Here is a 440,506-nt window from a genome sequence, read left to right as displayed (position 1 = left end):
ACGCGATGGCGTCGATCTCGTCGATGAAGATCACGGCGGGCTCGTTCTCGCGGGCGACCTCGAACAGGTCGCGCACGAGCTTCGCTCCCTCGCCGATGAACTTGTGGACCAGCTCCGAGCCGGCCATCTTGATGAACGTCGCGTCGGTCTGGTTCGCGACGGCCTTCGCGAGCATCGTCTTACCCGTCCCCGGCGGCCCGTGGAGCAGCACGCCGCTGGGCGGCTGGATGCCCACCTCGGTGAACATCTCTGGGCTCTTCAGCGGCATCTCGACGGTCTCGCGCACCTCGTTCATCTGCTCGTCGAGTCCGCCGATGTCCTCGTAGGTGACCTCGGGCGAGTGCTCGACCTGCATGACGCGGGCGCGCACGTCTGTCTCCTTCTCCAGTTTCTTCACGACCGACAGGGAGTTGTTGACGGCCACCCGGTCGTCGGGGTCGAGGTCCTCGCGCATCTCGTCGGTGACCTCGGTCAACGCCTCCTGGTTGTTGCCGTGCTGTTTGATCACGACGCCGTCGTCGGTCAGTTCCTGTACGGTCGCGACGAACAGCGGCGACTGTTTGAGCTTCTTGTTCTCGTGCGTGAGCCGCTCGAGTTTCTGTTGGTACTTGTTGTTCTCCGCGTTCGCATCCAGGAGCTTGTCGCGCATCTCCTCGTTTTGCCCCTCGAGAACCTCGAGGCGCTCCTGGAGAGCCTCGATCTTCTCCTGCTGCGACGCCGCCTCCTCGTAGGGGAGGTCGACGTCGTCAACGGTGTCAGTCATCGCCGGAGCTAGGGCGGTGAGTAGTAAGAGACTTCGGGTCGGGGTGAGGACCACGAGAATCTGATAATCCAAAGTAATAGTTAGGATAGAAACTATTATCAACCGGTATCGCATGGATGTACCCAGCATGAGTGCATCCGACGCCGAGGCCGTCGCCGACGACGCATCGATCGATCGATGGGAACGGGTTCGCGACCTCCCGCCGAGCGCGAAGCTGGTGGCGAAGGTGCTGGAGTACGAGGACACGCTGAGTCAGAGCGAACTCGCCGAGGAGACGCTCCTCCCGCCGCGGACCGTCCGCTACGCGCTGACTCGCCTGGAGGATGCCGACGCCGTCGAGTCCCGGTTCTCGTTCACCGACGCACGCAAGCGACTCTACTCGCTGGACCTGTAACCGCCGAACCTGCGGCTACTTCTCGGATCTATCGCTGCAGACCTCAGAGGAACTCGTGCGGACGTTTCCCTCGCATCCCCCTGCGTTCTCGTCGTCTGGGTCCACGCCGTGAAGCAGCGCGGCGAGCGTCTCGATCCCGTCGACCAGTCGCGGACTCGGCTGGTTCAACAGCGAGTCGTCGATCACGTGGACCGACGAGTCGACGTCCCAACCGCGGTCGGCGAGCGGGTCCTCGCTCGGTATCTGATTCGCGCCGCACCAGTGGAACACCGCGTGGTCCGGGTCGGCGCGCTCGACGGCCGCGGCGTCGACCTCGCGCGAGCGCTCGCCCGCCGGGACGAACGGACAGCGCCCGCCCGCGGCGGCGACGGCGTCGGGGACCCAGTTGCCGGCGGCCATCGGCGGGTCGCCCCACTCCTCGGCGTAGACGACCGGACGCTCGCCACGGACGTCGGGCACTGCCGCCCGAACCTGATCGACGCGGTCGCGCAACTCGTTCACCAGTCGCTCTCCGGCCGCGTCGCAGCCGACCGCAGCCGCGACGCTCGCGACGGCGTCGAACACCGCCGCCAGTCTCGTCGGCTCCGTGTGGACGACCTCGACTCCGCGGTCGCGGACTGCGGCCGCCGTCTCCCGCTGGAGCGCGTCACAGGTCACCGCGACCGTCGGCTCCAGTCGCTCGACGGCCGCGAGGTCCGGGTTCGGCCACCCGCCGACGACGGCTGGCGACGACCCCGGGGGCGGCTCGCACGCGCGCGTGACGCCGACGAGTTCCCCCGTCGACTCGTCGCCGCCCCCGGGGTGATCAGACGCGACTTCCGCCTCGAGCGCGGCGATCGTCGCGGTCGCGCTCGGCGCTAGCGAGACGACGCGCTCGGTCACCATCGCGGAACGTTCACCATCGTTAGCCCGTGAGACGCGATCGCATAAATAGCTCCCGTCGGGCGGTTTTCCGATCACGTGACGGCGTAGCACTGCCGTCGTGACACCGTTTGATTTTTATACTGATCACGCATCCTTTGGGCACAGAGTCACCCGGGGTTTTTTGTATCCCCTTTCGGGCTCACGCCCCCTCAGATGCAATGAGCGAGAACACACACACCCGCCGGCGACCCGCCGGGCGCGACCGACGAACCGCACACGAACACCAAGACGAATCCGAGCAGGAGGAGCAGAAGGGCGACGAGCTCGTCTGTCCCGAGTGTTCCGGTAACGTCATTCAAGACGAGGAGCACGGCGAGACGGTCTGTGAGGAGTGCGGCCTCGTCATCGAGGAGGACTCCGTCGACCGCGGCCCCGAGTGGCGCGCGTTCGACGCCGCCGAGAAAGACCAGAAGTCCCGCGTCGGCGCCCCGACGACGAACACGATGCACGACAAGGGACTGTCGACCAACATCGACTGGCGCGACCAGGACGCCTACGGCCGATCGCTGGGCGCCCGCCAGCGCCAGAAGATGCGCCGCCTGCGCAAGTGGAACGAGCGGTTCCGCACGCGCGACTCCAAGGAGCGCAACCTCAAGCAGGCGCTCGGCGAGATCGACCGCATGGCCTCCGCGCTCGGCCTCCCGGACAACGTCCGCGAGACCGCGTCGGTCATCTACCGCCGCGCGCTCGACGAGGACCTCCTGCCGGGGCGCTCCATCGAGGGCGTCTCGACCGCCTGCGTGTACGCCGCCGCCCGGATGGCCGGCGTCCCGCGCTCGCTCGACGAGATCAGCGACGTCTCGCGCGTCTCGAAGGACGAGGTCGCCCGCACGTACCGCTACGTCGTCCGCGAGCTGAAGCTGGAGGTCAAGCCCGCCGACCCCGAACAGTACGTCCCGCGGTTCGCATCCTCCCTCGAACTGTCCGACGAGTCGGAGATGCGCGCCAAGCAGCTCCTGAAGAACGCCAAGGAGAAAGGCGTCCACTCGGGCAAGTCGCCGGTGGGCCTCGCCGCGGCCGCCGTCTACGCGGCCGCGCTGCTCACCAACGAGAAGACGACGCAGGCGGCCGTCTCTGAGGTCGCTGACATCTCGGAGGTCACCATCCGCAACCGCTACCACGAGCTGCTCGAGGCCGAGGACGGCCTCGTCGCCTGAGCTCGGCCTCGGCGCCCGCGCCCCCCGGACCCGACCGCTTTTCCCCGACACGTCGTTCCCGCGAGCGGTGCGTCCACGGCTCGAGCTATTATAAAGGGTGCTCCTCCTCGGCCTGAGCGCCGCCACCGTCGTCCTGTTCGGGCTCCCCGCCTCGCCGGTGCCCGTGACGGTGATCGCGCTGTTCGCGGTCGGGGGCGCGTTCGCGTTCACCGCCGGCCTCCGCGTCGAGGGGCGGGTCGCCGGTCGCGACGTCGACCACGTCACGCTTGGGGTGGGTCGCGGATCGTGGGCCACGGGGACGCTTTTCCGCCCCCGGCACGCAGATGTCACAATGACGTTCGCTCTCGACTCGTTCTCGCTGTGTGCCAGCACGGCGGACCTCGACGAGGAGCCGGCAGCACGCGAGCACGCCGACTGCGTCGAATTCCGGATGGATCTCGCCGAGGAGCCGCTTGCGACGCTCGACGGCTACGACGGCGAGCTTCCCCTCCTCGTCACGAACCGCCCTCACTGGGAAGGAGGTGAGACGGCGCCGTACGGCCGCCTCGACGCGCTTGCGGCGGCCGTCGAGCACGAGGCGATTGCGGCAGTCGACGTCGAGCTCGCGACCCTGCGCGGTCGACCGGCCGGGACGAACGAGATCGACCCGGCGGGGCTGGTCGAGCACGCCCGCGCGAACGGCGCCGCGGTCGTCGCGTCCGTCCACGACTTCGACGGGACGCCGTCGCCGGCGACGCTCGACGGGCTCCTCCGCGCGGCGGCGGCCGCCGGCGACGCGGGGAAGCTGGCAGTCACCGCGCGGACGAACGGCGAGGCCCTGGACCTGCTGGCGGCGACTCACCGCGCGACGATCCGCGGCGACCGCGTGGCGACGATGGCGATGGGCGAGGCCGGGCGCCACACCCGCGCGGTCGCGCCGGTGTACGGGTCACGACTCGGCTACGCGCCCGTGGACGCCGCCGACGCGACGGCGCCCGGGCAGTACGACCTCGCGACGCTCCGACGGCTCGTCGACGACCTCTCGTGAGAACCCGTCGACCGCCGCCGACGCGGAGCCGTCGCGAGGCGGACACGCGTCTGACGGCCCGTACGAAGCTTGATACGCGTAGGGACGGAGCTACGGGGCATGCAACGACGACCCGTCGTCGCCGCGGCGCTGGCGGTGGTGCCGGCGTTGGGGCACGCGTACCTCCGCCGGTGGACTCGGGGGATCGCGTGGCTGTCGCTGCTCACCGGCTCGGCGCTCGTGTTCGCTGGAGTGGTCGGCGTCGGGGTCGGCGACGCGTTGGCCGCGAGCGCGACGTGGACGGGGCTGGCGAGCGGGAGCGCGCTCGTCGTCCCGCTTGGCGTCGTCATCGCGCTCTCGTCGGCCGACGCGTACGTGCTCGCCCGCCGGGACGCCCGACGGGGCGCGCTCGCGTGCCCGCAGTGCGGCCGCGGCGTCGACCTGTCGCTGGGGTTCTGTTGGTACTGCTCGGTGGAGTTCGAGTACGTCGAGCGGTAGCCGACTCGGCCGCTCCAGACTCTGAGGCGACCGCGCATCGAATTCGATCTGGACCGAACGCCTCCGTGACCGCCGTTACTGCTCGATGATCGATTCCTCGACGGCCTCGCCGAAGTGGCGAGCCACGTCCTCGTAGTAGACGAGGACCTCGTCGCCCTCCGCGAGTTCGGTGACCGCCTTCCGACCGTCGGCGGTTGCGACCTTCACCGTCTCCGCGTTTTGGATGAGCGTCTCGATGCGGTCGACCTCGCCGTCGTCGGTCTCGACTTCAGCCTGCACGCGGAACATCGGGCGCTTCTCGATTTTCACGCGGCCGACGATGGCCTCGCGCGTCTTCCCGTCGGTGTCGAGCACTTGGACCTCGTCGCCAGAGCGCAGTTCGCTCAGGTACTTCGTGCCGCCGTCGGGGGTACGGACGTACGCGTGGACCGCGCCGGCGTTGACGCGGAACGGCCGGGAGGCGACGTACGGCGAATCGGCCGTCTCGGCGTGGACGAAGAACAGGCCCCGGGACATCGACCCGACGAGCATCCCCTCGTCGTGGTCCATCATCGTCCCGGTGTCGACGCAGACGCGGTCGGCCGAGCCGGTGCGCTCGAGGGCGGTGACGGTCGCGGTCGTCAGGTCCAGCGTCTCGCGGTCGGCCTCGTCGCGGATCTCCACCGTCTTGCGTATCTCGTCGGGGTTATCGGTGTCCAGCAGGACGCCCTCGGCGCCCAGTTCGAGCGTCTCGAACGCCGTCCTGGCCTCCTCGGCGGTCGTCGCGCCCGCGACGAGGGTGGTGTCGTCGCCGATGCGCGCGATGAGGTTCTCCAGCGGGATGATCTGCCAGTTCTCGCTGGCGACGACGACGAACTCCGCGTCGCGGGCGGCGGCCTCGGCGAACGCCTCGTAGTCCTCGTCGAAGATGCGGACGAACGCGCCCTGTGCGCGGTTGTCGCTGCGGCGGAGCGTCGAGAGATCTGCCGAGCCCGAGAAGTCCGTGGGGAGGTCGACGGTTCCGTCGCCCTCGCCGTCCTTCCCGACGATGTAGGCGTCGGCGACCGCGGCGTCCCCGCCGGCCGCGCCGCCGCCGGACTCGGCGTCTTCGATCACGTCCACGTCGGCGTCCGAGCGGAAGGCGGCGACGTTCACGTCGCCCAGTTCGCGCACCTTCGCCACGTCGCGCTCGTCGACGAGCACCCAGTCGACGCCGGCCTCGAGGCCTGCGGTGATCCGCTCGCGTCGTACGTCCCAGTCGCCGACGTCGCCGTCGGCTCGGATCCAGACGGATCGCGTTCCGGTCATTACCGGTCGCTATCGTGGACGGCGCTTCAAGTTGGCGGATACGGCGACAGATTCGTTACAGCCTGGCGGATACGGCGACAGATTCGTTACAGCCCGGACCCCGACAGCGCGTCCTCGGCGTCGGCGTCCCCGTGGACGACCGCCGACACCGCCGCGGTCATCGCCTCGGGGTCGTCGTGTTGGAAGATGGTTCGGCCCATCGAGACGCCCGCGGCGCCGGCGTCCATCGCGCCGCGGACGCTCTCCAGCGTCGCGAGGTCGCCGACGGGCGAGCCGCCGGCGATGATGACCGGCAGGCGCGTCGATTCACAGACGTGCTCGAAGCTGGCCGCGTCGCCGGAGTACGCCGTCTTCACGAGGTCGGCGCCGCACTCTTCGGCGAGGCGGACCGCGTGGCCGAGGTACTCGGCGTCGTGCTCGGGGTCGTCGCCCTCGAGGTTGGCGCCGCGGGCGTACGCCATCGCGAGCACCGGCACGCCGTAGTCGCCGGCGGTCTCACACAGCTCCGAGAGGAACGTCATCTGGCCGGGCTCGTAGTCGGAGCCGACGTTGATGTGCATGGAGACCGCGTCGGCGCCCGCGCGGATGGCCCCCTTCACGGTGCCCGTGGGGCGTTTATCGTTGCTCTCGGGACCGACCGACGTGGAGGCGTTCAGGTGGACGACGTAGCCCGCGCCGTTGAGGTTGTCGTGGACGCGCGGGGCGATCCCCTTCTGGGTGAGCACCGCGTCGGCACCGCCGCGGGTCACCGCGTCGATGGTGCCTTCGATGTCTTTCAGTCCCGTCACCGCGCCGAGGGTGATCCCGTGGTCCATCGGGACCATGAGGATTCGGTCGTCTGTCGAGATGCGATCGAGTCGTGCTGTGAGGCCGGCGTGTTCCATTGGTGTGGTATGGCGTGATCTGGCGTAAATGGCTTGCGAACGGCTCAATCGGAAGTACCTTCGGGTGTCGGCGTCCGTCGCCCGTACCCGTCGACGGCCCCCTGCTTCAGTTCGCGCGCCTTCGTTTCGAGCCGTTCGGCGACTGACTCGGTCGATGCCCCCCGCTCGTGGCCGTCGGCCACGATGTCGACGAGCGCGGAGCCGACGATGATCCCGTCGGCGCCCGCCTCGACGATCGTTGCCGCCTGCTCGCCCGAGGAGATGCCGAACCCGACCGCTTTCGGGAGCGCGACCCCCGAGAGACGCGCGAGCGACTCCCCGGTCTGATCCGACACCGACGACGACGCGCCGGTGACGCCGAGGCGCGCCTGGACGTAGAGGTAGCCGGAGGAGACCCCGACGAGTTTCTCCAGTCGCGCCTCGTCGGTCGTCGGCGCGACGATCGATATCAGGTGGAGCCCGAACTCGTCGCACGCCGCCCGGAGGGGGCCGGCCTCCTCGGCCGGGAGGTCGGGGACGACGAACCCGGAGAGGCCGACCTCGGCCGCCTTCTCGACGAACGGCCGCGGGCCGGGTTCGGAGCCGAACTGGTAGATGAGGTTGTAGTACGTCATGCACACGAGCGGCACGTCCACGTCGACCTCCTCGACGAACTCGAAGAAGCGCGTCGGCGTCATTCCCGCCTCCAGCGCGCGCACGACGGCGTTCTGGATCGTCGGTCCCTCGGCGATGGGCTCGGAGAAGGGCAGCCCCAGTTCGATCACGTCGGCGCCGCCCTCGGCGAGCGCCTCGACGTACGCCAGTGAGGATTCGTAGTCCGGGTCGCCGACGGCGAGGTACGGGACGAACGCGGGCCCGTCGGCGAACGCGGCCGCGACTCGGTCGGCCGCCGCGTCGTCGCTCATCGCAGCCCCCCGTCGAACATCGACATGTCCGGCGCGTTCGCCACGTCGCGTTTGGCCGTCTCCTCGATGGCCGTGTCGAGGTCCTTGTCGCCGCGGCCGGAGACGTTGATCACCGTCACGTCGCCCAGACCCTCGTGGTGCTCGTGGAGGTAGCCGAACGCGTGGGCCGTCTCCAGCGCGGGGATGATCCCCTCCTCCTGCGAGAGCCGGTGGAACCCCTCGATGGCCGCGTCGTCGTCGACGTTCACGGGGGTGACGCGGTCCTCGTCGACGAGGGACGCGAGCTCCGGTCCGACGCCGGCGTAGTCCAGCCCGGAGGAGACGGAGTGGCTTTCGACGATCTGGCCGTCGTGGTCCTGCAGGAGCTTCGTTCGCGCGCCGTGGAGGACGCCCTCGCTCCCGGTCGACAGCGACGCGGAGTTGGGCGCGACGCCCTCGTCTTCGTCGACCGCGAGCGAGGAACCGCCGGCTTCGACGGCCAGCAGGTCGACCGACTCGTCGTCGACGAAGTGGTGGAACGATCCCATCGTGTTCGAGCCGCCGCCCGCGCAGGCGACGACCGAGTCCGGAAGCCGTCCGGCGGTCTCTCGCACCTGTCGGCGGGCCTCCTCGGAGATGATCGCCTGGAAATCGCGGACCATCTGCGGGAACGGGTGGGGGCCGACGACCGACCCGATGACGTAGTGGGTGTCCTCGACGTTCGTCGCCCAGTCGCGCATCGTCTCGGAGATCGCCTCCTTCAGCGTGCCGCGGCCCGTCGTCACCGGGGTGACCTCGGAGCCGTTGATCTTCATCCGGAACACGTTGGGGCGCTGGCGGTTGATGTCGCGTTCGCCCATGTACACCTCGCAGGGCATCCCGAGATGGGCCGCCGCCATCGCCGTCGCGGTGCCGTGCTGACCGGCGCCCGTCTCGGCGATGATGCGCTCTTTGCCCATGTACTTCGCGAGCAGCACCTGCCCGAGGGCGTTGTTCAGTTTGTGCGCGCCGCCGTGGAGCAGGTCCTCCCGCTTGAGGTACACCTCGGTGTCGTAGCGCTCGGAGAGGCGGTCCGCGCGCTGGAGCGGGGTGGGACGCCCGCCGAAGTCGCGGATCCGCCGGCGGAACTCGTCCATGAAGCCGTCCTCGTTGTTGAGGACGTACCGCTCGTAGGCGTCGGTCAACTCCTGTATCGCGGGCATCAGCGCTTCGGGGACGTACTGGCCGCCGTAGCGGCCGAACTTCCCGTCCCCGGCCGACACCCACTGCTCGCCCTCTGTGGGATCGCTCCGCTCGCGTTCGCTGCTCATACCTCCTCCTCCGTCTCCGCGGCCGTAAACCGACGGGTGTTGGCAGAAACGTCGCCGCCGGTGCCCGCCTCGTCGGTCCCCTCCGCGTCCATGATCGCCGAGCCGATGAGCAGCCCGTCGGCCCCGGCGTCGCGCATCCGCTGGACGTCCGCGGGCGTCGCGATCCCCGACTCTGCGATCAGCGTCACTCCGTCGGGAACCTCCGGTGCGATCGCCTCGAACGTCGAGAGGTCGACCGCGAGTTTTCCGAGGTCCCGGTTGTTGACGCCGATCAGCTCCGCGCCGGCCGCCAACGCCGCCGCGAGTTCCTCGCGCGTGTGGACCTCCACGAGCGGCTGGAAGCCGCGGTCGCGGGCCGCCGCGACGAGATCCGCGAGGTCGTCCCCGACGAACCGGGCGATGAGGAGCACGAGGTCGGCCTCGACGGCGTCCAACTGGTCCTCGCGCACGAGGAAGTCCTTGCGCAGGACGGGAACGTCGACCGCCGCGCGAACCCGGTCGAGCGTGTCGAGCGAGCCGCCGAAGTGCTCCGGTTCGGTCAGCACCGACAGCGCCGCGGCGCCGCCGGCGACCATCGACTCGGCGAGGTCGACCGGGTCCTCGCGGCGCGCCCCGTCGGTCGTCGGGCTCGTCGGCTTCACCTCCGCGATGACCGGAACCCGCCCGTCGGCCTCCGCGGTCGCGAACGCGGTCGACAGCGACCGCGCGTCGACGGCGACGCGCTCGTCGCCTCCCGGTCGGTCGGCCGCGGCATCGAGGATCGATCGCACCGCCGGCGCGAGTTCCTCGGATCGTGTGTTCATCTATGTACATCGGTGGGCTCTTTCGTTCAAAAGTGTTGCGTCGGCTCGGCGGATCGGCGCGGGGGCTGTGTAGCGCCGCGCGCGATAGCCGGCCCGTCACGCCGAGTCGCGTGCGGCGGTCGCGACGGCACGGGATTGAAGCGGCGCCGTCGCGTTCGGTCGGCTATGACGGACTTTCTCGGCGGCGACGGGGACGACAGCTCGGAGGCGGGCGGCGTGAGCGACACGGGCGTGTTCGGGCGTCGATTCGACGCGATCGATCGGGTGCTGGAGCTGGGGACCGCGAGCGGTCGACTCATTTCCGTCTCGTTCGCCGAGGATCTCTCGGGGGACGTGGACAGCGAGCACCCCCTGCTGGACCGCCTCGACGAATACGTCGCCGGCGCCGAGGACGATTTCGCCGACCTGGAGATCGCGATAACCGTCCCGACGGCCCAGCGGTCGGTGCTGGAGTCGGTTCGGAACATTCCCTACGGCGAGGCGATCGACCTCGAACGCGTGGCGAAGATGACCGCCGATCTCGATCACGAGGACGATGCCGATCTGGAGACAGCCCGCGAGGCGCTGCGGGCGAACCCGGTACCGATCGTGATCCCGGACCACCGGGTGCGGAACGCGGCGGGCGCGACGCCCGAGGCCGTCGCCGCACGGCTCAGGGAGATCGAGGGGATCTGACCGCCGTCGGACCGGGCGGCTCGGCGTGGAGAACGGACGGACCGCGATCGGCGGCGACTATCGACCGTACGCGCGCACGAGGAAGTAGGCGACTGCGATGAGGAACAGCGCCTCGCCGGCGGTTTCGAGCGAGCCGACCCCGACCTCGACGCCGCCGATCTTCGCGCCCGACGCGAGCGCGAACAGTCCGGCGTTCGAGAGCGCGCCGGCCTCTGTCGGCGCGCTGTGGAGCCACATCGTTCGCTGACTCGCGAGGACCCCGACCGCCAACATCGCCGCTCCGACGGCCATGTCCGCGGGGACCAGGCCACGATACCAGGCGCCGACGCCGGCGACGACGGCGGCGCACGCGAGAAACACCGCCACGCCCGCCGACAGGTCGACGCTTCGCTTCGACGCGTACATACCGCACGACGGGAGCGGGACGGAGGTAAGGGTGGCGACCCCGTCTGCCGGTCGTCTGCCGAAGGTCTGACGGCGGCGAGCGCCGAACGTCACGCCCGCGTGACGCGCTCGGTGGAGCACCCGACATCACGACAGACCGGGCACCCGAGGGGCGACTCACCGGCCGACGCCGATCCCTTCGTGGACGACGAACGTGAGCGCGTTCACCAAGTAGTGAGCGATGACGACCGCCAGCAAGCTTTCGGTGAGGAGGAACGCTGCCGCGAGAACGAACCCCAGCGCTCCCGTGGCGACGACGCCCGCTCGCCCCTGCGCTCCGTGCCCCAGCGCGAATGCGACCGAGGAGCCTGCCGCGAGCAGCCACGGCGACGCGGGGACGCCGGTCGCGGCCGCGCCAGCGGCGAACGCACCGACGAGGACGGCGCGAAAGAGGAACTCCTCGAACAGCGCGACCGTCGGCAGGACAGCGAACAGCAGCACCGCCCAGCCGCCGACCGAGTCAGGCGCGAGCGCGCCGCGCAGCGCCTCGTTCACCTCGACGCCGACGCGCTCGGCGAATCGCCCGCCCGCCTCGCAGCGAGCCACAGCGCGACGCCGAGGCCGACGCCGATCCCCGCGTCCGTCGCCGTCGCGACCGGCGCGAGCCCGAGCGCCGCGGCGGGTACGTCCGCCCACAGCGCGGCCGCGACGAGCACCGCGCCGAACAAGCCCTGAGAGAGCGCGACGTTGGCGAGCAGCGCCCCCGCCGACAGCGACGCGTCCGCCTCCGCGGCGGCGACGGGGCTGCGCTCGGGGGACGCGAGCGTCCGGTCCGGACCGTCGCCCGGTCCCAAGTGGGACGGCCCTCTGGTCGCGGGCCCGGGGTCCTCCGGCGCGTCATCCGCGCGCCCGGTGCCGTCGCGAGCCGAGGGCTCAGGGTGCGGTGCGACTCGGGCCTCCGACAGGCGCGCGAGGCCCAAGAGCAGAATCAGGACGACGGTCGCCAGCCCCGCGAACGCCGTCCAGCGCGTCACGTCCGGTCGCTACTGCGGGCTGGGGCTGGTCGGGCCCGCGGTGCCGGCGCCCTCGCCCGTCTTCTCGAGCGCGGAGCCGGTGATGCTCTTGAGGCGGTCGACGAGCGAGTCCTTCTCGGGCTCGCCCTCCAGCGCGATGTCGAGCACCTCCGAGATGTGCGAGACCGGGATGATCTCGATCATCTCCTTGTACTCGTCTTCGATCATCACGTCCTGCTCGTTCGCCTTGGGGATGATGACCCGGCTGCAGCCGGACTTGGCGGCGGCCTCGATCTTGTGGGTGACGCCGCCGACCGGGAGCACGTCGCCACGGACCGACAGCGAGCCGGTCATGGCGAGGTTCTGATCGACGCCCATCTCCTCCAGCGCGGAGATGACGGCCGTCGCGACCGTGATCGACGCCGAGTCGCCGTCGACGCCCTGTTGGCCGGTCTGGATGAACTGGATGTGGATGTCCTTCTCGGTGATGTCCTCGTCGGAGAACTTCTTGATGATCGCCGAGACGTTCTGGACGGACTCCTCGGCCATCTCTTGGAGCTGCCCGGTGGCGATCACCTGGCCGGGCCCCTGCGAGGGTGTGACCTCGGCCATGACGGGGAGCATGATACCCGAGTCCTCGCCCATGACCGCGAGCCCGTTGACGCGACCGACCTGGTAGCCGTCGGCGACCTGCAGTTCGTAGTCCTTGCGCCGCTCGATGTAGTCGTCGGCGAGCTGCTGCTCGATGGAGCGCGAGCGACCCTTCGCCTGGAGCACGTGGTCGCGAGTGACGCGGTCGGCGTCTTCGCCGCGGGCGATGTCGCCCGAGACGCGGACGAGTCCGCCGAGGTTCCGCAGCTCCAGCGTGAGATGGCCCTTCCGACCCGCACGGCGGCGGGCGGTGAGGATGACCTCCTCGATGGCCTCCTCGCTGAAGGCGGGAAGCCGCCCGTCTTTCGCGACCTCCTGGGCAACGAAGCGGGCGTACTTGCGCCGCATCTCGGGGGTGTCCTCGATGGTGTCGTCCATGTACACCTCGTAGCCGTACCCCTTGATCCGCGAGCGCAGCGCGGGATGCATGTTCTCCATCGCGTCGAGGTTCCCCGCCGCGATCATGATGAAGTCCGTCGGGACGGGCTCCGTCTGGACCATCGCGCCCGAGGAGCGCTCGGACTGGCCCGTGATCGAGAACTCGCCCTCCTGGATCGCGGTCATCAGCTTCTGCTGGGACCGGATGTCGAGGGTGTTGATCTCGTCGACGAACAGCACGCCTTTGTTCGACTTGTGGATGGCGCCGGCCTCGACGCGGTCGTGACTCGGCGTCTCCATCCCGCCGGACTGGAACGGGTCGTGGCGGACGTCGCCCAGCAGCGCACCGGCGTGGGCGCCGGTGGCGTCCTCGAACGGCGCCGACTTCTCGTCGGCGTTGTTGACGAGGAGGTTCGGTATCATCGAGTCGCTGCCGCGCGAGCCGTAGCGGAACGCGAGGTAGATAATACCGGCAGCGAGGATGCCGAGGAGGATGTTGCTCACGACGAGCAGCGAGTAGCCCAGCACCACCGCGATGATGATCCACATGAGGAAGCTGCGCATCTGGTTGCGCTTTCTGGCCTCCTCCTTGTGGGCCTCGACGATCTGTTCGCCCTTGCCCGCCGGCACCGTCCGCACTTTGGGGTTGTTGCCGTCGTCGGGGTTGTGGTACACGAGCACGTCCTGCAGTTCCTCTTTCGGGAGGAGCTCGGACATCGCCTTCGCGAGCATCGACTTACCCGTCCCGGGCGAGCCGATCATCATCACGTGGCGGCGCTGCTTTGCCGCCTTCATCACGACGTCGCGGGCGTGCTCTTGCCCGATCACCTGGTCTACGAGCCGGTCGGGGACCTCGATGTCGTTGGTCGAGTCGATCTGGAGGCCGCCGAGGAGGTGGTCCTCGGCGATCTCCTCGTCGATTTCCGCGTCGATCTCGACATCGCTCCCGAGGTCGTCGATGTCGGCGTCCTGGTCGGAGGGATCGTTGGAGGCGCCCACCGAACGGCCGCCGGTGGTCCCGCCGGATCTCCCGCCGTCAATCCCGTTCGACTCGGGGTCGTCGTCGGCAGGAGCGTCCTCCGGGCCCAGGACGTCATCGCCGTCCCGGCTGTCGTTTCGATCGTTGCTCATAGAATCGTTACTACCGAGAAACAGGGTCTGTCGATTCATATACTTTCTCCCCCCGTGAGCCGCGCTCGCCCGAGCGAGAACGGCCAGTAGCGACGCGGTGACCGGCGTTCGTCTGCCCCCGCACCACTCGCCGGGCTTTTAAACTCGCCGCGAGATACGTCCACGCATGCGGGGGTTCTACATCGGGCGGTTCCAGCCGTACCACAACGGCCACCACCACATGGTCGAGGAGATCGCCGACGACGTGGACGAACTCGTCCTCGGCATCGGGTCGGCGGGCGACTCCCACACCCATCGCAACCCGTTCACCGCCGGCGAGCGCGTGATGATGGTGACGAAGTCGCTGGCCGATCTCGACGTGACCACGTACGTGGTTCCGATCGAGGACCTCGAGCGCAACTCGGTGTGGGTGAGCCACGTCCAGTCGATGTCGCCGAAGTTCGACGTGGCGTACTCGAACAACCCCCTCGTCGTCCGCCTGTTCGAGGAAGCGGGCGTCGAAGTCCGCTCCTCGCCGATGTTCCGTCGAGAGGTGCTGGAGGGGAGTGAACTCCGCCAGCGCATGATCCGCGGCGACGGCTGGAGGCCACTCGTGCCGGACGAGGTCGTCGCGACGATCGAGGAGATCGACGGCGTCGACCGCATCCGACAGGTGTCCTCCTCGGACGCCAACGGTGCGGACGCGTCGATCGAAACGGACCGCGACGGATCAACCGCCGACCCGGCGTGACCTTCGAATGCTGACGCTCGCCTCCGACTTCGGTTCGCCGTACCCCGCCGCGATGAAGGGCGTCCTCCGCTCGCGCGGCGTCACGGACCTGGTCGACGTCGCTCACGACCTCCCGCAGGGCGACCCTCGTGCGGCCGCCTTCTGGCTCCGCTTCGTCCTCCCCGAGTTCCCGCCCGGCGTCCACCTCGTCGTCGTCGACCCCGGGGTCGGGACCGACCGTGCGGCCGTCTGCGTCCGCGCGGGCGACCACGCGCTCGTCGGGCCAGACAACGGCTGTCTGCTTCCGCCGGCCCGCGCGCTGGCGGCCGAGCACGTCGGTCCCGACGCCGACCCCGCGGACGCGATCGACGTGTACGCGGTCGACGACCCCGATCCACGGTCCAGCACGTTCCACGGGCGCGACGTGTTCGCGCCCGCAGCCGCCCGGGTCCACGAGGCCGGCGTCGACGCGATCGAGTCGCTCGAGGGGTTCGTCCGCGCCGACGACTACGACGACTACGCGATCCCCGACGCCTGGGTCGAGTCCGACACGGCCTCCGGCGAAGTGCTCGTCGTCGACGACTTCGGCAACGCGGTCACCAACGTCCCCGGCGACTTCCTCGAGGGGCGCGTCGGCGAGACGATCGCCGTCGAGACCGCCGCCGGCGTCCGCGAGGTGCCGGTCGTCGAGACGTTCGCCGACGTGGACAAACACGACCCCCTCGTCACCGTCGGCAGCCACGGCTTCGTCGAGTGCGACGCGAACCAGGGACGCGGCGACGAGGCGTTCGACATCGCGCCCGGTCGGGCCGTGACGCTCTCGTTCGAGGAGGAAGTCTCGGCGACGGTGCCGACGGCCTGAGCCGTGTGGGTCGTCTCGGCCGTCTCGGCGGTGACCGCCGCCGCCTCGACCGTCCCCGCCGCCGCCGCGGTCGCGGCGATGAACCTCGTCGGCCTGCTCGCGTTCGCCGTCGCGGGCTCGCTCAAGGGCGCCGACGCCGACCTCGACCCGTTCGGCGTCGCGACGCTCGGCGTGCTCACCGCGCTCGGGGGCGGCACCATCCGCGACGTGCTGGTCGGCCGCGTCCCCGCCGCGTTGCGCTCGACGGGCGACGTGTTGGTGGTGCTCGCGGGCGTCGGCGTCGGCCTCCTCGTCGCGGCGGCGCTGTCTGGGGGAGCGGGTCGCGTCCGCGACCACTCGGCGTTCCTCGTCGCCGACGCGGTCGGGCTCGCGGCGTTCGCCGCCTCGGGCGCGGCCGTCGGCGCCGATGCCGGCCTCTCGGCGTTCGGCGTCGTCGTCACCGCGACGCTCACCGGCGTCGGCGGCGGCTCGCTGTCGGACCTCTTGCTCACCAGAACGCCCGTCGTGCTCCGTGAGGACTTTTATGCGACGCCCGCGCTGCTGGGCGGCGTCGCCTACGTCCTCGCCGGTACGGCCGGTGTCCGGGGCGCGACAGCGACGCTGGGGGTCGCAGTCGGCGTGTTCGCGCTTCGGCTGGTCGCAGTTCGGAGAGACTGGTCCCTTCCGAGCCTTTAGCGGCCGTCGGTGTCGCTACCGTCCCAAGATATCCCCCGAAAACTCGGCCGTGCGCAGCTCAGTTCGCCGCGATGACGTCGTCGATGCGGAGGATCATCGTCGCTGCCTCGGTTGCGGACTCCAATGCCTCGCGCTTGACGGCCGCCGGGTCGACGACCCGGTCGTCACGGGGATCGGTGATCTGGACGGACGGCCCGTCGATCACGATGCCGGCGACGCCCTCGCGGTCGTGGCGCGCGCGCAGGTCGACCAGCGCGTCGATCGGGTCGAGCCCCGCGTTCTCCGCGAGCGTTCGCGGGATGGCGTCGACGGCGTCGGCGAACGCCTCGACCGCCAGCGACTTCCGTCCGGTGACCGCGTTGGCGCCCGAGCGGAGGCGATCGGCGATCGCGATCTCGACGGCGCCGGCGCCGGGGACGATCTCGCCGTCCGCGTGAGCGGCGACGACCACGCCGAGGGCGTCGTCGATCGCGCGCTCCGTCTCGTCGACCACGTGGTCGGTCGATCCCCGCACGTACAGCGTCACGGTGCGGGAGTCGTCGCTCCCGTCGAGGAAGGTCACATCGTCGCCGCCGTGGCGCTCGACGCGAACGGACGCGGCGGTGCCGAGATCGCCGGACTCGATGCCGTCGAGCGTCCCGAGGCGTCGAGCGCCGGTGGCGCGGGCGAAGGCGCGCGCCTCGCTCGTCTTCACGTTGGAGAACGCGAGGATGCCAGCGTCGGCGAGGTACGCGGCGACGGGATCGGAGATCTCCTTCGAACTGAAGACCACGTCGACGCCGGCCTCTGAGAGCGTCTCGGCGATCCCGCGGCGCTCGGCGTCCTCCGCGGAGATCGCGGCGTCGAGCTGCTCGACGGAGGTGATCGTGTACTCGGTGTCTACCTCGCCCGAGCGCACGTCGAGTTTCATGTCGAGCACGGCCACGGTCGCGTCTTCGACGCTGCGGGGCATGTTGTCGGCGGCGGGTTCCTCCTCGAAGACGACGCCGCGGACGAGTTCGGTCGCGGCCGCGGAGGCGCCCGTTCGGGTGAACACGCGGATGTCGTCGCGGTCGACCCGGCGGCCGTCGTCTGCCACCTGAAGCACCGCGTCGACGACGATCTCGGCGAGCACGCCGGTCGCGACGTCACCGGTTCCCTTGCCGGTCATGGCGGTCTCGGCGACCGTCACCAGCGCGTCGCGGTCGACCTCGCCTTCGACGAGCAGCCCGTCGACGGCGTCGAGCGCGAGCCGGAGCGCTTCGTGGTACCCCTCGACCACGGCCGTCGCATGGACGTCGTCGTCGAGGAGTCCCTCGGCGCGCGCGAGCAGCTCGCCCGCAAGCACCGCGGCCGTCGTCGTGCCGTCCCCGACTTCTGACTCCTGGGTCTCGGCGACCTCGACGAGCATCTGCGCCGCCGGGTGCTCGATGTCCATCTCTCTCAGGATCGTCGCGCCGTCGTTCGTGACGACGACCCCGCCCGAGGAGTCGACGAGCAGCTTGTCCATCCCGCGGGGACCGAGCGTCGTTCGGACCGCGCTCGCGACGGCTCGCCCGGCGGCGACGTTCGACCGACGCGCGTCGGTGCCGCTGGTTCGCTGGGTCGACTCAGTCAGAACGTAGAGGGGTTGCTGCATGTAGCTCATGGAGTGATCAACGAGTAGATAGGTCGCGATTCCATATGAAGATATCGTAGCGAGTACCGAGAAAACTAGTCGACTGCGACGTGAGAGCTCGTCGCAGCGCCGGCGCGATTGCGGGCGCCGAACGCAGCGGGTTCCCGACGCTCGATCGATGGCCCGGAGACTGCAACACTCAAGTCGGGAGCGTCGTAGGGAGGAGATAGATGTTGGAGTTGGAGCACGGGTTCCGCGTGGTCGACGTGCACGCGCGCCTCGACCCCGAGGACGGGGCGGTCGTCGCCTCTCGCGGACGCGACAGCTCTCCAGAACGGCTCCAGCGCGAGATGCACCAGGCGGGTGTGGTCCAGTCGGCAGTCGCGCCGGGACCGCGTCCGGCGGGTGAGGGGTACCTCCGCGCGAACAACGCCGTCGCACGCCTCTCGGTCGACCGGCCGTTCCGCGCGATGGCGCGGCTGAACGGTCCCCGCGACCCCGGCGACTCCGCTGTCTCCCGGCTTCGCAACCTCGCTGCCGCTCCCGCGGACCACCACACCGATCCCGGCGACGTGGAGCAGTACGCCTACGACAGCCGCCTTCACGGCTTCGTGCTCGACCCCGTGAGCGACGGGCTCCCGACCGAGGAGACGCTCGACCAGATCGCCGTCGCCGGCGAGCCGGTCATCGTCCACGCCGGACGCGGCTACCCGCCTGACGCGGTCGCCGAGACGGTGCTGTCGTACGACTTCCCGGTGATCCTCTCGTCGTTCGGCGGCTACCCCCTCGATCGGGGGCTGATGGACGATGCGCTGGAGCTGCTGGACTCCCACGACGACCTCTACCTCGACACCGCGTTCGTCCGGTTCCGAGACGTGCTCGAACGGGGGCTCTTGGAACACCCCGACCGCGTGCTGTTCGGCTCGGGCGCGCCCGACACCCATCCCGACGTCGGCGTGATGGAGGTGCTCACGCTCGACGTGCCCGAGGACCTGCTCGACCGCGCGCTCTCGAAGAACGCCGCGCGCGTCATCGACGCGCTGGCTCCCGGTGCGGACGTGTGACAGGCCGCCGTCCCCCTCAGTCCGTCCGTCGGTCGTACCGCGCGACGGCGCGGTCGGCCCGCGCGGTGACGCCGTTCGGGTTCCGCTTCGGCGAGCGGTCGCGGGCGCGGGCGACGAGCCCGTCGGAGGCGCCAGAAGAGATGCCCGCGATCACGTCGCGCCCGTTTCGCGCCCACGAGGTGGGAGTCGCCTCGCCGCCGACGACGTCGCGCAAGGCGCCCGCGGCGTCGCCGACGGCGTGGCTGAGCGTTCGGCGGAGGACCGTCGGTCGGACCCCGTAGTTCTTCGTGAGCCGGTACGCGAGCGCCCGGTACTTCCAGCCGAGGTCCCGGCGCTCGATCCCGCCGTCGGTCGCTTCCGCGCGACGCCGGGCGGCCACGTCGCCGCGCCACGTCACGTCCACGCCCATTCCCGCGAGGCGGTGGGCGGCGTCGCGCGCGCCGCCGGTTTCGAGGTACTCGTCGAACCCGTCCAGCTCCGCCAGCACGGGGCGCGCGAAGACGACGTTGCGGCCGTTGAAATACGACACCTCCCTGTCTGCGATCTGCCGACGCTCGAGCCCGTCGCTCGTCGCGCCGCCGCGCACCGCCCGCCGCAGCGGCCCTGTGGCGACCGACGCCCCCTCGGCGAACGCGTCGGCCACTCCCTCGCGCCACCCGGGTTCGACCTCGTGGTCGTAGCCGAGGAAGGCGATCGCGTCGCCGTCAGCCACCTCCAGGCCCGCGTTGCGGGCGACGTTCACGTTGCGCGCGGCGATCTCGACGAGGACGTCCACGTCGTCGCGGTCGCGGACCATCCCGGTCGTCCCGTCTGCGGAGGGACCGTTCACCACGATCACCTCCACGTCCGGCGCTTCGGCCGCCAGCGCGTCGAGGCTGGCCGCCAGCCTGTCCCGACCGTTGAGCGTCGGGACGACCACCGAGAGCTCCATAGCTCAGGGTAGGAAGTCGTGGACTTAAAAGGGGGGATTCCAACCGGCCTCCGCAACCGACGCGCGGGCGATGACGATGGCGGCGGCGACGGCGTCGAACGGCTTCGGAGCGAGCGACGACCTGCCTACCGGTTCAGGTAGTAGACCTGCTTGCGCGCGTCCTTGAACGAGTACCGCGAGCCGACGAGTCCCTGCTCCTCCAGCCGATTGAGGGCGTAGCGCACGGTGCGGTCAGGGAGCAGCGACTCCTCAGCTAACTGCCCCTGTGAAAGCGGCGCGTCGCCCTCGAGGACCTTGGCGACGAGCTTCGCGCTCGGCGGCAGGTCGCTGAGGAGATCGCGATATTCAGTGTCGGTGAGCGCGTCTGCAGCGTCCGGGTCCGCGGTACTGGTGCTCATACTCCTTCGGAGTTCAAGGGTGCTGGTAAAGGTTGCCTCAATACAAGACCAACTCGTGCATATCCCTTATACGCATAATATCACTGTGCCCGTTCGGGCAGAATCCGCCAGTTCGGCGGGGCGATTCTCTGACAAGTGCCGAGTTCGGTCGGGGAGCGAGCGGAAGGCGACGCGCTGTCGAACCGACGGGACGCCAGCCCCCCGGTGCGGATCGCCGACGCTAACGACCAAGTACCGCCCGGCCGAGGGGAACACGTGATTCCAGCGTCACACGTCGACATCTTCGAGTCGGAGTCGTTCGCGCACCTCTCGACGGTCATGCCAGACGGAACGCCACAGGTTACGCCGGTGTGGGTCGACCACGAGGACCGCGAGTACGTTCTCGTCAACACCGCCCGCGGCCGGCGCAAGGAACGGAACGTCCGGAACAACCCGAAGGTCGGGCTCTCGGTCACCGACCCCGAGGACCCGTACCGCTACGTGTCGGTGATGGGGGAAGCTGAACTCACCGAGGACGGCGCCGTCGAGCACATCGACAAGCTGGCGAAGCGGTACTTCGACGTCGACGAGTATCCGCACCACGGCGAGGAGTCGGGCCCTCGCGTCATCATCCGGATCCCGACCGAGCGGATCGTCACGAGCGGGTGATCGGTCCGTAGAAACCCACGGTGGCGAGCCGCGGACCGCGCCGCAGTCGGCGGGCTATCAGTATCGTTTTACCGCTCGCCCGAGCATCCGGATGTAGTGTGAAGGGCCAGGAGTGGTACCAGGCCGACGCGGTCGCCGAGGAGTACGACAGCAAGCGATTCTCGAAGGGCGGACGCCTCATCGACCGCCGCGAGAAGCGCGCCGTGCTCGAGGCGCTCGCGCCGGTCGAGGACGAACGCGTGCTCGAGATCGCCTGCGGTACCGGACGGTTCACCGTGATGCTCGCCGAGCGGGGCGCCGACATCGTCGGCCTCGACATCTCCGACGCGATGCTCGCGCAGGGACGCGAGAAGGCTCACCGGGCCGGCATCGCGTCGACCGTCGAGTTCATGCGCGGCGACGCCGCCCGGCTCCCGTTCCCTGACGACCACTTCGACGCCGTGTTCGCGATGCGGTTTTTCCACCTCGCGGACACGCCCGCGAAGTTCCTCGCAGAGATGGCGCGCGTCTCGAAGGACGTGGTCTTTTTCGACACGTTCCGGGGGTCATCGTTCCGCGTGCTGTACAACTGGGCGCTTCCGATGGGGTCGCGGCTGTACGGGCGCGAGGAGGTCGAGCGGCTCGTCGACGGCGCCGGCTTGCGCCTCCGCCAGGCCGACCACGACTTCGTGTTCCCCTACGGGTTCTATCGCGAAGTGCCGAACGCCGTCGCCGACCCCTTCTGGTCGCTTGATCAGGCGATCGGTTCGAACCAGATCGGCGAGAAGCTCTCGTCGGTCTCCTACTGGACCGCCGAGGTCTGACCCGCTTGGTCGTCGTCAGCCGGTCGCGGTTCACTGTCGACCGTCGGAAGTCGGAGTTCGGCTCGAAGCGCCGCTCACGCCGGAGACGTGACGCTGGCCGCAACCCCGGGAGCCGTCCCGGGTATCCGGCTCAGAAGATGTTCGCCTGCCGGTACACCGAGATGCCGTCGTTCATGATCTCGTAGGGCTTCGTCTCGCGCGAGTGGTTCGCGTCGCGGATCTTCTGGATCTCGACGGCGAGGCGCGTCTCGCGGAAGTCCGACGGGCGCACGTACTGGAGGACGAACACGGCGTCGGTGAGGTACTCCACGATGCCGTGGCGCGACGCGTAGGGGTTGTCCTCGCTCGCCTCGCTCGTCAGCATCGTCGTCACGCCCGCCTGTTTCAGCGACCTGGTGAAGTCGAACACCTCCGAGCGGCGCTTGCTCGGATGGTCGTACATCATCTCCAGCAGCGAGACGGAGTCGAGAACGAGTCGGTCGGCGCCGAACTCGGTGACGAGCCGGGAGATGTCGTCGCGGATGGAGTCCAGCGAGTTCGCCATCTCGATGGGGTCCATGGAGATGACCGCGAGGCGGTCCTCCTCGGCGTAGCGACGGTACTCCCACCCCTTCTCTTCGGCTGTCGAGAGGATCCGCTCTCTGGACTCCTCGAGCGTGATGTACACCGCGTCGCCGTCGTTCTTCAGCGCCTCGGTAAGGAACTGGAGCCCGAACGTCGTCTTGCCCGTCCCGGCGCTGCCGACGACCGCCATCAGCGACCGCTCGGGGACGCCGCCGAGGATCATCTCGTCGAGCCCCTCGATCCCGATGTCGATCCGTTTGATGTCCGACTCGAACTCCTCCTCGTCGAAGTCGGGACCGCCGCCGGCGATCCCGCCCCCTCCGAACCCACCGCCACCGAAGTCGCCGAATCCGCCACCGAACTCGTCACCCCCCGCACCTCCCGGGCCACCGCCGTCCTGGCCCCCAGATCCCGGCGCGTTCTGCATCGCCGCGCCGAAATCGTCCCCGAACGGGTCGTCCATCGGGTCGTCGCCACCGGTGCCGGCGGGGTCTGCCGCGTCGTCGCTCACCCCGCCGAACGGGTCGGTCGAACCGTCCGCCGAGTCAGGGTCCGCGGACGAGCCGGCTCCTGTCTCGCCTGTCGACTGGTCTGGTCGGACGTCCTGACCTTCGGCGTCTTCGTCGCGCTCGCCGCTGGCGTCGGTCCCCCCGAACTCTGGGTCACCCGCGGAGTCCGGCTCCGCCGTCTCGACGCGACGCGGTTCGAAGTCGTCGCCGAAGGCCGCGTCGAACGAACCGCCGTCGAGATCGTCGAAGTCGTCGTCGAACTCGCCCTCGGCGGGGTCGACGTCCGCCTCGAACGGGGGGTCGCCCGACGCGGCGTCGTCGCCAGCGCCTGCCGGCTCCTCCTCTCTCGACGTTCGATCGTCATCTGCGTGATCACCGTCGGCTCGCTCGTCGCTGGCTCGCTCGTCGTCGGACTCGGGCTCCTCACCGTCTTCGTCGGCTTCCCGGAGGGCGCGTTCGTACCAGTCGTCGTCGTCGCTCACGGTCGGCTCCTCCCGCGTGCTCGGTCCACCGTCGCCCGCCGTGGCGGGGCACGCGCGGCGTGCGCCGTCCTCGACCGTTCGCTCATCGTCACCTCGGAGACGGGCCGCGGGCATGAATGTTCCCCAGCGTACCCGCGCTCCTGCGCGCTCACGTGACCGACCCCGCGGGTCATCAGCCGCTGTCGAGTGGCTTTTTGACCGGGGGCGGCCACGTCCGGGTATGGAAGTCGGCATCGTCGCCCAGCGGGGGAACACCCGCGCGGCGTACCTGGCGGAGGACCTGCGCGATCGGCTCCGAGCAGGCGACGTGCGCGTCACCGTCGACGAGGCGACAGCCTCTGCCCTCGACCTCGAGGGCATCCCCGTCTCCGCGATGGACCGCGTCGATCTCGTCGTCTCTATCGGTGGCGACGGGACGTTCCTCTTTGCGGCCCGCGGCGCCGGCGGCGTGCCGATACTCGGCGTGAACCTCGGCGAGGTCGGGTTTCTCAACGGCGTCACGCCCGACAACGCGGTCGACGCGGTGCTCGCCGAGGTCGACGCGTTCCGCGGCGACGGGATGCACGTCCGCGAGGCCCCACGGATCGCCGCCGAGTGCGAGGGCTGGCGCTCGGATCCGGCGGCCAACGAGATCGTCGTCCAGGGTGGCCGACGCGGTCGCGGCGGCGGCGTGGGGTACGAGGTCCGCGTCGACGGGTCGCTCTACTCCAGCGGTCACGCAGACGGCGTGCTCGTGTCAACTCCGACCGGGTCGACCGCGTACAACCTCTCGGAGGGCGGACCGCTCGTTCACCCGTCGGTCGACGGCCTGGTCGTCACAGAGATGTGCGCCGAGGACGGGATGCCCCCGCTGTTGGTCGGATCAGACGCGACCGTGAGCGTTACCCTCACCGACACCGACGAGGCCGTCGTCATCACCGACGGCCGCGATCAGCGGACCCTCGAGGTCCCCACCGAGGTGACCGTCGCGACGACGGAGCCGCCGGTCCGGATCGCCGGGCCCTCCTCGGACTTCTTCGAGGCGCTCGGGAAGCTCGAGTAAGTCGCGCGGCGGTGCGGTGTGAGGTCGTCCGAAGCGTGACGGGTCCACTCCGCGGTCGCGTCTACTCGACACGCCGCGGGCCCTCACGCGTCGCGCAGGTCCTCCAGGGCCTGCGCGCGGATCGCCGCGGCGGCGACCTCGTCGGCCCGCTTCACCACGACCGCCTCGGGCGTCGCGGGTTCGACGGTGGTCCGTCCGGTGTGCGAGAGCACGACGTGCGACAGCGCGACCGGCAGCCCCGCCGCCTCACAGACGTGGACGCCGACGTAGGGGTGGCCGAGCAGGTCGTAGTAGTCGGTTGTGACCGCGTCGCCGCCTTCGCCGGGCGCGAACTCGTACAGTTTGCTGATGTCGTGGACGAGCGCGCCCGCGACCACGAGGTCGCGGTCGATCCCGAGATCGGGACGGCGGTCGGTAAGGGCGTCCGTCAGCGCCGTCGCCAGCGCGGTCACGTCGTTGACGTGCTCCACGTTCGTCTCGTCGGGAAGACCGAGGCGAGCCTGTTCGTCCGGGAGCCACGGCACCGCCGCGAGGTCGGTCCAGTCCGTCTCGGCGAGTGCCAGCGCGTACGCGTCGCGGACGCTCGTGCGGAGATCGGGATCGTCGATCCCCGCGAACGCGGGGAACACCTCGGCGAGATCGTCGGGGAGCTGATCGGCAACCGTCGAGGGCGCGTCTTCGTCGGTCACGCGCTGCAGTTCGCGCGCCCACGTGAAAAGGGGGCCGCAGGCCGGTGTGGTTGCGAGCGTGGCTGCGACCGTCGTCAGTCGATAGCCCGTCAGTCCCTCCGTCCCCACGCCGCCGTGCGGCGCGGGCGCTCAGAGACCGCGAGCACGTCCAGGTCCTGGCCGCGGGAGGCGAGCGCCTCGAGCGACGCCTCGACCGACTCGGTCGTCGAGAGGTACGCGACCTCCTCGGAGACGGCCGCGCGCAGCGCGTCGACCTCGTCGGATATCAGCAAGTCAATGTCGCCGCGGCGCAGCGCCTCCGCCACGTCACCGACCGGCTCGACCTCGTAGTACTCCTCCAGCCCCGCGCGGAGGTGCTCGTACTCCTCGGTGCCCCTCCGCGGGAGGCTGTCGCCGACCGTCTCGAACGCGACCACGCCGCCGTCGGGGAGCCGCTGGCCCGCCGCGTCCAGCGCCTTCCCGTAGGCGACGCCGAAGTCGCTCGCCGTACCCATCACCTCGCCCGTGGACTTCATCTCGGGGCCGAGGCGCGGGTCCGAATTCGGCAGGCGATCGAACGGCAGGACGACCTCCTTCACCGAGAAGTGTTCGGGGATCGCCTCGTCGACGGCCATGTCCGCAAGCGACTCGCCGGCCATGACGCGGGCGGCGAGCTTGGCGATGGGGACGCCCGTCGCCTTCGAGACGAACGGGACCGTGCGCGAGGAGCGCGGGTTCGCTTCGAGGACGTACACCTCGCCGTCGCGCACCGCCAGCTGGACGTTCATCAGCCCGACCGTGTCGAGGGCGTCTGCGATCTCCTCGGTCACCTCGCGCACACGGGCCATCGTCTCCTCGTCGAGCGAGCGCGGCGGGATGACGCACGCGGAGTCGCCGGAGTGGACGCCCGCGGCCTCGACGTGTTCCATCACGCCGCCGATGAGCACGTCCTCGCCGTCGGCGACGGCGTCGACGTCGAGCTCGACCGCGTCGGCGAGGAACTCGTCGACGAGGATCGGCTTGTCCGGGGAGACGCGCACGGCCTCCTCGATGTACTCCTTCAGCTCGTCGTCGTCGTCGACGACGCGCATCGCGCGTCCGCCGAGCACGTAGCTCGGGCGGACCAGTACCGGATAGCCCAGTTCCCGGGCCAGCCCCAGCGCCTCCTCCTCGCTGGTCGCGGACCCGCCTTCCGGTTGGGCAATGCCGCGCTCGTCCATGAGGCGGTTGAAGCGGTCGCGGTCTTCCGCCAGGTCCATCGCCTCGACGGCGGTGCCCATGATGTCGCACTCGACGCCGCGGCGCTCCAGTTCGTCGCGCAGCGGCTCGCCGATGTCGACGGAGGTCTGCCCGCCGAACTGGATCATCACGCCGTCTGCGGCGGTCGCCTCGATAACGTCGGCGACCTCCTCGGCGGTGATCGGTTCGAAGAACAGCCCGTCGGAGGTGTCGTAGTCCGTCGACACCGTCTCGGGGTTGTTGTTCACGACGTGCGCGTCGATGCCCTGTTCGCGCAGCGCGCGCACCGCGTGCACCGAGCAGTAGTCGAATTCGACGCCCTGACCGATGCGGATTGGGCCGCCGCCCACGACGACGACGCTCTCGGCGTCGCGGTCGACGCGCAGCTCGCCGCCGGCGGCGTCGCCCTCGAACGGACCGGAGAACCACTCCGGCTTGCGCGAGGAGTAGTAGTACGGCGTCGACGCCTGGAACTCGCCGGCGCAGGTGTCGACCTGCTTGTACGTCCGGCCGGGGACGTTCGCCTCGACCTCACCGACGCCGGCGCGGGCGGCCGAGACCGGGATCCCCTCGTCGGTGGTCTCGACGCCGGCGGCGCCGGCGGCCGCCGCCTCGGTCGCCCCGGCGGTCCGCCACGCGCCGCGCGTCTCGGGTAGCCACGTCAGGCTGCTATCCTCGAACACGTTGCCGGCGAGCGCGCTGATCTCGGCGTTGGTGAAACCGGCAATCGCCGCCGGAGTGAACTCGCCGTCGACGACTTCCTTGCTCGCCTCGACGATCCGGTGGAAGCGCTCGACGTACCACTCGTAGATGCCGGTCGCCTCGACGACCTCCTCGAGGGAGAAGCCGCGCTCGAACGCCTCGAACATCGCGTACGGGCGGTCGGGGCTCGGACGTTCCAGGTACTGTGCGGTCAGTTCGTCGTCCTCCAAGTCGCCGAAGTCCACGGCGGGGTCGTACTCGGAGGAGCGGAGCGCCTTCAGGAGGCTCTCCTCGAAGGTGCGGCCGATGGCCATCGCCTCGCCGGTCGACTTCATCGCCGTCGAGAGCGTGAAGTCGGTCTCGTCGAACTTGTCGATGGGCCAGCGCGGCACCTTCGTCACGACGTAGTCGATGGCGGGCTCGAACGCCGCCGTCGTCTCGCCGGTGATCTCGTTGGTGATCTCGTGGAGGCGCTTGCCGAGCGCGACCTTCGCGGTGACGCGGGCGATGGGGTAGCCCGTCGCCTTCGACGCCAGCGCCGAGGAGCGCGACACGCGGGGGTTCACCTCGACGACGCGGTACTCGCCGCCGGGGGTGCCGTCGTCGCGCCACGCGAACTGGATGTTACAGCCGCCCTGAATGCCCAGGTCGCGGATCACTTCGAGCGCGGCGTCGCGCATCTCCTGGTGGCCGTCGTCGGGGATGACCTGCGAGGGCGTGACGACGGTGGACTCGCCCGTGTGGATGCCCATCGGGTCGAGGTTCTCCATGTTGCAGATGATGACACAGGAGTTGTCCGCGTCGCGCATCACCTCGTACTCCAGTTCGACCCACCCGGAGATGGACTCGGTGATGAGCACCTCGGAGTTGCGCGAGAGGCGAAGCCCCTTGCGCACGCGGTCGAGCAGCTCGTCCATCTCGTCGACGACGCCCGACCCGCTCCCGCCGAGGGTGTAGGTCGTGCGCGCGATGACGGGGAGTCCGCCGACTTCGTCGACCGCGTCCTCGACGCGGTCGCGGAGGTCCTCCTCGGTGAGCTGTGTGACCGACTCGTCCTCGTCCATCGAGATGGTCGTCGAGGCGGGGACCGGCTGGCCCAGCCCCTCCATGCGCTGGCGGAACAGGTCGCGGTCCTCGGTCGCGTAAATCGTGTCCAGCGGCGTCCCCATGATCTCCACGTCGTGCTCGTCGAGCACGCCCTCCTCCGCCAACTCGGCGGTGACGTTGAGGCCGGTCTGACCGCCCAGGCCGGCGATGACGCCGTCGGGGTTCTCCGTGGCGATGACCTCCGAGATCGCCTCGGTCGTGATCGGCTCGATGTACACCTTGTCCGCCATCTCCGGGTCCGTCATGATCGTCGCCGGGTTGGAGTTGACGAGGACGACTCGCGCGCCCTCCTCTTGCAGCGCGCGACACGCCTGCGCGCCGGAGTAGTCGAACTCTGCCGCCTGTCCGATCTGGATGGGCCCGCTGCCGATGAGGAGAATGGTCCGGCTCTCCCCGTCGGTGTCCTGACTCATTACCGTCTCCGAGTGCGTTCATCGTAATAAGGCCGACGGAACACATCGATTTTCGTAGCTGATTTACGAAATTCGTAATGCCACGGTGTACCACACCGCGCTGCACGGACTCACAGGTTGTCGGCGTCGCTGTCGCGCCTCCAATCGGAGCCGGAGAAAACGCCGCTCGCGGGGTTAGACGTACACGTCGTCGGCGTCGAGGTCCCGCTCGGCGCGGTACTGGTCGACGAACTCCTGTACGTCGAACTCGATCATCTGCTCTTCGAACTGCGTCATCGCGGTCGAGTCGTCGGCGTGGCTCACCGCGTGCTCCATCAGCTCGATCACGAGTTCGACGATGATCTCGTGGAGCCGCCGCGAGTCGAACTCCGTGATCCACAGCATCGAGTAGCCCATGTCGGGGTTCTCGCTCGCGTCGGCGGCCGTCACCCGTTCGGGGAACTCCTCCAGCACGATGCCCATCAGGTGCGGGGTGGCGAACTCCGGCATCTCCTCGCTGGTCGTCTCGACGGCCTCCTGAAGCGTCGTGACGAGGAACTCCGGGAGGAAGCGCTCGGGCGGGTTCACGTCGGTGACGACGCCGTGGGTCGCCCCGCACGCGCAGTCGTACTCGCGCATGCCGAGGTCGAACACCGACATCGACCGCGTCTCGCCGCACGGCAGCTCGACAGCGTCGTCCCCGCCTCCGGGGACGCGCGGTTCGCTCATACCAGCCGTTGGCGCCCGCGTGGGTTAAAAAGCGCGTTCGCCGCCGCCGACGGCGCCTTACTCCTCGCTGGCTTCACCGGGTTCGGTGTCGGGCTCCGCGTCCGAGCCGCCATCGCCGTTTTCTTGCTCGTCGTCCCCGTCGCCGTCGTCCGCTTCGTCGTGCCCGCCGTCGTCTCGCTCCTGCTCGCTCTCGTCGTGGCCGTCCGCTGCCGATTCGTCTCGACCGCGGCGTTCGACCTCGACTTCGACCTCGATCTCCAGTCCGTCGGTCTCCAACTCGGCCTCGTACTCGGTGGCGTCGCCGACCTCGACCTCCAGTTCGTCGCTGTCGACCTCTACTTCCACTTCGACGTCCACCTCGATGTCGTCGTCTGCCATGCCCTCAGGTTCGTGTGCCAGGGGCTTCAGCGTTCTCGCCGAGCCGACGGTCGACTCCGACGCTCGCGGCGACCATCCGCAAGCGACTTGCCACGCCGCGGCGCAGTCCCCGCCATGATCGCTATCGTCGGCGGCGGCATCGCGGGCCTGGCCGCCGCGCGTCGCCTGCGCGCGAACGGGCGCGAGGTGACGGTGTACGAGGCCGGCGGCGAGAACGCGCTGGGCGGACTCGCGCGCACCTACGAGACCGCGGGCGACGACATCGAGCAGTTCTACCACCACCTCTCGAAGTCCGAGGAGACGATCGTCGAGTTGGCCGAGGAACTGGGGCTGGGCGACCGGTTGGAGTGGCTCGTCGGGAAGAACGCTTACTACGTCGACGGCGTGGTCCACCCGCTGGACACGCCCTGGCAGATCCTCGCGTACCCGCACATGAGCGTGTACGACAAGTTCCGGCTGGGGATGCTCACCCTCGAGATCGACGTGCGCGGCGGGATCCCCTCGTTCGACACGTACGACGACCTCGGGGATTTCGAGGACGTGCCGATCAGGGACTTTCTGCTGGATCACACCTCCCGCGGCGTGTACGAGAACTTCTTCGAGCCGCTGCTGGACGCCAAGTTCGGCTCCCGGAAGGACGACGTGAGCGCGGCGTGGCTGCTCGGCCGGGTGAAGTTCCGCGGCGAGCGCGACCTCCTCAGGGGGGAGATCCTCGGCTACTTCGACGGCGGCTTCGCGCCCGTCATCGACGCGCTCGTCGACGACGTGGGAATGGAGAACGTCGAGACGAACGCCCGCGTCGTCGACCTCGACACCGGCGCCACAGGCGCCGGGGACGGCGCCGGCGGTGGGGACGACGGCAGCGACGCGAGCGGCGAGCAGGGCAGCGACGGCGCCGCGGTCTCCGCGATCACCGTCGAGCAGGACGGCGAGACGCGCACGGAGGCCGTCGACGGCGTCGTCGTCGCGACGATGCCGAACGTGCTGGAGGATCTGACGGGCTACGCCTGCGACATCGACTTCCAGGGGGCCGTCTGCGCGGTGGTCACGATGGACGAGCCGCTGACGGACACCTACTGGCTCAACATCGCCCACGACGCCCCCTTCGGCGCGCTCATCGAGCACACGAACTTCGTGCCGCCCGAGCGCTACGGCGGCGACCACCTGCTGTACGTCGCCAGCTACGTGCAGACCGAGGACGAGTGGCTCGCGACCGCTTCCGAGGAGGAGATCGAGGACCGCTGGCTCGACCACATCGGAGAGATGTTCCCCGACTTCTCGCGCGACTGGGTCTCGGAGTTCCGCATGGCCCGCGCCCCGCGCGCGGCGCCCGTCTACGAGCGCGGCTACCGCGACATGGTCGTCCCGTACGACCTCGCGGACGAGGTCGCCGACGGGCTGTACTACGCCGGGATGGCCAGCGCGGCGCAGTACCCCGAGCGCAGCCTCAACGGCGGCGTCGTCGCCGGGTACGAGTGCGCCGACCAGATCCTCGGGGAATAGTCACCGGAGGCGTCGCGGGTGCAGCGTCGATCCGGGACCGGTTCGCGCGGCGCAAAAACAAGTCGCGTCGCGGTCGAATCCCTCGATCACGGTGATGGGCTTGTTGTACGTGCGGCGCTCGACGCGAACCGAGAGCGTCTGTTTTGAGCGGTCCAGACCTGCGGTCAGGTCGTCCCGGACCCCATCGAAGAGGTCCTCACGGGCGCCTTCCACGTCTACTCGTACGTGGCGAGGCGTGAAAAACGGGAGCGCGTTCGTGCGCTGCTCGCGTGAGAGAGACGGGGACACCGCGATTTCGCCCGGAGAGGGCCCCGGCGATCCGCGACGGTCGTCGATTACGCGAGGTCGTGGATGCGCTCGACGACCTCGTCGGCGAACTCGGAGGTGGCGAGCTTCGTGGCGCCCTCGCGCTGCCGCTCGAGGTCGTAGGTGACGCGACCCTCGCTGATCTGCTGCTCGACGGCGTCGCGGACGAGGTCCGCGGCGTCGTTCCAGCCGAGGTAGTCGAGCATCTCGCGGCCCGACAGGATCATCGCGGTCGGGTTCACCTTGTCCTGGCCGGCGTACTTGGGCGCGGAGCCGTGGACGGGCTCTGCCAGCGCCTTCCCCTCACCGTAGTTGACGCCCGGCGCGATGCCGAGGCCGCCGATCTGGGCGCCTGCGGCGTCGGACATGTAGTCGCCGTTGAGGTTCATCGTCGCGATGACCTCGTACTCGTCCGTCCGCGTGAGGAGCTGCTGGAGCATGTTGTCGGCGATGCGGTCGTTGACGACGACCGTGCCCTCGGGCTGCTCGCCGTCGTGCTCGTCCCACAGTTCGTCCTCGGTGATCACGTCCTCGCCGTACTCCTCCTCTGCGACCTCGTAGCCCCAGTCGCGGAAGGCGGCCTCGGTGAACTTCATGATGTTCCCCTTGTGGACGAGCGTGACCGAGTCGCGGTCGTTCTTGACCGCGTAGTCGATAGCCTCGCGAATGAGGCGCTTGGAGCCGAACTCGGTGATTGGCTTGACGCCGATCCCGACGGGACCGTCGTGGATGGTCGAGTCGAAGCCCATGTCCTCCTCGACGAACTCGCGGACCTGCTCGACCTCGTCGGTGCCGGCCTCCCACTCGATGCCGGCGTACACGTCCTCGGTGTTCTCCCGGAACGTGATCATGTCCATCTTCTCGGGGTTCTTGACCGGCGAGGGGACGCCGTCGAGGTGGTACGTCGGCCGGACGTTCGCGTACAGGTCGAGCGTCTTGCGCAGCGCGACGTTGAGCGATCGGAAGCCGGATCCGACGGGCGTCGTCAGCGGTCCCTTGATGCCGACGCGGAACTCGCGGAACGCCTCGACGGTCTCGTCGGGCAGGTTCTCGTCGTACTTCTCGCGGGCGGACTCGCCGGCGTATACGCGCATCCAGGCGATGGATCGGCCGGTCGCCTCGGCGGCCGCGTCCAGTACCTTCTGGGCCGCGGGGCCCACGTCGGTGCCGATGCCGTCGCCGTGGATGATCGGGATGATGGGATTCTCGGGAACGTCTAGTTCGCCCGTCTCCTCGTCGGCGAGAGTGATGACCTCGCCCTCCTCGGGGCGTTCGGCGATGTCGTAGCTCATAGGCTACAAGCGGCTTCCGACGGCGAGCGAAAAAGCCTGCCGTTCTCCGTCTCCCGCGGACGATCCGGCGACGCAACCGCCCTCCGGTTATTTGGTCGGCCGTCCCGTAGCCCGGCCGTGGACTGTCTGCTCGTCGGCGCCGGCGCGGTCGCTCGCCAGTACACGACCGACCTCGACGGGTCGTCGCTGTCGCTCGCGGCCGTCTGCGACCTCGATCGCGACCGCGCCGCGTCGCTCGCGCGGACGGTGGCTGATTCGAACGACTGCGGCGGTTCCGGGTCGATCGCCGGCCGTCCAGCCGTCTACGCCGACCTCGACGCGATGCTGGCCGCCGAGGACGCCCCGCTCGTCGTCAACCTCACCAGTCACGCGGCGCACGCTGCGGTGACGCAGACGTGCCTCGAGGCGGGCCGGCACGTCTTCTCGGAGAAACCGCTCGCCCTCGATCCGGCGGAGGCCGGCGACCTCCTCGGACTCGCTCGCGACCGCGGTCTCGCGCTCGGCTGCGCGCCGATCGCCCCCGAGTGCGACGCCCAGCGCCACGCGCGGACGCTCCTGTCGGACGGTCGCATCGGCGACGTGGGGCTCGCGTACGCGACGGCCCACGTCGGCCGCGTGACCCAGTGGCACGAGCGACCCGACTCATTCCTCTCGGTCGGCCCGCTGTTCGACGGTGCGGTGTACCCGCTGTCGGTCCTCGTCGACTGGTTCGGCTCCGTCGCGCGGGTGCGCTCGGCGGACGCCGTCGACGTCTGGCCCGAACGCGAGGAGCGTCGCCCGGAGGCGCCCGCACACGTCGAAGCGACCGTGGAGTTCGCCGACGGCCCGGTCGTCTCCCTCCGCGCGAGCCTGTACGCCGACCACCGCAGCCGGGAGTTCTACTCGCTGGAGTGCCACGGCGACGACGGGACGCTCTACCTCGCGGACGCCGGGGCGATGGCCGCCGACCGCGACGCAGTCCGGGTCCGCGGCGGCGACCGCGAGTCGGTGTCCGCGCCACATCCGCGGCCGCGACGCGAGCGCTCGCACCTCGACGGCCCTGAACGACTCGCCCGAGCGATCGGTCGCGGCGACCGCCCCCGGTCGTCGGCGCGGCGCGCGGCCCACGTCGTTGCCGTCTGCGCCGCGATCGAGGCGGAGGCGACCGACCCGGATGGAACCGGACGCACGGTGGACGGGCCCGACGCTGGCCGGACGCCCGCCGGCGTCGACGCTCGCGGGCTCACGGCCGGCGTCGGCCAGGTGTCAGCTCCGACGGTCCGCCCGCCGGCGTCCGAGCTCACCGACGGCACCGCACTCCGGCTCCCGCCGGTCGGCTTCGGCTGTTCGCGCTACCGGGACGGGACGTACGTCGACCGGACCGACTCGGTCGCGATCGCGCTCGATGCCGGCTATCGGCTGCTCGACTCGGCGGAGCTGTACGGCAACGAGTCGCGCATCGGCGACCTGCTCGCGGCACCGGGGACCCCCGGCCGCGAGGGGCTGTTCCTGCTCGGGAAAGCGTGGAACACGAACCACGGCCACCTCCGGGAGGCGTGCGAGGGATCGCTGGCGGAGCTCGGCGTCGACGCGTTCGACTGCTACGCGCTCCACTGGCCCGACGCGTGGGCGTATCAGGGGCCGCTCCGCCGGCTCGCCGACCGTCCGGTCGACGAGCAGGAGGCGGTGACGTTCCCGACGGACGAGGACGGGGAGCGCGCGACCGCCGACCGCGACCTCGCCGACACGTGGCGCGATCTCGCCGCCCTGCGGGAGGCGGGGCTGACCCGAACGATCGGGATCTGCAACGTCGGCCTCGACCGGCTCCGCAGGCTGGTCGCCGAGACGGGGATCGAACCCGCGCTGGTGCAGGTGGAGCGCCACCCGTACACCCCGAAACAGGACCTCGTCTCGTGGTGTCACGAGCGGGGAATTCGGATGATCGCCCACTCGCCGCTGTCGGCGCCGGGGCTGCTCGACGACCCCGTCGTGACCGCGGTTGCAGCGGAGGCGGACGCGACGCCCGCCGAGGTGATCCTCGCGTGGGACGTCGCTGCCGGCGTCGTCCCGATCCCCGCCAGCACCGACCGCGAGCACGTCGTCTCGAACCTCGCGGCCGCGCGCCTCGAACTGACTGCCGACCAGCGCGCTCGCCTGGACGGACTCGCCGATCCGGAGTTTGAGCGATGAGGGGACCAGCCCGTGACGACGGTCGAGCGGTGGTCCTCGCGCCGGTCACCGTCGCCGTCGCCGCGGCGGCGATCGCCGCGGTCGCGGTCGGCGCGGGCGCGGTGACCGCCGGCGTCGGCCCCGAAGCCGCCGGGGCGTGGCTGCTCCCTGTGGCGGTCGTCGTCGCCTGGGAGAGCGTGTTTCTCGCCCGTCGGACGGGACTGAACCACCCGCCCGGCGACCCCGGCGCAGTCGCCGCCGGCATCGGCGTCGCCAACGCCGTGACGCTCGGCCGAGGGCTCCTGTACGCCGGCGTCGCGGGGTTCGTCCTGACCGGACCGCTCGCGGGGGCGTGGGCGTGGGCGCCGGCGCTGTTGTACGGGATAGGGGCGGCGATGGACGCCGTCGACGGCGCGCTCGCGCGCCGTTTCGGCCGCCCGACGGTTCTTGGGGCGAAACTGGACATGGGGATCGACACGCTCGGGTTCCTCGTCGCGCCGCTGGTCGGGGTGGCGTGGGGGCGCCTGCCGGTCTGGTACCTCACGCTGTCGGCCGCGCGCTACCTGTTCAAACTGGGTCGCTGGCGGCGTCACCGCCGCGGACTCCCCGTGTTCGATCTCCCAGACAGCCGCGTTCGACGACCGCTCGCGGGGGTCCAGATGGCGTTCATCGCCGTCGCGCTCGCGCCCGTGCTCCCGCCGTTCGTGGTCGCGGTGCTCGCGGGCGTGGTCGTCGTCCCCTCGCTTGCGGTGTTCGTCCGCGACTACCTCGCGGTCGCCGGGCACCTGAGCCGCGCGGAGGTTGACGCCGGCGTCGACGCCGACACCGAGACTGGCACTGACGGCGACACCGGCGTGACGGGCGACGGGGCCGACCCGGCCGACGACTGAACGGGGCCGACTCGCCGGCCGCTTCCCGTGGATTGATGCCCGCCGCCGCCGCCGAGTGAGCCATGCGAGTGATCTGTCACGGCGGCGCGGGCGGCGTCCCCGAGGAACCGGAGCCCAGACAGGCGGTCCTCGACGAGGCCGCGGGGGCGGGGGCCGGCGAGTCGACCGCCGTCGACGCCGTCGTCGCCGCCGTCGAGGTGCTCGAGGAGTCGCCCCGGTTCAACGCCGGCTACGGCGGCGCGGTCCAGTCGGACGGGATCGTCCGCACCGACGCGGGGATCATGACCGAGGAGCGCGACGCCGGCGCGGTCGCGTCGATGCCGGGCGTCGCCGACGCCGCCGCGGTCGCGCGCGTCGTCATGGAGGAGACGCCCCACGTGGCTGTCTCGGGCGTCCACGCGGTCGACCTGGCCGACGACTTCGGGATCGATGTCGAGCGCGACCTCCTCACCGACGACGAGCGCGAGGAGTACGAGGCCGCCGACCCGCCCGAACCCGACGCCGGACCGACGGCGCACCTCGGCTGGCTCGACGAGCGGTTCGGCGGCCACGACACGGTCGGCGCGGTCGCCCACGACCCGACGACGGACGCCTTCGCCGCCTGCACCTCGACCGGCGGCCGGCGGTTCGCGCTCGCGGGCCGCGTCGGCGACGTGCCCCAGATCGGCTCGGGCTTCTTCTGTGCGCCCGCCGGGGCGCCAGCGCCACCGGCGCCGGCGAGGACATCGCGAAGGCGACCCTGACGCGACGGGCGGTGCGCCACCTCGAGAACGGGCTCGACGCCCAGGCGGCGGCCGACCGCGCGATCGAGGAGTTCGGGGAACTGACCGGCTCCGCCGCCGGCGTCATCGTGCTCGACGAGTCGGGCGCCGGGTCGGCGTACAACTCCGAGGGAATGCAAACGAGCGTCGCGACCGCGGAGTAGCCGCCGGGATCCGACCGCCCGCGCGGTCCCGGTTCTACGCGACTTCCACCGCGAACAACAGCGCGTTGTGGACGCCGGGGCCGAGCCCGACGGCGGTCACGAGCGCCAGCAGCGCGTGACCGTAGCGGGGTTCCTCGCGCACCGTCGGCGCGAGCGCGAGGACGACGACGCAGGCGACCGCGAGCTTCACGAGGACGAACAGCCAGCCCGCGCCGAGCAGTTCGGCGGTGGGCAGTCCGGCCGCGAACTCGATGATCAGCCGCGAGGCGGGCGTGCGCTCGCCGAAGCCGAGCAGGTCGATCCCGACGGCGGTCGTCACCCCGTCGACGCCGTGGGCAGCGACCGCGAGCAGCCCCGCGCGTCCGGCGACCGCGGCGCCGTCGCGCACGCGGTACAGGATCGCGCCGACGGCGACGCCGAGGGCGGCGCCGGCGACCAGCCCCGCAGCCGGCAGGCCGGGCGAGAGCGTCCCGTTCGCGATCCCGTATCGGGCGACTCCGCCGAGGAAGGGGACCAGCGCGAGCGCGCCGGCGACGCCGAGCGCGAGGGCGTCGTCGCGGGCGACGGAACGCGCGGCGACCCAGACGCCCCCGCGACGACCGCGGTCGTGAGGTACGCGCTCGGCGTGCCGAACAGCGGCGCGGCGGCGTCGGGCAGCGCGCCCAGGGCGTACAGAACGTGACCGGCGGCGCCGACGCACATCCACGGCACCAGCGCGAGCACGTGGCGGCCGCCGAAGTCGGGGTCACGTCGGCGCAGCGTCAGCCCGACAGCCGCGAGTCCGGCGACAAGCGCCGCCAGATACGGCAGCGGCGGTAGCCCGAAGCCGGCCGGGAGCACGAGCGGCGGCCCCGGGAACAGCGCCGGCCGCACGAAGACGAGAGCCTCCATGCCGATGGGCGCGCGCCGGCGAGTGAAAGCGTTGGGGAAATCGTCGCACCGGGGTGTCCGGGATCGAAACCGTTAGCCGACGCGGTCGTCGCGGTGGACCCGTGCACCCGCTCGTCCGTGCCCTTCTCTCGCTCGCCGTGACGCCCGTGACGCTCGCGTTGTCGTTCGGGGTTGCGCCCGACCCGACTGGCGTCGCTCCCCTCGCCCTCGGCGTCGTCGCCTCGGCGGTCGCCGCGGTCGTGACGTACCGCGTGCTCGCGGCAGCCGAATCGTGAGCGGCGACACCCGGAAGACACTCGGTAGCTTTTCCGGGGCAGCACACGAGTCGCCGGTATGACCGACGACGCGTCCGACGCGTTCGACGCGCACGCCTTCGCCGACCCCGCGTCGCTCTCGCTCGACGAGTTCGCCGCGACCATCGACCACACGATACTCGGACCGGAGACGACGCTTGAGGACGTCGCCCGCGTCCTCGACGAGGCCGACGAGCACGACATGAACGCCTGCATTCCGCCGTGTTACGTCGCCGAGGCCAGCGAGCGCGCGCCGGAGGTGACGCTCGCGACGGTGATCGGCTTCCCGCACGGGCAGCACACCCCGGCGGCCAAACGGGCGGAGGCGGAAGACGCCTGGCGCGAGGGCGCCGACGAACTCGACCTCGTGATCAACGTCGGGCGCTTGCGCGCGGGCGACGACGACGCGGTTCACGAGGAGGTCGCCGAGGTCGTCGCCGCCGTCCCCGTCCCCGTGAAAGTCATCATCGAGACGGCGCTGCTCTCGGACGACGAGAAGCGCCGCGCGTGCGACGCCGCCCGCGACGCCGACGCCGCGATGGTGAAGACGTCGACCGGCTTCGCCGACGGCGGCGCGACCGTCCCGGACGTGGAGCTGATGAGCGAGTACCTCCCGGTGAAAGCCAGCGGCGGCGTCGGCAGCTACGAGGAAGCGATCGCGATGCTGGAGGCGGGCGCCGTCCGAATCGGGGCATCCTCCGGCGCGGCCATCGTCGCCGGCCACCCGGACGCCTGAACGGCGCCGACCGTGGGTGGAACTCACAAATCCGGGCGTGGGGTACTTACTCCAGCACGACCACGCCGGACGAGCCGTCGAGGTCGTCGGAGGCGACGACGAGCGCGCCGTCGGCGACGGCGACGGCTCTGACGGGCAGTTCCCGTCGCCAGCGCTCCACGTCGATCCGGTAGGGGCCGACGCCGACGCCGCCCCCGAGCGCGTACGCCCGGAGCGCGCCGCCGACGCCGACGTACAGCGTGTCTCCCGCGGCGACGGCGGGCGACACCGGGGCGACGCGATCGACGGCGACGCGCCAGCGCTGCCCGCCGTCCTCGGCGCCGAACGCCGAGACCCCTCCGAGCCCGCGCCCGCGAGCAGCCCGCCGGCGTGGACGAGCGCGTCGGTCACCGTCGGCGCGCCGACTGCGTGCCACTCCGTGCGACCGGCCGCCGCGCCCGTGGCGAGCCGGAGGACGCCGCCGCCGAAGGTGGCCGCGTACACGGAAGCGGGCGCCGCGGTCAGCGCGCGGACCGTGCCGGGAAGTTTCCGTCGCCACAGCGGGACGCCGCGGGGCTCGCCCGCCTCGGTCTCGACGACGTGCAGCTCGTACGCCTCGCCGCCGGTCGTCCCGACGTAGATGCGGTCCTCGCGGGCCGCCAGCGAGTAGACGCCGGTGAACGCCCGGAACGTCCAGCGCGACTCCCCGGTTCGCGGCGCCAACGCCGCGACCCGGCCCCCGGTGTCACCGACGATCACCGAGTCGGTCGCGGGGGCGGGAAGCGGCGCGACCGCGAAGTCGGCCGCCGTCTCGACGCGCCAGCGCTCCTCGCCGGTAGCGGCCTCGAACGCGTACACAAGCGGCTCATTCCGGCTGGAGGCGTACGCGACGCCGTCGGCGACGGCGACGCCGTAGGGGCTGATCGGGGCGCGCCAGCGCTCGTCGCCGTCGCGCAGGCGGAGCGCGTACAGGCCGTCCTCGGCGGGGACGAACGCCGTCCCGTCGGCGACGACGGTCCGGCCGACCGCCCGCCCCGTCTCCGCGCGCCAGCGCTCGGTCGGCGGCGTGCGCGGCGCGACCGCGTCCGGGGCGTAGCTCGTCGCGCGCGCCCCGCGCGCCGGGAGGGGCCACTCGGTGGTCGAGTCCCGCCCGGGAGAGAAGGTCGTCGCGTCCGGACCGTTCCCCGAGCAGCCCGCCAGCCCCGCGGCTCCGGCGGCGGCGAGCCCGGACAGCAGCCGGCGACGGGAGGGCATTGGTTCGGCGGATCCTTCGCCGGACAGCGTATATCGGTTTCCCATCCCCAGTGGGGACAGCGCCGCGCGTCCAGATCACTCACCGCAGGCGGCGCCGCTCGTCACCCCGGACCGTACCCCTTAACCTCGCGCGCGGGAAGATTGGGATACGCGAATGGCGACGTACCACATCGAGACCTACGGCTGCACGTCCAATCGGGGTGAGAGCCGCGAGATCGAGCGCCGGCTCCGCGACGGCGGCCACCGCCCCGTGGACGGACCCGCCGAGGCGGACGTGGCCATCCTCAACACCTGCACGGTCGTCGAGAAGACCGAGCGCAACATGCTGCGCCGCGCCGAAGAGCTGAGCGACGAGACCGCCGACCTCATCGTCACCGGCTGCATGGCGCTCGCGCAGGGCGAGCAGTTCGCCGAGGCCGACGTCGACGCGCGGGTGCTCCACTGGGAGGACGTGCCCACCGCCGTGATGAACGGCGAGTGTCCGACGCCGACCGAGGGAACCGCCCCCGTGCTCGACGGACAGGTCGGCATCCTCCCCATCGCCCGCGGCTGCATGAGCAACTGTTCGTACTGCATCACGAAGTTCGCGACCGGGCGCATCGACTCCCCGCCCGTCGCCGAGAACGTCGAGAAGGCCCGCGCGCTCGTCCACGCCGGTGCCAGCGAGATCCGCGTCACCGGGCAGGACACCGGCGTCTACGGCTGGGACGAGGACGAGCGGAAGCTCCCCGAACTGCTCGATCGCATCTGCGACATCGAGGGCGACTTCCGCGTCCGCGTCGGCATGGCCAACCCCGGCGGCATCCACGGCATCCGCGGGGAGTTGGCCGACGTGTTCGCCGAGAACGAAAACCTGTACAACTTCATCCACCTCCCCGTGCAGTCCGGCAGCGACGACGTGCTCGAAGAGATGCGCCGGCAACACCGGGTCGACGAGTTCCTCGAGATCGTCGAGACGTTCGACGACCGACTCGACGAGTGGACGCTCTCGACGGACTTCATCGTCGGCTTCCCCACCGAGACCGACCACGACCACGAGCAGTCGATGGCGCTGTTGCGGGAGGTGCGCCCCGAGAAGGTGAACGTCACCCGGTTCTCGAAGCGCCCCGGCACCGAGGCGGCCGACATGAAGGGGCTCGGCGGGCAGACGAAGAAGGACCGCTCGAAGGAGATGAGCGCGGCCAAGCGCGAGATCGTCGGCGAGGCGTACGAGTCGATGGTCGGCACCGAACGCCGCGTCCTCGTCGTCGAGGAGGGAACCGGCGACTCGGTCAAGTGCCGCGACGGCGCCTACCGTCAGGTGATCGTCCAGCGCGCCGACGACCGCGGCGTCGACCCCGGCGACTTTCTCGACGTGGAGATCACCGGGCAGAACACGATGTACGCGTTCGCCGAACCGGTCTGATCGATCCCGTCACGGTCGCCGGCGGGTGACCGCGGACGCGACCCGAAGACTGATTCCCTCTCGGTCGAACCGCTCCCCGTGATCCGCGCCCTCCGACAGGCGATCCGTGACGCCGCGAGCACGGCGCTCGCCGTAGCCGTCGTCGCGGGGCTCATGTTCGCCGTCGTCGGCGTGTGGCCGCCGATGGTCGCCGTCGAGTCGGGCAGCATGGAGCCGCACATGGAGCGGGGTGACCTAGTCGTCGTCGCTGAGCCGACGCGCTTCGGCGGTGACGGTGCAGTCGGCGGCGTCCGGGCCGCTCACGAGACGCCGACCGGGGATCGGACGTTCGGCGCCCGCGGCGACGTGATCGTGTTCACCTCGCCGACGTTGCAGGGGACCCCGATCATCCACCGCGCGCACTTCCACGTCGAACGCGGGGAGAACTGGTACGACGAGGCGAACCCGGCGTACCTTCCGCCCGGCGTCGACTCGTGTGCCGAGTTGACTGACTGTCCGGCGCCGCGCGCGGGGTTCATCACGAAGGGTGACGCGAACGCGCAGTACGACCAAGTGAACGGCAACGCTCCGATCGTCACCACCGACCGGATCCGCTCTGAGGCACACGTCAAGATCCCGCTGCTCGGTCACATCCGGCTCTTGCTCACCGGTGCCTGACTCTCACGGGTACCTGACCCCACCAGTGCCTGACCCCACCGGTGCCTGACCCGCTCCGATGCCTGATTCCACGGGTACCGCGACAGCCCTCCCACGACCGCACACCCCTGAAGGCCCACTGCTCGTCAAGGCGAACGTGGCGCGGTGGCCGCTGGTTTGATGTGAAGTGGCAACGTATTGATACCCATGCCCCGGCCTCGTCGCGAGGACCGCGCGGACGACCTCGGCTCGACGAGGACCGAGCACACCCTCCGGGACACCCTCCGCGAGATCCCGGTCGACGCGCTCGTTCCGGCGGGGTGGCGCGTCGGCACCGAGGTTGTGCAGTTCCGGGACGGCCTTCCCGCTGACGGCGTCACGCTCAGCCACGGCGACTACCCCCGCGATCTCGTGATCACCGACGCGGGCACCGGCGGCGACGAGGCGCTGGCGATCCACGAACGCGATCGCGTCGCCGGCCGCCGAACCGTCGTCGCCGGCGTTCCGGCGACGGGGAACGATCGGGCAGAACTGGAGGCTGCGATCCGCGCGGCCAGCCGGGCGGCCGCGCGCATCGAGACGGGCGCCACGGGTGATCCAACCGTCGATCGGGCGGACCCGTCGGTGTCGCTGTCGGGGGACGACGATCGGCGGGTGAACTTCTACTGACGGCCGGGGCGAGCGGGGTAGAATTGGGCCCGGGGACGCTCCGTGCCGAGCGCCTACCGATCGGTTGCGTCCGGATCGACGCCGTCCGGCGGATGGACGGTCGCGTCCGGTCCGCCGGCCTCGTCGACGGCGACCCGCGCGTCTGCGGCTTCTTTCCACTCGCCCAGCTCCTTCGGATCGACGTGGACGAACACGTCGTCGACGGCGGGGATCGCCCGGATGGACTCGACCACCTCGGTCTCGATGTCGTGCGCCTCGAACAGGGAGCGCTCGCCCTCGACTTCGATGTGGAGGCTCACGTCGACCTCGGGGCCGACGTAGTGGGCGACGACGTCGTGTGCACCCCGGACCTCGGGGTGTGAGAGCGCCCGGTCGAGGATCTCCTCGCGCAATTCAGCCGACGGGGCCGCGCCGACGAGGTAGGCGACGTTGTCGCGGACGATCTCGTAGCCGGTGTAGAGGATGCCGACGGAGACGGCCACGGCCGCCAGCGCGTCGAGCGCCGGGTAGCCGGCGGCCGCGCCGAGCACGCCGACCAGCGCTGCCAGCGCGGTGAGCGTGTCGTTGCGGTTGTCGAGCGCCGTCGCGACAAGCGCCGGCGAGTCGTGTCGCTGGCCGACGCGCAAACAGTAGCGATACAAGAGCAACTTCACCGCGCCCGTCCCGACGAGGACCGCGACGGCCAGCGGGCCGCCGGTGACCGCTCGCGGCGGCCCGGCCGAAAACAGCGCAGTCGCACCCGAGTAGGCGACGCCGATCCCGGCGACGAACACCCCCGCGGCGACGAACAGCGAGACGAACGGCTCGATACGCTCGTGGCCGTGCGGGTGCTCGAAATCCGGCGGCTGAGTCGTGAGGTACAGCCCGGCGACCACGACCGCGGAGTAGGCCACGTCGGCGATGGAGTTCACCGCCTCCGAGCCGACGGCCAGGCTCCCGGTCACGTGCCAGACGATCGCCTTCGCGACCGCCAACACCAGGTTGACGGCGAGAATGACCACGCCGACCCGGCGGACGGTCGCCCTGCGATCCATACCGGCAGTGGGATCGCGTGCGATGAAAAGCGCTCCGCACACGAGCCGGGTCCACCGGGTGACTCGACACCGACGAGAAGGCGACGGCGACGGGAGACAGAAGCGGCCGCCAGCGACGACTGCGGAGTGCGTAGCCGGTTACGCCGCGGAGGACGACTCGCGGACCTGGTTGATCGCTGGGATCAGCACCCAGAACGTCAGCGCGCCCATGATCGCCGTCCAGAAGAACACGTCGTTGAGGAAGATCCCGACGGCGTCGAAGACGCTGTTCGGCTCGGGAGGCGCCGCGATCAGCTGCTTGGGGCTCTCGAACGAGGGCGTCCGGTACCAGCCCGCGAGCACCATCCACGCGAGGCCCGCGCCGCAAAACAGCCCGAGGCCCTTGATGAACTCGTCTGCCATTATCCTACACTTCGCCGTCGTCGTCTTGAGAGTTTCCGTTTTCCGCGGTCATCCCGGCCGCTCGGAACCGCGAACCGAGGACGTACACGCCGGCACCGAACGCGATCAATCCCAGGCCCGCAAGCGAGAACAGCGCCGTCAGCAACGTCTCCGGGGGAACGATGCCGACGGCACCCAACACCCCGACGACGAACCGCCGCGTCAGCGACACCTGCAGCGTCGCCGCATCGAGCATGACGAACCCGAGCACGACCGTCACCACCGCCGCCAGCGTGGCGTACGCCGTGACTCGCTTGTACAGCGCGAGCGGGACGACCACGTCGCGGGCGCGGCCCTCGCCGCTCGCGACCGGCCCGTCTGGCTCGGACGCGTCGCCGCCGGCGGTCGGCCCCTCAGCGCTCGCCGTCGTCCCCGGCGGGCCGTCGTCAGACGCGGCTGCGGTGTCCCTCTCGCCGGGCGTCTCGCTCATGGCTCGTCGAAGGGGCTCGACGGTACTATGTCCTGCGGCATCGCTCGCGGTGGGCGCGAGCAGAGAGTGATGAGAACAAGCGGGCTCGCGTCGAAGCGGCGTCGAATCGAACTCGGCGAGCCGGACGAGTCGGGACCGTCCGCGACGGTGCCTACTTCGGGGGTCGCAGCCGGTAGTACCGGCGGTTGAGGTCGTACATGTACCCCTCGCGCAGCGTCTTCAGCACCGCGTAGGTGATCGCCCCGACGACGGGCGGAACGAGGAACGTCAGGTCGAACAGCAGGTCGACGTTCATCGGCATGAGGTTCTTCACCGAGAGCATCGACAGCGTGAACGCGAGCGTCACGCCGAACATGCCGACGGCCGCCCAGAACGGCTGCTCGACGGGACGCCGGGCCGACCCCTTGTTGATGAAGGGAACGACCGCGATGGCGCCGACGATGATGCCGTTGGCGAGCACGCCGTACGTGCGGTCGGCCATCAGCTTCTGGCCGCCGAGGATGGCGAGCTCGGGGTTGAGCGGGCCGAGCTTGAGCAGGCCGAACGACCAGTAGAGGTACCAGTCGGGCAGGATGATCGCCGGCGTCGAGTTGGGGTTCGCCGGGTCGCCGATGTGCGGCGGCAGCGTCGCCGAGAGGAAGATGATCATCCCGACGAAGAAGCTGGTGAGCGCGAGGTTGCGCACCGTCTCGTGTGGCCACGTCGGGAACGCGAGCACGTCGCGCTCGACGTAGTCGGACTCGCGCCGGAGCGACTCGTCCTCGCTGCGCGCGCGTTCGAAGTACTCGTACGTCAGTCGAGAGAGCCCCTCAGTGCGCTCCTTGCGCTCGCGCCACGTCGGAGTCTCGTCGTCCGGCGCGACGATACCCGTTCCGCCGTCCGTTTCAACGTCCGTGTTGGTGTTATCGTCGGTCATTGGTTATTAGTGCGGCTCAGCGATGCCCTGCACCCACACGATGCCGATGTGGATCGCGATGAGCGTCGTCACCACGAAGGGGAGCAGGAACACGTGCAGGATGTACATGCGCTGCAGCGTCGCTTGGCTCAGCGAGAAGCCGCCGAACAGCAGCTGGGCGACCCACTCGCCGATGAGCGGGATCGAGAGGCTCATCTCGACGCCGATCTGGCCGGCCCAGAAGGCCAGCTGGTCCCACGGCAGGAGGTATCCGGTGTACCCGAACACCATCGTCAGCGAGATGAGCACGATGCCGAGCAGCCAGTTCAGCTCGCGGGGTTCCTTGTACGCGCCCGTGAAGTAGACGCGCAGCATGTGCAGGAAGACCGCTGCGGTCATCACCTGCGCGGACCACCGGTGGATCGAGCGCAGCATGAAGCCGAACTGGAGGTCGCGCATGATGAACGCGATCTGGCTGTATGCGATCGACGCCTCGCCCGGTCCCGCAGACCCGACCGCGGGGACGTAATAAAAGCCCAGTAAGGCGCCGGATATCGCCGCCACGACGTACGCGAGCGTGCTGAAGAAGCCCAGCGTGTACAGCGCGTACCAGTACCAGAACTTGTTGTCCAGGTCGTACTGCTCCGTGTGAGACTTCGGCATCTGGAGGTTCGACCGGTAGTACAGCGACTCCAGCAGCTCCAGGTAATCGACGATTCGGAGGCGCTTGTCGATCCAGATCAGCGCGGTGAGGAACGTCGCCTCGACCGGCGTGAGGTCCTTGCTCTCGAGCCAGTTCTTGTGATCGTACTCGTCTTTCTTTTCCAGACTCATCGTCTCACCGTTTGTAGTAGGGGTAGACGGCGCGTTTCACCTGCTCCCACGCGTCGCCGCCGATGTCGGTTCCGTCCACGTCTTCCTCGCGGATGTAGAGGTCCTCCCACTTGCGACGCCGCTTCTTGACGATCACGACGTCCGGGAGGAACTCCTTGCGGTACAGCGCCAGGATGAACGCGAGGTCGATGAAGACCACCGCGAGGATGCCGCCGAGGAACATGTTCCCCGTGTCGGAGAGGCCCCACCCGTTGACGAGGCCGTAGGTGAACATGAACACGAACACGACCTCGACGACCGTCAGGAGGACGATCGCGATGGCCGCGGCGGTGCTCTCTCGCGCCGGCTCGTATCGGTGAATGTCGCCGTAAGTGGATCCGGTACTGGACATCGGTTATCTCCCCGTCCCCGTGTGTGCGGACTCCCCGTACTTCACCAGATAGAACGTGAAGATCACGCTCATGATGATGCCGAGGATCGTCGCCGCGCCGACCCAGTGGGCCTGGATGGCGACGCCCAGTTCGTGGAGTTCCTTCGGGCCACCGCCCCCGGTCGACACCGTCGCCACGTCCTCGCCGACGGCGATGCCGCCGATCATTCCGAGCGAGCGGTGCGGGTCACAGTAGTACGTGTATATCCCGCCGGACTCGAACGTCACTTCGAAAGAGAACCCCTCGCCTTCCAGCGGTTCGTGGCCGGAGACGTCGCCGGGGTTGTCGTCGAACAGGACGTTGTGTCCGTCGGAGACCCAGTCGAACACCACGGTCGTTCCCGTGTCGATCCACAGCTCCGTCGGCAGGAACGCGAGGCCCCCGCCGCCGCCGACTTCGAGGGTCACCTCGGACTCGCCGCGGGCGTCGAGGTACTCGCCGCCCTCGGCGCCGTCGGTGTACCCGCCGAAATCGGGCCGTTGGCCGCCGCCGCCCTCCTGGGCCGCGGCGGTGCCGGCCGTCGCGGTCGCGCCCGCCCCGATGGCGGCCGTCGCACCGCCGGCCTGTCGCATAAAGTCCCGCCTCTTCATGGGTAGTTGAGGGTCGGGGTTGGGCGCGCATAAACCCACCGACCTCACGGCCGGCGCGTAGCCCGTACAACGGCCCGCTATCCGTCGGTTTCGTCTCCAGTCGTGCCGCCCGGAGCGTCGACGGACGACCCCGCGCCGTCGGCCGAAGAGACCGACGTATCCAGCGATTCCGGCTCCTCTCCCCGAGCCGTCGCGAGTGCCTCCTCGGCGACCTCCTCGAACGGGACGAATTCGGCTTGCTCGCCGGAGTCGGTGATACCGGCGGCTCGGAGCCGGTCACGGTACTCCTCGGCGCGGAACCGATCCGACAGTCGAGCGTTCGCGACCAGGCCGAACAGCAACACCCCCACGAGGACGAAGAACCCACCCATGACGGGCGCGACGATGGTCTCGACGCCCAAGAACAGCCACGCGACGAACAGCCCCATTCCGCCGAGGATCTGCATCGTCGCGACCGCCTGGATCATCAGGTTCCCGAACTCGCCGGTCCCCCCTTCGACCTCCTCGGGTGTCGGGAGTTCGTACTCCTCGGGTGGGTCGCGGACCTCGTAGGAGTCCATCGAGCACAGGGCCACGGTTGGCTTCACGTCGCGAAGCACCGTTCCTTCCCCCTCGACGCTCCCGTCTTCGTAGACGATCGCCCACCCCTCGTCGGAGTAGGCGACGACCGACGGCGGGTCGTTCCGACGGTCGAGCACCGCGAACACCTCCCGAGACGCGATCTGATTGCGCAGGTCCCGTTCGACCCGGTCGAGCAGGTCCCGACCGGTGATCCACGAGTCCGGATCGAACGCCGCGTCCCACTCGGCCGCGGTCATCTCCGCCATGTCGGCCGGGCCGAAGTTCTCGAAGTCGTACTTCTCCTCGACCTCGGCACGCAGCGCCTCGATGGAATCGTCGGACGCGTCGCCGAAGCCGCCGTCACCGGACGCGTCGTCGACCGACCCGGTAGCGACCGCGCGCGAACCCTCCGGCTCGTCCGAGGCGTCAGTCATCCCCTCCAACTCCGGGCCGTAGGCGCATAAGCGCCGCGACGTTCGACGGCACCTTGCGGCACCGACGAGCCGATGTTGGCCGAGCGTACTCGCCTCGCATGCGGTATGCAGCGGTTTCGTGACAGTTCGTGATCGAGAGCAGTCGAGACTGCCTCGTTGGATAGATCAGCGAACTGAGACGGCTATTTTCGGGATGAAATCCCCGTCGCAGCCGTCCGAGAAAATGTCAGCCTTCGGAACGTCGTTCGGCTACTAACGAACTCGTTCGCCGTCGATAACGGCCTATGGGTGACAACCAGAACCCAAGAGACGGACAGTCGCGACGAGACGTGATGAAAGCGATCGGCGTGGGGGCGGGCCTGACGGCTACCGGCGGGACCGCTGCCGCGCGCGCCGGCGACGCCGGAGCGCACCCGCAAACCGACGACGGGGAGCCGGGCACCTCCCCGGACGAACCGGGAACGGGAACCGTCCACGAGGTTCGGACGATGATCGGCGGGCCGCCGACGAACGCCGAGCGCCCGGCTGACTTCTACTACCAGCCGACTGGGCTCCACGTGGACCCGGGCGACGTGGTCAAGTTCGTCTTCGCCACGCCAGATCACAACGTCGTCGGGTACCACCCGGCGTACGGAATGCGCCGGCGCGTGCCGATCGGGGTCGAAGCGTTCTCCTCGCCGCTGCTCGGTTGGGTCCCGTCCTCGATTCCGGGCGACATGGTCGACCCGCCCGCGGAACCGACGGGCGAGGGAAGTGAGACAGGCGGAGGGGCGGGAGGTGACAACGGCGCCGAAGACGAGGGCGACGGCGAACTCGAGGGGCCGGTTCCGGACACGTGGCTCCACGGCTTCGACACGCCGGGCGTGTACGACCTCCTCTGTTCTCCACACGAGGGGTTCGGAATGGCGATGCGCGTGGTGGTCGGCGACGACCCGGACGCGCCGTTCGAGACGTCGGACCCGTCCGCGCTGCCAGAGCCGAGGACGGGACCGGTCGGTCTGGCGCGCGTGACGCTCACCGACCCCGCGCTGGAGCCGACTTCGATCGTCGAGGCCGGCACGGTCGAATGGCAGTCGCTCGAATCAGTCCAGTCAGGGTCCGGAAGCGGCGCGGGCGGCGACGGCGAGAATGGGGGCGAGGAGAACGGAGACGGAGAAACAGACGCCGAAAACGACGACGAAGCCGGGGAAGACAACGGGAACGACGACTAAGCCGTTCCGCCGCGGCCGTCACGACGGCGCGGCCGTCGTCGGAGGGCTTAGGAGTTCCCCGCTCCGAGGGAGTGACGGATGGTCTCCGAGGCGACGACGGCGACGGTGGCCGCGGTGATGGTGACGGCGAGCCTCCCCTTCTACCTGTACGGGGCGTGGATCATGGTCGGTCGCGACCAAAATCACGTCACCTGGGACCGCCTCATGCGGCACCTGCGCGTCATCCTTCCGGGGCTGGTGCTCAACACGATCCCGGTCGTGTTCTGGATGGCGCCGCGACTTCTCGACCAGTTCGGCGGCGTCGCCGCGCTGCACGCGTTTCTCGGATTACAGGCGTACGCGCTGCTCGCGTTCGGTCTGACCGGCATCGTCCGTATCTTCCAAGTGAAACGCGGCGCCGACCTCTACGAGCTCGAAGACCCCGACACGAACCTCAACGACCTCCACGAGAACATGGCCGCCTGGCGCGGCCGCCTCCGGATCGGGGTGTTCGGCTACGTGCTGTTCTGGGTGTTCGCGTACGTCGTCGGGCTGTACCGGTACTACGGGCTGTACATCGCGTGAGTCGGCACGGCCGCATCCGCAGTCCTCACGACTGGTATGGCTCCTCGTCGCGGTGGGCGTCGGGGTTCTCCTGTTCGGCCGCGTCCTGCTCGCGCGTCTCGCCGTCCGTATCGTCGCGTCCTGGCTCCTGCTCGGGAAGCGCTTCCTCCGGCGGCTCGCCGTCGTCCTTCGACGACGTGGCGTCCTCGGCCGTTTCGAGATCGGTGTCCTCCTCGACAGCAACACCGTGTTCGTCCGTGTCAGTCACGGGCGCCGGTTCGGCGCCCCGACACTCGAACGCGGCGGACGTTCCGAGTGGACTGGAACCGACGGCCGTTCGCCTCGACCGTGGGTGTTACCACGCCTCGCCGCTGGCGAGGTCGGCGTCGGCGTCGCCCCGCTCGGACGGACAGAGGTCCGCGAGCACACAGTCGTCGCAGTCGGGGTTCCTCGCCGTGCACGTCGCCCGCCCGTGGCTGATGAACAGGTGGGTGAACATCCGCCAGTCCTTCTCGGGCACGACGTCGACGAGGTCTGACTCGATGGCTTCGGGGCGCTTCTCCTCGGTGATCCCGAGGCGCCGGGAGATGCGCTGGACGTGCGTGTCGACGACGATCCCCTCGGTCACGTCGTGGGCGTGCTGGAGCACGACGTTCGCGGTCTTCCGTCCGACGCCGGGGAGGTCGGTCAGCTCGCTCATCGTGTCGGGAACCTCGCCGTCGTGTTCCGCCACGAGGATCTCGCCGATCCCCTTCAGGTAGCCGGCCTTGTTGTTGTGGAAGGTGATCCCGTAGATGTCCTCAGCGAGCTGCGCCTCGCTCGCCTGCGCGTAGTCCTCGGCCGCTTGGTACGTCTCGAACAGATCCTCGCACACGTCGTTCACCCGCTCGTCGGTACACTGCGCCGAGAGCACGACCGCGACGAGCAGCTCCAGTTCGGTCGAGAAGTTCAGTGAGATGTCCGTGTCGGGGTACTCCTCGTAGAGCCGATCCACGACCTCTGTGACCTGTGCCTCGCGCGAGTCCAGCGGGGTTCCCATACGCGTCAGTCCGCCGCCGCGGGCTTCAACGGTTCGGACCCGGCCACCCGAGTCACCCCGCGTGCGCGGTCACCGGCCCCCCAGCGCTCGGGTGGTCAAGGGGAACGGTTTAGTCCTCCCCCGCGAAGCGTCGGGTATGAACACCGGCCTCGACCGCTTCGGCCACGAGTCCTTCCGCGCGGCCGTCGGCACCGCTGCCGCCTACGGCGCGATCCTCGCGGTGATGACGCTGCTGCTGTTCGGCGTGCCGTACCTGCTGTTCAGCCTGTGAGCGCCACCGTTTAGTCGCCCCCGGGGCATTCGCGGGTATGGATCGACAGCAGGTGCTCGCGCTGGTTCTCGTCGGCTTGATGGTGTTCTCGTCGTTCGCGTACGCCGTGTCCTTCCTCTGATCTGAGCCGACATGGTCGCTGACCCGGCTCCCTCCGGTCAGTACAGCGGCTCCGGTTCGTCGCCTTCGACAGGCTCGACGCCGAGCGCGTCGGCGATCGCCAGCAACTCCGGCTTGGAGAAGCTCCCCGTCTCGGCATCCTCTGCCGTCTCAGTCAACCCGACGGCTGCCCTGACTCCCGCGCGGGTCGTCTCGTTGGTCGACCGGTGACCCGCGGGTACGTCGAGCGCGTCCGCAAGCGCCGCTAATTCCTCCTTGGTGAACGTCGCGGTCGCCTCGCGCTTGAACCGACCGACGCCGCCTCGGATGCCATTACGGATGTCGTGAACGGTGAGCGTCACGGGTAGGCGGTGGGGGCCGGGCGCTGAAAACGTCGCCGGCGGCCGGCGGGACGAGCGACCGTCCCGCTCGGTGACCCACTCTTGGTCCTCGCTCGTCGCAGAATAGTCCCGGGCGGATTCGAACCGCCGTCGAAGGCTGTCTTCCGCGCCCGGAGGAACCGGGTCGCGTCCAAAGGCCCTCATGATTGGCCACTACACCACGGGACTGCGCACCCGCCACTACCGCCCGGGGATACAATAGGATTGCTTTCTCGTCCGCCGGCCGAAGCCCGTCAGTGCGATCGCGATGCCCGCCGGATATCGAACCCGTCGCACTCGGGACACTGTTGTCTGTTCGCCTCGAATCCCCGCCCACAGCCGGCGCACTCGAAGTCCGGCTCGTCGTCGCCCGTCCCCACCAGCGACTTGATCCGGTCAGTCACACCACTACCCATGTGCGACAGCACTACCGAGGGGTTGCACTTAATCCCCCCAGGCTCTGAGGGGCTGGTCACGCCTGGGCCGGGTCACGTTCTGAGCGAACACGCGCACGGCCGCGACCCGCCGTCAGTCGGCCGGACTCTCCGACTCGACTTCCGCGAGGTACTTGCAGGCGTCCGTCTCGGCGTCGAAGCAGTCAGGACACTCGGAGGAGCGGTCGATGATGGTGTCGAGCCGCTCGGCGACGGTGTCGTCGATGACCGCCTCCAGCGAGCGCGCCTCCGCGCGGAACTCCTCGACCTCGAGCACGTTCGCGAGGAAGCGCTCGATGATGCAGTAGTTCGACAGCGCCTCGCGGGCCCGGACGATTCCTTCGTCCGTGAGCGAGACGCCCTTGTACTTCTCGTGTTCGGCGAGGCCACGCCCCTCGAGTTTCCCGATCATCTCGTTGGCGGAGGCGGGGCTCACGTCGAGCGCGTCGGCGACCGCGCCCGTCGACGCGGAGCCGTCTTCCATCTCCTGAACGAGGTAAATCGCCTTCAGGTACTGATCTGCCGTGTTCATCGTTATCGACGCTCCATGATCGCCGTTACTTCTTCGACGCCCTCGGCTTCCTCCTCGCGGATCGCCCGGAGCGTGTCGAGCACTCGCTCGCGGTCGACGGAGAACGACGAGTCGCTCCCCTCGATCGCCTCGATGAGGTCGTCGTAGAACTTGTAGGCGGTCTCCTCGTTACACAGCTGGTCGTACAGCACGCCGTCGAAGTCCTCCGGTTTCGTCTTCCCGTACTGCGCCTCGACGAGCGCCTCGATCTCCTCGTAGGAGACGGACTCGGCGTCGAGCTCGTCGATGAGGTCTTCGAGCCGGTCGCGGTGGTCCGCCGACTCGTCGGCCGCGTCCCGCAACAGCGCCTCGAGCTCGGCGTCGACATCGCCGTCCATCTCCCGGTGGTGCTGAGTGGATCGCGCCTCCACGACCTCCTCGAGCACCACCCCGATCTGGAGGAGCCGAGCGAGTTGGTGATCGGAGGTGACCCGCTGTCCCACGCTCACGGGCGATCACCCGCCTGCGGGGCGGCAGTGGGCCGATCGCCGACCGATTCCACGTTCATCGATTCAGCGTCGGAGGACGGCGACCGTAAGCCTTCCCCTCCAGACGGTTGCCCAGACACACGCAACACGCTCAAGCCGCCCGGCGTTCAACGGCCGCCGATGGCAGCCTCGAGCGACGCGCCGCCCGCGAGACCCTCCCCGCGCAGCGACCGGCGCGACCGGGCGGCGCTCGCGCTCGTCGTGTACGCCGTGTTGCTCGCGCAGACGCTCGTGTACCCCGGCGTCGACCTGCTCACCGCCGAGTTCGGCGGCGGCGGTGTCGCCGGACCGACGCTGTTTCTCGCGGTCGAGTTCGCCGCCTTCGCGCTGTTCGCCGGCCCCTGGGGGACGCTCTCGGACCGACTCGGCGAGCGTCGGCGCCTCGTGGCGCTGGCGGCCGGGGGCGGCGCGGCCGGCTACCTCGCGCTCGCCGCCGTCGCCGGCGGCGGACGCCCCTTCCTCCTGGCGCTGCTGTTGCGGGCGCTGCAGGGCGCGATGACCGTCGGCGCACTTTCACTGGCGATCTCCGCTCTCGCGGATCGCTCGGGCGGCAACGGCCGAAACATGGGCGTCGCCGGCATCGCGATCGGCCTCGGAACGGCCACCGGCGCGCCGCTCGGCGGCCAACTGTTCGAGGTCGGTGCAACCGTCCCGCTGTACGCCGCCGCCGGCCTGCTCGGCGTCGCCGCCGTCGGCTCGCTGGTCATTCCGGACCACCCGCCGGAGCCTGCATCCACGACGACGGACGCCGGCGGCGACGCGCAGCGTACCGGCGGCCACAGCGGGCTCGCGGCGCTGCTCGCCGGCGTACGCGACCGACGCGAACTGGCGGTGCCGTACGCGTTCGCGTTCGCCGACCGCCTCGTCGCGGGCTTTTTCGCGCTCGTCGGCACGCTGTACTTCCGGCAGGCGTTCGGGCTCGGTCCCGGGGCAACGGGACTGCTGCTCGCGGCGTTCTTCGCACCGTTCGCGCTGCTGCAGTACCCCTTCGGCCTCCTCTCCGACAGGATCGGCCGTGTCGTTCCGATCGCCGCCGGGTCGGCCGTCTTCGGTCTCGTGGTGATCGCGGTCGGCTTCGCACCGTCGGTGCCGGCGGTCGCCGCGACGATGGTCGCCGTGGGCGTGCTCGGCGCGCTGATGGCGCCGGCGACGCTCGCGCTCGTCGTCGATCTTGCGGCCGAGGACGGCCGCGGCGCCGCCGTCGCGGGCTTCAACGCCGCCGGCAGCCTGGGCTTCCTCGCGGGGTCGCTGGTTGGCGGTGCCGTCGCCGCAGAGTTCGGCTTCAGGGCGGCGTTCGTCGTCGCCGGCGGCAGCGAGTTCCTGCTCGCGGTGGCGGCGCTGCCGGCGCTGCTTCGACTCGGCCGGCGAGCCGGACGGACAGCGGTGTTCAGCGGCGGGGACTGACGCCGCTGGATCGCGCGGGCGGCGGTAACGCTGATTGGCTCCGCGGCCGACTGTCGACGTACCTGTATGCCAGACCACGACCGCGACTACGACATCGTTCTCTGGGGTGCGACCGGGTTCACCGGCCGCCTCGTCGCCGACTACCTCGCCGACCGCTACGGCGCGAGCGACCTCGACTGGGCGCTGGCGGGTCGCAGCGAAGATCGACTCGCCGAGGTCCGCGCCGAGGTGGCCGCCGAGCGCGACGGGGACGGGGTCGCGTCGCTCGACCTCCTCGTCGGTGACGCGTTCGACCGCGAGAGCCTCGACGCCATCGCCGAGCGCACGGCGGTCGTCTGCACCACGGTCGGGCCGTACGCGACGTACGGCTCGGAGTTGGTCGCTGCTTGCGTCGAACACGGCACCCACTACTGCGACCTCTCTGGCGAGGTCCACTGGATGCGAACCACGATCGACGAGCATCACGAGCGAGCGCGCGAGACCGGCGCGCGGATCGTCCACGGCTGCGGCTTCGACTCGGTGCCGAGCGACATCGGCACCCTGTTGCTCCAGACGCACGCCGAGGAGGAACTGGGAGCGTACTGCGACGAGGTCCACAGCCTCGTCTCGATCCGCGGCGGCGCCTTCAGCGGCGGCACGATCGCGAGCATGGTCGAGATGTACCGCGAGGCCGCCGAGGACCGCGACGTCCGCCGGATCCTCGCGGATCCCCGCGCACTGGACCCGCCGGAGAGTCGCGGCGCGCCAGCCGAGCGACCCCAGCGCGGAGTCAGCTACGATCGCGACCGCGACACGTGGACCGCGCCGTTCGTCATGGCGCAGATCAACGAGCCAGTCGTCCGCCGCTCGAACGCCCTCCTCGGCTACCCGTGGGGGCACACGTTCCGCTACGGCGAGACGCTCGGGACGGGCGACGGCGTCGGCGGCCTCGCGCGAGCGGGTGCACTCGCTGGTGGCCAGGGTCTGCTCGCGGGCGCGCTGTCGGTCGGCCCGCTGCGCGATGCGCTCGACCGCTACGTCCTCCCCGATCCCGGGGAGGGCCCAGACGACGAGACGATCGAGGAGAGCTCCTTCCAGGTGCGCCTCCGCGGGACGGGTGCCTCAGACGACCACCCCGGCGGCTTCGCCGTCGAGGCGGCGGTCCGCGGCGAGTACGACCCCGGCTACGGATCGACGTGCCGGATGCTCGGGGAGTCGGCGGTCTGTCTCGCCCGCGGCGAGGTCGACGCTCCCAACGACGGCGGCGTGTTGACGCCGGCCTCCGGGATCGGGCTGCCGCTGATCGACCGACTGGAAGGGACCGGCGTGTCGTTCGACGTGGAGACGGTCGAGGGTCGCGACTGAGTCGCCGACGCCGTCGCTGTCGGGCGGTGGATCGGGGAGCGAACCTCGAAAACGTCGACGCGTGCGTTCGGAACCGGGAGCGCCGCGAACGCCTCAGTCGAGGCGCGCGACGATCAGGTCGTCGATGTCCTCGCGCAGTTCGTCGACCTCGACCTCCTCGAGGACCGGCACGAAGAAGCCCTCGACGAGCATGTTGCGAGCGGTGTTCTCCGGGATGGACCGGGATGTCATGTAGAACAGGTCCTCCGCGTCCACCTGCCCGACGGTCGCCGAGTGCGAGGCCTCGGTGTCGTGGTTGTGGATGATGAGCTTCGGCGAGGCGTCGGCCTCGGACTCGTCGCTCAACATCAGCGTGTTCTCGCGCTGGTAGGAACTGGTGTCCCACGCGTCGCGGCCGACGTCCTGCACGCCCTCGTACACCGAGCGCGCCTCGTCGTCGAGGACGCCGCGGGTGACCAGGTCGGCGGTCGTGTGCTCGCCGTTGTGCCAGACGCGGGCGTTGATATCGAGGTGCTGGTGGTCGTGGCCGAAGAATGCGCCGACGATCTTCGTCTCCGAGGAGTCGCCGTTCAGCTCCGTCTCGATGTCCGACCGGGTGAGTCGGGAGCCGATGTTCCCCTCGATCCAGCTGATCGTGGAGTAGGTGTCGGCGTCGCCTCGCTTCAGCGTGAAGTTGTACACGTCCTCGTCGAGGTTCTGCAGCGTCCCGTACTGGACGTACGAGTTCTCGCCCGAGGCGACCTCGACGATGTTGCTGAAGTAGCGGTCGCCGTCGACCGCGGTGTCGCCGTTGGAGATGCGCTCGAGGATCGTCGCCGAGGCGTTGTCCTCGGTGACGACGAGCGTGTGGCTGAACAGCGACGTGCTGTTCATCTCCGCGCGGATCTTCACGTCCTCGGCGTCGACGCCCTCGGGGACGTAAATGACCGTTCCCGTGGTGAACAGCGCCGTCGACAGCGCCGTGAGGTAGTTGGTCTCGGGGTCGGTGACAGAGCCGAAGTGCTCTTCGACCAGGTCGCCGTGCTCGTCGAGGGCGGTCTCGAAGTCGAGGACTTCGGCGCCCTCGGCCGAGACGCGCTCGGTCTCGTCGCGCTGATCGAGCGGATCGACGATCGACTCGTAGTCGAGGCCTTCGAGGTTCGTCCAGCGGCGGCCGGGCGTCTCGATGACGCTCGGCATCTCCAACTCCTCCAGCGCCGACAGCGCGTCCAAGCGCGTCTGTCGGAGCCAGTCCGGTTCGTCGCGCTCCGCGGAGATCTCGGTGACGGTCTCCTCGGAGATGCTTGCGGGTAGCTGTGTGCTCATTGTGTGTGGTGAGTGGGTGGTGACGGAGCGCCGGGGGTTACCCGAGCGAGCCCTCCATCTCCAGTTCGACGAGCCGGTTGAGCTCGACGGCGTACTCGATCGGCAGTTCCTCCGTGATCGGCTCGATGAAGCCCGAGACGATCATCTGCTTTGCGTCGTCGTCGTCGAGGCCGCGCGACTGCAGGTAGAACACGTCCTCGTCGCCGATCTTCCCGACGGTCGCCTCGTGGGCGACGTCGACCTTCGACTCGTTGATCTCCATGTACGGCATGGTGTCGGAGGTCGACTCGTTGTCGAACATCAGCGCGTCGCACTCGACGGCCGTCGAGGAGTTCTCGGCGCCGTCGGCGATGTGGACGAGGCCGCGGTAGTTCGTGCGACCGCCGTCCTTGCTGATCGACTTCGACTCGATGGTCGACTTGGTGTTGGGCGCGTTGTGGTACACCTTCGCGCCGGTGTCGATGTTCTGGCCCTCGCCCGCGAAGGCGATGGTGATGTGGTTGTCGGAGGCGCCGCGACCCTTCAGGATCGAGGAGGGGTACAGCATCGTCGCCTTCGAGCCCATCGAGCCGGAGATCCATTCCATCCGGCCGTTCTTCTCGACGAGCGCGCGCTTGGTGTTGAGGTTGTACGTGTTCTTCGACCAGTTCTGGACGGTCGAGTACTGCACGTGGGCGTCCTCGCCGACGAACACCTCGACGCCCCCGGAGTGGAGGTTGAACGCCGAGTACTTCGGCGCCGAGCAACCCTCGATGTAGTGGACCTCCGAGCCCTCCTCGGCGACGATGAGCGTGTGTTCGAACTGGCCCATCCCCTCGGAGTTCATCCGGAAGTACGCCTGCACGGGCATCTCGACGGTGACGTCCTCGGGGACGTACACGAACGAACCGCCCGACCAGACGGCGCCGTGAAGCGCCGCGAACTTGTTGTCGCTCGGGGGGACGCACGTCGTCATGAAGTGCTCCCGGACGATGTCTTCGTGCTCGCGGACGGCCTCGTCCATGTTGCAGAAGATCACGCCCTTCTCCTCCCAGCGCTCCTGCATGTTCTGGTAGACGACCTCCGACTCGTACTGTGCGCCGACGCCCGAGAGGGCGTTCTTCTCGGCCTCGGGGATGCCCAGCTTATCGAAGGTGTCTTTGATCTCGTCGGGCAGTTCCGTCCAGTCGTCGACGCCCGCGCGGACGTCCACGTCGGGGCGGATGTACGGGACGATCTCGTCGATGTCGACCTCCGAGAGGTCGGGCTGACCCGGCCAGTCGGTCGGCATCGGCATCTCCTGGAACTGCTTGAGCGCGCGCAGGCGGCGCTCGTACATCCACTCCGGCTCGTCTTTGTCCTCGGAGATCGCACGGATCGTCTCCTCGTTTAGCCCTTTCTCGGTCTGGAACGCCGACTTCTCCTCTTTCTTGAAGTCGAAGCGGTCCTCGGTGTCGGTCTCCTTGAGATGGTCCTGTTCTGAACTCATAGGTATTGTTTCGTATTTACGGGTGTGTGCATATCAGGCTGTTCAGTAACCATCTCAGGTTACGCCGTCTCGTAGGCTTCCTCGCGGACCCAGTCGTACCCCTCGTCCTCGAGTTTCTCGGCGAGTTCCGCGCCGCCCGACTTGACGACCTTGCCGTCCAGCATGATGTGGACGTAGTCCGGCTCGACGTAGTCGAGGATACGCTGGTAGTGAGTGATCTGGAGGATGCCGGTGTCCTGCTCGTCGCGGAGGGCGTTGATTCCCTTCGAGACGTCCTGCAGGCGGTCGATGTCCAGCCCGGAGTCGATTTCGTCGAGCACCGCGATGCTCGGCTCGAGAATGGCCGCCTGGAGCACCTCGTTTTGCTTCTTCTCACCGCCGGAGAAGCCGGCGTTGAGGTAGCGCTCGGCGAACTTCTTGTCCATGTCGAGCAGCTCCATCTTCTCTTTCAGGAGCTGCTGGAACTCGGCGACGCCGACGTCGCCGTCGTCGGCCGGCCCCTCCATCGGCGAGGTCTCGTAGCCCTCGTCCTTCTCGGATTCGGCTTCGGCTTCCTCGTCTTCGTCCTCGAACAGCTCCTCGCGCTCGTCGAGCTTGGCGTTGAGTGCCTGCCGGAGGAAGTTCACCATCGTCACGCCCTCGATCTCAGCGGGATACTGGAACGCGAGGAAGATGCCGAGCGCGGCGCGCTCGTTCGGCTCCAGGTCGAGCAGGTTCCACGTGAGGTCCTCCTCGTCGACGTCGGCGTCGATGTCGGCGACGTCTGCCTCCGAGAGCGTGAGCGTCACCGAGCCGTCGGTGACCTCGTACGCCGGGTGGCCCGCGATGACCTTCGCGGTCGTCGATTTGCCCGATCCGTTCGGTCCCATCAGCGCGTGGATCTCGCCGTTTTTCACTTCGAGGTCGACGCCCCGGAGGATCTCTTCGCCCGTCTCTGCGACCTCCGCCTGGAGGTTCTGGAGTTCGAGTGTCGCCATGTTCGTGAGTACGCCTCTACGGAGTGATGGGGTCGTTTCACGCATGAAGGTTTCGCATCAGTACCCATCACGTTCCGTCTCTCAAAAGATCGTTTTCAGAATCGGAAAATCGGCTCGGTCTTGTCGGGTCCAAGCGGTCACATGAAGCTGCCGAGCCCGGTCTGCTCTTGCCCGCTTTTGACCTCGTCCCAAGACATGCCGAGCGCCTCGATGATCCGAGCGATCGGCCCCTTCAGCGTTTTATCGAGCATCTTGTCCCAGTCCACCGCAAACTCCGCGGGCACCTCGTCGGCGTACTCGAAACAGATCACGTCGGGATCGCGCTTGAACTCCCCGTACAGCGGATCCGTCTGTGGATCGAGTCCGTGTTCGTCTTCCATCCGTGCCCAGAAATCGGGGTGGACCTTCTCCAGGTAGAGCCGCTTCGGCTTCGATCCGCGCTGGAAGTTGGTACCCAGCATGAGGTTCGCGTACTTGGCGCCGCGGACCTGGGCGGTGTCGGTATCGTAGCTCTCCAGTCGCTTCCCGATGCCGCCGGGTATCCCCACCTCGTCGAGGTCGGCGTCGCCGTCGAGGAAACTCTGGATCTCCCCGTGCAGGTAGTCGGTGATGTCCTCGGTGTCCTCCCCGTGGACGATCATCTCGATGACGCGCTTCTGTACCCGTTTCGTGACGGGCGCGATGTCAGAGCGCTTGTACTCGAAGCCGGTGATGTCGATGTCGTCGACGTCTTTGCCCTCCTTCCAGACGATGTGGCCGGCGTAGCGCTTCTTCTTGCCCGCCTGGAAGAACCGCCGGTACAGCTTCTCGAACTCGATCTGGAAGCGATGCTCCTCGGCGTCGAGTTCCTCCAGCGCGAAGTCGTCGTACCGTCCGTTGATGTGCTCCTCGATTTCGAAGGACTGCTCGATCGCCTCCTCCGTCGAGATCTCGCTTCCGAGGGCGAGCATAATGCTGTCTGTGTCTCCGTATGTCACGTCGTGATCTATCTCGCGGGCCGCCTCCTCGGTGAACTCGATGACCCGCCGACCCATCGCCGTGATCGCGGCGGCGTTGTCCTTGTCGTACAGGCGGAACCGATCCCAGCCCGAGACCCCGTATAGAGAGTTCATGATCACCTTCACACTCGCCTGCTGTCGGTCGTACTGCTCGTAGGCGTCCGAGCCCGGGTCGTGTTCGTTTCGCTCGCCCTTCAGCCGTTCTCGCTCGGTGAGCAGCTCGTCGACCATCTCGCGCATCATCCCGTCGGGCTCCTTGCGGAACCGGGTGCCGTTGGGCGCGCGGTACGTCTCCCCGTCGAAGGCGTCGGGGTCCTCGACGATCGTCTCGGGGCTGGCGTTGATCGTCACCATGCACATCGGGTACAGCGACTTCAGGTCCAGCACCGACACCATCTCCTCGACGCCAGAGATCGGCTCGAAGACGGCGCCGCCCTCGAAGTCCTCGCCCTCCTGCTGGCCCTTCGTCGGGAGGACGAACTGACCGAAGGCGTTGTGGAGGACGTACATGTCGACCGCGTCGCCGGGCGTCGGGGCGTCCTCCAGTTGGCAGCCGACGAACTTGCGCGCGTCGTCCCAGAACGCCACGATCTTCTGCTTGCGGTCGATCTCGACGCACAGCTCCACGTCGCGAACGTTGTACTCCAGCAGTCGCTCGGGGTCGTCCTCCCAGAGATCGCCGATATCGCCGGTGTAGCGCTCTTTCCCCACGTCGAGTTCGAGTTCGCCGACGGCGTCGAGCCGGTACGATTCCAGCTCGGTGAACTGCGTGCGCTGGTAGGCGTACAACAGGTCGAAGACGACCCGGCCTTTCACGTCCGGCCCGCCCCAGCCGGAGCGCCACGTCTCGTTCACTCGTGAGAGCCGGTCTGGCGAGAGGTCGTGCTCGCTCCGGCCGTCGAGTTCCTCACAGCGGTCCATGAAGTACGGCGCGTCGAAATCTTCGAAGTTCCAGCCCGTGAGAACGTCCGGGTCGGTTTCGTCGATGTACCCGATGAACGCGTCGAGCATCGCATCCTCGTCGCCGAACGTCCGCACCTCGATGTCGCCGTCCGCGTCGCCGATCTGCTCGTAGCCGCCGAGGTCGGCCGGCGCGGGTGCGTCGCCGGCGGGGGCGTCGTACAGCCACGCGATGTACTCGTCGCGGTAGGAATCGTGCGAGGTGAGACAGACGATCGGCTCCTCCCCGTCCTCCGGGAAGCCGTTGCGGTCGTCGACCTCGATGTCGAACGTATTTACGCGGATGTCGGCGTCGACGTCTGCCGGTTCGAGGTGCTCGGGTGTCACCTGTAGGCGACCCCGGTCCTCCCCGTCGCGGGCGTCGAGGCGGCGCTCCTCGACCCGCACTCCCGAGGTGACGTCGTGATCGATGAGGAAGCGGTTCGGGAACAGGATGTCCGCCTCGTAGGTGTGCGCGAAGTCGTCGCGTATCTGGCCGACGTCCCGCGGCGTGCGCGCGACGACCTTCGTCACCGGCTCGCCGCGAATCGACTCGAAGCGCTCGCCGTCGGGTCCCTCCTTGCGAGTGTCGAGGATCACGTCGTACTCGTCTGCGAGTTCGCGCTCCGCGATGTCGGCCGTCGGGACGTAAAAGTACGGCTCGATCCCGAGCACGCGGACGTGCTCCGGCTCGTTGTCGGCTGTTCGGCCGAACACGTGGACAACCGGATACTCCTCGGCGCCGGCCCCCTCGACGGTGTAGTCGACGGCGGTGACCATGAACTCGACCGTGCCGGTCGAATCGGGCACGACGACGTCTTCGCGGTCGACGACCGCGCTCACGCGCCCCTGTCCGCCCCCCGCGACGTACGCCGCCTCCTCGGCGGGGCGGTCGCCGTCTGTGTCCCCGTCTTCGGCGTCCTCGCGGCCGGCGAACTGATCGAGGCCCGCCTGCGAATCGCTCATTGCCGGGCCTTTGCCGGTCGCCGATAAAAACCTCCCCTTCGGGTATCGGTCGCCAGCCGCGAACGATCCGCGCGGGCGGGCCCGCTCGGACTGGCGTCGCCCGACCGAGCGCCCGACTGACGGCCGCCGATTGCCCGGCGTCCACGGACCGTTCGGCGCGGTAGCCCCAACGTACCCGGTCGCTGTCGCGGTTCGGACTCGCTCGTGAAATCGACCACAGTGACGGAGATGGCGAGGACCACCGCCACGGAAAGGCATATACCGTGCCATTACTTACCAAGGTTCGGAGATGACCCACGTATCCGACACCCCGTTGGAACGCTCGGGCACGAGCCCGGACGAGGCCGTCGAGACGGTCGAGGCGTACGAGGACGACGGGCGAACGGTGCTCTACGACGCGGAAAATCCGCTCGCGTGGATGGAGGCGAACACCGCCGTTACGCTCGCCGATCTCGCGTAATCCACCGGCTACGACTGCGCGGTCTGACAACCCTTTTGCCGGTCGTTCGCCAACTGACGCTCGTGCTCGGAGAGGACGACGACGACGGAGAGCTGTTCGCACTCGAGCGGCAGTCGAGCGCCGCCGAGGAGCGCGGCCCTCGCGTCGAGATCCCGTCCGTCGGCGACCCCTCGGACTCCCTCCCCGATCCCTCGACGGTCGACCCCGCGATCCAGCGGCCGTTCCTGGCGGCCGTCGTGTACGCCAACGTCGCGCTGCTGGGAATTTCGCTCGGGCTGATGCTCGTCGGGTTCCGCGGCGACTGGCGCTTCGGCGGCACGGCCCTCGTGGTCGGCGTGCTCGCCGGCATCCGCGTCTACCAGACGGTCCGCGCGTTCAAGCAGCGGAAGCGCGACGAAGACGACGACGGAGGCGACGACGCCGACACCGCCGAACGCGGGAGCGGTGACGGCGAGGACGCGAACGCTGACGAGTGACCGCCGGCGCGGGCGACCGTTGCTGGCGACATGACTGCCCGCCGGCACCGACACGCCTTTTCGAACGCGCGCCCGAGCATCGACCATGCAGTCGGTTCGAGGGTCCGATGGGACGCGGTACCTGCTCGTCAAGCGGTCCTCGGAGGCGAGCCTCGTTCGCGACCCGTCGACCGGCGAGGAGCAGTACCTTCCGAACGACAACCTCGACCCGGTCGGGGAGTCGCCGCTGTCGGCCGCCGCGGCCGGCGTGTCGCCCGAGGTCCGTCGAGCGGTGCTGGCGTGTCGCGACGAGCGATCACTCGGTCTGCTCGTGGAGTTTGCGGACCGCGGCGGGCTCTCGGTCCGCACGCTGTTGGACGCCTACGACCTGTGTGAGTCGGACCTGCACGGCCTCGTCGCGGAGTTCCGCGCCGCGGGGCTGCTCGCGGAGGCGACCGTCGCCGGCGAGCGCGGCTACGAGCCGACCGACGAGGCGCTGGCGGTCGTCGAGCGACTGCGCGGGTAGTCCCGCGGGTAGCCCACCGCAGCCCGTCGGTTTCAGCGGTCAGTCGTCCGCGTGTTCAGCGTCGCCGACGGGACGCTCGACCGCCGACAGTGAGGGGTCGGCCACTCGCTCGACGGTCGAGCGGTTCGACGTGGGGTTCTTTTCGACGCGCACGAGCTCGTCGGCCGCCCCCACGAGTTCGTCGTCGTGGCTGACGATCAGGATCTGTCGGACGCCGAAGCCGCGCATCTCCTCGATCAGGTCCGCGAGCCGCGAGACGTGCCCCGAATCGAGGAACACCGTCGGCTCGTCGAGGATGAGCGGCGGCGTCGGCGCCGCACCTTCGATCCCCTCCGCGAGCAGGCGGTAGATGGCACATCGAAGTGAGAGGTTGAACAGCGCCCGCTCGCCGCCTGAAAGCTGCTCGGGATCCAGCGGCTCCCCGTCCTTCTGATAGACGGTGAGCTCGTACTCGCCGTCCAGTTCGATGTGCGAGTAGGCGTCGTTGCCGTACACCAGCTCGAACGTCTCGTTGAGCATCCGTTCGAGGCTCTCGACGTTCGCCCGGCGGAGTTCGGCCCGGAGGTCGCCGTACATCGCCTCCAGCTCTTCGGTCTCTTCGTGGACCGCCTCCAACTCCTCGACGCGCGCGGCCAGCGCGTCGCGGTCCTCGCGAAGCGACTCCAGTTCCTCGATCTCGTTCTCGACGGCGCCGATCCGACTCGTGAGGTCGTCGCGGCGCTCGGCGAGGTCCTCAAGGGCGTCAGTCACCTTCTCGAGGTAGTCCTCGGCGCTGTCGAGGCTGTCGCGGGCGGACTGGACGGCCTCCTCGTCGACGGCCTCCCGAAGCTCGTCGCGCCGCGATCGCTTCGCTGCGAGGAACTCCCGACGTTCGTCGTTACGGTCGGCGATCTCCGCGCGCCGCTCGCCCAAGCGCTCGATCTCCGTCTCCGCCTCGTCGAGGGCGTCGCGACCCGCCTCGACAGCGTCGAGGTCGTCGCGCGCCTCGTCCAAGTCGTCGAGCGCCGCCTCCAGCTCCTCCACGTCGTCGCGCACCTCCCGCGCGCGTTCGGCCTGCGTCTCGGCCGCGTCGCGCTTCTCCTCTGCCTCGCCTTCCAAGTCGTTGGCCTCCTCGCGGAGGGTCGCCGCGCGCTCGCGCTTCTCGGCGATCTCGGACTCCTTCTCGGCGATGCCGTCCTCGAGGAGCTCCCGAGTGTCGTCGATCTGACCGATGCGGTTCTCGGCCTCAACGAGCGCCTCGGCGCGCTCGACATCGGCCGTGCGTTCCTCCACCCGGTCGTTCAACTCGGCGAGCGTATTTTCCAGGCGGGCGACGCGCTCGCGATCCTCGTCCAGCGCGTCGACGTGGGGGGAGTCCGCGACCGACTGGCCACACTCCGGGCACTTCCCCTCCTCCAGCAGACGCTCCGCCTCCTCGACGCTGGACCGGGCAGCCGCCAGATCGTTGCTCGTCTCGCGAACCTCCGCTTGCACGTCGGCGAGTGCCTCTCGAACCGACTCGCGGTGTGCCGTCGCCTCGCCGACCGCGACGGGTTCGTCGTCGAACTCCGCGGTCAGCTCCCCGCGCTCGGCGGTCGACTCCGCCAGCGACGCCTCGCGCTCCTCGAGCGTCTCCGCCGCCGCTTCGGCGTCTGCGTCGAGTTCGGCCGCGCGCTCGCGCTTCTCCTCGGCGCGCGAGGCCGCGTCCGCTGCCCGCTCCTCGAGCGTCTCCGACTGGGTGGACAGCGCGTCCGCACGGGATCGGGCCTCGCGGAGCTCCTCGCGCACCTCGTCCTCGCGGTCGTCCAACGCCTCGCGGCGAGCCGCCAGCGTCTCGGGGTCCGCGTCGTCGACCGCGACCACAGCGAGCCGCTCCCTCAGCGTCTCTTCGGCCTCGTCGACGCGGTCGCGGAGGTCGCCGACTCGGTCGCCGAGACGCTCGCGCTCGGCCTCGTCCTCGCGGATCGTCGTCTCCAGATCGTCCACGTCGGCCTCCAGTTCCGCCAACTCCTCGCGGCGCTCCTCGTGTTCATCGAGCACCGAACGAGCCTGTTGGCGGCTCTGTTCGGCCTTCTCACGCTGCTGTTCGTAGTTCTCGATCTTCGCGTCGACCTCGGAGAGGTCCGACTGGAGCGCGTTCAGCGTCTCGTGGGGGTCCTTGGCCTCCCGCTCTTCGATTCGGCTCTCGTAATCGCGCAAGAGCTCGCGCTTGTTCCCGAGCACCTCGTTCACGCCGAGGCGAGCGTTCCCGGCGCGCTCGCGGTACTCCTCCAACCGCCCGAGTTGGAGGAGGTCGTCGATCATGTCCTGGCGTTCGGTCGGCGTGGCGTTGATCAGCTTGTTCACCTCGCCCTGGCGGACGTACGCGCAGTTGACGAACGCCGCCGCGTCCATGCGCAGGAGGTCGGCGACGAACGCCCGCACGTCCGTCGCGCCGTCGCGATGGATCGCTTCGTCGTCGGAGTCGAGCGTGCACGTCGTGGTCTGAATCTGTTCGCCGTAGCGCTTCAGCTCCCGGCGCACGTGGTAGGATCTGCCGTCGTGAGTGAACCACAGTTCGACCTCGCTCTCCTCGGCGCCGTTGGTCACCATGTCCCCGAGCGTGCCGTCGAGCGCCTTCGAGCCGTACAGCGCGAAGAAACACGCCTCGAGGAGCGACGACTTCCCGCTGCCGTTGAGCCCGTGTATCACCGTCACGCCCTCGGTCAGCCGGAGGTCGGTGTCGACGTACGGCTTGAAATTCCGCAGTCGGATCCGGTCGAACCTCACTGTGAATCACCCAGCGTGAGCTGGCTGTCGGTGGGACCGTCGGCGCCGGAGCCATCTGAGACAGCGTCAGCGGTGTCGGCCGCGGCGTCCGCTCCCACGGGAGCGTCGCCGTCGCCATCGTTGTTGACCCTCTCCTCATCGTCGCCGTCGATCCGGCCTTCGATCCGCCGTTTCACCTCCGCTCGGACGTTCGAGTCGGGCAGTTCGCCGCGAACCACCTCGTCCACGTCGCGGGCGGCGTCGGACAGCCCGAGGTCGCCGATGCGATCGCGAACGGCCTCGTCGGGGTCAGCGAAGCTCACCGACAGCTCGGTCTCGGTTTCGATCTCCCGACGGTCGGTCACCCGGGCGATGAGCGCGCCCCGTTCGGCGGCGAACTCCTCGACGGCAGCCGGGGCGATCGGCTCGCCCTCGCCGGTGATGCGCACGATGACGACCGCGTCCTCCACGTCGCGCTCGCGAACGCGGTCGCGGACGCGGTCGATTCCCTCCTCGGGGGCGAGCTCCACGTCGAGGAAGACGAACGGCCGCGTCTCCAGCCCTCGTCGGCGGATGTCGACCGCGTCGGTCCCATCGCTTGCGTCCGCGCCGAGTCGGACGAGGTTGTACCCGCGGGGGTCACGCTCGCTGGCGGAGGCCCGCTCGGTCGACCCGCAGTACGTCACCCACGCGCCCGATACCTGCGCGGTGTCGGGGGCGTGGTTGTCGCCCAGTAGGACGGCGTCGAAGTCCACAGTCGACGCTCGGAGCACTTCCTCGGTGTCCCAGTCGGCGTACGCGAACGGCTCGAACAGACCGTGGCTCACCAGCGCCGCGACGTCGGCGTCGTGGGGCGCGAACTCGTACTCGAGTTGGGCTCGGCGGCTCTCCGGGACGTGATCGAGCCCGTAGAACGCCGCGTCTCCGATCACGGTCGGCTCGTCGTCCAGCCGCGTTGCCAGCCCCATCGACTCGAACAGGTCGAGCCACTGCCCGCCGCGGGTCGACTCGTGGTTACCGACCACAGCGAGGAACGGGATGTCGGCGTCGTCCAGCGTCCGGAGGGCAGAAAGCACCCCCAACAGATCGGGGAGGTCCGGCCGCCGGTCGTGAAACAGGTCGCCGGCGTGGACGACCGCGTCGACCGAATCGGTGACCGCGTCGGCGACGACCCGCTCGAAGGCGTCGAGGAAGTCCGCTCGCCGCTCGGGCGAGTGGTACTGCCGGTACCCGATGTGGGTATCGCCGGTGTGGATAACCCGCGTCATCAGTTATCGTTCGATTGTCCCGCCGTCGGCATATGCCTATCGTGAGCGGAGTGAACGTGGTCCGCCGCGGTCGCGTCGTCCACATCGGTCATCTGACCTGTGGCGTCCACCGCCGTCTGGGGAGTCGCGGCGCGGTACGCGCCCCTGTACCGATCGACGATGTCGAGGACCGCTCGCGCGCGTGCCGCGACCGCTGCCCGTGCTGACTTCGACGTCGCCGTGACCGGCTCCGATCCCGTCGTCCTCGCAACGTCGCGGAGTCGATCGAGACCGTCGGACTCGACGAACGCGACGGCGCGCTCGACGCTCTCCATGGCCGCCTCCGCGTGGGCGACGAACGCGCGGTCAGCGGCGATAGACCGATCCGCCGGGTCGGATCGTGGTACCGCCCGCGACCGCCCGCTGGCGAACGCGCGCAACGTGGCTCTGATCGCCTCCGAATCGTGGGTCCCGCCCCGTGTCACGGCGGTCTTGGGTCCGGCATCCGACAAGAACCTTCGGCCCGCTCGCGCCTGCCGCGCGGTTCGCGATCACGCCGCGACGAACGGGAAGACACACGTGTGGTCGCACCAACCGCCGGGTATGCGGATCGGCGTCGGCTCCGGTAATCCGGTGAAGCGCGAGGCGACCGAGCGAGCGGTGGCGGACAGCGACGGGCTGGCGGGTGAGCCGGTCATCGAGTCGTGCCCCGTCTCCTCGGGCGTCTCCGAGCAACCGCGCGGGCACGAGGAGACCCGACTCGGCGCGGTCAACCGGGCGGAGGCGGTGCTGGACGAAGGGTACGATCTCGGCGTCGGCATCGAGGGCGGCGTCGCGGAGTACGACGATCGAGGGGCGCTCTTTCTCGTGATGTGGGCGGCCGTCAGCGACGGCGAGCGAGTCGGGCTCGGAACCGGTCCGAGCCTGGCGTTGCCCGACGCTATCGCCGCGCGCGTTCGCGCCGGTGCGGAACTCGGTCCCGTCATGGACGACGTGCTCGGGGAGTCGCACGTGGCGAGAAACCAGGGCGCCGCCGGCGCGCTCACCGGCGGGCGGGTCGACCGGACCGACGCGCTCCGGACTGCCGTCGCGGGCGCGCTCGGCCCGTTCGTCACCGACCTGTACTGACCGGCTGCTCCGGGGCGGGCGTCAGTCGTCGTCAGTCGGGAACTCCTCGGACTCCCGTTCGGCTTCCTCGTCCAGTTGTGCCGTTTCGTCGACGGCATCGGTAAGCGAGACGTTGAAGGCGACCATCGAGACGACGCCGCCAACGACGGTGACGGCGTTCTTGACCGCGTGATCCAGCACTGCGGCGGCGAACGCGACGGCCGCGGGGACGCCCCCGAGGCCGACCACGAGCGCGGTGAACGCCGCCTCGTACAGCCCGATACCGCCCGGCGACAACGGGAGCACCTTCGCGAGGTTGCCGACGGAGACGGCGAAGAAGCCGACGACGACGATCTGCGTGAGCGTCATCCCGTCCGTCGCCGCGGGGAAGGCGGTCAGCACAAGCAACGCCGTCGCCACGTCGAGGGCCCACACGGCCACGGAGACGCCGCCGACGCGGACGAACGAGGCGCGCGTCCCCGCCACCGCCTGGACGCCGGCGGCGAACTCCTCGATCACGCTCGCGACGTAGTCGACGTAGCTGTCTTCGGAGAACCGCGAGACGATCGTGCGCACGTAGTTCGTGTCGCTGCGGGCGGTAGCGACGATGAACAGGAGGCTCGCGACCGCGACGACGCCGACGCCGGCGGCGACCCTGACGGCTGTCGAGACCGCGGCCTCGGAGACGCCGGGGACGTTTCCGGACACCGCGGTCGCGACCGCGCCCGCCCCGTCGGTGACGAGCAGCCCCGCGAGGACGGCGCCGGCCATCGCGGTGATCGTGAGCAGATCGAACACCCGCTCGGCGGCCAGCGAGGCGAACCCGGTCGGATACGGGATACCGCGACGGGCTTTCACCACGTACGCGCGCACTGCGTCGCCGGCGCGTGCCGGGAACACGAGGTTGCCGGTCTGGCTGATGAACACCGCGCCGGTGAGGAATCCAACGCGCTCGCGATAGCCGAGTTCCTCGAGGATGTCGCGGTAGCGAAGCCCGCGGAGCGGCCACGAGACCAGGTACACGAGCGTCGCGGCGACGACCGGAACCGGGTCAGCCTCCCGGAACGCCCCGAGCACCGCCGAGGGGTCGAGGTAGACGGTCATCAACACGAGCGCGGCGATCGTGAGTACCGCTCCGGCGGCGACCGTCCGCGTGCGGGTGATCCGCGGCGACACGGACAGCTGCCACCACAGCCGGACGATCTGACTACCCATGCCGAACACGTCGCGCACGAGGTCGACCTTCGAATCGCCCTTCGGCTCCCAGTCGACGGGAAACTCGGCGACGCGGAGGCCGCGCCGCTGCGCGCGCACCAGCAGCTCCGTGTCCCAGAACCAGTGGTCGTCCTCGACGGCGTCGTGCAACTCGTCGAAGGCCTCCCGCGAGAGCGCCTTGAACCCGCACTGGTGGTCTCGCAGGGTCGAGCGGAGGACAGTCCGGACGAGGAGGTTGAAGCCGCGCGAGGGAACGCCCCGCTTGGCCGGCCGATCGGCCTCGTCGCCGGGCATCCACCGCGATCCGGTGGCCACGTCGTACCCCTCGCGATCGATCTTCCCCACCAGTTCCTCGAGGTGGCGCATGTCCGTCGCGAGGTCCGTGTCGAAGTACACCAGCGTGTCGCCGGCCGCGCGGTCGAACGCGAACTCGAGGGCGCCGCCGCGACCCAGCCGCCGGTCGCTGTGGGAGTGCGTTACGCGGTCGTCCTCACGCGCGAGTCGGTCGGCGATCTCCGGAGTCCTGTCGTCACAGCCGTCCTCCGCGACGATGACCTCGAAGGCGTCCGCCGCGAGGAATCCCTCCAGCGTCTCGACGGTCGTCCGGACGGTCGCCTCGATCGACTCCTCCTCGTTGTAGGCTGGGAGGACGACGCTGACGCGGACGCGATCGGTGTCCGCGGGAGTCTGCGGATCCGCGTTGGCGGGTGCCCGCGGCGACGCGTCGTCCGGACTGGTCATTACCTTCCCGGTGACCGGCGACTGGGTAAGAACCTTCTGTCATTCCCGCGTCGCAGCCGTGTTAGGCGACCGTACCGACGCGGCCATCCGGGGGCGTCGATGATCGGCCCGATCGACTGAAAACCGCACGATAGCGCCGTGTTAACTCCGCGTACCAAACCCCCTTTGAGACGATAGCTCATGTGGCGTAGTATGAGCGCGACGAGCACAGTCGAGTCGGCCGAGACCGGAGACGCTGCCGCGACCACCGGCGCCGCGGGCGGAGACCTCAGCGACAAGCAACACCAGATCCTCGCGTACCTCCGCGAACACGCGGCCGAGCAGACGTACTTCAAATCCCGGCTCATCGCCGAGGAGCTCGGGTTGTCGGCGAAGGAGGTCGGCGCGAACATGTCGGCGGTCGTCGACGCCGCCGCCGACATCGACGTGGAGAAGTGGGGCTACTCCTCGGGAACGACCTGGATGGTCACGCAGTAGCGCGGACGGCCTCGACGAACTGTTCACTCGGAACCGAGTGCCTCTCCGTAGCCCTTTATACTCGCGCGCGTGAGTTCCGGGTAAGACTATGCGACGAGCCAAGATCGTCTGTACGCTCGGCCCCGCCTCCGACGACCGAGCCACGATACGGGCGCTCGCCGACGCCGGGATGTCCGTCGCCCGGCTCAACGCGAGCCACGGCGATACCGACCACCGCGGCGAAGTGATCGACCGCATCCGCGCGGTTGACGACGCGTCCGACGAGCCGCTCGCGGCGATGCTCGACCTGCAGGGACCGGAGATCCGCACCGCCGAACTCGACGAACCGATCGAGGTCACGACCGGCGCCGAGGTGCTGTTCGCCGAGGACGACACCGCGACGGCCGACCGGATCGGCGTGACCCACGCCATCACCGAGGCTGAGCCCGGGGACCGCGTGCTCCTCGATGACGGCCGCATCGAGGTGACGGTGCTGTCGGTGACCGACGAAGGCGTCCGCGCGCGCGCCGACTCCGGCGGCGAACTCGGGTCGCGAAAGGGCGTCAACATCCCGGGCGTCGACCTGGGGCTGCCGACGATCACCGAGCGCGACGAGCGCGAACTCGACCTCGTCACCGACCACGACGTGGACTTCGTCGCCGCCTCCTTCATCGGCGATGCGAGCGACGTGTACGCGGTCGCCGACGCGCTGGAGGAGCGCGGCGCCGGCGACGTGCCGGTCATCGCGAAGATCGAGCGCGCCGACGCCGTCGAGAACCTCACGGGAATCGTCGACGCCGCCTACGGCGTGATGGTCGCTCGCGGCGACCTCGGCGTCGAGTGCCCCCTGGAGGACGTGCCGATGATCCAGAAGCGGATCATCCGCACGTGCATGAACACCGGGACGCCCGTCATCACCGCGACCGAGATGCTCGACTCGATGGTCCACTCCCGGCGGCCGACCCGCGCGGAAGCCTCAGACGTGGCGAACGCGGTGCTCGACGGAACTGACGCGGTGATGCTGTCAGGGGAGACCGCGATCGGCGACCATCCGGTTCGCGTCGTCGAGACGATGCACCGTATCGTCCGCCAGGTCGAGATGAGCGACGAGTACGCCGAGACGCGCGAGGAGCGCGTCCCGCTCGCGGAGACGGAATCGCGGACGGAACCGCTGGCGCGCTCTGCCCGCTTTCTCGCGCGCGACACCGACGCCGCGGCGGTCGTCGCCGCCTCCGAGTCCGGCTACACCGCCCGCAAGACCGCGAAGTTCCGACCGGCGGTGCCCGTCGTCGCGACGACGCCGAGCGACCGAGTACGGCGACAGCTCGCGCTGTCGTGGGGAGTCCAACCGATGTCGGCCGACTACCACGCCAGCGTCGAGGAGGTGATGGACTCGGCCGTGTCGGCGGCGCTGGAGGCGGACGCCGCCGAGTCCGGCGACACCCTCGTGGTTCTCTCCGGGATGATGACCGAGTTGGAGGGAACGAATACGACGAACACCCTGAAGCTCCACGTCGCCGCCGAGACGATCGCGACGGGTCGACACGTCGTCGGCGGCCGCGTCTCCGGGCCGCTCCGCCGGCTCCCCGACGGCGATCTCACGGACGTTCCCGAGGGGACGGTCGTGTACCTCCCGGCCGAGTTCGACGCCGAGTTCGTCGGCGACACCGAAACGCTGGCCGGGATCATCGACGCCCGTCCCGGAATGACCGGCTACCCCGCCCTCGTCGCCCGGGAGGTCGGCATCCCGATGGTGTCGGGTGCGCCGCTGGCGGACGACGTGACAGACGACACCGTGGTCACGGTCGACGCCGAGCGCGGCGTCGTCTACGAGGGCGACGTGATCGGGCACGCGCGGCGGCGCTGACCGATAACGCGACCGCTGCTCGCTCCGGAGTTTCGCTCCGTCCTCGCTCACCGACCGCAGTCCCCGACACCTCTTTACCACCGCGACGGCTACCGGGTTCCATGTCGGACGATCCCCGCACCGATGCCGCCGCCGAACCGGACAGCGACTCGGACGGCACCGAGTGGCGCTTCGGCATCGACGACGTCGGGCCCGAGGCCGAGGCCGCGCGCGAGGCCGCGAGAAACCCCCCGATCGAGCCGGAGTCGATCGACGCCGAGAACGCGCTGTTCGTCGTCGCCGGCGTCCTCGGGACGCTCCTGTTGGTGTTCTCGGTGACGCTTTAACCCCGCCAGCCCCAAGACCAGTCCATGCTGCTTCAGTCGGGCCTCGTCGGCCCCGAGACCCTCCCGTTGTTGCTGGTCGCCGCCGGGCTCGCGCTCTCGATCGCCGAGGCGGTCGCCCCCGGCGCGCAGTTCATCGTCATCGGGGTGGCGCTCCTCGCCGCCGGGCTCGTGGGGCTCGCGCTCGGTCCCCTGGCGGGGCCGTTCGTGCTCGGGCTGCTCGTGCTCGTGTTCGGCGCACTGGCGTTCTACGGGTACCGCGAGTTCGACCTGTACGGCGGCAAGGGACAGGCTCAGACGTCCGACTCGCAGTCGCTGCGAGGGTCGGCCGCCCGCGTCACCGAGACCGTCACGCCCACCGGAGGCGAGGTGAAACTCGACGAGGGCGGGTTCAGCCCGTACTACTCCGCGCGCTCGGTCGACGGCGAGATCCCCGTCGGCGCCGAGGTGCTGGTCGTCGACCCTGGCGGCGGCAACGTTCTCACCGTCGAGTCGCTGGAGGGCGGCATCGACGACATCGACCGGGAGCTGGCGAAGGGACGACGGGACCGGGAGCGCGCGGACGCGGACGCCGGGAGGGCCCTCGACGAGGACGACGACCGTGACACCGAACTGGAGTCGGAGCGAGACTGAGTCGCCGGCGGCGGCGTGACAGCGGGCGAACTCTTATGTCCCGAGGCTCGAAGCGCTAACCATGGTCCTCCCACTGCAGATCCTCGGGCTCGGTCCGGCGATCGTCGGACTGCTGTTCCTGCTTGTGGCGATCGTCGCCGTCTATCAGGCGATCGTCATCGTCGACGCCTACGAGAAGAAGGCGCTCACGGTGTTCGGCGAGTACCGGAAACTGCTCGAACCGGGCATCAACATCGTCCCGCCGTTCGTCTCGCGGACGTACACGTTCGACATGCGGACGCAGACGCTCGACGTCCCTCGACAGGAGGCGATCACCCGCGACAACTCGCCGGTGACCGCCGACGCCGTCGTCTACATCAAGGTGATGGACGCGAAGAAGGCGTTCCTGGAGGTCGAAGACTACAAGGTCGCCGTCTCCAACCTCGCGCAGACGACGCTGCGGGCGGTGCTCGGCGACATGGAACTCGACGACACGCTGAACAAGCGCCAAGAGATCAACGCGCGCATCCGCAAGGAACTCGACGAGCCCACCGACGAGTGGGGGATCCGCGTCGAGTCCGTCGAGGTTCGGGAGGTCAACCCCTCGAAGGACGTCCAGCAGGCGATGGAGCAGCAGACCTCCGCCGAGCGCCGTCGCCGCGCCATGATCCTCGAGGCGCAGGGTGAACGGCGCTCCGCCGTCGAGTCCGCCGAGGGTGAGAAGCAGTCGAACATCATCCGCGCGCAGGGTGAAAAGCAGAGCCAGATCCTCGAGGCGCAGGGTGACGCCATCTCCACCGTCCTCCGCGCGAAGTCCGCCGAGTCGATGGGCGAGCGCGCCATCATCGACAAGGGGATGGAGACGCTGGAGCGCATCGGCCAGGGCGACTCCACCACGTTCGTGCTCCCGCAGGAGCTGACGAGCCTCGTCGGCCGCTACGGTAAGCAGCTGACCGGCTCGGACGTACAAGACTCGGAGGGGCTCGACTCGCTCGACTTCGACGCGGAGACCCGCGAGATGCTCGGCCTCGACGACATCGAGGACATCCTCGGCGAGATCGACGAGGCGGCCCAGATGGACACCGAGGCGCTCGAACAGGAGGCCGCCGCCGTGAAGGAGGGCGACATCGGCGGCACCATCAAGTCCGCCGATGAGGTCGTCGCCGAGGCCGACGACCCCGCAGACGAGGTCGACGGCGAGGCCGAACCCGAAACAGAATAACCGCCGCACGACCGTCCGCTTTTTCGCGTACCAGCTGATTTGAGGGCACTGTCGGTGTTCAGCGCGACCGCCGGTCGAAGGTCGTTCGACCCCGGTCGAGGGTCGGTCCGCCCGTCCGCGGGGCTACTCCGCCCCCGCGCGTGCGACCGCCCGGATCGGGGCGCGAGTCGTCGCCAACGGCCGCGCCGGAATTTCCGTTCCGGTTGTTGGAGGCTCGCTACCGGTCAGTTGTCGGCTTGGCACCGCCTGACACAACGACACTCTTTTGCCCACAACCTGGCTACGTTGCTGCGTGACACGCGAGGTCGACGCGGACAAGCGCGCCACGCTGCGGCGCTTTGCCGCGCTGGGGGCGGCGACGCCGCTGGCGGCGAGCGGGCGCGCGACCGCGGCCGACGGCAGTGACGACGAGTCGGCCGCTCGCGACGCGATCCGCGGCTACCTCGCGACGACGCCCGGCGCGCACTTCTCGAAGCTCCGGGACGACCTCTCGCTGGCGACCGGCGAGACCCAACACCACCTCAGGCGACTGGAATCGGCCGGCGAGGTCGCCTCACAGAAGGACGGCGACTACCGCCGGTACTTCCCGGCCGGACAGTTCTCGGCGTTCGAGCGCCGCGCGCTTGGCTACCTCCGCCGGGAGACGCCGCGCGGGATGGTGCTGACCCTGCTCGCGACCCCGGACGCCTCGGGGGCCGACCTGGCGCGGGCGCTCGACGTCTCTCGGCCGACGATCTCGACGTACGCGGGCGACCTCTCCGACGCTGGCCTGCTGGAGACCGAAGACGGCTACCGGGTCGCCCGCCCCGAAGTCGTCATCACCCTCGTCGTGCGCTACGCGGACTCGTTCGGCGCCGACGCCGTCGCGTTCGCCGACGACGCTGCGAGCTACATCAGCTACGACGGCTGACCCGGCACCGACGACAGCCACCGCTTCGACGGGACGTCCGGAGGAAGTTCACGACTCGTCCAGCGCCGCAAGCAGGTCTTCGGTCGTCGCCAGCGACGCGAACTCCCCGCGCAGGTGCGAAAGCGCCGTTCGGTGGACAAGCTCGGCGTCGAACCGTTCCCCCTCGGGGCCGGTCCGTGCGTGCGTCGCCGTCGCGTCGGTGACGACCGTCGGGGCGAACCCGAGGTTTTCGGCCATGCGTGTCGTCGTCGACACGCAGTGGTCCGTGGTGAGGCCGACGACCACGAGTCGGTCGTGGCCCCCGTCGCGCAGGCGCGCCTCCAGATCGGTGCCGACGAACGCCGAGTTGACGCGTTTGACAAGGTCGGGCTCGCTGTCTCGGGGGACGAACGCCTCCTTGAACGCGAAGCCGGGAGCGTCGCCCCGAAGCGGCGACGCCGGCTCGGTCGAGTCGTGACGGACGTGGAAGACGGGGCCGTCGCGCTCGCGCCAGGCGTCGAGCAGTCGCACGGCGTTCGCCTCCGCCTCGGGGTTGTTGCGGTCGCCGTACCCCGGGTCGTCGAATCCGGCTTGGAAGTCGATCAAGAGTAGCGCCGGCAGGTCGTTGCGGGAGGCGTCGCTCGGTCCGTCGTCCTCGGCCCACGGGGGTTCAGCGCCGGCCATCAGTCGGCTCCGACGCCGCCGGCGTCTCCGGGGTCAGCGTCCAGCGCGGTGACCTCGCGGGTCACGGTAATCGGGCACTCGTCGGGGAACTGGGACTCGTCCTCGGAGAAAAGGTACTGGCGCCACTCGCGGTCGCCCTCCACGCCGTAATCACCCAGATCGGCGTGGGGACAGCGGCCGTCGTAGTCGCCGAGGCGGTCCTGAATCACCTCGCGGGCATGGGCGCCCGCTTCGGTGTCGTGGGTGAGACCGTCGAACACGTCGCGCGGCTGGAACGTGATCTCCAGCCCGACCGGGCAGTATCGGCTCCGACGGTCGTGATAAAAGGGCGCTCGCGAGGTCGGGAACATCGGCGTGCCGCCGAAACAGAACTCCCAGTGGGAGTCGTCGGGGTCGGTCGGCACGTCCGCGGGCCACGGCTCCGGGTCGTTCACGTGGAGGAACTGAAGCACGTGCCACAGCGCCTCGTGCCAGCCGGCCTCCGAGACCGCATCGACGCCGTCCGCCGGCGGGGCGAAGAACGTCACGAGCGGCGCGAGTTCGGCGTGGTCCCGGTACGTGTCGAGGTACTCCAGGAGGGCGTCGCGAAACCCGAACAGCGCCTCCGGGTCGGTGAGCGACGGGACCGCCGTGTACAGGAGGTCCCCGCGCTCCAGCGCGTTGGTCCCGAAGTGACACGGGAACGGAGTCCCGTTTCGCTCCCCGGCGAGCGCGCCGGTGAACGTCTCGACGTGCCGGGTCAGCCACTCGGGCGCGTCGTCGCCCCTTGCCCGTTCGATCATCGTTTCCTGGTCACACAGCGCTTGGACGTGGTCCTCGTTCATGGCTGGGGATGGCCGCGGTAGCGTGGATGGCCGCTCGTGCGGCCTCGGTAGTGGCGCGTCAGGACCGGTCGGGTATGGTTCTTTCGCGAGGCGTGGGACGGCGGGTTCCCTCGGGTACCGTCCTCTGACGACAGGTATTTCCACCGCGCCGCGTTTATATATGCGTCGGCGGCGTTCGGCCGCCACATCACCATCACACCCCATGGAGGGGACATCACATGGACGATTCAGCCAAATACCTCATTCACGCCAGAATCACGGCGGACGGCGTCGTCGAGCGGAGCGACGTCGTCGGCGCTGTGTTCGGACAGACCGAGGGCTTGCTCGGCAACGAGCTGGACCTCCGCGACCTGCAAGAGTCGTCGAAGATCGGACGAATAGACGTACAGATCGACAGCGAGAACGGACAGAGCTTCGGCGAGATCACCATCGCGTCCGGGCTCGACAAGGTCGAGACGTCGATCCTCGCAGCCAGTCTCGAGGCGATTACGCGCGTGGGGCCCTGCGAGGCGCGCGTCGAGGTCTCGGATATCGAGGACATGCGCTCGGCCAAGCGTCGCGAGGTCGTGGAGCGCGCGAAGGAACTGCTCACCTCTTCGTTCGACGAGTCGGTCATGGACTCCACCGAGATCCTCACGGAGGTGCGAGAGGCCAACCGCGTCGAGCGCATCGACGAGTACCGGGGGCTTCCGGCCGGTCCGCGGGTCCACGACTCCGACGCCATCGTCGTGGTCGAGGGGCGTGCGGACGTGCTCACGCTGTTGAAGTGCGGCATCAAGAACGGCATCGCCGTCGAGGGAACGAACGTCCCGGACGCCGTCGCCGACCTCACGGCCGAACGCACGGTCACCGCGTTCCTCGACGGCGACCGCGGCGGCGAGCTCATCCTCAAGGAGCTCGCGCAGGTCGGCGACGTGGACTACGTCGCGTTTGCGCCCGAGGGGCGCTCGGTCGAGGACCTCTCTCGCCACGAGCTGATGGCGGCGCTGCGCGAGAAGGCGCCGTTCGAGTCGCTCGATCTCGACGGCGGCGACCCGGCGTCGGACTCCAGAGTCGCCGTGACCGACGGCAGCGCCGGGACCGCCCGTCCCGACGGCGACAGCGACGCCGACGCGCCCGGCACCGAAGCCGGCGGTGCAAGCGGAGGTCCAGCCCCGGAGGAACCGCCGACCCCGCAGTCGCCGGAGCCGCAGGGAGAACCCGAGCCAACCGACCCGGGGGAACCGACGGCCGCGGACGATCCGGTCGAGGAGTCATCGCCGGCGGCCGACGCAGTCGAACGCGGCGACTCGGAGGCCGGCGACGCAGCCTCGAACGATGTCGCCGACGGAGACGCGGACGAGCGCGATGGCCGAACGGCGTCGGGATCCCTTCGCGACCACGTCGATCGAGTGATCGTCGAGGGATCGAACCGCGCGCGTCTCCTCGACGCCGAGTGCGGGATCGTCGATGAGGTGCCCGCGGCGGACGCCTTCGATGCGATCTCCGACAGCGACGGCTCGGCGGTCGCGCTCGTGGTCGACGGAGAGCTCACCCAGCGCGTGCTCGACGTGGCCGCCCAGCGCGGGGTCGACCAGATCGTCGCCGAGTCGGAAGGCGAGTACGTGAAACGGCCCGCGAGCGTCCGCGTCGTGACCGCAGAGCGGATGCTGTCGACCTAACCGACCCGGCGCTCACCCCTCGACGGGGCGGGTTCTGTACTGCTCTACTGCTCGACCAACAGCGACTCGCCCGTCATCGCCGCCGGCTGTGCAACGTCGAGCAGCGACAGCAGCGTCGGCGCGATATCGATGAGCGAGCCGCTGTCGCGAACGGCCAACCCGCCGTCGTCGCCCGCGGGCGTGACAGCGACGAACGGCACCGGCGCGAACGTGTGGGCCGTGTGCGGGTCCTCGGGCGTTCCCATGTCGTCGGCGTTGCCGTGATCGGCCGTGACAAGCAGGTGGCCGCCCGCGGCGCGGACTGCCTCGGCGAGGCGGCCGAGTTCGCGATCGACTGCCTCCACGGCGGCGACGGCGGCCTCGAAGTCGCCGGTGTGGCCCACCATATCCGGGTTCGCGTAGTTGAGTACGAGCACGTCGGGGTCCTCGACCCCGATCAGGTCGATCGCGGTGTCGGTGAGCTCGACGGCGCTCATCTCCGGCGTCTCGTCGTAGGTGGGTACGTCCGGCGACTCGACGATCCGGCGCAGTTCGCCGTCGAACTCCACCTCGCGACCGCCGTTGAGGAAGTACGTGACGTGGGCGTACTTCTCGGACTCGGCCATCCGGAGTTGCGTGAGCCCCGCTTCCGAGAGTACCTCCCCCAGCGTGTCCTCGGGCTGCGTCGGCGGGAACGCGACCGGGAGATCGAACTCGGCGTCGTACTCCGTCACGGTGACAAGCGCCACGTCGGGCGGACTCGTCGCGATCCCCTCGGCGGCCCAGTCGTCGGGGTCGATGTCGGCGAGCATCCGGGTGAGCTGGCGCGCGCGGTCGGCGCGGAAGTTGAAGAAGACGACGCCGTCGCCGTCTTCGATCCCGGGCTCGCCGTCGATCACGGTCGGCTCGACGAACTCGTCGGTGTCGCCGCGAGCGTAGCTGGCCTCGACGGCCTCGACCGCGGAACCCGCACGGTGAGGCGCCTCGCGGTTCACGATCGCGTCGTACGCCCGCTTCGTGCGCTCCCAGTTCCGGTCGCGGTCCATCGCGTGGTAGCGGCCGCAGACGGTGGCCGTGTCGCCGGTGCCGCGGTCGACGGCGTGCGCGTCGAGTTTCGCGAGGAAGTCGCGCCCGGACTTCGGGGCGGTGTCGCGGCCGTCGGTGAACGCGTGGGTGACCGCCTCGACGCCGCGGTCGGCGGCGGCGTCGATCAGGGCGTGGAGGTGCGCCTGGTCGGAGTGGACGCCACCGTCGCTGACGAGCCCGAGGAAGTGGACCCGGCCGCCGGTGGCGTCGGCGTGGTCGAACGCCCGCTCGATGGCGGTCCCGTCGACGAACTCGTCGGCCCCGATCGCGTCGTTGATCCGGGTGTACTCCTGGTAGACCGTGCGGCCCGCGCCGATGTTCATGTGGCCGACCTCGGAGTTGCCCATCTGGTCGTCGGGCAGGCCCACGTCGCGGCCGTAGGCGGTGAGCGTCCCGAACGCGCCGGCGTTCGTGAGTCGGTCGAAGTTCGGGGTGTCGGCGGCCTTCACCGCGTCGCGTCTGTCGTGGTCGCCGAGGCCCCAGCCGTCGAGGATGACGAGCGCCGCTCTCATTGGTTCGTGATTCGCGGGCGGCGTGTTTACTGCGTCGGTTCCCGTGATCGCCGGGGTCCGACGCTGAGAGGGAGACCGCGACGCAGCAGGCCCCGACAGTCGCCCCCGTTCAGCCCCTCCGCGGACGACCGGGCCGGAGGTCGTGGTCCGTCACACGGTGTGCGACCGACAACCGGTTGGCGCGTACCGGCGGACCGCTGTGTCCGCCGGACGCGCGCGAGGGACGAACGAGGGAGCGGGAGCGACCGGGTGAGTCGGGTGGGGAGGGCGTGGGCGTGCGGTCGCGGCGGGTGGGGCTGGAGGGGCCAGCAGAGCTTTCGAGGCCGTCGTCGGATCGGCTACGACGCTTCCCGTCACTGTTCACTCTCCGATCACCGCTCAGTGGGCCGATCGCCCGCCCGCCGCGCACGGTCTCCCCCGAAGGCAGATATACCCGGAGACAGTATCCGCCGCACGGAAATGATCCTCGTCCTCCCCGTCGACCTCGACGACGACCTCGGCCGCAAGACCGGCGTCCGCACGCCGGTCATCGGCCGGGACGCCGTGGAGGACGCGGCAGTGCAGCTCGCCACCGCCGACCCAGAGGACTCTGACGTGAACGTGCTGTTTCAGGCCATCAACGCCTACGAGGACCTGCGCGCCGACCCGACCGTCGACGAGGAGGTCGCGGTCGCCGCGGTCACGGGCGTCAACGAGGGCGACGTGAAGGCGAACCGGGCCGTCGGCGAGGAGGTCGACACGGTCCTTGCGGCCTTGTCAACCGGCGAGGAGGTCCGTGCGATCGTGATCACCGACGGCGCGCAAGACGAGTCGGTGCTGCCGGTGATCCGCTCGCGGGTCCCGCTGGACGGCGTTCGCAGGGTCGTCGTTCGACAGGCCCAGGACCTCGAATCGATCTACTACACGATGAAGCAGGTGCTGTCGGACCCCGAGACCAGAGGGACGATCCTCATCCCGCTGGGCGTGCTTCTGCTCGTGTACCCCTTCTCGGTGATCGCCGGGATGCTGGAGCTTCCCGGGGCCGTCGTGTTCGGCTCGATATCCACGCTCTTGGGCCTGTACTCGCTGTGGCGGGGACTCGGGCTGGAGGAGGCCGTCGACGGGGTGGCGGCGCGCGTCCGCACCAGCCTGTACGCCGGGCGCGTCACGATCGTCACCTACCTCGTCGCCCTGGCGCTGCTCGTCATCGGCGGGGTTCAGGGCTTGGACGCGCTCGGCGCCGCCGAGGCCGCCGGCGCGACCGACCTCACGATCACCCAGCAGCTGGCGGTGTTTGTCCACGCCTCCGTCCAGTGGGCTGCGGCCGCCGGTATCACGTCCTCGCTGGGCCAGGTGACAGACGAGTACCTCGCCGAGCGGTTCCGCTGGCGGTACCTCAACGCCCCGTTCTACGTCGTCGCGATCGCGATCGTGTTGTACGGGCTGTCGGGCTACTTCCTGCCGGGGGCCCCGTCGGTCGGGACGACGCCGCTGTCGCTCACGCGGCTCGCGCTCGCGCTGACCGCTGGGACGCTCATCGGCGTCCTCTCGACGCTGACGTTCGCGGTGGCGGAGTCCCGGTTTCCGCAGGAGGGCGACGGCGACGGCGACCGCGGGAGTGAGACGCGCGCGGTCTGAGGGGCGAAGTACCCGACGGCCGATCATCCCGGCGGCCGAGTAGTGCCTCAACGTGCGGGCGCGGCCGGATACGCGCCTTTTTTGAGGGCCGATTCGGAAGAAGGGGTTATGTCTGCGGCATCGGACTCGTACGATATCGTCGTCGTCGGCGCGGGGACGGCGGGCGCCTTCGCCGCCTCGACGGCGGCCAGCGAGGGGCTCGACGTCGTCGTCCTCGAGCGAAAACCCGAGGAGGAGGCGGGTCACATCGCCTGCGGCGACGCGATCAAGGGGAAGTCGACGTTCCCGGACGTCATCGACCTCGACTACCTCCGGGAGGAGTCGTTCACCAACCAGAGCATCCGCCGCGCGGTGTTCGAGAATCCCAAGACAGGCGAGGAACTCGACGTGCCGTTCGGGCAGGCGGGTGCGGTCATCGATCGCAAGCGATACGGCGAGATCATCCTCGAGGAGACCGAGCGCGCCGGCGCCGACATCCACTACGACACCGTCGTCCAGGACGTGGTGCAAGACGAGAGCGACACCGTGACCGGCGTGCGCGCCAAGCGGAAGGGCGACCCCGTCACCTACGAGGCGGAGCTCACCGTCGACGCCGCGGGCGCGCTGTCTATCCTCCAGGATAAGGGCGACTTCGGCGACGCCAGCTTCGACACGAACGTCTCGTACTCGCAGTTCTGTTCGGCCTACCGCGAGGTCGTCGAGGTACCGGAGCCCGTCGACTACGAGGACGCCATCGTGTTCAAACCGACCGAAGAGCTGGGGTACCTCTGGTACTTCCCGCGGACGGGCACCGAGATCAACGCCGGGCTCGGCTTCCAGATGACCGAGCCACCGATGAAGCTCGTCGAGGTGCTCAAACGCGACATGAGCCGCCGCCCGGAGTTCGACGGCGCGACCGTGAAGGACAAACTCGGTGCGTCGCTCCCGACCCGCCGACCGTACGATTCGGCGGTCGCGGACGGCTTCGTCGCCGTCGGCGACGCCGCCGGCCACGTCAACCCCACCACCGGCGGCGGCATCCCCGGCGCCGCGAAGTCAGCTCACTGGGCGGTCAAGCGCGCGATCGACGCCGTTACCGAGGGCGACGTGAGCGAAGAGCGCCTGTGGCGCTACAACCACGACGTGATGACCGACTTCGGCAAGCGCTTCGCCGCGATGGACGTGTACAACATCTGGGGGACGGCCCACGACGTGGACGAACTCACCGACATCGTCACCGCGCTCCCGGCTCAGCAGCTGTTGAACGCGATGACGAAAGGAGAGACATCGATGAGCCTGCGCCTGAAGCTGAAGACGCTGTTCGACACGTACGGTCACTGGGACACGCTGCGTGAACTGTACAAGGTCCGCGGCATCGCCGGCGACCTGAAGGACCACTACGACCGATATCCGGAACGACGGGGCGCGTTCGACGCCTGGCAGGACCGCCGCGACTCGCTCATGGACGACTTGTACGCGGTCTCGGGCGCGGATCCGAAGTACTGAAGCGGCGGCGACAGCGGGCGCCGGGGCGCCGCGGCCGCCGCGGTTCCCGTCCCGATCGGCTGGAACCGGATCACACGTCGAGCAACTCCGTACCGTATGGGTTTTAAGCGCCGACGCAGAAGCACGTGACAAGAGGAGATACCGCTATGGAGATGCCACGCCGGATGAACACGTACTGCCCGCACTGCAACGCTCACCACGAACACGAAGTCGAGAAGGTCCGAACCGGCCGCCAGACCGGTATGAAGTGGACCGACCGCCAGCAGGCCCGCGGCACGTCCGTCATCGGGAACGCCGGCAAGTTCTCGAAGGTGCCCGGTGGCGACAAGCCGACCAAGAAGACCCACCTGAAGTACCGCTGCGGCGACTGCGGCAAGGCCCACATGCGCGAGGGATGGCGCGCGGGTCGGCTCACCTTCCAGGAGTAAGCATGGCAGGGAGCTTCTTCCGCGTCACGTGTCCGGACTGCGAGAACGAGCAGGTCGTCTTCGGCAAGGCCGCCAGCGAGGTCAACTGCGCCGTCTGCGGGACGACGCTCGCGCGACCCACCGGCGGCGACGCCGAGTTCGCCGGCGAGGTCGTCGAGACCGTCGAAGCGCGGTAATCTCGGCTTCTTCGCGGGTCGCTTTTCACATCGGCTCGAGCGACTGCGTTAGACTGCGTCTCGAGTTGTGCCACGACGGGAGGATCACACGGTCGACAACGCCTCCGGGTAGCTGCCGATCGGGGACTGGCGTCGTCACCCGACGGCCACGACCTCCCCAGCCGATTCGCTCGCCGTCGGCGCGGCGGCGCCGCGCCGGCCCGCTCGTCCTCCGTCAGAGCAAGCTCTGGCGAGGTCACACTCGCTTCCGCTCGCGTGACCCTCACGCGCGCCCGGCAGCCACAGAGGCCTGCCTCCGCGGGCCACCGCAGCGAGCGAGCGTCTCGATCGCCCAGCGATTGACAAACGGTATTAGGCTCGGTCGGGTACACTCGCGCATGAAATTCACCGGCTGGCCCGAGCAGGGCGAACTCGTCGTCGGCGAGATCGACGAGATCGCGGACTTCGGCGTGTTCGTCGACTTGGACGAGTACGAAGACAAGCGCGGACTGTGTCACGTCTCGGAGGTCGCCTCCGGGTGGATCAAGAACATCCGCGACCACGTGAACGTCGGCGACCGCGTCGTCGCGAAGGTGCTCGACGTGGACGAGTCGAGCCAGCAGATCGATCTGTCGATCAAGGACGTCAACGACCACCAGCGCTCGGACAAGATCCAGGAGTGGAAGAACGAGCGCAAGGCCGACAACTGGATGACCATCGCCTTCGGCGAGGACATCGACGACGACACGTACACCGAAGTCGCCGAGGCGCTGTACGCCGAGTTCGGCTCGATGTACGACGGTTTCGAGGCAGCCGCGATCCACGGCGAGGAGGCGCTGGAGGACGTCGATCTCAGCGACGACCAAGTCGAGGCCATCGTCGAGACCGCACGCGAGAACGTCTCGGTGCCGTACGTGAACGTCACGGGCTACGTCGACCTCTCCTCCCCGGGCCACGACGGCGTCGACGACGTGCGCGAGGCGCTCGACGCCGCTGAGGGCAACGGGGAGGTTCCCGACGAGATCGAACTCGACGTGTCGTACGTCGGCTCCCCGGAGTACCGCATCCGCGTTCGCGCGCCCGACTACAAGACCGCCGAGACCGAACTGGAGGCGTCCGCCGAGCGCGCCCGCGAGGCGATCGAGGCCACGGGCGGCACCGGTCGCTTCCACCGCGAGCGCGAGACCGAGGACGAGTAACCCGCTCCCGACACGTGAAGTCCGACATTCGGGTGTGCGCCGACTGGGAGACGGCCCACGATCGCCCCGTCTACACCCTCGGCGACGCCTGCCCCGAGTGCGGCGCAGCCGCCGTCAACTCCGCGCCCGCGCCGTTCAACCCGGAGGACCCACACGGGAAGTACCGACGGCGCGCCCGCCGTCGAAACCGCGACGGCGGCGCGAACGCCGCGGGCGAGTAGCGGGAGCCGGGTTTCGACCAACGATGCCCCCGACGGACCGAGAGCGTGCCCGCCGAGCAGCGGGAAGCGACGACGCTCGTCGAATCCCGGACTGGACTTTCGCGGTCGCCGTCGCGGTCGCGATCACCGCGACGGAAACACGGCGCACACGCACAGATCCGCCGAAGACGGATCGAACGGGTCGAGCCGACGCGTCTTTACCTCCCCCGCCCGCCAGCAACGACCATGGACGACATCGACATCGAGGTCGTCGCCGACCCCGAGCTCGAAGACCCGGTGTTCATCGAGGGGCTTCCCGGCGTCGGCCACGTCGGCAAGCTCGTCGCCGAGCACCTCGTCGAGGAGTTCGACGGCGAGCTCGTCAGGCGCGTGTACACGACCGACTTCCCCCCGCAGGTGACGGTCGACGACGACGGCGTCGCGGAGCTGACCCACGCGGAGTTCCACCACGTCGACGCCGACGGCCAGGACCTCGTCGTGCTCACCGGCGACCACCAGGCCGCCAGTAACGAGGGGCACTACACCCTGACGACCGCGTTCCTCGACATCGCCGAGGAGTTCGGCTGCGAGCGCGCGTTCGCGCTCGGCGGGGTGCCGACGGGCGAACTCATCGAGGACGACGAGTACGGCGTGCTCGCCGCGCGCACCGACGACATCGACCGCGAGGAACTGGAGGCCGCGGGCGTCGAGTTCCGGGAGAACGAGCCCGCCGGCGGCATCGTCGGCGTCTCCGGGCTGGTGCTCGGGCTGGGCGCCCGGCGCGGCCTCCCGGCGGCGTGTCTGATGGGCGAGACCTCCGGCTATCTCGTCGACCCGAAGAGCGCGCAGGCCGTACTCGAAGTGCTCCAAGGCCTGCTCGACATCGAGGTCGACTTCGCCGACTTGGAGGAGCGCGCCGAGGAGATGGAGGAAGTCGTCGGCAAGATCCAGGAGATGCAAGGCGGCGGCGGCGGGATGCCAAGCGAGGACGAACTGCGCTACATCGGCTGACAGAGGTCCGATCCGACACCGCCGCGGCGACAGCGCGGTGCGGCCCCGGCGGCACCGTGAGTCGCGTACTACCGGCAGCCCGCGCACCTGCCACAACGCCTTTTCGCGCGAGTCGCCTCGGGTCGATCGATGACAGACCACCAGTCGGTCGACCCCGACGACGTTCCGTCCGCCAACGGCATGCCGACGCTCGGCCTCGGTACCTGGGAGAACACGGATCCCGAGGCGTGTCGCAACGCCGTCGCGACCGCCCTCGAGATGGGATATCGCCACATCGACACCGCCCAGATCTACGGCAACGAGGCGGAGGTCGGCGACGGCATCGCCCGGGCCGAGGTGGCCCGTGAGGACGTGTTTCTCGCGACCAAGGTGTGGATCGACAACCTCGCGCCCGCGGACGTGCGACGGACGACCGAGGAGAGCCTCGACCGCCTCGGCGTCGATTCCGTCGATCTCATGTACGTCCACTGGCCGGCGCGCGAGTACGACGCCGAGGAGACGCTCGCGGCGTTCAACGAGCTGTACGACGACGGCCTGATCGATCGGATCGGCATCTCCAACTTCGAACCCGCGCAGGTCGCGGAGGCCGTGGAGGTCAGCGACGCGCCGATCTTCGCGAACCAGATCGAGTTGCACCCGCTGCTCCAGCAGGAGGAGCTTCGAGAGGCCTGTGGCGAACACGACGTGGAGCTCGTGGCCTACTCTCCGCTCGCGCGCGGGCAGGTGTTCGACGTGCCGGAGCTGACGGAGATCGCAGAGAAGCACGACGCAAGCGAGGCACAGGTGAGTCTCGCGTGGCTGCGCGAGAAGGGCGTCACTGCGATCCCGAAGGCCACGAGCGAGGCGCACATCCGCGACAATTGGGAGTCGATCGGTGTGACGTTGGACGACGAAGACGTGGCAGCGATCGACGCGATCGATCGAGAGGACCGTCGCGTCGACCCCGGATTCGCACCCTGGAACTGACACGGTCGGCCCCGCTGTCGTGACGGTCGCCACCGCGGTCTCTCTCGAACCGTTCGGGCGGGTGAAACGAACGACGGACGAGCGAAACCTTCAATCGGCGGCCGCCGGATCGCACGCTCGATGGAGCAACGTTCCACGGGGCTGTTTGGCGCCGTCCGGATCGACATCACCAGGCTCCACGCCACGTGGATGGAGCTGGCGTTCCCCCGCCAGCTCGACCCCGGCAGAGTCGTCGGGAAGTGGACGCCGGAGACGACCCCGCAGGCGATCACGTACTACCTCTGGGCCGCCATCGGCGCGCCCCTCGTCGCCGTCGGCTACCCGCTGTTGTTGTTCGGATTGGCCGCCCGCGTCTACGCCAGCAGGATCGATTCGGCGGCCGCGCGGCTGGGCGTCGTCGGCGTCGTCCTCCTCTCGCTGTTCGCGTGGGGGGCGCTCACCGTCGCCGCCTGGATGCGGGAGTTCTCGATGAACGGATTACTGGCCGTCGGGGCCGCCGGCGTGGTCGCGACCGTCGCGGCTGCGGTCGCCGTCGGCGCCTCGCGCATCGCCGGCCGAGGGACGAGCGTTCTGATCGCGTATCCCGCCGCCGTAACCGCGTTTCTGCTCCCGCCGGTCGTCGCAGCGCTGTACTCGCCCGCGCTGGCGGACGTGGTCTTCCCGAACACCACGTCGCTTGCAGTGTGGATCCTCGACGGACCGCTCGCGGTCGGCGGGCTCGACGAGTTCATTCGAGCGCGGTTCGAACTCCGCGGCACCGCATACGTGCTCATGTGGATCGGCATCTCGGTCCCGGTCGGCTGGCTGTTCGGGGTGCTCGTCGCGCTCGCGGACGTGATCCGCCCGAAGCAGGACACGGGAACGAGCGCGCGGATCTGATCTGCCGACCGCCCGGGAGTGCCCGGCAGCAACGCGTACCCACGAGCGGCACCTACTGGTCCGCGCGACCGGCCGATAGGCCGGCCACAGCCACTCGGCGCGACGGACTACGGCTCTCGGTCAGCCGCCGTCGCCGCGGTTTCCGCCGATGCCGGCGTCGCCGGTCGATCCGGATCCGGTCTCGTCGATAACCTCGTCGAGCGTCTCGTCGGAGACGCTGGCGGCGACGCGGACGCCCACGAGCGCGAGCGCGATGCCGCCGACGATGAACACCGCGAGCCGCTGGGTCGGCGACAGCGCGTACCCGAGCAGGACCAACGGCTCCTTGCCCGCCTCCTGTTCGAGGAAGTAGCCCGCGAAGCCGCGAAACAGCAGCCCGACGGCGAGCACGCCGAACGGGAGGTTCAGATACGGGGTCCGGACGCCTTCGTCTCGAATGAGTTCGTCGAGCAGTCGGCCGAACGACGCCGTCAGCGCCGCAAGCGCCAGCCACGGCACCGCGGCGTACGCGAACTGCAGGCCGGCGACGAACTCCGCGCCCTCGACGGGCGACGCCGAGAGGACGCCGAGGAAGACGCCGACGACCGAGAGCCCGAGCGCGGCGACGTACGTCACGACCGACACCTGCCCGGAGTACAGCGCCTCCCGGGCGTGCTCTGGCGCCGACTCGACTGCCTCGTCCATCCCCATTCCGTAGTACAACAACGTCGCGCCCAGGAGCGTCGTCACGGCCGCGACCGCGATCGCCGGCGAGAAGTACACGAGCAGCGCCGGGAGGATGAGCAGTCCGACGCCGATCGGCACGAGCACCGTCTCGCGGAGCTCCTCGTCGGCCATGAACTGCTTGAGGAGGTAGTACGTCGACTCGAGGTCGCGCGCCTGCCGGACGACGACGCGATCGACGGCGTCGACGGGCAGCCGAGACTCGACCATCGGCACGGCGCGCTCGTCGGCGGCGGAGTCGATGACGACGACCGCGGAGTCGAACTCGTTCGTCGCGAGCACGTCGTCGAGCTGGCGAGCGAGCGCGCGGTCGGCGCGCACCGCGGAGTCGCCGGCGCCGGAGACGACCGCGACGACGACCTCCTCGCCCTCGTCGGAGAGGTCGCGGGCGACCCGGAGGGATTCGAGCAGCGAGTTGACGCCGGCGTCCTCGGGGTCTGCGAGGCCCAGATCCGTCACGAGCGACCGGACCGCCTCCCACCCCACGACCGGAGTGTCGACGCCGGCCTTCCGACCGACGTCGTTCGAACGGTCCACGCACAGGACCAGCGTCGTCACGTGCGTTGGGATGTCCCCCCGGGTGAAAAAGCCCACCATGGCGGGGGGTCACGGCCCACGAGCCGCTGGCTCATCGTCGGAATCGAACGTCCGAAGCCCCGTCGCCGGCCCCATCGCGGGCGACGGCGCCCGCGACGCCGGCACCCAACGCGTACGCCACCGCGGCGGCGCTGCCCCGGAGCCGGCCCATGAGACCTCGGCTGGGCGTGAACTCCTCGACGATCGCCTCGCGTCCGGTTCGTTCTTCGAGGCCGTCGAGCACGGCCTCGCGGTCGCCGAGCTCGTCGACGAGCCCGCGCTCGTGCGCCTCGGCGCCGAGGAACACCCGGGCCTCAGTCTCGCGGATCTCGTCTTGGTCCATGTCCCGGCCCGCCGCGACCTGTTCGATGAACTGGTCGTAGTAGTCGTCGACGATACCTTGGAGGTATGCCCGTTCGTCGGGCGTCACCTCCTTGAGCGGGAGGCCGGCGTCCTTGTACTCGCCGGCGGTGAACTGCTCGTAGCTGATCCCGAGGCGGTCGGCCAGTTCGTTGACGTTCGGTCGCGACCCGATGACGCCGATGGAGCCGACAACGCTCCCCTCACGCGCCCACAGTTCGTCGCAGCCGGCGGCGATCGCGTAGCCGCCGCTGGCGCAGGTGTCGGTCGCGTAGCCGACGGTCGGGCCGTCGAAGCGCTCGGCCGCCAGCCGGATGTCCTCGCTTGGAACGATCTCCCCTCCGGGCGTGTTCAGCTTCACCAGCAGCGCCTCGGCGTTCGGGTCCGCGTCGGCGCGCTCGATCTGGTCGACGATCTCGTCGGCGCTGGGGGAGCCCGGCGACGGCGGGAACCCGCTCGCGTCGCCGTCGCGGGTGATCGGGCCGTCGACGGCGACCTCGGCGACGGTGTAGTCGGCGAACCGCGACGCCAACGTCGCGCCGGCGACCTTGAGCGCGACCGCGACGACCGCGATAGTGAGAACGACGCCGACCAGCTCGGCGAGGTCGCCCGGCACGACGACGAACAGCGCGTATCCGACGACTGCTGCGATTACGGCGGCGGCGGCCAGAACCCCCACGCTGGCGACCGACCGCTTCGTGGACGATGTCATGGCTTCGCTTCGACCGGGACGGGAATAAGATCCGGTGGCTCGCCGCCAGCCGGGGCTCCCGAACGTGCAGAAAACTGCAGGTGCGTCAAACTGCGATTCGGACCGCCGGAACGTCGGACTCCGGACTTAGAGAAGCCCCGTCTTCTGGAGCTTCATCAGGTCCTCGGTGTCGAGGGTTTCGCCTTCCTTGAACTTCTGGTAGATCTCCTCGGCCTCCTCGCGCTCCTCTTCCATCTTGGCCTCGCGCTCCTCCTTCTTCTCTTCCTCCTCCTCCTTGTCCAGTTCGCGCAGGCGCTTCTGGACGCGGACGAAGTCCTCGTGGTGCTGGTCGGCCGACTCCTGTGCCTCCACGAACAGCTCGTGCATGGCGTCCGCTTCGTCGCGGATCTCGTCGGCCTCGCGGTAGGCCTCGATCATCTGGTTGTGGTGCTCTTGGGCCTCGTCGGCCAGCTCGGTCACCTTCTGGTGGTGCGTCGACGCCTCCGAGCGGACCTCTTCGGCCTCCTCGATCAGCGCTTCGAGTTCACCACTCTGATCGACCTTGCCCTTCTTTTCGGCGAGCTTCTCGCGCTTGCTCTCGATTTTCTCGATGAGTTCGCGCTCCTCGTCGGTGCCGAGGACTTCGGTCTGCTGTTTGAACTCGAGGTCTTCGATCTCCTCTTTGAGTTCCTCGATGGACTTGCCCGAGCCGAGCTCGAGGTCCTGCTTCATCTCCTCGACCTCGTCGAACAGCTCGTTCGCCTCGGCGTTCAGTGTGTTGCGCGACTCCTTGTGCTCTTGGACCTGCTCGTTGAGCTCGTCCCGCGACTCGCGGTGCTCTTGGGCCTCGTCGACCTTCTCACGTGTCTTCGCGTTCAGGTCGTCGCGCTTGGACGCGCGCTCGGACGCCATCTGGTTGAGCTCGTTACGTCGGTCACGGAGCTGACCGGCCTTCTTGATCAGCTGGCCCTTCGAATCGTTCTCCAGTTCCTCCTCGGAAAGGGAGACGTTTCGTGATTCATCCAGCTGGTCGAGACCGTACTCTTCGAGAACTTCTTCTTTCGTTACCATGATTCGTTACCTCGACACCATACTGCTTCGGACTGAGCGGACGCTCTGCAACTTCCTGCGCCCGTCTGTAGGTGAAAACACCGTGTCATTCAACGATCGATGCCACCACGCCCGAAGGCGTTCTGGTACTTGTACATATACGGTTTCCGTATATAACTCCTTCGCTGTTTCACACCGAAAACGCGTGATACGGACCCTCACACCGCCGGAAACGTGTGATTCGCTCACACGCCGGGCGTCGTTTGACCGATCCGGAGGCGGTTCGCAGGGCGGCCGTCAGATCCGCCGGTAGTCGCCCAGCCGAGTGCCGTCGAGGAGGTACGCCTCTCCCTCCGTGAACCCTGCGGGGAGAAACGGCGCGAGAAAGCCCTGCCCCTCGACGTTCACCCACGTGCCCCCGGAGCGGTCGTTGAACGCCGGGAACACGACGAGTTCGGGCTCACGCCAGTCGACGCCGGCGGCGTCGAGATCGACCTCGCCGTCAAACGCCGCGGGCGCGAGCGACCCGCGCAGCCACGCTTTCTCCGCGCGCGCGCCACCGACGGCGTCCTCCAACTTGACGGCGACGTGCTCGTGGCCCATGCAGATCACGTCAGCGCCGAGGACCTCCGGCGCGGGCCACGTGTGGCCGTGGAGCACGCCCACGTCGCCGAGGCGGGCGCCCCCGGCGGGGGTCACGTCGACTCGGTCCTCGAACGCTTCCGCGATCCCGGCGTCGTGATTCCCGATCACGAGCGTCACAGGAACCCCGACCGCCGACAGGAGGGCGTCGATCTCGGCCGTCTCAGCGTCGCCGGCGCCGCCGACGCGGTGGGCCAGGTCACCGAGGACAACGAGTCGGTCGGCGCCGGTGCGCGCGAGTAGATCGAGCACGCGCTCGCGCCGCTCCTCGCCCGCGCTGTCGAGTTCGACGCCGCGCTCGTAGCGGAGGCCGGCCTCGATCCCGGCGTGGTAGTCTGCGACGAGCAGCCCGGTCTCATCGCCGAGGTCTGCGACAGCGGCCGGCGCGCCCGGCACCGGTTCGACGAGCGGCGCCGGCGAAGGGCGGTCCGAACCGATGCGCTGGCCCGAACCGCCATTCGGGTCCGCACCGCCACTTCGGCCCGAACCGTCGGCCGCCATCAGATGGGTTTGAGCGTTCCGTCAACCGGCTCGTAGCACTTTCCGCTCATGAGCGCCTCCTGGATGGCGTCCGCCGCGTCGTCGGGACCGGCGCCGTGGCGCTCGACCGTCGCCGCGACGACCGCCTCCCGGTCGGCGCCGTCGCCGTCGTCGAGATCGCTCATCACCTCGACCACAGCGTCCTCGAGGTCGACATCCGCGGCGGACTCGTCGTCCGCGTCCTCACTACCGGCGGTACTGTCGACGTCGGTATCTGCGTCGCCGTCGGCACCAGCGACGCTGTCGGTGTCGCCCTCGGTAGTAGTGGCAGGATCACCGTCGACCGCACCGAGATCGTCTTCTGCCGGCTCTGCCGTCTCCGGCGTCTCTGGCGTCTCTGCCGTCTCCGGCGTCTCTGCCGTCTCTGCCGTCTCCGTCTTCGGTGGCTCGGCGTCGGGCGTCTCGATGTCCGCCTCGCCGGCAGTGGACACCTCGCTCCCGGTGGCGAACTCCACGCCGTGCTCCGCTTCGACCTCCTGTCGTTCCTCGTCGGAGAGCGCGTCCTCGAAGTCTTCTGGGTCCGCGTCGGCGTCGAAGTCGCCGAGGTCGTCGTCGCTGAGGTCGCCGTCGCCGTCGTCGAAATCTCCCAGGCTGTCGGCGGTGGATTCGTCCGGGTCGGGCTCCGCGCTCGTTCCGGGGTCCGCCTCCGCGACCGCGGCGTCCGCGTCGTCGGCAGCGTCGTCGGGAGCGGCCGCGTCGACAGCGGCGTCCCCTTCCTCGCCAGCGGCCGCGTCGGCCGGTGGTTCGGTTGAGTCGGCAGCTGAATCTGCGGGATCGGATTCGGTACTCGCCGCGGGACCCGTCTCTGCCCCGGCGGTCGAGCCCGCTGCAGTGCCCGCCGTCTCTGTCGGTTCGGCGGCCTCATCCGTCCCCACCCCACCCGACTCGTCCGCCGTCGGCGCCGTCGACACCGCGTCGTCGCTCGACGCGGCGGGGGCGTCGGTCGCCGAGTCCTCGGTCTCCGCCGCCGTGGCAGATCCCTCGAAGTCGTAGGACACGTCGGGAAGTGGGCCGAGGTCGGCACCGCCGCGGTCGTCGGGGTCGACCGCGAGCGCACGGACCTCCTCGCGCTCGTCGGCGACGACTTCGAGCGCGTCGACCGCGAGCGTCCGAACCGCCTCCAGGTAGCGCGTGCCCGTGTCGTAGTGGTCGATCGCGAGCGGGATCCCGGCCGCGAGCGCCGTCGGCACGCCCGCGTCCTCGAGACGGGTGCGGAGCCGGGTGCCGCGCTCGTCCATCGCGAGCGCCTCGGCGAACACCGCGACCCGACGAAGCGTCGCCTCCGCCGCGGAGACGACCCAGCGGTCGCGCGTGTCGGCGTCGACCGTCGCGAAGCTCTCCGGGCGCACGGACGTGTACACCAGGTCGGAGTCCTCCGGCTGGAAGGTTCGCGCCTTCCCCGTGAGCGCGACGAACGCCGGCGGCGTCGTCCGGTCGAGGAACGCCGCCTCGTCCGGCTGGTACTGTCCGGCGTAGGTGACGAACGCACCCGTCGGGTCGACGACTCGCCCGCGCAGCGTCTGTTCGTTCACCGATTCGACCTCGGTGAGCACGCCGACCGCGAACAGCCGGTTCACCCGGAGCCCGGTCGGCGTGACCACGTAGTTCGGCGCGCGCTCCTCGTCGCTCTCGGAGTGATCCAGGTCCGCGTCGTCGAACTCGGCCGCGAAGATCCGGTGGGCGACCTCTCGGGTTCCCGGCCCGTCGTCGTCGCCGGATCCGTCGCCGCTGGAACTCACGCGCCCACCTCCGAGAGCAGGTCGGCCGCACGCGCGGCCGGATCGTCCCCGCTGGCCGCGAACTCGCTGGCGTCGAGGTTCGCCCCGTACTCGTCGACAGAGAGGTGACCGCGCACGCGATACTCGCGTCCGACCAGTTTCTCTGCGATCTCGTCGGCAACGACCTCGCGGCTCATCGCGTCGCGGGCGGCGTCCAGCGCCTCCTCCAGGGTGCCGCCGTAGATCTCCTCGGTCAACTCGCTATCGAGGATGGCGGTGACGGTCGCGGTGCCGTCGTCGAGGATCGCCTTCACCCGGAGGTCGTCCTCGGGCTCGACCTGGCCGTGGCTGCGACACTGGCCGTTCTGGACGAGTCGGCCGCACTCGGGACAGCGTTCGATCAGCCCCGACCCGTCGCGGACTTCGAGGACGTTCCCGAGCACCTCGACGTCGTACATCCCCCCGGAGGTGACGGCCTCCTCGATGCTGACGCGCGGGGCCTCGTCGCTCACCTCGACGCTCGCGGGCGACACCTCGGTGAACTCGGTGAGGTTCACCGACGGGACGCCGCGGAACTCCCGGACGTACACGTCCTCCATGCGGAGTTCGGCGCCCTCGACGACCTCCTCGCGCGCCTGCCAGTCGGTGAACGGGAGCCGGGCGGTCTCGTCGCCGATGACGCCCGAGTGGATCGTCGTCTCGCCGTCGCGACCGTCGATGGTGCGCTGTTCGAGTTCGAGCACCTTCGCCTCGACCGTGCGACCGCGGTCGCCGGCCGCGAGGTCGACGAGATCGCGGTCGCCGCCCACGTCGTACGGGACGTCGAGCGGCTCCTGTTCCATCGCGACCGACGAGGACTCCCCGAGGTTGAGTTCGGGGTCGCCCTCCCACTCGCGGACGCTCGCGTTGCCGATCGCGACCGTGTCGCCGGCCTCGAAGCCGAAGTCCTGCCAGGCGGTGTAGCTGAGCCGCCCGGTCTCGTCAGCGAGTTCGCCCTCGCGGATGACCGTGTCGTCACCCTGGTAGCGGATCGACCGTCGTCCGACCGTCAGCACGCGCGCGGTGACAGTGACGTTGCCCGAGTCTGGCGTGATCTCGGCGATGTCGACCGAGGACGGGGCCGCGTCGCCGCCGCCTCCGCCGCCGTACTTCCGTCGGACGGACTGCTTCGCCTCGTCGATCGGGACGCTGTACTCCAGTAGGTTCTCCAGGTCGCGTTTGACCTCCGCTGTGTCTTCGCCGAGGGCGGAGGCGAGCTCCTCGGCGTGTGCGTCGATGTCCATGTGTTCCGTCCAAAGATACCGCCCGACTCCTGTTAAACTCACCGTGCAGGAGGCGGCGTCCGCCGAGACGGACGGGCGACGGCGTTCGCGCCGGGGAGGACGGTCGTGCGTTCTCTGCGCCCACACGAGATGGGTTCCTTGTCCGGCACGACCTGTGGTCGACTATGGAAGTGACTCGACGCGCGGCGATCGCCGCCGCTGGAACCGCCGGTCTCGGCGCGTTCGCGGGCTGTCTCGGTGGTGCGATCGGGGGCGACGGCGACGCCGCGAGGGCCGGGAGAACCCCCATCGACGACCACCCGGTCGCGGCGGAGCTCGGCGCCCAGCCCGCGCTCGGGCAGACAGACGCCGGGGCGACGGTCGTTACCTTCGAGGACCCCTCCTGTCCCACCTGCCGGAATTTCGAGCGGAACGCCGGCGCCCGGCTCAGGTCCGGCCCGGTCGCCGACGGCGACCTCCGACTCGTCTCGCGCGTGTACCCGATCATCTACCCGTGGGGGAAGCCAGGAGTTCAGGCGCTCGAAGCCGCCTACGCCCGCGATGGCGGCGAGGACGCCTACTGGTCCCTGTTCGACTACTACTTCGCCTCGCAGGGACAGTTGGACGCGGACAACGTCCTCGACCGAACCGAATCGTACCTCTCGTCGAACACCGACCTCGACGCTGCGGGCGTCATCGCCGACGCGGAGGCGAAGGCGTACGACGGCGCGGTACAGGCCGACCTCGACGCCGGCGAGACCGCGGGCGTAGACCGAACGCCCACGATATTCATGTTCCGCGACGGCGCGTACGTCACTCGCGCGTCCGGCAACGTGAGCTACGAGACGATCACCTCGGCGCTCCAGCTATGAGCGTCAGGAGCCGACTCACCCGCGTTCGCCGCCGATTGAGGCTCCCACGGCTGCCGTCCTCGCGGCGGGACGTCCGACTCGTTGCGCGCACCATCCGGCTCGTCCTCGGCGTTCCGGCCTACGGAATCCTCGCGGCCGTCGTGAGCCTCGTCGCGCTCTCGGGATTCGTGCTCTCACAGAACGTCGCGCTCGTGCGCGACACGGTGGTCGGCGGGTCGCTCCCGCTCGACGCTCGAGTCACGATCCTCGTCGAACAGTACCCGTTCGTCGGCACGGTCTACGGGTCGCTGGCGGGTGCGATGCTCGTCGCGATCGCGATCCTCGCCGGCGCGAACGTCGCGGTCGTCGGGTATCACCTCCGCGAAAACGGGATCCTCACCGGCGACGCGGCCGGCGGAAACGCCACGAGTACCGAGACGGGGTCTCGTCCCGGGACTGGCCCGGGTGCCACCGGCGGTCTGGGCAGCGCAGTCGGCGTGTTCCTCGGCGCGCTCGGCGCCGGCTGTGCCGCGTGCGGATCGGCGGTGCTCGTCGGCGTACTCTCGCTGGTCGGGGCTTCCGGCGTCGTGCTGTTCCTCCCGTTTGACGGGCTGGAGTTCACGCTGCTCGCGCTGATCCCGTTAGCCCTGTCGCTGTTCTGGCTGGCCGACGGGATGCGCGGCGCCGAGATCCGCGGCTGTCCGGTGGAGACCTGAGCGGGTCGGACAGCCGTCGCGGCCCGCGCCTCAATCCAGTGTCACCCGCACCAGTGCCGCGAGCGCGACCGTCTCCAGCAGGTGCAGCGTCAGCATCGCGCGCCACGCGACCGGCGGCACCGCCGAGGAGAACCACGCCGACAGCGTCGGGTCGAGGAGGTAGTAGTACAGCGCGACCGCGTTCTCCGCGAACAACAGCGCCGCGAACGTGCTCAGCCCGAGCGCGTGCGACGAGCGAAGTCGGATCGCGTTCCGTCCCCACACGACCAGCAGGACGGCGAGCAGGACGAGGTTGAGGGCCGCCGCGATCCGTGCGACGTCAGCCCAGAGAGAGACCACGTCTTATCTCCCGTCCGCGGTCGCATCCCGCCTCCAGACGGGAAGGATCGGAAGCGGGAGACGAGCGACCGGGGTACCCGTCCGGAGGTGGCTGCTAGGAACCGTCAGCGGGGGGTCGAGCGCGGGCGGGCGGTTCGAACGGGGACAGCGGCGGCCGAACCGCGCGTCACGCTCGAACATGCTCACTCCTCGACGATGAACTGGCCGGCGATCTCGACCACCTCGTCCATCGTCCGCGGCTCGTCGACGGCCATCGGGAACGGCGACTCGACGTTCAACTCGTTGAGGAACGAGGCGTGGCGCGCCTCGACGGCGTGGATGCCGACGGCCGCGCCGAACACCTGGTCGTTGGCGACGGTGCCGGCCTGCCCGGCGTACGCCGAGACGCCGGTGTTCTCCAGCGCGCGGGCGACGCCGAGGAATTCCGAGGGTGTCGAGTAGCCGAAGTCGTAGGTCGCCTCCTCGACGGGCGTGCCCCCGAGTTGGTCGACCGTATCGGCGATGGCGCTGACGTGCGCGGCCTCGTGCTCGCCTGCCGTCCGGAGTCGATCGGGCACCGTCATCCGGAGCGTCTCGCCGTAGTCGGACAGCACGCTCGCGTTCATCAGCTCGTCGTCGGAGTACGTCTCCAGCCCCTCGCGGTAGAAGGCGTTCTCCAGGTGCTCCAGCGTCAGCGCGTAGTTCAACACGTCCACGTCGCTCACGTCGTTGTCCGCCTTCCGGTCGGCGGTCGGCTCGTCCTCGCCGTCGAGCGGCGCCGGCGAGGAGACGTCGCTGGTGATGAACTGGCCGGCGATCTCGAAGATCTCGTCCACGCTCGCCGCCTCCTCGACGGCGTTGGGGTACGGCATCTCGCCGTTGATCAGGTTGAGGAACGAGGCGTGGCGCGCCTCCACGCTCTGGATGCCGGCGGCGGCACCAAGCACCGCGTTCTGCTTGATCGCCGCGGCCGCGCCCGTGTAGGCGGCGACGCCGGTGTTCTCCAAGGCGCCAGCGGTTGCAAGGAACTCCGAGGGCGTCGAGTAGCCGAAGTCGTATTCGGCCTCCTCGACGGGCGTGCCGCCGAGGTCCTCGATCGTCGCTGCGATGGCGTCGACGTGCGCGGCCTCGTGTTCGCCGGCGAGCGCGAGGTACTCGGGCACCTGCATCCGCAGCGTCTCGCTGAACTCCGACAGGGAGTCGGCCATCATGATCTCGTCGTTCGAGAACTCGTCGAATCCCTCGCGGTAGAAGGCGTTCTCCAGGTGCTCCAGCGTCAGCGCGTAGTTCAACACGTCCACGTCCGGGTTCGGGGCCGGCTCCTCGGTGGGTTCGGCCGTCTCCGTCTCGGTCTCCGTGGGGGTGTCCATCGGCGTGTCCATCGCCTCGGTGGGCTCCTCCGTTGCCGCGTCGCCGCCGGCGCCGGAACAGCCGGCGATACCCACGGCCCCGGCGGCCGCGAGCGTGCCGGCGAAGCGGCGGCGGGTGAAGCGGTCGGAAGTCGCGTCGTCGGTCGCGTTCGAACTGCGTCGTGAGTCCGTCATTGCTACAGCACACGCCACAACCTATCAGCGTAAGTACGATTTCCGAACTCCCACGGGAGTCCGGCCGAGTTGCGGGCGAACTCTCTCCAAACTTCGTCCGAATTCGCGCCGCGGCTACCGATGGTGCCCCCTTGAGGACGGGCCGCGTCCTGCTGGTGACGGCGCGCGTCCCGCCGGCGCGTATCTCGTCCAACCGGCACCGATCCCGGCGGCGGCCGGGTACGCCACCCGAGCGGCGCGCGATATCGTGTCAGTGTGTCTTTATTATCCGGCGGCGCGTCCGAACGGACGAGATACCCCGACAGCAACGGGGCTCACTCGGAGTCCACCATGGTCGATTCACACGCCAACACCAGTACCGACACGCGTATCCCCCGAACGCGACGCCTCCTCGGCGGCCTCGTCGTCGCCCTCGGGGCCCTCCTGCTCGCGGACACCACCGGCATCGTCGCCGTCGACGGCTTCGCGGTGTTCCTCGCCGGCGCGCTCGCCGTGTACGGCGGGTCCCGGCTGGTCGCCGAACGCGCCCGCCATCTGTTCTGGCCGGGGACGTTCGTCCTCGTCGGTGCCGGCTGGCTGCTCGTCGAATTCGGCGTCCTGACCGCCGCGCAAGCGCGCGGGTTCTGGCCGGTCCTCGTGGTGCTGTTCGGCGCGTCGCTGCTGCGCGGGCGTCGCGCCGGCGGGCTCTTGGGCTCACCCGCGGTCGTGTTCGCGACCGGGGACGGCGAGGGCGTGACCCGCGCGACTGCACTGTTCGAGGACGCCCGGCTCGATCTCCGAGGGATCGACGTTCCCATCCCGGCCGCTGTCGAGGCCGTCGCGGTGTTCGACGACGTCGAGGTCGTCGTCCCCGAGAACCGCGTCGTCGTCCTCGACGCGACGACCGTCTTCGGCGGCGTGCGCGACCTTCGTCGCGCCCGCCCGACCGGCGAACCGGATCTCGTGATCGACGCCACTGCGGTCTTCGGCGACGTGCGGATCGTCGACTGACCGCCACAGCGGCACCCTGTCTCTCGGGGCACTCTGTTGGACTAGTCGTCCCCGCTCTCCAGCCGTCGCTGCCACTCTTGGACCGTCGCCATCAACTCGACTGGCGGCGTCTCGTTCACGTCCGTGCCACGTAGCGCCTCCAGCACCGCCTCGGTTTCCGTGTCCATCACCGTCCCGGCCCCGTCCTCGGCTGCCGATTCGATGAGCGTGTCGTTCGTCGCGTTCGCGGTCCCTTCCGTGGGTCCCCTCGCGGTACCGTCACCCGGTTCGGGTCCCGTCGCGTCGCTCCCGCCGCCACCGGCGGCTGCGGCGAACTCGCCGGCCGACAGGTCGAAGACGGCTTGTTTCGTGTCTCTCTCGCCGCCGCCGGAGCCCCTGGCCTCGATCGCCTTCTCCTCGCGCAGGCGGTCGAGCACCTCGTCCGCGCGGCCGACGACGGGGTCGGGGACGCCCGCGAGCTCCGCGACGTGGACCCCGTAGCTGCGGTCCGTCGCCCCCTCGCGCACGCGCCGAAGGAACGTCACGTCGCCGTCGCGTTCCTCGGCCGCGACGTGGACGTTCGCGACCCGGGGGAGGTGCTCTGCGAGCGCCGTCAACTCGTGATAGTGAGTCGCGAACAGCGTCTTCGCGCGCACCTCGTTGTGGAGGTACTCGGTGGCCGCCCACGCGATGGAGATCCCGTCGTACGTGGCGGTACCGCGGCCCACCTCGTCGAGGATCACCAGCGAGTCCTCCGTCGCGGAGTGGAGGATATTCGACAGCTCCTGCATCTCGACCATGAACGTGGAGCGTCCCTGGGCGAGTTCGTCGAGGGCGCCCACGCGGGTGTACACGCCGTCGACCAGCGGGAGGACCGCCGAGTCGGCGGGGACGAACGAGCCGATCTGTGCGAGCAGCGAGATCAGCGCACACTGGCGCATGTACGTCGACTTCCCGCTCATGTTCGGGCCGGTGACGATGAGAAAGCCCCGTTCGTGGTCCATGCGGAGGTCGTTCGGGACGAAGTCGGTCGTCTGCTCGACCACCGGATGGCGGCCCGCCTCGATGCGGAGTTCGTCGTCTCCGGTGAACTCGGGGCGCGCCCAGTCGTTCGTCGCGGCGTGGTGGCCCAGCGCCGCGAGCACGTCCAGTTCGGCGAACGCGCGCCCCACGTCCTGGAGCAGTTCGGCGGCGGCGGCGACCCGCTTGCGTACGTCCTCGAAGATTCGCCGCTCCAACTCCTCCCGGCGCTCCTCCATGCGGAGGACGGTGCGCTCGCGCTCCTCCAGTTCCTCGGTGACGAACCGCTTGGAGTTCTTCAGCGTCTTGACCTCGCGGTAGTGGTCTGGCACCTGCCCCGCGACGGACTTCCCCACTTGAATGTAGTAGCCGTCGGTCTTGTTGCGGTCGACCGACACGTGGCTCAGGCTGTGCCGGCGCTTCTCGCGCTCGGCGAGCGTGTCGAGCCACTCGGCGGCCTCGTCGTATTCGGCCACCAGCTCATCGAGCTCATCGTCGTAGCCCCGGGCGATCACGCCGCCGTCGCCGCCGATGCTCCCCGGCGGCTCCGCGGCCAGCGCCTCACTCAGGTCGTCGTGGAGGTCGCGGGCGGCCGCCTGGTCGGGGCGCGCGAGCACGTCCGGTATCGGCGAGTCGGCGAGTCCGGTGCCGTCGATGGCCGACGCCAGCGCCGGGAGCCGACCGAGCGCCGAGCGGACGGCGGCGAGATCGCGGGGGCCCGCGGAGCCGCTGGTCGCCCGCGCCGCGAGCCGCTCGAGGTCCGCGGTGCCGTCGAGCGCGTCGAGCAGGCGGTCCCTGGCGAGGGCGGCGCGTGCGAACGCTTCGACGGCGGCGCCGCGGCGCTCCAACTCCGCGCGGTCGCGCTGCGGGCGGGTGAGCCACTCCCGGAGGAGGCGGGTTCCGGCGGCCGTCTCGGTGTGGTCGAGCGTGGAAAGCAGGGTGCCCGTCGACTCCCCCTGCATGGTCTCGACGAGTTCGAGGTTCCGCTGGGTCGTGGCGTCGAGCGCGACACGGCCGCCCGGGTCCAGGCCGCCCAGCCTGGTCATCGACGCGAGCACGCCCGCGCCGGTCTCGTCGACGTAGTGGAGCACCGCGCCCGCCGCGGCGACGGCGGATTCGGCGTTCAGCCCGACCGCCTCCAGCGCCTGCGTGCCGAAGTGGTCGCCGAGGCGGTGGCGGGCGCGCCCGGGGGCGAACGCCTCCGACTCGTGGAGGGTGAGCCGCGCGTCGGTCGACTCGCGGAGCTCCGAGAGACGGTCGTCGTCGTCGCGGACGCCGGGGCCCGGGAGCAGTTCGACCGGGGCGAAGCGGTGGAGCTCCGCGCGCACGTCGTCAAGGTCCGCGACTGCGGCGGCGTGGAACCGACCGGTCGTCACCTCCGCGAACGCGACGCCCCACTCGTCGTCGCCGTCGACGTCGGGGTCGCGCTCGACGGCGGCGAGGTAGCGGGCCTCGGCGCCGTCGGGGTCGACGACGGTGCCGGGCGAGACGACCCGCTCGATCTCGCGTGCGTGACCGTCGTCGGTCTCGTACTGCTCGGCGACGGCGACGCGGTAGCCGCGCTCGACCAGCGCCGTGAGGTACGGCGTCAGCTCCGAGAGGGGAACGCCCGCCATCGGGTACGAGGAGCCGTGGCTCGACTTCTGGGACACCTTGAGGTCCAACTCGTCGGCCACGAGCTCGGCGTCGTCGGCGAAGAACTCGTAGAAGTCGCCGCACTGCATCGCGAGCACGTCCGCGTCCGTCGACTCCTTCAGCGAGAGGAACTCGCCCACGATGCCGCCGGCGTCGGTCGTCATGGTCTGGTAAGTGGTGGTGCCGTGTTCGGGTAAAACGCTACGGGTCCGGCCCGACGGCTGTGCGGATCCACGAACGGCACGGAGCCGCCGCGCCCCGGGGCGACGCCCCTACCCGACGCCCGCGGAGAAGCGGCGACAGTCACTACTGCGTTCCGGCGGGCGCTTCACCGTTTCGCCTCCGGGGGCGGACCGGATTGGGCCTGCGCGTGGGCGAGGGCGCCTACGTCCCCGGGATGCCGAGCGCGGAGAACCCGCCGAGGCCGACCCCCGCGAGCAGCGACAACACGAGCGAGGCGGCGAGCCACCCGACCAGCGCGATCCCGGCCGCGGTGATCCACCCGCCCTTGTAGCGCCACTTGATCACGCCGAGATACGCGAGATACGTGAGCACGGTTCCCAACAGCGGCAGCCAGCCGAACAGCGCGCTCGCAATAAGCCACGCCAGCGCGCCGATGAGCGCGGTCCAGACGGCGTGCTCGTAGCTCCGGGCGTCAGACAGCACCAGCGCCCCGACGTGGATGCCGATGCCGCCGACCAGGGCGCTCACGACGAACACGATGACCGAATCCAGCAGGGCGACCATACAGCGAGTGCGGCGCCCACCGTGGAAAGCGTGGTGGCGACCCAAGTCGGCCGAGCCTCACGAGCGGCGCGGACGCTACGACCGGGAGTCCCCGTCGCCGTCGTCGCCGTCGGTCGCTTCCGGCGACCCTGCGTCGGCCCAGTCGAGCCGCGTCGTACACCAGGGACAGAAGTCGAGATCGGCGTCAAGTTCCTTCCCGCAGTTCGGGCACGCGGGCGCCTCGTCATCCGTCGACGCCCCGCCGGCCGCGGCCCCGGCACCGCGCCCCGGAGCGCCGAGCTGTGACGCGCCGTTCGCGCCGTCCGCGTCGTTCCCACCGTCCGCGCCGTCCGCGCGGGCGCCGGCACCGGCCGCCGCTGGACGCACGGCTGCTCCCGATTCGTCGTGCGTCGCGCGCGCCAACAGGTACGCGTCGACCGCGCTGGCGAGGACGACGATCACCGGCGGTAGCGCCTCGACCGGGTTCGACACCGTCGCGCCCGCGTTGAGCGCCTCGATGACCTCCGGCGGGACGAGCAGCAGGACCGCCGCGAACGTCGCCGCGAACCAGCCGAACCCGCGGAGCCATCGCCGGAGATACGCGTGACCCAATCCGGTGACGGCGAGCGCGAGAAGGACCGCGAGCCACGGCCGCTTGCGACCCGTCGGCCCGCCGAAACGGGGGAGATTCATACCACCAAACGGGGGACCCACCCGTGAAAAACCCGCCGGTGGCCGTGCGACTCGCCGGTGATCGCGACCTCCACCGAGGACCGCCGGGAGCGACGAACACTAACGCGTGGCCGACCTCGGCGACGCCATGAGCACTGACGACGCGGCCCCGGTCGACGACGCGAGCGATCGACGACCGGTAACGGTCTACTCGGATTTCGTCTGTCCGTTCTGCTACCTCGGACGGGCGTCGCTGCGGCAGTACCGCGACGATCGCACAGAGCGCGATCTCCCGGCGGTGGACGTGGAGTGGCAGTTCTTCGATCTGCGCGGACACAAGCGCGCTCCAGACGGCGAGATCCGCGACGACGTCGACGACGGCAAAGACGAGGACTACTACGACCAGGTCCGGGAGAACGTCGTGCGCCTGCGCGATGAGTACGACGCCGACGAGATGCTCGACTTCGACGAGGTCCACGACGCCGACTCGTGGGACGCCCAGCAGGCCGCGCTGTACGTGAAGCAGGCGTACGGCTCCGAGACGTTCCGCGACTTCTACGACGCCGTTCTGGAAGCGCACTGGGAGGAGGGCCGCGAGATCGACGATGTCGACACGCTCGCCGACCTGGCCGAAGCCGTCGGCGTCGACGGGGACGAGGTCCGCGCCGCCGTCGACGACGACGCGCTCGCCGACGAGCTCGAGGCGCAGTTCGAGACGGCGCGCGAGCGCGGCGTCACGGGCGTGCCGACGTTCGTCGCCGACGGGCACGCCGCCCGCGGGGCGGTGCCGCCGGCACACCTTCGGCGATTGTTGGAAGACGACTGAGACGCGAACACAACTTGGATTGCGGCCGATCGGCTCTCGACCGCGATATCCGGCGGCGGACCACAACCATATTTGTGTTCGTGGTCCCAGCATCGACCGTGAGCGACGACGGTACGGACGACGACGGCGGCCTCGGCGTCCTCCGACACAAACGCGACGCGACGCGGTACCGCATCCTCGTCGAGATCGCCGAACGCCAGCCGGCGGTGAGCCAGCGCGAGATCGCCGACGCCATCGGCATCACCGCGCAGGCGGTCTCCGAGCACCTCGGGGAGCTCGCGGACGGCGGCTTCGTCGACCGCGAAGGGCGCGGGCGCTACCGCGTCACGAAGGAGGGGGTCGACTGGCTCATCTCCCGCACCGACGAGCTCAGCGAGTATCTCGACCACGTCACCAGCGACGTGCTCGGCGACGTCGAGGTGGAGGTCGCCCTCGCGGACGGCGCCGTCGACGAGGGCGACCGCGTGACGCTCTCGATGCGCGAGGGCATCCTCCACGCCCACCGGGTCGCCGACAGCGACGCCGAGTCCGGCGGGTCGAACCCGCCAGGCGCCACGGCGATAGCCGTCACCTCCGGCGACTCCGGCGACGACGTCGGCGTCACGGAGTTCGACGGTGTGGTCGACTACGAACTGGGTGCGGTCACGGCCGTGGTCGTCCCCGGGGTCCGCGACGGCGGAAGCAGCGCGGTCGACCCCGGTCGCCTGCGTGAGCTCGCCGCCGACGCGGACCTCGTCGTCGCCGCCGGGACGGAGGCGGTGGCCGGCGTCAGGCGACTCGACCGCGACCCGGACGTTCGCTTCGGCACCGTCGACGCCGTCCGCGAGGCGTCGATGCGCGGCCTCGACGTGCTGTTAGTCGTCGTCGCCGGCGACCTCACCGCGCACGTGGAGGGACTCCGCGAGACCGCCGTCTCCTACGAGGTCGTCGACGCGTCGCTGGGGGAGTGACGCGGTTTTCACCGTTGATTCTCGCGGGCGTACGTTGAAGTAGCGTGTCCGGCAGTTCGTGGTATGCGCACCGAGACTGCCGTTCGCGTCCGACTCGGCCTGGCGACCGCGGCCGTGATCGCGGTCACCGCCGTCGTCGCGCTGGGACTTGCCAGCATCGCGTTGTGAGGCGCTACCTGACTCGACAGCCCGGACGTCACCGCCTCGCCGCGTAGAGTCGATCGTTCTCGCAGTCGTGTCCCTGCCCGTGGTAGCGCTGTCGCTGTGGTGGCGCTATCCCTGCGGTAGTTCCTCGCCCTGAGGAACGCCCTGCGCGGCGACCGTCTCGCCGGTCAGGTAGCTCGCCGCGTCGCTGGCGAGGAAGCGCGCGAGATCGGCGATCTCCTCGCTCGTGCCGATCCGCCGGTCGACGTCGTCGCGGTCGATCTCCTCCGCGGAGACGCCCATCTGTTGCTCGACGCCCGGCGTCGCCACGAACCCGGGGGCGACGCAGTTGACCCGAACGCCGCGCGTCGCCCACTCGAGCGCGAGCGTCTCAGTGAGGTTGATCACGCCCGCCTTCGCGGCGCCGTAGTGGCTCATGTACTGAGCGGCGTTCTGGCCCGCCACGCTCGCCAGGTTGACGACCGCGCCGCCGCCGTCGGCGAGGTGGTCGCCCGCGGCCTGCGTGCAGTGGAACGTGCCGTGGAGGTTGATGTCGACGATCGTCTCCCAGCCGTTCTCGGAGATGTCCTCGAACGGCGCCATGAACGACGCGCCCGCGTTGTTGACGAGCACGTCGATCCCGCCGAACTCTTCGACGGTCGCCTCCACGAGCGCGTCGACGGCGTCGCGGTCGGTTACGTCGCACTCGACGGCGAGACAACGACCGTGGCCGGCGTCGCCGTCAGCGTCGGTCACGTCGCCGTCGGCCGATTCGGCCGCTTCGTTGATCGCTTCCGCGACTGGGTCGACGTTCTCTTGCTCGCGCGAGCAGATCACCACGTCGGCGCCGTCGGCCGCGAACGCCTCGGCGATGGCGCGGCCGATACCGCTGGAGGCGCCGGTGATCACCGCCACGTCGCCGGCGAGCGAGAAGCGGTCGGCGAGCCGATGCGCGGCGTCGCTCACGCCGCCCACCCCCGGTGTGCCGAGGCGGTCGCAGTGACGGTCGGCGCCCGAGCGTCCGCGCGCAGGTCCGCGTGTCGTGTCATCGGTCGATGGTGGGCGGCGTCGTCACATCAATCCCGGGGGCGCTCCGGGCAGTTCACTTACCGGTGTAAAGTCAGTTTGCCGAGGCTACTGCTGCCAGTCGTCACCCCTCGTGCAACCCACGGAAGATCTCGGGGTCAGTGCGGAACTTGAGGACGTTGTGAACGACGTGGTTTCGGAGGTTCGAGACGACCGCCCCGTGTTCCTTGTAGAACTCGTGGATCCACCGCGACTGCGCCTCGGCGGTCGGGAACATCATCACCGACTTCCACTGGTACTCGCCGTCCGAGAGGAAGTACAACAGCGTGTGCGGGTCGTCGCGGATCGACGCCATCGCGTCGCGCCACTCCTCGGCGAAGTGTGACGGGTCGAACTTAAACTCGAACAGCGCGAACGTGTAGTACGCCTCGTTCGGGACGATCGCCTCGCGGAAGACCCCGGCCGCGCGCATCTTGCGGATGCTCTCGCTCACGGTGACGTGAGAGACGTCGACGTCGTACTCTGCCTCCAACACGCCTGCTAACTCCCGCGAGGATATGCCGGGATCCGCAGCGAGCTCCTCCAGGATGACGAGGTCACGCTCGCTGAACGTCCAGTCGGGCGGGTCGTCGCCGGTCGCGGCGATGTCGTCGTCGGCACCACTCGTGGCGATGTCGTCGCCGTCGGCTGCGCGGTCGGTGCCCGCGGGATCGTCGTCGGTGTGGTCGGTCATAGTCTGGATGGCGGGGTCGAGTGCAAAACCGCCCCGGATCGCCGGCAGCCAGTCGGGTGGATGGCTGTCGAGAGCCGGAGCGTAGTCGAGCGGGTCGCTCCGCCGGTCAGAATATCTGGTCGGAGATGATGTTCTTCTGGATCTCGGAGGTCCCCTCGTAGATCTTCGTGATCCGGGCGTCGCGGTAGAAGCGCTCGGCGGGGTGGTCGGTGACGAAGCCGGCGCCGCCGTGGACCTGAATCCCCTCGTCGGCGACGTCGACGGCGCGCTCGGAGGCGAACAGCTTCGCCATCGACGCGAACTTCGCCGCCAGCTGGTCGTTGCCGTCCGCGTCGACGACGGACGCGGCGCGGTAGACGAGCGAGCGAGCCGCCTCCACGTCGGTCGCCATCTCCGCCACCTTGTGCGAGATCGCCTGGTACTCTTTGATCTCCTGTCCGCCCTGCTCGCGTTCGCCCGCGTACTCGACCGCGGCGTCGAGCGCGCCCTGGGCGGCGCCGACCGCCTGGGCGGCGACGGAGGTGCGCCCGCCGGCGAAGAAGGCCATCAGCTGGTAGAAGCCCTGATCGACCGCGCCGATCACGTGGTCCTCGGGGACGCGCACGTCGTTTAGGCGTATCTCCGCCAGGTCGGACGCGCGTATCCCGAGCTTGTTGTCGATCTTCGTCGGCTCGAAGCCGTCGCGGTCGGCCTCGACGAGGAACGCGGTGATTCCGCGGTGACGCTCCTCGGGGGAGGTCTTCGCCATCACGACCGCCACGTCGGCGATGGTGCCGTTGGTGATCCACATCTTGTCGCCGTTGAGCACCCACTCGCCGGCGTCCTCGTCCAACTCCGCGCGGGTCTCGATCCCGGCCACGTCGGAACCGTGGGCCGGCTCGGAGATGCACGAGCAGGTGGCCGCGTCGCCGGCGGCGACCTGCGGGAGCCACTCGTCTTTCATCCACTCGTCGCCGAACTCCTGGATCATCGTCGTGCCGAAGCCCCGGGAGCCGATCGCGCTCCCGATGCCGGGGTCCGCGCGCCACAGCTCCTCCGTCACGACCGCCGAGGTCAACAGGTCCATCCCGGCACCGCCGTACTCCTCGGAGATCGTCGGCGCTACCAGATCGTATCGGGCCGCCTGATCGACGAGGTCGTGCGGGTACTCGCGCTGCTCGTCGTGCTCGCGGGCGACGGGCCGGATCTCGTTTTCGCCGAACTCCCGGACAACGTCGCGGATCGCCTCCTGCTCGCTCGAAAGCTGGAACGACATGTCGGCTCTCGATTTTCCATCGCTAAATAGCCACCGCCGGTTCTCGGACCCGAGGGAGCCGTCGCAAACGCCTTCGGTGAGCGCGGCGAACGACGGCGGGTCACTCCGCGAGGAACGCGCGGACCTCGTCGCGGTACGCCTCGGTCCGGTCGTGGGTCACCCAGTGGTAGGCGTCGTCGAGGGCGACGACCCGGGCGTCGCCCGCGACGGCGTCGGCGAGGCGGTCGGCGTTGTCGATCGGTTGGAGGACGTCGTCTGCGCCCCACAGACACAGCGTCTCGGCGGTGATCGCGCCGTAGTCGATGCAGGTCGTGTGGTTGGTGTTCGTCGCGACGGCCGCCCGGGCCAGCGCCGTCCGGCCGCCCTCGCGGGCCCACGGCGCTTTCATCCCGGCGACGAACGCCTCGTCGGCCTCGCCGTGGGCGCCCTCGGCGAACAGGAAGTCCATGTTCTCCTCGAACTCGTCGTCGTCCCACCCCTCGACGACGCCGGGGACGCCCAGCGAATTGATATACTCGACCGGCCACGAGTCGAAGCAGGCGACGTTCGACAACACCAGCTTGCGGACCTGTGACGACCGCGCGGCCGCATAGCGGAGGGCGACCCCGCCGCCGATGTCGTGGGCGACGAGGTCAACCCGGTTGTACGGCGACTCCGCGATCAGATCGGCGAGCACGCTCGTTTGCGCCCGAACCGATCGGTCGAAGTCGTCGGTGCGCTGGGAGTTGCCGTAACCGGCGAAGTCCGGGGCGATAACGTGTCGGTCCTCGGCGACCGCGGGGGCGATCCCCCGCCACAGGAACGACCACGTCGGGATCCCGTGCAGGAATATCACCGGCGGGCCGCCGTTGTCGCGGCCGGCCTCGTAGTACGTCACGTCGAGTTCCCGGCCGTCGACGGCGGCCGTCGTCGCCGACTGCGCCGCCGTCCACGCCTCGTGGTCCGCGTCGAGTGTCACCATGGCAACCCCATCGCGCGCGGGGGTGAAAAATCGCGGCGGCGGGTCCGGCCGGGTGCAGCGTCGGCAGCCCCCGGTCGTCGGTCCGACTCCCCGGCGCCGCTTACTCGCTCGGGTCGCCGTATCGCGTCACGTTCGCCAGCTCCGACTCGTCCACGTCGGAGAACGCCTCGCGGGCGATGACGCGCCGGTGGACCTCGTCGGCGCCGTCGATGATCCGGAACTGCCGGACCGACTCGTAGAAGTCGCCGATCGGGAGGTCCTTCCCGATCCCGTTGGCGCCGCACAGCTGGAGGGCACTGTCGACGATCTCCTGCACCGTGTTGGCGGCGAACGTCTTGCTCATCGCCACCTGCACGCGGGCCTCCTCGCCGCGGTCGATGCGGTCTGCGGCGTCGCGCACCATCGTCCGCACGGCGTGCAGCTCCGTCTCCGCGTCGGCGACCTCGTGGCGGACGGCCTGCTTGTCCGCGATCGGACCGCCGAACGCCTCGCGCTCGCTGGTGTAGGCTTTCGCCACGTCGAGCGCGCGCTCGGCCATCCCCGCGAAGCGCATGCAGTGGGTGAGCCGCGCGGGACCGAGCCGCTGTTGGGCGTGGGCGAATCCCTCGTTCAGCGTTCCGAGGAGGTTCTCCTCGGGAACGCGCACGCCGTCGTAGGTGATCTCCGCGTGACCGACGCCGGTGACCTCGCCGCCCACGTGGGGGACGTCGCGGACGACGGACACGCCCGGCGTGTCCGCGGGCACGAGGAACAGCGAGCAGCCTTCGTACGGGTGCGCGTCGGGGTCGGTGCGCGCCATCACGATGAGCACGTCCGCCTCGGTGCCGCCGGTGGTCCACCACTTGTGCCCGTCGATCACCCACTCGTCGCCGTCCTTCTCCGCCTCGGTCCGGATCATCTTCGGGTCCGAGCCGCCGCCCTGCATCGGCTCGGTCATCGAGAAGCCCGAGGAGATCTCGCCGGCGACGAGCGGCCGTAGCCACCGCTCCTGCTGCTCGTCGGTCCCCAGCAGTTCCAGGGTGTGCATGTTCCCCTCGTCGGGCGCATCGACGCGACACGCGGCCGCGCCCAACAGCGACCGCCCCGCCTGTTCGAACATGAGGAGCACGTCGCGGAAGGCCATTCCCATCCCGCCGAACTCCTCGCCGATCTGCGGGCAGAACACGTCGTACTCGCGAGCCGCCTCGCGCAGGTCCGCCAGCTGCTCGTCGCGTACGGGACCGTCGCCGAGTACTTCCCGCTCCACGGGGAGCACCTCCTCGTCGACGAACTCGCGCGTTCGTTCCGCGAGCGCGCGGGCCGCTTCGCTGTCGTCATACTCCATACCTCAGGGATCCGCCGCCGGGGCAAAACACTACCCCCGAACCGCCGTGCGAACCGCGGGTTGGGGGCGGTCGATCCGCCGAACGGACCCGCGACCCCCGGCGTTTTTCGTCGCCGGTGTGCAAGCGACTCGCATGTCCGACGACTCCGAGGCGTACTTCCGGCGCCTCGTCGATCCCGACGCGCTGGGCGACCGCCTCGCAGCGGAACTGGGTCCGGTCGAGGAGTTCGACGTGCGCCGTCACCCGGAGGGCCACTCCAACGAGACGCTGTTCGTCACGTACGGCGACCGCGAGCTTGTGATCCGGCGACCGCCCCCCGGTGCGACCGCCGAGACGGCCCACGACGTGCTCCGGGAGTACCGCGTGATGGACGCGCTGCAGGACACTCCCGTCCCCCTCCCCGAAACGGTGCTCGCGTGCGACGACCACGCGGTCATCGGCTCGGACTTCTACGTGATGGGCAAGCGCGCGGGGGACGTGCTCCGGGACGACGAGCCCGAGCGCTTCGCCGCGCCCGAGCACCGCCGCCGCGTCGGCGAGGAGCTGGTCGACACGCTCGCGGCGATCCACGCGGTCGACCCAGCGGCAGTCGGCCTCGGCGACTTCGGCCGTCCCGCGGGGTTCACCGAGCGCCAGGTGAACCGGTGGGCAAAGCAGTTCGAGTGGGCGTTCGAGGTGACCGCCGAGGACCGCGCTGTCCCCGAGATCGCGGCGGTGACCGAGTGGCTCCGGGAGAACTGCCCCGACGCCCACGAGCACGCGCTCGTCCACGGCGACTACAAGCTCGACAACGTCATGTTCGCGCCGGGGACGCCGCCCGAGTTGGTGGCGGTCCTCGACTGGGAACTGTCGGCCCTGGGCGACCCGCTGACCGACCTCGGGTGGATGCTCTCGTTCTGGCGTGACCCCGGTGATCCCGCGCCGGCGACGCCGGACCTCACGTCGACGTTCATGGAGCGCGACGGCTACCCGAGCCGCCGGGACCTGGTCGCGCGCTACGAGGACGCGACCGGGATCGACTACGAACACGACCGCTTCTACCGGACGCTCGCGGTGTACAAACTCGCCGCCCTCGGAGAGATGTTCTACCGGCGGTACCTAGAGGGCAACAGCGACGACCCGCTGTACCCGACGATGGAGACGCGAGTGCCGGCGTTAGCCGCGCGGTGTCTGCGGATCATCGAGGGCGAGGAGCCGCTGTAGTGCGGTCGAACCGAGGGCGACGACGGCGGATCGTCACAGCGGCCGCGTGTGAACCGATGTCGCGCGGTTGCCACGCGAACTAAGTTCTCGGCGGCACTACGGTCGCGTATGACTCTTCGATCGAAACTCTCCTCGGCCGTCACGTACGCCGCCCTCGGCGCGGGCGTCGCCGTCGCCGCGACCCGGGCGCTTCGCGCGAAGGCGGGCGAACTCGAACCGCCCCTGGAGGGGGTCCAGCAGACGTACCGCTGGCGCGGGATGGACGTTTCCTACACGGAAGCCGGCGACGAGGGCGACGAGACGATCGTGCTCCTCCACGGCATCAACGCCGCCGGCTCCGCAGGCGAGTGGCGCGAGGTGTTCGCCGACCTCTCGAAGGAGTATCACGTCGTCGCGCCCGATCTCCCCGGGTTCGGCCGGTCGGACCGCCCGCCGCTGCGCTACTCGGCGGCGCTGTACGAGGACTTCGTCCGCGACTTCCTCGCGGCGTTCGAGGCGCCGCGCGTCGTCGCCTCGTCGCTGACAGGCGCGTACGTCGCCGGCGTCGCCGGCGATCGCGACCTCGCGGACCTCACGCTCGTGTGTCCGACGGCCATCGCCGGCCCCGAGCCCCCGAAGGCCGCCGTTCGGGAACTGATCCGGGCGCCGATCGTCGGCGACGCGGTCTTCGGGCTGCTCGCCTCGAAGCCCTCCATCGCCTACTTCAACGCCGACCACGGCTACTGGGACCCAGAGAAGGCCGGCGACGACTGGCCCGACTACGAGTGGCGCACGACCCACCAGAAGAACGCCCGGTTCGCCCCCGCGTCGTTCGTCTCCGGCTTCCTCAACAGCGACGTGGATCTGGCGAGCGCCCTCGGCGCCCTCGACGTGCCGACCACGATCGTGTGGGGCCGAGAGGCCGACCTCCCGCCGCTGTCCGAGGGACGCGACCTCGCGGAGGCGGCCAACTGTGAGCTCGTCGTGTTCGACGACGCGATGCTGCTTCCCCACGTCGAGTTCGGCGACCAGTTCGTCGACGTCGTCGCCGGCGAACGCCCCGACGAGACGGTGACCGTGGAACAGGAAACCGAGGAGTAGGCCCTCCCGCTCTTCGACTACGCCGACCGGAACACGACGAGCCGGTTCCCGGTCGCGTCGTTGCGCTCCACGTCGGGCCGTACCGCGGTTCCGATCGCGACCTCGTCGGCCGACAGCCCGCGGACGATCCCCGTTACTCGAACCGTTCCGAAGTTCACGACCGCGGTGACGTACGGCGGGTCCTCGCCGAACCCGGAGGGCGCGACGTGGATCTCCGAGAACGTCTCGACCTCGCCGGTCTCCGGCAGCGCCTCCTCCGCGAGGTCGGTGCTCCCGCACTCGGGGCACACGCGTCGCGGCGGGAGGCTCCCGTGGCCGTTCGCACACTCGATGAAGTAGCCGCCCTCGGCGAGCGAGTCGGCCCACTCGTCGTAGCCCGTGTCTGCGGGTGCGGCGGGATCCGACTCGCTCATTCGGCCACCTCCAGCACGTGAACGACGGCGCTGGCGACCGTCCCGCCCGCGTTGTGGGTGAGCCCGACGGTCGCGTCGGGGACCGCGTCGCTGTTGGGGTGGTCCCCCCGGAGCAGCCGGGTCATCTCCGCGATCTGCGAGCCGCCGGTGGCGCCGACCGGGTGTCCTTTCGCCTTCAGGCCGCCCGAGAGGTTCACCGGGAGGTCGCCGTCGCGGGTGGTATCGCCGCGGCGAGCGGCGCCGATCCCCTCGCCGGAGTCGAACAGGTCCAGCGCCTCCAGCGCCATCACCTCCGCGATGGTGAAGCAGTCGTGGACCTCCGCGAGGTCGACCTCGTCGCTGGCGACGCCGGCGTCGCCGTACGCCTCGGCGGCCGCGTCGGTGGCGGCGGGGGTGCGCGCCATGTCCGCGCGGTCCTGGAGGGCGGCGCGGTCGCCGCCCTGTCCCGTGCCGGTGATCGCGACCGGCGCCTCGATGTCGTGTTCTGCGGCGTACTCCTCGGAGACGAGCACGAGCGCGCTCGCGCCGTCGGTGATCGGGCACGCGTCGAACAGGTGCAGCGGGGAGGCGACAGCCGGCGAGTCGAGCGCCTGCTCGACGGTGATCTCCCGTTGATACTGCGCGTACTCGTTGTTCACGGCGTTGGCGTGGTTCTTCGCCGCGACGTGCGCCAGGTCCTCGCGATCGCCGCCGTACTCGTCGAAGTACGCGCGCGCCATCAGCGCGTACGCCCCGGGGAAGGTGACGCCCGCCCGAACTTCGAACAGCTCGTCGGCGGCGACCGCCAGCGACTCGGTCACCTCCGCCGTCGAAAGGTTCGTCATCCGCTCCATCCCGCCGGCGAGCATCACGTCGTTCTCGCCCGAACGGACCGCGCGGACGGCCTCGCGGACGGCAACGCCCGCGGACGCGCACGCCTCCTCGTAGCGGGTGCCCGCACAGCGTAAGCCCGCGGCTTCCGCCATCAGCGGCGCCTGGTGGCCCTGGCGCTCCGCGAGCGCGCCCATGAAGTTCCCGTAGTTGAGGTGCTCCACGTCCTCGCCGGGGACGCCGGCGTCGTCGAGCGCCGCGAGCGCCGCCTCAGCGAACAGGTCCCGGCCGGTTCGCCCGGCGTGCTCGCCGAACGGCGTCAGCCCGACACCCGCGACACGTACTCCTGTCATGTGGTGTCGATGCTCGCTCGCGGGCCAAAGACCTGCCGGAGTTCCGCGTCGTTGCCGCCGCTGTCCGGCATTGTGACTCGGATTCGCGTTGTCGTTTTACCAGAGGATCGTCGCGGGCGACGGGGACAGCGCGCGCGGCAGTGACCTCACAGACGGTAGTGCCGTCGCTCGAGAGTCGAATCCGAAGAACCGCGACCGCGAGCCGTCCGAGTTATCGGACGAGCAGGTCTTCGCCCTGCTCCACGACGATGCGGAACGGCGGGGACATCTTGTTGTACGCGCGGCGGAACGCCTCCTTGACAGCGTCGGCCTGGTCGACGTCGACGTAGGCGGTGAAGACGGTCTCGCCGGCTTTCATGCGGGCGGCGGTGCCGACCGGCTTGCCGAACGCCTGGCGCATCCCGTCGGAGACACGGTCGGCGCCCGCGCCGGTCGCCTGCTTGTTCTCGCGCAGGATCTGATGCGGGAACTTCCGCAGGACCATCTTGTAGTTCCCCTCGCCCAGTTCGCGGATGAGGTGGCGGTTGGCCGACAGGCGCGCCGACTCCAGCGACCCGTGGCGGAGCTGGACGTCCTCTTCGGTGACGAGCGAGATGTGGACCGGGTAGTCTTCGGGGTCCTTCGTCAGGTCGCCCATGTTGTGCTGTGCGATCTTCGAGCCCGGAATACCGGTGACGTAATCCCGTCGCGTGTACGACGGCTTGTCGATCTTCCGGTACATGGAGGCCGGTTTGTCGGACATGGTTACTTGTCCGTGTCGACGGCGGTGGCGTGGTTAAAGCCTACGTTTCGCCCGTCGGCCGCGCGACCGCGCCCCGCTGAGGGAGTCCGGCTCGCTCGGGGCCGCGATCCACGGGTTCCGAGTCCTGAGTCGCGGATCACGAGTCACGAGCCGTCGGCGTCGGCCGCGTCGGCGTCGCCATCGCCGTTCCCCGCCGGCGGCTCCGCGGCGACGTGTTCGAGTCCCTCGTCTGCGAGCAGGGCGCGAGCGCGGTCGGTGATCGAGGGCGCGAGCAGCACCCCGCGGACCTCGGTGCCGTCGGGCTCCTCGCGTTCGATGGCGCTGACGTACCGCGCGAGTTGGCCCGCGGCGTCGGGACCGACGCGGCGCCGCTTCAGTTCGACGACGACCGGTCGCCCCGCGGCGTCGCGACCGAACACGTCGATAGGGCCCGCGTCGGACGCACGCTCGCTCGCCAGCGGCTCGAACCCGTCCTCGACGAGCGCGGGGTCGGCGAGCACCCGCTCCTTGAGGTCGGCCTCGCTGCCGATGACCTCGACCGATCGTCCGCCGGTGACGCCGTAGGCGGTGAGTTGCTCGACGACGGAGAATCGCACGTCGAGCGTCTCCGCCGGCGACGTGCGGACGCTGCGGACGCGCAGGCGCCCGTCGCGCACCGCCGCGCGGTGTTCGCTCCCCGGCGGCTGCCAGTTCACCGGCGTGCGCCCCTCGTCGGTGTGTACCAGCGACGAGCCGTCCGGTTTGAGCACGAGCAGTCGCGCACCGGGCCCCAGCGAGGAGGCGGCACGGCCGTCGTACTCGACCGTACAGGTGCCAAACAGCGTGACCAGATCGCCGCGGTCGAACGCCGCCTCCAGTTCCCACAGCGCCTCGCGGTGCGCCGGCTCGTGGAGCGTCGTCGCCGTCACCGCGACCACCGCCGACGCGAGGGTCGCCGAACCGTGTTCACGTCGGTGGGTTCGGCGCGGGCGAAAATAAGCGACGCGCCGAGCCGTCCGGACGCGTAGAACCGTCCAGACCTGTCGAGGCCGTGGCTGGCGAGCGCCCGCGGGCTCGTCGCGTCCGGCCCGTCCGGACGGCGACGCGGTCGCTCGCTATCGGGTTAAAAAACGGTGAAAACTGCGGTACGGTCTCTCGACCGACTCGTCGGAACCTTACAGGCGCTGCAGGTTCTTCGCGCGGGGGCCCTTCTCGGCCTCCTCGATATCGAACTCGACCTCCTGACCTTCCTCCAGGTCGGGGCCGCCGACGTCCTCCATGTGGAAGAAAACGTCCTCGTCCGCGTCCTCAGTCTCGATGAATCCGTAGCCGCCGGTGTCGTTGAAGAAGTCGACCTTCCCAGTTGCCATACACGACACGAGCGGAGGACGACAGTTAACCCTTCCGAGTCACCGGCGCGCGTGTGAACGACCCACTCACGGCGGCGAGATCAGCCCTATTTCGGCCCAGATACCTCGATCTTTCCGTCTCTTACCGCCTGCGACGGGTCAATCGACGACGACCTCCTCCTCGAGGACGACGCGCTCGGCGGCGTCCATGTCGGCGAACGACTCGGCGTCGGCGGTCACCTCGCGGCCGAGGTCGGAGTCGAACGCCGCTCCCATGCTCTCACCGTCGGAGAAGTACAGCTCCGCGAGCGCGTCGTACGACGCGGACTCGGGATCGGCCGGGAACGAGACGGTGTACCGTTCGAGCCCGGGGAGGTCGGCCGCGAGCGGCGCGTGTTCCTCCACGTAGTACGCTCGGAACTCCTCGAACGACTGGTCCCCGCTCCGGTTGAGCGTAATCGCGAGCTTCGTCATGGTTCGCTTCGGCTTCGCGGACGGGAGTCATAAGATCCGCGGGAGATTGGTTCGACGGCGTTAGCCCGACTCCTCGGAGTCGGCTTCCGCGTACCACCACGCCCACGCGACCAGGACGCCCTGGAGCGGGAGCCGAAGCCACAGACCCGCGTCGTAGAGCCTCTCCGCGCGCTCGGGGAGCGGATTCGCCCCCACGTCGCGGACGGCCATGTTAACGTTCGCGGGAAACACCGCCACCAGCAACGCGATCAGGCCTTTCGCAGACATCTGGCGTGTTCGGGGGATCAACACGCCGATTCCGAGGACGACCTCGGCCAGACCCGAGAGGTACACGAGCGCGCGGGGAGCGGGCAACTCCCGGGGGACGATCCGTTCGAACGGCTTCGGCGCGAGGAAGTGCAGTACACCGGCAACGATGTAGAGCAGCCCCATCAGGAACAACAACGGGCGTTTGAAACGGTCGAGTCCGAGATCAGATTCGTCGGCCATCCGGATCGACACTGGACCACCACCGCATTAGCGTTGTCCCCGAGTCTTCGATGGGATGGCTCGAAACGGACGCTTCGCTCGCGACGGGCAGTTCGAAAAGTGCTGTCCCCCCGAGTCGAGCGGAGAGGGATGTCGGGGCGCGTCCGGCTCCCGGTTGAAATCACGCGACAGTTTCGGGGATCAAGCGGCCCGGAGGCTACGCTGTCCGGTAACTGATAACCGAGGAAATTCGGGATGCCGCCTCCCCGATTTGAACGGGGGACAGCTCGATCTTCAGTCGAGTGCTCTCCCAATCTGAGCTAAGGCGGCTCACCTCAACGAACCCCGGCAGTATGAAAAAGCGTTTCGAATCGCCACGCGGGCCGGCGGTCACAGCGCGTTGCGGCGCTCCTTGAACGTGATCGTCACGTCGTCGGACTCGACGGTCGTGACGATCGTGATCCACCCGTCCTCCTGCTGGATCTGGTACCCCTCAGAGTACGAGAGTTCCACCCGGCTCGTCTCCGTGGTCGATCCATCAGCCTCGAGTGACCCCACGTCGCGCGTTCCTTCCCACACCTTGTCGTCCGAGGCAGTGGAGTTGCCGGCGAAGATCTGCGTGTACACGCTGATTCCCGTCGCCGTCTCGTTTCGGTTGTTGTCGAGGCGAACGGTCACGTCACGGCAGGTCTGACCGCACTCCTCGATCGACGTGACGGCGAACGTGTACGGCGGCAGAGAGTCGACGTCGTCCGAGCCGTCGGACGCTGTACTCTCGCCGTCGCTCCCGCCGTCCGACGATCCGCCCGCATCGCCGTACACCGTCCCGGTCGACTCCGGAGTCTCCGTCACCGCGTCGGACTGACCGCCGCCGATGTCGCCCAGCGGGCCGACGCCGGCGATGAACGCCGCGGCACCGCCGACGGCGACGACGAGAACGACGACACCGACGGCACCGACAGCCCTCATGTTCACCGAGCCACCACCCCGCGAGTGCGTTCGTGCATCGACAGTCCCTATCGACTCGGTTACTAAAAGAGGATGCACCCGTTGGGCCGGCTCAACTCGGATTAAGCTGAGTTTGGGACGGACCCCGCGACGGGGCGATCGAGAAGGCGGGAGATTCGGCCCGGCTACCCGAGGATCACGGGGGCCGAGAGCACCCCGGCTTTGACCAGCAGCGACTGGATTCCGAGCAACAGCGTCCCGCCGATGGCGACCGGGATTACGATCCGGATCCACCACAGCCACACGGTCGAGAAGTCGTCCCCGAACGAGCTCCCGAGGTCCAGTTCCTCGGCCAACTGGTCGTCGGCGACCCAGCCGACGAACACCGCGATGACCAACACCGCGAGCGGCAACAGGAGGTTGAACACGACGTCGTTGTACCAGCCGAGGATTCCGGTGTCAAGGGCGGTCGGCACGCCGGCGATCGCGACGAGCACGCCGAGGCCCACCGCCGTCGGCGTTCGGTCGTAGCCGGTCCGATCCACGACGAAGGACGTGGGTACCTCGAGGAGGCTGATCGAACTGGACAGCGCGGCGAGCAGGAGCACGACGAAGAACCCGAGTCCGATAGCCTGACCGCCCGGGATCTGGCTGAACGCGCTAGCGAGGGCGGTGAACGCTGTGCCGGCCCCGCCGGATTCGGGGACGGCCCCCTCGATGGCGAACAGCACCGGGAAGACGACGAACCCCGCGAGGAGGGCGACCAGCGTGTTCACGACGACGATGGCCGACCCGTCGGCCGGGAGGCTGTCGTCGCGCCCGAGGTACGACGAGTAGGCGATCATCACCCCGAACCCGAGCGAGAGGGTGAAAAACGCCTGCCCGACGGCCGAGGGGACGATCCCGGCGAGGTCGCCCGCGATCACGCTCACGTCCGGGGAGAGGTAGTACGAGTACCCGTCGCTTGCGCCGTCGAGCGTGCTCACCCAGACGGCCAGTCCGCCGATGAGGACGAAGATCGCGGGAACCATCACCTTCGTCGCGCGCTCGATGCCGTCGGTGACTCCGAGGGCGACGATCCCGATCGTCAGGGCCATGAACACTGCGTGGGTGGCGACCGCGATCGGGCCCGCGGAGACGGCGCCGAAGTACGCCCCGGGGTCGCCGAGGTAGGCGCCGGTGACACTGCCGACGATGTAGCTCAACACCCATCCGCCGACGACGCTGTAGAACGCCAGCGTCACGAACGACCCGACGACACCTAGCCCGCCCGCGACCGACCACTCACCGAAGCCCAGCGACCGGAACGCCTCGACGGCGTTCTGCTCGCTTCGTCGTCCGATGACGAACTCGCCGAGCATCGCGGGGAACCCGATCAGAAACACCGCCAGCAGGTAGACGACGAGAAACGCCGCGCCGCCGTTGGAGGCGGTCTGGAAGGGGAACGACCAGATGTTTCCGAGCCCGACCGCGCTGCCGACGGCGGCGAGGATGAAGCCGACTCGTGAGGTCCACGTCTCCCGTTCGCTCATAGTTCGTCCGCACAGATTCCGCAGATACGGATGATTCCTTCGGACCGTTGTAAATCGTGTTGTAAGCGAGATACGATTGGGGGCGTGACGGAACACCGCCCGGCGTCCGACGACCCGGCGGCGACGCCGGACGAAAAGAAGATGAGTTATCTGCCTGCAGTAGCGCAGTGTAGATAGCACCTACCACAATGTCCGACTACGACCTCGTTATCGTCGGCGGAGGTATCAGCGGTGCGTCGCTGTTGTACACGACGGCGAAGTTCACCGATATCGGGTCGATCGCGCTGATCGAGAAGGAGCCGGAGGTCGCCGCGATCAACTCCCATCACACGAACAACTCCCAGACGCTGCACTTCGGGGACATCGAGACGAACTACACCCTGGAGAAGGCCGAGGAGGTCAAGGAGGGCGCCGAGCTGCTGGCCGGCTACCTCGAGAACCAGGACGCCGACCGGGAGATGCACGCCAAGCGCAGCAAGATGGTGCTGGGTGTCGGCGACGAGGAGGTCGAGAAACTGGAGCAGCGGTACCACGAGAACGGGTTCGGGGACCTCTTTCCGAAGCTCCGACCGATCGGCCGCGAGGAGATCGGCGAGATCGAGCCGAAGGTCGTCGAAGGGCGCGACTCGGACACGGACATGCTCGCGCTCCAGACGCCCGACGGCTACGTCGTCGACTACGGCGAGACGACGAAGTCCTTCGTCGAGCAGGCCCGCGAGGAGGCGACCGTCGACATCAAAACCGGGACGGCGGTCGAGTCGGTCGAGCCGACGCCCGAGGGCTACACGTTCGAGACGAGCGCCGGGCGGGTCGAATCCGAGGCGGCCGTCGTCGCCGCCGGTTCGCACAGCCTGCAGATGGCGAAACAGCTGGGATACGGCCAGAACAAGGTCCTGCTCCCCGTCGCCGGCAGCTTCTTCCTCGCCGACGATCTCCTGAACGGGAAGGTGTACACGCTGCAGATGAAGAAGCTCCCCTTCGCGGCCATCCACGGCGACGCGGACGTTCACGACCGGAGCGTGACGCGGTTCGGCCCGACCGCGAAGCTCGTTCCCGCGCTCGAACGCGGGCGCCTCTCGACGGTGCCCGACTTCCTCGACGTGTTCGGGCTCAACGCCGCGTCGTTCCTCAGCTACGCCAACATCCTCGCCGACCGCATCCTCCTGCCGTACGTGCTCCGGAACCTCGTGTACGACATCCCGTCCATCGGGCCCAAGCAGTTCCTCCCGCACGTCCAGAAGGTCGTCCCGAGCGTCGAACTCGACGACATCGAGCGCGCCAAGGGCTACGGCGGCGTTCGCCCGCAGATCGTCGACACCGAGCAGCGCTCGCTCGACATGGGCGAGGCGAAGATCGTCGGCAAGGACATCATCTTCAACATCACACCCTCCCCCGGCGCCTCGACGTGCCTGAAGAACGCGATGCGCGACACCCACACGCTGATGGACTTCTTCGACGGCGAGTACTCCTTCGACGAGGAGGCGTTCCGCGAGGAGACGATCGAGAACTTCCCGTACGCGGACGCCGCCCCGGCCCAGTAACGTCGCTTCCGATACCTCGCCGGCGACGCTCCCGGCTACGCCGACACCGGACCCCCGACTCCGGACACGCCGGACACCTCCGACCGCTCGCCGCTTCGCTCCTCAGTAACTCGGCTGCAGAACTGGGCTCGGGCGGAGTTGAACCGGAGCAAGACGTGCTCACTCGCTTCGCTCGTTGCGCGCGACTTGCAGGGTTCAACTCCTGACACGCCAGACGCCGCCGACGGCTCGTCGCTCCGCTCCTCGCCGTGTCGGCGGCAGAACTGGGCTCGGGCGGAGTTGAACCACCGATCTCTTCCTTGTAAGGGAAGCGTCATAACCACTAGACCACGAGCCCGTACCCGGATACATCGCCCGCGCTCGAATAACGCTTACCTTTTGCCCGATATCCTTTCCCGCCTCCCACCCGACGGTCTCCCTATGGTCGCCCGTCGCCGCGTCGTGCCCGCGCTCGTCGCGCTGCTGGTCGTACTGGCCGGCTGCACCGGAACCGTCGCGAACGTCGCGAACGACGACGAGTACGATCGCACGACCGTCACCGTCGTCGACGAGCGCGGCGCCGAACTCGGGACCGTGGACGCACGCGTCGCCGACACCTACAGCAAACGCTATACCGGGCTCTCCGACACCGAGTCGCTCGGCGAGAACGAGGGGATGCTGTTCGTCCACGACTCTGAGGGCCAGTACGCGTACGTGATGCGCGAGATGGCCTTCCCGATCGACATCGTGTTCATCGCCGCCAACGGCACGGTCACCCGCATCCACCACGCCGAACTCCCGCCGAGGGGAACGAGCGAGTCCGAGCTCCGACGGTACCGCGGAACCGGGAACTACGTGCTCGAAGTGCCGTACGGCTGGACCGACGATCACGACGTGTGCGAGGGCGACACCGTCGAGATCGCCGGCGACTACTGAGTCGCCACGGCGGGCGGTGACGGCAGTGCCCTCGCCGGCATCGAAGTATTTCGATTCGAAGCGAACCGTTTAGGGTTCTGGTGTCGCTGAGAGTATGTAATGAGTCATCCCTCCGACGAGGACGACCCCTTCGAGGATATCCGTGAGAAGACGGATAATCCGATGAAGCGGTTGTTCTCGGAGTACGGGTCCAGAAATCTCCCGTACTTCGGGCTGGGCTTTTTCGGCAGCGTCGCCGCGCGGGTCCTCGATCTGCTCCCGCCGCTCCTCCTCGGGATCGCGATCGACGCCGTGTTCGAGCAGAACATCCCATTCGACCTCCCGTTGGTGCCCGCGAGCGTCATCCCGACGGGCCCCCGGGACCAGCTACTGTTCACCGTCGGGATCATCGCGTTCGCGTTCTTCGGCGGGTCGGTGTTCCACTGGATCCGCAACTTCGGCTGGAACTCCTTCGCCCAGAACATCCAACACGACATCCGGACGGACACCTACGACAAGATGCAGCGCCTGAACATGGACTTCTTCGCCGAGAAGCAGACCGGCGAGATGATGTCCGTGCTCTCGAACGACGTGAACCGGCTGGAGCGGTTCCTCAACGACGGCATGAACTCCGCGTTCCGGCTGTCGGTGATGGTGCTCGGTATCGCGGCCATCATGTTCTGGTTGAACCCCCGGCTGGCGGTCGTCTCGCTCCTTCCGGTCCCCGTCATCGCCGCCGTGACCTGGAAGTTCATCGACGTGATCCAGCCGAAGTACGCCGACGTGCGCAAGACCGTCGGCCACCTCAACTCCCGGCTGGAGAATAACCTCGGGGGCATCAAGGTGATCAAGACGTTCAACACCGAGGGCTTCGAGTCCGACCGCGTCGACGACGTCTCCGGCGAGTACTACGACGCCAACTGGGATGCCATCACGACGCGGATCAAGTTCTTCCCGGCCCTCCGGGTCATCGCAGGCGTCGGCTTCGTCATCACCTTCGCCGTGGGCGGCCTGTGGGTGCTCGGCGAGGCGCCGCTGTGGCTGACCGGCGGCGACGACTTGACCGTCGGCGTGTTCACGACGTTCATCCTCTACACCCAGCGGTTCATCTGGCCGATGGCGCAGTTCGGCTCCATCATCAACATGTACCAGCGCGCCCGCGCGTCCAGCGCGCGCCTGTTCGGCCTCATGGACACGCCCTCCCGGATCGTCGAGGACCCGGCCGCCGAGGACCTCGTCGTCGACGACGGGGAGGTCGTCTACGACGACGTGACGTTCGGCTACGACGAGGAGACCATCGTCGACGACATTTCCTTCGAGGTCGACGGGGGCGACACGCTCGCGCTCGTCGGTCCGACCGGCGCCGGGAAGTCGACGGTCCTGAAGCTCCTCCTCCGCATGTACGACGTGGAGGGGGGAAGCATCGAGATCGACGGACAGGACATCCGCGACGTGACGATCCCGAGCCTGCGCCGGTCGCTCGGCTACGTGAGCCAGGACACGTTCATGTTCTACGGGACGGTCCGCGACAACATCGCCTACGGTACCTTCGAGGCGGACGAGGAGTCGATCGTCGAGGCCGCGAAGGCCGCGGAGGCGCACGAGTTTATCACCAACCTCCCGGAGGGCTACGACACCGAGATCGGCGAGCGCGGCGTGAAGCTCTCGGGCGGACAGCGCCAGCGGCTCTCTATCGCCCGCGCGGTCCTGAAGGACCCCGAGATCCTCGTGCTCGACGAGGCGACCTCGGACGTGGACACGGAGACGGAGATGCTGATCCAGCGCTCCATCGACAAGCTGACAGAGGACCGAACGACGTTCGCGATCGCCCACCGCCTGTCGACGATCAAGGACGCCGACCAGATCCTCGTGCTGGAGGACGGTCGGATCGCCGAGCGCGGCAGCCACGAGGAGCTCCTGAGCGAGGACGGCCTCTACGGGCACCTGTGGGGCGTACAGGCCGGCGAGATCGACGAACTCCCGCAGGAGTTCATCGACCGCGCGGCCGAGCGCGCCTCCCGGACCGAGGCGGAAGCGAGCGACGACTAGGCCGGGGCGTCGAGGGGCCGGGGCGGCTCCTCCGAATCGAATCGGTCACGAACGGTTCGCACGCACCTTCTTCAGCGATACCCCACCAGCGCGCCCGATGCGCTGAGCGCGAGGGGACGTCAGGAGGCGGAGTGCGAGGCCGGCAGAAGGAGGCCTCGATGCGAACGGCGACGGCCGTGAGCGCGCGTGGCCCGACGACGCGTCGACAGGGCGGGAACTCCGACGGGAGCCCCGCCTGCGCTCCGAGCACGGCCACCTGTCGCCACGGGTCACCAGCGACGGCGTCCGCGCTATCCGCGCCTTCTAAGTCGCTCACGGTCGACCGTCCGCGTGATGAGCACCTTCCGCACCCTCGACGATCTGCCCGCCGAGCAGCGCGTCCTGGTCCGTCTCGATCTCAACTCCCCGGTCGAGGACGGCGTCGTCCAGGACAACCGCCGCTTCTCTCGCCACGCCGAGACAGTCGCGGAACTCGCCGAGGCGGGCCACCGCGTCGCGCTCATGGCCCACCAGGGGCGTCCGGGCAGAGACACCTTCCTCTCGCTGGAACAGCACGCCGACATCCTCACCGAGCACGCCGGCGTCGACGTCGACTTCGTCGCCGACACCTTCGGCGACGACGCGCTCGCCGCCGTCCGCGACCTCGACGCGGGCGACGTGCTCCTGCTGGAGAACACTCGGATGACCGACGACGAGTTACCGGAGAAGGAGCCCGAGGAGCACGCCGACAGCGACTTCGTCGAGACGCTCGCGCCGGAGTTCGACGCCTACGTGAATGACGCGTACTCCGCCGCACACCGCAAGCACGCCTCGCTGGTCGGCTTCCCCCTGAGACTCCCGAGCTACGCGGGCCGCGTGATGCAGACGGAGTACGAGGCAAACACCGCCATCGCCGAGCGCGAGTTCGACGGCGACGTGACGATGGTCGTCGGCGGGACGAAGGCGACTGACGTCATCGGTGTCATGGAGGCGCTTGACGAGAAAGTCGACCGGTTCCTCCTCGGCGGCGTCGCCGGCGAGCTGTTCCTCCGCGCCGCGGGCTACCCCGTCGGCGAGGACGTCGAGACGGACCTGTTCGACGGCCAGTGGGGCGCCAACGAGGAGACGATCCGCTCGGTGCTCGACGAGCGGCGCGACCAGGTGACACTCGCCACCGATCTCGCGTTCGAGGGTGCCGACGGGGCACGCGATGAGGTCGCCGTCGGCGATCTCATCGAGAAGACCCAGTCGTTCCTCGACATCGGATCCGGGACCGTCGCGGAGTACGTACCGGTCATCCGCGACTCGGAGGCCGTATTCGTCAAGGGCGCCCTGGGCGTGTTCGAGGACGAGCGCTTCAGCGTCGGCACCGTCGGGGTGCTGGAGGCGATCGCCGACACCGACTGCTTCTCTGTCGTCGGCGGCGGCGACACCTCCCGCGCGATCACGATGTACGGGATGTCAGAGGACGACTTCTCGCACGTCTCGATCGCCGGCGGCGCCTACATCCGCGCGCTGACCGGGGAGCCGCTGCCGGCGATCGAACTGCTGGTCAGCAGCGCCGAGGGAGAGATCGCGGACTGAGCCGGGCGTTTGATGCGCCGGGCGACCGAACGCGGGGTATGCTCGTCGGCGTCGTCTCCGACACCCACGACAACGCACAGTACGTCGAAGCGGCGGTCGACGCGTTCGCAGACGCCGCTGTCGACGTCGCGATCCACTGCGGCGACATCGTCGCGCCGTTCTCGGCGACCCCGTTCGAACCGGGTTCGGGCGACAACCCGGACGCGGACTGGGCGTTCCACGCCGTCCGCGGCAACAACGACGGCGAGTGGGCGCTGGCGGACGCGGTCGACGCGTTCGGCACCTACCACGGCGAGTTCGCGGAACTGACGCTCGGAAGCGCCGAGTTCGCCGTCTATCACGGGACGAGCGAGCCCATCGTCGACGCGCTGCTCGCCAGCGGCAGCTACGACTACGTCTGTCGCGGGCACACCCACGAGCGCGTCCACGAGGAGCGCGACGGCACAGTTCACCTCAATCCGGGCGGGGTCCCGATACCCGGTCGCGAGAAGGGGCCCTCGGCGGCGCTGGTCGACACCGCGTCCGGCGAGGTGTCCTTCGAGAGGCTGGGGTAGCTCGCTCCGTTCGCGCCGCTTGCACCCCGGCTGGTTCGTGGCCTCGTTTCCTCGACGTCGATTTCCTCGTGGGCGGGGCGATACGGGGGCCGCTCCGCCATCCACTCGATGCCTCCCTTCCGGTCGGCCACGCCTCAGTCGTCGCCGTTGCTCTTCGGCACTACGCGCTGGCGCTGGCCGTCGAACAGCGATTCGAGGCCGACGCCGAGCGTTTCGTCGGTCTTCGCCATACTCGTCTCGCGGTCCTCCCAGTCGAGCAGCGCTCGGATCGCGTCGATGTTCTCGGGGATCACGTCCGACTCCTGGTGGATCGACTGGAACAGGTACAGGTCCGAGCCCTCCATGGAGACGGAGTCCTCCCAGATGCAGTTCTCCCAGAGGTCGCCCCGCGGGCGACCCGTGTCCATCGCGAACTCCTTCAGCTTCCCCGTTCCGTCGATCCCCGTCTCCTCGGGGACGATGAACAGCCGCGACTCCGCCGAGAGCAGGTCGCGCACCTCCGCCGCCGTTGGCGCCGAGTCGAGGGTGACGTTCACCGAATGGAGGTGCATGAGCGTCGCCGGCACCTTCACGCCGAGCGTGTCGATGTCTACGTCGGGGAGGATCGTGTTCACGTCCGGGCCGTGGTGTGAGGGGATCGAGACGGGGTCCGGGAGGATGTCGTTGATCGGGCCGCGGGAGGTCTGCCCCGGGTCACCGCCGCGGCGGACGAGCGTGACGCGAGACTTCTCGACGCCGTACGTCTCGATCAGCGGCGTGAGCAGCCGCGAGAGCCCGGTCGTGTTGCACGAGACGACGCGGGCGGTGTCGACGTCGTCCGCCCGCGCGCGGTCATAGTTGGAGCGGGCGTTGAAACTCACGTCGGCGACGTCCGCGTCCTCCCCGCCCTGGAAGATGGCGGGCGTGTCGTAGCGCTCGTACAGCTCGCGGTTGTCTGCACCGATGCCGGAGGGCGTCGTATCGACGATCACGTCGGCGGTCATCACCATGTCCACGACCTCGCCGGCGAGGTCGATCCCGGCCTCGTGAAACAGGTCCGCGCGGTCCGGGATCGCGGCGTACAGCGGGTAGCCCTTCCTGACCGCCGCCTCCGCCTCGTAGTTCGGGCGGGTCTTCGCCACGCCCGTCAACTGCATGTCGGGCTGTGCGGCCACCGCGTCGGCGACGCGCTTGCCGATCGTGCCGTAGCCGTTGACGCCCACCTGGATCATTGTCAGTTGGTCCTTCGTCACCGGGGTTAATCGTTACGGGTTCGTTAATCAGAAAGCAACTACATATCGAGTAAGCGCCAAGAATTCGGCGGAATCGCTCGATCGGGGACCGCAGAGACCGACCGGCACGCGGTCCTCGCGACCGCCGCTCCGACAGGACCAAACCGGATCGGATCCCAGCGTCGGTATGGACGACGACCTCCGCGCGGCGGCCGAAACGGCGATCCACCAGTGCCTGGACCTCGGGAGCGACGAGTCGCTCGCGGTCGTCACCGACGACAAGCGCGAGGCGATCGGCGAGGCCCTCTATGCCGTCGCCAGCGAGGTCACCGACGACGCGAGTATCGTCCGCTACCCGCCCGCGGGCCAACACGGAACGGAGCCGCCGGCGCCCGTCGCAGCCGCGATGCGAGAAGCCGACGCCTTCCTCGCACCGACGACGAAAAGCCTCAGCCACACTCGCGCCCGCGGCAACGCTTGCGGGGCGGGCGCCCGCGGCGCGACGCTGCCGGGGATCACCCGCGAGGTGTTCGTCACCGGGCTCGACGCCGACTACGAGACGATCGCGCGCCACTGCGCGGACGTGCGCGCGCAGGTCGACGACGCCGACGAGATCCGCGTCACGACGGCGGCGGGGACCGACATCACGTTCGAGCCCGGCGACCGCGAGTTCCTGTCCGACACCGGAGACGTGAGCGAGCCCGGCTCCTTCTCGAATCTCCCGGCCGGAGAGGTGTTCGTCAGCCCCAAAACCGCAGACGGCACGTACGTCGTGGACGGGACGATGATGCCGTACGGCCTGCTGGACGGTCGCGAACTCCGCTTCGAAGTCGAGGACGGCTTCGTCACCGACATCTCCGACGACGAGGTGCGCGAGCAGGTCGAGGCGGCCGCCGAGGAGGTCGGTCGCGACGCGTACAACCTCGCGGAGTTGGGCATCGGAACGAACGTCGGCGTCACTGCCCTCGTCGGCTCCGTGCTGCTCGACGAGAAGGCCGCCGGCACCGTTCACATCGCCATCGGCGACGACGCGGGCATCGGCGGCGACACCGACGCGCCCCTGCACCTCGACGGGATCGTGACCGATCCGACCGTGTACGCGGACGGCGAGGAAATCGACCTGCCGGAACCGTAGCGCCGCGGCTCACCGGTACGACCGCGTTCTCCAGCTACCCTGCGGTCTTCATGGACCAGCGTCACCCAGAATCAGGGCCTCCCGATCATCCTCCTCCCGAATCAGCGTCCTCCCGAATCAGCGCCTTCCGGCAGTTTCACCGCTCCACCGCCGCTCCAGTCCCCACACGTACGCCAGCTTCAGCGCCATCGATGCCGCCCCCGCGATGACGGCTCGGACCGGTCGGCGTCGGTAAGCGGCGTACAGCGCATAGGCGGTGACGGGCGCCGAAAAGGCGTTCAGGCGGTCCCAGCCGCCGGGCGACACGTCGCCGCGGAGCCACGCGCGCTCGGCGTCGACGACGCGGGTCATCCACGCCGGGTCGCCCTCGGGGCTGCGGTCGACGCGGGGAAAGGCGACCGGGTTGACGACGGTCCAGCCGAGCGCGACCGCAAGCACTCGGCGATCGCGGGTGTAGGCAGCCGCCAGCAACAACGGGACCGAGAGCAGCCGAGACCAGCCGCTCTTGGGGTTCGCGTGGCGCTCCCAGAAGCTGTCGAGGTCGCCGAATCGGCGTTGGAGACCCATACGCGAACGACGCGCGGCGGGTGCATCAGCGTGTCGCGGCCCCGCGAGTGCGGGCCGGAGTACTGCAGGGTGTGTCGCCGTCGCGAGTGGCCCGTCAGTTGACCCGCCGGACCGCGTCGAACAGCCCCTGGACTGTCGAGACGGTCTGATCCTCGTGCGCCTTCGGGTCGAGGTAGAACTGCGCGCGGGCGCCGACGCGGTGGACGCCGGTGACGAGCGTGTGGAGGAATCGGTACGCCACGCTGAGGTCGACGTACTGGAGGAGCGCGGTCACCGAGTCGAACGCGACGAAGAGGCCTCCCTGCCCGCGAGCCTCCGCCAGCGCGTCCTGCCACTTCATGCACAATCCGGTGAGGTCCTGCGGGTGGGCGCCCTCGACGGCGAACGACCCGCCGTCGGCGGCGACTCGCGGCCCGGGGATCTCCCCGGTTCCCGAGGCGTCAACGATCAGGTGACACGGAGGCGCGCCGACCTCGGCGCGCCAGCGCTCGTGGAGCGCCACCGGGTCCGTGTCGTAGGTGAACTCCACGACCGTCGGGTGCTCGACGTACCCCGCGACCGCCTGCCGCTTCACCGTCGTCCGGCGTTCGGGGCCCGGCGGTGTCAACACCAATTCGGCCTTCGACGACCGCGAGCGCTCGTCGTCCCGGGATCCCACTCCCTGCTGCGTTCCACTCCTGCTCATCTGCGTATCCCGGCGGACGCGACGACTGTATATAATCCATCCGTCGGAGTTCTCAGCCCGTAGAATCGCGGGCGGGCGGAGCCAGACGGTCTCGCGGGACGTCACGAGGCGTCGCGCGACCGCCGCCCGCGATCGCGGGCCCGAACACGGGATTGATACCGCTCGGCCGCGAGCGTCCGAGCGATGACCGGGGAGATCCGCGCGTTGGACGACCGTACCGTCCGCGAGATCGCGGCGGGTGAGGTCGTCGAGCGACCCGCCTCCGTCGTGAAAGAGCTCGTCGAGAACGCGCTCGACGCGGGCGCGTCCAGGGTTGCCGTCGCCGTCGAGAACGGCGGCATCGACGGCATCCGCGTTCGCGACGACGGCGCGGGGATCCCCCCCGATGAGATCCCGATGGCCGTGGCGAAACACGCCACCAGCAAGCTCGACGGCATGGACGACCTCGACGCCGGCGTCGCGACGCTCGGCTTTCGCGGCGAGGCGCTCCACTCCGTCGGCGCGGTCGCGGAGCTGACCGTCCGCTCGCGCACGCCCGACGCCGACACCGGCGCCGAGTTGGTCGTCGACCACGGCGACGAGGGCGAGGTGGAGCCCGCGGGAAGTCCCGTCGGAACGACCGTCGAGGTCCGCGATCTGTTCGGGCGCACCCCCGCTCGCCGGAAGTTCCTCAAGACGCCGGCGACGGAGTTCGACCGGGTCAGCGGCGTCGTCTCCGCGTACGCGCTCGCGAACCCCGACGTGGCGGTGTCGCTGGAGCACGACGGCCGCGAGGTGTTCGCCTCGCCCGGCGACGGGAACCGCCGCTCGGCCGTGCTCGCGGTGTACGGCCGGGAGGTCGCCGAGTCGATGGTCGACGTCGAGTTCGCGTCCGAGTCGGGCGCCGTCACGGTGACCGGGCTCGTCTCGCACCCGGAGACGACCCGCGCGGGCCGGGAGTACCTCACCACCTACGTGAACGACCGCTGGGTGCGCGACGGCGACCTCCGCGGGGCGGTCGTCGACGCCTACGGCGGCCAGTTGGCGACCGACCGCTACCCGTTCGCCGTCCTCTTCGTCGACGTGCCGGCCGCGGCCGTCGACGTGAACGTCCACCCCCGCAAGACCGAGGTCCGCTTCGACGACGACGCCGACGTGATCGGGACCGTCCGGGAGGCGGTGCGGTCCGCGCTGCTTGACCACGGGCTCGTCCGGTCGTCGGCCCCTCGCGGCCGCTCGGCACCCGACGAGGCGGCCGTCGACCCCGAAGTCGTCGGCGGCGCCGGCACGGACCACGAGCGCGCGGCCGCAGAGCGTCGCGCCGCTGAAGGCGGCGATGCCAGCGGCGACGACGGCGACGGCGCGGACGACCGCAGCGACAGTGCTGGGGGGACCGCCGACGCGACGAGCCGCGGCACGGAGGCCACTTCCTCCGTGCTCGACGCCTGGGGGAGTTCGGACGCCGGGACCGCGGAGGACCCGCCAGACGCGCCCGAGGACGGTATCTCGCCCCCGGATCGGGACGAGAACGACGGATCGGCGGCCGACGGCGACGACGGGAGTGGCGCCCCCGAGAGCGATGCCGCCGACGCCCCGTCCGGAGCGGCCGACGACGACGCCTGGAGCGTCGATATCGGGGACGCTGGCGACGCCGCGAGCGACCGCCCGACGGACCACCCGGAGCGCGGCCGAACCGACGCCACCGCCGGCGGCGCGCCGTCGCCGCGGGCGTGGCAAACCGAGGACGGCCAGCGCGATGGTGCCGGCGAGGACGGCGGTACCGATGATACCGGCGGACTCAACGACGACGGCGACAGCGACGAACCAGAGGAGTCGACGCTGACGCCCGACGCCGACCGCGAGCGAACGTGGGGCGCGCCCTCGCAGGCGACCCTCGCGGGCGGGACAACCGACGAGCGGACCGATCGTACCCGCCTCCCGGCGATGCGCGTGCTCGGTCAATACGACGACACGTACGTGGTCTGCGAGACCGACGCCGGCCTCGTGCTGGTCGACCAGCACGCGGCCGACGAGCGCGTCAACTACGAGCGGCTCCAGCGGTCCGTCGGCGACGGGGCCCCCGCACAGACGCTCGCGGCGCCTGTCGAGTTGGAGCTGACGGCGCGGGAGTCGGAGCTGTTCGAGACGTTCCGTGACGCGCTGCGCGAGGTCGGGTTCCGGGCCGAGCGCGTTGACGCACCCGCCGGGAACGACGACAGCACCGACGGTGGGGGTAGCGCCGAGCGGAGCGGGGCCCCGAGCCACGCCGTCGCGGTGACGGCGGTCCCTGCGGTGTTCGACGCGACGCTGGACCCGGATCTCCTGCGCGACGTACTCGCCGCCTTCGCCGACGAGGTGACCACCGGCGACCGGCCCGTCTCGGAGGTCGCGGACGCGCTGTTGGCGGACCTGGCGTGTTACCCGTCGGTGACGGGCAACACCTCGTTGACCGAGGGAAGCGTGACAGAACTCCTGGACGCGCTCGACGACTGCGAGAACCCCTACGCGTGCCCCCACGGCCGCCCGGTGATCGTCGAGTTCGGGCGCGCAGAGATCGAAGATCGGTTCGAGCGCGACTACCCCGGTCACGGCGGTCGGCGCGCGGAGTAGGTCGACCCGCTTCCAGACCCTTCTTGATGGCCCCGGCCGTCGGCTCGGCCATGACCGATCTCGTCACGTTCGGAGAGACGATGCTTCGCCTCTCCCCGCCGCAGGGGACCCGCCTGGAGACGACCGATGCGTTCGACGTTCGCATCGGCGGCGCCGAAAGCAACGTCGCCGTCGCGGGCGCGTCGCTGGATCTGGACTCGGTGTGGCTGTCGAAGCTCCCCGACTCGCCGCTTGGGCGGCGCGTCGTGGGCGAGTTGCGTGCCCGCGGCGTCCGCACCGGCGTCGCGTTCGAGGACGACGCGCGCCTCGGCACCTACTACTTAGAACACGGCGGCGAGCCCCGCGGCACGAACGTCATCTACGATCGCGCCGACTCGGCGGTGACGACCGTGACGCCCGAGGAGCTTCCCCTGGGGGTGCTCGAGGACGCGACCGCGTTCCACACCACCGGGATTACGCCGGCGCTGTCGGACCGGGCGGCCGAGACGACGCGGGCCGTGCTGGAGCGCGCGAGCGCTGCGGGCGCGACGACGAGCTTCGACCTGAACTACCGGAGCAAGCTCTGGAGCCACGAGGAAGCTCGGGCGACGCTGACGGATCTGTTCGCGCACGTCGACGCGCTGTTCGTCGCGAAGCGGGACGCCGAGGCGGTGCTCGACCGCGAGGGCGAGGCCGTCGAGGTCGCACACGGGTTGGCGACCGACTTCGGCTTCGAGACGGTCGTGATCACCCGCGGCGACCGCGGCGCGCTCGCGCTCCACGGCGACGAGGTGTTCGAACAGCCGGTGTACGAGGCGGACACGCTCGACGCGATCGGCACGGGCGACGCGTTCGTCGGCGGGTTCCTCTCGAAGCGGTGTGCCGGCGGCGACGTCGACGCCGCCCTGGAGTGGGGCGCCGCGACGGCGTCGCTCAAACGGACGATCGCCGGGGATCTGGCTGTCGTCACCCCCGAGGAGGTCGAGCGCGTCGTCGCCGAGGGCGACGGCGGGATCTCGCGGTAGGGCCGGGCGTTTCCGTCAGGCGCGTCCGCGACCGGCTCCGGACGACTCCTCGGCGTGGTCCAGCGCGGTCGCGTACGCCTCCCGGACCTCCGAGAACGCCTCGCGGCTCCCGCCCTGGTCCGGGTGGGTCTCTTTCACCTTCTCGCGGTAGGCCCGCTCGACGGACTCCTCGTCGGCGGAGGCCGGCAGCCCGAGCGTGTCGAAGGCGGCGGTGACCGGCGCCGTCGCGGTCTCGGGGCCGAGATGCACCTCGGGGACATCGAACGGGAGCCGGCGCCCGAGGTGGCGCCCGGGCATCTCGTGCTCACAGAGGATCACGTGGGTGTGGCTGTCCTCGTCGTCACGAATCGCGAAGTACGCGTGCACGTCGAAGGTGAGCGCGACGTTCCGCTCGGGGAGGTGAAAGGCGACGCGGGTCCCGTGGAGGGGAGCGTCCTCGACGAACCGCTCGTCGATGCGCCGGAGGTAGTCGCGGATCTCGGCCGTTCGTCGGAGGGATCCCTGATCGGGGCCGCCGGTCCGCGTCGGTGGGTCTGGGAACAGTCGGTTGGCCGCGAGGAAGACGCTCGCGACGCCGACCGAGGCGACCGCACCGGCGGCGACGCCCCACACGAGCCATCCCGGAAGCGCCGCGAGCCACTCACCGAACACACCCGCAGTTGGCGACGGGCGCTATTGAACCTCTCGCCGGTCGGCCGGCGACCCGTCGACGCCGTCGCTGGGCTCGGCGTTCGAGTGGCGTCGAGAAGGGGTGTTCGTCGTCGCCGCTCAGATCATTCCGTTGTCTTTCAGCCCCTCGATCACGTCGTCGACGAGCGTCTCGACGTCCTCGTAGGGGAAGTCCTGACTGGACCCGAGCTTCGCGGCCAGTTCCATCGCGGTGACCGAGAAGTCGCCGGACTCGAACTTCGTGCCGGGGCCCTGCGGCAGCGCGGGCACCAGGTCCATCTGGCTCGACACCGGGAAGTCGGCGCCGGAGAACGCGTCTGTAAACTGCTCGCGGAGGTCCGCCTCGATATCCTCGGACATACGCATACGGCGGGGCGATGGCCGCAAAAGCGTTCCGGAACCACAGAAAACACCGGGAGAGTTTCTACAGCCGGCGGTCCGGGCCGGAACCCCCGCGATTAATCGTGGGCCCGCCGAAGCCGTTCGCATGGCGTTCGACTTCGATTTCGACCTGCTGCGCGAGTTGACCGAGGCCAGCGGCGTCCCCGGCTACGAGGACCGCGTCCGCGACCGCGTCCGGACCGTGTTCGACGAGGCCGTCGACGAGGTGCGCACCGATTCGATGGGTAACGTGATCGGCACGATTGAGGGCTCCGGCGACTACGAGGTCGCCGTCGCAGCACACATGGACGAGATCGGCTTCATGGTGAAGCACGTCACCGACGACGGCTTCCTCAAGGTTGACGCCCTCGGCGGCTGGGACGCTCGCGTACTGCGCGCCCAGCGCGTTCGCGTCCACACGCAACAGGGTGACCTCACGGGCGTCATCGGTTCGGTCCCGCCGCACACGCTCACGAACGAGGAGCGCGAGAAGGAGGACGCCGTCGAGGACGTGGTGATCGACCTCGGGCGCGAGGGCGAGGAGGTCGAAGCGATCGTCTCCGTCGGCGACCTCGTCACGATGGAGCAGTCGACGGTGAAGATGGGAGACACGGTCACCGGGAAGGCGCTCGACGACCGCGTGTGCCTGTTCGCGATGCTGGAGTCCGCGCGCGAACTGACCGACCCCGAGGCGACGGTCCACTTCTGTGCAACGGTCCAAGAGGAGGTCGGCCTCCGCGGCGCACAGGCGCTCGGCGTCGACGTCGACCCGGACCTCGCGGTCGCGCTCGACGTGACGATCGCTTCCGACACCGCCGGGGTCGCCGAGGACAAGCAGGTGACCCGGCTCGGCGAGGGCGCGGCGGTGAAGCTGAAGGACGGCTCGGTGATCACGAACCCGAAAGTGACGCGGCGCCTGCGCGACGTGGCCGAGGCCGAGGGGATCGAACACCAACTGGAGGTGCTTCCGTCGGGCGGCACCGACACCGCCGCCTTCCAGAAGGCCAACGGCGCCAAGCCCGTCGGCGCCATCTCGATCCCGACGCGGTACCTCCACACCGTCACCGAGACCGCTCACGGCGACGACGTCCGCTCGACGATCGACCTGTTGACGGCGTTCCTCGCGAGCGAGGACGGCGACAACGACTACTCGCTGTGAGCCGACGCTGACGCGCCGTCGGATCCGGATCAAATCAGTTCCCTGCTGCGGCGTTCACGTGACTGCGACGCGAGCCGGCACCGGCCCGTGACGGGACCGGCCCCGACTGGAGCGCTGGTCGTCGCGTGCCTCTGACATCCCCCTGTCGCTCCCCGTCACCGATTTCGTCGTCCCTGGGTTGTATCTGTCGGAACTGAGACACTACGTACCGAATAGATCTCAGTTTTCCCTCACGTAGTGACAGCGTGTCTCTCGAACCGACCGGTGTCTGAGGTCCAACGACGGTGTGGGACATGGGTATATCCGGTCCGACAGTCGCTCGCGAGCCGGCGAGATCGATACGCTCGGAAATGGCTCGATAGCCGTCAGCGGTGCCGCGACACGGGCGTCGCTGTCGCTGGGGTCCCAACTGACGACCAAGCATCGAAACAGCGAGCCGTTACTGTTCCGGGGGTTCGTAGTCGCCGCCGTACTTCGTGAAGAAGAACGCGAGGCCGAGCGTCGACACCATCGCGATGAAGGAGGCGATGCCGAGGCTCTTCGCGGAGTCGGGGACCTCCGGCGGGCCAGCGGGTTGCGGCGTCGGCGTCGGGAGCTGTTCGACGACTTCGACGGTCCCGACCATCCCGAGCGACCGGTGCGGGTCACAGTAGTACTCGTATGTTCCGGTCGTCTCGAACGTCACCTCGAATGAGAACCCCTCGTCCTCAAGGGGTTCGTGGCCGGAGACGTCCCCGGGATTCTGGTCGAACAGGACGTTGTGACCGTCGGAGACCCAGTCGAACGTGACGGTCGTCCCGGGCGTCACGTACAGCGGTTCGTCGGTTCCCGGCGTGTACTTCAGCCCGTCGCTCCCGGCGCCGACCTCGACGGTTCCCTCGCCGTCGGCGGTCGCCTGTGCGGCTGCAGTTCCGGCGCCCGTCGCGACCGCGCCCGCGGCGGCGGTCGCGCCCGCCGCCCCCGGATGAAGCCCCGGCGGCTGAGCGTGTCGTCTTCCATGCTCGCGGCTAAGGATGTCCCGAACCTATATCCGTCGATCGAATCCGTGTCGGGGGACGGCTCGGAGGCGGTACGGACGCGGTCGCGGTGCGGTCGCGGTGGAGCGGTAGCGGTGCGGACGGTACCAGCAGTTATACCGCAAGTGAGGGAGCGAAGCGACCGAACGAGCGATCTTGTGATCGTCATCAGAATCGCTCCGCGATTCTGCTTAGCAGTCGGGTTCTTCGAATCCGACCGCATGAACGGGTTTTGGCGGGATTGAGCGCCCGGAGAGCGCGAGGCCCTCGTAAAAGGCGGTTCGTCAGAACCAACCGCGGTCGTCGATCGCCTCCTCGTAACACTCGACCCACTCGGTGAGCACCTCGTCGTGGTCGAAGCCGGCGAACCCGTCGTTCGTCTCCCACTCCGTGAGCGAGCCGCAGGCGACGATCTCGTCGGCCAACTCCTGGGGCGACGTGACCAGCCGCCCGCGGTCGAGCCCCTCCACAAGTTCGTGAGCGGACGAGCCCGCCTGATACTCCACGATGCCGACGCAGCCGCACGCCAGCGCCCACAGCAGTTCGGTCGCGAACGGCTCGTACGTCGCCGTCTGGGCGAACACGTGCGACCCCTTGAGCACGGGGACGAATTCGGTCTCGTCGAGATCGCCCAGAAACCGAACGCGGTCGTCGATCCGAAGGTCGGCGACCATCCGCTCGGCGTCGCCGCGTGCGGGGCCGTCGCCGACGATCGCCGCCCGCCAGTCGCGGTCGCGCAGCTCCGCGAGCGCGAGGAGGAACTCGCCGACGTTGGCGTCGCCGTCGAGGTCGCGCGCCCACACCATGTCGAAGCGATCGTCCGCCTCCGCCGACCGGACCAGGTCGACGTCGATGCTCTCGGGGATCACCCGCGCGGCGACGTCGCTGGCGCCGTGCTCTCGGACGGCCGTCCGAACCGTCTCGGAGGGCGCGATCACGCCGTCGGCCCGCGTCGCCGCCTTCCGGTACTGTCGGTCGGAGCCCCGCTCGGGATCGCGCTCCCACCAGTCGAGAACGACGGGGACTCGGAGCATCGTCGCGGTCGTCTTGGCCGTCGTCGCGTGGCCCGGCGGCACCGACACGGCGTGGACGAGATCCGGATCGACGCGGCGGAGCACGAACGGGAGCTTCGAGCGGAACCGGCCGGAGGAGGGACGCTGGCTCACGGCGTGATACTCGATCCCGTCCTGCTCGAACTGGCGGATCTCGCCGCCCCACCACTGCGAACACAGCCAGTGTACGTCGTGCCCGCCGGCGGCGAGCCCGGCGGCGACGCGGTGCGTCCGGCGGACCGCGGGCGCGTCCCGCGTCTCCACCGTGTCCATCGAGACCACCGCGACGCGCATTGTGCGATCGGATACCAGTTGGGGAATAAAAGGGAGGCGATACTCCCCCGGGGGCGTGCGGTCGCGGCGGCGGTCGCTCCGGCGCGTCGCCGGTGCGTCCGGCCCCGCTCGACGACCCGAACGCTTTCGATGCGCGGCCGGGACTACTACGCCATGAGCGACCCGACGTACGACATCGAGCGGTACCTCAACGTCCGTTCGGCTCACAGCGCGGCGTTCGCCCCCGACGGCACCCTCGCGTTCCTGATGGATACGACCGGGACGCCGCAGGTGTGGAGCCTCGGCGAGCCGGGAACGTGGCCCGAGCAGCACACCTTCTACGAGGAGCGCGTCACGTTCGTGGACTGGTCGCCCGAGCGTCGCGAACTCGCTTTCGGGATGGACGAAGGGGGCGACGAGCGAGTGCAGCTGTTCCGGCTCGACCCCGACGCCGGCGTCGTCACGGAACTGACGGGGATGCCCGAGGCGAAGCACCGCTGGGGCGGCTGGTCTCACGACGGCGAGCGGTTCGCGTTCGCCTCGAACCGCCGCGACGAGTCCGTGTTCGACGTGTACGTCCAAGGTCGCGAGGAGACCGGCGAGGCCGCCCGACGGGTGTACGAGGGAGACGGCTGGCTCTCGGTGGCCGGCTGGTCTCCGGACGACACCCGGCTGCTCGTCCACGAGGCGCACTCGAGCTTCGCGCACGACCTCCACGTGCTGGACGTGGAGTCGGGAGAGCTCACGCATCTCACGCCCCACACGACCGAGGCGCGGTTTCAGAGCCCCGAGTGGGCGCCCGACGGGGAAAACGTGTACGCGTGTACCGACCACGCCTCCGACACCCTCCGGTTGGAACGGATCGCGCTCGGAGACGATGCCGGCGACGGACGCGGCGGGAGCACCGGTGGTGGCGGCCAGAGCGGCGGTCCCGACGGAAGCGGCAACACCGACCGGAGCGACGACGCCGACGGCGGGGAGGCGCTCGGCGACCTGTTCGTCGTCGAGGACGGCGACGGCTGGAACGTCGACGGCGTCGTCGTCGACGAGGAGACGAACCGCGTCGCCTACTCGCGCAACGTCGACGGCTACACCGAACTCACGCTCGGCGAGTTCACCGCCCCCGACCGGATCGATCCGTTCGCCGAGCCGGACCTCCCCGAGTGCGTCGCCGGCGACGTCTCTTTCGGCCCGGACGCCGACCAAGTCGCCGTCACCGTCACCGGGAGCGCGATCAACGCGAACACGTACGTCGTGGACGTGAAATCCGGCGAATCGCGGCGATGGACGTACGCCGCGACGGCGGGGGTCCCGCCGGAGACGTTCGTCGAGCCCGAGTTGGTCCACTACCCCACCTTCGACGGGCGGGACATCCCCGCGTTCTTCTCGACGCCGGACGACGCGCCCGAGGGGGACACCCCCGTGATCGTCGACATCCACGGCGGGCCCGAGAGCCAGCGTCGGCCGTCGTTCAACGCGGTGAAACAGTACTTCCTCAACAACGGCTACGCCGTCTTCGAGCCGAACGTCCGCGGCTCCTCGGGCTACGGGAAGGCCTACGCGCACCTCGACGACGTGGAGCAGCGCATGGACTCGGTGGCAGACATCCAGGCGGCCGTCGAGTGGCTCCACGACCACCCCGCGGTCGACCCCGACAGGGTCGTCGCCATGGGCGGCAGCTACGGCGGCTTCATGGTGCTCGCGGCGATGACCGAGTACCCGGAGCTGTGGGCCGCCGGGATCGACATCGTCGGTATTGCGAGCTTCGTCACGTTCCTCGAGAACACCGGCGACTGGCGCCGCGAACTGCGGGAGGCCGAGTACGGCAGCCTCGACGACGACCGCGAGTTCCTCGAGTCCGTCTCCCCGATCAACCACGCCGACGAGATCGCCGCGCCGCTGTTCGTCCTCCACGGCGCGAACGACCCGCGCGTCCCCGTCGGCGAAGCCGAACAGATCGCCGAGAAGGCGAGCGAGCACGTCCCCACGCGGACGAAGATCTTCGAGGACGAGGGGCACGGCTTCTCGAAGCTGTCGAACCGGATCGAAGCGTATCGCGCGATCGTCGACTTCCTGAACGAACACGTCTGAGCGGCGCGAACTCAGACGGCCTGTCTCGTCTCGACGCGTGTAGCGGGTCGGACCGACGCGTCCACCGACCGGAGCGATCGCGAGTCGAGACGATCGGTTCTCGGCCGGCGACAACCAGCACCGTGTAGACGAATGAGTTATCTCTTTGCGATCCGTCATTAGCACCAAGGCAACTGATGGCCACCTCACACGACGCCCGCGTCCTGGTCGCAGTATCAGATCAGACGCCGAGCGACTACGGCGCGGACGTCGTGGGTGCACTCGAGGCCAGCCTGAACGCGACCGTCCTCAGCAAGCGTGGCTCCGTCGCCACCGAGTACCTCCGCGAACTCGGCCCCACGCTCGACTGCGTCGTCGTCGTGTCCGACCGGACGGTCTGCGTGGAAAATCTGGCGTCGGTCGCGGACGAGGTGCCGCTGTTGGTGTACGGCGACGAAGTGCCGGCTGTCCCGGTCGATGAGGTGATCGCGACCGACGGGGGGACGGACCTGCTCGCGCGCCGCGTCGCGGCGCGCATCGAGCGCGAGCGTGAGCGCAACGCCCTCACGGAGGCGAACGCGAAGCTGTCCGCGCTCAACGCCTACACCCGCGAGTTGACCGGGTGTCAGTCAATTGAGGAAGTGAGCGACACCGTCGTCTCGGCGGTGACGAACGCGCTCGGCCACGGTCGCTGCGTGCTCGCGCTTCGCGAGGGCGACGAGTTCTATCCGTACGGGCACACGCTCTCGGACGAGCCCGAGATACGGCTCAGTGTGGAGGAAGGAGTCGTCGGGCGGACGTACCGAACGGGCGAGACGCAGATCGTCGACGACTACGCGACCGACCCGGACTTCACCCGGGATATCGACGGCCTCCGCTCGGTGGTGAGCGTCCCGGTCGGCGAGGCTGGCGTCCTCCAGGTGTCGTCCAACCGGGAGGCCGCGTTCGACCGGCAAGACGCCGAGTTCGTCGAGATCGTCGCTTCCCACGCCAAAGAGGCGCTTGCGCGCCTCCAGCGGGAGGCAGACCTTCGCGTCGAACGCGACCGACTGCACTACTTTTTCGAGGGGATCAAGTCGCCGGCGGTGTACGTGGAGTCGACCGACGGCAGCGAACCGGTGCTCACCGAGGTCAACACGGCGTACGAAGCGTTGTTCGGCACCGACGCCGTCGGGAGACCGGTGTCGGAGGCGTTCCCGACCGAGAGCGAGCGCGAGCTGTTCGGGCTCGAGGCCCCCGACGAGGTCGTCCACCGCCGGATCACCCGCGAGAGCTCCGAGGGCCCCAAGGACCTCGTCATCGGCATGGTCCCTGTGCCGATCACTGGCGTCGAGCGCTCCGCGTTCGGGCTGTACGCCGCCGACGTGGTGTTCCCGTGATGCCGCGCGTGCGGTCGGACGGGAGGCCCCGGCGTCGTCGACACATCATGGTCGTCCGTTAAAGTCAACACCGGCGGCGTCTAATCGAGACGCATGAGTACACAAGAACGCGAGGCGGGGCGACAGATCCGCTGTCTCATCGCGAAGGTCGGCCTCGACGGCCACGACCGCGGCGCACACGTCATTTCGCGGGCGTTTCGCGACGCCGGCTTCGAGGTCATCTACTCCGGACTCCACCGCGCGCCCGACGAGATCGTCCAGGCGGCCGTCCAGGAGGACGTCGACGTCCTCGGGATCTCCATCCTCTCAGGGGCCCACAACACGCTCGTCCCGAAGATCGTCGACGGCCTGAAGGAGTACGACGCCTTCGAGGACACGCTGATCCTCGTCGGCGGGATCATCCCCGACGACGACCGCGAGGACATGCTCGAGATGGGGGTCGGCGCCGTCTTCGGCCCGGGTACCCCGATGGAGGAGACGATCGAGTTCGTCCGCGAGAACGTCCACGACCGCGAGTGATGACGGTCACAGGGACGGAGTCGGCGCTGGTCGATGACCTGCTGGACGGGAAACACCGGGCGCTCGCGCGCGTTATCACGAAGATCGAGAACCGTTCGCCGGGGTACCGCGACATCGTCTCCGCGCTCCACACCCACACCGGAACCGCGGACGTGATCGGGATCACGGGCAGCCCGGGCGCCGGGAAGTCGACGCTGGTCGACAAACTGGCGAAGACGTACCGCGACCGCGGCGAGACGGTCGGCGTCATCGCGGTCGACCCCTCCTCGCCGTACACCGGCGGGGCGGTGCTGGGCGACCGGATCCGGATGGCCTCCAACGTCGGCGACATGGACGTGTTCTTCCGATCGATGTCCGCCCGCGGGACGCTCGGCGGACTGTCGACGGCCACGTCGGACGCGGTGAAGGCGCTCGACGCCTTCGGCAAGGACAAGGTGATCATCGAGACGGTCGGCGCGGGGCAAAACGAGGTCGACATCGTGAAGACCGCAGACACGGTGTGCGTGCTCGTCCAGCCGGGGTCTGGCGACGACGTGCAGATGCTGAAGGCGGGAATCTTAGAGATCGGCGACGTGTTCGTCGTCAACAAAGCCGACATGGACGGCGCCGAGCGCACCGTCGCGGAGTTGGAGGAGATGATCCACATGCGCGAAAACCCCGCGGCGGGGCTGAACACGGGCCACCACGGCCCCGTCGACGACGAGGAGATGGCGCGGGTCGCCATCGACAGCCCCGACGAGGAGGCGTGGGACCCGCGGGTCGTCGAGACGGTCGCCACCGACGCGACGGGCGTCCAAGAGCTGATCGACACGCTCGGCGACCACGCCGCGTGGCTCCACGAGACGGGGCGGATCGACGACCGGGCGCGCACTCGGTACGCCGAGGAGATCCGGCAGTTGGTTCGCGCCGACACCGCCGGGCTGCTGGAGGAAGTGATCGAGGCCCGCGGCGGGATCGAGGCGATGGCCGACGACGTCCTCGTGAAGGAGACGGACCCGTACACCGTCGCCGACGAGTTGGTCGGACCGGTGCGCGAGTGCGTCGACGAGGAATTAGAGCCGTAGACCGACCGGTTCCGACGACCGATCTCACAGGGATCGGATGGCGCCCCGCGTGAACAGTCGCTGCCGAACCGCGTCGCCTGCTCGCGCGAGCCGGCCGGCCGATCAGAGCCGGATCAGACGTACGTGAACCACTCTTCGTGGTCGTCGGTGCGACGCTCCACGAGGTCGAAGAACGCGGTCTGCAGTTCCTCGGTGACCGGCCCGCGCGAGCCGTTCCCGATCTCGACGTTGTCGACCTGCCGGATCGGCGTGACCTCCGCCGCCGAGCCGGTGAAGAACAGCTCGTCGGCGGTGTTCAGTTCGCCCCGCGAGATGCTCACGTTGTCGTGAACGGTGTAGCCGCGCTCGCGCGCCAGTTCGATCACCGTGTTCCGGGTGATGCCGTCGAGGATGGATTCCGAGAGCCCGGGCGTGAAGATCTCGCCGTCGCGCACGAGGAAGATGTTCTCGCCGGGCCCCTCCGCGACGTTGCCCTCCTTGTTGAGGACGATCGCCTCCTTGTACCCGTTGCGGCGGGCCTCCTCGCCCGCGAGCAGGGAGTTGACGTACAGCCCCGTGGTCTTCGCGTTCGTCGGGATCTGCGAGGAGGAGTGCTTGCGCCAGGAGGACACCATCGCCTTGATCCCGTTCTCCAGTGCGTCTTCGCCGAGATACGTGCCCCACGGCCACGCCGCGATCGCCACGTCGGTCGGACAGTCGCCCGGCGCGACGCCGAGGCTGTGGTAGCCGTAGTAGGCGATGGGGCGGACGTACGCCGAGTCGAGGTCGTTGCGGCGGATGGTCTCCATCGTCGCCTCGGTCAGTTCCTCCCGTGAGTAGGGGATCTCCATGTCGTACGGCTTCGTCGATTCGAAGAATCGGTCGAGGTGCTCCTCCCAGCGGAACACCGCGGTCCCCTCCTCGGTGTCGTAGGCCCGCACGCCCTCGAAGACGCCCGTGCCGTAGTGGAGTCCGTGCGTGAGGACGTGCGTCGTCGCGTCCTCCCAGTCGACGTACTCGCCGTTTTGCCAGATGGTGTCGACGTCCATCTCGGTGAAGCCAGCCATACGCGAGCGCAGGATTTGCCGGACAATAAAGACCACAGAAACGACGGGCCAGACCGACACCGGATCGGCCCGGCGCCCTCGCCCACGTCCCCGGCCACACCGTCCTGCCGTCACCTCCGCCCTCGCGGTCCGACGATCCCCACGTACGACCATGAATAATAAAAACAAGTATTTTAATTACTTCAGTGAATTACGCGGCGATGATGGAGACGCAGCCCCCAGGCACCGACGAGGAACGCGGCGACGCGCGGCGGCCGACGCTCGGCGAGGCGCTCGTGCCGCTGGCGGTCGTCATCGCCTCCTTAGGCATCGGCTCGGGGGTGCTCGGGCTCGCCCCGCACGGGCCGCTGTTGTGGAGTATCGCCTTCGCAGGGTTGTTCACGCGGTACCGACTCGGCTACGACTGGGACGGGGTGTACGACGCCGCCGAGGGCGGTCTCCAAATGGGGATGCAGGCCGTGTTGATCCTGTTCGTCATCTACGGGCTGATCGCGACGTGGACCAGCGCCGGCACGATCCCGGGGCTGATGTACTACGGGCTTGGACTGCTGTCGCCGCAGGTGTTCCTCCCGGTGACGGCCGTGCTCGCGGCCGTCGTCGCCTTCGCCATCGGGTCGTCGTGGACGACCGTCGGCACGCTCGGGGTCGCGTTCATCGGCATCGGTTCGGGGCTCGACGTCTCGGCGCCGATGACCGCCGGCGCGATCGTTTCGGGGGCGTACGCGGGCGACAAGCAGAGCCCGCTGTCGGACACCACCAACCTCGCGGCGGCCGTCACGAACACCGACCTGTACGACCACATCAACGCGATGCGTCTCGGCACCGCCGTCGCGCTCGGTCTCTCGGTCGCCGGCTACGCCGTCCTCGGCGCGTACGCCGTGAGCGGCTCCGGCGGCGATCCCTCGGCGATCACCGGGCCGCTGGCGTCCGCCTACGCGCTCGGTCCGCTGGTGTTCCTCCCGCTGGTCGTCACGTTCGGGCTCGCGGTCCGCGGCTACCCCGCGCTGCCCGCGCTGGTCGCCGGCGTGTTCGCGGGCGCCGGGACGACCGTGCTCGCGCAGGGCCGCTCGTTCACCGCCGCCTGGGACGCCTTCCTGAACGGCACCGCCCCCGAGACCGGCAGCGAACTCGTCAACGGGCTGCTGGCGACGGGCGGCCTCGCGGGGTCGGGCTGGACGATCGCCGTCGTCGTCGCGGCGCTGGCGTTGGGCGGGCTGTTGGAGGGGACGGGCGTGCTCGCGGTCGTCGCCGACCGCCTGGCGGACGTAGTGTGGTCACGAAACTCCCTCGTCGTCGGCACCGGCGGCGCCGCGCTCCTCACGAACGCGTTCACCGCCCAGCAGTACATGAGCATCGTCGTTCCCGGCGTGAGCCTCCGGGGTCTGTACGACGAATACGGGCTCGACTCGCGAGATCTCTCTCGGGCCGTCGAGGCGGCCGGCACCCCCACCGGTCCGTTGTTCCCGTGGCACGCCGGCGCGGTCTTCATGGCGGCCGCGCTCGGCTTCGAGTCGTCGTGGGCGTTCGTCCCGTACTACTTCTTCGGCCCGCTGTCGGCGGTGGCGCTCGTCGGGTTGGCGCTGGCCGGGCGGGCGACGACGCCGACCGAGGCTCCGGGGGGTGCCACGCCCGCGGACGACTGAGGCGAGACCGCCGAGTGAAGCGAGGGAAATCTCGACCGGACGGCGGCGAGATCAGAGTGGCGAGCCGCCCGCGGCCAACGAAACCTGATCAGGGAGTCCGCCGACGCCTACCGCAGCGCTTCGACCAACTCGGCGCCCTCGACGAACGGGAAGCCGTGTCGCTCGGCGTACTCCTGGGCCGCCCGCGTCGACAGCGCCCGGCCGGTCTCGTCGTCGAGCATCTCACAGACGACGACCGCGGGCGGCTGTCCCGTCTCGGCGGCCATCGCGAGCCCCAACTCGGTGTGACCCAGCCGGTCAGAGAGCCCGTCCGGAGCGCCGCGGAGCACGTGGACGTGCCCGGGCGCGCGGAACTCGGCGGCGAACGCCTCGGCGTCGTAGTCGACGCCCGCCTCGACGGCGGAGGCCATCGACGCCAGCTCCGTGATCGTCAGCGCGCGGTCGTCGTCGGTGATCCCGGTGAAGGTGTCCCGGTGGTTCACCGGCAGCGAGAACGACGACCGGTCGTCGTACGCGAGGTCGTGGCTCGCGGCCGCCGGGTGGTCGATCTGGTCTTCGAGGAACGGGAGCGCGGCGGCGTCGGCGACGGGGTCGGAGACGGCGACGCAGATCAGCCCGCCGGCGTCGTTGCGCATCCGCGCCACGTCCGCCGGCTCGACGGCGCCGGCAGGGTACACCAAGTCGGTCTCTCCCTCGCGGTCGTCGAAGTCGTGGACGAGCACCGGTTCGCCGGCGCGAAACGCCGCGAGCGCGCGGTCCAGTCGTCCGGCTTGGCTGCTCACGCTGATCCCCCGAACTCCGTGGTCTCGGTCGGCGACGCCGGCTCGTCGGCCCGCTCGGCGTCGGTGACACGGACGCGGACCTCGTCGCCGTCGTCGAGTCCCAGCTCCTCGCGTAGCTTCGCGGGCGCGATCAGCTCGATCTGGTCCTCGTCGTGGTGGGTCCGCTCGGGGACGATGACGTGCGCCGGCGTGAACGACTCGCCGTCGGCACTGACCTCCGTTGCGTAACACGTCGCCGGGCCGAACGTCCGCTCCTCGTCCTCCCAACCGTCGATGGGAACCCCCTCGACGGAGTCCAGCCCGGCGCGGGCGCGCACGGCCGCCTCCGACAGCGAGACGTTCAGCGTGCCCGGGAACGGCTCGTAGCCGAGGCGCTCGACGAACTGCTCGTGGTACCCCGACAGCTGGATGTAGTGGCGGCCCTCACCCATCCCGGAGGTGACGCTCCCCGACAGCGAGAGTCCGGCCTCGCCCTCGAACAGCCGCCGGTAGTCGGCGTACTCGCCCCGGAGGCGACGCTCGCCCGCGTTGGTCACCGTCACCCACTGGCCGTCGCCGACGACGTCGCGTTCGAGTAGGCCGGCGGCTTCGAGCCGCTGGAGCCGTCGAGAGGCCGTCTGGCTGGACGCGTCGAGACGCTCCCCCAGCGTCGAACAGGAGACCTTCACCGGTTCGCCCAGGCCGCCTCGAAGCGCGACGGTCTTCAGCGCGGCCACCTCGTCGTGGCCGACGGTCGTCGTGGAAGCACTCATTACCCACACGTCGGAGCCCCCGACGCAAAAGCATACCGGATATGAGATGCGTCACGGAACTGGTATAGTACGTCACGCGACCGGGAGTCATCTCGGAGTTGGGAATCGACGTACCAAAAGGCGTCGGTGTCGGCGAGTTAGGTGGCAGTTCACGGTTGGAAGAGACATACCCGGCGTCCCGGTCGCCGGAGCGGTTCGGAAACCCATTTATCGGCGGCGGGGGAAGCCACGCGCATGTTCAGACAGTTCCGGTCGGCCGTGGCGGCGGCGCTGACGGACGCGCTCGCCGACCTCGGCTATCCGACCGACGATCTCGGCATCGAGGACCCCCCCGACGGCGTCGACGCGACGCTCGCCTCCAGCGTCGCCTTCCGGCTGGCGGGCGAGGCGGGCGCCCCGCCACCGCAAGTTGCCGCCGAGGTCGCAGAGGCAGTCGACAGCGCGGGGACGGAGTACCTCGCGCGCGTCGACACCAGCGGGCCGTACGTGAATTTCTTCGTCGACGACGCCTACTACGCAGACACGCTCGCCGCCGCCGGCGACGACGAGTTCGGTCGGCTCCCGCCGAACGGCGAGTCCGTCGTCGTGGAACACACCTCCGCGAACCCGACGGGGCCGGTCCACGTCGGCCGCGCGCGCAACCCGATCATCGGCGACGCCGTCGCGAACGCGATCGACTACGCCGGCTACGACGTCGACCGCCACTACTACGTGAACGACGCCGGCCGGCAGATGGCGATATTCACGTGGGCCTACGAGACGTTCGACGAGGCGGATCTCCCCGAGCCAGCGCGCGATAAGTCGGACTACGACCTCGTCCGCTACTACCGCAAGGGCAACGAGGTGCTGGAGGAGGGCGACGAGGAGACCGTCGAGGCCGCAGAGGCGGAGATATCGTCGATCCTCCAGGGGCTGGAGTCGGGAGACGCGGAGACGTACGAACGCGTCAGCGCGGTCGTGGACGCCGTACTCTCGGGGATGGAGGCGTCGCTCGCGCGCCTGCCCGCCGCGTTCGACGAGTTCGTCAAGGAGACGCGCTTCATCAGTGACGGCTCCTCTGACGAGGTTGCCGAGCGGTTGAAAGCGCTCGACGAGTCCGTACTGGAGGAGGGCGCATGGCAGGTCGACCTCTCCGAGTACGGGTACGAAAAGAAACTCGTGTTCCTCCGCTCGGACGGCACGTCGCTGTACACCACCCGCGATCTGGCGCACCACGAGTGGAAGTTCGACAACTACGACCGCGCGGTCACCGTGCTCGGCGAGGACCACAAACTGCAGGCGGGGCAGCTTCAGGCCGCACTCGACCTCCTCGGCAACGACACCGAGCGCCTGCAGTCGATGTTCTACTCGTACGTGAATCTCCCCGAGGGGAAGATGTCCACGCGCGCGGGCACCGCGGTCGACCTCGACGACCTGCTCGACGAGGCGATCGACCGCGCCCGCGAGGAGGTCGAATCCCGCCTGGACGACCGCATCCGCGACGACGACCTCGCCGGAGAAGACGTCGAGCGCATCGCCCGACAGGTCGGCGTCGGCGCCGTCCGCTACGACATCGTGAGCAAGCAGCCGACGAAGTCGATCACGTTCGAGTGGGACCGCGCGCTCGACTTCGAGGCGCAGTCTGCGCCCTACGTCCAGTACGTCCACGCGCGCTGTTGCGGGATCGTCGACGAGGCCGGCGACGAGGGGCCGGCCCCCGAGGCGACGGTCGACCAGTCCGCGCTGTCGACGCCCGAGGAACGCGACCTGCTGGCGGTGATCGCGCAGTTCCCCGCCGTGGTCGAGGAGGCCGCGGAGGACCTCGAACCGCACCGCGTCGCCACGTACACCCGCGAGTTCGCGGAGACGTTCAACGCGTTTTACCGGGAGTGCCCGGTGTTGACCGCCGACGACGAGGCGACGCGCGACGCGCGGCTCGCGCTCGTCATTGCAGCACGCAACACGGTCGCAAACGCGCTCGACGTGCTCGGGGTCGAAGCGCCCGAGTCGATGTAGGCGCGGGTATCGGTTTCCATCGACTCGTGTTCGTCGCGGTCGACTTGTTGGCCCCCGTCGGCTCTCGGAGGTCGAACCGACCGCGATCGGCGGCGGCGGCGTCGCGTTCGCGCTCGCTCGGCGGTACCGCCGAGCGGGACGTGAGAAGGTGTCGCGGCCCCGCCTGGGGCCTCTCGTCTCGATACTACGCCGGTAGCGCCGGGACCGGCAGGGCCGCCGGCGTGATTAGACTGCCACCGACCGAGAGCACCGCGATCGCGCCCAGTCCGAGCGCGAGGACGATGAAGACGAGGATCCACCAGATCGGCACAGAGTCGCTGCCTGCTTCGCTCATACTCCCGAGAGGTGGCGGCGACAAAAAGAAACTCCCGATCCCCGCGGGCGGCTACGACGACCGGAACAGCCGCCCGAGGAACCCCCCGCTGCCGCGGTCGTCCGAGTCGTCGGCGTCGTCGTCCTGCTGCTGTTTCGCCTCTTCGGTACGCTCCTTGCTCTGCTGGGCGAACGGGATCACGTCCTCGCCGATCTCAGCGGACTCGCCCGATTCCGCGTCCTCGACCGTCGCCGGGCCCGCGTCCGTCGAAGAGGGAGCGTACTCGTCGTCGTCGAGGACCGTGCTCCGGGCCGCGGCCGCGGCGCGGTCCCCCTCCTCGCCGTCGTCCTCGAGGATCACGGCGTCGTCGGCGTCGTCCGGCTGGCTGTCGTCGGCCTCGTCCGGCTGGCTGTCATCGGCCTCGTCGTCTGCCACGGCGTCGTCCGCTTCCTCTTCTTCTGCCACGCCATCGTCCGCCACGGTAGTCTCCTCGTCTATCTCGGTACCCCCCACGTCTGCCTCGACGTCAGGTTCGGCGTCGACCTCTGGGAGATCGAGTGCGGCGTCGGGGCTCGTGTCGGTAGCGGCCGTCTCGTACTCCGGGTCATCGGGTGTCGCCCCCGAGTTGTCCGGCGTCACCGCGGGACGGATCGGCTGTCCGGTGAGCGAAGACGCGAGCGAACGGTAGGCCGCCGCGGCGTCGCTGTCGGGCGCGTACGCCGAGAGGGGGCTCCCCGCCGCCTGCGCCTCGGCGACCAGCGGGTCGTCGGGAATCGCGCCGAGGACGGGCACGTCGACGGCGCCGGTGTCCTCGTCTCCCGCCGCCTCGTTGAGTGCGAGCCCGACGACCTCGCCGCCGAGCTTCTCGGTGAGGTCCTGCGTCTTGCGGGTGTTCGCGAGTCCGTCGCGCGTCGGCGTCGACACCAGGAGAACGCCGTCGGCGACAGACAGCGGGAGCGCCGTCTGGTGAGTCAACCCCGCGCCCGTGTCGACGATCACGTAGTCTGCGCCCGTGATCGCCTCCAGCACGTCGACGATCTCGCCCGGCTCGGCCTTCCGGAAGTGTTCGAGGCTGTCCCCCCCGGGGAGCACCGCGAGGCCGTGTGGCCCCTCACGCGTCGCGTCGACGGGGTCGGCCTCGCCCGCGAGCACGTCGTGGAGAGTCGTCTCTCCCGGCTCGACCCCGAGCGACGGGCCGAGACTGGCCGATCCGAGATCGGCGTCGACGGCGACCGTGTCGTAGCCGGCGGCCGCGAGCGTCGCTGCGAGGTTGGCGGCTGTCGTCGTCTTGCCGACCCCCCCTTTGACGCTCGCGACGGCGTATATCTTCGGCATTTACCGTGGCTACGGCGGTCACACATGATAAAGGTAGGTCCCGCCGCTCGGCCGCAGTCCCCGAGTCGCCGGCGCCGGTCGACCGGGACGGTCGGTGACGGAACGGCTCGCGACGGGGCGGCCGCGACCCGGGAACGACTGCCGTGCGGTGTGCCACCGTGGTATTCAACAGGTACTTAGCCCGCGGCCGGCGAACTAGCCCGTAATGAGCAGCGACGCCCAGGAGGGGCAGGCGAGCGAGGACCGACGGAAGTACGAGTTCCGGAAGGTCCTCGACGAGCTCGACGACTTCGAGGGCTCGGGCACCCAGCTCGTCACGATATACATCCCCGACGACAAGCAGGTCTCCGACGTGGTCGCCCACGTCACACAGGAGCACAGCGAGGCGTCAAACATCAAGTCCAAGCAGACCCGGACCGCCGTGCAGGACGCCCTCACCAGCATCAAGGACCGCCTGCGGTACTACGACGTCTACCCGCCCGACAACGGGATCGTCATCTTCTCGGGCGCGGTCGACTCCGGCGGCGGCCAGACCGACATGGTGACCAAGGTGCTGGAGTCGCCGCCCGAGCCGATCCAGTCGTTCCGCTACCACTGCGACTCCAACTTCCTGACCGGGCCGCTGGAGGACATGATGACCGACAAGGGGCTGTTCGGGCTCATCGTCCTCGACCGACGGGAGGCGAACGTCGGCTGGCTCAAGGGCAAGCGCGTCGAGCCCGTCAAGTCGGCCTCCTCGCTGGTGCCCGGCAAGCAGCGGAAGGGTGGCCAGTCCGCCCAGCGGTTCGCCCGCCTCCGCCTGGAGGCCATCGACAACTTCTACCAGGAGGTCGCGGGGATGGCGAACGACCTGATGGTCGACAAGCGCCACGATATCGAAGGCATCCTCGTGGGCGGTCCCTCGCCGACGAAAGACGAGTTCCTCGACGGCGACTACCTCCACCACGAGTTGCAAGACCACGTCCTCGGGAAGTTCGACGTGGCCTACACCGACGAGTCGGGGCTGTACGATCTGGTCGACGCCGCGGGCGACGTGCTCGCCGACCAGGAGGTGATGAAGGACAAGCGGGAGATGGAGGAGTTCTTCGAGAACCTCCACACCGGCGACAAGGCGACCTACGGCTTCGAGCAGACCCGCCGCAACCTCATCATGGGCTCGGTCGAGCGCCTGCTGCTCTCGGAGGACCTTCACGACGACGTGATCACCTACGAGTGCCCGAACGGTCACGAGGAACGCGAAGTCGTCGAGCGTCGCCACTCCACACCCGAGCACGAGTGCGAGGAGTGCGGCGAGATGGTGGCCGCCAGCGACGCCGGCAAGCGCGAGGACGTCGTCGAACACCTCATCGAGATCGCCGAGCAGCGCGGCACCGAGACGAAGTTCATCTCCACCGACTTCGAGAAGGGTGATCAGCTCATGGACGCCTTCGGCGGCGTCGCCGGCATCCTGCGGTACTCTACGGGCGTCTAACGCTTCTGCCGCACCGTCTCGTTTGTCGACGGCCCTCGCTTCCTCCCCGCCGGCGTCACTCGTCGGCCGTCTGGACCACCACGACGCCGACAACCACGAGTGCGCCTCCCGCGAGCATCGCGGGCGTCACGGACTCGCCGAGGAACGCGGCCCCGAGGGCGACGGCGACCGTCGGCTCCGCCGTCGAGAGAACTCCCGCCCGGCCGGCGCCAACGCGCGCCAGTCCGGCGAAGAACGCGAACATCGCGAACGCAGTCGCGACGACGCCGAGCGCGACCACCGCGCCCCACCCGGCTGCGGTCGTCGGGAGCGTGACCGCGTCGGTGAGTGCGGCCACGATCGCCAGCGACACGGCCGCGGCCGGAGCGACGTAGGCGGTGAGCACGCGTTCGTCGGCAGACTCCAGTGTGACCCGCGAGACAACGATGTACGCCGCGTACAGCCCCGCAGCCGCGACCGTCGCGACCGCGCCGACGGGGTCGAACGCGCTCGCGCCGGTCCAGGAGATGAGTGCGACGCCGCTGAGTGTCAGCCCTGCGGCGACGGCGGTCCTGATTCCCACGCGCTCGTCGAGAAACGTCGCCGCGAGCGCGACGACGAACAGCGGGTACGTGTACAAGAGCACGGCCGCGAGCCCGGCGCTCATGCGCTCGACACCGACAAAGAATCCGTAGCTGACGCCCGCGTAGCCGACCGCGCCGAGCGCGACCGCAGTGAGGGTCTCCCGCGTCGGCAAGCCGAGGGCTGGACCGCCGCCGGTCAGCGCGCGGTAGCCGAGCACCCCGACCCAGACGACGACCGACCCGACCGCAAAGCGCAACGCGAGCGCGGACGGCACGGACAGGCCCGCGCGGAATGCCGCCTCCCCGAGCACGCCGAGCGTGCCGAAGGCGGCCGCCGACGCGAGCACGAGAAGGCTGCCGGTCGTGTCTCTGTCCATCAGTCCCCGTCGGGGTCGGAGGCCGACCGCCGGGATACGTCTTGCCGTTCCGCCCGGCTCACTCGGAAGGGTCCAGCAGCGAGTCCAGTTGTCGAACCCGCCGTTCGAGGTCGAACGCGGGCGCGACTTCGGCGTCGTGGACGGCGTCGACGAGCCGGTCGAACGCGAGGGCGGTGTCCACGCCCTCGCGCTCGGCGCGCTCGCGGATCGCCCGCGCGTCGGCCTTGCGCAACGCGATCGACGGGAGCGTGGCGACCAACAGCGCGAACGCGGCGCCGCCGTCGCCGCTCGGGAACGACTCGTGGACTCGGGAGAACGCCGGGTCGTCCTCGGCCGCCGCCGCCGCAGCCGACTCGACGGTGAGGCAGTTCGGACAGATGCTCGCCGCCGCGTCGCCGGCGGCGTACTCGCGCAGATCCGCCGGGATCGCGAACGCGACGACAGCGGAGTCACAGTGGGGACAGTTCATACGACGCGTGGCGACCGTCGTTTCATAAACACCGGGGAAGGACGGTCGGCGCGACCCGAGCGGTGGCAGTCGCTGCCGAACGGACCACGCGGGAACCGGAGAAAGCGATCTCGAACGCGAACGAGCAGCGCATCGACCGGTCGTGAGGGCCGCGATCCGATCAGTCGTCGCTCTCGGCGACGCCGGCTTCCAGCGCCTCGGCTTCGGCCTTCGCGGCGGCCTCCTCGGCCTTCTCCTCTTCTTCTTTCTTGGCCTTGATCTTCTTGAGGCGGAAGATCTCCTCGCGCTCTTGCTCCTCGAGCTTCTGTTCGATGTACTCTTTGTTCTCGTTGAGTTCGGGCAGGAGCTTGAACTCCAGCGCGTTGACGCGGCGCTTGGTCGTCTCGATCTCCTTGAGCATCTTTTTCATCGCCGTTTCGACCTCTGCGGCGAGGATGATCGACTCCAGGAGCTCCTCGTAGGCGTCGGCGGCCTCGTCGATGCGCGCGGAGGAACCGAGGACCCCGTACCCGCGCTCGTCGAGGTCTTTCCGCACCTTCGATGACTCGATCTGCGGGACGACCACGCCCATGATGTTCTTCGACTGGGTCGTGATCTCCGGGTGTTCCTTCAGCGCCGCGGCCGCGCCGCGGACGGCGACGTCTCCCTCCATCGCGCGCGCCTTGTTGATCTTGTCTTGGGCCGTATCGTAGTCGGTCTCCAGTTTGTCGCGGACGTCCTGCGCCTGGTCGAGGATGTCCATGAACTCCATGATGAGCCCGTCGCGCTTCTGTTCGAGCGTGTCGTGGCCCCGCTCGGAGAGGTCGATGCGGTCCTCGATCTCCATGAGGTTCTTTCGGGTCGGCTTGACGTCCTCCGCCATAGTCTTGGAGGGAAGTTGCGCGGCGAGGGTGTTAATCCTTGTTAGTCGGGGGCGAAGCGGGGCGCGGTTTGGCCGGCCGCGACCGCGACTGCACACGTGCCGTCCTCCCCGCTCGCCACGTTCGTCGACGACGAGGCGCCGCCGACGTCGTCACTCGACGACGAGCGGTCGAAAGAAGCGGTTCGAAGGGGTTCGCGACGCTCAGTCCGCGGAGACTTCCTCTGCCTCGGCGTCCGTCGCGGCCGTGTCCTCGCGGTAGTGCTCCTCGATGAGGTCCTCGTCGACGCGGTTGAGCTCCGTCTTCGGCAGCGTCGACAGCAGGTCCCAACCGAGCTCGATCGTCTCGTCGATCGTCCGATTGGTGTCGAATCCCTGCTGGACGAATCGCTCCTCGAAGGCGTCCGCGAAGTCGAGGTACTTGTTGTCGCGCTCGGAGAGCGCCTCGCGGCCGACGATGTTCACGAGGTCACGGAGGTCCTCACCTTCCGCGTACGCCGCGTACATCTGGTCGGACACGTCGGCGTGGTCGGCGCGGGTGAGGCCCTCGCCGATACCGTCGTCCATCAGCCGCGACAGGCTGGGCAGGACGTTCACCGGCGGCTCGATGCCCTGACTGTGCAGCGGGCGGTCCATCATGATCTGCCCCTCGGTGATGTACCCGGTCAGGTCGGGGATCGGGTGCGTGTCGTCGTCGCCCGGCATCGTGAGGATCGGGATCTGGGTAACCGAGCCCTCGCGGTCCTTGAGACGACCCGCGCGCTCGTACAGCTGCGCCAGGTCGGTGTACATGTATCCGGGGTAGCCACGCCGGCCGGGCACCTCCTCGCGGGCGGCGCCGATCTCCCGGAGCGCCTCACAGTAGTTGGTCATGTCCGTCAGGACGACGAGCACGTGGTACCCCTTGTCGAACGCGAGGTACTCGGCGGTCGTCAGGGCCAGCCGCGGCGTGACCGTCCGCTCGACGGCGGGGTCGTCCGCGAGGTTCATGAAGACGACCGAGCGCTCCAGTGCCCCGGTGCGCTCGAAGTCTTGCATGAACTCGTTGGCCTCCTCCTGCGTGATGCCCATCGCGCCGAAGATCACCGCGAACTCCGACTCGTCGTCGTCGCCCTCGCCCGCTTCCTCCGGAACGGTCGCCTGGCGGGCGATCTGGAGCGCGAGGTCGTTGTGTGGCAGACCCGAGCCCGAGAAGATCGGGAGCTTCTGGCCGCGCACGAGCGTGTTCATCCCGTCGATCGCCGAGACGCCCGTCTGAATGAAGTCCTCGGGGTACTCCCGACTGTACGGGTTGATCGCGGCGCCGACGATGTCGCGTCGTTCGTCCGGCACGATCTCCGGGCCGCCGTCGATCGGGTTGCCGGAGCCGTCCATCACCCGACCGAGGAGGTCCTCGGTGACGGGCATCTTCAGCGTCTCGCCCAGGAACCGGACCGAGGCGTTGCGGTCGATACCGGTCGTTCCCTCGAACACCTGGATCGCGACGATGCCGTCCTCGCTTTCGAGGACCTGGCCGCGCTTCGTCTCGCCGCTCGGCGTCTCGATCTCGACCATCTCGTCGTAGCCGATGGGCTCGTCGACCTCGGCGAACACCAGCGGGCCGCTGACTTCCGTGATTGTCTGATACTCTTTCATTGTTCAGTAGAGCGAACGGATCTGCTCGGTGATCTCCGCTTTCAGTTCCTCGACGAACGCCTCCCAGTCCTCCTGGGTGGCGATCCGGTTGAGCTTCGGCGCCGCGTCGATGGCAGTGATGTCCTCGATGGGGACGCCCGCGTCGAGCGCGTCGAACGCCTCGTCGTTGTACGTCTGGATCGTCGTGAGGATCGCGTACGTCTTCTCGGGCGGACAGTACATGTCCACGTCGATGAAGGCGTTCTGCTGGAGGTAGCCCTCACGCAGGTACCGCGCCACGTCGAGGATGAGCCGCTGGTCCTCCGGCAGGGCGTCCTTCCCGACGAGCTGGACGATCTCCTGGAGTTCGCCCTCCTCGTCGAGCGTGTCGACGGCCCACTGCCGCCGCTCGGCCCAGTCCTCCGCGACGTTCTCCTTGAACCACGGGTCGAGCTGGTCCTGGTACAGCGAGTACGACTCGTTCCAGTTGATCGCCGGGAAGTGCCGGCGCTCGGCGAGGTCGGCGTCCAGCGCCCAGAACGTCTTCACGATGCGGAGCGTGTTCTGCGTGACCGGCTCGGAGAAGTCGCCCCCGGGCGGGCTGACCGCGCCGATCGCTGAGACCGATCCCTCGGTGCCGTTGAGGTTCTCGAAGTAGCCGGCGCGCTCGTAGAACTCTGCCAGGCGGGCGGCGAGGTACGCGGGGTACCCCTCCTCGCCCGGCATCTCCTCCAGCCGGGAGGAGATCTCGCGCATGGCCTCCGCCCACCGCGAGGTGGAGTCGGCCATCAGCGCCACGTCGTACCCCATGTCGCGGTAGTACTCGGCGATGGTGATGCCGGTGTACACGCACGACTCGCGGGCGGCGACGGGCATGTTCGAGGTGTTCGCGATGAGTGAGGTGCGGGCCATCAAGGAGTTCCCGTTCTTCGGGTCCTCCAGTTCGGGGAAGTCCTCGATGACCTCGGTCATCTCGTTGCCGCGCTCGCCGCAGCCGACGTAGACGACGATGTCGGCGTCGGCGAACTTGGCGAGGCTGTGCTGAGTAACCGTCTTCCCGGAGCCGAACGGCCCAGGAATCGCCGCGGTACCGCCCTTGGCGATCGGGAAGAGGCCGTCGAGGATGCGCTGGCCCGACACGAGCGGCTCGCGGGGCGTTCGCTTCTCGATAGTCGGTCGCTTCTCGCGGACCGGCCACTCCTGGTGCATCGTGACCTCCTCGCCGTTCTCGAGCGTGACGATCGGCTCGTCCACGGTGAACTCGCCCTCCTCGACGCTCTCGACGACGCCGCCCTCGTAGCCCGGCGGCACCATGACCTTGTGGTCGATGGTGACCGTCTCGGGCACGACGCCGACGATGTCGCCGGCCTCGACGCTGTCGCCGACCTCGACCTCGGGAGTGAACTCCCACTTCTTCTCCAGGTCGATGCCGGGCGCGTCGACCCCGCGGTCGAGAAACGCGCTGTCCATCTTCTCTTCCAGCACGTCGAGCGGGCGCTGGACGCCGTCGTAGATGGCGTCCAGCATTCCCGGCCCCAGGTCCACGGAGAGGGGTTCGCCCGTGTTCTCGACGGGCTCTCGGGGGGCGACCCCGGAGGTCTCCTCGTACACCTGAATGGTCGTGACGTCGCCTTCGATCTCGATGACTTCGCCCATCAGCCCTTCGTCGCCAACGTAGACGACGTCGTTCATCCGGGCGTCGAGGTCGACGGCTTTCACGACCGGGCCGCTCACGCTCTTGATGCGTCCGGTTCCTTCGGTCGTCTCGGATTCGCTTGCCTGACTCATGTGTTCACTCGTCCTCGTCCATCAGGTCGATCCCGATGGCTCGCTTGATCTGTTCGCGTAGGCCGCTCCCGGCGCCGCCGCCGAGCGTGACCAGTACCGGTTCCACGCTCCCCTCGACGTCCCTGCGGACGGTCCGCGAGAGGTGGTCGAGGTCCTCGTCGCGCATCACCACGATGCCGACGTCCTCGTCCGCGAGCGTCCCCTCGACCGCCTCGTCGAGGCGGTCGTCTTTCTCGGCTTCGGGGACGTTCTCGCACTTGCGGACGCCGGCGAGTCGGAAGCCGGTGGTGAACTCGGGACTGCCGATTACCGCGATCTCCTGACTCATAGGATCACCAGTTCGGATTCGATCTCCTCTGGGCTGAGGCCGGCCTCCTTCCCGCGCGCGATGGCGCGGATGTTGTCGACCTCGCGCTCTTTCGCGAGCACGTACGACACGATGGGGGTCACCGACAGCGGGTGGACCAGCCCGAGCGAGTCGGCGTACTTCAACAGCGCCGCCTCCAGCGCGTGCTCGAACCCGATGAGGCTCTCGGCGTCCTCGAGTTCCGCCAGCGCGTCCGAGAGCTGGTCGCCGTACCGCGACTCGCGGATTCGGGCGGTCAGCTCGTCGGTGTTGGACGCCAGCTGTTGGAGCTCGCCTGCCGAGAACAGGACGCCGCCCTCGATGAAGTACTCCGAGGGGTCGAGGTCTGCGCCCGAGCGCGACAGCCGCAGCGCGTTGATCGCATTACGGAAGTCGACCTCCGCCTCGAGGAACTCGCGGTACTCCGACAGCGCCTCGCCGGAGAGGTCGTCGGTCCGCAGCAGATCGTAGTACGCGCGGTCGACCGCGTTCTCCAGCGGCACCAGCACACCCTCCGACTCGTAGTCGTCGAGGGCGTCCGCGAGCGCGTCGCCGAACACCGTCGACGACAGCGCCTCGACCGCCTCCTCGATGCTGCCCACGTCGAGCAGCCGGTCGAGCAGCCGGTCGTTGAACTCCCCAGCGCGGATGAGGTCGTCGGCGACGGCCTCGCGCTCGGTGTCGGCGTAGATGCCCCGCAGAACGGTCTTCACGTTCCACGCGTCGAACTTGCGGAGGTAGCGGGCGACGTGCCCGTACAGCGTCCCCTCACACCAGTGAAGGATGTCCTCGAAGTCCTCGGCGAGGCTCGCGTTCAGCGCGTACTCGATGAGGTCGACGCCCGAGAACCGCGACCCGAGCGCGTTGATCTCGCTCTCGTACGCCGGCGATTCCTCCATGAACCGGGCAATCTCCGCCGGGCTCATCCTGACCAGCTTCCGGTAGTCGTCCTCCTCGAACAGCGACGCCCGCCGCGATCGGACGCGGGCGTTGACGTACTCGGGGTTCGACGATCCGGCGCGGCTACTCATCGTCGAACAGTCGGTCGCTCAGCTCCTTGAGGTTGTCCTCCCAGACCACCTCGAGAACCGAGTCGAACGTGTTGTTCACACGGACGCGGGACTCCTCGCTCTCGACGACGACGCCGCCGAGGCAATCGCGCTCGCCGGCGAACGACCAGCCATCGTAGTCCGCGAGGACGTCCGTCAGCAGGTCTTCGTCGTCGGCGCTGCCGTAGACGGAGACCGACTCGCCGTCGTCGAACTCGGGGGCGGCAGCGTCGAGCAGCGCGCGGGTCAGCTCTTCGCGTTGCTCGGCTTCGAGGTCGGCGATAGCCGCCTCGGTCTGCTCGCGCACGTCGGTGAGCACGTCGCGGCGCGCCTCGAGTCGCTGCTGTTTCGCCTCCAGCTTCGCCGCCGAGAGCGTCTGCTCGCGCTCCTGTTCGATCTGCCGTTCGACCTGCTGTTCTCGTTCCTGGACGATTCGTTCGGCCTCCTCCTCGGCCTCCGAGACGATCTCCCCGGCGCGCTCCTCGCCCTCTTCGCGGATGTCCTCCGCACGCGCGCGGGCTTCGTCACGGATGTCTTCGACGACAGTCTCCAAACTCATGATGAAAGGGAGGAAGCGGTTTAGACCAGGAAGATGGTGACCAGTGCGAGAATGACGAGTGTCTCCGGGAGGACCGTGAAGATCAGCCCGGACACGAACAGGTCCTCGTCCTCGGCGACGGCGCCGATGGCGGCCGAACCGATACCGCGTTCGGCGTAGCCCGCACCGAATGCGGCGAGGCCAACCGCGAGCGCCGCTGCCGCGTTGGCGGTGAGGGCCGGGGAACTGGATCCATCCTGCAGTACAACGTTGCCGACTTCGGGTGCGATTTCGAGCATGGTATTCGGTAGGCGGATTGCCTAACTCCGGACAAGTCGTTGTTGCACCTGTGGAGTGCATAAAGGTTCCCAAAGCGAGCGACGAGACGCCCGAATACGGGACTGTGACGCGTCGCTGTTCGTGTGAGTCACCCGCATCCGACTGCGGGCGATCGCCGCGAAAAGCCGAGCCGAGCCGGTGTCGAGCTGACGAGCTACCTTACTCGTCGGCGGTGAACCGGCGAACGCGACCGAACGGCTCGTACTCGGTGCCGCCGCCGTCGAAGAACTTCGAGAAGAACTCGTAGTACTCCAGACGGACGGCCTGCAGGCCGGCAGACGTCACGCCCAGCGCGAGCACGAGCACGTGCCCGATCACCAGGATGAGCAGTCCGCCGACGAGCGCCGCCACGCCGCCGTGGGCGAGCCCGGGGAACAGGATCGCCTCTGCGCCGTACTCGGCGGCGTAGTACTCGGGGCCGTGCGTGAGCATGTAGTGGTACTCGCCTTCGGTCTCGTACACGCCGAAGAACAGGAGGTTGACGACGAACGCCATCCCCGCCTTGGCGAGCAGCACCGCGGCGATCCGGGTGTAGCTCAGCACGTTCACGAGCACGTCGAAGATCTCCAGCAGCTCGGCGGGCGCACCCAGCAGCAGCAGGAGCGCACCGACGAGGAACATTGCGAGGCCGACGTAACCGACGACGGTCGGGAAGCCGTTGAACCCGAGCGCGAACGCCGCCTTGGCGTACTCGCCGGTCGCCTCTGGCGCCGCGCCGGTGCCGTCGAAGACGGTGTAGATGAACGAGGGCGCGGTGCCGGCGGCCAGCCGGCTGAACACGAGCAGCCAGAGGCCGTTCATGCCCAGCAGCCACGAGCCCTTCTCGGTGATCGCCGCCTTCGGCCCGTGGAACTCCAGCTCCTCGAGGAAGCCGAAGACGTACCCCACGTTGAGGTGGACGAGCGCGACGAGCGCTGAGACGACCAGCCACGCCTGCGCCCAGTAGATGTCGGCCGGCTGGAGCCCCTTGTGTATCGGGGCGCTACTGAGGCCAACCACGCCCTCCCAGAAGTACGTCGAGATGACGTGGAGCCCGAAGAACTCGCCGTAGAGGACGCCGAACACCGCGGTGAAGATACCGGCCGCGATGGTGACGCCGCCCATGGACTTGAACGCCTGCGAGTCGAAGTTCGAATAGAGGTAGTAGCCGATGAGGCCGTAGAGGATCCCGTACCCCAGGTCGCCGATCATGAACCCGAAGAACGCCGGGAACGTGAGAAACAGGATAACCGACGGGTCGAACTCGCGGTAGTTCGGGCGCCCGACCGCCTGCACGAGCACCTCGAACGGCGAGACGAGCCCGGGGTTGTCCTGCACGACCGGCGGGTCGTCGTTTCGCATGACGACCGAGCCGCCCGAGCCGTCGGCGACCGCGCGTCGCTGTTCGGCTTCGTCGCCGTCAGACGCCTCGACGCCCTCGTCGGGGCCGGCGTCCTCGACGGCCGGCGGCACGTCCTCGCGGACCTGCACGTCGCCGTCGGCGCCGAAGGCGGCGCGTTCGATCTCCTCGACTTCGACGTGGCTGCCGACGGCGTCCTGGACCGTCGACTTGAACGCGGTGTAGCGGTCGGTGGGGATCCACCCCTCGGCGACGAACGCGTTGTTCGTGGTCGCGTACGACAACGGCGCCTGCGCCTTCTGCACCTCGATGGCCAGCTTCTCTTCGGCGGCCAGCAGGAACCCGGCCGCGTCCGCCCGCACCGAGTCCAGCTCGGCCTCGATCGATTCGAGGTCCGACTCGAGCGACCGTCGCTCGGACTCCAGCTCATCGACGTACGACTCCGGCGAGACGCTGTCGCCCTCGACGTCGGGCACGTCGATGACAGCGAACTCGGCGCTCACCAGCGCGTCGGTGAGCGCGTTCTCGTCGGCGTCGCGCTCGGGGTGCGCGAAGACAGCGAGCACGTCGTCGCCGAACACCTGGTACTCGGTGAGCGACGATGCGTCGAGGACGGCGCGCTCGACGGTGTCGCGGTCGCCTTCGCCGACGGCGACCTGCACGGTGTCGTACCCTTGGAGCAAGTCGAGGTCGATGCCCAGCTCCGCGAACGGCTCGATCGCCTCGATGCGCTCCTCGACGGAGCGGAGCTGCGAGCGGAGCTCGTCGCGCTGGTCGTCGAGCGCGTTGACCTCCTCGCGGAGCTCCTCGAGCTCGGCCGTCAGCTCGTCGTCGTCGAGCACGCGGGTCGGACCCGCGTCGTCCGACTCGACGCCGAGCATCGACTTCAGCGAGCGAACGGTGACCAGTTTGTCGGCTGCGTCCTCGGCACCCGACTGCGGGCTACCCTGAACGAACCCCTCCCAGCCGCCGCCGTACTCGGTGACGTGCAGGAGGTTCAGTTCGTGGACCGACTCGACAACCGGGTCCATGTACGCCTTGGCCCCGGTCACCGAGACCTTGCTCATCCGCTCAGGCCTGAGCATGTACCGCCTCCTCGAACCGTTCCACCGCGAATTCGACGACCTCGTCGATCCGGTCGCTCGCCTCGTCGACGAGTTCGTTCCGCTCGCGGCGGCCCGCCGCGATGGTCTCCTCTCGGTTCTCCTCGATCTGTTCGCGCGCGTCGTCGAGGCGCTCTTGCTCGATGCGGTCGGCCTCGGCTTCGGCCTCGGCGACGATCTCGTCGGCCTCCGACCTGGCCTCCGAGATCCGCGCCTCGCGGTCGGCCTCGGCCTCGGCGACGATCTCCTCGGCATCGGCTTCGGCCTCTTTCACGCGTTCGAGAACTTCGGGTCTCGGCATGGATACTCGTCGTCTGTGGGTTTGCCCACGTCGCTATAAGGTGTTTGCGGAATGCGTCGTCGAGCGAAGCGAGGGCGACGGCGGCCACCCTCGAACCGCGAACGGGGGACGAGCGACCCGTGAGCGAAGCGAGCCGGCGAAGGGTCGGCGGCGCGTTTGCGGGCGCGCCGTACAGCAGCGCGTCGTTGAGGGTGTGGACGAAGCAAACGAGTGCGCGGCGACCTGCGGCGCTCGTTCAGCGCGAGCGGACGTCCCGCGCCGCCTTCCGAGCGCCGCGTCGAATCGCGGCCCGCGCGGTGACCAACTCCCCGACCGCCCAGCCGACGAGCACGAGCAGGCCGGCGACGGCGCCCGCGAACGCCCACGATCCCATCCAGACCGGACGGATCCACGGCGTGACGCCCGACCACGTGTTCGCGAACGCCCGCGCGGGACCGCCGAGCACCGTACCAGCGAAGGTGTTCTGGACGGCGGCGGCGAACGTCAGCGTGTCGCCGGTCCCCTCGATGAGCCCCGCAGAACCGTAGATCTGGTAGCTTCCGGTCACGCCCTGGTCGGTCATCGTCGGCCCGTTCGACTCGGCACCGGTTCCGATGCGCTCGGCGTCGTACGGGCCCCAGGTGGCGTAGTACTCCCAGACGATCTCACCGCGAGGCGTGACTTCGATGACGCGGTGGTTGAGCGAGTCGGTGATGAGCGTGTTGCCGTTGGGCAGGCGGTCGGCGTCGCGGGGCCAGTCCAGTTGGCCGGTGCCGACCTCCCAGGTCTCGACCCACTCGCCGTCGCGCCGCTCGTACTCGACGACGCGGTCGTTCTCGGAGTCGGCCACGAGGATCGTCGGGTTGCCCTCCTCGCTCACGAGCCAGTCGGGGTTGTGCTGCTCGTGCATGATGTCGTAGTTGTCGTCCTCGCCGAGGCGGTAGTCGATCTCATCGGTCGAGCGGTTCACGACGATCGCCTGGTCGAAGTTACGCGGCGAGACAAGGTACTGGCCCTCTCCGATGCGGTCCACGTCGTTGACGTGGGTCCAGTCCTCGTTGAAGCCGCCGTCCGTCGAGTTGGGGTAGTGGTCCCGGAACGTCCACTCCCAGTCGATCTGCTCGGTCGAGCGGTTGTACACGAGGATGCGATCGTCCGAGCGCTGTGCCGACTCGTTCCACTCGCGCATGTTGGCGATCAGGAGGTCGCCGTTCGGCAGCATCTCCACGTCGTGGGTGTCGGTGAAGTCGAAGCGCTCGGTCCACACCGGTTCGCGCGTTTCGCGGTCGAGTTCGGCGACCGTGGTTCCATCTGGGTTGGTGCCGACGACGAGCAGGTTGCCGTTCTCGAGCGGGTCGACGTCGTAGAACCAGAATGCGTCTTGGTTCGAACCGTCGTACACCCAGTCGGTCGACCCGTTCGGGTGCACCTGCACGAGCCGTGCGGGCTTCTTCTGGTTGCCCTGGCCCTGGAAGTGGAAGCCCTGGATCGCGACGACGGTTGACCCGTTCGGCTCCTCGTCGATCGTTCCGGCCTCGAGTCCGACGGTTCCCGGCGTGCCGGTGTCGCCCGGCGCGAGCGCCTGTGCCGCCGCGGGGGCGAACAGCCCGACCACGACGAGCGCGGCGAGCGCGCGCGCCGCTGTCCGTCGAGAGACGGGGAGGGATGTAGCCATACCCCGAACCGGGGGGTGTGGGGTGGAAACTCTTGTGCTCCGTCACCGGGTGCCTCGAATCGTCCACCCGGACGGCGAACGCGCGCCCGCGCTCAGAGCGCGCTGCCGAGTACGCCGCTGGTGCGGACGAAGAAGTACGCGACGAACGCGGCCGCGAGCACCCAGTGGCCCGGGCGCACGTCGTCGTACTCGCCGGCGGCGACCTTGACGAGCGGGTACGAGACGATGCCCGCCGCGATGCCGTACGCGATCGAGTAGGTGAACGGCATCACGAGGATCGTCAGCCCCGCGGGCACCGCGTTGGTGTAGTCGGCCCAGTCGATGTCGACGAGGTTGCGCAGCATGAGCACCGCGATGGCGACCAGCGCGATGTGGCTCGCCCAGATCGGGACCGCCGCCGCGAGCGGGACCGCCGCCAGCGACAGCAAGAACAGCACTGCGATGACGAGCGCGGTCATCCCGGAGCGACCGCCCTCCTCGACGCCGGCGGCGGACTCGATGTACGTCGTCACCGTCGAGGTGCCGAGGATGCCGCCCACGGTGGTGCCGACGGCGTCGGCCATCAGCGGCTTGTCGATGTCGGGCAGGTTACCGTCCTCGTCGAGGAAGCCGGCGACCTGCGAAACGCCGACGAGCGTGCCGGCGGTGTCGAAGAAGTCGACGAAGAAGAACGTGAACACGATGAGCGCGAACGCGAGCGCGTCGACGTTCTCGAACCCGCCGATGAACGCGCCCACGAGCGGGGTGATGTCGTAGCCCGCGGCCGAGTACGTCAGATTCGCGATCGCCGGCGCGAGCGAGGCGTCGGCGAGCGTGTATCCTGCGTCCTCGGGAACCGTGAACGCCGAGTAGCCGAGCGTCGACACGATCCACCCGAGCACGCTCGTCCCGAGGATCCCGAAGACGATGCTGCCCGGAACGCCCCGGGCGTACAGCATGAACGTGAGGAACAGCCCGACGACCGACAGCACCGCGACGGGGTCCTGCGCGAACACCGGCGAGAACTGGAGGTACGTCGCGGGGTCGGAGGCGACGACGCGCATCGCCTCCAGCCCGATGATGGCGAGAAACAGCCCGATACCGCCTCCGACCGCGAACTTCACCGGCTCCGGGAACAACTTGATGACGTACTCACGCGCTCCGGCGACGGTGAGCAGCATGAACACGACCCCCTCGACGACGACCGCCGCGAGCGCGGTGTTCCACGGCACGCCGAGTCCGAGCACGACCGTGAACGCGAAGAAGGCGTTCAGCCCGAGCCCGGGCGCCTGTCCGAACGGTCGCTTCGCGTACAGCGCCATCACGAGCGTCGCGACGGCCGCCGAGATGAGCGTCACCACCGCGATCATCTGCTGGACCTCCGGTAGCGACCGACCGATGTCGGGCCCCGGCCCGTTGACGATCGCCACCGCGAGGATGCTCGGATTGACGATGACGATGTAGCTCATCGTCAGGAACGTGGTGATCCCGGCCACCACCTCGGTCCGGAGGTCCGTCCCGAGGTCGTCGAAGTTGAAGTACTCCGCCAACTGCTGTTGCAGCCCCATACCGACACACTTGTGCATACCTATCTTAAGCGTTCGGCTTCGCTTCCAGTATTTATCCACACATGTGGATACTTGTTGCCGAGTTCGCGTCAGTGAATTAGCGAGTGTGAGACGGTCGGACCGGCGGTGACGGCATCCGATCCAGAACTGGGTCGCTCCGATCCACCCCCCGTCAGTGGCTCACTCGAACCGTGTCAGTGCCCCGACCGGCGCGTCCGTGATCTCGGCGGCCCGATCGGTTCCCTCGTCGCCGACGGCGATGAGTGCGAACACGCCCGTGACCGCGGCGTCAGCCTGGAGCGCGATGTCGAGCAACAGTTCCTGGGTCTCGCCCGATCGGATGAGATCGTCGACGACGAGCACGGACTCGCCGGCGTCGATTGCGCCCGCGGGGAGGTAGTAGGTCAACTCGATCCCGGAGGCGAGCCGCTGGCGCGACTCGATGAACTCCTCGACGGCCGTCTCCTTCGACTTCTTCGCATAGGCGACGCGGGCGTCGAAGTGGCTCGCCATCGCCGCGCCGAGCGTGATCCCGTCGGTCGCGGCCGTGAGCACCACGTCCGGCGTCTCGAAGTCGAACGACTCGGCGGCGACGGGCGCGACCAGATCGAGGAAGGGCTGGTCGAACACGACGCCGGAGTTGTCGACGTACCCCTCGTCGTCGAAGCCGATACGCGCCTCCAGTTCGGCCGCGAGCGTCTCGCGACCGATGCCGCCGACGACCTCCTGGGCGCGCTCGGCGCCCGGGAGGACGTGTCCGTTGACGTATCGGTTCAGGTCGCCCGCCGGAAGGCCGGTCACCTCCGCGAGTTCGTCGTACGTTCGCGTCTCCTTCAGCGTCCGCAACACGGCGACCGCCTGCAACTGCAGGGCGGCCTTCTCGGCCCTGTTCATGGATCTATGCTCGTTCGTGCAAGTATGAACACTTCGAATTCGGGTACAAAGAGAAGTACCAGCGTTACGTATGTGTGGGTATCTTCCCTGGCGGTCGACGCCGTTGCTGGTTGCGGCGACAACGGACGGACCCGACCGACGCTCTCGTTACCTGTCTTCGAGGAGCCGCGTGGCCGTCAGCAGCGACTCCAGTTCCACGCCGTGGTCGGCGATCAGTTCCGCGGCGCCCTCCTCGCGGTCGACGACCACGAGCACCCTGTTCACGGTCGCGCCCGCCTCTCGCAGCGCCTCGACGGCGTCGAGGGCGGACTGCCCGGTCGTGGCGATGTCCTCGAGCACCACGACCTCCTCGCCCTCGTCGAGGGTCCCCTCGATCCGGTTCCCGGTGCCGTACTCCTTGGCGGCCTTCCGAACGATGACGTACGGCGACCCGGTCTCGACGGCGGTCGCGGCGACGAGCGGGACAGCGCCGAGGGCGACGCCCGCGAGCGTCGCGTCGCCGACGCGTTCGGCGTACGCCTCGGCGACGAGTCCCAGGCACGTGGGGTCCGTCTCGAAGCGATACTTGTCGACGTAGTAGTCGCTCGTCCCGCCGTGGGCGAGTTCGAATTCGCCGAACAGCACGGCCTCTGCGTCCCGGAGCGCGGCGATCAGCTCCGCGTCGGTGACGGCGTCGGTGGTCGCGTCGGTCATAGTCGTGGAAGGCGCACGACGGCGCGAAAGGTTATCGGTCCGAGGCCGCCGCGGGGACTCGTCCGCGTCCCGGAGGGGACCTCCCCGTTCGGTGTCAGTTCGCGGCCTCACACCGCTCGACGACGCTCGCGGGGATCGGCGCGTCGACCTCGTAAGCGCCGACGGTGTGATCCGCCGCGCGGCCCTCGAACACGACGCGGTACGTCGCGCCCTGAGTCGGACACGCGAGTGCGCTTCGGCCGGTGATCTCCGCCTCCCCAGTGTCCGTCCGGAGGTCGGTCCACGGCACCTTCGTCCCCGCCTCGTCGACGACGACGACGCGCTCCTCCGAAGGAACGGTGCCGTCGGGGTGGGTGACGACGATGGCCGTGTCGTCACCCTCGCCGACGACGGCGAAGGAGAAGCCCTCGGGCCGATCGATCGGCTCGCCGCCGATCCCCGTCGCGACGACGCCGCCGATCCCGGCGACGCTGGCGGCCGCAAGCAGCATGAACGCCAGCGCGATGGTCGGGAACGAGACCCGGATCTGCTCGCGCGGCGACAGCTCGCCCTCCTCCTCGACTCCCTCGGGAGGGTCGCTCGACTCGACTGCGTCCGGTTCGCTCACGTCCGGACCGGCGCGGGGCGGCGTAAAAACCGCACCGCCCCGATTCTCACGCGTGAGTTCGTGGGGGCTCGCGCGGCCGCGACGGGGACGCTCCAGCCCCGTTACCAGGGTTCGTTCTTCACGCCGATCAGGTACGCGATGACGTTCGTCGCGACGTGCAACAGGGGCGTCGCGACGAGCACGACGACGAGGCGTTCGAGCGTGAACGTCGAGAGCACCCACCCGGGGGCGAGCACGAGTGCGAGCGCGAGTGCGCCGACGACGAAGTCGAGTTGGTCGAGCCCGGGGAAAGCGGCGCCCCGCTCGCGGCCCGACCGGCGCTTGATGAACGAGGCGCCGATGTCGCCGAGCATCGCGCCGAGCGCGAGCGCGAGCGCCGCCAGCGGCGGGAACGCCGGCAGGTCGATGCCGGCGGCGGCGCCGACGGGGACGGCGACGGCGTTGAGCGCGAGCGCGAGCGCGACGCCCGCGAGCGTGCCGATCGCGGTACCTCGCCACGTTTTCCCGTCCCCGAGCACGCGGCGGCCGCCCCACGTCCGCCCGCCGTCGATCGGCGCCCCGCCGCCCGCGAGCACGGCGGCGTTGTTCGGGACGTACGCCGGCAGCATCGCCCACAGCGCGCTCGCGACGAGTTCGAGCAGTGCGACCATCGGGTTTGGCTGGTTCGCGTCCGGTGTTAAGTGGGCGGGATCCGCCTCGCCGCGACGGATCCGCGAAACTCAAGACGCGTGACCGGCAAGCGTTGCCACCGACATGATCCCGCCCATCGCCAGCCGGTTCGTCGCGGGGGAGACGCCGGCCGCGGCGTTCGACCACGTCCGCCGCGCCAACGAGGACGACGTGAAGGTGATCCTCAACCTCCTCGGGGAGCACTACCACGACCGCGCGGCCGCCGACGCCGACGCCGACGCGTACGTCTCGCTGGTCCGCGATATCGGGGCCACCGATCTGGACGCTTGCGTCTCGGTGAAGCCGTCCCAACTCGGCATCGACATCGCCGACGAGGTGTTCCGCGAGAACGTCCGCCGGATCGTCGAGGCGGCCGACGAGCACGACGTATTCGTCTGGTGCGACATGGAAGACGCCGACACGACCGACGCGACGCTCGACGCGTTCGAGACGCTGGCCCGCGAGTTCGACGGCGGCGTTGGGCAGTGCGTGCAGGCGAACCTCCGTCGAACCCGTTCGGATCTCGACCGGCTGGCGGACGTGCCCGGGAAGATCCGGCTCGTCAAGGGCGCGTACGACGAGTCCGAGTCGATCGCCTACACCGACAAGACCGACGTGAACGAGGCGTACCGCGAGAACCTGAAGTTCCTGTTCAAAGAGCGCGACGGCGGGATCGCCGTCGGGAGCCACGACCCGACGATGATCGCCCTCGCGTCGGAGCTGTCGGCCGAGTACGGCGCCGACTACGAGGTGCAGATGCTCATGGGCGTTCGCGAGGACGAACAACGTCGCCTCGCGGACGAGGGCGTCGAGACCTGGCAGTACGCGCCGTACGGTGACAAGTGGCTCTCGTACTTCTACCGTCGCGTGCGCGAGCGCAAGGGGAACGCCCTGTTCGCCCTGCGAGCGGTCGTCGGCGTCTGAGCGGCCGCGAAGCGACACGGGAGCGACGTGTCAATAGCCGCGAGGCGGTTCGCGGGGTGGAGGCCGTGTAGAAGGGCTGATATGCCTCCGCCTCCGAATCCGGGGTGAACTCCGAATGTCTACGTGGAAGCGTGATTTCGCGAGCGGGTTGGTCGTGATCACGCCGCTTCTGGTCATCGTCTTCGTCGCAAACTGGCTGTACAATCTCCTGTCGGCGCTCCCGTTCGTCCCCACGATCACACCGGAGAACCCGAACCCGCAGTACGTCGCCGTGTACGAGTTCGCCGAGGTGATCACGGCGCTCGTCGTGTTCATCCTGCTCGTGTTCTCGGCGGGATACCTCATGCGGACGACCGCCGGACGCCTCGCCGAGGGGCTCCTCGACGACACGATCAACCGCGTCCCCGGACTCCGCGTCATCTACAACGCCTCGAAGCTGGCGGTCGAAACCGCGCTCACGGGCACCGAGGACCTCCAGACGCCGGTGAAGCTGGAACCGTGGGACGGGATGCGGATGACGGCGTTCAAGACGGGGAAGACGACGAGCGACGGTCGCGAGGTCGTGTTCATGCCCACGGCGCCGAACATCACCACCGGCTACGTCATGGAGGTCAAGTCCGAGGATCTCCAAGAGACCGACGAGAAAGTCGAGGAGGCGCTCACGCGTATCCTTTCGGCCGGTTTCGGCGAGGGCGGCAACGGGACGGCACCGCCCGCCGAGACCAGTGTGAGCGAGATCGACGACGCCGGCAACGACGACTGAGCCACGGGACGACTCCGACCGATCGAACCGAACCGTGAAGTACGGCGCCGGCGGTCCTCGGAACATGCACGACGGCCCGACAGACGAACCGGACCCGATCGACGCCGATCACGTCGATCTCCTGCAGGCGTTCATCGAAAGCCACGGATTCCTCTCGTGGCTCGATCTCACCGTCGAGGAGCTGGAGCGCGGCCGGATCGTCATGTCCGTTCCCTACGACGAGAAGCTGGTCAACCCCGGCTCGCCGGTCGGATCCATCCACGGTGGTATCGCGGCGACGCTGGTGGACACCGCCTCCGGATTCGCTCTGCGGTCGACGTTCGACGACCCGACGAACGGGTCGCTGGCGACGACCGACCTCAACGTCACCTACCTCCGACCCGCAACCAACGACCTCCGGGTCGAGGCGGAAGTGCTCCGGGCGGGCGGCTCGATGGGGTTCACTGACACGCTGGTCTCCAGCGTCGCCCCCGACGGCGAACAGAAAGACGTTGCCGTCGGCCGTACCTCTTACCGGCTGTTTCCGGACGCTGACCGGGCGTAATCCCCTGTGAGCGAAGGGGTGCCTGAGGGGTCCTCCCGCGCGAGCAACCCTTTTCTGCCGGCCCGTCGAACTGCCGAGTGATCGGATGCATCGAGACGAGCCCGTCGAGTACGAACCGGTGAGCGTGAAGGCCGTGTTGGCCGAGATGAAAGACACCGCGGAGCTGCTCATCGACCTGTCGTTCTCGGCGGTGCTCCACGGCAGCCCGGACCTCGCGGCGGAGGTGCTGACGCTCGAATCGCGGATGGACGTGCTCCAACTTCAGGCGCGCATGAGCGTGATGATGGCCGCGCGCTCGCCGGAGGACGTCGAGGACTTGGCGCCCGTGCTGGGCGTCGTCGGCGCCGCCGAGAAGATCAGCGACGCCGCCGGCGACATCGCGAAGGTCGTGCTCGAGGAGGTGGGACTCCCCGACGCGATGCGCGCCGCGCTGCCGGAGGCGGTTGAGACGCTCGTCCGCGTCCCCGTCACCGACGACTCCTCGTACGTCAGCCAGACGCTGGGGGGCATCAACATGGAGACCGAGACGGGCGTGCGCGTCATCGCCGTCCGCCGCGAGCAGGCGACCGGCAAGGCCCGCTGGATCACCAACCCCGACCGCGACACGGCCCTCGGCGCGGGCGACACGTTGATCCTCCGGGGGTTCGAGGAGGGATTGCGCGAGGTGTACGAAGTCGCCTCGGGCGACCCGTACGAGTCGCCCGACTCCCCGGGGGCCGCCGACGCAGCCCTCGAACGCGCCGTCGACTCCATCGTCCTGATGAAGAACATGAGCGAGCTCGCGGTCGACCTGGCGTACGGCGCCGTACTGTTCGACAGCCGCGGCGTCGCCGAGGAGGTCGCCGAGCTGGAGGCGGAAGTGGACGCCCTCAAATCGCGCTTCGAGGCGTGGACGCTCCAGGCGGCCGCTCGCGTCGATGACCCGGTCAGCCTGCGCGGACTGGTCCACCTGGCGTCGGCGACCGAGGTGATCAGCGACGCCGCCCTCGAGATCAGCGAGGGCGTTCTCCGCGGATTGAAAGCACACCCGGTCGTCGCTGAGGCCGTCGAGGAGTCCGACGAGGTCATCGTCCGCACGGTCGTCACCGACGGATCGGCGCTCGCCGGCACGACGCTCGGCGATCAGGAGGTAAAAACGGCGACGGGCATGCGCGTCATCGCCGTCCGCCGCGGCGACCCGGCCGGGCGTGCCGACGGCGACGAGACCGCGACCGCCGCTGACGAATCGGAGACTGAGAACGGCGAGTGGGAGGTCTCACCGGGCGCCGACACGCGGTTGCGTCCGGGCGACGTGCTCATCGCGAAGGGCACCCGCGCGGGCGCCGAGCGACTCACGGCGATGGCCGGCTCTCCCGAGGAGTTCGAGGTGGACTGACGCCCCGACTCACGGGCGGCGAGGCTCCCCCTCGGGGTCGAGATCGGCGTCCGACCGGTCTGCGGCCGCATCGAGCGCCGCCCCGCACGTCGGACACGCCCCGGGGCGCGGCGACCGCAGCGTCGCACAGGCGGAACACAGCACGAGCCGGCGGGTCGGCCGCGGGTCCTCCCAGTCCGTCTCGTCCGCCGGTTCGGGCTCGGACCGGCCCGTCGAGCCATCGCGAGCGACACCGAACGCGACAGCCGGATCCGCCCTGGTCGCGGCGGCGCCCGCCGTCGCACCCTCCTCGGCGGCCATCCGAATCGTGTGCTCGACGAGCACGTCGTTACGGAGGCGCTCGAGGAGCCGAAGCAGTCCGAGAAACGCGATCGTCGGGACGAGACACAACACCCCCGTGAGGAGGAGGCGGACGACGGGCTCGGTGAGGACCCCGACCATGTGAACTGATCACGCACCGAACCGACTTTTGGGTTCCGGCGAGGATCGGCCGATTCCCGCGGGTGCGCGTCGTTCCTGCGGGCACCCGTCGCGTCACTCCTCGGGCGTCCGCAGCGCGCGGACCGCGGCGACGACGGTCAGCGCCGAGGCGACGAACAGCGTCGTCGCCGACGCGAGTACGAACGCGAGCAGCAGAAAGAACCCGTCGGCCCCGAGCACGGGGTACTCGCGGGTGCCGCCGACCGGCCCGAGGAGTTCGAGGGCCCGAACCACGTACACGGCGACCGCGAGGGCGACGCCGACGACCGCCCCGATCACGACGTTGCGCTTCACAGATAGCGTGTCCATCAGCCCGGCTATCGGGGGTCGATCCGGGCGCCCCTCGGCCGGGGCGGGTCCGTCGCTTGCGTCGCGTGACTCCTCGCTCACGCTCTCCGTTGGCGGCCCCGCTTCAAATTCCCATCGCCCCGTCCCGGTGGACCCGAGAGGGCGGCACGGAACTCGCGTCGGAGCGGTCGACGCCGTCGAGTGGGCCGGGCCTCACGCGCCCGCGTACGCCTCGAACTCCCGGCCGCGCAGGACGAAGAACGCGACGCCGACGAGCCCGACGACCGTCGCGAGCGCGAACGCCGTCTCCGGCGAGCGGCCGTAGATCCAGCCGCCGACGAGGGCGCTCGGGATGGTGACCACGTTGCGGACGAGGTAGTACGTCCCCGTGACGCGTCCGCCGGCGTCGGCCTCGGCCGGGCCGACGATGAGCGCCTTGTGCGCTGGCAGCCCCGCGAACCGGAGCCCGGAGAACGCGAACAGCACCGCGAGCACGGCCGGGTCCGGCGGCGCGAAGATCAGCATCGCGGGGAACACCGCGTAGACGGCGAACCCGATCGCGACGACCGGCTTGAGCCCGACCGAGCGCGCGAGGCGCGCGACGGGGATCATCGTGAGCAGGGCGACGGCCATCTCGACGCCGAGGAGGACCCCGAAGTACGCCTCCGGCGAGAGGTCGCCGACGACGGGGAGCGTCGCGCCGACCGCGAGCACGTCCACGACGACGCGCACGAAGAACACGTACACGATCCCGTTGGCGAAGCGCACCAGCGTGTCGCCGACGAGCAGCGGGCCCAGCGTATCCGGGAGCGACCGGAGGTCTTCGACCACCATACCGACGCCCTCGAAGGATTTTCCGATCGAGTCGTTCGAGGCGTCGTAGAGGGCGTACTGCGCCACGGTGGCGATCGCCGCGACGACCGCCGCGCCCAACAGCACGAGTCGGAACCCCGCTGTGAACGCGTACGCTGAGAGGACGGCCGCGACGAGCAGCGGCCCGAGGAGGAACGCCGTCCGTCGGAAGGTCTCCGTGGCGGCGAACCCCGAGGCGAGCCGATCCGGCGCCACCGACTGCTTGACGACGGCGAAGGTGGCGCCGAGCCCGAACGACTTCCACGCCTGCGAGAGGAACAACCCAAGGAAGATCATGACGACCGCGAGGTTCGTCGGTCCGACGGCCACTCCGCGGTACGGGTCGGCCGCCCACCACACGAGAAATCCGAGCGTGGAGGCGAAGCCGAACAGCGTCAGCGACGTGCGCGAGCCGAGCCGATCCGACAGCGCGCCGCCGGGGTACGGAAACACCGCCGAGATGAGGTTACCGAGCGAGCCGTACACCCCGAGTGCGAGGCTGGAGGCGCCCAAGACCGCGAGGTACTGCGGGAGGTACCGCCCCGTCGCCTGGAAGCCGAGGCTGAACGCGAACATCGCCAGCGACAGGACGAGGACGTCACCGGGTACCGACCGCAGCTGGCGGAACGCGTCGAACGGATCCGGTTCGGCGTCCCCCTTGTCTGCCATCGACAGTGCCTGCGAGCGGTGCCGGCAAAACGGTGCCGACGAGTGCGAGAGCGACTCGTCGGCCGTTCCGGGAGTCGGTCGGCGGGCGTTGCCGCCGTCCCGGACAGCCGATACCGACCGACAGAACCTGAATTACTTTACCCGCCCCCGCGGAAAGAGCGTCCATGGGACTATTCGATCGACTTCGCGGGGACGACGACCCCCGGGTCGCGTTCATCGGTATCGACGGGGTTCCGCACTCGCTGCTTGAGAAACATCCCAGTCGATTCCCGAACTTCGCCGCACTCGCCGATGAGGGGTCGGCCGCCGCGATCGACTCCATCGTGCCGCCGGAGTCGTCGGCGTGCTGGCCCTCGCTCACGACCGGCGTCAATCCCGGGGAGACGGGCGTGTACGGCTTCCAAGACCGCGAGATCGGGAGCTACGACACGTACGTCCCGATGGGGCGTGACGTGCAGGCGACGCGCGTCTGGGATCGGATCGCGGACAACGGCCGCGACGCGACCGTGTTGAACGTCCCGGTGACGTTCCCTCCCCAGCGCAACGTCCAGCGGATGGTCTCCGGGTTCCTCTCTCCGGGCGTCGATAAGGCGGCCTACCCGGACGACCTCCGGGACTACTTGGAGTCGATCGACTACCGGATCGACACGAACGCGAAGCTGGGGCACAACGACGACAAGTCGGAGTTCCTCGACGTCTCTCACGAGACGCTCGACAAGCGATTCGAGGCGTTCACCCACTACATCGAACAGGACGATTGGGACCTGTTCTTCGGGGTGTTCATGACGACCGACCGCGTGAACCACTTCCTGTTCGAGGACTACGCCCGCGACGGCGAGTACTACGAGGAGTTCATGTCCTTCTACGAGAAGGTCGACGACTACGTCGGCGAGATCCGCGACATGCTTCCGGAGGACGTGACGCTCGTCGTCGCCTCCGATCACGGGTTCACCGTCCAGGACTACGAAGTCGAGATCAACCAGTGGCTCCAAGACGAGGGGTGGCTCTCCTTTGCGGGCGACGACCACGAGGAACTCGGCGACATCGACGACGACACGCGCGCATACTCGCTCATCCCCGGCCGACTGTACCTCAATCTCGAGGGTCGCGAACCACGGGGGTCGGTGCCCAAGTCGGAGTACGAGGCCGTCCGCGACAAGCTGAAAGCCGAGATCGAAGCGCTCGAAGGCCCCGACGGGACGCCCGTCGCCAAGCGCGTCGTCGAGAAGGAAGACGCGTTCCGCGGCGACCACGACGACATCGCACCCGACCTGACGATCATCCCGAACCACGGCTTCGACCTGAAAGCGAAGTTCAAGTCCCACGACGACGGCGTCTTCTCGACGGGGCCGCGAAACGGGATGCACAGCTTCGAGAACGCGACGCTGTTCGTCGACGAACCCGACGCGACGATCACGGACGCGGACCTGCTCGACATCGCGCCGACCCTCCTCGAACTCATGGACGTCGAGTACGCCCGCGCCGACTTCGACGGCGCCAGCCTCGTCTGAGCCGCGTCAGGTCAGCGGCTCCACGTCGGCCGATTACCCGAAATTCTCGATCTTCGCGTCGTCCGCGTAGCCCGCGGCGTCCAGCGACGCAGTCGCCTCGTCGACGAAGTCGGCGAACCCGTAGACGAACGCGTGCTCGCCCTCGGCGCCCGTGACCGCCGCCGCGACCGCGTCGTCGATGGCGCCGTCGGTGACGACGACGCTCGCGCCGCGCTCGCGCAGCGCGTCGAGGCGCTCGGTGTGTGCCGGCGCGTCGTCGCGGTAGACGACGGCGGCCTCGTTGCCGGCGGCGAGCGCGGCCTCCGCGATGGCGACGGCGGGACCCACGCCGGGGCCGCCAGCGAGCACGACCGCGCGCGCCTCGCCCTCGTAGTAGTCGTCGCCGAAGGGGCCGCTCATCTCGATCTCGTCGCCCTCGGTCAGGCCCGCGAGGTACGCCGAAAAGTCGCCGCCATCGAGGCCGACAGTGGTTTCGAACGATCCCTCGGTGTCCGGCGAGGAGATGGTGTAGAAGCGCGACACCCCCGCGTCGTCGACGACGGCCGTGAGCTTCACGAACTGCCCCGGCCTCCCGTCGAACTCCGGCGGCGAGTCCAGCGACACCGCGATCGTGTCGGGCCCGACCTCCGCGACTGACTGCACCGCGACTGTGGCGTCCATGGGGATCGGTTCCTCATCCGGGTACCCGAAGCTATCGCTTCTCGTCGCCCGTCGTCGGTCGTCGAATCCAACTCGTACGCGTGTCGTACCGGGATCCGCGATTGAACGGGAGTCGGTGCAATTACTGCCGACAGCGAGGGAGACCCGATCAATTGTCGGTCGAGTGGCCGGTAGACGGCCAAACGAAGTGGCGTTTGTTTCATAGAACGGAGTTTCGACAGACAAGCAGTCAAAAAGCTGCCCTCACCCCATTCAGAAGGCTTTTCCACCGACCGTGGGAAGGACTCACCAGTATGCCAGCGGACTTCAATTGGGCCATCGGCGGGGAGGCCGGCGATGGCATCGACTCCACCGGGAAGATCTTCGCGCAGGCGCTCTCTCGGGCGGGTCGACACGTCTTCACGTCGAAGGACTTCGCCTCCCGGATCCGAGGCGGCTACACCGCGTACAAGGTGCGTACGTCCACGGAGAAGGTCCGGTCGGTCGTGGACCGACTGGACGTCCTCGTCGCGCTCACGCCCCGTACGATCGAGGAGAACCTCGACGAGCTCCACGAGGGCTCGGTCATCATCTACGACGGCGAGCGGACCACGATGGCCGACGTCGAGATCCCCGAGGAGATGATCGGACTCGACGTGCCGCTCAAGAGCCTCGCCGAGGACGCCGGCGGCGCCATCATGCGCAACGTCGTCGCGCTCGGTGCCGCCTGCGAGGCGACGAGCTTCGACATCGAGCACCTCGACTCCTCGCTGAAGAAGCGCTTCGGCGACAAGGGGTCGGCGCTCGTCGAGAACAACAAACAGGCGGCACGCCTCGGCCAGGAGTACGTCCAGGAGCACTACCCTGACGCCGACCTCGACTACGATCTGGAGACGACCGACAACGACTACGTCCTGCTCAACGGCGACGAGGCGATCGGCATGGGCGCCATCGCCGCCGGCTGCAAGTACTACGCCGGCTACCCGATCACGCCCGCGACGGACGTGATGACGTACCTGAAGGGTCGCATCGAGAACTTCGGCGGCCACGTCGTCCAAGCGGAGGACGAACTCGCGGCGATCAACCTCGCGCTCGGGGCCGCGCGCGCCGGCGCCCGCTCGATGACGGCGACCTCCGGACCCGGCATCGACCTGATGACCGAGACGTTCGGCCTAGTCGCAACGAGCGAGACGCCGCTCGTCATCGCCGACGTGATGCGCTCGGGTCCCTCGACGGGGATGCCGACCAAGCAGGAGCAGGGCGACCTCAACATGATGCTGTACGGCGGCCACGGCGAGATCCCGCGGTTCGTCCTCGCGCCCACGACCGTCGACGAGTGCTTCTGGAAGACCGTCGAGGCGTTCAACCTCGCCGAGAAGTACCAGACGCCCGTCTACCTCGCCGCCGACCTCGCGATGGCGGTCACCGAGCAGACGTTCGAGCCCGACGCCTTCGACATGGACGCCGTCGAGATCGACCGCGGCAAGGTCGTCGACGAGGAGACGATCGAGGACCACCAGACCGAGTCGGGCGGCTTCAAGCCCCACGAGATCACCGACGACGGCGTCAGTCCTCGGGCGTTCCCCGGCACGGAGGGCGGCGCGCACATGTCCACCGGCCTGGAGCACGACGAGCAGGGCCGCCGCACCGAGGACACGGAGATGCGCGTCAAGCAGGTCGACAAGCGGAACCGCAAGGTCGAGACCGCCCGCGAGCGCGAGGACTTCTCGCCGCGGGAGTTCGGCGACCCCGATGCGGACAACCTGATCGTGACGTGGGGGTCCAACGAAGGGACCCTCGTCGAGGCGCTGGAGTACCTCGAGGCGGACAGCGTCGACGTGCGCATCCTCTCGGTGCCGTACCTCTTCCCGCGCCCGGACCTCACCGAGGAGTTCGAGGCCGCAGACCAGGTCGTCGTCGTCGAGTGTAACGCGACGGGGCAGTTCGCCGACGTGGTCGAACACGACACCTTACAGCGCGTGAAGCGGATCAACAAGTACGACGGCGTGCAGTTCAAGGCGGACGAACTCGCAGACGACATCAGAGAGACCCTGGCCGCAGACGAGAGCCAGGAGGTGGAAGCATGAGTTCCCAGGTCAGATTCACCGACTTCAAATCGGACAAGCAGCCCACGTGGTGTCCCGGGTGCGGCGACTTCGGGACGATGAACGGCATGATGAAGGCGCTCGCGGAGACGGGCAACGATCCCGACAACACCTTCGTCGTCGCCGGCATCGGCTGTTCCGGTAAGATCGGCACGTACATGCACAGCTACGCCATCCACGGCGTCCACGGCCGCGCGCTCCCGGTCGGCGCCGGCGTGAAGATGGCCAACCCCGACCTCGAAGTGATGGTCGCGGGCGGCGACGGCGACGGCTACTCCATCGGCGCGGGCCACTTCGTCCACGCCGTCCGCCGGAACGTCGACATGAGCTACGTCGTGATGGACAACCGCATCTACGGGCTGACGAAGGGGCAAGCCTCCCCGACCTCGCGCGAGGACTTCGAGACCTCGACGACGCCGGAGGGCCCCCAGCAGCCCCCAGTTAACCCGCTCGCGCTCGCGCTCGCCTCGGGCGCGACGTTCATCGCCCAGTCGTTCTCCAGCGACGCGCTGCGCCACCAGGAGATCGTCCAGAAGGCCATCGAGCACGACGGCTTCGGCTTCGTCAACGTGTTCAGCCCGTGCGTCACGTTCAACGACGTCGACACGTACGACTACTTCCGCGACTCGCTGGTCGACCTGCAGGAGACGGACTACGACCCGACCGACCGCGACGCGGCCAAGGAGAAGGTCCTCGACGCCGACAAGGAGTACATGGGCGTGCTGTACCAGGACGAGGAGTCGGTGCCCTACGAGGATACCCACGGCCTCGACTCCAACATGAGCCAGATCGACCACGAGGGCGCGCCCGAGGGCGCGATGGACCTCGTGAGAGAGTTCTACTAGAACCACCCTCGGTTCGCCTCGGGGGTCGTCGCGCACGCCGCTCGCGCTCCAATAACCGCCCGGCGGATCCCCGGTCACGCTGTCGGATCTTTTTGACCCCGGCTACGACCCAGAATCGCGACGCGATCCCGGGATGGCAAACGTTCGCTCGCTCAGCCGTGCGGCTGGCTCGCTCGCGGGACGACTTACTAGTGCGAACCGAAGCCGCAGGCGGTCGCCCGGCCCTCAGCGCTGTTCGAAGACGTGGACCGGCCAGTCGGCCTCGTAGTCGAGCGCGACCTCCTGCTCTTCGGGCGTCGGCTCGCGCACCGTGAGTTCGACCGGGTCGCCGATAGCGACGTCGGCGTAGTCGGCGTCCACGCGCCCGAGCAGCCGGCCCCCGTCCCCGAGCTCCACGACGGCGACCGTGTAGGGCGCGTCCGCCGCGAACGCGGGCGGCGGCGCGTGGACCTCCGTGCACGAGAAGATCCGACCCTCGCGCGACTGCGGTTCGACGTCGACGGCGCGACTGCCGCAAGCGTAGCAGGCCGGCCGCGGCGGCAACAGGACCTGCCCGCAGTCCGCACAGACCCCGCCCAGGAGTTCGCCGTCCGCGAGGGCGTCGAAGAACCCGGGCAGTGTCCGCGGGTCGGTCGCGTCGAGGCTATCGTCGGTCATCGTGCCTCCGCCGTCGTGAGCACGTGGCCGACGGTGACGGCGTCCGCGACGCCTCCCTCGTTGAGCAGCAAGGCCGTTTCGGCCCCCTCGACCGCGCGGTCGCCCGCGTCCCCTGTGAGCTGTTCGTAGGCTTCGAGCGCCTGCAAGAGCCCGGTCGCGCCGATGGGATGGCCGCGGGCCTTCAGTCCGCCGCTCGGGCTCAACTGCACGTCCGTCCAGCCGTCGGCCCGCTCCGCGGGCGGCAGGTAGCTCTGATAGCCCGTTCCCGCGGGCGCGAAGCCGACGGCCTCCGAGAGCAGCGCCTCGCAGACGGTGAACGCGTCGTGGACCTCCGCGATGTCGACGTCCGCGGCGTCGATGCCCGCCTCCTCGTAGGCCGTCTCGGCGGCGATCCGAGCGCCCGCGATGTCGGTCATGTCGCGCTCGGCGACCGCGATGTTGTTCGCGGATGCCCCGCTGCCCGCGACGCGGACCTGCGGGCGGTCGAGGTCGGCCGCCATCTCGGCGGTCGTCACGAGGACGGCCGCGGCGCCGTCCCCGACCGGCGCACAGTCGTAGAGCTTCAGCGGCGACGCGACGGGGTCGGACTCCAGGACGGTGTCCACGTCGATCTCCGTCGGGAACTGCGCCCGGGGGTTGCAAGCGGCGTTGGCGTGGTTCTTCACCGCGATCTCCGCGAGATCGCGTTCCGTGGCGTCCGTCTCGTGGAGGTAGCGCGCGGCGAGCAGCGCGTACTGGCTTGGCGCGGTGACGCCGGACCGCTGTTCGATTGCGCGGTCGAACGCCGCCGACAGCGCGTCCGTCGCGCCGCTGGTCCCCGCGGAGGTCATCTTCTCGACGCCGCACGCGAGCACGGCCTCGTGTTCCCCGTTGCGGACGTCCTTGACCGCGTGGCGCAACGCGAGCGCACCGGCGGCGGCACACCCCTCGACACGCTCGGCCGGGACGTGACGGAGGCCGGCCCACTCCGCCAACAGCGTCCCCTGCATGATCTGGTGTTCGTAACTCTCCGACTGGTTGCCGACGTACACCGCCTCGACGAGTTCGGCGGGGTCGGGCAGTTCGTCGAACGCCTCCGCGAGGGCGACCGAGAACAGGTCGCGGCCCGGGAGGTCCGTGCGGCCGAGCGGCGAGGCCCCGACCGACGCGATGACTGGCTCTGGCATGCGTACCCATCCGATATCGGTGACCCGTGTTAGCTATTCTCATTTTCACGCCGGCCGAACTATCAGTCAGTGGACTACCGTCGGTCATCACAGACGCTGGTGGACTTCCGAGGAGCGTGAGTCGACTGGGTGACCGATACGCCAGTTTCCGGGGTGTTTCGAGAGGTCACTCCTCGTGCCACTGAATCGGCTCTCGTTCACACATCCGGTAGCCAGTCGGCTGTCGTCGCGAGAGCGCCGTTCTACCGCTCTCGAACGACCACGAACTCCGCCAGGTCCCGCAGATATCCCCGCGCGTCCGATTCGCCGATCCCGGCGGTCTCCAGCGCCTCCAGCGCGGCGTCGGCCTGGTCGCGGGCGCGCTGATCGGCCTCCTCGGGCGTGAGGTCCGTCACCTGCAACAGGGAGGGGCGGTCGACCGCCTCGTCGACGCCGGTCGGCTTGCCGAGATCGTCGGCATCGGCGGTCGCGTCCAGCACGTCGTCGCGGATCTGGAAGGCGACGCCGACGCGCTCGGCGTACTCGCCGAACGCCTCGATCGTGAAGCCGTCGGCGCCGGCGGCCACGGCGCCGAGCTCGGCGGCCGCGCGGAACAGCGCCCCAGTCTTGCGACGCGCGAGCGTCATGTACTCCTCCTCGTTCGACGGTTTCGCGACCAACTCGGTCGCCTCGCCCTCGCCGAGTTCGACCATCGCCTCGGCGACGACCTGCATCGCCTGCTCGTCGGCCGAAAAGAGCGCGAACGCCTCCCCGAGCATGCCGTCGGAGGCGACGATCGCGGGGCCGTAGCCGAACGCCGACCACGCCGAAGGGGTGCCGCGGCGAACGTCCGACCGGTCGATGATGTCGTCGATAACGAGCGAGGCGTTGTGCACGAGTTCGACGCCGACCGCGAAGTCGACGGCGTCTTCGGGGTCGCCGCCGGCCGCCTCGCACGCGAGGAGCGTCACGGTCGGGCGAACGCGCTTGCCGCCCGCGAGCGCGACGTGCTCGATCTCGTCGCCGAGCTCCGACGGCTCGACCGCCCCGGTAACCTCCGCGAGACGCTCGTTCGCCATCGCGACCCGACGCTCCAGATACTCCATTGACGCGTACTCGGGCCCGGGCGAAAAAGAGGGTACCGGATGCGGGAGCCGCAACCGGAGTCGAAAGCCGCCGCGACGGCGACCGGTCAGGAGAACTGCTCGGTCAGCGCCGGCACCACGTCGAACAGGTCACCGACGATCCCGTAGTCGGCGATGTCGAAGATCGGGGCGTTCGGGTCCGTGTTGATCGCGATGATCGTCTCGGCTCCCTTCATGCCGGCGACGTGTTGAACGGCCCCCGAGATGCCGATCGCGAGGTACACGTCCGGCGTCACCTGTTTGCCCGACTGACCGACCTGCCGGTTCTTCGGCAGCCAGCCGTTGTCGACGATGGGTCGGGAGGACGACAGCGTCGCGCCGGTGGCCTCGGCCAGCTCCTCGATGAGTTCGATGTTCTCCTCCTCCTCGATACCGCGGCCGATCGAGACGAGGAACTCCGCGTCGGCGATATCCACGTCGCCGGCGCCGACCTCCTCGAATCCCCGCACGCGGGCGCCGGAGGTCGACTCGTCGAAGTCGAACTCGAACGCCTCGATGGGCACGTCGGCCGTCTCCTCAACGGCGGGCCACTCGCCGCTGCGGACGGTAACGGCGAACGGTTCCTCGCTCACCTCGACGGTCGTCTCGACCTTCGAGCCGTACATCTCGCGCGTCGCTTCGAGCCCGCCGTCGTAGGAGAGGCCGACCGCGTCGGCGACCAGCGGGAGGTCGAGGCTGTTCGCCACCGCGGGCGCGTAGTCGAGGCCGTTGACGGAGTTGGGCATGAGAACGGCCGCGGGCGCGAGCTCCTCGAACAGCGCGGCGGTCGCGCCAGCGTACAGGTCGTGATTGAACTCTTCGCCCGCGTCGACGGTGTGGATCGCGTCGACCCCCTCCAGCGACAGGGTGTCGGCGAACCCGTCCACGTCGCCGGCGATCACCGCGAGGTGCAACTCGCCGCCGAGGTCGTCCGCGAGTTCGCGCCCGGCGCGAACCAGTTCGAGACTCACGTCGCGCACGACGCCGCGCCGGTGGTCTGCGACCGCGAGCACGTCGCTCATTCGGCCACCACCCCCTTCTCGCGGAGCACGTCAGCCAACTCCGCGGCCTGGTCGTCCGCCGAGCCGTCAAAGTACGTCGCGTCCGACTCGGTCTCCGGTTCGTACATTTCGGTACGCGAGAGAGGCGATCGGACCGCGTCGGCGTCAAGCCCCAGGTCGGCGAGTCCGAACTGGGCGATCTCCTTGCTCTGGGCCTGCCGGATGCCCCGGAGGCTGGCGTAGCGCGGCTCGTTCAGCCCCGTCTGGATCGTGAGCACCGCTGGGAGGTCCACGTCGGTCAGCTCCTCGACGCCGCCCTCCAGTTCGCGGTGGACGTGCGCCGTCGACAGGTCGTCTTCGGTCTCCAGGTGATTGACGACAGCCGCCCAGTCGAAGCCGATGTCGTCGGCCAGCGAGACGCCCGTCGCGCCGAATCCGTCGTCGGCCGCCTGGACGCCGGAGAGGACGAGGTCGGGATCTTCGTCCTCGACGACGCTCGCGAAGAGCCGCGTCTTCGCCGCGACGTCGAGGTCCGCGGCGGCGACGTCGTCGTCCCAGACGCGGATCGCGCGGTCGACGCCCTTCGCGAGCGCCATCCGGATCGTCTCCTCGGCGCGCTCGGGACCGATCGTGGCGGAGACGACTTCGACGTCGTCGTACTCCTCCGAGAGCTGGACCGCCGCCTCGACGGCGTAGTCGTCCCACTCGTTGAGGTCGTATTCGAGGAACTGCTCCCCGATATCTGTCCCCTCGATCTCGAAGTCGTCGGCCGCCTCCGCGACCTCCTTGACCGTGACGAGGATCTTCATCGCGCAAGGGTTGCCGCGGTCCGGGGTAAACAGTTTCGGAACCGCCAGCAACGGGCGACGCGTCGGATCGAGTCGACGGCCCCCGGCTACGACGACTCGGCGTCGGCGCCGGTCTCGTCGCCTGCGTCGTCGCCGTCAGCCAGGGAGATGATGTTCTCGCGACCGAGCCGCAGCTTCTCGACGCGCTCGTCGTCGGCCATCGCCGACAGCAGCTGGGACACCTTCGCGTCCGACCAACCGGTTTCGTCGACGATCGTCCCTTGGCGCATCCGGCCGCCGTGCTCGCCAAGCAGCCGCTCGACGCGCTCTTCGTCCGACAGGAGCTCCAGGTCTTCCTCACGCTCGGTGGCGGCGTCCTCGCCGCTACCGCCTCCACTGTCGCTTGGGGTTTCGGTCGGTCCGTCGCCCGCGGCGGCTCCGCCGGCGACAGCCGTGTCCGACCCGTCGCGATCCGTCGCCGGGCCGGACGGCGCAGTCGAGGGTCCCTCCTCGCGATCGCCGTCAACGCCGTCCGAGCCGCCGTCGGTGCCGTCATCCATTCCCCTCGGCGCTTGACCCGACTGGTTGGGTCCCGCTTCCGTTCCGGCGGCGCCGTCTGTGCCCCCGCCTGATCTGGCGCCGGCGACGTTGCCGCGGCGGTACGCCAACACCGCGACAGCGAACAGCAGCACGACGCCGGCGCCGGCGATCAGTTCGAGTAGGTACGACGTGTCGGGCGGCGAGTCTCCGGGCTCGTAGCGGATCGCGATGTCATCCGCCCCGAACTGTTGGGGCCCTTCGGCGACGATCCGACGGTCGCTGATCGAGTAGCTGAACCCCTGCGACACGTCGCTCACCTCGTAGTCAGCGGGCGGTTCGATGACGAGCCGCTGGGAGGCGGACAGCGACCCGAACCACGTGCCGTTGTTCGGGGTTCGGAACGCGTCGCCGAGTTCGAGGACGCCGTCGTCACCCGGTTCGAGGAACCGCGTCCACGTGAACCGCAGTCGGAGGACGCCGGACTGATTCGACAGCGTGGCCGTCCGGTTCACCCGCTCGATCGACATCTCGCGTCCCGTGGCTTCGGACGCGGCGGCCGCGGCGTTTCTGAACGGGTCGACCGCGGGGCCGCCCGACGCGTCGCCGGCCTCGTACGAGCGGGCGTACTCTTCGAAGGCGTCGCGCGTGCTCTCGTCGTCGAGCGCGATCCTCGTTTCGACCGTCCACCGGGCATCGCCGTCCTCGCGGAGGGAGATCGTGAAGTTCGTTCGCGGCGCGCCGACGGTCGAGGCGAGTTGCGGAGACGCGCTGTCTGTCGGGGACGTGATCGCCTGCGCGGCGCCGTCGCTGGCGGGCTGATCCGCGAGCGCTGACGGCTCCACCGGCTGGACGGCCGCCGCGGCCGTCGCGCCCGTGGCGAACGAGACGAGAACGGCGAGCACGGCGAGGAGGGCGACATACCGCATGCTGTGTATGCGACTCTTGGCGTTTTGGCAAAACCCTTTCCATCGGGGGTCGAAATCACGACGCAAGCATCGAGTTCCGTGCGATCCGTCGCCGGGCCGTGTGGTCCACTGCGGCCGGACCGTCGACGGATGGGCCCGTCGATCGTCGGCATCCGCGAGCCGCACTCACCCGTGTGGGCCGGTTTTTTATCCGATGACTCGGTATTCACTTTCCATGCGAGCTATCCCCGTTCTCGTTGCGGTCCTCCTCGCGTCCGCCGCCGTCAGCGGCGCGCTTGCGGTCCCCGATCGGGGCGAGTCGGCCGCCTCAATCGGAGGCGGATCCGCCACGTCTGCAGTGCCGTTTACGCCCGCTGAAACAGAGACTGCCGCCGCGACAGAGGGCCCCGAGGCGACGACCATGGCCACGATCAACGGTACGGCGCCAATTCGGGTGCTCTCACTGGATGCCAACGGCAGCGTCGCCTCCGACATCGACGTGGTGACGGTCGACGCCGGCACCGCGACCGGCTTCGGCGCGAACGCGTCCGCCGCACGCATTGAGACCATCGCCCTCCGCGAGCGAATCACGAGCGCGAACGACAGCGACGAACGACAGATACGGATCCTCGACGGACTGAACGAAGTCGACAAGGACGTCGTCACCCTTCACAGCCGCCACCGCGAGGCGATCGCCGCCTACCACGCCGGCGAAATCTCCGGGAAGGAGTTCCTCGTCGAACTGGCACGGATCCGCGCCACCGCGGCGGTCCTCGAAGAGCGGGTGCTCATGCTCGACAGGCTTGCCGACGACACCGACGACCTCGCGCTGGACGACAGCCGCGTGTTCCCCGTCGTGTACGACCTGCGTACGTTCGACGGGCCGGTCCGCTCGCGGGCCGCCGCGGCGCTCGACGGTGAACCCGGCGCGTCGACCCGGGTGTACGTCGCGACGACCGAGACGGGGATCGTCCTCTCGACCGTCGCAGACGGCCAGTTCGTCCGAGAGGCGTTCCGGAGCGACCTCCGCCAGCGCGACGACACCAGCATCGACGAGGAGACAGCCCAGAACGTGACGGCACGGAGCTATCCCGAGGTGTGGGCCGCCACCGGCGGCTCCGTCGCGGGGCAGGGCTCGGGCGGGACGTTCCTGTTCGACCTCGCGTACCCGAATGGGACGCTGACTGCGTTCGTCGGCGGCGGAACCGAGCGCGTGTTCATGGAGCAACAGCGCGTCGACCTCGCGGCCGTCTCCACCGGCGAGGCCGTGACGAGGACGCTCGATCTCACGCTGACGGTGAACCGGACGTTCCCCGGCGGACCGCTTCGGGTCGCCGTCACCGATCCGCAGACGGGCGAACCGGTCGACGCGGTCGTGAAGATCGGCCGCGAGGGCGGCGAGAGCACGGACGTCGGGACGACGGGTGCGGACGGCGTTCTCTGGACCGTCTCGCCGAGCGACGAGTTCGTCGTCACCGTGGTTGAGGTCGGCTCGACCGAGGTGTCCACCCGCTCCGTCACGCCGACGGAGCCCGTCACGGTCGCTGACGCGTTCGAATCCCCGGGCGGACCCAACGCGACGGACAGCGGCGAGTGAGAGAGGGAGATGACGGACGGCAGGCGGGAGATGACGGGGGCGTGTCGGGGTCGATAACAGCCCGCGACTGATAGCGAACGGCGAAGGCGGACGAGCGTTTATCACACATGACGGGAGCACTGCTCCCCGTGGATGAACGGAGAGACAGCGGCCGAGGGCGCTCGGTCCGCCGAGGTGACGGGACGGGATCGAGCGACTGCGTCGGTCGTCGGCGTCGCGCTGCTCGTGCTCGCCGCTGTCGCGCTGTCGGCGACTATCGGCGCGGCAGCGCTGTCCGCGACTGGAGCGATGGAACCGGGCACCGGAGCAACGGGATCGGGATCCGGGGCGTCACGGTCGGCGCCTGCGAACGCGGTGGTCGACCTCGCGGTCGCGGACGGGACGATCACGTTGCGACACCGCGGCGGCGACACGGTCGACGTTGGGCGATTGCGCGTCGTGATCCGCGTCGACGGGGCTCGTCTGCGCCACCAGCCGCCCCTCCCGTTCTTCGCGGCCCGAGGGTTCGAGAGCGGACCAACGGGGCCGTTCAACCCCGCGAGCGACGACGCGTGGTCCGCGGGGGAGTCGACGACGCTGACGCCCGCCGGGACGAATCGCCCGCGGATTCACCCGGGGTCGCGCGTCGAGGTGACGCTGTTCGCCGGCTCGCAGCGACTGGCCGCTCTGAGTGCGACCGCCACGTGACCGTGAGAGGGACCGACCGTCGGAGTCAGTCCTCACCCACGTCGTCTGATTCCGGCACCGTCGCAACGGTGGTGATCGCCCGCGGTGAGCCGCGGTGGCGCTGCTGGATGAAGTGTCGCATTTCCTCGAACCCGGCGTCGCGGAACATCTCCTCGGCCTCCTCTGCACCGTAGAACAGCATGATCGCGTCCGCGAGCTGCTGGAACAGCCGGATCTTCGGGTAGTCGGGACCGACAACGAGCACAGTGCCCCCGGGCTTGACCACGCGCCGGAACTCCCGCAGGGCGGCGACGGGGTCGGGCCAGTACTCGATCGACCCCGACGACCAGAGCTTGTCGAAGGAGTTGTCCTTGAACGGAAGGCGCTCGGCGTCGCCCATGTGGAAGTTGACCTTGCCGTGCTTGCCGAACTTCTCGAACGCCTGTTCGAACTGCCCGCGCGACTGGTCGAGCGCGTACACCTCGTCGACGTGGTTGAGCAGTCCCTCGGTAGCGAATCCGGTCCCGGCGCCGACGTCGAGCACGCGGTCGTCGCGGTCGGCGTCGAACCACTCAAGCGCCTGGTTGCGCATCCGGTCGTCCCAGATGTAGGGGTTGATCGTGTCGTAGACGCGCGAGAAGTACCGGTAGAACAGCCGCGCGTTGTCCTTGTCCTCGAGGATACCCATTGCGCTCGCGTTGGGTCGCGCCGGTCATAACCCCCACGGAACCACGGGCGGCAGCAGCGCGACCCGCGCACCGATAGCCGGCTACAAGTCGGCCGCCCACCGACGGTGACGCATGAAGCTCTCGGAGGCGACGTGGACGGAAGTCCGCGAGGCCGACGTCGACGCCGCGCTGCTTCCCGTCGGGAGCACCGAACAGCACGGCCCGCACGCACCCCTGGGGACGGACGCGATGACCGCGGAGGCCGTCGCCCAGGCGGCCGCCAAGCGGTGGGCGACCGCGGACACAGAAGCGACCGATGACGGAGAGGGGACTGACGACGCGGTCGGCTCCGCCGTCGCCGGCGACCTCCTCGTCGCACCGCCGGTCCACGTCGGCGTCGCCGAGGAGCACCGCGCGTTCGACGGCACGCTGTGGGTGTCACCCGACACCTTCCGCGCGTACGTCCGCGAGACCGTCGAGAGCCTCGCGCACCACGGTATCGACCGGATCGTCCTCGTTAACGGCCACGGCGGCAACCTCGAGGCGCTCGCGGAGGTCGCCCGTCGCGTCTCACGCGACGACGCCTCCGACGCCTACGCCGTCGCGTTCACCTGGTTCGAGGCCGTGGGCGAGCACGCCGGCCGGATGGGCCACGGCGGTCCGCTGGAAACCGCGATGCTGCGCCACGTTGCACCCGACCTCGTCCGCGAGGAGCGGATCGAATCGGCCAGAGACGGCGGCAGCGCGCGGTGGGGAGAGTGGATTCGCGGCGTGAATCTCGCCCACGACAGCGACGAGTTTACCGACAACGGCGTCGTCGGCGACCCCGCTGAGGGCACCGCCGCGCTCGGGGAGGAACTCCTTGACCGCGCGAGCGAAGCGCTGTGCGATGTCGCCCGCGCGGTCGTCGAGCGGGACCGGTAGGCGGCGCCGTCGGGTTCCCGGCTGGCGCCGATGACAACCCTGACCGAGGAGGGCGCGTTACGCCTCCGCCTCCTCCGCGTCGTCGGCGTCCGCGTCAGCGTCGACGCCCTCGGCGTGGGCCTCCTCCAGATCGCTTTTGATTCGGGGGACGACACTCGTCAGCTCTCCGACCTGCTCGTGTGTCTCCTCCAGGGTCTCGACGAGTTCCTGCAGCTCCTCGATCTCCGCAGCGAGCTCGTCGTCGTCCTCGAACGCGCCGGCGCGCTCGCCCAGCACGTACTGCTTTTTCGCCTGTCGAAGCTCCTCGACGGCGTCGCCGGTGTCCAGCGCCGAGCGGAGCCCGTTGAGCGCGCCGAGCACGTTGTCGGCGTCCGTCTCCCAGATGGCATCCGCACTCGGCAGGGTCGACTTCGCCGCGCGGAGGTGCTCCGCCACGTCCTCGTGCATCTCGTCGGCGGCTTCCCCGAACAGGTCGTCGTCGTCGAAGGTAGACTGGGCCATGTCCGCGCGTTCGCCGGGTGGCTTCTTAAGCGGTCGCCCGAACGTGAAAGTGAAATCGTCGGCCGCGCGGACCCGTGCGGGCGAATCCGGGCCCCCGTCGACGTGGGTCGGGAATCGGACCGCTCGATCAGTCGCCAGCGTCGACGACCTCGACCAGTTTCATCAGCGGGTAGCCGTCCTCCATCTCCATGCGCGTGCGGACGGTGACGCCCTCGTACGTAATTCGCATGGAAACCTCCATGAGATGCCCCGAGAGCTCCGTGTAGCCGTTCTCGTGGTCGATGTCGTCGGCAACCGCGTCGTCGTCGACGGCGACAGTCACGGACTCGCAGTAGGGCTGGTTCTCGATCGACTCGGCGATCGCCGTCTCCAGAGAGCGCGTGCTCCGCGGAGAAACGGGGGTCCCCGCGAACTGGTGGTACAGCGAGCCAAACTTGATGCCGGCTTCGAAACACGCCTGCTGAGCGTCGGTGACCATGGTGTAGTGGTCTGTATGAGCGGCCAAAGGCGTACCGAGTAACCGCCCCAGAGCTGCGGCGGGCGGACGTGCGGCGGGTCGCCGGATCGACCTGTCAGCGGAGGTGAGTCCCCCGGTCGAACCGCACCTTACTTACCCGCGCTCGTCGGATATCGCACCGAATGGACGCATCGGTCTTGCTCACCGGAGCGGGCGGCCGTGTCGGCCGCGCCATCCTCACCGGCATCGGCGGGGCGTACGACTGGCGGCTCATCGACCGCGAGCCGCTCGCCGCCGACGCGCTGCCCGACGGCGTCGCCGACGAGGACGTGATCGTCGCCGACGTGACCGACGAGCGGGCGGTTCGCGAGGCCGTCGACGGCGTCGATGCGGTCGTCCACCTCGCCGGCGACCCCCGTCCGAACGCGCCGTGGGACTCCGTGCTCTCGAACAACATCGACGGCACGCAGACGGTCCTGGAAGCCGCCGTCGACGCCGGTGTCGACCGGTTCGTCTTCGCCTCCTCCAACCACGCGGTCGGCGCCTACGAGACCGACGAGCGCACGCCCGACATGTACCGCAGGGACGACCGATTCCGCCTCGACGGGACCGAACTCCCCCGGCCATCGAACCTCTACGGCGTCTCGAAGGCGGCCGGCGAGACGCTCGGGCGCTACTACCACGACCACCACGATCTGTCGGTCGCGTGCGTCCGCATCGGCAACCTCACGAAGGGCCACCCGCCCAAGGAGTACGAGCGCGGGCAAGCGATGTGGCTCTCTCACCGCGACTGCGCGCACCTGTTCGACCGCTGTCTCGCCGCGGACTACGACTACGAGATCGTGTACGGCATCTCCGACAACGACCGCAAGTACTACTCCATCGAGCGCGCCCGCGAGGCGCTCGGCTACGACCCGCAGGACAACTCCGCGGAGTACACCTTCGGCGGGGAACCGAAGGAGGAAGCCGAGCCCGACTCGGCGTGACCGCCCGCTCGCGTCGCTGACGCGGTGTCGGCCGTCCGCTCCCGCTCAGAACAGTCCCTCCACGTCCTTCTCCTTTCGCCGCTCGGTGTCGACTAACCCCGACAGTCGGTCGTACACCAGCCGTCGTTCTTGCGGCGTGTCCACGCGCAGGAGGTCGAACAGCAACGCGGCGAACCGGGAGCGCCCGACGGTCTCCTCCTCGCGCGCGAACCGCGCCGCGTCCGCGACCGCGTCGGCGTCGAGGTCGTACTCCTCTGCGAGCGCCTCCGCCGCACGCCCCGCGGCATCAAGCGACAGCGACTCGGGGGCGACGCGGTCCCCCCGTGTCGGACCGTCGGCGCGGGGAAGCGCTCGACGCGCTCGGGGTCGGCCGACAGTCGGTCGAGCGCGCGGCGTACGGCCGCCACGTCGACGCCGCGGTAGTCGTCGGGAACGGCGGAGAAGTGCTCGCGGGCGCTCTTCGCGAGCCCGTCGACACCCGACCAGTTGCGGTCGCGGGCGTGGTACTGAGCGGCGGTGAATTGGATCAGCCCGTGGAACAGCGCCTCGTCGCGAGCGTCGGACTCGGGGGCGTCGTCGCCGCCGTCCTTCAGGTCGAGCCAGACGCTCTCCCACGGATCGTGGGCGGCGTGGAATTCCCCAGCACCGTAGAGGGCGAGGCCGGCGCGGAGCGCCGCGGTCCGGGTGGGCTCGTCCGGGGCGTCGCTGGTGGTCATACCCAGCGTCGGACCGGCGCGCGTTTCAGTCTGTCCGTGGCGGTGGCCCGTTCGCTGCGCACCTCCGCGTGTAGACCGGCAGTTGGCGCATGCGCTCGCTTCGCTCGCTCGGTTGTGCCGCGAAAACGTCCGGACGGAGATTTGAACTCACTCACTTCGCTCGCTGGTGCTCGCTCGTTCGCTGCTCAAATCTCCGTGTGCAGAGCGACAACCGCGCCGCGTGTGCGAGCGACAGAAGTCGCTCGCGGTGTGGCGGCGCGGTGAGAACGTCCGGACGGAGATTTGAACTCCGGTCCCTGGCTCCGCAAGCCAAGAGGATAGTCCACTACCCTACCCGGACTCAACTCAACCGAGGCCAGCGTTACGTAAATGGATTCCGATCCGATCGGCCCGTGCGACCGACCGGCGTGACACAAACGCACCCTTTCGTCTACGTTGAACTTTTGCGTTCAGTCGTCGATTCCAGCCCCATGGACAGGCGAACCGTCCTCTCGCTCGCTGCCGGAATCGGATCGGCCGCGCTGGCGGGTTGCACCGGCGGCGCAGGCGGCGGGTCGGGCGGCGACGACGAGGAGACGAGCGAGTCGCGGGACCCGACCCCGACGCCGAACGAAGAAGGCGAGTTCCCGCGAATCACGGACCGGTCGTTCGCCCGCACCGGCGACGCGGACGAGCCCGGCGAGTCCGCGAGCGTCGCGTTCGGCGACGACCTCGTGACCGTCACGGGCGTCATCTCGGGGAAGAACGGCTGTATGCGCGCGTCGCTTGCGGCCGCCGAGTACGACGCCGACGCGGGCGAACTCCGCGTCCGCGTGGAGACCGTCCGGGAGGGCGGCGACACCTGTACCCAACAGATCGTCTCCCGGCGGTACGAGGCGGGCGTCGAGTTCGCCGGCGGCCTCCCCGCGTCCGTCGTCGTCGAGCACGAGTCGATGGGCGAGGTCCGAACCGTGACTGACGTGACGCGGTGAGCGCGTAGCTTCAAATACGATCGCGACACAGCCCGCGTATGACGGGCAACGAGACCGAGGACAGTCGGTCGAGATCCGGACGAACGAGAACCCTTATGCGCGGGAGTTGCCTGGGTCCCGATACGACTATGGGCGCTATCGAGGACGTCTACGACGACCTGGACGCCGACGTCCCCTTCGAGGAGTTCGAGGCAGCCGTCGAGCAGAAGGTGGAAGACATGGGCGGGCTGGCCGACGAGGAGACCGCGGCGATGCTCATCGCCCACGAACTACGCGACGAGGAGGTGAACAGCGTCGCCGACATCGAGCCGGGGATGGACGACGTGAAGTTCCTCGCGAAGGTGATGGCAGTCGGCGAAGTGCGCACGTTCGAGCGCGATGGCGAGGACGAGGACGGCCACGTGCTCAACGTCGAGGTGGCCGACGGGTCCGGCCGAGTCACCATCTCGATGTGGGATCAAGTCGCCGTCGACGCGAAGGAGAACCTCCAGACGGGCGACGTCCTCCGGATCATGGGTCGCCCGAAGGAAGGGTACAGCGGGCTGGAGGTCGCCGTCGACAAGGTCGAGCCCGACCCCGACGCCGAAGTCGACGTGGAGGCCGTCGAGGAGTACCGCGTCGAGGACCTCACGATGGGCGCCTCCGACGTGGACCTGCTCGGCGTGATCTTGGACACCGACACCGTCCGGACGTTCGATCGCGACGACGGCTCCGAGGGGAAGGTGTCGAACATGACCGTCGGCGACGAGACCGGGCGCGTTCGCGTCACCATGTGGGACGACATGGCCGGCCGCGTCGAGGAACTCGCGGCCGGCGAGACCGTCGAGATCGTCGACGGGTACGTCCGCGAGCGCGACGGCGACCTCGAACTCCACGTCGGCTCCCGCGGCGGCATCGAGCCGGTCGACGACGAGGTGGAATACGTCCCCGAGACGACCGACATCGCCGACCTCGAACTCGAGGACGTGGTCGACATCGCCGGCGGCGTCATCGAGACGAGCGAGAAGCGCACCTTCGACCGCGACGACGGCTCTCAGGGCCAGGTTCGCAACGTTCGGATCAAAGACGAAACGGGTGAAATTCGGGTTGCGCTGTGGGGCGACAAGGCCGACCGGGACATCGGCCTCGCCGACCGCGTCGCCTTCACCGACGTGGAGGTCCAAGACGGCTGGCAAGACGACCTCGAAGCCTCCGCAGGTTGGCGGTCCTCCGTCTCCGTGCTCGAGACCGCCGACGGCAGCGCCGCGGGCGGATCGTCGGCGGGGTCGGCCGACCGCGACGACGGCCAAGGCGGGCTCGACTCGTTCGACTCCGGCGGGTCGGCGGCGACCGCCGACGCGACCGCCACTGACGACGGGTCCGACGCGGGCGACGGAACCGGAGGCGGCGTGGTGGAGTTCACTGGGACGGTCGTACAGGCGGGAGATCCGGTCGTCCTCGACGACGGAACGCAGACGCGGTCGGTCGAGACCTCGGCGAAGCTCCGCCTCGGCGAGGAGGTGACCGTCCGCGGTGTCGAGGAGGGCGGCACCATCGACGCCGACGACGTGTTCTGATCGGGAGGGGGCTTCAGTCGCCGACCCGGGCGGGCGGTTCGAGTGTCGACGCGAACCACGCCAACGGAAAGCGTTATACACGCCACACACCGGCGTATGTGTATGACTGTCGAGTTGCCGTTCGCGCCCGTCGACGACGTCATCCGTCGGAACGCGGGCGACCTCCGGGTCAGCGCCGGCGCGGCCGAGGAGCTGGCCGGACGCGTGCAACGGCACGGGGCGTCGCTGGCGACCGACGCGGCCGAGCAGGCGGCCGTGGACGGCCGAAAGACGCTGATGCCGGCCGACTTCGGCGTCGAGCAGGTCGTCGACCGCTCGACGCTCACGCTCCCTATCGCGCCCGTCGACCGGATCGCCCGCCTCGACATCGACGACTCCTACCGCGTTTCGATGGACGCCCGCGTCGCGCTCGCGGACATCCTCGAGGACTACGCCGACAACGTCGCCCGCGCGGCCGCGCTGCTCGCGCGCCACGCCGACCGCCGGACCGTCCAGGCCGACGACATCGAGACGTACTTCGCGCTCTTCGAGGGGTAGCGATGCGGTTCGGCTACAGCGAGGCGTGCCTCGACCACGACACCGGCGATCGACACCCCGAGAACCCGGACCGCCTCCGCGCTATCAAGGAGGGGCTCAAGCGGAAACACGGCGTCGACTACGTCGAGGCCGACCCCGCCTCGCGCGCCGCCATCGACGCGGTTCACGACACCGACTACGTCGACGAGGTGGTGGGCTTTTGCGAGTCGGGCGGCGGCAACTGGGACCCCGACACCGTCGCCTCCGGCGACACCTGGGACGCCGCGCGCGCGGCCGCCGGGCAGGCGCAGTGGGCCGCAGCGGAGGCGCTCGCCGGTACTCCCGGCCGCGACACCCCGTTCGCGCTCGGTCGACCGCCGGGGCACCACGCCGTGTACGACGACGCGATGGGCTTCTGTTTCGTCAACAACGCCGCGGTCGCCGCCCAGTCGGCGCTCGACGACTTGGGGGTCGACCGCGTCGCGATCTTCGACTGGGACGTTCACCACGGCAACGGGACGCAGGACATCTTCTCTGACCGGGGGGACGTGTTCTACGCGTCGATCCACGAGGACGGACTCTACCCCGGCACCGGCGACGAGACCGAGGTCGGCGAGGGCGACGGCGAGGGGGCGACGCTCAACGTTCCACTGCCCGCGGGCGCCGGAGACGCGGACTTTCTGCTCGCCATCGACGACCTGCTGGCCCCGGTAATCGACCGCTTCGACCCCGGTCTCTTGCTCATCTCAGCGGGCTTCGACGCCCACCGCCACGACCCCATCTCGCGGATGCGGGTCTCCTCGGAAGGGTACGCGCTGATGGCAGACCGCGTTCGCACGCTCGCCGAGGACGTCGACGCCGGGCTCGGCTTCGTTCTGGAGGGAGGGTACGGCCTCGACACGCTCTCGGAGGGCGTCGCGATGGTCCACGAGACGTTCGATGGACGCCCGCCGATCGAGCCCGACAAAGATCCCGAATCCAAGAGCGTGCCGGTGATCGAGGAACTGCGCGAGCGGTTCGACCTGGAGTAGCAGGGGGGAATCGGCCGCCGGTCAGACCGCCGGCTCGAAGTACTCGCGGAAGTCGACGCCGAACTCGTCGGTCAGCTCGGCAAGCGCCTCTCCCGCGAGCACGTCGTATCCGCGTTCGAGCGCCGACTCGACGCGGGCGCCGAGGGCCGCAGCGAAGAGTCGATCGGAGTCGAGCACCGCGAGCGCATCGCGCGCCCCGGGGTCGCGCTCGCGCTCGACGACGTAGCGGCCGTCGGCGACGAACGGGCCGTAGGCGTCCGGGTCCGCTGCGTACTTGTCGTAGAAGCCGGCCGCGTGGTCGCGGACGTGGACCGGCGGGCCCTCGTGGCGTTCGATTGCGGGGAGCCTGCGGTCGGCGAGTTCGACGAGGAGCACCGCGCGCCGGTCGCTACCGGCCGCCTCGCGCTCGGCCGCGAACGTTGCAGAGCGCAGCACGTCGAAGCCGAGCCCCGAGAGCTCGCGTTCGACGCCCGCCAGCGAGCGGCGCAGCTGGGGGTACAGCTGGTCGTCGACGATGTCCGGGGCGTCGAAGGCGACCGCGAGCGGGTCGGTCCCGCGGCGAGCGACGTGCCCGCGAACGCTCGCGGAGTCGAGCGCCGTCGGTTCGCCCGGAGAGAACAGGTCCGTCCGCGGGTCCGCGAGCAGGTCGCGCGCGTGGTGCTGGAGCCGCGCGAGGTTGTCGCCCGAGAGCACGGCCGCGACGTTGCGCTCGGGGTCGGTCGGGTCGATGACGACGAGCGGGTCGTCGAACTCCGCCGCCCCGTGACGCTCGGGGTCGAGTCGGACCGGCGGGTGCCAGTCGGCGACGGCTTCGAGCGTCTCGCGAGCGCCGCCGTGTTCGAGCACGAGCAACTCGGTGAGGTACCCCGAGAACCCCCGGGTGCGCAGATTGCTCCCGTAGACCCCGATTCCCTTCAGAAACGCCTTGAGCGCGCGGACGTCGCCCGCGAGGTCGTCGGTGAGTCGCTCGACGAGGTAGTCGTTGTGGAACGGAGTGCGGTCGACGGCCGACCGGATCTCGGTCGCGGCCTCGACGCCGTAGCAGGGAACCAGATCCACGTCGAAGCCGTCGGCGGTCCCGACGACGTACGGGTGTTCGGCGTACTCCTCCTCGCCGTCGGGGAGCACGGCGTGGCCGACACGCAAGCCGAACCGCTCCAGCTCCTCTCGCGACAGGTCGGCCGGAAACCGAACGAAGAGGTCGATGTCGCGGTCGCCAGCGAGCCACGTTCCTCGCGCGGTGGAGCCGACGGTGAGCACGTCGGCCTCGTCCGCGGGTGACGGAAGCTCCGAGACGGCCGCGCGAGCGCGGTCAGCGAGGTCGGCGGCGGCGGCTTCCAGTCGCTCTCGTTCGGCGGCGTCGGGGGTGACCCGCTCGCGAACCGCTTCGAGCACCGCGTCGAGGTCGTCACCGGCGACGTGGTTGTCGCCGGGATCGTCGGCGTCCGGGTCGGTCATACGACGGGATTCCGCCGGACGGGTAACGAGCGTGTCGGTCGCGCGATGGTGAGCACGGCGACCGGTGGACCCGGCGACGAAGTCGGTGTGCGAATCACCCGCTTGCGCGGGGGCGAAACGAAAGCACTTTCAAATTCACCGCGGTACAAGGGAGTGCGAGCCGAAGTAGCTCAGCTGGTAGAGCGCCTCGCTGTTAACGAGGTGGTCCCAGGTTCGAGTCCTGGCTTCGGCGCTTCTCTCGATTTCCGAACGCGAAGTTGCGACTGTCCGCGACAGCCACCACGCCGGTCAGAAAGGAAACTACTTGACTGCGGCCCGACAACCACGGCGACGAGGGCCCATAGCTTAGTCTGGTATAGCACCCGGCTCATACTCCGGTCGGTTCCGGCCGCCGGATGAGTCACCGGGCGGTCGAGGGTTCGAATCCCTCTGGGCCCAGTATTGCGGCACGACGACGAGGAGCGGAGTGACGAGTCCGTGCCGCGTCCGTGGCACGAGAAGGATTCGAAGCAGGGAGTGGAGCAGCGTGGAACGACCGTGGGTCGAACCCCTCTGGGCTCAGTCCCCGGGCGCGCGACCCCGACTCGCGTCACCCGCGCGTCCATTCAGAGATACGTGTCGCGGACGGTCCGCGCGAGCAGCCCGTCCTTCTCGAAGGCGATGTAGACGGCGACAAACGCGCCGTCCGGGGGCCGGAGGACGAACACCGCCCGCGGGCCGTCGTCGTCGAGGTCGTCGTTCACGCGATCGACCAGCGGCTCCAGCGGCGTCGTTCCCGACCGGAACTCTCCGAGCAGGTCGCGGGCGCCGGCCTCGCTGAACACGTACAGCGCGCCGTTGGGCTCGCCGTCGGTGTCGCGCGTCACGCGCGAGACCATCCCGTCGCCCGCGGCGGCCGCGTCGCGCCATGCGTCGCGGGCGGCTTCGAACATCGGCTCGGCGTCGTCGAGGAACCGGTAACGGCTCTCCCGCTCGACGGTCACCGACTCGACGCGCGCGAGCGGGCTGTCGCCGTTGGCGCCTGTGTCGGCCTCGGTCGCCGCGTCGGGCCACCGCAGCGTCGCCGTCACGACGTGCCCCGGCTCCAGCGCCGCGACCGCGTCGGCGACGGCCTCGTCGTCGCCGGCCGCGACCCGGACCGGCTCGAACCCCTCGTCGGGTTCCGGCCCGGGACCGGGATCGGGGGTGTCGAGGTCAACGAACACCAGCGCGCGCTCGGTCCGGTCGAGCACGCGGTAGCGTCGGGGGCCGAGACCCTCGGCGTCGCCCTCCCGGCCGGCGTCGGTCCCGTCGGCGACGCCACCGGCGTCTGCGGGGTCTGTGGCGCTCCCGGCGGCGGTTTCGGTCGTCGTCCCCTCGGCGGCTCCGACCCAGTCGCCGTCGCCGGCCCACGGGTCGACCGCGTCGGGATCGTCGCGCTCGTCCATGGTTCACTCAACCGGCCCGAGGGGCAAGCGCGTGTCGCTTCGCGGCCCCGTAGGGTTTACTCGCGAGGCGTTCGATGAACCCCTGTGCGAATCGAAGACGCCGTCGAGCCGTCCGAACGCGGGATGAAGCTCCTGGAGGTCGGCACGGCGTACTTCCTGCTGGCGCTGTTCGCCATCGGATTCCTCGACCTGCTGTTGGTGTTGGTGGACCTCCTGTTGAGCGGTGAGTTCACCGACCCGAACCAGGTGATCGATATCATCGACACCGTGCTCGTGCTGCTGATCATCGTCGAGATCCACCAGACCGTGGTGGCGTTCTCGCGCAACGAGCCGGTCGTTCGGATCGTCATCAGCGCCGCGCTGATCGCGATCACGCGGAAGGTGATCTCGTTTCGCCCCGGCGAGTACGCCACGATCGACGACGCGTTCGTCGCGGCCGTCGCGTTCTCGCTCCTGCTGGGCGTGCTCGTCGCCGCGTTCTTCGTCGTCCGCCGAGTGGACACCGACGCGGTGACCCCCGACTCGTTCGTGAGCGGCGGCGGTGGGAACGAAGGCGACGGCGGAGCCGGACCCGGGAACAGGACCGACGCCGGCCGAGGGGGAGACGGGTGAGACGCGACCACTCGAGATCGGCAGCGCTACGCGCGGGCGCACCCGACGTGACCCCGTGTTGAACGCCGACTTCCGCGATCGCGGCGCGTACGTCCGGGACGCGGACGCGCTCGTCGTGGCGGACCTCCACGTCGGCCGCGCGGCCGCCTCGGACGTGGCGTATCCGCTTGGGGAGGCGGCAGACCTGTCCGAGCGCCTTCGGTCGCTGCTCGACCGCTTCGAGCCGGTCGAGGTCGTGTTCGCCGGCGACGCGACTCACCGGTTCGACCGCGTCTCGGTCGACGACGAGCGGGCGCTTTCGGAACTGGTCGACGCCTGTCGCGACGCCGGCGCGCGGGCGGTGTTCGTCCGCGGGAACCACGACACCGCGCTGTCGGAGGCGTGGGACGGCCCCGTTCACGACGCGTACGAACTCGATGCGAGCGTTTGCGGCGGGCCGGTCGTCGTCCGCCACGGCCACGAGGCGCCGCCGGCGACGGAGTCGGCGGGGCTGTACGTCGTCGGCCACGACCACCCGACGATCGACATCGAGGGTCGCCGCCGACCCTGCTGGCTGTACGCGGAGGGCGGCTTCCGCGACGCGGACGTGTTGATGCTGCCGGCGTTTACCCGACTCGCCGCCGGCGTCGAGGTGAACGACAGGTCCGCCTGGGAGTTCCAGTCGCCGTTCGTCACCGACGCGGACGCGCTCCGCCCGATCGTCGCGGCCGGCGCCGCCGACGCCTCAGGCGAATCGAGCGACGCCGAGACGGCGTCCGACGACCCGCTCGTGTTTCCGCCGCTGGGCGAGTTCCGCCGGCTGTTGTAATCGCCGTTCCACGGGCCGGCGCGAACGCTGAATTCCCGCCATCCATGTCAGAATTGCAATTTTTCGTGTCCCGTGTTGACACCCCGGATGCAAGCGGCCAGGCTTCACGAGTATACGGACGAGATAGAGAACGCGCTCAGTATCGACGAGGTGGTGCACGGCAGGTGATCGACTTCGTCGGCCCCGTGCGATCGGTGTCGCCGTTCGGTCGCTGCCGGTGCCGAAACGGCTACCCTGTTGCATCCTGACACGCCCGTATGAGCGACGGCGACGCCGGATCCGACGCGGGCGATGGGACAGACGCCGACGCGCCGGCGGATCCGATGGAAGACGTGTACCGCGTGCTGGGTCCCGACGGCGAGGTCGTCGGAGAGGTACCGGACGTCGCGGACGAGGTGCTGGTCGACATCTACCGCGACATGGTGACCGCGCGCCGTTTCGACGAGCGGGCGATCAGCCTGCAGCGACAGGGGCGGATCGGCACCTACGCCGCCATCGAGGGGCAAGAGGCGAGCTCCGTCGCCGCCACCCACGCCCTCCGTGACGACGACCCCGTCTTCTACCAGTACCGCGAGCACGGCGCCGTCGTCGTCCGCGGGTTCCCCCCCGAGTACCTCGCGTACTGGATGGGCCACGAGTCCGGAACCGCGGGGTTGGCCGACATCGACGTGTTCCCGCTCAACATCGGGATCGGCGCGCACCTCCCGCACGCGGTGGGCGCGGCGATGGCGTTCGACTACCGCGGCGACGACCGCGTCGCGTGCGCCCACTTCGGCGACGGCGCGACCTCGGAGGGCGACTTCCACGAGGCGATGAACTTCGCGGGCGTGTTCGACGCGCCGAGCGTTTTCGTCTGTCACAACAACCAGTGGGCGATCTCGATCCCCCGTGAAGCCCAGACCGCGAGCGCAACGCTCGCGGAGAAGGCCGAGGCCTACGGCTTCGAGGGCGTCCGCGTCGACGGGATGGACCCGCTGGCGGTGTACGCAGTCGTCGCGGAGGCGGCCCGGAAGGCACGGGCCGGCGGCGACGGTGTGAGTGACACGGACACGGAGGGCGCCGACGGCGACTCCGACGCCGGCGGCTACGACCACCGCCCCACGCTGATCGAGACCGTCGAGTACCGCTTCGGCGCCCACACGACCGCTGACGACCCCAGCGTGTACCGCGAGGAGGACGAGGGCGAGCCGTGGCGCGCGTGGGACCCGATCCCGCGGATGGAGGGGTTCCTCCGCCGGCAGGGGATCGCGGACGACGACCTGATCGAGTCGGTTCGCGAGGAGGCCGACGCCCGGGTCGCCGAGGTCATCGACGCCGCCGAGCGCTTCGAGGCCGACCCCGCGAGCATGTTCGACGACGTGTACGCCGAGACGACGCCCGAACTGGAGCGCCAGCGCGAGGGGTTGCTCGCGGCGATCGATCGGCACGGCGAGGGCGCGTTCCTGCGCGAGGAGTAGAGGCGCCGGCGGTGCGAGCGGAGAAGCGCCGACTGCGGAGCCGACGGAAAACGTTTCGTGGCCCCCGACAGAAGCGGGGGCAACGCGTCATGGATCTACTCTCTCGTTCGATCCGGACCGGCGACCTCTCGCGTCGGAGCCGGCTCATCATCTACTACCTGTTCGGGCTGGCCGCGCTCGTGTTGACGTACACGGTTATCTACAACACGGGGATGAGCGTACTGGAAGGGCGCGAGCAGTCGATCTTCCGGTCGTTCCAGACGGTCACCGAGACGATGACGACGACCGGCTACGGCGCCGACTCGCCGTGGGAGTCGCCGTGGATGAATCTCTTCATGGTGTTCATGCAGTTGAGCGGCATCGGCGTCGGCTTCTTCACGCTCCGAGTGATCATCATTCCGCTGTTTACGGGCGCCGAAATCGACCTCGACAGGCGGCTGTCGCCGAAGCGTGACCACGTCATCGTCTGCGAATACGACCGGGACTCCGCCGTGTTGCTCGACGAACTCGAACAGCTCGGGATCGACTACGTGCTCATCTCCTCGGACGAGGAGGAGGCGATCGACCTCTCCGACGAGGGCTACTCTGCGATCTACGGCTCGCCCCAGGACACGAGCGCGTTCGAGCGGGCGAGCATCACGAACGCTCGGGCGGTGATCACGGACGCCGGCGAGGCGAACGTGGACACGATCCTCACCGTCCGGTCGATCCGACCCGACGTGGAGATCATCGCGCTGACCGACGACAGTTCCCTGCAGGACGTGCTGGAGACCACAGGAGCCGACAGCGTGCTGTCGCCGCGTGCGGTCCTGGGCCACCGGCTGGCGCAGAAGGCGGCGTCGCTTTTCAGCTCCGAACTGCACGACACCGTCGGTATCGCGGAGGGGCTCGAAGTAACGGAGATATCCGTCCGTCGCGGGAGCGCGCTCGACGGGGTCTCCATCCGCAACTCGCGGATCCGCGAGCGAACCGGCGCGAACGTCGTCGGCGCGTGGATCGACGGCGAACTCCAGCTTCCGCCGGACCCCGACGCCGTCATCGGACCCAACACGGTGCTGTTGGTGTCCGGCAACCACGACGCCCTGGAGGAACTCGGCGAAACCGCCCGACCGGTCCGCTCCCGAGGCCGCGAGGAGGAGGTCGTCGTCGCTGGGCTCGGCGAGGTCGGGCACGCCGCGCTGTCGGTCATCGAGGACGAAAACGACATCCCGGCGACGACCGTCGACGTGACCGACGGCCCCGACGTGGACGTTGTCGGCGACGTGGCCTCCCGGGACGTGCTCCGGGAAGCCGGTGTGGAGTCTGCCGGAGTGCTCCTCGTGTGCGTCCCCGACGACTCGACGGCGCTGTTGACGACCGTGCTCGCGCGGTCGCTGAATCCCGACGTCGAGATCCTCGTGCGCATGAGCGACTCGGACGCGACGACGAAGGCGCTGCGCGCGGGCGCGGACTACGTGCTGTCGGTGCCGCGCATCAGCGCCCGGATGGTCGCTCGCGAGCTCCGAGGCGAGGAGGTGCTCGGTGCGGGCAGCCAGATCCGGATCGACCGGGTGCCCGCCGAACCGTTCGCGGGGAAGACGTTAGCCCAGAGCGGGATCTACGAGCGGACCGGCTGTCGCGTCATCGCCGCCGAACACGGTGGCGAGCTCACCGTGAGCCTCGATCCCGACCGCACTATCGCCGCCGACGACCGACTGGTGATCGTCGGGACCGACGAGGCGGTCCAGCGGTTCCTCTCGGTGTTCGACGTGTCGCCGAGGCCGCTTGAGAAGTAGTCCGGCTCCAGTTCGGTAGTCCGGCTCCAGCGTAGTCTCTCTCGGCGGTCCAGATCCGTCCGACCGGGCGTCGGCGTCTCGCGGTCAGTCCCCGAGGTTCTCGCCGTCCAGTACCGCCTCGGCAGCGACGCGACCGCTCTTCATCGCCCCCTGGATCGACGACCACTCGGTGGAGTCGCCGGCGAGGTAGATCCGTCCCTCGGGATCGGTCGCGTCCGGGAGCGTCTCGTGGACGCCCGGGGGCTGCGCGAACTGCGCGAACTCGATGCGCTCGGTGTGGACGGGCTCCAGTCCGTCCACGCTGCGCTCGGGATACCACGCGGAAAGCGCCGCGCGCGTGTCGGCCGCGAGGTCGTCGGCGTCGCGGAAGCGCGCGTCGTCGCCGAGGAACGTCGCACACAGCAGCTGCTCGCCGTCGGGCGCGTACTCGGGCGCAACGTCGGTGAGCGGGACGACCACGTTCGGCGCGGGACCGTCGCTGTTGAGCAGGATCTTCTTTCCCGTCGAGATCGGCGTCGACGCCGGCAGCCGATAGTACTGGGTCGTCGACGGGACGCCTTCCGTCGGGATGGCCTCGACGTCCGTCAGCCGCCTCGCAGTCTTCGGATCGGTGGCGACGACGACCGCGTCCGCGTCGACGGCGCGCTCGGTCGTCTCGACGGTGACGCCCGCGGCGGCGCCGCTCCGGGCCTCGGCGTCCGATCCGGTGCCGTCGCGGTCGATCCCCTCGACGCCCTCGCCGGTGACGACCGTCGCGCCGGCGGCCTCCGCCGACGCCCGGAGCTGGTCGGGGATCGCGGCCATCCCCTGGCTCGGCACGCCGATCCGACCGTTCGAGAGCGCGCGGAAGGTGTACGCGAAGACGTGCTTCGAGGTCGACAGCGAGCGGTCGAGTGTGATGCCGCCGTAGAAGGGCGCGACGAAGTTCTCGATGTACTTCTCGGAGAAGCCCCAGTCGCGGAGGTACTCGCGGATGCTCGCGTCCGGGCCCGAGAAGAACCACGACTCCTCGCGCTGTGAGAGGTCCTGCCGGAGCGCGAGCGTTCGGAGCTTGTCCGTCGTGGTCACCCGGCGGTTGAGCGCCGACTCGACCAGCGCCCGCGGGTCCCGAAGGGGGTCCGAGAGGACGCTCCGTGTTCCCTCGTCGGTCGAGCAGATGACGGCGCCGGGGCGGAACTCCCGCAGATCGAGCGCGCCCACGTCGAGTTCGCGCTGTACCGCAGGGTAGCCCGTGAACAGCACCTGAAAGCCGCGGTCGAGCGTGAAGCCGTTCTCGTGGCGCGTCCGGACGCGACCGCCGACCTCGGGCCGGCGCTCGTACACGGTGACCGCGGCGCCCGCGTCTGCGAGGTGCCGCGCGGCGACCAGCCCCGCGAGCCCCGCGCCCGCGACGACGACGTTCGGGGAGTCCGACATACCCGCGCTTTGACCGCACGACACAAAGGCCTACCCGGTCGCGTCGCCGGATCGACCCGATCGGTCAGCGGATCGCTCCCGTCGCGTCGGCACCGCTCCCGGCGGCGTTCGAATCCGGTCCGGAACCAGCACATCCATGCGGCGGCGGCCCCAACCGCGGGTGAATGCAGACGACGGACGCGTTCGACGGCCTGTCGTGTACCGACTGCGGGGAGTCGTTCGGCGTCGACGAACACGGCCGCTGTCCCGACTGCGGGGCGCCGCTGTCCCCGACCTACGACCTCGACGCAGTCGACGCCGGCGCCTTCGGCGACCGCGACGATCCCGCCCCGGGACAGTACCGCTTCGGCGACCTCCTGCCGTTCCCGGCCGAGGCCGCAGTCGCCGCCGGCGAGGGCGACACGCCCCTCGTGCGGACGGACCGCCTCGCGGAGGAACTCGGCGTCGCCACCGCGTACGTGAAAGACGAGGGTCGAAACCCCACCGGCACCTACGTCGACCGCGGGATGAGCCTCGCGGTGACGGCCGCCGCCGACCGGGAGCTGAGCCGCTGGCGCTCGCGGCTGCCGGCAACGCCGGGCAGTCGGCCGCCGCCTACGCCGGGCGCACTGACCTGCGATCGTACGCGTTCGTCCCCTCGCGGACCGCGTTCTCCAACAAGGCGATGGTGAACGTCCACGGCGGCGAGATGCGCGTCGTCGGCGGGCGCTACGGCGACGCGGCCGCCGCGGTCGACGAGCAGCTGGCCGCCGAGTACCACTCGCTCCAGGAGTTCACCACCCCGTACCGCCACGACGGGGCGAAGACGATCGCGTACGAGCTGCTCGACGCGACCGCGTCCGCGCTGCCCGACGCGGTCGTCCTCCCCGCGAGCACGGGTGAGCTCGTCGTCGGCGTCGCTCGGGGGCTCGAGGACCTCGTGGACCTCGGGCTCGCCGACGCGGTTCCGGACGTGTACGCCGTGCAACCCGCCGGCTGCGCACCGATCGCGACCGCGTTCGAGTCCAGCGCCGACGCCGTCGAGGCGTGGAACGGCCCCGACACCATCGTCGGCGAACTGGAGATCGAAGCGCCCGCCGGCGGCGACCTCGCACTGGCTGCGCTCCGCGACGTCGACGGCGACACGCTCACCGTCGAGGACGACGACGCGCTCGAAAGCGCCGTCACCGTCGCCCAGACGGAAGTCATCGAGGTCGGGGGCGCCGGCGGCGTCGCGCTCGCCGGCGCGTGGCGGCTCGCCGAATCCGAATCGCTCGGGAGCGACGACGAGGTCGTCGTCGTGAACCCGGACGCGGGCGTGAAGACGCCGGACGTGCTCCGGAGTCACCTGATGGGCAAAGGTATCTGACCGGAGCGGTCGCCGACCCCGATCGTCCGTCGATTCGTCCACTCCGACCACCCCGCCAGACCACCAGTTCGCCGACCGCCGCCGCGTATTCGAGCCACAGCATATATCAGTTAGATCCGTCTAATTCACGACAACCGATGCTGAGCGACGTGATGGAGGACTACCTGAAGGCCATCTACGTGCTCCAGACCGAGAGCGGGCCGCCGGTGTCGACCTCGGCCATCGCCGAGCGGGTCGGGAAGACGCCGCCGACGGTGACGAGCATGCTGGAGACTCTCGAGGATCGCGGGCTCGTCGAGCGCGAGAAGTACAAGGGGACCGAGTTGACCGAGGAGGGGCGGACCGTCGCGCTGGAGGTGCTCCGGCACCACCGGCTGCTCGAGGCGTATCTCGCGGAGCACCTCGATTACTCGTGGAGCGAGGTCCACGACGAGGCCGACGCGCTCGAACACCACATCAGCGAGGAGTTCGAGCGCCGCGTGGCCGCGGCGCTGGGCGACCCCGCCGTCGATCCGCACGGAGACCCCATCCCCGGAGTCGATCTCGAACCGCCGGCCGACGACGACGCTCGCCCGCTCACCGAAGTCGCGGTCGGCGACCGCGTCGTCATCGCACGCGTCAGCGACCGCGACGACGAGGAGCTCGAATACCTCGACCGCGCGGGCATCACCCCGGGGACGACGATCGAAGTGCTGGACGTCGCCCCGTTCGGAATGGTGACCGTCGAGGTAGGGCCGGACAGTGACGAGATCGTCGGCGCGAACGACGACGAGGGAACCGACACCAGCCGCGACGGAACCGGCAGCGGCGCCGCCGCCGACTCCGGTCGCGAGCAGAGTCTCCCCGAGACGATCGCCGCCGCGGTCCGGGTCCGCCCGGTCGAGGAGGTGAACGGCGCCGCCGCGACCGACGCGGGGGTGGGCGGCGCGTGAGTTTCTGGGAGATCGTCGTCGTCGCGGCGGTCGCACAGTTGGCGGTGCTTCCTGGCGAGAAGGTCCAGTTCATCATCGCCGGGCTGTCGACGCGGTACCGCCCCGCGGTCGTCGTCGCCGCCGCAGGAACGGCGTTCGCCGGCTGGACGGCGCTCGAGATCTGGTTCGGCGCCGCGCTCCAGTCGGTGCTGTCGGGGGCGATGCTCGACGCGTTCACCGCCGTGATGTTCCTCGCGTTCGCCGTGATCCTCCTGCGGTCGGCTCCCGCAGCCGACGCGTCGCCGTACGCGGCGGAACCGGACGGCGGAACCATCGTTTCCGGTCTGGACGGCACGGTGAGCCTGTTCGGACACGAGATATCCGGCCGGCTCGGGAGCTTCCTCTCCATCTTCACGATGATGGCCGCCGGCGAGTTCGGCGACAAGACCCAGCTGGTGACGATCAGTCTCGCCGCGCAGTACGGCGTCACGCCGGCGATCTGGGTGGGCGAGATGGCGGTCATCGTTCCGGTGAGCCTGGCGAACGCGTACGTCTTCCACCGCTTCAGCCACCGGTTCGACGCGCGGAAGGCGCACCTCGCCGGCGCGGCGCTGTTCGCCTTCTTCGGGCTCGACACGGTGCTCGCGCTGGTCACCGGCTTCTCCGTCTGGGAGGAGGTCGTCACTGCCGTGTCCTCCGCCATTCTGGCGCTCGCGTAGCGGACGGACGCTCACGACCGACGGCGGACGTGAATCGAGGCGTTATTCACGGCAGCGTGCCTTCTGCTCAGCCGTGACAGTCGCCGCTTCGCTGCTCGCCGGCGTCGTGTTCGGCCTCGCGCTGGCCGCGCCGCCCGGCCCCATGAACGCCGTCATCGCCGAGGAGAGCGTGCTTCGGGGATGGACCGCGGGCGTGCGCGCCGGCCTCGGCGCGGCGACCGCGGACGCGATTTTCTTCCTGCTGTCGCTCGTCGGCGTCGTCGGCTTCCTGAACGACGCGCCGCTGGTGAAGGGGGTCATGGTCGGCGTTGGCGGCGTCCTCATGCTGTATTACGCGTACGGCGCGGCCCGCGAGATCCGTGGCTCGTTCCTCGGCGTCGACACGGATCTGGTCGACGAGGAGTCGGCGGGCTTCCGAAAGGCGCTGGCGCTGGCGCTGGCGAACCCCTACCAAGTGGTGTTCTGGCTCACCGTCGGCGTGGGGCTGCTCGAACCCGGAGAGATCGACGTGTTCGGCGCGGCCGACGTGACGGAGCTCGCGGGGACGCTCGTCGTCCAGACCGGGAGCCCGGCGCTGGTGCTCGGCTTCTTCGGCGGCATCGGCCTGTGGGTGACGGGGTTCCCCGGCGCCCTCGTCGCGGCGAAGCGGCGCGTCGAGGCGCTCGCACCCGTCGTCGCCGCGCTGTCGGCGCTGTTGCTCGGCGGCTTCGGCGTCGCGTTCCTGTTCGACGCGGCGCGGACGCTCGGCCCGCTCATCTGAGTCGCCGCGGCTGTCCCTGCGTCCGGTTGGGCTGACAGGCGACCGTCTCGTGCGCGTCGCCAATTCGCCGACTCGGGGCGCGCTTTCCCGACGCGCGTGGTCGCACACCCGCTGGCGCGCCGGGGCGGTGGTTACTGCATCGGCGACGGTGGTCCCATCTCGGTATAAGAACTTCCGCCCCGCTACTGCCGGGCCGGGTCGGCGGTCAGCCGCCAGCACCCGACGACACGGCAACCCCTTTACACCCCGACGCGGAACGAGCGTCCATGTTCGCGAAGTCGACGTGGATCAAGCTCCCGCGGAACGTCCTCGTCGGACACGGCGTGCTCGACGACGCCGGGACGGCGGTCGCGGAGCTGTCGCTGGCCGGGACACCGCTGCTGGTCACCTCGCCGACCCCGAACGAGCTCGCGGGCGACCGGCTGCGCGCACAGTTCGACGGCGTGGAGACAGTTACGGTCGACTCGGCGAGCTTCGGCGCCGTCGCCGAGATCGTCGAGGCGGCCGAGGCGGCCGGGGCGACGTTCCTCGTCGCGCTCGGGGGCGGCAAGCCGATCGACCTCGCGAAGATGGCTGCCGACGAGCTGGGCGTCGGTTTCGTCTCGGTGCCGACGGCCGCGAGCCACGACGGCATCGTCTCCGGACGGTCGTCGATCCCCGAGGGAGACACGCGCCACTCCGTCGCCGCCGACCCGCCCCTCGCGGTCATCGCCGACACGGAGATCATGGCGAACGCGCCGTGGGAACTCACCACCGCCGGCTGCGCCGACATCATCTCGAACTACACCGCCGTCAAGGACTGGCGGCTCGCACGGCGGCTGAAGAACGTGGAGTACAGCGAGTACGCCGGCGCGCTCTCGGAGATGACCGCCGAGATGCTCGTCGACAACGCCGACTCGATCAAGCAGGGGTTGGAGGAGTCGGCGTGGATCGTCTCGAAGGCGCTCGTCTCCTCGGGCGTCGCCATGTCGATCGCGGGGTCGTCGCGGCCGGCCTCGGGCGCAGAGCACCTCTTTTCGCACCAACTCGACCGGATCGCCGAGTCGCCCGGGCTCCACGGTCACCAGGTCGGCGTCGGCTCCATCCTCACGGAGTTCCTCCACACCGGCGAGAACGGCCAGTGGCGCGCCATCCGCGACGCGCTAACGGCCATCGGCGCCCCGACGACGGCCGCCGAACTCGGCATCGACGACGAGACGGTGATCGAGGCGCTCACGACCGCCCACACCATCCGCGACCGCTACACCATCCTCGGCGACGGCGTCAACGAGGACGCCGCGATCGAGGTCGCGTCGTTCACGGGCGTCATCTGAGGCGGGCGGCTCCGCCGAGCGCCGGTCAGTCGTCGCCGCGGGCGCCGCCGGCGACAGCGCCGGCCGACGGGCCGACCCCGGTTTCAGTCTCCGAGTGATCGTCGAGTCTCTTGAGCCGCTCGCCGAGCGGCGGGTGCATCGACAGGGAGGCGAGCACCCGCCGAAGTCGGCCGCCGGCGGGTGCCGGCCGGCCCAGGTGCCCGCCGGCGGCGAGCCGGGCGAGCGCGTCGCGGAAGTCGTCTCCGGAGCCGCGGGCGGCGACCGCGTCGGCGTCGTACTCGGTCCAGCGTGCGGTGCGCACCGAGAGATACGCCAGCGGAACCGCGAGCGCTGCGCCGGCGACGAGCCCCGCGCGGCCGAACAGCGTCGCGTCGATCGCCCACGCGACGGCGTACGCACAGGGGATGCCGACCCGCAGCGGGACGTGTCCCCTGGCGAGGTGGGCGTGCTCGTGGCGGACGACGGCAGCGACGCCCGCCGGATCGAGTTCGCGCAACAGCCCCGTCGAGACGAACACGCGGCCGTGACCGGCCGTCAGCCCGGCGGCGTACGCGAGCACCCGGCCGTCGCGCCGAAGGACGCCGACGCGGTCGGCCGGGACGCCCTCGCGCTCGACCGCGCGGGCGACCTCCGCGGGGAGCGGGGCCGGGCGCTCGGCCCGCGAGACGAGCGCCGGGGCGAGGCGAACGCCGAGGAATCCGACCGCGATGAGCGCCCACAGCTCCCACCAGTCGCCCGCCCACGAGATGACGGCAGGAAGCGGTGAGGGGAGGGCAAAGAGGAACACATCGGTGGCTTCGCGTCCGCGCGTGTAGGCTTTTCGCCCAGCTCGAAGGGACAGCCGAGAGTCGGCGCGGAAGGGCACGTACAGCCGGAACAGCGTTGGCCGATCCAGGGTGTCGATGGCGACGCGAGAGGCGTCGGGCACACGCCCGGCAGTGGTGGGCAAGGGAACGAGATCCACTCCGTTTGGGCGGGAACCCGAAGACGCAAGTCGGCGCCGCCCCAACCGCGGGTAATGGCAACAGCGGACGCGAGCGGCCCGCTCGGTACCGTGAAACAATATCCGCGCGCGACGGTCGCGGTGGTGTCGGTCGTCGGCTACGCGCTCGTCATCGGCACGTTCGCGGGCGTCGTTCCCGACTCGGTGTTCCCGTCGCTCACGCAGGGCGAGGTGAACCTCCTGAGCCACGCCATCGCCGCGGTCAACACCGTGACGACCGCGCTGCTCGTGCTCGGATGGCGGTGGATCCGCGCGGGTAAGGTGCGCAAGCACGCCGCCGCGATGAGCGCTTCCTTCGGCCTGATCATGGTGTTCCTGGTCTTGTACCTCACCAAGGTCGGCGGTGGTCCCGGTGAGAAACACATCGTCATCCGCGAGACCGCGTTCCTCGGCGCGTACGCCGGCGCCGTCGAGGTCGTCTACCTCGCGATGCTCGCGATCCACATCGTGCTGTCGGTCGTGACCGTGCCGGTCGTGCTGTACGCGATCGTCCTCGGGGCGACCCACACGCCCGAAGAACTGCGGACGGAGACGCCCCACAAGCGGATCGGACGGATCGCGGCCGGCACGTGGATCGTCTCGCTGACGCTCGGCGTCGTCACCTACGTGCTGCTCAACTGGGTGTACGCGTACGAGTTCGTTCGCGTGGCGCGGTAGGCCCCGACGGCGACTGCGCCGCGGCCGGACCGCGGTGGCGGCCGCGTCGATCAAGCCGACCGGACCGACGTCCGATCACCGGTCTGGCCGGCCGGCTCCCGAACCTCTTTGCCCGGACGCGCGAAGCGAACGTGCGTGACTGATCTCAGCGAGCGAACGGAGTGGATCGGCGACGCGTTCACGAGCGACGTCGGCTGGGACCTGCTGGAGGACCTCGTCGACGTGGGCAACCGCATGGCGGGCCAGCCCGGCGAACGGGACGGGCTCGAACTCGTCCGCGACGCGCTCGCGGAGGCGGGCTGCCGGAACGCACGCGTCGACGAGTTCGAGATCCAGGGCTGGGAGCGGGGCGACTCCGGGATCGCGGACGGCCGCCGTCGAGAGCCGTGCATCGCGCTTCCGCGCTCGCCGAGCGGGACGGTGACCGCCGACTTCGTCGACCTCGGCTACGGCGTCCCGTCCGACTTCGAAGAGGGCGACGTGGAGGGGAACGTCGTGATGGTGTCCTCGGACACGCCCGACGACTTCGACCGGTTCGTCCACCGCACGGAAAAGTACTACTCCGCCGTCGAACACGGCGCCAGGGCGTTCGTCTTCCGCAACCACGTGGAGGGCTGTCTCCCACCGACAGGCTCCGTCGGCACCGACGACGACCCCATCGGCGACATCCCCGCCGTCGGCGTGAGCGCGGAAGTCGGAACGCGCCTCGCCCGCCGGGCGGAGGGCGACTCGGTCACCGTCGACGTCGACTGCGAGACGCCCGCGGCGACGAGCGGCAACGCGATGGCCGAGTTAGGGCCTGAAACCGACGAGGAGGTTTTGGTCTCCTCGCACGTCGACGCCCACGACATCGCGGAGGGCGCGATGGACAACGGCGCCGGCACCGCCACGATCGTCGAGGTGGCGAACGCGCTCGCCGGTGTAGCGGACGAACTCGACACCCGCGTCCGGTTCGTCGCCTACGGCGCCGAGGAAGTCGGCCTCGTCGGCTCCGGGGTCGAGGCCGAGCGCGCCGACCGCGACGGGGTCAAAGCGATCGTCAACGTGGACTCCAACGTGTTCGGCCGGACGCTGTCGCTGTCGACGCACGGCTTCGACGACCTCACGGCTGCCGCCGATCGACTGGCCGAGCGCTTCGACCACCCGGTGTCGACGAGCGAGGAGCAGGTCCCCCACAGCGACCACTGGCCGTTCGTGGTCCACGGCGTCCCCGGCTACATGGTCTCTGGCGAGACCGAGGGACGGGGGCGGGGGTGGGGACACACCGAGGCCGACACCCTGGAGAAGTTGGAGGCACGGAACCTCCGCGAACAGGCGATCCTGCTGACCGCCCTCGTCGCAGATCTGGCCGACGGCGATACCGAGGTGGCCCGTCGCGAGCCGAGCGAGATCGCGGCGGCGCTGGAGGACGAGGATAAGGCGACCGGGATGAAAGTGATCGGCGACTGGCCGTACGACGACGACGGGACCGTCGTCCGGTAGCCGGCCGCCGACGACGAACTCCGCGGGATGGTCCGGTCAGCCGAACCGCCCGAGCAACCCGAGCGTCCACCGGAGGACCTCCGAGCAGGCGAACAACGCTCCCTCGGCCCGCGAGAGGACGCGCCCGGTCCACATGGCCGTGACCATCGCGACGGAGACGACAGCGAGCCACGCGAGCGTCTCCAAGGCGGCCGGGCTGACCGTCAGCGGGCGGATTACCGCCGCGACACCCACGATTGCGACGGCGTTGAAGACGTTGCTCCCGACGACGTTGCCGACGGAGACGCCGAGGCTCCCGCGGCGCAGCGCCACCAGCGAGACGGCGAACTCCGGGGTCGAGGTTCCGGCCGCGACGATCGTTCCCCCGATCACCCACTCGGTAACACCCGCACCGCGCGCCAGCCCCGACGCCGCGGCGACCAGCGCGTCGCCGCTGACGAGCACGATGGCGAGGCCGACGACCAGGAGGGCCCCGTCGCGGCCGCGGAACTGAACGCGCTCGGTGATCTCTCTCGTGATCTCGACGCCCCCGGAAGTGTTCGCTCCGGTCATGCCGTCTGACGCGTCCGTGACGGCGGTTCCGGTGTGGAGCAGGTAGCCGGTGTAGGCGACGAACGCGAGCGCGAGCGCCGTTCCTTCCGCCCGCGTGACCGAGAGATCGAGCAGCACGACACCGCCGACCGCGGTGCTCGCGAGCAGTGCGAGCCCGTCGCGACGGACGAGCGACGACGCGACCGGGATCACCCGGACCAGCGAGACGACGCCCAGGATGAACGCGAGGTTGTAGATGTTCGACCCGAGGAGGTTGCCGACGCCGAGATCACCGAGTCCCTTCAGCGCCGCGTCGATCGTGACCGACAGCTCCGGCGTGGACGTTCCCATCGCGACAACGGTCAGACCGACGGTCAGATCCGAGAGGCCGAACCGCCTCGCCAGTCGGACGACGGCGTCCACGAGCAGGCGCGCGCCGACCCACAGCCCGACGACCGCGACCGCGACGACGGCCAGTTGGACGGCAAGTTGGCCGATAGCCGAACGCACGTCAACGACTATCCGAACGAGCGACATCAGTCTGGTGACCGACCGTACGACTGCGACCGTCCGTGGGCTCCGGGACGCAGACCCCGCCGGTTAAGTCGACCCCCGGTCAACCCCCGACACCATGACCGAGTTCCGCGCGGCGCTGGCGGGCGACGACGGCACCCTCCGTGACGCGGTCGAGGCCGCCGGCGGCGTGGTCGTCGACGGCGCCGCCGATCCGGACGCGGTCGTTACCATGGGTGAGCGCGCGCTCGTCGACACCGTCCTCGACGATCCCGCCGCGCCGGTGCTCCCGGTCGACGCCGGTGGCGGGCCACACGCCGTCCAACGAGTCGACGCCGAGACAGCGCTGGAGGCGCTCGCGGCCGGGCGCAGCCGGACAGAGTCGCGAGCGACGCTCTCGGTGACGGTCGACGGCGACCGCCGCGCGCGGGCCGTGCTGGACGCGACCCTGATGACGGCCGAGGCGGCGCGCATCTCGGAGTACGCCGTCAGCGCGGGCGCCGACGGGGAGCCGATCGCTCGCGTCCGTTCCGACGGCGTCGTGGTCGCGACGCCCGCGGGATCCAGCGGGTACGCGCGCGCCGCCGGCGGGTCCGTGCTCACGCCGGGGACCGGCCTTTCGGTGGTCCCGGTCTCGCCGTTCGCGACGACCGCCGATACGTGGGTGGTCGCCGATGAGGCGGTCGTGCGCGTCGAGCGCGACGACTGCGACGTGCGGCTGATCGTCGACGGCGAGGTCGCCGGCGTCGTCCCGCCGAAGGCCGACATCCGCGTCGCGGTCGACGGACACGTCCCGTTCCTTCGGGCCCCGCCGGCGACTGGGTGGTCCCGGTCGCGACGCTGAGTCGGCGTTCCCGATCCGGGCTCCGCCTCGCACGGGATTGGAAAGCTTCTAATGAGTCGTGGACCGATTTCCCCATATGTTACCGTCACCGCTGGAGTTCCTCGTCCCGCTCGGGGCGTTGGAGTCCGTGGCGGATGTGCTGCCGTTCGCCATCCTCGCGGTCGTGCTCGTGAACGTCGTTACGCGGCTGCTCGCACAGCGGAGCTACGTGCAAGCTGCGGCCGATGGAGACGACGACGAAGCGATGAGCCGGTATCTCCCCCACGAGACGGCGAACGTCCTGCTCGTGGTGCTGTCGTTCGCGTTCATGATCGTCGAGCCGCACGGGGGGATGGTGCTGTCCATCCTCGTCATCGGGATGGTCATCTCGGACTTCTTCGAGTACGAGTCCCGCCGCGTCGAGGCGCGGAACAACCTAGAGATCGACCGCCCCAACAGCGCGCTCGTCGCCTCGGTGCTCGTGATCGCCTACGCCGGGTATCAGGCGCTGTTCTTCGTCATCCAACCGCTCTGGAGCGCGATCGTCTGAGATTCCGCCGCCGACGCCGTCTCCGTCCGGCACCGCCGCCGTCCCCACCTCGCTCGGGTGCTGAACCGCCGGGAAGCGAACGGTTTTCATGGTTCTCGCGCACGCGACCACATGCCCAGCTACGACACCGCGCTGTTCGTCGGCGGCACCCGCTTCATCGGCCGGCACGCCGTCGAGGCGTTCCTCGGCGCCGGCTACGACGTCACGACCGTTACGCGCGGCGAGCACGGCGACCCCTTCGCCGACCGCGACGGCGCGGAGAACCTGCGCGGCGACCGAACCGAGCGCGCGGATCTGGTGGACGCCCGCGACGCCGTCGATCCCGACGTCGTCGTCGACTTCATCGGGCTCCACCCGGGCGAGGTTCGCGAGGCGACCGACGTGTTCGCCGACGCGCGCTACGTGTACGTCTCCTCGGGGTCGGCGTACGTCCCCGGCGACGTGCCGATGCGCGAGGGCGAGACGCCCCTCCACCCGTGCGACCCCGAACAGGAGGACGACGACTCCGTCGAAACGTACGGCCCGCGCAAGGCCGAGTGCGACCGCGCGGTGTTCGCGGCCGCCGACGAGGGCGTCGAGGCGATGGCGGTCCGCCCGGTGCTCGTGCAGGGGCCGCACGACTACACAGAGCGCTTCGGCTACTGGGTGAACCGCGTCGCCGAGCATGACGAGGTACTCGTCCCCGGTGACGGCGGATCGCTGCTCCACCGGGTGTCCGTGCGCGACCTCGCTCGCGCGCTCCTGTTGGTCGCCGAGGAGGGAGCGCCCGGCGAGGCGTACAACGCCGCCGACCGATCCGCCTACTCCCTCGATCGCTCGCTGGAGTTGATCGCAGACGCACTCGACACGGAGGTGGAGCCAGTCCACGCGAGCGCGCGCGAACTCGCCGCCCACGACGTGGCCCCGATCGACGTGCCCCTCTACGCCCCCGACCCGATGCTCGTGTCGACCGAGAAGCTCGCGGCCCTCGGATGGGAGTCGACGCCGCCGGCGGAGTACGTCGCCAACACGGTTCAGGCGCACGTCGAGGCGGGCGTCACCGGCCCCGAGGAGTCGCTCGACCGACGGACCGAGGAAGCCGTTATCGCGGCGGTGGCCGACGAGTAGCGCCGCCGGCGACGTGTCGGGCGCTCGCTCGCCCGCGCACCCCGCCGCGAACCGGAGATCCGTCCGGGGACCGCGAGGTTTTCGGCCGCCGCGCGCGACGCCCCGCGTATGGCAGACACCGCGCTCGTCATCGGCGGCACGCGCTTCATCGGGCGACACGTCGTCGACGACCTGCTCGACCACGGCTACGAGGTCACGATATTCAACCGCGGGAACCACGAGAACCCGTTCGACGGACACGACACGGTACAGCACGTCGAGGGCGACCGCCGCGAGGAGCTGGACCTGAAGACGGCGAAGCTCTCGGTCGAGCCCGACGTCGTCATCGACTGCGTCGCCTACTACCCCGAAGACGTTCGCGTCGCCACCGACGTGTTCGCCGACGTCGACGGCTACGTGTACATCTCCTCGGGGTCGGCCTACGGCGTCGAGGAGATTCCTAAGCGCGAGGGCGAGACCGAGCTGTGCGAGTGCACCGACGAGCAGGCGACCGACGACTCCCACGACTCCTACGGCCCGCGCAAGGCGGAGGGCGATCGCGAGATCGCCGCCGCCGCCGAGGAGGGCGTGAACGCCATGTCTGTCCGGCCGTGCATCGTCTACGGCCCGCACGACTACACCGAGCGGCTGGACTACTGGATCGACCGCGTGCTGGATCACGACCGCGTGGTCGTCCCCGGCGACGGGCAGAACCTCTGGCATCGCGCGTACGTCGAGGACGTGGCGAGCGCCCTGCGGATCGTCGCCGAGGCGGGCGAGCCCGGCGAGGCGTACAACGTCGGCGACCGCCGACTGGTCACGATGGAGGAGATGATAAACCTGATCGCCGACGCCGCCGACACAGACTGCGCGGTCGTCCACGCCGGCGAACGGGAACTCGCGGCCGCCGACCTCGCGCCCGAGGACTTCGTGCTCTATCGCGACTACCCGCACGTGCTCGACACGGACAAGCTGGCCGGCCTGGGCTGGGAGTCGACGCCGCTGTCGGAGGCGATGGAGGCCACGGTGGCCGAACACCGCGACAGCGACCGCGACGGGAGCGAACACGATCCCGGGCGGGACGCAGAAGAGCGCGTGCTCGGCGTGCTCGACACGCTCTGAAGCCGGGAGTCGGCGTCGCTGCCGTCGACTGGTCGCGTCAGCTCGCGTCGAACTCGCGGTCGTGGCTCATCTCGGCGACCTCGTCCTCGAGCCACTCGCGGAACCACTTCACGCGCTTGATTCGCTCGTGTGCGATCGACTCGGCGGTGTCGCTCTCGACGCGCGAGGCGTGCTCGCGGCCGCGCTCTAACACGCGCTGAACCATCTCGGCGGCGTCCATGTGCGTCCGCGCCTCGTATCCCATCCGGAGGATCATCAGCGTGGTGCCGTTGGCACCCACCTTGTCGAGCAGGTCGGCCTCGATGAGACACTGCGTCTCAAGCGAGAGGTCCGTCACCGGCCCCTGATACGAGTGGTCCTCGACGGACGAGCACACCTCGGCGACGAACGACTCCGGGTATTCGCCGTGCGTTTCGAGGTACTGCCGCGCGACGCGGGCACCCTCTTCGGCGTGGACGTCCTGGTCGGCCTCCAGCTTCGACACGTCGTGAAACAGCGCGGCGACGCGCACCACGTCGGTGTCCGCGCCCTCCTTGGCGGCGATCTGCTCGGCGATGTCGACCACGTTCAGGATGTGGTTGAAGCGGTACTCGGCGGAGTGCCACGGGTACCACCGCATCCGGCCGCCGTCGTCCTCGCTCTCGACGGACGCCGCGAGGTACTCGCGAACGAAGTGCTCCATGTCCGCGATCTCCTCGGAGGTGACGCGCGAGCCCTTTATTTCGACGCCCACGGTGTCCACCCCCGGTGTAGATCAGTTCGCGAAGAGACGAATGATATTCTCATTACGGAATGATACGGCCTGTTTCGTCCTTAGTCGTTACGACAGGTCGGACCCGGCGCGGCGAACCGAGCCGAACCGACCGACTCGGCGACGCGGGGCCCGAACGGCCGCCTCACGAACCGCTAAGTGCGCCCGTCGCCCACGTTCGGGCGTGACCGAACAGCTGTATCTCGCGGACAGCACCGTCGGCGAGTTCGAGGCGACTGTCGATCGCGCGCTCGACGACCGCGTCGTCCTCGACCGGACGCACTTCTACCCGACTGGCGGCGGCCAGCCCAACGACACGGGGACGCTCCGCGCGCTCGACGCTGCCACCGGCGGCGACGCTGACGGCGCCGAGTTCGCCGTCACCGACGTGGAGAAGACGGACACGGTGTACCATCACCTCGACGGCGCGGCGCCGCCCGAGGGCACGCGCGTCCGCGGCGTCGTCGACTGGGACCGCCGGCACGCCCATATGCGCTACCACACCGCCCAGCACCTCCTCTCGGCGGTCCTGCTGGCAGACTTCGACGCCCGGACGGTCGGCAACCAGCTCTACGCCGACCGCGCGCGCCTCGACGCCGAGCACCCGAAGTTCTCCGAGACCGACCTCGCCGACATCGAGGCGCGCATGAACGCCCTCGTCGACGACGCGCTCCCCGTGCGCCACTACACGATGGACCGGGAGGTCGCCGAGGCAGAACTGGACACCGAGCGCACGCGGATCGACCTGCTCCCGAGTTCGATCACCGAGCTTCGGATCGTGGAGATCGGCGGGGCGCGGAGCGCCCCGGGAAGCGCGAGCGGGGAGGGGGGCGACGCGCGAGCAGCCGGGGCGGACGACCCGTTCGACCGAACCGCCTGTGCCGGTACCCACGTCGACGGGACCGACGCGCTCGGCGAGGTGACCGTCGAGGGTCGAACGACGCAGGGCGGCGAGAAGGAACGCGTGGAGTTCACGCTCGCGGACACGTGAGCGACGACGCACTGATCCGCGAACCCGGCGAGGTCCGGCAGGTGATCCCGCGCGACGCTATCCCGTCGGTCGACGACCCGACGTTCGTCGCGGTCGCGGACGGCGAACTCGATCCCGACGAGGAGGTGATCGCCCTCGAGATCGACGGAGAGGCCCGAGCTTACCCCGTCCGGTACCTGCACTACCACGAGATCGTCAACGACGAGATCGCCGGTCGGCCGGTCGCAGTCACGTGGTGCCCGCTGTGTGGCAGCGCCGTCGTCTACGACCGCGTCGTCGACGGGCGAACCCTCGAGTTCGGCGTCTCGGGAAAGCTCGCGGACGACGACCTCGTCATGTACGACCGCGAGACGGGGTCGGAGTGGAAGCAGTCGGCCGGTGTCGCTATCGGCGGGAAACTCCGCGGGACGCGCCTCGACGTCTTGGCCGCGTCGCTGTACACGCTATCATGCTTTCGCGACCACCACCCCGAGGGCGCGGTCATGGCCCCGCCCGGCGGGGCGAGCGAGGCCGCCAGCGACGACGACAGGCCCGCGAGCATCGACTACGACGCCGGGCCGTACGAGGCGTACTTCGACACGGAGGGGTTCGGACTGGAGGCTCACCGCGGCGACGGGTCCGGTTCCCGCACGTGGGACCTGGACTGGCTCGACCCGAAGGCCGTCGTCTGCGGCCTCTCGTTCGACGACGCGAACGGGGACCGGGAGTCCGTCGGCGTGCCCGAACCGGTCGTCGCCGACGCGGGCGGCCTCGTGACGCTCGCCGTCGGAGCCGTCGACGTCGTCGTGTTCGCCACCGACGACCGCGGCGTCCACGCCTTCCGCGATCCCGGATACGACTGGGAGCCCCGTTCCGGCGGATTCCGCGGCGGCGACGCGCTGTGGAACGGCGCGACCGGCGAGACGGTCGATCAGCCGGCGGCCCACACCGGGGCGGCGTCCGTCGGCGACGCGCTGGAGCGGCTCCCCGCGCGCCGCCTGTTCGCGTTCGCGTGGGTCGACGACCACGGCGCAGACTCGCTGGTTCGCGCCTGACCGTCGCTGACGACCTGCCCGTCCCCGGCCGCTATTTCAGACGTGATATTCAGGAGCGCAGCTATTTATGACAGTTCCGGGTAGCGACTGCCAGCGGCACAGGGAGTGCGGACGAACCAGGACATGCTCAGACCGAGCGATTACGACCCGAAGGAGTTGCGAGCGTTGACGGGAGCGGCGGCGCCGACGCACGCCGACGAGGAACCCGACCGGTGGACGCAGCCGGACGATTTCCTCGGTCGAGCGGACGCGCGCGTGCGGGCGGCGCAGGTGGAAGACGCCTTCCTCCTTCAGGCGGCGGCCGGCGGCGCGAGCAGGCCCTACCTGCCGAGTCTTCCGGACTCGGTGGTCGGGACCCAGCTCGTGCTCGACTGGTTACGCTACCTCGTCGGCGTCGGCGGGCGCGAACGCGCCCGCGAGGCGCTCGCCTTCTATCGGGACGTGGAGTGGCTCGACGAGTCCGTCGAGGACGCCCTCGCGGCGTACCTCGAAGCCTTCGACGACACCGACGGCTCGCGGCTCTCCGTCGGCCACCATCGCACGAGCCTGCTGTTCGTCGCCCGCCTCGCCGCGCTCCGATAACCATGGCAGCAGAATCTGAATCCGCAGACGACGACAGTTTCGAGTCCAGCAATCCGACCCCGATCGGCGTGAAGCTCGGCTCCACGCGGACCGTGCTCCGGTACCCCGAGGACGCCGACAGCGACGCCCTCACGACGGTGCGGACGCTCACGTGTCTCGCGCTGTACGAGGACGCGATCACCGGGAGCGAGAAGGCCCTGTTCGGGGAGCAGGCCGCCACAGAGTACCCCGACCGCGTCGAGTACATGCTCCGCTCCGGACTCCCGGAGGACGACGAACGAGCCGAGCTCGCCGGCCGGTTCTTCCGAGAACTGCTCGCGGCAAACGACGTCCCCGCCGACTCGGCGGTCGTGTACGCCATCCCGACGATGGAGAACGACGCCGGCTTGGAGAACCTCACCGAGGTCATCGAGTCCTCGGACATCGGCGCAGACACCATGCGAGCGTACCCCGAGTCGCTGTGCGGTGCCATCCCTGCGATGGGCGGCGGGGTCGAGGCCGTCGACGACGTGTTCATCTCCGTGAACATGGGATCGACGAACCTCGAGGCCTGCGCCTACCGCCGCGGCGACCAGCTCGTGCCCTTCTCCACCGGTTCGGTGACGGGTAACGACGTGGACCGCCGCATCGTCGCCAACGTCGAAGAGGAGACGCAAGGGCGGGTGCACGTCGACCTGACGACCGCCCGAGAGTACAAAGAGGAGCACGGCAACGTCGGCAACTTCGAGCCGTTCTCGGACGTGATCCAGCAGCCCGGCGGCGGCTCCCACGAGTTCACCATCGAGGACAGCGTCGTCGACGCGCTCGACTGGTATCTCGACGCCGCCGTCGACGAGGTGGCCAACGAGTTCCTCCCGGAGCTCGCCAACGACTACATGAAGGTGTACCAGCTCTCGCTGAACAACGAGATCGCCGTCACGGGCGGCATGGCGTGCATCCCCGGCCTCGCCGAGGAGTTCGAGCGTCGGCTGTGCGAGGAGCTCGACCGCGACGTGACCGTGGTCGTGCCCGACGAGCCCGACCTCGCGGCCGCGGAGGGCGCTCGGCGCATCGCCGAGAAGCTCGCGGGCCAGTAAGGGGCCGATGAGCGGCTTCGACTTCGAGGGCGACGCGGACGACGACCGCGACCGGCCGGCCGACGGTCACGACGGGTCGGCGGTCGAGCCACCGACCGACGGCGGCTCGTTCGGCGCCGACGGCGCCGACACGGTCGTTTCGCCCGCCGAGCCGTCGCCGCTCGACGACCCCGATTCTCTCGGTTCGACCGACCATGTCGTCAGCGGCGGCGACGGCGATGTAGCTTCCGGCGTCGCCGCCGGCGACCGGGCGGTGGGGGCGCCGGCTTCCGATCCCGTCGAGTCGCACCTCTACGCCGGCGAGGAGGTCCGTGCGGACCTCCCTGCCGCCGACGGTCGCCTCGTGGCGACGAGCCACCGGGTGCTCGCGTACGCGCCCCACGCGGACCCGGACGAGCGCGCGACCCTCCGCGGGGTCCACCGCGTCAACGTAACGGCCGTGTCGCCGTCGTCGACCGCGACCGACTGGCTCGTCCGGCCCATCGCCTACGCCGTGGTCGGTGGACTCGCGATGGTGCTCGGCGGCTCGACGGTCTCGCTCGATTCGATGAACGCGGCGACGCCCGAGGGCGCCGGCGCGGCCGGCCTCGGCGGACTCCTCTCGATGGTCGGCGGCGTGCTCTCGGTGCTCTCGCTCGTCGACGACGCACTCCGGGTCGGCGGCGCGCTCGTCCTCCTCCTCGGCGTGGCGTTAATGGGCGTCTATCTCGCGACTCGCGGTCGCGAGGTCGTCGTCGAGACCGAAGGCGACGCGGACACCCTTCGGCTCGACGCCGACGGCATCGACGACGGAGCGATCGAGCGGTTCCGAACGGAGGCCGGCGTCGAGGAGGAACGGTCGACCGGGACGTTGGCTCGGCTGCTCGGTCGATAGAACGCGACGGCGGGACCGCGCGAAGACCGACGGCGAATCGCGCCGCCGCGGATCAGCCGTGCTGCGGGACTTCGACGAGACGGCTACCGGGTCACAGCTCCCCGAGCTTCCGGAGGAGCTGACCGCGGTAGCGCTCGTCGGCGGTGACGCCCTTCACTTCGAGGACGTTGCGCTCCAACTTGTCGAGTGCGACGTGGAACGCGTGCTCGGCGCCGTACCCCTCGCCCGAGCCGGCGACCTGACCGTGCGTGGTCCGCAGCCGGATCTGTGCCTGGATGAGCGGCGTTCCCCGGAGTTTCTCTTTGTGCTCGTGGAAGCGGACGTGCGCGTGGAGCACGCGCATCTCCTGGTACTTGTTCGACACCTGCCCGATGGCTTCGCGGATGTCCTCGCGCGAGAGCGTGTCGAGCAGGCGGACGTTCGTCACCTGCACGTCCATCGCGTCCTCCTCGGTGAACGTGAGCGCGCGCAACACGTCGGTCTTGGTGAGCACGCCGGCGACCAGATCGTCGCGCTCCCCGGGGGTGACGACCAGCCCGCTCACGTCGTTGTCCATCATCAGCTCGACCGCCGCACGCACCGACATCTCGGCGGTGACGGTGAGCACCGGCGACGACATCATGTCGTACACCGGCAGGTCGAGCATGCGGTCGAGGTCGCCGCTGCGGTCGCCGCTGCCCTGCCGCTCGTCGTCGCGAACGACGAAGTCCACGATGTCGTGGGTCGTGAGGATACCCTGCAGGTGGCCGTTCTCGTTGACGACCGGGAGCCGCGAGATACCGTTCTCACGCAGCCGGTTGATCGCCTGGCCGACGTGGGCGTCCTCGGGGACGGTGACCACGTCCTCGGTGTAGATGTCGTCGACGGCCAGCGCGTCCAGGTTGTCGAGGACGGCCGCGAGGATGTCGTCGACGGTGACGATACCGTACAGTCGCTCGCCCTCGTAGACGGGCGCGATCTTCACGTTACCCTCGACCAGCACGCGCGCGACCTCGCGTACGTCCTCGGTGCGGGCGACCTCCGGCGCCGACTTCATCAGCGCCGCGGCTTTGGTGTCGTCGTCGACGCGCGAGTTGATCAGTTCGCGCTCGCCGATGACGCCCGCGTACTCGCCGTTCTCCATCACAATGATGCCCTTCGGATTCTCGCGATCGAAGATGGCGCGGATCTTCCCGAGTCGTTTGCCCGCGTCCACCTCTACGAACTCCGGCACGGCGATATCTGAGATGTCCATAACTCCAATACGGGGGTACGATCCCCCGTGTATTGAAGCTTGGTTCGGATCCCGGATACTGAATGTGTGTGCTGTGCTACCAGCAGACGCAGTAAAACCCCCAAACAGCGGGATGATTCAACCGGATCCAACCGACGAAGACACGCCGGCCCACCGTTCGCCTGGCTGATAAGTCAGAACTGGATCGGAGGCGACAGCGCCACCGTCAACGACGCAGGCTGAGTCGCGAACGTCAGTACCGTACAATACGTGCAGGTCGGTGACGAACTCGGCCGCGGATTCGACGGTAGTCGACGCCGTCCGCGACCAAAGCCGGCGGGCGTGGGTCAGACGATCCCCTCGGCGTCGCCGATGGGCGTGACCGAGTAGTCGACCGTCTTCGTGTCCGTCGTCGCGCGGATCTTCCCGACGAACGTCGAGATCTGTTCGAGGTTGCCCTCGAGGATGAACAGCTCCATGCAGTTGTGGTCGCCGACGTGGCTGTGGAAGTTCGAGGCGACGATCTCCTCGTGTTCGTGTCGAAGCTGCATCATCCGTTCCTCGACGGCCGTCCCCTCGTAGTCGAACACCACGGTGACGATACCCATCAGCTCGCGGTCCTCGAGCGTGCGGTCTTCGAACTCGCCGAGGAGGTCCCTGGCTGCCTCACGGAGGAACTCGCTGCGACCGGTGTAGCCGTGCTCCTCAGTGAACTCGTCGATTCGGTCGACGAGGCTGTCCGGCATCGAGACGCTGACGACACCCATGTATTAATTGAAGGGCGATGAGTTACTAAGCCTTCCGTATCACTGGCTAGACTCGTCGGTGAGTCGGCCGACAGCGTCGCTGACGCGGTCGAGCCGGACCCGTTGGTCGTCGGCCGCGTCGGCGATCTCCTCGACGTTGCGCCGAACCGCCGCGGCCTCGGTGCTGGCCTCCTCGACCAGCGAAGCGACCGCTTCGGTTGTCGACGCCTGAGAGTCGGCGGCTCGCGCCACCTCCTCCACGCCGGAGGCGGCTTCCCGGATCGCCTCGGCGATGCTATCGAGTCGCTCCATCGCCTCGTCGACGCGGTCGACTCCGTCCTGAATCCGCTCTTCGGTCCGTTCGAGGCTCTCGACGGTGTCCTCGGCGCCGGTCTGGATGTTCTCGACGAGTGATTCGATCTCCCCGGCGCGCTGTTGGGACTCCTCAGCGAGGCTTTTCACCTCGTCTGCGACGACCGCGAAGCCGTCGCCCGCCTCGCCCGCGCGGGCCGCCTCGATGTTCGCGTTGAGCGCGAGGAGGTTCGTCTGGTCGGCGATCCCGTCGAGGACCGACACGACCTCGTCGATCTCGCCCACCCGCTCGCGGAGGTCGTCGAGGTCGTCGGTCACCTCGTCGGTCGCCGCCTCGATGTCCTCCATCGTGTCGCGAGCGTCGCCGGCGGCGTCGACGCCCTCCTCGGCGAGCGTCTCGGCGTCTCCGGAGACCTGGGCGACCTGTTCGGCGCTCGCGGCCACCTCCTCGACGTTCGCCGAGAGCGTCCCGACCTCGGCCTCCGCGTCGGCCATCCGATCGGCCTGCAGCTCCGCCAACCCCGCCAGCTCGTCGGCGTTGCTCGCAACGCCGGCGGCCGCGTCGCCGATGTCGTCGAGCGGCGCCTCGACTTCCCGCGTCACCTCGTCGGTTAGTTCCCGTCGTCGTTCGATCTCCGTCTCCATCTGCTGGACGTACGAGTCGATGTACGTGTCCATCGCGACCTGCTGGTCCAACAGCAGCAGTTTCAACAGCGGGAGCAGTCGGTCGGTAAACCGCGCGAGGGCGTCGTCGCCCGGCGACGCCGGCTCCACGCCCGCCTCGGAACGGGCCTCGTCGGCGAGTGCGTCCATCAGTCCCTCGTAGTAGATGCTGTAGCCCGAGAAGTACACCCGCGGGCCCAGGTCCAGCATGTCGTGGAGCTTTCCGATCCGGGCGCGCCGCTGGAAGTAGTCCTCCCCGTAATCGCCGCCGGCGAGGTCGGTCAGGTACTGTCGCTGGGTCCGCTTCAGCGCCTCGATCCCCTTACTCGACCGGCCGAAGATCGCGTTCGTCTCCTCGTGGTCGGTGAAGTGGTCGTAGAACTCGTCGACCAACGCCGGCGCGAGGTCTTCCAGCAGCGGTTCGAGCGACGAGAGCGTCTCCTCGTCGCTCGGAGAGAGTCTGCTGTACCGCTTTCGCTTTCGGATGTCAGCCTCGTCGAGGCCGAGCCGCGCGGCCAGGTCGGCCCCGTCGACGCCGCGGCGATCGGCATCGCTCACCATGAAGCCGGATGAGCCGCCTGGCGGTCCGTCGGTGCCCGGTCCGTCCAGGGGCGACCCGCCGGCGCCCGCGACGCCGCCGTCCGTTTGCGTCCCCGAGTGTCTGCCCTGTTTCGTCCGGTCGTCCGCTCGCCCTGCGTCGTCGCGTCGTTCGGTTGCTCGACTGCGATCGCCGCCCGCTTCGGCGTCGGTCCGTGGTTCCCGCGATCCCATGTACCCGAGCGTCCCCGCCACCGCGTCTTAACCCGAGCGCCCCGATTATCACACCCGGATCCGCCAGGTGAATGCTTATCCCCGGGACGGAGTAGAGTCGTCCATGGCGAGACGGATCCTCATCGTGGACGACTCCGGCTTTCAGCGAACGCTCATCCGGGGGATCCTCGAGGACGACTTCGATGTCGTCGGCGAGGCCGAGAACGGTTCTGAGGCGGTCGACCTGTTCGAGGAGACCCGGCCGGATCTGGTCACGATGGACATCATGATGCCCGAGGTGAACGGGATCGAGGCGACCAGCGACATCAAAGAGCGCGATCCCGGCGCGTGCGTCGTGATGTGTACCAGCGTCGAGCAGCGCGACCAGATGCGGCAGGCGGTGAAGGCGGGCGCCGACGGCTACGTCACGAAGCCGGTCGAAGAGGACACGCTGCGCTCGGAGGTCGAAAGCGCGCTCGCATCCTGACCCGGTCGCCGGCGGTCACAGGTCCGCCGGGTCGAACACCAACTGGAGGCTGTTCTCCCGGAGCCACTCGCGGTGGCTCGCATACGCCGGGTCGCGCTCCTCGACGATCGACCAGAACGCGTCGGAGTGGTTCAGCTCGCGGCGGTGTGCGAGCTCGTGGATCACGACGTACTCGCTGATCGCCGGCGGCGCGAACAGCAGCCGCCAGTTCAGGCTGACCGTCCCCGACGTCGAGCAGCTCCCCCACTTCGTCCGCTGGTTCCGCACCTCGATCCGGCGGTAGTCCACGCCCATGGCCGCCGCGTGGCGGTCGGCGAGAGACTCGAACCGCTCGCTCGCCAGCCGTCGGTACAGCGTCTCCAGCGCCCGCTTCACCGACGTGTCTTCGACGTGGTGGGCCGCCAGTCGGAGGGCGTCGTCGCTGGCAACCGAGTACGACCGCGTCTCGACGACCACCTCGTGCGGTTCGCCGAGGTACGGGAACGTCGCCCCCGCCTCGAACCGACGCTCCGGGAGTCGCTCCCGCCGGGCGGCGGCCTCGCGTTCGCGCTCAAGGACCCACTCGGCGTGCGAGCGGAGCACCGCTGTCGGGGTGACGACCGCGCCGTCCGGGATCACGACCGTCACCCCCCCGAGTCCCACGTCGATGCGAGATCGCTCGGCGCGCGCGCTGTGACGCACCTCGTAGGCGACGGTCTCACCCCCGAGGTCGATCGTCGACGGCGCTGCCATCGTGCGCATTCACCGGATCCGAATACAAAATTCCTCTGACGCGACGGCTCCGGTAGTCGGTCGAGAACAGCAGGAAAACGAGTGGATCGAGGCGGATTCGAACCGCCGGATTGCGTACGGAATCGTCTCATCAGCGAGGCGAGTAGTATCCGGCAGCGAGAACTCATTGGAGGTGCTGGTTCGTTATCTCGGATACATGCACTCCGCACCGACAGTCGACCGTCGCGTATACAGAGGCGTCCGCGAAACGACGGTCCAGAGAATGGGACGGACGAAGGAGCCAGATGAAGTGTTCTGTGAAGCCTGTGGCAAGGCGATCAAGGAGCGAGCAGAGTTGTGTCCACACTGCGGCGTTCGGAACGCAGGAGACGCCGCAGCAGTTGGGAGTAGTCACAACCCCGTGAACTACGAGACGACCGTGGGACCGAGCTGGTATTACGCGATCGCCGTCCCGACGCTGTTCACGATTCCGTCATTCGTACTGTTTAGCCAGCAATCGTCCGCACAGACTACCGGGCTGTCGTTCGTGTTCATTTTCGCGTTCCTCGCGTCGGTGTTCGCTCCGATTATCGGCGCGTACTTCGACCGACAGTACGTTCGCGCGAACTCAACGTGGGACCCATCTCTTGCCTGGCAAGTCGCGCTGTTCTTCCTATACCCCGGTAATGTGGTCATCGCGGCGTTCTACCTGTACCGCCGCCACGAAGTGCTCGGAGAGCCGTGAGAAGAGGAGACGCTGTCGGCAACACTGTATCCTCAGAAGCGACAGGAAAACGAGTGGGTTGGGGCGGATTCGAACCGCCGACCTGCTCCGTGTGAAGGAGCCGTCATAACCGGACTAGACCACCAACCCGCACCTGAGGATATCCCGGTCGAACGCTTAAGGCTTACCGTCCGTGACCGCGACGCCGCTCGTCGCCGAGAGCGACCCGAGGATTAATCCCGTCCGACGACCGACGAGCGGGCGTGACGAAGATCGAAGTCGACCTGCCCGACCGAATTGACAGCGAGATCTCGCGCCTCGCCGAGCAGGGGGAGTTCCTCAATCGAAACGAAGCCATCGAGGACTTCCTCACCCGCGGCCTCAAGGCGTACGACGTGGAAAGCGACGCGAGCTCCGAAGGAGAGGCCGACGGCGACCTCTTCACCGACGCGATCGACGAACAACAGGACCCGGCAGCCCTCGACGACGATATGGGCGACGAGCCGACGTTCTGATCGGAGCGGTTCGTCGATCCTGGCGGTCTTTCCCGGCTCTTTGCTCGAAAAATCGCTGACCGTCGGGCGGCGACGTTACCCCTCGTCGCCCTCGGTTCGGTAGTCGCGGAGGCGGTCGCGTGCCTGCTGGACGGCCTCTTTCGCTTCTCCCTCTGCCCGCTTCGACAGCTCCGTCAAGTCAGCCTCGAGGCGGTCGAGCCGGGAGGGCTCCGGCTCCTTCTCGCGACCGACGATCTCGCGCACCCGCTCTTCGACCGGTTCCAGTTCCTCCTTCACGCCGGCTTTCGCGTGGTCTGCGGCACGGCCGAGATAGTATCGCGCGTCCTCGAAGTGCTTGGGCATACTTGTCCCGTGTGGAAGGACGGATAAACCGTTTGTGGGGGTCGACGCCGTCGCGGGGCCGTTGGGTTGCGGTCAGCCGGTCCTCGCTACGCGTAGTCGGGGGCGTCCTCGGGGACGCCATCGCGGGCGTTGACGACGCGCGCGAAGGTGAACAGCGCGTCCGACAGCCGGTTGAGATACGTCACGGCCTCGGCGTTCACCGGCTCGTCGTCGGCGAGGTCGACCGCGCGACGCTCGGCTCGGCGGACGACCGTCCGCGCGTGGTGGAGCGTCGCGCCGGCCTCGCTCCCGGAGGGCAACACGAAGTGCCGGAGCGGCTCCAGTTCCTCGTCCAACTCGTCGATCCAGTCCTCCAACTGTTCGGTGTGGCGCTCGCGGACGGCGGGGTCGTCCTCGTCCGGGTCGGGGTTGGCGAAGTCCGCCTGCAGGACGTGGAGGTGGTCCTGGACGGACCGCAGCATCTCGTCCACGTCGTCGTACCCTGTCGGGCGGATCGTCCCGATGAGCGCGTTCGCCTCGTCGACGGTCCCGTACGCCTCGATCCGGGGGGAGGTCTTCGACACCCGCGACATGTCGCTGAGATCGGTCTTCCCCTCGTCGCCGCGGCCCGTGTAGATCGTCATCGCCGACTCACGCGAGGGTTCGCTCGACGTACTCCAGGATGTTCGCCGACTCGTTCATCGTCACCCCGCGCTCGTCGTCGACGAGCACGGGGACGCCGCGCTGCCCGCTGGCGCGGGCGACCTCGTCGCGCTTCGAGTGGAGCGCCTCGGTCCAGACGGTCTCGTACTCCACGTCGGCCGCCTGCAGCGCGTCGTGGACCTTCTCGCACCACGGACAGCCGTCCAGCGCATACAACGTGATGGACATACACCTGGGGTGGGTCGCCGGCGGCAAGTAGCTTGCCACGCCGGTGACCCCGTCGCCGGTCGCCCGTCGCGGTGTGGTCGCGGAGCCGGGTCCCGGCGACGGCCCTGAATCGGACACCGCGCCCGAACCCGCTGGTTCCAGAACGGTCAAGTGCTCGTCACCACATCGCCGCGTATGCAGCACGGAGTCGATCTCGAGTCGTACTACGATCTGCGGCTGCTCTCGGAGGTGTCGGTGTCGCCGGATGGCGAACGCGTCGCCTTCACCGCACAGGAGTCCGACCCGGCGGCCGACGAACACCGAACGGGATTGTACGTCGCTCCGGTGGACGGGAGCCGCGACCCGCATCGGCTCACCCGAGCCTCGTCCGCGTCGTCGCCGACGTGGGGGCCCGACGGCGACACGCTCGCGTTTCTCGCCGCGCGCGAGGAAGACCTCGACCGCAAGCGCGGCCGAGTCGACGACGGGGGCGACGAGTCGGCGGCCGACGGGAACGGCGGCGGCGACAGGAACGGCGGCGGCAACGGCGCCGGCGACGATGGCGACGCTGAGCCGAAGCCGCAGGTGTGGGCGTTCGACCTCGCGCTCGGGGGCGACGCCAGACAGCTGACCGCCTTCGAACACGGCGTCGACGGGGTCGATCTAGCGCCCGACGGGGAGCGGCTCGTCGTCGCCGCGCGCGACCCGACAGAGGAGGAGGCGGAGTACGTCGACCAGCGCGAAGACGGCGGCCCCATCGAGGTGACTCGACTCCAGCACAAGCGCGACGGCGCGGGCTGGCTCGACGACGTGACGACGTACCTCTTCGTCGGCGACCTCGACGCGGAGGCGGCCGACGCAGCCGCGTTCAGGCGCCTCGACGACGCCGCCGGCGCCGGATCGGCCGAACCGCTCGCCGGGCTCCAGCCCGCCTGGGGACCGACCGACCGCGTCGCCTTCACCACCTGCGTCGACGAGAACCCCGACGACTCCGGCGCCTACGACGTGTGCACGATCGCGCCAGACGGCGCCGAACGCCGGGTGGTCACCGACGGGAGCCTCCGGTGTGCATCGCCGACGTGGTCGCCCGACGGCGAGCGTCTCGCGTTCGACGGCAGCAACTACGACAACTGGTACGAGCCCAACGAGGCGTACGTCGCGCGCGACGAGGCCGGCGCCGACTTCGAGTCCGTGTCCGCGGAGTTGGACCGCACGCTCGCGCGCGCCGGCGCGCCGCGGTGGCTGGACCAAGACACGATCGTCGCGCCGATCGCGGACGAGGCGTGGACTCGGCTCGCGGTGTGCCCGCTGGACGGGGAGCCGCGGCGGGCGTTCGCCCGCCAGGGTCGCGACCGGACGGTCGCCGCCTTCGATCTCGCCGGCGACGCGGTCGCACTCGGCCTCACGGCCGCCGACCAGCCGCCGGACGTGTACGCCGTTCCCGGCGCCGAACTGCGCGAGAACGACGCCGGCGGCCCCACGAAGCGCCTCTCGGCGCTCAACGACGAGTGGCTCGACGAGCACGGTGCTGCGCTCCCGGACTGCGAGGTCGTCGCCTGCGAGACCGGCGAGGTTCGCGGGAGCGACGCTCCCGCGAGCCAATCGGGCGCGTCCGTTTCCGACGACGGTGAGGAGATCGAGGCGGTCGTCTACTACCCCGCCGACTTCGACCCCGACGGCGACGACACGGCGCCGGCGGTCTGCGCGATCCACGGCGGCCCGATGAGCTACGACGCGCCGGGGTTCCGGTTCGACGTGACGTACTGGACGAGCAAGGGGTACGTCGTCGCGAAGCCGAACTACCGCGGGTCGACCTCCTACGGTCGGGCGTTCTCGGAGGCGCTGAAGGGGAGCCGCGGAGAACTGGAGTCCGAGGACGTGATCGCGGCGATGGAACACCTGGTCGGCGAGGGGGTCGCAGACCCCGACCGGCTCTTCTGCACGGGGTTCAGCTACGGCGGCATCACGACCGCGCACGTCGTCACCCGGACGGACATGTTCGCCGCCGCCGCGCCAGAACACGGCATCTACGACTTCTACAGCAACTTCGGGACCGACGACAACCACAACTGGCACCAGTGGGAGTTCGGGATGCCGTGGGAGAACGAGGCGCTGTATCGCGACATCTCCTCGATCACTCGCGTCGACGAGATCGACACCCCGCTGTTGATCACCGCGGGCGAGCAGGACTGGCGGTGTCCGCCGACGCAGGCCGAACAGTTGTACGTCAGCGTCCGCAAGCGGGGCGTCGACGCGAAGCTCGTCATCTACCCGGACGAGCACCACAACATCGGAACTCCCCAGCGGGCGACGCATCGAATCGAGGAGCTGACCGAGTGGTTCGAGACCCATGATCCGGGCGTGGACGGGGAGGCGAACGAAGTGCGCGACTGAGTCCGCGGCCGTCGGAGCCGGCGCGGATGCGTGGGCGCTACCGGCTGCTGCCCGCCGCTACCGAGCCGCCTCGCCGTCGCCCGACGCGGCCGTCGCTACCGGATGTGAAAGAACGGAAAAGCGCACCCGAGGGGTGCGGTAGTTCGCTGAGGGTGCCTTACAGGCGGGTAACGTTCGTCGCGCGCGGGCCTTTCTCGGCCGTCTCGATGTCGAATTCGAGCTCCTCGCCCTCCTCCAGATCGCCGCCCTCGATGTCGTCCATGTGGACGAAGACGTCGTCGTCGGAGTCGTCAGTCGCGATGAAACCGTAGCCGCCAGTGTCGTTGAAGAAGTCAACCTTCCCTTTCGCCATACCAGTCGGAGTCGACGATCGCTGATAACCCTTCCGTCACGCGTTCTGGCGCGACAACGCCTCTCGCGCGCGACTCGGTGACACGGTCACAGCTCCAGTCCGAGCGCCCGGTTCGCGCCGAGTAGCGCGAGACACGTTCCAAGCAGCGCGACGACGAGTCCGTAGGCGGCGGCCCAGCCCGCGGCGCTCGCGACCGCGCCGGTGACGACCGACCCGGAGGCTGCGAGGAACATGTACACGGTCCGCAGCAGGCCGAAGCCGTAGCCCCGTTCGGCGTCGGTCAGTCGGTCCATGAACCGCGCCTGTATCGGCCCGGGCCAGGAGATCCCCGCACCGAGCACCGCGACGCCGGCGACGATCCCGGCGGTCCCGGGAACGAACACGAGCGTCGCGATGGCGGCGCCTGCGAGGGTGACGCTGATCGCGACGGCGGCGTCGCGCGAGAGCGCGTCCGACACTCGGCCGTTCACTGGTTGGGCGACCGCGCTGATCGCGAACACCGCGCCGAAGGCGGTCGCCGCCGTCGACGGCGCCAGGCCGCGGTGGGCGACGAGAAACGCCGCCAGGAACGACGACACCGCCTGGAAGGTGAACCCGCACAGCACGGCGATGGCGGTCGTGTACGCCAGTGGCGGTCGAGTGATCACGTCGGCGATGCGCCGCGGATCGACCGCCGCCCGAAAGTTTCGATCGGGGTTAGCGGGCGGCAACGACGGCACGAACAGCAGCGTCGCGGCGGCAACGGGGACCGCGACGCCCGCGCCCGCGCCGACGGCCACCTCCCACCCGAACCGCTCGGCGAGCACGCCCCCGGCCAGGGGAACGCCGCGCCGGCGACGGCGCCCGCACCGGTGAGGACGCTCAGGGCGCCGCCGCGCTCGTCGTACAGTCGCGACAGCAGCGACGTGCCCGGCGAGAAAAACAGCCCCGCGCCCGCACCGAGCACGAGCGTCGCTGCACCGAACGCGAGCACGGACGCCGACAGCGCCACGAGGGCGGTGCCGACGCCCGCCCCGACGATCCCCGCGAGGACGACCGGCCGCTCACCGAACCGGTCGGCGAGCACGCCGCTGGGGAACTGCAACAGCGCGTACATCGCCCACATCCCGGTGAGCGCCAGCCCGACAGTCGCCTCGGTCGTCCCGAAGTCGACGAGGACGAAGGGGACGACCGCACCGAGGAGCAACCGCGCGCCGAGTTGGCTGAAGTTCCCCGCGCTCACCGCCGCGAGCGCGAACCGACGGCGACCGCCGCTCATTCGGTCACGTGGCGTTCGGCGGCCGCGCGGACCCGGTCCGGGAGCGGTTCGGGACCGTCTTCGCCCATCGCGACCTGGACGGTCTCCCCCTCGGCGACGAGGCGGTCCTCGAAGTGCAACTCGTAGCCGAAGGTGAGACTGGTCGTCCCCACGTCTTGCACGTCCACGGCCGCCCGAACGGCGCCGGTTCCCTCGATGGGAGCGCGAAAGTCGATCGAAAGCGACGCGAGCGCCGCCCGCGAATCGGCCAGGTCGACGCCGACCTCCTCGCTGAAGAAGGCGGTTCGGACCTCCTCGAAGTAGGTCGCGTACACCGCGTTGTTCACGTGGCCCATCGGGTCGAGGTCGCGGTAGCGGACCGGAACCGTCGTCTCGAATGTCATACTCGGTGGTGGGCGTGCGGGCCTTTCGAGCTATCGTTCCCCGGACGCGGTTGCCACAGCAGCACGGGAGGCGACCCTCGTCGCCAGCGACGCCCCCCACAGCGCGACCACTCCCAGCGCGATCACCGCGGCGTCTGCAACCGAGGGGAGCAGCCCCAGCGAGACGATGAGCGTCGTCGCGCACGCCGGAGCGTGCCGCGTGTCCGTCAGCGCCATTCCGGCGGTCGTCGCCCCGACCGAGACGACGGCGCTGGCGGCGAGGCGCGCCCCCGCCGACTCCCCGCGGCGAGCGCGCCGGTGATGACCGCGCCGTCGGCGAGGCCGTGGTACGCGAGCAGCCCCGCCACGATTCCGACGGCGTGTCCCCCCAGCAGCGACCGCGCGCTCGGGCGGCCGGACCCGGCGGCGATCAGGTACGCTGACGGACCGAGACTCGGGAACACGAACGGGCGGCCGGTCGCCCACGCGAGCGCGCCGGCGACCGCGAGGAGCCCCGCGGCGTGGACCGCGTCGGCGACGGCCTCAGAGCGTGACGACACGGTGGCGACTGGCGACCTCGACGCGAATGAACCCGACGGTCCGTGCCCGGGCCCACCGAGCGCGGACGAGTATCCCCGCGGACAGCGACCGGTGTCTTGAAAGTCCCGGCCCACACATCGGGAGGTATGAGCCTCGAGATGGAGTTCTACTGCCCGAACTGCGGCGAGGACCGCGACTTCTGGCGCGTCGCCGCGATGACGCTGCACCTCGGCGAGAAGACGAAGTGGCGGTGCAACGACTGCGACTACGGTCTCACGCGGATCAACGGCGACCGCGCCTCCCCGATCGAGGCGTAGGGCGTCCCGCGACCGGCCCTCGTTTTCGACCGCTCGGCGATCGCGTCGTCGAAGCGGCTGCGCTGTCTCGCGCGACGCATCCGCGACTCGCGGTGTCGCGGCAGAAGCACGGTGAAAAAAAAAAAAAACGGAGACCGCAGCGGTCGGAGCAGTTCGAGACTGGTCGCCGATCAGTCGTCGTCGTTCGAGGTGATCGGCTCGGAGCGGTCCTCGGCGAAGCCCTCGGACTCCTCGATGCGCTCTTTGGCCTCGGGGTCGAACTGCGTCTCGATGTCCTGATAGCGGTCGACGAACGAGAGCGCGTGGTGGCTCTCGGTCTCGTGGCCGATGTAGCGCTCCTCGAGGTCCCACTGGGCCTCGGCGCCGTTCTCGGCGATGTTCTGCATGTCCTCGTAGACCGCGTGTGCGCCCGAGTGCAGGGCGTACAGCGTGATGAACTGGTACTTGTAGCCCAGGTCGCCCAGCTCCTCGAACGTGAGCGGGTCCTCCTCGGCGCCCCACTCGAACGACGACGAGTAGTTGAACGCCAGATCTAAGTCGGGGTGCGTCTCGTGGATCGTCTCGGCGTACTCGACGGCGTCCTCGCGCGAGGGGTCGGGCATCTCCGGCCAGACGAGGTCGACGCCGGCGTCGGCGTAGATCCGCCCGCGTTCGAGGTGCTCCTCCCAGTCGCCGTTGGCAGAGCCGTAGGCGTCCGTCCGGGCGATGACGACCGTGTCCTCGCTCTGCTTCGCGTCGACGGCCGCCTCGAAGCGCGAGCGGGCCTTCTCGCGGGAGATGATCTGCTTGCCAGCGATGTGGCCGCAGCGCTTGGGCGTCGTCTGGTCTTCGATGTGGACGGCGGCGACGCCGGCCTTCTCGTACTCGCGGACGGCGCGGCGGACGTTGTGGGTGCCGCCGTAGCCGGTGTCGCAGTCGGCGATGACCGGCAGGTTCGTCGCCTCGACCATGCGCTTGGCGTTCTCGACCATCTCGGTCATCGTCACCATCTCCAGGTCCGGGAAGCCGAACTGGCCCAGAACGGTGGAATAGCCGGACATGTACGCGGCGTCGAGGTCGGCCATCTCCGCGAGGCGGGCGTCGAGCGCGTGGTACATGCCGGGGGCGAAGACGTAGTCCTGTTCGTCCAGCATGCGGCGCAGCTTCGCGCCCTGCGGGTTGTCGATGTCCTTCGTGAAGACGTCTTGGTCGAGTTCTGAGGGGTGCATTATTCGGAGTCCTCCATGAGCGCGATCTCGAACGGGTCGCGGCGACGGCGGCGCTCGGCGCGGTCGCGTCCGGCGTCTGCGGTGTCGGTGATGGTTGCGGTGTCGGTCGTCGTGTCGGTGCGGCCCGTTCGCGTCCCCAGATCCGGGACCAGCGGCGCGTCGGTCTCTTCGGTCGGTCGGGTGCCGGCGGTGGAGCGGGTGGCGCGACGGCTCATCGGTCGTCGCCCTCCGTGGAGAACAGGCTCAGTTCGCGGTCGTCGATTTCGTCGAGGTCGGTTTCGGGGTTCGGGTTGAATGTCATGGGGTGGGTCGTTCGGGTGGTGTAGGTGGCGTCGGCGGGTCGCAGTCGGTCGGAGCGGCCTGTGCGTGTTCTGCTGCGGATTTGCGGTCGTGTACACCCATGCTGTGTCGCCTCACCTGGTTCGAGTCGGGAGGATACAATAAATGTAACGAACTATAATGATAATATTCTATAATCGGTTTCGACTCCTGAAGGAGCCTTAATTGTCACTGGTTGTCACAGACGTGAGCGAGACGAGACCGACAGGGCGATACGCCCCACCGAAGAGGTGCCGCGTATGTCGCAGCGGGACCCCGCCTGGCTCACTGGCTCGCTCGTTGCTGCCGGCGGCGCCGTCGGCGCGTCGGCCCGCCACGCCGTCGGCGGGGCGCTCCCGGGCTTGTGGGGGACGCTCGCGGCGAACGTCTCCGGCAGTCTGCTGCTCGGCGTTCTGCTGTACGAGGCGCTTCGCACCGACCGGCTGGGCGACCGGACGCGGACGCTGCTGGCGACGGGCGTGCTCTCGTCGTACACCACCTACAGCACGTTCACCGTCGAGACGATACAGGCGGCGCCGCTCGTCGGCGTGGCGTACCTCCTCGGCAGCTACGGGCTCGGGTTCGCGGCCGCGCTCGCCGGGCGCGACCTCGCCGCCCGCGTCGACCCGCGGCCCGACCGGGAGGTGCGCGCGTGACCCTCACGACCGCCGCGCCGGCGCTCGCGTCCGTGGGGGTGCTCGCGACCGTGCCCGATCCCGCACTCGTCGCCGTCGGCGGCGCCGCCGGCGCCGTCGCGCGTCACCTGATCGGGTCGGCTGTCAACCGGGAGGAGTTCCCGCTGGGGACGCTGACGGTCAACGTCCTCGGGAGCTTCCTGCTCGGGCTGCTCGTCTTCTGGCCCGTCGGCGGCGACGCCCTCCTGCTGGCGGGGACGGGCGCCTGCGGCGCCTTCACCACGTTCTCGTCGTTCTCGGTGGCGACGGTGCGGCTGTGGGACCGCGGCGAGCGCGGACGCGCAGTCGCCTTCGTCGCCGGCAACACCCTCCTCGCCGGGGGCGCAGTCGGGCTCGCGGCCGTTCTCGCCGGCGCGGTGTGAGCGGGTGACTGTCCCGAGAAGCGGCGCCGATTCCGTCGCGACCGAAACGCCCGAGTCCCTCCCCGGCGTCGTTGCGCGTATGTCACGACGCGTACTTGTCGCGCTCGATCGGTCCGATCAGTCCACGAAGGCGCTCGATCACGCGCTGGCGGTCCACGAGGACGCGACGCTCGTCCTCGTCAACGTCGTCGACCCGACGCGGTGGGTGTCCGCCGGCGACGGCGAGGGCATGGACGCGTTCTACTCGAAGGAGCTCGAGGAGTCCGCGAAGGAAGCGAGCGACGAGCTGCTCGAATCGGCGGCCGAGCGCGCCGACGAGGCCGGCGTCGACGCGGAGACGGTTCGACTGGTCGGCGGGCCCGCCCAGTCCATCCTCGACTACCTCGACGACGAGGGCGAGAACGTCGATCAGGTGGTGATGGGAAGTCACGGGCGGAGGGGGCTCAGCCGCGTCCTCATGGGCAGCGTCGCCGAGAAGGTGACGCGGCGGTCGTCGGTTCCGGTGACGGTCGTTCGGTGAGCCGACCCGCCGACACCGATTAGCCCCTCGCCGTCGTGGTGTCCATGTGACCGCCCACCCCGGCTTCCACTCGCTGCACGAGGAGACCGCCGAGACGCTCCCGGTCGAGGGGTCGCTCCCGGACTGGCTCGCGGGCAGCCTGATCCGGAACGGTCCGGGGGCGTTCTCGTTCCCCGACGGCAGCGCCGTCGACCACTGGTTCGACGGGCTGGCGATGCTGTACCGGTTCACCTTCGACCCCGGGAACCGCGGCGGCGGGCGGGACGCCGGCGGCGACGCCGTCGACGGCGACGCGGTCCACTACCGCAACCGCTTCCTCCGCACCGACGCCTACGAGGCCGCCCGCGCCGGGGAGTTCGACGGCGGCTTCGCCACCGGCGAGACCACCCTGCGCTCGCGGCTCGCCACCTTCCTCCGAGAGCCGTACGACAACACCAACATCGTCGCCGAGCGCGTCGGCGACGACTACCTCGCGCTCACGGAGTCGCCGCGGCGGGTCCGATTCGACCCGAACGACCTCGACACGCTCGGGACCGACGACGCCGGCGACGGCGACGACGGCCCCGTCGGACACCTCGCGTGCGCACACGTCAAGCGCGACCCCGCCACGGGCGCGCTCCTCGCCGTCGAGACGCGGTTCGGGCGCACGAGCAGGTATCTCGTCCACGCACTCACGCCCGACGGCGAGCGTCGACACGTCGGCAGCGTCGAGACGGAGCAGCCCGCGTACCTCCACAGTTTCGCGCTGACGCCGCGGTACGTCGTGATCGCGGAGTTCCCGCTGCGGCTCGACCCCGTCCGGCTGTTCAAGCCGGGGCGCCAGCGCCCGTTCATCGAGCAGTTCGAGTGGGAGCCCGAGCGCGGGACCCGGGTGATCGTCGTGGACCGCACGACCGGCGAGGTGGTCGCCGACCCGGTGACCGACGCCGTGTTCGGCTTCCACCACGTGAACGCCTTCGAGCGCGACGGCGGCCGGGAGATCGTCTTCGATCTGGAGACGGTGCCTGACGCGACGACCATCGACTCGCTGTACCTCGACGAGTTGCGGGCGGGGAGCTTCGGGGCGCTCGGCGCGCAGGTCGACCGCTTCGTCGTCGACCTCGGGAGCGCGAGCGGGTCGGGCCGGTACCGCGTCGGCGACGCGACCGTGACCCGAGAGACGCTGTACGACGGCGGCACCGCGCTCCCGACCGTGTCGCCGGCGCGGTGGTGTCGCGAGCACCGCTACGTCTACGCGATGGGCACCGACCGTCCGGTGAACGAGTGGGCGAGGAGGGTCCTGAAGCTGGACGTCGAGACCGGCGAGGCCGTCGAGTTCGACGACGGCGGCTACTTCGGGGAGCCGATCTTCGTGCCGAACCCCGACGGGGAGGCCGAGGACGACGGCGTCGTGCTCGCGGTGACGCTCGAGGAGGGCGTCGGCGTCGACGGCGACGCGACGACCGGCCGCTCGGCGCTCGTGGTGCTGGACGGCGAGACGTTCACGGAGCGGGCGCGGGCGCGACTACCGCACGCGGTGCCGTTCGACTTCCACGGGCGGTACTTCCCCGAGTTGCGGGCTCGACGGCCGACGACGGCATGATCGGACCGGGTCGAACCCTCGTGGTACCACGACCCTCGGAAGGGTTATGACCCGAAGGCCTGTACACTTGTTTGCAATGGCAAACGGAAAAGTTGATTTCTTCAACGACACTGGCGGCTACGGTTTCATTTCGACTGAGGACGAGGACGACGACGTGTTCTTCCACATGGAGGACGTTGGCGGTCCGGATCTGACGGAGGGTGAGGAGATTGAATTCGACATCGAACAGGCCCCCAAGGGCCCGCGCGCGACGAACGTCGTCCGCAACTAAGCCGGTTCGCTCGTCGCCTGACGGCGACGGAGGACGGGTACTTCGATTTTAGCGCGTCCCACTCGCCCCGGAGCTGCGGCGTCGGCCCCGGCGACCTACTCGTCTCCTTCCAGCGCGTGCCACGACAGCCGCGGGTTGCGCGCCGCCGAGGTCTGGTCGACCCGGCGCGAGGCGGTCTTCGTCGGCGCCGCGTCCAACTCCTCGTCGGTGTCGGCGAACGCCTCGTTGAACGCGTGCGCCAGGTCCTCCAGCGAGCGCTTGTTCTCGACCTCGGTCGGCTCGGTCAACATCGCCTCGGGCACCATCTCGGGCCACTTCGTCGTCGGCGGGTGGACGCCGTAGTCGAGCATCCCCTTCGCCACGTCCGCGGCGTCGCGCTCGCCCGCGGTCGCGGCGAACTCGTGGTGGAACGGGCCGTACGGGACGTCCATGTCGAGCAGGCTCGCGAGGTAGTTCGCGTTCAGCGTCGCCTTCGCGGAGGCGTCGAGCAGCCCCTCGTCGCCGAGGCGTCGGATGTAGGCGTACGCGCGTATCAACACGAGCCAGTTGCCCGAGAAGCCGTGGACCTTGCCGATCGAGTGCTCGGGGTCGAACAGTTCGTACTCGGTGTCGCCGTCGGCGTCGTCCGCGTGTCCGTGCCCGCGGTCGTGGCTGTGATCCGCCAGTTCGCCGCCGTCCGCGGCGGTGGCGGTGTCCGCGTCAGTGGCACCGCCCGAACCGGGCACCTCGCGCACCCGCGGCCGCGGGAGGAACTCGCTCAGCTCCTCGACGACGCCGACCGGCCCCGCGCCGGGGCCGCCGCCGCCGTGTGGCGTGGCGAACGTCTTGTGGACGTTGTAGTGCATGATGTCGAAGCCCATGTCGCCGGGGCGGGCCCGACCCAGCAGGGCGTTGAGGTTCGCGCCGTCGTAGTACAGCAGGCCGCCGGCGTCGTGAACCATGTCGGCGATCTCGACGATGTCGCGCTCGAACAGCCCCACCGTGTTGGGGTTGGTGAGCATCAGCGCGGCGGTGTCCTCCGATACGGCGGCCTCCAGCGCCTCCACGTCGACGCGGCCGTCCTCCCCGGAGGGTAGCTCCACCACGTCGTACCCGGCCATCGCCGCGGTGGCGAAGTTGGTGCCGTGCGCGGACGCGGGGATGATCACCTCGCTGCGGTCGTTGCCGTGGTGCTCGTGGTACGCCTTCGCGACGGCGATACCGGTGAACTCGCCGGCGGCGCCCGCGGGCGGCTGGAGCGTCACGGCGTCCATCCCACCGATCGTCGCGAGGTACTCCTGGAGCCCGTGAAGGAGTTCGAGGTTCCCCTGCACGGTCTCGGGGTCGCGGTCGGGGTGGACAGCCGCGTTCGGGTCCGCGGCGACGGCGTCCGCGAACGAGGGGTTGTACTTCATCGTGCACGACCCCAGCGGGTACGGTCCCGCCTCGACGCTCCAGTTCATCTGCGACAGCCGGGTGTAGTGTCGCGCCAGCTCCGGCTCCGACAGCCCGGGCAGCTCCAGCGAATCGCGCGTCAGATCGTCCGGGAGCGCGGAGCCCTCGCCGGGGTCGAGTGCCGTGGCGTTCTTCTCCGACAGCAGCGGCTCGTTTCGCGTCTCGTCGCCGTAGCGGGCCTGATCATAATTCATGCTGTCACCTCCGCGAACGCGGCGACCAGATCGTCGGCCGCGTCGACGTTCAGGTCGGTCACGCACACTTGCAGCGTCTCGTCGTCGAGGACGTGGACGGCGAACCCGCGGTCCTCGAGGCCGGCTGCGACGCCGGGCGCGTCCTCGACGCCGACGGAGAACTCGCGGAAGTGGTGCCGGTCGTCCAGCGGCGCGGTCACGCCGTCGAGCGCGTCGAGGGAGGCCGCAACCGACGCCGCGTCGCGGACACAGTCCTCGGCCAGACCGACGAGGCCCTCGGGGCCGAGGTACGCCGCGTGCATCGCCGCCCGCAGCGCCACCCACGCCTGATTCGTGCAGATGTTCGAGGTGGCGCGCTCCTTCCGGATGTGCTGCTCGCGCGTCTGCAGCGTCAGCGTGAACGCCCGCCGGTCCTCGGCGTCCTCGCTTTTCCCGACGAGGCGGCCGGGCACCTGCCGGAGGAACTCCTCCTTGCAGGCGAACAGCCCGAGGCCCATCCCGTAGCTCGCGGGCAGGCCGAGCGCCCCGGCCTCGCCGACGACCACGTCGGCGCCGACCGACGCCGGCTCCTCCAGCAGCGACAGCGCGACCGGGTCAGACCCGACGCAAAACAGCGCGTCGTGCTCGTCCGCGAGGTCGCCGATCGCCGCCAGTTCGGGCTCGATGGCGCCAGTCACGGTCGGCGACTCCGCGTACACGAACGCGGTGTCCCCGTCGACCGCGTCCGCGAGCGCGTCGAGGTCCGCGGTGTTGTCGGCGTAGGGGTACGTCTCGACGGTCAGATCCGAGCCGTCGACGTAGTTGTCGAGCGTTCCCCGCTTGCCGTCGCGCAGGTCCGCGGGGACGAGCACGGTCGACCCGGTGGTCGAGCGGACGCGGTCCGAGAGCAGCGCCGCCTCCGCGAGCGCCGCCGCCGCGTCGTACATCGAGCAGTTGGCGATCGGGAGCCCCGTCAACTCGACGAGGATCGACTGGTACTCGAACAGCGCCTGGAGGAACCCTTGGGTGATCTCCGGTTGGTACTGCGTGTAGCTCGTGAGGAACTCCGAGCGCGAGGAGAGGTCGTCGACGACTGCGGGCACGTAATGCGAGTAGTGCCCCCGTCCGAGGAACTCGGTGAGGTCGTCGTTGCGCGCGAACGTCTCCCGGAGGTCGCCGACGACCGCCCGCTCGCCGCGTTGTGGGATGCCGAACTCGCCGTCGAAGGCGACCGCCTCGGGGATGTCGAACAGGTCGGCCTCGTCGTCGACGCCGAGCGCGTCGAGCATCGCCGCCGTCTCGTCGGCGGTGTGGGGGGCGAACGGCGAGCCGCCCGTTCCCGCGCTGCGTCCGCTCATCGGGGGACCACCCCGACACGTCCGTGTGGGTTCGACGCCGCCGCGTGTCCACGTCTGTCCATAGATGTGCCTACGGCGCGCCCACCAAGAGTCGTTCGTTCCCGGGCGGCGTGGCCGGCTGTCGTCGCGTACGACGTGAGCAGGGCGTCGTCGGTACGGGTGGCGTGAAGCGTTTGCCGCCGCGGCTCCCAGTTCCCGTATGGCCGACCCCGTCGACCCGCCGAAGACCGACCCGCTCGACGTCGACGACGATCCCGCCGTGTCGCCGCGGCCGTACGCGGACCTCGTCACGGGCGTGATGGAGGCGCGCGACTGTTCGAAGCCCCTCGCCGAGAACTGGGTGGACGAACGCGGGCGCGAGGCGGCCGAGCGGTTCCTGCTGGCCCGGTGGGCGTAGTCGGGCAGTCAGGAGTCGCCGTCCGTCGGGGTCTCGGTGAAGACGGACTCGTCCACGACCAGCCGCGTCCAGTAGGTGGTCCCGTCGTAGGCGACGACGTACTCGCCGCTGGCCTCCCACTCCTCGTACGCCTCCGCTTGCCACTCGTGGACGACGACCCGGTCGCGGGCGCGGAAGCGGTCCACGAGCGACCGGAACGCCGGTGACGGTTCCTCGTCGTGGGCGACGTGGTAATCGGTTCCGGCGCGGGGATGCGGCCCGCCGTCGGGTTCGGCCGTCCCGGAGTCGATGGCCGTGTCGAGGATCTCGCGTTCCTCGGCGGGGAGCTCGTCGAGCGCGAAGCCGAACCGCTCGCGCACGTCGGCGCCGAAGGCGGCCGCCGAGGAGACGCGCTCGGCCGTCAGCTCGTACGTGTACACCGTGTAGGTGTTGTCGCTGTCCACCTCGAAGCGCGCCGGGCCGTCCGGCCACACGATCACGGGATACTCCGGCTCGGGAACCAGTGCCGAGTCGGGAACGGCCTCGGGACGGTACGACAGGCTCGTCCCGATCCCCACGGGGCGGCCGTCGTCGTAGCCGCGACTCGCCAGCACCCCCCGGTCGACCGCGGGGAGGTTCTCGTACCGGATGCGCTCGTCCGGGCCGGGCGTCTCCTCGCCCTCGTCGACCCGGATGGGGTTGATCGTCACGCCGAACGAGCGCATCTCGCGGGAGTCGACTGTCTCGGCCGCGAAGCGGTACACGCCGTCGTCGACGACGACCGCCTCGTCGGTCGGAAGGGGTTCGTCGGTGTCCTCGACGGTCGCCGAGCCCGTCTCGACGACTTCGCGGGCGAGTGCGTCCGGATTCTCGGGGTCGTCGTCGGCACCGTCGCCCGCGCCGAACGCGTGGAGGGCCGCGCGGGCGATGTCGGCGTCGTCGGCCGCGGCCATCCGGAGGGAGGCGGTTGGGGAGGGCGCACAGCCGGTACAGCCGCCGGTGGCGGTCACGGCCAGCGTCGCCGTCGTCGCGAGGAACGATCGGCGGTCGAGAGGCATGGGCGCCGGTACACGACAGCCCGGCAAGAAGTATCCGGAGGCGAAAACGACCGTTTCAGGGACGGGTATCGCGTCGCTACGCGATCTGATCGGCGTACTCGTCGGCCGAGAGGAGGTCGTCGAGATCGCCCTCGTCGAACTCCAGTTCGAGCATCCAGCCGTCGCCGAACGGGTCGTCGTTGACGAGTTCGGGCGCGTCGAACAGCGCCTCGTTGACGCCGACGACCTCGCCCGAGACGGGCGCGTAGAGGTCCGAAACCGCCTTGATCGACTCGACGACGCCGAACTCGCCGCCGGCGTCGACGGCGTCGCCCTCCCCCGGGAGCTCGACGAACACCACGTCGCCCAGTTCGTCCTGTGCGAACTCGGAGATGCCGACGCGGCCGGTCTCCGGGTCGATCCACTCGTGTGACTCGCGGTAGCGCAGGTCGTCGGGAACGTCGAAGCTCATCGTCTATCGGAACTGGCGGGGCGGGGGTACTTGGGTGTATCCGAACCCGCGCGGGATCGCCGGGGGTGAACCGGCGAGCGCGCCGGCGGCTCGGTGCCCGTTCGGGCCGGTCGATGACGGCGATGGCAGCTCGATGATCGCGGCGGCGACTCACCGACAGCGCCGGCAACTCGCCGCGCTGCTCGAACGGAACGAAGGGCTACTCGAACGGGACCGAGACGACCTTCGCGCGCTTCTCGCGCCCGCGGACGACCACGCTGACCTCGGTTCCGGGGTCGGTGAGGTCGACCGGGAGGTAGCCGAGCGCGATCGGCTTGTCGAGGCTCGGGCTCATCGTCCCCGAGGTGACCGCCCCGACGACGTGGCCGTCCTCGTTGGTCACGTCGTAGCCGTGGCGCGGGACGCCGCGGTCGAGCAGTTCGATCCCGACGAACGTCTCCTCGACGCCCGCCTCCGCCTGCGCGGCGAGCGCGTCGCGTCCGACGAACTCGGTGTCCAGATCGACCGCGAAGCCGATGTCGGCCTCGTAGGGCGTCCGCGGCTCGTCCTCGGGGTTGAAGTCCTGTCCCGAGAGGAGGAACCCCTGCTCGATCCGGAGCGTGTCGCGCGCGCCGAGGCCGCACGGCGTCGCCTCGTCGGCGAACAGCGCCCACACCGCCTCGGCGGCGCTCCACGGGCACAGCACCTCGAACCCGTCCTCGCCGGTGTATCCCGTGCGGGCGACCCAACACTCGGCACCGCCGAAGGGGGCGAACGTCGCCGAAAACCGCGAGAGGTCGCGCACGTCGGGACCGCCGTCGTCGACCGCGCTCGCGACGAGGTCGGGCGCGTCGGGGCCCTGGACCGCGAACATCGCCCAGTCCTCCGTGACGTTGCGGACCTCGCAGTCGAGGCCCCACTCGTCGCGATGGTCGACCCACCGCTCGTGCATCTCGGCGTCGTGGCCCGCGTTCGGGATGAACAGGTACGCGGGGACCGCCTCGGGGCCCTCGCGCTCGCCGGCGTCGTCCCCGCCCGCGTCGACGGCGCCGCCGTTCGCGCCGTCGCTCGGTCGCTCCTCGTCGGGAAGCCGATAGACGACAGTGTCATCCAGCATTACGCCGTCCTCCCGGGTGATCGCGGCGTACTGAGCGTCGCCGGGGTCGAGCGTGGTCACGTCGTTGGTCGTGAGCCGGTTCAGGAGGGCCGTCGCGTCGGGGCCGGCGACCTCGATCTCGCCCATGTGCGAGACGTCGAAGACGCCGGCGGCTTCGCGCACCGCCGCGTGCTCGGCGCGGATCGAATCGAACTCCACGGGCATATCCCACCCGCCGAACTCGGTGAACTTCGCGTCGCGCTCGGCGTGGGCCTCGCGCAACGGCGGGTTCCGGAGCGTCATACCTGGCTCGTCGGTCGCCCCCGAGTAATCCTTTGGTATTCCGAACCGACAGGTGGCCGGCGCGATCGCCGGCGTGAATTTCAAGACAGATAGTCAGGACCGACACATTTAGAGCCGCTAGTAAGTAGAGCGAGTGATGCTTGGGACAGCGACGTCTGGACTGTTCTACTACGTCCTCGCGTACGTCGTCGCGGTCGTCGGCTGTGGGCTCGCGCTCCGGCGGGCGGTCGCTATCGACGACGACGAGACCCGACGCGGACTTATCGGGCTGCTGTTCTCCAGCGGCGGGTGGGCGGCCGCACAGCTCGCGTACCTCCTTGCGCCGCCCGCGTATCAGTACGCGTTGTATCTCACAGGGCTGATCATCGGCCTGACCACCGTCGGTGCGTGGCTCTACTTCGCCTCGGCGTACACCGGACGGGCGTTTCACCGGAACACGACGTATCGACGCGCGGCGGTCGGCACCTACGTCGCCATCGTCGCGGTCAAGGTGACCAACCCACTTCACGGCTACTACTTCACATCCGAGTGGGTCTCGACGCCGTTCGCGCACCTCGCGATCCAGCAGGGCGTCGTTCACTGGGTCGTCACCGGGCTGTCGTACTCACTGGTCGCGATCGGGTTTTTCATGTTGTTCGACCAGTTCCTCGAGGCCGACTTCGACACGCGACCGCTCGCCGCGCTCGTCGGGGCGACGGCGCTGCCGGTCGCGTTCGACGTCGCCGAAATCGTGAGCGAATCGCTGTTGGATCTCAGCCTCGAGCCGGTCGGCGTCGCGGTGTTCGCGGTCGGCACGCTGTACGTCTTCGAGGACCGATTCCTCTCAGTGCAGCTATCCGACGGGGTCGACGACGGGCTGGTCTACCTCGACGGGGACGACCGGGTCCGAGACGTGAACGAACACGCCATCGAGGCGTTCCCGACGCTCCGCGGCGCCGACGGGGCCCGCCTCGACCAAGTGTTTCCGGCCCTCGCCGCCGAGTTGGACGCCGACGAGGGACTGCTCGAGCAGCGCGACGATTCCGGCGGCACCTACTACCTCGTCACTACGACCGAGTTCGTCCGGGCCCGAGGGAAGATCGGTCGGTTGGTGATGCTGAGCGACGTGACCGAGGCAGAGCGACGGCGACAGGAGCTGGCCAGACAGAACGAACAGCTCGAGTCCATCGCCGCCGCGATGCGCCACGAGCTGTTCAACACGCTCCAGATCGTCGCCGGCCGCGTCGACATCGCCGGCTCGGAGCTGGAACGCGGCGACGTGCAGTCCGCCCGTGACTCCCTCAGGACCGCCTCACGAACGGCCGAGCGGATGCGACAGCTCGTCGAAGACTTCGCCGATCTCGCGCGCAAGGGCAAGACGATCGAGGCGACCGAGGACATCGACTTCGCCGCCGCCGCCGACGAGGCGTGGCGCTCGCTCGACCCCGACGGGGTCGAGTTCAACCGCGAGAACGGCGGCTCGATCCGTGGCGACCCCGACCGGCTTCGGTCGCTGCTCGTGAGCGCGTTCCGGTTCGCCGTCCACAACGAGGCCAGCCGGGTCCACGTGCGACTCGTCGAAGGTGGGCTGTGGGTGGCCGACGACGGACACGAGCACGCCGACTTGGACCCGGAGGCGTTCTTCGAGTACGGCGGCGCCGTCCCCGACGCGGAGGCGGGGATCGCACTGCCGAACGTGCGAACGCTCGCCCGTGTTCACGGGTGGACGGCCGCCGTCGATGGCGACTACGACGGCGGCGTCAAAATCGGGGTCCGGGGGGCGTGTACCGAACCAGATCAGAGCTCCGGCGCGACAGGACCCGGAGCGGATTCCGAGACGGTCGCCTCGCAGTCCCGGTGACTCAGTACGCGTCGACGTAGGCTGCCACGTCGAGCATGCGGTTCGAGAAGCCGTACTCGTTGTCGTACCACGTCAGGATCTTCGCGATCCCCTCGTCGTGCTCGCCGACGACGTTCGTCGAGCGGAGGTCGACGTACGAGGAGAACGGCAGCCCCAGGATGTCGCGGCTGACGACCTCGTCGTCGGTGTAACCGAGCACGCCAGCGAGCGGGCCCGAGTCGGCGGCGTCGCGGAACGCCTCGTTGATCTCCTCCGGGGAGGGCGACGAGTCGAGGTCGACCACGAGCTCCGTGAGCGACCCGTTCGGGACGGGGACACGCATCGCCATGCCGTCGAGCTTGCCCTTCAGCTGCGGGAGGATGTCGGTGGCCGCCTGGGCGGCGCCCGTGGACGTGGGCACGATGTTCTCGGCGGCCGCACGGCCGCGACGAGTCTTCGCTTTCGGACCGTCGACGAGGTTCTGGCTCCCGGTGTACGCGTGGACGGTCGTCAGCGTTCCCGACTCGATGCCGAACTCCTCGTCGAGCACCATCGCGACCGGCGTCACTGAGTTGGTCGTACAGGAGGCGTTCGAGACGACCACCTCGCCCTCGTACTCTGCCTCGTGGTTGACGCCGTACACGAGCTGCTTAACCGGTTCCTCGCCCTTCGGCGGCGCGGAGATCACCGCCACGTCTGCGCCCGCCTCGACGTGCTTTTCGGCGTCGCTCTTCGTGCGGAACACGCCGGTACATTCCAGGGCGACGTCCACGTCGAACTCGTCCCACGGGAGATCCGCGGGGTCCTGTTCGTCGAGGATCGGCACCGCGGTGTCGCCGATTTGCAGCTCGCGCGCGTCGGCGTCGTAGCTGACGCCGTCGAGGCGGCCCATCACCGTGTCGTAGGCGGCGAGGTACCGCATCTCCTCGCCGTCCATCACGTCGTTGATGCCAGCGAGTTCGATCCGCGGGTCCTCGAGCACCGCGCGGAAGACGTTGCGGCCGATCCGACCGAATCCGTTCAGTCCGACGCGGACCGGCTCGTCGACGTCGTCGCCCGCGGCTAGATACGATTTACTCATATACGAATAACCGATTTGCGGGGACTTATCGCTTGCGGGTGCGTCGGATCCGCGGCCGAGTTCGGTCGTCGCTGTCGCCGACCGCGACGATTCCTCCGCGGGTTTCGGGGTGAGAGCGACGGCAGGACAGCGGACTGACACTGCCGGGGGGAGAAGGCTTATTCGGGGGAGCGAACTACCAGGAGTGAGTATGCGCGACGACCGCGACGATCCGTTCGGCGACATCTTCGATGAGATCGAGCGGATGATGAGCGAGATGACCGGCGCGGCCGGCGAGCCCGGCGTCGGCGACGCCGGCTTCGGCGACGAGACCCACGTGGCGGTGTACGAGGAGGGCGAGACGCTCCGCCTCGTGGCCGACCTCCCCGGCGTCGACAAGGGGGCGATCGACCTCCAGTGCGACGGCAGCACGCTCACGATCGCTGCCGAGACCGCCGGGCGCCGCTTCGACGAGCGCGTCCGACTCCCCGTTCGCGTCGACGAGCACTCCGCGTCGGCGTCGTTCAATAACGGCGTGCTCGAAGTCACCTTCGACGCGCTGGAGCCGTCTGCCGACATCGACGTGGAGTAGCCCAGCCGCCGCGTTCCGCCTCCGCCGCCTGCTGCTTCTGTCTTCACCGAGTTCCGTCACCGGTCCCCGCTTCGCAGCCGATCGGTCGCGGTCTACCGGTTTGCGATCTACCGATTTTGCAGCCTACCGGTTCGCCGTTCGCCGCACGAGCGTCGCCAGGGAAGCGTCGAACCCATCGCGGTACTTCTCGGCGGCGTCGATCGTCGGTCTGGCGTTGGTCTCCGAGACGACGAGCCGACCCTCCGACTCCAGCAGATCCACTCCGAGCAGCGGGATCGCAAGCGTCTCGGCCGCGCGCTCGGCGAGCCGTCGAGCCGCTCCGGGGAGATCGACGCCCTCGGCGACGGCGCCGCGGTGGACGTTGTGCTTCCAGTTCCCCGCCGCGAGCGCCGCCTCGGGGAGCCGGCGCTCGACCGCGCCGGCGTAGTCGCCGTCGAGCACCATGACCCGGTAGTCGGTGGCGTCGGGGAGGTACTCCTGGAGCAGGTACGACTTGTCGCCGGTCGCGCGGTAGTCGTGGACCAGATCGAGGTAGTCGGTCACGCCGAGCAGCGAGTCCGGGTCAGACACCCTCGCGACGCCGACGCCGCGGGTCGCGGAGTTCGGCTTGACGACAAGCGGGTACCCAACTTCGTCGGCCGCGGCCAGCACAGCCTCGTCGTCGGCGGGGTTCGACACGAGACGCGTCGTCGGCACCGGGAGGCCGGCGTCGGCGAGGCGCGCGAGCGCCCCCGCCTTGTTGCGCGAGGCGAGGACCGCATCGCGGCCGTTCACCCACGGGACGCCGAGGCGCGCGTCGACGACTGCCCCCTCCATCAGCCGCGACGGGTACACCCAGCCGGCGTCGAAGCCGGCGAACTCGTCGGCGCCCTCGCTGTCGCTGTTCGCGTCGGCGTCGCGGTCCACGTCGCCGCCGGCGACCCGGAGCACGCGCTCGTCAGGCTGGACGTGCTCGACGGCGATATCGTGGGGAGCGAGTCGCTCGCGGAGGCGCTCGAACGTCTCCGCGCGCGTCGTGACCGCGAGCCGGATGTCGGGGTCGACGGGGGCCGAGGGGACGGGCATGTCCGTGCCTTGGTCGCCGCGGAGTTAGCCGTTCGGCTCCGACGGCCGTCGGCGACCGCCGGGTGATCGATCGGGCCGTCGCCACGGCCGCAGTTATCCCCCGCGATGTCCCGCACGGGCGTCGATCGCCGGGGCCGACCCGCGCCTTCCGTCGGCGACGGACCCCGACACGCAACCACACACGCATCCGGAGAAACGAGGCTTCTTACGGCGCGACGCGGTATCCGGAGTATGAGCGATTCCGACGTTCCCTCGCAGGTGCCCGTGGAGTGCCCGGGCTGCGGCGAGGAGACGCCCCACGAGGTGCTGAAGCCCGGCGGTCACGCCACGGTGCAGTGCACGGTCTGCGGCCACACCCACAAGGTCGAGGTGCCCGAGCCGACGACCGTCGACGTCGACGTGGTCGTCTCGCAGGACGGCGACTCCTACACCGCGACGCTCGACGGGGAGCCCGACCAGCAGGTCGCGACCGGCGACGAGTTCATCGTCGAGACGGAGGAGGCGATCCAGCAGGTGCGCGTCACCTCCATCGAGCTGTCGGGCGACCGTCGCGTCGAGGAGTCCGACCTCGACCACGCCGCGACCGTCTGGACGCGCGTCGTCGACAACGTCGCGGTCAACATCACCGTCCACCCGAAGGACGGCCGCCGCGACGAGACCCGGAGCCTGAAGGTGTACGTCCCCGGCGACTACGAGTTCGTCGTCGGCGAGACGGTCTCGTTCGGCGACGACGAACTCGAAGTCGAGGGCGTCCAAGTCCGCGACGAAGCCGCCGACACCTACCGCCACGAGAAGTTCGACCACGAGGGCGACATGGTGTACGCAAAGGACGTGAAGCGCGTGTACGCCCGCGACACGAAAACCGCCGCCTGGTCCGCCTGGTAAGTCACCTGCCGCGGCAAACTGGGTGGAGCGGGCGCCCGTGTCGGGAGCCGACGGCTGCGCGGAGTCGGCCGTTGCCCACGCGTCGTCGGCCGGAGCGAGCGTGGTGCCGCCAATTTCTGACAGTTCGCAGATAGAAACGAGCTTCAGCGAGCGCTTTTGCCCCGACGCGGCCAGTGTCGAATCATGCGAACCGGTCCCCACCCCGTCGCGGAGGTGTGTCGATGAGCGATCGCGATCCGAAGCGACACTGGCGCGTCGCCGACCCAAGTGCCCGGCTGACCGACCCCGACGCGGCCGAGCGACCCCGGGAGACGACGTTCGCCGAGGCCGCCGCCAACGCCAACTTCGTCGTTCACGAACCGACGGCGCTCCCCGACGACTGCGCGGTCGAGACGGTCACGTACCGACCCGAACAGCCGCCGGGCAGGCCCGAGGGCGTCGAGGCGGCCGACATCGGGCAAACGCCGTGGAGCGACGGCAACCCCGCGAGCGTTCGGGCGGTCGTCCGCGGCGACGGGCGCACCCTGCGGGTCAAACAGTTCCTGTACGACTGGGCGCCGCCGGCCGCCGGCGTCGCGCCCCTGTGGCGCACGCCCGAGCCGACGCCCGTCGATTGCGGCGACGCCGTCGGCTGGCTCGGCACCGACTACGAGGGGAGACGAGGCGCGTGCATCCAGCGCGAGCGCGCCCAAGTCGAGGCGTCGGTCACCGAGGGCGCGTTCGACGACGACGAACTCGCCGCCTTCGTGCGGGGAGTCGAGCCCGCCGATCCGGCCGCGAGCCGCGACGTCCGCGCGGCGCCGTTTCACGCGCTGAACTACTGGGTCCGGTACGGCTGTCGGCCGCCGGGCGTCCCGCACGGCCTGTGGGCGTACTCGGGGCCGCGCCCGTACGACGAGAGCCGTCCGGTCTCGCTCGCGGCGCTCGCGAGGGACCCGCCCGCCCGCCCGCTGGTGCCGGCGACCGACGACGTGTTCATCCTCGACTCCGCGCTCGCCTTTCCCGACGCCGACGCGGTCGAGGTCGTCCTCCGGAACCGAGCGAACGGGAGCGACCACCTCTGGGTCACCGCCGCCGGCGAGGCGAGCCCGCTCGCACCGACCATCCCGCCGGAGCCGGCCGATCAGACGCCCGAGCGACGCGAGCGGATCAACCTGCGCGGCACGGACGTGTACTACGCCGCGCTCGACGAAGACCGCGGCGCGTGGGAGGCGCTGTGGCGCGAGGACGGGACCCGATACGCCGCGTGGGCGGGGCCCTCGGTCGCGCTCGACGGAGCCGCGTTTCGGGGGTCGTCGACGGCCTGCGCGAGCCGTAGGCGACGACGCACCGCCGCGCGCGAGCAGGTCGTACGGCCGCTCGCGCCGCGAGAATCGTCACTCGTGCCGGACCGGCGATTGGTCGCGCGAGGCCGACGCGGCCGCGACCCGGAGGGACGGTCTTTTCCTCCTCCCGGAAATCTCACGAACCGATGCCGAGCGACGACCGAACCGGCCTCGGGACCGAGGCGCTGTTCCTCGTGTGGGCCGCGCGGCGGACGGGCGTGCTGGAGGCGCTGCTGTCGACGGCGGGGACGCCGGCGGCGGTGGCTGCCGCGACTGACGTGTCCGAGCAGGCAGCCGAACGGTTGACCGAGGCGCTGGCGGACCTGAGCTTCTTCGAACTCGTCGACGGCGAGTACGAGCCGACGAATCGCGCGCTCGGCATGCTCGCCAAGCGCGACGTGCGTTCCATCGGGTCGGTCCCGCACGAACTCGACGCGCTCGACGAACTCACCGGGCTGCCGGAGACGCTGGAGACGGACGTCCCGCCCGAGCGCCACGACGCGTGGGAGGCGAACGCGCTGGGCGCCCACTACGCCAGCGACGAGCAGACCGTCCGCGCGTGCGTCACCGCCGCGGTCCGTGCGGCCCCCGACGCCGACGCGGTCGTCGACGTGTGCGGGGGATCGGGCGTGTACGCCGCCGAGTTCGCCGCCCGGGGGTTCGATGCGACGCTGGTCACGTCGCCGGCGACGGCCGAGCTGCTCGGCCGGGTGCACGGCGACAGCGTCCGGGTGTACGAGGGCACCCCCGCGGCCCTCGATCCCCGCTTCGACGTGGCGTTCCTCGGCGACGCCCTCTCCGCGATGGATCCCGCCGAGGCGCGCGCGATCTGCTCGACCGCCGCCGACCTCCTCGGCGGCGACGGCGCCGTCGTCGCGACGGACGTGTTCGCCGACGGCGACGGAGACGTCGGAGCGACGGTCACGGCGGAGGTTCGCGGACTCGCCGCCGGCCACGGCGGTGCCCACGCTCCCGAACCCGTCCGCGACTGGTTGATCGACGCCGGACTCACCGACGTACGGATGGCGGCGATTCCCGGAACCGGGCGCAGCGCCGCGATCGGTACCACCGACTGACGGGAAGCCGTTCTCGGCCTCGGCGGGCGGTCACTCCGATCCGGATCGAGGGTCGAGAACCACGGTCACCACGTCCTCGACGAGCGTGCTGAGCACGCCCAGTAGCGTCGTGATCAGCGTGGCCGCGAGTATGACGGCGACGTCGCGGTCGCGGATCGCCGTCAGCGTCACCTCGCCGAAGCCGGGGATCCCCAGCGCCGTCTCGACGAGATAGACGCCCAGCAGGAGGACCGCGAGCACGCGGATCGAGAACAGCGCGACCAGCGGCGGGGCCGCGTTGCGGAGCACGTGCGCGGCGATCCGTCGCGGTGGGGCACCGTTGGCTCGAAGGCGTTTCACGAACGGCTCCCCCGCCACGGCGGCCGTCTCCGCGGTCGCATAGCGCAGCAGCGTCGCGCCCAGCGTCGTCGCGACGACCGCGACGGCGACCGCGAGGACGGCCGGATTCGACTCGGCGAACGGACCCACCTCGGAGTTCCACTGTGCGACGATGTCCGCCTCCCCGACCGCGAGCAGCGCGAGCGCCTCCGCGAGGAGGAACGCCGGGAAGGCGGCGCCCACGTGACCGAACGCGTCCGCGGCGCGACCGACGAGGCCACGCCACAGCGAGACCGCCAGCCCGCCGAGGACGCCCAGAAGCACCGCGAGGCCGACCCCCGGAGCGAGGTACGCGAGGGTGAGCCGCAGCGCCGGCGCGAGGATGGCGTTCACCGATCGACCCTGCACGTACGACCGGCCGAACTGGAACGTTCCCACTTCCCACATCCAGTGGGCGTATCGGCGGAGCAGCGGCTCGTCGTAGTGCATCCGCTCGCGGTACTGCTCTGCGACCCGGCGCGCCTCGTCCGGCGGAAGCCCGTACTGGAGGATGCTGAGGTTGTGGTCCGGCGCGGCGACGAACGCGAGGAACGCCCCGGTGAGCACGACCCAGACGACGAACACTGCCCAGCCGGCCCGGCGTGCGAGGAACGCGCGCCGGCTCACGGGCGATCAGCTCCGTCCCGGCGGGCGGTCGGAGGACGCCCGCCCCATCGCCGGCGAGAGTCGGGACGTGATCGACGGACGGGCCACGACCGGGAACGCGCCGGAGATGCGAGCGGGGGACGCGAACGCGAACGGGGACGGGCGTGAGGCGTCCCCTCGTGGGACGACTGCTGCACACCGGGCCAATCCCGTTGACAATGAAATAACTGTTCCGTGGCTGATCCGGCGGTTTTAGCCTCCGCTACCCATTTATCGCGCCGCTCTGTCCCCCGACGTGTCAATGGCCGCCGTTCGACGACGACCCGCGACCCCGGCCCGCGGGGGCGACGTGCGAGCTGGCTCGGAGGGACCGCCGTGAGCCGCGCGCACGACTCCCCCGACGACCGGTTCGCCATCGAGGCTGGCGACCGAGGGGTCACAGAGCGGCTCCGGGTCGCCCCGCGAACGCTCGCGCTGCTCGTCGCCTGGACCGTGCTCGGGGGCGCCGCCCTGTGGGAAGCGTTCGTCACGCCGACGGGGATCGTCCCGTTCTGGGGCGTGTCCGCCGGGATCATCGAGTACCTCTACTACGCGTCGCTGGCGGTCGTCGGGTGGGCGCTTGCACCGCTGGCCCGTCGCCCCGACCTCCGGCGTCTGTACTGGCGGCGGCTCCGCCGGAAGCCCGCGGCGCTCGTGTCTGCCGCGTACCTCCTGGTGTTGTGGTACGCGGCGACGTTCGGCGCGCGGACCCTGTCGCTGCTCGGTATCGAGTCGACCGATGGGATCCCCTACGGCGTGCCGGCGGCGCAGCCGCCCGCCTGGACGAGCGTCGAGATGTCGCCCACGATCCCGTACTGTCAGGCGTCGCTCGACGGCAACGTCTGCCCCGGCACGTGGCGCTTCCCGCTCGGAACGACCGTCGACGGCCACGGGATGATCCACCTGATCGTCGAGGGCGCTCGCGTCGCCGTACAGGTGTCGCTGGTCACGGCCGCGCTCGTCGTTCCGACGGCGGTCCTCGTCGGCACGGTCGCGGCGTACTACGGCGGTCGGGTCGACGCACTCCTGATGCGGTACGTCGACCTCCAGCGGGTCGTCCCGGCGGTGTTCGTCGTCCTGCTGGTGCAGGAGACGTTCAGCCGGAGCCTGGTGACGATCGTCGCCGTGTTCGGGCTGTTCGACTGGGACGGTACCGCCCGCCTCGTGCGGAGCGCGGCCGCCTCGCGGGTCGACGCGGGGTACGTTCGCGCCGCCCGCGACGCCGGCATGAGCGGCCCGCAGATCGTCCGCCGGCACATCGTGCCGAACGTCTCCGACACCGTCGTCGCCGCCGTCGCGAACCGGATGCCGACGCTCGTGCTCGTCGAGGCGGGGATCGCGTACCTCGGGTTCACGAACCCGCTCGCGAGGTCGTGGGGGTCGACCATCGCGATCGGCTTCTCGCGGTTCCCGGAGCTGTGGTGGACGGTCGCCTTCGCCGCGATCCCCCTCGTGTGTACCGTCGCCGCGATGTCCGTGCTCGGCGACGCGCTGCGCGACGTACTCGACTCGCGGACGGAGGTGCGACGGTGAGCCGCGGCGACGGCCAGTTCGGGCCCGACCGCGGCGGCGACGCGTCCCCCCTGATTTCGGTTCGGGATCTCCGGACGCAGTTCCCGACCGGTGACGGAACGGTCCGCGCGGTCGACGGCGTCTCCTTCGACGTGTACCCGGGCGAGACGGTGTGTCTCGTCGGGGAATCCGGATCGGGCAAGACCGTCGCCTGTGAGTCGATCGCGCGGTTGGTCGACCCGCCCGGCGAGGTCGTCGACGGCGAGGTACGCTTCGACGACCGGGACCTGCTGGCGTGTTCCGAGCGCCACCTCCGCGCGGTCCGCGGCGACCGCGTCGCGTACGTGTTCCAGGACCCGCAGCGGTCGCTCGACCCCGTCTACACCGTCGGCGACCAAGTCGCCGAGGCGGTCGGACACCACCGCGACGTCGACGCCGCCGCGGCGCGCGAACGCGCCGTCGACCTGCTCGACCGGGTCGGCCTCCCGAACCCCGCGGCGCGCGCCGACGAGTACCCCCACCAGCTCTCGGGCGGGATGAAACAGCGCGTCGCCATCGCGACGGCGCTCGCGGGCGATCCCGACCTCCTGATCGCCGACGAGCCCACGACCGCCCTCGACGTGACCGTGCAGGCGCAGATCCTCGACCTCTTCGCCGACCTCGGCGCCGAAGAGGGGCTCGCGACGCTGTTCGTCACCCACGACCTCGGCGTCGTCGCCGGCATCGCCGACCGCGTCGTCGTCATGTACGCCGGTCGGGTACTGGAGCGCGGTCCCGTGACGCGAGTGTTCGAGCGCCCGGCACATCCCTACACTCGGGCGCTGCTCGACTCGCTTCCCGGTCGCGGGGGCGGGCGGATCGGCGGCGAGCCGCCGGACCCCCTCGATCCCCCCGGTGGATGCCCCTTCCACCCCCGGTGCCCACACGCGGTCGGGGAGTGCCGGAGCGGCGACGGACCGCCGCTCCACGGCGTCGACGGCGGCGGCGGTGCCGCCTGCGTGTTCCACGACGGCGTTCGAGACCCGGCGGTCATCGAGCCCGACCCCGAGTCGCCCTCCGAGTCGGCCCGGGCGGCCGACGACGCAACGCGCGACGTGACGGACGACGCCGACGCGTCGACGGGCGGTGGCGGTGGGGGGCGGGATGAGCCAGCCGGACGCCTCCGCAGGTCCGGCCTCGACCGCCGCGGACCCGGAGCCGACCACCGACGGCACCGACGGCGCAGCCGCGGAGCCGCTGGTGGTCGTCGACGACCTGGAAAAGCACTACCCGGTCCGCTCGGGGGTGTTGCGACGGCGGACCGGGGCGGTCCGCGCGGTCGACGGCGTCTCCTTCGAGATCGGACGCGGGGAGGCGCTCGGGCTCATCGGGGAGTCGGGGAGCGGGAAGTCGACCCTCGCCGAGACGCTGCTCCACTTGACGGAGCCCACGGGCGGGACCGTCCGGTTCGACGGCGCGCCCGTCGGCGATGAGGCGGGCGGATTCGACGACCTCCGCCGGCGAACTGCGATGGTGTTCCAGGACCCGGCGTCGAGCCTCGACCCGCAACTGACGGTGGGGGAATCGGCCGCCGAGCCGCTGCGGGTCCGCGGGGTGGCCCGACGGCGACGCCGCGAGCGCGTGGCGACGCTGTTCGAGCGCGTCGGCCTGACCGCTGCCCACCGCGACCGCTACCCCCACGAGCTCTCGGGCGGCCAGAAGCGCCGCGTCGGCATCGCTCGCGCGCTCGCGTTGGATCCGGCGTTCGTCGTCCTCGACGAGCCCACTGCCGCGCTCGACGTATCCGTGCAGGCGGAGCTACTCGATCTGCTGGCGGAGCTTCGGGAGGCGTTCGACCTCTCGCTCCTGTTCGTTAGCCACGACGTGAGCGTGGTGCGGCGGGCGTGCGACCGCGTCGCCGTCATGTACGCCGGCGAGCTGGTCGAGACTGGGGCGACGAGATCGGTGTTGGACGACCCCGCTCACCCGTACACGCGCGCGCTCGCCGCGGCCGTCCCGACGCCGGATCCCCGAGCCGAACGCCCCCGACACTCCCTCTCGGGGGCCATGCCCGATCCGGCCGACCCGCCGGACGGCTGTCGGTTCCACACGAGATGTCCGGAGGTGATCCCGCCGGAGGACAGCGGCCTCACGAGCGCCGAGTACGGCGCGGTGATCGACCTCCGTGTCGACCTAGCCGGGGGAGAGGTCGACCTCGATCGCCTCCGCGCTCGTGCCGACGGCGACGACGCGGACTCGCTCGGGCGAGCCCTCCGGGCGGAGTACGGTCTCCCCGGTCCCGACGGCGACGCCGGCCGCGCGCTCTCGGCGGCCGTCGACGACGCCGTCGCCGGCGACGACGCGACCGCTGTCGGCCGGATCCGCGAGGCGTTCGGCTCGCCGTGCGTCCGTGAGAACCCCGAGCGCGGGGAGGGCGATCGCGACTCCGCGTGTCACCTGCCGACCGAGTGAGCCGCCCCGCCGTGCGGCCGGATACCCGAGCGCCGCTGCGCGGCGGTCCCGCGGGTCCCCCGGCAGTGCTTTCTCGGTTGGGACACACGTGCGACCGATGCTACGTTCCCTCCACGCGGCCCTCCGAGCGGCGGCGACCGCCCGCGCGACGCTCGCCGTCACCGCCGCAGTGCTGACTGTCGTCGCACTCGCGCGCATCACCCCCCTCCCCGAGGAGGCGACCGTCGTCGCGTGGCCGGCCCTCGCGGCGGCGTTCCTGTTCGACACGGCGCTGTACAACGAGGCGGGGATCGTCGTCGGCGACACGGGGTTCTGGATGCTGGCCGCCCTCGGCTGTTACGCCGAGGCGGTCGCGGTCGTCGCTCTCGCGCGGTGGATACGCTCCCGGCTCCGCGCGTTCCGTCGGTCCAAGTCGTCGTCCTGATCCGGGTCCGCCCGCTTCAGCGGGCCGACGCCGGCGACTCCGACGCGAGGCCGACTGCCGGATCCTCGGCGTCGCGCTCCCCGTCAGATAGCGAGTAGAAGCGCTGGCGGGCGTCCATGATGTTCAACTCCTCGCGCAACACGCCGGCGTCGCGGAGTTCGTCGAGGGCGTACCGAACCGTCCGCTGGGGGAGCAGCGTCTCCTCGGCGAGCGCCGCCTGGGTCAGTCGCTCGTGGTTCTCCAGCACGACGAACACGAGCTTCGCGCTCGGCGGGAGATCGGCGACTGCCTCGCGACCGTCTTCGTTCATGATCTCGGTTCACAGGCGGCACCGCAAAGACGCTCGTCTTTGGGTGCGCGACTCGCGCACAACCGTCCGGTCGAGCCCCCGCGGGGCCGACGCCGAGCGTGCGGTTCATATTCCGCGAGTGCCTTCGGTCGGCAATGGACGGACCCGACCCGGCGCTGCTGCGCGAGGACATGCTCGACGCGGTCGAGCACAGCCTCGGGCGGTCGATCGCGCCGGCGGTTCACGAGGCGATGGCGACGGTCCCCCGCGAGGAGTTCGTCGCGGAGGCGCCGTACGCGAACCGCGCGGGCGAACAGGGGGAGCCGGGTGCTCTCGCCGTCGAACGCGGCGCGGCTGCTGTCGGCGCTGGACCCGGGTGCGGGCGACGAGACGCTCGTCGTCGGCGCCGGCATCGGCTACACCGCGGCGGTGCTCGCGGAGGTCGCGGGCGCGCGCCACGTCCACGCTGTCGACATCTCGCGGCGGCTGGTGTACGACGCGCGCCAGAACCTCTCGGCGGCCGGCTACGACGCGGTCCTCGTCGACCGTGCCGACGGTGCGCGCGGCCTGCCGGCGTACGCGCCGTTCGACCGGATCCTCGTGGAGGCGGCCGCCGTCGAGCCGCCGCGCGACGTCGTCGACCAACTGGCGCCCGGTGGTCGGCTGGTGCTCCCGCGGGGCCGCGGCGCCGACCAGACGGTCGTCGCCTACGAGCGCGACGACGACGACGCCGTGTCCGGCGACGCCGGCGCCGTACGTTCGAGCGACACCGGTGCCGTGGACGCCCCCGACACCGCCGGTCCCGACGACCTGGTCGAGGCCGAGACGGCGGGGCCGGTGTCGCTGTCCCCGCTGCTCGTCGAGGGCGAGCAGGCCGGCGCCGGCGTTCGCAACCGGACGCGTCGCGAGGACGCCGAGTTCTCCGAGCAGGGGTACTTCGCGAAGACCGGCTGGGAACACGAGTGGATCGACTGGGACGACCGGCTGACCGGCACCGATCGCTGACCGTCGGCTCGCTCCGAGGCCTTTTACCGCCGGCCACGCCGACGAGTGACAAGGATGGATGTCGACGCGAACGCGGACGGGACACGAGGGCCGCGAAGGGCGGACGCGGCGGCGGCCGCCGAGGTGTTCGCCGACGGCGGCCACCCCGAGTGGTATCGCGACGCGGTCGTGTACAGCCTCGACGTGAAGACGTTTCAGGACAGCGACGGCGACGGCTGGGGCGACTTCCGGGGGCTGATCGACCGGCTCGACTACCTGGAAGACCTCGGCGTCGACTGCCTGTGGCTCCGGCCGTTCTACCCCAGTCCGCTCCGCGACAACGGCTACGACGTCGCCGACTACCGCGACGTGGACGACCGGCTCGGATCGCTCGACGAGTTCGCCGAACTCGTCGCCGAACTCGACGCCCGGGGGATGCGCCTCGTCACCGACCTCGTGCTCAATCACACCTCGACCGACCACGAGTGGTTCCAGCGCGCCCGCGAGGACCCCGACTCGAAGTACCACGACTACTACCTGTGGACGAGCCACATCGACGACGCGTATCACACCGGGAACATCTTCCCGGAGTTCGAGGACGGGGTCTGGTCGTACGACGAGGTCGCCGGCAAGCACTACTTCCACCAGTTCTACGGCCACCAACCCGACCTCAACGTCGCCAACCCCGCCGTGCAGGAGGAGCTGTTCGCCATCGCGGAGTTCTGGCTGGAGCGCGGCGTCGACGGCTTCCGGATCGACGCGGCCCACCCGATGGTCCTGCCGAAGGGGCACGACGCCCACCGGCTGGACGATCCACAGTGGCTGTTCCGTGAACTGAAGCGTCGCGCACGCGACGTCAACGAGGAGGCGGTGCTGCTGGCCGAGGCTGACGACGAACCCGACCGGCTTGACTTCTACTTCGCCGGCGGCGAGGGGTTCGACGGGCTGTTCAACTTCGTGGGCAACTCCCACGTCACCTACGGCGTCGGCGTCGGAGACGGCTGGCCGTTGTACCGCATGTTCGAGCAGATCCCGGAGGCCGAACCCGGGGGGCACGTCTGGTGGGCCAACTTCCTTCGCAACCACGACGAGTGGAACCTGCTGAAGCTTCCGCACGAGGCGCTCGAACACGCCCGCGAGGAGTTCCGACAGGGCGGCGACGGGCGCGACTCGTGGATATTCGGGCGCGGACACCGCCTCCGGCTGGCGGACCTGTACGACGGCGACCACGACCGGATCGCGATGGCCCACAGCCTCCTGCTGTCGCTGCCGGGCACCCCGATCGTCAACTCCGGCGACGAGATCGGCATGCACGCGGACCTGGATCTGCCGGAGCGGCAGGCGGTCCGCACGCCGATGCGGTGGGACGGCGACGAGCCGAACGCTGGTTTCTCGACGGCCGACCCCGAGGACCTCGTGATCCCGGTCGACGGCACCGGCTGGCCGGGCGTGTTCCAGGCGGACGTGGCGAGCCAGCGAGGCGTCCCGGGCTCGCTGTTCGAGCGCGTCGCGGACGCGGTCGACGCCAGGAAGCGGTCGCCGGAGGTCGCCCGCGGCGACTGTTCGATCGTCCACGTCGACCCGGACGACGTCTGGGCCCACCGGTTCGACCACGACGGGCGCGGGCTCCTGACGGTCCACAACCTCGCGAGCGAGCCCCGCGAGGTCGTCGTCGACTTCGATATCGACCCGGCCGGTGCCGAACCCGTCCTCGGGAGCGCCGACTACCGCGTCGCCGACAGCGGCGTCGCGGTGACGCTGGGGGGCTGTGAGTACCTCTGGCTCCGGGGGGAGACGCGGGAAGCCGGCGGCCGCTGATCACCCCGCCGTCGCTTCGTCCTCCGCGATCGGGAACCGGGCGGTGACGACCGCGCCGCCGTCGGCTCCGTCCTCGTAGCGCACGGTCCCGCCGACCGCGTCGATCGTCCAGCGGACGAGCCACAGCCCCACGCCCTGCCCGTGTTCGGTCGGCGTTTCCGCACCGGAGTCCAGCGGCGCGCGGCTGTCGGGGGGGATCCCCGGGCCGTCGTCGGCGACGCGGAGGACGACCTCGTCGCCCTCGATCGACAGCGAGAGGCAGACTGTCGGATCGTCAACGTGTTCGAGGGCGTTCGAGAGTAGTTCGTCGACCACCAACGAGAGGGGGGTCGCGCCGGCGACCGTAGCGGAGTCGTCCGGCGTCGACACCAGTACGTCCGCGCCGTCGGCCTCGGCAGCGAGCGCGCTGGCGACGTCGACGACGATGGTCGCGGCGTCGACGGGGTCGTCGTCGCCGTCGGCGCCCACGTCCTCGCGAAAGCGCCGCGCGCTGTCGGACAGTTCGAGGATGTCCGTCGCCGCCTCCCGGATGCGGTCGATGTCGGCTCGGAGTTCCTCGGCGTCGACGGCGAGCGGTTCGTCCGTCCGGTCGGCCGCCGCGATCGATCGCTCCGCCCGGTCGGCATAGCCGAGCACGACGTTCAGGCGGTTGCGGATGTTGTGCCTGAGCACGCGGTCCAACACCGAGAGGCGTTGTTGGTGGGACATCCACTCGGTCACGTCGCGTTGGAACCCGAGGTAGTGTGTCACCTCGCCGTCGGGGCCGCGGATCGGCGAGATGTCGAGCGCGTTGTACCACTTGCGCCCGTCGCTCCGCTTGTTCAACAGCACGACCGAGGTCTCCTCGCCGAGTTCGATGGCCCGCCGAAGTCTCGCAACCGGTTCCGGGTCGGTCTCGTCCGTCTGCAACATCCGGGGGTTGTGTCCGATGAGTTCGTCGTCGTCGAGGCCGCTGAGCCGCTTGAACTCCTCGTTCGCGTAGATGAGTCCCTCCTCGTCGGAGGAGTGCTCGGCGATGGTGATGCCGACGGTCGCCTCGTCCATCGCGCGCCGGTACAGCGCCAGTCGCTCCTGTCGTTCGCGCCGCTGACGGAGGTCGTGAGCGATCACCTGTACGTCGCCGTCGCCGGCGTCGATCGCGGTCATCTCGACGGGCACCGGACCCGCCGGGTCGATCAGTGGCTCGGAGACCGACCCTTCGCCGGAGTCCGCGTCCGTCGGCGCGGTATCCGACGCGTCGGCTGACGCCGCGTCCGATGCCGCCGGTTCTGCCGGTTCGGCGCCCCCGTCCGCGTTTCGGACCACCGTCCGCTGCAGCACCGTCTCGACCGGTTCGCTGCGCCCGTCGGCGCCGGCCGTCTCCAAGGCGCGACCGACGCTGTCGCGATCGACCGCGGGGACGAGATCGACGAACTCCCGGCCCCGAACCGCCTCCGACTCGACGCCAAGCAGCGATGCCGCCGCGGGGTTCGCGTACGTCACGCGCCCGTCGGAGCAGACGAAGACGGCGTCCGGTAGCCTGCGGACGAGTCGCCGATGGCGGTCCCGACTGTGCTCGAGTTTGGTCGAGAAGTGCCTCGCGCGAGCGAGCGTGCGCAGCCGTCTGGCGAGGTTCGCGCGCCGGACCGGCGCGTCGATCACGTCGTCGACGTGGTCGCCCGTGCTTCCGAGGCGCGCGAGGACGGCCTCTGCGTCGCCGTAGCGCTCGGGGACGTACAGTAGGGTCGGCGTGTACGTCACCGTCGATTCGCGGTGGGCAGCGAGCGCGTCGGCGACGGTCCGGACGCCCTCAACGTCGAACAGGCAGACGTCGAAGTCGGCCTCGAACGCCGCGAGGTCGCCGGCGTCGACGACGCGCGGCGTGAACTCGTCGCTTTCGGCGAGCCACTCGCGGAGGAGCCCGCGGTCCGCGTCGTCGTCGACGACAACCAGCACCGTGGTCGGAGGCGCCTCGCCCGCTGCGCCCGGGTCGGTCGCCGGACCGTCAGTCATCGACTAACTCCGGCGAGCCGGAGAGGACTCCCCGGAGCCGAGTCATGGGGTCGCCGAGGGCGATGCCGTCGTCGGTGATCCGGAACTCTCGGAGCGTGCGCTCGAAGTCGGAGGTCCGCTTCTTCAGCACGCCGATCGCCTTCTGCAGTTCGCCGGTGAGTTCGATGTACCGGAGGAACACGATGGTGTCCGCGAGGTAGCTGATCCGGTCGCTCGTCACCTGGAAGTCGCCGGTGATCGAGGCGACGTCGTCGACGAGGATCACCGCGACGCCCATGTTCCGGAGGTAGCGACACAGCGCGTGCAGTTCGCGGACCAGATCGTCGTCCTCGCCGCGCAGCGAGAGCCGGTAGCCCGACACGCCGTCGATGAGGACCGTCCGCGCGCCGTCCTCCTCGACGGCCTCGCGCACGTCGGCGGCGAACTCGTCGGGCGAGACGCCGAGCGGTTCGATCTCGCGTACGTCGAGCGCGCCGCGGTCGCGCAGTTCGGTCACGGGAAGGCCGATCGCTCCCGCGCGGTGGGTGTACGTCGCCGCGCTCTCCTCGAACAGGTACGCGACGGAGTGCTCCCCGCGGGCGGCGGCCTCGACGAGGAAGTGCGTCGCCGTGGTCGTCTTCCCGACGCCGCTGGGGCCCGAGATGACCGAGACGGTGCCGCGGTCGATGCCGCCGTGGAGGAGGTCGTCGAGTTCGGCGACGCCCGAGGAGACGGTCTCGGACGTGAACCCGATGTCGTGGTCGCCGGGGACCAACTGCGGGTAGACGCGGACGCCGCCGTCGTCGACCCGGGCGGTGTGGACGCCCGAGGCGAACGACGACCCGCGGAACTTCGTCACCTCCAGCGTCCGACCCTTCTCGGCGTGCGCGAGGGTGATCGTCCCGTCGCAGATGAACTCCAGGTCCTCGTCGGAAACCGACCCCGTCGGCTGCGTCGAAAAGAGGACCGTCGTCCCGCGGTCGGTGAGGTAGCGGATGAACGACGACACCTTCCGGCGGAACTGGTAGTCGTCTCGCACGTAGTGGCGAAGCTGGGTCATCGGATCGATGAACACCCGATCCGGGTCGGTCGCCTCGACCGCCTCGCGGATCTGCGCGGTGATGGCGTCGCCCTCGACCTCGTCGGCGCCGAACACGTCGTAGGAGGCGTCCGCCGCGAACGCGTCGCCGTCGGGACTCAGATCGAGAAACGAGACGTCGTCGGTGTCGATCCCGAGCGTCGACGCGTTCCGCCGGATGTTCTCGGTCGGTTCTTCGAATCCGATGAACAGCGTCGATCCCTCGCAGGCCGCGAGAAACTGCAGCCCCAGCACCGTCTTCCCGGTTCCGGCGCCGCCCCGGAGCATGTACGCGCGCTCGGGGACGAATCCGCCGTGGAGAACCGTAGAGAGACCCGGGACACCCGGATCGATTCGCGAAAGACCAACCATAGGGGGAGTACGGAAGGGCGCGTAGTTAATCATGGGGAGACGAGTCAACGCGAGAACACAACCGTCGCGGCGGTGTCGCCGCCGGCTACGACGACAGGTCGACCGGCTCGCCCGCGGAGTCGAACACCGCGTCGACGAGGCGCTGGACCGCCGTCGCCTCAGCGAACGAGACGAGGTCGCCCTCGCCGCCATCCAGCGCGGTGACGAACTCGTCGACGAGCCTCAGCGTCGTCGACTCGCGCTCGGCGCACAGTTCCTCCTCGGCGTCGGTGCCGGGGGCAGCGGTGAGCCGGTACCACTCGGTGAGCGTCAGTTCGCCCTCCGTCCCGGTGACGGTGATCGCGTTCTCCTCGGGCTGTTCGTGGTCGGTGAGAAGGTCGATCGTGCCGTGGACGGCTTCGGCGCCGACATCGGCTGCGCCGCCGCGGGCTCCATCGGCGACGACGGCGCCGTCGCCACCCGCTTCGAACCACCCGACGACCGACTCCTCGTAGGCGTCGGGGGCGCTGTACCGCACTTCGGCGCTCAGTCGACCGACGCCGCCGAACAGCTCTCGCACGCCGAACAGGAAGTGCGTCCCGACCTCGCGGATCGGCCCGCCCTGCTCGCGCGACTCCAGCCAGTCGACGTCCTGCCACTCGCGGGGCCACTGCGGGAACCGGAAGTCCAGCGAGACGCGCCGCGGATCGCCGATGTCGCCGGCGGCGACGCGCTCGCGCAGTTCGACGAACCCCGGCGTGTAGCGGAACGGGAGGTTCACCGCCGTGACGAGGTCGGTGTCGGCCTCCATCGCGGCCAGTTCCGCGCCCGTCTCGGCGTCCTCGGCGATCGGCTTCTCGCAGATGACGTTGACGCCGGCCGCGAGGCCGTCCCCGGCGATCTCGCGGTGGTGCACCGGCGGAACGCCGACGTACAGCACGTCGAGGTCCTCGTCGGCGAGCATCGCCCTGTGGTCGGTGTAGGCGGCGGCGTCGCGCTCGGCGGCGAACGATTCCGCGCGCTCGGCGTCCACGTCGCAGGCGGCCGCGACGACCGTGTCCGAGTGCTCCGCGAACGATTCCGCGAGTCGGGTGCCGATGACCCCGCAGCCGGCGATCCCCACGTCGTACATGATTCGTGGTTCGGCCGCGGCGGCATGTGCGTTGCCATCGCGTCGCGAGTTCGGCGCTCAGTCGTCGGCCTCCGAGGGACCTGCCCCCGACGTCGTCCCCGGTGTGTGGTCGGCACGCAGACTGCCGGGGCCGCCGGCCGTCTCCGCGGCGCCATCGACTGCGGCGGAGTGGTCGGCGCCCTCGGCCGTGTCCCTCGCAAGCGTGACCCGAACGACGTTTCCGTCGTCGTAGTCGAACTCGATGCGGCCGTTGAGCGCGGTGACACACCAGTGGGCGATCCACAGGCCGATCCCGCTCCCGTGTTCCAGCGCCGTCTCGTCGCCGGCACGGAGCGCCGCGATCTCCGAGTCGGCGATCCGGGGGTTGTCGTCGGCGACCTCGACGACGGTGGCCGACTCGTCGGTCGGGGCGTCGGTGACCCGAACGACGACCGTCGGGGCGGGCCGAGTCCGGTCTTCGCGCTCGCCCGCGTGGACGATCGCGTTCTCGATTAGATTCGAGAGCACCAGCGAGAGCACCCGAGCGTCCGTTCGGAGCCGGGTCTCGACGGGCTCGACTTCCGCCGTGACCTCGGCGTGGGGGTACGACTCCCCGAGGTCTCGCCACACGTCGTTGACCACCTCTGTCACGTCAACGACGGACAGCTCGAGGTCGCGTCCCTGCACCTGCGCGAACTCCTTCGCTTTCTTCGCGGTCGCGAGCAGTCGGTCGCTGGACTCGACGATCGCCCCCGCCTGCGTCCGGAGCGCGGTGTCGGTGGCGCTCACTTGGATCGACTGCGCGTTGCCTCTGGCGACGGTCAGTTCGTTCCGGAGGTTGTGCCGGAGGATCCGGTTGAGCACCGACAGTTGCTCTTTGCGACGACGCTCGACGGTCACCTCGTGGAGCACGAGCAGTCCGCCGACGTCGTCGCCGCGGGGATCGCTCAGCGGCGTGTACGAGGCCGAGAAGATCCCGCCGTCGGGCCCAGTGACGGTGAGTTCGCCCGTCGACCGAACGCGGTCGAGGTCCGCCCCCGCGATATCGTGGAACGAGATCGGGAGCGTGTGCGTGTCGTCCACGCCGAACAGGGTTTCCGCCCGACGGTTCAGGTTCACGACGGCCGCCTCCGTGTCGAGGACCAGCAACGGCTCCGCGAGGTCGTCGAGCGCGCTCCGCTTGGCGGCCCGCTGCGTGGTCGGTGCCGTCTCGAAGATGCGGGTCCCGACGAAGGCGTACGCGTCGAGGACGACGTGGAACAGCAACAGCGGCACCCCGAAGTTCACTTCGGGCCACGGACCGACGCCGACGAGCCACACGACCACCCCGGTAGCCGGGAACAGCGTCGTGAGCGCCAGTGCGGTCGCTTCTCGACGGTACAGCGGCCCGTACGCGTGGATCGCTCCCACCAGCAAGAGGACGCCGACCCCCGCCGCCCCGAGACTGACCAGAAGGGCCGCATACCCCGGAAGTTGGATCGTGTATCGGACCGTCGCGATCCCGAACTCGGGCGACCGCCTGAGGAACAGCCACAGCCAGTCGTGAAACGGGTGGGTGAGCGCGAGCAGCGACGCCGCCGCCGGGATCGTGAACAGCAGTCGAACCCCCCGCGTGCGGAGGAGGTCAGACCGGCCGGTGTACGCGAAGGCAAATCCGAGAAACAGCGGCCCGAGCCACACCATCCCGACCCAAGCCAAGGCTTCCGCGTACGCCCGGACCGCGAGGTCGGACGTGAGGAGCCCGACCGCGTACGCGAGCGCCCACAGCGTCTGCGCCGAGAGTGTCGCCATCAGCCATCCGGCGCCGGCCGACCCCCGGTGGCGGTCGAGATACCACACCAGCGCCAGAGAGCCGACGCCCGCGGCAACGGAGCTAACGACGATTGTACTCCCGATTACTCCAGTCAAATCTACTGTAGTCTACGGCCTCACAGTCAAGAGTATTTGCTTCTGTATTCGAACTGCTCGGGGGTCGAACCACCCCACGCGAAACGACTTTCACGCGATCCGGTGTTCCCCCACTATGGCTTACAGCTACGAGCCGCACTACTTCGAGGACTTCGAGGCCGGCCAGGAGTTCGTGAGCGTCGGGCGGACCGTCACCGAGTCGGATTTCGTGATGCACTCGGCGCTGACGGGCGACTGGACCGAACTACACACGAACGCCGAGTACGCCGAGGACAACGCCTTCGGCGAGCGCATCGCTCACGGCCCGATGACGTTCGTGCAGGCGACCGGGTTCGTGTATCGAACCGGCATCGTCGAGCGGACCGCGCTGGCGTTCCTCGGGATGAACTACATGGACCTCCCGAACCCCGTGTTCATCGGCGACACCATCTCGATGGAGATGGAGGTGACGGAGACGAAGGACGTGTCCAGCCGCGACGACGCCGGCCTCGTGGTCATCGACTGCGAGGTGACCAACCAGGACGACACCGTCGTCCTGCAGGGCGACATGAAGTTCCTCATCAAGACCCGCGCCGCGGCCGACGACCCGCACGCGTGAGCGGTGTAGGGTAGCGGGAGAAACCGCCCGCGGTAGCGGGACGAACCGCCCGTACCCGCGGGTATTTGTGCGGGGTCGTGCCAGGGTACAGCGATGGAAACAGCCGTCTCCGACCGGACGCCCCGGGAGATCGCACGGATAATCAAGACCGCCGTCTCGCCGCGTCCGATCGCGTGGATCAGCACCGTCGACGGGGACGGCGTCGACAACCTCGCACCGTTTAGCTCGTACAACTACGTCTCCTCTCGGGAACCAGTGGTGCTGTTCAACTCTCCGAACGACGCCAACGGCGGGCTCAAAGACACCCCGCGAAACGCGCTCGACATCGGCGAGTTCGCGGTGAACGTCGTCACCGAACCCCTGCTGGAGCGGATGGACCACAGCGCCGAGTCGCTGCCGCCGGAGGAAAGCGAGTTCGACGAGGTCGGCGTGACGCGCGCCGACTGTTGCCGCATCGACGTCCCGCGCGTCGCGGAGGCGGCCGTCACCATGGAGTGCACGCTGTACGACTCGATGGAGGTCCACGACCGGCTGATGGTCCTCGGGGAGGTGGAGTACGTCCACGTCGACGACGACACGCTCACCGACGGCCAGATCGACCAGCGGAAGCTCCCGACGGTGGGTCGCCTGGGCGGGCCGTACTACACCGTCTCGGACATCACGGAGTTCGAGCGGCAGTTCTGAGCCCGCGAAGGGTGTGGACGCTGGCGCCGGTGCTGACGCTCAGGCCGACCGAGCGTAGCGAACGCCCAGGTAGAAAGCGACGGCGGGGACCACGAACGTCGAGAGGATGCTCAGTGGGAGCAGGTACGCGGTCGCGGTCTCACCGATCGTTCCGACCGTCGGGAGCCACGTCGAGCCGGTCTCGACGTACCTGTTCAGCGTGACCTCGGCGAGAAACTCCAGGAGGAGCACGCCGACCACGACCGCGAGGAGGGCGAGCGGATACCGGATCCGTCCGGCGGGGTTCCGTAGGGACATCGCGTTCGGTAGTTGCAGCAGATCGTCATAAACCTCGGCCACGAAAGCACGCAGTGGCCGCCGCGTGCGCGCCCGCCGACTAGCCGAACCGCTCGAACGGCTCCCCGCAGGCGTTGCAGAAATGCATCGACCGGCACAACCCCGGCCCCTTTGGGTGCTCGCGCTCGGTGTCGGTCGATCCGCAGTACGGACACTCCGCGGGGTCGTCGTCCGCGTCCCTTCCGGCGACCCCGGCGGCGACGCTCGGATCCGGCGCATTCCGGCGCATCACACGCTCAACCCGAATTCGCGCAGGGCCTCGCGCCCCGCGTCGGTCACCATCGCGACGGTCCACTCGGGCGAGTACCGCAGGCGCACCTCCGCCGCCTCGACGCCCGGCGCGGTCGCTGCGGCGCAGCGCACGTCGTTCGTGATCATGTCGCGGGCGGGACAGCCGGTGTACGTGAGTGTCATCTCCACCTCGCAACGTCCGTCCCCGTCGACGGACACGTCGTATATCAGGCCGAGATCCACGACGCTGACGGGCATCTCCGGATCGTCGACCTCGAACAGCGCGTCCCACACGTCGGCCTCGACGCCCGTGGCGCCCGCGCCCGTCTTCGGGTACTCCTCGGGCGCCTCGCCGTCCTCGTAGGCGGTGTAGGCGCACGCCTCGGCGTCGGTGGCCGCGCCGTCGGGTGCGCCGGTCCCCGCGTCGCCCGGCGTGTCGGTCGGCATGTTCGTCGGCATCTACGCCTCCTCCCCGCGCAGGCGTGCGGGCGTCTCGAAGTCGACCTCGCGGTGGGTCGCGGTGAACGCCTCCTGCAGGTCGAACCACGCGTCGGTGTGAGTCCCGTCGCGGCCGCGGGCGTCCGGACGAGTGACCTCACCGGGTTCAGGCACGACGAGCCCGTACCCCTCCAGAGTCGGAATGACGGTGTCGAGCCACTCCTCGCGCATCGCCGTCAGCGACTCGCGACGGAAGCCGGCTGCCCGGATCGCGTCCTCGCGCTCGCCCGGATGGAACAGCGACAGCGCGTGGGGGAACAGGTCGTCGACGGCGGCCTGGAGGCGCTCGCGGGCGTCGTCGTCGCTCGCCAGGCGTTCGAGCCAGCTCACCGCGTGGTCGCGGTGATACTCCTCCTCGGCGAGCACCTTGCCCACGCGGTCCGCAAGGGGGGCGTAGCTGGTGTCGGTCAGCGCTTCGAGGCGGACGCGCTCGGCCGCGTCGTACAGGTAGGTTCGGACGACGGCGTCGCCCCAGCCGTCGTCGGCGAACGGGCGCTCGACGATCGTCGCGTGCGTCCAGTCGCCGGCGTCGCGCCGCCAGATGCACTCCTCCTCGGTGTATCCGAGTTCCTGCAGGAGGTCGTACCACAGGCGGGCGTGGCCGAACTCGTCTTGGGCGACGTTGGCGAGCGCGAGGTCCGATTCGATAGTCGGCGCGTATATCTGCCACTCGGTGAGACGTTCGGCGTGGACGAACTCGTCGTCTGCCAGTCGGAACAGGAGTTCCTCCAGCGCGAGCTGCTGCTCGGGGGTGAGAGAACCGCGGTCGAGCGACGCCGCGGCGGGCGGTTCGGACTCCGCTGCGGCGTCGTCGTCTGCGACCCGCTGTGCATCGCCCGAGATCGCGTCGCGCTCGGTCATCGCTCGCCCTCCGATTCGAGCTGCTCGCGGCGCGTTCTCGCCGCCTCGCGCTGTTCGGCCTCGCTGTCCTCGACCTCCTGGGCGAACGACGAGTCGATGTCGTTGTACGTCATCGCCCAGCGGTACGACTTGTCCGTGCGGCCGCCGAAGGCGGCGTCCTCGGCGTCGACCTCGCCGATCTCGGGCTGCGGCACCACCCACAGCGAGTTGGTCTGCATCCGGCGGGCGTGCTGGATCTGCGCGAACAGCTTCGCCATCTCGCGGTCGGGTGCGTGGACGTTGCCGACGTGGCGGTGGTAGTCGCCCGGCTTCTCCTGTCTGAACACTTCCCAGATCATAGTCAGTCGGCCGCCTGCGGCGTTCCCGCGGCGGTTCCTTCCCACGAGTCGAGGCTCTCGCGAACCCAGGCGACAGCCTCCTGTCGGCGAGCGCGCGAGCCGATCTGCTCGCGGCTCCCCTCGGAGTCGTTCTTCGCGATCGTCCAGAACTCGTCCCAGTCGAGGTCGGACTCCCGGACGGCCATCGTCCCGTCGTCGCGCTCGAAGATGCGGGGGTACTCCGGGATCTCCAGCCCGTACTTCTCCGCCTTGGGGACGTACATGTTGAGGAACGAGTTGCGGAGTTCGTCGTTCGAGGTCGTCTTCAGGCCGACCTCTTGGGCGAAGTCGTTGTGCGTGGACTCGTCGTTCGTCGGCCCGAAGAACTGGAGGATGCGGGGCCACCACTCCTCGAAGGTCTCCTGGGTGCGCTCTTGGGTCGCTTTCGATCCGCGCATCAGCTCCCGGAGGATCGACTCGCCGTGTTTCACGTGGAACCCCTCCTCGAAGCACACCTTGTCCATCGCGTGGGCGTACGGCGTCCAACTCGTCGACTTGAGCGTCGCCTGCCGGCGCATCGCGCCGCCGTCGACGAAGAAGTCGATCATCGGCGCCTCGTACCACGAGTCGACGGGGTAGTGGAAGCAGTTGAGGAACTTCCCCTCGCCGTTCTGCAACTCGTCGAGCATCTCGTCGCGCGTCTTCACGCCGAGCGTCTCGGCGGCGCGGTACAGCAGTTGCGCGTGCCCGATCTCGTCTTGCACCTTTGCGGTGTTCGCCAGCTTCCGGTCGAGCGACGGCGCGTGGCGAGTGAACTCCTTGTCGAGGTAGCCGCCCATGACCTCGCTGTTCGCGTGAAACTGGATCATCCGGGTCGCCGCCCGACGGTACTCCTCGGGCATGTCGTCGTTCGGGCCGAACTGCCGGGGGCCCGCCTGTTCTTTCACCGTCTCGATATCCATGATGATCGATCCTTCTCGTTAGACGGCTTACCGGTTCACCCGCACATATGCGTGTTTTATATGTGATCGCGATACGTACTCACACGGTGACCCGGGACGCCGAGGTGCGACGATGATCGCCGAGTGTCTCGTCGTGGAGGTACGCGTGAGCGGCGACGACTGTCCGCTCGCGGAGGCGACGGCGGCGACGCGGACGCCGGTGCGAGCGAAGCCGCCGCAGCTCCGCCGGGACGGGAACGTCCTGCTGCGCTTCGGCGCGCCCCGGGACGACGACCTCGCGGCCCACCTCGACGGTGACGACCGGGTCCGGTATCTCCACCGCTCGCGAGCGGGGGAGCGCGACACCTATCGCTGTCTCTCGAAACACCCGTGCGTCGTTCACGAACTGGTCTCCGCAGGGCTCCTCGTCGAGGACGTCGCCTACCGCGACGGCGACGCGACCGTGACCGGCGCCGTCGTCGGCCACGACGTGCTCCAGGGCGTAATGGCGACGGCCGGCGAGACCGTCGGTGTACGGCTAACGCGTACGTACCCGCTGCGCGAGGAGGCGGATCCCGTCGCCGGCAGGTTCGGGCTCACGCCGCCGCAGATCGAGGCGCTCCGTGCGGCGGTCGAGGCCGGCTACTTCGCGGTTCCGAGAGCGGCGACCTCGGCGGCGGTCGCCGACGAACTCGACCTCTCGAAGAGCGCGTTCCTCGAGCGACTCCGGCGCGCGGAGGCGACTCTGTACCGGGAACTGTTCGAGGAGTGACCACTCGGCGAACGTTCCGGGGAGGTCAGATCGCCCGCGGGCGGCGATGCGGTGAATCCTGCCGATTCTTGAATCGCTGTAAAGCGGCGTGTTCGGGGCTAAAACACGCGAATCGCGGTAGTTATACCCGCGCGACGGGAACCGACAGTGTGACGCGCACCGACGCCGATACAGCCGACTATCCCGTCTCGCTCTCGAGTCGCGCCTACCGGATCACCGTCGACGACGGGCGAGAGACGTTCGACGCGCTCGAGATCCGCGACGAACGTCGCCCCGAGGCGTACCTGATGTCCGACACCGTTCGCTCGCTCGACGCGATGCGGTGAGCCGCGACACCCTGGTCGACGGCACGCGAGCCGTCTCGCCCCCGGTTCGGCATCGACTCTCCACGCTTCTACGCCGCCTCGTCCAGTAGCCCCGCGAGCAGATCGCCCAGCCACGCGAACTCGTCGTCTGTCACCTCGTGGCCGACGCCGTCGGAGACGCGTTCGGTCACGTCGCCGCCAAGCGCCCGGAACACGGCCGCCGTCGCCGCGAGGCGCTCGACCGGCACGCGGCCGTCGTCAGCGCCGCCGGCGACCAACACCGGCGTGCCGTCGAGGGCGCTGTCCAACGTGCCGTCAGACCCGCCGTCCGTCCCCCTCGGTACGACTCCCGGTCGACGGTCGGGCCGAGCAACCCGCCGCTGAGCAGCGCGAGCGGATGTCGACCGCCGGTCGCGGCGGCGTACTCCGCGACGACGACCGCGCCCTGCGAGAACCCGGTGAGGACGACCCGCTGGGCCGGGAGATCGAGCACCTCACACGTTCGCTCCGAGACCGCCTCGAGGACCGCTAGTGCGGAGGAGACGTGCGGCTCGTTCCGTTCGCGCGGCTCGTCGGCCGCGTGGGGGAACCACCTACTCCGGGCCGCCTGCGGGGCGACGAACGCGACGCCGTGGCGGGCGACTGGTTCATAGAGGTTGATCGCGCCCTGCGCGGTCGCGCCGCGGCCATGGAGACACACGACCGCCGCGTCGGCCGCCCCGCGGGGAGCGCCCGCGGAGACGACGGGCTGGCCGGCGTGGGGACCCGGGAGGTCGTCGGGCAGCCTCCCTCCGGAGAACATCAGTTGTCAGCAGCCGCGGGCCCCGTCTTCGGCACGTCCAGCGGCGGGAGCTGTCCCTCGATCATCTCGCGGTCCTCCTCGGCCCACGGCGGGAGCACCAGCGACTCGCCGAACCGCGCGGCGTCCTCGTCGATCCCGAACCCCGGTCCGTCCGTCGACAGTTCGATCAGGATCCCGCCCGGCTCGCGGACGTAGATCGCCTTGTAGTAGTACCTGTCGCGGATCCGGGACACCTCGACGTCGCGCTCGCGGAAGAGGTCGTGCCACTCGCGCAACTCCGCCTCGTCGGCGACGCGGAACGCGACGTGATGAATGCTTCCAGTCCCTTCCCGTGCGAACGCGGCGTCCCGGTCCAGCAGGTCGACGACCGTCGAGTGATCGCCGCCGGCGCGGTAGCGGACGCGGTCATCTTCCTCTCCGACGAGATCGAGCCCGAGCGTGTCGAGGACGCTCGCGGTCGCGAACGGGTTCGTCGGTAGCGCGGTCACGCCGTGGATGCCGCGGATCGCGGCGTGCGCAGGTACCGGCCCATCGGCCCACGGGTCGACAGCCTGATCGGCGGCGACGAGTTCGAGCCGAGTCCCCGAGGGGTCCGCGAATCGGAGCGCCGATTCGTCGAAGCGATCGACGCGCTCGACGTCGGCGCCGCGCTCGTCAAGTCGGTCGGCCCAGTAGTCGAGCGAGCCCGCCGGAACCGCGAACGACGCCGCGGTGATCTGCGGGCGCCCGCGGCGCCCCGGCGGCTCGTTCGGGTACGGAAAACAGGTGTAGACGGTCCCCAACTCGCCCGAACCGTTCCCGTAGTACAGGTGATAGCGAAGCACGTCCTCGTGGTTGACTGTCCGTTTCACGAGCCGGAGCCCGAGCGTCTCGACGTAGAAGTCGAGATTGGTCTGGGCGTCGCCGACCATCGACGTGACGTGGTGGATACCGGCTGTGTCGGTGAGCATTCGACACCGGCCATTCGCGGGCCGGCGTGTTAGCCCTCGCGGCGTCGGCGACGCGGATTCCGGTGGGCCGACCGCGGCTGACGCGGCGAGCGAAAGAATCAATCACCTCTCCTGCGTGTGTGTAACCATGGATCATGACGACGTCGATCAAGGGCCCCCCTCCAGCCACTGTGCGGTCTCCCCCGCCCACACGGCTGATCGACGCCGGCACGTCCGCTTCGGACGCCACCCGACAGACAGTCGTCGATCACCCGACGTCGGCACCCCTAACGGGGGAGCGCTCCAGTGAATCCCGATCCCGCCGAATCGGTCTCCGTCACTCACGACCCCGAAACCGGAAGGTACACCGCGACGTTCGATCCCGACGCGCTCGACGTGAGCATCGCCGTCGTCGAGGCGACCGCGGCGATCCGCAGTGAGGACCCCATGCGACACGCGCCGCTGTTCGAGGTGGTCGACCCCGACGCGCTCGACCAGCTCTGTCGTCGGAGCGGCGACGCCAACACGCTCGTGGAGTTCACCTACCTCGACCACCGGATCCACGTCCAGGCCGACGGGCGAATCGCCGTGGTTCCGTTGTCGGGGGACTGACCGACACCGCATCTCCGAAGTCCCGTGAACACCAGCCGGTGCCACACCCTCACCGTTCCTCGGCGTCCGAGCCGCGGTCGTCTCCGTTACAGTCGAACCCGGCGCTCTCAGGGTCGATGTCGGCCACGAATCGCATCGTCGTGAGGTTCCCGGCGAGCCCGAGGACCGCGCCGACCGGAACGCCCACCGCAAGGCCGATGACCGGAACCGAGACCACGAACGCCGAGAGCGGGGGAGAGACGACGGCGACCGCGCCGACGAACCCGACGGCGTACGAGAGATACGCACCGCCCTCGGTCGCGAGGGCGTACGACGCTCGCAGGGCCGAGACCAGGTCAGTGTCTCTCAGGACGAGGAGATACGGCGTGGCGTAGAAGAGGTACGCGGCGACCACGACGACCGGAACGACGAGCACCAGCACGGCGATACCGACCCCGGCGGGCGCTCCCGAGAGAAGGATGAGCGGCGAGAGCGCCGCGACCGGGGCCACGGAGAACGCGAGAAACGGCGCGAAATAGCGGCGCACGTTCGCGGCGAACCGGTACGGCTCTCCCGCGGGCGCGTTGGCGAGGGCCCCGAAGTAGCCCGCCGACAGCGCGCTCGTGAGGACGATCCCGGTGACGGCGAACGCGAGAACCGACGGGTCCGCGATATCGCCCGGCGAGAGCCCCGCCGAGACGGCGCCGCCGGCGTTCGGGATGGAGACGAAGCTCCACACCGAGAGTACAGAAACCGGGAGCGTGAACCGGACGCCGACGTGGACGCCGTCGAACGCGAGGACGGCTCCGATCTTGTTCGCGTCCGCCAGCGCCAGCGCTATCGGAACAAGCGCGAGCGGGAGGTGTGCGATCGCGTCGTCGACTCCCTTCGAGAGGCGCGTCGTGATGGAGGGCACACGGCGAGCGTGCTCGATCTGAGGCGATAGTCCTTGCGGCAGCCAGCGCCGTCACCCCGCCTGAAGCACGTCGCAGTCCTCACTCAGCCACGACGAGCACGCGGGTGTTTCCCCGCCTGTCGGCGTATTGCCCGTCAGCGGGCGGCTTGATCGAGACGGTGAGGGTGCCCTGTTCGCGATTCGGGCCGAGCGTCGGCTCGACGGTCACCGTCGCCGTCCCGTTCGTTCCGGTTCGGGCGGTCGCGACGCCGTCGAGTCGAGCCGTGTCGCCCGACACGACGACCGTCGCGCCGGAGACAGGCTGGCCCTCCGGATCGACGACGGTGAGTGCGAGGTCCTGCTCGCCGGGTGTCGTGACCTCCGGGGACGGGCGGACGTCGAGCTCCGAGACGGCCAGCCCCTCCACGCCGCTGACCATGTTCAACATCACGCTGAGGCAGGCGACCCCGACGACGAGCGCGATGACAAGTCTGACTGGGAGCCCTTCGATGGCGCGCTCGTCGCGACGAAGCTCCGCGAACCGTCGGCGCTCCGTCGCCGCGACCGACCGAACGTGGCGGCGAACGGCGTCGGAGATCGAACGAGCGGAGCCGACGGGTTCGGCGTCCGGACGCAACCGCGGGCTGTCGGGAGACATACATCCCGGTGCCCTCGGGTTCGTATTTGAACGTTCGCGCGAGGGTTTATCGCCGGTACCGTGGGCACGCTCGCCGTGCACGTGATCGGCACCGAAGAAGACAGACCGAGACACGCGGCGGCGTTCGACGAGCCGCCTCCCTCGTCGCCAGCGCGAGACGAGGGCGGGCCGGTCGCCCCGCTCGGGCGGTTCCGCGCGCCCGACGACAGCCTCGGCGCCCGCGTGGCGGTCGACGTCGACAGCCCGCACGCGGCGCTCGTGGTCGGGAAACGCGGCGCCGGAAAGACGCACACCCTCGCGGTGCTCGCAGAGGGCGTGGCCGCTGCTGACGGGCTCGTACCCGTGGTCGTCGATCCGATGGGAGTGCTGGGCGGGCTCGCGGCCGACGGCGGCACGGTCCACCGACGACCGCGAATCCGCCCAGACGCCGTTCCACCGGCGTCCTGGCCCGCGCTGCTGGACCTGGATCCGGCGGGCGCGGTCGGCTCGCTCGTGTGGCGCGCGGTCGCCGAGGCGCCGACGCCCTCAATCACCGGCGCGCGCGAGTACGTCGCCGACGCCGACGCGGGGCGGGCGACGCGCCGAGCCGCTGACGCCCACCTCGAACTCGCCGCCGAGTGGGACGCGTTCGACCCCAACGGACTCACCCCGGCGGCGCTCGCGTCGGGCGAGCCGACGGTGCTCGACTGCTCCGGGCTCCCGTCGGCCGCCGCGAGCGCGGTGTGTGCGGCCGCCGCGCGGGGCTCTACGACGCCCGCGTTCGGCGGGCGATCGACCGGCTCCCGTGGCTGTTCATCGACGAGGCCCACGCCTTCTTCGACGGAGTCGCCGGCGCCGCGCTGGCGACGATTCTCACCCGGGGGCGCTCCCCGGGCGTCTCGCTCGCGTGTGCGACCCAGCGACCCGCGGCGCTGCCGGCGGTCGCCGTCTCGCAGGCGGATCTGCTGGTGGCGCATCGACTGCACAGCCGCGCGGATATCGACGCCCTCGGAGCGGCCAGGCCGGTCGCACTCGAGGGAGACCTCGCCGGGCGGCTCCCAACGAGCGTGGGAGAGGCGCTCGTCGTCGACGATGCGAGCGAGACCGCGACCACGGTTCGCGTACGGGAGCGTCGGACCCCGGACGGCGGTGCCAGCCCGCGCGTGAGCGATCGTGACCGGGTCGAGGACCACGAGTGAACGAGTGAAGCGTTATCCGCGACGCCCGACAAGCGGAGGCATGGACGTGATTCGGTCGTGAGCGCCGACGGGAGGTCGATCCGTGAGAAGCTCGTCGCCGGCGCGGTCGAGAAGCCCGTGCTCGGCGTCTTCGTCGTGTTGATGCTGCTGATGGCGGCCGGATTTCTCGTCGCGTTCCTGCTGTTCGTCATCTGAGCGAAGCCGGTGGGAGCCAATCGGGTACGGGAGTTCCGAAACTACTCGCGTCCTTGCGCGTGCCGCCGCGCCTTCTCGCGGTCGGGCGACACCTCGCGCGAGTCGATCGCTTCGCTCGCCGTCGTTGCCTCGTCAGAAGCGTCGGGAGCGGGAGTAGAACGGCGGCCACTTCACCTTTTGTTCGCGTCGCTCGCCGAGTCAGATTCCGCCGTACACCGTCACGAACACTGCTCACCGGTCGCTCGGCTTCTCGTTCGCGTTGCGTCCGATAGAAGCGCCCGGAGCGGGATTTGAACCCGCGTCACGACCGTGACAGGGTCGTATGATGGGCCACTACACCATCCGGGCGTGCGTCGCGTCGGCGGGTTTCCACCTCGCCTCTGCGCATCCATTCCTTTCCCGGGTACATAATTAAGACTTCTCATCCGATCGCGCTGTGTCCCGCGATACCGTGCGCCGTAACGTTCATATTGGCGGGCACGGATCGGTGGGCTGTGCAAGCGGTGTGGTGACCAGCGACCGGTCCCCGACTCGTTTGGCAAGGGTTATGTGGACGGATAGTCTAGACCGCCGTAGTATCTCGTGAAGACTTCTCCCCAGCAAACACGGCCGCGCGCGACCACGAACTTCACCAAGCCATGGTAAACGTAAGCGAACACGAACTCGTACCCGACCACACGCTCCTCGAAGACGACGGCGAGATCGAGGAGATGCTCGAGGAGTACAACATCAAACGGACCGATCTCCCCAAGATCAAGCGGACAGACCCCGCCGTGCCTGACGAGGCCGAAACGGGCGACGTGATCCGCGTCGAACGGGACTCGCGAACGACCGACACGGCGGTCGTCTACCGACTGGTGGTAGAATGAACAGAGAGGCACGCCGCTCCGTCTCCCGAGAGTACTTCTCCCAAGAGCGACTCGCGGAGCACCACTTCCGCTCGTTCAACAACTTCCTCGACCGCGGCATGCAGCGCGTGGTCGACGAGAAGGAGACGATCGAGACGGACATCGGCGACAAGGAGGGCCAAGAGCCCGTCTACGTCGAACTCGGCGACGTGCGGATGACGACGCCGCGCGTCCGCGAGGCCGACGGCTCCGAGGAACTGCTGTACCCGCAGGAGGCCCGCCTGCGGAACATCACCTACGCCGCCCCGGTCTTCATGGAGATGAAGATCATCCGCGGCGGCGAAGACGAGCCGGAGACGGTCGTCGACCAGACCGAGACGAAGGTCGGCCGGATGCCGATCATGGTCGGCTCCAACAAGTGCAACATCTCCGGATTCTCCGACGAGGAACTCATCGAGATCGGCGAGGACCCCGTCGACCCCGGCGGCTACTTCATCGTCAACGGCTCCGAGCGCGTGCTCATGACCAGCGAGGACCTCGCGCCCAACAAGATCCTCGCCGAGTACGACTCGAAGTACGGCGACGAGATTCAGGTCGCCAAGACGTTCTCCCAGCGGCGCGGGTACCGCGCGCTCGTTCTGTGTGAGCGCAACCGCGAGGGGCTGCTCGAAGTGAGCTTCCCCTCGGTGTCCGGCTCCGTCAACTTCGTCACGCTCGTGCGTGCGCTCGGACTGGAGTCCGACGAGGAGATCGTCCACCGCGTCTCCGACGACCCGGAGATTGTCAAGTTCATGCTGGAGAACCTGGAGGAAGCCGACGTGCAAACCGAGGAGGGGGCCATCGAGACTCTCGGCGAGCGCGTCGCCTCCGGCCAGGGGAAGAACTACCAGCTCAAGCGGGCGAACTACGTCATCGACCGCTATCTCCTGCCGCACCTCCACGAGGAGGGCGTCGAGGAGGAGGACGTTCGCATCAACAAGGCGTACTACCTCTGTCGGATGGCCGAGGCGTGCTTCGAGCTCGCGCTCAACCGCCGCGAATCCGACGACAAGGACCACTACGCCAACAAGCGCCTCAAGGTCTCGGGCGACCTGATGACGGACCTGTTCCGGACGGCGCTGAACAAGCTCGCGCGCGACGTGAAGTATCAGCTCGAACGCGCCAACATGCGCAACCGCCAGCTCACCGTCAACACGGTGGTCCGCTCGGACGTGCTGACCGAACGCCTGGAACACCCCATCGCGACGGGGAACTGGGTGGGCGGCCGCTCGGGCGTCTCCCAGCTGGTCGATCGGACGGACTACATGGGCGTCCTGTCGCACCTCCGCCGTCTACGCTCGCCGCTGTCGCGCTCGCAGCCGCACTTCGAGGCGCGCGACCTGCACGCGACCCAGTGGGGTCGCATCTGTCCCTCCGAGACGCCGGAGGGACCGAACTGCGGCCTGGTGAAGAACTTCGCGCAGGCGATGGAGCTCTCCCAGAACATCGAGGACGAACAGGGACTGAAGCGAGAACTCGCGTCCATGGGTGTCGAGGGTATCCCCGGCATCGAGGGCGTTGACCGCGCATCCGCGGACGACTAACACATGGCAAGCCAACAACGAGAAGCGAAAGTCTACGTCAACGGGAGCCTGGTGGGGACCCACCCGGACCCCACCCAGCTCGCGTCACAGATCCGGGAGGCGCGCCGCCGCGGCGACGTCTCCGACATGGTGAACGTCTCGGTGAAGGACCGGACGAACGAGGTCATCGTCAACGCAGACGCCGGGCGCGCCCGGCGCCCGCTCATCGTCGTGGAGAACGGGGAGCCGCTCCTCGACGACGAGACGATCGAGGCGCTGGAGAACGACGAGATCGAGTTCGAGGACCTCGTCGACCACGGCATCGTCGAGTTCATCGACGCCGAGGAGGAGGAGGACATCTACGTCGCCACCGACGAGGAGGACGTGAACTCGCGGACGACGCACCTGGAGATCGACCCGCAGCTCATCTTCGGAATCGGCGCGGGGATGATCCCGTACCCCGAGCACAACGCCTCGCCGCGCATTACGATGGGCGCGGGAATGATGAAGCAGTCCCTCGGGCTGCCGTCGGCTAACTACCGTATCCGACCGGACACCCGCCAGCACCTCCTGCACTACCCGCAGCTGTCGATGGTCAAGACGCAGACCACCGAGCAGATCGGGTTCGACGAGCGACCGGCCGCGCAGAACTTCGTCGTCGCGGTCATGTCCTACGAGGGGTTCAACATCGAGGACGCGCTCGTCATGAACAAGGGGAGCGTCGACCGCGCGATGCAGCGCTCGCACTTCTTCCGCACCTACGAGGGCGAGGAGCGCCGCTACCCCGGCGGCCAGGAGGACCGCTTCGAGGTCCCCTCCCAAGACGTGCGCGGCGCCCGCGGCGAGGACGCGTACACCCACCTCGACGAGGATGGCCTCGTCAACCCCGAGACGAAGGTCGACGAGAACTCCGTCCTGCTCGGGAAGACGTCGCCGCCGCGGTTCTTAGAGGAGCCCGACGACATGGGGGGACTCTCCCCGCAGAAGCGGCGTGAAACCAGCGTCACGATGCGCTCGGGCGAGTCGGGCGTCGTCGACACGGTCACGCTGATGGAGGGCGAGGACGGCTCGAAGCTCTCGAAGGTCTCGGTGCGCGACGAGCGGATCCCCGAGCTCGGGGACAAGTTCGCGTCCCGCCACGGCCAGAAGGGCGTCGTGGGCCACCTCGCCCCGCAGGAGGACATGCCGTTCACCGAGGACGGGCTCGTTCCCGACCTCGTGATGAACCCGCACGCGCTCCCGTCGCGCATGACGGTGGGCCACGTGCTGGAGATGCTCGGCGGCAAGGTCGGCTCGCTGGAGGGCCGCCGCGTCGACGGGACGGCGTTCCAGGGCGAGGGCGAGGAGGCGCTGCGCTCGTCGCTGGAGGAGCACGGGTACAAGTCCTCCGGGAAGGAGGTCATGTACTCGGGCGTCACCGGCGAGAAGATCGAGGCGGAGATCTTCGTCGGGACGATCTTCTACCACAAGCTGTACCACATGGTGAGCAACAAGCTGCACGCCCGCTCGCGCGGGCCGGTGCAGGTGCTCACCCGCCAGCCGACCGAGGGCCGCGCCCGCGAGGGTGGCCTCCGCGTCGGCGAGATGGAGCGCGAGGTGCTCATCGGGCACGGCGCCGCGATGGCGCTGAACGAACGGCTGCTCGACGCCTCCGACAAGGAGACGGTGTACATCTCCGAGGAGACGGGGATGGTGGCCGTCGAGGACGTCGAGCAGCGTCGGATCTACGACCCAATCACGGGCGACGAGGACGACATCCACGAGATGGACATCAGCTACGCGTTCAAGCTGCTGCTCGACGAAATGAAGGCGCTCGGCATTCGACCGACCCTCGAACTTGAGGACGCAGTCTAACTATGGCAGGCCAGACACCCAAAGAGATCGGCGGCATCAACTTCGGGCTGATGGACCCGGAGACGTATCGGGACATGTCCGCGACGAAGGTCATCACCGCGGACACCTACGACGACGACGGCTACCCCATCGACATGGGGCTGATGGACCCGCGGCTCGGCGTCATCGACCCCGGACTGGAGTGCCGCACCTGCGGCAAGCACTCCGGGTCGTGTAACGGCCACTTCGGCCACATCGAACTGGCCGCACCCGTCATCCACGTCGGCTTCACGAAGCTCATCCGTCGGCTGCTGCGCTCGACGTGCCGCAACTGCGGCCGGCTCGCGCTCACCGCCGAGGAGAAAGAGGAGTACAAGGAGAAGTTGGTCCGCACGAAGGACCTCGGCGGCGACCCCACCGACGTGCTGAAGTCGGCGGTTCGGCAGGCCCGCAAGGCCAACAACTGCCCGCACTGCGGCGAGCCGCAGGCGGACATCAAACACGAGAAGCCGACCACCTACTACGAGGTCCAAGACGTCCTCTCGGGCGACTACTCCGAGCTCATCACGCGCGCGATGCAGCCGGACGAGCCCGAAGACGAGGAGGAGGAGGCCGACGAGGCCGAGGCCATGTCTCCGATGGATCTCGCCGACGAGACGGGCATCGCGCTCGACCGGATCAACGAGATCCTCTCGGGCGAGTTCCGCCCGCGAAAGGAGGACCGCAAGGCGCTGGAGAAGGCCCTCGGAATCGATCTCACGATCGAGGACATGAATAAGCTGATGCCGAGCGACATCCGCGACTGGTTCGAGGACATCCCGGACGAGGACCTCGAACCCCTCGGCATCCACCCCCAGAAATCCCGGCCGGAGTGGATGATCCTGACCGTGCTGCCGGTCCCGCCGGTCACGACCCGCCCCTCGATCACGCTGGACAACGGGCAGCGCTCGGAGGACGACTTGACCCACAAGCTGGTCGACATCATCCGGATCAACCAGCGGTTCATGGAGAACCGCGAGGCGGGCGCCCCGCAGCTCATCATCGAGGACCTGTGGGAGCTGCTCCAGTACCACGTCACCACGTTCGTGGACAACGAAATCTCCGGAACGCCGCCCGCGCGACACCGCTCGGGCCGCCCGCTGAAGACGCTCTCTCAGCGCCTCAAGGGCAAGGAGGGTCGCTTCCGCGGCTCCCTGTCCGGGAAGCGCGTGAACTTCTCCGCGCGGACCGTCATCAGTCCCGATCCCACCCTCTCGCTGAACGAGGTCGGCGTCCCCGAACGGGTCGCCGAGGAGATGACGCAGGTCATGAACGTCGCCGAGCGCAACATCGACCGCGCCCGGCAGTACGTCCGCAACGGCCCCGAGGCGCACCCCGGCGCCAACTACGTCAAGCGGCCCGACGGCCGCCGGCTGAAGGTGACCGAGAAGAACTGCGAGGAGCTCGCCGAGAAGGTCGAGCCCGGCTGGGAGGTGAACCGTCACCTCGTCGACGGCGACGTCGTGATCTTCAACCGACAGCCCTCGCTGCACCGGATGTCGATCATGGCCCACGAGGTCGTGGTCATGCCGTACAAGACGTTCCGGCTCAACACCGTCGTCTGTCCGCCGTACAACGCCGACTTCGACGGCGACGAGATGAACATGCACGCGCTCCAGAACGAGGAGGCCCGCGCGGAGGCGCGGGTCCTCATGCGCGTGCAAGAGCAGATACTCTCGCCGCGCTTCGGCGAGAACATCATCGGGGCCATCCAGGACCACATCTCTGGGACGTACCTGCTGACCCACGAGAACCCCGAGTTCACGGAGACGCAGGCGCTGGACCTCCTGCGCGCGACCTCGGTCGACGAGCTGCCCGACCCCGACGGCACGAACGACGCCGGTCAGGAGATATGGACCGGACAGACCGTCTTCTCGGAGCTGCTCCCCGACGACCTGAACCTGGAGTTCACCTCCTCGACAGGCGACGATGTCGTCATCGAGAACGGCCAGCTCATCGAGGGAACGATCGACGAGGACGCCGTCGGCGCGTTCGGCGGTGAGGTCGTCGACACGCTCACGAAGGTGTACTCCGAGACGCGTGCCCGCGTGTTCATCAACGAGGTGGCGTCGCTGGCGATGCGCGCCATCATGCACTTCGGATTCTCGCTCGGCATCGACGACGAGTCGATCCCGCCGCAGGCGACCGAGCAGGTCGACGAGGCGATCGACTCGGCGTACGAGCGGGTCCAGGAGCTCATCGAGACGTACGAGCGCGGCGACCTGGAGAGCCTGCCCGGGCGGACGATCGACGAGACGCTGGAGATGAAGATCATGCAGACGCTCGGCAAGGCTCGCGACTCCGCCGGTGAGATCGCCGAGGACCACTTCGCCGACGACAACCCCGCCGTCATCATGGCGCGCTCCGGCGCGCGTGGGTCGATGCTGAACCTGACCCAGATGACCGGCTGCGTCGGCCAGCAGGCGGTTCGCGGCGAGCGAATCAACCGCGGCTACGAGGACCGCACGCTCGCCCACTACGAGCCCGACGACCTCTCGGCGGAGGCACACGGGTTCGTGGAGAACTCCTACCGCTCGGGGCTGACGCCCGAGGAGTTCTTCTTCCACGCGATGGGCGGCCGCGAGGGACTGGTCGACACTGCGGTCCGGACCTCGAAGTCCGGGTACCTGCAGCGTCGCCTGATCAACGCGCTGTCGGAACTGGAGACGCAGTACGACGGCACGGTGCGGGACACCTCCGGCACCATCGTCCAGTTCGAGTTCGGCGAGGACGGCACCTCGCCCGTGAAGGTGTCTTCCAACGAGGACAGCCCCATCGACATCCCGCAGATCACCGACCGCATCGTCGACGCCGAGTTCGGCTCCGAAGAGGAGAAAGAGCGCTTCCTCGGCCGTCGCGAGGCGCCGACCAACCTCTCGGAGTACGCCGGGCCCGGCCTTGACAAGGCGGGCGGCGTGGGGGTGAGCGATGACTGACGGCGGATCGGTCGACCGCTTCATCGACGCCCACGAAGAGGTCACCGAGGACATCGCGCTGGTCGTTGAGGACACCGAGTTGCCGCGGCGACTGAAAGACGACATCTACGAGAACATCGACGGGCGCGGCGGCGTGACGGCCGAGCAGGCCAACGAGATCGCGCAGGCCGCCGAGTCGCGGTACCTCGACACGCGCGTCGACCCGCTCGACCCCGTGGGGACCGTCTCCGCGCAGAGTATCGGCGAGCCCGGGACGCAGATGACGATGAACACGTTCCACTACGCGGGCGTCGCGGAGATGGACGTGACCCAGGGCCTCCCCCGGCTCATCGAGCTGGTGGACGCCCGGAAGACGCCGGACACGCCGATCATGGTCGTCCACCTCGACGACGAGCACGCGACCGACCGCGAGAAGGCGCACGAGGTCGTCTGGCAGCTGGAGGCGACGAAGATCCTCGCGCTGGGCGACGTGTCGACGAACGTCGCGGACATGGTCGTGCGCATCGACCTCAACGAGGAGACGTTACTCGAACGGTGGCCCACCCACGAGGACTCGACCGAGGTCGCCGGCATCGTCGCTGACATCATCGAGGACTCCCTCGGTGTCACCGCGCGCCACTCGGGGACGACGATCGAGTTCGGCCCCGACGAGCCGAGCTACCGCGATCTGCTCCAGCTCGTCGAGGAACTGCGGGACATCGTCTTCAAGGGGATCGAGGAGGTCTCCCGCGTCGTCATCCGCAAGGAGGAGATGGACGACGGCGAGGACGAGTACGTGCTCTACACCGAGGGGTCGGCGTTCGCCGACGCCCTGGAGATCGAGGGCGTCGACGCCTCGCGCACGACGTGTAACAACATCCACGAGATCTACCGAACGCTCGGCGTCGAGGCCGCCCGCGAAACCATCATCAACGAGACGATGGAGACGCTCGAAGAGCAGGGGCTCGACGACGTGAACATCCGCCACCTGATGCTCGTCTCGGACATCATGACGAACCGCGGCACCGTCGAGTCGATCGGCCGCCACGGTATCTCCGGGTCGAAGGACTCCGTGCTCGCGCGCGCGGCGTTCGAGGTGACGGTGAACCACCTGCTCGACGCCGCGATCCACGGCGAGGCCGACGACCTCAACGGCGTCATCGAGAACGTCATCGTCGGGAAGCCGGTGGCGATCGGCACCGGCGACGTCGACCTCCGGATGGGGTCGGCGCCCGAGCCGAAGTCGGCCGACGACTGACGGTGCGCGTCGAGATCACGGACGAGGCGCGCCGGTACATCGGCACGTTCGACGAACTCGTCGGCGTCGCGCCGGTGGACTGCCTCGTGTTCGAGGACGGTGATCGGCTCGTCTTCCTCATCCCCGCGGGCGAGATGGCCGAGGCGGTCGGCCCCGGCGGGAAGACGGTCGAGCGCGTTGAGGATCGATTCGACGCCTCGGTCGAACTGGTCGAGGACGCCGACACGCCGGAGGCGTTCGTCGCGAACGCGCTCGCGCCGGCGGCGGTGCGCGGCGTGACGGTGAGTCGACAGAACGACGTCGTCGCGTACGTCGAAGTCGTCGAGGCCGACCGCGGGGTCGCCATCGGCGGAGACGGGCGCAACATCCGGGTGGCGCGCACCCTCGCGAAGCGCCACTTCAACATCGACGACGTGCAGTTGGCCTGAGTCCGTCCGCGACCGGAGGGCGCTCACCCCGCCCTGTGGTCACTCACCGCGGTATCCGAATATACCGCACGCTCTTGTCGAATCCGCCCGTGTAGCGGCACATGTCTCGAACGCTCGTCTCGGTCGTGATCGCCGCGGTCTCCGTCCCCGACGGACTGGTCGCGTCCAGCGACGCGCTCACGGACGTGGTCGTGTTCGCGGTCGTGACGCTGTCGGTGTACCTCGTCGGACGAGCGACAGCGCTTCCGATCGCGGTCCGGGCGGTCCGGTCGCGCAACCGCAACAACCCGACGATCCAGTCGGCGACAGAGACGTACTTGGCGGTGCTGCTCGCCGGCGTGGCGACGGTACTCGGTATCCTCGCCGCGGGGTACGGGTCGGTGTTCACCGAGTCCGCGCTGCTCATCGCGGCGCTCACGTTCGCGGTCGGGACCGCCGGCCGCGACGTGCTTGGATCGCTCGTCAGCGGACTGTTTCTCGTCGCCGACCCTGACTTCAACGTGGGCGATTGGATCCAGTGGCCCGGCGGCGAGGGCGTCGTCGAAGCCGTCGACTTCCGGGTGACCCGGATCCGGACGGTCGACTACGAGACGCTCACGGTCCCGAACACCGAGCTGACGAGCAACACGATCACGAGACCCTACGGCCGCGATCGGTTCAGAATCACAGAGACGGTCCATCTCGCGTACGACGACGACATCGCCCGGGCACGCGATCTGATCGTCAAGGCCGCCGCGGCCGAACCGCGAACCCTCCCCGACCCGTCGCCGGCGGCGCGCGTGGCCGATCTGGGGGAGGGAACCGTCGCGCTACGTGCGGAGTTCCTCGTTCGCGAGCCGGCGGACGGCGACCTCATCGGGATCCGATCGCGGTTTCGCGCCCGGGTGATCGACGCCTTCGAGGAGGCCGGTATCACGCTCGGCCCCGCAAGCGGCCGGGCGTTGTCGGGACGCCTCGACGTGACGGTCGGAGCGGACGCGGATCGACCGGGGCCTCCGGAGTGAGCGGTCCCGGTGCAGCGGCACAGTCGGCGGCTGCGCATCGAGCCGTCCGGCGACGCAGCGCACGGACAGCGACGCCCGGAGAGCGACCGATCCGCGTCGAAACCGGCGCTGCGCCCGCGAGAGGATCCGCCTAACGGTCTCAGCTTCCACGAGAGGTACCGCTAATCGCCTCTCCGTCCGTCTCGGTGCGATCGAAAGGGAACCCTTAGGTAGCTCCGCTGAAAACGGAGGTGTACGATGGCTAACGGCAAATACGCCGCGCGGAAGCTCAAGAAGGACCGCCAGAAGCGACGGTGGTCCGACTCGGAGTACGCGCGACGCGAGCGCGGTCTGTCGGAGAAGTCCGATCCCCTCGAGGGCGCCCCGCAGGGTCGCGGGATCGTCCTGGAGAAGGTCGGTATCGAGGCGAAGCAGCCCAACTCGGCGATCCGGAAGTGCGTCCGGGTCCAGCTCATCAAGAACGGGAAGCAGGTCACGGCGTTCTGTCCCGGCGACGGCGCCATCTCGTTCATCGACGAGCACGACGAGGTCACCATCGCGGGTATCGGTGGCGCGAAGGGTCGCGCCATGGGTGACCTCTCCGGCGTCAACTACAAGGTCGAGAAGGTGAACGGCGTGTCGATGATCGAACTGGTCCGCGGCAACGCGGAGAAGCCCGTCCGATAATGAGCGAGTCAGAGCAAGACGCCGACGTCGACGCCGAGGCACCGGACCCGGACGCGCCCGCCGACTCCGAGCAGGCCGTCGAGAACGCCCTGCTGTTCGGCGAGTGGGACGTCTCGGAGATCGAGTACTCCGACCCGTCCACGCGGAAGTACATGAACGTGACTCCCATCGCCCACACGATGGGTCGCCACGCGTCCAAGCAGTTCCAGAAGTCGGAGATCTCGCTCGTCGAGCGGCTCGTCAACCGCCTGATGCAGACCGACGAGAACACCGGGAAGAAGCAGCAGGCCCAGCGTATCGTCCGCGACGCCTTCGACACCGTCCACGCCCGCACCGAGGACAACCCGGTGCAGGTGCTCGTCGAGGCCGTCGAGAACGCCGCCCCCCGCGAGGAGACCGTCCGCCTGAAGTACGGCGGCATCTCCGTCCCGAAGGCCGTCGACGTCGCGCCCCAGCGCCGCGTCGACCAGTCGCTGAAGTTCATCGCCCAGGGGGTTCAGGGCGCCAGCTACAAGACGACGACCAGCGCCGCCGACGCGCTCGCGGACCAGCTCATCGGCGCCGCCCGTTACGACGTCCAGACGTACTCCATCTCCCAGAAAGAAGAGACCGAGCGCGTCGCCGCCGCCGCCCGCTGACCGCGCCAGCGACGGCAGACTCGCGGTCCTTCTGCCGCAGTTCTTCGCGTTCGCCTTTCCGTTCTCGCCAGCGACGCCGCCTGCCGTTCCGCAGGTGCGATTCTGCGCTCCAGCCCAGCCGGGAGGCGTGCTCAGTTCCTGACGACGCCGGCGCCGTCGAGGGACCGAATCGCCCTGATGAGCGGCCGGATCCGGTCGAACGCGAGGCCCGGCGAGACGACGTCGGCGTCGCGGTTCCAGTCGATGAGGTTCGAGTCGGCGAGCTTCGGGAGGTGAACGTGCCTGAGCTGAACCGACAGCGTGACCGGGTCCTCGTTCGGGTTGACGATGTCTTCAGGGACCGACAGGCCTCCCTCCGACGGGGAGCTGCCTGCCAGTTCGAGGAGGAGTCGCCGGCGGCGTTCATCGGCAAGGAGCGCTAACCACGTATCGTACGTCTCAGGCGACACGCGAGGGGCCTCGGACATGATGCTACTCCTATAGTGATATTACTTTGTCGTTTCGACGGTTCCGATGGTGGGCAAAGCCGGTGACGCGACCGAGCCCACCGGCCGGACGCGCGCTACTGACCGTACCCCTCGAACTGTTCGATCGCGGTGTCGAGTTCGGCCTCGGGGAGCTCCGTCGGATCGCCGACGGCGGACGACTGGAGGTACAGCCGCGAGAGGTCCTCGACGTGGGTGGTGTGCTCCAGGGCGGTCTCGATGTCGTCGGCGGTGACGACGAGCCCGTGGTTCTCGATGAACGACGCCGTCGCGTTCGCCTCCTCCATGGCGGCGACGACGTTCGCGGCGAGTTCCTCGGTGCCGTAGGGGGCGTACTCGGCGACAGGGACCCGCTTCCCGACCGCGACGATCATGTAGTGGATCGGCGGGAGCTCCCGGTGAAGCACCGCCATCGTCGTCGCCCACGGCGAGTGGGTGTGGACGATTGCGCCGGGACCGTCGCCCTCGACGGCGTCGCCGGCGCCGAATCCCCGGTAGATGTGCCGGTGCATCGGCACCTCGCTGGAGGGCTTCATTCGACCGGCGACGCGCTCCCCGTCGAGGTTGACCACGGGGACGTCCTCGGTATCGAACGCGTCGTATGCGACGCCGGTGGGCGTGACGGCGAAGCGGCCGCCGTCGCGGACGCTGAGGTTCCCGGTCCGTCCGGGCGTGAGCCGCGCGAGTTCCGGGGCATACTCGACCACGGCATCGCGCGCCTCGCGTAGCACTGTGGGGTCGGTGTCGTCGCTCACAGCGCCACCTCCGTCACCGCCGCCAGCGAGTCGAGTCGATGGTCGGGCGTCCGGAGGTCGTTCGGGTCGTCCGGAGACCCGGCGCCCTCGTGCCGCTCGGGCCCGTTGAACAGCGCCGTCTCCATGTCGAGCGCGTTGCCGCCCTCGATGTCGTTGACGGGGGAATTACCGACGACGAGCGCCTCGGAGGGCGCGCGGTCGAGCCGCGCCAGCGCCGCGGTAAACACAGGCGCGGCCGGCTTCTCGCGGCCGACCTCCTCGCTGGTGACGAGCGCGTCGAGGTGCTCGTCTGCGCCGAGGCGGGCGAGCTTGCGGAGTTGGACGCGCGTCGTGAGGTTCGTCACGATCGCCACGTCGACGCCGGCGTCCCGGAGCGCGGCGAGCGTGTCGAGGGCGCCGTCGAACGCTGCCATCTCGTCGAGGTAAGCGTCCCAGTAGGCGTCGCCGAGGGCGCGCGCGAGGTCGGCGTCGAACGCCCCCGGCAGGTCGGCGGCCAGCCGCGCGTAGTAGATGTGGCGGTTGTGGCTGCTCGCGGTCTCGCCGACCTCGCGTTTCGTCCCGCGGCGGGCGCGGCCGCGTCGCGCCTCGAACGCCTCGGCGTCGAGGTCGCCGCCGCGGTCGCGGTACGTCTCGTAGGCGGCGCGCTTGCCCGCCTCGTTACACGGGTCGTACGGGTAGAGGGTGTCGTCCAGATCGAACAACACCGCGTCGACAGCCATGGCGAGCGCTCCGTCCGCCCGCCGCATAGGTGTTCGGTCGCTCGGGCGGATCGACGCGGCCCGTCAGACGCGTTGACTGACCGCGGTCCCGACCCGGCGTCGACAGTGCGTCCTGACGGAATGTCGAACCGGGGGAACGGCTTTACCCACGGCAGGAAAGGCCGGGCACGTGTTCCCGGAGGTCATCGAGACCGACCGCCTGCGTCTCGAACGGTGCTCGCGCGAGCGCGTCTCGCCGCGGACCCTGTACGAAGTCGCATCCGATCGGAGTCCGACGATCGACGCCGAGACGGCGTACCTCCCGTGGGAGCCGCTCGACACGCTCGCCGACGCGGCGGACCGCCTCGCGGCGTTCGAGCGACAGTGGGAGGAGCGCGAGCGCGCCGAGTGGGTCGTCCGGCCCCGGACCGGCGAGCCCGACGCCGGCGAGTTCGCGGGGACCGCCGGACTACTTTGTCAGTGGGAGAAGGACCTCGCGTTGCTCGCGGTCTGGCTACGCCAGCCGTTCTGGGGGCGGCGCTACTCCGGCGAGCGCGCCGACGCACTCCTGGAGGTGGCCTTCGATCGGCTGGACGTCGGCGTCGCAGCGGTGCCGATCCACGGCGACAACGACCGTTCTCGCCGAGCCGTCGAGCGATACATCGACCGCCACGGCGGCCGATACGAGGGGCTCCTCCGCAACCACGCCGGCCGCTACGACGAGCCCGCAGATCACCACCGGTTCTCGGTGAGCCGCGAGGAGTGGCGCGAGGCCGACGGCGCCCGCACCGCCGTTCGGTACCCCGACGGGACGTGAGACCGTCGCCTCGGCGACGGTCCGGGCGAGGCTTCAAATACGAAGGCGGAACCACTGGGGCCCACGGGCGATGGGTCGCGCCCGTCCGGCTCGCGAGCCATCCGGTCCCCGCCGCTCGCTCGGGCTCCAGTCAGCGATCCTGCCGCTCGTCACGAACGCCAGGAACTGGTCGATCCACGCCGGTGCGAGGATCGGTCTGGTAATCAGGAAGAGCGGAACGACGTCGGCGCGGGCGTCGCGCGCGAACACCCCCACGACGAGGAGCAACCGAGCGCACGGACGGTCAGGCAGACGGTGCCCGCGCCGACGCCCCAACTTTCGCGTGAACCGCGGGAGCAAGCCCATGAGGTCGCGACGGCCCCAACGACCGCGGTGACCGCGAATACGCGCCGGAAGCCGGCGAACGCGCCGTCGTGAGCTGCCGAGGTCGGGACCGGCGGCACCAGTGGTTCGAGTCGATCGACGTCCGACAGCGGGCGGTCACCCCCGCCGATCGCTCCGCGGTTAATCCGCGGCGACAGGGCCGCCGCCGGCGTCGACCGCGTACAGCCGGGCGGCGTCGACCAGCGCCTTGCGGTACTCCGACTTCGACGGGTCGGCCGCCAGCGATCGGAACAGCCGCGTGAACCCCTGGACGTCGACCTCCGGCGCGTCGTCGGCCGCCGCGTGCGCCAGGTCGTACAGGCGGTGGTCGTCGTCGACGAGGCCGTGGCGCTCGCACATCGCGAGCGCGAACGCGGCGTTGACGGCGGTGATATCGGGGTCGGAGCCGGGCGTCAGCCGTCGGGAATCGGGGTGCGGGTGGTCGCGGGGTCGGTCGGCGACGGCCGCAGCCAACTGGGACTCGAAGAACGTGACGAGCTTCTCGCCGGGGCCGACTGAGAGGGTGATGTCGTCTGCGTACACGTCCTTCATGTGGTTCGCGATCTGGTAGCAGTGCTGGATCTTCCGTCGCTCCACGGAGGCGCCAGAGAGCGCGAGAAACAGCGCCTCGTCGGTCGACTGGTGGTGCGACGGGTGCGGCTCCTCGTAGCGAGCCATGTGCGACAGTTCGTGTAAGGCGAGTTCGCGCGCCATCGCCGAGGTCGCGGCCTTCCGGGAGATGTTGAGCACGTGGCGGTCGTCGTAGTGGCCCGCCCACGTCCGCTCCTCGGGGTTGTTGCGGACCCGAACCTCCACCGGGAGGCCCAGGTCACGTTCGGTCTCAAAGAGCGCCGCCGCCCCGAGAAACGGATCGGGCGGGACGGCGCCGCGGACGCGAATGTCCATGTGTACTGTTGGCACGATCTGGATCGAGTTGACTCTTGTGCCGATCGGAACGGAGTGCGACGGCGATCGACCGGTCCACGAGACGGCGTACCACGCGGTGTGACGGGGGGATTCGGCAGTTTCGACGCCGGCAAAGCACTACCCTTTTGACCGGTCGGAGAATACCGGTCGGTAATGGGCCGACGAAAGAAAATCGTACAGGAATGTGAGGAACTGATGGATGAGCCGGAGCAGATCCGGAACATCGCCATCGCTGCTCACGTCGACCACGGGAAGACGACACTGACGGACAACCTGCTCGCCGGCGCGGGCATGATCGCCGACGCGGACGAGGCGACGCAGCTCGTGATGGACACCGAGGAGGACGAGCAAGAGCGCGGTATCACCATCGACGCGGCGAACGTTTCGATGACCCACGAGTACGAGGAGGAGAACCACCTCATCAACCTCATCGACACGCCCGGCCACGTCGACTTCGGCGGCGACGTGACCCGCGCGATGCGCGCCGTCGACGGCGCGCTCGTCGTCGTTGACGCCGTCGAGGGCGCGATGCCCCAGACGGAGACGGTCGTTCGGCAGGCGCTCCGCGAGGGCGTCAAGCCGGCGCTGTTCATCAACAAGGTCGACCGCCTCATCTCCGAGCTCCAGGAGGGGCCCGAGGAGATGCAACAGCGCCTCCAAGACGTCATCGGCGACGTCAACGAACTCATCCGCGGGATGACCGAGGAGATGGACGACATCACCGAGGACTGGACGGTCTCCGTCGAGGAGGGCACCGTCGGGTTCGGCTCGGCGCTGTACAAGTGGGGCGTCTCGCTCCCGTCGATGCAGCGCACCGGCATGTCGTTCGCCGACATCATCGAGCTGGAGCAGGATCACAAGCGGCAGGAGCTCCACGAGCGCACGCCGCTGTCGAACGTCGTGCTCGACATGGTCGCCGAGCACTTCCCGAACCCCCTCAAGGCGCAGCCGTTCCGTATCCCGCGTATCTGGCGCGGCGACGACCAGTCCGAGATCGCCGAGGACATGCGGACGGTCAACCGCGAGGGCGACATCGTCTTCATGGCGACCGACATCGGGATGGACCCCCACGCCGGTGAGATCGTGACGGGTCGCGTCTTCTCCGGCACGCTCGAGAAGGGCCAGGAGCTGTACGTCTCCGGCACCGCGGGCAAGAACCGCGTCCAGTCGGTGGGCATCTACATGGGCGGCGAGCGCGAAGAGCTCGACCGCGGGGTCCCCGCCGGGAACATCGCGGCCGTCACCGGCCTGAAGGACGCTATCGCGGGCTCCACGGTCTCCGACAAGGAGATGACGCCGTTCGAGTCGATCGAGCACATCTCCGAGCCGGTCATCACGAAGTCCGTCGAGGCGAAGTCGATGGACGACCTGCCGAAGCTCATCAAGACGCTCCAGCAGGTCGCCAAGGAGGACCCGACCATCCGCGTGGAGATTAACGAGGACACCGGCGAGCACCTCATCTCCGGGCAGGGCGAGCTCCACCTCGAGGTCATCACCCAGCGCATCCAGAAGAACCAGGGCATCCCGGTGCAGACCGGTGAGCCGATCGTCGTCTACCGCGAGCAGCCCCAGGAGGCGTCGCGGGAGGTCGAGGGCGTCTCGCCGAACCGGCACAACAAGTTCTACATCACCATCGAGCCCCTCAGCGAGGACATCGTCGAGACGATCCAGCTGGGCGAAGCCTCGATGAGCATGCCCGAACTGGAGCGCCGCGAGGCGCTGCAGGACGCCGGCATGGACAAGGACACGTCTCAGAACGTGGAGCACATCCACGGGACGAACGTCCTCATCGACGACACGAAGGGGATTCAGCACCTCAACGAGACGATGGAACTGGTCATCGAGGGCCTCGAAGAGGCGCTCAACGACGGGCCCCTCGCGGCCGAGCCCGTGCAGGGATCGCTGCTGCGCCTGCACGACGCTCGCCTGCACGAGGACACCATCCACCGCGGTCCGGCGCAGGTCATCCCCGCCGTCCGCGACGCCGTCCACCGCTCGCTCATCGACGGCGAGGTTCGCCTCCTGGAGCCGATCCAGGACGTCCGCATCGACGTGCCCAGCGAGCACATGGGCGACGCCTCCGGCGAGATCCAGGGCCGCCGCGGCCGCGTCGACGACATGTACCAGGAGGGCGACCTCATGGTCATCGAGGGCATCGCGCCCGTCGAGGAGATGATCGGCTTCTCCAGCGACATCCGCTCGGCCACCGAGGGCCGCGCCTCCTGGAACACGGAGAACGCGGGCTTCCGCGTGCTCGTGGACAACCTCCAGCGCGAGAAGATCATGGAGATCCGCGAGCGGAAGGGCATGAAGCTCGAGCTGCCGCAGTCGATCGACTACATCTGAGGTAGCGCTCCGAGCGCCGCGGTCGGTCTCGGATTCCGTCTTTCTCTCTCGTCGCGTGCGCCCCAGCGGCGGCGCCGACCGGCGGCTGACGACCCTGCGACGCGACCGAGAAACTGTCGACGCGGCCCCCGATCCGCCGAGAGACCATCGGGTATTTCACAGGATCGTTCACACACTGGCAAGCATCGCCACGGTGGAAGGCTTATCACCTCCCCGTCTACACAGGGCACATATGCCAAGTGGCACGACCCACGGTCGGCGCGACGGCTGCGAACGAGTCAATCAGCCCCGCACGCCGATCACAATTATTGGGTCCGGTGTCACACCCCCCGACGGGACACGGACGGCGGCGGTCGCCGACGCGGGACCGGCGGGGACGCACGCGAGCGGACGGAGGGCCCGGTAGATGCCCTCGGAGTCGACGCCCGCCCCCGGCGAGCAGCCGGCGGCGTCCGAGGAAGGGGCGGAGACGGACGGCGGTCACGAGACCGAGTTGCAGGCGCATACGATCAGACTCGAACTGGTCGACGAGCCCGGTCAGTTACTGGCGGCGCTCAAACCCATCGCGGACAACGGCGCGAACCTGCTGTCGATCTTCCACGAGCGCGGCAGCCTCACGCCGCGGGGACGCATCCCGGTCGAGGTCGACATCGAGTGTCCGCCCGACCGCTTCGAGGGGCTCCTCGAAGACCTACGCGAGCGTGGCGTCAACGTCATTCAGGCCGACGCCGAGGAGTACGGCGACGAGGTGACCGTCGTCCTCGTCGGCCACCTCGTGGATACGGACCTTTCAGACACGCTCAAGCGCATCCAAGACCGCTCCGGGGCGTCCGTGGCCGACATCGACCTGTCGGCGCCGGCCGGCGCCGGGTCCGCGGCGCACTCGAGCGCCCGACTCCGCCTGCGAGCGCACGCCGGCGAGACCGCGAGCGTCGTCGAGACGGTCCGCGAGGTCGCCGACGAGAAGGATATCAACGTCATCGCGCCGTTGGAGGGTCACCGATGAAGCTCGGCGTCCTCGGCGCCGGCGCGGTCGGCCGCGCGGTCGCGGAGTTAGCTCCCGAGTACGGCCACGAGGTGACGGCACTGGCCGACTCCTCGGCGGCGGTCGTCGATCCGGACGGTGTCGACGTCGACGCCGCGCTCGCCCGCAAGGACGCCGGCGAGGCGCTCGGCGGCGATTCACCCGGCGATGCGCTTGCAGCCGAGTACGACGTGCTCGTAGAGGCGACGCCTACGACGCTCGGCGACGCCGAACCCGGGTTCTCCCACGTGCGCACCGCGCTGGAGCGTGACAGACACGTCGTCCTCGCAAACAAGGGACCGGTCGCCGAGCGATACGCCGAGGTGCGCGCGCTGGAGGCCGACTCCGCGGGCGAGGTGTACTTCGAGGCGACCGTCGGCGGCGCCATTCCGGTGTGTGCGACCGTCGCCGATCTGGGCGCACAACACGTCTCGGCGGTCCGCGGCGTGCTCAACGGCACGGCGAACTTCGTGCTCTCGCGGATGGCCGCAGAGGGGCTCGACTACGACCACGTGCTCGCTGAGGCCCAAGACCTGGGCGTCGCGGAGGCGGACCCGTCTTTCGACGTGGAGGGAACGGACGCCGCGCTGAAGTGCGTCATCCTCGCGAACGTGCTCCGGGAGGCCGACTGCGACTCCCTCGAGGAGCTTCGCGACGCCGCGGTGACGCTCGCGGACGCGGACGTGGAGGGCATCCGCGACATCCCCGGAAGCGCACTGGAACTCGCGGCCGAGGACGGTCGGACGGTCCGGCTCGTCGGCGAGGCGACCCGGGACGGCGTCAGCGTCGGTCCCCGGCTGGTGCCCGAGAACGGGACGCTGTCGGTGACCGGCACGCGCAACATCGTCGAGATCGACCACGAGTACGCGGGCGGGCTCGCCATCTCCGGCCGCGGGGCCGGCGGCGAGGAGACAGCGAGCGCCGTGCTTGCCGACGTGGCCCGGCTGGAGTAGCCAGCTCCGTCGACAACCGCCGTCCGATCGGTCTGGGTGGATATTCTCGGTCCTCGTTAGCTGGATCGAACCCCTCGCTCGGGGAGCCGCGTCGATCCGAGACGACCCGTGTAACCACCACACACGGGAGGGGTACGCACGACCAAATCGCAGGAAGGCGACGGGGTGGGCTGCCTGACGTATCGAAATGGTTTTAGGGCGTTCGGACGTTACACGTCCTTACAGAGCGCCTCAGCGCTTGATTCAACAATGAGCGACAAACCCCACCAGAACTTGGCCATCATCGGCCACGTCGACCACGGGAAGTCCACGCTCGTCGGGCGGCTCCTCTTCGAGACCGGGAGCGTCCCCGAGCACGTGATCGAACAGCACCGAGAGGAGGCCGAGGAGAAGGGCAAGGGCGGCTTCGAGTTCGCCTACGTCATGGACAACCTGGCCGAGGAGCGAGAGCGCGGTGTCACGATCGACATCGCCCACCAGGAGTTCGACACCGACAAGTACTACTTCACCATCGTCGACTGCCCGGGCCACCGTGACTTCGTGAAGAACATGATCACGGGCGCCTCGCAGGCCGACAACGCGGTGCTCGTCGTCGCGGCCGACGACGGCGTCGCGCCCCAGACCCGCGAGCACGTCTTCCTGGCGCGCACGCTGGGTATCAACGAGCTGATCATCGGGATCAACAAGATGGACCTCGTCGACTACTCGGAGGACTCCTACAAGGAGGTCGTCTCCGAGGTCGAGGAGCTGCTCAAGCAGGTCCGCTTCGGCACCGAGGACGCGAGCTTCATCCCGATCTCGGCGTTCGAGGGCGACAACATCGCCGAGCGCTCGGACAACACGCCGTGGTACGACGGCGACATCCTCCTGGAGGCCCTCAACAACCTGCCGGAGTCGGAGCCGCCGACGGACGCGCCGCTGCGTCTGCCCATCCAGGACGTCTACACCATCTCGGGTATCGGGACCGTCCCCGTCGGACGGATCGAGACCGGCGAGATGACTCCCGGCGACAACGTCTCCTTCCAGCCGTCCGACGTGGGCGGCGAGGTGAAGACGGTCGAGATGCACCACGAGGAGGTCGACTACGCGGGCCCCGGCGACAACGTCGGCTTCAACGTCCGCGGCGTCGGCAAGGACGACATCCGCCGCGGCGACGTCTGCGGTCCCGCGGACGACCCGCCGACGGTCGCCGAGACCTTCCAGGCGCAGGTCGTCGTCATGCAGCACCCGTCGGTCATCACGGCCGGCTACACTCCCGTCTTCCACGCCCACACGGCGCAGGTCGCGTGTACGGTCGAATCGCTCGACCAGAAGCTCGACCCGTCCTCGGGCGAGGTCGCCGAGGAGAACCCGGACTTCATCAAGTCCGGCGACGCGGCCATCGTGACGGTGCGCCCGCAGAAGCCCCTCAGCATCGAGCCGTCCAGCGAGATTCCGGAGCTGGGCTCCTTCGCCATCCGCGACATGGGTCAGACCATCGCGGCGGGCAAGGTGCTCTCCGTCAACGAGCGGTAAATGCCCGGACAGCAAGCGCGCGTCCGACTCGCGGGCACGAGCCCCGACGACCTGGACGACATCTGCGACGACGTCCGCGAGATCGCGGACAAAACCGGCGTGGCGCTGTCGGGTCCCATCCCGCTCCCCACGAAGACGCTGGAAGTCCCGTCGCGTAAATCCCCCGACGGCGAGGGGACCGCGACCTGGGAGCACTGGGAGATGCGCGTCCACAAGCGGCTGATCGACATCGACGCCGACGAACGCGCGCTCCGACAGCTCATGCGGATTCAGGTCCCGAACGACGTCTCCATCGAGATCGTCCTCGAGGACTGACCTGAGGCGCACCGGACCACACGGTCCGACGACTGACACCGTTCTCTCCGTTTTTTCGCCCGCCAGCGGCGGCACCGTTTTGCGCCTCGCAGCGTACTCGACGGTATGCGCGCGCTCGCGGCTTGGGGTCGATCCCGCCCGCTCCGCCCCGTCATCGATACCCTCGGGCTCATGGCCGCCGTCTCCGCGGCGTTCTGGCTCGTCGACCTGTTCGCGCGACCGATGGCGCGGTTCTTGTTCGTACTGTCGGCCCCGCCGCTCGTCCACCCGTGGACGCTGGTGACGAGCGTGTACGCTCACGTCGGGATCGGGCATCTCCTGGTGAATGCCGTCGTGGTGCTCGTGGCCGGATTGCCGGTCGCCGCGGGCACGACACGTCCGCGGTTTCACGCGTTCGTGCTCGCGACGGGCGCGATCGCCGGCCTCGCGCAGGTGTGGCTCGGCGGCCTGCTTGTCCCCGCCAGCGTTGGCGTCGTGGGGAGTAGCGGCGCCGCGTTCGCGCTCACGGGCTACGTCGTCGCCGCCAACCCCGCCGCCGACGCGCTCGGGCGGGTGGCCAAGCGGGTAAACGTCCCGCCGCGCGCGGTGACCCTCCTCGTCGCCGTTCTCGCGCTGCTCGTCGCGGTCGCGTTCAGCGGCCCGGGGAGCGCGCTGATCGCCCACGTCGTCGGGCTGGCTACGGGACTGCTGGCCGGCCGCGCGCGGCTACTTCGGGTGTGAAGAACGCACGGGGGCGGGTCGAAACGGAACCCTCAAGTGCGATCCCGGGGTTCGTTCAGATGCGGGCTCGTAGATCAGTGGTAGATCGCTTCCTTCGCAAGGAAGAGGCCCTGGGTTCAAATCCCAGCGAGTCCACTTCCGAGTTTCCCGACCCTATTTCGCAGAGACGAGCGTCTCGCGCAGTTCGCGTAGCGATCCGACGTCGAACGTCGGCGCCGGGTCCAGTTCGTCGTCGGCGTTGAACTCCCGACGGACGAACGCAGCGTCGATACCGGCGTTGTGTGCTGCGGCCACGTCTGAAGGCCGGTCGCCCACGTACACCGCCCGCTCGGGCGCCAGATCGGCGAGCGCCCGATCCATGTACCGCGTCCCCGGCTTCTCGGCGCCGACGTCCTCGAGGCCCGGGCCGAGGCCGTAGTAGGTGTCGAAGCGGTCACCGAGGCCGAACCGGTCGAGGACGCGTTCGACGGCCGCGTGTTGGTTGTTACTCACGATGCCGCTGGCGCACGGAAGTTCGAGCGCGGCATCGACGTCGTCGTAGAGTCCCTTCTCCCCCTCGACCATAGCGGTCACCTGGTTCTCGGTGACGAGTTCGTTTCGGCGGCGCCAGAGGCGGTCGAAGCCGACATCGTGGGTCGACTCGAAGTGAGCCATCGCTTCCTCGAGGTCGCTCCGGAGGACGCGGACGGTTCGGAACTCCTCGTCGGTCGGGTCGTCGATCCCGGCCTCAGCGAGCGCCCGACCGGCTGCGTCGTCGAACACCCACGACGGCGAACGTTCCACCAACACCCCGTCCATGTCGAATACGACGGCGTCGTAGTCCATGCCCACTCCAGCGGTGCCGCCGACATCAGACTGGCGGGACGGCGGGAACCTCGGTGGCGGCGAGAATGATCGGGGGCGTCAGGACCAGCCGGAAGCGCCGGGCCCTGCCCAGTCGAGCCGAACTGTCGCCGGTGCCGCGGCGACGTCCACGCGATCGGGGTACCGCGGCGCTGTCCCTCAGTTTCACTTTCACTACGCATGGCTCGCGTACAAGGTCCTCCCACTCCCACGAGGAAGTATGAGCACGAGTCCGACCGTCGCCACACCTGACCGCGTCGACGTGGAGACGGGCACCCGCGCGCGGATCGACGTGACGGAGACGAGCGTCCACGAGGTCGAGTCGTTCCTGCGGCGCAACGAGTGTCGAGTGCACTTCGAGCGGCGCGGCGCGACCACAGATCTGGTCGTCGTCGCCGACCGGTAGGACCTACTCCGGGACCGTGTCCGGACGGTCGTACTGCGCGTCCTCGGGGTCGTCCATCACCTCGACGCCGCGGTTGTTCACCGCGTAGGAGTCGAGCCCGACCTCCTGCATGAACTGCTTGTACAGGCGTTCTGCGGTCTCGGCGTCCTTCTGCTTGTCTGACGCCCTGTCACACAGTTCGATGAGTGTCTCGGGCACGTCGTTCTCGTGGACGATCCAGTGGTTGATCAGGTCCGAGAGCCGCCGGATTGGGCTGGTGAAGTGGCCGTAGATGTCGAAGTTGAGCGCGTGGTGCCCGCCGAAGGGGTCGTTCATGTACTTCGCGCGGGGCATCACCTTCAGCACGGCGCGCTGGATCTTGTTGAGCTGTCGGTCCGGTGCCTCCTCCAGCGCGGCGTTGACCGCCTTCCGGGGGTCGTCGCCCCACGCGTCGCCGGGGATCGAGACGCCGTCGAGTTCCTGAATTTCCTTGAGCGCCTCGTTCCACTGCTCGGGGGTCGGCTGCGGGTGGACGCGGTACATCGCCTCGACGCCGCGATTCCACATCAGCTCGTGGGTGACCGCCTTGTTCGCCTTCAGCATGCACTCCTCGATGATGGTGTGGGCGCGGTCGCGGCTCGGATTCAACACGAGCGAGCCGTCTTCCTTGCGCTGCTCGTGGAGTTGGTCGGCCACGTCGTACGCGAGCACGCACTCCTCGTGCAGCGGCGCGTCGGGGTCGTCGAGGCGGCGCTCGCACTGCTTGTAGGTGAGGCGCTCGTCGGAGTTGATGACGGACTTGTAGATATCCAGTTCCTCGAACGAGAGCGTCTCCTTGTCGAGGCGCATCTCGACGGTGTGGGCGAGGCGGTCTTCGTTGGGGACCAACGAACACACTGTCTCCGCCAAGACGGGCGGGAGCATGTGGATGGTGTATCCCGGCAGGTAGACCGTGTTTCCGCGCTCGACGGCCTCCGCCCACATCGCCGAGTCGGGGTGAACGTAGTGGCTCACGTCGGCGATGTGAACCCACAGCTGGTACTCCTCGTCGTGTTCCTCGATGGAGATGGCGTCGTCGAAGTCCTGCGCGTCGGCGGGGTCGGTCGTCCACGTGGTCAACTCCCGGAGATCGCGCCGCTCGTCGATCTCGTCTTGGATCTCCTGTTGGACGCCCTCGGTTCGGTCCTTCGCCTCGCGCATCACCTCCGGGGGAAACTCGTCGCGGATCTCGAACTCAGCGAACAACGACTCGCGCTTGTCGGCGAGCGCGTCCGCGAGCCCCTGCGTGATGGTGACCGGTCCCTGGTCCTCGGCGGTGCCTTGGGCCGGCTCCTCTTCCGACTGTGCGTCACTCATGGCGCCGGCTACGGGAGTGCGGTACGTGAGGGTTTCGGGGAATGCGCGGGTCGAGGAGCGAGCGAAGCGAGCGACGAGAACCGCGAGAGGGCCGCGATGAAGCCGCCGAGGGCGCTCACTGCCGTCCACTCAGTCGCGACGCCCCTCGGTGTCTTCTGCGTCGGCTTCCGCCTCGCCGTAGCGTCGGTCGACCTCGCGCTGGTACGCCTCGACGTACGCCTCCTGTGAGTCGCCGCCGGCGGCCGCCTCGACATCGACCAACAGCGCCTCCAGTTCGCCGCGCGGCTGGTGAGACAAATTACGGTAACACTCCTTGCAGAGGTACTCGAACTCTTTGTCGCGGCGACTCCAGCGGTCTCCCTCCTTGTCGTACTCGCGAGCGTCCTCGCGGGGGAGCGACTCGCCGCAGGCGATACAGATGACGCCGGACCGGTCCCGGTCCCGCCGGGAACCCCACATGACCTGTACTCCGGCGTCGGTCGACTTAGCGTTTATCGTGCGAACGACGACCACGCCGCGTCGGCGCTCAAGACACCCGCGGCAACGAACGGGGGGACCACGGCGACGAACGAGAGACCCGCGGCGGCGAGCGGGCGATTTATCCGGTGACGCGCGGACAGACGCACATGGACGTGAAGTCACGCCACCACCTCCGAAGCGACGCCGTCTCCGAGATCCGCGAGGCGCTCGCCGATCGCCTCGGTGTCGACCTCGGGGGCGACTCCTTCGAGCTGGTCGAGCTGACCGACTCGCCGTTCGACCTGGTGCTCGTCGACGGCGATCCGGACGTGCTGTACTACGAGGGCGACGGCGGGGACCGCGAGCCGTTTCTCACGGTCCGCGGCGCCAACGACCACCCACCCGAGCGCGGCGTCGTCACCGTCGACGCCGGCGCGGTGTCGTTCGTCTCCGACGGCGCCGACGTGATGCGTCCGGGGATCACCGAGGCCGACGACTCGATCGCCGAGGGCGACCTCGTCGCGGTCGCCGAGGAGACCCACGGGAAGGTGCTCGGCGTCGGCCGCGCGCTCGTCGGCGGCGCCGAGATGGTCGGCGACTCCGGAAAGGTCGTCTCGTCGCTGCACCACGTCGGCGACGACCTCTACGAGTTCTCCGTCTGACCGAGCGACCGTCAACGGGCCGCCGGCTGACCGCGCCGGCGACTAGGCCGGCGACTACGCCGCGTCGTCCTCGTCGGTCGCGTCGTTGTCCGCCGCGTTCGCAGGCGCGTCGTCCTCGCCCGCGTCGAGGTCGTCGTTCTCCAACTCGTCGCTGTACTCCTCCATGAGGATCTCCTGTCCGCGTCGCGCCTCCTCGAACGTCTCGCGAAGGTCGGCGATCGGCGTCTCCGTCGCGTCGACCCGGAGGTCGTCGTAGTAGGTGCCGACCTCGCGGTCTTCGGTCGTCTCCACGAGCAGCGCCGCCGACTGGACGGGGAGGTGCTCGCGCTTGTCGCCGCCCTCGGCGTGACCCGCGTCAAGGGCGTCGATCAGCCGCTCGGCGAGCGGGGCGTCGCCGAAGGCGTCCGACTCGTAGGCGCTGGCGACCGCCTCGACCACCGCCTCGCCCGCGAGGAGGTTGCCGGCGACAGTGTAGTTCTCGCCGTTGGTGTGGCCGTACCAGCCGTTGCACTCCTCGCCCGAGAAGGTGAACGTGCCGTCGGCGTCGACGCCGTGAAGCTGGCGCTGCGGGGCGCCGTCGTCGGCGTTGAGCAGCGACTGAAGCGCGTCGTCGACGGCGAGTCCGTCGTCGATGTACTCGATGCCCCTGCGCCCCAGTTCCACGTTCACGAGCGACTGAGTGGCGACCGCGCCGTTCTCGGAGGCGAACGGACACAGCGTTCCGACGCCGGGGAGTCGGGTCGTGACGGCGACGCCAAACCGCGTCTGGCGCTCGCCCTGCTCGTCGGTGTACTCCTCGCGGACGCAGATGCTGAAGGTCACGTTGTGGGCCCGTGGGTTCGGTCGGCGCAAAAAGGCGGGGTTCCCGGAAGGCAGGCCCCGGGGTCGAACCGCCTTGATCGCGGCGAGTCGAGCAGCGACGACGGCGAGCCCGACCGCGTGTGACGCGCGTGTGCGTCGCGTCCGACGTACAGACTTATGGGTGGAGCGAGTTTGATGACGTACATGGGCATCATGAGTAAGATCCTCGGGGGCGGGGGGACCCACAGCGCCGAGGACTACGTCGAACTGGACCTCGACGACTTCGAGAACGCCCGGGGCGGCGCCGGGATGCAGGTCCATATCGCCGAGATCGCCGACCAGCGGGACGTCATCGACATCAAGGACGCCGTCTACGACGGGGACTTCGTCATCGCCGACATCACCCGCCACTCCACGACGGACCAGACGGTCGAACGGATCATCGACGACCTCCGGCAGGTCGTCGGCGAGGTCGACGGCGACATCGTCCAGAAGGGCGACGACCAGCTCATCATCACGCCCACCGGCGTGACCGTGAGCCGCGAGAAACTCGGCGAGTAAGGGCGACCGACCGGCTTCGTTCTCTCCTCAGGCGTCGAACTCGGTCAGCTCCGAGCGCTGTGCCTCCTCGCCGGCGTCCTCGGCCTCGTGGGCGTCGGCGTAGGCCGTGCGGTACCGGTTGATCTTGCGTAGGAGGATCAACGCGAACACGCCGTCGAACAGCGCGATGTAGACGAACGACGACGCCAGCGACGGCAGTCCGACGAACGCGTTCAACGCGGCCGAGCCGATCCCGACAGTGGAGTTGTACGTGGCGTGGATGAGTGCTGCGATGATCAGCCCCTTCACGACGATGGGGCCGCGGTTCTCGGGGTTGAACTTCGCCAGTCCGAGGTAGTAGCCCGCGAACGCCGAGTAGATGACGTGGCCCGGTCCGGCGAGCGCGCGGGTGAACGTGATCCCGCCGCCGATCCCGATCAATCCCAGTCCCAAATCGAGGCCGGTCTGTTCGATGCCGCGGGAGATGTACAGCGCGTTCTCGATGAACGCGAAGCCGAGCCCCGCCATCGCGCCGTACACCGCGCCGTCGAGCACCGAATCGAAGCTGTCGTGCCCGTAGGCGTACAGTCTGACCGCGAGCAGCTTCACGGTCTCCTCGACGGGCCCGACGATCAGGAAGAAGAACAGCACCGTCCCGATGAAGCCGATCGGGCGGAAGTACGGCTGGGCGACGGAGTTGAGGATCGCCGCGAAGTTCGCGGTGAGCACGCCGAGCAGGAACGTCGCGACGAGCAGCCCCAGCGGTTCGTTCGTGGTGACGTCCGAGCTGTACACGTACGCGGCCAGCGCCAGCGCCGGGATCGCCGACAGCAGCGTGAGCGCTCCGATCGCGGGGTTCGTCACCGCGGAGAACCCGCCGATCCCGATCAGCAGCAGCGCCGCGACGAGGATCGTTCCCCACCGGGCCGATCCGGAGAGGATCCGATAGACCGCGACGGCGAGTCCGTCAAGCGACGTTCGCTCCTCCCAGGTCGCCACGTCGTACAGGTCCACCGAGGAATCGGCCGCCTCCTCGATCGGATCAGTCCGCTCCTTCTTGGCCATCGTGTGTGGACTGCGAGACGCGCCGGCGACTTGGGTGTTATTGCGGACACGCTTCGATCGGCGGCCCTCGATCGATCGGGGACCGAGATCGAGCGAGGTCGGCCCCCAGTCGTCTCGCCCGCGACCGGTACGTTTGACACGCGCCGCGCCGAAGCCGCGGTATGCACTTCGACCCGCGCGAACAGGCAGCGCTTCGCGAGGTCGGGCTCGACGCCGACGACCTCCGCACTGCCTCCGACCTCATCGCCGACGCGGTCGGCGAGACCGCCGAAGACCTCGCCGCCTTCTTCGAGGACGGCGGGACGTACTACTCGGACATGGACACCGCACACGGCGACGGCGGCGTCCGCGAGCACGACGTGGACCACCTCGACGTGTACACCCACGCGGCAGACCTCAGGGGCTACCTGAAGTTCGACCGCTGGGGCGTCCCCGTCGAGGACGGTCGCGTGTTGACCGACGAGACGGTCGAGCTCACGCTCGGCGACACCGTGAACGACCGCGTACGCTTCGCGACCGATCCCGACGTGCTATGACCGGCGGCAACGGTGCCGGCGACGAGAGCGACGGCGGCGACGACCGAGACGACGCCGGGAGTCACCGCGTGCGCGTTCGGGGCATCTACGCGACGGCGCTCACGCAGTCGCTGCTTTCCGCCGGCCACGACGTGGTGCAGGCGAGCCCCCGATCCGCCGGCGCTTCGACGCCGACCTCCCCGCCGCCGACCACGACGCGAGCGTCGAGACGACCGACGACCGCCAGGGCGTCGGCGTCGCCGGCGAGCCCGCCGCCGTCGACGCGCTCCGGGATCACCTGCTCGACGCGGGGCTCGACGCGCTCGCGTGGGACGACCCCGCGCCGCTGGGCGCGGTGTTCGACGGCGTCGTCGACGAGACGCTCGGCGGCGGCGCCGTCATTCACCTCGGCGGGTCCGGGGCAGAGGGATACCTCCCGTTCGACAACGCCGACGGCTACGTCGGCGAGGACGACGTCCTCCGCGTGCAGGTGCTCGACCCGGCGGCCCCGTGGGAGGACGACCGCGCCGTCCTCGACACGCGGATCCGCGCGATGGCGGGGCTCGCGACGCTCGTCCCCGGCCGCGAGGGCGTCCGCGTCGACGGCGCAGACGACGCCGACGCCCGCGAACTGGCCGGCATGACCGATCTCCTCTCGGTCGACGTGCCCGACGGCTGGGGGATCGAGTGGAGTCGCGACGCCCGCGACGCGGACATGGACACCCTCGGCGACGCGCTGACGCGGGCGAGTGACCACGCACGGACGCTCGACGGCGCGCTGGAGGATCCGCAGGGCGAACCCGGGCTGCTGGCCGCGCCGACGGCCGGCGCGTGGGTGTGGTTCGGCCGCGAGTGCCGCTTCGCGCTCGACGACCTGCGCCGCGAGGTGACGACGACGATGCCCGGCCACCACCGCACGAAAGCCGCCTCTCGGTCGGCCTCCGCCGGCGTCGACCTCGCGGAGGCGCTCGTCGCGTCGGGCAAATTCGCGCACGACCCCGACGACGACACCGACTTCCCGTTCGGCGTCGTCGCCGACCAGTTCGGCCCGCACGTGGGCGACCGCGTCGCCATCGGCCACGGGAAACCCGACGGCCGGCTCATCGTCCTCGGGCGCGGCGAGGTGACCGATCTCGACCCCTCCGACGGCTCGCTCACGCTCGAGCGCCGGATGACCGCCGGCGGCAGCTACGACGCGCTCGAGGCGCGCCGGGAGGCGGGCGACGTGGCGACGACGACGTTCCGCGAGGGGCGCTGGTGGTACCCGACCGTCTACCGAGACGAGGACGGCGACCGGAAGGGGACCTACGTGAACGTCTGCACGCCCGTCGAGGCGTTCCCCGACGCGGTGCGGTACGTCGACCTCCACGTCGACGTGGTGAAACACGGCGACGGCCGCGTCGAGCGCGTCGACGACGACGAACTCGACGAGGCGGTCGAGCGCGGCGAACTCACCGAGGAGTTGGCGGAGAAGGCGCGGAGCGTGGCGACGGCGCTGGAGCGGGCGCTGTAGCGCTACTGTTCTGTGGGGGTGTCCCCTCCCGCATCACTCGATTTCTCGGATCACTCGCGCGGGGTTGCCGCCGACGAACGTGTCCGCGGGCACGTCGCGGGTCACCACCGCGCCGGAGCCGATCACCGCGCGGTCGCCGACGGTGACGCCCGGATTCAGGACGGCCTGACCGCCGATCCACACGTCGTCGCCGACGGTCACCGGCTCGCCGGACTCCCTCCCGCGTCGCTCCTCGGCGTCCATCGGGTGGGTGGCGGTGTAGACGTGGACGCCCGGTCCGAGTTGACAGTGGTCGCCGAACGCGACTGGCGCCACGTCGAGGATCACGCAGTCGAAGTTGGCGAAGAACTCGTCGCCGACGGCGATGTTGTCGCCGTAGTCGCAGCGGAACGGCGGCTCGACGGCGACGCCGTCGCCGACCGCGCCGAACAGCTCCGCGAGGAGGTCGCGGCGGCGGTCGGACTCCTCGGGCTCGGTGTCGTTGTACTCGCTCGTGAGGGTTCGCGCGTGTCGTCGGGCGGCGACTAACTCGGGGTCGTCGGGGTCGTAGGGCTCGCCGGCCACCATCCGCTCGCGTTCGCTCGGCACGCATGAACCGGCGGTTGCCTGGGTGAAAGCGGTACCGCCGCGGCCGCCTCAGAAGTGGTCCGACGACTCCGTCGAGTACTGGAGGTCGCCGCCGCGGCCGCCCTCAACGGTGCTGGAGCCCATCTCGCCGGTGTCGGGCACCTTCACGTGGACCTCCTCGACTTCGTCGAAGTCCATGATCAGGTCCCGTTTGATGTTCTGTGCGGTGATGTCGGAGATGCCACAGCCCGAGCAGGTGCCGCCGAGCTCGACGACGACGACGCCCTCCTCGGCGTCCGCCTCGCGCACGACGCTCGTCCCGCCGTGCATCTGGATGATCGGCATCTGTCCGACCATCCACGTCTCGACGCGCTCCGCGAGGTCGCTCATTACGTTGTCTTGGTCGCCGGAGGGTTGAAAGCTTGCGGTTGCGGGACCCGCCGACCGCCCGGAAGAAACACCCTCACGGTCGTTGCGGACGGATCGCGCATCCGGGGGCGATTCACGCCCCGCCGCCGTTCGCGTCGTCCCCGGCGTCGGTCACATCGCCGCCGCTGTTGCCGCGACGACCCGATCGCCGCCAGGCGAGCGCGGCCGCGACGCTCGCGGCGATGCCCACACCCCCGACCGCGCTGGCGACGCCGAACCCCGGGGCGGCTGCGCTGGAGTCCGTCGTGTCCGGGGGCGTCCCTCCAGGTTCGGACGCGGTGTCTCTGTCCGTCAGCGTCGGCCCGGTCGTCGGTGCCGACGTGGTCCCGGCGGCTTCCCACTCCAGCAGCGATCGGTCGCCGCCGACGCCCGCGCGGTCGGGGAACGTCCACAGCCCGGCGGGTGCGCCGTCGCGTGTGCCCATCGACGGCGCGAGGAAGTGCTCCCCGGAGACCGCGAGCACGGCGCCCCAGAATCGGGTCGACCCCGGGTCCGCCCACCACGTCTCCTCGACCGGATCGGCCGGGTCGGACACGTCGTGGCGCTTCACGCCGCCCTGATACCACGAGGTGTACAGCGTGTCGTCGGTCAGGTCCAGGTTGTGAGCGGTCGTCCACGTCCCCCTGAATCTCGGGTCGGGCGAGGGCGGCGGGTCGATGCTCGCCAGGCGCGTCGGGGTCGACGGGTCTGACACGTCGTACAGGTCGACGCCGCTGGGTCCCCCCAGGAGGTCGCCGTCGCGCTCGACGGCCCAGCTCTCTCGACCGACCGCGAGGGTGTCGCCGCCGGGGGCGAGCACGGCGACGTGGTGGTTGCCCGGCGGTACGGTTCCCTCCCGGGGCGGCGGGTCGCGCAGGTCCGCCGGGTCGCCGGCGTCGACGACCCCCAGTAGCCTCGGGTCCGCCGGGTCTGACACGTCGAGGAGGTACGTCCCGGCGTCCCAGTAGGCGGCTGCGGCGACGCCGTCGCGAACGGTCACGTCGTGGATCGGTCGGAGCCTGCGCGGTACGTCGCGCCACGACTCGTCAGCGTTGAACAGCGACCAGCGAGCGACCTCCGCGCCGGCCGCCACGTCGACGACGACGAGCGCGTTGTCGGCCGCTCCGTTGCCCGTGAGATAGCAGTGACGGCCCGCGAGGTCGGCGTTGTGGATCGGGAAGTCGGTCCCGTAGAACCCCGTCTCTCGCGGGGCCGCCGGGTCGGAGACGTCGACGACGAGCACCCCGTGGAGCGCGTCCTCGCGGGGATTCGCGGGACCCACGATCACGAGCCGGTCGCCCGAGACCGCCGCGTCGTTGAGCCCGCGTAGCGGACCGCCGTCACGGTCGGCGAGGAGGTCGCGACGCTCGGCGAGTACCGTCGGGGCGGTCGGATCGGAGACATCGACCGTCGCGTAGCCGTCGCCGAGGGCGAGGTACGCGACCATCCCGTCCGCGGAGGCGACGGCCTCGCGGGTTCCCGCCACCTCAACGGAGCCGAGGGGACCGTACGCGCCGGCGGTTCCGTCACCGTCCCCGGCCTCGGTGCCGCTACCGGAGCCCTCACCCGAGCCGTCGTCGCTGCCGTCGCTCTGCGGGTGTGCCTCCGCGCCGGTGACGGCAAACCGGCCCGCCAATGGACTGGCGATGGCGCCCGCGCCGAGGGCGGCTCCGGCGGCACGGAGGACGCGGCGGCGTCGCATACCGTTGTGGTCGGGACCGAGGCGGATATGGCTAGCGGCGAGCAGTGCGGGTCACCGCCTCGATCGAGTCAGGAGTCGGAGGGGACTGAACGAAGACTACGCGGTGCGCTCGCCGGTTCCGCCGGTGATCGCGGACGCGAGCGCGCCTTTGACGACCACGTCGTCGCCCATGTCGGTGATCCTGACGTCGGGGACGTTGACGAAGGTGGTCTCCTCCAGTCGCTCGCGGACTGGGTCGAGGATCAAGCCGGGGTTGTTGAGCGCGACGGCGCCGCCGACGCGCACCACCAGCGGGGCGTACGCGTTCGCGAGGTTCGTGAAGCCGATCACGTTCCAGTCGGCGACGCGGTCGACGACGTGGTCCGCGAGCGGGTCGGCGCCGTGGGCTTCGAACACGTCGACCGCGGAGAAGTCAGGGGCGCCCACCGGCATGTCGGTGGGGACGCCCTCGGCGTCCGCGAGGTACTTCGCGTACTCGGGGATGTTGTTCCCCGAACAGTACGCCTCCCAGTGGCCGTCGCGACCGCAGCCACACGTCATCGCGCCGTCGGGGTCGACGACCATGTGTCCGACTTCGCCGGCGTTGCCGTCCCACCCCGACAGCACGTGGCCGTCGACGCACACGCCGGCGCCCAGCCCCGACGAGATGGTGACGTACGCCATGTCGTCGGGGTTGCGGTCGCTGTGGAAGCGCTCGCCGATGACGCCCGCGATGGTGTCGTTGTGGAGGTGTACCTGTTCGGTGTCGAGCAGTTCAGAGAGCGGTCCGACCAGCGGGACGCGGCCGATGTCGGGGAGGTTCGCCGGGCCGTCGATGGCGCCCTCCGCCAGGTCGAGCGGGCCGATGGAGGCGACTCCGGCCGCCGTCGCGTCGGCTGGGTCGACGCCGACCGTCGCGCACGCCTCGCGGACGACGCGCAGGACGGCCTCGGTGATCGCGATGCCCGCCGTCCGCGGAGTGGCGGTCTCCGCACGCGCGAGGATGTCCGCGCGGTCGTTTCCGACGACGGCGCGGAGGTTCGTGGCCCCCAGGTCCACGCCCACGTAGTAGGCCATCACCACGGTGGTTCGGGCGGCCGCACTTACGGATACCGCTTTCTCACACGCGACCGAGTGAACGACCGTTCCGTCGCGGCGACGAGTGCGTCGCCGGTCGCGGGCGGACGGGTGATCCGATCGTCGAAGCGTGAGCCGTCACTCCTCGCGGACGAACGTCACCGGGCACGGTGCCGACAGCAGGATCTGCTGGGCCGTCGACCCGAAGACGGCCTTCCCCGTCGGGGACCGCTTGCGCCCGCCGACGAACACGCGGTCGGCGCCGACCCGGTCGGCCAGGCCGGCGATCGCTTCCCCGGGATCGCCGACGACGCCCTCGACCTGGAAGTCGACCCCGGCGGCCTCGATCGCCTTCGTCACGCGGCGGACGCTCCCCAGCCGGCGGGCGACGTCCGTCGGGGTGCCGTCGACGCCCTCCAACCGCGCGAGCGCCTCGTCGACGTCCGACTGGCTCTCGAACACGTGAGCGACGACGATGTCCGCACCGGTCTGGGTAGCCAGGTCGATCGCCTCCTGGGTCATGTAGTCGAGTCGGTCACCGTCGTCGCGCTTCACCGTCAGCAGGATCGTTTCGATGCTCATAGCTCCAATACTCCCCCCGACGTGAAAAGGGTAGTGCTTATTTACTCAGGTTCGAAGAAATGTTTATCACGGTCTGAAACGCCCGCGTCCGACGTGCTCGGCGAGTTCGAGCGCGACGTTGCCAGCGGGATGGTCGCGTCGCTGGCGGGGAGAGCACACGGGACCGCGGCAGAAGCGAGCGCCGTCGCGGAGAGTCAGTAGTCGGGGGCGTCGTCCTCGACGTCGCGCTTCATCGAGTCGCGGCGCGACTTGGCGTCGCGACCCGTCGCGTCGAGGAGGAACGAGTTCTTCGCGTCGACCGCGTCGGCGGCGGCGTCGGCGTTCCCCTCGGCGATGACCTCCTCGGCGGGGCGCTCCTCGAAGTGGACGGCCAGCTTGTCCTTCTTCCCCGAGTACGACGCCGCGCCGGCCACGATGCGTTCGAACACCGGGTTATCGGGGTCCTCGACGACGTACAGCTCGTGACCGTTGAACTCCTCGGTGCCCGCAACCCGGCCGAACCGCTCTTCGATCTCGGCTTTGAGATCGGGCATCCGATCTTCGAGGTGCTCACCGCGACGCATCTTGTACTGCTTCATGCCCGTCCGTTTGCCCGGGTCCGGTAAACACGTTTCGTCAGCCGCCGCTGCGACGCCGCTGTCCGCCCTGCTACTGTCTCTCGCGCTCCTCGATGTACCCCCGCTTGCACTCTGGACAGATGTCGCCGGCCCGCATCGAGGAGGCGCCGACGGCTTCGTTGTTCCCGCAGTCCGGACAGACGTAGACGGTGTCCGCGCGGTCGACGGTCGTCTGCAGGTCGACGGTCGAGGGAGAGCGACCGGCGTCGTCACCGCCCGACCCGGTCCCGTCGTCGGCGCCGGGGGCGCTGCCGCCGGCGTCGCCGGAACCGACTCCGGGCGATTGTCCGCCTGCGACCGCGTCGGCGTCCGAATCCGCCTCGATGAACTCCACGTCCTCCTCGTTCGCCACCTCGGTATCGACCTGCGGCGTGAGGTTGCCGTCGACGGAGACGCCAGCGTCGTCGTCGCCGAGCTCGGCGTCGTACCCCTCGTCCTCGGCGGCCTGTTCGGGCCACCCTCCGGGGCCGTCGCCGTCGATGAACTCCACGTCTTCGTCGGCCGGCTCGGCCGCCACGCCGGATTCGTCGGCTCGCTTCGCGTCCGGGATCACGTCCGTTCGCGCCTCGTTGGCGGCGGCGTCCTCGGTCGCCGCGTCGTCGTCGACGCCGATGAACTCCACGTCCTCGTCTTCGCCCTCCGCCGGGCTGTGTGGCCGCTCGGCTTCGGGCCACTCAGTCGGTTCGCGGTCGCCCTCGGACCTGTCGCCCTCGGCGCCGTCGTCCCGGCGGTTCGCGTCTGCGTCGGGCCACTCGCCGTGTCCGCGACCCTGTGTGGTCCCGTCGGCGTCGCCCGCGTCGTCCGCGTCGATGATCTCCGCGTCCTCCTCGACGTCCGGATCGACGTCGTCGTCGATCGGCTCCGCGTTCGGGTGGTCGAATCCGTCGTCGTCCGTCGCGTTGGATTCGGCCGCCGTCACCGGTTCGTCAGCCGGTACCGATTCGTCAGCTGATACTGGTTCATCAGCCGGTATCGATTCGTCAGCCGGTACCGATTCGTCAGCCGATGCCGGTTCGTCGGCCGACACCGGTTCCTCTGCTGTCGGGTCGGGTGCTGTCGGATCAGCTGCCGTCGGGTCGGCCGCCGTCCCGTCTACGGCGTTCTCCCCGCCGATCGCCGCCGATCCGTCGGCGCGATCGGACTCGGCGACTGTCTCGGACGTTGCGTCGCCCCGGCTCCGGTCGGCCGACGTCACCTCCTTGTTCTCGGAGACCACGCGCGTCTCGCCGCAGCGGCTGCACTCTTTCACCTCCGTGATCGTGGTGATGACCTCGTCCCCCCGCACCTCGCGGTCCCGTTCCGTCCTCGGCTCCGAGAAGTCGTGACCGAGGAGACACCTGAGTCCCATTGTACCTACGAATCGTCTTAGTGTATAAAAGAGTTCGCTCGCGTCGGACGCGTGGCACGCGCGCCCGGGCGCCCACTGGGGCCCCGTGGACGACTCTCGCCGCCGGTACACGTAAGCCGTCCCCGAGCGATCGCTCAGGCATGAGGGTGCCGCCCGAGTTCCGCGACAGGGACGACACGCAGGTGGCGGTTCTCGACGCGCTCGTCGGACGTGCCGACGACGGCATGACCGTGCTGGAGCTGCGGTCGGGCGTCGACGCGACGATCGACGAGGTGGAAGACGCGCTCTCGGAACTGAAGACGGCCGGGTTGATCGAGGTGGAGCAGGCGGACGGGCGGGTCCGTATCTATCCCGACGAACGCGCGGTCCCGGACCCGGGCGAGCAGGTCGACGACGACCCCGGGCTGCTCGAGACGATCCGCCGACGGCTCGGGCTGTGAACGCCGCGCCGTCCGGACCGCCACCGCCGACGCCGCTTCCGCTCCTCTTTTGCCGCACGCGGGCCTGCGTGCGGGTATGAGTCTCGTTGCCGACGTGCACGCCGACCACGGCGCTACATTCACCGACCGCGGCGGCCGCGAGGTCGTCGCCGACTACGGCCGGCCGGACAGCGCCGCCCGGGCCGTCCGCAACGGCGTGGGCGTGATCGAGATGGGCTACGGCGTCGTGGTCGTCGAGGGCGACGACCGCGTCGAGTTCGTCGACAACGCCGTCTCCAACCGAGTGCCCGCCACCGACGGCGAAGGCTGTTACGCGCTGCTGCTCGACCCGCAAGGCGCCGTTGAGACGGAGCTGTTCGTCTACAACGCCGGCGAGCGCCTCCTGCTGTTCGTCCCCCCGGACCGCGCGGATCCCCTCCTCGAGGAGTGGGAGGACAAGATTTTCATCGACGACGTGGAGCTCCGGGACGCCAGCACCGACTTCGGTGTCTTCGGCGTTCACGGTCCGACCTCGACCGAGAAGATCGCCTCCGTGCTCAACGGCGCCGGCTCCCCGGAGCCCGGGCTCACGTTCGTCCGTGGCCGGATGGACGACGTGGGCGTCACGGTGATCGCGAGCGACAGCCCCACCGGCGAAGAGGGGTACGAGGTCGTCTGTGCCGCCGACGAGGCCGAGCACGTGTTCGACACCCTGCTGACTCGCGGGCTCAACGCGGCCCCCTTCGGCTACGCGACGTGGAACACGCTTACCGTGGAGGCCGGAACGCCGCTGTTCGAGACGGAGCTTCGCGGGCGGCTCCCGAACGTCGCCGGCGTCCGCTCGGCCGTCGACTTCGAGAAGGGCTGCTTCGTCGGGCAGGAGGTCGTTTCGAAGGTCGAGAACCGGGGACGCCCGAGCAAGCAGCTCGTCGGGCTCCGACCCGATGCGCTCCCGGAGGAAGGCGCGGCTCTCTTCGCAGGAGACACCGCCGTCGGCGAGGTGACCCGCGCAGTCGAGTCGCCGTCGCTCGACGCGCCGATCGCGCTGGCGTACCTCGACTTCGACGCCGACGGAGGCGACCTGACCGTGCGCGTCGACGGTGACGACGTCGCCGCCGAGCGCGCCACGCTCCCGTTCGTGGAGGGGAGCGGGCGCTCGGGACGGCTGCCGACGTACCCCGAGACCGCCGAGCAGGCGTAACACGGAGCCAGCACGCTGCGGCGGTTCCGACGCCCCGCGGCCGTACGAGCGGGACTCCGGCCCCGACGCTCGGCCGACCGAGTTCGAGGACTTCCGGGGTCATCGCCACGGACGTACCTGTCAAACCAACGACGGCGGGCTCACTGGCGACGACCAGAGCCTACGAGAACAGCTTCTTGAGGTGTTCCCGCGAAAAGAACGAGCTCGGCTCGTCCATGTGGACTCCGATCTCCCCGGAGAGCGCCCACAGGCCCGCCCGCTGCACCGGCTCCGGAAGCGAGTACGCGCGGCGGATCCAGTGGCCGAAGCGGATCTCCTGTTCGAGTTCCGCCCGCCACCCAGACTCGTAGCGCGCGAGCGTGTTCGGGTCCTCGGGATCGATCACGTCCGCCGCCACGTCGGCCGCGCGCATGCCGTAGAGAATACCGCCGCCGGTGAACGGCTTCGTCTGTGCGGCCGCATCGCCCAGCAGGAAGCCCCGAGTCGCGACGGTCCGTTCGGGCGGTCCGATGGGGATGGCACCCGAGCAGAAGCGGTCTGTCTCCACGTTGTATTCGGTGGTCAGGCGGTCGAACAGTTCGTTCACCTCGTGCCCAGGGGGCGCCGCGAGGCCGTATTCGACGCCGGCGTCGCCGCGCGGAATGCGCCACGCGAAGAAGCGCGGTGCGGTGAGGTGCACGTCCACGTAGTCGCCGTGATCCGTTTCGTCGGAGAACGCGAGCACGCCGTGAAGCGTCTCGTCGGGCTCGGGGAGGTCGAGCTGCCTGCGCACCCGTGACACCGGACCGTCCGCCCCGGCGACCATCCGGGCCTCGAACGTCACCTCGTCGCCGCCGACGCTGGCGGTCACCTCGACGTATCCAGCCCGCTCCTCGACGCTCGTGACGGTGTGGCCCTCCCGGACGTCGGCGCCTGCCTCCCGGGCGGACTCGGCGAGCGTGCGATCGAGTTCGACGCGGTCGATGACGTTGGAGATCTCCTCGCGTTTGTAGAAGCGGCGCGACGGGGAGTCGGGACCGCCGACGTGGAAGTCGGCGCCGTACACGCGATTCTGGTGCAGGCGTTCCTTCGCCTCATCGGGGACGTACTCCCAGACGTCCGTCGAAACGTGCCCCGAGCAGGCCAGCGGCTCGCCGACCGTCCCCTTCTCCAAGGCGAGCACGTCGTAGCGGGCCTCCGCGGCCCGGCGGGCGAAGCGGGCGCCCGCGGGGCCGACGCCGACGACGACGAAGTCGTACATACCCTCTGGTTCTCGCGGACCGAGATATATCTCGTGGGTCGTGTCGTCGAGAACTGGATCCCGAGGAGTCTCCCACGATCATCGCGGTCGCGACGCTCCGTATCGGTGGCTGGCAGGCGACCCGTGGTCCCGCAGTCCGCGTGGGTGGGTCACGCTCCCGCTGTGGCCCGCGCGGACGATCCGTTACGTCACGGGGGCGCTGGTCCCGCCATCCGAGTTGAATCTACGGGAGCACGGCGAGTCCGCGGGCGGTCTGATCTCGGGTGCGCTCGGGCCAATCCACGTCGATCTCGGTCCACGAGTCCCCGCCGTCGACGCTGCGGTACAGCCCGCGATTCGACAGCGCGTAGAACGCTCCCGGATCGCCAGCCGCGAGCACCGGTCGGGTGACTCCATCGCCGAGCGGGAGTCCACGGCCGTCGAGTCGCTCCCAGTCGTCGAGTCCCGTTCGTCGGAACACGTACGTCTCCGCGGTTTCGGCCGCGTGTGCCTCGCGCGCGCCGCGCGCCGCCGAGACGAGGACGCGCGCTGGATCGCCGGCGTCGACGGCGACGCTCCAGCAGTAGGTGCGGTCGAGGCCGTTCTGCGGGTGCGTCCACGTTTCCCCGGCGTCGACCGTCTCGGCGTAGCCGTCGCCGGCAGCGGTCCAAACGCGCCCCGGCGCGTCGGGGTGGGTCGCCATCGAGTGGGTGTCCCGCCGGGACCCCGAGACACGGTCATCCCACGTCTCGCCGGCGTCGCGGGTGGTCACGAGCGCGCCCGCCTCGACGGCGACGTACAGGCGGTCTGGAGCGTTCGGGTCCGGCTCGATCCACCGGACGTGGTGGGTGTGCGGTCGCGGCGGAAACGCCCACTCGTCGCTGGACGGGAGGTCAGCGAGGCCGCCGCGGTGCTCCCACGTGTCGCCGCCGTCGGTCGAGCGGTACGCCCGGGAGGGCTCGGTCCCGGTCCATATCTCGCCGGGATCGTGTGGGGACACGGTCGCCGCCGTCACCGCGTCCTGCTCGATAGAGTCGGCGCCGACGCGGTCGAACGTCTCGCCGGCGTCTAGCGAGCGCCACAGCCCCGAGTCGACGGTACCGACGAACACGCGGCCGGGCGCGTCGTCGTGGACGGCGACGCATTCGAGCGCGCGGCCGTCGAGATCGTCCGCGGTCGTCGCCGCCCCCGTCTCCGGGTGGATCGCGAGGAACCGGTCCCGCATGGCGGCGTACACGGTCGTCATGGCTCGCCGTTCGCGGCGCGGCGACAAAAGCTCCGGCGGCGAAGGAAATGGGTCGAACGCCCGACTCAGTCGTCGGTCGCGGGCGCCTCGACCGCTTCGCCCTGGTCGGCTCCCTCCTCGCCGTCCACGTCGGTCGCGTCGGCCGCGAGCGCGGGCATCCGACGGTCGCTGCGTGGCCCCTCGGCGTCCACCTTCGGGAGGTAGTCGCGGAGGTACCGACCGGTGTGGGATTCCTCGATCCGCGCGACGTCTTCGGGCGTTCCCTCGGCGACGACCTCGCCCCCGCCGTCGCCTCCCTCGGGACCCAGATCGACGATGTGGTCGGCGTTCTTCACCAGATCGAGTTCGTGCTCGATGACGACGACCGTGTTCCCCTTCGTCGTGAGCCGGTGGAGCACGTCGATGAGCTTGCGCTCGTCGGCCTTGTGCAGGCCGGTCGTCGGCTCGTCGAGCAGGTAGAGGGTGTCGCCGGCGTCCTTCTTCCCGAGTTCCTCGGCGAGCTTCACGCGCTGGGCCTCCCCGCCCGAGAGCGTGGTGGAGGGCTGACCGAGCCGCATGTAGTCGAGCCCCACGTCCTTCAGGAGACCGAGGCGGCGTTCGAGGCCGGAGTGGGACTGGAAGAAGTCGTACGCCTCCTCGACGCTCATGTCGAGCACGTCGGCGATCGTCTTCCCCTTGTACGTCACGTCGAGCGTCTCGTCGTTGTAGCGAGCGCCACCGCACTCCTCGCAGGGGACGTGCACGTCCGACAGGAAGTTCATCTCGATCTTGACGGTCCCCTGCCCGCCGCACTCCTCGCATCGACCGCCCTTGACGTTGAACGAGAACCGCCCCTTGGCGTAGCCGCGTTGGTTGGCGAGTTTCGTCTCCGCGAACAGTTCGCGGATGTAGTCGAACACGTCGGTGTACGTCGCGGGGTTCGACCGCGGCGTGCGGCCGATGGGCGACTGGTCGATGAGGCGCACGCCCTCGATGTTGTCCATCCCCGCGATCCGGTCGTGCTCGCCGGGGTCGACCTCGGTGTTGTCGTTCATCTCTCGGGCGAGCCCCTTGTACAGCACGTCGTGCATCAGGGTCGACTTCCCGGAGCCGGAGACGCCGGTGATGGCGGTGAACAGCCCGACCGGGATGTCCACGTCCACGTCCTTGAGGTTGTGCTGGCGCGCGCCCTCGATCGTGAGCGCGGCGTCGCGCTCGCGGCGGTCGCTCGGCACGTCGACGACCTCGCGACCGGCGAGGTAGTCGCCCGTCACCGACTCGTCGGTCTCGACGATGTCGTCGAAGTCGCCCTGAGCGACGATCTCGCCGCCGCGCTTGCCCGGGCCGGGTCCGATGTCGATGATGTTGTCGGCCCGGCGCATCGTCGCCTCGTCGTGCTCGACGACGAGCAGCGTGTTTCCGAGATCGCGCAGCCCCTCCAGCGTGTCGAGCAGCCGGTCGTTGTCGCGCTGGTGGAGGCCGATGGATGGCTCGTCAAGGACGTAGAGGACGCCCACGAGTCCGGAGCCGACCTGCGTCGCCAGCCGAATCCGCTGGCTCTCGCCGCCCGAGAGCGTCGACGCCTCGCGGTCGAGCGTGAGGTACTCAAGGCCGACCTCCTCCATGAAGCCGAGGCGCGCGCGGATCTCCTTGAGGATCTCCGTGGCGATGGTGCGCTCGCGCTCTGTCATCGTCTCCTCCATCCCCTCGAAGTGGTCGAGCGCGTCGCCGATCGACAGCTCGTTCACGTCGGTGATCGACGTGCCGTCGACGTAGACGGACCGCGACTGGGGCTTCAGACGCGTCCCCTCGCACTCGGGGCAGGTGGTGACGGCCATGAACTCCTCGATGTGCTCGCGCGTCCGGTCTGAGTCGGTCTCGACGTGGCGTCGCTCCAGGTTCGGTATGACGCCCTCGAAGCGCTGGGTCTTTCGGCGGACCCCGTTCTTCGTCTGCTGTTCGAACTCGACCTCCTCGTCGGTGCCGTAGAGGAACTGGCGCCGCTCGGCCTCGGACAGGTCCTCGAACGGCGTCTCCACGCCGACGCCGAAGTGGTCGGCGACGTTGTCGAGGCGGGTTCGGTAGTACGAGCGGTTGTAGCTCCACGGCTCGAACACGTGTTTGATCGGCTGGCTCGGGTCCGTGACGACGAGGTCCTCGTCGACCTCCTTGGTCGAGCCGATCCCCTCGCACTCGGGACAGGCCCCGTGGGGGGAGTTGAACGAGAACGAGCGCGTCTCGATCTCCGAGAAGTCGATGCCGCAGTGGGTACACGCGAGGTCCTCGGAGAACTCCACGACGAGGCGGTCGTCCCCGTCGCCCGCGAGGTCCCCCGTCGACCGCGACTCGTTGCCGCCGAGACCGAGATCGCCTTCCTCGGGCGGGTTCGGGAGGATCAGCTTCAGCGTGCCCTCGGCCTCCTCGAGCGCGGTCTCGACCGAGTCGGTGATGCGCGAGCGGTCCTCCTCGCGGACCTTCACGCGGTCGACGATCACGTCGATCGTGTGATCGTAGTTCTCGTCCAACTGGGGGCGATCCAGCGAGAGGTCGAACTGCTCGCCGTCGACCTCGACGCGCGAGTAGCCGTCGGCGACGAGCTCGTCGAACAGGTCCTCGAAGGCGCCTTTCTGGTCGCGAACGACCGGCGCGGCGATCTTCGCGCGAGTTCCCTCCGGCAACTCGAACACCCGACGGGCCATCTGCTGGGCCGACTGCTCGCCTACCTCGCGGCCGCACTCGGGGCAGTGGGGGTGGCCGACCCGAGCGTACAGCAGCCGCAGGTAGTCGTGGAGCTCCGTCACCGTCCCCACGGTCGAGCGCGGGTTGTTCGCGGCGTTCTTCTGATCGATGGAGATCGCCGGCGAGAGTCCCTCGACGCTCTCGACCTGCGGCTTGTCCATCTGCCCGAGGAAGTTCCGGGCGTACGCCGACAGCGACTCGATGTACCGCCGCTGACCCTCGGCGTAGACGGTGTCGAACGCGAGCGACGACTTGCCCGACCCCGAGAGGCCGGTGACGACGGTGAACTGCTCGCGGGGGATCTCCACGTCCAGGTCCTTGAGGTTGTTCTCCTCGGCGCCGCGGACCTCGATGAACTCCTTGGGCACTACAGGCCACCCCGCGATCGGGAGGTGAGTCGGTGACGCACGGCTCTGCCACTCATTACGACCGACCTGGGGTCGGAACCACTTAACGGGCGCGTCATCCGGCCCCCACGGTGCTCCCGAGGGTTCAAATACGGGAACGGGACCAGTCGTCGTGTGACCTGACCAGGGACGTCGGGGATCGAGGCGTGCGAGGCCGACGGACAGAGGCCTCGATGCGAACGGCGGGAGCCGCGAGTGCGCGCGGTCCGTCCCCGATGGACGGTTGTGCGGGGACCGCCTGTCAGCCAACCAAGCCGCGCACGAGGCCGCCGACCGCGCCGCCGACGAGGGCGGTCCCGACAGCGACGGTAACGGGCGCCGTCATCTCGGTTGCGACCGCGATGGCGTCGGGCCCAACGAGCGCCAGGTGTCCGACCGCGACGGCGAGCGAGAGCAGGCCGAACGCGACGCCGGCGGCGACACCCCGGACAGTCGTCCGCTGTGGGAGCGCGACTAGCGCCGCGCCCGCGACCAGCCCGAGCCAGTGGGCCGAGGCGAGACCGAGTCCGACGCCCACTGCCAGCGCCGTCGCGACCCACCGGGTCCGACGGTCGCCAGCGGCGGTCACTCGTCGTCACCTCCGGCGAACCGCACTGTGAGGTCACCGCGCATGGCCCGGTCCATGGGCTTGAGCTCGCCGTTCGCCCAGAGGGACAGCTGGTCGTCGTAGCTGTCACTGTAGACGTTCCCGTCGTTGCCGCCGGGCAGGATACACCGCGAGGTCTCGCCGTCTTGCGGACAGACCTGTCGCCAGCTGCTGCCCGCGCCGGCCTCAACGCGGAAGTTGAACAGCGTCGCCGCCGAGCCGTCGGTCGGGTAGCGCGGGTAGTTGAGGAACGACTGGTCGAACGGGTGATCGATCCGGGTGCGGTTGTAGTCGCGGTACAGCTCCCACCCCTCGGACTCGATCCGCCCGAGCGCCTTCTCGAAGGCGTCCGCCGCGGCGGCCGCACGCCCGCCGTCGAACCACTCGTCGCCGAGCGTCGCGAGTACCCACTGGTTCGGAGCGTACGCCGACGCGTCGCGCCGGCCGTCGAGATCGTCGAGGGCGTCGGCGACGAACCGACCCTCGTACGCGTCGAGGAAGTGGACGAACAGCAGCGGTGCGCGAGCGTCCCGAGCGGCCTCGCCATCCCAGTCGAGAACCGTGTCGAGCTCGTCGCGAGCCCCCCCAGAGAGTTCGCTCCGCGCCTCCTCTAGGACCTCGCGGTAGTGGTCTACCCGGCCGTCGCGGACGTCGCGCTGGAGGTCGCGCATGTCCCCGGGAGTCACGGTGCCGCCGTCGACGAGCGCGTCGAGGCGGTTCCACAGCCGGATCCCGCGGAACGGCTCGCTGTAGTCCGTCGCGAGGTAGTACGGGTACTGTGCGTCGTCGACGATCCGTTGGTTCGCCGTGCCGACGTACGCCGGCGAGTCGTCGTGTGGCATCTCGTCGTAGGGGATGAACCCCTCCCACGACGACTCCCCGTACGGCGTGTAGCCCGCCCACTCGCCCTCGCGGGCGGAGCCGTCGAAGACGCGCGTTCCAGGCACCACCTCGCCGTCGGTCCGACGGATGGGCACCTGCCCCGTTACGCGGTAGCGGACCGACCCGTCTCGCCCCGCATAGACGAAGCACTGCGCTGGTTCGTCGAACTGGCGGAGGGCCTCGTCGACGTCGTCGCCGCCCCGGGATCGGTTCAGCGCGAGGATCGCGTTCGTCGTCCGCGTCGCAGAGAGGCCGGTCCACGCGACGCCGACCTCGTCCCGAAACGCGTCGCCGCCGGCGTTCGCACCCAGCACCGCCCCGTGTACAGATTTCTTCACCGCGATCTCCTCGTCGGACGCGTCGGCGACCTCGATGGTGCGCCGTTCGACGTCGAACGAGCGCCAGCGCTCGCCGTGGCGATACTCGGCGCCGTCGGCGCGGGTCTCGTACTCGTAGAGATCGATCACGTCGCAGCCGGCGTTTGTGAACCCCCACGCGCCGCGGTCGTTCTCGCCGATGACCACGAAGGGAACCCCCGGGAAGGTGACCCCGCGGACCTGGTACTCCGGGTGCCGAAGCACCTGCTCGTACCACACCGGCGGGGCCATCAGCGTCAGATGCGGGTCGTTGGCCATCACGGGGTCGCCGCTTGCGGTGTGTTCGCCGGCGACGGCCCAGGAGTTCGAGCCGATCCACGGGGCCGGCTCGTTCTCGGCGAGAAAGCCGTCCAGCGACGGGTCGGTCGCCAGGGCCGCCCGCGAGGCGTCGTCGCCTCCGTCGGGCGGCGGCGATCGGGCGGCGGCGCCCGACGGGACGTCCCAGTCGTCAGTCGCCCCCGTGTGTCCGAGGATCGCCGCGTCGTGGTCGAGGCGGTTCGGCATGAGCGTCTCCGCCGCCTCCGGACCCAACTCCGCGCGGAGCGTCTCCCTGCGGAGGGTTCGGAAGCTCCCCGTGAGCGCCCACGCGATCTGCTTCTCGGCGAGCATCACGTCGGACGGCGTCCACGGAGCGGGTTCGTAGTCGAGCAGTTCGAACTCGACTGGGAGTGGAAGGTCGTCGCGAGCGCGGTTCACGCCCTCGCAGTACGCCTCGACCTGCGAGGCCACCTCCGTGTCGGCGACGAGGTCCCACGTCGCGTCGGCCGCGGCCGCGAAGTCCATTCTGACGTGGAACCGGTCGGAGTCGAGCGTCGCCTCCCCGACGACCGCAGAGAGCTGCCCCCGCATCTGGCGCCGCTGGAGGTCCATCTGGAACAGTCGATCCGCGCCGTGTGCGTACCCGGCCGCGAACGCGAGGGCGTCCTCGTCGTCGGCCGCGACCCGCGGGACCGCGTCGTCGTCGTACCGGAGCGTCGCCTCGCCGTGCGGGCTTTCGACTCGTGCGGGCGGATCGTCGTCGGCCGCCTCCCACGCTCCGCCCGAGAGCGGCGCGAACGCGGAGAGGTACCCGCGAACCGGCCCGAGGAACCCGCCGCCGACGGCGCCGCCGGCGACGGCCGCAAGCAGGGCGCGCCTCGTCGGCTCGCCTGAACGTTCGGTCATGACCGACCACGAGCGTGTGCCAGTATAAGTTCTTGCGCAACGGCGGAAAGATTCATAACCATGGGTGTAGTTGTCACGGTTGTCAATGCCAGACACGAAGCGCGGACGCGAACGGCAGGGGCGCAAGAAGCTCGAGCAGCTGGAACAGGAGCTCACACAGCGAGAGATCGAGACGCTCGACGCCGACGACGCGCTTCCGGAGTATCCTCCAGAGGACACCGGCTCCGATCTGCTGTCCGCGCCGCCGCAGGAAGCGGAGTGACCGCGAGGCTGCGCGAAGAACCGCCTTTTTGCCGCACGGTCACCAACTCGACGTGATGACCGAACGCGCGACGTACGCCACCGTCTACCTCGGCGCGCAGCTTTCGGCGACTGAGTCAGCGTTGGATCTCGACTGGGCCGACGACGCCGGGGACCGAACCGACGACCACGAGTTCGAGGTGTCGACCGACGACCCCCGCGAAGCGTACCTGGAGATTCAGGCGTTCGACGTCGCCGAGTACGGTCACGAGGTACTCGTGAACGGAGACCCCCTCACCGGGTTCGACATCCCGCCGAACGAGGGGTGGCAACTGTGGAGTGACACCGTGACCGGTGTCGACCTCCGCGAGGGGACGAACACGCTGGCGGTCGCGCGCGACACGGACACCGACGACGCCTTCGCCGTCGGGACGGTCCGCGTACACTGGAAAGCGGCCGTCGACGGGTTCCGGTCGAAGGGGCCAGTCGACGAGTAGCGGGCGGCGCAGCGTGTATATAAACAGGCCTTCGTGTCGGGTTTGGTCGGTCGGATTTCTCGTGGATATTGTCACCAGTTAACACCCGTGATGGCGTTGCTGTACTGCGTTTTCTTCAAACCGCCCGGTCGCGACCCCGGTGAACCGCAACCACACGAGACCCAAGGCTTTATGTAGAATCACAACCTCATTCACTCCTGTACATGAGCCAGCGACGAATGCAGGGTCAGCCCATGATCATTATGGGTGAGGACTCTCAGCGAGTGAAGGACAAAGACGCGCAAGAATACAACATCTCCGCGGCGCGTGCCGTCGCCGAGGCCGTTCGTTCGACGCTCGGCCCGAAAGGAATGGACAAGATGCTCGTCGACTCGATGGGCGATGTAACCATCACGAACGACGGCGTCACCATCCTCCAGACGATGGACATCGACAACCCGACGGCCGAGATGATCGTCGAGGTCGCCGAGACTCAGGAGGACGAGGCCGGCGACGGGACGACGACGGCCGTCGCGATCGCGGGCGAACTCCTCAAGAACGCCGAGGACCTCCTCGAACAGGAGATCCACCCGACCGCGATCATCAAGGGCTTCCACCTCGCGAGCGAGCAGGCCCGCGCCGAGGTCGACGACATCGCGACCGCCGTCGACCCCGACGACGAGGAGCTGATCACGAAGGTCGCCGAGACCTCCATGACCGGCAAGGGCGCAGAGCTCGAGAAGGAGGTCCTCGCCGACCTCATCTACCGCGCCGTCAAGCAGGTCACCGTCGAGGCCGACGACGGCTCTCACGTCGTCGATCTGGAGAACATCTCGATGGAGACTCAGACCGGCCGCTCGGCCGGCGAATCCGAGCTTCTGCAGGGCGCAGTCGTCGACAAGGATCCGCTCCACGACGACATGCCCTCGGCGGTCGAGGACGCGAACGTCCTCCTGCTCAACGACCCCATCGAAGTCGAGGAGGCCGACGTGGACACGCAGGTGTCCATCGACTCGCCCGACCAGCTCCAGCAGTTCCTCGACCAAGAGGAGGACCAGCTCAAGGAGAAGGTCCAGCAGATCAAGGAGACGGGCGCGAACGTCGTCTTCTGTCAGAAGGGCGTCGACGACCTCGCCCAGCACTACCTCGCGAAGGAGGGCATCCTCGCGGCTCGCCGCGTGAAGAAGTCCGACCTCGGCTTCCTCAAGAACATCCTCGGCGGCAACATCGTCTCCGACCTCGACTCCGCGACCGCGGCCGACCTCGGTCACGGCTCGGTGTCGCGTGACGACGCCGACGAGCTGTTCTACGTCGAGGGCGGCGCCGACGCCCACGGCGTCACGCTGCTGCTGCGCGGCTCGACCGACCACGTCGTCGACGAGCTGGAGCGCGGCGTCCAGGACGCGCTCGACGTCGTCTCCACGGCCGTCTCGGACGGCCGCATCGTCGCCGGCGGCGGCGCCATCGAGGTCGAACTGGCCTCCCGCCTCCGCGACTTCGCCGACTCCGTCGAGGGCCGCGAGCAGCTCGCCGTCGAGGCGTTCGCCGACTCGCTGGAGCTGGTCCCGCGCGTGCTCGCCGAGAACGCCGGGCTCGACTCCATCGACACGCTGGTCGACCTTCGCGCCGCTCACGAGGCGGGCGACGAGACGGCCGGCCTGAACGTGTTCTCCAGCGACATCGAGGACACCTTCGACGCGGGCGTCGTCGAGACGGCCCACGCCAAGGAGCAGGCGCTCTCCAGCGCCACCGAGGCCGCGAACCTCGTCCTCAAAATCGACGACATCATCGCCGCGGGCGACCTGTCCACCGGCGGTAACGACGACGAGGAGGGCGGCGCGCCCGGCGGCGGTATGGGCGGCATGGGCGGTATGGGCGGCATGGGCGGCGCGATGTGAGACAGGCCACAGCCAACCTCACTCGCCGCCAGCCGACCGTCGTCTCGCCTTCGACCAAACTATCGACTTCTTTCGACGTCGCGACCGAGGAGCGACGGTTCCATCGGTAGCGACGCCGGAGCGCGTCAGCAGATCGCGTAGTACGGGTACAGCTCCCCGTCGGCCGTGATCTCGACGTACACGTTGCCGTGGCACTTCGACGTCTCGATCGTGACCGACTCAGTCGCGTTCAGCGCGGTCGCCTCGACGGTGAACCGTTCGATCCCGTCGGGGTCCGCCTCGGCGGTGTCGTAGATGGCCTGCTCCCCGCCCGCGGCGACGTCATAACTTCCCTCGTGCACGGTCTCGTTGGTCGCCTCGCGAACGACCGTCACGTTGATCCGCACGCTCTGATTCCACTCGTTCTCCACAGTGATGGAGTGGCTGGCGTCCGGCTGTTCGGAGGCGTACTCCGTCCCGGGCGGCGTGTACGTCGGCGTCTTGTCGGGCGGCGTCGGCGACGCTGTCGGCGTGGGCGTCGCGGTGGCCGTCGGCGTCTCGTCTGTGGTCGGCTCCGTCCCCGGTGCCGGACCCCCGAGGCAGCCGGCCGTGACGATCACGACGACGAGAAGGGCCATCAGCGGCGTCGATCTGGAGGGCATGACGCTCCGTCGTACGACGCGCCTCGGAAAGTGCCTTCTGGAGACACACACGGTCGTCTGTGCGACCGGACGTCGGAGAAAACCGGGGCGATCCGCGTGAGGGCCAAACGTGTCAGCGGGCGGGCGGCACGTCGGCGGACGACACCGCGCGTTACGCGTCGGCGTCGCTCCCGTCGACGTCGGCCGTGTCGCCGTCGGCGTCAGCCGAGTCTCCGCCGGCGATTCCCGAGACCGCCTCGCCAAGGTTCTCGACGTTACCGTCGATGAACGAGCGGATCTGGTCGTGGATGTCACTCACGAAGTCCGGGACGGGGTCGGGGAGCTCCGAGGGCGGCCCGGCCTGGCCGACCGCACCATCGTTCGAGCCCGCGTCCGCGGGGGCGTTCCCCGGGGCCGCGGCGGCGACACCAGTCACTGCGAGCAGGGCCGCGAGTGCGATCGCGGCGAGTTTGATTCGGCTCATGTTGCACTCGTCCGTGTGGCCTCCGGGGTAAAGAGGGGTGAAGACCCGAAAGCCGAATTCGGGCGTTTCGACGCTTGATAAGCCCGATTAAACCGACTTAATCCGATCCGCCGCCGACACCGACCCGGTTCGGAGTCGAGTCGGCCGGGACGCCGGTCGCAGACCGACCGCGCCGTCGCGACCCGACTCACGCGCGGTCTCCCGCCGACCGCGACGCCGTACCGGTGGCTTCTAATCGGCCCACGCAATTCTTGCGACTATGAAGACGCTGCTGCTCAACAGCGACGACGTGCACGAGAACGCCGCGATGGACGAGCTCGTGCCCGCCATCGAGGACGCGTTCGCCGCCTATCAGCGCGGCGACGCGCAGATGCCGCCCAAGAGCTACATCGACCTCCCCGAGTACAACGGCGACTTCCGGTCGATGCCCGCGTATCTCGACGCCGGCGAGTGGGACGCGGCGGGCGTCAAGTGGGTCAACGTCCACACCGACAACGAGGAGCAGTACGACCTCCCGACGGTCATGGGGACGATGATCTACTCGGACCCGAAGAACGCCTTCCCGCTGGCGATCCTCGACGGCACCGAACTCACGATGAAGCGCACCGGCGCGGCCGCCGCCGTCGCCACCGACCACCTCGCGGTCGCTGACGCCTCGTCGCTGGGGATCGTCGGCGCCGGCGTCCAGTCGTACACCCAACTGGAGGCCATCTCGACCGTCCGCGACATCGAGGAGGTCGTCGTCTCCGACCTCTCCGAGGAGCGGGTCGCCCGATTCATCGACGCGTTCCAGGACCAGTTCGACGTGCGCGCCGGCTCCATCGAGGAGGCGGCGACGTGCGACGTGCTCTCGACGGTCACCCCCGTCGAGGAGCCGATCGTCTCCCGCGACGCGGTCGGCGAGCACACCCACGTGAACGCGATGGGCGCCGACGCCGAGGGGAAACACGAACTCGCCGACGAGGTGTTGCTCGACGCGAAACTCGTCATCGACGATTACGAGCAGACGACTCACTCCGGCGAGATCAACGTCCCCTACGCTGCGGGCGTCCTCGGCGACGACGACATCTACGGCCAGATCGGCGAGATCGTCGTCGGCGAGCGGGAGGGTCGGACGGCCGACGACGGGATCACCGTCTTCGACTCGACCGGCCTCGCGATCCAGGACGTCGCCGCCGCGCACGTCGTGTACGAGCACGCGAACGAGCGCGACAACGGCTACGCGTTCGACCTGCTCGGGCTGGCGGAGTAACGCACGCCGCTCATTCGTCCCCGCCGGCCTCGTCCTCGCCGGCGATCACCTCGATCAGCTTGGTCACGCCCCAGACGAGGGCGACGAACGGGAGCAGCGGGAACAGGATCACGAGCAGCCCGAGGAACATCGCCCAGCCGATGGCGTTCATCCCGTCGTCCGAGTGCGAGTCGTAGCCGGGTGTGACCGTCCGGTACACGGTCTTCACCAGCCCGGCGTCGTCGTCTTGAGTGTCGATCTCCGTGCTCATGTCCCCACCTACGTCGGCTGACAGGATACGCGTTGTGCCGCCGACTCCTCGACCGTGTGCCGTGTTGGCAACACCCGCCGTGTTCGATGGAAAGGTATAGGGGTCGAAGCGGCCGAACGGACAGATAAGAAATGTCCGAGGAGGGTTACGACCACACGGCGGTCGAGCGACGCTGGCAGGAGGCGTGGGCGGAGGCCGACGCCTACCGGACACCGGACGACGCCGATGACCCGACGTACGTGCTTGGGATGTTCCCGTACCCGTCGGGGAAGCTCCACATGGGTCACGTCCGCAACTACACGATCACGGACGCGTACGCTCGCTTCCGCCGGATGCAGGGCGACGACGTGCTCCACCCCATGGGCTGGGACTCGTTCGGTCTGCCCGCCGAGAACGCCGCCAAGGAGCGCGACTCGAACCCGCGCGACTGGACGATGGACTGCATCGACACCATGCGCGGGCAGATGGAGTCGATGGGGTTCGGCTACGACTGGGAGCGCGAGATCACCACCTGCGAACCGGAGTACTACAAGTGGAACCAGTGGCTGTTCCAGCAGTTCCACGAGGAAGGACTGGTCGAGCGCCGCGCCGCCGAGGTGAACTGGTGCCCCTCCTGTGAGACCGTGTTGGCCGACGAACAGGTCGAGGGCGAGGACGAGCACTGCTGGCGGTGTGACACGCTGGTCGAACAGCGGGAACTGGACCAGTGGACGCTGGGGATCACCGAGTACGCCGACGAACTGCTCTCGGCCATCGACGACCTGGAGGGGTGGCCCGACAGCGTCCGCGAGATGCAGCGCAACTGGATCGGGAAGCAGGAGGGCTCTCGCGTCGAGTTCGACGTCGAGGGCCACGGACCCGTAGAAGCGTTCACGACCCGACTGGACACTATCCACGGCGCGACGTTCTTCGCGCTGGCCCCGGACCACCCGATTTCGGAGGAACTGGCCGCCGAGGACGACGAGGTCGCCCACTTCGTCGAGGAGGTCGCCGACCCCGACGGCGACGAGCCGAACGGCGTCGAGACGGGCCTGACCGCCACCAACCCCGCAACCGGCCAGGAGGTGCCCGTCTTCGTCGCCGACTTCGTCCTCTCGGACGTTGGCACGGGCGCGCTGATGGGCGTCCCCGGCCACGACGAGCGCGACCACGCGTTCGCCGAGCGCATGGGCGTCGAGATCACGCCCGTCATCGCCCCCGAGCCGGAGGAGGGCGAGGACGGCGACACCGACGATGCCGATCCCGAAGCGCCCGACGTGAGCGAGGGCGCCTCCACCGAAGACGGCGTGTTGGTCAACAGCGGTGAATACGACGGCCTGCCCAGCGCGGAGGCGCGGGAGGAACTGACCGCCGACATCGACTCCGCGGCGTTCCACACGCAGTACCGCCTGCGCGACTGGCTGATCTCCCGCCAGCGCTACTGGGGGACGCCGATCCCGGTGATCCACTGCGACGACTGCGGCCCCGTCATGGTTCCCGAGGGGGACCTGCCGGTCGAGCTGCCGGAGTTCATCAACACGACCGGGAACCCGCTGGACGCCGCCACCGAGTGGAAACACACGACCTGCCCGGACTGCGGCGCCGACGCCGTCCGCGAGACGGACACGATGGACACGTTCGTCGACTCCTCGTGGTACTTCCTGCGGTACGTCTCGCCGGATCTGAACGACGCTCCCTTCGACGTGGGCCGCACGAACGACTGGATGCCCGTCGACCAGTACGTCGGCGGGCTGGAGCACGCGGTGATGCACCTGCTGTACGCGCGGTTCGCCACGAAAGCCATCGCGGACATGGACATGCTGGAGCACCGCGAACCGTTCACGAACCTGTTGGGACAGGGCATGGTCCAGTTGGAAGGCGAGAAGATGTCCAAGTCGAAGGGCAACACCGTCTCCCCGCAGCGCATCGTCGACGAGTACGGCGCCGACACGGCGCGGCTGTTCATGATGCAGGCCGCCCGGCCCGACACCGCGTTCGACTGGTCCGAGGAGGGCGTCAAGTCGACCCACCGGTTCCTGGCTCGGTTGGCCGAGACGGTGCGCTCGTTCGCCGACGCCGATCCCGACGGCGACGACGCGGACGCCGCGCGGTACGTCCGCTCGGAGGTCGACGCCGCCGTCGCCCTCGCCACCGAGAACTTCGACGAGTTGGGCTTCGACCTGGCAACGCGGGAGGCGCAGCAGTTGGTCGGCACGCTGCGCAGCTACCGCGCGTACGTCGACGAGGTACACGCGCCAACCTTCGAGCGCGGGGTGACGGCCGCGCTGAAGCTGCTGGCGCCGGTCGCGCCGCACCTGACCGAGGAACTGTACGCCGAACTGGCCGATGACGGGGGGCTGCTGGTCGACGCCGACTGGCCGACCGCCGACGTGGACACCGACGAGGCGAGCAGACGCCGACAACTCGTCGAGAACACCCGCGAGGACGTACGCAACATCGTCGACGTGGCGGGGATCGAGGACCCCGAGCGCGTCGACGTGGTCGTCGCGCCCGAGTGGAAACACGAGGCGCTGGCGATCGCCATCGACAGCGACGCGCCGAACCTCGTCGGAGAGCTGATGCAGAACCCGGACATCCAGCGACACGGGTCGGCCGCCTCCGACTACGCGAAGGATCTGCAAGCCGAGCGCGAGGCGCTTCGGCCCGCGCTGGCGCCCGACCGCGAGCACGAGGCGTTAGAGGCCGCCGCCTGGCTCATCGAGCGCGAGTTCGAGGCTCCGGTTTACGTCCGTTCGGCCGACGACGCCGACGACGCCGTCGCGAACAAGGCCGAGCCGGGCCGTCCCGCCATCGACATCGCGGAGTAGTCGGCGGCGCGCGGTCCGCGTCGGCGCCAGGTCCCGCCGTCAGTTCCGGTCGTTCCAGTTCAGATCCACGTCGCGGCGGGCGTCCTCGCCGGCCGCGAACGGACCGAACCCGTACACGACGACGAGCACCGCCAGCGCCGGCAGGGCGTTGGCCGCCAGCGGGAGGAGATCAAACGGGACGCCCGCGAGGACACTCCGGGGAACGAACGCGACGAGCAGCGCGACCCACGCACCCGGAAACACGACCAGCCCGCCAGCAAGTTCGACGCGGCGGGCGCGCTCGGTCGGCGTCGCCGGCAGCCCGCCTCGCCAGGCGCCGGCAAGCCCCGCGAGGCCGACCGCGGCGACGAGCAGGGCACCGTCGACGAGTCCCGCGAACCCGCCGGTCCAGCCGGGCGCGTCGAGGAACGCGGCGAGTCCACCGAACGAGACCCCGAGGTGGACGGCCGCGAGCGCGTACGCGGCGCCCGCGACGGCGCGGTCGCGGACGGTTCCGGGTCGGCGTTCAGTGGACACGGTCGAGGCGACGGTTGGCACGCTCAAGTCGGTACCGGCCGGTCGGAGCGGCCTGACCGCAGTTTACCGAAACCGGGAGTTGGCAGGCGGAATGGACAACCAGGAACGGGGACGGGCAACCGGGGAACGGGGAAGACGACCCGGGAGATGAACGGGGAAGACGACCCGGGAGAAACAGAAGACGAGGACAGGCGAGAAGAACCGAGAAGCGGGCGACCGAGCACTGGCCGTGGTGCCCCGTGCGGCGCTATCGGTGTGAACTCAGTCCGATTCGTTCACGTCGATGTGGTGGCCCTCGTCGACGTCCTCGCCGACGGACATCTTGGGGAGGGTAACGGTGAGCACGCCGTTCGAGTAGGTCGCGCTCGCGTGTTCCTCGCGGACCTCAGCGGGGAGAGTTATCGAGCGGTGCAGCGACTCGGCGCGTCGCTCGCGGCGCAGGTACGCGCCGGTGTCGCCGGCGACGTCGCCCTCGTCGCGACGCACCTCGCGCTCGGCGCGGATCGAGAGCACGCCGTCGCGGACGGTCAGGTCGATGTGTTCGCGATCGAACCCCGGAAGATCGGCCATCACCGCGATCTCGTCGTCGTACTCGGCCACGTCGATGTCGATGCCCGAGCGTCGCATCCCGTGGAGGTCGCCCCAGTCCATCCGCCCGACGTTGCGGGACATACGGTCGAACATCCGGTTCATGTCGTCGAAGGGAGTCATGTTACTCATGGAATATCACCGATACAGAGAACACCTCGTCAGGTATTAAACACCGCTGGACGCGTGGTAGCCCGCTTCACGCCTCGATACTCGGTCTCGGCGGTACGCTACGGACGCGGGCGGCGACGGGTAACGGTTTTCACCGCCCGTCCCGCAGATCGGATATGAACGTCACCGTCATCGATTACGGCGTGGGTAACCTCCGGAGCCTCCGCCGCGGGCTCGAACGGGCCGGCGCGGACGTGGTGGTCTCCGACGACCCCGACGCGATCCGCGACGCGGAGGCGCTCGTGCTTCCGGGCGTCGGCGCGTTTCAAGAATGCGTGAACAACTCCGAGCCGTTTCACGACGTGCTGATAGCGAAAGCCGAGGACACGCCGATCCTGGGCGTCTGCGTCGGGCTCCAGCTCATGTACGAGGAGAGCACCGAGGGCGCACCCGAGGGCGAGACCGTCGAGGGGCTCGGCCTCATTCCGGGGCGCGTCGAGCGCCTCTCTGGGTCGGTGAAGGTGCCGCACATGGGCTGGAACGAGCTCACGCCCGAGCGCGACCACCCGATCATGGACGGGATCGAGGCGGGGGACTACGCCTACTTCGTCCACTCGTACTGCGCGGACGTGACCGAGCGCACCATCGCCTCCTGCGAGTACGGCCGGCGCTTCGCGGCCGTGGCTGCCAACGAGGCGGGCAACGTGATCGGCACGCAGTTCCACCCCGAGAAGAGCGGCGAGACCGGCCTGCAGATCCTGAGCAACTTCGTCGAGTACGCGGAGGCGTACCACGCCGGCGAGGTCGCAGCCGCCGAGTGACGGGGCGTTCGGGCCAGCGCCGGCGACCCGGCGGTCCGCTGACACGCTGACGACCGCGACGGACCCCTTTCTCGCGAACGTTGAAATCCGAGGCCGCGGCCAGAGCCGCCGTGCGGTGAGCACGGTCCCCGGCGGGCAGCGGGTGCGCGACGCCGGCGTCGGGGCGCGGACGTGGGGCGTCGCCTGTTCGCCAGCCGGAGCGATCCTGCCGGAACGGTTCGCCGGCGGTCAGTACACCACGTGCTCGGTGTCGTACGAGCCGAGGACGCGGATCCAGCCGTCGCCGACGAGGCCCTCGACGTCGGCGAGCGCCGCCTGCGCGCGCTCCTCGTAGAGGCCGGCCTCGAAGTCGATGTGGAACAGGTAATCCCCGAGGCGCTCGCCGCTCGGGCGCGATTCGATACGCGAGAGGTTCACGTCTCGGTCGGCGAACGCTTCGAGGAGCTCCAGCAGCAGCCCGGGGTAGTTCGCGCTGGGGTAGACGACGACCGAGGTCTTGCCGCCGGCCTCGGTCCGTTCGTCGTCGCCGGCGACGACAAGGAACCGCGTCGCGTTCGACGACTGGTCTTGAATGTCCTCGGCGAGCACCCGCAGGTCGACGCCGCCGTCGTCGGCCGCGGCGTTCGCGGGGTGTCCGATGCCGGCGACCGTCGGGTCCTCGCGGGCGCGCTCGACGCCGCGGGCCGTCGAGGCGACGGCCTCCCGCCGAGCGTCGGGATATTCGCGCTCCAAGTAGTCGCGACACTGTGCCAGCGCCTGGGAGTGGGAGGCGACCACGTCGAACGTCTCCGCTTGCGCCAGCAGCGCGTGGCGGATCGGGGTGACGATCTCGCGCACGACCGCCACGTCGGCCTCGGTGAGCGCGTCGAGGCTCTCGGTGACGCTTCCCTCGATGCTGTTTTCGACGGGGACGACCCCGCGGTCGTACTCGCCGTCGGCGACGGCCTCGACGATGGCCGTGACCGACTCTCGGAAGGCGACGTCGTCGGCGACGGCCCGGGCGGCGCGGTGAGAGTACGTGCCGGCGGGGCCGAGCGTGACTGCCTGCATACCTCGCCGTGCGCCGTCGACCCCGATAAGGACTCCGGGTGCGTCAGAACTTCCACACGTCGACGATCCCGGCCGGTCGGAGCCCGGCCGTCAGAAGCGGTCGCGCAGCTCCGCCTGCAGGTCCGCCACGTCGAGATCCTTCTGTGCGAACAACACGAGTAGGTGGTAGACGAGATCGGCCGCCTCTGCTGTCAGTTCCTCGGTGTCGTCGTCTTTCGCCGCGAGAATCGCCTCAGTCGCCTCCTCGCCGATCTTCTCCAACACCGCGTTCTCGCCCTTTTCGTGGGTAAACAGCGAGGCGGTGTAGGACCCTTCAGGGAGCCGCTGCTTGCGGTCCTCGATCGTCGCGAACAGCGCGTCGAGCACCTCCTCGTCGGTGACCGTCTCCGATTCCGGCTCGCCGCCGTCACCGGCCGCGGCGTCGTCGCTCACGCGTCGACCTCCGCGTCGGCGTCCACCGGGGTCGCCGCGTGCGCTTGTCGGAAGAACGCCAGATCGTGGACCCGTGAGTCGGCCGTCAACTCGGGATGGAACGACGTGGCGACCACCGAACCCTGCTTGACTGCGACGGGGTCGCCGTCCCACTCGGCGAGCACCTCGACGCCTTCACCCACCTCGTCGATGACGGGGGCGCGAATGAACACCGCCGGGAACGGATCGTCGAGCCCCGTGACCGAAAGCGGAGCCTCGAAGGAGTCCGCCTGCCGACCGAACGCGTTCCGGTCGACGCTCACGTCGAGCACATCAAGCGTCGCCACGCGCTCGTCGTTCGCGTCGCTGGAGGCGACGATGAGCCCCGCGCACGTCGCGAGCAACGGTTTGTCGGCGGCGACGTGCGCTCGGATCTCCTCGTCGATTCCCTCCTCGGACAGCAGTCGCGAGATGGTGGTCGACTCCCCGCCTGGCATGAGCAACACGTCGCAGTCGGGCACGACCCCGGCCTCACGGATCTCGATGACGTCCACCTCGACGCCGTGGCTTGCGGCCGCACGGCGGACCGCGTCGGCGTGCTCGGAGACGTCGCCTTGAACGGCGATAACGCCCGCATTCATGGGAGAGAATCGACGGGCTGCGAGTGAAAAGCTGTCGTTCGGGCGATGCCCCGTGTCCAGGGGCGACGTTCGGGCGATGCCCCGTGCCCCGGGGCGACGGCCGGCCGCTGTCAGAACGCGAACCCGAGGATCAACACGAGAATGCCGAAGAGGAGCCCGAAGGCGACGACGGTCTTCGGGTCGATCCGGATCGCGTTGCGGTCCTCCGCGTCGAAATAGCGGACGAGCCCCGCACTGGACATCAGGCCGCCGCTGTTTTGTCCGCTGCTCATACGCCACTGATGGCGAGTGGTCGGCCTAAGCCTTTCGACCGCCGACGAGCGGGGCGAGTGCGACGGGTGAGCCGGTCGGGCACCGATCGGGCGGGTGCGATCGAGAGAACCCAACCGCCGGTGAGTAATCCTTATGCGCGGCCCGTCGCAACGGTCGGTCGGTATGAGCGTCCGACTCAAAGACTTCTACGCGGACTGGTGTGGCCCCTGTAAGACTCAGGACCCGATCCTCGACGATCTCGAGGAGGATTACCCCGACGTGAGCTTCGAGAAGGTCGACGTCGAGGAGGAGCAGGAGATCGCGAACCAGTATCAGGTGCGCTCGCTTCCGACCCTCATCGTCGAGAACGACGACGGCGTCGTCGACCGCTTCGTCGGCGTCACCCAGCGCGAGGACCTCGAGGAGGCGCTCGCGCAGGCCGGCGCGTAAGCGCGAGCCCCGAATTCGAGGCGACCGATTGGCGATCGAGGCGACTGACTGATCGACCTACTGACCCGCGGTTCACGTTTGCCGCCTGGACGACGCCCAGTCGTCACTCGACGGCGATCCGACTCGCAACCGTTAACACGGGAGCGGCCGCTTCCCACACGTATGGCAAACTTCGAGGCGGCCGAGCGCCGTACGCTCGACAAGCTCGTCTGCATGCGGTGCAACGCTCGCAACCCCAAGCGCGCGGATAACTGTCGCAAGTGCGGCTACGGGAACCTCCGCCCCAAGGCGAAGGAACCGCGCACCGCCTGATCGCGACCGACGGGTACCACACCCGCCGCCGGTTTCGACCCGATCTACTCGTTCTTCAGTGCCCCCAGCGACCGCGGCAGCCGCCGTCTCACTCCTCGGGGTACTTCGGCTCCCGACGCTCGGCGCGGGCGAGCGCCCGCTCGATCACGTCGCGCACGGAGTCGCCGGCGGGGTCGGCGTGGAACGCGTCGCCGTGGCCCGCGTACAGCGACTCGACGGTGTCCGGAAGTCGGTCGAGCAGGTCCCGGAGGCTCCCGATGAGTCGTTCTCGCGACTGTCCCGCCATGTCCGTCCGGCCGAAGGAGCCGTCGTCGAACGCGCCGTCGTTGTACACGACCACGTCGCCGCCGAACAGCGCGGTCTCTGCGACCAGCGAGACGTGGTCTGCGGCGTGGCCGGGCGTGTACACCACCTCGGCCGTCTCGTCGCCGATCGCGACCTGGTCGCCGTCCCCGAGCGCGTGATCCCGCCGTGGGTGGTCTCCGTGCGCGTACAGGTCGGCGTCGAACGCGTCGAGCACCGCGTCCAACTCGCCCACGTGATCGTGGTGTTGGTGAGTGAGTACCACCCGGTCCAGTTCGTCGGTGTACTCGGCCAGCACGTCGACGACACCCGGCATCGTCCCCGCGTCGATGAGCGTCGGCACCGCGCCGTCGACGAAGTAGGCGTTGCAGGTGAACTCCTCGGCCTCGGCCGTGAGGTTGACCGCGTCCATGTCCGAGGACTTGGGTGCCGCGCGTAAAAGCCGACCTGCCGCGGCAGCAAAGCGACACATGCGGTGCCGGCGTCGACGCCGACCACGTCAGTCCAGCTCCGGCCGCTTCGTGTCGTCTCGGGCCGCTTCAGGCGGTCTCGGGCTGCGGCGGCCCGTGTCCGCCGCCGCGGCACCCCTAACTATTTTTGTCGGTACTGGCTAGGTACGCACGGTATGGGCTTCGGAAGTTACGATGAATCCGAACAGGAGAACCAGACGCTCGATTCGGATCTCGATCAGGACACCGTCGGCGCCGGCGACGGCGACACCGACCACGACGGCGACGTCGAGTTCGAGTTCGAAGCCTCGAACGACGAACTCCTCGACAAGCTCGAGGAGATCAAGGACTGACGACCGCCGCCGGACGACATCGCACACGCCGTGACCTCCGGAACGCGCGCGGTCGGCGTCGCCGTCTCGGCGGACGGTCGGTCGGACGACGACCCGCCGGCCCGCGCGACGGTCGCGGCCGCGGTCGTCCGCACCGACCGCGTGGTCGACGGGCTGTCGTTTTCGACGTGTACCGTGGGCGGCGTCGACGCGACGGCCGCCGTCGTCGACTGCCTCCGGCGACTCGACCGACCCGACGCGCGACACGTCCTGCTGGCGGGCGTCGCCCCGGCGTGGTTCAACGTGATCGACTGCCGGCGCGTGTACGAGGCCACCGATCGGCCCGTCACCGCCGTCTCGTTCGAGGCGAGCGACGGCCTCGCGCCCCACCTCCGCGAGCACTTCGACGGCGAGGCGCGCAGGCGTCGACTGGCCGTCTACGACTCGCTCCCCGAGCGGCGACCGCTGTCCCTCGGCGGCGACGGGGGCGGCGGAGGTGACCCCGACGAGTCCGACCTGTGGCTCCGAGCCGTCGGCGTCGACGCCGTGACGGCCGAGCGGGTCGTCGCCGCGCACACCCCGGACGGGCAGGGTCGTCCGGAACCGCTTCGGGTGGCGCGGCTCGCGGCGCGCGCCGGCCGGTCCTACGTTGCGCGGCGGGGCGGAGCCGGACCGAGCCCAGCGACGGAGTCGCCGGACGACAGCCTCTAGGGACCGGTGTCGTCGCTTGGCGACGCCCGAGACGAGTAGACTTACCCCCGCGGCCGACCGCGTTCCCGTATGAGCGAGCAGTCGCTGGACGCGGACCTGTGCGTGTCCGACTGCGAGCGCTGTCCGGCGCTCGCGGAGTCGCGATCGCAGATCGTCAACGGGACCGGGCCGACCGACGCGGATCTCGTGTTCGTCGGGGAGGCGCCAGGCGCGAACGAAGACGAGCAGGGCGAGCCGTTCGTCGGCCGCTCGGGGACGGTGCTCGACGACGCGCTGCGTGACGCCGGCCTCGCACGCGCCGACGTTCGGATCACCAACTGCGTGCGCTGCCGACCGCCTGACAACCGCGACCCGCACGCCGACGAGTTGGAGGACTGTCGCGGCTACCTCGCGGAGGAGCTTGCGCGCGTCGACCCCGAACTGGTCGTCACGCTCGGGAAAGTTCCCTCCCAGCACCTGCTCGGCCGGTCGGTCGCCGTAACGAACGAAACCGGAGAGGTGTTCGACGCCCGCGTCGGCGACGCGGCCATCCGGCTGCTTGTGTGTCTGCACCCGGCGGCGACGCTGTACGACCGGAGTCAGGCGGACGCCTTCGAGGAGACGGTCCGGCGAGCCGCAGAGCTGTCCGGGCTCACCGACGGCGACGCGAGCGGGCAGTCGTCGCTCGGCGACTACTGAGCGATGCGCGCCGTCGGTCGCTCCGGCGGTTGTTACGGCGTGTCGGCGGCCTCGGGGGCGGTGCGTCGACCGCGCCACAGCGCGCCGATCACCAACCCGTAGACGAGCCCCGAAACGTGCCCGCCGTTCACCGCGGCAGGCGTCTGCGGGAGCGTCGTGACCAGGTTGAGCGCGACCGTGAGAACAGACGAAACGCCGATCACGGCAGCGAACAGGTCCAACTCGGAGCGATCGGTCGGATTCGAGATCGCCCTCGCGAGCGCGAACCCGCCGAGCGCGTAGCCGAGCCCGCTGATCCCGTAGACGGCGACGTTCGCCGCCGGGCTGTACGCTACCAGCACCGCGTAGCCGACGCCGAGCGCGAGCGCCACGCCCGCGAGGAGGAAGAGCCAGTAGCCGCCCGGCGAGAAGTGCCGCTCCTGGGGAGCGAGCACGAGCAACACGAGCACGTTCGAGACGAAGTGGAGGGCCCCCCGGTGGAGAAACGGCGACAGCAGGAACACGGCGTCGCCGCCTTGGAGATAGAGGACCGCGGTCAGCGCACGGACCGACGGCGCGCCCGTCGTCCACGTCGCGATAACCTGGAGCAGGAACACCGCAGACGTGAGCGCGACGACCGTGAGCGTCGTCCGCGTGCGCGCCCCGCGGTACTGGCGGCCCAACGTCGAGACGAACGCGCGCCAGTCGGCGGTCGACGCCGGTCGGTCCGCTGGCCTCATCGAACGGTGCTCGGGGACAGACGCCCTTAGCACTTCCTCGGAAGCCGACTTCGAGAGCGACGCCGCTGTGAGCGCGTGGGGCCGGAGAAAACTGTGAATCCGGTCTCGGGGTCGCGGCCGTTACTTTCCGCCGCGGTCGCCGCTCGACACCGACGGACGGGTCTTTTCGGTGCCCTTGCCGCGCTGGCTCAGGCCGCGGTTGCGTTTCCCGGCGTTCGTGAGCCCGCGGAACGCGCGGCCCTTCTGGGAGTCGTCACAGATCCAGCTGAGTTCGTCGTCGTTCTGGATCGCGGGGTGTTCGGGATCGATGAGGATCACTTCGGTCCACTTCTGGGAGCCGTCCTGGCCCACCGGGTAGGAGGCGAGCACGCGGAGGTTCGGGTACTTCCGCGAGACGCGCTCCTCGCCGATGCGCTGGATGGACTTCCGGCGGCCGATGCGGTTGACGCCCTGGCGCTTCGAGCGGCGACCCGCCTTGTGGCGCTGCTTGCGCGCGCCGCCCTTGCGGACGGAGACGCGCGTCATCACGACGCCCTGCTTGGCCTTGTAGCCGAGTTCGCGCGCCTTGTCCAGCCGCGTCGGGCGCTCGATGCGCTCGATGGCGCCCTGCGTGCGCCACTCCTGCTTGCGCTGCCACTGCAGTTCCGCGAGCTTGCCCTCGTCCTGGTTCCGCCAGGCTTCCTTGATGTGGGAGTAGAAGCTTCGTGCCATTGGTGGTCTCCGCGGGCGCTTGCGATTCAGTCGCGGCGGGACACCCCGCGCGACCACATTTCGTCCCGGCGTACCGGGTGCCCACTGGCGGCCCACCTGCCAGCGAGTTGGTGGTACTTCCGGGCTGGCGCTGTTAAGGGCTGCGTTTCGCGTCGTCGCCGTCGAGCGAGTCGGGACGTGCGCGTGCGGCCACACCGAGCGCGGGGACGATGGCGAACCAGCCGGCGATCACGAGGACGAAGCCCGCGGACGCGTAGTACAGGTGCGAACAGCAGTAGTAGCCGCCGCCGAACCCGCGGAGGAACTCCCGTCCGCCGTACGCGACCGCGAGCGTGCCGACGGCCGCGACGAACGGCCGGGAGAGCGGTTCGGGGTAGCGGGCGAGGAGGCGCGGGGAGGTGACGGCACCGACCAACAGTACCGCCGCGAGGAGTTCGTTCACGCCCGTCGGATCCGGCCGGCTCGCAAAAAACGGGGCGATCCGTCGGCAGTCACGGCCGGGTCGGCGGCTACGCCTCCGGCTCCGCCAGCGCCCGCACCGACTCGAACTCGCCGTCGAGGACGGCGTCGGTCACAACCTGCGGGTCCACCTCGGGCATCTCGCCGGGGTACTTTCGCCCGAAGTAGCTCAGGATGTTGTCCACGTCACGAAAGAGGAGTTCGTCGGCGTTCTCGTGGTCGGTTTCGACCGACTGGGGCCAGTCGAAGATCACGACGCCGTCGTCGCTGACGGCGACGTTGTACTCGGAGATGTCGGCGTGGACGTAGCCCGCGCGGTAGGCCAGATCCATCTCGCGAAGCACCAGGTCGAGCACTCCCACCACCTGCTCGGAGCGGAGCTTCGCGTCCGCCAGTTCCGGGCCGGGGAGCTTCTCCATCACGATCGCGTGGCGGTTGTGGTCGATCGGCCGCGGCACCGACACCTGCGGGTAGAGGTCCTCCAGCGCGCCGTACTCGCGCTCTGCGGCCTTCCGCGCCGTGTACTGCCATGAAACGTGGTTGTTGTCGCTGGTGTACTCGCGCTCTTTGTTCACCTCGCGGAAGTTGGTGTACCCCTCGCGGTGGAACTTCAGCGCCATCGGCCGGTACGTCTCGACCTCGTACACGTCGCTCTCCTTGCCGACGCCCAGCGACGAGCCCATCCCGGTGACAGTCTCCCGTTCCGCGAACGTGTGTAGCGCCAGCGCGTCGTACCCCTCGAAGGTGAGCTGATAGCCCTCGTACTGGATCGTCTTGCGCCGGATCAGGTCGCGGTCGGCACAGCGGTCGATCCGGTACTCGGCGTTCTCCTCGGAGAGCCCGGCGTACTCCGGGATCTTCTCGACGTTCACCCACTCGGAGAACCGCATGCCCTGCTCGACGCCCGAGAGGAGATAGAAGTCCTCGGGCTCGAGCTCGGCCATCGTCTCGGCGACGTTCCCGACCATTACCCGTGTGTCGTCGCCGCGAGGTGAAAAGGCGTTCGCGGCGCCGGTCGCGGCGTCTCCGTCGTCGCCGGCCGCGCCCCGTCGCTCCGCGACCGGGGCCTCTTTGCCCGGCGACACCGCACGGTCGGTATGAGCGATTCGGACGCCCCGAGGGGCGGTGACACGAGCGCGGCAGGCCCCTTCGCCGACCGCGAGTGGCGGCTGATCCGCGAGGAATCGCGCCCCGGGCCGCTGAACATGGCTCTCGACGAGGTCGCCGCCGAGACGGCCGCCCGCGGCGGCCCGCGCACGGTCCGCGTGTACCGCTGGGAGCCCTCCTGTCTCTCGATGGGCTACGCGCAGGACCCCGACACGGTCGACTGGGCCCACTGCGCCGACATCGGAGTCGACGTGACGCGGCGCCAGACCGGCGGCGGCGGCATCTACCACGACCACGACGGCGACATCTCGTACTCGATCACCGCGCCCGCCGAGGAACTCCCGGGCGACCTGCTCGACGCCTACCATCTGCTGTGTGAGCCGGTGCTGTCCGCCTTCCGTGCGCTCGGCGTCGACGCCGGCTACGCAGACGAGGAGCGGCCGCCGATTTATCGGCCCGCCTGCTACCTCCGAGGGCTCCATCCGGCCCACGACGTGTGCGCCGACGGCGGCGCGGGGCGGAAGCTCTCGGGCAACGCGCAGTACAGGCGAGACCAGAGCATCATCCAGCACGGCTCGGTGACGTTCGAGGCGACACCACGCGAACACCTCGCGGTCTTCCGCGACCACGGCGTGAGCGAGGGACGGTTCACCGAGCGCGTCGGGGGGATCACCGATTACGCGGACGCGACGCGCGCGGACGCTGTCGCCGCGTTCGAGGGCGCCCTAGCGACGTGGGCTGACGCCGAGGAGGGCGAGTGGACCGCCGCGGAACTCGCGCGCGCCGAGGAGATTGCCGACGAGAAGTACCGATCGGACGACTGGGTGCGCGAGCGGCCGGGGAGTCGCTGACGGCGGCGTCGCCGGCGCGGCGGCGACCCCGCGGTCGAGTCAGAACCCAAACGTCTCCGGCTCGTCGCCGATCTCCGCCTGCACCGTCTCGTGGAGTTCGTCGATCGGCGGCGTGTCGCGCGTCGGGTCGAGCCAGTGCTCGCCGAGCCAGCGGTAGCGGATCACGCCGTCCTCGTCGATGAGGAAACAGGAGCGTCGCGAGCGCCGGAACACGCCGAAGGTCCGGTAGGCGACGCCGAACGACTTCGAGATCGCCAGGTCCGTGTCGGCGTACAGCGGGAAGCCCAGACCGAGCCGGTCGATGAACTGGCGGTGCAGGCGCGGCCCAGACTTGGAGACGCCGACGACGTTCACCTCCTCGCCGGAGGCGAACCAGTCGAAGTCGCGGAAGGCGCACCACTCCTCGATGCAGTCGGGGCTGAAGTCGACGGTGTAGAAGCTGAGGAGAACGGGCTTGTCGAGTAGCTCCGAGAGCGACGCCTCGCGCGTCTCGCCCTCGGGCGTGACGAGCGTCCCGGCGAACTCGGGTGCGGGGTCGCCCACGTCGAGCGGGTCGCTCGGTTCGTGCGGCGGGTCCGACCGTGACATTTGGCGGGACAGACGGCGGTCGGTCCAATAAGCGTACGGTCCCCGGTGTCGAGGGTGATAACCGGTGGGGCCGACCGGAGTCCATGCGGTTCCCGGTTCCGTCACAGCTCCGCCGGGTTCGCCATACCCCCCTTGACTCCGGCGCGGACGAGGGCGACGTTCACCGGGTAGGCGGCGAGGTAGCCGACCGACAGCGAGAACGCCAGCGCGCCCCAGAACAGCAGGTCGCCGACGTGCGCGTCGGCCGCGAGGAGGAGGTCGGTCCCGATCGCGACGACCTCCATCACCGTGATCGACGGCGTCTCGCTGTAGAACGCATCGGCGACGGCCTCGCGGAAGCCGACGCCCTCCTGCACCAGCGGGCCGACCGTGAGGCCGAAGCCGAACAGGTACGCGAACCCGAACGTCGCCGCCGCGACCCAGCCGACAGCCAGCCCCAGCACTCCCTGCGCCAGCAGGATGCCGGTCACCTCGCCGGCGCCGCAGCCGGAGTAGCAGTGGGCCGTCGACCGGAAGCCGCGCCGCGCGAGCGAGTCGCGGGGAATCTGTGTGCGGCCGGCGTACCAGTACACCGCCAGCCCGAACGGCCCGGAGTACACCACCGTCAGCGTCCAGACGCCCCTCATCAGCGACGGGATCGCCTCGTTTCGCTCGCGGAGATCCCACAGCAGCACCGCCGTCGAGACCGCGACGACGATGGCCCATGTGCCCATGATGCGGGGCTCAGATAACAGGGGGACGAGCAGCTCACGGGCGGGCTCGAACGCGCGTTCGAGGCGACTGACGACTGAGTCCACCTGCATGGCGTGTGCGCCCGTTGCGTTGCCGGTCGAGCCGCAAATGGGTGGTGGTCGATCCCCGGTTGCGACGGCCGACCCGGTGCCACGGGCGCCGCCAAGCCGGTCAACCGCCTGGGGGACGCGACGGCCGCTTCCGAAGCCGCTTTGCCCTCCGACTCGTGAGCGGTGGGTATGAGCGCAGACAGCGACCCGACGCTCCGCGTCGGGGCACACGAGTCCATCGCCGGCGGCACGTACAACGCGGTCGACGCGCTGGTCGACGACGGCGGCAACTGCGGCCAGATCTTCACGCACTCCCCGCAGGTGTGGCAGAGCCCGAACATCGACGACGACGAGGCCGAGCAGTTCCGCGCCGCCAGCGACGATCACGGCGTCGGCCCGTGGGTCATCCACTCGTCGTACCTCGTGAACCTCTGCACGCCGAAAGCGGACCTCCGCGAGAAGTCGGTCGGCTCGATGCAAGAGGAGGTCGACGCCGCCGATAGGCTGGGCGTTCCGTACGTGAACGTCCACCTGGGCGCCCACACCGGTGCGGGCGTCGAGCAGGGACTCGACAACGCCGCGAGCGCGCTCGACGAACTCGATATTCCCGAGAGCGTGACCGTCCTCGTCGAGTCGGACGCCGGCTCGGGCACCAAGCTCGGGGGCGACTTCGAGCACCTCGCGGCGGTGCTGGAGCGCTCCGAGCAGGACCTGGACATCTGCCTCGACACCGCCCACGCGTTCGCCGCGGGCTACGACCTCTCGACGGCCGAGGGCGTCGAGGAGACGGTCGCGGAGCTCGACGAGGTCGTCGGGCTGGAGCACCTGGAGTGCGTCCACCTCAACGACTCCAAACACGAGTGCGGGACCAACAAGGACGAGCACGCCCACGTCGGCGAAGGCCTCATCGGCGAGGAGGGCATGCGCGCGTTCATCAACCACGAGGAGCTCCGCGATGTGCCGCTCGTGCTGGAGACGCCCACCGAGGACGGCAAGTCGTTCGCGTGGAACATCGAGCGCGTTCGCGAGCTTCGCGAGTAACGAAGCCCCCGCGGCTGCGAGTTCCGACGCCCCTGCCGCACCCACCGGATTCGATTCGATTCGATGACCCGTACGCTCCCCTCCGTGATCGGCCAGTTCGCCCTCTGGACGGCCGGCGCCGTCGGAGTCCAACTGATCCTCGGCGTCTCGTGGGGATCGCCGGAGAGCGTGTTCGACCCCGCAGCGCTCGCGGACGCCGCGCTCGTCGGCGCCTGCGTCGCCGCCGGCGGCGTCGCGGCATCGGTGCTGTCCGTCTACGGACGCGACATCGTCGGCGTCCTCGTCGCCACCGCCCTCCTCACCGCGCTGTCGACGGCGGCGTTCGGCGCCGACGTGGCGACGGTGAACGGTCTCCTCTCGCTCGCCGGCGGGTACGGCGTGTTCGTCGCGCTCGCGTACACCGTGGGGTGGGCCGTCGACGGCGTGCTCCGCCGCGGCGTCGTCGTCGAGGACGGCGCGGCGACGTTCGCGGGGCCGCGGTAGTCGCCCGCGACGACGAAATCGGTCATCCGCGCGGGCCACCCGGACCTTGATACCCCGAGCCACCCACCCACGCGCATGGCACCTCCGTCCGCCGACCTCGACTCGACCGTCACCGACGACGCGCCCGAGGCGTATCGCGACCTCATGGAGCAGTACGCGCGCGTCTCGCATCTCGAAAGCGGCAGCGGCGTCCTCTACTGGGACCAGCAGGTGACGATGCCCGAGGGCGGCACGCCCGCCCGCGGCAAGCAACTGGCGGCGCTGTCGGCGACGACCCACGAGAAGCTCACGAGCGAAGCGATGAGCGACGCCCTCGACGCCGCCGAGGACGCCGAGCTCGACGGCGAGCGCGCGGCAAACGTCCGCGAGATCCGGCGGCGTCACGAGCGCAATCGCTCGGTCCCGGAGTCGCTCGTCGAGGAACTGACCGAGCAGCAGTCCGCCGGCCAGCAGGTGTGGAAGGAGGCGAAGGCCGACGACGACTTCGCTCACTTCGCGCCCGCGCTGGAGACGCTGCGGGACCTGCACGTCGAGCGCGCCGAGGCCATCGACCCCGATCGCCCCGCCTACGAGGTCATGTACGAGGACGGGGAGCCGTATCTCCCGCTGGAGCGACTGGAGGAGATCTTCGAGGAACTGAAGGCGGGGCTCGTCCCGCTCATCGAGGATATCGAGGCCGCCGGTGTCGACCTCGCGTCGCCGTTCGTCGAGGCGGGGCCGTACGACGACGACACCCAGCGCGGCCTCTCGGACGCTGTCCTCGATCTCCTGAGCTACCCCGACGACCGCGGCCGGCTCGACGTCTCCGCCCACCCGTTCACCTCGGGCAACCAGTTCGACGCCCGCATCACGACGCGGTTCAAGCCGGAGGACCCGATGGACGCGTTCACCGCGACCGTCCACGAGTTCGGACACGCGAGCTACGAACTGGGGCTGCCGGACGGCCGCTTCGGCGAGCCGCTGGGGGCGTCGCTCTCCTCGGGCGTCCACGAGTCGCAATCGCGGTTCTGGGAGAACCACGTCGCGCGCACCGAGCCGTTCTGGGAGGGGTTCGTCGAGGAGGCGAACGACCACCTCGGCACCGACGCGACCGCGCGCGAGGCGTACGAGGCGGTGAACCAGATCTACCCGGACAACCGAATCCGCGTCGAGGCGGATGAACTCACCTACCACCTCCACATCATCCTCCGGTGTGAGATCGACCGCGCGTTCGTCGAGGGCGACATCGGCGTCTCGGAGATCCCCGAGGTGTGGAACGCGAAGATGGACGACTACCTCGGTGTCGTCCCCGACACCGACGCCGAGGGATGCCTGCAGGACATCCACTGGAGCAGTCGCTTCGCCGCCTTCCAGGGGTACACCATCGGGTCGGTGTTGGCGGCGCAACTGGATCACGCGATGCGCGAGGACCTGGGCGACGTAGATGCGCTGATCCGCGAGGGCGACCTCGAACCGCTGTGGGAGTGGATGACCGAACACGTTCACAGCCACGGCCGGCGGTACCCGACCGACGACCTGGTCGAAGCGGCGACCGGCGAGCCGCTGACCGCCGAGTACTTCCTCGACTACGTCGAGGCGAAGTTCGACGAGCTGTACGGGCTCTGAGCGGCTGGCGAGACCGCACGACGGACGCGTCGATGGCCGCGCGACGAGCGCGTGGCGGGCCACGAGGACACCCGAACCGCGATCCGACCGTTCCGCATCGAATCGGGGGTCGTTGTTGACTCCGTCGGTCGATTTCACGGTTGAGAGACTCGCCAGAAGGTATATGTGCAGCCATGGTATAGCGTACCATGTATGGCGTCGGCACCGAGCCCAGATGGCGACCTGTTCGACGAGTTCCTGACCAGTCGCGGCCACGACGTGGAGACCGCCCGATGGGAGGAGTCCTATAACAAGAAACAGTGTCCTGACTGCGGCGGACTTCACGAGGGCGACGCTGTCGAGTGCTCGGTGTGCGGGTGGCGACCCGAGCCGTGAGTGCCGGCCTGCTGACCGACTGCTGAGCGACGTCGATCGACCGCTGACCGACCGCTGATCGCTTCGCGCGCTCGTCGTCGCGATCCCGTCACAGTGCGAGCGCGTCGAGACACACCTTCTGCGTTCCAGACACGTCCGTTCGCTGGCGCAAGCCACGGCGCTTATGAGTCGCGGCCGAGTGGACACAGTAATGAGCGACCCGACGGTGACCCGTCTGTTCGGTGGTCCGGGCAGCGGGAAGACGACCGCGCTCCTCGACCGCGTCGAGGGGCTTATCGACGAGGGAGCGGACATCCGCGACATCCTCGTCGTCTCGTACACGCGCGCCGCGGCTTCCGAGGTGCGGGAACGCCTCGCCGAGCGGCTCGACACCACCCCCCGCCACCTGCAGGGGAACGTCGCCACGATGCACGCGAAGGCGTACGAGCTGTTGAACCTCTCGCGAGGCGACGTGGTCGGCGAGGACGACAAGGAGGAGTTCTGCGACGATTACGGCGTCGAGTTCGAGGACGAGTACTCCGGCGGCGGTCGCCGCACCGCGCGGTCGACGACGCTCGGGAACAAGGTGATCGCCACCTCGCAGTGGCTCCAGCGCACCAAGCGCGACGTGGCCGACTGGTACGACGTGCCGTTCCAGTGGGACGTCGAGGAGGTCCGGCTGCCCCCCGAGATCGACCCGAACGCACAGGAGGGGAACAAGTACACGCCGACGTGGCCCGGCGACGACGACCGCCTCGACGTGCCGGAGGCGATCCGCGCGTGGCGGGCGTACAAGGGCGACGAGGGGCTCGTGGGCTTCGCCGACATGCTCGAACGCGTCGCGCAGCGCTCGCTGCTTCCCAGCGTCGACCACCTCGTCATCGACGAGTTCCAGGACATCACGACGCTGCAGTACGACGTGTACCAGGAGTGGAAGCCCCACATGGAGACGGCCCTCATCGCCGGCGACGACGACCAGGTCGTGTACGCCTGGCAGGGCGCCGACCCCGCGCTATTGCTCGACACGGAAGTCGACAACGACGAGGTGCTGCCGAACTCCTACCGCCTCCCCTCGAACATTCTCAACGTCGTCAACACGGAGATCCGCCACATCGACAAGCGCCAGGAGAAGGACCTCAAGCCCCGCAAGGAGGGCGGCGCCGTCGAGGCCGTCGACTCCCCGTCGATGCTCGACCTCGTGCGGAACGTTCGCCACACCGTCCGCAGCACGGACGACGAGACGGTGATGCTGCTGTTTCGCGCGCGCTATCAGATGTTCGACTTCATCGACGAGTTCATGAGCGAGGGGATCCCGTTCTCCTGTCTCACCGACCAGCGGATGTGGACCGATCGGCTCACCGACTACGTCCGCGCGGTCGAGGCCGTCGAGGAGGGGAAAGCGATGACGGCGCTGCAGGCGCGCCGGCTCGCCGACATCCTCCAGGACTCGGCGTTCGGCAGCAACGACCGCGACGAGCTGTACGACTTCCTCGACGACGTGGAAGAGACCGCAGAAGCGGACGACCTCGCGGAGATCCCGCTGTCGCCGGAAGACGTGAACGACTACGTCCCGTTCATGCCGGACGGGCCGGCGGCCGCCGATATGGCCCGGAAGATCACAAGCTTCCAGCGGAAGTCGGTGAAGGCGTACTTCGCCGGCGACTACGAGGGGGAGGACCCGAACCGCGTCCGCCTCGGCACGATCCACTCCGCGAAGGGTCGCGAGGCCGACCACGTGTTCGTCAACACCGATCTCACCGAGAAGGTGGTCGAGCAGATGGCCGCGCAGGCCGAGCAGGAGGGGCTCGACGTGACCGGCGTCGACGGCGAGGAGTTCACGAAGTCCACGAGCCCGGTGCCGGTGCTGACGAACAACGAGCGCCGCGTCTTCTACGTCGGGATGTCTCGCGCCCGCGAGCGACTCGTCCTCATGCAGAACCTCGTGAATGGCGCCCCGACGCTTCCGATATCGGTGGTGCTCCACAACGAGATCCGCGACGAGGACCCGCAGGCGATCGTCGACGAGATCGTCGAGACGACCGAGGCGCCCGAACCCGAAGCGTAGATGCTCGGCGGGGTCCCCGACACGCTCGGCACCGACTACGCCCCGATCGCGGCCGAGATGGCCGACCGAGACGCGGTCGGCTTCGTCGCCGTCGGCGACCGCTTCGACGACGACCTCCGCTGGCTCACTCGGTTTTCGGGCCCGGATCGCGAGTACGCGTTCGTGGCGACCGTCGACGGCGACGATGCCGACAGCGGTGGCGGTGCCCTCGATCCCAACGACGGCGAGAGCGGCGTCCACACGAGCCTCTGTGCCCCCGCACTGTTCGGCGAGCAGGCCCGCCGTGAGTTCCCCGGGGACGCGGTTCAGACCGAACGGCAGGGCGATCCCGCCGGCGTCCGCGCCGCCGCGGCGCTCGCGGCCGCCGGCGCCGACGCGGGGACGGTGCTCGTTCCGCAGGGGATCCCCCACGACGCCGCCGTCTACCTCGAGGAGGCGGGCTACGAGATCGCCTCGACGGACGTCCTCACCCGCGCCCGGGCGACGAAGACCGACGCCGAGATCGACCGACTTCGGCGCGTCCAGCGCGCGGCGGTCCGCGGGATCGCCCGCGCCGAGGAGGTGCTGGCGGAGGCGACTCCCGATCCCGACGCCGAGGGCGGTGACGGCGCGGTCCGCTGGAACGGCGGCGTGCTCTCGACGGAGCGGCTCCGCCGACAGGTGAACGAGGTGCTCGCGGCCCACGGCGTCCGCGACGCCGGGAACACGGTGATCGGCGCCGGCGCGACCGCGGCGGACCTCCACTACACCGGCACCGACGTGATCAGGCCGGGCGAGACCGTCCTGATCGACGTGTCGCCGCGGGGCCCCGCCGGCTACTACGGCGACGTGACGCGGACGTTCGCGGTCGACCCCGACGGTGGCTGGGAGCGCCGGGCGTACCTCGCGGTCGAGCGGGCGCGGGAGGCCGCCCTCGACGAGGTCGCCGCCGGCGTCCCGGCCTCGACGGTCCACGGGGAGGCCGCCGCCGAACTCTCGGCCCACGGCTTCCGGATCGACTCCGACGAGGTCGGCTTCACCCACTCGACGGGTCACGGCGTCGGCGTCTCGCTTCACGAGGGGCCGTCGCTGGGGGGCGACGGGGAACTGGAGGCCGGCAACGTGGTCACGATCGAGCCGGGCGTGTACGACCCGGCGGAGGGCGGCGTGCGACTGGAGGACCTAGTCGCCGTCACTGACGACGGTTACGAACTCCTCGGGGAATACCCGTTCTCGCTGGTGCCAGGAAATCGGGACGGCGAACCGCCACGGGACAGGAACGGCGAGTAGCCGGGTTACCGTTCCTCGCCCTCGTCGGACTCGTCGGGCGACTCGACGACGGCCCCGACGGCCGTCTCGGCCGCCTTCGACGGGATGTCGTCCGGGCTGGTGAGCCGACGGGGAAGCACGACCATCAACACGGCGACGGTCAGCGCGAACGCACCGACCATCGTCCGTCCGCCGAGTATCGACTGGACGCCGTAGACGGCGACCGGGAGCGCGAATATCAGCGTCGCCGCGAGTCCGACCTGTTCGAGGATGCCGAGCGCCACGCAGGTCGATACTGCGGCGGGGATTGAAACGCTGTCGCCCGCGCTCCGGCGTCGGATCCCTCGCCTCGAACCGGCCTCCGGAGCTCACTCGCCGGGGGAGACCGCCGGGGGAAGTCGATCTGGGTCGTCGACCGACAGCCCCGTCGTGACGAGCAGTCGGAGGCCGCGGGTGACGCTCATGTCGATCTCCGCGTAGTCCTCGGGATGCATCATCGCCAGCTTTCCCGCGGTGGGGTTGGGGCTGTGCGGGAAGAAAACGGTCATCAGCTCCTCGTCGGTCGCCCGGCGAACGCTCCGCGGGGCGGGGTTGGTGACGAACCCGACCGCCCACGTGCCGTCGCGTGGGAACTCCGCGACGACGACGCGGTCGAAGCCGTCGCCGGGCGTCGCGAGCGACTCGCTCACCTGCCTGACGCCGAAGTAGACCGCCCGGACAATCGGGAAGAGCCGGACCCCGCGCTCGAATCCCCCGAACAGTCGTCGGCCGGCCTCGTGGGAGACGACGAACCCGATGAACGTGATTCCCAACGCGATGAGGACGACCGCCAGGACCGTCGCCAGCGCCTCGTTGCCCACGAGCGCCGAGAGCCCACTCCCGCTCACGACGGGAGCGAGCGTCCCGGTGAGTCGGTCGACCGCCCAGTCGAGAACGAACAGCGTCACCGCCAGCGGGAGCACCACGAACAGCCCCGCGACGAAGCTCGAACGCAGCCGCGCGATCGCGTCCATACCGACCGAGCGCCCCCATCGGTCATAAGTCCCTGCGTCGTCGCGACCGTCACGGTACCAGAACGCTTTCCGCTCGTGAGATCCTCGATTCGCGTATGTTCACCGGAATCGTGGAGCGCGCCGGCGAGGTAGTCGGGCGCGAGGAGACGCCCGAGGGCCTGCGTCTGCGCGTCGCCGCCGACGGCCTCGACGACCTCCATCACGGCCAGTCGATCGCCGTCAGCGGCGTCTGTCTCACGGCCGAGGCGTTCGGCGAGCGCGACGCGGACGACCGCTCGTGGTTCTCCGTGTTCCTCGCGGCCGAGACGGTCGCGAAGACTTACCTCGACGACCTCCGCGAAGGCGACGCCGTCAACATCGAACGCGCGCTCGCCGCCGACGGCCGCTTCGACGGCCACGTCGTGCAGGGGCACGTCGACACGACTGCGGAGATCACCGCCATCGAGCAGGTGGGCGAGGACTGGCGGTTCACCTTCTCGATCCCCGAGGGCTTCGGGAAGTACGTCGTCGACAAGGGGTCGGTCGCGCTCGACGGCATCTCGCTGACCGTCGCCGAGAAGCGCGAGGACGAGTTCGACGTGGCGATCATCCCCACGACCTACGAGTTGACGAACCTCGCCGGGAAGGACGCGGGCGACCCGGTCCACGTCGAGGTGGACGTGGTCGCGAAGTACGTCGAGGAGATGCTGGCGGGGTACGCGGAGTCGCTGCTCGACGCGCCTGCTCCGTCGGCGGACGACTGAAGAACGACACTTCTGCGGTGGCTCGCGGCGGCGGACCTCCGTGTCCGCCGGGAGCGCGCGAGGGATGAGCGACCGAGCGGTAGCGAGGAAGCGAATCGGCTGGGGAGGCTGTGGCTGCGGGACGGGAGCTGTGGGTGGGACTGATAGGGGCCGGGCCGGTCGGGGCCGTCCGTGCTCGTCGCACGTGTCGCTGCGAGAGGAATTAACTGACCGGTGGCTCCCGAGTTCGGTTCCGTCAAAACGCCAGGACAGGGATTTGAACCCTGGATCCCATAGGGGAACACGCTTTCCAGGCGTGCGCCTTACCACTCGGCCATCCTGGCTCGCATCGATCCTACCCCGCTGTGAGTTTTAAGCCTGTCCCTTCCGCGTCAGTCGATGCTCGAGACCGTACGACGCGCCGGTGACGACCCCGCCTACGGCCACCGCGAGCGCGAACAGTTCCGCGAACCCGAACGGAAGCCCCGGCCCCAGCAACACCAGCGCCTGCCCGCCCGCGAGCACGACCAACAGCCCGACTGCGCCCCACAGCAGCGCCGACTTCTCGCGGGACACCTACGACACGTCGACGACCGCCTCGATCTCGACGCCGACGCCCTTCGGGAGCGCGCCCGCCTGCACCGCCGAGCGCGCCGGCGGCTCCTCGTCGAAGTAGGTGGCGTACGTCTCGTTCATCGCCTCGAAGTCGTCGATGTCCGCGAGGAACACCGTCGTCTTCAGGACGTCCGAGGCGTCCGCACCCGCCTCCGCGACGACCGCGAGGAGGTTATCGAGCGCGAGCTCCGTCTGCTCGGCGATCGGTGCGTCGTTCTTCAGTTCGCCGCCTGTCGTCAGCGGGATCTGCCCCGCCGTGAACATGAGGTCGCCGTTCGTCGTCGCCTGGCTGTACGCGCCGACCGCCGCCGGCGCCTCGTCGGTGGAGACGATCTCCTTCATGAGCGAGACTCCGTCCGGCCGGCGCATAAATCGCGGGGGAGTGCGGTCGATCCGCCGTCGCGGACGAGCCGCTCCGGCGGGGCCGACGCTACGCTTCGATCTCCACGTCGTACCCGGCCTCCTCCAGCGCGGCGACGACGCGGGCGGCGTGTTCGTCGCCGTGGGTCTCCAGTTCGATCTCCAAGTCAGCTGCGTCGACGGCGATATCGCGGGAGGTTCGATCGTGGCTCAGCGCGTACACGTTGGCGTCCTCGCGGGCGATGATCCCCGCAACGCGCTCCAGTTCTCCGGGGCGGTCCTTCAGCTCCAGCGAGACCTTGAGGTAGCGACCCATCCGCACCAGCCCGCGGAGGATCACCGTGATCAGCGTGTTCATGTCGATGTTCCCGCCGCACAGCGCGGGGACGATCACCTCGTCTTCCTCGTAGTCGAACGTCTCCTCAAGCACCGCCGCGAGCGCGACCGCGCCGGCGCCCTCGACGACCGTCTTCGACCGCTCCAGCAGGAGCGTGAGCGCCTCGGCGATCGCCTCGTCGTCGACGGTCACCACCTCGTCGACGCGCTCGCGGATGTACGGGAACGTGTGCTCGCCGACCTCCCGCACCGCGATGCCGTCGGCGACGGTGTCGACGCCCGGCAGTTCGACGCGGCGTCCCTCCCGCACCGAGCGCGCGGCCGAGTCGGCCCCCGCCGCCTGCACGCCGACGACGCGCACGTCGTCGAGCGCGCCCTTCAGCGCCGTCGCAACCCCGGAGATGAGCCCGCCGCCGCCGATGGGGACGACGACCGTGTCCACCTCGGGGCACTGCTCGGCGATCTCTACACCGATCGTCCCCTGACCGGCCATCACGCGTTCGTCCTCGAAGGCGTGGACGTACACTTTGTCCTCCGTCCGCTCGATCTCGTGGGCGCGTTCCTGCGCTTCGTCGTAGTCGATTCCGTGGAGGACGACGTCGCCGCCGTAGCGTTTGGTCGCCTCGACCTTCGAGACGGGCGCGTACTTCGGCATCACGATCGTCGAATCGACGCCAGCCCGCGTGGCCGCGAGCGCGACCCCCTGGGCGTGGTTGCCGGCGCTGGCGGTGACGACGCCGCGCTCGCGCTCCTCGTCGCTGAGGGCGGCGATCCGGTTCATCGCGCCGCGGATCTTGAACGCGCCGGTCCGCTGGGTGTTCTCCAGCTTCAGGTGGACGTCCGCCCCTGTCAGCTCCGAGAAGCTGAACGAGTAGTTCAGAGGGGTCCGTACCGCGACCTGTTCGACGTGCTCGCGGGCGGCGAGCACGTCCTCGTAGCCAAGCATACCCGGGCTTCGCCGGTCGCCGGTGTATCGGTTGTGGTCACCGCAGCCGAGCCGGCCGCCTGCCGTCGCCGGCGGCCCGACGACGCGCTCGCGAGCCGACGGCTGGCGGTGTCAAGTGGGGAAAGAGGGGGAATGCACGCGTGTGACGTGCAACAGGAGACAGGCACCCCGAGTATAAAAAGGTAAGTCACGCGGAGTGTAAGTAAAACCGCAAGACAGCGGTCCCGTAGTACCGCCGTCAGACGCTTGTCCGCTTCGCGTCGCGCGCTTCAACCTTGCGGCTGTATCCGAACCGTGACACCGCGGTCGCGGACCGTGCGCGCGACGCGCGCCTCGAAGGGGCCCGATCCCGGCCAGGACGCCGGCGCGTCGAGTCGCTCGGGATCGCCGACGTACACCGCAGCCTCGCCCCGCCGCGTGCCGTCGGGCGCGACCAGCGGGACCGAGACACGCGTGTACAGGCCGTCGTTGACACGTTCGTACGCGTCGAGCGCCGCTATCTCGTCGGTGCGCAGCAGCCGACCGCCGACCGCCGCGTCGACGCTGATTCCGGTGTCGCTGTCGGCTCCCACGGGGCCGGTCCCGTCGATGGCGTCGCCGTCGGCGTCACCGCCGGCATCGACGGTCTCCGACGGCGGCGCGAGCGTCGGGTAGCGGCCCTCGACGACGCGCAGTCCCGAGAGGGTCGCGGCGCCGACGTACGCGAACGAGTCGAGCAGTTCGCGAACGTGGGCTGGTTCGGTCAGCGTCCCGTACACGAAGACGTCCATGTCGGCCACAGCCCGCCCGCGGGCTTGGCTGTTTGGGGGTGAAAGCCGAGACACCATTCCAGGCCGTGCCGCTTCCGGAACCGCCAAACCGAGTCCGGACGAGGGGGTCGATATGGATCGCGAGCGACTGCTCGGCGTCTGGCGCCGCGTGCTTTCGCTCGCGTGGCCCGTGATGGCCGAGCAGACGTTCCGCACCGCGATGCGGACGACCGACATCATCGTTACCGCGCAGTTCTCTCCCGCCGCGGTCGTCGCGATCGGGCTCGCGGACCTGTACGCGCGGTTCCCCCTTCGGATCGGGCTGGGCCTCGGCGGGGGCGCGATCGCGCTCTCCAGCCAGGACACCGGTGCGGCCGCCGACGCCAACCGCGACGAGGCCGTCACCCAGGCGGTGCTCATGGGCCTGCTCGCGGGGGTCCCGTTCGTGTTCATCGGACTGTTCCTCGGCGAGCCGATCATCGCGCTCCTTGGCGCCGATGCGAACACCGCCGCGCTGGGCGGGACGTACCTCGCTATCGTGTTCGCGACCGCGCCCGCGCGCCACGTCGCGCTCATCGGCGCGCGCTCGCTGCAGGGTACCGGCGACACCCGAACGCCGATGTACGTGAACGTGGCCGCGAACGCGCTCAACATCGCCGGGTCGGTCGTGCTCGGCCTCGGCCTGTTCGGCGCGCCGCGACTCGACATCGTCGGCGTCGGCATCGCCACCGCCGCCGCGAACGTGCTCACCGCCGCCCTCCTGCTCGCGGCCATGGCGACCTCGTGGGCCGACGCGAGCCTCGTCCGTCCCCGCGATACGGTGATCGCCCGCCAGCTCGTGCGCGTCTCCGCGCCCCGGGTGCTGGAGGGCTTCTCGGCGACGATCGCCGAGTTCCCCTTCAACGCCCTCCTGCTCGGATTCGGCACCGAGGTCAACGCCGGCTTCCAGATCGGTCGCCGAATGTACCAGCAGGTGACCGGGCCGCTCTCGCGCGGCTACAACGTCGCCGCCAGCGTCGTCGTCGGCCAGTCGCTGGGCGACGGCGACGCCGCCGGCGCGCGGTACAACGGCTACGCGGTGACGGGACTCGGACTCGCGACCGTCGGGGTCATCGGCGTCCTCTTGGTCGCGCTCGCGCCCGCGTTCGTCGCGGTGTTCACAGACGACCCCGGAACCGTTCCGCACGCGGTCGCGTTCGCCCGGGTGTACGGCGCGACCGCCGCGTTCCTGGTGGGTTTCACCGTGCTCTCCGGCGCGCTGCAGGGCGCCAGCGAGACGCGAGTGCCGCTCGTCGGACGCCTCGTCGGCACCTTCGGCTTCCTGCTCGGCACGACGTACGTCGTCGGCGACCTGCTCGGCTTCGGGGCGCGGGGCGCATACCTCGCAGTCGGGCTCCAGTACGTCTGTATGGCCGTGATCGTCCTCTGGGGATTCCGGTACACGGACTGGGCGTCGCGGGCCGCCGAGATGATGGCCGAACGCGGTACCGAGGGGGGCGAAACCGGAGCGGAGACCGAGAGCTCGTGAGAGCCGCGGCGCTCACGGAAACGGTAGCGACAAAATCGAGGCGGTCAGTCAGACGCCGCAGTCCGGGAGCAGTGTGAGTTGTCGCCTCAGCGACGCGCGTAGCGCACCGCCTCCCGTCCGAGGAAGCCGACGGCGACGCCGACGCCGAACGTGCGGATCAGCTCCTCGCGACGCCGCGCGGCGTACTCCTCGGGGAAGTAGTCGGTCATGAGGTCGAACATGCGGTCGCCGACCTCGTGGCGCACGAGCGCGCCGCGCTCGCCGGCTCGGCTCCGAGCCTCGCTTCGGACCTTCTCGGCGTACTCGCTGTACTCGTCGCTTCGTGGGGTTTTGATCTTGAGAGCCATACTACACGTACAGCCGCAGAGGACATAACCGTTGCTCGGACGCGTGCGAACACGCGTCTCGGGAGCCATAGCGCCGAAACCCGATCGACCGGAGCTCGCTACCGCCTATCGCTCGTCGAGGGGCGTCCACTCGGCGTCTTTCTCGCCGACGTAGCGGGCGCGCGGCCGGATCAGGCGGTTATCCTCGTACTGCTCCATCACGTGGGCGGCCCACCCGCCGACCCGCGAGACCGCGAAGATGGGCGTGTAGATGTCGATCGGGATGCCCATCTGGTAGTACGTCGTCGCCGAGTAGAAGTCGACGTTGGGCGCGAGACCCTTCTCCTCGGCCATGTACTCCTCGATGGCGACGCTCATCTCGTACCACTTGCGGTCGCCGGCGGCCTCGCCCAGCGCCTCCGAGCGGTCGCCGAGGATCTTCGCGCGCGGGTCCTTCACGTTGTACACGCGGTGGCCGAAGCCGGCGACGCGACGGCCCTCTTCCAGTGCCTGCGTCACCCACTCGACGGGCTCCTGGTCCGCCTCGTCGATCTCCTGGAGCATCCGCATCACGTTCGCGTTGGCCCCGCCGTGGAGGCTCCCGGAGAGCGTGCCGACGGCGGCGGTGATCGCCGAGTGCATGTCCGCGAGCGTGGAGGCCGTCACCGTCGCCGAGAAGGTGGACGCGTTGAGGCCGTGGTCGGCGTGAAGCACGAGCGCCTGGTCGAACACGTCGGCGGTGACCTCGTCGGGCACCTCGCCGTTGAGCATGTACAGGAAGTTCTCGGCGTGGTCGAGATCCTCGCGCGGCTCGACCGGCTCATCCCCGTCGCGGACGCGCGCGAACGCCGCCAGCGCCGTCGGCAGCTTCGCCGTGATGCGGCGGGCCTTCCGGACGTTCGCCTCGGGGTCCGTCGGGTCGGCGTCGGTGTCGGGGTCGGCGGCCGACAGCGCCGAGGCCGCGGTGCGCATCGCCGCCATCGGTTCCTCGTCGGCCTCCGCGAGGCGCGTGACCGTCTCAAGCGTGTCGTCGTCGAGCCCGCGCTCGGCGCTCATCGCGTCTTCGAACGCCGACAGCTCCGACGCCGTCGGCAGGTCCCCGTTCCACAGGAGGAACAGCGTCTCCTCGTAGGAGGCGTGCTGAGCGAGGTCCTCGATGGCGTAGCCGCGGTAGACGAGTTTGCCCTCGTCACCGTCGATGAAGCTGAGGTCGGACTCGGCGACGAGGACGCCCTCCAGTCCCCGCTTGAGTTCGTCGGACATACCTCGGACTTCCGAGGGGCGGCCGAAAAGCGTTATCTTTCGGGAAGAACCCACACACTCCACCGGGCGCGACGCCGCTGCGCCCCGACCGCGACGGACTACTCCGCCAGCGAGTCGTCGCCGGGGGTGACGCCCCACGCGCCGCCGTCGCCGCCGCCGCCCGTCTTGAACGTCCCGCGCGCGTCGGCGACGTGCGTCCCGTCCACGTCCTCGATCCGTACCTCCGCGGTGGCGACGCTGCCGCCGTCGCGGACGACGGTCGCCTCCGCGCGCAGGTCGGTCGTCGCCGGCGCGAGGTAGTCCATCCGCATGTCGACAGTCGGTGTCGGCTTGTGGTGCAAGGAGATGACCGCCGCGCCCGCAGCCGTGTCCGCCAACGCGTACGTGACGCCGCCGTGAGCGATCTGACGGCCCGGGACCGAGGAGAGGTCCTCGTGCATCGGGAGTTCGACGACCGCGCGCCCCTCTGCGGCCTCCACCACCTCCATCCCGAGGTGGTCGGCGAACGGCATCCCGTTGAGTAGGTCCGCGACGGTCATCGCTCACCCCGCTCGGCTCGCGCTGCTGCGTCGTCCATACGCCCGCCGTCGACAGCGGGGAGGAAAAACGGACCGAAGCCGGCACCGCGAGAGGGAAGGCGGGTCGCCGATGCCGGCTCACCGCCGGCGTGTCCCGCCCGAGCCGCGTTCAGTCGGCGGTAACGCTGCAGCCGTGGTCGTAGTCGATTCCCTCGATGGAGTCGATCGCGTCGTCGCCGCACACCGGGCAGTCCGGGTTGCGTCGGTACGGCACCGTCTCGAACGTCGTGTCCATGGCGTCGTAAAACAGGAGCCGGCCGTCCAGCACCTCGCCCGCATCGAGCAGGAGCTTCACGGCCTCCGTCGCCTGGATGCAGCCCACGGTTCCGGGGAGGACGCCCAGCACGCCCGTGCTCGCGCAGTCGGGGATCTCCCCGGGCTCGGGCGCCTCGGGGAACAGACAGCGGTAGCACGGACCCCCCGGCACCAGGGTCGTCACCTGCCCCTCGAACTTGTAGATTGAGCCGTGGGCGACCGGGGTGTCGGTCAGGCGCGCCACGTCGTTGACGAGATAGCGCGTACTGAAGTTGTCTGACGCGTCGACGACGACGTCGTACTCGGCGATCAGGTCCGCCGCGTTGTCGGGGTCGAGGCGCGTCTCGCGGGGCTCCACGTCCACGTCGGGGTTGAGTCGGCGGACGTACTCGGCGGCGGAGTCGGCTTTCGGCCTGCCCACGTCCGCGTCGGCGTGGATGATCTGCCGCTGGAGGTTCGACCGCTCCACCTCGTCGTCGTCGACGACTCCGATTCGGCCGACCCCGGCGGCCGCGAGGTACTGGATGACCGGTGAGCCGAGCCCGCCGGCACCGACGACCAGGGCGGAGCCCTCCAGCAGCGCCTGCTGGCCCTCGGGGCCGACCTCGTCGAGGATGATGTGGCGCGAGTAGCGGTCGAGTTGGGTCGAGTCGAGCGCGAGTCCGGTCATGTCGTGAAGTTGCTCGCCGGAGGGCATAAGCGCCCTGCCGACGGCAGTGTCGGACGGTGGCCCGCACGCGGTTCCGGCCGTCGAGCGGCGCGAGTGAGGGCGCCGCGTTCCGCCGGGCGTTACCGATCGTCGACGGCGCCCCGCACGAGCGTCGATTCCGCCCGGCGGATGTGCTCGGCCGCCGTGCTCGGTGCACAGTCGAGGCGCTCTGCGACGTCCACCACCGTCGCCTCTCGGGGCTCCTCGTAGTAGCCGGCCTCGACGGCGGCGGCGACCACCTCCCGTTGGCGGTCGGTGAGTCCCGCGCCGGGATCGACTGCCGCGCCGGCGCCGCTGCGAACCCGGCGGACCGACACGTCTACGCCCTCGGGCGTCCGGTCGATCGCCCCGCCGACCGCGTCGCCGGTCCCGACGACGGAGAATCGCATCGAGCCGTCGGTGTCGTAGACGACCGGCGGGACGACCACGACGTTCTCGTCGGCGAACGCCTCGACGAGTCCGCGGTCGCGGTCGGTGAGGCGCTCGCGGACGTACAGGTAGAAGCCGTCGACGGTGGACTCAGCCGAGGGCTCGACGACTTCCGCCGTGCCGACGCCGTCTAGGGCGGGGAGGAACGGTTCGGGCGGACCGTCGATATGGAACAACAGGATGTTCGTCTCGCCGATCCGCGGGTTCCACTGGAGGAGTCGAGTCGGGCCGAACTCGGGGTGCTCGGCGACGAACGCGTGCATCGGGTGCGTCGACGCCTCGTCGGGAGTGAGTCGGAGGGCGAGCGTTTTCACGCCCGGGCGATCCACACGCCCGGGTAATAAATGACCCCAGATGTGCGGGAAAACGACCAGCAGTCCGGGCGATCGATCGTCTTCCACGACCGACGATCCGCCGCCGTTCCCCCGCGGCGCCGTCGGTATTCCCCATCCATGAGCACACAGACGACCGCGGACCGACTCGACGGCGACGACGCGACGACGGCCCCCGACGAGCTGGCGGAGCTGCTGGGCGATCACGTCATCGGTCGCGAGGAGCACCTAAACGCGCCGGGGTACGTGATCCGACCGGATGCGGTCCAGGACGTACTCTCGACGCTGAAAACCGAGGCGGGCTACGACCACCTCTCGTGTGTCACCGCCCAGGAGTACGAGGACCGCTACGAGTCCATCTACCACCTGAAAAAGTTCGACGACCCGACCCAGGAGGTCAGCGTCGTCGTCCCTGCCGACCGTGAGAATCCGGTCAGCGAGTCGGCCGAGCCCGTCTTCCGAACGGCCGACTGGCACGAGCGCGAGGCGTACGACCTGATCGGCATCGACTACGACGACCACCCCGACCTCCGCCGCATCCTCCTCCCCGAAACCTGGCAGGGACACCCGCTCGCGAAGGACTACGATCGGACTCGCCCCCAGATCGTCAGATTCGACGAGAACGCCAACCCCCTAGACGCGGACACCCGCTCCGAGCAGGACACGGATACCATGATGCTCAACATCGGGCCGCACCACCCCGCGACCCACGGGGTAATGCACCTGGAGGCGACGCTGGACGGGGAACAAGTCGTCGACGTGGAGCCGGACATCGGCTACATCCACCGCTGTGAGGAACAGATGTGCCAGAACGGCACCTACCGCCACCAGATCATGCCGTACCCCGACCGCTGGGACTGGGGCGGCGGCGGCCTGCTCAACGAGTGGGCCTACGCGCGGGTCGCCGAAACGCTCGCGGACATCGAGGTGCCCGAGTACGCGCAGGTCGTCCGGACGATGGCCGCCGAGCTGTCGCGGATCCTCTCGCACCTGCTCGCGGTGGGTGCGTACGCGCTCGACGTGGCCGGCGACTTCACAGCGACGTTCATGTACGCCATCACCGAGCGCGAGACGGTGCAGAACATCTTAGAGGATCTGACGGGCCAGCGACTCATGTTCAACTACTTCCGACTCGGCGGGGTCGCGTGGGATCTGCCCGAACCCCGCGAGGAGTTCTTCGAGAAGACCCGCGACTTCCTCGACGATCTGCCCCGACGCCTCGCGGAGTTTCACGACCTGCTCACTGGCAACGAGATCATCCAGATCCGGACGATCGACACGGGCGTGCTGCCGCCGAAGGTCGCCAAGAACTACGGCTGCACGGGGCCGGTCCTCCGCGGGTCCGGCGTCGACTACGACCTCCGCCGCGACGACCCGTACGGCTACTACGAGGAGTTGGATTGGAGCGTCGTCACCGAGGACGCCGGCGACAACTTCGCTCGACTGCAGGTCAGGCTTCGGGAGATGGAGGAGTCGGCAAAGATCATCGAGCAGTGTATCGACCTCCTCGAAGGGTGGCCTGAACCCGATCGCTCGGTGCAGGCGAACGTCCCCAGAACGATCAAGCCCGACGACGACACCGAAGTGTACACCGCCGTCGAAGCGGCGAAGGGCGAGCTCGGCATCTACGTCCGCGCCGACGGGACAGACGAGCCGGCCCGCTTCAAGATCCGCGGGCCGTCGTTCTCGAACCTCCAGGCGCTGCCGGAGATGGCCGAGGGCGAACACGTCCCCGACCTCATCGCGAGCCTCGGAAGCTTGGACACGATCATGGGCGAGGTCGACCGCTGACACGGATCGGCCGACCGCGACGGCCCACTGACGGGCGGAAACCGCCGGCGCGTCGTCTCCCGTTCCCGAAGGGTTACGCGCCGGGCGGCCGTCGACCGGTGCATGTCCGACAACAGGCGGTTCCACCTCGCACAGCGACCCGAGGGCGTCCCGAGCGCAGCCACCTTCGACCTCCGCGAGGTCGAGCGGCCCGATCCCGCGCCCGGCGAGGCGCTCGTGCGCGTGCTGTACCTCTCGGTCGACCCGTACATGCGCGACCGGATGCGCGCCGGCGAGTCGTACGCTCAGCCGTGGGGCGTCGACGACCCGCTCCGCGGCGGCGCCGTCTGTGAGGTCGTCGAGTCCAACGGCGCCGGCTTCGAGCCGGGCGACACCGTCGTCGGCGAACTCCCGTGGGCCGAGTACGCGACCGCCGAAGGGTCCGACCTTACGCCCGTCGACACCGGCGGCCTCCCCGTCTCTACCGCGCTCGGCGTGCTCGGCATGCCCGGCCGCACGGCCTACTTCGGTACCCGCGAGGTCGCCGAGCCGAAGGCCGACGACTGGATGGTCGTCTCCGGGGCCGCCGGCGCAGTCGGCTCGGTCGTCGGTCAGCTCGGCGAGTTGCAGGGCGCGAACGTCGTCGGTATCGCCGGCTCCGACGAGAAGTGCGACTGGCTCACCGATGACCTTGGATTCACCGCGGCGATCAACTACAAGCGGGAGGACGTGGGTGCACGCCTCGACGAAGTCGCCGACGGCGTCGACGTGTACTACGACAACGTCGGCGGCCCGGTCACCGACGCGGTGTGGAGCCGACTGAACGTCGACGCCCGCGTCGCGGTCTGCGGGCAGATCGCGCTGTACAACGACGAGGAGCTGCCGACGGGCCCGCGAAAGCTCGGCAAGCTCATCGAGGCGCGCGCCCGCGTCGAGGGACTGCTCGTGCGCGACTTCGCCCCGCGGTTCCGCGAGGCGACCGAACACCTCGCCTCGCTGGTCGCCGCCGGCGACCTGCAGTACCGCGAGACGGTCACCGAGGGACTGGAGCACGCGCCGGAGGCGTTCCTCGGGCTGTTCGAGGGCGAGAACGTCGGCAAGCAGGTAGTGAAGGTCGCCGAGGCGGAGGCGGGCAAGTAGCCCGACCGCCGACCCGGTTCCCGCGGATCGTCAGTCGAACCGGACGCCCAGATCGTGCAGGTCGTCGTTGTTCGTCGCGACGTTGATGAGCAGCGGCGTGAGCGACTCCACCTCGGCGGCGTTCGAGAGCCCGCCCGCCGACAGCGCGCGCAGCCCCTCGATCTCCTCGGCCAGCCGCGACACCGTCGCCGCCGCGTCGTCGTCGTCCGCGACGACGAGCGTGTCGATTCCCAACTCCTGCGAGAGGTCCGAGAGGCGCCCGGCCGCGAGATTATGGAACGCGCCGACGACCGGAACTGCGTCGGGGACCGCATCCCGGACGAGCGCGGTCACGCTTCCGGCGCTCGGCGGGTGGTAGTGGAAGCCGTCGTCCTCGCGCTTCATCCCCGCGGCGGGGGTGACGACCACGTCGTCGTCGTCCAAGGTATCCGCGACCGCCTCGACCGTGTCGGCGACGTGGTACGGCGGGACCGCGAGCACGACCACGTCGGCGCGGTCGGCCGCCATCGCGTTGTCGAAGCCCTTGACCGTCGCGTCGCCGCCGGCGTCGGCGACCGTCCCGGCGTAGTCGTCCGCGGCGGCGCGGGCCTTCTCGGGGTCCCGGGAGCCGACGAGCAGTTCGTGGTCCGTGTCGCGGCCCCAGCGCACGGCGAGCCCCTCGCCGATGTCGCCGGTGCCGCCGAGTAGCGCGATTCGCATGGGCGGACCTGCGGGCGGGTCGGGAGTAAGCGTTGCGTGACCGGACAGGGCTGACGGTACCGGGAGGATCGACGCGCCGGTGACTGCCCCGGCCGCGGCGCCGCGTTGATACGGGTGGGCAAACACGCCGAGGTATGGCCGTCCCCGACGCCGTCGACGTCCTCCTCCGCCCGACGCCCGACGACCGCGCCCGTCCGGGGCGGGCGTTCCTCGGCGACGACGCCCTCCTGCTGGCGCCGACCCGCCACGGCCGCCTCACGCGGCTGCTTGCCGGCGCGGCGAACGGGCTCCTCGCCGATCTGCCGGAGTCGCTCGGGCTGTACGATCCGCACGCGGTCTCGCGGACCGAGGCGACTCACGACCCGGAGGCGGTGCGGGTCCGGTACGGCGACCTCGCGGGGCTCGCCCCGTTCGTGCGACCGACCGGCTTCTCGCTGCACCTCCGCGTCGACGGCCGGAGCGAGGACGTTCGGCTGGCGTTCCGGTCGGACGACGAGCGGGCCGAGACGGTCGCGCTGGCGCGGGAACTGCGCGACCGGGCGCGCGCCGCCGGACGCGACCTGGCGGTGTTCGATCCGGGCGGCCGGACCCGGGTGCTGTCGCTCGATGAGTGACCGCGGACGGCCCGAGAACGCGGTCCGAGCGCGGTAGCCGGCTATCGCTCGGCTCCGGCGCCGCGCTGGTACACGAACCAGTACGCCAGCACCGGCGACACGACGAGCATCGGCCCGACCGTGATCGCCAGCGTCACCCGGTCCGGGGGGACGAACTGCGTCGCCAGCGCGAGCGCGAGCAGGTCGAGCATCGCGACGAACGTGAGGAACTGGACGACTCGCGTGGTCTTGGTTCGACGGTCCGGGCGTTCGCCTCCCCCGTCCGCGGCTCCCGCGTCGCTCATTCGCGGCTCACTCCAGCAGGTCGGGCAGGTCGTTCACGCTGTCGACCACCGCGCTGGCGCCGGCGTCGGCGTACTTCGCGCGACCGTCGTCGCCGGTGAGTCCGCCCGTGAGGACGCCGATCCCGTAATACGCCGTCGAGTCGTCCGCGGCGTCGGCGTTGACCGCGGTTCGCACGTCGTCGAGGGTGTCGCCGACGAACGCGACTCGGTCGGCGCCGGTGCGCTCGGCCAGCGTCACGAGCGCGCGGGGATGCGGCTTGCCCTCCTCCCAGTCGTCCATCGTGAAGCGCCGGTCGGCCGCGACGTCGAGTCCGGCGCGGTCGAGGGCGATGTCGGCCTCCGCGGCGGGACGACCGGTGAGGACGCACACCGGGTAGCGCTCGACGAGCGCGTCGGCGGTCGCCCCGGTCAGAATGACCGGCTCGTCGTGGATGAACCCCGGCGCGTCGAACGGCGGCTCGGTCCCCTCGATGTCGCGGTACAGCTCGGTTCCGAGGTACAGCGCTTGGAACGTCTCGCGGATCTCGTCGGGGTCCCACCGGGCTTCGATCCCGTCGGCCGCGTCGTCGCCGAGGGCGTCGCGGACCGTCGCTCGGGCGCCCGCGAGTCCGGTTCCGTTGGCGGCGATCTCGTCGGTGAACGCGTCGACGCTCGCCTCGAGCCCGCGCTCGCGCGCGAGGACGTACAGCGCGACGGCGTCGCTCAGCTCCCAGTCGTTGTTGAAGCCGCCGGCGTTTTTGAATGCCTGCAGGTCCTCGCGCGCGAGGGTGTCGCCGTACAAGCGCTCGACGCTCTCGACGACCGCCCGGCGGTAGGAATCGGCCACGTCGACGAGCACCCCGTCCACGTCCAGCACGACCGTGTCGACTCGCATACGAACGGGAGGGGGTGGCCGGCGTATGGGCGTTGCGACTCCGTGCGGTTGGGCGGCGCAGTGCGACGCGGTTCGTGGGGAACGACTGGTGGGGACGCCGGCGTCGGTCAGTCGATCAGCACGCCCTCGGGATCGCGAGCGACGTACAGCGTGTCGCCGTCGGACAGCGCCAGCGGCGTCACGTCGACGGCGGGCGGGTCGCCGCCGAGCGTGGTGAACGCGCAGGCGGCGTCGACCCCGGCGGCGACGCGGACGAGCGGCCGATGCAACTCGGGCGGGCAGTTGAGCGCGTACACGCAGTCGACGCGGTAGTGGGGGCCGGGACCGCCGTCTCCGGCGGCGCGCTCGGCGGCGGCGACGACGTCGTCGCGGACGAATTCGATGCAGTCCGGCGGATCGCGGTCCACGACGTCCGTTCCAGTTACGGCGCACCCGTCGCTCGCGAGGGCGGCCGCCACCCCGTGGCGCTCGCCGATTCCGACCTCACAGAGCCGTCCGAACTTCGCGAGTTTCCGGGCGACTGCGGCGCGACGATCGTCGAACACGGGCGGGTAACTTATGTTCGCACCCGTCATAAGCACGCTCATGCTTGTCGACATCGTGCCCATCGGGGACGTCTCCGCGCAGGTGAAGCGCGAGGCGTCGGCGGGTCTCCGCTCGGTGTACGACTGCGACGTGACGGTTCACGACGAGCAGTCGATCCCCGAGGGCGCGTACGATCGCAGCCGCAACCAGTACCGCGCCGAGCAGTTCATCGAGCTCGTCTCGCGGACAGGCAGCGGCGAGAAGAACATCGGTATCACCCCGCAGGACCTGTACTACCGCCGGCGTAACTACGTGTTCGGGCTCGCCTACCTCAACGGCAACGGCTCGGTCGTCTCCACCTACCGCCTCCAGACGTCCTCAGACGGCGGCGTCAGCTCCAAGCCCTCCTCGGAGGTGTTCTCGGACCGCGTCCGAAAAGAGATCGTCCACGAGATCGGTCACACGCTCGGGCTGGAGCACTGCGACAACAGCAAGTGCGTCATGTCCTTCTCCCCGACGGTGCGCGAGGTCGACGTGAAAGAAGAGCACCTCTGTGGCACCTGCGCCCGCGAGTACCTGTAGCCCGGCGAACCGGCTTCGGTCGGCCCGCGTTTGCGGTTCTCCGCGACGGACGTGCGACCCGGCGAACAGCTATATGTCCGTGCGGCGACGATATCGAGTCGTCATGTCTCAGGAAGTCATCGACCTGCTGCGCAAGGCGTACGGCGACGAGATGGAGACGGTGATGAACTACCAGACGAACGCCATCGTCCTCGACGGCGTCCGCGCCGAGGAGATCAAAGAGAGCCTCCAGACGGATATCCAGGAGGAACTGACCCACGCCGAACAGCTCGGCAACCGACTGAAGCAACTCGACGCGCGCCCGCCGGGCTCGGCGGAGTTCACCGCGAACCAGCACTCGCTCCAGCCGCCCGAGGACTCCACAGACGTGCTGTCGGTGATCGACGGCGTCATCGACGCCGAGGAGGACGCCATCGCGCTGTACCGCGATCTCATCGACGCGGCGGAGGCGGCAAACGACCCCGTCACCGAGGACCTTGCGGTGACGATCCTCTCGGACGAGGAGGCCCACCGCACGGAGTTCAAAGGGTACCGCAAGGAGTACAAGCGCGAGTAGATAGGAGGGCGGACTGAGCGGCACCGCCATCGGCACGGCCGATCATCCGACGGAGAACGGGAACCGGACGTCGAGCAGTCCAGTCGAGATCTACCCGGAGTAGTAGTACTCGCCGTCGCGCTTCTGCTGGCGGTCGAGTTGCGATCCGGGCTTGTTGATCCGGGGGCGACCCGTCCGCTCGTCGCGGCGGAACGTGATGTCGAGGTCGCCGAGGAACTCGTTCATCCCCGAGCGCATCTCCTGTGGCTGGGTCGCGTGTCCCTTCACCGCCGGCTCGCCGTCGAACACCATGAGCCGGTCGGCGAGTAGGTCGATCATGTAGATGTCGTGGTCGATGACCATTACCGTCGCGTCGTGGTTCTCGGCGTACCGGCGGATAGCGGTCGTCGCCTGCACGCGCTGTTCCACGTCGAGGTGGGCCGACGGCTCGTCAAGGAGGTAGAGGTCGGCGTCCTCCGAGAGGCACGCCGCGATGGCGACGCGCTGGCGCTCCCCGCCAGAGAGGTCGGTGAGGTTCTGCTCCATGATCGGATTGAGCTGGAGCGGGCGCGCGATCTCGGTGTCCCAGTAGGAGGAGCCGAAGTCGTCGGCGATCGACGAGAGGAACGCGTCGACGCGAATCGGCTGGTCGATCTCGATGTACTGCGGCTTGTAGGCGATGTCGAGGTCGACGTCGAGGGCGCCCTCGTCGGGCTCCAACTGCCCGGCGAACAGCTTCGCCATCGTCGACTTCCCGATCCCGTTCGGGCCGACGATGCCCAGCACCTCCGACTCGTGGACGGCGCCCCCGTCGATCTCCAGCGAGAACTCCCCGTCGCCGTACGACTTTGCGAGGTCGGGGTACTCGAACAGCACCTGCGAGCGCGTGATCTCGCGGGGCGCGTGTTGATCGAAGGTGATCGAGTCCGGTCGGATCCGCATGTTCTCGTTGTCGAGATACCCCTTCAGGTACTCGTTGATGCCGTTGCGGGTGGACTTGGGGTCGGTGACGACACCGTACGCACCCGGCTCGCCGTAGGTGACGTGGAGCGTGTCCGCCAGCAGGTCTAAGATCGCGAGGTCGTGCTCGACGACCATCATCGAGCGGTCGCCGTCGTCGGCGAGTTCGCGGATGAGCCGCGCGGCGGTCATCCGCTGGCCGATGTCCAGATACGGCGTGATCTCGTCGAGGAAGTAGAAGTCCGCGTCGCGCGCGAGCGTCGCCGCCAGCGCGACGCGCTGGAGCTCCCCGCCGGAGATGGAGTCGATGTCCTGGTCCATCACCGGCCCGATCGAGAGCCGCTCCACGAGCGAGTCGAGCACGCCGCGCTCGTCGGTGCGCTCCAGCAACTCGCGGGTGTTGCCGTCGAACTGCTTGGGGATCTGATCGACGTACTGCGGCTTGCGTGCCACGGTGACCTCGCCGTCGATGACGCGCTCGATGTAGTTCTGCAGCTCCGTCCCCTTGAACCGCTCCAGGACCGCGTCCCAGTTCGCCTCCTCGGCATGGGCGCCGAGATTCGGGACAAGCTCGCCCGAGAGCATCTTCACCGCCGTCGACTTCCCGATCCCGTTGGGACCGAGGATCCCCGTCACGTTGCCGGCCTCGGGCACCGGCAGCCCGTACAGCCCGAACGCGTTGTCGCCATAGCGGTGGACCGGATCGTTCTCAAGTTCGGAGGGGAGGTTGATGATCTCGATGGCGTCGAAGGGACACTTCTCGACGCAGATGCCGCACGTCTCGCCCAGGCAGATCTCCTCGGATATCCACACCTGGTCGGGACCGCCATCGTACGGTTCGTCCTCCGCGTAGTGGTCGCCGCGCTCGACGATGCAGTCCTTCCCGGTGCGGTTGGGCGGACAGAAGTTCGCGCACTCGTAGTTACACCGGTCGGGCGAGCACCGATCGAGGTCGACGACCGCGATGCTGTCGTCGGCCATCTATCGGAGGTTTGCCGAGAGGATGACGCCGTAGGAGATGAACCACAGCGTGAAGGTCATGAACGCCACGTAGAGGTTGTCCTTGATGCCGAAGTCCTCGATTTCGACCCCGAGGATCTTCAGCAGCGGTATCTGCACGAAGACCGCGGCCGCGACCACCAGGAGCGCGAGCCGGTTCGTCGCGGCGTCGACGCCGACCCCGAGGACCGGGAGCGAGGCGGAGACGAGCGCCGCGGCGATCCCCGCCAAACACGCGACGGTGGTGACGGTCACCCCGCGCAGGTGATCGGAGAGCCCCGAAGCTGTTTCCGTAGCCATGGCCGTAGGTCCGCCAGCCGGCGACAAAAGGGGTTCGCTTGGCCGATGGCCGAGCAGAGACACCGAATAATGTTCGGTGTACCTTTATGAGCACTCCGTGTTTCGATTCGTAATGATGGCCGGAACCGACGAGGAGTCCCTCGATGATCTCCCTCCCAGCGCGAAGCTCGTGTTCAAAGTACTCGAGTACAACGGACCGTTGACACAGAAAGGCATCGTCGAGGAGTCGATGCTGTCTGCGCGGACCGTCCGCTACGCACTCGAACGGCTCGAAAACATCGGGATCGTCGACGAGGACGTCTACTTCGCCGACGCTCGACAGAACCTCTACCGACTCGACGCCCCCCAGAAGGCTGAGGCCGACGGCGGTCGCGAAGCCTGCTGCGCGGAGTAACGCCGACGACAGAGTCGACGCGCCTTCTCACGCCGGCATCCGTCCGTCGAGCGACGCTCTCCGTCTGAACCGCTCGCGAATCTTGAACCCGGATGGCGGATCCACTCCGGCGCATGCGGTGACGACGACCGCGCGTCGACACGCGAAATACCGTGACTCGGCGGCGCGCGCTGGCGGACAGTGAGTCCCGGTGTCAGCCCCGAGAGCACAGAAGAGCCCCAGCGCCCGCGACGCGCTCAGGCGGGGACGACGGTGATCGCCTGCTTGCGGTCGATGGCGTCCTCCAGTTCCTCGGCGATGGCGCTCCCCCGCGAGACCTGGATGTCGCCGCCGCGACCGACGGTCGCGGTGAACAGGTACTCGTCGTCCGCGCGGACCTCGACGGTCTCGCCGACGTGCTCGTCCATCCGGATCACGACGTGGCGACTCGTGATCTCCGGTTGGACGACCTCCCCCTGTGGCTTCGGCGTCGAGCCGGGGGCGCCCGCACCCGCAGCTCCGGCGTCGTCGCCGCCCGCGCCCCCGGGACGATCGGCGTGGGTGCGCACGTCGATGTCGATGCCGAGTCGGTTCTCGATGTCGGTGATCCGGCCGCCGCCCTTGCCGATCACGTAGCTGATGTCGTCTTCCTCGACGTAGACGACGGCGTCGTTCTGGCCCTTGAGCTCCACGTCGACGTGGCCGCGGGCGACCGATCGGATCTCGCGTTCGATCTCCTGTTTGGCGATGCGGCCGACGCCGGTCTCGCCGCCCCCGCCGTCGGCGCCGTCGAGCGGTACCGTGACGACCTGGTTGTTGAACGTGTAGATCTCGTACTCCGGCGTGCCGGTTTCGAAGTCGACAACTTGGATCACCGGCCGCGAGAGGTCCTCGGCGGTGAGGCCCTCGGGAACCTTCACCTGCGTCGTCACGTCGTAGACGGTGTCGACCGCGCCGGCCTCGATGAACACGACGGTGTCGACGACCTGCGGGATCATCCCGAGTTCAACGCGGCCGACGAGCCGCTGGAGCGCGTCGATGGCGCGCGTCGCGTGGGTGACGCCGACCATCCCGACGCCCGCGAGGCGCATGTCCGCGAACACCTCGAAGTCGTGGGTCTTGCGCACCTCGTCGTAGATGGTGTAGTCCGGGCGGACGAGCAGCAGCGAGTCCGCCGTGTTCGCCATGTCGCCGCCGAGCGCGGTGTACTGGGTGATCTCCTCGCTCACCTGTAGGTCGCGCGGCTTCTCCATCGTCTTCACCGCGTAGTCGCTGTCGTTGAGGAACTCCGCGACCGCCTGCGCGAACGTCGACTTCCCGGCGCCGGGCGCGCCGGCGATGAGCACGCCGCGCTGGCGCTCGGTGAAGCGATCGCGCAGTTCGTCGGCGAACTCGTAGTCGTCGAGCGTCGTCTTCGCGATCGGCCGGACCGCCGTGATCTCGATGGCGTCCGCGAACGGCGGGCGCGCGACCGCGATCCGGTAGTTGCGGTACTGGACGATCGTCATTCCCGGCTCAGACAGCTCGATGAATCCCTGGTTCGACGCCCGCGCGGTCGCCTCGATCTCGTCGGCCCACGCGGCCATCTGCTCCTCGTCGCTGGGCCCGTCGACCTCGTCGATGTGGACGTAGCGGAGGTCGGTGATGTCGCCGCGCTTGGCCTTCGGGTGGGTGCCGGTCTTGAGGTGAACCGACATCGTGTCCTCGGTGAAGAAGCGCTCGATGTCGAGCCCGTCGTCCTGGGTGACGCCGCGGGGGACCGGCTCGACGTACTGCACGTCGAGGCCGGTCGCCTTCCCCGTCTCCGCCTGCACGAAGTCGGAAGTGAGCAACACGGCGTCGTGTTCGACCGCCAACTCGCGGATCAGGGCGTCGATGTCGCCCTCCCCGGCGCCCTCCTGCTCGGCGACGGTGGGGCGGCGACCGACGAACTCGGCGGTGATGGCCCCCTCGTCGGCGAGTTCGGCGATCCGCTGGAGTTCGGCGAGCCCGTCCCAGCCGGTGTCGTAGCCGGCGTTGGCCTGCGCTTCCAGTTCGCCGACCACGGCCTCCGGGACGTAGACAGTCGCCCCGTGGTAGTCCCCGTCCGCGACGCGCTCCGACACGCGGCCGTCGATGACCGCGCTCGTGTCCGGCACGACGTTCATATCGGTCGTGCGGCCGCGAGCCGTTTAAGACTGCTTGCACGCGGTGACCACCGCAAGGGTGGGACGCACGCGTCGGGGCCACGGCCGATCCGCATCGCCAGCGACATCGCTCCCATCCGCTGTCGTCGGTCCGGGCCCTCGACGCCGGAGTTATGCTCGCGCCGCTCCCCCGGCGAGGTATGAGCGACCACGACGCCGCCGCTGGCGCCGACCGCGACGAGCGACCGCCGGGGCTCCGCGCCCTCACGCGAGAACTGGTGTCGATCCCGAGCCACGACGACGCGACCGCCGCCGGCGACGCCATCGAGTCGTGGCTGCGCGCGGAGACTGACGACACCGTCGAGCGCGACGAGCACGGCAACGTCTTCGCCCGCACGGGCGACCCCGAGGCGCCGACGGTCGCGCTCGTCGGCCACCACGACGTGGTGCCGCCGGCGGAGTCCCAGACGACCGTCGGCGACGACGGCGAGGAGCGGTTCGTGCTCGAGGAGCGCGACGGCCGGCTGTACGGCCGCGGGAGCGCCGATATGAAAGGCGCCGTCGCCGCCGCGATGTGCGCCTTCCGCGACGCCGACCCCGACGGGGTGGAACTGTGCCTCGCCTCGTTCGTCGGAGAAGAACTGGGCGGCGTCGGCGCCCGCGCGGCCATCGAGGACGGCTTCGCCCCCGAGTTCGCCGTCGTCGGCGAGGGCTCGACGGACTACTCTGGCGCGGGCGTCACGGACGTGGTCGTCGCGCACAAGGGCCGGCGCGCGAGCACGCTCGTCGCCGCCGGCGAGAGCACACACGCGAGCATCCCCGAGGAGGGCGTCAACGCCGTCTACCGCGCCTGCGACGCCGTCGACGTGGTCCGCGAACTGGACTTCCCCGAGACCACGGTCATGGGCGAGCCGGTACGGGGCAGCGTCGCGGTCACCGAGATCGACGGCGGGAGCGCGTGGAACGTGGTGCCGGACCGCTGTGAGGTGACGATCGACGAGCGGACCGTGCCCGGCGAGCGCGCCCCGCTCGAACGCGCCGAATCGATCGCGGGCGTCGAGTGGCGCGTCGAACAGGATCTCCCGCCGATGGCCTGCTCGGACGACGACTTCGCCGACGCCGTGCTCGCGGCCGCCCGCGACGCCCAGTCGGGAACGCCCGAGCACGTGGTGAAACCGCACGCGACCGACGCCGGGTGGCTCGCGGACGCGGGGACCGCCTGCGTGATCTGCGGCGCCGCCGAGTCCGGGGAGGCACACACCGACACCGAGAGCGTCTCGTGGGCGGTGCTCGACCGCTGCTATCGGATCTACCGCGGCGTCGCGGACGGCGCGGACGCGTTCGCGTGAGCCGAGAGCGCCCGGACTCGCCGAACGGATAGTTGAAAAGCGCCCGGCGGCAAGGTTTGCGCGATGGCTACTGACGCGAGCGGAGAACCGGCCGAGACGGCCGACGCGTACGCCGAACTAGTGGAGCGATTCGAACGGATCAACGGCGTGCAGGGCGCCGCGGGCGTCCTCGGCTGGGACCAGCAGGTGATGATGCCCGAGGGCGGCACGCCCGCCCGCTCGAAGCAGCTGTCGGTGCTCTCGTCGCTGAGCCACGAGCTGCTCACCGACGACCGCACGGCCGAGCTGCTCGACGAGGTCGAATCGCTGGATCTCGACGAGGGCCAGACCGCGCAACTGCGCGAGATGCGCCGCGAGTTCGAGCGCGCCGACGCGGTGCCGACCGAGCTCGTCGAGGAGATCTCCGAGACCTCGACCGAAGCGCTGGGCGCGTGGGAGCAGGCCCGAGCCGAGGACGACTTCGATCAGTTCGCGCCGTATCTGGAGACGCTGGTCGAGCTGAAGCGCGAGTACGCCGAGCACATCGACCCCGACCGCGACGCCTACGAGGTGCTGTTCGAGGACTACGAGCCCTGCCTGTCGCTGGAGCGGGCCGAGGAGATCCTCGAGACCTTGAAGCAGACGCTCGTCCCGATGATCGACGAGATCCGCACGAGCGACGCGGACGTGACCACCGACGCATTCGACGGGGCGTTTCCCGAAGACGCTCAAGAGGACCTCTCGCGGGACGTGCTCTCGACGCTCGGGTACGACTGGGACCGCGGGCGACTCGATCCCTCGACCCACCCGTTCACCTCCGGCAACGTGTACGACTGCCGCGTCACCACGCGGTACGACGAGTCGGACCCGCTGGGCGGCCTGATGGCGACGGTCCACGAGTTCGGCCACGCGTTCTACAACCTCGGGCTGCCCGAGGAGCAGTTCGGCACGCCGCTGGGGGAGTCCCGCGACCTGTCGGTCCACGAGAGCCAGTCGCGGCTGTGGGAGAACCACGTCGGCCGCTCGCCGGCGTTCTGGGAGCTGGTGACGCCGAAGTTCGCGGAACGGTTCGACACCGACGCGACCGCCCGAGAGGCGTACGAGTCGGCGAACCAGGTATACGAGGACAACCTCATCCGCGTCGAGGCTGACGAGCTTACCTACCACCTCCACATCGTCATCCGCTTCGAGATCGAGCGGGCGCTCATCTCCGGAGAGCTGGACGTCGAGGACGTGCCGGAGGTCTGGAACGACAAGTACGAGGAGTACCTCGGCATCCGCCCCGAGACGGACGCGAACGGCTGCCTGCAGGACATCCACTGGAGCCACGGCAACTTCGGCTACTTCCCGACGTACTCGCTGGGGTCGGTGATGGCCAGCCAGCTGTTCAACGCCGCCGAGGACGACATCGGGAACATCTACGGGACGGTCCGCGACGGCGACTTCGAGGCGCTGCAGACGTGGCTCCGCGAGAACGTCCACGAGCACGGCTCCCGCTACGAGACGAACGACCTGGTGCGCGAGGCCACGGGCGAGGACTTCACCGCCGACTACTTCGTCGACTACGTCACGACGAAGTACGGCGACCTGTACGACCTCGAGGAGTCAGTCTGACTGAGGGTCGACGGCGGTCGACCCGCCTCGACGTGGTACCGGCCGGGCCCCGTCCCGGGTTCGATCGCGCGATCACTCACGCCTCGCGCTCGGTGGACTCGGCCTCCAGCATCGATTTCAACTCGTCGTACGGGATCCCGCCGGCCATCGACTCGTAGGTGCCCTCTTCGCGGAGCTCCGTCGCGATCTCGCGAACCAGTCCGAGCGCCGCGCGCATCGGTCCCGACCCGATCGACACCCGAGCCACCCCCGCCTCCGCCAGCGCGTCGATCGACGCCGCCCCCGGTCCCCCCAGGACGTTCAGCGGCGCGTCGAGGCGGTCGACGAGCGCGCGGATCGTCTGGACGTCGGAGACGCCGGGCACGAACAGGCAGTCGCTCCCCGCCTCGGCGTAGGCGTTCGCGCGCTCGACGGCGCGGTCGAGCCGGTCGGCCTCGTCGCCGACGCCGAGCCAGAACACGTCGGTGCGACCGTTGACGACGATCGGTACGCCGGCGTCGTCGGCTGCCCCCGCGCGGCCCGGATCACGGCGGCGTGATCTTCGGCCGGCGCCAGCGGGTCGTCGGGGTCGCCGGTTCCGTCCTCGAGGTTGACGCCGACGGCCCCGGCCTCGACGGTCGCCGCGACCGTGTCGGCCACCGCGGCGGGCGTGTCGCCGTAGCCGGCCTCGATGTCGGCGCTCACCGGCGCCGCGACCGCGCTCGCGACGCGCTCGACGGCGTCGAGCATCTCGGCGCGCGGGAGGCGCTCCCCGTCCGGGACGCCGAGCGAGGCGGCGATCCCCGCGCTCGTGGTTCCGACGGCGTCGAATCCGGCGTCCGCGAAGACGATGGCGCTGCCGGCGTCCCACGCGTTCGGGAGGACGAGCGGGCCGGCGTCGGTGTCGGTGTGGAGCGCGCGAAACCGCTCGGCTCGGTCTCGCTGTGTCTCGTGGTCCATTCGCGGTAGTACGTGCGCATCACGCATGAATGCCGCTGCGCGGCCCATCGCCGATCCGCCAACTACTCGGCCTCCCCTCACCACACACGCACCAGCCACTGGCATGCGCCGATTCTCAGCCGACTACCTCGAACGCACGCGTCGCGGGATGTGGGAGTCGCGCGAGGCGCTCGCGCCCCTCGACCTCGCCGGCCGACAGCGGGTCCTCGACGCGGGCTGCGGGACGGGTGAGCTCACCCGCGTGCTCGCCGAGGAGGCGCCGCAGGCCGCGGTCGTCGGCGTCGACGCCGACCGCGACCTCCTCGCCAGCGCCCGCCGAGCGTCGACTGACGCCGACCGAGACGGAGCGACCGACGCCGACCGCGACACCCCTTCCCGAATCGACTACGCCGCCGGCGACGCGACCCGGCTCCCGTTCCCGGACGACGCGTTCGACCTCGTGGTCTGCCAGGCCCTCCTGATCAACCTCCCCGATCCCGCGGCGGCGGTGCGGGAGTTCGCCCGCGTCTCCTCGGGGCTCGTCGCGGCCGTCGAACCCGACAACGCCGACGTGGACGTCTCCTCGACCGTCGACGCCGAGGCCGGCCTCGAAGCCCGGGTCCGCGAGGCGTACATCGCCGGCGTCGAGACAGACGTGGCGATGGGTGACCGCGTGCGCGACCTGTTCGCCGACGCGGGGCTGTCCGACGTCCGCGCGCGGCGCTACCGCCACGAGAAGCGCGTCGACCCGCCGTACTCACAGGCGGACCTCACGGGGATCACCAGGAAGGCCAGCGGCGCCGGCCTCGCCGACCACGAGCCGGAACTGCGCCGCGCGCTCGACGGCGGCGACGGCGGCGGCTACGACGACCTCCGGAATCGGTGGCGCGAGATGGGCCGGGAGGCGGCGCGGCAGGCGCGCGACCGCGAGTACGAGCGCGTCGAGCGGGTTCCGTTCGACGTGACCGTCGGACGAGTGTGAGGACGCGCGGCCCGCGGCGGCGATTCCCCCTCTCGATTAGACCACGTCGCCGCGGACGGTCGATCCCTCCTGGCGATCGCGGTACGACTCCACGGCGTCCACGACCTCCCCGGCCGTCGCCTCGTCGACGCCGAGCATTTCAAGCGCCCCCGACAGCGTCGGGAATGGAAGCTCCCCGTTCCGGAGCTTCGCCATCGTCTCGGTCGCCCGCTGCCCCTCGCCGTACAGTTGGACCCCGCGCGGGTCGAGCACCTGCTCGTACGCCCCGCGGTCGAGCGCCCCCCGCAACCGCTGTTTCACGTTCTGGTCGAACGGCGCGTTACACACCTCCAGGTGAATCGGTTCGTCCTCGGGAAGCAGCTGTGCCGCGAGGCACTTCTCGGGGGCCGCGTACCCGTTGTCGTTCCCACGGAGGTGTTCGGGGTGCGCACGAGCCCACTCCGCTGAAATCGACTTTCCGACGCCCTTGAGGCCGTGGGACCGCTCGAACTCCGCGGCCGCGTCGGCGTCCCCACTGCGCATCAGTAAGTCCTTTGTGACGTACACGTCCAGTCGGTCGATCGGGTCCAAGCCGAGCGCCACGTCGCCGTACACCCACACCTCGCGGACCGGAACCGGCATCGGCCCCTCGTCGACGGCGTCGATGATCGCCTCCACGCGGTCGAGGGCCGCCTCTCGCTCCATACCCCGAGTGGGTCGCCCGCGACAAAGCGTCTTACGCGTCCGCGGCGGCGTCACCCGTCGCGCCGGACGTAGACGGTCTTCTCGATTTCGGCGTGGACCGTCCCCTCGCTGTCGACGAGTTCCACCTCGTACACGCGGTCGCACGACTCGCCGGGCGCGAGCGACTCACGGATGTCGCGCACCTCCTCGTCGGGCACCCCGACTGTCGCCGTCAGGGTCGACCGCCCGGGCTTCCGGAACCGGATCTCGGCGGCCTTGTCCCAGACGGTGAAGCCGTCGCCGAGGCGGCGCTGCAGCAGGACCACGTACACCGGGTCGACCGCGCCGTACATGCTGCCGCCGAAGAGGGTTCCCATGCCGTTTCGAGTGCGCCACGTGAGCGGGAGTTCGATCTCGGCCGACGAGAAGTCCGGCGCGAGCGACGTGACCGTCGCCCCGGTCATCCAGTACGACGGGTAGTAGGAGAATCCCAGGCGGAACAGCCACGCCCGGAGCCGGTCGAGTCGCGTCATACACCGCCGTCTGTGGGGGCCGGTGTTGAGGCTGTCCGTCGACGACCGCGCGGAACGGGACGAGGCGCGCTCGCGACGCCGAACCGCGTGAGTGCACCCGCCGCCGTGCGAAACGGGTATGCCCGCGCCGCCGCAACTCGCCGCTAATGAACTGCGACAGGTGCGGCGCCGACGCGGTGATGCACGCCGCCTACTCCGGGGCACATCTCTGTGAGTCGCACTTCCGGGAGTCGGTCGAGCGTCGCGTCCGGCGGCGCGTCCGCGAGGACGACCTGCTTCCGGACGGCGCGACGCCAGACGACCCCGAACGCTGGGTGATCGGCCTGTCCGGCGGGAAAGACAGCGTCGTTCTGGCGACGATCCTCGACGAGACGTTCGCCGACGACCCGCGCATCGAACTGGTCGCCCTCTCCATCCACGAGGGGATCGAGGGGTACCGCGACGAATCGCTTGAGGCGTGTGAAGCGCTCGCCGCGGACCTCGACATGCGCCACGAGGTCGTCAGCTACGAGGAGGAGTTGGGCGTCCGCATGGACGACGTGGTCGAGGACGACCCCGAGAACATGGCCGCCTGCGCGTACTGCGGCGTGTTCCGGCGGGACCTGCTGGAGACGCACGCTGAGGAGCTGGACGCCGACAAGCTCCTCACGGGGCACAACCTCGACGACGAGGCGCAGACGGCGCTGATGAACTTCTTCGAGGGCGACGTGGCACAGATGGCCAAGCACTTCGACGCCTCCATCGGTCCCTTCCCCGAGCGCCGCGAGAGCGACCACTTCGTCCCGCGCGCGAAGCCCCTGCGCGACGTGCCCGAGAAGGAGGTCGCCCTGTACTGTCACCTCCGGGACCTCCCGTCGCACATGGCCGAATGTCCGCACGCCAGCGAGGCGTACCGCGGCGAAATCCAGCAGCTCCTGCTCGACATGGAGGAGCGACACCCTGGCGTGCGTCACTCGATCATGGCGGGCTACCAAGAACTGTCGGGCGTGCTCGCCGGAGAGTACCGCGACGAGGGTGACGACGCAGACGAAGCCGCTCCGGGGCTGTCACCGTGCGAGAACTGCGGGTCCAAGACCGCCCGCGACGTCTGTCGCAAGTGCGAACTGGTCGACGCGATCGAGGCGTCATAACGGGCGTCCGGCCGAACCCGTCGAGCGCACGGCCTGCGTCGGTAAACGAGTCGGTCACCGTCGTCGCTGGTGAGACGTGAAAAAACGGAAACGAAGCGCACGTCGCGTCGGCCGGAACACCGCCGATCCGGGTTCCGTTGCCGTCCCGTTGGGATCGTCCCGCTGTCGCCGCGATCGGTTCCAGATGAGATGACGCCGACGCGCTGACCGGTGTCGCGGTCAGCGGATGACGTCGAGGCCGTTGTTCCGCTCGCTCTGCTGTTTGCGACCGCCGTCGGACTGCCAGGCCGCTTCCTGCCCGTTCTGGGCGCTCTTGGCGTTCGACTTCGCGTCGAAGTCGACGTCGTCGGCCGGCCCGCCCTCGATGGACGCGCGCGACTTGTCGGCCTGCTTTTGGGTGCTCGGGCCCAGCACCTGCGCGCTCTGGACGCCGGTCATGATGGCCATGACGCGGACCTTGCCCTTGTACTCCTCCTGGATGCGGGCGCCCCAGATCACGTTCGCGCTCGCCTCGAGGCGCTCGGTGATGTTGTCGGCGATGCCCTCGGCCTCCTTCAGCGTGAGGTCCGGGCCGCCGGTGATGTGGACCAGCCCGCCGGACGCGCCGCGGTAGTCGACGTCCAGCAGCGGGTGGTTCATCGCGTCGTTGACGACCTCTTGGGTCTTGTTCTTGTCCTGGGTCTCCCCGACGAGCATCACCGCGACGCCGCCCTGGTTCATGATCGTGGACATGTCCGCGTAGTCCAGGTTGATCAGGGACGGCTGGGTGATGGTCTCGGAGATGCCCTTGACCGTCTCGGCGATGATCTGGTCCATCACCGAGAACGCCTTCCCGATCGGCAGGTTCGGGACGTAATCGAGGAGCCGGTTGTTGTCGAGGACGATGATCGAGTCGGCCTCGTTGCGGAGGTTCTCCAGGCCCTCCTCGGCTTTCACCGTGCGGGCGCGCTCGACGTTGAACGGCGTCGACACCATCCCGACGACGATGGCGCCCTGCTCTTTGGCGATCTTCGAGACGACCGGCGCCGCGCCGGTGCCCGTCCCGCCGCCCATGCCGGCGGTGACGAACACGAGGTCCGCGTCGCCGAGCACCTCCTTGATCGTGCCCTGCGCCATCTCGGTGGCGCGCTCGCCCATCGAGGGGTCGCCCCCCGCGCCCAGCCCCTGCGTCAGGGACTTGCCGACGAGGATCTTCGTGTCGGCCTCGATCATCTTGAGGTGCTGCTTGTCGGTGTTGATCGCGACGGTCTCCGCGCCGTCGACGCCGATGTTGTACAGCCGATTGATGGTGTTGTTCCCCGCGCCGCCCGCGCCGACGATGACGATCCGGGGCTCCCCGAACTCGTCGTCGTCGTCGGCGACCTCAGACATGTCGCGCTGCTCGGCCTCCGCGTTCGCGAGCGCGTCCTGAACGATGTCCTGCATCGTTACACCTTGGCCCAGCTGCGCTTACTGCGCTCGCCGCGCGTGCGCTCGCCGGACGTGTCGGCCTGCTCGTTGAGCATGTCGCGGACGGCGGACCGAATCGCCTCGCTGCGATTCGGGAACTCCCCCGTCTCGACCATCTGTTCGACCTCCTCGATCTGCTGTTTCGGGATTCGTAGTGTCACACGCTCCATTGTATCATTCCCCCGGTAAGACGACGACACGCACGTACGTGCCCTCACAGGTCGGCTGCCGGAGTTTCCCCGCTCCGACCTCGCCTGTAAGACAAGCCGTCTTACGCACCACTACCAATATACCGTTTGTATATAAATATACCGGCGGTTGTATGACCGGCGCGGTCGAATTGTCTTACGCCGGTCGACGCGAATCACGGAATCGACGCGGTGTCTTACGGCGCGTCGAGCACGTCTGCGGCCGGCGTCCGACGGCCGCAGCCGGGGCAAAAGCCCCAGTCGGAGCGGACCTCGTCGCCGCACTCACAGAACAGCCGCCGGGTCGCCTTCTCTCCGCAGTTCGGACAGAACACGTGATCGTCGGACACGTCCCCGCCGCACTGCGCGCAGCTCCGCGACTCGGTGTCCGACGCCGCACCCGTCTCGCTCGCGGGGCTCGCCTCCGAACCCGATCGCTCGTTCGCTGTCATCGCCCGGTCCGCCTCCGGTACCCTCGGCTGCTCTGCACCCGTGGGCCCCTCGACCGTCGCCCCCCCGCCGTCGACGGTCACCGTGAGGTTCACCGACGGGACGCGGTCCTCAGCGGCGTTCAGGGCCCCGAACACATGGGATCGATCCGCGGACCCACCGGGTCCACGGCTGCGCTCGCCGAACTCCGCGTCGAGCCGGGCCGTCACCAGCTCGTCGACGCGGGCCGCGAGCGCGTCGTCGAGCGAACTCCTCGCGTCGGTTCCGGACGCCGTCCGGCCGCCACCGTCGGCGTCGACGGCGTCGTCGCTCCGCGCCTCGGTGGCGTCGAGGTACTCGCGGAGCGCCTCCCGCATGACCTCGCTCTTCGACCCCTCGAGCTCCTCGAGGCGGTCGACGAGGTCCGCGTCCGCGCGGAAGGTTATCTTACTCATACCCGGGCCATTTCGACAGGACCCATATCAATCTACCCCACGGATCGCGGCGAGTACCGCCGCACGTCTGACGGACGTGTGACCGGCGGAGTCGGACTCCGGGGCGCGGTCGGCGGTGTCGCGGCCCAAGCCGTCTTACACGTCGCCGCCGATGACGTGCGTATGCACCACCGCGAACTCGGCGGCGTGGGATCGGTGACCGAGGTCGGTCTCGGCACGTGGAACATCGGCGGCGACTGGGGCGACGTGTCCGCCGAGGCGGGACGCGAGACCGTTCGGACGGCGCTCGACGCCGGCGTCGACTTCCTCGACACGGCCGACGTGTACGGCGACGGTCGCAGCGAACGCCATATCCGGCACGTCATCGACGAGCGCAACAACCGCGACGAAGTCACGGTCGCGACGAAAGCCGGCCGCCGCCTCGACCCGCACACGGCAGACGGCTACACGGCAGAGAACCTCGAGCGGTTCGTCGATCGTTCTCGGGAGAACCTCGGGGCGGCCACCCTCGATCTGCTCCAACTGCACTGCCCGCCGACCGACGTGTATTACGAGCCCGACGTGTTCGACGCGCTCGCGGACCTGCGGGCACGCGAGAAAATCGCGAACTACGGCGTCAGCGTCGAGCGCGTCGAGGAGGGGCTGAAGGCGCTCGAGTACCCCGGCGTCGAGACCGTCCAAGTGGTCTTCAATCCGTTCCGGCAGCGCCCCGCGGAGCTCCTGTTCGAGGAGGCGAACCGCAGGGACGTCGGCGTGATCGTGCGCGTTCCCCTGGCGTCAGGGCTGCTCACGGGCACGATCGGCCGCGACGCCGAGTTCCCCGAGAACGACCACCGCAACTTCAACCGCGACGGCGACGCGTTCGACGTGGGCGAGACGTTCGCCGGCGTCCCGCTTGACGTCGGCGTCGACGCCGTCGAGGCGCTGGAGCCGCACGTGCCCGAGGAGATGTCGCTCGCGCAGTTTACGCTCCGGTGGATCCTCGATTTCGACGCCGTCTCCACGGTCATCCCGGGGTCGACGACGCCCGAGCACGTCGAGAGCAACGTCGCCGCCGCCGACTTCGACCCGCTCGATCACCGACTCCACGGGCGTGTCCGCGACGTGTACGAGGACCAGGTCGCCGAACACGTGCACCAGCGGTGGTGAATTAGACTAGTCTAATCTTTAGATTCGTTCGGAACAACTATACCGTTCGGAGCACCATCTCCGAGTGAGTATGACCGACACACGTGACCCGGCGGGTTCGCCGGGTGCGACCAGACGGCGGGTTCTCGCGGGCGGAGCGGGCCTCCTCGCGGCCGGATCGGCTGGCTGTCTCGGCGGCGCGGCCGGTAGCGGACGCGACGGACGCACAGGATCGGGAACCGACGGCGGGGCGAACGGGCCGGTCGCGGTGGCGTCGTTCTTCAGCTTCTACGATTTTGGCAGAAAGATCGCCGCCGGTACGCCAGTTACCGTCCGGAATCTCGTTCCGACCGGCCTGCACGGTCACGGGTGGGAGCCGAACGCGACCATCACCAGACAGATCGTCGACGCGGACGCGTTCATCCACGTCGGCGAGGACTTCCAGCCGTGGGCCGATCGAGCAATTCAGACGCTGAAAGACGACGACGTCGACACCCAGTTGATCAACGTGCGGGAGGGCGTCGAACTCGTCCCCCTCGCGGAGAGCCTCGACCGCGACGAGGAGGGCGTCGGCGAGGGCCGCGGGAGGGACCCTCACTTCTGGCTCGACCCGCGACGCGCGAAGATCGCCGTCGACAACATCGCCGAGGGCCTCGTCGCCCTCGCGCCCGATCACGAGGACGCTCTCCGCGACAACGCGGAGACGTACAAATCGGCCGTCTTGGACCGGATCGACGCGGACTACCAGACGATCTTCGAGGCCGCCGAACGCGACGTGGTCCAGTTGGCCGCGCACAACGCGTTCCAGTACATCGCCGACCGCTACGGCGTGCAGATGCGCCCGCTCGTCGTCAACCTCGCGGCCAGCGGCGACGTGAAGCCGTCCGACATCACCGACGCCAAGCGCGTCATCGACGAGAACGACATCCGCTACATCGGCGCTGGCGTCTTCGAGACCCGGCGGCCCGCGAAGCAACTGATCGCCGAGACCGACGTGGAGGCGTACTACCCGGTGACCCCGTACGCTGGCGTCCGCGAGGATTGGGTCGAGAACGACTGGGGCTACGAGGAGATCGCGTACAACATCAACATGCCCACCTTCGACGTCGTCCTCGGCAACACGCCACCGGAAGAGGCCGGCTACGACGGCTGGGACGCCGAGTGGAGGAACTTCGAGTGACTCGAGTCGACTCGGTCGCGGACTCGGGGACTTCGGAACCGGTGACAGCCGCCGACAACGGCACCGGCGGCGACGCCGCTCGCAGGCCCGTCATCGATCTCTCGACCGTCAGCTTCGGCTACACGTCGGCGTCGGTGGTCGAAGACGCCTCGCTCACCATCAACTCAGGCGAGTACGTGGCCGTCGTCGGCCCAAACGGCTCGGGCAAGTCGACGCTCATGAAGCTCATGCTCGGACTGCTGCGACCCGACGAAGGCGACGCTCGGCTGTTCGGCGAGCCGGCCCACCAGTTCGACGACGGGCAGCGCGTCGGGTACGTCTCCCAGCACGCGAGCGCGGCCAAGGAGATGCCGATCACCGTCCGCGAGGTGGTGAAGATGGGGCGGTTCCCGCACGTCGGCTTCGGCTTCCTGTCGGCCGACGACTGGCGAATCGTCGACGACGCGCTCGCGACCGTCGGGATGGCAGACTTCGCCGACCGACGGATCACGAAGCTCTCGGGCGGCCAGCGCCAGCGCGCCTTCATCGCCCGGGCGCTGGCGGGCGAGGCCGACCTCCTCGTGCTCGACGAGCCGACCGTGGGCGTCGACGCAGAGTCGGTTGAGGCGTTCTACGCGCTGCTCGAGTCGCTCAACGACGACGGCATCACCGTGCTGCTCATCGAACACGACCTCGGCGCGGTCACCGACCACGCGGCGCGGGTCGTCTGCTTGAACCGGGAGGTGTACTTCGACGGCCCGACCGACGAGTTCGTCCACAGCGACGCGCTCGCTCGGGCGTTCGGCACCGCAGTCAGCTTCCGCGGAGGCGGCGAATGACGCTACCGCTCGCGACTGGTGCCGGCGCGGTCGCACTCGCGGGTCGCTCGATTGCTCCGTTGCAATCGGGCGGTAGCGCGCTCGATCCGGTGCTCGCGCCGATCTACGTCCTGCTCGAACTCTGGTCGCTCCTGATGACTGTGCTGGGCGATGTCACCGGGCTGGAACTGCTCCAGTACGGCTTCATGCATCGCGCGATCCTCGTCGGGCTGTGCATCGGCGTGATGGCGCCGCTCATCGGGACGTTCCTCGTCCACCGGCAACTCGCACTGATCGGCGACGCGCTCGCGCACACCGCCTTCGCAGGCGTCGCCGTCGGGCTGTTCCTCAACGGCGTGCTCAGCCTCGGCGTCTCCCCGTACCTCACGGCTGTCGTCGTCGCGGTGATCGCCGCGCTGCTCATCGAGGTCATCTCGGAGGTGACCGACGCCTACAACGACGTGTCGATGGCGATCGTCCTCTCGACCGGCTTCGCGCTCGGGACGGTGCTGATCAGCCTCAACGCAGGCGGGCTCGCCGTCGGGATCAACCAGTACTTGTTCGGCAACCTCTCGACAGTCTCCGCGGAGAACGCCGCCATCCTGCTGGTGCTGTTCGCGATCATCGTCGGCACCGTCGCGCTCACGCGGAACCAACTGCTGTACGTCACCTTCGACGAGACGGCCGCCGAGGTGTCGGGCATCCCCGTCACCTGGTACAACCGCGTGGTGGTGATGCTCACCGCTCTCGTCGTCGTCGGCGCGATGCAGATTATGGGCGTGATCCTCGTCGCCGCGATGCTGGTCGTCCCGGTGGCGGGCGCCTCGCAGGTGTCGCGCAGCTTCAGCGAATCGCTGCTCGTGTCGGTCGTGCTCGCCGAACTCGCGGTGCTGCTCGGCATCGGCGCGGCGTACTACGGCGAGGCGACAGCCGGCGGCGTCATCGTCCTCGTCGCCGTCGCGATCTACGCGCTGGCGGTCGTCGCCGGCAAGGTCCGCGAGGCCCGCGGAGAAGACAACGCGCCCGAGTTGGGGAGCATCGAGGCCGAAGGTGACGGGAGCGCGGTGAGTTCCGACTGACGGGGCGGTCCGTCGACGCTCGGCCATCGCGGTCAAACTCGATTTCGTATCGCAGCATAGAATATATACTTGAATTCTTGGGCACAGTAGCACCCGGAACCGGTTTCCGGACGCTTATGCCGTACGCGTCGAATCCGGCTGCTATGGCGACGAAGCTCCCCGAATCGGAGTTCGACGCGCGGCTCGCGGAGGTACGCGGGCGGCTCGCGGACACCGACGCGGACGCGGCGACGTTCTTCAACGCGACGAGCATCGAGTACCTCTCCGGGTTTCACCACATCCAGACCGAACGGCCGGTCGTCCTCGCGGTGACCCAAGACGGGCTGGAGGTCACCGTCCCACGGCTGGAGGTCGAGCGCGTGGAGCCGAACCCCCGGATCGACGCGGTCCATCACTACTTCGACTACCCGCAGGGCAACCCCATCGAAACGGCCGCCGAGATGCTGGAAGGGATGGGCGCAGAGTCGGTCGTCAGCGACGCCGACGGTGCGCCCGGGGTGATGGGCTACGAGGGGCCCGCGCTCTCGGAGTTCGTCGAGGTGGAGAGCCAGTCGTGGGTCGATCGGATGCGGTGGGAGAAGACCGACGCCGAGGTCGACCTCGTGCGCGAATCGGCGAAGTGGGCGAACCTGGCGCACCGCTACCTCGCGGACTACACCGAGGTCGGCGCTCATCCGGTGACGGTGAGCCAGAACGCGACGACCGACGCCTCGCGCGCGATGCTCGACACGCTCGGGGATCGCTACGCCGTGCGGACCCGGGGGTCGGGGCCCGTCCACGCCGGCTACATCTCCGGGAGCGAGACCGCCCTTCCTCACGGGCACACCCCCAACGAGCGCCTCTCCGAGGGCGACGTGCTGATAACGGGCGCGTCGGCGAACATCGATGGGTATCACTCCGAGCTGGAACGGACGATGTTCGTCGGCGAACCGAGCGACGAGCAGGTCCACTACTTCGAGCTGATGGTGGAGGCGCAGGACATCGCTATCGGCGCGCTCGGGCCCGGCCAGTCTATCGCCGGCGTCGACGAGGCGGTCCACGACTACTTCCTCGAGCAGGGGATCGAAGACACCGCCCAGCACCACGTCGGCCACAACATCGGCCTCGGGGGCCACGAGCCGCCGTACATCGACCGCGGCTGGGACGACTACGACCACGTCGACGAGGGCGACGAAACGATGGCACCCGGGCAGATTTACACCATCGAACCAGGGATCTACACCGACGAGTACGGCTATCGTCACTCCGACACCATCGCCGTCACCGAGAACGGCACCGAGTGGCTGACCTACTTCCCGCGGGACCTGGAGTCGAACATTATCCGGTAGATTCGCAGAGCCCCGTTTCCGAGACGCTTTCAGCGTCGAAAGCGCGCCCCACGCTTTTCCGTCAGCCGACACACAGCGCCGGCCGGACGTGACACTGACATCGACTGCCGACGCACGGTCGACCCTCGGGGACCGACTCCCGAGCGCCGTGACCGTGGTGGTCGAGGTCGTGATCGCCAGCACAGTGCTCGCATGGAGCGCGGCGTGGCTCGCCATCGCCGCCGTGCACGCCCGGTACGGGGAGTACGTCGCTGTCGCCGGGACGGTCGGCCTGATGGCGGTGCCCGCCCTCGCCTACGAGTACCGGAGACTGGAGTCGCACCTCCCGCTACCGGAACCGGCCGGCCCCGACGTGTCCGTCTCGGACCTGGTGACGCCGAGGTCCGGGTGACGCGCCGCGGGTGGGACGCCTCGACCCGTTCCGCCGCGCGTCATCGCGTCGAGAGCGTCGACCGGGCGGGCGAACCGCGCGCAAGCGGCGATCGACTCCGATATTTCTGGAGGCCACCGGAGACCGCCCAACCAGCAGACACGGTCCAATCGTACAGCACATACCGCGATACAAAATTCGCTGATCGCCCGCACGGGCCGCCGATCGGATCCGTCGGGTCGGCGGCCTCGTCGGTGCGTTCTTGACCGACCAGAGCCGAGAGCGGATCGTGTCCGCCACCTCGTTCGCACTGTTCGACACGCTCGTCGAAGCCGACCTCCCGTCGGACCCGGCCGCGGCCGTGGGCGACGAGCTGCGGGCTCGCGGCGTCGACGTGCCCGACGACTGGACCGCCGCCTACCGTGAGACCCACATCGACGCCCCGCTGGCGCGGAGGTTCCGCTTCCGGCGCACGTGAGCCGCACGCTCGCCTCCCGCGGCGTCGACGCGCCACACAACGCGGCCCGGCGGGCCGTCGTCGCCGCGTTCGATCCGTCGGTTCGAACCCGAGAGAGGGCGGTCGATTCGGTCGCTCGCGCACGCGAGAACGGACCGGTCGGTCTGCTCGTGAACTGCGCGGTGCCGGAGTTGGTCGGGCGAGTGCTCGTGCGCTCGGACCTCGCCCGCGACGACTTCGACGCCGTTGTGACGAGCGTCGCCTGCGGGTGGCGCAAGCCGGACCGACGGGCGTTCGAACGCGTCGCCGACGCCCTCGGTGTCGAGGTCGCAGGCCTCGCGCACGTCGGCTGCGACGACGCCGTCGACGGCGCCGTCGTCGACGCCGGCGGGCGCTACCTCGACGCTGTCGACGGGCTGTCGGCCGTCCACGGTCCGTGATCGTCGTTCGGCGATTCGACGCCGCCGGAGACGATCGACGCGGAGGCCAAGGAGATCGCCGCCCTCGGAGGGTGGGCTGGCGAAATCGCCGCCGCCGTCGGAGGATAGGCAACCGAGATCGGCTCCGTCGTCGGAACGCTGCGGGGCCGACGCCGCTGTCCAGAGGTGAGGCGGGCGGAGGCGAGCGACCGCTCGTCACGCGCCGGTGACGAAGAACAGCAGCACCGAGATGGCCAGCGACGCAAGGATGACCGCCGCCGCGAGCGCGCCGCCCATCGACACGGCCGCGTTGGCGTGGCTCGCGAGCGACTCGGTGCGGTCGTTGCCGAACACCGTCACCTCGGCGTGCTCGGTCGCCATCCCCGCCTCGACGGACTCGGTATCGGCGGCCGCCCGTTCGGCCACGTCGACGACCACGTCGGTGAGCGCGCCGCGGTCGAGGGCTGCGCCGACCTGATTGTCCGCCTCCACGGTGTTGACGATGTGGGTGTCTGTCGTCATCACCTCCGCCTCGTCGGCGTCGACCGCGTCGACGACGGCGTCGACGAGGTGGCCGCGCAGGCCGGGCTCCATGTTGTTGCCGTCGACGAGCACGTACGCGGTGGTCTGCGGATCGCTGTCGCCGTCCGCGTCGACCTCGGTCACCATCGCGCGGACCCCCAGCGGACCGATCCCTTCTTCGGGCGTCCACTCGGTTCGCTCCCAGGCGACGCCCGCCGAGAGGTCGCCGCGGGGCGCCACCGCGAGGCGCTCGCCGGCGCGGCGCGCCGCCTGCATCATGTCGAACGAGCGGGTCGACCCCGGAGTGACGTGGCCCAGGTCGGGGCCGTCCAGCCCGTTGTTGGAGTTGTGCGCGTCGACGAGCAGCACGTCGTCGAGTCCCTCGGTGCGCGCCTCCGCGGCCGTCGAGAGCCCGACGGCGTACTCCACGTCGTCCGCGAAGCCGGGCGCGAACGTCGAGACGAGCAGCGCGTCGTCGTCGAACGCCTGCCCCAACAGCGACGCCTCGCCGGCCGTGGTGCGGACGCTCTCTGTCGCCGCCGGGGAGTAGGTCAGTCGCCCGAGAGCGCGGTCGGCCGCCTCGACGACGGTGTCGACCTCGCGCTCGGTGACGAGGTTGAAGTCGTGGCCGGCGGTCGCGTGCGGCGGGAACGCCAGGCCGTCGGTCGCGGCGGCGACGCGAACCGGGAGGTTGCCGCCGCCGATCTCGCCCATCGGGCCGGGGTGGATCATCGGGAGCACCCATCGGGCCTTCTCGTCGCCGTCGGGCGTGCGGATCGACAGCACCGTCACGGGGACGACCGCCTCCTCACCGAGCTGTTCGAAGAATCCCTCCAGTTCGCGGCTCCCCTCGGCGACGTGCCCGATGAACCCCTGGAGGAAGTCGAGGACCGAGACGCCGAGCGTGTTGCGCCACGGTCGGTCGACGACGTAGAGGAACGTCCACACGGCGCCGGCGTACAGCGCGCAGGTGAGCCCGAGCACCAGGAAGTGGTCCGGGCTGATCGCCGACAGCTCCGAGGGCGCCTCCTCCGGCCGAGCGAGATACGGCATGAGGAACGTGTCGAGGAGCGGCCCGCCCACCTCCAGCAGACGGAGCGTGCCGCTGTACACGAACAGCAGCACCGCGGCCGTGGCCGTCTGGATGCTGGCGGGTACCGCCGCGACCGGAAGCGACGACCGCGAGACGGCCACGATCACCAGCAGCCGGATAGCGAACACCGACGCCAGCGCGACGACGAGCACGTCGAAGACGAACCGCTGAGACAGCGGGGTCAGATACGCCACCAGCCCGCCCACGGCGAGGAAGGCGACGATGACGACCTCACACACCAGCGCGAGCAGCGACGACCGGTTCGGGGTGAGTTTCCCGCCGACGAGCCGATCGACCCACGCGGTGCCGAGCCCGGCGACGATCGTGGGGATCCCGATGAAGAACACACCCTCCCAGGCGTCGCGTCCGACGAACAGCACGCCGCGCCACACGACCGACGTCTCCGGACGCTCGAACGCGCCGACGCCGGCCACTGCCGCCAGCAGGAGCGCGAACGCGACCGACGTGTACCACGACGGCGCGCGGAAGATGAACCGCGAGAGGCCGGCGAGGTTACTCTGGGTCGCAGTCATACGCGTTGACGGTGACGAACGCGACCCGCCGATAAAAAGCAGGCGCACTCGTCGCGTCGACCGCCGGACGCGGACCGATAACACGCCGGCACATCTCGGTGCGCACGCGACCCGGTCAACACGATCGCAGGACGACAGTCCGGATCGGAGAAGCGACCCCGCTACTCGCAGATCGCGACGAAGTTCTCGAAGACCTCCTGCCCGCGCTCGGTGTGGCTCACCTCAGGGTGCCACTGGACCCCGTACAGGTCGCGGTCGGTGTCGCTCATCGCCTCGACGCCGCAGACGTCGCTATCGGCGGTGACCGCGAACCCGTCAGGCGCCTCGACGACCTCGTCGGCGTGGCTGGCCCACGTCCGGGTTTCGGGAGCAAGCGATCCGACGAGGGGATCTTCGTCGTCCAAGATCCGAACGTCCACGTCGGCGTAGCCGCCGTACTCGCCCGACTCGACGCGCCCACCCAGCTCTTCCGCGATGAACTGCAGCCCCAAGCAGATGCCGAGGACGGGAACGCCCAGTTCGAGATACTCGCGACACCGGCCGACCCGGTCCATGCTCGGGCCGCCCGAGAGGACGAGCCCGTCGGCGTCGATCTCGGCGGGGTCGGTGTCGTTGTCGAGGATCTCGGTGTCGACGCCCACGTCGCGAAGCGCCCGGCCCTCCAAGTGCGTGAACTGTCCGTGGTTGTCGATGACCACGATGCGCGGCTCGCTCATACCGTGGGTTGCGCGGACGTGGTGAAAAGCGACCCGCTTCACGCCTTGGGATGCACAGACGTGCGTATTTCAACGACTGACGACTCACTCGTCGCCGTAGCGCTCGCTGGCCGAAGAGAAGCCCAGTTCGCCGAGTTCGTCGCTCCGGCGGCTCTCGCGCTCGGCGACCGCTTCCGGATCCGGGCTCGCGTCGTCGTCGACGCGGGCGAACGAGCGGTGAACCTTCGTGTGACACCACCGGCACAGGCCCACCGTTATCTCGTGTGACGGGCTCCGATCCGGCTCGCCGTCTCCCGGTTCTCGCGCGCCGTCGGCGATGCTCGCTCCCCCGCCGTACGAGAGGTGGTGCTCCTCGACGAGCGGCCGGCGCTCGTCGTGGGCGATGCGGACCTCTTCCAGCCCGCACCGCACGCACTCCTTGGCGTCGGTCGTCGATCGGTAGTGCGGACAGTCGCGCCAGTCCGCGTCCTCGGCGGCGGCGACGCACGCGTAGTCCGCGCGGCGGCGGCCCGCGGCGAAATCGGGGTCGTCGCCCGCGCGTTCGAGCGCGAACCGGCAGCGCCCGTCGCTCGTCAGGTGATCGCAGCGACCGGCGAACTCGTACGGATTATCGACGCCGACCGGTGACCCGTCTGGCGTCCGCTCCATACCGGGCCTCGGGTCGCGCGCAGCAAAAAACGCTCACTCCCGCGGGACGCTGATGTCCTGCAGGTCGCCGCCGCATTCGGGACACGATCCCGGACTGTGCGCCGCCTCGACGCGCACCGAGCACTCCCGACACTCGAAGACGCGCATCGTACCGGTTTGGTACGGGTCTTGACGCATACAGTGTGTTAACTTTACACACGATATTAAGTACCACGGTCACTCGAGTCGTATATTCTCCGTTTCGTAGTACCGTCTGACGATTATAGTGCTATTCAGTGATCTTCTGAGAACACGTATTAGGCGAGTAAGTGTACTGATCCGGTGCAATGCACCGGATCATCTCACAAAAGGTGACTGCGCGGCACAGCCGGCTCACACACTGGTCGGGCAAACGGATACGTTCATACTGTCGGCCCGTCCAACACGCCCCGTGCGAGTGATCCACCGGTCTGGGGCCGTCGATCCCGAAGACGACGATCCGTCGGCGCCGCAAGAGCACGTGCTCGCCGACGAGGTCGAGATGGCCGAGTCGTTCGTCTCGCAGGCGCGGGGCCTGATGTTCCGGCGGTCGGTGCCCGACGACTACGCGCTCGTGTTCCGATTCGACGGGACCGATTCGCGGAGTCTCCACATGCTGTTCGTTCCGTTCGCCATCGACGCCGTCTGGCTCGTCGGCCGCGAGGTGACGAAGGTGAAGCGGCTCCGACCGTGGGTCGGGCTCGGCTGGGGTACTGCCGACACGATCATCGAACTGCCGGCGGGGGCCGCCGACGATGTCGAACCCGGAGACACCGTCGACGTGGTCGAGTAGCGACAGCGTCGCGCCCGCGGCGGGTACCGTTATGTCGGATCACCGCATTGTCGCAGCCATGCGCCGAGCGACACTGGCGGGGGCGCTGCTCGTCGGGAAGGGGCTCGACGCCGTCTCGACCGTCGTCGTGCTCCGGCTCTCGGACTCCGTGCGCGAGTCGGTGCCGCTCTCGCGCGCGCTGATGGCGTGGCTCGGCCCCGTGCAGGGGATGGCAGTGCTCACCGCGGTCACGATGGTCGCCGTCGGCCTGCTGGCGGAGTCGGGGGTCCTCATCGACCGGTTCGTCGACGGCGAAACGCCCGACTGGTACGTCCCGGGCCTGCGCGCGACGGTGTATCTCGGCTGCGCGACGTGGTTCGGACTGATCGGCTTGTGGAACTTCTCGCACCTGTTGTGAGCGGAGCGGCGGTCCGTCCCGAATCGACTCAGAACCTCGGGGGCGTCGGATCTCCGGGAGTATTTATCGGATGCGGCCTAATTCCCCTGCGTGAGCTACGTCGTGGAGGTGAAGCCGTCCGCGCGCAAGGCCAACGCGGCAGTGGGCCACGCCGTGCTGTACGGGGGCGCACGCCGGGAATTCGGCGACCGCGGCGCCGCGGAGGCGTGGGCCGAGGGTCTCTCGACGGGCGCCGACCGACCGGTGTGGATCCACGCCGCCCACCCCGACGACAACAGCGACGTCGACGGGTACCTCGTCTCCCGCCAGCGCCAGCTCCTCTCCCTCGACGGGGCGTACGACAAGCGACGGCGACGCCTCCGCGGTGGCGACGAGGGCGAGCCGGGGACCCTCGACGCGTACGCCGACGGCGGGGAGTGACGAGTCCGCCGGAGCCGTCCGCTGCACAACCGAGGAGGATTTAGTACCCGCGCGGCGGTTGGATCAGTGGACATGGTATCCGAAGGCGACACCGCGCCGACGTTCACTGCGACGTACAGGGGCAGCGACCACGAGTCGTTCGACCTCGCGGAGCACCTCGGCGACGGGCCGGTCGTGCTCGCATTCTTCCCGGGGGCGTTCACGCCGCCGTGCTCCAACGAGATGGTCGCCCTGCGGGAGCACCACGACGAGTTCGCGGCCGCAGGCGCGACGCTGTTCGGCGTCAGCGCCGACTCGGCGTTCTCGCTGGGCGCGTTCGCCGACGAGTACGACCTTCAGTTCGACCTCGTCAGCGACATGGCCGGCGACGCCATCGAAGCGTACGGCCTCGCGATGGACATCCCCGACCTCGGCCTGTACGGCGTCGCCAACCGCGCGGCGTACGTCATCGACGAGGCCGGCGACGTGGCGTACGGCTGGGTCGCCGACGATCCCACGAACGAACCGGACTACGAGGAGTTGCTGGCGGCCGTCGAGGACGCCTGAACCGGCGAGCGGCTTCGCGTTCGATACTCCTGGGGTGCCCGACGCCCAGCGGTGCCGCCGAAACGCTCGGACGTGACGGGGACGAGGCGACAGTCGTGGCGGCCGAAGTCGATTCGATATCGCGAGTAGAAGTGTATGGGTCGAGATCAGTCCGCGACCGTCAGATCGCCACAGACCGCCGCAACCGAGACGCTCACGCCGTATCGTCGGTGTTGAGAGCGGTAACTACGGTCAGTCCACTCGCTCCACTCCCTCCCCAGATTTCTCCGGGCGTCGTTCGACGTCCGCACATTTCTCCGGGCGTCGTTCGACGTCCGCACTATCGACTCGCACACGCTTCGCGGTGCTCGTCGTGTTGCTCGCCTCAGAAGCGCCGAGGGAGAGATTTGAACTCCCGAGTCCGAATGGACAGCAGATTTCGAATCTGCCGCCTTGGCCAGGCTAGGCTACCTCGGCTCACTCTCAGGTCGGGCGGTCAGCCTGTAAACCGTTTCGGTTCGATCGACGGTGTGCCACTACGCCCCGAACCCCGAGGCTTCTTGCCGGTCGAACGCCCCAAGCGAGTATGGACGTTCCCGACGCGAGCGCGGCCTGTACGGACGTGCTCGACACCCTCCGCGCCGCGATTATCGCCGAGGACGCCTTCTTCGAGGACATCCTCATCGGGTTGCTCTCACGGGGCCACGTGCTCATCGAAGACGTGCCCGGCACCGGGAAGACACTCACCGCGCGGTCGATGGCGACGGCGCTGGGGCTGTCGTTCTCGCGCGTCCAGTTCACACCCGACCTCCTCCCGTCGGACGTGACCGGTACGACCGTGTACGACGAGGGTACCGGGGAGTTCGAGTTCTCCGAGGGGCCGATCTTCGCGAACGTCGTCCTCGCCGACGAGATCAACCGCGCGCCGCCGAAGACGCAGGCGGCGCTGCTGGAGGCGATGGAGGAGGAGCAGGTGACCGTCGACGGCACCACCTACGAGCTCCCGGAGCCGTTCTTCCTCATCGCGACCCAAAATCCAGTCGAGCAGGCCGGCAACTTCCCGCTGCCGGAGGCGCAACTCGATCGCTTCGCCGTGAAGACCGCGATGGGATACCCCGATCTCGACGGCGAAGTCGAACTCCTGCGCCGGCGCGCCGGCCGCGCCGAACAGGATCCCAGCGTCGAGACGGTGCTCGACGAGACCCGGGTGCTCGGCGCCCGCGAGGCGCCCGAGTCAGTCCGCGTCCACGACGATATCCTGGAGTACATCGCGGCTGTGACGCGCGCGACTCGACAGGACCGCCGCGTCGAGGTCGGCGTGTCGCCCCGGGGCACCCAGCGGCTCTTCGAGGCGAGTCGTGCGTCGGCGACGCTGACCGGGCGCGAGTTCGTCACGCCCGACGACGTAAAGCGCGTGGCGACGCCGGTGCTCGCACACCGGCTGGTGCTCACGCCGGACGCGAAAGTCGACGACGTGGCGAAAGCCGACGTGCTCCGTGCGGTCTTGGACCGCATCGAGGTTCCAACCGTCCGCGACGCGGACCCCGGAACCGCGGAGTAGCACGACCGACGCTGTCTCCCGTTCTCACCGCACCGCGCTCACGAGGGCGATCGCCCCCACGAGGAGGAACACGAGCGCGACGACCGGCTGCCCGCCCGCGGCCGCGACGTACACGCCGAACGCCACCGCGCTCGCGACGGCGCCGACCGCGACGGAGGCGGCCGCGTGCGTGGCGAGGTTCCGGGTCGCATCCGTCTCGCGACCCAGTTGCTCACCGAGGCCGACCGCGTGCTCGCCCAGGTCCCACGACAGCGCCGCCGCGAGCCCGCCGACCAGCAGCGGTCCCGGGCCGGCGGCGGCGACCCACCCGGCCAGCAGCGTCCCGGTCGCGATCCCCGTCGCACCCGCGCCGAGCACGCGACGGGAGCCGACGAGTGTCCCGACGACGACGAGCGCGACGCCCGCGGCCGCGACGCCGCCCCCGCGGGCGAAACGAGTCCCAGGGCCGACGCGCCGACGGCCGCCGACAGCGCCGCGAGCGCGACCCCCAGTTTCGGCGGCTTTCTGGTGACTGTCACCGCGACCACCGCGCGTCGGCGCGTTCCAACTCGGTCGCCAGCGACTCCTCGCCCCAGTCGAGCACGCGGATGCCCGCCGACCGGAGCCGCGAGACGCGGTTCGCCCGCTCGACGTCCGCGAGTCGATGGCCCGGCGTGTCGTCGACGGTCGGGTCCGGCGAGATCACCGTGACCGCGTGACCGTACGCGTCGAGCCGCCGGGCGACCGTGACCGCGTAGTCGTCGGGTAGCGGTGTGCAGAACAGCACCTGCGCGTCCGCGGGCAGCCACCGTCGGAAGCGACGGACCCACGTGGTCGGCAGGAAGCGCTCGTCGGTCGGCGTCGGCGCCAACGCGGGATGCGTCGCCAGTAGCTCGCGGGCGCGGGCGGCGTGCTCGTCGCCGACGCCGGGGTCGAGCCGGCAGTCGCCGGGCGCGAACGCCGCGACGCCGACGCGGTCGCCGCTGTCGAGCAGCGCGGGCACCGCCTGCGAGGCCGCCTCGACACTCCGCTCGACGGCGTTGGGCGACTCGGCGTCGGGCGCGAGGTACGCCTCCTCGCGGGCGTCGACGCAGACGACGACCGTCGCCGCGCGCTCCTCGCGGAACTCCAGCGTCGAGAGCTCGCCAGTCCGGGCGTAGCGCGCCCAGTTCACCCGCTTTGCCGGGTCGCCGTGGCGGTACTCCCGGGTCGAGTGGAACTCGATCCCCGAGCCGCCCACGTCCGTGGGCACCCGCCCCGAGTAGACGGTCGTGAGCCCTCGCAGCGGCAGCGACGCCGTCGCCTCCAGCTCGGGGGCACAGCGGACTGCCGTCGCGCCCTCGGCGTCGAGCCGGGCGTCGCGCTCTCTGGACCCGCTGGGGTTGCGCGCGAGCACGTGGACGGGGTCCCACTCGTGGACGCCGCGGATCGCCGTCACACGGTAGGAGAGCGTCGCCGTCCGCCCCGGTCGCAGCGCGGTGCCGAGCCGGGCGGGCCCGTCGGTCGCGAGCGCCGCGGGGACGCCGTCGACCACGCGGAGATCCGAGAGCACGCCGTCGCCGTCGTTGCGAACGCGCAGCGTCACCGTCACCTCGTCGCCGGGGTCGGGAGTCGGGTCCGAGAGCTCCCGTTCGACCGCCACGTCGAGGTCCGGCGCGGCGTCGCCGCGGGCGTACGCCGCGAACGCGACGCCGATCGCCCCGACGAGCACGAGCGGCGGGTGCCGAAGCAGCACCCCGAGGCCGACGGGAACGAGCGCCAGCGCGGCCATCCCCGTCCACCGGCCCGTCGGAACGACCCCTTCGGGCGGATCTTCCCGAGCGGATCGACGTTGCGACCGTTCGCGCCCGTCGATTCCTCGCGTGCGTCGCCGCCTCGCGACGAGCGACCGCTCACCGGCGCACCTCCGCCAGCGTATCGCGGGCGGACGCGACGCGGCGGCGACCCGCCCGGCGGGCGCCGGCGAGGAGGTGGCGGGCCGCGCTGCGGCGGCCGCGTTTGCCTCCCGCGGCATCGGACGCAGCGTCACGGGCGCCGTCGGCGCCGCCGGACTCGCCACCGACTCGAGCGCCGGCCTTGGTGTCGACGCTCGCGCCGGTGCTTGCGGCCACCAGCGCGTCGACGGTGTGGACGACCCCGTATCGGAACTCCGCGTCCGTGCCGAGGAGGCGCCGCAGGCGCGCCCCCGGCGGCTGCGGCACGTCGGCCCCGAGGAACCACGCGGCGACGGGGTCGTCGGTCCAGCCGCCGTCGTCGATGGCGGTCGCCACCTCGCTGTCGGCGAAGTCACCGCGGGCCCGCAGCGTCTCCTCGGCGACCTGGCGGAGGTGACGGTGGAACTCCCGGCGGCGCTTGATGCTGGCGCGGGAGTAGCCCCGACGGGTGATCAGCTCGTCGTCGTCGTCGCCGGGGGCGGGCACCTCGTAGCGGTCCTCCGGGTCGCCCGTCTCGACCGCGCGGTGCTCGGCGGTCCGCGCGTCGTTCGCGTACCGGAGCCCCTGGACGAGCGCGAGCACGCCCGCGCCGGTGACGAACACGTACGTCAGGTCGAACAACCCGGCGAGCCCCCGCTGTGCGACCACCACGAAGCCGAACGCGACGGCGGCGACGCCGAGCGCGGCTGACGCCCTCACCGTTTGTCACCCCCGCTGTTCGCGCCGTCGGCGGCGCTATCGAGGGAGTCGCCGTCGGCGTACGTCTCCTCGATTCGCCGGAGCGCGTCGACGGCCTCGCGCTCGCGTTCGGGAGTCACCGGTTCGGCGCCGTAGCGCACCGCCTCGAACAGATCGGTGAGCGTGTCGACGTCGTCGCGATCCATCCCGGCGTCGACGGCGGCGACCGCGAACTCCGCGGGCGTCGTCGACCGGGGGTTGTCGACCGCCAGCGCGCCCGTCATCTCGCGCCACGCGCGGTACACCTCGTTCTCCAAGTCGGCGTCCGACTCTAACCTGTCCGCGGCTTCGCCCGCCCGAGCGCCCACCTCGCGCCGCCGCTCGGGGCCGGTGGCTCCGGCGGCTCCCCGGCGAGTTCGCCCTCGTCGTCGCCGGTGGAGACGAACAGCAGGAAGACGCTCCCGAGGATGGCGACTACGAGCAGCAGTCCGACGATGGCGGTCGGCGCGGAGACGGCCTCTCCGGCGGCGTTGGCGCCCGCGGAGCCCCCGCCCGAGGGGAGCAGCGAGGCGTTCTCGACGACCGACTCGGTAGCGCCGATAGCCACCGCCGTCGGGCTCGACCCGCAGGAGACGAGCGCGAGGTACAACACGCCCAGCGGGAACAGCGCGGCCGCGACGAACAGCCCGCTGATGAGCCAGGATCTGGTCGTTCGGTACATCGACGCGAGGAACAGTCCGACACCCGCGAGGAGGGCGAGCTGCACCCCCGGTCGGGTGAGGAACTCGACGCAGACGCGCACCTGGAGGCGCGCCTCGCCGGACGGCTCGTCCCCGCCGAGGTCGACGGCGCCGTCGCTGTCCTCGCCGATGCCAGCGTCGTCAGGGGCGGTGCCTGCGCCGAACCCACCGCTGGCGCTCGTCGTCGTCGCCGAGTCGAGGGTCGCGGCGGCGACACCGAGCGCGAGCACCGCGAGGAGGGCCAGCGCCGCGGTGGCCAGCGTCCGTCTGTCCACGATGTGATCCGATAGCGCGTGCCTGGGTTAAGGGATTTCGACGGAACGCCACGGTCGGTGCCGAACGCCGTCCGTCGATCGATCGGCGATCCGCCGGCAGGCTGTCGTCGATCCGCCGCAGTTCGCCGCTGTCCGCCTCGACACCCCTCAGTACGTCAGTAACACCTGCACCGTCGATTCGGGACGCCGATCGAGGAGATCGTACGCGTCGGGCGCTTCGGCGATCGGGAGTCGATGGGTGACGAGCCGCTCGGTCTCGATATCGCGGAGGCGACGCCACGCCGTCGCCAGGCGGCGCCCGACGGTCCACCGGCCACGCCGTTCGGGCGCGAGCGTGCTCACCTGGCTGGCGCGGATCTCGATCCGACTGCGGTGGAATCGCCCGTCCAGCGACAGCTCGGTCGGTTTGGTGCCGTACCACGACCCGACGACGATGCGGCCGTCATAGCCCGTCGCGTCGACGGCGTCGTTGAGCGCCGCCGGGTTCCCGGACAGCTCGTACGTCAGGTCGGCTCGGTCGGGTGACCACGACTCGTCGCGGTCGCCCGCCGGCGTCGACGGCGACGCGGAAACGGGAGTAGACTCCGGATCCGGCTCCTGACTCGCGGACGCACCGGCCGTCCGGCCGTCGCCCGGCCCGTCCGCGAACAGGGACGCGGGATCGACGGCGCCGGGGTCGACGCTCCGGTCGGCACCCACCGCCTCCGAGCGGTCGCGTCGGCTCGCGAGCGTCTCGACGGTCACCAACTCCGCGAGCGGGAACGACGACAGCAGCGCCGTCGTCAACAGGCCGATCACCCCCTGCCCGAAGACGACCGCGCGCTCGCCGATCGCGGGCTCGCCGTCGAGCGCCAGCGTCACCGCGGTCTCGACGTTCGGAAGGAACACCGCCTGCTCGGGCGGGATTCCGTCTGGAACGCGGCTCACCGCGTCGACGTCCGCGACGAACTCGCTGGCGTGCGGGTGGAACGCCAGCACCGTCTCGCCGCGCCAGGCGTCGTCGACGTCCGGCCCGACCGCGGTCACGGTGCCGACGGTCGCGTAGCCGTACGCGAAGGGGTACGAGAACGACCCCGACAGCGACGGGAGCGTTTCGTCGACGGCCGTTTCGGGGTTCATCTCGCCGCGGTACAACAACAGTTCCGTTCCGGGGCTGATCGCAGACACCGTCGCCTCGACGGCGACCTCGCCCGACCCCGGGTCGGGTACGCTCGTCTCCCGCACCGTCACCTCACGGGGGCCGGTGAAGTAGACCGTCCGTCCCGTCACGAGTCACCACGCCTCCGTCGGGGCGTGGACCGTCCTGGTAGGGCCGACGGCCGGGCCCCGAGCGGGCGCGATCCGTACTGCGTCGTGTGCTGTCATCTTCAGTACCAAGTGCTACGTCGGTATAATTGCTCGGGCGAGATCGGCAGAGGGGCCCGAGGCGGCGGTCGTCACTCCCCGTCCGTCCGGTGACGGACCGTGAGCACCGGCACGTCCGAGAGGCGGACGACCTTCTCGGTGACGCTGCCGAGCAGGTAGCGACCCAATCCCGTGCGGCCGTGCGTCCCCATGACGACGAGGTCGATCCCCTCGTCGTCGACGTATTCGAGGATCTCGCGGTGGGGAACGCCGGTCCGCAGCGCGGTCACCGTCGTCACGTCGGCCGGCTCGGCGCGCTCTGCGATCTCGTCGATCGACTCCCGCGCCCCGGCTTCGAGCGTGTCATAGACCGACCCGAGCCCCTCGTTGACCGTGTAGATCGGCTCGACGACCGCGAGCGCGTGCAGCGTCGCGTCGTACGTCTCGGCGAGATCGATCGCCCGCTCGATCGCGGCGTCGACCGCGGTGCTTCCGTCGGTGGGAACCAGGATCCGGTCGTACATGCGACCACCGACGCGACCCAACAGATTGGTTCCAGTGGACGGTTCCCGAAACGTGGTGACCATCGCTACGTGACCGTGGCGAGGTTCGCGAGAAACGCCGCGTACAACACCAACAGCACGACGCCTTCCCAGACGGTGAGCTCGCGGTCTTGCGTGATGAAGTAGTACAGCATCGTCGCGAGCACCATCACCGGGAGCGCGTACCCCCGGACGCTCTCGGGAACGGTGACGGGCGCGATCAGGCTCGGGACGGCCATCACGGCGAAGCTGTTGAACACGTTCGATCCGAGGACGTTGCCGACCGCGATCTCGACGGCGCCGCGGCGCACCGCGGCTACGCTGACGGCGATCTCCGGCAGCGACGTGCCGATCGCGACCGCCGTGACGGCGACGAGTTCCGCGCCGATGTCGAGGGCCGCCGCGATCGACAGGATCGATCCGACGAGCTGGTCGGCGGAGACGAACACGACCGCGACGCTCACCGCCAGCGTTGCGTACGTTTTGAGCCCGACCGTCGTCTCGGCGGCGGCCTCCGCGGCGGTTCGCTCACCGGCAGACACCGCGCCGGGAGTCGCCTCGACGGGCGCGTCGCCCGCGGCGTGTTCTGAGACGATCTCCTCGACGACCTCGTCGAGGCGTCGCTCCTCCGAGAGCGTGAAGTGGACGTACGCCGCCACGCCGACTAGTCCGATCAGCCCTTCGTACCAGACGAACGGCCCGGTCAGGATGGTCACCACCAGAAAGGCCGCGGAAGCCATCAACAACGGGAGATCGACGCGCATGAGTTCGCGGTTCACCCGGAAGCTACGGCCGACGACGGCGACAGCGCCGAGCACTAAGAGGATGTTCGCGACGTTCGACCCGACGACGCTCCCGACGACGATCTCCGGCGCGCCCGCACGGACCGCGAGCGTGGACGCCACGAGTTCCGGCAGCGAGGTGCCGCCGGCGACGACCGTCGCGCCGACGATGAACGGCGAGGCTCCGGCCGCGAGGCCGACGCGCTCGGCAGCCGAGACGAACGCGTCCGATGCGGCCAACAGCACCGCGAGTGCGACGACGAACGTGACGGTAGGGACGGCGAGCCCGGGCGAGACCATCAGTTGTGCAGTCGACAGGTCGCCTGAAATAGCTGCGGGGCGGTCGTCGCGGCGTCAGTCGATCGCTCCGGACGAACGGACGGCCACGAGCACCGCCCGTGCGCCCCTCGGTCAGTCCAGGTCGGCGAACGCCGCCTCCGCACCGACCGCATCGAGCTGCTCGTCGAGGTCGGCGCGCACCGCCTCGATGTCCTCCTGCAGCGACGCGTACGCGTCCGTCGAGGTCTCGCCAGCGATCTCCAGCGCCGCCTTCTTCGACGCGAGCGCGAAGAACTCCTGGCTTCGTTCGTCGTACGACGCCCGTTCGACCAGCACCTCGACGAGCCCGATCAGCTCCGACTGATCGACCGGCTTGACTCGGTAGTCGTCGAACGGCATGTCGACGATGGCAGCCGTCGGCTCGACCGCGGTGAGCATCGCCACGCGACAGTCGATATCGGCCGCGCGCAACTCCTGGAGCACGTCGTCGCCGTTCATCCCCGGCATCCGTCGATCCAGCAGCGCCACGTCCACCGAGTCGTCAGCGACGGACAGCGCCTGCTCGCCGTCCGTCGCCGTCCTGACCTCGTATCGGGACTCGAGGTACGCGCTGTATAGCGATACCAGCGCCATCTCGTCGTCGACGAGGAGGACAGTCACGTTCGCGTCGTCGCTCACGGCCGCTGTGAACTCCGTCGTGTCGGATCGGTCATACGTGAAGCCATGGACTAGTTGGCACGTCCGTCCCACAAATAGGCACCCACCGAGATATTAGTACTGAGAATCAGACGGTCCGCTCCGACCGGAGCGAGCCGATCGAATAAAGAGACTGAGGCGAATCTCGCCGAGTATGCCGATCGTCGAGATCTCGGGGATCACTGTCGTCTTTCTCCTTATTCTCGCTGTGCTGGTCGCGTTTCTCACCGAGGTCGTTCCGAACGACGTCACCGCGATCGGCGTCGTCGCCGCGCTCGTCATCCTCGAACCGTGGACCGGCGTCGGCACGCGGGAGGCGATCTCGGGGTTCGCGAACCCCGCGACGGTCACGATCATCGCGATGTACATGCTCAGCGCGGGCGTCCAGAACACGGGCGTCGTCGAGCGCCTCGGCGTCTACCTCGCGGAGTTCACCGCCGGGCGGGAGTTCCGTGCGCTCGTCGCGACCGTCTGCACGACCGGTCCGATCGCGGGGTTCGTGAACAACACGCCCGTCGTCGCCGTCTTCATCCCCATGGTCACCGGCCTCGCCGAGAAGTCGAATCTCAGTCCTTCGAAGTTGCTTCTCCCGCTGTCGTACGCGGCCATCCTCGGCGGCACGCTCACGCTCATCGGGACGTCGACGAACATCCTCGCCAGCGACTTCGCACGCCTCCTCATCGACGGTCGCGACGGCATCGGGATGTTCGAGTTCACGGGGCTCGGCGTCGTACTGCTCGCCGTCGGCCTGATATACCTGCTGACCGTCGGCTGGCGGCTCACGCCCGCTCGCGTTCCGGTCGACAGCGACCCCGTCTCGGAGTTCGATCTCGAGGAGTACCTCACGTTCATGTCCGTCCGACCGGAGTCACCCGCCGTCGGCGCGTCCGTCGAGAAGTTCGACGGCGCGCACCCGGAGGTCCGTATCCTGCAGGTTCGCCGGGACGGCGAGGCGTACGCCGGCCCGCACTCGGATCGTGTCATCGAAGCGGGCGACGCGATCGTCGTGCACGGCTCACTGCAGGCGGTGAACCGGTTCCGCGAGGAGGCGAACCTCGGACAGCGAGTCCGCGAATCGGTGACCGAGGACACGTTCGAGTCGACGGCCACCGACGGAGTACTCGCGAAGGCGGTGGTCCCGGAGCGCTCGCCGTTCGTCGGAGAGAGCGTCGCCGAGACCGGCCTCCACGAGTATCACGAGACGAGCGTACTCGCCGTCCGCCGCGGCAGTACCTTGTTCCGCACCGACCTCCGTGACCGCACCCTACAGGCCGGCGATTTGCTGCTCGTTCGGACGACGCCCGCGTCGATCCGATATTTCACCGACACCGGCGACCTCGTCGTCGCCGACGAGCGCGCCCTCGACCGCTTGGCGACCGCTGACATCGACGAGATCGCGCCGCTGTCCCCGAAGACGCCGATCGCCGTCGGCATTCTCGGCGGCGTCGTCGCGCTCGCCGCCCTCGACGTGCTCCCGATCGTGATCGCAGCACTGGCCGGCGTCGTCGCGATGGTCGTCACCGGGTGTCTGACGAGCGGCGACGCGTACGACGCCGTCTCGTGGAACGTCATCTTTCTGCTGGCGGGCGTCATCCCGCTCGGGATCGCGCTCGAGTCCACGGGCGGGGCAGCCGCCGTCTCGGCGTTTCTCGTCGCGACCGGCGAGGTCCTCCCGCCGATCGGCGTGCTGTTCCTCCTGTACGCGATCGCCGGCGTCCTCGCCAGCGTCATCACGCCGGTAGCGACGGCGGTGTTGCTGATCCCGGTCGGCGTCACCACGGCCGCTCGCCTCGGCGCCAACGAGTTCGCGTTCCTCCTGGCGGTGATGTTCGCGTCCGCGACCTCGTTCATGACGCCCGTCGGCTACCAGACGAACCTCATGGTGTACGGCCCCGGCGGCTACGAGTTCACAGACTTCCTGCGGGTGGGCGGCCCGCTCCAGTTGCTCCTCGCGGTCGTCGCAACCGCCGGTATCGCCGTCATCTGGGGCATCTGACGGAGGAGACGAACGGGGTTAGAACGGTGCGTCCGTCGCCGTCTCTCCGTCGCCGTCGACGGCTGCGTCGGCGTCTGTACCGGCGTCAGCGTCCGCGTTGAGCGTCTCCGCGAGTTCGCCCCGCTCGTCCAGTTCCGCGAGGATGTCGCTGCCGCCGACGAACTCGCCGTCGACGAACGTCTGCGGGATCGTCTCCCAGCCGCTCTCGGCCTCCAGGGCCTCGCGGAAGGCGTCGAGGTTCGCGAGGGCGTCCACCGTCGCCACGTCGTCGCGGTACTGGCTGATCAGCCCGATCGCGCGCTTCGAGTAGCCGCACTGGGGCATCCGAGGGCTCCCCTTCATGAACAACACCACCTCGTTGTCGGCGATCGCGTCGGTCGTGCGCTCGTGCGCCTCCTCGGCGTCGATTCCCTGGTCCATCGGGTCGAAGGTCATGGTACTGTCCGTACCGGCGCGACCGGGTTAGGGGTTGTGGCGAGGGAGCCCGTCGTCGCGGGAGTCGCCAGTGCTGTCAGCGTCGCCGGAACCGGCGGAGTGGCCCGTGCCGGCTGGGTCGTCCGGCACGGGACCGTCGCCACCGTCGTCGTCGCTGTCCGCTGGATCGCGCTCCCCGTCGCGGTCGCCCGGGCCGTCGCCCGCGTCGTCGCGTTCGTCCGGGTCGTACAGGTCGATCTCGCGGTCGCCGTCGAGGTCGCCGCCGCCGGCGACGACGGCACGGGCGGCGACGGCGCTGACGAGGACGACGCCGGCGATCAGCGCGGCGTGAAAGCCGAGAAGCGGGTCGGAGTCGAGGTTGCCGGGGGCGAGCACCCCGAACCCGACGACGAACGCAACGAGCATCGCGACCGGGACCGCGTTGACGAACAGATCCGAGAGCGTTCCGCCGGAGAACACGCTCCGGTCGGGCTCACTCCGGGAGTCATCGGCGTCAGTGTGGACAGGAGTGTGTGCGTCGGTGCCGTCCGCGGTGTCGCTGTCGGGATCGGGCGCCACGGGTTGTCGACAGTGAGTGGCCGAGCGAGCCTGAACGTTGCGCCCGATCAGTAGTCACCGAGCACGCCGAGGCGGCGCGCCCGTCGAGTCGCGTAGTGGAAGACGACGTAGCCGCCCGCCAGGTAGCCGACGGCGACGCCGATCAGCAGCGCGAGATCCGCGAGCGGAAACTCCCACAGGCGGACGCCGTCGACCATCGCCCGCTGGAGCATCGCGCTCCCGTGGGCCAGCGGCAGCGCCCGCAGCCACGGCTGATCGAACACCGGCGCGGAGACGAGCACAACGAAGCCGAACTGCAGGAGGTTCAGCCAGTTGCCGACCCGCTTGTACAACACGGTGACGCCGCCTGCGGCGAATCCGAGCCCCAACACGGAGACGATCGCCAGGCCCGCGATGACGACGACCGTCACGGGCGCGATCTGCAGTGACGTTCCCGTCATGACGAGCATCACCGCCAGCACGACTGCGGAGGTGAGGAACGTTCGGACCACCTTCGCGACCCCCTTGAGCAGCGCGACGGGCGCGAACCCGAACGGCGTGGTGACGTGTCGTTCCAAGGTCCCCCACTGAACTTCGCTGGAGATGTCGTTGGACACGGAGGAGTACGCGCCCACCGCCAGCGTCCACAGGAAGTAGCCGACGATGATCCCCGACAGCGAGTCCGCGAGCGCCTGCCCCGCCAGGAGCCGCCCGCCGAAGAACAACAGCCCGAAGAACACCAGGGAGATGACGATCCCCCCGATCGCGTTCGCCGGATACCGAAGGAAGATCAGGAACTCTCGGTAGAGGACCGCCCGAGCGAGGTCGAGGAACGTCGCCGGCCGCGGGTCGTCGCCAGCCGGGGGCGGACTATCGCCGGCCGGGGATGCGTCTCCGGCGGCGGCGGTTGACGCGTCCGTCGGCGGGTCGCCAGCGGCGTCGGTTGCCGTCACGTCGACCCCCGCCGTCGCCGACCGCGGCCGCCAGTCGGCCAGCCGCCCGCCCGCGTTCCTCGTCCGAACCGGGTCCCCGCGAACCCTCGGCGTCCGCGCCGGTCAGTTGCACGAACACGTCCTCCAGACTGGGCTCGACGGTGTCGATCCCGTCGAGCGTCACGTCAGCCGCGCGCAGCGCGTCGAACAGATCGTACACGGCGTCGCCGTCGGTCCGCACCTCCACGGTCGGCGGGTCGGCGGCCGCGTCCGCGTCGGCGACGTCGAACCGGTCGCGCAGGTCGTCGATCGTCGACGGCGAGAGGTCCGTGCTCGCGATCCGGAGGCGGGAGTCGTCGACGGCCCCGAGCAGTCGCTCGACGGCGTCGTCGGCAACGACCGACCCTTCCGACATGACGATCACGCGGTCGCAAACGTCCTCGATGACGCGCATGTCGTGGCTGCTCACGACGACCGTGAGGTCCTCCTCCTCGGCGAGCCGGCGGATCTCCCGCCTGAGCGTCCGGGAGCCCTCCACATCGAGACCGAGCGTCGGCTCGTCGAGGAACACCAGCTCCGCGTCGCCCGCGAGCACGCTCGCCAACGACACCTTCTGTTTCATCCCGCGGGACAGCTCGCGGACCGGCGTGTCCGCTTTGTCCGCCAAGTCGAGCCGGTCGAGCAGTCGCTCGTGACGGTCGGCGACCGAGTCGGGGGCGACGCCGCCGATCGTCGCGAAGTAGCGGAGGTTCTCTCTGACCGTCAGCCGCCAGTAGTCGTTTCGGGCGCCCTCCAGCATCGCGCCCACGTCCGCGTAGGCCGCCCGCCGCCCGTCGGTCACGTCGCGGCCGAGGACGCGGACGGTCCCCTCGTCGGGGAGCACCGTCCCGAGCACCGACTTGATCAGCGTCGTCTTGCCGGCGCCGTTGGGACCGAGCAGCCCCACGACCGACCCGCGCTCGATCGCGAACGAGACGTCGTCGACCGCGCGGACGGCGTCGGCCCCGGCGCCGAAGCGCTTCGAGAGTCCCTCGACGGAGAGCGCGGGCGTGCCGTCCGAGGGGAGATCGGAGGGCGTTGTCGGTGGCATCGGAGGAGCTAGCGGCGGCGCGAGAATAAGCAGTGCGGCGGAACGGGCGGGCGACGGCGCCGGGCGACCAGCGGTCGATCGCGTTGCGACGGTCAGCAGGCGCCGCCACCCGCGCCCGCTGCCGCGCCGGCGCCCGCGCAACTGGCGGCGCTCGCGCTCGCGGCCGTCGCGGCGGCCGTCCCCGCGACCACGACCGCGGCGTCGTCGCTCCGGCTGTAGTCGACCGGTTCGCCCCACGCGACGGGGGCGACCTCGTCGTCGATGTCGTCGGCCGCCTCGACGGCGGCGCGGAGGTCCCCGGCCGAGAAGCTCGGGTCCGTCCCGTAGCGGTCCGCGAGGTCGGTCGAGAGCAGCACGCGCCGACACTCCTCGGCCTCGAACAGCTCGTCCCCGTCGAAGGTGAACTGCACGTCGTAGTGACGGACGAACACGTCACCGAACGGCTCGCGCATCGCCGCGGCAGCCTCGCCGACGAGGTCCCACGCGAGGTCGCGGTCCGGGGTCTCGACGTCCTCGCCGAGCGAGAAGCGCGCGACGGGGACGACGACCGGCTGACCGTCGGGACCCTCGTTGACGACCGCGACGGCGGTGACGCCGCAGTCTTCGACCGGGTTCCCTGCGCGGTCGACCGCCGCCCGGAGCGCCTCGTCGGCGGCTTCCTGGCGCGATTCGAGATCGACCTGTTCGTCGGGCGTGTCCTCACCGAGCAGTCGCTCCAGTAGGGAGGGCATCGTCCGACGAATCGTGCGGGCGGGCACTTCGGTGTTCGGGCCAAGACCGCCCCCAAGGCCCGGCACTGCGTCGCCGCCGGTGCGCCCTCGCTTGTCGTCTGCGGGGGCCACTCGAGGGAGTCACGCCGACGCTCCCGGCGATGGGCTCGCCACGCTCCGTCACACGAATGCTTCAAGTGGTAGTGAGGCCCCACTCCGGCAGATGGTAGACCGAACCCGTACCGAAGCGCAGACGGTCAGTCCGTACTACGGGGACGGGTTCTGTGACCGGCTCGAGGCGCTCGAAGCAGCGGTAGCCACCCTCTCGACGGACGCCGGCGTTCCGCTTGACGCCCTCCGGGAACTCGGCGAACTCGGCGGCGACACGGTCGGGAATGCGGACGCGCCAGCCGTCGTGTTCGCGACTGAGGCCGAACGCATCCCGGTTGGCGTCGACCGACCGGTCGTCTGGGTGACTCCGGAGCCGCGGGTTGCCGGAGCGGCTATCGATGCGGGCGCCACGGACGCGGTCGTCTGGGAGCCCGGAGACGACGTCGACCTGCTCGCGGCGAAGCTCAAGCGGCTCTCCTCGCCCGGCGACGCGGGCGCGACCCCCGAAGACGGGCGGCCGGTGGCGGTGGAACGTGAACCGGGAGGCGACGAGCCCGCGACGCCCGCCGGCCTCGACTACGATGGTGCCCTCTACGAGTACCTCGTCAAGACCGTCGGCGACGCGGTGTACATTCTCGACGAAGACGGACGGTTCACGTTCGTCAACGACGCGCTGTGCGAGATGACGGGATACGAACAGGAAGAGTTAGTGGGGTCGTCGGTCCATCGGATCAAGGACGACGAGACGGTCGAGGAGGCGGAAGACGCGCTCCGAGACCTGCTCAGAGACTACTCCGGAGACGAGGACGGCGACCTGTCGATCGCGAAGCTCGACGTCGAACTCGTCAGGAAGGACGGCCGTCGGGTGCCCTGCACGGACCGGATGACGCTTCGACCCCACGAGGACGGCTCGTTCTCCGGCACCGTCGGGACGCTCCGCGACGTGAGCCAGCAGCGTCGGCGGGAGCGAATCCTGAACAACCTCCTGCGGGCGACCCAGGGAATGGTCGGCGAGACGACGGCCGCGGGCGTCGCCGAGCGGGTCGTCGGCGTGGCCATGAACACGATCGAGGCCGAGAGCGCCGTCGTCCGAGAGCACGATCCAGAGACCGACGAGCTCGTGCCGGTCGCGGTCCCAGACGCCGTCCGCGAACAACTGGGGGACCGCCCGCGGTACGACTCCGACGAGGGCCCCGTCGGGACGGCGTTCACCGACAAGCGCACCGTCAGAAGCGACGACCTCGACCACATCGACCCCGATCTGGACGCGGCTGGGACGTACCTCCCGATCGGCGACACGCGCACCCTGAGCGTCGGCCACCGCAGCGGCGGAGTGTTCTCGAGCGACGGACAGCGGTTCCTCGAACTGCTTGCAGCGACGGCGGGGTCGGTCTTCGACCGCGTCGATCAAGACCGGGAGCGCCGTCGCTATCAGGCCGCTGTGGAGGCCGCAGACGACATGCTGTTCACGCTGGATCACGAGGGCGAGTTCACGATCGTCACCGAGTCGCTCGCGGAGACGCTCGGGACGACCCGGTCGGAACTCGTGGGGACGCACGTAACCGCCGTGCTCTCGGAGAATGCGGCCGCAGACGACCTCCTCGATCCGGCGGCCGACGCCGCGTCGATGGCGATGGAGACGGAGTTGATCTCACGCGGGGGCGAAGCGATCCCCGCTCGGATAACCGTCTCTTCGATCGACGCCGTCGGCGCCGACGGTGTCGTCGGAACCGTCCAGGACATCCGCGAGCTCCGGACGGCGAGAGCGGAGGCCTCGCGGCAGCGTCGCCGGTTCGCTGAACTGTTCGAGACGCTCACCGATCCGCTCTTGGAGGTGAGCTTCGAGGGGGCCGAGGCCACGGTCCGCGCGGTCAACGACCGCTTCGTCGCGCTGACCGACACCGACGGCTCGACGCTCCAGGACGCGCCGCTGTCAGCGGTCCGTTCGTCGATCCCCACGGCGATCGCGGACGCCCTCGCTGGGCTCGGCGCCGCCGACGGCGCGATCGAACGAGAGATCGAGGTTCAGACGCCTCACGGCCGTCGCTACTACCTACTCAGAAACGTTCCCTACCGTGACGACGGCACCGAGCGAGCGTTCGTCGTGCTGACCGACGTCACGGAGGTCAAACAGCAGGAAACCCACCTACGGGTGCTCCATCGGCTGTTGCGGCACAACCTCCGAAACCAGACGAACGTCATCCTCGGTCGGGCGGGACTGGTCCGGACGGCGGACAGCCCCGAGGCCGCGGCGGAGCACGCAGCGAAGATCGAGGAGGCGAGCCGGTCGCTCGTCGAGACGAGCGAGACGGCACAGGCGATCCAGCGGACGCTCCGAAACGGCGACGGTGAGGCCGAGCAGCGACCGGAGTCGCCGGCGGCGATCGAGGACGAGCTCAGCCAGCTCGCCGAGTCGATCGCACCGGAGACGAACGTTCGGGTCGCCGTCGAGGTCGCCGGCTCCGTCCCGTACGACGGTGCGATCCACCGGGCCGTCACGGAACTGCTCGACAACGCTGTCGAATTCGGCACGCCGGGGCCGGACTCGACGGTCGAGATCCGGGTGGTGGATGTGGACGAGGACACGGTCCGGATCGCGGTCGCCGACGACGGGCCGGGGATCCCCGAAGCGGAGTGGACGGTCGTCGCCGGCGACCACGAGATAACGCAACTGCAACACGCGTCCGGCTTGGGCTTGTGGCTGGTAAAGTGGGTCTCCGATATGCACGGCGGTGATCTGCGGCTGGTATCGGCCGACGAAGACGGCACAGTGATCGCGCTCGACCTCCCGGTCGCGTGAGTCGCGACGACCCGCTCGCGTTGACTGCCGGCGACCGCGCGATCCGCTCGCTCGTTCCGCTCGACGAGAGATAACTCTCCGACAGCACCCGCCAGCCCGACGTGACTGTCGTAGAGGCACCTGATAGCCGGTCGACTAGCCCCGCCGAGCGAGTCAACTGACAAGAACAGCTATGGTGATTGTCACCAACGATCACGTGTCATGCGAGCAGCAGTCCTGCGCGAACACGGAGAACCGCTCGACGTAACCAAGGTCGACGATCCCGAACCGCAGCCGAAGGGCGTGGTCGTCGAGGTCGAGGCGTGCGGGATCTGTCGGTCGGACTGGCACGGCTGGCAGGGCGATTGGGACTGGCTGGGCATTCAACCCCAGCCCGGGCAGATCCTGGGCCACGAGCCGGCGGGCCGTGTCACCGCCGTCGGCGAGGACGTGACGAACTTCGCCGAGGGCGACCACGTCGCCGTCCCGTTCAACCTCGGCGACGGCACGTGCATGCAGTGTCGAACCGGTCACGGGAACACCTGCGAGAACCCGATGCCGCTGGGGTTCGTTGAGCCGGTTCCCGGCGCCTTCGCCGAGCTGGTTCACGTCCCGGCGGCCGACCACAACCTCGTCCATCTCCCCGACGGCGTCGGCTCCGTCGACATGGCGGGGCTGGGCTGCCGGTTCATGACTGCCTTCCACGGGCTGGCTCATCGGGCGCCCGTGGAGGCGGGCGACTGGGTCGCCGTCCACGGCGTCGGCGGGGTGGGCCTCTCGGCGGTCCACATCGCCGACGCCCTCGGTGCGAACGTCGTCGCCGTCGACCTCGACGACGACAAGCTCTCGAAGGCCGAGGAACTGGGCGCCGCCGAGACGGTCAACGCCGGCGACGCCGACGACGTACCCGGGGCTGTGCAGGCGCTCGCTGGCGGCGGCTGCCACGTCTCCGTCGACGCCCTCGGCATCGCCGAGACGTGCCGCAACTCCGTGCTCAGCCTCGGGACGCGCGGCACGCACGTGCAGATCGGGCTCACCACCTCCGAAGAAGAGGGGATGGTGGGACTCCCGACCGACGCGATGGTCATGAATGAGATCGAGTTCGTCGGCTCGTTGGGCCTGCCGCCGACGCGCTACGACGAGATCTTCCGGATGGTCGCCCGCGACAAGCTCGACCCCAGCGCCGTCATCAGCGAGACCGTGTCGCTGGACGACGTGAACGACAAGCTGGCGGCGATGACCGACTTCGGGACCGAGGGGATCCCGGTGATCGACGAGTTCTGAGCGAGAGATCGGGGGGCCGTGGCCGGCGCCCGACCGCTCTGGGTCCGATCGCCGCGGTCTTTTCATCGTCCCGTCCGTTCGTTCATCTGAGATGACCGATCCACAGACGAATGGCAGCGGGACCGATCCAGACGATCCCGAGGGGAACGTGCTCGGGGGACCGCTCCAGACGTGTAGCAGCGACCCCGAGACCGGCTATCTGCGCGACGGTCACTGCCGCCACCTCGTCCGGGACCCGGGGCGCCACGAAGTGTGCGCGGTCGTCACCGACGAGTTCCTTCGGTACGCTCGCGACCGGGGGAACGACCTGATCACCCCGCGGCCGGATCTGGGCTTTCCGGGCCTGTCCGACGGTGACCGGTGGTGTCTCTGTTTGCCCCGCTGGGAGGAGGCGCGAGCCGCCGGCGTCGCGCCGCCGGTCGTGCTCGCGGCGACGAACGAGGCGGTGCTGGAGGACGTCCCGCTGGAGACGCTCCGAGAGCACGCCGTCGACGCCGAGTGAGACCGCCGGCGGGCGAACGCGACGGTCAGTCGTCGTCGATCATCGATCCGGCGAAGTACGCTGCGTCGGCGGAAGATTCGTCTCGCCCGCGGTCGGCGGTGACCGGTGTGAATCCATCGCTGGCACAGCGCGCACAGCGTGCCGGCTCATCGAGGTCCGAGTGAACGAGCCCGCACCGGTCGCACGAGAAGTACCGGATTCCGAGCACGTTTCTCAGGAGGCGCCGGTATCATAAAACGCCGCCGGCGATCGCAGTCGGCGCCCGTCTCGGTCGCGGGAACCGAGGTCGGAGTCGCTGCTCCGGATCCCTTGAAATCCGCAGCTACTACCCAGAACTGGTCCAGCATATCGTCAGAGACAGCAGATATCTTCGTCGCGAGCTTCGAGCCCACCTGAGTGACCACCGGAGTAGAAGCGACCTCCAATCGAGCCCTCACTGGCCATCTCTGGGCAGTACCGCCACGGAGCGAATAGACGCAGCTACCGCTGGTCGATAATCGCCTGTTCTTCGGACTTGCCGCGTTTCTTTTGGCGGTACGTGTCGAGTCCCAGAAGCCGGTTCAGCGGACACTTCTGGACGAGTCCGGTGACAAGCAGAATCGCCCCGATGAGGAACACGAGTATCGCGGTGAGTGCTTGGGGTAGCGGGCCGACTGCGAGAGCGAGCAAGCCGGCGTAGCCAGCGATTCCCGCCAAGACCAGGATGGGGCCGAGTATGAGACGGGCGATGCGATCGATGCCGCCGACATTCTTGTTCATCGTATTCTCCTCGTCTACGATACTCCGCGCTCGCGGTTGATGAATATCATACATGTTTATTGAATTATGAGAATGCCACTACACGTCGTCCGGTGACGACTTCGGTATTCGACGTGTGTCGGATTCACGCCCGTCTCCAAGACGCTTCGCGTCCTGGTGTGCGGACGAGAGCCGCGCTCGCGTACTGTACCAACTTGTGGACACAAGAGCGGTGATGATCGGACACCGCCGTGATCGATTACCGGCGCAGGACGGCACCGCCGGCTATCGAGGCTGGCCATCGCTGTCGACGCGCCCCAACGAGCGGTCACTCCTCCCTGGCTGCGAAGACGAACTCGGTGCCGCTCCCGAGGGGGTCATCGGCGGTGACGGTCCGGTCGACCCGGAACCCCGCGTCCCGCAACTGCCGGAGCGTCGTCTCCCGACCGGGCGTCGAGAAGAACATCTCCCCGCCCATCCATCCCCGGCGAACCGTCTCGTAGCGGCCGCCCGGCAGGGTCATCAGCAGGCGGCCACCGGGGCGGAGCACTCGGGCGAGTTCGCGGTACACCGTCGGGTGGTTCTCCCGCGGAACGTGGAAGACGGCGTGGTAGGCCGTGACCCCGTCGACCCCATCGGTTTGGATCGGCAGGCTGCTCATCTCGCCGTGGACCAGTCGACTCCCGGGAACACGCTCGCGCGCGAGGATCAGCCCCGCCCGCGAGACGTCGAGGCCGACCGCGTCGCCGGGGAGATTCGCGAGCGTGCGAGCGCCGTCGCCACAGCCAACGTCGAGCACCAGCGGCTCCGCGGGCAGGGCCGCGAGGAGGTCGTCGATCAGCGCGGCGTCGGAGCCGTCCGGGTCGCGCCGCCGCGCGTACGTCGCGGCCACTTCGTCCCACGCGCGCATCACCGCCTCGGGATCCATCCGCGCCATGTCCTCGAGACGGGCGCGGTCGACAAAGGTTCGATCCCGACCGCGGGCCCCGACGCGGCGGTCCGCCTCACCGCGCCGGCGCGACCCGCGCGATCATCATGTCGAAGGCGAACGCGGCGACGAGCAGCCCCACGAGTCGAGCCTCGGCGCCGCACGGAAGCGGTCCCCGACCCCGACCGCCGACCGAACAGGTATATCCGGTCGGCCGAAGTCACGGACGTGAACAGATACGAGGCCGTTCTCTTCGACCTCGACGGGACGCTCTGCCGCCCGACCGGGGACGTGACGACGGCGTACGAGGCGGCCTTCGAGTCGGTCGGGACCGAGCCGTTCGGCGAGCCGGCCGCCCTCTGGCAACTGCTGGACGGTCCGCCGGACCCCGACGACCACGTCGGGTATCTCGCGACGGGATTCGCCAGGTTGGCGACGATCCACGACCGGCAAGTCGACCCGGTGGCGCTGTCGACGGGCCTCCTCGATGCCATCGATCACGCCGCCGTCGAGTTCGTACCCGGCGCGAAGGCAGCCATCGGCCGGGCCGCCGAGACGGCCCGAACCGGACTCGTGACGAACGGCCCCCAGAGCAGGCAGTCGTCGAAGGTCGAGACGCTCGAACTCGCCGACCGGTTAGACACGGTCGTGTACGCCGGGGACCTCCCGCGCCGGAAGCCCCACGCGGAGCCGTTCGACCGCGCGCTCGGGGCACTCGACGTCGCGCCGGCGGACGCCGTCTACGTCGGAGACTCCCTGAAGTACGACGTCGCCGGTGCCTTCACCGCCGGGCTGGACTCCGTCTGGCTCCGGCCCGATCCGGACGCCGACGACGAGGGGTACTCCCCGACGTGGACGCTCGATTCGCTCGACGCGTTCGAGACCGTTCTGGGGTGCTCGGGTGAGACGGGTGACTGACCCGAGGGCGGCCGTACGGCGAGCGTTCCCCGAACGACACGTCGCGTCCGTTTCACCGGTTCCGCGCGGGAACCGCAAGACGACCTCCGTGGTCGAGTTTGCGGACGACCAAGCGGTCGTCGTGCAGACCGGTGGCGACGTCGACGCGCTCCGGTCGGAGGCGGCCGTGACGATGACGATCGGCGAGGCGACGTCGATCCCCGTGCCGACGGTGCTCGCCGGTGGTGTCGCCGGCGAGGTCGCGTACATGATCTCCGAACTGGTGCGCGGTGACGACCTCCACGAGCGGTTCGCGAGTCTCGACACCGTGCGACGGCGCGAGATCGCTCGTGCCTTCGGGCAGTACCTGGGGGAGGTCCACGCCGCCGCCACCTTCGGTAGCTTCGGAGACGTGGAGCCGACGGGAGAGGAGTGGGCGGCCGACGAGTGGCCGACGGAGACGGGGGTGTCCGCGCTCGCGGTTCACGAACACACGGAGCCGGTCGCGTGGATCAGGGACTACGGACGCGCCGCGCTCGACCGACTCCCGCCGGCGTTCGACGCGGTGGCCGCCCGGATCCGGCGACGACTGGACGAGGCCGCGGCAGACGCCGTGCGGGACGCGGCCGGGCGGGCGTCCGAACCGGTGTTGTTCCCGTGGGACCTCCGGCCGGGGAACGCCCTCGTCGACGAGGGCGGCGTCGCCGCGGTGCTGGACTGGGAGTCGCCGATGGTGGCGCCGGCCGCGCTCGCCGTCGCGAAGGTCGAGTACCTCGTCGTCGACTGGTACCTCGACGACCCGAGCGCGGAGCGAGCGGCGTTTCGGGCCGGCTACGAGACCGTGCGCCGGTCCCCCGACATCGATCCGCTCTCTCGAGCGCTTGCCATCGCGGATAGCGCAGTCGACTCGACCGGCACGGTGACGAACCCGATGTACCCCGAACTCGACCGGGAGGCGGCCATCAGCTTCCATCGTACCGCACTGGCACGCACGCGTTGACCCTCGACTGCGGACGACCGGTCCGTCCGCCGGCAGCGGCGTCGCTCTTCATCAAGAGGACTCCTTCGTTGTCGGCGACGCCGTCGGCCACGTGGTCGTGCGCGTCCTCGGTGTCGATCTCCTGGTCCAGCTGTCGGAAGGCAGCGCCGTCGTAGCGGCCGATACCTGTTCGGGCTCACTGCAGGGCTGGCGCGTCATCGAGACTCGTACCGCCACGCCACATATTATTTCTGAAAATAAAGTATTAAATACGACTACGAAGCACGAGCCGTAATGACCGATCCGACGGACCGCCGGCCGACCGTTCCGGCGCCCGAACCGCCCGACTCCGTCGACGCGTGGTACGCACCCGACGTGCGTGCGCAGTACGAGTCGTATCCGGGCGTCGTCGCCACCGTCCGCGAGCGATGCGACGTCGCGGGCAGCGAGTTCAGCTACGAGACGCGAGAGCCGAGCCTCGGCGTCGCCGGCGAACGCGCGTGCGAGGCCGTCGCAGATCGCTTCGACGCGGGACAGCACCGCCGACCGCTCACCCGAGCGGGCGCCGTCGAGCGCGCGGACGCCGGCTTCGAGCCGAAGTACCAGCGCGCCCTCGACAGGCTCGTCGACGCGACGCCGGCGTTGCGCCGGCGGGTCGACTACCACACCCTCCGGGAGTTTCGCCTGCTCGGGCGGGTGACGCCGATGGCGCTCGACGACCGGGTCGAGGTCGCCGACGTGAGCGGCGAGGACGGGCGAGTGGTCGTCCACACGCGCGAGTTCGCCCCGGCCGTCACGGACGTGCCGGTCAGCGCGTTGTACGTCGGTCGCGTCGCCAGCGAACGCCTGCGCACCTACGAGGTGTCGTTCGAGGGGTTCGCCGTCGAGGTCGCGGTGTACCGCGACCGGCTGCTGGGGGACGACCGCTTCGCGACGAAGTACGCCGTCCGCGAGCCACCGCTGCTTCCGGGTGACGAAGAACTCATCGCCGAGTGCAAAGAGCGCGTCTGGGAGACGACCGCGACGGAAGTCGTCGAGGACCGCGCGGCGTTCGTTCGCGAACGGGCTCGGCGGTTTCTCTCACGCCGGCTCACCGCCAGGGACACGCGCGCGTGGCTCGATGCGACCGCCTATCGGATGCGGGCTGCCCTCGCCGAGTACGACCTGGCGGTGCCGCCGGTCGACTCGCGGTACGCCCCGGACCGACTCGCGGACCTCGTCTACTACGTCCTCCGCGACTACGTCGGCCAGGGCGTGCTCACGATCCCGCTTCGTGATCCCCACCTCGAGGACGTGGAGGCGAACCGCGTCGGCGAGCGCGTGAAGGTCGTCCCGCGAGCCGGGGTGAGCGCCGATGGGCGCGTGCCGACGAACCTCTCGTTCGACTCCGAGACGGAGTTCGTCAACGTCGTCACCCAACTCGCCGCGCTCGACGGGACGGAGCTGAACGCCTCGAACCCCAGCGCCAAGGTGAACGTCGACCTCGACGGCGTTCCCGACACGATCCGCTGTGCGGTCGCGCTTCCGGTGATCTCCAGTGGTGGCCCGCACCTCTCGGTACGCAAGCAGTCGGGCGACCCGCACACGCCTGTGGATCTCGTGAACACTGACACGCTCCCGACGGAGCTCGTCACGCTCCTGTGGATGTTGTACGAACACCGCGGCGTCGTCCTCTTCTCGGGGCCGACCGGCGCCGGAAAGACGACGCTGATGAACGCTCACACCCCGTTCATCCCCTTCGACGCACGGCCGGTCTCCATCGACGAGGGGAGCCGCGAGGTGTCGCTCCCCCACGAGACGGGGATCTCGCTGACGACGCGCGAGCACGAGAACGAGTTCAAGCGCGTGACGATGGCAGACCTGATGACCGAGACGAACTACCTCAATCCGGACGTGGAAGTGATCGCCGAGGTGAACACGGCCGAATCGTTCGAGACGTTCGGCGAGAGCCTCAACACGGGTCACGGTGTGCTCGGCACCACCCACGCCGACGACGTGGACGCGCTCGTCAATCGGGTCATCGAACAGGGGCTTCCCCCGTATCTCCTCGGGGAGATCGACCTCGTCGTCTTCCCGCACGACGCCGGCGGCGACCGCTACGTCAGCGAGGCGATCGAACTGTGCGACGGTGACGCGTTCGCCGACTGTGCGGGCGCGGGCGGCGTCGTCGAGAAGGACGGGGCCGCGGTCGGCTGGAACCGCGTGCTCGACCGCGACCCGGACGGCGAGTTCGCGTTCGCGTACGATCACCCCGACCTCGGCGACGCGACGCGGCGTCTCGACCACCGCGTGTTCCACGGGATCGCCGACCGGACGGACCGGACGGTCGACGCCGTCGAGCGGGAATTTCACCGGAAGCACCGGTACGTTCGGTACCTCGTTCGCGAGAACGTGACCGACGTCGAGGAGACGTTCGACTTCCTCGCGGACCTGCGCACCGACGAGGCGGCGACCGTCGAGCGCGTCCGTCGGGAGACGACCGGCCGCGACAGCGAGGCGAACCGCTCACGCGCCGACGACGGGGAGCCCGTAACCGATGGCGGCCGTCACCGCGGCCGCGAGCGAGCGAACGAGACGACCGATTCGGAGTCCGGATCGACGGGAGAGGGTCGCCGATGAGAGAGGTGGCCGCCGCCGACGGAACATCGCAGCGCGAACCTGGGGCGTCACCCCGTGCGAGCGTCGGAGTCGACGGCGGGAACGATCTCTCTGTGCTCGATCGCGCGTTGTACACGCTGTTCTCTCGTCACGCGGACGCTCGACGACACGCCGCCGATCGAAAGCGACACCGGGGAGCGGCGATGTCGACGAGCTTCGACGTGTACGTCGCGCGGGCGTACGGGCTTTCGTGGGTCGCGTGCGCGGTCGTCACCGCCTGGGCGCTCCCGGTCGTCTCCGCTGTGCCGGCGCCCCTCGCGGGTCTCGTCACGGCAGTCGGCGACAGCCTTCTCGGCGTCGGCACGGTCCCACCGCTGTACGTCGCCGCCGCGGTCGCCGGGCTCGCGGGGACCGCCGCCAAGTACGCGACGATCCGGCTGGCCGGTGCTCGCCTTCGGTGGCGCATGAAGGCGCGCCGAAACGGAATCGAACGAACGCTTCCGGGGGCGGCGCGGTTCCTCACGGCGCTGTCGTCGGGGAGCGACGGACCGCGGGCAATGCTGCGGCGCGTCGCCGACAACGACGCCTACGGCGAGACCGCCGTCTCGATCCGCGCCGCGCTCACCACCGCGTCGCTCACGGGGAGTCTGAACGAGGGGATCGGCCGGGTCGCTCGCGATACCCCGTCGCGCGACGCGCTCGCGCCGTTCTTGTTGAAGTTCCGCGAGCACGCCGCGCAGGGAGACGACGCGCTGGCCGGCTACCTCACGCTGGAGTCGCGAATGCTCGGGCACCGGAGCGAACAGACGCGCAAGCGCAACGCGGACATGATGGAACTCGTCGCGGAGCTGTTCGTGGTGTTGCTCGTGCTCCCCGCACTGCTCGTCATCGTCCTCACGGTGATGAGCGTGCTCACGCCCGGATTATCGGCGGAGATCACGACGCCGCTGGGAACGGCCAGCAGACGCGCGATCGCGGTGTACGGGGCCGCAGGGGCCGTCCTCGTCTTCGGCGCCGGAGCGGCCGCGTTCGTCGCTGACCTCCGTCCCGCGGATCAACGGGCGAGCTACGCGCCCCCGCGAGACCCGTTGGCGCTGCTGCGGTCGGTGCCGACAAATCCCGCGAGCGCCGCCGTCGCGCTCGTACCGCTTGGAGTCGTCGCGCTGGGCGTGCTGCTCGTGAACGGCGTCGACGCGGCGAACGCCGCGCTCCTCGCGTACGCTGCCTACGCCGTTCCCGTGGGCGGAGTGGCGCTCCGTCGCGGCCGGATCGACGACGCGAAAGACCGCGAGATCAGCGACTTCGTGCACGCCGTCGCCGGCCGCGTCGCTCTCGGGGAACCGCTGGCTGCGGCGGTCGAACACGCGGCCGAGAACGTCGACCTCGGCCAACTGGACCCGGACGTCGCCGACCTCGCGTTCGCGCTCGGGATCGGTGGCGGGCGCGAGGAGGACGTACGGATCGGGGCGCTGCAGCGGTTCACCGAACGCGTCGGGACGCCGCTGTCCGCACAGACGATCGGACTCGTCTCGGGTGCGCTCGACGCCGGCAGCGACGCGGACGCGGTGTTCGAGACGCTCCAGGCCGAGGTCGGCCGGCTGTACCACGAGAAGCGCGCACTCCGCGCAAACATGTTCGTCTACGTCGCCGTCGGCTGGACGACCGCACTGCTCGTGGTCGGGATCGTCGTCGCGGTGAACCTCACCGTCCTCGACGGGTTCGCCGACCTGGCGTCGCTGTCGACCGGCGGCGGCGCGCTGGACCCGACCGCCGTCGATCCCGAACGGGACCGGCACCGATTCTACGTGGTCGCGCAGGCGACGGTTCTCTCGTCGGGGCTGTTCGCGGGCGCGGCCGGTCGCGGCGGCTACGCGGTGCTGCTGCACTCCGGCGCGCTCGTGGGTGTCTGTTACGTGGTGTTCGCAGTCGCGGGGTTACTGTGATCCCCGGCGACAGCGACGGTTCCGGGCGAGACGGCGGTCGCCGCGCCCGCCGCGGGCAGTCGCACGTTATCGGGGTCGCGCTGCTACTCGGGATCACCGCGGTCTCGATGGCCGGCCTCACGGCGACCGTCGGCACCGTCGTGGAGTCGAACGCCGCAGGTGTCGACGCCGGCCGCGTCTCAGCGGACCTCGACGCTGCACTCTCGCCGGTCGAAGTAACCGGCCACCACCGCGGCACCGTCTCCTACAGCGACGGACGCTTGCACACGGTGAACCGGACGGTCAGAGTACTGAACGCCAGCGGCGAGGTTCGGCGCGTGGAGGCGGGCGGCGTGGTCTGGTCGAGCCACGGCCACCGTGTGGCGTTCGTCGCCGGCGCGGTCGTCCGCGGTCCACCGGGGAACGCCGTCATGGACGCCGACCCGCCGCTTGCAACGTCAGCCGGGACGGCCGTCGCCGGCGTCGCCGTCCTCGGCGACGCGCGCTTCTCGTACGCCGGCGGCGGGCGCGTTCCCCTGTCGACGCGCGTGACCCACGATCGCAGCGCCTACGGCGACGGCGAGTGGCAGATAGCCGTCGAGACCGCCACGCCGCGACCGTGGCGGGCGTTCTTCGAGCGCCGCGGGGCGACCACGAGTACCCGCGACTTCGACGGAGACGGCGTCGACAGCGTCGTCGCCCGCTTTCCGGGAACCCGTGAGTTACACCTCGTCGTCCACCGAGTACACGCGGAGGCGGGGCGATGACCGGGCGAGGTCTGGGCGACACGTCGGCCGGCGGCGGTCGTCGCTGCGATCGTGCGGTGACGCCCATCGTCGCGAAGACGCTTGAGATCGGGCTCGTCGTGCTGTTCGTCGGCGGGTTGTCGACGGCGCTGTTCGGCGGCGCCGTCCCCGACTACCGCGACGCCGCGGCCGATCGCGTCGGCGACCGGGCGCTCGCCGGCGCGGCGACGGACGTCGAGCGTGCCGTTCCGCCACCCGCCGCGTCGGTGCACGTCGAGCGACGCGTGGAGCTTCCGGCGACGATCCGCGGGTCGGGCTACCGGGTCGTCGCCGCGGGCGAGGTGCTACGCCTCGATCACCCGAACCCGTCAGTCGACGGGACTGTTCGGCTCGCGCTCCCCGAGCGCGTTTCGTCAGTGAGCGGCACGTGGCGAAGCGGCGCCGAGACTGTCCTACGGATCGTCGGCGAAACAGACCACGTGTCAGTCGAGTTGGTGAGTCGATGACTGAGTCGGTCCGGAACTCGCGCACGCCGTCGACCGGTCGCGGACAGGCGAACCTCGTGGCGCTCATCGCCGCGTTGATCGTCCTCACGGCGACGGTCGGCGTGACGCTGGGCCTCGCTGAGGGGCGCTCGCGGGCGCCGACCGCCAGCCGGGGAGCGGCGCGCGGCGGTCGCTGGCGCCGAGCGACTGACAGCCGCCGACTCGCCGATGACCCGCCGCGAGAACGTTCTGAACGCCAGTGCGCTCGATGCGCTCACCGTCGAGCGACTGGTCGCGCTCGTGCCGCCGCTGACGGACACCACATTCGTCGTTCGTCTCGACGGTCGAGCGGTCGTCGACCGTGGCGATCCGACCGACGGCAGTTCGTTCCGCCGGATCGTTCTCGTCTCGGCGGTCGACGAGCGCACCCGAACCGTCGCCGCCGAGAGCGCGGTGACGCTCCCGCGGCGAACCGACCGCGTGCGGCTCGCCTTCGGCGAGGCGGACGTGGAGACGGTTCGCGCGAACGGACGGGTTCTCCTCCATCGACCGGGTGGACTCCGCGGTGCTGAAACAGTGTCCGTGAGCCGATCGGAGACGCTCACGCTCTCGTTCGACGCGAACGCGACCGGACCGGTCGAGGTGACCACCGCCCCGGAGCGCATCCGAAAGGCGACCCTGGAGGTGACGGTCGATGCGTGAGGAGGAACGCCGAGCACCGAGTCGAACGATGGACCGGGCGCGTCGCGCGGACCGGGTGCGCGCGGCCAGCGGCGATCGCGCCCAACTCTCGCTTCCCGTCGTCGAGGCCGCCGTCGGCGTCGCGTTCCTGCTTGCGGTCGCGGCGTCGTTCGGACTGGCGCTGCCCGCGCCGGGGACCGCGGAGGCGCAACTCGACGCGTACGCCGCCGACGCCGGGACCGTGCTCACCGAGGAGCCGCCGAGACACGTCGGCGACACGCGACTCGGTGAGGTGAGCCGATCGCCGGCGGCGTTCGAGCGCGAGCGCGGCGCGCTGCGAGACCGGGTGCGTCGGATCCTCGGAGACAACCTCCTGTTTCGCGTGGAGACGCCGCACGGCGCGGTCGGATTCGAGCGACCGAACGGCGTGGCAACCGGTCGCGCGTCGGTCGCGACTGCCGGCGGTGAAGTCGTGCTGTGGGTGTGGTACGCGTGAGCGACCGAACCGGACGGCGCAACCGCGCACAGTTGGTGCTACTCGCGGCGGCCGTCGCCGCCGCCGCGCTGGTTCCGATGGCGCTCGCGTACCTCACGCTCGGCGCACACCCGGACGTGGCTGCGACCGCCGACCGCGACACGCCGGGCGAGGACGCGCTTCGAGCGCTCGATCGAGCGGTGACGAGCGCCTCGACCGCTGTCAGTGGCTATCAGTGGAGCGAGCGCGAGCGGGCGGTCGCGGCGTTCGACGGCGCGCTCGCCGCCGACGTGCGCGGGATCGAGACCGCCCGGCTCTCGGAGACGGTCGCCGTCGACGTGACTCGAAACGGGACAGCGGCGACGGCGTGGGCGACCGCGAACTGCCCGCGTGGCCCGAATCGCGCGTTCGGTGCCTGCGAGGCGGTCGACGGCGTCGTCGTGCAAGAGCGCGCAGGCGAGACGACCCTACTCGCGGTCGGGTTCGACGTGCGCGTGACCGAACCCGAGGGCAGCGCGTCGATGACCGCCGTGCTTGCGGTCGGCTGAGCGAACGGAGTCGAGCGGCTGAAGGGAGTCGGAATGCGTTTGCTGCCTACCCTACCCGTTGTTCTCGCCCGCGAGCGCCTCGTCGCGGAGTTCGCGACACCGGTCACCGCCGACCCGCAGGTCCGGAACCGGCGTCGGGCGCATCTCGTCGTCGACCGCGACGAACACGAAGTACGACTCGGTCGTTCGCTCGCGGTCGCCGGTCCGCGGGTCCTCGCGGAACGCGCGCAGTCGAACGCGGATCGAGGTTCGTCCAGTCGCGTACGCGTACGACTCGATGACGCAGACGTCGCCGCGGGGGATCGGTCGCTCGAAGTCGAGGCTGTTGATCCGGGCGGTGACGCACGTCTCGCCCGCGTGACGCATCGCCGACATCGCGCCGACCTCGTCCATCCACTTCGCGACGTTCCCGCCGTGGGCCGTGTCGTAGTTGTTCGTGTCGTTCGGTTGGATACGCTCCCGGTTCTCGATGTACGTCTCGCTGATCGTCGTCACGGTCGGTCCGACGTGGCGCGAGCGCCTGAACCTTCCCTCGGGCCGCGGGGCCCCGGGGTAGCGAACGTCGCGGCCGCCGTCTCCGGGGCTGTCGGTCGGATTTGTCCGGACGGAAGGCACTGGGCGTCGCGCCCGGACGAGAAACGGAGACCACCGCCGGAACGCGGTAGCGCGGGCGCGTCCAGAAAACAGCGGGCGTACGCCACACGGGGCGTCGGGGGCCGTCGAGGCTTACCGATCAGTCGTCGGCGGGAGCCGTACTCGGGGCAGTGCTGGGAGCGGCGACGGTTCCCTCGTTGGCCGCGACCCACCGCAGCAGCAGGAACGCGAACACGTACTTCGCAAGGATGTCCAGCCCCGAGTACGCCCACGAGGTGAGTCCGACCGACTGGATGACGGCGAACCCCTCGACGCCGAGCGCCCACACGATCGGGTAGCCGAGCCACAGTACGACCGTCAACGCCCGCAGGGTGTCGAAGATCTCGCCGGTTCCCGCGGCGGTCGCGGCGCTGGCCCACTCGGTCAGCAGGGCGTACAGCACCACCGCGAAGAACGCACAGCTGATCAGATAGAACACCCACCGCAGGAGGTACGACGAGGTGACGAGTGCGGCCGCCAGCCCGGTGATACACATGGCGATGTCTGCGGCGATGACCGTGAACAGGCTCCCCTCGTCGACGTCGGCGAGCAGGCCGAGCGCGAGGAGGATCATCGGCGTCGACAGCGCCCACGTGAGGTATCGCCCCCACTGGCTCAGCACCTCCTCGCCGGCGAGCGCGTGGCCAGCGGGCATCTCGATCAGTCCCACCGTGAGCCCGGAGACGAGGCCCGTGTAACTGGAGATCGACACCAGCGGGATCATCAGGGTCGCCCCCCAGATCAGCTTCGCCCTGGGCGAGGACACCCGTCGTCCCATGTACACGAACAGGAGCGCGGACAGCCCCGCGAGCGCGATATTCGCCCAGAGCGAGGAACTCAACAGCACGTCACCTTGGATCCGGGAGAACACCTCTGACTGTGTTACCTGCAACGGGAGTCCGCCGTTCGGAGTTGCGACTGCTATCGACATGCGATCGTGGTACGGGCGGGAACTACATGAATCTGTCACTGGAAATAGACGATTCGCCCGGACCCGTCCGCGAACGCCGCCGGCTCCGAACGGCTCGTTTGCGAGCGCAGACGCCAGCCGAGGCTGCCGGGTCGCGGTCGGAGTTCCCGGGCGGACCCACAGCGACCCGGTCGATGCCGGCGCGGCGAACGTCATCCCACGTCAACTTCGTCGCCGACGGCCATGCTATCCGTCGCGTGAGTTCGACCGCTCGGCCACGGCGTTGGCGACCGCCCGGGGCGAACATCATCGGCCGAACGACCAATCCGGTCCGTCGCGAACGACCGAGCATGGCCCACGCCGACACCGATGCCGACGGTACCAGCGCCGGAACTGAGGCCGGATCCGCCATCGACGCCGACGCACCCCGCGTGCTCGACGTGCGCGAGACCGACGCGCCGCCGTTCGAGCCCATCACGAGCGCGCTGGCCGACCTCGAGGGCGACGGGACACTGGTAATCGTCAACAGCTTCGAGCCCGAGCCGCTGTATGCGGAACTCGATCGACTGGGGTTCACCTACCGGGCCACGCGGGCGGGCGAGAACGAGTGGCGCGTCACCGTCGAACGCGAGTGACTGACCACCGGAGCGGATCCGAAGACGTTCGGGGGGAAGGCTACCTCGCCTGCGCTCCGACGGGAGAGCACATGCCAGCAGAGACGCTCGACGTTCGTGACATCCCGCCCGCGAAGCGCCACCCGACCATCCACGACGCGTTCGCCGACCTCGACGCCGGCGAGTCGCTGGAACTGGTAAACGACCACGACCCGCAGCCGCTGTTCTACGAGTTCGACGCCGAGGTCGACGACTTCGACGCCGACGGCTACGAGGTCGAACAGCGCGGTCCCGGCGAGTTCGTCGCACGGCTCCCGAAGGAATAACCGGGCACGCTCCTCCCGCTCGTTTCCGCCTCTCGGGTTCGAGACGAACCACAGCACGTTTGCCGGTCCGCGGTGACCGCCGTGTGTGCGATCCGGCCGCTCCGATCGCTCCATCTCGCGATCCGGTCCCATCGCGGTGCTCGCGTCGAACCTCCTCACCCCGATCGGCGTCCTCGCGCTCGGGTGGTCGACGACGGTCCTGCTGGGCGTGTTCGCCCTCGACGTGATCGCCGGCGTCTGGTGGGCGATCCCGAAGATACCCTTCGCGGCCAAGCGACCGAACAACGCGCTCGACGACGACTCGCGGCTGTTCGGGCCGTTCCAGACCGCGCGCGGAGCGATCGCGCTCCCCGGACCGTTCCCGCCGGTGTACCTCCGGAACCTCCCGACGCTGGTCGTGACCGCGTGCGTCCTCGCCCCGCTGGAGACGGTCGTCGCGTTCGTCGTGTTCGCGCTGCCGGATCCAACGATCACCGACGCCGTGGCCGGACAGCTGCTGCTGGGCGGGCTGGCCGTGGTCGCCGGGCGCGGGTACGAAACGTGGGCGGACTACTTCCGCGGCGGCGGGTACCGCGATCACTCCCCGCGGTCGGTGCTCCTGGGCCCGTTCATGCACCTGTTCGCCGTCGGAGCGCTCGTGTTCGTCGCCGGGGGGCTCGCGGGGTCGGGCCTCGCCGGCGACGCCGTGCTCGGACTCGTCGTCCTGGGCAAGTTTGCGTTCGACGTCCGGACGCTCCAGATCGAGCGCGACCCCGAGCGGCGCGGGTGGTTCTACCGGCTCTACGGGAGCGCCGAGACGGAGATCGACCCCGAACCGGTCGCGGTGCCGGATGGCGACCCGCTCGCGACCGTGCGGCCGCCTCGTCGCGTCGCCGTCGCCGACGCGGCGTTCCGCGGGCTCACGTACTCGCTGTCGAGCGCGGTGCTCGTGGCGTGGGGCGGCGTCGGCTTCTTCGCCGGCATCGGGGCGTGGTCGCTGATGCCCTGGCCCGCCCTCGCGCTGCTCGCGTTCGTCGGGGTCCGGGCCGCCGGGCGATATCTCGCCTACGGAACCGTCGAGTACCGCGCCTACGACGGCGTACTCGTGGTGTACGATCGCCTGCTCAGCGAGCCGCGAGCGCGGCTCGAGGGCACCGCCGTGACCGATGCGAGCGTCGAGCGCGACCCGGTCGACCGCGCGTTCGACACCCGGACGCTGGCCGTCGACGGCGCCGACGACGATCCCGGGTCCGATATCGGTCTGACGGTGCCCGATCCCGAGGAGGTGAACGACGACGACGCGAACGCGAACCGATCGCTGCGAGTCGTCCACGTCGCCGACCCGACGCCGATCGCCGAGGCGCTCGGTGCCGCGTGGCACCTAGAGCGGTAACGCAGAGCGCCCGCTGACCGATCTACGACGCGTGTGAACGGTCGCCGAAACCTTTACCGAGCGGTAAACGAAACGGGAGGCGACGACGCTGCGGACGCTCCGCAGGACGGAACACCACAATGTCCGACACCGACACCGATTCACCATCGACGCAGGGGAAGATGCTGGAGGGCGTGAAGGTCCTCGATCTATCGACGTTCGTGACCGGCGGGTTCAGCTCGGCGATGCTCGCCAACCTCGGGGCGGAGGTGATCAAAGTCGAACAGCCGGGGTACGGCGACGCGATCCGTCACTCGGGGCCGCCGTTCATCCAAGGCGAGTCGCCCTACTACTGGACGGTGAACTACGGCAAGCAGAGCCTCGAACTCGACTTGAAGAACGACCGCGCCAAGGAGGCGTTCTACGAGTTGGTCGAGCACGCCGACGTGGTCGTCCAGAACTACCGCCCGGGCACCGCCGAGCGGCTCGACATCGACTACGACACGCTCTCTGAGTACAACGACCAACTCATCTACCTCGCGATATCCGCGTTCGGGCAGACCGGCCCCTGGGCGAAGCGCTCGGGGTACGACCTGCTCATCCAGGGGATGAGCGGCCTGATGAGCGTCACCGGCGAGGAGGGTCGCCAGCCGGTGAAGGTCGGCGTCCCGATGACCGACCTGATCACGGGGATGTGGGCGGGCTTCGGCGCGATGGCCTCGCTGTACCGCCGCGAACAGACGGGCGAGGGCGAGTACATCGATCTGGGAATGTTGGAGGCGACGCTGCCGTGGCTCACGAAGCAGGCCGGCATGGTCTTCGCCGACGAGGAGCCCAGGCGCATGGGGACGAAGGACCCCGTCCTCGCCCCCTATCAGACGTTCGAGACGGAGGACGGGTACATCAACGTCTGCATCCTCAACGAGAAGCTGTGGCACGAACTGTGTGCGGTGATCGACCGCGAGGACCTCCCGGCGGACGACCGGTTCGCGCAGAACGCCGACCGCGTCGAACACCAGGACGCCCTCGAAGCCGAGATCGAGGCGACGCTCACCGAGAAGACGACCGACGAGTGGATCGAGATCATCGCCGAGGAGGGCGGCGTCCCCGCCGGCCCGGTGTACGAGGTCGAGGAGGCGCTGAACAACCCGCAGGTCGACGCCCGCGGCGCCGTCTCGGAGATCGAACACCCAGAGTTAGGTGAGATACCGGTGATCGAGCACCCGCTGAAGTTCGCCAACGGCGAGAGCGGCTTCGACCGGGCGCCGCCGCTGCTCGGCGAGCACAACCGCGAGGTGTTCGCGGAGCTGGGCTACTCCGAGGCGGAACTCGACGAACTGGAGGCGGCGGGGATCTTCGGCGATGCCGACGCCGCGGACAGCGACGACGCGACCGGAGCGGACGGCGACGGCAGCGACGACAGCTAATGTATCAGATCGCGTTGCCCGGCGTCGGCATGACTCGATTCACGTCCGCCGACGACCGCCCGCTCGTCGACCTGGCGGCGGCTGCGTGCCGGCGAGCGGTCGACGACGCCGGCGTCGACTGCTCCGACGTGACCTCCCTGCACGCGGGCACCGCGCTGGCGGAGGCGCTGGGCCAACAGTCGGGGATCGCGAACGCCCTCGCGGGTGCGCTCGGGATCGAGGGCGTCAGCGCCGACCGCGTCGAGAACACGAGCGCGACCGGCGCGACAGCGGTCCACCGCGGGATCGAGGCGGTCGCGAGCGGCGCCTCGGAGGTCGCGCTCGTCGTCGGCGCCGAGCGGATGTCCGCCGCCGACACCTCCCGGGTGACCGACGCCATCAGCAGGCTCACGCACTCCCGCGAGTACGCGCAGGGGCTCACGCTCCCGTCGTTCGGCGGGCTGGCGGCCGGCGCGTACCTCGACCGCTACGACGCTCCGCGGGAGGCGCTGGCGGCCGTCGCTGCCAAGAACCACCGCAACGCCGTCGCCAACGAGGTCGCGCAGTTCCGCCGCGAAGTCGCCGTCGGGGAGGCGCTCGACTCGCCGGTCGTCGCCGAGCCGCTCAGGCTGTACGACTGCTGCCCGATGAGCGACGGCGCGGCCGCGGTCGTCGTGATGCGCGGCGATTCCGTTGCCGACACCGATCACGCCGTCCGAGTGACGGCCCACGCGAGCGCGACCGGTACCCACCCGGTCGCCGAGCGGCCGGACCCGCTGGCCATCGAGAGCGTCCGGGTTGCCGGCGAGCGCCTGTTCGACGCCGCGGGCGTCACCCCCGACGACGTGGACGTGGCGTGCATCCACGACGCGTTCACCGTGCTGGAGCTGATCGAACTGGAGGAACTGGGCTTCTACGAGCCCGGGACCGCATGGGAGGCGACGATGGACGGGGAGACGGCGCTGGACGGCGCGCTTCCGGTGAACCCCGGAGGCGGGTTGAAGGCCCGCGGCCACCCGCTGGGGGCGACCGGGATCTCACAGATCGTCGAACTCGTGTGGCAGTTGCGCGGCGACCTCTCCGACGAGCGGCGCGTCGACGGGGCCGCGCGGGGGCTCGCGATCAACGTCGCCGGGTTCGGGAACAACAGCGTTTGCACGATGCTCGAAGCATGAGCGGGCACGACCGCGGGCCGGGGACGAGGGCCGACGACTGCGGATCGGGGGCGGGAGCCGACGACCGCGACGGCGATCCACCGGCCGACCGCGCGTTCGGCTGTCGCGAGTGCGGGCGCCGCTGGTACTACACCAAGCCGCAGTGCCCCGACTGCGGGAGCGAGCCGTCGTCGCACGCGACTGCGGAACTCGGTGAGGAGCGGTGCGGGCCGTGACCCGCGTCGAGGTGACGCCCGGCGACGTTCGAGCGCCGAATCGGCTCGCGCTGGCCGACTTCGACGGCGTGCGTCTGATCGCGCAGGTCGACGGCGAGGCGGCCGTCGGCGACCGCGTCGCGTTCGCGGGGGCGTTCGACCTCCGCGACGGCGACGACGAGAGACAGCCGCGGCTGCGGGTGATCGACGAGTGAGCGCGAGCGCACGGGGAGCAGGCGGTCGTGCCGGGGGAGACCGATCAGTCGTCGGAGTCGACGCCGTCGGCGACCAGCGAGTCGACGACGAACTCGTCGATGGAGCGCCACGCCTGTTCGGGGGCGTCCTCGTGACCCAGCGAGAGCTTGCGGCCGCGGGCGGCGTGGATGATGTCGGTGATGAGCTGGCCCGCCCGCTCGGGGTCGGTCTCGCGGAAGACGCCCCGCTCGATGCCATCCTCGACGACCTCGGTGATGCTGCCGCGGATGCGGCCGTAGTGCTCGTTGAAGATGGCGCGGTGTTCCTCGTCGTTCTGTGCGTGGGTGAACAGCTCGTGGTACACTTTCATCCGGTCCCAGTGGGAGAACTCCTCGAACCCGGGGCCGAACAGGCACTGGTGGACGCGGGCCTCCAGTTCCTCCCGCGGCGGGGCGTCGCCGTCGACCTCGACGCTCCCCTCGTACTGGTCGATGATGTACTCGAGGAAGCTCGACATGAGGTCCTGCTTCCCCTCGTAGTGGTAGTGGATCACCTGGCGCGTCATCTCCATCTCCTCGCCGATGTCGCGCATGCGGAGGGCGGAGTAGCCGTGCTCGCTGAGGGCGCGGAACGTCGCCTCCATGATATCCTCGCGAGTGTCCGCGGGAACGGACCCCTCGTCCGACTTGCTCATTGCCGGGAGATTGCGCCGAGCCACATATAGCACTTTGTCTCGCCGCGGCCGCCCGTGGTTTACCAGATGGTAATACTTTCATACCCACACACCCATGTTGTCGATGGACATGGCACAAACGATCATCAAGGATGGCACGATCGTCACCCTCGACCCGGACATCGGCGAGGTCGACGGCGGCGACGTGCTGATCGAAGACGGCGAGATCGTCGAGGTCGGCGAGGACCTCTCGGACGCGAACGCCGACGTGATCGACGCCTCGGGGAAGATCGTCTTCCCCGGACTCGTCGACTCACACATTCACCTCGCACAGACCCAAGTCAGGGGCATCGCCGGGGACTGGTCGCTGATGAACGAGTACTTCGACCACATGCTCGGCAACATCACCGGGCTCTACCGACCCGAGGACATGTACCTCGGCGGCCTCTTCGGCGCCTTCGAGAAGCTGTACACGGGAACGACCACCGCCCTCGACTGGTCGTACCCCAACACGCTCGAACACGGCGAGCGAGCCGTCGACGCGCTGCAGGACGCCGGGTTGCGCGCCGTGTACACCTACGGCCCGCCGGGCGACGACGCGGCGAAGTGGTGGTACGACAGCGACGTCGGGCTCCCGGAGGAGAACATCCGCGAGCTCAACGAGGAGAAGATCCGCGACGACGACCTGCTCAGCCTGGCGCTCGGGCTCCGAGGACCGGATTTCTGCACCGACGAGACGGCTCGTGCCGACCTGGAACTCGCGCGGGAGTTGGACGCGCTCTCGACCATCCACATGGGCGCCGCGCAGTGGACCTCCTCGGAGTACAACCCCGAGTACCAGGGCTTCGGCGCCCTCACGGACATGCTCGGCCCGGACGTGAACGTCGCCCACGGGAACCACTTCACGCAAGCGGACATCGACCACGCCGTCGAGCAGGGCGTCTCCTTCTCCTCGACGCCGGAAGTCGAGATGCAGATGGGCCACGGCATCCCCGTCACCGGGAAGGTGCTGGAGGCGGGCGGGCGCCCGACGTGGGGCGTCGACGTCTGCTCGAACATCAGCGGCGACATGGGCAGCCAGATGCGGATCGGGA

452 protein-coding genes, 11 tRNA genes and 14 pseudogenes (2 of these 477 cut by a window edge) are annotated in these 440,506 nt (G+C 69.5%); 224 read left to right on the top strand and 253 right to left on the bottom strand.

Features of this window, described 5'->3' with window-relative positions:
- A protein-coding gene (pan1, locus tag P0Y41_RS13615) for a proteasome-activating nucleotidase Pan1 (protein WP_284061852.1) crosses the window boundary here: on the bottom strand, positions 1–763 show its 5' portion. Its footprint begins 452 nt before the window's first position; the window shows 763 of its 1,215 coding nt (coding positions 1–763); it begins with the start codon at positions 761–763; its stop codon lies beyond the left edge, outside the window.
- A gap of 127 nt (positions 764–890) precedes the next feature.
- Here pan1 and P0Y41_RS13610 point away from each other — a divergent pair, with 127 nt between their 5' ends.
- A complete protein-coding gene (locus tag P0Y41_RS13610) occupies positions 891–1,157 on the top strand; it encodes a MarR family transcriptional regulator (RefSeq protein WP_284061851.1) in 267 nt (88 codons plus the stop codon).
- Between the two features lie 15 nt (positions 1,158–1,172).
- Here the strand turns inward: P0Y41_RS13610 and P0Y41_RS13605 are convergent, their stop codons facing one another.
- Positions 1,173–2,042: a helical backbone metal receptor gene (locus P0Y41_RS13605; RefSeq protein ID WP_284061850.1), complete on the bottom strand. Its 870-nt coding sequence runs from the start codon at positions 2,040–2,042 to the stop codon at positions 1,173–1,175.
- A gap of 197 nt (positions 2,043–2,239) precedes the next feature.
- Between P0Y41_RS13605 and P0Y41_RS13600 the strand changes: the two genes are divergently transcribed.
- From P0Y41_RS13600 to P0Y41_RS13590, 3 genes are all read left to right on the top strand, one after another.
- Positions 2,240–3,238 (top strand): transcription initiation factor IIB, encoded by a 999-nt coding sequence (locus tag P0Y41_RS13600; protein ID WP_284061849.1) that lies wholly within the window; start codon positions 2,240–2,242, stop codon positions 3,236–3,238.
- A 331-nt stretch (positions 3,239–3,569) separates the two neighbouring features.
- On the top strand, positions 3,570–4,265 hold the full coding sequence (locus tag P0Y41_RS13595; RefSeq protein ID WP_284063422.1) for a type I 3-dehydroquinate dehydratase: 696 nt from the start codon (positions 3,570–3,572) through the stop codon (positions 4,263–4,265).
- A gap of 99 nt (positions 4,266–4,364) precedes the next feature.
- Positions 4,365–4,742, top strand: coding sequence for a DUF7575 domain-containing protein (locus P0Y41_RS13590; protein WP_284061848.1), 378 nt, complete (start codon positions 4,365–4,367; stop codon positions 4,740–4,742).
- A 75-nt stretch (positions 4,743–4,817) separates the two neighbouring features.
- Here P0Y41_RS13590 and P0Y41_RS13585 read toward each other — a convergent pair whose 3' ends face one another.
- From P0Y41_RS13585 to trpC, 5 genes are all read right to left on the bottom strand, one after another.
- Positions 4,818–6,029, bottom strand: a complete 1,212-nt coding sequence (locus P0Y41_RS13585) for a 3-dehydroquinate synthase II (RefSeq protein ID WP_284061847.1) — start codon at positions 6,027–6,029, stop codon at positions 4,818–4,820.
- 86 nt (positions 6,030–6,115) lie between these two features.
- Positions 6,116–6,913, bottom strand: a complete 798-nt coding sequence (locus P0Y41_RS13580; RefSeq protein ID WP_284061846.1) for a 2-amino-3,7-dideoxy-D-threo-hept-6-ulosonate synthase — start codon at positions 6,911–6,913, stop codon at positions 6,116–6,118.
- Positions 6,914–6,957: 44 nt separating this feature from the next.
- Complete coding sequence (trpA, locus tag P0Y41_RS13575; protein ID WP_284061845.1) at positions 6,958–7,818, bottom strand: tryptophan synthase subunit alpha; 861 nt, start codon at positions 7,816–7,818, stop codon at positions 6,958–6,960.
- On the bottom strand, positions 7,815–9,107 hold the full coding sequence (trpB, locus tag P0Y41_RS13570) for a tryptophan synthase subunit beta (protein ID WP_284061844.1): 1,293 nt from the start codon (positions 9,105–9,107) through the stop codon (positions 7,815–7,817). Before trpB ends, trpA begins: the two co-directional genes overlap by 4 nt.
- A complete protein-coding gene (trpC, locus tag P0Y41_RS13565; RefSeq protein WP_284061843.1) occupies positions 9,104–9,910 on the bottom strand; it encodes an indole-3-glycerol phosphate synthase in 807 nt (268 codons plus the stop codon). Before trpC ends, trpB begins: the two co-directional genes overlap by 4 nt.
- A gap of 165 nt (positions 9,911–10,075) precedes the next feature.
- On the opposite strand from trpC, the gene P0Y41_RS13560 reads away from it, so the two are divergent.
- Positions 10,076–10,585, top strand: coding sequence for an MGMT family protein (locus P0Y41_RS13560; protein ID WP_284061842.1), 510 nt, complete (start codon positions 10,076–10,078; stop codon positions 10,583–10,585).
- Positions 10,586–10,642: 57 nt separating this feature from the next.
- Here P0Y41_RS13560 and P0Y41_RS13555 read toward each other — a convergent pair whose 3' ends face one another.
- The 3 genes and pseudogenes from P0Y41_RS13555 to lonB all read right to left on the bottom strand — a co-directional run bounded on the left by P0Y41_RS13555 (position 10,643) and on the right by lonB (position 14,142).
- Complete coding sequence (locus tag P0Y41_RS13555) at positions 10,643–10,990, bottom strand: hypothetical protein (RefSeq protein WP_284061841.1); 348 nt, start codon at positions 10,988–10,990, stop codon at positions 10,643–10,645.
- A gap of 156 nt (positions 10,991–11,146) precedes the next feature.
- Positions 11,147–12,003: pseudogene (locus P0Y41_RS17920) on the bottom strand (CPBP family intramembrane glutamic endopeptidase).
- 9 nt (positions 12,004–12,012) lie between these two features.
- The gene (gene lonB / locus P0Y41_RS13545; protein WP_284061840.1) at positions 12,013–14,142 is read right to left on the bottom strand and encodes an ATP-dependent protease LonB; all 2,130 of its coding nucleotides are present in this window, start codon (positions 14,140–14,142) and stop codon (positions 12,013–12,015) included.
- 166 nt (positions 14,143–14,308) lie between these two features.
- Between lonB and P0Y41_RS13540 the strand changes: the two genes are divergently transcribed.
- The 3 genes from P0Y41_RS13540 to P0Y41_RS13530 all read left to right on the top strand — a co-directional run bounded on the left by P0Y41_RS13540 (position 14,309) and on the right by P0Y41_RS13530 (position 16,388).
- A complete protein-coding gene (locus P0Y41_RS13540) occupies positions 14,309–14,872 on the top strand; it encodes a nicotinamide-nucleotide adenylyltransferase (protein WP_284061839.1) in 564 nt (187 codons plus the stop codon).
- A 7-nt stretch (positions 14,873–14,879) separates the two neighbouring features.
- Positions 14,880–15,713 carry an SAM hydrolase/SAM-dependent halogenase family protein gene (locus P0Y41_RS13535; protein ID WP_284061838.1) on the top strand — a complete coding sequence of 278 codons (834 nt, stop codon included), beginning with the start codon at positions 14,880–14,882 and terminating at the stop codon, positions 15,711–15,713.
- Positions 15,714–15,791: 78 nt separating this feature from the next.
- Positions 15,792–16,388 (top strand): trimeric intracellular cation channel family protein, encoded by a 597-nt coding sequence (locus tag P0Y41_RS13530; protein WP_284063421.1) that lies wholly within the window; start codon positions 15,792–15,794, stop codon positions 16,386–16,388.
- Positions 16,389–16,446: 58 nt separating this feature from the next.
- On the opposite strand, the gene thsA is transcribed toward P0Y41_RS13530, so the two are convergent.
- Entirely contained in the window at positions 16,447–18,006 is a 1,560-nt protein-coding gene (gene thsA / locus P0Y41_RS13525) for a thermosome subunit alpha (RefSeq protein ID WP_284061837.1), read from the bottom strand.
- Positions 18,007–18,215: 209 nt separating this feature from the next.
- Here thsA and P0Y41_RS13520 point away from each other — a divergent pair, with 209 nt between their 5' ends.
- Positions 18,216–19,049 (top strand): amidohydrolase family protein, encoded by an 834-nt coding sequence (locus P0Y41_RS13520; protein WP_284061836.1) that lies wholly within the window; start codon positions 18,216–18,218, stop codon positions 19,047–19,049.
- Between the two features lie 16 nt (positions 19,050–19,065).
- Here the strand turns inward: P0Y41_RS13520 and P0Y41_RS13515 are convergent, their stop codons facing one another.
- Positions 19,066–19,980 (bottom strand): glycosyltransferase family 2 protein, encoded by a 915-nt coding sequence (locus P0Y41_RS13515; RefSeq protein ID WP_284061835.1) that lies wholly within the window; start codon positions 19,978–19,980, stop codon positions 19,066–19,068.
- Positions 19,981–20,105: 125 nt separating this feature from the next.
- Positions 20,106–20,378, bottom strand: a complete 273-nt coding sequence (locus P0Y41_RS13510; RefSeq protein ID WP_222607189.1) for a MarR family transcriptional regulator — start codon at positions 20,376–20,378, stop codon at positions 20,106–20,108.
- A gap of 255 nt (positions 20,379–20,633) precedes the next feature.
- Here P0Y41_RS13510 and P0Y41_RS13505 point away from each other — a divergent pair, with 255 nt between their 5' ends.
- The gene (locus tag P0Y41_RS13505; RefSeq protein ID WP_284061834.1) at positions 20,634–21,026 is read left to right on the top strand and encodes a PPOX class F420-dependent oxidoreductase; all 393 of its coding nucleotides are present in this window, start codon (positions 20,634–20,636) and stop codon (positions 21,024–21,026) included.
- A gap of 98 nt (positions 21,027–21,124) precedes the next feature.
- A complete protein-coding gene (locus tag P0Y41_RS13500) occupies positions 21,125–21,829 on the top strand; it encodes a class I SAM-dependent methyltransferase (protein WP_284061833.1) in 705 nt (234 codons plus the stop codon).
- 130 nt (positions 21,830–21,959) lie between these two features.
- Here P0Y41_RS13500 and P0Y41_RS13495 read toward each other — a convergent pair whose 3' ends face one another.
- Positions 21,960–23,384: a KaiC domain-containing protein gene (locus P0Y41_RS13495; protein ID WP_284061832.1), complete on the bottom strand. Its 1,425-nt coding sequence runs from the start codon at positions 23,382–23,384 to the stop codon at positions 21,960–21,962.
- Between the two features lie 220 nt (positions 23,385–23,604).
- On the opposite strand from P0Y41_RS13495, the gene P0Y41_RS13490 reads away from it, so the two are divergent.
- Complete coding sequence (locus P0Y41_RS13490) at positions 23,605–24,426, top strand: NAD(+)/NADH kinase (protein ID WP_284061831.1); 822 nt, start codon at positions 23,605–23,607, stop codon at positions 24,424–24,426.
- 83 nt (positions 24,427–24,509) lie between these two features.
- Here P0Y41_RS13490 and P0Y41_RS13485 read toward each other — a convergent pair whose 3' ends face one another.
- The 4 genes from P0Y41_RS13485 to P0Y41_RS13470 form a co-directional block, all read right to left on the bottom strand.
- Positions 24,510–25,115, bottom strand: coding sequence for an HD domain-containing protein (locus tag P0Y41_RS13485; protein WP_284061830.1), 606 nt, complete (start codon positions 25,113–25,115; stop codon positions 24,510–24,512).
- A gap of 89 nt (positions 25,116–25,204) precedes the next feature.
- Complete coding sequence (carB, locus tag P0Y41_RS13480; RefSeq protein WP_284061829.1) at positions 25,205–28,555, bottom strand: carbamoyl-phosphate synthase large subunit; 3,351 nt, start codon at positions 28,553–28,555, stop codon at positions 25,205–25,207.
- 174 nt (positions 28,556–28,729) lie between these two features.
- Entirely contained in the window at positions 28,730–29,263 is a 534-nt protein-coding gene (locus P0Y41_RS13475; protein WP_284061828.1) for a DUF5815 family protein, read from the bottom strand.
- Positions 29,264–29,320: 57 nt separating this feature from the next.
- On the bottom strand, positions 29,321–29,641 hold the full coding sequence (locus tag P0Y41_RS13470; RefSeq protein WP_284061827.1) for a hypothetical protein: 321 nt from the start codon (positions 29,639–29,641) through the stop codon (positions 29,321–29,323).
- 114 nt (positions 29,642–29,755) lie between these two features.
- Between P0Y41_RS13470 and P0Y41_RS13465 the strand changes: the two genes are divergently transcribed.
- On the top strand, positions 29,756–31,144 hold the full coding sequence (locus P0Y41_RS13465) for an NAD(P)/FAD-dependent oxidoreductase (protein WP_284061826.1): 1,389 nt from the start codon (positions 29,756–29,758) through the stop codon (positions 31,142–31,144).
- Here the strand turns inward: P0Y41_RS13465 and P0Y41_RS13460 are convergent, their stop codons facing one another.
- A complete protein-coding gene (locus P0Y41_RS13460; RefSeq protein ID WP_284061825.1) occupies positions 31,145–31,357 on the bottom strand; it encodes an SUI1 family translation initiation factor in 213 nt (70 codons plus the stop codon).
- Positions 31,358–31,479: 122 nt separating this feature from the next.
- Complete coding sequence (icd, locus tag P0Y41_RS13455; protein ID WP_284061824.1) at positions 31,480–32,742, bottom strand: isocitrate dehydrogenase (NADP(+)); 1,263 nt, start codon at positions 32,740–32,742, stop codon at positions 31,480–31,482.
- Positions 32,743–32,859: 117 nt separating this feature from the next.
- Here icd and P0Y41_RS13450 point away from each other — a divergent pair, with 117 nt between their 5' ends.
- From P0Y41_RS13450 to P0Y41_RS13440, 3 genes and pseudogenes are all read left to right on the top strand, one after another.
- Positions 32,860–34,911, top strand: a complete 2,052-nt coding sequence (locus tag P0Y41_RS13450) for an aldo/keto reductase (protein ID WP_284061823.1) — start codon at positions 32,860–32,862, stop codon at positions 34,909–34,911.
- Positions 34,908–35,780 (top strand): CDP-alcohol phosphatidyltransferase family protein, encoded by an 873-nt coding sequence (locus tag P0Y41_RS13445; RefSeq protein ID WP_284061822.1) that lies wholly within the window; start codon positions 34,908–34,910, stop codon positions 35,778–35,780. The genes P0Y41_RS13450 and P0Y41_RS13445 overlap by 4 nt, the downstream gene beginning before the upstream one ends.
- A gap of 62 nt (positions 35,781–35,842) precedes the next feature.
- Positions 35,843–36,705 (top strand): annotated as a pseudogene (locus tag P0Y41_RS13440) (isoaspartyl peptidase/L-asparaginase).
- 34 nt (positions 36,706–36,739) lie between these two features.
- Here P0Y41_RS13440 and P0Y41_RS13435 read toward each other — a convergent pair.
- Positions 36,740–37,596: pseudogene (locus P0Y41_RS13435) on the bottom strand (DUF63 family protein).
- A 101-nt stretch (positions 37,597–37,697) separates the two neighbouring features.
- On the opposite strand from P0Y41_RS13435, the gene P0Y41_RS13430 reads away from it, so the two are divergent.
- Together P0Y41_RS13430 and deoC are read left to right on the top strand one after the other, a co-directional pair.
- Positions 37,698–37,871: a hypothetical protein gene (locus tag P0Y41_RS13430; protein WP_284061821.1), complete on the top strand. Its 174-nt coding sequence runs from the start codon at positions 37,698–37,700 to the stop codon at positions 37,869–37,871.
- 58 nt (positions 37,872–37,929) lie between these two features.
- The gene (gene deoC / locus P0Y41_RS13425; protein WP_284061820.1) at positions 37,930–38,625 is read left to right on the top strand and encodes a deoxyribose-phosphate aldolase; all 696 of its coding nucleotides are present in this window, start codon (positions 37,930–37,932) and stop codon (positions 38,623–38,625) included.
- A 46-nt stretch (positions 38,626–38,671) separates the two neighbouring features.
- On the opposite strand, the gene P0Y41_RS13420 is transcribed toward deoC, so the two are convergent.
- Positions 38,672–39,040 carry a PQQ-binding-like beta-propeller repeat protein gene (locus P0Y41_RS13420; RefSeq protein WP_284061819.1) on the bottom strand — a complete coding sequence of 123 codons (369 nt, stop codon included), beginning with the start codon at positions 39,038–39,040 and terminating at the stop codon, positions 38,672–38,674.
- 317 nt (positions 39,041–39,357) lie between these two features.
- Positions 39,358–39,858 (bottom strand): annotated as a pseudogene (locus P0Y41_RS18025) (outer membrane protein assembly factor BamB family protein); the annotation flags it as partial.
- Positions 39,859–40,012: 154 nt separating this feature from the next.
- Here P0Y41_RS18025 and P0Y41_RS13410 point away from each other — a divergent pair.
- The 3 genes from P0Y41_RS13410 to P0Y41_RS13400 all read left to right on the top strand — a co-directional run bounded on the left by P0Y41_RS13410 (position 40,013) and on the right by P0Y41_RS13400 (position 42,568).
- Complete coding sequence (locus P0Y41_RS13410) at positions 40,013–41,263, top strand: tRNA (N(6)-L-threonylcarbamoyladenosine(37)-C(2))-methylthiotransferase (protein WP_284061817.1); 1,251 nt, start codon at positions 40,013–40,015, stop codon at positions 41,261–41,263.
- 78 nt (positions 41,264–41,341) lie between these two features.
- Positions 41,342–41,920: a S26 family signal peptidase gene (locus P0Y41_RS13405; protein ID WP_284061816.1), complete on the top strand. Its 579-nt coding sequence runs from the start codon at positions 41,342–41,344 to the stop codon at positions 41,918–41,920.
- 186 nt (positions 41,921–42,106) lie between these two features.
- Complete coding sequence (locus P0Y41_RS13400) at positions 42,107–42,568, top strand: hypothetical protein (RefSeq protein WP_284061815.1); 462 nt, start codon at positions 42,107–42,109, stop codon at positions 42,566–42,568.
- Positions 42,569–42,621: 53 nt separating this feature from the next.
- On the opposite strand, the gene P0Y41_RS13395 is transcribed toward P0Y41_RS13400, so the two are convergent.
- The 8 genes from P0Y41_RS13395 to P0Y41_RS13360 all read right to left on the bottom strand — a co-directional run bounded on the left by P0Y41_RS13395 (position 42,622) and on the right by P0Y41_RS13360 (position 48,218).
- Entirely contained in the window at positions 42,622–43,602 is a 981-nt protein-coding gene (locus P0Y41_RS13395; protein WP_284061814.1) for a cation diffusion facilitator family transporter, read from the bottom strand.
- Between the two features lie 138 nt (positions 43,603–43,740).
- Positions 43,741–44,004: a DUF7314 family protein gene (locus P0Y41_RS13390; protein WP_284061813.1), complete on the bottom strand. Its 264-nt coding sequence runs from the start codon at positions 44,002–44,004 to the stop codon at positions 43,741–43,743.
- A 4-nt stretch (positions 44,005–44,008) separates the two neighbouring features.
- Complete coding sequence (locus P0Y41_RS13385) at positions 44,009–44,473, bottom strand: DUF7315 family membrane protein (protein WP_284061812.1); 465 nt, start codon at positions 44,471–44,473, stop codon at positions 44,009–44,011.
- Positions 44,474–44,624: 151 nt separating this feature from the next.
- Entirely contained in the window at positions 44,625–45,389 is a 765-nt protein-coding gene (locus P0Y41_RS13380) for a cytochrome b family protein (protein WP_284061811.1), read from the bottom strand.
- Positions 45,390–45,395: 6 nt separating this feature from the next.
- A complete protein-coding gene (locus P0Y41_RS13375; RefSeq protein WP_284061810.1) occupies positions 45,396–46,202 on the bottom strand; it encodes a cytochrome b in 807 nt (268 codons plus the stop codon).
- A 4-nt stretch (positions 46,203–46,206) separates the two neighbouring features.
- Entirely contained in the window at positions 46,207–46,593 is a 387-nt protein-coding gene (locus tag P0Y41_RS13370; RefSeq protein WP_284061809.1) for a DUF7318 family protein, read from the bottom strand.
- A 3-nt stretch (positions 46,594–46,596) separates the two neighbouring features.
- A complete protein-coding gene (locus P0Y41_RS13365; RefSeq protein ID WP_284061808.1) occupies positions 46,597–47,223 on the bottom strand; it encodes a plastocyanin/azurin family copper-binding protein in 627 nt (208 codons plus the stop codon).
- 77 nt (positions 47,224–47,300) lie between these two features.
- Positions 47,301–48,218, bottom strand: coding sequence for a DUF7319 domain-containing protein (locus P0Y41_RS13360; RefSeq protein ID WP_284061807.1), 918 nt, complete (start codon positions 48,216–48,218; stop codon positions 47,301–47,303).
- 332 nt (positions 48,219–48,550) lie between these two features.
- Here P0Y41_RS13360 and P0Y41_RS13355 point away from each other — a divergent pair, with 332 nt between their 5' ends.
- Both P0Y41_RS13355 and P0Y41_RS13350 read left to right on the top strand, forming a co-directional pair.
- A complete protein-coding gene (locus tag P0Y41_RS13355) occupies positions 48,551–49,429 on the top strand; it encodes a cupredoxin domain-containing protein (RefSeq protein WP_284061806.1) in 879 nt (292 codons plus the stop codon).
- A gap of 78 nt (positions 49,430–49,507) precedes the next feature.
- Complete coding sequence (locus tag P0Y41_RS13350) at positions 49,508–49,993, top strand: DUF7321 family protein (RefSeq protein ID WP_284061805.1); 486 nt, start codon at positions 49,508–49,510, stop codon at positions 49,991–49,993.
- Between the two features lie 25 nt (positions 49,994–50,018).
- Here P0Y41_RS13350 and P0Y41_RS13345 read toward each other — a convergent pair whose 3' ends face one another.
- Positions 50,019–50,240, bottom strand: a complete 222-nt coding sequence (locus tag P0Y41_RS13345) for a hypothetical protein (RefSeq protein ID WP_284061804.1) — start codon at positions 50,238–50,240, stop codon at positions 50,019–50,021.
- A gap of 87 nt (positions 50,241–50,327) precedes the next feature.
- On the bottom strand, positions 50,328–51,011 hold the full coding sequence (gene nth, locus P0Y41_RS13340; RefSeq protein WP_284061803.1) for an endonuclease III: 684 nt from the start codon (positions 51,009–51,011) through the stop codon (positions 50,328–50,330).
- 136 nt (positions 51,012–51,147) lie between these two features.
- Here nth and P0Y41_RS13335 point away from each other — a divergent pair, with 136 nt between their 5' ends.
- Positions 51,148–51,282, top strand: coding sequence for a hypothetical protein (locus P0Y41_RS13335; protein ID WP_284061802.1), 135 nt, complete (start codon positions 51,148–51,150; stop codon positions 51,280–51,282).
- A gap of 158 nt (positions 51,283–51,440) precedes the next feature.
- Here the strand turns inward: P0Y41_RS13335 and P0Y41_RS13330 are convergent, their stop codons facing one another.
- The 5 genes from P0Y41_RS13330 to P0Y41_RS13310 all read right to left on the bottom strand — a co-directional run bounded on the left by P0Y41_RS13330 (position 51,441) and on the right by P0Y41_RS13310 (position 53,215).
- The gene (locus P0Y41_RS13330) at positions 51,441–51,743 is read right to left on the bottom strand and encodes a hypothetical protein (RefSeq protein ID WP_284061801.1); all 303 of its coding nucleotides are present in this window, start codon (positions 51,741–51,743) and stop codon (positions 51,441–51,443) included.
- Between the two features lie 103 nt (positions 51,744–51,846).
- Positions 51,847–51,950: transfer RNA gene (locus P0Y41_RS13325), tRNA-Gln, on the bottom strand.
- A gap of 65 nt (positions 51,951–52,015) precedes the next feature.
- Positions 52,016–52,177, bottom strand: a complete 162-nt coding sequence (locus P0Y41_RS13320) for an FmdB family zinc ribbon protein (RefSeq protein ID WP_284061800.1) — start codon at positions 52,175–52,177, stop codon at positions 52,016–52,018.
- A gap of 112 nt (positions 52,178–52,289) precedes the next feature.
- Entirely contained in the window at positions 52,290–52,727 is a 438-nt protein-coding gene (locus tag P0Y41_RS13315; protein WP_284061799.1) for a metal-dependent transcriptional regulator, read from the bottom strand.
- Positions 52,728–52,729: 2 nt separating this feature from the next.
- A complete protein-coding gene (locus tag P0Y41_RS13310) occupies positions 52,730–53,215 on the bottom strand; it encodes a ferritin-like domain-containing protein (protein WP_284061798.1) in 486 nt (161 codons plus the stop codon).
- A 159-nt stretch (positions 53,216–53,374) separates the two neighbouring features.
- On the opposite strand from P0Y41_RS13310, the gene P0Y41_RS13305 reads away from it, so the two are divergent.
- Together P0Y41_RS13305 and P0Y41_RS13300 are read left to right on the top strand one after the other, a co-directional pair.
- Complete coding sequence (locus P0Y41_RS13305) at positions 53,375–54,658, top strand: MFS transporter (protein WP_284061797.1); 1,284 nt, start codon at positions 53,375–53,377, stop codon at positions 54,656–54,658.
- A gap of 66 nt (positions 54,659–54,724) precedes the next feature.
- Complete coding sequence (locus tag P0Y41_RS13300) at positions 54,725–56,002, top strand: saccharopine dehydrogenase family protein (protein WP_284061796.1); 1,278 nt, start codon at positions 54,725–54,727, stop codon at positions 56,000–56,002.
- A 93-nt stretch (positions 56,003–56,095) separates the two neighbouring features.
- Here P0Y41_RS13300 and sufD read toward each other — a convergent pair whose 3' ends face one another.
- The 4 genes from sufD to P0Y41_RS13280 all read right to left on the bottom strand — a co-directional run bounded on the left by sufD (position 56,096) and on the right by P0Y41_RS13280 (position 62,655).
- A complete protein-coding gene (gene sufD, locus P0Y41_RS13295) occupies positions 56,096–57,307 on the bottom strand; it encodes a Fe-S cluster assembly protein SufD (RefSeq protein ID WP_284061795.1) in 1,212 nt (403 codons plus the stop codon).
- A 37-nt stretch (positions 57,308–57,344) separates the two neighbouring features.
- Entirely contained in the window at positions 57,345–58,775 is a 1,431-nt protein-coding gene (gene sufB / locus P0Y41_RS13290) for a Fe-S cluster assembly protein SufB (RefSeq protein ID WP_284061794.1), read from the bottom strand.
- A gap of 59 nt (positions 58,776–58,834) precedes the next feature.
- Positions 58,835–59,752: an ABC transporter ATP-binding protein gene (locus tag P0Y41_RS13285; RefSeq protein ID WP_284061793.1), complete on the bottom strand. Its 918-nt coding sequence runs from the start codon at positions 59,750–59,752 to the stop codon at positions 58,835–58,837.
- 137 nt (positions 59,753–59,889) lie between these two features.
- Complete coding sequence (locus P0Y41_RS13280; RefSeq protein WP_284061792.1) at positions 59,890–62,655, bottom strand: DNA-directed DNA polymerase; 2,766 nt, start codon at positions 62,653–62,655, stop codon at positions 59,890–59,892.
- A gap of 289 nt (positions 62,656–62,944) precedes the next feature.
- Here P0Y41_RS13280 and P0Y41_RS13275 point away from each other — a divergent pair, with 289 nt between their 5' ends.
- From P0Y41_RS13275 to P0Y41_RS13265, 3 genes are all read left to right on the top strand, one after another.
- Entirely contained in the window at positions 62,945–63,115 is a 171-nt protein-coding gene (locus P0Y41_RS13275; protein ID WP_284061791.1) for a DUF7331 family protein, read from the top strand.
- 62 nt (positions 63,116–63,177) lie between these two features.
- Positions 63,178–63,591 (top strand): DUF7322 domain-containing protein, encoded by a 414-nt coding sequence (locus P0Y41_RS13270; RefSeq protein ID WP_284061790.1) that lies wholly within the window; start codon positions 63,178–63,180, stop codon positions 63,589–63,591.
- A gap of 85 nt (positions 63,592–63,676) precedes the next feature.
- Positions 63,677–64,096, top strand: coding sequence for a DUF7346 family protein (locus P0Y41_RS13265; RefSeq protein WP_284061789.1), 420 nt, complete (start codon positions 63,677–63,679; stop codon positions 64,094–64,096).
- A gap of 39 nt (positions 64,097–64,135) precedes the next feature.
- On the opposite strand, the gene rad50 is transcribed toward P0Y41_RS13265, so the two are convergent.
- The 3 genes from rad50 to P0Y41_RS13250 are packed head-to-tail and all read right to left on the bottom strand — an operon-like array spanning position 64,136 to position 68,555.
- Positions 64,136–66,844 (bottom strand): DNA double-strand break repair ATPase Rad50, encoded by a 2,709-nt coding sequence (rad50, locus tag P0Y41_RS13260; RefSeq protein ID WP_284061788.1) that lies wholly within the window; start codon positions 66,842–66,844, stop codon positions 64,136–64,138.
- A complete protein-coding gene (gene mre11, locus P0Y41_RS13255; RefSeq protein ID WP_284061787.1) occupies positions 66,841–68,091 on the bottom strand; it encodes a DNA double-strand break repair protein Mre11 in 1,251 nt (416 codons plus the stop codon). Before mre11 ends, rad50 begins: the two co-directional genes overlap by 4 nt.
- Positions 68,091–68,555 (bottom strand): DUF7966 family protein, encoded by a 465-nt coding sequence (locus tag P0Y41_RS13250; protein ID WP_284061786.1) that lies wholly within the window; start codon positions 68,553–68,555, stop codon positions 68,091–68,093. The genes mre11 and P0Y41_RS13250 overlap by 1 nt, the downstream gene beginning before the upstream one ends.
- Positions 68,556–68,673: 118 nt before the next feature.
- Here P0Y41_RS13250 and yjjX point away from each other — a divergent pair, with 118 nt between their 5' ends.
- Positions 68,674–69,198: an inosine/xanthosine triphosphatase gene (gene yjjX / locus P0Y41_RS13245; RefSeq protein ID WP_284061785.1), complete on the top strand. Its 525-nt coding sequence runs from the start codon at positions 68,674–68,676 to the stop codon at positions 69,196–69,198.
- Positions 69,199–69,219: 21 nt separating this feature from the next.
- Here yjjX and P0Y41_RS13240 read toward each other — a convergent pair whose 3' ends face one another.
- Positions 69,220–71,133 (bottom strand): flippase-like domain-containing protein, encoded by a 1,914-nt coding sequence (locus P0Y41_RS13240; RefSeq protein ID WP_284061784.1) that lies wholly within the window; start codon positions 71,131–71,133, stop codon positions 69,220–69,222.
- Between the two features lie 192 nt (positions 71,134–71,325).
- On the opposite strand from P0Y41_RS13240, the gene P0Y41_RS13235 reads away from it, so the two are divergent.
- From P0Y41_RS13235 to P0Y41_RS13210, 6 genes are all read left to right on the top strand, one after another.
- Positions 71,326–71,610, top strand: coding sequence for a DUF7123 family protein (locus P0Y41_RS13235; protein WP_284061783.1), 285 nt, complete (start codon positions 71,326–71,328; stop codon positions 71,608–71,610).
- An 88-nt stretch (positions 71,611–71,698) separates the two neighbouring features.
- Complete coding sequence (pyk, locus tag P0Y41_RS13230) at positions 71,699–73,456, top strand: pyruvate kinase (protein ID WP_284061782.1); 1,758 nt, start codon at positions 71,699–71,701, stop codon at positions 73,454–73,456.
- 101 nt (positions 73,457–73,557) lie between these two features.
- Positions 73,558–73,782 (top strand): DUF7312 domain-containing protein, encoded by a 225-nt coding sequence (locus P0Y41_RS13225; RefSeq protein WP_284061781.1) that lies wholly within the window; start codon positions 73,558–73,560, stop codon positions 73,780–73,782.
- A gap of 24 nt (positions 73,783–73,806) precedes the next feature.
- Entirely contained in the window at positions 73,807–74,412 is a 606-nt protein-coding gene (locus tag P0Y41_RS13220) for an NfeD family protein (protein WP_284061780.1), read from the top strand.
- 61 nt (positions 74,413–74,473) lie between these two features.
- Complete coding sequence (locus P0Y41_RS13215; protein ID WP_284061779.1) at positions 74,474–75,613, top strand: SPFH domain-containing protein; 1,140 nt, start codon at positions 74,474–74,476, stop codon at positions 75,611–75,613.
- Positions 75,614–75,905: 292 nt separating this feature from the next.
- A complete protein-coding gene (locus tag P0Y41_RS13210; RefSeq protein ID WP_284061778.1) occupies positions 75,906–76,523 on the top strand; it encodes a winged helix-turn-helix transcriptional regulator in 618 nt (205 codons plus the stop codon).
- 48 nt (positions 76,524–76,571) lie between these two features.
- Here P0Y41_RS13210 and P0Y41_RS13205 read toward each other — a convergent pair whose 3' ends face one another.
- Together P0Y41_RS13205 and P0Y41_RS13200 are read right to left on the bottom strand one after the other, a co-directional pair.
- Positions 76,572–77,186: a cysteine hydrolase family protein gene (locus P0Y41_RS13205; protein WP_284061777.1), complete on the bottom strand. Its 615-nt coding sequence runs from the start codon at positions 77,184–77,186 to the stop codon at positions 76,572–76,574.
- Positions 77,186–78,010 (bottom strand): YqcI/YcgG family protein, encoded by an 825-nt coding sequence (locus P0Y41_RS13200; protein ID WP_284061776.1) that lies wholly within the window; start codon positions 78,008–78,010, stop codon positions 77,186–77,188. The genes P0Y41_RS13205 and P0Y41_RS13200 overlap by 1 nt, the downstream gene beginning before the upstream one ends.
- 218 nt (positions 78,011–78,228) lie before the next feature.
- On the opposite strand from P0Y41_RS13200, the gene dnaG reads away from it, so the two are divergent.
- Entirely contained in the window at positions 78,229–79,671 is a 1,443-nt protein-coding gene (dnaG, locus tag P0Y41_RS13195) for a DNA primase DnaG (RefSeq protein ID WP_284061775.1), read from the top strand.
- Between the two features lie 44 nt (positions 79,672–79,715).
- On the opposite strand, the gene gpmI is transcribed toward dnaG, so the two are convergent.
- Positions 79,716–81,248 carry a 2,3-bisphosphoglycerate-independent phosphoglycerate mutase gene (gene gpmI / locus P0Y41_RS13190; protein WP_284061774.1) on the bottom strand — a complete coding sequence of 511 codons (1,533 nt, stop codon included), beginning with the start codon at positions 81,246–81,248 and terminating at the stop codon, positions 79,716–79,718.
- Positions 81,249–81,707: 459 nt separating this feature from the next.
- Here gpmI and P0Y41_RS13185 point away from each other — a divergent pair, with 459 nt between their 5' ends.
- The 9 genes from P0Y41_RS13185 to P0Y41_RS13145 all read left to right on the top strand — a co-directional run bounded on the left by P0Y41_RS13185 (position 81,708) and on the right by P0Y41_RS13145 (position 89,188).
- A complete protein-coding gene (locus P0Y41_RS13185) occupies positions 81,708–82,865 on the top strand; it encodes a DUF373 family protein (RefSeq protein ID WP_284061773.1) in 1,158 nt (385 codons plus the stop codon).
- 108 nt (positions 82,866–82,973) lie between these two features.
- Complete coding sequence (locus P0Y41_RS13180) at positions 82,974–84,350, top strand: geranylgeranyl reductase family protein (RefSeq protein ID WP_284061772.1); 1,377 nt, start codon at positions 82,974–82,976, stop codon at positions 84,348–84,350.
- A gap of 146 nt (positions 84,351–84,496) precedes the next feature.
- Positions 84,497–84,778 carry a 50S ribosomal protein L44e gene (locus tag P0Y41_RS13175; RefSeq protein WP_073306840.1) on the top strand — a complete coding sequence of 94 codons (282 nt, stop codon included), beginning with the start codon at positions 84,497–84,499 and terminating at the stop codon, positions 84,776–84,778.
- Between the two features lie 2 nt (positions 84,779–84,780).
- Complete coding sequence (locus P0Y41_RS13170) at positions 84,781–84,954, top strand: 30S ribosomal protein S27e (RefSeq protein ID WP_222607126.1); 174 nt, start codon at positions 84,781–84,783, stop codon at positions 84,952–84,954.
- 377 nt (positions 84,955–85,331) lie between these two features.
- A complete protein-coding gene (locus tag P0Y41_RS13165; protein WP_284061771.1) occupies positions 85,332–86,132 on the top strand; it encodes a translation initiation factor IF-2 subunit alpha in 801 nt (266 codons plus the stop codon).
- 14 nt (positions 86,133–86,146) lie between these two features.
- Positions 86,147–86,353, top strand: a complete 207-nt coding sequence (locus tag P0Y41_RS13160; protein ID WP_284061770.1) for an RNA-protein complex protein Nop10 — start codon at positions 86,147–86,149, stop codon at positions 86,351–86,353.
- 225 nt (positions 86,354–86,578) lie between these two features.
- Complete coding sequence (locus tag P0Y41_RS13155) at positions 86,579–87,343, top strand: proteasome assembly chaperone family protein (RefSeq protein ID WP_284061769.1); 765 nt, start codon at positions 86,579–86,581, stop codon at positions 87,341–87,343.
- A 180-nt stretch (positions 87,344–87,523) separates the two neighbouring features.
- Positions 87,524–88,309: an aldo/keto reductase gene (locus tag P0Y41_RS13150; RefSeq protein ID WP_284063420.1), complete on the top strand. Its 786-nt coding sequence runs from the start codon at positions 87,524–87,526 to the stop codon at positions 88,307–88,309.
- A 120-nt stretch (positions 88,310–88,429) separates the two neighbouring features.
- The gene (locus tag P0Y41_RS13145; protein ID WP_284061768.1) at positions 88,430–89,188 is read left to right on the top strand and encodes a hypothetical protein; all 759 of its coding nucleotides are present in this window, start codon (positions 88,430–88,432) and stop codon (positions 89,186–89,188) included.
- 120 nt (positions 89,189–89,308) lie between these two features.
- Here P0Y41_RS13145 and P0Y41_RS13140 read toward each other — a convergent pair whose 3' ends face one another.
- The 6 genes from P0Y41_RS13140 to P0Y41_RS13115 all read right to left on the bottom strand — a co-directional run bounded on the left by P0Y41_RS13140 (position 89,309) and on the right by P0Y41_RS13115 (position 96,771).
- The gene (locus P0Y41_RS13140) at positions 89,309–90,469 is read right to left on the bottom strand and encodes a DUF373 family protein (protein WP_284061767.1); all 1,161 of its coding nucleotides are present in this window, start codon (positions 90,467–90,469) and stop codon (positions 89,309–89,311) included.
- A 70-nt stretch (positions 90,470–90,539) separates the two neighbouring features.
- Positions 90,540–91,559: a signal peptide peptidase SppA gene (sppA, locus tag P0Y41_RS13135; protein ID WP_284061766.1), complete on the bottom strand. Its 1,020-nt coding sequence runs from the start codon at positions 91,557–91,559 to the stop codon at positions 90,540–90,542.
- 126 nt (positions 91,560–91,685) lie between these two features.
- Positions 91,686–92,609 carry a coiled-coil protein gene (locus tag P0Y41_RS13130; protein WP_284061765.1) on the bottom strand — a complete coding sequence of 308 codons (924 nt, stop codon included), beginning with the start codon at positions 92,607–92,609 and terminating at the stop codon, positions 91,686–91,688.
- A 276-nt stretch (positions 92,610–92,885) separates the two neighbouring features.
- Positions 92,886–93,731 (bottom strand): metallophosphoesterase, encoded by an 846-nt coding sequence (locus P0Y41_RS13125; RefSeq protein ID WP_284061764.1) that lies wholly within the window; start codon positions 93,729–93,731, stop codon positions 92,886–92,888.
- Positions 93,731–95,509 carry a hypothetical protein gene (locus tag P0Y41_RS13120; protein ID WP_284061763.1) on the bottom strand — a complete coding sequence of 593 codons (1,779 nt, stop codon included), beginning with the start codon at positions 95,507–95,509 and terminating at the stop codon, positions 93,731–93,733. Before P0Y41_RS13120 ends, P0Y41_RS13125 begins: the two co-directional genes overlap by 1 nt.
- Positions 95,506–96,771, bottom strand: a complete 1,266-nt coding sequence (locus P0Y41_RS13115) for a Single-stranded DNA binding protein (RefSeq protein WP_284061762.1) — start codon at positions 96,769–96,771, stop codon at positions 95,506–95,508. The genes P0Y41_RS13120 and P0Y41_RS13115 overlap by 4 nt, the downstream gene beginning before the upstream one ends.
- A gap of 164 nt (positions 96,772–96,935) precedes the next feature.
- On the opposite strand from P0Y41_RS13115, the gene P0Y41_RS13110 reads away from it, so the two are divergent.
- Both P0Y41_RS13110 and P0Y41_RS13105 read left to right on the top strand, forming a co-directional pair.
- Positions 96,936–97,622, top strand: coding sequence for a DsbA family protein (locus P0Y41_RS13110; RefSeq protein WP_284061761.1), 687 nt, complete (start codon positions 96,936–96,938; stop codon positions 97,620–97,622).
- A complete protein-coding gene (locus tag P0Y41_RS13105) occupies positions 97,619–98,317 on the top strand; it encodes a hypothetical protein (RefSeq protein ID WP_284061760.1) in 699 nt (232 codons plus the stop codon). Before P0Y41_RS13110 ends, P0Y41_RS13105 begins: the two co-directional genes overlap by 4 nt.
- A 30-nt stretch (positions 98,318–98,347) precedes the next feature.
- Here the strand turns inward: P0Y41_RS13105 and P0Y41_RS13100 are convergent, their stop codons facing one another.
- Together P0Y41_RS13100 and P0Y41_RS13095 are read right to left on the bottom strand one after the other, a co-directional pair.
- The gene (locus P0Y41_RS13100) at positions 98,348–98,656 is read right to left on the bottom strand and encodes a DUF8036 family membrane protein (RefSeq protein ID WP_284061759.1); all 309 of its coding nucleotides are present in this window, start codon (positions 98,654–98,656) and stop codon (positions 98,348–98,350) included.
- 182 nt (positions 98,657–98,838) lie between these two features.
- Complete coding sequence (locus tag P0Y41_RS13095) at positions 98,839–100,179, bottom strand: ferritin-like domain-containing protein (RefSeq protein ID WP_284061758.1); 1,341 nt, start codon at positions 100,177–100,179, stop codon at positions 98,839–98,841.
- A 330-nt stretch (positions 100,180–100,509) separates the two neighbouring features.
- On the opposite strand from P0Y41_RS13095, the gene P0Y41_RS13090 reads away from it, so the two are divergent.
- Positions 100,510–101,169, top strand: a complete 660-nt coding sequence (locus P0Y41_RS13090; RefSeq protein WP_284061757.1) for a hypothetical protein — start codon at positions 100,510–100,512, stop codon at positions 101,167–101,169.
- 41 nt (positions 101,170–101,210) lie between these two features.
- On the opposite strand, the gene mutS is transcribed toward P0Y41_RS13090, so the two are convergent.
- The 3 genes from mutS to P0Y41_RS13075 all read right to left on the bottom strand — a co-directional run bounded on the left by mutS (position 101,211) and on the right by P0Y41_RS13075 (position 105,222).
- Positions 101,211–103,967, bottom strand: coding sequence for a DNA mismatch repair protein MutS (gene mutS, locus P0Y41_RS13085; RefSeq protein ID WP_284061756.1), 2,757 nt, complete (start codon positions 103,965–103,967; stop codon positions 101,211–101,213).
- 220 nt (positions 103,968–104,187) lie between these two features.
- Positions 104,188–104,550, bottom strand: a complete 363-nt coding sequence (locus P0Y41_RS13080; RefSeq protein WP_284061755.1) for a hypothetical protein — start codon at positions 104,548–104,550, stop codon at positions 104,188–104,190.
- Positions 104,551–104,625: 75 nt separating this feature from the next.
- Positions 104,626–105,222, bottom strand: a complete 597-nt coding sequence (locus P0Y41_RS13075) for a zinc ribbon domain-containing protein (RefSeq protein ID WP_284061754.1) — start codon at positions 105,220–105,222, stop codon at positions 104,626–104,628.
- Positions 105,223–105,349: 127 nt separating this feature from the next.
- Here P0Y41_RS13075 and P0Y41_RS13070 point away from each other — a divergent pair, with 127 nt between their 5' ends.
- Together P0Y41_RS13070 and P0Y41_RS13065 are read left to right on the top strand one after the other, a co-directional pair.
- Positions 105,350–106,027, top strand: a complete 678-nt coding sequence (locus P0Y41_RS13070) for a DsbA family oxidoreductase (protein ID WP_284061753.1) — start codon at positions 105,350–105,352, stop codon at positions 106,025–106,027.
- 98 nt (positions 106,028–106,125) lie between these two features.
- On the top strand, positions 106,126–106,977 hold the full coding sequence (locus tag P0Y41_RS13065) for a DUF7839 domain-containing protein (RefSeq protein WP_284061752.1): 852 nt from the start codon (positions 106,126–106,128) through the stop codon (positions 106,975–106,977).
- Between the two features lie 273 nt (positions 106,978–107,250).
- Here the strand turns inward: P0Y41_RS13065 and P0Y41_RS13060 are convergent, their stop codons facing one another.
- The 5 genes from P0Y41_RS13060 to P0Y41_RS13040 form a co-directional block, all read right to left on the bottom strand.
- Positions 107,251–108,087 (bottom strand): SDR family NAD(P)-dependent oxidoreductase, encoded by an 837-nt coding sequence (locus P0Y41_RS13060; protein WP_284061751.1) that lies wholly within the window; start codon positions 108,085–108,087, stop codon positions 107,251–107,253.
- A 184-nt stretch (positions 108,088–108,271) separates the two neighbouring features.
- The gene (locus tag P0Y41_RS13055; RefSeq protein ID WP_284061750.1) at positions 108,272–108,880 is read right to left on the bottom strand and encodes an Lrp/AsnC family transcriptional regulator; all 609 of its coding nucleotides are present in this window, start codon (positions 108,878–108,880) and stop codon (positions 108,272–108,274) included.
- A 106-nt stretch (positions 108,881–108,986) separates the two neighbouring features.
- A complete protein-coding gene (locus P0Y41_RS13050) occupies positions 108,987–110,135 on the bottom strand; it encodes an acyl-CoA dehydrogenase family protein (protein WP_284061749.1) in 1,149 nt (382 codons plus the stop codon).
- 100 nt (positions 110,136–110,235) lie between these two features.
- Positions 110,236–111,096, bottom strand: coding sequence for an alpha/beta fold hydrolase (locus P0Y41_RS13045; RefSeq protein WP_284061748.1), 861 nt, complete (start codon positions 111,094–111,096; stop codon positions 110,236–110,238).
- Between the two features lie 100 nt (positions 111,097–111,196).
- Entirely contained in the window at positions 111,197–112,420 is a 1,224-nt protein-coding gene (locus tag P0Y41_RS13040) for an acyl-CoA dehydrogenase family protein (RefSeq protein WP_284061747.1), read from the bottom strand.
- Positions 112,421–112,553: 133 nt separating this feature from the next.
- Between P0Y41_RS13040 and P0Y41_RS13035 the strand changes: the two genes are divergently transcribed.
- Positions 112,554–113,624, top strand: a complete 1,071-nt coding sequence (locus P0Y41_RS13035) for a phosphotransferase family protein (RefSeq protein ID WP_284061746.1) — start codon at positions 112,554–112,556, stop codon at positions 113,622–113,624.
- A gap of 108 nt (positions 113,625–113,732) precedes the next feature.
- A complete protein-coding gene (locus tag P0Y41_RS13030; RefSeq protein WP_284061745.1) occupies positions 113,733–114,704 on the top strand; it encodes an alpha/beta fold hydrolase in 972 nt (323 codons plus the stop codon).
- Positions 114,705–114,721: 17 nt separating this feature from the next.
- Here the strand turns inward: P0Y41_RS13030 and P0Y41_RS13025 are convergent, their stop codons facing one another.
- The 10 genes from P0Y41_RS13025 to P0Y41_RS12980 form a co-directional block, all read right to left on the bottom strand.
- A complete protein-coding gene (locus P0Y41_RS13025; protein WP_284061744.1) occupies positions 114,722–115,117 on the bottom strand; it encodes a Zn-ribbon domain-containing OB-fold protein in 396 nt (131 codons plus the stop codon).
- Positions 115,114–116,280, bottom strand: a complete 1,167-nt coding sequence (locus tag P0Y41_RS13020) for a thiolase domain-containing protein (RefSeq protein ID WP_284061743.1) — start codon at positions 116,278–116,280, stop codon at positions 115,114–115,116. The genes P0Y41_RS13025 and P0Y41_RS13020 overlap by 4 nt, the downstream gene beginning before the upstream one ends.
- Before the next feature lie 211 nt (positions 116,281–116,491).
- On the bottom strand, positions 116,492–117,022 hold the full coding sequence (locus P0Y41_RS13015; protein WP_284061742.1) for a 50S ribosomal protein L16: 531 nt from the start codon (positions 117,020–117,022) through the stop codon (positions 116,492–116,494).
- 143 nt (positions 117,023–117,165) lie between these two features.
- On the bottom strand, positions 117,166–117,930 hold the full coding sequence (nucS, locus tag P0Y41_RS13010; RefSeq protein ID WP_284061741.1) for an endonuclease NucS: 765 nt from the start codon (positions 117,928–117,930) through the stop codon (positions 117,166–117,168).
- A gap of 246 nt (positions 117,931–118,176) precedes the next feature.
- On the bottom strand, positions 118,177–118,371 hold the full coding sequence (locus P0Y41_RS13005; protein ID WP_073307057.1) for a cold-shock protein: 195 nt from the start codon (positions 118,369–118,371) through the stop codon (positions 118,177–118,179).
- Positions 118,372–118,509: 138 nt separating this feature from the next.
- Positions 118,510–118,824, bottom strand: coding sequence for an EthD family reductase (locus P0Y41_RS13000; protein ID WP_284061740.1), 315 nt, complete (start codon positions 118,822–118,824; stop codon positions 118,510–118,512).
- Between the two features lie 60 nt (positions 118,825–118,884).
- Positions 118,885–119,313, bottom strand: coding sequence for a DoxX family protein (locus P0Y41_RS12995; RefSeq protein WP_284061739.1), 429 nt, complete (start codon positions 119,311–119,313; stop codon positions 118,885–118,887).
- A gap of 235 nt (positions 119,314–119,548) precedes the next feature.
- Positions 119,549–119,622: transfer RNA gene (locus tag P0Y41_RS12990), tRNA-Phe, on the bottom strand.
- Between the two features lie 60 nt (positions 119,623–119,682).
- Positions 119,683–120,261, bottom strand: a complete 579-nt coding sequence (locus P0Y41_RS12985; RefSeq protein ID WP_284061738.1) for a hypothetical protein — start codon at positions 120,259–120,261, stop codon at positions 119,683–119,685.
- A 164-nt stretch (positions 120,262–120,425) separates the two neighbouring features.
- A complete protein-coding gene (locus P0Y41_RS12980) occupies positions 120,426–121,772 on the bottom strand; it encodes a sodium-dependent transporter (protein WP_284061737.1) in 1,347 nt (448 codons plus the stop codon).
- A 188-nt stretch (positions 121,773–121,960) separates the two neighbouring features.
- Between P0Y41_RS12980 and P0Y41_RS12975 the strand changes: the two genes are divergently transcribed.
- Positions 121,961–123,313 (top strand): FAD-dependent oxidoreductase, encoded by a 1,353-nt coding sequence (locus P0Y41_RS12975; protein WP_284061736.1) that lies wholly within the window; start codon positions 121,961–121,963, stop codon positions 123,311–123,313.
- 264 nt (positions 123,314–123,577) lie between these two features.
- Here P0Y41_RS12975 and P0Y41_RS12970 read toward each other — a convergent pair.
- Positions 123,578–123,650: transfer RNA gene (locus P0Y41_RS12970), tRNA-Val, on the bottom strand.
- An 83-nt stretch (positions 123,651–123,733) separates the two neighbouring features.
- Here P0Y41_RS12970 and P0Y41_RS12965 point away from each other — a divergent pair.
- The 4 genes from P0Y41_RS12965 to P0Y41_RS12950 all read left to right on the top strand — a co-directional run bounded on the left by P0Y41_RS12965 (position 123,734) and on the right by P0Y41_RS12950 (position 128,373).
- Complete coding sequence (locus tag P0Y41_RS12965; RefSeq protein ID WP_284061735.1) at positions 123,734–124,228, top strand: DUF192 domain-containing protein; 495 nt, start codon at positions 123,734–123,736, stop codon at positions 124,226–124,228.
- A 99-nt stretch (positions 124,229–124,327) separates the two neighbouring features.
- Positions 124,328–126,256 (top strand): ABC transporter ATP-binding protein, encoded by a 1,929-nt coding sequence (locus P0Y41_RS12960; RefSeq protein WP_284061734.1) that lies wholly within the window; start codon positions 124,328–124,330, stop codon positions 126,254–126,256.
- 333 nt (positions 126,257–126,589) lie between these two features.
- Positions 126,590–127,819, top strand: a complete 1,230-nt coding sequence (locus P0Y41_RS12955) for a phosphoglycerate kinase (RefSeq protein ID WP_284061733.1) — start codon at positions 126,590–126,592, stop codon at positions 127,817–127,819.
- A 38-nt stretch (positions 127,820–127,857) separates the two neighbouring features.
- A complete protein-coding gene (locus P0Y41_RS12950) occupies positions 127,858–128,373 on the top strand; it encodes a metallophosphoesterase (RefSeq protein ID WP_284061732.1) in 516 nt (171 codons plus the stop codon).
- Positions 128,374–128,507: 134 nt separating this feature from the next.
- On the opposite strand, the gene P0Y41_RS12945 is transcribed toward P0Y41_RS12950, so the two are convergent.
- Positions 128,508–129,584: a type II glyceraldehyde-3-phosphate dehydrogenase gene (locus P0Y41_RS12945; RefSeq protein ID WP_284061731.1), complete on the bottom strand. Its 1,077-nt coding sequence runs from the start codon at positions 129,582–129,584 to the stop codon at positions 128,508–128,510.
- A 187-nt stretch (positions 129,585–129,771) separates the two neighbouring features.
- Here P0Y41_RS12945 and P0Y41_RS12940 point away from each other — a divergent pair, with 187 nt between their 5' ends.
- Positions 129,772–130,719, top strand: coding sequence for an aminopeptidase (locus P0Y41_RS12940; RefSeq protein ID WP_284061730.1), 948 nt, complete (start codon positions 129,772–129,774; stop codon positions 130,717–130,719).
- A gap of 117 nt (positions 130,720–130,836) precedes the next feature.
- Here the strand turns inward: P0Y41_RS12940 and P0Y41_RS12935 are convergent, their stop codons facing one another.
- The gene (locus P0Y41_RS12935; protein WP_284061729.1) at positions 130,837–131,286 is read right to left on the bottom strand and encodes a DUF6653 family protein; all 450 of its coding nucleotides are present in this window, start codon (positions 131,284–131,286) and stop codon (positions 130,837–130,839) included.
- 94 nt (positions 131,287–131,380) lie between these two features.
- Positions 131,381–131,971 (bottom strand): DUF7504 family protein, encoded by a 591-nt coding sequence (locus P0Y41_RS12930; RefSeq protein WP_284061728.1) that lies wholly within the window; start codon positions 131,969–131,971, stop codon positions 131,381–131,383.
- A 183-nt stretch (positions 131,972–132,154) separates the two neighbouring features.
- Here P0Y41_RS12930 and mutL point away from each other — a divergent pair, with 183 nt between their 5' ends.
- Together mutL and kdgK1 are read left to right on the top strand one after the other, a co-directional pair.
- Entirely contained in the window at positions 132,155–134,560 is a 2,406-nt protein-coding gene (gene mutL, locus P0Y41_RS12925; RefSeq protein WP_284061727.1) for a DNA mismatch repair endonuclease MutL, read from the top strand.
- Positions 134,561–134,610: 50 nt separating this feature from the next.
- Positions 134,611–135,564, top strand: coding sequence for a bifunctional 2-dehydro-3-deoxygluconokinase/2-dehydro-3-deoxygalactonokinase (gene kdgK1 / locus P0Y41_RS12920; RefSeq protein ID WP_284061726.1), 954 nt, complete (start codon positions 134,611–134,613; stop codon positions 135,562–135,564).
- 15 nt (positions 135,565–135,579) lie between these two features.
- Here the strand turns inward: kdgK1 and P0Y41_RS12915 are convergent, their stop codons facing one another.
- Positions 135,580–136,215, bottom strand: coding sequence for a J domain-containing protein (locus tag P0Y41_RS12915; RefSeq protein ID WP_284061725.1), 636 nt, complete (start codon positions 136,213–136,215; stop codon positions 135,580–135,582).
- Between the two features lie 117 nt (positions 136,216–136,332).
- Positions 136,333–136,593: an MTH865 family protein gene (locus P0Y41_RS12910; protein ID WP_284061724.1), complete on the bottom strand. Its 261-nt coding sequence runs from the start codon at positions 136,591–136,593 to the stop codon at positions 136,333–136,335.
- 127 nt (positions 136,594–136,720) lie between these two features.
- On the opposite strand from P0Y41_RS12910, the gene P0Y41_RS12905 reads away from it, so the two are divergent.
- Positions 136,721–137,773, top strand: coding sequence for a M42 family metallopeptidase (locus P0Y41_RS12905; RefSeq protein ID WP_284061723.1), 1,053 nt, complete (start codon positions 136,721–136,723; stop codon positions 137,771–137,773).
- A 439-nt stretch (positions 137,774–138,212) separates the two neighbouring features.
- Here the strand turns inward: P0Y41_RS12905 and P0Y41_RS12900 are convergent, their stop codons facing one another.
- Positions 138,213–138,587: a plastocyanin/azurin family copper-binding protein gene (locus P0Y41_RS12900; RefSeq protein WP_284063419.1), complete on the bottom strand. Its 375-nt coding sequence runs from the start codon at positions 138,585–138,587 to the stop codon at positions 138,213–138,215.
- Here P0Y41_RS12900 and P0Y41_RS12895 point away from each other — a divergent pair.
- Positions 138,559–138,741 (top strand): hypothetical protein, encoded by a 183-nt coding sequence (locus P0Y41_RS12895; RefSeq protein ID WP_284061722.1) that lies wholly within the window; start codon positions 138,559–138,561, stop codon positions 138,739–138,741. The genes P0Y41_RS12900 and P0Y41_RS12895 overlap by 29 nt on opposite strands.
- Before the next feature lie 332 nt (positions 138,742–139,073).
- On the opposite strand, the gene P0Y41_RS12890 is transcribed toward P0Y41_RS12895, so the two are convergent.
- On the bottom strand, positions 139,074–140,135 hold the full coding sequence (locus P0Y41_RS12890) for a glycosyltransferase family 4 protein (protein WP_284061721.1): 1,062 nt from the start codon (positions 140,133–140,135) through the stop codon (positions 139,074–139,076).
- 153 nt (positions 140,136–140,288) lie between these two features.
- On the opposite strand from P0Y41_RS12890, the gene P0Y41_RS12885 reads away from it, so the two are divergent.
- The 4 genes from P0Y41_RS12885 to meaB all read left to right on the top strand — a co-directional run bounded on the left by P0Y41_RS12885 (position 140,289) and on the right by meaB (position 145,146).
- Positions 140,289–142,205, top strand: a complete 1,917-nt coding sequence (locus tag P0Y41_RS12885; protein WP_284061720.1) for a S9 family peptidase — start codon at positions 140,289–140,291, stop codon at positions 142,203–142,205.
- A 176-nt stretch (positions 142,206–142,381) separates the two neighbouring features.
- The gene (locus P0Y41_RS12880; protein ID WP_284061719.1) at positions 142,382–143,563 is read left to right on the top strand and encodes a GAF domain-containing protein; all 1,182 of its coding nucleotides are present in this window, start codon (positions 142,382–142,384) and stop codon (positions 143,561–143,563) included.
- A 93-nt stretch (positions 143,564–143,656) separates the two neighbouring features.
- Complete coding sequence (locus P0Y41_RS12875) at positions 143,657–144,082, top strand: cobalamin B12-binding domain-containing protein (RefSeq protein WP_284061718.1); 426 nt, start codon at positions 143,657–143,659, stop codon at positions 144,080–144,082.
- The gene (meaB, locus tag P0Y41_RS12870) at positions 144,082–145,146 is read left to right on the top strand and encodes a methylmalonyl Co-A mutase-associated GTPase MeaB (RefSeq protein WP_284061717.1); all 1,065 of its coding nucleotides are present in this window, start codon (positions 144,082–144,084) and stop codon (positions 145,144–145,146) included. The genes P0Y41_RS12875 and meaB overlap by 1 nt, the downstream gene beginning before the upstream one ends.
- 113 nt (positions 145,147–145,259) lie before the next feature.
- On the opposite strand, the gene P0Y41_RS12865 is transcribed toward meaB, so the two are convergent.
- Entirely contained in the window at positions 145,260–146,192 is a 933-nt protein-coding gene (locus P0Y41_RS12865) for a branched-chain amino acid transaminase (protein WP_284061716.1), read from the bottom strand.
- A 203-nt stretch (positions 146,193–146,395) separates the two neighbouring features.
- Here P0Y41_RS12865 and arcD point away from each other — a divergent pair, with 203 nt between their 5' ends.
- On the top strand, positions 146,396–147,835 hold the full coding sequence (gene arcD / locus P0Y41_RS12860; RefSeq protein ID WP_345783211.1) for an arginine/ornithine antiporter ArcD: 1,440 nt from the start codon (positions 146,396–146,398) through the stop codon (positions 147,833–147,835).
- A gap of 107 nt (positions 147,836–147,942) precedes the next feature.
- Here the strand turns inward: arcD and ribB are convergent, their stop codons facing one another.
- Together ribB and P0Y41_RS12850 are read right to left on the bottom strand one after the other, a co-directional pair.
- Positions 147,943–148,617, bottom strand: coding sequence for a 3,4-dihydroxy-2-butanone-4-phosphate synthase (ribB, locus tag P0Y41_RS12855; protein WP_284061714.1), 675 nt, complete (start codon positions 148,615–148,617; stop codon positions 147,943–147,945).
- On the bottom strand, positions 148,614–149,369 hold the full coding sequence (locus P0Y41_RS12850; RefSeq protein ID WP_284061713.1) for a CTP-dependent riboflavin kinase: 756 nt from the start codon (positions 149,367–149,369) through the stop codon (positions 148,614–148,616). The genes ribB and P0Y41_RS12850 overlap by 4 nt, the downstream gene beginning before the upstream one ends.
- Positions 149,370–149,603: 234 nt before the next feature.
- On the opposite strand from P0Y41_RS12850, the gene argS reads away from it, so the two are divergent.
- Positions 149,604–151,364, top strand: coding sequence for an arginine--tRNA ligase (gene argS, locus P0Y41_RS12845; protein WP_284061712.1), 1,761 nt, complete (start codon positions 149,604–149,606; stop codon positions 151,362–151,364).
- A 184-nt stretch (positions 151,365–151,548) separates the two neighbouring features.
- Here argS and P0Y41_RS12840 read toward each other — a convergent pair whose 3' ends face one another.
- Positions 151,549–151,698 carry a hypothetical protein gene (locus P0Y41_RS12840; protein ID WP_284061711.1) on the bottom strand — a complete coding sequence of 50 codons (150 nt, stop codon included), beginning with the start codon at positions 151,696–151,698 and terminating at the stop codon, positions 151,549–151,551.
- Positions 151,699–151,749: 51 nt separating this feature from the next.
- Positions 151,750–153,012: a P-loop NTPase gene (locus P0Y41_RS12835; protein ID WP_284061710.1), complete on the bottom strand. Its 1,263-nt coding sequence runs from the start codon at positions 153,010–153,012 to the stop codon at positions 151,750–151,752.
- Between the two features lie 205 nt (positions 153,013–153,217).
- Here P0Y41_RS12835 and prf1 point away from each other — a divergent pair, with 205 nt between their 5' ends.
- Positions 153,218–154,483, top strand: a complete 1,266-nt coding sequence (gene prf1, locus P0Y41_RS12830) for a peptide chain release factor aRF-1 (protein ID WP_284061709.1) — start codon at positions 153,218–153,220, stop codon at positions 154,481–154,483.
- Positions 154,484–154,538: 55 nt separating this feature from the next.
- On the opposite strand, the gene P0Y41_RS12825 is transcribed toward prf1, so the two are convergent.
- From P0Y41_RS12825 to P0Y41_RS12745, 17 genes are all read right to left on the bottom strand, one after another.
- The gene (locus tag P0Y41_RS12825; RefSeq protein WP_284061708.1) at positions 154,539–155,423 is read right to left on the bottom strand and encodes a DMT family transporter; all 885 of its coding nucleotides are present in this window, start codon (positions 155,421–155,423) and stop codon (positions 154,539–154,541) included.
- Between the two features lie 58 nt (positions 155,424–155,481).
- Positions 155,482–155,892, bottom strand: coding sequence for a DUF6276 family protein (locus P0Y41_RS12820; protein ID WP_284061707.1), 411 nt, complete (start codon positions 155,890–155,892; stop codon positions 155,482–155,484).
- Positions 155,893–156,052: 160 nt separating this feature from the next.
- Complete coding sequence (locus P0Y41_RS12815) at positions 156,053–156,754, bottom strand: V-type ATP synthase subunit D (RefSeq protein WP_284061706.1); 702 nt, start codon at positions 156,752–156,754, stop codon at positions 156,053–156,055.
- 201 nt (positions 156,755–156,955) lie between these two features.
- Positions 156,956–158,386: an ATP synthase subunit B gene (locus P0Y41_RS12810; protein ID WP_284061705.1), complete on the bottom strand. Its 1,431-nt coding sequence runs from the start codon at positions 158,384–158,386 to the stop codon at positions 156,956–156,958.
- A gap of 3 nt (positions 158,387–158,389) precedes the next feature.
- Positions 158,390–160,153 (bottom strand): ATP synthase subunit A, encoded by a 1,764-nt coding sequence (locus P0Y41_RS12805; RefSeq protein WP_284061704.1) that lies wholly within the window; start codon positions 160,151–160,153, stop codon positions 158,390–158,392.
- Between the two features lie 4 nt (positions 160,154–160,157).
- A complete protein-coding gene (locus tag P0Y41_RS12800; protein ID WP_284061703.1) occupies positions 160,158–160,481 on the bottom strand; it encodes a V-type ATP synthase subunit F in 324 nt (107 codons plus the stop codon).
- Complete coding sequence (locus tag P0Y41_RS12795; protein WP_284061702.1) at positions 160,478–161,530, bottom strand: V-type ATP synthase subunit C; 1,053 nt, start codon at positions 161,528–161,530, stop codon at positions 160,478–160,480. The genes P0Y41_RS12800 and P0Y41_RS12795 overlap by 4 nt, the downstream gene beginning before the upstream one ends.
- On the bottom strand, positions 161,523–162,107 hold the full coding sequence (locus P0Y41_RS12790) for a V-type ATP synthase subunit E (RefSeq protein ID WP_284061701.1): 585 nt from the start codon (positions 162,105–162,107) through the stop codon (positions 161,523–161,525). Before P0Y41_RS12790 ends, P0Y41_RS12795 begins: the two co-directional genes overlap by 8 nt.
- A gap of 20 nt (positions 162,108–162,127) precedes the next feature.
- Positions 162,128–162,385: a hypothetical protein gene (locus tag P0Y41_RS12785; RefSeq protein ID WP_284061700.1), complete on the bottom strand. Its 258-nt coding sequence runs from the start codon at positions 162,383–162,385 to the stop codon at positions 162,128–162,130.
- 199 nt (positions 162,386–162,584) lie between these two features.
- Positions 162,585–164,849, bottom strand: coding sequence for a V-type ATP synthase subunit I (locus tag P0Y41_RS12780; RefSeq protein ID WP_284061699.1), 2,265 nt, complete (start codon positions 164,847–164,849; stop codon positions 162,585–162,587).
- Positions 164,836–165,168, bottom strand: a complete 333-nt coding sequence (gene ahaH / locus P0Y41_RS12775) for an ATP synthase archaeal subunit H (RefSeq protein ID WP_284061698.1) — start codon at positions 165,166–165,168, stop codon at positions 164,836–164,838. The genes P0Y41_RS12780 and ahaH overlap by 14 nt, the downstream gene beginning before the upstream one ends.
- A gap of 235 nt (positions 165,169–165,403) precedes the next feature.
- A complete protein-coding gene (locus P0Y41_RS12770; protein WP_284061697.1) occupies positions 165,404–166,822 on the bottom strand; it encodes an arylsulfotransferase family protein in 1,419 nt (472 codons plus the stop codon).
- Positions 166,823–166,914: 92 nt separating this feature from the next.
- Complete coding sequence (locus P0Y41_RS12765) at positions 166,915–168,369, bottom strand: NCS2 family permease (RefSeq protein WP_284061696.1); 1,455 nt, start codon at positions 168,367–168,369, stop codon at positions 166,915–166,917.
- Between the two features lie 180 nt (positions 168,370–168,549).
- A complete protein-coding gene (locus P0Y41_RS12760) occupies positions 168,550–169,263 on the bottom strand; it encodes a phosphoribosyltransferase family protein (RefSeq protein WP_284061695.1) in 714 nt (237 codons plus the stop codon).
- Positions 169,264–169,410: 147 nt separating this feature from the next.
- A complete protein-coding gene (gene pyrE, locus P0Y41_RS12755) occupies positions 169,411–169,956 on the bottom strand; it encodes an orotate phosphoribosyltransferase (protein ID WP_284061694.1) in 546 nt (181 codons plus the stop codon).
- Positions 169,957–170,050: 94 nt separating this feature from the next.
- Positions 170,051–170,563 (bottom strand): hypothetical protein, encoded by a 513-nt coding sequence (locus P0Y41_RS12750; RefSeq protein ID WP_284061693.1) that lies wholly within the window; start codon positions 170,561–170,563, stop codon positions 170,051–170,053.
- A 101-nt stretch (positions 170,564–170,664) separates the two neighbouring features.
- Positions 170,665–171,213 carry a CDP-2,3-bis-(O-geranylgeranyl)-sn-glycerol synthase gene (locus P0Y41_RS12745; protein WP_284061692.1) on the bottom strand — a complete coding sequence of 183 codons (549 nt, stop codon included), beginning with the start codon at positions 171,211–171,213 and terminating at the stop codon, positions 170,665–170,667.
- Positions 171,214–171,316: 103 nt separating this feature from the next.
- Between P0Y41_RS12745 and P0Y41_RS12740 the strand changes: the two genes are divergently transcribed.
- From P0Y41_RS12740 to P0Y41_RS12725, 4 genes are all read left to right on the top strand, one after another.
- Positions 171,317–172,156, top strand: coding sequence for a proline dehydrogenase family protein (locus P0Y41_RS12740; protein WP_284061691.1), 840 nt, complete (start codon positions 171,317–171,319; stop codon positions 172,154–172,156).
- 115 nt (positions 172,157–172,271) lie between these two features.
- Positions 172,272–172,919, top strand: coding sequence for a DUF502 domain-containing protein (locus P0Y41_RS12735; RefSeq protein WP_284061690.1), 648 nt, complete (start codon positions 172,272–172,274; stop codon positions 172,917–172,919).
- Positions 172,920–172,983: 64 nt separating this feature from the next.
- Positions 172,984–173,463, top strand: a complete 480-nt coding sequence (locus P0Y41_RS12730; protein WP_284061689.1) for a PaaI family thioesterase — start codon at positions 172,984–172,986, stop codon at positions 173,461–173,463.
- A gap of 85 nt (positions 173,464–173,548) precedes the next feature.
- Entirely contained in the window at positions 173,549–174,838 is a 1,290-nt protein-coding gene (locus P0Y41_RS12725; RefSeq protein ID WP_284061688.1) for a potassium channel family protein, read from the top strand.
- Between the two features lie 9 nt (positions 174,839–174,847).
- Here the strand turns inward: P0Y41_RS12725 and P0Y41_RS12720 are convergent, their stop codons facing one another.
- From P0Y41_RS12720 to P0Y41_RS12710, 3 genes are all read right to left on the bottom strand, one after another.
- Complete coding sequence (locus P0Y41_RS12720) at positions 174,848–175,279, bottom strand: hypothetical protein (RefSeq protein ID WP_284061687.1); 432 nt, start codon at positions 175,277–175,279, stop codon at positions 174,848–174,850.
- Between the two features lie 93 nt (positions 175,280–175,372).
- Positions 175,373–175,627 carry a DUF7536 family protein gene (locus tag P0Y41_RS12715; protein ID WP_284063418.1) on the bottom strand — a complete coding sequence of 85 codons (255 nt, stop codon included), beginning with the start codon at positions 175,625–175,627 and terminating at the stop codon, positions 175,373–175,375.
- A gap of 192 nt (positions 175,628–175,819) precedes the next feature.
- Positions 175,820–177,127, bottom strand: a complete 1,308-nt coding sequence (locus P0Y41_RS12710) for an MFS transporter (RefSeq protein WP_284061686.1) — start codon at positions 177,125–177,127, stop codon at positions 175,820–175,822.
- A 164-nt stretch (positions 177,128–177,291) separates the two neighbouring features.
- Here P0Y41_RS12710 and P0Y41_RS12705 point away from each other — a divergent pair, with 164 nt between their 5' ends.
- Positions 177,292–178,638 carry an alkaline phosphatase family protein gene (locus P0Y41_RS12705; RefSeq protein WP_284061685.1) on the top strand — a complete coding sequence of 449 codons (1,347 nt, stop codon included), beginning with the start codon at positions 177,292–177,294 and terminating at the stop codon, positions 178,636–178,638.
- 33 nt (positions 178,639–178,671) lie between these two features.
- On the opposite strand, the gene P0Y41_RS12700 is transcribed toward P0Y41_RS12705, so the two are convergent.
- On the bottom strand, positions 178,672–179,298 hold the full coding sequence (locus tag P0Y41_RS12700) for an FAD-dependent oxidoreductase (RefSeq protein ID WP_284061684.1): 627 nt from the start codon (positions 179,296–179,298) through the stop codon (positions 178,672–178,674).
- A gap of 293 nt (positions 179,299–179,591) precedes the next feature.
- Here P0Y41_RS12700 and P0Y41_RS12695 point away from each other — a divergent pair, with 293 nt between their 5' ends.
- On the top strand, positions 179,592–181,364 hold the full coding sequence (locus tag P0Y41_RS12695) for a 2-oxoacid:acceptor oxidoreductase subunit alpha (protein ID WP_284061683.1): 1,773 nt from the start codon (positions 179,592–179,594) through the stop codon (positions 181,362–181,364).
- On the top strand, positions 181,361–182,227 hold the full coding sequence (locus P0Y41_RS12690) for a 2-oxoacid:ferredoxin oxidoreductase subunit beta (RefSeq protein WP_284061682.1): 867 nt from the start codon (positions 181,361–181,363) through the stop codon (positions 182,225–182,227). Before P0Y41_RS12695 ends, P0Y41_RS12690 begins: the two co-directional genes overlap by 4 nt.
- 225 nt (positions 182,228–182,452) lie before the next feature.
- Here P0Y41_RS12690 and P0Y41_RS12685 read toward each other — a convergent pair whose 3' ends face one another.
- The 6 genes from P0Y41_RS12685 to P0Y41_RS12660 form a co-directional block, all read right to left on the bottom strand.
- The gene (locus P0Y41_RS12685; protein ID WP_284061681.1) at positions 182,453–182,884 is read right to left on the bottom strand and encodes a Zn-ribbon domain-containing OB-fold protein; all 432 of its coding nucleotides are present in this window, start codon (positions 182,882–182,884) and stop codon (positions 182,453–182,455) included.
- Positions 182,881–184,050: a thiolase C-terminal domain-containing protein gene (locus P0Y41_RS12680; RefSeq protein ID WP_284061680.1), complete on the bottom strand. Its 1,170-nt coding sequence runs from the start codon at positions 184,048–184,050 to the stop codon at positions 182,881–182,883. The genes P0Y41_RS12685 and P0Y41_RS12680 overlap by 4 nt, the downstream gene beginning before the upstream one ends.
- A 242-nt stretch (positions 184,051–184,292) precedes the next feature.
- A complete protein-coding gene (locus tag P0Y41_RS12675; protein WP_284061679.1) occupies positions 184,293–185,135 on the bottom strand; it encodes a polyprenyl synthetase family protein in 843 nt (280 codons plus the stop codon).
- A gap of 86 nt (positions 185,136–185,221) precedes the next feature.
- The gene (locus P0Y41_RS12670) at positions 185,222–186,175 is read right to left on the bottom strand and encodes an electron transfer flavoprotein subunit alpha/FixB family protein (protein ID WP_284061678.1); all 954 of its coding nucleotides are present in this window, start codon (positions 186,173–186,175) and stop codon (positions 185,222–185,224) included.
- Positions 186,172–186,963 carry an electron transfer flavoprotein subunit beta/FixA family protein gene (locus P0Y41_RS12665; protein WP_284061677.1) on the bottom strand — a complete coding sequence of 264 codons (792 nt, stop codon included), beginning with the start codon at positions 186,961–186,963 and terminating at the stop codon, positions 186,172–186,174. The genes P0Y41_RS12670 and P0Y41_RS12665 overlap by 4 nt, the downstream gene beginning before the upstream one ends.
- Positions 186,964–187,049: 86 nt before the next feature.
- Complete coding sequence (locus tag P0Y41_RS12660; protein WP_284061676.1) at positions 187,050–188,408, bottom strand: helix-turn-helix transcriptional regulator; 1,359 nt, start codon at positions 188,406–188,408, stop codon at positions 187,050–187,052.
- Between the two features lie 214 nt (positions 188,409–188,622).
- Between P0Y41_RS12660 and P0Y41_RS12655 the strand changes: the two genes are divergently transcribed.
- Together P0Y41_RS12655 and P0Y41_RS12650 are read left to right on the top strand one after the other, a co-directional pair.
- On the top strand, positions 188,623–189,984 hold the full coding sequence (locus tag P0Y41_RS12655; protein WP_284061675.1) for a DUF7096 domain-containing protein: 1,362 nt from the start codon (positions 188,623–188,625) through the stop codon (positions 189,982–189,984).
- Between the two features lie 132 nt (positions 189,985–190,116).
- On the top strand, positions 190,117–190,671 hold the full coding sequence (locus tag P0Y41_RS12650) for a type IV pilin (RefSeq protein WP_284061674.1): 555 nt from the start codon (positions 190,117–190,119) through the stop codon (positions 190,669–190,671).
- Between the two features lie 25 nt (positions 190,672–190,696).
- Here P0Y41_RS12650 and P0Y41_RS12645 read toward each other — a convergent pair whose 3' ends face one another.
- Entirely contained in the window at positions 190,697–191,338 is a 642-nt protein-coding gene (locus P0Y41_RS12645) for a methyltransferase domain-containing protein (RefSeq protein WP_284061673.1), read from the bottom strand.
- 112 nt (positions 191,339–191,450) lie between these two features.
- Between P0Y41_RS12645 and P0Y41_RS12640 the strand changes: the two genes are divergently transcribed.
- Positions 191,451–192,242 (top strand): creatininase family protein, encoded by a 792-nt coding sequence (locus P0Y41_RS12640; protein ID WP_284061672.1) that lies wholly within the window; start codon positions 191,451–191,453, stop codon positions 192,240–192,242.
- A 57-nt stretch (positions 192,243–192,299) separates the two neighbouring features.
- Here the strand turns inward: P0Y41_RS12640 and P0Y41_RS12635 are convergent, their stop codons facing one another.
- Positions 192,300–192,743 (bottom strand): DUF5790 family protein, encoded by a 444-nt coding sequence (locus tag P0Y41_RS12635; RefSeq protein WP_284061671.1) that lies wholly within the window; start codon positions 192,741–192,743, stop codon positions 192,300–192,302.
- Positions 192,744–192,870: 127 nt separating this feature from the next.
- Complete coding sequence (locus tag P0Y41_RS12630) at positions 192,871–193,221, bottom strand: dihydroneopterin aldolase family protein (protein ID WP_284061670.1); 351 nt, start codon at positions 193,219–193,221, stop codon at positions 192,871–192,873.
- Between the two features lie 161 nt (positions 193,222–193,382).
- On the opposite strand from P0Y41_RS12630, the gene azf reads away from it, so the two are divergent.
- Positions 193,383–194,186 carry an NAD-dependent glucose-6-phosphate dehydrogenase Azf gene (gene azf, locus P0Y41_RS12625; RefSeq protein ID WP_284061669.1) on the top strand — a complete coding sequence of 268 codons (804 nt, stop codon included), beginning with the start codon at positions 193,383–193,385 and terminating at the stop codon, positions 194,184–194,186.
- A gap of 92 nt (positions 194,187–194,278) precedes the next feature.
- Here azf and P0Y41_RS12620 read toward each other — a convergent pair whose 3' ends face one another.
- Together P0Y41_RS12620 and P0Y41_RS12615 are read right to left on the bottom strand one after the other, a co-directional pair.
- A complete protein-coding gene (locus tag P0Y41_RS12620; RefSeq protein WP_284061668.1) occupies positions 194,279–194,902 on the bottom strand; it encodes a DUF309 domain-containing protein in 624 nt (207 codons plus the stop codon).
- Positions 194,903–195,169: 267 nt separating this feature from the next.
- Positions 195,170–195,242, bottom strand: a tRNA-Arg gene (locus P0Y41_RS12615).
- Between the two features lie 130 nt (positions 195,243–195,372).
- On the opposite strand from P0Y41_RS12615, the gene P0Y41_RS12610 reads away from it, so the two are divergent.
- From P0Y41_RS12610 to P0Y41_RS12595, 4 genes are all read left to right on the top strand, one after another.
- Entirely contained in the window at positions 195,373–195,873 is a 501-nt protein-coding gene (locus P0Y41_RS12610; protein WP_284061667.1) for a hypothetical protein, read from the top strand.
- A gap of 128 nt (positions 195,874–196,001) precedes the next feature.
- Positions 196,002–197,429 carry a single-stranded DNA binding protein gene (locus P0Y41_RS12605; protein WP_284061666.1) on the top strand — a complete coding sequence of 476 codons (1,428 nt, stop codon included), beginning with the start codon at positions 196,002–196,004 and terminating at the stop codon, positions 197,427–197,429.
- Positions 197,430–197,531: 102 nt separating this feature from the next.
- Entirely contained in the window at positions 197,532–197,966 is a 435-nt protein-coding gene (locus tag P0Y41_RS12600) for a histone family protein (protein WP_284061665.1), read from the top strand.
- Between the two features lie 2 nt (positions 197,967–197,968).
- On the top strand, positions 197,969–198,976 hold the full coding sequence (locus P0Y41_RS12595) for a histone deacetylase family protein (protein WP_284061664.1): 1,008 nt from the start codon (positions 197,969–197,971) through the stop codon (positions 198,974–198,976).
- Between the two features lie 21 nt (positions 198,977–198,997).
- Here the strand turns inward: P0Y41_RS12595 and cca are convergent, their stop codons facing one another.
- Positions 198,998–200,434, bottom strand: coding sequence for a CCA tRNA nucleotidyltransferase (gene cca / locus P0Y41_RS12590; RefSeq protein ID WP_284061663.1), 1,437 nt, complete (start codon positions 200,432–200,434; stop codon positions 198,998–199,000).
- Positions 200,435–200,593: 159 nt separating this feature from the next.
- Here cca and P0Y41_RS12585 point away from each other — a divergent pair.
- Together P0Y41_RS12585 and P0Y41_RS12580 are read left to right on the top strand one after the other, a co-directional pair.
- Positions 200,594–200,666: transfer RNA gene (locus P0Y41_RS12585), tRNA-Asn, on the top strand.
- 102 nt (positions 200,667–200,768) lie between these two features.
- Positions 200,769–200,872: transfer RNA gene (locus P0Y41_RS12580), tRNA-Ile, on the top strand.
- Between the two features lie 167 nt (positions 200,873–201,039).
- On the opposite strand, the gene P0Y41_RS12575 is transcribed toward P0Y41_RS12580, so the two are convergent.
- A complete protein-coding gene (locus P0Y41_RS12575; RefSeq protein WP_284061662.1) occupies positions 201,040–201,861 on the bottom strand; it encodes a DUF6663 family protein in 822 nt (273 codons plus the stop codon).
- A gap of 84 nt (positions 201,862–201,945) precedes the next feature.
- Here P0Y41_RS12575 and P0Y41_RS12570 point away from each other — a divergent pair, with 84 nt between their 5' ends.
- The 4 genes from P0Y41_RS12570 (at position 201,946) to P0Y41_RS12555 (ending at position 206,513) form a co-directional block, all read left to right on the top strand.
- Positions 201,946–202,473, top strand: coding sequence for a phosphate-starvation-inducible PsiE family protein (locus P0Y41_RS12570; protein WP_284061661.1), 528 nt, complete (start codon positions 201,946–201,948; stop codon positions 202,471–202,473).
- A gap of 55 nt (positions 202,474–202,528) precedes the next feature.
- Entirely contained in the window at positions 202,529–203,281 is a 753-nt protein-coding gene (locus tag P0Y41_RS12565; RefSeq protein ID WP_284061660.1) for a metallophosphoesterase, read from the top strand.
- 257 nt (positions 203,282–203,538) lie between these two features.
- Positions 203,539–204,738 carry a thiamine pyrophosphate-dependent dehydrogenase E1 component subunit alpha gene (locus tag P0Y41_RS12560; protein WP_284061659.1) on the top strand — a complete coding sequence of 400 codons (1,200 nt, stop codon included), beginning with the start codon at positions 203,539–203,541 and terminating at the stop codon, positions 204,736–204,738.
- An 89-nt stretch (positions 204,739–204,827) separates the two neighbouring features.
- Complete coding sequence (locus P0Y41_RS12555) at positions 204,828–206,513, top strand: potassium channel family protein (protein WP_284061658.1); 1,686 nt, start codon at positions 204,828–204,830, stop codon at positions 206,511–206,513.
- Positions 206,514–206,597: 84 nt separating this feature from the next.
- Here P0Y41_RS12555 and P0Y41_RS12550 read toward each other — a convergent pair whose 3' ends face one another.
- On the bottom strand, positions 206,598–207,929 hold the full coding sequence (locus tag P0Y41_RS12550; protein WP_284061657.1) for an FAD-dependent oxidoreductase: 1,332 nt from the start codon (positions 207,927–207,929) through the stop codon (positions 206,598–206,600).
- Positions 207,930–208,093: 164 nt separating this feature from the next.
- On the opposite strand from P0Y41_RS12550, the pseudogene P0Y41_RS12545 reads away from it, so the two are divergent.
- The 5 genes and pseudogenes from P0Y41_RS12545 to P0Y41_RS12525 all read left to right on the top strand — a co-directional run bounded on the left by P0Y41_RS12545 (position 208,094) and on the right by P0Y41_RS12525 (position 212,980).
- Positions 208,094–209,277: pseudogene (locus tag P0Y41_RS12545) on the top strand (threonine synthase).
- A gap of 137 nt (positions 209,278–209,414) precedes the next feature.
- Complete coding sequence (locus tag P0Y41_RS12540; protein ID WP_284061656.1) at positions 209,415–210,209, top strand: metal-dependent transcriptional regulator; 795 nt, start codon at positions 209,415–209,417, stop codon at positions 210,207–210,209.
- Positions 210,206–210,907, top strand: a complete 702-nt coding sequence (locus P0Y41_RS12535; RefSeq protein WP_284061655.1) for a TMEM165/GDT1 family protein — start codon at positions 210,206–210,208, stop codon at positions 210,905–210,907. The genes P0Y41_RS12540 and P0Y41_RS12535 overlap by 4 nt, the downstream gene beginning before the upstream one ends.
- 73 nt (positions 210,908–210,980) lie before the next feature.
- Positions 210,981–211,667, top strand: coding sequence for a LysE family transporter (locus P0Y41_RS12530; RefSeq protein ID WP_284061654.1), 687 nt, complete (start codon positions 210,981–210,983; stop codon positions 211,665–211,667).
- 266 nt (positions 211,668–211,933) lie between these two features.
- Positions 211,934–212,980: an NAD(P)-dependent glycerol-1-phosphate dehydrogenase gene (locus tag P0Y41_RS12525; protein WP_284061653.1), complete on the top strand. Its 1,047-nt coding sequence runs from the start codon at positions 211,934–211,936 to the stop codon at positions 212,978–212,980.
- Between the two features lie 25 nt (positions 212,981–213,005).
- Here P0Y41_RS12525 and P0Y41_RS12520 read toward each other — a convergent pair whose 3' ends face one another.
- Complete coding sequence (locus tag P0Y41_RS12520) at positions 213,006–213,908, bottom strand: M48 family metallopeptidase (protein ID WP_284061652.1); 903 nt, start codon at positions 213,906–213,908, stop codon at positions 213,006–213,008.
- Positions 213,909–213,998: 90 nt separating this feature from the next.
- Here P0Y41_RS12520 and P0Y41_RS12515 point away from each other — a divergent pair, with 90 nt between their 5' ends.
- Together P0Y41_RS12515 and P0Y41_RS12510 are read left to right on the top strand one after the other, a co-directional pair.
- On the top strand, positions 213,999–214,640 hold the full coding sequence (locus P0Y41_RS12515) for a DUF420 domain-containing protein (RefSeq protein WP_284061651.1): 642 nt from the start codon (positions 213,999–214,001) through the stop codon (positions 214,638–214,640).
- 135 nt (positions 214,641–214,775) lie between these two features.
- Positions 214,776–216,122: a M28 family peptidase gene (locus tag P0Y41_RS12510; protein ID WP_284061650.1), complete on the top strand. Its 1,347-nt coding sequence runs from the start codon at positions 214,776–214,778 to the stop codon at positions 216,120–216,122.
- Between the two features lie 36 nt (positions 216,123–216,158).
- Here P0Y41_RS12510 and P0Y41_RS12505 read toward each other — a convergent pair whose 3' ends face one another.
- Positions 216,159–217,163, bottom strand: a complete 1,005-nt coding sequence (locus P0Y41_RS12505) for a calcium/sodium antiporter (protein WP_284061649.1) — start codon at positions 217,161–217,163, stop codon at positions 216,159–216,161.
- Between the two features lie 121 nt (positions 217,164–217,284).
- Between P0Y41_RS12505 and P0Y41_RS12500 the strand changes: the two genes are divergently transcribed.
- From P0Y41_RS12500 to P0Y41_RS12485, 4 genes are all read left to right on the top strand, one after another.
- Complete coding sequence (locus tag P0Y41_RS12500) at positions 217,285–218,010, top strand: NAD(+)/NADH kinase (protein WP_284061648.1); 726 nt, start codon at positions 217,285–217,287, stop codon at positions 218,008–218,010.
- A gap of 76 nt (positions 218,011–218,086) precedes the next feature.
- On the top strand, positions 218,087–218,539 hold the full coding sequence (locus P0Y41_RS12495) for a DUF7313 family protein (protein WP_284061647.1): 453 nt from the start codon (positions 218,087–218,089) through the stop codon (positions 218,537–218,539).
- A gap of 111 nt (positions 218,540–218,650) precedes the next feature.
- Entirely contained in the window at positions 218,651–219,646 is a 996-nt protein-coding gene (locus P0Y41_RS12490; RefSeq protein WP_284061646.1) for an NAD-dependent epimerase/dehydratase family protein, read from the top strand.
- Positions 219,647–219,754: 108 nt separating this feature from the next.
- Positions 219,755–220,747 carry an NAD-dependent epimerase/dehydratase family protein gene (locus P0Y41_RS12485; protein ID WP_284061645.1) on the top strand — a complete coding sequence of 331 codons (993 nt, stop codon included), beginning with the start codon at positions 219,755–219,757 and terminating at the stop codon, positions 220,745–220,747.
- A gap of 37 nt (positions 220,748–220,784) precedes the next feature.
- On the opposite strand, the gene P0Y41_RS12480 is transcribed toward P0Y41_RS12485, so the two are convergent.
- Positions 220,785–221,480, bottom strand: a complete 696-nt coding sequence (locus P0Y41_RS12480) for an HD domain-containing protein (protein ID WP_284061644.1) — start codon at positions 221,478–221,480, stop codon at positions 220,785–220,787.
- A gap of 202 nt (positions 221,481–221,682) precedes the next feature.
- Here P0Y41_RS12480 and P0Y41_RS12475 point away from each other — a divergent pair, with 202 nt between their 5' ends.
- From P0Y41_RS12475 to P0Y41_RS12455, 5 genes are all read left to right on the top strand, one after another.
- Complete coding sequence (locus tag P0Y41_RS12475) at positions 221,683–222,489, top strand: alanyl-tRNA editing protein (RefSeq protein ID WP_284061643.1); 807 nt, start codon at positions 221,683–221,685, stop codon at positions 222,487–222,489.
- A complete protein-coding gene (locus P0Y41_RS12470) occupies positions 222,486–223,523 on the top strand; it encodes a DUF3179 domain-containing protein (protein WP_284061642.1) in 1,038 nt (345 codons plus the stop codon). Before P0Y41_RS12475 ends, P0Y41_RS12470 begins: the two co-directional genes overlap by 4 nt.
- A gap of 123 nt (positions 223,524–223,646) precedes the next feature.
- Entirely contained in the window at positions 223,647–224,105 is a 459-nt protein-coding gene (locus P0Y41_RS12465) for a FlaD/FlaE family flagellar protein (RefSeq protein WP_284061641.1), read from the top strand.
- 2 nt (positions 224,106–224,107) lie between these two features.
- The gene (locus P0Y41_RS12460; protein ID WP_284061640.1) at positions 224,108–225,181 is read left to right on the top strand and encodes an actin-like salactin; all 1,074 of its coding nucleotides are present in this window, start codon (positions 224,108–224,110) and stop codon (positions 225,179–225,181) included.
- Positions 225,182–225,188: 7 nt separating this feature from the next.
- A complete protein-coding gene (locus P0Y41_RS12455) occupies positions 225,189–226,055 on the top strand; it encodes a hypothetical protein (RefSeq protein ID WP_284061639.1) in 867 nt (288 codons plus the stop codon).
- A 91-nt stretch (positions 226,056–226,146) separates the two neighbouring features.
- Here the strand turns inward: P0Y41_RS12455 and P0Y41_RS12450 are convergent, their stop codons facing one another.
- The 3 genes from P0Y41_RS12450 to P0Y41_RS12440 all read right to left on the bottom strand — a co-directional run bounded on the left by P0Y41_RS12450 (position 226,147) and on the right by P0Y41_RS12440 (position 229,781).
- On the bottom strand, positions 226,147–227,289 hold the full coding sequence (locus P0Y41_RS12450; protein WP_284061638.1) for a CBS domain-containing protein: 1,143 nt from the start codon (positions 227,287–227,289) through the stop codon (positions 226,147–226,149).
- 326 nt (positions 227,290–227,615) lie between these two features.
- A complete protein-coding gene (locus P0Y41_RS12445; protein WP_284061637.1) occupies positions 227,616–228,035 on the bottom strand; it encodes a CopG family ribbon-helix-helix protein in 420 nt (139 codons plus the stop codon).
- 39 nt (positions 228,036–228,074) lie between these two features.
- Positions 228,075–229,781 carry a globin-coupled sensor protein gene (locus P0Y41_RS12440; RefSeq protein WP_284061636.1) on the bottom strand — a complete coding sequence of 569 codons (1,707 nt, stop codon included), beginning with the start codon at positions 229,779–229,781 and terminating at the stop codon, positions 228,075–228,077.
- An 82-nt stretch (positions 229,782–229,863) separates the two neighbouring features.
- Here P0Y41_RS12440 and P0Y41_RS12435 point away from each other — a divergent pair, with 82 nt between their 5' ends.
- Positions 229,864–230,226, top strand: coding sequence for a response regulator (locus tag P0Y41_RS12435; protein ID WP_284061635.1), 363 nt, complete (start codon positions 229,864–229,866; stop codon positions 230,224–230,226).
- Positions 230,227–230,241: 15 nt separating this feature from the next.
- On the opposite strand, the gene P0Y41_RS12430 is transcribed toward P0Y41_RS12435, so the two are convergent.
- The gene (locus tag P0Y41_RS12430; protein ID WP_284061634.1) at positions 230,242–230,958 is read right to left on the bottom strand and encodes a M48 family metallopeptidase; all 717 of its coding nucleotides are present in this window, start codon (positions 230,956–230,958) and stop codon (positions 230,242–230,244) included.
- A 196-nt stretch (positions 230,959–231,154) separates the two neighbouring features.
- Between P0Y41_RS12430 and P0Y41_RS12425 the strand changes: the two genes are divergently transcribed.
- Positions 231,155–231,682, top strand: a complete 528-nt coding sequence (locus P0Y41_RS12425; RefSeq protein WP_284061633.1) for a zinc ribbon domain-containing protein — start codon at positions 231,155–231,157, stop codon at positions 231,680–231,682.
- A gap of 54 nt (positions 231,683–231,736) precedes the next feature.
- Here the strand turns inward: P0Y41_RS12425 and P0Y41_RS12420 are convergent.
- Positions 231,737–231,811, bottom strand: a tRNA-Val gene (locus P0Y41_RS12420).
- A gap of 113 nt (positions 231,812–231,924) precedes the next feature.
- On the opposite strand from P0Y41_RS12420, the gene P0Y41_RS12415 reads away from it, so the two are divergent.
- Positions 231,925–232,176 carry a DUF7120 family protein gene (locus tag P0Y41_RS12415; protein WP_284061632.1) on the top strand — a complete coding sequence of 84 codons (252 nt, stop codon included), beginning with the start codon at positions 231,925–231,927 and terminating at the stop codon, positions 232,174–232,176.
- Between the two features lie 75 nt (positions 232,177–232,251).
- Here P0Y41_RS12415 and P0Y41_RS12410 read toward each other — a convergent pair whose 3' ends face one another.
- From P0Y41_RS12410 to P0Y41_RS12400, 3 genes are all read right to left on the bottom strand, one after another.
- On the bottom strand, positions 232,252–232,518 hold the full coding sequence (locus P0Y41_RS12410) for a DUF7553 family protein (protein WP_284061631.1): 267 nt from the start codon (positions 232,516–232,518) through the stop codon (positions 232,252–232,254).
- An 86-nt stretch (positions 232,519–232,604) separates the two neighbouring features.
- Positions 232,605–233,141 (bottom strand): cob(I)yrinic acid a,c-diamide adenosyltransferase, encoded by a 537-nt coding sequence (locus P0Y41_RS12405; protein WP_284061630.1) that lies wholly within the window; start codon positions 233,139–233,141, stop codon positions 232,605–232,607.
- Between the two features lie 7 nt (positions 233,142–233,148).
- Complete coding sequence (locus P0Y41_RS12400; RefSeq protein ID WP_284061629.1) at positions 233,149–233,388, bottom strand: glutaredoxin family protein; 240 nt, start codon at positions 233,386–233,388, stop codon at positions 233,149–233,151.
- A 174-nt stretch (positions 233,389–233,562) separates the two neighbouring features.
- On the opposite strand from P0Y41_RS12400, the gene P0Y41_RS12395 reads away from it, so the two are divergent.
- Positions 233,563–235,761 (top strand): S9 family peptidase, encoded by a 2,199-nt coding sequence (locus P0Y41_RS12395; RefSeq protein WP_284061628.1) that lies wholly within the window; start codon positions 233,563–233,565, stop codon positions 235,759–235,761.
- Between the two features lie 157 nt (positions 235,762–235,918).
- Here the strand turns inward: P0Y41_RS12395 and P0Y41_RS12390 are convergent, their stop codons facing one another.
- The 6 genes and pseudogenes from P0Y41_RS12390 to P0Y41_RS12365 all read right to left on the bottom strand — a co-directional run bounded on the left by P0Y41_RS12390 (position 235,919) and on the right by P0Y41_RS12365 (position 238,293).
- Positions 235,919–236,113, bottom strand: coding sequence for a cold-shock protein (locus P0Y41_RS12390; protein WP_222606984.1), 195 nt, complete (start codon positions 236,111–236,113; stop codon positions 235,919–235,921).
- Between the two features lie 86 nt (positions 236,114–236,199).
- Positions 236,200–236,892: an MFS transporter gene (locus P0Y41_RS12385; protein ID WP_284061627.1), complete on the bottom strand. Its 693-nt coding sequence runs from the start codon at positions 236,890–236,892 to the stop codon at positions 236,200–236,202.
- A 95-nt stretch (positions 236,893–236,987) separates the two neighbouring features.
- Positions 236,988–237,371 (bottom strand): annotated as a pseudogene (locus P0Y41_RS12380) (MFS transporter); the annotation flags it as partial.
- The gene (locus P0Y41_RS12375) at positions 237,368–237,754 is read right to left on the bottom strand and encodes an acyl-CoA thioesterase (RefSeq protein ID WP_284061626.1); all 387 of its coding nucleotides are present in this window, start codon (positions 237,752–237,754) and stop codon (positions 237,368–237,370) included. The gene P0Y41_RS12375 and the pseudogene P0Y41_RS12380, both read right to left, overlap by 4 nt.
- Positions 237,755–237,784: 30 nt before the next feature.
- Positions 237,785–237,970, bottom strand: coding sequence for a hypothetical protein (locus P0Y41_RS12370; protein ID WP_284061625.1), 186 nt, complete (start codon positions 237,968–237,970; stop codon positions 237,785–237,787).
- A complete protein-coding gene (locus tag P0Y41_RS12365; protein ID WP_284061624.1) occupies positions 237,961–238,293 on the bottom strand; it encodes a hypothetical protein in 333 nt (110 codons plus the stop codon). Before P0Y41_RS12365 ends, P0Y41_RS12370 begins: the two co-directional genes overlap by 10 nt.
- Before the next feature lie 126 nt (positions 238,294–238,419).
- On the opposite strand from P0Y41_RS12365, the gene P0Y41_RS12360 reads away from it, so the two are divergent.
- Entirely contained in the window at positions 238,420–238,590 is a 171-nt protein-coding gene (locus tag P0Y41_RS12360) for a DUF7838 family putative zinc beta-ribbon protein (protein WP_284061623.1), read from the top strand.
- A gap of 170 nt (positions 238,591–238,760) precedes the next feature.
- Here P0Y41_RS12360 and aceA read toward each other — a convergent pair whose 3' ends face one another.
- Positions 238,761–239,798: an isocitrate lyase gene (gene aceA, locus P0Y41_RS12355; RefSeq protein ID WP_284061622.1), complete on the bottom strand. Its 1,038-nt coding sequence runs from the start codon at positions 239,796–239,798 to the stop codon at positions 238,761–238,763.
- Positions 239,798–240,013 carry a hypothetical protein gene (locus tag P0Y41_RS12350; protein WP_284061621.1) on the bottom strand — a complete coding sequence of 72 codons (216 nt, stop codon included), beginning with the start codon at positions 240,011–240,013 and terminating at the stop codon, positions 239,798–239,800. The genes aceA and P0Y41_RS12350 overlap by 1 nt, the downstream gene beginning before the upstream one ends.
- 363 nt (positions 240,014–240,376) lie before the next feature.
- On the opposite strand from P0Y41_RS12350, the gene P0Y41_RS12345 reads away from it, so the two are divergent.
- The 5 genes from P0Y41_RS12345 (at position 240,377) to P0Y41_RS12325 (ending at position 243,546) form a co-directional block, all read left to right on the top strand.
- The gene (locus P0Y41_RS12345) at positions 240,377–240,772 is read left to right on the top strand and encodes a fluoride efflux transporter FluC (protein WP_284061620.1); all 396 of its coding nucleotides are present in this window, start codon (positions 240,377–240,379) and stop codon (positions 240,770–240,772) included.
- Positions 240,769–241,173: a fluoride efflux transporter CrcB gene (gene crcB, locus P0Y41_RS12340; protein ID WP_321170851.1), complete on the top strand. Its 405-nt coding sequence runs from the start codon at positions 240,769–240,771 to the stop codon at positions 241,171–241,173. Before P0Y41_RS12345 ends, crcB begins: the two co-directional genes overlap by 4 nt.
- A 79-nt stretch (positions 241,174–241,252) precedes the next feature.
- Complete coding sequence (locus tag P0Y41_RS12335; RefSeq protein ID WP_284061619.1) at positions 241,253–241,693, top strand: universal stress protein; 441 nt, start codon at positions 241,253–241,255, stop codon at positions 241,691–241,693.
- Between the two features lie 46 nt (positions 241,694–241,739).
- Complete coding sequence (locus tag P0Y41_RS12330) at positions 241,740–243,275, top strand: carotenoid oxygenase family protein (protein ID WP_284061618.1); 1,536 nt, start codon at positions 241,740–241,742, stop codon at positions 243,273–243,275.
- A gap of 76 nt (positions 243,276–243,351) precedes the next feature.
- Positions 243,352–243,546, top strand: coding sequence for a cold-shock protein (locus tag P0Y41_RS12325; RefSeq protein ID WP_073306691.1), 195 nt, complete (start codon positions 243,352–243,354; stop codon positions 243,544–243,546).
- 95 nt (positions 243,547–243,641) lie between these two features.
- Here the strand turns inward: P0Y41_RS12325 and gcvPB are convergent, their stop codons facing one another.
- Together gcvPB and gcvPA are read right to left on the bottom strand one after the other, a co-directional pair.
- On the bottom strand, positions 243,642–245,174 hold the full coding sequence (gene gcvPB / locus P0Y41_RS12320) for an aminomethyl-transferring glycine dehydrogenase subunit GcvPB (protein WP_284061617.1): 1,533 nt from the start codon (positions 245,172–245,174) through the stop codon (positions 243,642–243,644).
- Positions 245,171–246,511: an aminomethyl-transferring glycine dehydrogenase subunit GcvPA gene (gene gcvPA / locus P0Y41_RS12315; RefSeq protein WP_284061616.1), complete on the bottom strand. Its 1,341-nt coding sequence runs from the start codon at positions 246,509–246,511 to the stop codon at positions 245,171–245,173. Before gcvPA ends, gcvPB begins: the two co-directional genes overlap by 4 nt.
- A 199-nt stretch (positions 246,512–246,710) precedes the next feature.
- Here gcvPA and P0Y41_RS12310 point away from each other — a divergent pair, with 199 nt between their 5' ends.
- A complete protein-coding gene (locus tag P0Y41_RS12310; protein ID WP_284061615.1) occupies positions 246,711–246,908 on the top strand; it encodes a hypothetical protein in 198 nt (65 codons plus the stop codon).
- A gap of 8 nt (positions 246,909–246,916) precedes the next feature.
- Here the strand turns inward: P0Y41_RS12310 and P0Y41_RS12305 are convergent, their stop codons facing one another.
- The 3 genes from P0Y41_RS12305 to gcvT all read right to left on the bottom strand — a co-directional run bounded on the left by P0Y41_RS12305 (position 246,917) and on the right by gcvT (position 249,774).
- A complete protein-coding gene (locus tag P0Y41_RS12305; protein WP_284061614.1) occupies positions 246,917–247,945 on the bottom strand; it encodes a hypothetical protein in 1,029 nt (342 codons plus the stop codon).
- A 76-nt stretch (positions 247,946–248,021) separates the two neighbouring features.
- Complete coding sequence (gcvH, locus tag P0Y41_RS12300) at positions 248,022–248,396, bottom strand: glycine cleavage system protein GcvH (protein WP_284061613.1); 375 nt, start codon at positions 248,394–248,396, stop codon at positions 248,022–248,024.
- 199 nt (positions 248,397–248,595) lie between these two features.
- Entirely contained in the window at positions 248,596–249,774 is a 1,179-nt protein-coding gene (gene gcvT, locus P0Y41_RS12295) for a glycine cleavage system aminomethyltransferase GcvT (protein WP_284061612.1), read from the bottom strand.
- Between the two features lie 136 nt (positions 249,775–249,910).
- Between gcvT and P0Y41_RS12290 the strand changes: the two genes are divergently transcribed.
- Complete coding sequence (locus P0Y41_RS12290) at positions 249,911–251,614, top strand: sensor histidine kinase (RefSeq protein ID WP_284061611.1); 1,704 nt, start codon at positions 249,911–249,913, stop codon at positions 251,612–251,614.
- 1 nt (position 251,615) lies between these two features.
- On the opposite strand, the gene gap is transcribed toward P0Y41_RS12290, so the two are convergent.
- Positions 251,616–252,674, bottom strand: a complete 1,059-nt coding sequence (gene gap, locus P0Y41_RS12285) for a type I glyceraldehyde-3-phosphate dehydrogenase (RefSeq protein ID WP_284061610.1) — start codon at positions 252,672–252,674, stop codon at positions 251,616–251,618.
- Between the two features lie 190 nt (positions 252,675–252,864).
- Between gap and P0Y41_RS12280 the strand changes: the two genes are divergently transcribed.
- Complete coding sequence (locus P0Y41_RS12280) at positions 252,865–253,245, top strand: Hsp20/alpha crystallin family protein (RefSeq protein WP_284061609.1); 381 nt, start codon at positions 252,865–252,867, stop codon at positions 253,243–253,245.
- Between the two features lie 123 nt (positions 253,246–253,368).
- Here the strand turns inward: P0Y41_RS12280 and P0Y41_RS12275 are convergent, their stop codons facing one another.
- Positions 253,369–254,310 carry an ATP-grasp domain-containing protein gene (locus P0Y41_RS12275; RefSeq protein ID WP_284061608.1) on the bottom strand — a complete coding sequence of 314 codons (942 nt, stop codon included), beginning with the start codon at positions 254,308–254,310 and terminating at the stop codon, positions 253,369–253,371.
- Positions 254,311–254,541: 231 nt separating this feature from the next.
- Here P0Y41_RS12275 and P0Y41_RS12270 point away from each other — a divergent pair, with 231 nt between their 5' ends.
- From P0Y41_RS12270 to P0Y41_RS12260, 3 genes are all read left to right on the top strand, one after another.
- A complete protein-coding gene (locus P0Y41_RS12270; protein WP_284061607.1) occupies positions 254,542–255,195 on the top strand; it encodes an HVO_0476 family zinc finger protein in 654 nt (217 codons plus the stop codon).
- 221 nt (positions 255,196–255,416) lie between these two features.
- Positions 255,417–256,826, top strand: a complete 1,410-nt coding sequence (locus P0Y41_RS12265) for a hypothetical protein (RefSeq protein ID WP_284061606.1) — start codon at positions 255,417–255,419, stop codon at positions 256,824–256,826.
- Positions 256,715–257,596, top strand: a complete 882-nt coding sequence (locus P0Y41_RS12260) for a class I SAM-dependent methyltransferase (protein ID WP_284063416.1) — start codon at positions 256,715–256,717, stop codon at positions 257,594–257,596. Before P0Y41_RS12265 ends, P0Y41_RS12260 begins: the two co-directional genes overlap by 112 nt.
- 30 nt (positions 257,597–257,626) lie before the next feature.
- On the opposite strand, the gene P0Y41_RS12255 is transcribed toward P0Y41_RS12260, so the two are convergent.
- On the bottom strand, positions 257,627–258,580 hold the full coding sequence (locus P0Y41_RS12255; RefSeq protein WP_284061605.1) for an ABC transporter permease: 954 nt from the start codon (positions 258,578–258,580) through the stop codon (positions 257,627–257,629).
- Between the two features lie 354 nt (positions 258,581–258,934).
- On the opposite strand from P0Y41_RS12255, the gene P0Y41_RS12250 reads away from it, so the two are divergent.
- From P0Y41_RS12250 to P0Y41_RS12235, 4 genes and pseudogenes are all read left to right on the top strand, one after another.
- Entirely contained in the window at positions 258,935–260,131 is a 1,197-nt protein-coding gene (locus P0Y41_RS12250; protein WP_284061604.1) for an ABC transporter permease, read from the top strand.
- A pseudogene (locus tag P0Y41_RS12245) lies at positions 260,128–261,237 on the top strand (ABC transporter ATP-binding protein); the annotation flags it as partial. The gene P0Y41_RS12250 and the pseudogene P0Y41_RS12245, both read left to right, overlap by 4 nt.
- 16 nt (positions 261,238–261,253) lie before the next feature.
- Positions 261,254–262,561 carry an oligopeptide/dipeptide ABC transporter ATP-binding protein gene (locus P0Y41_RS12240; RefSeq protein ID WP_284061603.1) on the top strand — a complete coding sequence of 436 codons (1,308 nt, stop codon included), beginning with the start codon at positions 261,254–261,256 and terminating at the stop codon, positions 262,559–262,561.
- 97 nt (positions 262,562–262,658) lie between these two features.
- Positions 262,659–262,985 carry a hypothetical protein gene (locus P0Y41_RS12235; protein ID WP_284061602.1) on the top strand — a complete coding sequence of 109 codons (327 nt, stop codon included), beginning with the start codon at positions 262,659–262,661 and terminating at the stop codon, positions 262,983–262,985.
- A 16-nt stretch (positions 262,986–263,001) separates the two neighbouring features.
- Here the strand turns inward: P0Y41_RS12235 and P0Y41_RS12230 are convergent, their stop codons facing one another.
- A complete protein-coding gene (locus P0Y41_RS12230) occupies positions 263,002–263,295 on the bottom strand; it encodes a MarR family transcriptional regulator (RefSeq protein WP_284061601.1) in 294 nt (97 codons plus the stop codon).
- Between the two features lie 134 nt (positions 263,296–263,429).
- Between P0Y41_RS12230 and P0Y41_RS12225 the strand changes: the two are divergent.
- Positions 263,430–264,279: pseudogene (locus P0Y41_RS12225) on the top strand (protein-L-isoaspartate O-methyltransferase family protein).
- A 54-nt stretch (positions 264,280–264,333) separates the two neighbouring features.
- The gene (locus P0Y41_RS12220; protein ID WP_284061600.1) at positions 264,334–266,076 is read left to right on the top strand and encodes an alpha-amylase family glycosyl hydrolase; all 1,743 of its coding nucleotides are present in this window, start codon (positions 264,334–264,336) and stop codon (positions 266,074–266,076) included.
- Here the strand turns inward: P0Y41_RS12220 and P0Y41_RS12215 are convergent, their stop codons facing one another.
- The 4 genes from P0Y41_RS12215 to P0Y41_RS12200 form a co-directional block, all read right to left on the bottom strand.
- On the bottom strand, positions 266,077–268,068 hold the full coding sequence (locus tag P0Y41_RS12215) for a PAS domain S-box protein (protein ID WP_284061599.1): 1,992 nt from the start codon (positions 268,066–268,068) through the stop codon (positions 266,077–266,079).
- Positions 268,061–269,497, bottom strand: a complete 1,437-nt coding sequence (locus P0Y41_RS12210) for an ATPase domain-containing protein (protein ID WP_284061598.1) — start codon at positions 269,495–269,497, stop codon at positions 268,061–268,063. Before P0Y41_RS12210 ends, P0Y41_RS12215 begins: the two co-directional genes overlap by 8 nt.
- An 85-nt stretch (positions 269,498–269,582) precedes the next feature.
- A complete protein-coding gene (locus tag P0Y41_RS12205) occupies positions 269,583–270,608 on the bottom strand; it encodes a Gfo/Idh/MocA family protein (RefSeq protein WP_284061597.1) in 1,026 nt (341 codons plus the stop codon).
- A gap of 57 nt (positions 270,609–270,665) precedes the next feature.
- A complete protein-coding gene (locus P0Y41_RS12200; RefSeq protein ID WP_284063415.1) occupies positions 270,666–272,426 on the bottom strand; it encodes a sensor histidine kinase in 1,761 nt (586 codons plus the stop codon).
- A gap of 184 nt (positions 272,427–272,610) precedes the next feature.
- Here P0Y41_RS12200 and P0Y41_RS12195 point away from each other — a divergent pair, with 184 nt between their 5' ends.
- Both P0Y41_RS12195 and P0Y41_RS12190 read left to right on the top strand, forming a co-directional pair.
- Positions 272,611–273,093 carry a MaoC family dehydratase gene (locus P0Y41_RS12195; RefSeq protein ID WP_284061596.1) on the top strand — a complete coding sequence of 161 codons (483 nt, stop codon included), beginning with the start codon at positions 272,611–272,613 and terminating at the stop codon, positions 273,091–273,093.
- 93 nt (positions 273,094–273,186) lie between these two features.
- Positions 273,187–273,777, top strand: coding sequence for a flavin reductase family protein (locus P0Y41_RS12190; protein WP_284061595.1), 591 nt, complete (start codon positions 273,187–273,189; stop codon positions 273,775–273,777).
- Positions 273,778–273,816: 39 nt separating this feature from the next.
- Here P0Y41_RS12190 and P0Y41_RS12185 read toward each other — a convergent pair whose 3' ends face one another.
- From P0Y41_RS12185 to P0Y41_RS12160, 6 genes are all read right to left on the bottom strand, one after another.
- Positions 273,817–274,074, bottom strand: coding sequence for a hypothetical protein (locus P0Y41_RS12185; RefSeq protein WP_284061594.1), 258 nt, complete (start codon positions 274,072–274,074; stop codon positions 273,817–273,819).
- A 79-nt stretch (positions 274,075–274,153) separates the two neighbouring features.
- Positions 274,154–274,342 carry a 1,2-phenylacetyl-CoA epoxidase subunit PaaE gene (paaE, locus tag P0Y41_RS12180; RefSeq protein ID WP_284061593.1) on the bottom strand — a complete coding sequence of 63 codons (189 nt, stop codon included), beginning with the start codon at positions 274,340–274,342 and terminating at the stop codon, positions 274,154–274,156.
- Positions 274,342–274,791, bottom strand: a complete 450-nt coding sequence (paaD, locus tag P0Y41_RS12175) for a 1,2-phenylacetyl-CoA epoxidase subunit PaaD (RefSeq protein WP_284063414.1) — start codon at positions 274,789–274,791, stop codon at positions 274,342–274,344. Before paaD ends, paaE begins: the two co-directional genes overlap by 1 nt.
- Positions 274,792–274,803: 12 nt before the next feature.
- Positions 274,804–275,703 (bottom strand): 1,2-phenylacetyl-CoA epoxidase subunit PaaC, encoded by a 900-nt coding sequence (gene paaC / locus P0Y41_RS12170; RefSeq protein ID WP_284061592.1) that lies wholly within the window; start codon positions 275,701–275,703, stop codon positions 274,804–274,806.
- The gene (paaB, locus tag P0Y41_RS12165) at positions 275,700–276,041 is read right to left on the bottom strand and encodes a 1,2-phenylacetyl-CoA epoxidase subunit PaaB (RefSeq protein ID WP_284061591.1); all 342 of its coding nucleotides are present in this window, start codon (positions 276,039–276,041) and stop codon (positions 275,700–275,702) included. The genes paaC and paaB overlap by 4 nt, the downstream gene beginning before the upstream one ends.
- A 2-nt stretch (positions 276,042–276,043) precedes the next feature.
- Entirely contained in the window at positions 276,044–276,982 is a 939-nt protein-coding gene (locus P0Y41_RS12160) for a Phenylacetic acid catabolic protein (RefSeq protein ID WP_284061590.1), read from the bottom strand.
- 112 nt (positions 276,983–277,094) lie between these two features.
- Between P0Y41_RS12160 and P0Y41_RS12155 the strand changes: the two genes are divergently transcribed.
- Positions 277,095–277,733 carry a helix-turn-helix domain-containing protein gene (locus P0Y41_RS12155; RefSeq protein ID WP_284061589.1) on the top strand — a complete coding sequence of 213 codons (639 nt, stop codon included), beginning with the start codon at positions 277,095–277,097 and terminating at the stop codon, positions 277,731–277,733.
- 149 nt (positions 277,734–277,882) lie between these two features.
- Complete coding sequence (locus P0Y41_RS12150) at positions 277,883–278,059, top strand: hypothetical protein (RefSeq protein ID WP_284061588.1); 177 nt, start codon at positions 277,883–277,885, stop codon at positions 278,057–278,059.
- 166 nt (positions 278,060–278,225) lie between these two features.
- On the opposite strand, the gene P0Y41_RS12145 is transcribed toward P0Y41_RS12150, so the two are convergent.
- Together P0Y41_RS12145 and P0Y41_RS12140 are read right to left on the bottom strand one after the other, a co-directional pair.
- Positions 278,226–278,840 carry an alpha/beta hydrolase gene (locus P0Y41_RS12145; RefSeq protein WP_284061587.1) on the bottom strand — a complete coding sequence of 205 codons (615 nt, stop codon included), beginning with the start codon at positions 278,838–278,840 and terminating at the stop codon, positions 278,226–278,228.
- Positions 278,840–279,790: a ring-cleaving dioxygenase gene (locus P0Y41_RS12140; RefSeq protein ID WP_284061586.1), complete on the bottom strand. Its 951-nt coding sequence runs from the start codon at positions 279,788–279,790 to the stop codon at positions 278,840–278,842. The genes P0Y41_RS12145 and P0Y41_RS12140 overlap by 1 nt, the downstream gene beginning before the upstream one ends.
- A 285-nt stretch (positions 279,791–280,075) precedes the next feature.
- Between P0Y41_RS12140 and P0Y41_RS12135 the strand changes: the two genes are divergently transcribed.
- The gene (locus P0Y41_RS12135) at positions 280,076–280,381 is read left to right on the top strand and encodes a HalOD1 output domain-containing protein (RefSeq protein WP_284061585.1); all 306 of its coding nucleotides are present in this window, start codon (positions 280,076–280,078) and stop codon (positions 280,379–280,381) included.
- A gap of 49 nt (positions 280,382–280,430) precedes the next feature.
- Here P0Y41_RS12135 and P0Y41_RS12130 read toward each other — a convergent pair whose 3' ends face one another.
- Both P0Y41_RS12130 and P0Y41_RS12125 read right to left on the bottom strand, forming a co-directional pair.
- Complete coding sequence (locus tag P0Y41_RS12130) at positions 280,431–281,276, bottom strand: hypothetical protein (RefSeq protein ID WP_284061584.1); 846 nt, start codon at positions 281,274–281,276, stop codon at positions 280,431–280,433.
- Positions 281,277–281,355: 79 nt separating this feature from the next.
- A complete protein-coding gene (locus P0Y41_RS12125; RefSeq protein ID WP_284063413.1) occupies positions 281,356–281,766 on the bottom strand; it encodes a DUF7382 domain-containing protein in 411 nt (136 codons plus the stop codon).
- A gap of 228 nt (positions 281,767–281,994) precedes the next feature.
- Between P0Y41_RS12125 and P0Y41_RS12120 the strand changes: the two are divergent.
- Together P0Y41_RS12120 and P0Y41_RS12115 are read left to right on the top strand one after the other, a co-directional pair.
- Positions 281,995–283,091: pseudogene (locus P0Y41_RS12120) on the top strand (ATP-binding protein).
- A 57-nt stretch (positions 283,092–283,148) separates the two neighbouring features.
- Positions 283,149–283,286 carry a hypothetical protein gene (locus tag P0Y41_RS12115; RefSeq protein WP_284061583.1) on the top strand — a complete coding sequence of 46 codons (138 nt, stop codon included), beginning with the start codon at positions 283,149–283,151 and terminating at the stop codon, positions 283,284–283,286.
- Positions 283,287–283,561: 275 nt separating this feature from the next.
- Here P0Y41_RS12115 and P0Y41_RS12110 read toward each other — a convergent pair.
- Positions 283,562–283,634 (bottom strand) — tRNA-Asp (locus P0Y41_RS12110).
- A gap of 290 nt (positions 283,635–283,924) precedes the next feature.
- Between P0Y41_RS12110 and P0Y41_RS12105 the strand changes: the two genes are divergently transcribed.
- The 9 genes from P0Y41_RS12105 to P0Y41_RS12065 all read left to right on the top strand — a co-directional run bounded on the left by P0Y41_RS12105 (position 283,925) and on the right by P0Y41_RS12065 (position 294,477).
- Positions 283,925–284,155 (top strand): DNA-directed RNA polymerase subunit H, encoded by a 231-nt coding sequence (locus P0Y41_RS12105; protein ID WP_284061582.1) that lies wholly within the window; start codon positions 283,925–283,927, stop codon positions 284,153–284,155.
- Complete coding sequence (locus tag P0Y41_RS12100; protein WP_284061581.1) at positions 284,152–285,717, top strand: DNA-directed RNA polymerase subunit B''; 1,566 nt, start codon at positions 284,152–284,154, stop codon at positions 285,715–285,717. The genes P0Y41_RS12105 and P0Y41_RS12100 overlap by 4 nt, the downstream gene beginning before the upstream one ends.
- Positions 285,718–285,720: 3 nt before the next feature.
- Positions 285,721–287,550 carry a DNA-directed RNA polymerase subunit B gene (rpoB, locus tag P0Y41_RS12095; protein ID WP_284061580.1) on the top strand — a complete coding sequence of 610 codons (1,830 nt, stop codon included), beginning with the start codon at positions 285,721–285,723 and terminating at the stop codon, positions 287,548–287,550.
- 2 nt (positions 287,551–287,552) lie between these two features.
- The gene (locus tag P0Y41_RS12090; protein WP_284061579.1) at positions 287,553–290,504 is read left to right on the top strand and encodes a DNA-directed RNA polymerase subunit A'; all 2,952 of its coding nucleotides are present in this window, start codon (positions 287,553–287,555) and stop codon (positions 290,502–290,504) included.
- Complete coding sequence (rpoA2, locus tag P0Y41_RS12085) at positions 290,497–291,741, top strand: DNA-directed RNA polymerase subunit A'' (RefSeq protein WP_284061578.1); 1,245 nt, start codon at positions 290,497–290,499, stop codon at positions 291,739–291,741. The genes P0Y41_RS12090 and rpoA2 overlap by 8 nt, the downstream gene beginning before the upstream one ends.
- A gap of 2 nt (positions 291,742–291,743) precedes the next feature.
- Positions 291,744–292,169: a NusA-like transcription termination signal-binding factor gene (locus P0Y41_RS12080; RefSeq protein WP_284061577.1), complete on the top strand. Its 426-nt coding sequence runs from the start codon at positions 291,744–291,746 to the stop codon at positions 292,167–292,169.
- A 101-nt stretch (positions 292,170–292,270) separates the two neighbouring features.
- Positions 292,271–293,173, top strand: coding sequence for a mechanosensitive ion channel family protein (locus P0Y41_RS12075; RefSeq protein WP_284061576.1), 903 nt, complete (start codon positions 292,271–292,273; stop codon positions 293,171–293,173).
- Between the two features lie 237 nt (positions 293,174–293,410).
- Positions 293,411–293,839, top strand: a complete 429-nt coding sequence (locus P0Y41_RS12070; RefSeq protein WP_073306653.1) for a 30S ribosomal protein S12 — start codon at positions 293,411–293,413, stop codon at positions 293,837–293,839.
- Entirely contained in the window at positions 293,839–294,477 is a 639-nt protein-coding gene (locus tag P0Y41_RS12065) for a 30S ribosomal protein S7 (protein ID WP_284061575.1), read from the top strand. The genes P0Y41_RS12070 and P0Y41_RS12065 overlap by 1 nt, the downstream gene beginning before the upstream one ends.
- 131 nt (positions 294,478–294,608) lie before the next feature.
- On the opposite strand, the gene P0Y41_RS12060 is transcribed toward P0Y41_RS12065, so the two are convergent.
- The 3 genes from P0Y41_RS12060 to P0Y41_RS12050 form a co-directional block, all read right to left on the bottom strand.
- Positions 294,609–294,944 carry a hypothetical protein gene (locus P0Y41_RS12060; RefSeq protein WP_284061574.1) on the bottom strand — a complete coding sequence of 112 codons (336 nt, stop codon included), beginning with the start codon at positions 294,942–294,944 and terminating at the stop codon, positions 294,609–294,611.
- A 95-nt stretch (positions 294,945–295,039) separates the two neighbouring features.
- On the bottom strand, positions 295,040–295,717 hold the full coding sequence (locus P0Y41_RS12055) for a ribulose-1-phosphate aldolase (RefSeq protein WP_284061573.1): 678 nt from the start codon (positions 295,715–295,717) through the stop codon (positions 295,040–295,042).
- Positions 295,714–296,436, bottom strand: a complete 723-nt coding sequence (locus tag P0Y41_RS12050) for a ribulose-1,5-bisphosphate 5-phosphatase (RefSeq protein ID WP_284061572.1) — start codon at positions 296,434–296,436, stop codon at positions 295,714–295,716. Before P0Y41_RS12050 ends, P0Y41_RS12055 begins: the two co-directional genes overlap by 4 nt.
- Positions 296,437–296,605: 169 nt before the next feature.
- On the opposite strand from P0Y41_RS12050, the gene P0Y41_RS12045 reads away from it, so the two are divergent.
- Entirely contained in the window at positions 296,606–297,232 is a 627-nt protein-coding gene (locus tag P0Y41_RS12045) for a GNAT family N-acetyltransferase (RefSeq protein ID WP_284061571.1), read from the top strand.
- 504 nt (positions 297,233–297,736) lie between these two features.
- Here P0Y41_RS12045 and P0Y41_RS12040 read toward each other — a convergent pair.
- A complete protein-coding gene (locus tag P0Y41_RS12040) occupies positions 297,737–298,501 on the bottom strand; it encodes a DUF5781 family protein (protein WP_284061570.1) in 765 nt (254 codons plus the stop codon).
- Positions 298,502–298,675: 174 nt separating this feature from the next.
- On the opposite strand from P0Y41_RS12040, the gene P0Y41_RS12035 reads away from it, so the two are divergent.
- The 7 genes from P0Y41_RS12035 (at position 298,676) to P0Y41_RS12005 (ending at position 305,530) form a co-directional block, all read left to right on the top strand.
- Positions 298,676–300,868 (top strand): elongation factor EF-2, encoded by a 2,193-nt coding sequence (locus P0Y41_RS12035; RefSeq protein ID WP_284061569.1) that lies wholly within the window; start codon positions 298,676–298,678, stop codon positions 300,866–300,868.
- 406 nt (positions 300,869–301,274) lie between these two features.
- Positions 301,275–301,874: an amino acid-binding protein gene (locus P0Y41_RS12030; RefSeq protein ID WP_284061568.1), complete on the top strand. Its 600-nt coding sequence runs from the start codon at positions 301,275–301,277 to the stop codon at positions 301,872–301,874.
- On the top strand, positions 301,871–302,845 hold the full coding sequence (locus tag P0Y41_RS12025) for a homoserine dehydrogenase (RefSeq protein WP_284061567.1): 975 nt from the start codon (positions 301,871–301,873) through the stop codon (positions 302,843–302,845). Before P0Y41_RS12030 ends, P0Y41_RS12025 begins: the two co-directional genes overlap by 4 nt.
- Positions 302,846–303,094: 249 nt before the next feature.
- Positions 303,095–304,360, top strand: coding sequence for a translation elongation factor EF-1 subunit alpha (tuf, locus tag P0Y41_RS12020; protein ID WP_284061566.1), 1,266 nt, complete (start codon positions 303,095–303,097; stop codon positions 304,358–304,360).
- Entirely contained in the window at positions 304,361–304,675 is a 315-nt protein-coding gene (gene rpsJ, locus P0Y41_RS12015) for a 30S ribosomal protein S10 (RefSeq protein ID WP_073306642.1), read from the top strand.
- Positions 304,676–304,780: 105 nt separating this feature from the next.
- Entirely contained in the window at positions 304,781–305,395 is a 615-nt protein-coding gene (locus P0Y41_RS12010; RefSeq protein ID WP_284061565.1) for a rhomboid family intramembrane serine protease, read from the top strand.
- 63 nt (positions 305,396–305,458) lie between these two features.
- A tRNA-Ala gene (locus P0Y41_RS12005) sits at positions 305,459–305,530 on the top strand.
- A gap of 18 nt (positions 305,531–305,548) precedes the next feature.
- Here P0Y41_RS12005 and P0Y41_RS12000 read toward each other — a convergent pair.
- Positions 305,549–306,220: an HAD family hydrolase gene (locus P0Y41_RS12000; RefSeq protein WP_284061564.1), complete on the bottom strand. Its 672-nt coding sequence runs from the start codon at positions 306,218–306,220 to the stop codon at positions 305,549–305,551.
- Between the two features lie 238 nt (positions 306,221–306,458).
- Here P0Y41_RS12000 and P0Y41_RS11995 point away from each other — a divergent pair, with 238 nt between their 5' ends.
- Positions 306,459–306,644 carry a hypothetical protein gene (locus P0Y41_RS11995; protein WP_284061563.1) on the top strand — a complete coding sequence of 62 codons (186 nt, stop codon included), beginning with the start codon at positions 306,459–306,461 and terminating at the stop codon, positions 306,642–306,644.
- A gap of 3 nt (positions 306,645–306,647) precedes the next feature.
- Here P0Y41_RS11995 and P0Y41_RS11990 read toward each other — a convergent pair whose 3' ends face one another.
- Positions 306,648–307,979, bottom strand: a complete 1,332-nt coding sequence (locus tag P0Y41_RS11990; RefSeq protein WP_284061562.1) for an RNB domain-containing ribonuclease — start codon at positions 307,977–307,979, stop codon at positions 306,648–306,650.
- Between the two features lie 129 nt (positions 307,980–308,108).
- Positions 308,109–308,438 carry a DUF7562 family protein gene (locus P0Y41_RS11985; protein ID WP_284061561.1) on the bottom strand — a complete coding sequence of 110 codons (330 nt, stop codon included), beginning with the start codon at positions 308,436–308,438 and terminating at the stop codon, positions 308,109–308,111.
- A gap of 167 nt (positions 308,439–308,605) precedes the next feature.
- Here P0Y41_RS11985 and P0Y41_RS11980 point away from each other — a divergent pair, with 167 nt between their 5' ends.
- Positions 308,606–309,100, top strand: coding sequence for an RNA-binding protein (locus P0Y41_RS11980; RefSeq protein WP_284061560.1), 495 nt, complete (start codon positions 308,606–308,608; stop codon positions 309,098–309,100).
- A 54-nt stretch (positions 309,101–309,154) separates the two neighbouring features.
- On the opposite strand, the gene P0Y41_RS11975 is transcribed toward P0Y41_RS11980, so the two are convergent.
- Positions 309,155–309,922 carry a DUF1028 domain-containing protein gene (locus P0Y41_RS11975; protein WP_284061559.1) on the bottom strand — a complete coding sequence of 256 codons (768 nt, stop codon included), beginning with the start codon at positions 309,920–309,922 and terminating at the stop codon, positions 309,155–309,157.
- Positions 309,923–310,105: 183 nt separating this feature from the next.
- Here P0Y41_RS11975 and P0Y41_RS11970 point away from each other — a divergent pair, with 183 nt between their 5' ends.
- The gene (locus P0Y41_RS11970; RefSeq protein WP_284061558.1) at positions 310,106–310,462 is read left to right on the top strand and encodes a cell division protein SepF; all 357 of its coding nucleotides are present in this window, start codon (positions 310,106–310,108) and stop codon (positions 310,460–310,462) included.
- Positions 310,463–310,489: 27 nt separating this feature from the next.
- Here the strand turns inward: P0Y41_RS11970 and P0Y41_RS11965 are convergent, their stop codons facing one another.
- On the bottom strand, positions 310,490–311,506 hold the full coding sequence (locus tag P0Y41_RS11965; protein ID WP_284061557.1) for a PrsW family intramembrane metalloprotease: 1,017 nt from the start codon (positions 311,504–311,506) through the stop codon (positions 310,490–310,492).
- A 161-nt stretch (positions 311,507–311,667) separates the two neighbouring features.
- Here P0Y41_RS11965 and P0Y41_RS11960 point away from each other — a divergent pair, with 161 nt between their 5' ends.
- Together P0Y41_RS11960 and P0Y41_RS11955 are read left to right on the top strand one after the other, a co-directional pair.
- A complete protein-coding gene (locus P0Y41_RS11960; RefSeq protein WP_284061556.1) occupies positions 311,668–312,042 on the top strand; it encodes a DUF7532 family protein in 375 nt (124 codons plus the stop codon).
- Positions 312,039–313,534, top strand: a pseudogene (locus P0Y41_RS11955) (ribonuclease FAU-1 family protein). Before P0Y41_RS11960 ends, P0Y41_RS11955 begins: the two are co-directional and overlap by 4 nt.
- Positions 313,535–313,567: 33 nt before the next feature.
- On the opposite strand, the gene P0Y41_RS11950 reads toward P0Y41_RS11955, so the two are convergent.
- From P0Y41_RS11950 to P0Y41_RS11920, 7 genes are all read right to left on the bottom strand, one after another.
- The gene (locus P0Y41_RS11950; RefSeq protein WP_284061555.1) at positions 313,568–314,122 is read right to left on the bottom strand and encodes a sugar O-acetyltransferase; all 555 of its coding nucleotides are present in this window, start codon (positions 314,120–314,122) and stop codon (positions 313,568–313,570) included.
- Between the two features lie 48 nt (positions 314,123–314,170).
- A complete protein-coding gene (locus P0Y41_RS11945) occupies positions 314,171–314,491 on the bottom strand; it encodes a NifU family protein (RefSeq protein ID WP_222606848.1) in 321 nt (106 codons plus the stop codon).
- Between the two features lie 112 nt (positions 314,492–314,603).
- Complete coding sequence (locus P0Y41_RS11940) at positions 314,604–316,211, bottom strand: LVIVD repeat-containing protein (protein WP_284061554.1); 1,608 nt, start codon at positions 316,209–316,211, stop codon at positions 314,604–314,606.
- A gap of 96 nt (positions 316,212–316,307) precedes the next feature.
- Positions 316,308–317,267, bottom strand: coding sequence for an ROK family protein (locus P0Y41_RS11935; RefSeq protein WP_284061553.1), 960 nt, complete (start codon positions 317,265–317,267; stop codon positions 316,308–316,310).
- 138 nt (positions 317,268–317,405) lie between these two features.
- Positions 317,406–317,849: a universal stress protein gene (locus P0Y41_RS11930; RefSeq protein WP_284061552.1), complete on the bottom strand. Its 444-nt coding sequence runs from the start codon at positions 317,847–317,849 to the stop codon at positions 317,406–317,408.
- Between the two features lie 194 nt (positions 317,850–318,043).
- Positions 318,044–318,427 (bottom strand): DUF5611 family protein, encoded by a 384-nt coding sequence (locus tag P0Y41_RS11925; protein ID WP_284061551.1) that lies wholly within the window; start codon positions 318,425–318,427, stop codon positions 318,044–318,046.
- Between the two features lie 70 nt (positions 318,428–318,497).
- Positions 318,498–319,814 (bottom strand): DUF7093 family protein, encoded by a 1,317-nt coding sequence (locus P0Y41_RS11920; RefSeq protein WP_284061550.1) that lies wholly within the window; start codon positions 319,812–319,814, stop codon positions 318,498–318,500.
- A gap of 140 nt (positions 319,815–319,954) precedes the next feature.
- Between P0Y41_RS11920 and P0Y41_RS11915 the strand changes: the two genes are divergently transcribed.
- Both P0Y41_RS11915 and ygfZ read left to right on the top strand, forming a co-directional pair.
- A complete protein-coding gene (locus tag P0Y41_RS11915; RefSeq protein ID WP_284061549.1) occupies positions 319,955–320,254 on the top strand; it encodes a DUF6432 family protein in 300 nt (99 codons plus the stop codon).
- Between the two features lie 76 nt (positions 320,255–320,330).
- Positions 320,331–321,434 (top strand): CAF17-like 4Fe-4S cluster assembly/insertion protein YgfZ, encoded by a 1,104-nt coding sequence (gene ygfZ, locus P0Y41_RS11910; RefSeq protein ID WP_284061548.1) that lies wholly within the window; start codon positions 320,331–320,333, stop codon positions 321,432–321,434.
- A gap of 160 nt (positions 321,435–321,594) precedes the next feature.
- On the opposite strand, the gene P0Y41_RS11905 is transcribed toward ygfZ, so the two are convergent.
- The 5 genes from P0Y41_RS11905 to P0Y41_RS11885 form a co-directional block, all read right to left on the bottom strand.
- Entirely contained in the window at positions 321,595–322,674 is a 1,080-nt protein-coding gene (locus P0Y41_RS11905; RefSeq protein ID WP_284061547.1) for a geranylgeranyl reductase family protein, read from the bottom strand.
- A 223-nt stretch (positions 322,675–322,897) separates the two neighbouring features.
- Positions 322,898–323,899: a WD40/YVTN/BNR-like repeat-containing protein gene (locus P0Y41_RS11900; RefSeq protein ID WP_284061546.1), complete on the bottom strand. Its 1,002-nt coding sequence runs from the start codon at positions 323,897–323,899 to the stop codon at positions 322,898–322,900.
- Positions 323,900–323,964: 65 nt separating this feature from the next.
- Positions 323,965–326,985, bottom strand: coding sequence for an excinuclease ABC subunit UvrA (gene uvrA, locus P0Y41_RS11895; protein ID WP_284061545.1), 3,021 nt, complete (start codon positions 326,983–326,985; stop codon positions 323,965–323,967).
- A gap of 280 nt (positions 326,986–327,265) precedes the next feature.
- A complete protein-coding gene (locus tag P0Y41_RS11890; protein WP_284061544.1) occupies positions 327,266–327,592 on the bottom strand; it encodes a hypothetical protein in 327 nt (108 codons plus the stop codon).
- Positions 327,589–330,033, bottom strand: coding sequence for a penicillin acylase family protein (locus P0Y41_RS11885; protein ID WP_284061543.1), 2,445 nt, complete (start codon positions 330,031–330,033; stop codon positions 327,589–327,591). Before P0Y41_RS11885 ends, P0Y41_RS11890 begins: the two co-directional genes overlap by 4 nt.
- A gap of 85 nt (positions 330,034–330,118) precedes the next feature.
- On the opposite strand from P0Y41_RS11885, the gene P0Y41_RS11880 reads away from it, so the two are divergent.
- The 3 genes from P0Y41_RS11880 to thsB all read left to right on the top strand — a co-directional run bounded on the left by P0Y41_RS11880 (position 330,119) and on the right by thsB (position 332,647).
- Complete coding sequence (locus P0Y41_RS11880; protein ID WP_284061542.1) at positions 330,119–330,295, top strand: hypothetical protein; 177 nt, start codon at positions 330,119–330,121, stop codon at positions 330,293–330,295.
- A gap of 55 nt (positions 330,296–330,350) precedes the next feature.
- Entirely contained in the window at positions 330,351–330,770 is a 420-nt protein-coding gene (locus P0Y41_RS11875; protein WP_284061541.1) for a DUF7383 domain-containing protein, read from the top strand.
- 233 nt (positions 330,771–331,003) lie between these two features.
- Complete coding sequence (gene thsB / locus P0Y41_RS11870) at positions 331,004–332,647, top strand: thermosome subunit beta (protein ID WP_284063412.1); 1,644 nt, start codon at positions 331,004–331,006, stop codon at positions 332,645–332,647.
- 125 nt (positions 332,648–332,772) lie between these two features.
- Here thsB and P0Y41_RS11865 read toward each other — a convergent pair whose 3' ends face one another.
- Positions 332,773–333,288, bottom strand: a complete 516-nt coding sequence (locus P0Y41_RS11865; protein ID WP_284061540.1) for a hypothetical protein — start codon at positions 333,286–333,288, stop codon at positions 332,773–332,775.
- Positions 333,289–333,439: 151 nt separating this feature from the next.
- On the bottom strand, positions 333,440–333,751 hold the full coding sequence (locus P0Y41_RS11860; protein WP_284061539.1) for a hypothetical protein: 312 nt from the start codon (positions 333,749–333,751) through the stop codon (positions 333,440–333,442).
- 259 nt (positions 333,752–334,010) lie between these two features.
- On the opposite strand from P0Y41_RS11860, the gene P0Y41_RS11855 reads away from it, so the two are divergent.
- Complete coding sequence (locus tag P0Y41_RS11855) at positions 334,011–335,003, top strand: ornithine cyclodeaminase family protein (protein WP_284061538.1); 993 nt, start codon at positions 334,011–334,013, stop codon at positions 335,001–335,003.
- Positions 335,004–335,013: 10 nt separating this feature from the next.
- On the opposite strand, the gene P0Y41_RS11850 is transcribed toward P0Y41_RS11855, so the two are convergent.
- Positions 335,014–335,253 (bottom strand): DUF7535 family protein, encoded by a 240-nt coding sequence (locus P0Y41_RS11850; RefSeq protein ID WP_284061537.1) that lies wholly within the window; start codon positions 335,251–335,253, stop codon positions 335,014–335,016.
- A gap of 131 nt (positions 335,254–335,384) precedes the next feature.
- On the opposite strand from P0Y41_RS11850, the gene leuS reads away from it, so the two are divergent.
- Positions 335,385–338,060: a leucine--tRNA ligase gene (leuS, locus tag P0Y41_RS11845; protein WP_284061536.1), complete on the top strand. Its 2,676-nt coding sequence runs from the start codon at positions 335,385–335,387 to the stop codon at positions 338,058–338,060.
- 39 nt (positions 338,061–338,099) lie between these two features.
- Here leuS and P0Y41_RS11840 read toward each other — a convergent pair whose 3' ends face one another.
- On the bottom strand, positions 338,100–338,576 hold the full coding sequence (locus P0Y41_RS11840; protein ID WP_284061535.1) for a hypothetical protein: 477 nt from the start codon (positions 338,574–338,576) through the stop codon (positions 338,100–338,102).
- A 261-nt stretch (positions 338,577–338,837) separates the two neighbouring features.
- A complete protein-coding gene (locus tag P0Y41_RS11835; protein ID WP_284061534.1) occupies positions 338,838–339,296 on the bottom strand; it encodes an Hsp20/alpha crystallin family protein in 459 nt (152 codons plus the stop codon).
- A gap of 155 nt (positions 339,297–339,451) precedes the next feature.
- Here P0Y41_RS11835 and hisH point away from each other — a divergent pair, with 155 nt between their 5' ends.
- Positions 339,452–340,096: an imidazole glycerol phosphate synthase subunit HisH gene (hisH, locus tag P0Y41_RS11830; protein ID WP_284061533.1), complete on the top strand. Its 645-nt coding sequence runs from the start codon at positions 339,452–339,454 to the stop codon at positions 340,094–340,096.
- Positions 340,097–340,324: 228 nt separating this feature from the next.
- On the opposite strand, the gene pheA is transcribed toward hisH, so the two are convergent.
- The 4 genes from pheA to P0Y41_RS11810 all read right to left on the bottom strand — a co-directional run bounded on the left by pheA (position 340,325) and on the right by P0Y41_RS11810 (position 342,470).
- On the bottom strand, positions 340,325–341,146 hold the full coding sequence (pheA, locus tag P0Y41_RS11825) for a prephenate dehydratase (RefSeq protein WP_284061532.1): 822 nt from the start codon (positions 341,144–341,146) through the stop codon (positions 340,325–340,327).
- Between the two features lie 90 nt (positions 341,147–341,236).
- On the bottom strand, positions 341,237–341,578 hold the full coding sequence (gene hisE / locus P0Y41_RS11820) for a phosphoribosyl-ATP diphosphatase (protein WP_390215289.1): 342 nt from the start codon (positions 341,576–341,578) through the stop codon (positions 341,237–341,239).
- A complete protein-coding gene (pdxT, locus tag P0Y41_RS11815) occupies positions 341,575–342,198 on the bottom strand; it encodes a pyridoxal 5'-phosphate synthase glutaminase subunit PdxT (protein WP_284061531.1) in 624 nt (207 codons plus the stop codon). Before pdxT ends, hisE begins: the two co-directional genes overlap by 4 nt.
- A gap of 110 nt (positions 342,199–342,308) precedes the next feature.
- The gene (locus P0Y41_RS11810) at positions 342,309–342,470 is read right to left on the bottom strand and encodes a preprotein translocase subunit Sec61beta (RefSeq protein WP_073306607.1); all 162 of its coding nucleotides are present in this window, start codon (positions 342,468–342,470) and stop codon (positions 342,309–342,311) included.
- Between the two features lie 163 nt (positions 342,471–342,633).
- On the opposite strand from P0Y41_RS11810, the gene P0Y41_RS11805 reads away from it, so the two are divergent.
- Both P0Y41_RS11805 and P0Y41_RS11800 read left to right on the top strand, forming a co-directional pair.
- Complete coding sequence (locus tag P0Y41_RS11805) at positions 342,634–342,900, top strand: thioredoxin family protein (protein WP_284061530.1); 267 nt, start codon at positions 342,634–342,636, stop codon at positions 342,898–342,900.
- A 162-nt stretch (positions 342,901–343,062) separates the two neighbouring features.
- Positions 343,063–343,212 carry a 50S ribosomal protein L40e gene (locus P0Y41_RS11800; RefSeq protein WP_159668974.1) on the top strand — a complete coding sequence of 50 codons (150 nt, stop codon included), beginning with the start codon at positions 343,063–343,065 and terminating at the stop codon, positions 343,210–343,212.
- A gap of 88 nt (positions 343,213–343,300) precedes the next feature.
- Here the strand turns inward: P0Y41_RS11800 and P0Y41_RS11795 are convergent, their stop codons facing one another.
- Positions 343,301–343,927: an MBL fold metallo-hydrolase gene (locus P0Y41_RS11795; protein ID WP_284061529.1), complete on the bottom strand. Its 627-nt coding sequence runs from the start codon at positions 343,925–343,927 to the stop codon at positions 343,301–343,303.
- A gap of 213 nt (positions 343,928–344,140) precedes the next feature.
- Here P0Y41_RS11795 and P0Y41_RS11790 point away from each other — a divergent pair, with 213 nt between their 5' ends.
- From P0Y41_RS11790 to P0Y41_RS11780, 3 genes are all read left to right on the top strand, one after another.
- Positions 344,141–344,317: a DUF5786 family protein gene (locus tag P0Y41_RS11790; protein WP_284061528.1), complete on the top strand. Its 177-nt coding sequence runs from the start codon at positions 344,141–344,143 to the stop codon at positions 344,315–344,317.
- Between the two features lie 30 nt (positions 344,318–344,347).
- On the top strand, positions 344,348–345,007 hold the full coding sequence (locus P0Y41_RS11785) for an endonuclease dU (protein WP_284061527.1): 660 nt from the start codon (positions 344,348–344,350) through the stop codon (positions 345,005–345,007).
- 69 nt (positions 345,008–345,076) lie between these two features.
- Entirely contained in the window at positions 345,077–345,685 is a 609-nt protein-coding gene (locus tag P0Y41_RS11780) for a uracil-DNA glycosylase (RefSeq protein WP_284061526.1), read from the top strand.
- Positions 345,686–345,717: 32 nt separating this feature from the next.
- Here P0Y41_RS11780 and P0Y41_RS11775 read toward each other — a convergent pair whose 3' ends face one another.
- From P0Y41_RS11775 to P0Y41_RS11760, 4 genes are all read right to left on the bottom strand, one after another.
- Positions 345,718–346,404 carry a rhomboid family intramembrane serine protease gene (locus tag P0Y41_RS11775; RefSeq protein WP_284061525.1) on the bottom strand — a complete coding sequence of 229 codons (687 nt, stop codon included), beginning with the start codon at positions 346,402–346,404 and terminating at the stop codon, positions 345,718–345,720.
- 120 nt (positions 346,405–346,524) lie between these two features.
- A complete protein-coding gene (locus tag P0Y41_RS11770; protein ID WP_284061524.1) occupies positions 346,525–347,115 on the bottom strand; it encodes a 50S ribosomal protein L15e in 591 nt (196 codons plus the stop codon).
- 133 nt (positions 347,116–347,248) lie between these two features.
- On the bottom strand, positions 347,249–347,557 hold the full coding sequence (locus tag P0Y41_RS11765) for a hypothetical protein (protein ID WP_284061523.1): 309 nt from the start codon (positions 347,555–347,557) through the stop codon (positions 347,249–347,251).
- Positions 347,558–347,624: 67 nt separating this feature from the next.
- Positions 347,625–348,542, bottom strand: coding sequence for a serine/threonine-protein kinase RIO2 (locus tag P0Y41_RS11760; RefSeq protein WP_284061522.1), 918 nt, complete (start codon positions 348,540–348,542; stop codon positions 347,625–347,627).
- A gap of 129 nt (positions 348,543–348,671) precedes the next feature.
- On the opposite strand from P0Y41_RS11760, the gene P0Y41_RS11755 reads away from it, so the two are divergent.
- Positions 348,672–349,532: a lipoate--protein ligase family protein gene (locus P0Y41_RS11755; protein ID WP_284061521.1), complete on the top strand. Its 861-nt coding sequence runs from the start codon at positions 348,672–348,674 to the stop codon at positions 349,530–349,532.
- Positions 349,533–349,571: 39 nt separating this feature from the next.
- On the opposite strand, the gene P0Y41_RS11750 is transcribed toward P0Y41_RS11755, so the two are convergent.
- Together P0Y41_RS11750 and P0Y41_RS11745 are read right to left on the bottom strand one after the other, a co-directional pair.
- The gene (locus P0Y41_RS11750; RefSeq protein ID WP_284061520.1) at positions 349,572–350,120 is read right to left on the bottom strand and encodes a peroxiredoxin family protein; all 549 of its coding nucleotides are present in this window, start codon (positions 350,118–350,120) and stop codon (positions 349,572–349,574) included.
- Positions 350,121–350,221: 101 nt separating this feature from the next.
- Positions 350,222–350,923 carry a DUF4396 domain-containing protein gene (locus tag P0Y41_RS11745; RefSeq protein ID WP_284061519.1) on the bottom strand — a complete coding sequence of 234 codons (702 nt, stop codon included), beginning with the start codon at positions 350,921–350,923 and terminating at the stop codon, positions 350,222–350,224.
- Between the two features lie 168 nt (positions 350,924–351,091).
- Here P0Y41_RS11745 and P0Y41_RS11740 point away from each other — a divergent pair, with 168 nt between their 5' ends.
- From P0Y41_RS11740 to P0Y41_RS11715, 6 genes are all read left to right on the top strand, one after another.
- A complete protein-coding gene (locus P0Y41_RS11740) occupies positions 351,092–351,943 on the top strand; it encodes a deoxyribonuclease IV (RefSeq protein WP_284061518.1) in 852 nt (283 codons plus the stop codon).
- 63 nt (positions 351,944–352,006) lie between these two features.
- Entirely contained in the window at positions 352,007–352,426 is a 420-nt protein-coding gene (locus P0Y41_RS11735) for a hypothetical protein (protein WP_284061517.1), read from the top strand.
- A gap of 75 nt (positions 352,427–352,501) precedes the next feature.
- Positions 352,502–354,031: a carboxypeptidase M32 gene (locus tag P0Y41_RS11730; RefSeq protein WP_284061516.1), complete on the top strand. Its 1,530-nt coding sequence runs from the start codon at positions 352,502–352,504 to the stop codon at positions 354,029–354,031.
- A gap of 192 nt (positions 354,032–354,223) precedes the next feature.
- Positions 354,224–354,406, top strand: a complete 183-nt coding sequence (locus P0Y41_RS11725; RefSeq protein ID WP_284061515.1) for an HVO_0416 family zinc finger protein — start codon at positions 354,224–354,226, stop codon at positions 354,404–354,406.
- A 190-nt stretch (positions 354,407–354,596) separates the two neighbouring features.
- The gene (locus P0Y41_RS11720) at positions 354,597–356,450 is read left to right on the top strand and encodes a UvrD-helicase domain-containing protein (protein ID WP_284061514.1); all 1,854 of its coding nucleotides are present in this window, start codon (positions 354,597–354,599) and stop codon (positions 356,448–356,450) included.
- On the top strand, positions 356,451–357,719 hold the full coding sequence (locus P0Y41_RS11715; protein ID WP_284061513.1) for a M24 family metallopeptidase: 1,269 nt from the start codon (positions 356,451–356,453) through the stop codon (positions 357,717–357,719).
- Positions 357,720–357,724: 5 nt separating this feature from the next.
- Here the strand turns inward: P0Y41_RS11715 and P0Y41_RS11710 are convergent, their stop codons facing one another.
- Together P0Y41_RS11710 and P0Y41_RS11705 are read right to left on the bottom strand one after the other, a co-directional pair.
- Complete coding sequence (locus tag P0Y41_RS11710; RefSeq protein ID WP_284061512.1) at positions 357,725–357,982, bottom strand: DUF7533 family protein; 258 nt, start codon at positions 357,980–357,982, stop codon at positions 357,725–357,727.
- Between the two features lie 84 nt (positions 357,983–358,066).
- A complete protein-coding gene (locus P0Y41_RS11705; RefSeq protein WP_284061511.1) occupies positions 358,067–358,711 on the bottom strand; it encodes a DUF502 domain-containing protein in 645 nt (214 codons plus the stop codon).
- Between the two features lie 95 nt (positions 358,712–358,806).
- Between P0Y41_RS11705 and P0Y41_RS11700 the strand changes: the two genes are divergently transcribed.
- Complete coding sequence (locus P0Y41_RS11700) at positions 358,807–359,454, top strand: riboflavin synthase (protein ID WP_284061510.1); 648 nt, start codon at positions 358,807–358,809, stop codon at positions 359,452–359,454.
- 241 nt (positions 359,455–359,695) lie between these two features.
- Here P0Y41_RS11700 and P0Y41_RS11695 read toward each other — a convergent pair.
- From P0Y41_RS11695 to P0Y41_RS11675, 5 genes are all read right to left on the bottom strand, one after another.
- A tRNA-Ser gene (locus P0Y41_RS11695) sits at positions 359,696–359,777 on the bottom strand.
- A 28-nt stretch (positions 359,778–359,805) separates the two neighbouring features.
- Positions 359,806–360,009 carry a DUF7981 family protein gene (locus P0Y41_RS11690; RefSeq protein WP_284061509.1) on the bottom strand — a complete coding sequence of 68 codons (204 nt, stop codon included), beginning with the start codon at positions 360,007–360,009 and terminating at the stop codon, positions 359,806–359,808.
- Complete coding sequence (locus P0Y41_RS11685; protein WP_284061508.1) at positions 360,010–360,390, bottom strand: Rid family detoxifying hydrolase; 381 nt, start codon at positions 360,388–360,390, stop codon at positions 360,010–360,012.
- 88 nt (positions 360,391–360,478) lie between these two features.
- On the bottom strand, positions 360,479–361,690 hold the full coding sequence (gene ilvA / locus P0Y41_RS11680; protein ID WP_284061507.1) for a threonine ammonia-lyase: 1,212 nt from the start codon (positions 361,688–361,690) through the stop codon (positions 360,479–360,481).
- A 269-nt stretch (positions 361,691–361,959) separates the two neighbouring features.
- A complete protein-coding gene (locus tag P0Y41_RS11675) occupies positions 361,960–362,460 on the bottom strand; it encodes a gamma-glutamylcyclotransferase family protein (RefSeq protein WP_284061506.1) in 501 nt (166 codons plus the stop codon).
- Positions 362,461–362,572: 112 nt separating this feature from the next.
- On the opposite strand from P0Y41_RS11675, the gene P0Y41_RS11670 reads away from it, so the two are divergent.
- Positions 362,573–363,967, top strand: a complete 1,395-nt coding sequence (locus P0Y41_RS11670; protein ID WP_284061505.1) for an MATE family efflux transporter — start codon at positions 362,573–362,575, stop codon at positions 363,965–363,967.
- A gap of 86 nt (positions 363,968–364,053) precedes the next feature.
- Here the strand turns inward: P0Y41_RS11670 and P0Y41_RS11665 are convergent, their stop codons facing one another.
- From P0Y41_RS11665 to P0Y41_RS11645, 5 genes are all read right to left on the bottom strand, one after another.
- The gene (locus P0Y41_RS11665; RefSeq protein WP_284061504.1) at positions 364,054–364,314 is read right to left on the bottom strand and encodes a hypothetical protein; all 261 of its coding nucleotides are present in this window, start codon (positions 364,312–364,314) and stop codon (positions 364,054–364,056) included.
- Between the two features lie 105 nt (positions 364,315–364,419).
- Complete coding sequence (gene citZ / locus P0Y41_RS11660) at positions 364,420–365,556, bottom strand: citrate synthase (protein ID WP_284061503.1); 1,137 nt, start codon at positions 365,554–365,556, stop codon at positions 364,420–364,422.
- Between the two features lie 98 nt (positions 365,557–365,654).
- On the bottom strand, positions 365,655–366,095 hold the full coding sequence (locus tag P0Y41_RS11655) for a PaaI family thioesterase (RefSeq protein WP_284061502.1): 441 nt from the start codon (positions 366,093–366,095) through the stop codon (positions 365,655–365,657).
- Between the two features lie 148 nt (positions 366,096–366,243).
- Positions 366,244–367,059: an SAMP-activating enzyme E1 gene (gene ubaA, locus P0Y41_RS11650; RefSeq protein ID WP_284061501.1), complete on the bottom strand. Its 816-nt coding sequence runs from the start codon at positions 367,057–367,059 to the stop codon at positions 366,244–366,246.
- Between the two features lie 119 nt (positions 367,060–367,178).
- On the bottom strand, positions 367,179–367,841 hold the full coding sequence (locus tag P0Y41_RS11645; protein ID WP_284061500.1) for a helix-turn-helix domain-containing protein: 663 nt from the start codon (positions 367,839–367,841) through the stop codon (positions 367,179–367,181).
- 138 nt (positions 367,842–367,979) lie between these two features.
- Between P0Y41_RS11645 and P0Y41_RS11640 the strand changes: the two genes are divergently transcribed.
- Together P0Y41_RS11640 and P0Y41_RS11635 are read left to right on the top strand one after the other, a co-directional pair.
- Positions 367,980–369,650: an NADH-quinone oxidoreductase subunit D gene (locus P0Y41_RS11640; protein WP_284061499.1), complete on the top strand. Its 1,671-nt coding sequence runs from the start codon at positions 367,980–367,982 to the stop codon at positions 369,648–369,650.
- A 102-nt stretch (positions 369,651–369,752) separates the two neighbouring features.
- Positions 369,753–370,769, top strand: coding sequence for an NADP-dependent oxidoreductase (locus P0Y41_RS11635; RefSeq protein WP_284061498.1), 1,017 nt, complete (start codon positions 369,753–369,755; stop codon positions 370,767–370,769).
- A gap of 30 nt (positions 370,770–370,799) precedes the next feature.
- Here P0Y41_RS11635 and npdG read toward each other — a convergent pair whose 3' ends face one another.
- A complete protein-coding gene (gene npdG, locus P0Y41_RS11630) occupies positions 370,800–371,468 on the bottom strand; it encodes an NADPH-dependent F420 reductase (RefSeq protein ID WP_284061497.1) in 669 nt (222 codons plus the stop codon).
- 134 nt (positions 371,469–371,602) lie between these two features.
- Here npdG and P0Y41_RS11625 point away from each other — a divergent pair, with 134 nt between their 5' ends.
- Positions 371,603–372,082, top strand: a complete 480-nt coding sequence (locus tag P0Y41_RS11625) for a hypothetical protein (RefSeq protein WP_284061496.1) — start codon at positions 371,603–371,605, stop codon at positions 372,080–372,082.
- Positions 372,083–372,123: 41 nt separating this feature from the next.
- Here the strand turns inward: P0Y41_RS11625 and P0Y41_RS11620 are convergent, their stop codons facing one another.
- From P0Y41_RS11620 to P0Y41_RS11610, 3 genes are all read right to left on the bottom strand, one after another.
- Positions 372,124–372,366, bottom strand: coding sequence for a DUF7534 family protein (locus tag P0Y41_RS11620; protein WP_284061495.1), 243 nt, complete (start codon positions 372,364–372,366; stop codon positions 372,124–372,126).
- A 7-nt stretch (positions 372,367–372,373) separates the two neighbouring features.
- Positions 372,374–373,240 (bottom strand): TIGR01548 family HAD-type hydrolase, encoded by an 867-nt coding sequence (locus tag P0Y41_RS11615; protein ID WP_284061494.1) that lies wholly within the window; start codon positions 373,238–373,240, stop codon positions 372,374–372,376.
- A 107-nt stretch (positions 373,241–373,347) separates the two neighbouring features.
- A complete protein-coding gene (locus P0Y41_RS11610; RefSeq protein ID WP_284061493.1) occupies positions 373,348–373,827 on the bottom strand; it encodes a UPF0146 family protein in 480 nt (159 codons plus the stop codon).
- Between P0Y41_RS11610 and P0Y41_RS11605 the strand changes: the two genes are divergently transcribed.
- A complete protein-coding gene (locus tag P0Y41_RS11605; RefSeq protein ID WP_284061492.1) occupies positions 373,826–374,347 on the top strand; it encodes an archaemetzincin family Zn-dependent metalloprotease in 522 nt (173 codons plus the stop codon). The two genes, P0Y41_RS11610 and P0Y41_RS11605, sit on opposite strands and share 2 nt — an antisense overlap.
- 103 nt (positions 374,348–374,450) lie before the next feature.
- Positions 374,451–374,903 carry a ferritin-like domain-containing protein gene (locus P0Y41_RS11600; protein ID WP_284061491.1) on the top strand — a complete coding sequence of 151 codons (453 nt, stop codon included), beginning with the start codon at positions 374,451–374,453 and terminating at the stop codon, positions 374,901–374,903.
- Positions 374,904–374,993: 90 nt separating this feature from the next.
- On the opposite strand, the gene P0Y41_RS11595 is transcribed toward P0Y41_RS11600, so the two are convergent.
- Complete coding sequence (locus P0Y41_RS11595; protein ID WP_284061490.1) at positions 374,994–376,823, bottom strand: ribosome biogenesis/translation initiation ATPase RLI; 1,830 nt, start codon at positions 376,821–376,823, stop codon at positions 374,994–374,996.
- On the bottom strand, positions 376,824–377,141 hold the full coding sequence (locus P0Y41_RS11590) for an EMC6-like membrane protein (RefSeq protein ID WP_284061489.1): 318 nt from the start codon (positions 377,139–377,141) through the stop codon (positions 376,824–376,826).
- A 115-nt stretch (positions 377,142–377,256) separates the two neighbouring features.
- Between P0Y41_RS11590 and P0Y41_RS11585 the strand changes: the two genes are divergently transcribed.
- Positions 377,257–377,535: a MarR family transcriptional regulator gene (locus P0Y41_RS11585; RefSeq protein WP_284063410.1), complete on the top strand. Its 279-nt coding sequence runs from the start codon at positions 377,257–377,259 to the stop codon at positions 377,533–377,535.
- Between the two features lie 236 nt (positions 377,536–377,771).
- Here the strand turns inward: P0Y41_RS11585 and P0Y41_RS11580 are convergent, their stop codons facing one another.
- Positions 377,772–379,661 (bottom strand): PINc/VapC family ATPase, encoded by a 1,890-nt coding sequence (locus P0Y41_RS11580; protein ID WP_284061488.1) that lies wholly within the window; start codon positions 379,659–379,661, stop codon positions 377,772–377,774.
- 179 nt (positions 379,662–379,840) lie between these two features.
- On the opposite strand from P0Y41_RS11580, the gene P0Y41_RS11575 reads away from it, so the two are divergent.
- Together P0Y41_RS11575 and P0Y41_RS11570 are read left to right on the top strand one after the other, a co-directional pair.
- Positions 379,841–380,989, top strand: coding sequence for a M20 family metallopeptidase (locus tag P0Y41_RS11575; RefSeq protein WP_284061487.1), 1,149 nt, complete (start codon positions 379,841–379,843; stop codon positions 380,987–380,989).
- A gap of 63 nt (positions 380,990–381,052) precedes the next feature.
- On the top strand, positions 381,053–382,582 hold the full coding sequence (locus tag P0Y41_RS11570) for a carboxypeptidase M32 (protein WP_284061486.1): 1,530 nt from the start codon (positions 381,053–381,055) through the stop codon (positions 382,580–382,582).
- 76 nt (positions 382,583–382,658) lie between these two features.
- Here P0Y41_RS11570 and P0Y41_RS11565 read toward each other — a convergent pair.
- Positions 382,659–383,521: pseudogene (locus tag P0Y41_RS11565) on the bottom strand (isocitrate lyase/PEP mutase family protein).
- A gap of 103 nt (positions 383,522–383,624) precedes the next feature.
- Between P0Y41_RS11565 and P0Y41_RS11560 the strand changes: the two are divergent.
- Positions 383,625–384,482 carry a class I SAM-dependent methyltransferase gene (locus P0Y41_RS11560; RefSeq protein ID WP_284061485.1) on the top strand — a complete coding sequence of 286 codons (858 nt, stop codon included), beginning with the start codon at positions 383,625–383,627 and terminating at the stop codon, positions 384,480–384,482.
- A gap of 36 nt (positions 384,483–384,518) precedes the next feature.
- On the opposite strand, the gene P0Y41_RS11555 is transcribed toward P0Y41_RS11560, so the two are convergent.
- The gene (locus P0Y41_RS11555; RefSeq protein WP_284061484.1) at positions 384,519–385,166 is read right to left on the bottom strand and encodes a DUF7095 family protein; all 648 of its coding nucleotides are present in this window, start codon (positions 385,164–385,166) and stop codon (positions 384,519–384,521) included.
- A 50-nt stretch (positions 385,167–385,216) separates the two neighbouring features.
- Positions 385,217–385,678: a DUF4442 domain-containing protein gene (locus tag P0Y41_RS11550; RefSeq protein ID WP_284061483.1), complete on the bottom strand. Its 462-nt coding sequence runs from the start codon at positions 385,676–385,678 to the stop codon at positions 385,217–385,219.
- A gap of 146 nt (positions 385,679–385,824) precedes the next feature.
- Here P0Y41_RS11550 and ncsA point away from each other — a divergent pair, with 146 nt between their 5' ends.
- Positions 385,825–386,808, top strand: coding sequence for a tRNA 2-thiolation protein NcsA (ncsA, locus tag P0Y41_RS11545; RefSeq protein ID WP_284061482.1), 984 nt, complete (start codon positions 385,825–385,827; stop codon positions 386,806–386,808).
- A gap of 219 nt (positions 386,809–387,027) precedes the next feature.
- Here the strand turns inward: ncsA and ftsZ are convergent, their stop codons facing one another.
- The 3 genes from ftsZ to P0Y41_RS11530 form a co-directional block, all read right to left on the bottom strand.
- Positions 387,028–388,233 (bottom strand): cell division protein FtsZ, encoded by a 1,206-nt coding sequence (ftsZ, locus tag P0Y41_RS11540; RefSeq protein WP_284061481.1) that lies wholly within the window; start codon positions 388,231–388,233, stop codon positions 387,028–387,030.
- A gap of 2 nt (positions 388,234–388,235) precedes the next feature.
- On the bottom strand, positions 388,236–388,427 hold the full coding sequence (gene cdrS / locus P0Y41_RS11535; protein ID WP_073306558.1) for a transcriptional regulator CdrS: 192 nt from the start codon (positions 388,425–388,427) through the stop codon (positions 388,236–388,238).
- A gap of 215 nt (positions 388,428–388,642) precedes the next feature.
- Entirely contained in the window at positions 388,643–389,329 is a 687-nt protein-coding gene (locus P0Y41_RS11530; protein ID WP_284061480.1) for a double zinc ribbon domain-containing protein, read from the bottom strand.
- A 162-nt stretch (positions 389,330–389,491) separates the two neighbouring features.
- Between P0Y41_RS11530 and P0Y41_RS11525 the strand changes: the two genes are divergently transcribed.
- The 7 genes and pseudogenes from P0Y41_RS11525 to P0Y41_RS11495 all read left to right on the top strand — a co-directional run bounded on the left by P0Y41_RS11525 (position 389,492) and on the right by P0Y41_RS11495 (position 396,108).
- Positions 389,492–390,478, top strand: coding sequence for an aldo/keto reductase (locus tag P0Y41_RS11525; RefSeq protein ID WP_284061479.1), 987 nt, complete (start codon positions 389,492–389,494; stop codon positions 390,476–390,478).
- A 70-nt stretch (positions 390,479–390,548) separates the two neighbouring features.
- Positions 390,549–391,637, top strand: a complete 1,089-nt coding sequence (locus tag P0Y41_RS11520; protein ID WP_284061478.1) for a metal ABC transporter substrate-binding protein — start codon at positions 390,549–390,551, stop codon at positions 391,635–391,637.
- Positions 391,619–392,455 (top strand): metal ABC transporter ATP-binding protein, encoded by an 837-nt coding sequence (locus P0Y41_RS11515; protein ID WP_390215274.1) that lies wholly within the window; start codon positions 391,619–391,621, stop codon positions 392,453–392,455. The genes P0Y41_RS11520 and P0Y41_RS11515 overlap by 19 nt, the downstream gene beginning before the upstream one ends.
- Complete coding sequence (locus P0Y41_RS11510; RefSeq protein ID WP_284061477.1) at positions 392,452–393,513, top strand: metal ABC transporter permease; 1,062 nt, start codon at positions 392,452–392,454, stop codon at positions 393,511–393,513. Before P0Y41_RS11515 ends, P0Y41_RS11510 begins: the two co-directional genes overlap by 4 nt.
- A gap of 143 nt (positions 393,514–393,656) precedes the next feature.
- Positions 393,657–394,841 (top strand): M24 family metallopeptidase, encoded by a 1,185-nt coding sequence (locus P0Y41_RS11505; RefSeq protein ID WP_284061476.1) that lies wholly within the window; start codon positions 393,657–393,659, stop codon positions 394,839–394,841.
- 88 nt (positions 394,842–394,929) lie between these two features.
- Entirely contained in the window at positions 394,930–395,232 is a 303-nt protein-coding gene (locus P0Y41_RS11500) for a hypothetical protein (protein ID WP_284061475.1), read from the top strand.
- 268 nt (positions 395,233–395,500) lie between these two features.
- Positions 395,501–396,108: pseudogene (locus P0Y41_RS11495) on the top strand (HAD family hydrolase).
- A 195-nt stretch (positions 396,109–396,303) separates the two neighbouring features.
- On the opposite strand, the gene P0Y41_RS11490 reads toward P0Y41_RS11495, so the two are convergent.
- From P0Y41_RS11490 to P0Y41_RS11475, 4 genes are all read right to left on the bottom strand, one after another.
- Entirely contained in the window at positions 396,304–398,235 is a 1,932-nt protein-coding gene (locus P0Y41_RS11490; protein WP_284061474.1) for a DUF2070 family protein, read from the bottom strand.
- Positions 398,236–398,396: 161 nt separating this feature from the next.
- On the bottom strand, positions 398,397–398,951 hold the full coding sequence (locus P0Y41_RS11485; RefSeq protein WP_284061473.1) for a GMP synthase subunit A: 555 nt from the start codon (positions 398,949–398,951) through the stop codon (positions 398,397–398,399).
- A gap of 84 nt (positions 398,952–399,035) precedes the next feature.
- Positions 399,036–399,599 (bottom strand): DUF7097 family protein, encoded by a 564-nt coding sequence (locus P0Y41_RS11480; protein ID WP_284061472.1) that lies wholly within the window; start codon positions 399,597–399,599, stop codon positions 399,036–399,038.
- Positions 399,600–399,632: 33 nt separating this feature from the next.
- The gene (locus tag P0Y41_RS11475; RefSeq protein WP_284061471.1) at positions 399,633–399,776 is read right to left on the bottom strand and encodes a rubrerythrin-like domain-containing protein; all 144 of its coding nucleotides are present in this window, start codon (positions 399,774–399,776) and stop codon (positions 399,633–399,635) included.
- Between the two features lie 343 nt (positions 399,777–400,119).
- Between P0Y41_RS11475 and P0Y41_RS11470 the strand changes: the two genes are divergently transcribed.
- The 4 genes from P0Y41_RS11470 (at position 400,120) to P0Y41_RS11455 (ending at position 401,773) form a co-directional block, all read left to right on the top strand.
- Positions 400,120–400,410 carry a DUF192 domain-containing protein gene (locus tag P0Y41_RS11470; protein WP_284063408.1) on the top strand — a complete coding sequence of 97 codons (291 nt, stop codon included), beginning with the start codon at positions 400,120–400,122 and terminating at the stop codon, positions 400,408–400,410.
- A 58-nt stretch (positions 400,411–400,468) separates the two neighbouring features.
- Positions 400,469–400,807 carry a hypothetical protein gene (locus P0Y41_RS11465; protein ID WP_284061470.1) on the top strand — a complete coding sequence of 113 codons (339 nt, stop codon included), beginning with the start codon at positions 400,469–400,471 and terminating at the stop codon, positions 400,805–400,807.
- Positions 400,808–400,897: 90 nt separating this feature from the next.
- A complete protein-coding gene (locus P0Y41_RS11460; RefSeq protein ID WP_284061469.1) occupies positions 400,898–401,227 on the top strand; it encodes a DUF8081 domain-containing protein in 330 nt (109 codons plus the stop codon).
- Between the two features lie 72 nt (positions 401,228–401,299).
- Positions 401,300–401,773, top strand: coding sequence for a redoxin domain-containing protein (locus P0Y41_RS11455; protein WP_284061468.1), 474 nt, complete (start codon positions 401,300–401,302; stop codon positions 401,771–401,773).
- 371 nt (positions 401,774–402,144) lie between these two features.
- On the opposite strand, the gene P0Y41_RS11450 is transcribed toward P0Y41_RS11455, so the two are convergent.
- A tRNA-Ser gene (locus P0Y41_RS11450) sits at positions 402,145–402,229 on the bottom strand.
- A gap of 109 nt (positions 402,230–402,338) precedes the next feature.
- Here P0Y41_RS11450 and P0Y41_RS11445 point away from each other — a divergent pair.
- Positions 402,339–403,313, top strand: coding sequence for an AAA family ATPase (locus P0Y41_RS11445; RefSeq protein ID WP_284061467.1), 975 nt, complete (start codon positions 402,339–402,341; stop codon positions 403,311–403,313).
- Positions 403,314–403,337: 24 nt separating this feature from the next.
- Here the strand turns inward: P0Y41_RS11445 and P0Y41_RS11440 are convergent.
- The 9 genes and pseudogenes from P0Y41_RS11440 to P0Y41_RS11405 all read right to left on the bottom strand — a co-directional run.
- Positions 403,338–403,673: pseudogene (locus tag P0Y41_RS11440) on the bottom strand (DUF7519 family protein); the annotation flags it as partial.
- A gap of 154 nt (positions 403,674–403,827) precedes the next feature.
- A complete protein-coding gene (locus P0Y41_RS11435; protein ID WP_284061465.1) occupies positions 403,828–405,063 on the bottom strand; it encodes a DUF58 domain-containing protein in 1,236 nt (411 codons plus the stop codon).
- 121 nt (positions 405,064–405,184) lie between these two features.
- Positions 405,185–405,925: a DUF7269 family protein gene (locus tag P0Y41_RS11430; protein ID WP_284061464.1), complete on the bottom strand. Its 741-nt coding sequence runs from the start codon at positions 405,923–405,925 to the stop codon at positions 405,185–405,187.
- Positions 405,922–406,272 carry a DUF4129 domain-containing protein gene (locus P0Y41_RS17850; protein ID WP_321170849.1) on the bottom strand — a complete coding sequence of 117 codons (351 nt, stop codon included), beginning with the start codon at positions 406,270–406,272 and terminating at the stop codon, positions 405,922–405,924. Before P0Y41_RS17850 ends, P0Y41_RS11430 begins: the two co-directional genes overlap by 4 nt.
- On the bottom strand, positions 406,236–406,919 hold the full coding sequence (locus P0Y41_RS11425) for a hypothetical protein (protein WP_321170848.1): 684 nt from the start codon (positions 406,917–406,919) through the stop codon (positions 406,236–406,238). The genes P0Y41_RS17850 and P0Y41_RS11425 overlap by 37 nt, the downstream gene beginning before the upstream one ends.
- Before the next feature lie 147 nt (positions 406,920–407,066).
- Positions 407,067–408,188 (bottom strand): zinc-dependent alcohol dehydrogenase, encoded by a 1,122-nt coding sequence (locus P0Y41_RS11420; protein ID WP_284061463.1) that lies wholly within the window; start codon positions 408,186–408,188, stop codon positions 407,067–407,069.
- Positions 408,189–408,355: 167 nt separating this feature from the next.
- Positions 408,356–408,787 carry a universal stress protein gene (locus tag P0Y41_RS11415; RefSeq protein ID WP_284061462.1) on the bottom strand — a complete coding sequence of 144 codons (432 nt, stop codon included), beginning with the start codon at positions 408,785–408,787 and terminating at the stop codon, positions 408,356–408,358.
- A 65-nt stretch (positions 408,788–408,852) separates the two neighbouring features.
- The gene (locus P0Y41_RS11410) at positions 408,853–409,887 is read right to left on the bottom strand and encodes a calcium/sodium antiporter (RefSeq protein WP_284061461.1); all 1,035 of its coding nucleotides are present in this window, start codon (positions 409,885–409,887) and stop codon (positions 408,853–408,855) included.
- Positions 409,888–409,998: 111 nt separating this feature from the next.
- The gene (locus P0Y41_RS11405) at positions 409,999–410,544 is read right to left on the bottom strand and encodes a response regulator (RefSeq protein WP_284061460.1); all 546 of its coding nucleotides are present in this window, start codon (positions 410,542–410,544) and stop codon (positions 409,999–410,001) included.
- A 172-nt stretch (positions 410,545–410,716) separates the two neighbouring features.
- Here P0Y41_RS11405 and P0Y41_RS11400 point away from each other — a divergent pair, with 172 nt between their 5' ends.
- Entirely contained in the window at positions 410,717–412,558 is a 1,842-nt protein-coding gene (locus tag P0Y41_RS11400) for an SLC13 family permease (RefSeq protein ID WP_284061459.1), read from the top strand.
- A gap of 18 nt (positions 412,559–412,576) precedes the next feature.
- Here P0Y41_RS11400 and P0Y41_RS11395 read toward each other — a convergent pair whose 3' ends face one another.
- The 5 genes from P0Y41_RS11395 to P0Y41_RS11375 form a co-directional block, all read right to left on the bottom strand.
- The gene (locus tag P0Y41_RS11395; protein WP_345783161.1) at positions 412,577–412,993 is read right to left on the bottom strand and encodes a glutaredoxin family protein; all 417 of its coding nucleotides are present in this window, start codon (positions 412,991–412,993) and stop codon (positions 412,577–412,579) included.
- A 27-nt stretch (positions 412,994–413,020) separates the two neighbouring features.
- Positions 413,021–413,551: a DUF6684 family protein gene (locus P0Y41_RS11390; RefSeq protein ID WP_284061458.1), complete on the bottom strand. Its 531-nt coding sequence runs from the start codon at positions 413,549–413,551 to the stop codon at positions 413,021–413,023.
- Between the two features lie 47 nt (positions 413,552–413,598).
- Positions 413,599–414,483 (bottom strand): ABC transporter permease, encoded by an 885-nt coding sequence (locus tag P0Y41_RS11385; protein WP_284061457.1) that lies wholly within the window; start codon positions 414,481–414,483, stop codon positions 413,599–413,601.
- Positions 414,401–415,552 carry an ABC transporter ATP-binding protein gene (locus tag P0Y41_RS11380; protein WP_284061456.1) on the bottom strand — a complete coding sequence of 384 codons (1,152 nt, stop codon included), beginning with the start codon at positions 415,550–415,552 and terminating at the stop codon, positions 414,401–414,403. Before P0Y41_RS11380 ends, P0Y41_RS11385 begins: the two co-directional genes overlap by 83 nt.
- 92 nt (positions 415,553–415,644) lie before the next feature.
- Positions 415,645–416,283 carry a hypothetical protein gene (locus tag P0Y41_RS11375; RefSeq protein WP_284061455.1) on the bottom strand — a complete coding sequence of 213 codons (639 nt, stop codon included), beginning with the start codon at positions 416,281–416,283 and terminating at the stop codon, positions 415,645–415,647.
- Between the two features lie 202 nt (positions 416,284–416,485).
- On the opposite strand from P0Y41_RS11375, the gene P0Y41_RS11370 reads away from it, so the two are divergent.
- The 3 genes from P0Y41_RS11370 (at position 416,486) to P0Y41_RS11360 (ending at position 420,938) form a co-directional block, all read left to right on the top strand.
- Positions 416,486–419,173 carry a PAS domain S-box protein gene (locus P0Y41_RS11370; protein WP_284061454.1) on the top strand — a complete coding sequence of 896 codons (2,688 nt, stop codon included), beginning with the start codon at positions 416,486–416,488 and terminating at the stop codon, positions 419,171–419,173.
- A 201-nt stretch (positions 419,174–419,374) separates the two neighbouring features.
- The gene (locus P0Y41_RS11365; RefSeq protein WP_284061453.1) at positions 419,375–420,436 is read left to right on the top strand and encodes a zinc-dependent alcohol dehydrogenase family protein; all 1,062 of its coding nucleotides are present in this window, start codon (positions 419,375–419,377) and stop codon (positions 420,434–420,436) included.
- Positions 420,437–420,527: 91 nt separating this feature from the next.
- Positions 420,528–420,938, top strand: coding sequence for a DUF2237 family protein (locus P0Y41_RS11360; RefSeq protein WP_284061452.1), 411 nt, complete (start codon positions 420,528–420,530; stop codon positions 420,936–420,938).
- A 25-nt stretch (positions 420,939–420,963) separates the two neighbouring features.
- Here the strand turns inward: P0Y41_RS11360 and P0Y41_RS11355 are convergent, their stop codons facing one another.
- The 3 genes from P0Y41_RS11355 to P0Y41_RS11345 form a co-directional block, all read right to left on the bottom strand.
- The gene (locus tag P0Y41_RS11355; RefSeq protein ID WP_284061451.1) at positions 420,964–421,146 is read right to left on the bottom strand and encodes a hypothetical protein; all 183 of its coding nucleotides are present in this window, start codon (positions 421,144–421,146) and stop codon (positions 420,964–420,966) included.
- 272 nt (positions 421,147–421,418) lie between these two features.
- A complete protein-coding gene (locus tag P0Y41_RS11350; protein WP_284061450.1) occupies positions 421,419–421,697 on the bottom strand; it encodes a YgaP family membrane protein in 279 nt (92 codons plus the stop codon).
- A gap of 307 nt (positions 421,698–422,004) precedes the next feature.
- Complete coding sequence (locus P0Y41_RS11345; protein WP_284063407.1) at positions 422,005–422,604, bottom strand: class I SAM-dependent methyltransferase; 600 nt, start codon at positions 422,602–422,604, stop codon at positions 422,005–422,007.
- Positions 422,605–422,832: 228 nt separating this feature from the next.
- On the opposite strand from P0Y41_RS11345, the gene P0Y41_RS11340 reads away from it, so the two are divergent.
- The 10 genes and pseudogenes from P0Y41_RS11340 to P0Y41_RS11300 all read left to right on the top strand — a co-directional run bounded on the left by P0Y41_RS11340 (position 422,833) and on the right by P0Y41_RS11300 (position 431,935).
- A complete protein-coding gene (locus tag P0Y41_RS11340) occupies positions 422,833–423,522 on the top strand; it encodes an HAD family hydrolase (RefSeq protein WP_284061449.1) in 690 nt (229 codons plus the stop codon).
- An 88-nt stretch (positions 423,523–423,610) separates the two neighbouring features.
- Positions 423,611–424,501 (top strand): phosphotransferase family protein, encoded by an 891-nt coding sequence (locus P0Y41_RS11335; protein WP_284061448.1) that lies wholly within the window; start codon positions 423,611–423,613, stop codon positions 424,499–424,501.
- A gap of 273 nt (positions 424,502–424,774) precedes the next feature.
- Complete coding sequence (locus P0Y41_RS11330; RefSeq protein WP_284061447.1) at positions 424,775–427,099, top strand: type II/IV secretion system ATPase subunit; 2,325 nt, start codon at positions 424,775–424,777, stop codon at positions 427,097–427,099.
- Positions 427,100–427,281: 182 nt separating this feature from the next.
- The gene (locus P0Y41_RS11325; RefSeq protein ID WP_284061446.1) at positions 427,282–429,021 is read left to right on the top strand and encodes a type II secretion system F family protein; all 1,740 of its coding nucleotides are present in this window, start codon (positions 427,282–427,284) and stop codon (positions 429,019–429,021) included.
- On the top strand, positions 429,018–429,767 hold the full coding sequence (locus P0Y41_RS11320) for a DUF7289 family protein (protein WP_284061445.1): 750 nt from the start codon (positions 429,018–429,020) through the stop codon (positions 429,765–429,767). The genes P0Y41_RS11325 and P0Y41_RS11320 overlap by 4 nt, the downstream gene beginning before the upstream one ends.
- A complete protein-coding gene (locus P0Y41_RS11315; RefSeq protein ID WP_284061444.1) occupies positions 429,764–430,252 on the top strand; it encodes a DUF7266 family protein in 489 nt (162 codons plus the stop codon). The genes P0Y41_RS11320 and P0Y41_RS11315 overlap by 4 nt, the downstream gene beginning before the upstream one ends.
- Positions 430,249–430,341: pseudogene (locus P0Y41_RS18020) on the top strand (hypothetical protein); the annotation flags it as partial. The gene P0Y41_RS11315 and the pseudogene P0Y41_RS18020, both read left to right, overlap by 4 nt.
- Before the next feature lie 118 nt (positions 430,342–430,459).
- Positions 430,460–430,933, top strand: a complete 474-nt coding sequence (locus P0Y41_RS11310) for a DUF7263 family protein (RefSeq protein WP_284061443.1) — start codon at positions 430,460–430,462, stop codon at positions 430,931–430,933.
- Between the two features lie 28 nt (positions 430,934–430,961).
- A complete protein-coding gene (locus P0Y41_RS11305; RefSeq protein ID WP_345783208.1) occupies positions 430,962–431,408 on the top strand; it encodes a DUF7262 family protein in 447 nt (148 codons plus the stop codon).
- Complete coding sequence (locus tag P0Y41_RS11300; protein WP_284061441.1) at positions 431,405–431,935, top strand: DUF7261 family protein; 531 nt, start codon at positions 431,405–431,407, stop codon at positions 431,933–431,935. The genes P0Y41_RS11305 and P0Y41_RS11300 overlap by 4 nt, the downstream gene beginning before the upstream one ends.
- Before the next feature lie 51 nt (positions 431,936–431,986).
- On the opposite strand, the gene P0Y41_RS11295 is transcribed toward P0Y41_RS11300, so the two are convergent.
- Both P0Y41_RS11295 and P0Y41_RS11290 read right to left on the bottom strand, forming a co-directional pair.
- Positions 431,987–432,430 carry an acyl-CoA thioesterase gene (locus P0Y41_RS11295; protein ID WP_284061440.1) on the bottom strand — a complete coding sequence of 148 codons (444 nt, stop codon included), beginning with the start codon at positions 432,428–432,430 and terminating at the stop codon, positions 431,987–431,989.
- Positions 432,431–432,668: 238 nt separating this feature from the next.
- Positions 432,669–433,493, bottom strand: a complete 825-nt coding sequence (locus P0Y41_RS11290; RefSeq protein ID WP_390215444.1) for a bacteriorhodopsin — start codon at positions 433,491–433,493, stop codon at positions 432,669–432,671.
- Between the two features lie 335 nt (positions 433,494–433,828).
- Between P0Y41_RS11290 and P0Y41_RS11285 the strand changes: the two genes are divergently transcribed.
- The 7 genes from P0Y41_RS11285 to P0Y41_RS11255 all read left to right on the top strand — a co-directional run bounded on the left by P0Y41_RS11285 (position 433,829) and on the right by P0Y41_RS11255 (position 438,759).
- Entirely contained in the window at positions 433,829–434,113 is a 285-nt protein-coding gene (locus P0Y41_RS11285; RefSeq protein ID WP_284061438.1) for a DUF2249 domain-containing protein, read from the top strand.
- Positions 434,114–434,184: 71 nt separating this feature from the next.
- Entirely contained in the window at positions 434,185–434,418 is a 234-nt protein-coding gene (locus tag P0Y41_RS11280; RefSeq protein WP_284061437.1) for a DUF2249 domain-containing protein, read from the top strand.
- An 85-nt stretch (positions 434,419–434,503) separates the two neighbouring features.
- Positions 434,504–435,790 (top strand): DUF6498-containing protein, encoded by a 1,287-nt coding sequence (locus tag P0Y41_RS11275; RefSeq protein WP_284061436.1) that lies wholly within the window; start codon positions 434,504–434,506, stop codon positions 435,788–435,790.
- A gap of 119 nt (positions 435,791–435,909) precedes the next feature.
- Positions 435,910–437,196: a CaiB/BaiF CoA transferase family protein gene (locus P0Y41_RS11270; protein WP_284061435.1), complete on the top strand. Its 1,287-nt coding sequence runs from the start codon at positions 435,910–435,912 to the stop codon at positions 437,194–437,196.
- Positions 437,196–438,350, top strand: coding sequence for a thiolase family protein (locus P0Y41_RS11265; RefSeq protein ID WP_284061434.1), 1,155 nt, complete (start codon positions 437,196–437,198; stop codon positions 438,348–438,350). Before P0Y41_RS11270 ends, P0Y41_RS11265 begins: the two co-directional genes overlap by 1 nt.
- Complete coding sequence (locus P0Y41_RS11260) at positions 438,347–438,565, top strand: hypothetical protein (protein WP_284061433.1); 219 nt, start codon at positions 438,347–438,349, stop codon at positions 438,563–438,565. Before P0Y41_RS11265 ends, P0Y41_RS11260 begins: the two co-directional genes overlap by 4 nt.
- On the top strand, positions 438,562–438,759 hold the full coding sequence (locus P0Y41_RS11255; protein WP_284061432.1) for a hypothetical protein: 198 nt from the start codon (positions 438,562–438,564) through the stop codon (positions 438,757–438,759). The genes P0Y41_RS11260 and P0Y41_RS11255 overlap by 4 nt, the downstream gene beginning before the upstream one ends.
- A 44-nt stretch (positions 438,760–438,803) precedes the next feature.
- Here P0Y41_RS11255 and P0Y41_RS11250 read toward each other — a convergent pair whose 3' ends face one another.
- On the bottom strand, positions 438,804–439,433 hold the full coding sequence (locus P0Y41_RS11250; RefSeq protein ID WP_284061431.1) for a TetR/AcrR family transcriptional regulator: 630 nt from the start codon (positions 439,431–439,433) through the stop codon (positions 438,804–438,806).
- Between the two features lie 109 nt (positions 439,434–439,542).
- Here P0Y41_RS11250 and P0Y41_RS11245 point away from each other — a divergent pair, with 109 nt between their 5' ends.
- Positions 439,543–440,506 carry the 5' portion of an amidohydrolase family protein gene (locus tag P0Y41_RS11245; RefSeq protein ID WP_284061430.1) on the top strand. It continues 392 nt past the right edge of the window, so 964 of the gene's 1,356 nt are visible here — the first part of the coding sequence; its start codon is at positions 439,543–439,545; its stop codon lies off the right edge, out of view.

Origin of the sequence: Halobaculum halobium, assembly GCF_030127145.1 — an archaeon.
GTDB lineage: Archaea > Halobacteriota > Halobacteria > Halobacteriales > Haloferacaceae > Halobaculum > Halobaculum halobium.
This window is presented reverse-complemented; position numbering and strand designations above follow the sequence as displayed.

Excerpts from the sequence above, each read along its gene's own strand:
- P0Y41_RS11730 (WP_284061516.1), top strand. The coding sequence starts at position 352,502 with ATGGCACCTCCGTCCGCCGACCTCGACTCGACCGTCACCGACGACGCG.
- ygfZ (WP_284061548.1), top strand. The coding sequence starts at position 320,331 with ATGAGTCTCGTTGCCGACGTGCACGCCGACCACGGCGCTACATTCACC.
- P0Y41_RS11325 (WP_284061446.1), top strand. The coding sequence starts at position 427,282 with ATGTCGACGAGCTTCGACGTGTACGTCGCGCGGGCGTACGGGCTTTCG.
- P0Y41_RS12795 (WP_284061702.1), bottom strand. The coding sequence starts at position 161,530 with ATGAGTAGCCGCGCCGGATCGTCGAACCCCGAGTACGTCAACGCCCGC.
- P0Y41_RS13185 (WP_284061773.1), top strand. The coding sequence starts at position 81,708 with ATGATCCTCGTCCTCCCCGTCGACCTCGACGACGACCTCGGCCGCAAG.
- lonB (WP_284061840.1), bottom strand. The coding sequence starts at position 14,142 with ATGAGCAACGATCGAAACGACAGCCGGGACGGCGATGACGTCCTGGGC.
- P0Y41_RS12825 (WP_284061708.1), bottom strand. The coding sequence starts at position 155,423 with ATGGACAGAGACACGACCGGCAGCCTTCTCGTGCTCGCGTCGGCGGCC.
- P0Y41_RS12700 (WP_284061684.1), bottom strand. The coding sequence starts at position 179,298 with ATGGACGCCACAGTCGCGGTGCAGTCAGTCGCGGAGGTCGGGCCCGAC.
- P0Y41_RS12655 (WP_284061675.1), top strand. The coding sequence starts at position 188,623 with ATGCGAGCTATCCCCGTTCTCGTTGCGGTCCTCCTCGCGTCCGCCGCC.
- P0Y41_RS12785 (WP_284061700.1), bottom strand. The coding sequence starts at position 162,385 with ATGCTCGAAATCGCACCCGAAGTCGGCAACGTTGTACTGCAGGATGGA.
- P0Y41_RS12345 (WP_284061620.1), top strand. The coding sequence starts at position 240,377 with ATGTCGCAGCGGGACCCCGCCTGGCTCACTGGCTCGCTCGTTGCTGCC.
- P0Y41_RS12975 (WP_284061736.1), top strand. The coding sequence starts at position 121,961 with ATGTCCGACTACGACCTCGTTATCGTCGGCGGAGGTATCAGCGGTGCG.
- P0Y41_RS11415 (WP_284061462.1), bottom strand. The coding sequence starts at position 408,787 with ATGTACGACCGGATCCTGGTTCCCACCGACGGAAGCACCGCGGTCGAC.
- P0Y41_RS13240 (WP_284061784.1), bottom strand. The coding sequence starts at position 71,133 with ATGACCAGTCCGGACGACGCGTCGCCGCGGGCACCCGCCAACGCGGAT.
- P0Y41_RS11640 (WP_284061499.1), top strand. The coding sequence starts at position 367,980 with ATGAGCACACAGACGACCGCGGACCGACTCGACGGCGACGACGCGACG.
- P0Y41_RS11480 (WP_284061472.1), bottom strand. The coding sequence starts at position 399,599 with ATGGAGCGGACGCCAGACGGGTCACCGGTCGGCGTCGATAATCCGTAC.
- P0Y41_RS13555 (WP_284061841.1), bottom strand. The coding sequence starts at position 10,990 with ATGTACGCGTCGAAGCGAAGCGTCGACCTGTCGGCGGGCGTGGCGGTG.
- P0Y41_RS12390 (WP_222606984.1), bottom strand. The coding sequence starts at position 236,113 with ATGGCGAAAGGGAAGGTTGACTTCTTCAACGACACTGGCGGCTACGGT.
- P0Y41_RS12425 (WP_284061633.1), top strand. The coding sequence starts at position 231,155 with ATGCACTCCGCACCGACAGTCGACCGTCGCGTATACAGAGGCGTCCGC.
- P0Y41_RS12805 (WP_284061704.1), bottom strand. The coding sequence starts at position 160,153 with ATGAGTCAGGCAAGCGAATCCGAGACGACCGAAGGAACCGGACGCATC.
- P0Y41_RS12410 (WP_284061631.1), bottom strand. The coding sequence starts at position 232,518 with ATGCCCAAGCACTTCGAGGACGCGCGATACTATCTCGGCCGTGCCGCA.
- P0Y41_RS11925 (WP_284061551.1), bottom strand. The coding sequence starts at position 318,427 with ATGAAGCAGTACAAGATGCGTCGCGGTGAGCACCTCGAAGATCGGATG.
- P0Y41_RS12445 (WP_284061637.1), bottom strand. The coding sequence starts at position 228,035 with ATGGGTGTCGTCAGCGTCTCGATGCCGGACAGCCTCGTCGACCGAATC.
- P0Y41_RS13130 (WP_284061765.1), bottom strand. The coding sequence starts at position 92,609 with ATGGTAACGAAAGAAGAAGTTCTCGAAGAGTACGGTCTCGACCAGCTG.
- P0Y41_RS11755 (WP_284061521.1), top strand. The coding sequence starts at position 348,672 with ATGAGCGATTCGGACGCCCCGAGGGGCGGTGACACGAGCGCGGCAGGC.
- P0Y41_RS11595 (WP_284061490.1), bottom strand. The coding sequence starts at position 376,823 with ATGGCCGACGACAGCATCGCGGTCGTCGACCTCGATCGGTGCTCGCCC.
- P0Y41_RS12335 (WP_284061619.1), top strand. The coding sequence starts at position 241,253 with ATGTCACGACGCGTACTTGTCGCGCTCGATCGGTCCGATCAGTCCACG.
- P0Y41_RS12305 (WP_284061614.1), bottom strand. The coding sequence starts at position 247,945 with ATGCCTCTCGACCGCCGATCGTTCCTCGCGACGACGGCGACGCTGGCC.
- P0Y41_RS12010 (WP_284061565.1), top strand. The coding sequence starts at position 304,781 with ATGCGCGCGCTCGCGGCTTGGGGTCGATCCCGCCCGCTCCGCCCCGTC.
- hisH (WP_284061533.1), top strand. The coding sequence starts at position 339,452 with ATGAACGTCACCGTCATCGATTACGGCGTGGGTAACCTCCGGAGCCTC.
- nth (WP_284061803.1), bottom strand. The coding sequence starts at position 51,011 with ATGGGAACCCCGCTGGACTCGCGCGAGGCACAGGTCACAGAGGTCGTG.
- P0Y41_RS12770 (WP_284061697.1), bottom strand. The coding sequence starts at position 166,822 with ATGGCTACATCCCTCCCCGTCTCTCGACGGACAGCGGCGCGCGCGCTC.
- P0Y41_RS12725 (WP_284061688.1), top strand. The coding sequence starts at position 173,549 with ATGCATCGAGACGAGCCCGTCGAGTACGAACCGGTGAGCGTGAAGGCC.
- P0Y41_RS12070 (WP_073306653.1), top strand. The coding sequence starts at position 293,411 with ATGGCTAACGGCAAATACGCCGCGCGGAAGCTCAAGAAGGACCGCCAG.
- P0Y41_RS12025 (WP_284061567.1), top strand. The coding sequence starts at position 301,871 with ATGAAGCTCGGCGTCCTCGGCGCCGGCGCGGTCGGCCGCGCGGTCGCG.
- P0Y41_RS13280 (WP_284061792.1), bottom strand. The coding sequence starts at position 62,655 with ATGAGCGATTCGCAGGCGGGCCTCGATCAGTTCGCCGGCCGCGAGGAC.
- P0Y41_RS12820 (WP_284061707.1), bottom strand. The coding sequence starts at position 155,892 with ATGAACTGTCCCCACTGTGACTCCGCTGTCGTCGCGTTCGCGATCCCG.
- ncsA (WP_284061482.1), top strand. The coding sequence starts at position 385,825 with ATGAACTGCGACAGGTGCGGCGCCGACGCGGTGATGCACGCCGCCTAC.
- P0Y41_RS13055 (WP_284061750.1), bottom strand. The coding sequence starts at position 108,880 with ATGACCGACCACACCGACGACGATCCCGCGGGCACCGACCGCGCAGCC.
- P0Y41_RS12735 (WP_284061690.1), top strand. The coding sequence starts at position 172,272 with ATGTCTACGTGGAAGCGTGATTTCGCGAGCGGGTTGGTCGTGATCACG.
- P0Y41_RS11915 (WP_284061549.1), top strand. The coding sequence starts at position 319,955 with ATGAGGGTGCCGCCCGAGTTCCGCGACAGGGACGACACGCAGGTGGCG.
- P0Y41_RS13305 (WP_284061797.1), top strand. The coding sequence starts at position 53,375 with ATGGCAGCCTCGAGCGACGCGCCGCCCGCGAGACCCTCCCCGCGCAGC.
- P0Y41_RS12040 (WP_284061570.1), bottom strand. The coding sequence starts at position 298,501 with ATGGACATTCGCGTCCGCGGCGCCGTCCCGCCCGATCCGTTTCTCGGG.
- P0Y41_RS13175 (WP_073306840.1), top strand. The coding sequence starts at position 84,497 with ATGGAGATGCCACGCCGGATGAACACGTACTGCCCGCACTGCAACGCT.
- P0Y41_RS13320 (WP_284061800.1), bottom strand. The coding sequence starts at position 52,177 with ATGGGTAGTGGTGTGACTGACCGGATCAAGTCGCTGGTGGGGACGGGC.
- P0Y41_RS12690 (WP_284061682.1), top strand. The coding sequence starts at position 181,361 with ATGAGTTCCCAGGTCAGATTCACCGACTTCAAATCGGACAAGCAGCCC.
- gcvT (WP_284061612.1), bottom strand. The coding sequence starts at position 249,774 with ATGACGCTCCGGAACCCGCCGTTGCGCGAGGCCCACGCCGAGCGCGAC.
- P0Y41_RS13360 (WP_284061807.1), bottom strand. The coding sequence starts at position 48,218 with ATGACTGACGCCTCGGACGAGCCGGAGGGTTCGCGCGCGGTCGCTACC.
- P0Y41_RS11675 (WP_284061506.1), bottom strand. The coding sequence starts at position 362,460 with ATGGACGTCTTCGTGTACGGGACGCTGACCGAACCAGCCCACGTTCGC.
- P0Y41_RS13025 (WP_284061744.1), bottom strand. The coding sequence starts at position 115,117 with ATGAGCGAGTCGGATCCCGCCGCACCCGCAGACACGGGCTACGACGAG.
- P0Y41_RS12780 (WP_284061699.1), bottom strand. The coding sequence starts at position 164,849 with ATGCTCAGGCCTGAGCGGATGAGCAAGGTCTCGGTGACCGGGGCCAAG.
- gcvPA (WP_284061616.1), bottom strand. The coding sequence starts at position 246,511 with ATGAGCGGACGCAGCGCGGGAACGGGCGGCTCGCCGTTCGCCCCCCAC.
- P0Y41_RS11655 (WP_284061502.1), bottom strand. The coding sequence starts at position 366,095 with ATGACCGTCGCGGACCTACTCAACGGGATGCCGTTCGCCGACCACCTC.
- P0Y41_RS12100 (WP_284061581.1), top strand. The coding sequence starts at position 284,152 with ATGAACAGAGAGGCACGCCGCTCCGTCTCCCGAGAGTACTTCTCCCAA.
- P0Y41_RS11590 (WP_284061489.1), bottom strand. The coding sequence starts at position 377,141 with ATGGCTACGGAAACAGCTTCGGGGCTCTCCGATCACCTGCGCGGGGTG.
- P0Y41_RS11865 (WP_284061540.1), bottom strand. The coding sequence starts at position 333,288 with ATGCCCTCCAGATCGACGCCGCTGATGGCCCTTCTCGTCGTCGTGATC.
- P0Y41_RS12280 (WP_284061609.1), top strand. The coding sequence starts at position 252,865 with ATGCGCGACGACCGCGACGATCCGTTCGGCGACATCTTCGATGAGATC.
- P0Y41_RS12230 (WP_284061601.1), bottom strand. The coding sequence starts at position 263,295 with ATGAACGAAGACGGTCGCGAGGCAGTCGCCGATCTCCCGCCGAGCGCG.
- P0Y41_RS13035 (WP_284061746.1), top strand. The coding sequence starts at position 112,554 with ATGTCCGACGACTCCGAGGCGTACTTCCGGCGCCTCGTCGATCCCGAC.
- P0Y41_RS12940 (WP_284061730.1), top strand. The coding sequence starts at position 129,772 with ATGGACGACGACCTCCGCGCGGCGGCCGAAACGGCGATCCACCAGTGC.
- P0Y41_RS12310 (WP_284061615.1), top strand. The coding sequence starts at position 246,711 with ATGGCCGACCCCGTCGACCCGCCGAAGACCGACCCGCTCGACGTCGAC.
- P0Y41_RS12275 (WP_284061608.1), bottom strand. The coding sequence starts at position 254,310 with ATGCCCGTCCCCTCGGCCCCCGTCGACCCCGACATCCGGCTCGCGGTC.
- P0Y41_RS11970 (WP_284061558.1), top strand. The coding sequence starts at position 310,106 with ATGGGCATCATGAGTAAGATCCTCGGGGGCGGGGGGACCCACAGCGCC.
- P0Y41_RS11900 (WP_284061546.1), bottom strand. The coding sequence starts at position 323,899 with ATGACGACCGTGTACGCCGCCATGCGGGACCGGTTCCTCGCGATCCAC.
- trpB (WP_284061844.1), bottom strand. The coding sequence starts at position 9,107 with ATGAGCAGCGAACGCGAGCGGAGCGATCCCACAGAGGGCGAGCAGTGG.
- sufB (WP_284061794.1), bottom strand. The coding sequence starts at position 58,775 with ATGAGTTCAGAACAGGACCATCTCAAGGAGACCGACACCGAGGACCGC.
- prf1 (WP_284061709.1), top strand. The coding sequence starts at position 153,218 with ATGAGCAGCGACGCCCAGGAGGGGCAGGCGAGCGAGGACCGACGGAAG.
- mutS (WP_284061756.1), bottom strand. The coding sequence starts at position 103,967 with ATGACGACCGACGCCGGCGGCATCGTGGGCGAGTTCCTCTCGCTGAAG.
- P0Y41_RS13150 (WP_284063420.1), top strand. The coding sequence starts at position 87,524 with ATGCCGACGCTCGGCCTCGGTACCTGGGAGAACACGGATCCCGAGGCG.
- meaB (WP_284061717.1), top strand. The coding sequence starts at position 144,082 with ATGACGGTCACAGGGACGGAGTCGGCGCTGGTCGATGACCTGCTGGAC.
- P0Y41_RS11315 (WP_284061444.1), top strand. The coding sequence starts at position 429,764 with ATGACCGGGCGAGGTCTGGGCGACACGTCGGCCGGCGGCGGTCGTCGC.
- P0Y41_RS12370 (WP_284061625.1), bottom strand. The coding sequence starts at position 237,970 with ATGGCGCTGACGGACACGCGGCACGCTCCGGCGTGCGCGACGACGCTC.
- P0Y41_RS13410 (WP_284061817.1), top strand. The coding sequence starts at position 40,013 with ATGGCGACGTACCACATCGAGACCTACGGCTGCACGTCCAATCGGGGT.
- P0Y41_RS12160 (WP_284061590.1), bottom strand. The coding sequence starts at position 276,982 with ATGGATATCGAGACGGTGAAAGAACAGGCGGGCCCCCGGCAGTTCGGC.
- azf (WP_284061669.1), top strand. The coding sequence starts at position 193,383 with ATGGACGCATCGGTCTTGCTCACCGGAGCGGGCGGCCGTGTCGGCCGC.
- P0Y41_RS12905 (WP_284061723.1), top strand. The coding sequence starts at position 136,721 with ATGGCGTTCGACTTCGATTTCGACCTGCTGCGCGAGTTGACCGAGGCC.
- P0Y41_RS12985 (WP_284061738.1), bottom strand. The coding sequence starts at position 120,261 with ATGAGGGCTGTCGGTGCCGTCGGTGTCGTCGTTCTCGTCGTCGCCGTC.
- P0Y41_RS11555 (WP_284061484.1), bottom strand. The coding sequence starts at position 385,166 with ATGGAGCGAGAGGCGGCCCTCGACCGCGTGGAGGCGATCATCGACGCC.
- P0Y41_RS12210 (WP_284061598.1), bottom strand. The coding sequence starts at position 269,497 with ATGGTTGGTCTTTCGCGAATCGATCCGGGTGTCCCGGGTCTCTCTACG.
- P0Y41_RS12550 (WP_284061657.1), bottom strand. The coding sequence starts at position 207,929 with ATGTCGGACTCCCCGAACGTCGTCGTCGCGGGCGCGGGGCTCGCGGGG.
- P0Y41_RS12815 (WP_284061706.1), bottom strand. The coding sequence starts at position 156,754 with ATGGCGGAGGACGTCAAGCCGACCCGAAAGAACCTCATGGAGATCGAG.
- P0Y41_RS11510 (WP_284061477.1), top strand. The coding sequence starts at position 392,452 with ATGACGCTACCGCTCGCGACTGGTGCCGGCGCGGTCGCACTCGCGGGT.
- trpC (WP_284061843.1), bottom strand. The coding sequence starts at position 9,910 with ATGAACACACGATCCGAGGAACTCGCGCCGGCGGTGCGATCGATCCTC.
- P0Y41_RS11520 (WP_284061478.1), top strand. The coding sequence starts at position 390,549 with ATGACCGACACACGTGACCCGGCGGGTTCGCCGGGTGCGACCAGACGG.
- P0Y41_RS11615 (WP_284061494.1), bottom strand. The coding sequence starts at position 373,240 with ATGCGAGTCGACACGGTCGTGCTGGACGTGGACGGGGTGCTCGTCGAC.
- P0Y41_RS11625 (WP_284061496.1), top strand. The coding sequence starts at position 371,603 with ATGGCCGTCCCCGACGCCGTCGACGTCCTCCTCCGCCCGACGCCCGAC.
- ilvA (WP_284061507.1), bottom strand. The coding sequence starts at position 361,690 with ATGCTTGGCTACGAGGACGTGCTCGCCGCCCGCGAGCACGTCGAACAG.
- P0Y41_RS11965 (WP_284061557.1), bottom strand. The coding sequence starts at position 311,506 with ATGGCCAAGAAGGAGCGGACTGATCCGATCGAGGAGGCGGCCGATTCC.
- P0Y41_RS11945 (WP_222606848.1), bottom strand. The coding sequence starts at position 314,491 with ATGAGCGACCTCGCGGAGCGCGTCGAGACGTGGATGGTCGGACAGATG.
- P0Y41_RS11550 (WP_284061483.1), bottom strand. The coding sequence starts at position 385,678 with ATGACGCGACTCGACCGGCTCCGGGCGTGGCTGTTCCGCCTGGGATTC.
- P0Y41_RS13215 (WP_284061779.1), top strand. The coding sequence starts at position 74,474 with ATGGTCCTCCCACTGCAGATCCTCGGGCTCGGTCCGGCGATCGTCGGA.
- P0Y41_RS12680 (WP_284061680.1), bottom strand. The coding sequence starts at position 184,050 with ATGCCAGAGCCAGTCATCGCGTCGGTCGGGGCCTCGCCGCTCGGCCGC.
- P0Y41_RS12720 (WP_284061687.1), bottom strand. The coding sequence starts at position 175,279 with ATGGTCGGGGTCCTCACCGAGCCCGTCGTCCGCCTCCTCCTCACGGGG.
- P0Y41_RS11745 (WP_284061519.1), bottom strand. The coding sequence starts at position 350,923 with ATGCAGGTGGACTCAGTCGTCAGTCGCCTCGAACGCGCGTTCGAGCCC.
- P0Y41_RS11530 (WP_284061480.1), bottom strand. The coding sequence starts at position 389,329 with ATGAGTAAGATAACCTTCCGCGCGGACGCGGACCTCGTCGACCGCCTC.
- P0Y41_RS13015 (WP_284061742.1), bottom strand. The coding sequence starts at position 117,022 with ATGTCCGACAAACCGGCCTCCATGTACCGGAAGATCGACAAGCCGTCG.
- P0Y41_RS11665 (WP_284061504.1), bottom strand. The coding sequence starts at position 364,314 with ATGGCTCTCAAGATCAAAACCCCACGAAGCGACGAGTACAGCGAGTAC.
- P0Y41_RS11435 (WP_284061465.1), bottom strand. The coding sequence starts at position 405,063 with ATGGCCGCGCTGGCGCTCGTTCCCGTCGGCCTCGGGGTGCTGCTTCGG.
- P0Y41_RS13560 (WP_284061842.1), top strand. The coding sequence starts at position 10,076 with ATGACGGACTTTCTCGGCGGCGACGGGGACGACAGCTCGGAGGCGGGC.
- leuS (WP_284061536.1), top strand. The coding sequence starts at position 335,385 with ATGTCCGAGGAGGGTTACGACCACACGGCGGTCGAGCGACGCTGGCAG.
- P0Y41_RS12325 (WP_073306691.1), top strand. The coding sequence starts at position 243,352 with ATGGCAAACGGAAAAGTTGATTTCTTCAACGACACTGGCGGCTACGGT.
- P0Y41_RS12730 (WP_284061689.1), top strand. The coding sequence starts at position 172,984 with ATGCACGACGGCCCGACAGACGAACCGGACCCGATCGACGCCGATCAC.
- mutL (WP_284061727.1), top strand. The coding sequence starts at position 132,155 with ATGACCGGGGAGATCCGCGCGTTGGACGACCGTACCGTCCGCGAGATC.
- P0Y41_RS12500 (WP_284061648.1), top strand. The coding sequence starts at position 217,285 with ATGACCGAGTTCCGCGCGGCGCTGGCGGGCGACGACGGCACCCTCCGT.
- P0Y41_RS11365 (WP_284061453.1), top strand. The coding sequence starts at position 419,375 with ATGCGAGCAGCAGTCCTGCGCGAACACGGAGAACCGCTCGACGTAACC.
- gcvPB (WP_284061617.1), bottom strand. The coding sequence starts at position 245,174 with ATGAATTATGATCAGGCCCGCTACGGCGACGAGACGCGAAACGAGCCG.
- P0Y41_RS12075 (WP_284061576.1), top strand. The coding sequence starts at position 292,271 with ATGTCTCGAACGCTCGTCTCGGTCGTGATCGCCGCGGTCTCCGTCCCC.
- P0Y41_RS13265 (WP_284061789.1), top strand. The coding sequence starts at position 63,677 with ATGCAGTCGGTTCGAGGGTCCGATGGGACGCGGTACCTGCTCGTCAAG.
- P0Y41_RS13390 (WP_284061813.1), bottom strand. The coding sequence starts at position 44,004 with ATGGCAGACGAGTTCATCAAGGGCCTCGGGCTGTTTTGCGGCGCGGGC.
- P0Y41_RS12400 (WP_284061629.1), bottom strand. The coding sequence starts at position 233,388 with ATGTCCATCACGTTGTATGCGCTGGACGGCTGTCCGTGGTGCGAGAAG.
- P0Y41_RS12620 (WP_284061668.1), bottom strand. The coding sequence starts at position 194,902 with ATGACCACCAGCGACGCCCCGGACGAGCCCACCCGGACCGCGGCGCTC.
- P0Y41_RS11270 (WP_284061435.1), top strand. The coding sequence starts at position 435,910 with ATGTCCGACACCGACACCGATTCACCATCGACGCAGGGGAAGATGCTG.
- P0Y41_RS12000 (WP_284061564.1), bottom strand. The coding sequence starts at position 306,220 with ATGGACTACGACGCCGTCGTATTCGACATGGACGGGGTGTTGGTGGAA.
- P0Y41_RS12685 (WP_284061681.1), bottom strand. The coding sequence starts at position 182,884 with ATGACCGACGATAGCCTCGACGCGACCGACCCGCGGACACTGCCCGGG.
- P0Y41_RS11940 (WP_284061554.1), bottom strand. The coding sequence starts at position 316,211 with ATGCGACGCCGCCGCGTCCTCCGTGCCGCCGGAGCCGCCCTCGGCGCG.
- P0Y41_RS12405 (WP_284061630.1), bottom strand. The coding sequence starts at position 233,141 with ATGACGATCTACACGGGCCGCGGCGACGAGGGGAAGACCGATCTCAGC.
- P0Y41_RS13315 (WP_284061799.1), bottom strand. The coding sequence starts at position 52,727 with ATGAACACGGCAGATCAGTACCTGAAGGCGATTTACCTCGTTCAGGAG.
- P0Y41_RS13285 (WP_284061793.1), bottom strand. The coding sequence starts at position 59,752 with ATGGCGACACTCGAACTCCAGAACCTCCAGGCGGAGGTCGCAGAGACG.
- P0Y41_RS12515 (WP_284061651.1), top strand. The coding sequence starts at position 213,999 with ATGGCAACAGCGGACGCGAGCGGCCCGCTCGGTACCGTGAAACAATAT.
- P0Y41_RS13220 (WP_284061780.1), top strand. The coding sequence starts at position 73,807 with ATGCTGCTTCAGTCGGGCCTCGTCGGCCCCGAGACCCTCCCGTTGTTG.
- sppA (WP_284061766.1), bottom strand. The coding sequence starts at position 91,559 with ATGACATCGTCCACGAAGCGGTCGGTCGCCAGCGTGGGGGTTCTGGCC.
- P0Y41_RS11715 (WP_284061513.1), top strand. The coding sequence starts at position 356,451 with ATGCTCGGCGGGGTCCCCGACACGCTCGGCACCGACTACGCCCCGATC.
- P0Y41_RS11885 (WP_284061543.1), bottom strand. The coding sequence starts at position 330,033 with ATGACCGAACGTTCAGGCGAGCCGACGAGGCGCGCCCTGCTTGCGGCC.
- P0Y41_RS13465 (WP_284061826.1), top strand. The coding sequence starts at position 29,756 with ATGATCGCTATCGTCGGCGGCGGCATCGCGGGCCTGGCCGCCGCGCGT.
- P0Y41_RS12605 (WP_284061666.1), top strand. The coding sequence starts at position 196,002 with ATGGGCGCTATCGAGGACGTCTACGACGACCTGGACGCCGACGTCCCC.
- P0Y41_RS11750 (WP_284061520.1), bottom strand. The coding sequence starts at position 350,120 with ATGTCACGGTCGGACCCGCCGCACGAACCGAGCGACCCGCTCGACGTG.
- P0Y41_RS12645 (WP_284061673.1), bottom strand. The coding sequence starts at position 191,338 with ATGGGTATCCTCGAGGACAAGGACAACGCGCGGCTGTTCTACCGGTAC.
- P0Y41_RS11490 (WP_284061474.1), bottom strand. The coding sequence starts at position 398,235 with ATGACTGCGACCCAGAGTAACCTCGCCGGCCTCTCGCGGTTCATCTTC.
- rpoA2 (WP_284061578.1), top strand. The coding sequence starts at position 290,497 with ATGACTGACGGCGGATCGGTCGACCGCTTCATCGACGCCCACGAAGAG.
- P0Y41_RS11250 (WP_284061431.1), bottom strand. The coding sequence starts at position 439,433 with ATGAGCAAGTCGGACGAGGGGTCCGTTCCCGCGGACACTCGCGAGGAT.
- P0Y41_RS11400 (WP_284061459.1), top strand. The coding sequence starts at position 410,717 with ATGCCGATCGTCGAGATCTCGGGGATCACTGTCGTCTTTCTCCTTATT.
- P0Y41_RS13030 (WP_284061745.1), top strand. The coding sequence starts at position 113,733 with ATGACTCTTCGATCGAAACTCTCCTCGGCCGTCACGTACGCCGCCCTC.
- P0Y41_RS12610 (WP_284061667.1), top strand. The coding sequence starts at position 195,373 with ATGGACAGGCGAACCGTCCTCTCGCTCGCTGCCGGAATCGGATCGGCC.
- P0Y41_RS12350 (WP_284061621.1), bottom strand. The coding sequence starts at position 240,013 with ATGAGCCGTCGCGCCACCCGCTCCACCGCCGGCACCCGACCGACCGAA.
- trpA (WP_284061845.1), bottom strand. The coding sequence starts at position 7,818 with ATGAGCGACGACGCGGCGGCCGACCGAGTCGCGGCCGCGTTCGCCGAC.
- yjjX (WP_284061785.1), top strand. The coding sequence starts at position 68,674 with ATGCGGATCGGCGTCGGCTCCGGTAATCCGGTGAAGCGCGAGGCGACC.
- P0Y41_RS12435 (WP_284061635.1), top strand. The coding sequence starts at position 229,864 with ATGGCGAGACGGATCCTCATCGTGGACGACTCCGGCTTTCAGCGAACG.
- P0Y41_RS12035 (WP_284061569.1), top strand. The coding sequence starts at position 298,676 with ATGGGCCGACGAAAGAAAATCGTACAGGAATGTGAGGAACTGATGGAT.
- P0Y41_RS12630 (WP_284061670.1), bottom strand. The coding sequence starts at position 193,221 with ATGGTCACCGACGCTCAGCAGGCGTGTTTCGAAGCCGGCATCAAGTTT.
- P0Y41_RS13105 (WP_284061760.1), top strand. The coding sequence starts at position 97,619 with ATGAGCGTCAGGAGCCGACTCACCCGCGTTCGCCGCCGATTGAGGCTC.
- P0Y41_RS13605 (WP_284061850.1), bottom strand. The coding sequence starts at position 2,042 with ATGGTGACCGAGCGCGTCGTCTCGCTAGCGCCGAGCGCGACCGCGACG.
- P0Y41_RS11775 (WP_284061525.1), bottom strand. The coding sequence starts at position 346,404 with ATGAGGCCAGCGGACCGACCGGCGTCGACCGCCGACTGGCGCGCGTTC.
- P0Y41_RS13490 (WP_284061831.1), top strand. The coding sequence starts at position 23,605 with ATGGAAGTCGGCATCGTCGCCCAGCGGGGGAACACCCGCGCGGCGTAC.
- P0Y41_RS13610 (WP_284061851.1), top strand. The coding sequence starts at position 891 with ATGAGTGCATCCGACGCCGAGGCCGTCGCCGACGACGCATCGATCGAT.
- P0Y41_RS12360 (WP_284061623.1), top strand. The coding sequence starts at position 238,420 with ATGAGCCTCGAGATGGAGTTCTACTGCCCGAACTGCGGCGAGGACCGC.
- P0Y41_RS12050 (WP_284061572.1), bottom strand. The coding sequence starts at position 296,436 with ATGGCTGTCGACGCGGTGTTGTTCGATCTGGACGACACCCTCTACCCG.
- P0Y41_RS12850 (WP_284061713.1), bottom strand. The coding sequence starts at position 149,369 with ATGAGTGCTTCCACGACGACCGTCGGCCACGACGAGGTGGCCGCGCTG.
- thsA (WP_284061837.1), bottom strand. The coding sequence starts at position 18,006 with ATGCAGCAACCCCTCTACGTTCTGACTGAGTCGACCCAGCGAACCAGC.
- P0Y41_RS11600 (WP_284061491.1), top strand. The coding sequence starts at position 374,451 with ATGTCTCAGGAAGTCATCGACCTGCTGCGCAAGGCGTACGGCGACGAG.
- P0Y41_RS13350 (WP_284061805.1), top strand. The coding sequence starts at position 49,508 with ATGGTCTCCGAGGCGACGACGGCGACGGTGGCCGCGGTGATGGTGACG.
- P0Y41_RS11445 (WP_284061467.1), top strand. The coding sequence starts at position 402,339 with ATGGACGTTCCCGACGCGAGCGCGGCCTGTACGGACGTGCTCGACACC.
- kdgK1 (WP_284061726.1), top strand. The coding sequence starts at position 134,611 with ATGACCGATCTCGTCACGTTCGGAGAGACGATGCTTCGCCTCTCCCCG.
- P0Y41_RS13005 (WP_073307057.1), bottom strand. The coding sequence starts at position 118,371 with ATGGCAACTGGGAAGGTCGACTTCTTCAACGACACCGGCGGCTACGGA.
- P0Y41_RS12450 (WP_284061638.1), bottom strand. The coding sequence starts at position 227,289 with ATGGACATCTCAGATATCGCCGTGCCGGAGTTCGTAGAGGTGGACGCG.
- P0Y41_RS12965 (WP_284061735.1), top strand. The coding sequence starts at position 123,734 with ATGGTCGCCCGTCGCCGCGTCGTGCCCGCGCTCGTCGCGCTGCTGGTC.
- P0Y41_RS11635 (WP_284061498.1), top strand. The coding sequence starts at position 369,753 with ATGTCCGACAACAGGCGGTTCCACCTCGCACAGCGACCCGAGGGCGTC.
- P0Y41_RS11410 (WP_284061461.1), bottom strand. The coding sequence starts at position 409,887 with ATGGTCTCGCCCGGGCTCGCCGTCCCTACCGTCACGTTCGTCGTCGCA.
- P0Y41_RS11985 (WP_284061561.1), bottom strand. The coding sequence starts at position 308,438 with ATGTGGGGTTCCCGGCGGGACCGGGACCGGTCCGGCGTCATCTGTATC.
- P0Y41_RS13300 (WP_284061796.1), top strand. The coding sequence starts at position 54,725 with ATGCCAGACCACGACCGCGACTACGACATCGTTCTCTGGGGTGCGACC.
- P0Y41_RS13445 (WP_284061822.1), top strand. The coding sequence starts at position 34,908 with ATGAGGGGACCAGCCCGTGACGACGGTCGAGCGGTGGTCCTCGCGCCG.
- P0Y41_RS13000 (WP_284061740.1), bottom strand. The coding sequence starts at position 118,824 with ATGACGAAGCTCGCGATTACGCTCAACCGGAGCGGGGACCAGTCGTTC.
- P0Y41_RS11570 (WP_284061486.1), top strand. The coding sequence starts at position 381,053 with ATGGCTACTGACGCGAGCGGAGAACCGGCCGAGACGGCCGACGCGTAC.
- P0Y41_RS12195 (WP_284061596.1), top strand. The coding sequence starts at position 272,611 with ATGGCTTACAGCTACGAGCCGCACTACTTCGAGGACTTCGAGGCCGGC.
- P0Y41_RS11855 (WP_284061538.1), top strand. The coding sequence starts at position 334,011 with ATGAAGACGCTGCTGCTCAACAGCGACGACGTGCACGAGAACGCCGCG.
- P0Y41_RS13050 (WP_284061749.1), bottom strand. The coding sequence starts at position 110,135 with ATGTCGTTCCAGCTTTCGAGCGAGCAGGAGGCGATCCGCGACGTTGTC.
- P0Y41_RS12030 (WP_284061568.1), top strand. The coding sequence starts at position 301,275 with ATGCCCTCGGAGTCGACGCCCGCCCCCGGCGAGCAGCCGGCGGCGTCC.
- argS (WP_284061712.1), top strand. The coding sequence starts at position 149,604 with ATGTTCAGACAGTTCCGGTCGGCCGTGGCGGCGGCGCTGACGGACGCG.
- P0Y41_RS11960 (WP_284061556.1), top strand. The coding sequence starts at position 311,668 with ATGCACTTCGACCCGCGCGAACAGGCAGCGCTTCGCGAGGTCGGGCTC.
- P0Y41_RS11670 (WP_284061505.1), top strand. The coding sequence starts at position 362,573 with ATGGATCGCGAGCGACTGCTCGGCGTCTGGCGCCGCGTGCTTTCGCTC.
- P0Y41_RS12745 (WP_284061692.1), bottom strand. The coding sequence starts at position 171,213 with ATGGTCGCACTGCTCGAACTCGTCGCGAGCGCGCTGTGGGCGATGCTG.
- P0Y41_RS12890 (WP_284061721.1), bottom strand. The coding sequence starts at position 140,135 with ATGCGCGTCGCGGTGGTCTCGATGGACACGGTGGAGACGCGGGACGCG.
- P0Y41_RS12675 (WP_284061679.1), bottom strand. The coding sequence starts at position 185,135 with ATGGAGTATCTGGAGCGTCGGGTCGCGATGGCGAACGAGCGTCTCGCG.
- P0Y41_RS12265 (WP_284061606.1), top strand. The coding sequence starts at position 255,417 with ATGAGCGATCGCGATCCGAAGCGACACTGGCGCGTCGCCGACCCAAGT.
- P0Y41_RS11605 (WP_284061492.1), top strand. The coding sequence starts at position 373,826 with ATGCTTGTCGACATCGTGCCCATCGGGGACGTCTCCGCGCAGGTGAAG.
- P0Y41_RS13370 (WP_284061809.1), bottom strand. The coding sequence starts at position 46,593 with ATGTCCAGTACCGGATCCACTTACGGCGACATTCACCGATACGAGCCG.
- P0Y41_RS11810 (WP_073306607.1), bottom strand. The coding sequence starts at position 342,470 with ATGAGCAGCGGACAAAACAGCGGCGGCCTGATGTCCAGTGCGGGGCTC.
- P0Y41_RS11620 (WP_284061495.1), bottom strand. The coding sequence starts at position 372,366 with ATGAGCGACGCGGGAGCCGCGGACGGGGGAGGCGAACGCCCGGACCGT.
- mre11 (WP_284061787.1), bottom strand. The coding sequence starts at position 68,091 with ATGACGCGGGTTATCCACACCGGCGATACCCACATCGGGTACCGGCAG.
- P0Y41_RS12490 (WP_284061646.1), top strand. The coding sequence starts at position 218,651 with ATGCCCAGCTACGACACCGCGCTGTTCGTCGGCGGCACCCGCTTCATC.
- P0Y41_RS12235 (WP_284061602.1), top strand. The coding sequence starts at position 262,659 with ATGCTACGTTCCCTCCACGCGGCCCTCCGAGCGGCGGCGACCGCCCGC.
- P0Y41_RS11485 (WP_284061473.1), bottom strand. The coding sequence starts at position 398,951 with ATGAGCGAGCCGCGCATCGTGGTCATCGACAACCACGGACAGTTCACG.
- P0Y41_RS13395 (WP_284061814.1), bottom strand. The coding sequence starts at position 43,602 with ATGGATCGCAGGGCGACCGTCCGCCGGGTCGGCGTGGTCATTCTCGCC.
- P0Y41_RS11980 (WP_284061560.1), top strand. The coding sequence starts at position 308,606 with ATGGACGTGAAGTCACGCCACCACCTCCGAAGCGACGCCGTCTCCGAG.
- P0Y41_RS13225 (WP_284061781.1), top strand. The coding sequence starts at position 73,558 with ATGTCGGACGATCCCCGCACCGATGCCGCCGCCGAACCGGACAGCGAC.
- P0Y41_RS12215 (WP_284061599.1), bottom strand. The coding sequence starts at position 268,068 with ATGACTGACGGTCCGGCGACCGACCCGGGCGCAGCGGGCGAGGCGCCT.
- P0Y41_RS12145 (WP_284061587.1), bottom strand. The coding sequence starts at position 278,840 with ATGTTCTCCGGAGGGAGGCTGCCCGACGACCTCCCGGGTCCCCACGCC.
- paaD (WP_284063414.1), bottom strand. The coding sequence starts at position 274,791 with ATGCCGACCGACACGCCGGGCGACGCGGGGACCGGCGCACCCGACGGC.
- P0Y41_RS11835 (WP_284061534.1), bottom strand. The coding sequence starts at position 339,296 with ATGAGTAACATGACTCCCTTCGACGACATGAACCGGATGTTCGACCGT.
- P0Y41_RS11920 (WP_284061550.1), bottom strand. The coding sequence starts at position 319,814 with ATGGGACTCAGGTGTCTCCTCGGTCACGACTTCTCGGAGCCGAGGACG.
- P0Y41_RS11800 (WP_159668974.1), top strand. The coding sequence starts at position 343,063 with ATGGCAAACTTCGAGGCGGCCGAGCGCCGTACGCTCGACAAGCTCGTC.
- tuf (WP_284061566.1), top strand. The coding sequence starts at position 303,095 with ATGAGCGACAAACCCCACCAGAACTTGGCCATCATCGGCCACGTCGAC.
- P0Y41_RS11470 (WP_284063408.1), top strand. The coding sequence starts at position 400,120 with ATGGCCGAGTCGTTCGTCTCGCAGGCGCGGGGCCTGATGTTCCGGCGG.
- P0Y41_RS11375 (WP_284061455.1), bottom strand. The coding sequence starts at position 416,283 with ATGCCCTCCCTACTGGAGCGACTGCTCGGTGAGGACACGCCCGACGAA.
- P0Y41_RS12650 (WP_284061674.1), top strand. The coding sequence starts at position 190,117 with ATGAACGGAGAGACAGCGGCCGAGGGCGCTCGGTCCGCCGAGGTGACG.
- P0Y41_RS13355 (WP_284061806.1), top strand. The coding sequence starts at position 48,551 with ATGAAAGCGATCGGCGTGGGGGCGGGCCTGACGGCTACCGGCGGGACC.
- P0Y41_RS11685 (WP_284061508.1), bottom strand. The coding sequence starts at position 360,390 with ATGAAGGAGATCGTCTCCACCGACGAGGCGCCGGCGGCGGTCGGCGCG.
- P0Y41_RS13165 (WP_284061771.1), top strand. The coding sequence starts at position 85,332 with ATGAAATTCACCGGCTGGCCCGAGCAGGGCGAACTCGTCGTCGGCGAG.
- npdG (WP_284061497.1), bottom strand. The coding sequence starts at position 371,468 with ATGCGAATCGCGCTACTCGGCGGCACCGGCGACATCGGCGAGGGGCTC.
- P0Y41_RS13380 (WP_284061811.1), bottom strand. The coding sequence starts at position 45,389 with ATGACCGACGATAACACCAACACGGACGTTGAAACGGACGGCGGAACG.
- P0Y41_RS13205 (WP_284061777.1), bottom strand. The coding sequence starts at position 77,186 with ATGGCCGGCGCTGAACCCCCGTGGGCCGAGGACGACGGACCGAGCGAC.
- P0Y41_RS13075 (WP_284061754.1), bottom strand. The coding sequence starts at position 105,222 with ATGAATCTCCCCCGTTTCGGCGGGCCGACGGGTCGCAAGCGGCCGTGG.
- P0Y41_RS12865 (WP_284061716.1), bottom strand. The coding sequence starts at position 146,192 with ATGGCTGGCTTCACCGAGATGGACGTCGACACCATCTGGCAAAACGGC.
- P0Y41_RS12800 (WP_284061703.1), bottom strand. The coding sequence starts at position 160,481 with ATGAGTCAGGAGATCGCGGTAATCGGCAGTCCCGAGTTCACCACCGGC.
- P0Y41_RS12945 (WP_284061731.1), bottom strand. The coding sequence starts at position 129,584 with ATGATCCAGGTGGGCGTCAACGGCTACGGCACGATCGGCAAGCGCGTC.
- P0Y41_RS12950 (WP_284061732.1), top strand. The coding sequence starts at position 127,858 with ATGCTCGTCGGCGTCGTCTCCGACACCCACGACAACGCACAGTACGTC.
- gpmI (WP_284061774.1), bottom strand. The coding sequence starts at position 81,248 with ATGAGAGCGGCGCTCGTCATCCTCGACGGCTGGGGCCTCGGCGACCAC.
- P0Y41_RS13080 (WP_284061755.1), bottom strand. The coding sequence starts at position 104,550 with ATGGTCGCCCTGCTGGATTCGGTCATCGTGTTCGTCGTGAGCGCCCTG.
- ftsZ (WP_284061481.1), bottom strand. The coding sequence starts at position 388,233 with ATGCAGGACATCGTTCAGGACGCGCTCGCGAACGCGGAGGCCGAGCAG.
- P0Y41_RS11725 (WP_284061515.1), top strand. The coding sequence starts at position 354,224 with ATGGCGTCGGCACCGAGCCCAGATGGCGACCTGTTCGACGAGTTCCTG.
- P0Y41_RS12595 (WP_284061664.1), top strand. The coding sequence starts at position 197,969 with ATGCGGTTCGGCTACAGCGAGGCGTGCCTCGACCACGACACCGGCGAT.
- P0Y41_RS11350 (WP_284061450.1), bottom strand. The coding sequence starts at position 421,697 with ATGAACAAGAATGTCGGCGGCATCGATCGCATCGCCCGTCTCATACTC.
- P0Y41_RS13375 (WP_284061810.1), bottom strand. The coding sequence starts at position 46,202 with ATGAGTCTGGAAAAGAAAGACGAGTACGATCACAAGAACTGGCTCGAG.
- deoC (WP_284061820.1), top strand. The coding sequence starts at position 37,930 with ATGACCGACGACGCGTCCGACGCGTTCGACGCGCACGCCTTCGCCGAC.
- sufD (WP_284061795.1), bottom strand. The coding sequence starts at position 57,307 with ATGAGCACACAGCTACCCGCAAGCATCTCCGAGGAGACCGTCACCGAG.
- P0Y41_RS11260 (WP_284061433.1), top strand. The coding sequence starts at position 438,347 with ATGAGCGGGCACGACCGCGGGCCGGGGACGAGGGCCGACGACTGCGGA.
- P0Y41_RS13145 (WP_284061768.1), top strand. The coding sequence starts at position 88,430 with ATGGAGCAACGTTCCACGGGGCTGTTTGGCGCCGTCCGGATCGACATC.
- P0Y41_RS13385 (WP_284061812.1), bottom strand. The coding sequence starts at position 44,473 with ATGAGCGAGACGCCCGGCGAGAGGGACACCGCAGCCGCGTCTGACGAC.
- P0Y41_RS11310 (WP_284061443.1), top strand. The coding sequence starts at position 430,460 with ATGACCCGCCGCGAGAACGTTCTGAACGCCAGTGCGCTCGATGCGCTC.
- P0Y41_RS12740 (WP_284061691.1), top strand. The coding sequence starts at position 171,317 with ATGATCCCGCCCATCGCCAGCCGGTTCGTCGCGGGGGAGACGCCGGCC.
- P0Y41_RS11880 (WP_284061542.1), top strand. The coding sequence starts at position 330,119 with ATGCCAGACACGAAGCGCGGACGCGAACGGCAGGGGCGCAAGAAGCTC.
- P0Y41_RS12560 (WP_284061659.1), top strand. The coding sequence starts at position 203,539 with ATGAGCGACGGCGACGCCGGATCCGACGCGGGCGATGGGACAGACGCC.
- P0Y41_RS11850 (WP_284061537.1), bottom strand. The coding sequence starts at position 335,253 with ATGAGCACGGAGATCGACACTCAAGACGACGACGCCGGGCTGGTGAAG.
- P0Y41_RS12185 (WP_284061594.1), bottom strand. The coding sequence starts at position 274,074 with ATGTCCCTACGGAACCCCGCCGGACGGATCCGGTATCCGCTCGCCCTC.
- P0Y41_RS12665 (WP_284061677.1), bottom strand. The coding sequence starts at position 186,963 with ATGAAGATCCTCGTCACGGTCAAGGAGGTCGCGGAGGCGGCCGACGAC.
- arcD (WP_345783211.1), top strand. The coding sequence starts at position 146,396 with ATGGAGACGCAGCCCCCAGGCACCGACGAGGAACGCGGCGACGCGCGG.
- paaB (WP_284061591.1), bottom strand. The coding sequence starts at position 276,041 with ATGATCTGGGAAGTGTTCAGACAGGAGAAGCCGGGCGACTACCACCGC.
- P0Y41_RS11760 (WP_284061522.1), bottom strand. The coding sequence starts at position 348,542 with ATGGTCGGGAACGTCGCCGAGACGATGGCCGAGCTCGAGCCCGAGGAC.
- P0Y41_RS11995 (WP_284061563.1), top strand. The coding sequence starts at position 306,459 with ATGAGCACGAGTCCGACCGTCGCCACACCTGACCGCGTCGACGTGGAG.
- paaC (WP_284061592.1), bottom strand. The coding sequence starts at position 275,703 with ATGACCGAGCGCGACGCGATCTCGGGCGATGCACAGCGGGTCGCAGAC.
- P0Y41_RS13580 (WP_284061846.1), bottom strand. The coding sequence starts at position 6,913 with ATGGAACACGCCGGCCTCACAGCACGACTCGATCGCATCTCGACAGAC.
- P0Y41_RS12935 (WP_284061729.1), bottom strand. The coding sequence starts at position 131,286 with ATGGGTCTCCAACGCCGATTCGGCGACCTCGACAGCTTCTGGGAGCGC.
- P0Y41_RS12270 (WP_284061607.1), top strand. The coding sequence starts at position 254,542 with ATGAGCGATTCCGACGTTCCCTCGCAGGTGCCCGTGGAGTGCCCGGGC.
- P0Y41_RS12930 (WP_284061728.1), bottom strand. The coding sequence starts at position 131,971 with ATGAGCAGGAGTGGAACGCAGCAGGGAGTGGGATCCCGGGACGACGAG.
- P0Y41_RS11580 (WP_284061488.1), bottom strand. The coding sequence starts at position 379,661 with ATGAACGTCGTGCCGGACACGAGCGCGGTCATCGACGGCCGCGTGTCG.
- aceA (WP_284061622.1), bottom strand. The coding sequence starts at position 239,798 with ATGCACCCCTCAGAACTCGACCAAGACGTCTTCACGAAGGACATCGAC.
- P0Y41_RS12375 (WP_284061626.1), bottom strand. The coding sequence starts at position 237,754 with ATGACATTCGAGACGACGGTTCCGGTCCGCTACCGCGACCTCGACCCG.
- P0Y41_RS11475 (WP_284061471.1), bottom strand. The coding sequence starts at position 399,776 with ATGCGTCAAGACCCGTACCAAACCGGTACGATGCGCGTCTTCGAGTGT.
- P0Y41_RS12575 (WP_284061662.1), bottom strand. The coding sequence starts at position 201,861 with ATGGACGAGCGCGACGATCCCGACGCGGTCGACCCGTGGGCCGGCGAC.
- P0Y41_RS13600 (WP_284061849.1), top strand. The coding sequence starts at position 2,240 with ATGAGCGAGAACACACACACCCGCCGGCGACCCGCCGGGCGCGACCGA.
- P0Y41_RS12090 (WP_284061579.1), top strand. The coding sequence starts at position 287,553 with ATGGCAGGCCAGACACCCAAAGAGATCGGCGGCATCAACTTCGGGCTG.
- P0Y41_RS13095 (WP_284061758.1), bottom strand. The coding sequence starts at position 100,179 with ATGACGGACTCACGACGCAGTTCGAACGCGACCGACGACGCGACTTCC.
- cca (WP_284061663.1), bottom strand. The coding sequence starts at position 200,434 with ATGACCGACCCGGACGCCGACGATCCCGGCGACAACCACGTCGCCGGT.
- P0Y41_RS12600 (WP_284061665.1), top strand. The coding sequence starts at position 197,532 with ATGACTGTCGAGTTGCCGTTCGCGCCCGTCGACGACGTCATCCGTCGG.
- P0Y41_RS11305 (WP_345783208.1), top strand. The coding sequence starts at position 430,962 with ATGGACCGGGCGCGTCGCGCGGACCGGGTGCGCGCGGCCAGCGGCGAT.
- P0Y41_RS12525 (WP_284061653.1), top strand. The coding sequence starts at position 211,934 with ATGTTCGCGAAGTCGACGTGGATCAAGCTCCCGCGGAACGTCCTCGTC.
- P0Y41_RS13515 (WP_284061835.1), bottom strand. The coding sequence starts at position 19,980 with ATGGAGCTCTCGGTGGTCGTCCCGACGCTCAACGGTCGGGACAGGCTG.
- P0Y41_RS12705 (WP_284061685.1), top strand. The coding sequence starts at position 177,292 with ATGGGACTATTCGATCGACTTCGCGGGGACGACGACCCCCGGGTCGCG.
- P0Y41_RS13110 (WP_284061761.1), top strand. The coding sequence starts at position 96,936 with ATGGAAGTGACTCGACGCGCGGCGATCGCCGCCGCTGGAACCGCCGGT.
- P0Y41_RS12395 (WP_284061628.1), top strand. The coding sequence starts at position 233,563 with ATGCAGCACGGAGTCGATCTCGAGTCGTACTACGATCTGCGGCTGCTC.
- P0Y41_RS12765 (WP_284061696.1), bottom strand. The coding sequence starts at position 168,369 with ATGGGGCTGCAACAGCAGTTGGCGGAGTACTTCAACTTCGACGACCTC.
- P0Y41_RS11465 (WP_284061470.1), top strand. The coding sequence starts at position 400,469 with ATGCGCCGAGCGACACTGGCGGGGGCGCTGCTCGTCGGGAAGGGGCTC.
- pyk (WP_284061782.1), top strand. The coding sequence starts at position 71,699 with ATGCGACGAGCCAAGATCGTCTGTACGCTCGGCCCCGCCTCCGACGAC.
- P0Y41_RS11380 (WP_284061456.1), bottom strand. The coding sequence starts at position 415,552 with ATGCCACCGACAACGCCCTCCGATCTCCCCTCGGACGGCACGCCCGCG.
- P0Y41_RS11360 (WP_284061452.1), top strand. The coding sequence starts at position 420,528 with ATGACCGATCCACAGACGAATGGCAGCGGGACCGATCCAGACGATCCC.
- P0Y41_RS11345 (WP_284063407.1), bottom strand. The coding sequence starts at position 422,604 with ATGGATCCCGAGGCGGTGATGCGCGCGTGGGACGAAGTGGCCGCGACG.
- P0Y41_RS12485 (WP_284061645.1), top strand. The coding sequence starts at position 219,755 with ATGGCAGACACCGCGCTCGTCATCGGCGGCACGCGCTTCATCGGGCGA.
- P0Y41_RS12995 (WP_284061739.1), bottom strand. The coding sequence starts at position 119,313 with ATGGCCGACGAATCTGATCTCGGACTCGACCGTTTCAAACGCCCGTTG.
- pheA (WP_284061532.1), bottom strand. The coding sequence starts at position 341,146 with ATGCAGGCAGTCACGCTCGGCCCCGCCGGCACGTACTCTCACCGCGCC.
- P0Y41_RS13540 (WP_284061839.1), top strand. The coding sequence starts at position 14,309 with ATGCGGGGGTTCTACATCGGGCGGTTCCAGCCGTACCACAACGGCCAC.
- P0Y41_RS13520 (WP_284061836.1), top strand. The coding sequence starts at position 18,216 with ATGTTGGAGTTGGAGCACGGGTTCCGCGTGGTCGACGTGCACGCGCGC.
- P0Y41_RS11790 (WP_284061528.1), top strand. The coding sequence starts at position 344,141 with ATGGGCTTCGGAAGTTACGATGAATCCGAACAGGAGAACCAGACGCTC.
- P0Y41_RS11860 (WP_284061539.1), bottom strand. The coding sequence starts at position 333,751 with ATGAGCCGAATCAAACTCGCCGCGATCGCACTCGCGGCCCTGCTCGCA.
- P0Y41_RS13510 (WP_222607189.1), bottom strand. The coding sequence starts at position 20,378 with ATGAGCACCAGTACCGCGGACCCGGACGCTGCAGACGCGCTCACCGAC.
- P0Y41_RS12670 (WP_284061678.1), bottom strand. The coding sequence starts at position 186,175 with ATGAGCGACGTGCTCGCGGTCGCAGACCACCGGCGCGGCGTCGTGCGC.
- P0Y41_RS11930 (WP_284061552.1), bottom strand. The coding sequence starts at position 317,849 with ATGAGCATCGAAACGATCCTGCTGACGGTGAAGCGCGACGACGGTGAC.
- P0Y41_RS12495 (WP_284061647.1), top strand. The coding sequence starts at position 218,087 with ATGTTACCGTCACCGCTGGAGTTCCTCGTCCCGCTCGGGGCGTTGGAG.
- P0Y41_RS11875 (WP_284061541.1), top strand. The coding sequence starts at position 330,351 with ATGACCGAACGCGCGACGTACGCCACCGTCTACCTCGGCGCGCAGCTT.
- P0Y41_RS12980 (WP_284061737.1), bottom strand. The coding sequence starts at position 121,772 with ATGAGCGAACGGGAGACGTGGACCTCACGAGTCGGCTTCATCCTCGCC.
- P0Y41_RS11370 (WP_284061454.1), top strand. The coding sequence starts at position 416,486 with ATGGTAGACCGAACCCGTACCGAAGCGCAGACGGTCAGTCCGTACTAC.
- P0Y41_RS13530 (WP_284063421.1), top strand. The coding sequence starts at position 15,792 with ATGAACCTCGTCGGCCTGCTCGCGTTCGCCGTCGCGGGCTCGCTCAAG.
- P0Y41_RS11395 (WP_345783161.1), bottom strand. The coding sequence starts at position 412,993 with ATGACCTTCGACCCGATGGACCAGGGAATCGACGCCGAGGAGGCGCAC.
- P0Y41_RS12640 (WP_284061672.1), top strand. The coding sequence starts at position 191,451 with ATGAAGCTCTCGGAGGCGACGTGGACGGAAGTCCGCGAGGCCGACGTC.
- thsB (WP_284063412.1), top strand. The coding sequence starts at position 331,004 with ATGATCATTATGGGTGAGGACTCTCAGCGAGTGAAGGACAAAGACGCG.
- carB (WP_284061829.1), bottom strand. The coding sequence starts at position 28,555 with ATGAGTCAGGACACCGACGGGGAGAGCCGGACCATTCTCCTCATCGGC.
- P0Y41_RS11700 (WP_284061510.1), top strand. The coding sequence starts at position 358,807 with ATGTTCACCGGAATCGTGGAGCGCGCCGGCGAGGTAGTCGGGCGCGAG.
- gcvH (WP_284061613.1), bottom strand. The coding sequence starts at position 248,396 with ATGAGCTTCGACGTTCCCGACGACCTGCGCTACCGCGAGTCACACGAG.
- P0Y41_RS12455 (WP_284061639.1), top strand. The coding sequence starts at position 225,189 with ATGAGCGGCTTCGACTTCGAGGGCGACGCGGACGACGACCGCGACCGG.
- gap (WP_284061610.1), bottom strand. The coding sequence starts at position 252,674 with ATGAGTAAATCGTATCTAGCCGCGGGCGACGACGTCGACGAGCCGGTC.
- P0Y41_RS12555 (WP_284061658.1), top strand. The coding sequence starts at position 204,828 with ATGGATCTACTCTCTCGTTCGATCCGGACCGGCGACCTCTCGCGTCGG.
- P0Y41_RS12155 (WP_284061589.1), top strand. The coding sequence starts at position 277,095 with ATGATCGCCGAGTGTCTCGTCGTGGAGGTACGCGTGAGCGGCGACGAC.
- P0Y41_RS12710 (WP_284061686.1), bottom strand. The coding sequence starts at position 177,127 with ATGGCAGACAAGGGGGACGCCGAACCGGATCCGTTCGACGCGTTCCGC.
- P0Y41_RS11585 (WP_284063410.1), top strand. The coding sequence starts at position 377,257 with ATGGCCGGAACCGACGAGGAGTCCCTCGATGATCTCCCTCCCAGCGCG.
- paaE (WP_284061593.1), bottom strand. The coding sequence starts at position 274,342 with ATGCGCCGGAATGCGCCGGATCCGAGCGTCGCCGCCGGGGTCGCCGGA.
- P0Y41_RS12290 (WP_284061611.1), top strand. The coding sequence starts at position 249,911 with ATGCTTGGGACAGCGACGTCTGGACTGTTCTACTACGTCCTCGCGTAC.
- P0Y41_RS12060 (WP_284061574.1), bottom strand. The coding sequence starts at position 294,944 with ATGTCCGAGGCCCCTCGCGTGTCGCCTGAGACGTACGATACGTGGTTA.
- P0Y41_RS11265 (WP_284061434.1), top strand. The coding sequence starts at position 437,196 with ATGTATCAGATCGCGTTGCCCGGCGTCGGCATGACTCGATTCACGTCC.
- P0Y41_RS13045 (WP_284061748.1), bottom strand. The coding sequence starts at position 111,096 with ATGGTGACACTCGACGCGGACCACGAGGCGTGGACGGCGGCGCAGTCG.
- P0Y41_RS11795 (WP_284061529.1), bottom strand. The coding sequence starts at position 343,927 with ATGGACGCGGTCAACCTCACGGCCGAGGCCGAGGAGTTCACCTGCAAC.
- pyrE (WP_284061694.1), bottom strand. The coding sequence starts at position 169,956 with ATGACCGACGCGACCACCGACGCCGTCACCGACGCGGAGCTGATCGCC.
- P0Y41_RS12430 (WP_284061634.1), bottom strand. The coding sequence starts at position 230,958 with ATGGCAGCGCCGTCGACGATCGACCTCGGGGGTGAGACCGTCGCCTAC.
- P0Y41_RS11610 (WP_284061493.1), bottom strand. The coding sequence starts at position 373,827 with ATGAGCGTGCTTATGACGGGTGCGAACATAAGTTACCCGCCCGTGTTC.
- icd (WP_284061824.1), bottom strand. The coding sequence starts at position 32,742 with ATGAGCTACGACATCGCCGAACGCCCCGAGGAGGGCGAGGTCATCACT.
- P0Y41_RS11780 (WP_284061526.1), top strand. The coding sequence starts at position 345,077 with ATGAGCGAGCAGTCGCTGGACGCGGACCTGTGCGTGTCCGACTGCGAG.
- P0Y41_RS11990 (WP_284061562.1), bottom strand. The coding sequence starts at position 307,979 with ATGAGTGACGCACAGTCGGAAGAGGAGCCGGCCCAAGGCACCGCCGAG.
- P0Y41_RS12695 (WP_284061683.1), top strand. The coding sequence starts at position 179,592 with ATGCCAGCGGACTTCAATTGGGCCATCGGCGGGGAGGCCGGCGATGGC.
- P0Y41_RS11560 (WP_284061485.1), top strand. The coding sequence starts at position 383,625 with ATGCGCCGATTCTCAGCCGACTACCTCGAACGCACGCGTCGCGGGATG.
- P0Y41_RS13595 (WP_284063422.1), top strand. The coding sequence starts at position 3,570 with ATGACGTTCGCTCTCGACTCGTTCTCGCTGTGTGCCAGCACGGCGGAC.
- P0Y41_RS12835 (WP_284061710.1), bottom strand. The coding sequence starts at position 153,012 with ATGCCGAAGATATACGCCGTCGCGAGCGTCAAAGGGGGGGTCGGCAAG.
- P0Y41_RS13200 (WP_284061776.1), bottom strand. The coding sequence starts at position 78,010 with ATGAACGAGGACCACGTCCAAGCGCTGTGTGACCAGGAAACGATGATC.
- P0Y41_RS12635 (WP_284061671.1), bottom strand. The coding sequence starts at position 192,743 with ATGGCCCAGTCTACCTTCGACGACGACGACCTGTTCGGGGAAGCCGCC.
- citZ (WP_284061503.1), bottom strand. The coding sequence starts at position 365,556 with ATGTCCGACGAACTCAAGCGGGGACTGGAGGGCGTCCTCGTCGCCGAG.
- P0Y41_RS13535 (WP_284061838.1), top strand. The coding sequence starts at position 14,880 with ATGCTGACGCTCGCCTCCGACTTCGGTTCGCCGTACCCCGCCGCGATG.
- P0Y41_RS12240 (WP_284061603.1), top strand. The coding sequence starts at position 261,254 with ATGAGCCAGCCGGACGCCTCCGCAGGTCCGGCCTCGACCGCCGCGGAC.
- P0Y41_RS12140 (WP_284061586.1), bottom strand. The coding sequence starts at position 279,790 with ATGCTCACCGACACAGCCGGTATCCACCACGTCACGTCGATGGTCGGC.
- P0Y41_RS13090 (WP_284061757.1), top strand. The coding sequence starts at position 100,510 with ATGGTCGATTCACACGCCAACACCAGTACCGACACGCGTATCCCCCGA.
- ahaH (WP_284061698.1), bottom strand. The coding sequence starts at position 165,168 with ATGCCGAGACCCGAAGTTCTCGAACGCGTGAAAGAGGCCGAAGCCGAT.
- P0Y41_RS12910 (WP_284061724.1), bottom strand. The coding sequence starts at position 136,593 with ATGTCCGAGGATATCGAGGCGGACCTCCGCGAGCAGTTTACAGACGCG.
- P0Y41_RS12880 (WP_284061719.1), top strand. The coding sequence starts at position 142,382 with ATGGCCACCTCACACGACGCCCGCGTCCTGGTCGCAGTATCAGATCAG.
- P0Y41_RS11285 (WP_284061438.1), top strand. The coding sequence starts at position 433,829 with ATGGCCCACGCCGACACCGATGCCGACGGTACCAGCGCCGGAACTGAG.
- P0Y41_RS12660 (WP_284061676.1), bottom strand. The coding sequence starts at position 188,408 with ATGCGGTATGTCGCCCTCCTCGCCGTGCTCGCCGTTCTCGTCTCGTTC.
- P0Y41_RS11740 (WP_284061518.1), top strand. The coding sequence starts at position 351,092 with ATGAGCGCAGACAGCGACCCGACGCTCCGCGTCGGGGCACACGAGTCC.
- pdxT (WP_284061531.1), bottom strand. The coding sequence starts at position 342,198 with ATGAATGCGGGCGTTATCGCCGTTCAAGGCGACGTCTCCGAGCACGCC.
- P0Y41_RS11720 (WP_284061514.1), top strand. The coding sequence starts at position 354,597 with ATGAGCGACCCGACGGTGACCCGTCTGTTCGGTGGTCCGGGCAGCGGG.
- P0Y41_RS12840 (WP_284061711.1), bottom strand. The coding sequence starts at position 151,698 with ATGAGCGAAGCAGGCAGCGACTCTGTGCCGATCTGGTGGATCCTCGTC.
- P0Y41_RS11905 (WP_284061547.1), bottom strand. The coding sequence starts at position 322,674 with ATGTACGACTTCGTCGTCGTCGGCGTCGGCCCCGCGGGCGCCCGCTTC.
- P0Y41_RS11280 (WP_284061437.1), top strand. The coding sequence starts at position 434,185 with ATGCCAGCAGAGACGCTCGACGTTCGTGACATCCCGCCCGCGAAGCGC.
- P0Y41_RS13235 (WP_284061783.1), top strand. The coding sequence starts at position 71,326 with ATGAGCGCGACGAGCACAGTCGAGTCGGCCGAGACCGGAGACGCTGCC.
- P0Y41_RS11330 (WP_284061447.1), top strand. The coding sequence starts at position 424,775 with ATGACCGATCCGACGGACCGCCGGCCGACCGTTCCGGCGCCCGAACCG.
- P0Y41_RS12810 (WP_284061705.1), bottom strand. The coding sequence starts at position 158,386 with ATGAAAGAGTATCAGACAATCACGGAAGTCAGCGGCCCGCTGGTGTTC.
- P0Y41_RS13125 (WP_284061764.1), bottom strand. The coding sequence starts at position 93,731 with ATGGCGGCCGACGGTTCGGGCCGAAGTGGCGGTGCGGACCCGAATGGC.
- rpoB (WP_284061580.1), top strand. The coding sequence starts at position 285,721 with ATGGCAAGCCAACAACGAGAAGCGAAAGTCTACGTCAACGGGAGCCTG.
- rpsJ (WP_073306642.1), top strand. The coding sequence starts at position 304,361 with ATGCCCGGACAGCAAGCGCGCGTCCGACTCGCGGGCACGAGCCCCGAC.
- P0Y41_RS13590 (WP_284061848.1), top strand. The coding sequence starts at position 4,365 with ATGCAACGACGACCCGTCGTCGCCGCGGCGCTGGCGGTGGTGCCGGCG.
- P0Y41_RS12105 (WP_284061582.1), top strand. The coding sequence starts at position 283,925 with ATGGTAAACGTAAGCGAACACGAACTCGTACCCGACCACACGCTCCTC.
- ubaA (WP_284061501.1), bottom strand. The coding sequence starts at position 367,059 with ATGACCGGACTCGCGCTCGACTCGACCCAACTCGACCGCTACTCGCGC.
- P0Y41_RS11770 (WP_284061524.1), bottom strand. The coding sequence starts at position 347,115 with ATGGCACGAAGCTTCTACTCCCACATCAAGGAAGCCTGGCGGAACCAG.
- P0Y41_RS13475 (WP_284061828.1), bottom strand. The coding sequence starts at position 29,263 with ATGAGCGAACCGCGCGTCCCCGGAGGCGGGGACGACGCTGTCGAGCTG.
- P0Y41_RS12190 (WP_284061595.1), top strand. The coding sequence starts at position 273,187 with ATGGAAACAGCCGTCTCCGACCGGACGCCCCGGGAGATCGCACGGATA.
- P0Y41_RS12205 (WP_284061597.1), bottom strand. The coding sequence starts at position 270,608 with ATGTACGACGTGGGGATCGCCGGCTGCGGGGTCATCGGCACCCGACTC.
- P0Y41_RS12790 (WP_284061701.1), bottom strand. The coding sequence starts at position 162,107 with ATGAGTTTGGAGACTGTCGTCGAAGACATCCGTGACGAAGCCCGCGCG.
- cdrS (WP_073306558.1), bottom strand. The coding sequence starts at position 388,427 with ATGGAGCGTGTGACACTACGAATCCCGAAACAGCAGATCGAGGAGGTC.
- P0Y41_RS11935 (WP_284061553.1), bottom strand. The coding sequence starts at position 317,267 with ATGGCCTACTACGTGGGCGTGGACCTGGGGGCCACGAACCTCCGCGCC.
- P0Y41_RS13020 (WP_284061743.1), bottom strand. The coding sequence starts at position 116,280 with ATGACAGGAGTACGTGTCGCGGGTGTCGGGCTGACGCCGTTCGGCGAG.
- P0Y41_RS12955 (WP_284061733.1), top strand. The coding sequence starts at position 126,590 with ATGAGCACCTTCCGCACCCTCGACGATCTGCCCGCCGAGCAGCGCGTC.
- P0Y41_RS12460 (WP_284061640.1), top strand. The coding sequence starts at position 224,108 with ATGGCAGCAGAATCTGAATCCGCAGACGACGACAGTTTCGAGTCCAGC.
- P0Y41_RS13040 (WP_284061747.1), bottom strand. The coding sequence starts at position 112,420 with ATGGAGTATGACGACAGCGAAGCGGCCCGCGCGCTCGCGGAACGAACG.
- P0Y41_RS13400 (WP_284061815.1), top strand. The coding sequence starts at position 42,107 with ATGCCCCGGCCTCGTCGCGAGGACCGCGCGGACGACCTCGGCTCGACG.
- P0Y41_RS13155 (WP_284061769.1), top strand. The coding sequence starts at position 86,579 with ATGGACGACATCGACATCGAGGTCGTCGCCGACCCCGAGCTCGAAGAC.
- P0Y41_RS11455 (WP_284061468.1), top strand. The coding sequence starts at position 401,300 with ATGGTATCCGAAGGCGACACCGCGCCGACGTTCACTGCGACGTACAGG.
- P0Y41_RS12715 (WP_284063418.1), bottom strand. The coding sequence starts at position 175,627 with ATGGACACGCTATCTGTGAAGCGCAACGTCGTGATCGGGGCGGTCGTC.
- P0Y41_RS12760 (WP_284061695.1), bottom strand. The coding sequence starts at position 169,263 with ATGAACAGGGCCGAGAAGGCCGCCCTGCAGTTGCAGGCGGTCGCCGTG.
- P0Y41_RS12065 (WP_284061575.1), top strand. The coding sequence starts at position 293,839 with ATGAGCGAGTCAGAGCAAGACGCCGACGTCGACGCCGAGGCACCGGAC.
- P0Y41_RS12220 (WP_284061600.1), top strand. The coding sequence starts at position 264,334 with ATGGATGTCGACGCGAACGCGGACGGGACACGAGGGCCGCGAAGGGCG.
- P0Y41_RS13170 (WP_222607126.1), top strand. The coding sequence starts at position 84,781 with ATGGCAGGGAGCTTCTTCCGCGTCACGTGTCCGGACTGCGAGAACGAG.
- P0Y41_RS11705 (WP_284061511.1), bottom strand. The coding sequence starts at position 358,711 with ATGGACGCGATCGCGCGGCTGCGTTCGAGCTTCGTCGCGGGGCTGTTC.
- dnaG (WP_284061775.1), top strand. The coding sequence starts at position 78,229 with ATGGACGATTCAGCCAAATACCTCATTCACGCCAGAATCACGGCGGAC.
- P0Y41_RS12875 (WP_284061718.1), top strand. The coding sequence starts at position 143,657 with ATGAGTACACAAGAACGCGAGGCGGGGCGACAGATCCGCTGTCTCATC.
- P0Y41_RS12540 (WP_284061656.1), top strand. The coding sequence starts at position 209,415 with ATGCTGAGCGACGTGATGGAGGACTACCTGAAGGCCATCTACGTGCTC.
- P0Y41_RS11525 (WP_284061479.1), top strand. The coding sequence starts at position 389,492 with ATGCACCACCGCGAACTCGGCGGCGTGGGATCGGTGACCGAGGTCGGT.
- P0Y41_RS13335 (WP_284061802.1), top strand. The coding sequence starts at position 51,148 with ATGAACACCGGCCTCGACCGCTTCGGCCACGAGTCCTTCCGCGCGGCC.
- P0Y41_RS11505 (WP_284061476.1), top strand. The coding sequence starts at position 393,657 with ATGGCGACGAAGCTCCCCGAATCGGAGTTCGACGCGCGGCTCGCGGAG.
- P0Y41_RS12465 (WP_284061641.1), top strand. The coding sequence starts at position 223,647 with ATGCTCAGACCGAGCGATTACGACCCGAAGGAGTTGCGAGCGTTGACG.
- P0Y41_RS12885 (WP_284061720.1), top strand. The coding sequence starts at position 140,289 with ATGAGCGACCCGACGTACGACATCGAGCGGTACCTCAACGTCCGTTCG.
- P0Y41_RS13275 (WP_284061791.1), top strand. The coding sequence starts at position 62,945 with ATGACCCACGTATCCGACACCCCGTTGGAACGCTCGGGCACGAGCCCG.
- P0Y41_RS11805 (WP_284061530.1), top strand. The coding sequence starts at position 342,634 with ATGAGCGTCCGACTCAAAGACTTCTACGCGGACTGGTGTGGCCCCTGT.
- P0Y41_RS11575 (WP_284061487.1), top strand. The coding sequence starts at position 379,841 with ATGAGCGACCACGACGCCGCCGCTGGCGCCGACCGCGACGAGCGACCG.
- P0Y41_RS11735 (WP_284061517.1), top strand. The coding sequence starts at position 352,007 with ATGACCCGTACGCTCCCCTCCGTGATCGGCCAGTTCGCCCTCTGGACG.
- P0Y41_RS13365 (WP_284061808.1), bottom strand. The coding sequence starts at position 47,223 with ATGAAGAGGCGGGACTTTATGCGACAGGCCGGCGGTGCGACGGCCGCC.
- P0Y41_RS13070 (WP_284061753.1), top strand. The coding sequence starts at position 105,350 with ATGAGCACTGACGACGCGGCCCCGGTCGACGACGCGAGCGATCGACGA.
- P0Y41_RS13470 (WP_284061827.1), bottom strand. The coding sequence starts at position 29,641 with ATGGCAGACGACGACATCGAGGTGGACGTCGAAGTGGAAGTAGAGGTC.
- P0Y41_RS12960 (WP_284061734.1), top strand. The coding sequence starts at position 124,328 with ATGAGTCATCCCTCCGACGAGGACGACCCCTTCGAGGATATCCGTGAG.
- P0Y41_RS13585 (WP_284061847.1), bottom strand. The coding sequence starts at position 6,029 with ATGACCGGAACGCGATCCGTCTGGATCCGAGCCGACGGCGACGTCGGC.
- P0Y41_RS13115 (WP_284061762.1), bottom strand. The coding sequence starts at position 96,771 with ATGGACATCGACGCACACGCCGAGGAGCTCGCCTCCGCCCTCGGCGAA.
- P0Y41_RS13180 (WP_284061772.1), top strand. The coding sequence starts at position 82,974 with ATGTCTGCGGCATCGGACTCGTACGATATCGTCGTCGTCGGCGCGGGG.